We start from the raw sequence: 458,939 nt of genomic DNA on the forward strand, positions 1-458,939 counted from the left end.
GCACGAATGACGGCTGACCATGGTCTCAGGGTCCCTCATCAACGCGTTGACGCAGGTCGTCCTTGGTTTCCTGCAACGTTGCGCGCCGCTTGAACACGCGCCGCCCCAGCCAGAGACCGAAGACGAGCAGGAAAAACCCGAGCGTCGGGCCGAAGGGCGGCGGCACGACAACGACGGCCAGCATCCCGGCAAAGGCGAACCCTATCTGGATCAGAAACCGGACTGTCTGTGCACCCATTGCGCCCTCCTCTTGCCTTTGTCATCCTCGCTCCGGCGATCACCGGTGCAGAGCGTCCCTGCTACAATGCTGCGTGGCAGAGCTTGCAATCAACCATGGCATCCCGGACAGTGATCAGGTCTTTGCACTTCAACACCGTGGCGGATACCCATGCATCTCAGGCTCCCGGCCCTCTATCTAGCGCTTTGTTTTCTTCTGGCACCGGCCAGTCAGGCACAGGACATGAGCGAAAAGGTTCTCGGCGAGCGCATCTACGTGCCGGCCTATTCACGGATCTTTTCCTACCCGCAGCGCTCCGACCTGCTTGCCGCCACGCTTGCCGTTCACAATGTCGATCCAGACACAACAATCACATTGACGCGGGTCGACTATCATGGCGAAGACGGCCAGGTGTTGCGCAGCCTGCTCGAATCGCCGCTGGAACTGGCACCCTTCCAGTCGAAAACGGTGCTCATCCCCATCAACGATACAAGTGGCGGCGTCGGCGCGAATTTCATCGTCGAGTGGACCTCCGGATCTCCTGCCCTCAGTCCAATCGCAGAGGCGATCATGACAAGCGGAAGCGGCGGGCCGGGACCGTCCTTCACGACCAGAGGCAGGGTGATCGAGCGCCGGCATGCAGACTAGACCGGGAAGCACGGATGCTTGCCGGTTCTGCGACAGGATTGGTGATCTAACCTGAAATGCGCTCGATCTGCGCGCCGCAGCGGGTCAGCTTGTCTTCCAGCCGCTCGAAGCCGCGATCAAGATGGTAGACCCTGTTGACGGTGGTTTCGCCTTCGGCGGCGAGGCCGGCGATCACGAGGGAAACGGACGCTCTGAGGTCCGTCGCCATGACCGGCGCGCCGCGCAATTCGGAGACCCCGTCGATCGTTGCCGTCCGGCCATCGACCTGGATCTGGGCCCCAAGGCGGGCAAGCTCCTGCACGTGCATGAAGCGGTTTTCGAAGATGGTTTCGGTAACCCGGCTCTTGCCACCCGCCTTGGTCATCAGCGCCATGAACTGTGCCTGCAGGTCCGTCGGAAAGCCGGGAAACGGTTCCGTGGTGACGTCGACCGGCTGAATGCCGTTGCCGTTGCGATAGACCTTGAGACCCTCGTCGGTCTGGGTGATGTCCGCCCCGGCCTGCCGCAATGTGTCGAGAGCGCTTTCCAGGAGGTCGGAGCGCGCGCCCTGAAGCAGAACGTCGCCACCGGTCATCGCGACCGCCATGGCGTAGGTGCCGGTCTCGATCCGGTCGGGCACCACGGCATGGTGCGCGCCGTGAAGCCGGGGAACACCCTGGATCCGGATGGTGGATGTTCCCGCGCCCTCGATCTTCGCGCCCATGGCCTTGAGGCAATTGGCAAGATCGACCACTTCGGGCTCACGCGCGGCGTTGACCAGTTCCGTCTCGCCGTCGGCGAGCGTTGCCGCCATCATGATCGTGTGGGTCGCACCAACGGATACCTTGGGGAACTCGACACGGGCGCCCTTCAGGCCTCCCGGAGCGCTGACCACCACATAGCCGCCCTCGATCTCGATATCGGCGCCGAGCGCCGCCAGCCCGTCGATGAAGAAGTCGACCGGGCGCGTGCCGATGGCACAGCCGCCCGGCAGCGAGACCCGCGCTTCGCGCATGCGCGCGACCAGCGGACCAATCACCCAGAAGCTTGCCCGCATTTTCGAGACAAGTTCATAAGGCGCCGTCGTGTCGACGATTTCCCGGGCTGTCAGGTTCAGGGTCTGGCCGGCGAGATCGTTCTGACCGCTGCGCTTGCCGTTGACGGAATAGTCGACCCCGTGATTGGAGAGGATCTGCATGAGCTGCGCGACGTCGCGAAGGCGCGGCACATTGGACAGCGTCAGGGTTTCGTCCGTCAGCAGCGAGGCGATCATCAGGGGCAGCGTTGCATTCTTTGCTCCCGAGATCGGAATGATACCGTTCAGCTCGGCGCCGCCGACGACCTTGATGCTATCCATATGAAACCCCGCATCCGGCCGTCCATCACGACGACCGTCCCATTTGAAGACATGCACTAATGACTTGCGGTCTACACACAAGTTGCGGCCCGCGCAAGGCAGCGCTACGTCCGTCTTCGGGCCATTTCATGGCAGGCAAAAACCTGACCCCGGTTTTGCCCGGAATTCTCAGTCGCTCTTGCGGGATTTTGCAGCCGTCTTCCGGCGACGCAGGTTTGCCCGCAAGGCTTCCGCGAGACGCTCTTCCTTCGACTGAGCAGCCTTTACCTTGTCCGGCCCTGTCGCGCTCTCGCCGTCCTCTCCCGGCTGCTTGTCAAGCAATTGACCCTTATCGTCTTTCCTGCTCATCTTCGGGCTCGCAATCTCTTTCTTTTCCTGTTTCGGAAGCCCGGTGCCTGCCGCTGCCATGGCCGCACCGCAGGCCGTTTCCGCCGCTCCGCCGGATGTCCCGCGCACCGTCTTTCAAAGCCGGTCTTTCAGCCCCTGTCCGGTGCATGATCAAGGCCCGGCAAGGGCTCGCGAAGCTTCTTCAGAAACTCAACAAGTGTCCACCAAAAAAAACGAAAACACAGCTTGCGTCCCCGGTGCTCTTGTGGCAAAAGCGCCCTCATTCCGGGCAGCGGCGCTGGCCGGAACAGCAAGTCGCGTCCGAACCCGCTGCTTTCTCAAAGGCCGATCCGACGCCGGGCATCTCAAGATCCGCCCACATGCTGCCGTAGCTCAGGGGTAGAGCACTCCCTTGGTAAGGGAGAGGTCGAGAGTTCAAATCTCTCCGGCAGCACCATATCAAGCTCTTGATTTCACAGAACTCTTTGATATTGATTGGACATCCGCCAGCCGACTTGTACACAAGGCTGGAACACATGGTCCTTCCTATGCCCCGTCCAATCAAGAACAAAGCCACCTCCGTCTATTACCTTAGAATTCGCACTCCGAGTGATCTTCGCGAGAAAGCTAGGGGCCGAACCGTCACGCTGACCATCGGTACTCAGAAGGCAAGCGTTAAGATCGGTGATGCAGTCAAAGTGTCTCTGCAGACAAAAGACTGGTCCGAAGCCAAGCAGCGGTTTCGGGTCGCTGAAGCAGAACTGCAGACGATCTGGGAGGGGCTCCGCAACGGACCACTTAAGCTTAACAACAAGCAAGTCTTTGCGCTTGATTGCCTCACCCCATCCTTGTAAGCCGCGAGGCATTCCGCGTGTGGATGACAGGCGTGTCCTGAACGGCATTTTCTGGATCTTTAGGTTGGGAGCGCCGTGGCGTGACCTGCCCGAGTGCTTCGGCCCTATGGGTATTCGCCATGTAGGTGGAATTAGGGAGTGGGGAGGTTATCAACGAGCCAAGCTAGTTGCTGACATGCGTGATAAACATCACTTGGATGCTTCATCAATTTCAGATCGAATAGGTCTGAGTGTAGTCGAGGTAAATCGCCGATACAGAGCTTTCAAGTCGTTGGAACAAATGCAAGAGGACGAAAACTACGGTGAGCACGCCGGACCTCATATGTATCCTTTGTTCCATGAAGCAGTATCTTTGCCCGTGGTAAGGGAGTGGTTAGGTTGGGACGCAGATCAATGCATTTTCACTGACGCCGAACAGCGCGAGATATTTTACCAGTTGATCTCACCACGCATACCCGAAGTTGGACCACAAATACCGCCCAAGCTCAAAAGTTTTTCAGATATTCGAGCCCTAAAAGACGTTCTTGTGAATGCAGACGCCAAAAACAATTTATTTCAACTTGATTCAGAGTTAGTGGACGCGATTGCAATAGTGACCAGAGATAAGATTACTAGACGTTGGCGCCACGAAATCAACGAAGCGAAGGCAGCACTACAAAATATTCCCGCTCTAGAAGTTGAGGCTTTTGAGCAAGAAGATACCGCGGCTATCGAAGATTTGATCAACGTGGCGAATAGGATTTTGGCAGCACACAGAAGGGCGGCCGATATCTAAAATGAAACCTGGCCCCTTCAACGCCGCGAATCTCATCAACGAATTTGTGTCATTCGACATGGCGCCCAAGCAGACGTTATTGCTTCTTGAAGAGATTATTGTCGCGCAGAACTGGCACGAACAAAATGAAGCAATTGAGCTTGCTGAAAAATGGCTACCAAAGTTTGAGAGCCGACTACAACGAAAGGCTCAGGACGAAAACGAAGCTGCCCAAGTTTCGCGTTTTGCTTTTAATGAGGCCAATCCTCGGTTCATCCAAGGAAGTTGTTTTGTTGAACCGCGAGATAGCCAAAAAATTGCAGAAGCAAAAAAAAAGCGGGCCAACTGCATCCATCTGTATGATGCTCTCAATAGCGTATCAGACAACGATTTTGAAAAATTGTGCGCAAAGATAATTACTTTGTGGAACGTCCAAGATGCTGTCTACACTCGGGCAAGCGCAGATCAAGGAATTGATTTCTTTGGACAAGTACCCTTTGGAGAAGTGATCAAGAAATCGGCAATAGCGCCTGGCGCTGAAAAGCAAATGAAAGTCTGGCTAGTTGGTCAGGCTAAAAACTACACTCGGTCCACAGTTTCAACAAAAGACATTCGTGAGCTAGTAGGGTCTGTTCAACTCGCTAAATCTAAAGCGTATGCAGGGTCTATTGATCCACTTGCAAAGCTGCAGATGCGGTCTTGCGATCCAGTGTTTTTTCTATTTTTCACTACCGGCCGATTGACACAGGACGCACTTGATTTGCTCAAGAAGGCAGGGGTTGTCGCTATGGATGGGCATCAACTTTCGGTATTTCTTGCGGATCACGATATAGGCATTGTGAACAATCAGTTTGACGACCACAATTTTAGGGCATGGGCATTTGGACCCTAGTCTAATCCTTTGTTGGTAGGGCCCTAGGTGGTCACAAAATTTCGATAAACCGTTTCAGAACAAAAAGCAGTTGAAAACACGGAGAGATTTGCGACTTACGAAGTGGCATTCGACATGAACAGTTGAATAAAACCGCAACGTGGAAAACAAGTCGATGATCTTTGCTGCTCTGTTACGCGGTCGCCTGTCATTGGAGCCCTTAAGAGCAACTGTCGTGCAAATTGCTCAGGGCATGAAAAAGAGGATCTTCCAATCCCCTTGAGGTTGCCGCCGCATGATAACCCAAGATAGAACACCGTTTCCTTGTCCATCTAATATGACCAGGTATTCAACCAACACGTCCCCACTGCCTTTGATGTTCAATCGTGCTTTATTTGAATGGTTTACAAAGGATGCGTTGTCGAAAAGCGTTGAGTTTGTAGTCTCGAAGGCAAGCACCTCGCCAAGCAGCTTTGTAATTCGCTCGGTCGTCATACAGAACTCAGTTCTTGGCAATGCTGCGCTCGCCTGCGGGTCCATACTTTCTTGCAAGAAAGCAACGCAATTTCTTTCATGCAAGGGCCGAAGCAACCGCGACAATGACTGAGAAGCATCGGATTCTAAGTTAGATGCCTCTTTTTCTTTCAAGAAAAAAAATCGCTGATTGGTATCTTCGAAGAAATCTACCAACGACCCATTGCGTATCGAGAGCTTGGTGTTGAACGCCTTTTTGGCGGCTACACCTGAGCAAACTCCGTAGCAGCGGTCGTACTCCGCAGTGACATCTAAGCGTCCATTTTCTTCTAAAGAACCAAGCACAGCCCACCAATCCGCACGATGCTCCATGTTTGTAAGTGTCGGAGGGTTATCACATCCAGCAATCGAACCGAGCACAACTCGATTAGTGGCAAGACCGTATTGTCCCTGCAATCGTTCGTCCGGTGTCAACCTTAGACTGTAACGGCGCACTGTGACATTCAACATCCGACAAGAAAGAGTGCTGTGCTCATCCTCGGTAATAATGGTGTGTCGCCAGTCTCCAACAAACGACTGAACGTCCGCGTTCGTTTCGTGTGTCAACAATGCAATTGTGACCAACGCAATTTGACAAATCGAGAGAAGCTTCATGGCCTAGTGAACCTCTCTTCTAAAAACTCACCGTCGGCAACTAAATCCATGTGGAGGCCGCTGCTATCAACCAGCACTGAGCCAATGACAGGGATGCGACCGCGCAATACGCTTTCTTCTACACTCAGTCGGGGAAGTTTCCCTTCCAACCGGCCTCGTAATTCCCCACGATTTTGAGGCAGATTAGCCCTGAAATTCCAACATTCTGGTCCACATGGGGTGACCTCAAGAAAGCCAAGGCCACTCGCAATCCACACACCGTCAGGGAGCGGCCCACATGAGACCGTAACTTCAAATAGCGCTTCAACAGAAACATCAAAGGTACTGGGCTCGCAAGACGCATATTGCGCGGTTACATTGTGCAAGCCGCTTAGACTCTCCGCGCAGCCATCTTTATCCAGTAAAAGCAATCCCTTAGGGCCAGAAATAGCAATACCATGTTCCAGCCCATTGCGAATACTAACACAAACGGTCGTCGGCGAGGGACGCCTTGGAACTGATACGAGCTGATAAGCACCTGGTCCGATTTCCGTATGTACGATCTCGGCGATATCTGGCAAGGACACTAACTGTTGCGCTCTAGTACCCAAGTAGATACCTACAATCCCTCGCGTTGTCGAAATTGGAGCCCCTGACTGCCCAGGAGATTCCAAGAGATCTTCAAATTTTGCGACCCTTCCTGCTTCAACGCCACTTACAATCGCATTTCCCCCTGCGTATCCAATTGTTTGTACGCTTGCCATTAGCTCTGCCCGGTCGCCTATTCGGGGTTCAGAGTCAAATACTTGCGCTCGCCAATGGTCTGCAATTAGCGGCGTCACACCATCTCCACGCGGTTGCCTTGGGACGTACACTTCAATAATTGCGAGGTCCATTTCCTTTGAACCTGTAACCCTATGAGGCAACGCTTCCCAAGTCTCATTCAAACGATAGAGCTTTACGGTGACAGGCGTAGGAGCCGGGTCAGGCCAAATAAAGGATTCCGGCAAAATGTGGAATGCGGTCGCAACGTAAAGAAGATCGAATTCCCTTCCAATAATTAGACCGTAACCTTGCTTTTCCCCTTTGATTTTAACAACGTTGTAAAGAAAATCTTCACGGACGAAATTTCGATGCTGCTCATCTATGTCTTGTGCTGCCAGGTTTGCTGATCGCAACAAAAAAAAGATGACAAGGAAAGTTGTGAGGCGATAGTTCACTGTCTCCACCATGTTTTAAGGAGTTTTAGCCCATTCCAGATCGTCCCAAATAGACCAATCGCCATTGCAAGTAGTAATGCAGGAGGCGACTTGGTGGCGTAAGTCAAGAGGTTAGGCAGCAAGTCATCGCCAATAATAGCAGGAGCAGCACTAAATATTTTAGGATCGACTACTCGCCCTTCAAGTGTAATCGCAAGTACACCATCAGTTCGGCGTACTACGAGGTTCGTCGATCGCATACCTTCAAGTACGAGCCTGTCAGTTGACATGAGTTCCCGAGCTTCGCCAACGTCGGTGAGCAAAAGTGAGCCTTCAACGACTGTCGATGCTTCGAGACGCGGTGCGTCGTCACGATACAAGCGCGTGAGCCTGACCTCATCCACACTGCCTAGGAGAAAAGGATCCGTACTCTCGGCACCACAAAACTCTGCGTAATCTCCAGGCTTGAGCTGGCGTGGGGCTACCGGCGCCCGTTTCGATTGTGCCTCGCTTGAAACTCCCATTGTAATCTCGGCGCCTGTGTCGGTCTGCGAGGTGCCAAGAATGCGAATAAGAAGGCATTCTTCGCCGGTGACAACCAACTCGAATCTTGTATCCTTCACGATAAGGACTTCTTCGACCCTTTCTACCGGCAAGAGATCTTCGGTAGTTGCGCCGCCCGAAAGTACGCTCAAACTAGACACATCAAAGGCGGTGAAGCTCGATAGCGCGGGCCGCTCTTCCAAACCGTAAGCACCTGTCGAAGCTGCCTTAATAGTCAATGCCCATACTTGGGCTTGTAATCTGAAGTTCGCCTCTGAAACGGTAAAAGACAACCCTAAACCAATCAACCCAACCACCAAAAATGTAGTCGAAAGCCAAAGGAAAATCGTGGCGTGACGATGGGGTTGCGCCAAACGGTGTTCCGCCCGTTCGACGGCTTGCAATTCCGCGTCAAGCATAGCTACGAGATTCGGGTCGTTTTTGTCTAGGAGCGCAGCGTCGAGTTTACTGCGAAGTTCAATCCTCCGTTCCGCCAGTTTTCGACGCTTTGACAGCTTTTCGCGCATCGAAGCCATTTCAAAGATCGAAATCGAATGAGCCGGTTGGAAAATCACCTGCTGCTGTCGAAGCAGTGACAACAGTAAGTCGATATCTCCCCGGAGCGACACCGCTCGGTAACTCTATCCGAATGAGAGCGTCCTCTGCAGAATTCTCTAGTTTGGCTACGACTTCAGTCTCGCAGTCGTGTTCTTTAACCGGGCAGAGTTTTGCAAACCGGATTGCTCGTAGGCGGGTGGGGCTACGCAAAACCACGGAAATGGGTCCACTCCCACCCGCAATCAAAGGCGCATACACTGTAGAAATACCCTCCTTGCGCCAAGCGTATATCCCAATGTGTTCTGGAGTAATCGCCATTGGCTTTATTGCGGCGTTTAAGTCCACCAACACTTTTCCATCACTTAAGTCTCCGTCAAGCCGATAAGAACCTGCCTGTCGAAGGTCCAATCCGCGCACGAAAAAAGCCGATCCGCTCTTGAGTGCCAATTCCAATCGATCGCTGCCAAATTTAACCGGACCGTGCGTCATTGATCGCAATTCGAGGCGCCCACCATGCTGCGCTGCTGCGGCGCCGTCACAGTATTCCGGCCCGCGTGCAGCATATGGTGGTTGAAGATTTGCAATACGCGACTGCTCGATAAGATCTTCAGCGCAAGCGCTGGAAACCTGGGCCGAAATACCAGAAGTCGAAAGAGCTATGATTTGCCACGCGAGCCCCATAGCGGCAGCTAGGAGCTTAGATTCCATTGAACCACAAAACGCCTACCCGCCCTCTAGGAGAACGTCCAAACTGCCAAATGGTACGTCCACGCTGGTGCTGAACAAGATAAATGTCAATTCCGTTCTCGGTTGTTTCGTATCTTACATCAACAATGCGACCAAGCTGCTGTAGCCAAGGCTGAATCCTCGGCAATTGTTCTCTAACAGCTATTCTCAGCGTAGCTTCCATATCTTCATAGTTGGGCTGGCCCTCTCTCAATTCAGCTATGATGGTTTGCAGCTCGTCAGCACTGGTAGTATCTTGTGCAATGGCGAATCTACTCGCCAAAATTGACAAAAGTACTATAAAAACAAAAGTATAACATCGCTTGAACATAGAATTCCCCTAAGTCTAGTTAAGCGCTGTCAAATTCAATCACGTTAAAGTTGTTAATGCAACAACTTTCTCTAGGTAACCATCGACCGAGCCGACTCATGCCTGAGCCGCTAGGGAGACTTTTGACTTGAAGCTACCCATCCTGCGAAAGCGCGGAAGTTGGGTTAGATGCGCACTTGACGAGCTGCCGAAACCAAAAATGTTAATTTGCTTTACAATCCGTTCGAAGTATGAGATCCGAGAGTTATGAGCTGGTCCCCAGTGTTGGTACACAGGGCAATCAGATCAAAGGAAAAAGTTGTTTGATATCAACGCGATGTAGCTTCCAAGTCCTGAGTTCAAATCTCTCCGGCAGCACCATCCATCCTTCCGGCAAACCCTGCTGCTTTCCCGACTGCGTCGAGTAGCTCGACGTCCGCAGGGTCGCTCACAGATGGCCTCCGCTCACCAACGAATGCACCAACCTCCCGATGACGGGCCCCTCCCCGCACGACTGCGGCAGCCGTGGACGCCGTCCGGCTTGTGGATGATGCCGGCAGGTGCTTTACCTGACCGCCTTTGCGACCCGTTACATCTCCCGAAAGATCCTCTAAGGTTGCTATAGGTCGTATTTAGACAGGTGCGGCACGAGAGGTATCGCGAAGGGGGCGAGACGTGATCGAGCGCTATTTTGAAACAGGTTTCACCTACACCTGGAACCCGCCAAAGCCTATTGAGAGAGACCCCTGGGACGGTCACGTCGTTCGTTCGGGCACCGACCATGCCCCAGCGCTCACGTATACGGGGTATCACCCAAGTCTGTATAACGGCGCGGCACGGCCTTCGGCGTTGGGTATCGTGATAGGCGCGACAATACGACATCGCTGGCTCAACTACGTCGTTGGACGAACGGCCTACGTGCGTTCCACCAATACCGATGTGCTGACGGGCTTCATGAGCGGCTGCTGGATCTGCTCCTGGATCGGAAAAAGCGGAAACAGGCGCGTCGGCCACATTGGCACGTCGTCGGTGGCGGCGGGGAACATGCCGCCAAATACCACGGTAAAACAACGCTTTATCGATGACGATGCCATGCGCCGCGGCTCTCACATCCGTGGATACAGTCCTGCGGCGGCCTGGAACGCAACTGAAGTAGCGCAGGTCCAGAGACAAACAAGTATGGTGACTGCGTCCCACATATTGAGCCTCGTCACCACCCGCGACGAATTCTATTCCATACTCATGATGCAGACGACAACAGCTGGCAAGTGGATCTGCGGCGGAAAGAAGCGGGTTCACGGCAAGGACAGGGGAAGAATACAAGCCGCGCTCTCCTGAAGCGGCAATTGCGCCTTGGAATACCGGTGAACCTCGCAAAGGAAAGGTGCCATGGCAGCAGTTCCCGCTTCGCGCGCACCCGCCTCATCCGGCTTTGCCTGACGCTTCAGTAGGTCGCCCGGCCACCCGACAGATCGAACACCGCGCCGGTGGTGAAGCTGTTTTCCGGGCTGCACAGCCAGGCGATCATGTCCGCGGCCTCGGACACTTCGAGAAAACGATTTCTCGGGATTTTCGACAGCATGTAGTCGATGTGCTCCTGGCTCATCTGATCGAAAATGCGTGTGCGCGCGGCAGCAGGCGTCACGGCGTTGATGGCAATGTCGTAACCCGCGCATTCCTTGCCCGCGCTCTTCGCGAGTGCCATGACGGCCGCCTTCGAGGCGCTGTAGGCCGAGGCGTTCGGGTTGCCCTCCTTGCCGGCGACGGAGGCGATCAGGACGACACGGCCGTAATTGTTCTTCTTCATGTCGGGAAGAACCGCCTTGAGCACATGGAACGATCCGTTGGTGTTGATCTCCATGATGCGCGCCCAGTCGGCGACGGGATAGTCTTCAACGGGCGCGTTGGGTCCGGCGATCCCGGCCGAGTTGACGACGATGGCAGCGCTGCCGACAAGCGACTTGGTGCGCTCATGGGCTTCGGAAACCGCGTTCCAGTCGGACAGGTCCACCTTGATGGCCGTCGCATCGAGTTCATCGGCGGCCGTCGCCAGAACCTCCTCGTCCATATCCCACAGAACAAGACGCGCACCGTCGGTCTTCAGTCTCTTCGCACAGGCAAAGCCGATGCCCTGCGCACCTCCGGTTACGATCGCGATCCTGCTCATTCAATGCCTCCTATCCAAGCGCGGACATGACCGAGGCAACCGACGTGACATGGGCCACATTCTGCATGGCGTAATTGATCGACGCGCGGTGCCAGTCGGCGTTCATTGTAGAGCAGGCATCTTCCGGCACAACCACCCTGAAGCCCTTGTCCGCGGCCGTGCGCGCCGTGTGTTCCACGCTCATGTTGGTCCACGAACCGGTGTTGATGATCGTGTCGATGCCCGCGTGGCGCAGGTAGCTTTCAAGCCGTGACGTCTCCCAGCCGCTCATGGACATCTTCTCGCAGACGAGGTCCCCCGGCTTCGGTTCCAGCCCCGGCACCGGCGCAACGCCCCACGTCCCCCGCACCAGGGCGTTTTCGCCCTTGAGCCCCTGAAACAGCGGCGCGTGCTGGGCCAGCAGCGGGTGACCGGGTTCGCACACCATCCAGATGTGAATGACGGGAATTCCCTGCCGCCGGGCCGCATCGGCAAGCGCAATCGCGTTGGCGACCACATTCTGCTCGCGCGCATGCTGCGGCGACCCCGTGCCCTCGAAAGCGCCCCCGTCGATCATGACGTCGTTTTGCAGATCCTGGATCAGGAGCGCGGTTTTCTTCGGGTCGAGTGCGGGGCATTCGGACAGTTGCAGCCCCTTGGAAGACGTGCTGGCAGTACCGGCAGCACCCGCGGGCTTGGCGGCCGCCGAACGGCTTGCCGGTTGCGCCGACATGAAGGGTTCCGATCGCGGCCGGACCTTCGTCTTGACGGTGTAGACGGACGTGCAGGCACACATGAAAAGGGTCTGCCAGTCCTCGCCGCCCCAATGCAGGTTGGCGACCATTTCCGGGACCTCGACCTTGCCGATCAGAAGCCCCTCAAACGAATAGACCCAGACACCGCCGGGTGCCGTCACCCAGACATTGCCGTTGGCATCGGCCTTCATGCCGTCCGGAACCCCAGCCTTGACCGCATCCTTGATACCGGAGGCAAAGATGCGCCCGTTCCTGAGCCTGCCGTCCTCGCCGACATCGAACATGCGGATGTTCGCCTGCTCGGTGTCGTTCACCCACATCCAGCGCTCGCACGGCGAAAAGCAGAGCCCGTTCGGCTGGGTGAACATGTAGCGGTCGGAAACGAGAACCGCCTCGTCGCCCGGCCTGTGGCCGGGAGGCAGCATGTAGACCCCCTGAAAGCCCTGCTGGAGTGCCCTCGGTACGCCGAAATGCTCCATGCGGCCATAGGTCGGGTCGGTGAAGAAGATCGCCCCATCGGACCTTACGACGATGTCGTTCGGGGAGTTGAGTTCCCTGCCCTCGTAATGCGAAGCCAGCAGTTCCCGCGATCCGTCCGGCCGGAACCTGGCCACCGAACTCGTGGCGTGTTCACAGACGAGGAGGTTCAGCTCCGCGTCGTAGGTCATGCCGTTGCCCTTGTTCGACGGGCGCAGATATTCGCTCACACCGTCCCGCGGCGTCCACTTGCGCCTGACATCGCCGGGCATGTCGGAAAACAGGAGATGGTGCTCCACCGGATGCCAGATGGGCCCCTCGGTGAACACGAAACCGGTGCCGATCCGTTCAACAGCGGCGTGCTGGTCCATCAGGTCCAGGAATTTCGGGTCGACGACGGTATGTCCCACAGATCCCTCCCAGTCTTTTCTTGGCGGAGAAGCACAGGCTTCCCGTGATTTCATCTGTTACATCGGGAACCATTGCCGCTCGGGGACGGTCTCCGTCATCGGGCCCGGAACGGTCATGGACAGGCGTCCGACAACCTGCTGGTTCTGGATCTTCGCCGGCCGGTCATGGACCGGCAGCAGGAAGGTGTAGTTGTTGAGGAGCTTCTTGATGGCGCCCTTTTCCTCGCGCTTGGAACCGGCATGGTTGCCGGTGACACGCGGCTCCATCCAGTTGTTCGTATAGACGTGATTGACGATCTGGTCGTTGAAATCGTAGATGACGTCGCCGCAGATGCAGGCCAGGCCTTCCGCCGTTTCCACGATCACGTTCATGGATCCTTCGGTATGCGCGCCGGCTGCCTCGCACCACACGCCCGGAATGATCTCCTCCGCGCCGGTGATTTCCAGATCGAGGAAGCGCATGGCCTCCGGTTCGTAGATCCGCTCGACAAGGTGCATGATGTCCGGCTTCGGATATTGCGGATACATGATGCCGGAGACCGAGAATTCCATCTCCCTCCGGTTCAGGACGACCGTCGTATTCATGGGGAACAAGTCGTCCTTGCCCGCGTGATCGATATGCAGATGGGTGTGCAGGATGTAGCGGATGTCGCCCAGTTTCAGACCGTGCTTGGCAAGCTGGTTCTCGATCATGTTGTCGTGGAACTGGAGGCCGCGCATGCCGAGGCTTTCCATGATCGCGTTGTCGCGATAGCCGGTATCGACCAGAACGGGATGCGTACCGCCGAGGATCAGGAAGCCGTAGACCGGGACCCGCCGGATCCGGCCGCATTCGTGGCCGAGCACGAGAAAGGAAGTCTCGAGCTCAATGTCTCCGTAGTCCAGAACGTGGATGGTAAGGGCCATTTGTGTTTCTCCCGTAGATGAAAGGCGGTCAGGATGACAGGCGGCTAGAGCCGGTAGATCCGTTCAGCCGTATCGTGAAAAATCGCTTGCTGTTTGTTCTTCGAAAGTCCCTTCGCGCCCTGCCGGAAGGCCGCAAAGAGATCGGTGTAGGTGGTCCAGAGTTTTTCGATCGGAAAATTCGAGCCGAACATGCAGCGCTCGGCGCTGAAGAGGTCCAGGCTCTGCTTGATCAAGAAGGCAATGAAGTCCGGGTCGTTCTTGTGAATGAACGTGCCGAAGGCCGAAAGCTTGGTGAAAACGTTCGGACATGCCGCGAGCCTGCGCATGCCCTTGCGCCAGGCCTTGACGCCGTCTGGTGACGTATCTTCCAACATGCCTGCATGCATCAGGATGAAGGGGACATCCGGGCAGCTCTCGGCAAGACCGGCAGCATCCTCCATCTGCGATGCAAAGACCTGCAGGTCGAAGGACCATCCGTAATCGGCAAGACAGGCGATGTTCTTGCGCACAAGCGGATCTGCCGGGAGCCCCGGATGCGGCGCGAAGCGGTAGAGCGGGTTTTCATGCCAGTGCAGCTGCTGGCGGATCCCGCGCACCAGCGGGTATTTCTTCAGCCTGTCCAGCTGCGGGCGCACGTCGTCCACCGTGAAGTCGGCGAAACCGACGATCCCGTGCGGCCAGCCGGACTGATCGGCCACGGACTGGACCCAGGCAACTTCGTCCTCGAACCAGTTCGGCGCCCAGTTGGCCTGGACGTAGACCGACTTCTCGATCCCGGTTCCTTTGAGATCGGCGAGAAATTCGTCGATCAGGTAGTCCCGCTTGATGGCGGCGTAGGGGCCGAAGATGCGCGGCTGTTCGGGGCCCAGGAGCCAGGGCAGATCTTTCTGAAGCCAGATATGATGGTGCGCGTCGATCATGCGGGCCTCGCAAGGGACAGAACGTGGGTGCACATGGCATCGATCCGGTCGCAGGGCACGAGCGCATCGAGATAGGGAAGACAGGCGGACAGGGCTTCCGTCCGCGGTTCGTAGAGCGGGTCGGCGGCGAGTGGCGACAGCCAGTCAAGCCGCCACGACACCCGCGACAAGCGTTGAACCGCCGAAATCAGCGCCTCGGGAGAGCCGCGCTCAAGACCGTCGGAGAGGACAAGCGTCGCGGCTCCGCGCGCATAGGCAGCGAAGCGCGGCACGGCCAGAAAGGCTGCCAGCGCCTCGCCGATGCGCGTGCCGCCGTCGAAATCGGCAACCGCCGCCCCGACATGGTCCAGCGCACGGTCAGCGTCCTTGATCCTGAGAGGCGCGGTGATACGCGTCAGCCGTGTGCCCAGGCTGAAAACCTCGACACTGTCCGCCGACTGCACCAGTGCATGGGCAAACCGCAGCGCACCGTCGCTCTGGTCCTTCATTGACCCTGACACATCGATCAATAGAAGAATGCGGCGCTGCTTGGTCTTGCGCCTTGTCTTCGGCAGATCGAAAACCTCGCCGTCGCGCCGGAGGGCCTGCCGCAAGGCGCGGCGCAGGTCGATCCGCGTTCCGCGGCTGTCGAGGAAGCGCCGGTAGGACTGTCTGCGCGGCAGTTCCTTGCCTGCCCGCCGCGCGAGATCCCTGAGGGCGTCGGGATCGGCGATTGGCGGAAACTGCCGCCGTCCCAGAAGTTCTGCGGAGGTTGCAAGTTCGCCCGGCTCTTCGTCGCCCTCATCCTGGTCGATCTCGATCGTTTCCGAGGACGGCTCGAACGCGTCGACACCCTCCTCGCCCTCCTCGTCCTCGATCGGAGCGGCCAGTGCCTGCCCGAGAAAATAGGCCTGGAACAGGGCATCGAATTCCGCATGGCGTTCCCGCGGGATCGCGAGAGTGGCAAGAGCGGCGCGCCGGATATCGGCGATGTCGCGCGGCCCCAGAAGGCTGATCGCTTGCAGGAAGTCGATGGTCTGATCCGGCGCGACGGCAAACCCGTGTGCCCTCAGGATCGCGGGAAACTCGACAAAGGGCCTGCTGGTCCGCGGGAGGGTCATGCGGCCTCCTGCGGCATGAAACCGTCGAGCCGCCCTTCAAGAAAGGTCAGGTCGTCGTGGTCCTTGAGCGCCACGCCGATTGCGCGGCGGAACGCCTCGGGCCAGGCCGCACCCTGATTGTGAAGCAGCGTCGCCGCTTCCGCCCATTCCACCGTCTCGGCAACGCCGGGCGGTTTGGCGAGCGGCTCCGTCCGGAGCCTGGCGACCGCACCGGCCACCGCGTTTGCTGTCGCCTCGGCGACGGAACTTGCCCGTGCCATGACGATCCGGGCCTCGAGGTGGATGTCCGGGTAGTCAATCCAGTGATAGACGCAGCGGCGGCGGAGCGCCTCGTGCAGGTCGCGGGTCCGGTTGGAGGTGAGAACCACAACAGGCGGACGCGCCGCGCGGACCGTGCCGGTCTCCGGAATGGAAATGGCAAAGTCGGACAGGAACTCCAGCAGGAAGGCCTCGAATTCCTGATCCGAACGGTCGATCTCGTCGATCAGCAGCACGCAGTCATCGGGAGAGCGCAGCGCTTCCAGCATGGGCCGCTGGAGCAGGAACTGGTCCTCATAGATGTTGACGTAGTCGTCGCCTGCCTGCCGGATCGCGAGCATCTGCCTCGTGTAGTTCCACTCGTAAAGCGCGGAGGCGGCATCGATCCCCTCGAAACATTGCAGGCGGACAACGCGCCTGCCGAGCACCGAGGAGATGGCCTTTGCCGCTTCCGTCTTGCCGACACCCGGCGCGCCTTCCAGAAGCAGCGGTTTGCCCAGCGCCAGGGCGAGATAGGCGGCCGTCGACAGATCTTCACCCGCGATATACTGCGCGGCATTGAGTGCGTCCCGGAGGCGGTCCGGGCTATCGATCCCGACGATGGACGGCTTGACGGGCATGGTTCAGCGCGCTCCCTGCGGCCGCGCGCCGCCATTGGCGAGAATGCCCCGCAGGACCTTTTCGGGCGTAATCGGGAGCGTGTCGCAGCGCACGCCGACGGCGTTGTAGACGGCGTTGGCGATTGCCGGAAGAACGGGGTTGGCGCACATCTCGCCCGGTCCCTTGCCCCCGAAAGGCGCATCTTCGGCGGGTCTTTCCAGGACCGCGATGTTGTGGTTCACGATCTCGCCTGGTCCGGGCATCAGGTAGGTGTTGAAATCCACCGGACCGTGGCTCCGGTCCGGGTAATAGGGTTCCGTCGTCTCATAAAGGGCATGCGAAACGCCCATCCAGGCACCGCCGATCAGCTGCTGCTCGACGAGACGCGGATTCAGCGCCCGCCCGACTTCATAGGCGGAATTGATCTCCGTCACCGAGACCTCGCCGGTTTCATCGTCCACCTCCAGATCGACGACCAGCGCGGCATGCGCGAAACAGGAGACGGGCGTCATCTCGCCCGTGTCCGGGTCAACGTCGGAGGGCGGGATAAGGAAGATGCCGCGCCCGGACAGGGTCCGGCCCTGCTTGAACTGCGCGGCAATGGCGGTATCGGCGACGGTGATCGTGCGGCCCGGCGCACCCTTGACCTGGATGTTGCCCTGACCGTCCGTTTCAAGGTCTGTCGCATTGACTTCCAGCTCTTCGGCGGCGGCCTCCAGCAGCGCCTTGCGCGCCTCGGTCGCGGCCCGGATCACGGCATTGCCGACCCGGTGTGTTCCGCGCGAGGCAAAGGACCCCATGCAATGGGGGCCGGTGTCGCTGTCCGCCGTGTCGACATAGACATCCGACACCGGGACACCGAGCGTTTCCGCCGCGATCTGGCGTGTGACCGATTTCATGCCCTGCCCCAGGTCGATCGAGGACAGCGACACCATGAACTTGCCGTCCGGCGTGGAATGGACGAGGGCCTGGCTCGGATCGCCGCCGAGATTCATGCCGATCGGGTAGTTGATGCAGGCAAAGCCGCGCCCCTTGTGAATGGCCATGATCAGCGCCTCCTTGAACCGGACAGAAAACGGGAGACACCGGGCCGCTTGACCCCGCGCGAGAACGGCTGCTCGGGCTTGTAAGGCGCCGGAGCCGGATCAGGGGTGGTCTGCGGCGGCTGTGGTGCCGCAGGTTGCGGCGCGGATGGCTGCGGCGCAACAGGTTGCCGAGGCGCTGCAGTTTGCTGCGGCGGCACGGGCGCAGCTGTCGGTGCCGCTGCTGGCGCAACAGGGATTGATGGCGCTGCGCCAGGTTCCGGCGACGCCGCCGGCGCATGCCGGAACCCCATGCGCGCCGGATCCGTGATCATGTCGTCATCCTGCGGGGCTGCTGCGACGATCGGGATACCCTGCGTCCCGGCTGCGACGCGGCCCTTGGAGGACGCGCCCTGTCCCGGCTCCGTCGGAATATCGGCGCGTCTGCGTTCGCCGATCCGGCCGACGCTGTCGGTAATGCTTTCCGGGATGTCGGCCCGCGTGCCGCCTCCGCCGGTCAGACTGGACTGGCGCGCAGCGTCGGCACTGATCGCCCATCCGGATTTCTGGCTGGCCACCTGGCAGCACTCGATCAGCGCCGTGTTCTTCGCCAGGCGGCGATGCGGCTTCATGTCGCCGTCCCGGTAGGCGTTCAGGATCCTGAGTTCGATCGGGTTCAGGCCGACGGTCTCGGCTACCTTGTCCATGTGACACTCAATGGCGAAATCGACGCCGGTGATGCCGAAACCGCGCATTGCCGTTGCCGGCGTCCGGTTGGTGAAGACGCAATAGACGTTGGAGGCAACATTCGGGATCGAATAGGGCCCGGGAATATGGCCGGTACACTTGATGATGGCGTAGGAGGACAGCCGCGTGTAGGCGCCTGCATCAAAGAAACCCGTGAACGCCCGCGCCAGAATGCGGCCATCACGGGCAACACCGTCCTTGATGCGCCAGCGCTCCGCGCCGCGCGGCGCGCCGACCTGCATTTCCTCCGCGCGGTCCCACATGAACTTGACGGGCCGCCCGGTCAGAACCGCGCCGAGCACGGACAGGGGTTCGACGATACTGTCGACCTTGCCGCCGAAGCCTCCGCCCACTGTTCCGCCGACAAAATGCAGGCGGGATGACGGCATGTTCAAGAGCTTGGCAGTCGTTCCCAGAGAGAAGAACAGCGCTTGCGTAGAGGTGTAACAGACGAACCGATCGTTGGTCTCCGGCGCGGCAATCGCGCCACAGGTCTCGATGGGCGCCTGCTCGATCGGCGACATCTGGTATTCGCCTTCAACGATGTGGTCGGCGTCGGAGAAGCCTTTCTCGACGTCTCCGAAGCGCAGCTTCTGGTGGTCGTAGAGATCGTGGTAATCGAAAGTGTTGTTCGGATAGACCTCGTTGACGACCGGCGCGTCCGGTTTCAGCGAAGCTTCCGGGTCGAGAACATGCGGCAAGACTTCATATTCGACCCTGACGGCGGCGCAGGCCGCACGCGCCTGAGCTTCGGTTTCGGCAATGATCGCGGCAACGGGCTCGCCGGCATAGGCAACCTTCGTGTCCTGGATCAGTTTTTCCTCGTCCTTGCCGAAATTGATCAGCGAGAGGAGCGTGTTGAGGTTGTTCGGAACGTCACGCGCCAGCACGACACGCACCACGCCGGGCATGCGTTCCGCCTGGCTGGTATCGATGGACCGGATGCGGGCATGGTGATGCGGCGAACGCACGCAGCGCATGTGCAGCAGACCGTCGAACAGATGATCGTCGTAATAGGGCGAGCGTCCGGTCACATGGCCCAGGATGTCCTGGCGCCGTGTCGGTTTACCGATTTCCTGCAGGTTGTCGTCGCGCTCGTCCGAAAAGAGGTCTTTCCTGAATTCAACCGATGACATCAGCCGGTCCTCCGTGTCGGCTGACCGCTCGCGGCCAGAATGGCGTCGATGATCGGCTCGTAGCCCGTGCAGCGGCAGATGTTGCCGGAAATCGCCTCGACGATTTCCTCCCGGCTCGGACGCGGCGTCCGATCCAGCAGGGCCTTCGCGGCCATGAGCATGCCCGGCGTGCAATAGCCGCATTGCGCCGCGAAATTCTCCATGAAGGCTTCCTGAAGGGCGTGGAGATCCGGGCCATCGGCGAGACCGTTGGTGGTCTCCACGTGCTGACCCTCAACGGTCTCGGCAAGGGTCAGGCAGCTCAGGCGCGGCTCGCCGTCAATGATCACGGTGCAGCTGCCACACGTGCCCTGGCCGCAGCCATATTTAGGCGACAGGTCGCCGACGCCGCGACGCAGCAGGTCGAGCAGATTCTGCCCTTCGTCGGAAAACACGGCGACGGGTGAACCGTTCAATTGAAACTGGACAGGTTTCTTGGTCATGGCCGGCTCCCCCCGCCCAGCAAAAGTCGTTTCAGGTGAACGGGCGCAACCTGGCTGCGGTACCAGCCCGACGCCAGCCCGTCATCCGGCGGGTTGAGGCCTTGCGTTGCCGCGGAAAGGGCGCCCGAAACCCCGGTTTCGTCGAGCGCCGCACCTTCAAGCGCGGCTTCCGCTGCCCTGGCCCGGACCGGTGTCGGCGCCATGGCTCCAAACGCGATGCGCGCGCCGGAAATGCGGCCGGCTGATCTCGGCAGCCACGCGGCAAGGCTCATCACGGAAACGCCCTTGGGCTTCACCCGGCTGACTTTCCGGAACCTGAAATCGTCCCCCGAAGGCCTGACGATCGATACCGATTCCACGAGGCGTCTCTCGCTGTCGCGAGACGCCAGCAGGCTTTCCAGATCGGTCTCGCTGCCGTCGGACAGGTGCAGCCTTGCGTCGAGCGCCAGAAGCGCGACCGCGAAATCGCCATAGGGGTGCGGCGCAAAGATGTTGCCCCCGACCGTCGCCATGTTGCGGATGGCCGGACCGCCGACCTGGCGCGCGACCGGATGCAGGAAGGACACATCCGATGAACGGAGAATATCGCCCATGGTGGCTGCCGCACCGATCAGGATACGCGCACCGTCCGCCCTGATGCCCCGCAATGCCGCTGCGCTGCGCAGCCGGACGATTTGCGAAACTGCCTGTTCCCCGTAGTTGACGCTTCGCATCACCAGCGTGCCGCCCCCCAGAAAAACGGCCTGCCCGGCACTGCTCGCCGCGGCTTCCTGGAGTGTGTCGACCGTCGTCACCGTCACCATGCGTTACGCCTCCACCCCGATATGTTCGGCAACTGCCTTGAAGCCGGCGACATAGATGTCATTGCCGACCAGTTCTGCCAGTTCCCGGTCCCGCCCCTTCGGCGTATCGAACCGGCTTTCCCATTCCCACATCGTCCAGTCCTCGTCCGTCACCGGGAACAGGCGCACATGCGCCACGTAGTTGAAGAGCGGGATCGGCGTATCCAGCAGGCAGTAGGAAAAACTCTGCTCCAGATCCGACATGGTCAGCAGCTGTTCCCGCAGTTCAGATCCGTCCTGCAGCTTGAACCGGCGCACCGCCCCGACCCTGTCGGAGCTTTCGCCCCGCTCCATCTGGCTGGTGGCAACGGCCGGGTGCCAGCGGTCGTGGCCGTTGAAGTCACGCAGGACATCCCACACGGCCTCGATCGGCGCCTTCAAAACAGTGCTGCGAACAACCTTGACCACGACCGCTTCACCTTCGATTACTTGAACTTCATGTCGTTCGGATCGAACGTGGTGACCTGCGCATACATCAGGCCATCGCGCGTCACGTAGGCATCAGCACCCTTGTAAGGCTCGGCAAGGAAGTCTGCTTCCACGCGCCAAGACACATTGACGGTGTCACCGATCGTCTTGACTTTCTCGGCTATGAAAGTTGCGCCCTTGAAACCGCCCTCTTCGCGCGGTTTGCAGAAGCCTGCAAAGACGTCGCCAATGTTTTTACGGCCTTCGATCCAGACCCCGTTCGGCAAAATGAACAAGACCTCTTCCGGGTATTGCGCCATCAGCCGGTTCCAGTCGCAAGCGTTCAATGCCTCGATATGCTCAAAAGTGACAAGCTCTGCATTTGGCTGCACGACAAGCGGCGGCAAATCCTGCGCCATGGCGGACGTCGCCAGGAATCCGATACCTATCGCGCCTAAAACAGTCCGGTATGTCATTGTCCATCCTCCATTTATTGACAACGAAACCTTGCACTTACCCCCCGAAATGCCTCTTCAGGGCATCGAAGCCGCCCTGAAAGACATTCGTCCCGATCCCGCTGACGAGATCGTCCTCGTTCTCCGGATCGCATTCGAATTCCGCGGACCATTCGATGAAGGTGCGGTCGCCCTCCGTCACCGGCGTGAGGCGGAGCGTGGCGATGTAGTCGCTGAGCGGCATCGGTCCTTCGAGCATCGAGTAGCTGTAGAAGAGGTCGTAGTCGGACAGACCCAGCAGCTGCTCGCGGATATTGTCGCCGTTCTGCAGATTGAAATTCCGGATGCAGCCGACCTTGTCCGCCGGCAGTGCATCCTCGATGCGGCTCTCGCGAATGCGCGGGTGCCACTTGGGCAGGCCGTTGAAATCCCGGATCCGTTCCCAGACCTTTGACGCCGGCGCGTTGATCACGGAGGACGTGTAGACCCGGGCCATTACTTGCTCTCCTTCGAAGAGCCGGTGCCCTTGGGCTTGTCATCTGCCTTGAGACGCTTCATCTCGTTCGCGGCGCGGGTCATGTCGTTGGCGGTGCGCATGACATCGGACTTGGCCAGGTTCGACCCGTCGATGCCGATATCGCTCAACAGGCTGTCGACCATGGGGGCCTGAACCCGGTAACGCAGAGCCGAGTTGATGACCTCGTCGGTCGGACTGCCGCCGCCGCCTCCGCCACCGCCGCCACCGGCTGCGCCGCCATTGCCATCGGCCCAGCCAAGGCCGCCCGTGCCGTTGCCGCCAAGCTGCATGATCTTGATGTCGTTGATCTTCTCAAGCGGCTTGACGGAGGCGGCGACGATGCCTTCGACATGCTCCAGCATCTTGCGCTTGAACAGAGAATGACGGGCACCGTCGGTGAGAACGTTTTCCGCCTCGTTGATGAGTTTCTGCGCCTCGGCCTCCACGGCCCTGCGGATGCGTTCTGCTTCTGCCGCGATGCGTTTTTCCTCTGCTTCCTTTTCCGCCAGAACCACGTCGACGGACTTGCGGCGCGTGGCGACTTCCGTCTCCTGTGCCGTCTTGACCTTTTCCGCTGCCTCAGTGGCGCGCGCACGGGCGGCCTCCGCCTCGACGGCGGCAGCGCTTTCATCCAGCGACTTCTTGTAAAGCTCGATGGCCTTGTCCATCTGGGCGCTTTCGACCGACTTCTCGCGTTCGATCTCCAGGCGCCTGCGCTCGGTCTGATGGCCGATACGGGCATCGTCCAGACCGCGTTCGGAGGCGATCTGTGCGCGTTCGATCTCTTCCTGGCTGACGATCTCGGCTTCGCGCAAGGCCTGGACGCGGGCGATCTCGAGCTGCTCGAGCACCTTCTTGCGTTCCAGTTTCTTGGCGTCGAGTTCCTGTTCCGCCAGGATCTTTTCCGCGTCGATTGACTTCGCCTTGGCAACCCTGGCCGCCTCGACCGCCTGGTCCGCTGCGACCTGGGCCTCGTCGATGGCCTTGTTGCGGGCAATCTCCAGCGACCTGATGGTCTCGTCGCGGGCAATCTTCTCGGCGGTCGTTTTCTGCTCCTGCGCGATACGCGCCTGCTCGACAGTGCGCCGCGAGGCGACCTCGGCGGTTTCGATTGCCTCGGTTTTCTCGATCTCGCGGGTGCGGATGTCCGCATCCTTGGCGATCTCTGCCGTGCGCACCTTGTTTTCCTGCGCGATGCGGGCGGCCTCGACAAGCTCCTGTGCGGAGATGTTGGCGACGTCGACCGCGCGATTGCGGGCAATCTCGCGTTCGCGCAGATCCTGCTCGTAGGCGATGCGTTCCGCAGCGACCTTCTTTTCCTTTGCAATACGCGCCGCTTCGGTTGCCTCCAGCTTGGCGATTTCCGCCGCCTCGATGGCCTTTGCGCGGGCGACGTCGCGTTCGCGCGTTGCCTCCTCGCTCTCGATCCGCTGCAGCGTGATCTTGGCCTCTTGTGCAATCCGGGCCGCGTCGACCGCTTCGCGCGCCGCGATCTCGGCTTCCTCGACGGCCTTGTTGCGTGCGATTTCCAACCCGCGCGTTTCCTGTTCGAAGGAAATGCGTTCCGCGGCGATCACCTTCTCCTGGGCAATGCGCTTGGCCTCGGTTGCCTCCTTGGCGGCGATATTGGCCGCATCGAGTGCCGCCTGACGGGCCACATCGCGTTCATCGGTCGCTTCCTGCGCCGCGATGCGCTCGAACGACAGCTGCCTGTCCTGGGCGATGCGGGCCTTCTCGACCGCTTCGCGCGCGGCGATTTCCGCCTCGTCGATCGCCTTGTTGGAGGCTATCTCCAGGTTCCTGATGCGCTCTTCCTGCGCGATGCGCGTCTTGTTGGTTTCCTCGCGTGCCGCGATCTGGGCAATATCGATCTGCTGCTGACGCTCGATCTCGAGCGCGCGCGTTGCCTGCTCGGAGGCGATACGCTCTGCAGACAGGGCCTTTTCCCGCGCAATCCGTGCCGCTTCGGTCGCCTTCTGGCTGGCAATTTCGGCCTCTTCGAGGATCTTCTGACGTTCGATTTCCAGCCGGCGGGTTTCACGGTCCGCCTCGATGCGCGAGGCATTGACCGTCTGCTCCTGGGCGACACGCAGCTTTTCAGCCGCTTCGCGCGATGCGATCTCGGCCTGTTCCACGGCAAGATTGCGCGCGATTTCCCGCTCACGGGTCGAGCGCTCAAAGGTGATCCGCGCCTCGGTCACCGCCTCTTCCTGCGCGATCTTCGCCTTTTCGATCAGTTCGCGCGCGGCAATGTCGGTTTCCTCGATGGTCTTCCGGCGCTCGATCTCCAGGGCTTCGGTTTCCCGGTCCTTGGCAATGCGCGCCTCGGACAGCGCGCGTTCCTGTGCAATCCGGGCCTTTTCGACCGCCTCCTTGGCGGCGATGTCCGCCGCCTCGGTCATCTGCTGCGTCTTGATCCGCTCCTCGGTCAGGTTCTTTTCCTGCCCGATCCGCGCTTTTTCAACGGCTTCGCGGGTGACGATCTCGGCTTCGTCAATGACCCGCTGGCGATCGATTTCCTTCTGGCGGACTTCCTTTTCGGAGGCGATGCGCGCTTCGGAAATGAGCCGCTCGTTTTCAATCCGGGCGGTTTCGATCGCTTCCCGGCTCAACAGGGAGGCCTGCTCGGCTTCCTTCTCCCGTTCCGCGCGTTCACGTACGAGGTCCGTGTGCTGCTGGGCGCGCCGGAATTCGATCTCGCGCTCCTGTTCCAGGCGCGCATTCTCACTTTCGCGCTCGATATCCAGAACCTGCTTTTCCGCCTCCAGATTGCGCGAGCGGATGCGGATCATGGAATCCTGTTCGATATCGTTACGCAGCTTCCGCCGGTCCTCGATCTCGCGGATGACCGTTGTCAGACCCTCGGCATCGAACCTGTTGGACGGATTGAAATATTCGATCCCGGTCTGATCGATATCGGTGATCGCGACGCTTTCAAGCTCCAGTCCGTTCTTGTCGAGCCCCACCTGCGCGGCCTCAAGCACGCGATCGACATAAAGATGCCGGCTTTCGTGAAGCTCCTCCATCGTCATTTCCGATGCAACGGTTCTGAGCGCGGAGATGAACTTGCCCGACAGCAGCGAGTGAATGCGTTCCGGTTCGAGCGTGCGCCGCCCGAGGGTCGATGCCGCCAGGCTGACCGCCGTCTTCGTCTGACCGACCCGCACGTAGAATTCCGCGTCCACGTCGACCCTGAGACGATCCTTGGTGATCAGCGCGTCTTCCTTTTCGCGGGTCAGTGCCATCTGCAGGGAGTTCATGTTGACCGGCGTGATGTCATGGATGATCGGCCAGACGAACGCGCCGCCGTCGATCACGACCTTTTCGCCGAGGAAACCCGTTCGCACGAACGCGACCTCCTTGGTCGAGCGCCGGTAAAGCCAGTGCATCACCCAATAGAGGATGAAGACGACGATGACCGCGAGTATGAGCCAAAGCACCAATTGCCCGATGAGCTGACCAGCCATGTTCGATCCTCCCCCCCGGCTCAAGAGCCGCGGATTTCCTTGAATTTTCTGGTTTGTTCGACGAGCGCGACCTCGGTCGGCAGGCGTTCCATCGAGGACGCACCGTAGAAACCGTGGCAGTTGCGCGTGTTCTTCAAGACGAATTCGGCATCATCCGGCATCGCCACCGGGCCGCCATGGACCAGGACGACGGCGTCGGGATTTACCGCCAGGGCCGCCGCGGACCACTCGTCGACGATCGCCGGACAGTCCGCCAGCTTCAGCGAGGTTTCCGCGCCGATGCTGCCGCCGGTGGTCAGGCCGAGATGACACACGATGATGTCGGCGCCAGCCCGTGCCATCGCGGCCGCGTCCTCGGTGGAAAACACGTATGGCGTCGTGAGCATGTCCTTGCGGTGCGCCATCGCGACCATGTCGACTTCCAGCTGATAGGACATTCCCGTCTCTTCCAGGTTGGCCCGGAAGTTGCCGTCGATCAGTCCGACGGTCGGAAAGTTCTGGACGCCTGAAAATCCGGCGGCCTTGACCTCGTCCAGAAACTTGTCCATCAGCCGGAACGGGTCCGACGCACAGACACCGGCAAGGACCGGCGTGTTCTTCACGACGGGCAGGACCTCACCGGCCATTTCCATGACCACGCTGTTGGCATCGCCATAGGGCATCAGGCCGGCCAGGCTGCCGCGTCCGGCCATCCGGTAGCGGCCGGAATTGTAGATGACGATCAGGTCTATGCCGCCGGCTTCCTCGCCCTTGGCGGAAAGCCCCGTCCCGGCGCCACCGCCGATGATCGGTTCTCCGCGGGCAATCATGGCCCGGTATTTTTCGACAAGGTGCTTGCGTTCGAACATCGTCAATCTCCTGCTGCACGGCTGCGCCGGCTAGAATGAAAGCCGCGGAAGGTTTCGACGATCAGCTCGGCGAATTCCGGGTCGTTGATATTGTGGGGCACACGGATCAGCCGGCGTTCGCTGGTCTGGCGCACGGTGTCCTCGAGAGCTCTGAAAAGCGCTTCGTCGGCGGCCGGGTCGTGAAAGGCCATGCCGGGGGCGTCCAGCAGCGAGACCCCGCCCTCGGGCAGGAAGAAGCGGACCGGTGAGGTCATCTCGTTGAGGCGGTTGCCGATCCAGCGGCCCATTTCGATGTTTTCGTCGACCGTGGTCCGCATCAGCGTGATTTGCGGATTGTGCTCGTAGAAGAGACGGCCGCGATAGCGCTCGGGGACGGTTTCGGGGGCGTTGAAGTTGACCATGTCGAGCGCGCCGCAAGCCCCGATATAAGGCAGGCCTGCGCGGATCGATGCACCGAACCTGTCCTCGTTTGCCGCGAACACGCCTCCGGCGACCATGTCGCAGATTTCTGTTGTGGTCAGATCCACCACGGCGGCGAGCATGCCGCTGTCCAGGAGCTTTTCCATGGACCTGCCGCCAACGCCCGTCGCGTGGAACACCAGGCAGTCGAAGTCGTCTTCAAGAGCCGCCGTCACCTGCTGAACGCAGGGGGTCGTCACGCCGAACATGGTGAAGCCGACCGCAGGCTTGGCATTGCGGACAGGCTTGAGCTTTGACCGGGCCTTGACCGCGCCCGCAAGTGCGCCGGCGCCATTGCCGAGCACTTCGCGGGTGATCGAATTCAGGCCCTGAACGTCGGCAACCGAATAGAGCATCATGATGTCGGACGGGCCAACATATTGTTCCACGTTGCCGCTGGCGACGGTCGAGACAATCACCTTCGGGATGCCGACCGGCAGCGTGCGCATGGCGGGGCTGACCAGCGCCGTGCCGCCCGATCCTCCGGCGGAAATGACGCCTGCGATATCAGTCTGCGCCTGCATCCAGCGTTCGAATGCCAATGTCATCCCGGCAACAGCCGTGCCCCGGTCTCCGGTGAAGACACCGTTCGCTCCGCGCGGGTGAAAGGCGGCGACCGCATGCGGCGGGACTTCCGCTCCTGACGGCTTGCCGCTCGTCGAAAGATCGACAAGCCGGACCGTCAGTTCCTCCGCCTTCAGAATGTCGCGGATGTAGCGCAGTTCCTCGCCCTTGGTGTCGAGCGTCCCGGCGACGTAGACGGTCGCGCCACCGCCGGTTCGCTGTGCGAACAGCGGCGTGACGGGCGTTGCCGCCGATACCGCCACGGCCGTGCTCGTACGCGCCGTGTTTTCGATCACGCGGACCGGAACCGGCCGCGACCAGCGTGTCGGCGTTTTCGGATTGGAAAGATACACCCGCTGAACATGCGGTGCGGCCGGCGCTGCCTGATCCGTTTCGGGTTCACGTGCCGGGGCAGGTGTTTCGTCATGCGCGTGGCGGCCGACGCCGAGAAGAGCCTGCTGCAGGTCCCTGTCGGCCGCAAGCTGATTGGACGGCAGGATCCTGTTGATCCGGCCATTGACCATGATCGCGACCTGGTCGGCGACCGCGCAGGCGACACCGATATTCTGTTCGATCACGAGGACATCGATGTCGCCTTCCTGGCCGAGACGCACCAGCATCTCGGCGACCTGATTGACGATCACCGGCGCGAGCCCCTCTGTCGGTTCGTCCATGACGAGAAGCTTCGGATTGAGCAGAAGGGCCCGGCCGATGGCCAGCATCTGCTGCTCGCCGCCGGACAGCTGCGCCCCGCCATTGCTGCGCCGTTCCGCCAGTCTCGGGAACACGGAATAGACTCGCTCCGGTGTCCAGGCACCGCCGCGGCGGGAGACCAGTTGCAGGTGTTCATCGACCGTGAGCGATCGCCACAGACGTCGGCCCTGGGGAACGTAGCCGATCCCGAGCCGCGCGATTTCGGCGGGACCGAGCCCTGCCAGGTTCCGTCCGAACAGACTGATGCCGCCGGACGCCACGGGAACAAGGCCCATGATCGCCTTGCAAGTCGTCGTCTTGCCCATGCCGTTGCGGCCGACGACGGACAGGACCCCGTGATCCAGGGTCAGATTGACCCCTTGCAAGGCATGCGACTGGCCGTAATAGACATTGAGATCCTTGATCTCGAGCGCGGGGGAAGAGCGTTCAGCCATGACCGAGCCCCTCTTCACCGCCGAGATAGAGGGCCTGTACCTCTTCGTCCTCTTCGATTTCGGCGGGTTTGCCTTCCTTGAAGATCCGACCGTTGTGCATCATCGTGACGGATTCGGCGACACGCAGGGCAACGTCCATGTCGTGCTCGATGATGATGTATCCCATGTGGCTCGGCAGCCCGGTGAGTATTTCGATCAGTTCCTGCCGCTCCGTCGGGGAGAGACCGGCCGCCGGTTCGTCGAACAGGATGAAACGCGGCGCACCGGACAGCGCCATCGCGATTTCCAGCTGGCGCTGCTGCCCGTAGGACAGATCGGAGACCTTCGTGTCGCGGACATCGTCGAGATGAACCACGTGAACCAGGTTTTCGGCGCTGGCCATCAGGGCATCGTTCCGGCGCGGGCGGACAAACGAAAAGCGGCCGCGCGACACGCCGCAGCAGGCGAGATAGACGTTGTCGAGGACAGACAGGCCGGTGAACAGGAGCGAGATCTGGTAGGTCCTGCGCAGTCCGCGCCGGATGCGCTCCTGGGCCGGAAACGCGGCCACTTCCTCGCCGAAAAACCTGATCGACCCGGTTGTCGGGGCGAAGTCGCCGGTGATGCAGTTGAACAAGGTGGTTTTTCCGGCCCCGTTCGAGCCAAGGACAGCGCGCCGCTCACCCGGTTTGACGATCAAGTCGATATCGCTCAGCGCCGCGAGGGCCCCAAAGAGTTTGCTGACCCCGCGCAGTTCCAGCGCGTTCGCCGTGCCGGTGACGCTCAGGCGGTCGGAGACGGAGGTGCCGGCGGCTTCGAGCAGCGTCACAGCCTGTCCTCCCCACGGTCCAGCAAGGGATCGCGCTTGCGGTAGTCCTGCCAGCGGTCCCAGAGGCCGAGAAGGCCGTCCGGTGAAAAGAAGACGATCGCGAGAAAACCGAGGCCGATGAGCAACTGAAAGCGTTCACCACTCAGCCCGACGGACAGGAGCACGTCGATGGCGAAGGTCTTGAGAAGCACGTAGATGAACGCGCCGATGAACGGACCGATGGGACGGCTCATTCCGCCGATCACCGCGATCACGAGAATGTCGATCGCCGGACCGATCCCTGCGGTGCCCGGCGAAATCTGCGCCGACTGCCAGGTCAGGAGAATGCCCCCGGTTCCGGCGATCAGGGCGGCGAAGGCATAGGCGGCGATCCTGTGGGCGTTGACATTGTAGCCGAGCGCGGCCATGCGGCGCGGATTGTCACGCACACCCTGCAAGGCAAGACCGAAAGGTGCGCGGGAGATGTACAGAACCGCAAAATAGGCGACGGCGGCCCAGAACAGGGTCAGGTAGTAGAAGGGAATGCTCTGCCGCCAGTCGACGCCGAACAGGTTGGGCGGCAGCACCCCGTTGAAACCGGAGAAGCCGTTGAAGACGGCGTAGTTCTGGCGCGTGAAGTAGAAGAACGCGGCGGCAACCGCCAGCGTGATCATGATGGTGTAGATGCCCTCGGTGCGCACGGCGAGAGACCCGACAACGGTTCCGAAGAAGATCGCGACGACGAGCGCAAGCGGAATGGCGATGTACCAGGGCCAGCCCAGGCTGATATCGGTGATGGCACTGTCGCCGAAAATCGCGACCATGTAACCGGCCAGGCCGGCAACCGACATCTGCACGAGGCTCACCATGCCACCGTAGCCGCCCAGGAACATGAGGCTCAGCGAGATCATGCCGAGAATGAAGGACCAGCCGAACACCTGGTAAAGCGTGAACTCGCTGGCGAAGGCCGGCATGATCAGTAGCGCAATGCAGACGACCCAGTAGCCGGCAGGTATGCGCTCGAACCAGCCCCGCTCACGCACATCGCGAACCTTGGTTGCGGGATTGCTCTCAGCCAGCGCCATGGATCACGACCTTCCCATCAGGCCCTGCGGGCGGAAAGCCAGCACCAGCACCATGATCAGGAACGTGAGAACGACGGCATAGGTCGGGAAGTAGACGGACCCGAACTGCTCCGCGAGCCCGATCAGGAGAGCGCCCAGTGCCGCGCCGGTGATGGATCCCATGCCGCCGACGATGACAACCACGAGGGAGGCCAGAAGAAAGCGGATGTCTTCGCCCGGGGCGACGGACTGGAACGTGCCGCCGACGACCCCCGCGATACCGGCAAGGCCCGCTCCGAATGCGAAGACGCCGACGAAGACAAGCTGAATGCGTGCGCCCGTTGCCGAGAGCATGTCGCGGTCGTCGACACCGGCGCGGATCATCATGCCGATCTGGGTGCGGTTCAGGATAAGCCACATCGCCACACCGATCACGACGGACGCCAGGAAAATGACAACCCGGACCACAGGATATTTCAGATAAATCAGTTCTCCCGAGGAGCGTTTCACGCCCGTCACGAACAGGGTCTCCATCGGTCCGCTCAGCCAGCTTGGCGGGGAAATATTGTAGAAATCTCCCCCGAAGCCCCAGAGCATCAGGTCCGCCATGACGATGGAAATCCCGATCGTGACGAGCGTCTGCCTGAGATCCTGTCCCTCCATCCTGCGGAAGATGAAGATCTGCAAAAGAATGCCGACGATGGCGACAAGAACGAAGGCAACCGGGAAAGCGAGCAGCCAGAAACCGGTGGAACTGGCCACGAAATATCCGATGTAGCCGCCCAGGAGGTAGAGTGACCCGTGCGCCAGATTGACGTTGCGCATCAGGCCGAAGATCAGGGTGAAGCCGCTTGCCACGAGGAAATAAAGGCCGCCGAGCGTGATGCCGTTGAAGACCGCGTTCAGGAAGACCTTCTTGCGCCCGATAACATCGACAAGCCCTTTCGGCCAGACGGCAAAGATCAGCCATATGAAAACGGCGACTGCCAACAGGATGATGACTGTCCAGACCGGATGTCTCGATGCGTAGTCCCTCATCGGAAACGCCCTCCGGCAGCGGTGCATTGACCGAGATGTTTTTGCCGCAACACGCGACGCCCTCCCTAAGCTCTATCGACAGTGAGGTCGCTGGCTCAGGAAAAGGCTAAGTGGGAAGCTCCGGAATCGACGTACCCGATAGTCTTCTCTGTTGGCCCATCATCGGCATAATTGATGTCCGGCACCGGCGGACCGCTCCGCTTACGTGACGTGTGCCACGCGGCGGTAGTCACTGGGCGGAATCCCGACATTGGACGAAAAGAAACGGGTGAAGCTGGCCTGCGAGGAAAATCCGAGATCGTAGCTGATTTCGGTCACCGACTTGTCGGTGGTCATCAGGTCGGAAATCGCCTGTTCCGCCCTCAGCGTGTTCAGATACAGGTTGGGTGTAATTCCCATCTGCTTCTTGAAAAGCTTGAAGAAATGCGGACGGGACAGGCCGACCTCGCGCGCCAGCCACTCCACCTCGACTTCCTCGGTATAGTTTTCCTGCATGAGACGGAGCGAGCGGCGCACCCGGTAGTCCGTGAACCTGTGGCGGCTGTCGCTGAGAACCGAATTGCGGTCCGCATGGCGCCAGGACTGCTCGAAACACTGCAACGTGGTCCGGTACAGATAGCCATCGAACAGATGATCGTTGCCGCCGTCCAGCAACAGCGACGTCAGGCGCTTCACCCAGTTGGAAACGTCGGGTGTCATGGAGATGAATGACCGGCCGAAATTCAGTGCAAATTCAGCAGATTGGCTGTTTTCCAGAAACCAGATCGGCTTGATGTAAAGCACCAGGCACATGCAGGCCTCGACCGGGTTCTTGTCTTTCAGGTGAAAGCTGTGCTGCTCCCAGGGACTGACGGCCACGCCGGTGTTCCGGTCGGCCGCGACCCATTTCCCGGAGACACTGACCTTCGCCTCGGCACCGCCCAGATAGAAAATCAGATGCCCCTCCCGGTGGGCATGCGTGATGATAGGCTTATCCAGCTTGTAAAGAGCCGCGCGCCCGAATTCACCGTGGTGAACGGATATCGCTTCGCTCATAGTCCCCTCCTCCCGAGGATTATCGCGATCGTTTATTTTTTTGTTTCCTGAAGTAAACCTCGCAAAAATACCGATTTGCAAGACAAACAGCCTTACAAAGAGACTCAGAGTTACGAAATCAGACTGAAATTCATGCTGCGGCGCAGTAATACCAACCTTCATAGATAGAAACCCATTTCATAGCATCAAACCGGTCCACTCGGTCAGGCGTGGTGCGCAGCGCGATGCCGGCGCATCGGGCAAGCGCCACAACGCAGCCGATGGCCGGTTTCATGCCACCGGAGGCCGGGTTCTTTTGCCCCAATGCCGCGTTGCAATTTGCTTGAAGTGCCGGCACTACCGCGCAAACCGCGCCTTGCCTTGTGGCAAAACAATCCCGGTGAAATGGGTTTCTATCCATGACGGTTGGTATAATCAGGCGCGAACATACCCGGTCTTGACCGTCGTAAAAAATTCCGCCGCGTAACGGCCCTGCTCCCGCGGACCGAAGCTCGAACCTTTCCTGCCGCCGAAGGGAACATGATAGTCGACGCCCGCCGTCGGCAGGTTGACCATCACCATGCCGGCCTTCGAATTCTTGCGAAAGTGGCTCGAATGCTTGAGGCTGGTCGTGCAGATCCCCGCACACAAGCCGAACTCCGTTTCGTTGGCAACGTGAAGCGCCTCATCATAGTCCTTCACGCGAATGACCGAGGCGACGGGGCCGAACACCTCTTCCGTGTTGATGCGCATGTCGTTGGTCGTGTCGGTGAAGAGCGCGGGCTGCAGAAAGTATCCGTCCGTCTCCCGGCGCAGGCGCTCGCCTCCGCAGCGCAGGTTGCCGCCCTGGGCGCGGCCGATTTCGATGTATCTCAGGTCGGTCTCAAGCTGGTCCGCGCTTGCGACCGGTCCGATCTCGGTACCCTCGGTCAGCGCGTTGCCGACCGTCAGCGCCTTGCAGCGATCGGCCAGTTTCTCGATGAAACGACCGCAAATGTCTTCCGTCACGATCAGGCGCGACGAGGCCGTGCATCTTTGCCCAGTCGAAAAGAAGGCGCCATCCACCGCGACGTCCACGGCCTGATCGAGATCGGCATCGTTCAGCACGACAAGCGGGTTCTTGCCACCCATCTCGAGCTGAACCTTGTGCAGCTTTTCCAGGCAGGACGCCGCGACCCGATGCCCGATCGTCTGCGACCCAGTGAAGGTTATCCCGTCGATCAGGGGTGACTCCAGCAGTGCCTGACCAACAACCGATCCCTTACCCGTCACCAGATTGAAGACCCCGTCCGGCACACCGGCTCTTTTGAGGATATCCGCGAGGATCCAGGCACAGCCCGGCACCAGTTCGGCAGGTTTGAAAACGACCGCATTGCCGTAGCAGAGCGCCGGAGCGATTTTCCAGGCCGGTATCGCGATCGGAAAATTCCACGGCGTGATGATGCCGACGACGCCGAGTGGTTCACGTGTCACCTCGACATCGATGCCGGGGCGCACGGAGGGAAGCAGGTCACCCGTCTGCCGCACGCACTCACCGGCAAAGAAACGAAAGATGTTCGCGGCCCGCTCCGCTTCCAGGAGACCTTCGCGGAGCGTCTTGCCTTCCTCGCGCGACAGCAGCGTACCGATTTCCTGTCTTCGCAGCGCCAGCTCATCAGCGGCCCTGTTCAGGATCTCGAACCGCTGCTGCGGCGATGTGGCAGCCCAGCCGGGGGCCGCAGCCGCGGCTGCATCCATTGCCGCCTGGGTTTCGGGAACACCGGCATGCGCATATAGATCGATCACGTCGGAGAGATCGGACGGATTCCGGTTTTCCGCGGCGCTGGCAGTCGCCACCCATTCCCCGTTGATCAGCAAAGGTTTCATCAGGCCACCCGGGTTCTGTCCAAATGCACCGATTTCATGATCGAGTAGAGACTTGAACTGGAGAGCGCGCGCGGGCTGCGCACGGCAGCCAGGTCCGATGCTGCCAAATCGGCGGCGGTTCGAAGCTCGTCCTCACCGATGCCCATTTCATTTAGGCTTTCCGGCAGGGGAAGATCGTGCAGGAACTCGGTCACGCTCCGGGCCGGTCCGCTGTCGCCGTTCGGGTCGAAAAGGTTCTGCAGGGTGCTGAACTTCTCGCGCGCGGCCCCGGCGTTGAACTGAAGCACCGAGGGCAGCAGCAGGCGGCTCAGAGCTCCCGGGTCCAGGCGGCGGTCGACGACTGTCTCCAGTGCGCAGCCGATGGCGTGGATGGTTCCAAGCCCCTTCTGCAGCGCGAGCGCACCGTTCAGGCTGGCGGCCATCAGCTCACGGCGGGCCGTGACACTGTCGTTTTCCAGCACCTTGTGCAGATTGGCGATCACCCGCCCAAGCCCGTCGAGCGCGATTCCGTCGGCAGGCGGATTGTAACCAGGGGACAGGTAGGCTTCGACGCATCGGCCGAGCGCATCGGCCCCGGCACTCGCGCTTTCGACCGGCGTTGCGCCCAGCGTCAGCGTCGGGTCGCAAATTGTCACGGTCGGCACCAGTTTCTTGCACATCAGGCGCGTGCGCTCACCGTCCTGAAGAACGACCGGCGCATGAGCACTGACGGCAGAACCAAATCCCTGGATGCCGGGAACGGCGTAGAGATCGGGCAGATTGTTGCCGATCCGTCTGGAGCCGCCGGTTGCGTAGGAGAAGGTCTCAAGCGGTTCGCTGTGCGCAATCGATATGCGCGAGATCTTGGCAAGATCGATCGCGGTGTTGCGCCCGAATGCAATCAGGAGATCGCGCTCGGTGCGTTGGTAAATCTCCGCAATGCGGCGGGCGGCGCTCTCGTTGGGAATGTCGGGCACGTCGCTGACGACCTCGACCGATGTGCGCACCGGCAACCCGGCAAGCAGCCGTTCATACAGTTCGCTGTCCAGATGGGTCTCGTCTGTGACGATCAGGGGCCGCGTCTTGCGATTGACCTCAACTTCCGACCACAGCGCTTCTTCCAAAACGCCATCGGCAAAATGAACTCGCGTAACGTAGGTAATGAGAGTCATTGCCAGAACTCGACACGAAGCTGCGGGAAGCGGCGGCCCGGTAGGAAAACCGGGCGGCACAGGCCGCCCGGCGCTTTGCGGTCAGTAAGACGTCTTGCACTCAGGCGTCTCACGGCTTGGGAGGCCGATCTTTGCAAAGACTTCAGGATCGATGCCGAGAGTCTGCGGCACGTTTTCCTTGATCGCGACCAGTTTGGTCACGAGCGTTCCGTCATCCTGTTCGGCGACTTCGGAGACGAAATTCGCCCCGATGGCCTGACGGTTGCCGTCAAGCGTGATCTTACCGTTGGGGGCATCGAGTTCCAGGTTGGCGAGGCAACCGCGGAACTTTGCGTGTCCATCGGACAGATCACCGCCCACTTCATCCAGGCAGGTCATCGCGGCGGTCGTCGCGTTGTAGTACCCGGTTGCCAGGAGCGAGGGGCTCGGGAACCGCTGGTCCGGCGGGAACGCATCCTGATAGGCCTTCACGTAGGCCTTCCAGTTCGCGTCATCCCAGGTGTCGGCCTGCGGGCCTGCCGACGGCGTTCCGATGAGCGCCTTTTTCGCGTCGCCCTTGGAGTTCAGAACGGTACCGTCCACCATGATTGAGCCACCGATCAGGTTGGCGTCGCCACCGGCCTGCTGATACTGGTTCAGGAAGTTGACCGCGTCGCCGCCGCCAAGGCCGAGATAGATCGCATCCACATCATCGGGAAGCGACGCGATGATCGAGCCGAAATCCTTCGTTCCGAGCGGCACCCAGAAACGTTCGGTGATCTCGCCGCCCGCCTGGCAGAATTCAAGCGCAAAGCCGAAAACCTGCGTGTAGATGAAGGAATAGTCCTCCCCGATCGTCGCAACGCTTTTCCAGCCCTTGTCGTTGAAGACGTAGTCGCCAAGGCCCGCGGACCATTGCGCTCCATCCGTGTTGAAGCGGAAGAAATTGTCCGACGGCGTCACGTAGGTGGTTTCCTGCGCACCTGAAATCCCGTTCAGGAACGTCACCTGCGGCTGGGTCTTGGAGTAGTCCCGGATCGCAATGCCTTCCGAACCGGAGAGCGGTCCGATCACGAGGTCGACCTTGTCCTGCTCGACCAGTTTGCGGGCGCCGCGCACCGCGCTGTCCGGCGATGCGTCCGTCGACTGAATGATCAGTTCGATGTCACGGCCGCCTGCCTTGGGACCCTTGACGGCCATCGCCGTCTTGAGGCCCCGAACACCGTCCTCGCCGAGAACCGTGTATGTCCCTTCGAGCGTTGCGAGAACGCCGACCTTGAGGGGACCATCCGCCGCAAAAGCTGCGCCGGTTGAAAGAAATGCAGCCGCGGAGACAGCGGCCAGGAGATGCTTTTTCATCCGTTCCTCCCAACGAATACTCAGCCGCTTGTCATCGCATGCGAGATCGGAACCGGTGAAAATTGCGACCATCAATTGCGTCTGCGGCAATGCCTTCAGCATGCGTCAGGGATGGGTTTGCAACTATCTCGGAGAGTGCGGGTGATATAACGCACAGTCTGTTTTTGGCCCCCTTTCCGGCGCCTGCGGGCCACACTCACCCGGTCAAGCCACCCGCGAATGTCACTGCGCGATGACACTGACATGGGCTGCGACCACCTTCCAGCCGTTCTCGGTCCTCATCCAGGTCTGCATCTGGCGGCCGACCTTTCCGGGGGCCGTGTCGCGATAGAACAGGGTCGCGGCGGTGGCAAAGTCCGTGCCGTAGGTGGTGATCACGGTCCTCTCCAACCGCCTTTGCAGGTTGCCGTCGCTTCGTGCCGACCTGAAGGCCGCGATCTCGTCATACCCGTAGAGATTCTCGCCGCCCCCGTATCTGATCGTCGTCGGCGCGTCGAGAAACAGACGGTCGAGCGTTGCGACATCGTTGCCGACAAGCGCCGTTTCGTATTCGGCAAACACCGCTTCAACCTCGGCTTTCACGGACGGAATATTGATTTCCATCGATCACCCCCTCCCCTTGGACTTCAGGCGGTCGCGAAGTGTTTCAAGAAACGGGATATCCCGGAACTGGTCCGGCTGGACGGCATCCCAGGCGACGCCTTCCGGCTGCGGAAACTTCGTGCCGGTTTCGATCAGTTCGGTCTCCGTCGCAATCGCGTCGAGCGCGCTGTCATGGTCCATCATGACAAGCTGATCGTTGCCGACGACCTGCGAGGAATGAACCGTCGTCGTGATCAGGGTATCCGGTTTCAGCTTGTCCAGTTCCCGGAAAATACCGAGTTCGAGATCGGCAAAACCGCCACCCTTGCCGGTCCTCGCGCCCGAGCGGCTGACGGCGACACATCCGACGACCACGAAATCAAGCCGTTCCATGTCCTCGAATTCCACCGCCTCACCGTGTTCGACAAAGCCCTGGGAGGTCGCCGCCAGTTCGAACTGGATGCCCTTCCGTTCGAGCTTTTCAGGATCGAGGCGGACGAAGGGAAAGGGTTTGAGCAGTTCGGGCACTGGGGCATAGACGATCTTGCCTTCGTAGAGCGCGCGCAACCTGACCGGGATCTGCGGCGGATCGGGATTGCACTTCACCACTCTCGCCGCCTGCCACGCGGGAAGCCGCGCAAGGTTGCGCGCCGCAAGGTCCGCGCCCGCGAAATTCGGAATGCAGCTGTGTGCCGGACCTATGCTGGTGCCGCTCTTTTCAAGACCGGACCAGACAAGGTCCCTGATCCGGTCCTTGTCCCGATTCCGCCCGGACCAGCGTGCGTCATCCATGATCTTCCCCTCAAAGCAAGGTTTCAGGCGGCGACAGGCGCCCTGCAGACGCCGGTGCGTTCAAGTTCGGCGGCAGCGCGCAGCGCAAGGTCTTCACGCCACGCCGGTGCGATCACCTGGACGCCGATGGGCAGCGCCGCGCCTTCAAGCCAGACCGGAACCGCAACCACCGGCAGCCCGATGAAGGACACGGGCTGGGTGAACAGACCGATATTCGGCCGTGCGGGCATCGTGATACCATCCAGCGTGATGGTCTTCGTTCCCGACGGCAGGGCGGAAAAGGGTGTCGCCGGCGCCAGCAGAATATCGACGTCCTCGAATATCCTGCGCATCTTTGCGCGGAACCAGCTGCGAAAACGCTGCGCCTGCTGCACCCAAAGGGCCGGGACCGTGGTCCCTGCCAGAAACCTGTCGCGCGTGTCCGGATCGTAGTCGCCGGGGCGCGCCACGATCCGGTCGAAGTGCAGGTTCGCGCCTTCCGCGCTGGTGATCACATAGGCCGCAGCCCGCGCGCGCGCGGCCTCGGTGATATCGATTTCATCCGAAGCTCCGAGCGCCCGCGCAACGGTGTCCACGGCGGCAAGCGCTTCCGGTTCCGCCCTTTCCCGGAAATAGCCGCCGGCAACCGCGATGCGCAGTCTGTCCGCCCCCTGATCGATCTGTTCATAGGTCGCGAGCGCGGGTCTTGCCGCCTGTGCGGGGTCGATCGGATCGGCTCCCTGAAGCACATCGAACACCAGCGCCAGATCGGCGGCCGATCTGGCCATGGGTCCGAGGTGGTCGAGGCTGCCGACAAACGGATAGGTGCCATGGCGTGACAGGCGTCCGTAGGTGGGCTTGAGACCGAAAAGGCCGCAGAAGGACGACGGCACCCGGATCGACCCGTTGGTGTCCGATCCGAGGCTCACCGGCACCATGCCGGAGGCAACCGCCGCCCCGGACCCCGAAGACGATCCCCCGCTCATCCGGCTAAGATCGTGAGGGTTCAGGCAGTTTCCGTCATGGATGTTTTCGCCCGTGAAATCATAGGCATATTCGCCCATGTTCAGCCCACCCATCAGGACGGCGCCCTGCCTGCGCAGGTGTTTAACGAGTGTCGCGTCGGCCGTTGCAGGCGCGTTGCCGCGATTGATCTTCGACCCGGCCCGCGTCACGACGCCCTCAATGTCGAACAGGTTCTTCACCGCAAATGGAACGCCGGCGAGCGGCAATCTCGTGCCGGCTGCAACAGCATCGTCAATCTTTCGCGCGTCCGCCAGGGCGGCATCTGCCGTTACGTCGGTGAAGGCGTTGATCGCCGGATTGCGCTTTTCGATCTGCACGAGCGACGCCTCGACAACGTCCTTTGCCGATACGCTGCCGCTGCCGACGGCGTACGCGATCTCCGCCGCGGTCATCGGGGTGACGCCGGTTCCGCCGCTCATGCCTCGAACACCGGTGCGGCTTCAACCTCTTCGTCCAGAGGAAAGGACCGGACAAGCGCGGCCGCCTTTTCAATTGCGGAAATATGCGCCTCGACCACCGGCCGCCATTCCTCCTCGATCTTGAGACCCATGAGATTTTCCATGTGCGCAACATGGGCTTTGGCGTCGAACTCTTCGCTCATCTGATATCGTCCTGGGGATTGAGTGCCACGGCAAATGACTTCAGGGGGGCGGTCCAGCCGACGATGCCGCCCTGTGCCCGGATCATGTCGAGCGTCGCCGCCTTGAACTCGGGAAAATAGCTCTCGGTCGCCTCCTCGATCAGGAGGCATTCATAGCCGCGGTCATTGGCCTCGCGCATGGTCGTCTGAACGCAGACTTCCGTTGTGACACCGGCAAAGACGAGGCTCCGGATCTTCAGTCGTTCAAGATCCTCGCCAAGGGATGTCGCGTAGAACGCGCCCTTCCCGGGCTTGTCGATGACGATCTCGCCCGCGAGCGGGGCGCATTCGGCGACAATCTCGGCACCCGGTTCCCCTCTTACGAGGATGCGGCCCATCGGCCCGTCATCTCCGATGCGCATCAACGGGTTGCCGCGGTCCCTTTTGGCCGGCGGGCAGTCGCTGAGGTCGGCGGCGTGGCACTCCCGTGTGTGAAAGACCGGCCATCCTTTTTGCCGGAACAGCTTCAGCAGGTCCCGCGTCGGCGCAATTGCCCGTTGCATGTGGGACACGTCGTTGCCGAGCGTCTCACCGAACCCGCCCGGCTCGATGAAGTCGCGTTGCATGTCGATCACGACCAGCGCCGTGCTGGACGGATCAAACGTGAACGTGAAGGGATCGGCATTGACCTTGAGCATCAGTGGTGCCCCGCCATGGCGTGGCCGATCGTCGCCCGGTCCGTTTCCACCATTGGAGACTGATAGGTAATCTTTCCCTCGGACATGACTGCGACCGTGTCGGCAAGTTCCAGGATTTCGTCCAGATCCTCCGAGACGAGGAGGATCGCGGCCCCGTTGTTGCGCTGATCCATGATCTGCGCCCTGATTTCGGCAACGGACGCGAAATCCAGCCCGAAACAGGGGTTGGCAACGATCAGGATGTCAACGTCACCGGAGAGTTCCCGCGCGAGGATCGCGCGTTGCACGTTTCCGCCGGAGAGATTTTCGATCGGTTCTTCGGTGGAGGGTGTCTTGACCCGGTAGGCCGCGATCAGCGCCCGGGCCTGACGGCGCATGGGCGGTGGCGACAGCCAGCCCTTGAAGGGAGAGATCGGCGCCTTGTCGAAGGTGCGGAACGCCATGTTTTCCGCAACGCTCATACGGGGCACCGCCACGTTCTTGAGCGGTTCTTCGGAGAACCCGAACACCTTGAACGTGTCCATCTGTCCGCGCTCGGGCTCATAGGGCTTCTTGTCGATGAAGATCCGGCCGTCCTTCAAGAGGCGCTGGCCGGAGAGCACTTCGATCAGCTCGGACTGGCCGTTGCCGGACACGCCCGCGATGCCGAGAATTTCGCCCGCGTGGATCTTCAGGCTGACGGCTTCGATGGCAGGCAGTTCCTCGTCGTCATCGGCGAACAGTCCGGCCAGTTCCAGCTTGAGCGCCGGCTGCCGATGAGATGCCCGTTCAGCGCTTTCCCGGATTTCCGTTTCGCCGATCATCATGCGGCTCATGTCGTCGACGGACAGATCCCGGACCCGGCCGCCGCCGACCACGCGCCCGCGCCGCAATACGGTGACATCGTCCGCATAGGCCGTGACTTCGCGGAACTTGTGCGTGATCATCAGGATTGTCAGGTCACCGGCCTCGGTCATCCCCCGCAACAGCCCGAGCACTTCATCGGCCTCGTCCGGCGTAAGCACCGAGGTCGGTTCATCCAGGATCAGGAACCGCTGATCCAGATAGAGCTGCTTGAGAATTTCCAGCTTCTGCTTTTCACCCGCCGACAGCCCGGACACCGGGACGTCGAGCGGCACCTTGAACGGCGTCGTCTCCAGAAAGGCGCTCAGCGCTCGGCGTTCGGCTTTCCAGTCAATGACGCGCGGAGCGTCCGCGCGCGCGATGACGAGGTTTTCAGCCGCTGTCAGGGACGGCACCAGCGTGAAGTGCTGGTACACCATGCCGATGCCGAGCGCGTGCGCGGCGCGCGGATTTGGAACGCCGACTTCGCTTTCATTGACGAGCATGGTGCCGCTTGTCGGCTGGTAGAACCCCATCATGCATTTGACAAGCGTCGACTTGCCGGCGCCATTTTCACCGAGCAGCGCGTGAAAGGACCCGGGAGTTACCCGGATCGAAACATCATCCAGTGCGACCAGATTGCCGAAAGCCTTGGTCATGCCGACGGTTTCCACACCGATTGCACGTGATGTCGAGACCGTATCCGGAGCAATGCTCATGCGCCCGCGGCTCCCCGCGCCTGCCGCAAACCGGCAAGAAATGTCGCGCTGTCCGCCACGGCGCCGAAGACCCCGCCCTGCATGGTCACCATCTTCAGGGCAGCGTCGTGATTTCCCTGGTCCGTCGCGCCGCAGCAATCGGACAGGACCAGGCATTCGAAGCCGCGATCATTGGCCTCGCGCATGGTCGTGTGCACGCAGACATCCGTCGTGATGCCGGTCAGGACGAGGTTGTCGATGCCCCTGGTCCGCAGCAGCAGTTCCAGATCCGTCGCGCAGAACGACCCCTTTCCGGGCTTGTCGATGACCGGCTCGCCCGGCAGTGGCGCAAGTTCGGGAATGATTCCCCAGCCGGGCTCGCCCCGGACGAGGATCTTGCCGCAAGGTCCCGGGTCGCCGATACCGGCCCCGATCCGCTGCGAGCGCCAACGCTTGTTCGCCGGCAGGTCGGCGAGGTCAGGCCGGTGCCCTTCGCGCGTGTGGATGATGTGATACCCGCTCGCGCGCATGGCGGCCAGGACCGTCCTGATCGGGTCTATCGGCGCGCGCGTCAGGCTGATGTCGTAGCCCATGCTGTCGACATAACCGCCCTTGCCGCAGAAGTCGGTCTGCATGTCGATGATGATCAGCGCCGTGTTGGCCGGCCTGAGATCGCCATTGTAGGGCCAGGGATAGGGATCGGCGGCAACGGCCCCTTCGATGTCCTCGGAAGGGATGTCGGCAAGGCTCATGTCACTCACTCCGCTGCATCGCTCATGGCCTTGTCACCGAAACGGCGCACCGGCGCTTCGAACCCGCAGGACGTACCGTCCGTGTGAACGACCTCGTCTTCCCAGGGAAGACGGTATTTTCCCGCCGCAAGGTCGGTCATGTAGGTATAGGGGCAATCCTGCGCTCCCCCCTTCACGGCGACGTAACCGCGATGGCCGAACTGGTAGATGTTGTTCTCAACGCCCCAGTTGATGCGTGCCTCGCGCACCAGATCCGGGCGCACCTCCGCCGTGATGATCTCGTTGGCGCGCCCGCTGGTACCATGGGCCAGGATTGTACCGTCGAAATTGACGATCATGCCTTCCCCCATACTGTCGAACGTACCGTCCGTGCCGCACATGCAGACATTCGCGGTCACCATCAGGTTGCAGAACGCGTTGGACTGATTGGTGAATTTCCAGCTTTCACGGATCGGGGCCGTGTAGCCCGCGGTGCGGATCATGATTTCGGCGCCCTTGTAAGCGCATTCGCGGGCCATTTCCGGGAACATGCCGTCGTGGCAGATGATCAGGGCCATCTTGCATCCGTTCGGACCGTCGATGACCGGAATGCCCTGGTCGCCCGGCTCCCAGGGTTCAACCGGCACCCAGGGATGCATCTTGCGGTAATAAAGCTTGAGCTCGCCCTTGTTGTCGATGATCAGGCCGGAGTTATACGGCATGCCTCCGGGATTGAATTCCATGATCGAGAAGCAGCCCCAGATGTCGTTGTCGACACAGGCCTTCTTGAACGCCGCCACTTCCGGGCCGTCAAGCGAGCACATGATGTCCGGGTTGATGTCCATGGAAAGGCCGTGAAGGGCGTATTCGGGGAATACGACCATGTCCATTGTCGGCATGTTGCGGCGCGCCTTCGCCACCATGTCGACGATGACCTCCGTCTGGTTCGCCAGATCGATTTCGGTTGCGACGGTCGGCAATTGCAGTTGCACCATGCCCAGAACCACTCCGTTCGGGGCTTTGTTCAGTCCACCAAGTCCGCTCATTGCATGGCTCCTTATTTGGTGATCGACAATTCGCCCGGGGCTCCCTTCAGGGAGCGCCTTGGCGACGTGCTCGCGATCATGATCAAAAGGGTCAGGATGTAGGGCGCGGCGTTGAAGAAGTGATAGCCGCGCGAAATGCCTATGGATTGAAGCGCCGGCCCAAGCGCTCCCGCCGCACCGAACAGAAGGGCCGCCCAGAAGCAGTAGAGCGGATTCCAGCGCGCGAAGATCACAAGCGCGACCGCCATCAATCCCTGCCCGGAGGAAAGACCTTCGGTCCAGCTCCCCGGATAATAGAGTGACAGGAAGGACCCGCCGATACCGGCGAAGAACCCGCCCGCCATGGTGGACAGAAGCCGCACCCGGTCGACATTGATCCCCAGGGCCAGGGCTGCAGGCGCACTGTCGCCTGTTGTCCGTATGATCAGGCCGTAGCGCGTGTTCTTGAGCGCCCACCACAGGAAGACGGCCAGCACAATCCCCAAGAGGAACAGCGGATTGATTTCCAATGCCTGGCGAATACCGGGATGATCGCTCCAGGCACCGAAGGATATTGCCGGCAATCGGGGTGCAGACGGCTGGATGTAGGCCTTTCCGAAAAAGAACGCGAGACCGGTCCCGAACAGCATCAACGCTATGCCGATCGCGATGTCATTCACTTTCGGGAGCTTGCACAGATAGCCGTGCAGCGCGCCGAAGGCCGATCCGCAGACGCCGGCGACAAGCACGCCAAGCCAGGGCGAACCGGTGTGATAGGAGATCGCGTAGCCCGACATGGCCCCAAAGACCAGCGTGCCTTCAAGGCCCAGATTGATGCGCCCGGACTTTTCGGTGAGCGTTTCGCCGAGGCTTACGAACAGGAAGGGTGTCGATACCCGGATTGCACCGGCGAACATGGCCAGAAGCACTGTCATCAGGCCCGCATCGTCGCTCATTGCGCAGCTCCCTTCGACTTGAAGATGGACAGCCGCCCGTAGAAGGTTTCCGACACGAGGATGACGAGGAACAGAAGCCCCTGCAGCACGAGGACCGTTGCGTCCGGGAGATCCATGCGCCGCTGAACCAGTCCGCCTGACGCGGCAATACCGCCGAGGAAGATGGCGACCGGCACGATCACGAGCGGATTGTGGCGGGCCAGGAACGACACGAGGATCCCGGTAAAGCCATAGCCTGCGATCAGCGAGGCATTCGCCTTGCCATGGATCGCGGCAACCTCGAAAAAACCGGCCAGACCTGCACAGGCACCGGCAATGGCGCAGGACACGACCACGAGACGGCCGACGGGAAGCCCCTGGGCCTGCGCGGCCCTCAGGTTGCCGCCGGCAATCTGGGCCGCAAAGCCGAAGGTGGTCCGGTTCATGAGAAGGTAGAGCAAGCCGCACAGGAGCACGCCGATCAGGAGCCCCCAGTGCACGTCCGTCCCCGGGATGACACCGATCATGTTTTCCGATCCGATCGGCTTCGTGGACGGCTTGTTCGGGTCGGACGGGTCACGAAGCGCGCCTTCGACAAAGAAATTCAGGATCGAGACCGCGATATAGAACATCAGCAGGGAGGCGATGGTCTCGTTCACGCCGCGATAGTGCCGCAGGGCCCCGACGCAGCCGATCCAGATGGCTCCGGCCAGCATGCCCGCGAACGCCATGATGGCAAGCATCAGGTATCCGGGCATCCAGCCGATCATCGGTATGGCAATCGCGGCAGAGGCAAATCCGCCGAGCACAAGAGCCCCCTCGCCGCCGATGATGACGAGGCCCAGGCGTGCCGGTATGGCGACGCAAAGGGCGGTGAAAATCAGCGGAGCGGCCCGTACGAGCGTATTCTGCCAGGAAAAGCTGGTGCCGAAGCCCCCACGCCAGACCAGGGAAAAGAACTCCGCCGGCGACTTGCCGAGCGTCAACAGGAATACGGAAAAAAGCGCTCCCGAAAAGACCAGAGCAAGGAGCGGAATGACCACATATTCAGACGAGCGTCTGAGCCGGTCCAATAGATCGTTTGCGACGCCGGGCTGAACGGCCATGCCGGGCGTTTCCGTGGTATCTGCCATACCTCTTCCCTGAGACTTGGGTGGCCGCACACTCAGACGGTAGCGGCCACGCCCTGCTGTTCACTGCACCGGCGCCAAGTCCTTGAGACAAGCCACGGGTGCAAAGGTCGATTGGTGCTCAGGTGATCGAGCCGACAACGCCTTCGATCAGGTAGTCCGTCTGATCCAGGGACGGCTCGTAATTGTCGAAACTTGCCCCGGCAGCGAGCAGCGGCGAACCGTCCTGCTTGTTGATGGGTCCGACAAAGATCGGCTTGCCTGCCTTCACGTCCGCACGTGCCGCGTCGGCAGACGCGATCGCCGCTTCCGTGGCTCCGGCGCCATAGGGTGTGGACCGGACGAAATCGACGTCAAACCCGCCGCCGGTGAAGTTCGGCAGAGGCTGGCCTTCGGCGAGATTGACGGCGAACATCTTGTAGATGGTTTCCCACTTGTATTCCGCACCGGTGATGAAGCCGTTGGGCGCAAGCGGTGCCTGGGAGGCGTTGTGACCGCAGCACTTGATGCCGCGCGACTCTGCCGTTTCGATCACGACCTTCGGACCGTCGACATGACAGGTCAGCACATCGCACCCGGCGTCCACCAGCGCATTAGCCGCCTCGGCTTCACGGACCGGCATCGACCATTCTCCCGTGAAGATCACCTGGACGGTGGCTTCCGGGTTGACCTTGCGCGCACCAAGCAGGAAGGAGTTGATGTTTCGCAGAACGGTTCCGATCGGCTTGGCGGCGACGAAGCCGAGCTTGTTGCTGGTGGTCGACAGGCCGGCCGCGACGCCGTTCACGTAATGGGCCTGGTCGAGATAGCCGAAATAGCTGCCGGCGTTTTTCGGGTCGGCATCGGTCCAAAGAGGCGCCGCGTGGCGGAACTCAACGTCGGTATATTTGCCGGCAAGATCCAGAACGAAGGGCTTGTAGTAGCCGAAGGATGTCGCGAAGATCAGCTTGGCGCCATCGAGATTGATCATGGATTCCATGGATTTTTCGACCGCGACCGTCTCCGGTACGTTTTCTTCCTCGACGACGGTGACGCCCGGCACGTCCTTCAGGGCGGCCGCGGCGACAGCGTGGGCCTGGTTCCAGCCGAAGTCGTCGCGCGGTCCGACATAGACGATACCGACCGTCAGGTCCGAAGCATGCGCAAGGCGCGACAAACCCCCTGCCGAGAGAGCGGCGAGACCGGCAGCAGACGATTTCAGGATGGTGCGGCGTGAAAGTTCAAACTTTGACATTACGTCCTCCGTTTTATGACGAAGCCATGCGTCATCGCCCGCTCCGTTTTTCGTCGATATGATTTTGCAATCCCCGTGCCATTTCCCCGCGAGACAAGTCACTTCAAGTTTTTTGATTTAACTTATTGATTTTTATTACTTTAATTGATTTTCTTGACACACGAACACGCACACATCCTCACTGCGCCGGGCTTGTGACCCCACGTTAAAGCCTATTTTTTAGCCTGTTAAATTTTCTGGCTAATTTTTAGTCATTCAACTGCCCAAATCTCGAGCCGCCTTGACTGGTTCGTAACTCGCATCCAGCCTTGTTTTCAGATAATCGGCACCGGAGATAGCCGGGTATTTCGGTTGTTCACCTTCGTTCAGGCAGCCTGGCAGGCAGGCGACTTCCGCGTCCGGATTGGGATCGAGAAAGAACGCGATCGAATAGCGTTCGCGGCCACTGGAATTGACGACGCGATGCGGTGTGGAGACGTAGATGTCGTTGGTCCACCGCATCAGGCAATCGCCGATGTTGCAGACGAAAGCACCTTCGATCGTCGGGGCCTTCAACCATGCACCGTCGCGCCGCTGCACCTCCAGCCCCCCGACTTCATCGGGCAGGAGTATGGTTATGTTGCCGTAGTCGGTGTGCGTGCCCGCTCCGATCTGCCCGGCTTCCGCGCTCTCCGGCTGTGGCGGATAATGCAAGAGGCGCAGCGTCGCCATCGGCGCATCGAGCTTGGTCTCGAAGAAATCGCGGTCAACGCCGAGATCGACCGAGATGGCCTGGTGAAGTCTGCGGCCGAGCGCCCAGACCTCGTTGAAGTAGCTCAGCAGGGTCTCTTTCCAGCCAGGCAGATCCGGCCACTGATTCACCGCCCGGAACGGCTCCCCGGCAACTATTCTCGGGTCATCCGGCGCAAGATCCAGACCGATGTTGAAGGCTTCTTTCAGATCGGAGGGTTTCGACGGGTCGAGGTTTTCCCCCTTCATGGGGACGTAACCGCGGTTGGTTTTGAAGAAATCCTTGGTCAGCGCCATCTTGGCATCGAGCGGCTCGCCGAAGAGCTGGTGCGCCGCCCTGAACGTCCGCTCGATCAATGCGGCATCGACTCCGTGGTTCCTGACATAGAAGAAACCGATCTCGCGGGCCGCGTGCCCGATTTCCGAAGCAACGGCCGCCACGCCTTCCTGTGTTCCATCCGAAAGGGGAGCCAGATCGATTACGGGAAGACCCTGGTCTGTCATCGTGTCACCGGACTTTCGTTCGTTTCATTCCGCCGCGGCCACCGGCCGCGCAGCTTTCAACCCATCCATATAGGTCCGCCAGCTGCCGAGATGAGAGATGTCTTCGGCCCCGTCCGTTCCAACTGCTTCACAGACGAAGCCGGTGACCGTGCTGCCATCGACAAGTTCAACGGTTCCAAGTCCGAGCGGGGCGGGAATGCCGGCAAGGAACCCGCCGACTTCAGCCTTCGGCAGGGCCCAGATTTCAAGCTCGATCCCGTGACCCGAACCAGGCGCGCCGCGCACGAGCCCTGGCCGCTTGGGAGGGCCGCCCGCAAGGGCGTAGAGCGCGTAGGCGTCACTCGTTGAAGAGCTACGCAGGAACCGCCCGCCGCGGCTGGTCAACTCGCCATTCAGGGCCATGCCGGACATGTGCGCCCCGCACACGGCAATCGCGATTTCGTCCGGAGTTTCAGAGACCGCAAACGCCCCCGGTTCCGGCGCGGTCCAGCCGGTCGCGCCGAGGGAATGAGGTGCCATCTTCTCCAGTTCGATGCCGAGCGATGCGATCAGTCCGTCCTGCCCCGCCGCTGCCAGCAGCGTGACACTGCCGGGCCGGCCGTCCTCGCGCGCGGAGACCGGCAGGGCAAGACCGCACATATCCAGGAGATTGACAAAATTGGTGTAGGTGCCGTTGCGCGAATTCGGACCGACGGGATCCGCTTCAAGATCAGCCACGCTGTAGAAAGTCGGGATGGTCGGCACGCACAGAAGGTCAAGCGCCGCCAGAACCGGCTCGGTCTTGCGCGCGAGTTCTTTCAAGCGGTAGATGCCCCGGAATGCATCGGTGGCGCTGAGATCGAGGGCCGCGCCGACGATTTGCCGGGTCACGGGATGGACGGCGTCAGGCGTGTCACGCATCAGGTCTTCGATCACCGTGTGCCGTTCGGCCACCCAGGCGCCTTCGTAGAGCATGTGCGCGACATCGTAAAAGGGCGTGAAATCGACCTCGACAATCTCCGCGCCGCTTTCCTTCAGCAGAGCCACCGTCTCCCGGAAGGATGCTTCCTGGATGTCGTCACCGTAGAATTCGATTGAGGCAGCGTCCGGTATGCCGATTTTCAGGTGAGATGGCGAGGCTGCAAGATCCTTGACGGCGATCTTTCTGGAATAGGCATCCGTTTCGTCATAACCGGCAGCGGCCTGGAACGCCGTGTAGGCGTCCTCAACCGTCAGGGCGAAAATCGAGATCGTATCAAGCGTGCGGCAAGCCGGCACGACGCCGGTCGCGGACAGGGACCCGAGCGTCGGTTTCAGCCCGACGATGTTGTTGAGCGCGGCCGGCACGCGGCCCGATCCTGCCGTGTCGGTGCCAAGGGAAAAACTGACGATGCCATGCCCGACCGCGACGGCTGAGCCGGCAGAAGACCCGCCCGGAACGATCGCGGGATCCACCGCGTTCTTGGGAGGCTGAAACGGAGAGCGGACGCCGACCAGGCCGGTCGCGAACTGGTCGAGATTGGTCTTTCCGATCAGAAGTGCGCCCGCCTCTCGAAGCTTTTTAACGACAAACGCATCTTCGATCGCGTCGTACGCGTAGGCCGGGCATGCAGCCGTGGTCGGTTTCCCGGCCACGTCGATATTGTCCTTGATGACAAACGGCACGCCCCACAACGGCTTCTGCGGGTCGTAGGCACCCAGGGCGTCGGCGTCCTGCAACACGTCCTGCTTGTCGCACAGGTGGATGAAAATACCCGGATCGTCGACGGCTGCGATCCGGTGGTAGACTTCCTCGACGACCTTCGTCGGGCTGACGCCATCTTCATAAGCGGTCTTCAGCGAAGCAAGCGTGAAAGGAAGGTCGAACATCTTAATCCTCAAAGTCTTTCAATTCTCATTCGGCCGCGGAACTGGCCGGCTCTTGCAAGGCAGGCGGAACCGGTGCCGCCGCCAGCAATTCCCGTGTGTAAGGGTGGGACGGGGTCTGCATGACCGTTGCCACCGGCCCCTCCTCGACGATTTCACCGTCCCGCATGACGATGACATAATCGCACAAAAGCCGAACCACGTGCAGATCATGGCTGACAAAGAGATAGCTGATGCCAAGCTTTGCGCGCAGGTCGACCAAGAGGTTCAGAACGATCGCCTGGATCGAGACGTCGAGCGCAGCCGTGGGCTCGTCAAGAACGAGGAATTCCGGCTCGAGCGCAATCGCCCGCGCAATGCCGACGCGCGCCTTCTGGCCACCCGAAAGCTGATGCGGGAACCGGTCGAGCAATGGGCGCGGCAAGCCGACAAGGTCGGCCAGTTCGCCGACCCGTTCCTTGCGCTCCCGCCGCGACAATCCGCCGAGGCGCGCGAGAGGTTCCTCGATGGAGTGCCGCGCCGTGTGCCGCGGATTGAAACTGTCGGTGGCATCCTGGAACACCATCTGGATCTTCGCCCGGCGCGGGTCCCGCGCAAAGTTTTTCGCCGGCGTCTTTGCAAGGTCGTCGCCGTCGAAGAGAATCTCGCCCGATGTCGGATCGGCCAGGCGCACGAGGATCGATGATGTCGTTGACTTGCCGCAGCCCGATTCACCCACCAGCCCGACGCTCTGGCCTTTCATCACGGAAAAGGAAACACCCTTCACCGCATGCACCGCTCCGGACTTGCCCTGATAGGTCTTGACCAGATCCCTGACTTCCATCAGCGGCACGTCTGACTTCGGAAGGACCGGCTCCGGTGTCCTCTGCTCTTCGGGCAGGAGCGAGCGGATGCTTGCGCCGGCCCTGGGCGTCGCGTCGACGAGCTTGCGGGTATAGGCGTGCTGCGGTGCCGTGAACAGACGCTCCGCGCTGCCTGCTTCCACCACCTCGCCATCCTTCATCACGACGATCCTGTCGCAATACTGCGCGGCAAGGCCGAGATCGTGCGTGATCACCATGGCACTCATGTCGCGCTCGGACATGAGTTCGGCGATGAGATCCATGACGGCCTTCTGGGTGGTTATGTCGAGACCCGTCGTCGGTTCGTCTGCGATCAGCAGCTTCGGGTCGCAGGCAAGGGCTAGGGCAATGACGACGCGCTGGCACATTCCGCCCGACAGTTCGAACGGGTAGGCGTCGTAGCGGGCCTCTGCGTCCCGGATCTTCACCGCCTCCAGCGCCTTGATCGCTTCGGCCCTGGCGCTGGATCGCGTCGCCCTGGAATGGCGGCGCAACACGTCCTCGATCTGGTGCCCGACCTTGCGGATCGGGTTGAGCGCCGCGCGCGGGTTCTGGAAGATCATTGAGATCTCGCGGCCGCGCAGATCCCGCATCGTGCTTTCGCGGACGGTCTTCAGGTCGATGCCGCCATAGCTGAGAGCCCCTCCGGTGATGCTGCCGTTCTTGTCCAGCAAGCGCATCAGGGCATAGGAGGTTACGGATTTGCCCGATCCGGATTCACCGACGATCCCGAGAATTTCTCCCTTGCCGATCTCCAGCGAGACACCCCTGACGGCATTGACGCTGCCACGGCGGGTCTGGAAGGAGACCTTCAGATCCTGGATGGAAAGCAGGCTCATGAACGCTGCCGCGGGTCGACAATGTCGCGCAACCCGTCTCCCAGAAGATTGAAGGTGAACACGGCGAACATGAGCGCCAGGCCCGGGAAAATGGCCAGCCACCATTCGCCGGAAACGATGAAATTCGCGCCTTCGGCCACCATGATCCCCCATTCCGCCGTGGGCGGCCGGACACCGAGGCCGATGAAGCTCAGACCGGCCGCGTTGAGGATCGCCCAGCCGAGATTGAGGGACACCTGCACCATCATGGGCGGCAGCGCGTTCGGAAAGATGTGGAGGGCAAGCACGCGGATGTCCGAATTGCCGGCAAGCTTGGCGGCCTGCGCGAAACCCGCGTCGCGCCGGATATTGACCTCGGCCCTGACGAGGCGCGCATAGAAGGGAATGTTGATGACCGCGGTCGCATAGACGATGTTTTCCACGGTGTTGCCGAGCGCCGCCACGATGCCCATCGCGAGCACGAACAGCGGGAAGGCCATGATGGTGTCGAACAGGCGGTTCAGCACGGCATCGATCCAGCCGCCCCAGTATCCCGCGATGCTGCCGAGCACGGACCCGATCACGAAGGACAGGGCGACCGCGGCAACGGAGATCGCGAGATCCAGGCGTGTCGCGACCACGACCCGGCTGAGAACATCGCGGCCCAGATTGTCGGTCCCGAACCAATGATCGAACGAGGGTGGCTGCAGCGCACGCGCCGCGTTGGATTCAAGCGGATCGTACGGCACCAGGGCCGGACCGAGAACGGCTGTGAAGATCAGCACGGCGAACATCGCGAACGCCAGCAGCGTCACCGGGTTGGACCGCAAAACGTAGACGATATGCGCGACTGTGCTGTCGGTGCCCTTCGCTATCCCGGGTGCGCTTGCCAGATCACTCATTTGGTTTCAAATCCGATGCGCGGGTCGATGAGCGTGTAGGTGAGATCGATCACCAGATTGAGGGCGACGAACAGGAGCGCCATCGCCAGCACGAAGCCCTGGACGGCGGCGTAGTCCGAGACGACCAGCGCCTCGACCGCATAGGACCCGATACCCGGCCAGGCAAAGACCTTCTCGACCAGAACGTTGGCGCCGAGCGTGAAGGAAAACACCATTCCGAGCGTGGTGACAACGGGCAGCAGGGCGTTCCGGAATGCGTAGGTGAACAGCACCTTGTCCTCCGTCAGACCGGCGGCCCGGGCCGTTCGGATATAGTCCGAGGACAGGGCGCTGAGCATGGCGGCCCGCGTCATTCGCGCCAGCGGGGCGAGCGTGAAGAGGGCCAGAGTCGCCGCAGGCAGCACAAGTTGCTTGAGTGCGCCCAGCCAGGTCTCCCAGTCACCCGCGATGGCGGCATCGATCAGATAGAAACCGGTCACGTGATCCGGCTCGATATAGATGAAATCAAGCCGCCCCAAGGGCGAGGGTGCAATCCCGAGCAGGTAGTAGAACACATAGATCAGGACAACACCGGTAAAGAATGTCGGCAGCGACACACCGGCGGTGACAAGCACGCGGCACAGGTGATCCACTGCCGACCCTGGGCGTGTGGCTGCAAGCACGCCAAGCGGAATCGCGATCGAGCATGACAGCAGCAGCGCTGTCAGCGTCAGTTCGAGCGAGGCCGGAAGCCGGTTCGCCAGATCCTCCAGCACCGGTTGCCCGGTGGACAGGGAGTTTCCGAGATCGCCGGTGGCGACATCGCCCGCATAGATGATGAACTGTTCGTAGAGGGGCTTGTCCAGACCGAGCGCCGTCCTGATTTCCGCAATCGATTCCTCGTCAGCGGCAGCACCGGCAAAATAGACGGCCGGGTCGCCAGGGAGGGCGCGGGTCAGCAAGAAGCTGACCACGACGACCCCCAGGATCACGGGAATGGCGTGTGTGATCCTGACCCCGATTGTGGACAAGCGCCCGGACATGCCGATCAAACCTTCTTCAGCCCGCGAACGTCGAGCTGACGGTGGAACCAGTACTCGTAGCCCTCCAGGCTGCTGGTTCCCACGTTCAGCGCCGGTTGCCAGAGGGCGATGCGGGGCACTTCATCCCAGGCGATCTCGATCATCCGCTTGATCTTCGGCGCGTAGTCCGGATCGTCGACATTCATGTGAAGCGTCTCGGAGGTGAGCGTTTCGATCTCTTCATTCCGGTAGTTTGACGAGTTGAAGAGATGGCCTTCGAGATAGGCCCAGAAGAAGTAGTAACAGGGGTAATTCAGCCATCCGCCGAAGGTTTCAAGGTGCAGCGGCAGGCGCTTTTCAACGAGGGATGCCGTCCGCCAGTTAGCGCCCGGTATCTTCTCGATTTCCGCCTTGACCCCGACCTTGGCAAGGTTCTCCTGGATCAGCAGCGCTGCCGGCTCCATCCAGTCGGCCTGGCTGAGCGAGATGGACAGCGGGACTTCAAAACCCGAACCGTACCCAGCCTCTTCGAGCAAGGCCTTGGCCTTGTCCAGATCGGTCGAATAGGGGAACTTCTGCGGCCAGGCGATATCGGCCGGTGTGGTCGCCTCACCGCCCCACATGGGCGCACCGCGGCCATAGGCAGCGGTCTGGAACACCTCCTCGTAGGGCACGGACCAAGCAATCGCCTGACGCACCTTCTTGTCCTTGAACGGTTCGAATGACAGGTTCGGGCAGAGGCAGTAAATCGCGTTTTCAATCGGTGTCGTCGCGACGGTGATGTCGCCTTTGCCGGACAGTTCCTTGGCGTCCTTGTTGGGCATGTTGAACGACATGTTGACATCGCCGCGCTCCAGCAGCGCGCGCCGGGTTGCCGGGCTCGGCACTTCACGCAGAACAACCCGCTTCACGGCGGGCACCGGTCCCGACGTCCAGTTGTCGTTGCGTTCGTAGACAAGCTGCTCGCCCGGTTTCCACGATGCCACCTTGAAGGCTCCGGACCCGGCGGGGTTCTTGTGCAGGTATTCCATAGCCCACGGGTCGTCGTCCGTGGCGTGTTCACGCGCGACCTTGGCATTGATGATCATGGGCACCGGCACGGCAAGATCCGGAAGGGTCAGCTTGGATTTGCGCAGCAGATTGATCTTGAAGGTCATGTCGTCGACGACTTCGAACTGCTCCGGCTTTTCGAGCGATCCGGCCTTCATCTGCACTGTCGGAAACCCGCCGACACTGACGGCCCTGTCGAAGGACCATTTCACGTCGTCCGCGGTAATCGGCGATCCGTCCTGGAACTTGCCGTCCGGGCGCAGCTTGAAGACGATCGCCATGCCGTCGTCGGTGAACTCCCAGCTTTCCGCGATTTCCGGCTCGATCACCGAGTAGTCGTAGGACAGGCTGCCGTCTTCAAGCGTCTTGGTGCCGAAGCTGACGAGGCGGTCATAGACATTCACGGCCACCTGGTAGCTCGGCCGGTTCGTGCCCGTGCGATGGATATCCAGACTGTTGATCGTCTGTCCGGTGACGGCCACCACAACGTCATTTCCGGCCGCCGATGCGGGCAACACCTTCAGGAACGGTAAAACCGACGCTCCGAGCGCCGTTGCGCCGGCACCTTTCAGGAAACTGCGGCGTGAAGTTTCATTGGTCATGTCAATCCCCTCTTGGAAGGAAGGGGCGATACGCCCTTCCCGCTTGGAAACACGATGCGCGGAACGGGTGCGTACTTCTATTGCTATTTTTGCATCCTTGTGCTTCAAAATTTGCAGCACAATTCCTAAGGCGCTGAAAATGAAACACCTTCAGACACTCAAACTGATCGATGCGGTGAACAAGGCTGGCTCGATCCGCAAGGCCGCCGAAGACATGCACATCACGTCCTCGGCTCTCAACCGTCGGATCCTGGGATTCGAGGAGGAATTCGGCGCTCCCATTTTCGAACGCCTGCACGGCGGCGTCCGGCTCAACCCGGCAGGAGAACTCCTGATCGAGCACATTCGCGGACAAATGGCGGATCTGGAGCGCGTGCGCAGCCAGGTCGCGGACCTCTCCGGCCTTCGCCGCGGTCATGTCAGCATTGCCTGCTCCCAGGCTCTTCAGCCCTATTTCATGCCGGTGCAGATTGCGGATTACAGAGCAGAGCACCCCGGCGTTTCCTTTTCCGTCCAGGTGCGCGACAGGGAGGCGGCCGAAGAAGACCTGCGCGCGTTCCAGAGCGACCTCGCCCTTGTTTTCGAACCGGTGCACCTCGGCGACTTCGACGTTCTGCTCTCCGTGGAACAACCTGTTTTCGCGGTGATGGCAAAGGACCACCCGCTGGTCGGGAAACGAAACCTCCGGCTGCGCGACTGCCTCAGTTTCCCGCATGTCGTCCCGCCGAAACGGATCGGCATCCGCTTTCTTCTGGATCTGGCCGTCAGCCGCATGTCCCAGAAACTGGAACCGATCGCGGAGGCCGATTCCTTTGAGTTCATGCGCCACTACGTGCAGCATGAACAGGCTGTCGGCTTTCAGTTTCCGATCGGGCTGAACCTTGCGGCTGACGACCGCCTCGTGTTCCGCCCGCTTCCCAAGAGCGACGTCACATACGGCAATCTTACCTTGATGCAGATGAAGGGAAGAACGCTGTCCGTCGCCTCCGCCAGGTTCGCCAACCAGCTGGCCGCCGCGCTGAACGATCGGGCCGGAGCGCAGGATTGATCCAGGCCCCGCCGGCTTGCCCATCTGCAGCCAGCCGCGCGCCCGATCTTTTCTTCGCGCATGTTGCTCCGAATCCGGACGGGCGGAAGACTGCCCGGGGTACAAAGGCACGGGGCTGTGGAAGCCCGCAACGAGTTGCGCAAATCACCTAACGTTGCCGCTGATTGCAGACATAGCGTGTCGCAACTGCAATGCAGCGACGGGGCTGATTCGTGACCTGCAAGATCGAGAACATCAAGCTTGGGCAGTCAAACTGCGCGCCAGGAAGCGGGACCCCTTTGCTGGCGACCCGGACCAGCAAGGTGATGCGACGGATCAAACCGTGACCGTTTCCATGAAAATCCATCGGGACCGGATCCGGACCTCACGGGACAGCCGTTGGGCGCTTCCCCTCGGCATCACGCGAGCAACGAACGCTTCACAAAGTCCTCCGGAGCGCCCTGCGCATACGTTCAGGTCCTGTGATCAGGAGAGATCCGCCGACGCTCTGAGAGCCAGGAACAAGGCGCGGACATGAGAGAGCACTGACACATGGCGAAGACCAAGCTTGAGGCATGGGCGCCTTTCCCGGAAACCGCCGCAGACAGGCACAAACGGGAAAAACAGGAACTTGGCAAGAAATGGATCCGGGCGGGAACGCTTCTCGTCACGGCAATCGCGCTGGTGATTTTCTGCCTCCTCTTCGTCAGCTGGATCACGTTCATCTTCGGCTGGCATGTCCCCGTGATCCTCGTGCTGATCGTTTCCAAGGTCATCCTGATCGTGGCCGGGGTGAAGAGCATCGAAGACTAGAAGGCACACGTCCCTTGGTTCTCACTGACAGCATGATCGATCAGTACGCGGAGATGCTTGACAGTTACGGGGCCGCGTTTTCCGTCAATTTCAGGAAATACGACGCCATAAAAGACGATGAATCCAAACGAAACATCGGCGGGGAAATCGACAAGTCGCTGGCCGAAGTTCTGAAAGCAGCCAATGGCTTTGCGTCAACGCTGACATGCCTGGAGACGGAAGAACTGCCCTTTTTCGGCAGATCGGCACTAAAAAGAAAGCGCGCGCAATTGCTTTCCCACTTTCACGCGAACCTGTCACGCATGAGCAGCCACATATCCTCCGTGCCAAAAGACTTCCTGGACGGCGCAAACCTGCAAATCACGCGAGACGTCCTCAGAGAGAAAATGATGGGCATGACTTTAGGTGATGGCGCCGGTTGAGGTTCCTCTCGTTCGGTCCAGGACGCTCACATCCGGCACACACCCCTCACCTCGGCGTTGCCTTCCGCGCCAGAAGCGTTTCGCGGTGCCAGACATAGACGCCGGCGGAGACGATCACGGCAGCGCCGACATAGGTGAAGGTGTCCGGGAAATCGGCAAAGAAGACCATGCCCCAGATGATCGCAAACAGCAGTCCGACATAGGTGAAGGGCGCAATGGCGCTGGCTTCGGCGACCATGAGCGCGCGGATGACGCAGAAATGGCCAAGCGCGCCGACGGCCCCCATGACCAGCATCAGCATCGTCGCGGTCGGATCGGGCTTCACCCAGTAGAACGGCACGATCACGCTGAAGACGATCGTGCCGAATGCGGCCGTATAGAGCAGCGATGTCCACGCGTCCTCATTGCGGCCGACGAAGCGCGTGGTGAGCGCATAGCCCGCATAGGCGAAGGCGGCGCAGAGCGGCAGCAGCGCGACGCTTGAGAATACGTCCGAGCCCGGACGGATGATGATCAGGGCACCGATGAGCGCCGCACCGACGCCGATAGCCCGCCGGGGTCCGAAGCGTTCGCCCAGGATCAGCGCCGCGCCGACGGTGATCAGCACCGGGTTCAGCGACATTATCGCGGCGGCATTTGCCAGACCGATGGTCACGAAGCCGAAGAAGAAGAAGGTCGTGGCCAGAAGCAGGAAGATCGAGCGCAGCAGCTGCAGCCCCGGATACCGGGTCTTGAGGACCTGTTTCAGACGCGGTGCCGCGAGGAGCGCAACCACGACCGTCTGTCCGGTGTAGCGCGCCCAGATCGCCATGACGGTATCGGTGCGGTGCGCGACCTCCTTGGCCATCGCGTCCATCACGCTGAAAAGAAACATCGTCGCGATCATGAGCAAGATGCCTTGCCCCGTACCGCCAAGACTGGGCCTGATTTTCATGAAGGTGCCAAAACTCGCGTAGAACACGAACCTTATAGGATTTTCGCCCGGACAAATTAAGCGAAAAGTTTCAGGCTGCGTGCAGGCCGGATGTAACCCGATCTCCTCCGGGGCAGGCATGTACGCATGCCCCTTCAGGCGAAGGGCAAGCGCATGGCCTCGGCAATCTTGGAGATCAGCCGGCTTCGCGGCGCATTGCGGCGGCTGGCCAGCACCACGCGCCGCTCGAATGCCCCCGCGTCCAGCGGCCAGCTGCGTATGCCCTCCGGCACCTTTGTCAGCGCCCGCTTCGGCAGGATGGAGACCCCCAGATCGTACCGCACCAGGGCTTCGACCGCTTCGAAGGAGTCGACCTCCATGGCGGTTCTGGGGTGCAGACCGCGGGCGAGCAGATAGGCCTCGACCTGCTGCGACAACCGGCTCCGGCGGTCGAACCAGATGAAGGACCGCTCGCCAAGCAGCTCTTCCAGCGTTTCAAGCGGTTCCGCCAGCGAGGTGATGACATGGAACGGTTCGTTGCAGATCCCGGCTAGCGCCAGGTTGGGATCGTCCATTTTCGGATCGGTCACCAGCGCCGCGTGCACGGTGCCGTCGCTCACCAGCTCAATCAGCTTCTGGGACAGCGCAACCATGAGCTCGACCTTGAGATCCGGGTGCTCGGCATGAATGGCGGCAAGGGCCGGTGCGGTGATGTTGGAGATGGTGGAGGGAACCGCCCCGAGCGTCACCCGGCCATGCAGCCTGCGCCGGTCGGCCAGGGCCTCGATGTCGCTGGAAATATCCTCCATGCGTCTGGCGTGCTCCACCAGCGCCAGGCCCTCGGCCGTCAGAACCGGAGGGCGTTTCGAACGGTCGAGGATCTGAAACTCGAGTTCTTCCTCGAGCGCCTTGATCTGAAGACTGACCGCGGAATGGCTCAAGCCGAGGCTTCTCGCCGCCGCATTCAGCGAACTGTGCTGAGACACCGCAATCACCGTTTTGAGAAAACGAAGGTTCATCCGAGGCCATAGTGTTAGTTTTTCTAACTTTATATCGCAGTTTTTATCGCTTTTCCATTGATTTTGTAACGCTTATTCTGTTGCAACGTCTTCCAGGGGGCAAGACGACGGGCTGGCCGGCCCCGAGATTTCCGGCCGCGGAAAGGCGATTTCCATGAACACCCATGCCGCTTTCTTCACTCGGGACCGGACGGGCAATCCCTGGCTGGACCGGATGCGGGACCTTTCTCCGGGCGTCGCAGAGCGCGCGGCCCGGTGGGATCGGGAACGCAGCTATTGCTGGCAGAACGTTGCCGAGCTTGCCGAGGCCGGGCTCATGGGCATGTCGATCCCCCGGCGGTTCGGAGGTGGCGGGGCATCGTTCCTCCAGGTGGCCGAGGTCGTCGAGGAAGCCGCACGCCACTGCACGCTGACGGCGCGGGTCCTGGTCGAGGCGAATATGGGCGGCCTCAGCGCCGTGATGGCCTATGGCACGGACGCGCAGCGCGCCTTCGTCGCTCCCATCGTGCTGGCGGGAGACAAGCCGGCCATCTGCATTTCCGAACCCGAGGCAGGCAGCGCCGCAACGCAAATGACCACCCGTGCGGACCGCAGGGGCGACCGCTGGATCCTGAATGGCCGCAAACACTGGATCACCGGCGGCGGCGTTTCCAAACTCCATCTGATCTTCGCCCGCGCCTTTGACGAAGACGGGAGCGAACTCGGCATCGGCGGTTTTCTCGTTCACGTCGACCCGGCGAAAGGCATCGAGCCCGACGGCTTCAGGGTCGTGCGCCTTGAACGCACCATGGGCCTGTGCGGCATGCCGGAAGCGGAACTCGGCTTCGACAATCTCGAGGTGCCGGACGACATGGTGCTGCGCACCCCGTCCGGCTTCGAACATGGCTTCAAGGACCTGATGACGGCCTATAACAGCCAGCGGGTCGGCGCAGGCACGATCGCAATGGGCGTTGCCGCCGGGGCGCTGGACCGTGCCAAGGACTATATCAGGGAACGGGAGCAGTTCGGCCGGCCGCTGGCCGAATTCCAGGGCCTGCAATGGATGATCGCCGACATGGAGGCGCTGGTCCACGCCTCCCGGCTGATGCTGTTCGAGGCGGCCCATTCCGCGGCCCTCTCGGACACCGGCTTCCCCGACATGACCAGGGCCGCCCAGGCGAAAGCCTTTGCGTCGGAAAATGCCATAAAGGTCGTCAATGACGCTCTTCAGATGTTCGGCGCACGCGGCTATGGTGATCTGGAGCCGCTTGAGCGCATGTACCGCGATGTACGCATGTTCACGATCGGCGGCGGCACCGCGCAGATCCTGAAGACACAGGTCGCCGGGGCCGTTCTGGGGATAAAGACACCGCAAACGCGCCGGGGAACCTGAGCATAGCACGCAAGGTTCCGGCGACCGGGAGGCCGATCGGCATGGGACTGAGCAGCTATAGTGACACGAACGATCTGAGCTACACCGCAAGTTCTCCCGAAAGCGCCCAGGCGTTCTCGAAACTCACGTCCGCCTATATGGGCTTCCGACGGGAGACCGGCGCGATCCTGAAAGGTCTTCTGGAAACCGATCCGGACATGCCGATGGCCCTTTGCGCCAAGGGCTATTTCGCCAAGCTCATGGGCAGCTCAAACCATTCCGCACGCGCGGCGAAGGTCTCCGAGAACCTCAACGAACACCTTGCCGCGATCGGTGCAAACGAGCGCGAAAAGCAGCATGCCGCGGCGCTCTCCTCATGGTGCGACGGCGACCTGGAGAAAACCACCCGCATCTGGGAAGACATCCTGCTTCAGCATCCGACCGACGGCCTGGCGCTGAGGCTGGCCCATTTCACGCATTTTTATTCCGGCAACGGCAGGCAGATGCGCGACTCGCTGGCGCGGGTGCTGCCGCTCTGGTCCGAGGATCATCCGGACTACGGATTTCTTTTGGGCATGTATGCCTTCGGACTGGAGGAGTCAGGGGAATATGCGAAGGCCGAAGAGTACGGGCGCGCGGCGGTGGCCCGCAATCCGCGGGACGCCTGGTCGGTGCACTCGATTGCACACGTCCTTGAGATGACGGAGCGCCACGAAGAAGGGATCGCGTGGGTCGCGGGCCTTGAGAAGGATTGGTCGACCGTCAACAACTTCCGTTTTCACCTATACTGGCACAAATGCCTGTATCACCTGGAGCGCGGCGAATTCGACCTTGTCCTGAAGATCTACGACGAGCAGGTCGCGTCGGACATTGAATCAGATTTCTATCTCGACATCTGCAACTGTTCGTCGCTGCTCTGGCGGCTGGAGATGTTCGGGATCGATGTCGGTGACCGGTGGCGCGACCTGTCCTCGGTGGCGCAGAAACACCTCGGCGACAAGGACCTGATCTTTGTCTCCCTGCATTATCTCATGGCCCTGGTGGCCAATGGCGACAGGGCTGCCGCACGGCAGCTACAGGACGGCCTGCGGGAATGGTCCGGCCTCGACGGGACACAGGCACGGATCTGCGCCGATGTCGGGCTGGCGATTGCCGAGGGTTTGCAGCGCGCGCGCGATGGCGATTTCGCCGCCGCCGTTGCCCGCATGGAACCCGTGCGCTACAGCCTCAACCGGATCGGCGGCAGCGCCGCACAACGCGATGTCTTCATGATGATCATGCTGGATGCGGCCAGGGCGAGCCACGACGCCCTGAAGGCACGTGCCCTTTTTGCCGACCGGCTTGGAGACAAGGTGCATTCCAGCTGGACCTGGAAGAATTACGGCAGCATTCTTGAATCCATGGGCCGGACGGACGAAGCCGCCCGGGCCCTGGAGCAATCCCGCAAGGCTCTGGCGCGGTAAGCGGGCGGCCTTCTGCACACCCACCGCGTCCGGTTTGTGCCGGCAAGGATCCAGTGCGGCGCTCCCCGGTCAATGAACGTTTCGTTCCGGCTGAAACAAAGAGGAAGGCCGGACCGCTATCCGTTCAGTTCGGCGATCAGATGCCAGTGCCACGACCCTGGTTTGCTGTGCACCTTGTCTTCCAGGTAGCTGAGCTCGAACCGGCCGAACAGGTCAACGAGTTCACGCGCGCTGCAATAGTAGTGAGGGTGGTCCTTGTCATCGTCGCCTTCGCGTACCCAGGTGTCGGGTGCGACTTCGGTGCCGATGCCGAAATTGGCATTCCGCTTGGACAGCATCGTGCCCTGAAAGAGCCCGCCCGGTTTCAGAACGCGCGCGATTTCAGACACGCACGTGCGGACGATCTCCGGGTCGCCGTGATAGATGACATTGAAAGACAGGACATAGTCGAAAAAGTCGTCCTCGAACGGCAGTTCGGTCATCGACGCAAGATGTGTCGCAATCTTGAGGTCCTCTGCGCGGGCACTTTCCTGAAGCTCCTGAAGACCGGCATTGGACAGATCCATGGCATGCGTGTCGAAACCGGCCCTTGCAAAGGCCAGTGCGTGACGGCCGACGCCGCAGCCGAGGTCGAGAGCCTTGACGGGACCTTTCCGGGCGAGCTTTCCGATCAGGGCGGAGACATCCTCGGCGGGCTTCAGCCAGTCGGCGCGCCCCTCTTCGGTCTGCCAGCGCTTGTCCCAGGCTAGGTGGGCGGTGTCGGTTTTTTCCATCGGTTCCGTGACGCTCATCGGGGCGATCCTTCCAGTATCTTGTTGCGGGCGATGCTGCCCAGACGTTCGACAAAAAGCACCAGGACAAAAATCATCAAGACGATCGTCATGGCGAGTTGGTAATCGAAGAAATCCATCGCGACCTTGAGTTCGATCCCGATCCCCCCTGCCCCGACGAGGCCGAGAACGACCGAGGAGCGTGTTGCCTTTTCAAGGGCGAAGAGGGATGTCGTGATGAAAGACGGCATCGCGGCGGGAACGACCGCGCAGAAGATCGTGTCGACCTTGCCGGCTCCGGCAGCCGTCAGCGCCTCGCTGGGACCTTTCTCGACATCTTCCATGGATTCTGCAAAGAAGCGCCCGCAGAAGCCGATCGTGTCAACGGCGATGGCAAGTGTTCCGGCGAAGGGTCCGAGCCCGACCGTAATGACAAAAACCAGTGCCCAGACGAGATCGGGAACCGTTCGGAACAGCGCGATCAGCAGGCGCGACGAGGTGTAGAAGAACCGGGAAACAATCGTCTGCCGCGCCAAGCCCCTGGCGGCGAGAACCGCGAGCGGCAGGCTGATGATGATCCCGATGATGGTTCCGGCAAGCGCCATCTGGAAGGTTTCCAGCAGGGCAAGCGACAGCTGCGGCAACCGTTCCATGGATGGCGGCCAGGCGCGCGACAGGAAGTCGGCCATGGCCGGACCACCGGACAAAAGGGCAGAGAATGAAAAGCCTGCCCCCTGAAACGACCAGATGACGAAGGCTGCGAGCGCCACATAGACCGTGAACTGCAAAGCGCCCGGACGCTCGAACCGGCCCGGCAGCAGGCGCCCTCTCTTGACCTCGATATCAGCCATAGTGCCGGCCCAGGTCGGTTGGTGAAAGCGAGTTGCTTGCCTCGTCAAGGACGATTTCACCGCGCCTGATCGCAAGCACCCGGTCGGAGTAGCTCAATGCCTGTTCGACATTGTGCGAGGTGAACAGCAAGGTGATGCCCTGTTCGCGCGTGAGCTGGTGAAACAGTTCCATGACCTCGTGTCCCGCGACGGGATCGAGGCTCGCGACGGGCTCGTCCGCAACCACCATCTTGGGTTCCTGCATCAGTGCCCTTGCGATGGCGACACGCTGCGACTGGCCGCCGGACAACTGGTCCGCGCGCTGCAGGGCCGCGTCCGCAAGGCCGACACGTTCCAGACAGTCCATTGCCTTTTCGCGGAGTTCGGCTGGTGCGAACAGCTGCGACCATCCGCGGATCCCGCCGGACCGGCCCAGACTGCCGTGGATCACGTTGGTCAGCGCCGAGACACGCGGCACGAGATTGTGCTTTTGAAAGACGAAGCCGACCTTTGCGCGGATCTTGCGCAATCTGCTCAGGCGCACGGACGTGACATCCGCATCAAACAGGTGCACCGCCCCTTGTTCCGGTTCAATCAGGCGCAGGGCGCAGCGGAGCGCCGTCGACTTTCCCGCGCCATTGGAGCCGATCAGGGCGACAGCCTCCCGGTTGCGCACCGAGAACGAAACACCGCGCAGAACGTCCTTGTCCTTGCCGAACGACTTGCACAGACCACGGACCGACAGGTCACAGCGGCTGCTTTCTTCAAAAGCTGCAGGGAATGCCGCCGGCGCAGGTGCGCCGACGATCTGATGCTGGGCTTGTGCCATCATTCACCGATGAACTTGTCGAATTGAGGGAAACCGGCAGTGGTGTACATGGACCGGACGAGGTCGTAGGCACCGTCTTCGATGGCGACCAGATCCATACCGCCATACTTGTCGTTTTCCTCATGCTGCAGGATTGCAGTGATGATGGCGTCCTTGTTCTCCAGGATCGCCGTGCGGACTCCGTCAGCCGCCGCCGCGTCGACATGCGAGGCCACCATGAGCATGTCGTTCGGCAGGTCACCGGACCGCGCGATCACGCGGAAGAAACCGTTGGGCACGCTCTCGTCCTTGTTGCGGACCCTTGTCCATGAATTGTGGTTGGTGCCCATGCCGTCGATATCGCCCTTTTTCAACGCCTCATGCGCAATGTTGCGGGAGGTGTGCAGCTTGTTGACGTCCTTGACCGGATCAACGCCGTAGTCGGCCATGAGCTGCATCGGACAAAGCATGTTGGACGTGGACCCGATGTCACCGAAAGCGACCTTCTTGCCTTTCAAGTCGGCCGGGCGGGTGATGCCGCTGTCGGCGCGGACCACGATTGCGCAGAAGTAATCGGGCCGGCCAAGGCCGATCAGCGGTGTCGCGTCGGTCAGCTTGTTGATGACGATGTATTCGGCCGGTCCGGTGACAACGAAGTCGACCTTTTTGGCGCGCAGCGCTTCTGCAGCTGCCGTGCGGCTGGTAACCGGGAAAAACTCGAACGTGTGGTCCGTCGCATTCTCAAGAGCCTCCTTGAACGGCCCCCATTCAAGTTGCAGGCGCTCCAGTCCCTCCACATCCGTAACGGCCAGTCTGTACGTGTCAGCCAGGGTGGATGAAAGTGAAAGCGCGAGCGCAGCAGCCGCAAGCGCGGCGGATTTCAAGAAACGCATTTTAGGAACTCCCCAAGAAGCCGAGACATTACCGGCGAAGCGAGGCGAGCCTAGCGAGGCCGCGGGCGTCGAATGTGAAACAAATATGTAAAATTTACGAAATTTACTTTTATATCACTTATCATCAGCGTGCTGATTTTGAGATTTATTTCATCTTCATTTTTGGATTCTTATACTTATTTATTTCCCGGCAAATAGATTCTGCAACTCCGTCACAAAAAATCATAAAAGTATAATCGTATAGACATCTGCAAACCGCAGATTTCTGCTAGGTGCGTCCACGTTTCGCGGAGGGCGCCATGCTGGTCATTGAACAATTATCCAAAGTATTCGGGGACTTGGTTGCGGTCGACAGTGTTTCACTGGCGATCCCCAGGGGGCAGATGGTCGGCGTGATCGGCCGGTCCGGTGCCGGCAAATCCACGTTGCTTCGCATGGTCAACCGCCTCGCGGATCCCAGCCAAGGCACGATCATCAACGACGGCCAGAACGTCACCGCCCTGAAAGGCCGGGAGCTGCGGCTCTGGCGGGCCTCCTGCGCGATGATTTTTCAACAGTTCAATCTTGTCGAACGCATGGATGTGCTGACCAACGTCATGGTCGGGCGGATCGCCCATACAGGGTTCGCGCGCTCGATGCTCAAGTCCTTTACCGATGAAGACAGAGCCCTTGCCATTCACGCCCTCGACCGGCTCGACCTCGTGCCGCAGGCGCTTCAGCGTGCGGGTACGCTGTCCGGCGGTCAGCAGCAGCGCGTCGCGATCGCCAAGGCCCTGGTTCAGAACCCGCGCATCATGCTTGCGGACGAACCGATCGCCTCGCTTGACCCGGCAAATGCAAGCCGCGTCATGGAGGCTCTTAGGCAAATCAACAGGGACGACGGCCTGACGGTTCTTGTCAATCTCCACACGCTGGATACGGCCCGCACCTATTGCGACCGCATCGTCGCGATGAAGGCCGGACAGGTGCATTTCGACGGCGCGCCTGCCGACCTGACCACCGACAAGGTGCGCGCCATCTACGGCACGGACGGTCTCGGGGACGACATCAATGAAGCCGTCACCTCCACTTCTCTTCACCCGGCTTCGCCGCGACAACCGAAACAGGCTGTCGGGGCGTGAACCGCGCGTGCAGCTTCCAGGCATGCGCCTCTCTTGCGGCCGCGTCCGCGCACTAACCGCCGTCCCGTGCGGCGAACATGGAGACTACGATGAAGGCTATTTTCGCAGCAGCGGTTTCAGCTGTCGTTCTTGCCACCTCGCCGGCCCTGGCAGAGAGCTGGAAAGATCAATACAAGACCATCAAATTCGGCATTCTTTCCGGTGAAAACGAGAAAGACCGGATCGCGCGCTATACCCCGTTCGAGAAATACCTGGAGAACCAGCTGGGCGTAGAGGTCGAGATCTTCACGGCCGGTTCATATGACGGCGTGATCCAGGCGATCGCCGCCGACCAGATCGAGTTCGCCTTCTTCGGATCGTCTTCCTATGCGGCGGCCTACACGGAAACGAATGGCGGTGTCGTGCCACTCGTCTCGCGCCTGCAAAAGGACGGCTCCACCGGCTACTTCTCCGTTATCGCGGTCCGTTGCGACAGCGGCCTGGCGTCGCTTGACGACCTGAAGGGCAAGACGCTCGCGTTCGCAGATCCCGATTCCACGTCCGGCTACGCGGTCCCCTATTTCAACCTGAACAAACAGGGCTACGACCCGAAGACCTATTTCGGCGCAACCCCGTTTTCCGGTGCACACGAGACCGGTGTCCTGGGCGTCGCAAACAAGCAGTACGACGCGGCAGCGACCTACATCACCAATGAGACCAACGGCATTCCGCAGCGCATGGTCACGAAGGGCATGATCAAGGAAGGCGAGATCTGCATGATCTGGAAGTCGCCCGAGATCACCTCCGGCCCGCTGGCGGCCCGCGCCAACCTTCCCGAAGGCCTGATCCAGGACATGCGCAAGGCGGTCATGGACATTCCGGAAAACGACACGCTTGCCTTCATCGAAATGACAGGCGGCGAAGACTCCACGCAACAAGGCTGGATCGAGGTCGACCACGACCGGTACCAGTGGATTGTCGACATGCGTGACTGGCTGAAGAAACAGCGCCGCGGCTAACCGCCAAAACCTGGAGAGGTGCGCTTGCACCTCTCTTTTCTTCCAGTCCGACAGGCCCCGTCCATGACAGTCCATTCCCCGGCGATCGATCAGTTCGAAATCGACTACACCGCAGCGCGCAAGGCGGCGCTTCGCGTCAACCTCGTCTCGACCACGCTGTTCGGCATCTGCTTTTTCTTTGCCGCGTGGATCGGCGGCTTTTTCGACATGACCGATGTCACTCTTGCGAACGGCGACAGGGTCTCGATGTGGAAAATCTGGGCGGGCCTGCCCCGGCTCGGGGAATACCTCTACAAGACCCTTCCAGTTCTGCGCTGGGAAACGCTCGGAGCGGATATCGCCAATTGGTTCTGGCGCTGGAAGGTCTGGCTCGAACTCCTGATCGAAACAATCCTGATTGCCTATCTGGCAACGCTCATGGGCGTTGTCGGTGCGTTCCTGCTCAGCTTTCCGGCCTCCAGGAACCTGGCGCCCAATGCTCTTGTTCTCAATCTGACGCGCCGCTACCTGGAGATCGTCCGCACGGTGCCGGAACTCGTCTGGGCACTGATCTTCGTTTTCTGCTTTGGCGTCGGTCCCCTCGCCGGTGTTCTCGCAATCGGCCTTCACTCCACCGGGGCTCTCGGGAAACTCTACTCCGAGGCCAACGAGAATGCCGACATGCGTGCGGTTGAGGGCATCAGGGCGTCGGGCGGCTCCTGGTTCGATCAGGTCCGCTACGGGATCGTCCCGCAGGTTGTTCCAAATGTCATCAGCTACACGCTGCTTCGGTTCGAGATCAACGTTCGCTCGTCATCGATCATCGGGTTCGTCGGTGCGGGCGGGCTCGGCCAGGAGATCCGGGTCGCCATGTCGCTTCAGGAATACACGGACCTGTCCGCGCTCTTCATCATCATCTTCGTGACGGTGATCCTGATCGACATGATCAGCGAAAAGGTCCGGCACCGGATCATCGGGCTGACGGGCAAGGGAGTTTGAAGATGGACAGATCATCCAGTAAGCTCGCCGAGGCCCGGGACCTAGTCCCAGGAGCGTTCCGCAGACCCCTGAAATCGAAAGTGGTCCGTCTGGCAGGATGGGCGGCCTTTGTGCTGCTGACGGCCTGGTGCCTGTGGGACTTCGGGTTTGCGCCAGGCCGCATCCTGGACGGCATCACGCGTTTCGGAACCGTGCTTTCCTTCATGTTTCCCCCTCATGTCTGGGAGACCTGGGAGGAATGGCGCGAGGTCTTCAAAGGACTTGGCGAAACGGTCGCGATGGCGTTCATGGGAACCCTTCTCGGGGCCGTTGTCGCCTTTCCGCTTTCATTCCTTGGCGCGAAAAACATCATGCCGATATCCTGGCTGCGGCTGAGTGCCCGCCGCGGTTTTGACGCCCTGCGGGCCGTCGAGCAGATCATTCTCGCGCTGATCTTCATCCGCGCCTTCGGCCTCGGGCCGCTGGCCGGGATCCTGGCCATTGCCGTTTCGGAAATCGGCACCTTTTCCAAACTGTTTTCCGAAGCGCTCGAGAACACCTCGAAGAAGCCGGTCGACGGGGTCAAGGCCTCCGGCGGCGGCACCGCGCAGACAATCCGCTTCGCTGTCCTGCCGCAGGCACTTCCCGTGATCCTTTCGGTCATTCTCTACAACTTTGAATCCAATACACGTTCAGGCACGATCCTCGGCATCGTCGGGGCCGGTGGCATCGGCTTTCTGCTGGCTGACCGGATCAGCGCCTACCGGTGGCCTGAAGCCTGGTCGATCATCTTCCTGATCATCTTCACGGTTTATCTGATCGATGCCCTGTCAGGATATCTGCGGCGGCGGCTGATCGGCAGTGATGAAAAAGGCAGGACCTGACGACGGGAGACAAGGGCCAGATCGGCAAACCGCGCGTCCGTTACAGAACGCGCTGCGCCTTCAGCCAGGCCTGTCTGACAACAGGATGACCGGCATGAACGCCGACATGCAGAAGGTCCGCACGTTTGCCGACAGCGATCTCTCCCCTGTCCGTTAGTCCGGACACCACGGCCGGTGTCTTGGTCACCGTGCGGATCGCCGCTGGCAGATCCTCGCTGAAGTCCTCATCGGAGGCGATCATGAAAGCAGCGTCCAACATGGAGCGGGGCACATAGTCGGACGCCAGGATATCGACGAGCCCTTCCGCCATCAGGTCCCTGACGGCGACGTTGCCGGATTGCGAGCCGCCACGCAGCACATTGGGTGCACCGCCGACAACCGACATGCCGTGGCTCTTCGCCTTGCGTGCTGCTGCGAGCGTGCACGGGAACTCCGAAACCGTGACGCCTTCGGCAAGCGCTTCGTCGACGTGATGCAATTCGGTATCGTCGTGGCTCAGGAGGGGCAGGCCGCGTTCGCGGGCCAGGGCGACAACCGCAGGACGCACCTTCGCGCTGATGTCGTCGGAGAAATCCAAAAGGCCCCTCACCGACTTATCCGCTTCGGCGCGCGTTTCACCCGTATCGGCCATGCGCCGCTGCATATAGGCCTCGATGTCCTTGCTCTGACGGCGCCCCGGCAAATGCTCCATCACGGACACCATGCGCACGATCGGCTTGGCGATGTTTTCTTCCGTCAGGCGCGCCGTCTCTGCATCCGTGATCTCGCAGCGAAGATGCACGAGATGCTCGGCACGAAAGATCCCTGCCGCTTGGGCCGCCTCGATGGCATCCACCATGGGGCCGAGGACTTCACGCCGTTCCGGCTTCGTGACTGTCGCGCCGACACACAGGCTGTCGAACACCGTGGTGATGCCGCTGCCGATGATCTGCGCGTCGTGGGCAAGGGCCGCGCGCAGCGGGTCCCATTTCACATGCGCGCGCGGATAGACATGTTTCTCGAAATGATCGGTGTGGATGTCGAGCAGACCGGGGATCAGATACTCGCCGTCCAGATCGTGACCGGCCTGCGGGGTAACTCCGGTGTCGATGGCAACAATCTGCCCATCCGAGATCGCCACGTGCCCCTGAACAACTTCGTCAGCGAGAACGATCCTGGCGTTCTTGAGAACCGTCAGTTCGCTTCCGGTCGGCAGGGTCTTGTCGGCAAAGGTCATGGCTCACTCCGGCATGGCAGACGACCCCGAGGCATGCGGGATCGTGCCGTTCTGGTTCAGGAAAGAGGCCTTTTACTCCCAAATGCGCCACTTATTGTGACAGTTTGGGCAAGAGACTGTGACATCCCGAGGGTTTCCGTCCCGGCTGACGCTGCAAACGGAACACGCCCTTTTACCGCACCATGGTCAGCCGGTTCCAGTCGGCATAGTCGGGTGAGCCCTCACGGCGGATTTCACCCCGATAGCCGTATTCCACCATATGCACCATCACAGAGGTGTCGTCGGCCAGAATGACGGCATAGCTCTCGTGAAGGTCGGACGCACTCAGATTGCCGCCATTGCCGAAGTCGGGCCAGCCGGCGTGGTTGGTTCCGCGCGGCGCACTGAAAGGCAACCCGTGGAAGGACCCGCAAAGCGGCAGATGGCAATGCCCGTGGAAGATATGACGGATCCTGGATTTGTGTTTCCTGACCACGTCTCCGAATGCCCCGGCATCCAGCAGCATGATCTTGTCCATCGGCGCGATCCCCGTCGGAACGGGATTGTGATGCATGAACAGAAACACAGGCCCCGGTGCAGCGGCCAATTCGGCGTCGAGCCAACGCAGACGCTCGTCGCAGTAGTATCCGGCATGCGAATTCGGGCCCCACGTGTCGAGTAGGAGAGCGCGGCCGCCAGGAAGATCCAGCACCGACTGAACAAAGCCGTTTTCATCGACCCGTTCGGGAAAGACGGAGGCGAACACGTCGCGTTCGTCATGATTGCCGATGCACAGGGAAACCGGGACCGGCGAGGTGGCGATCAGGTCCTTGAGCCGCAGGTAGTCGGAACGGTCGCCCCAGTCGGACAGGTCGCCGGTGATGACAAGCGCATCCGCATCCGGATGATGGGTGATCGCATGATCGAGCGCTTTCTTGAAATTGTCGTTCGGTTCGCGTCCGCCGATGGTATCACCGGGCGTGGTCAGGTGAATGTCGGTCAGTTGAAGAAGTTTCACGTCTTCCTCCGGTTCTTGTTCTGATTGACCTGCTGCCCGCAAACGCGGGCAGCAGCCGTTATTGGAAAGAAGCGGGATCAGTTGGACGGCAGCAGGTCCTGAACTTCCTCGGTCAGTTCTTCCTGCAGTTCGCCCATGTCCTCGAATTCACCGGTGACGATGCCCTCGATGCCGTCATAGATCACCTGTGTGATCGCCAGGCCGTTATCGCCCGGGTAGGCCTGCCAGTCGCGCAGCAGCGGCAGCTGACGGACGGCCGTTTCCTTGTTCGGGTTCTGCTTGTAGAAATCGGCAAGGATCACTTCGTTGGCGGCCTTGTTCGGCGGCATGTAGCCGGTCGTGCGGGCCACGTCGGCAGCGCCTTCGCCGGAGGTGATGAATTTCAGCCATTTCCAGGAGGCGTCGAGAACTTTCGGATCATCGCTGGTGGACACCAGCATGGCCGAATTGCCACCGGCCGGAAGTCCCATGGGCCCGCTTGCAACGAGGCCGGGATACTCGTTGGTTTTCAGTTCAAAGTCACCCTTGGCGCGTTCAACGGCGCCCAGCGCCGAAGTCGACCAGAACATCATGCCGATTTCGCCGGCGGAGAAGGATGCGAGTGCCGCCTTCCATTCGATGTTCTGCATGTCGCAGCCACGGAAAAGGCCCTTCATGGTCTCAAGAGCCTTCAGGCCTTCCGGCGAGGCAATCTGGATTTCGCTACCTTCCATGGTCGCCTTGTCCTGCGACCACATCAGCGCCTGCAGGAACCAGTTGCCGGTGATGTTCCAGCCCCAGAACATTGGGTTCTTCACGCCGGCTTCGCGCAGCGTGCCGCACACCTCGACGACCTCGTCCCAGGTTTTCGGAAGCTGATCGGCGGAGGTGATGCCGGCTTTGGCCATGACATCCATGTTGTAGTAGCCAACCGGAAGCGAGACGGAGAACGGCAGACCGTAGATGTCGTCGTTGAACGTGCCGAGTGCCAGCATGGCATCGTGATAGCCGTCCTTGGCAAAATCTTCCTCTTTCAGGATGAACGGCTCAAGCGACTTGGCGATGCCCTTTTCGACCAGGATCGCCTGGCGGTTGAGGCCCTGCATGGTCACGTCGGGCAGCGTGCCGGCGACAGCCTCGCGCAGGATCGTGTTGGTACCGTCTTCGTAGGATTCGTAGGTCGCCCGGATCTTCACATCGATGTTCGGATGCTGCTCCTTGAACTTGGGCAGGATCTTTTCATAGGTCACATCGAACAAGTGGCTGTAAGGATAAGCGAACTCGATGGTAATCGTGTCTTCCGCCTGTGCGGCGGATGCCGCGAACAGCATTGCTATTGCGGTGAGGGTCTTTTTCATGGAACTCTCCGTCTGTTGCCGGGGGAACGGCAGGTCGCCAAACTCGCCCGTTCCCTTGTGATCCCTTCAGCGGGATTTCGGTGATGGGACCGCCTTAGGGCGGTCCCGCATATCGGCCGGGTCATTTCATCCCCGACAGCGTGATGCCTTCGATGAAGCGCCGCTGCGCGATCATGAACGCCACGATCAGGGGCGCGACGATGATGGACGCAGTGGCCATCATCGGCCCGAAATTGTCGCCGTCCGCATCCCCCTTGAATTCGCGAAGACCGAGCGGCGGCGTGAACAGGGACCGGTCACCGGTGACGACGATGCGCGGCCAGAAATAGTCGTTCCAGTGCGCCACCACCGAGAAGATCGCGAAGGCCAGCAGCGCGGGGATCGCCGTCGGCAGCATCACGTTCCAGATGATCGAAAACTCACTCATGCCGTCCATGCGTGCCGCGTCGATCAGATCGTCCGGGACGGTCATGAAGAACTGCCGCATGAGAAAGATGCCGAAGACCGAGATGGTCCAGGGAATGACAAGCGCGGCATAGGTGTTGGTGAGGCCCAGCTTGGCCAGCATGATGTAGAGGGGCAGCGCGATGGCATGCACGGGAATGAGCAGGCAGAAGAGCACCAGACCGAAGACGGCTTCCCGGCCCCAGAAACGCAGCTTGGCGAGGGCGTAGGCACAAGGCAACGCGACCAGCACCTGAATGAAGAAGATCGACGCGGTCACGACGACACCGTTGAAGAGGTATCGGACGAGCGGGGCTTTTTCGAAGGCGGTGGTGTAGTTGTAGATGACCGGCGTCACCATGCAGTCGGCAACATCCCTGCCGAGCTTGATGCAGTAGTCGTCCCGGAACAGCTCCTGCGTTCCGAAGAAGCCGCCGGTGTTCTGCATGATCTCCGCCGGGCTTTTGAAGCTGTAGCTCAGCATCACGTAAAACGGCAGCAGCACGATCAGGCTGCCGAGGATCAGCACCACGTGCCTGATCGTCTCGGCCGCCGAGAACCGGAAGGCAGGAAGGGAAACCGGGGTCGTGGCCGGAAGACTCGCCTCGCTCATGTGTAATGCACCCTTCTTTCAACGAGCCAGCGCTGGACAATCGTGAGGAACATGACGAAGGCCAGGAACACCACGGTGATCGCGGCGCCGATGCCCATCAGGTTCTGCTGGATCGCCTTTTCGTAGATGGCGAACATCATCACGTAGACCGATTTCGACGGCCCTCCTCCCTGCGGGTAGAAAGCTTCCACCGTGTCGAAGACCTGGAAGGAGCGGATGAAGGAAATCGTGACGACGAAGACGGTTGTCGGGCCCAGCATCGGCCATGTGACCAGCCGGAACCGGTCCCAGGCGGTCTCGGCGCCGTCCATCTCGGCCGCGTGGTAGAGCTCACGCGGCACGCTTGTCAGCCCGGCAAGATAGAGCACCATGTTGAAGCCGAAACCCTGCCACACGCCGATGAAGGCCACGGTCCAGATCGCGTAGTCGCGGTCGGTCAGCCAGAGCGGAAAGCCGCGCTCGCAACCGTTCGCGAACCAGGACCAGATTTCCAGAAACGAACCGCAACCACGCTCAAGCGTGGAGTTGACGATGCCGATGGTCGGATGAAAAGCGAACTCCCAGACGATCGCCATTGCAATCAGGGCCGCCATGACAGGCAGAAAATAGATCGTCTTGTAGAGATCGCCGAAGCGCCTGGTGGAATTGATCAGGAGGGCTGCTCCGAGGCCGAGACCGACGGACAGCGGCACGACGACGAAGACATAGCGGAAGGTCGCGCCGAACATCTTCTCGTAGGTCGAACGGGTGAAGATCTTCTCGTAGTTCTCCAGGCCGACGAATTCTGCCCCCGGATTGCCGAGGCTGTAATTGGTCAAGCTGAGAGCACCGGCAATGGCAATCGGCATCAGCAGGATGACAACCATCAGAAACAAAGCGGGGCCGACAAACCACCAGTGCGCCTTTGTGGTCTGCATCACGCCACCTCGGCGACATTGCCGGTAGCAGCGCTATTCAGGTCCAGTCTCTTGCCGTCCTTGCCGAAGACGAGCGCCTGGCCGTGTTCACGAATGACATGGACGGTCTGGCCGAAGGACGCCCCCTGCCCCTCATGCGGTGAAACCCGCACGACAAGCCTTTGAGACCCGTTCAGAACCGACACATGCAGGTAAATGTCGGCACCCAGGTTTTCCTTGTGCACGACCTGGCCCGAAAGCGCTTCCGGCGTTCCCTTTTCGCACAGGGACAGGTGTTCCGGACGCAGCCCGATACTGACCGATCCGACCACACCCCTTGTCGCTGTGCGGGTAAGCACGATCTCACCGCAGCGGGCATGTCCGTTGTTATCGAGTGACCCCGGCAACAGATTGATCTTGGGCGCACCGACAAACTCGGCAACGCGTATGTCCTGCGGATCGTTGTAGACGGCATGCGGCGCGCCGAGCTGAAGGATTTCGCCATCCATCATGACTGCCATCCGGTCCGACATGGTCAGGGCTTCGGCCTGGTCGTGGGTTACGTAGACAAATGTCGTCTTCAACGAGCGGTGCAATTCGGCAAGCTCCGAGCGCATGTGAATACGCAGCGCGGCGTCCAGGTTGGACAGAGGTTCGTCCATCAGGAACGCCACCGGTTTGCGCACCATGGCGCGGCCGAGCGCGGCCCTCTGTCTCTGTCCGCCCGACAACTGGCCGGGTTTGCGGTCCAGCAAGTGATCGATCTTCAGGATCTGCGCCGTTTCGCGCACCTGTTCCAAGATTGCCCTGTACTGACCGCGCGCGAGCACCGGGCCGAGCAGTGGTAACCGTCCGGCAAGCGACAGATCCCTCAGCTTCAGCGGCGTCATCATGTTCTGCAGGACGGTCAGATGCGGGTAAAGCGCGTAGGACTGGAACACCATTGCCAGGTTGCGCCTGGCCGGGCGGACGCCATTCACTGTCTGGCCGCCGATCACGACCTCTCCGGAAGACGGGGCTTCCAGTCCGGCAAGAATGCGCAGAAGGGTCGATTTTCCGCAGCCCGACGGCCCGACCAGCGTCAGGAATTCTCCGTCGGCGATCTCGAGATCGATTCCGTTCAGAACCGACGTGGTTCCAAAGCTCTTTTCAATCGACGACAAGGATATGGCGGTCATGTATCGCTCCCGGTTTCGCGGGGACCCTAGTCAGGCTGATTGAACCGGGTGTGACGTAATATTAGTGTTGCTAATGGCTCCTAAGGTTTGGCAGCGCAGGTAACACGGAACTGTCATGAACACCCCGCCAAGCCCCTATCAGATCAAGGCCTTCACGCATGTCGCCCGCGAAGGCAGCTTCTCGCTGGCAGCGAAGGTTCTCGGCGTCACCCAGTCCTCGGTCACGCAGCATGTCGGCAAACTCGAGACAGTGATGGGGACCCAGCTGTTCATTCGCCGCCGGGGTGCGCTGGAGCTGACCCGGGCAGGCAGGGAACTCTTCGCCATTTCCGACCGGCTCACGACACTGGAGCAGCTGGTCAACGAAAAAATCAGCGATTTCAGTTCGCTGGCAGATGGACATATCAAGCTGATCGCGAACGCTCCGCGCCCCGCGATGCCGATCATTGCCGAATACGGAAAACGCTACCCACAGGTCCAGATCGACTTCACGCTCTATGACTGGACATCGGCAATGTCGCTCCTGAACGAACGGCAGGTCGACATGGCGATCATCACGGAGCCGGCGGAAAGCGCCACCGTCGTCACGCATGAGCTGCGCCGCTCCAGGTACATGGCGTACATGAGGTGCGATCATCGGCTGGCGAACAGCGATGTGGTGTCACTCAGGGATTTGCAGAACGAGACGCTGGTGCTTCCCGGCGACGGATCGTTGACGCAGCGGGTGGTGAACGCCAAGATCCGCAAGCACGGCCTGACCTTTTCCCGCATATTGAAAACGACCACGTTTCCGATGGTCAAGGAGGCCCTTCTGCACAATCTGGGCGTGGGTCTTCTGCTGGAAAACAGCCTCTATCCGTCGCAGAACCTCGTGGCCATACCGGTTCTGGAGATGCCGGAGACCTACCGCGATTGCGTCGTGATACCGAAGGACAAGAACGACCTGCGTCTGATCAAGAGCTTTCTGGGTGTGTGTATTGAACTGGTCGTCTCGGAAGAAGACGCGCTAGATGACGCCCGCTGCCAATAGGGAGAAAATGCCGGCGGCGCATCACGCGGCGAGCGTGAGCGCGCCGCGTGACCGCAGTGTTGCAACGGACGTGTCGCCGAAGCCCCTGATATCGACTGTTCTGGGATCGGCTGCCACAAGTCCTTCGGGACCGTCGGCACAGAACTCGGCCGTGGCTGTTACCTCCATCGGGTTGGACAGGGCCTGCAGCCGGGACGCCAGGTTCACGGCAGGACCGAAGACGTCGTAGACGTATTTCTGCACGCCCACCACCGATCCGACGACCGAACCTGACGCAACGCCGATCCGTGCCTGCCACTTGTGCGCATGGCTCTGATTGCGTCTTTCCAGATAGCGGATCATCTTGAACGCGCACTGGGAAACGGCGGCGGCATGATCCGGGTCAGGTGTCGGCAGGCCCGCGACGGCGAGATAGGCGTCACCAATCGTCTTGATCCGCTCGCAGCCGTGCATTTCGGCAATTCGGTCGAAGGCCGTGAAGATGTCATTCAACTCCGTGACGGTGACGGTCGGGTCCGCTGCTGCGGCCATCTGGGTGAAGCCGACGAAATCCAGCATGAGCACGGAAACCGGTTCGTAGAGCTTCGGTGTGACCGTTCCAAAGGCGGTGTATTCCTCGTAGACGGAACGCGGCATGACATTGAGAAGCAGCTTCTCGACGCGGTTCTTCTCCAGTTCCAGTTCACGCGCCTTGCGCTCGGCTATGCGGGCATAGCTGTCGATCATGGCTTCGGTTTCGCGCAACCGCGAGATGTTCTGACACTCGACAACGAGTATCCTGTTGCCGTCGCTTTCCGCGTGCCGGATGACCGTTTCGATTGTCAGGAGCCGGCGCCTGCGTTTCAGCGCGACATCGATCTTGGTTGCCTCCTGCTCCGCGAGGCGCTGCAGAAGTTCCGCGCGTGTCACGTTCGCAAATGCACCGTCCAGGGTCGCGTTTTCGCCGACATCGAACCAGTCTGCAAATGCCGGGTTCCGGTAACGGATTGACAGATCCTCCGGATCCGCCAGCGCAACGCCGACCCCGATATTGGACAGCATGCGCATGCTGATCGTATCGATATTCATGCCGCCTTGCTCCTCCTGACGATAACCGAGCGCCGCGCTTCGACCGCTGCGATTGCCTTCACCCGGTCCTGCTTCTCGAAGCCCGCGTCCGTGAGGGTTTCGTTCAGGATCAGCGCGATCTCGTCGAAATGGTGATGTTCGACTTCCAGATGTGCATGCGCCATCGCCAGGCGCGCATCCGAAATCTCGACCGGTCCGCCGAGCAGGCCTGCAATCATCTTGGTCTGGTGATCGATGAGCCGGGCCATGTTGACGTCTTCGAAGAAGTGGCCGACGACGTCATTGTCGAGCGCGCGTTCATAGAACTCCGTCACGACTTGCCGTACGCCCGGAAAGCCACCGTATTTCTCGTAAAGCGTCTGCTTGCTGCCAGTCATTTGATTGCTCCGTTCCAGGGGGCTGTGTTTGGGGAGACGCGCGGGCCTGAAGTTGCCCGCGCCTTCTATGGTGAATTGGAATGCCGCCATTCAGCGCTTTTGAATGATGACTTCCGCGTATTCGGCCGGGACGATCATCGCCCGTTCGCCGCCGACAGAGGCCGTCTCGGCAACCGCAACCAGATCGTCCTCGAGCGCATTTGCACCGGTTTCACCGACGGCCTGGAACGCCTTGTTCATCGGGCCGTAGATTTCGCGCCAGGTTTCGACCCAGTCGCGGGCCGAGCGGTAGCGGAAGACGAATTTGCGCGACGAGACCGAGATCGATGCTGCCTCGTGCCCGAAAAGTTCTGTCAGCCGGTCTTCCGATGCCCATTCAAGGGGAGAGCGCACGCCGGCGGGCGGTGGCATGTGACGGCCGATCGTCTTGAAGACCTGACCAATGAAACCGGCGGGTGTCCAGTTTGCCATGCCGATGCGGCCCCCGGGCCTCAGGACCCTGAGCATCGATTGCGCGGCCGCTTCCTGATCGGCTGTGAACATGACGCCGAAGGTCGACGTCACGACGTCGAACGTGGCATCATCAAAAGGCAGGGCCTCCGCATCCGCTTCCCGGAACGCGACCGACAGACCTTCCGCTTTCGCCCGCTCCATGCCGGCGCGAAGCCAGGCTTCGACATAGTCCGTCGACACGACATCGCAGAAACGGCGGGCGGCCGCCAGCGTCGCGTTGCCGTTTCCGGCCGCGACATCAAGCACGCGTTCGCCCGGTGCAAGGTCCAGGTCTTCGGCAAGCATTTCGCCGACGATCTGAAGGGTTGTGCCGACGACCGGGTAGTCGCCCGTCGACCAGACGGTCTGCTGACGTTGCTTGACCGCCTTGAGATCCGGTCCTTCGAAGGATGGCTGATTGAGTGCGTTCATCACTGTGCTCCATTCAGGTTCATGTTGACGGAGCATTGATCGCACCGAGGGGATCAGAGCGCTTGAAGATTGCCTGAGGGCTCTGTGGGGATTATCTGAGGAGAGCCTGAAATCTCATGGAATCTCCATTCCGGACGCCCTGCGCAGGCCGAAACGCGTAAAAAATCCAGGCCGGCGGACGCCGGCCTGGACAGCACTCGAACCTGACGGCTCAGCTCAGCCGCATTGAAGCGCGTCTGTATGTTTCATGTGCGCGCGGTTGGCTTCGATGTAGTCGATCATGCCCGCAAAGACGCTGGGCTGTCCGTCGAAACCGGACCAGGGCTTGAAGTGCGGAATGTGCAGGAACGTGGTTGAATCGCGTTTCAGCAGATTTGCGAAGACAGAAGCCACGATCCGTCCGCCCGCACCTGTCAGCTTGCCGCCGCCATGCGTCTCGGCTTCCTGCAGGGAGTAGAACCAGAGCGGTGTCCGGGTGAACCCCTTCGCCGCGAGCTGCTCCGGTACCGGCACCGTCGGCGTTCCGAGCCGCGCGGCAACATGCTGACCGCTCGCAAGCTGGTAGGTGTAGCGATCGCGGATCATGTTGCGCAGGGCCAGGTTTCTCGCCTGTTCGACGGTCAGGGTTTCCTCAATATCAGGCAGTTCGATCTCGTTGTGAACGAAGGGGAGGTTCAGAAGCGGTGCACCCATCTTCGGGCCGACCGGACGCGCTTTCTGGGACGCGGGGCCGCCATTCAGCTGGAAATACATGCCCAGTTCGATGTTTCCGTCCACGGGGCGCGGGCCGAAGCCCGGCAGCGCAAACAGGCCCTTGGGGTCGCCACCCTTGTGCAAGGCATATTTGAACTGAGTGGTCGCATGCCCGAACCGGTAACAGGCGCCGGAAAACTCAACCGGCATCACGGGCGCGTTCCAGCCAAACGCCTCTTCCCTCAGGGCCCAGTCGAGGCAGGCCTGATCGACGAAGGCCGGAAGCAGTTCATTCCAGACGACCCACTGGTAATGCAAACGAATGAAGCGGCGTACTTCTTCGAACCCGCTCAGCTTGGGATGAACATGCGCATGCCAGATGTCGTCGCTCATGCCGTGATGCGCACAGGCGACGATGTCGTTTGCGGTGCTGCCGTTGTCAACGTGCTTGCTCATCAGCAGGTTGTGCAGCTCGATGAAGATGCCCTGAACCTGCGCAACGATGATGTTCTCGTCGTTGCGGGGATCCCCGATCAGGGCCTTGCCCGCGCAGGTCCGCGCCAGATCTCTCGGGTTGTCCTTGCGGCCGAAGACGAGAAAATGCTCGGCATCACCGGAGCCGTAAAGATGCGGAGACGCCTCGGGTCCGGCTCCATAGACGCAATCCAGATCGAGGCTCGGTGTCCTGATATTGGCGATCGTTGCCGGATCGATGCGCGACCCAAGGGCAGACGTTGCGTCGAGCGTGATGTCGTGATCGACAAACTGGCCAAGGAACGTCATGCCGGCATCCGCCGGTCCGTCGGTGTTCTCCGTCGCGGCCATGTCCGATGCCAGATGATCGAGCGCGTGGATGACGTCCTTGTGGGTGATGTTCTTGATCTTCACCGGGTTCGCCGGAAACAGACGCCCGAACGTCTGGGCGAAAGGGCGGGAAGGGCCTTCACCGTGAATGCAGGTCTTGACGAGTTGATCCAGCCTTGTCAGGCCGTGATGGGTGCCGGTCATGGTGCCTCCGAAAAATAGAAAATAAAAAAACTAAACGCAGGAAGGGTGCCGCTGAGCTTGACGTAAAGTCAAGTATGCATTTCTTGCAAAAGTTGCAAAACTGATTGGAATAGGTTGTGCAATTCTGGAAATATGTTTGTAAACAATACTATTTTTGTTCAAATATTTTTTCGCAATTTCGAGCGAGAAATCAAATCAGTTTGAATTACAACCTCTAATCAATCTAAAATTGAATATTTTAGGTGCCAAAAAATACTTCACCTCAGATAAAATTACTTTTGATTTAAATACAAAGTCGATGCAACTCGCCAATCATCACATCGCTCAATCACTCTCTCGGGCAGGAAAACGGGCCGGCCGGGCGTGTGCGTCACACCCGGCCGGCCCGTGATGGATAGTGTGTCCGCTCCCTCCCTTGGGGTGTCGATGGGGGCAAAGTGGGAGGGAGCGGACGGGAGCGTGGGGTCTACCAGCCTATGCCGATATAATGAGAAGAGTTTCGGGCTTCGTCGGAGATGCGGACTAGATCCACCACCGTTGCCTCTTCCTTCTTGGACCTGAGCACGCTCCGGAGCTCTGGCAGTTTCTGGGTGACGACGATGACGTCGGCATCGCATGCGGCGTCTTCCGGTGTCGCCTGCATGAAGTCCGCAAGACCGTCGACCACGTTCTGCAGATGCGGTGCCGCATAACGCATGTAGTCGAACTGCTTGGTGATATGCGGACCGGGCTGGATCGCCGGGTCGTAAGCGACGATCTCAGCGCCCTCGTCCTGCAATTGCGCGATCAGCTCCAGGGCCGGGCTCTCACGCAGGTCGTCCGTGCCGGGCTTGAAGGCGACGCCGAGAACGGCAACCTTCTTTGCGCCGGTTTCACGCACCAGGTCGACCGCCTGCTCGACCTGCTTCTCGTTGGACGGCGTCAGCGCGTCCATCAGCGGGGTCGAGACACCGAGCTTGTCGGCAAGATGGGTCACCGCGCGCACTTCCTTGGGCAGGCAGGACCCGCCGAACGCAAAGCCGGGCTTCAGGTAGTAGGGCGACAGGTTGAGCTTGGTGTCCTGAACGAAAATATCCATGACCGCGTGACTGTCGATGCCCATCGGCTTGCACAGACGCCCGACCTCGTTGGCGAAGACAACCTTGGTCGCGTGCCAGACATTGTCGACATATTTCACCAGTTCGGCGACTTCGACCGTGGTGACGATCGGGTTTTCGTCGACCGGTGCGTAGATCTCCGCGAGCACGGCAGCCGTCCTCGGGTCGGACACGCCAATCACGGTTTTCGGCGGTGCGTGGAAATCGGCGATCGCCGTACCTTCACGCAGAAACTCCGGATTGAAACAGATGCCGAACCCCTGCCCGGCGATCTTGCCGGAGTAGCGCTCAAGGACGGGCTTCATGATGTCAAGCGTCGTTCCGGGAGGAACTGAACAACGCAGGACGACAATGTGAAACCCGTCCTTTTTCGCCAGGGCTTCGCCGATGCCGCGTGCAACGGCCTCAATGGCCCGGGTGTCGCAGCCGCCGTCTTCGCTGGTCGGGGTGCCGACGGAAACAAATGTGACATCCGTCTCCATGACCGCCCTTTCCAGGTCGGTGGTTGCGCTGAGGAGATCACCGTCAACACCTTTGGTCAGGAGTTCACCGAGCCGGTCTTCGTGGATCGGGCTTTCGCCCCAGGAAATGGAGTCGACTTTCTGGTTATCGATATCGGTGCCGACAACGCGGTGACCGAGGTCACTCAGGCAGGCAAGCGACACGGCGCCGACATAGCCCAGTCCAACAACGCTGATCGCTTTTTTCTCATCCGCGAGCTTCAGCTCAAAACCGTCAATCTCGCGTGCCGTCTCGAAGTTTCCAACAAATATGTTCATGTCATTGCTCCCATTGAATTGTTTCTGGGAACTACAAGAACAATCTCCGTGCCAAACGAGCTGGCATGAATTTAATTGTTATATTTCAATGTCTTAAAAATTATCTGTTTTTTGGCATAGTGTCGTGGCTTTCGAATTTGGCAACGGAAAATTCCCGTTTTCGATTTTTCGATTGCAATTCCGCAAAGCCCGTCCGGTCTGACAAACCGCGTGCCAGTGCGCCTTCGCCAAACTCCCGGTCGACATTAGGGTGCGGGCTAATTTGTGAGTCCATACCCCAGACCACCGGCCGCTGATCGAGCCCCTATATATAAAGCGTCCACGCCATCGACAGTTCCGGGACGCGGCGTTTTCGAAATCAAGAAAAGCGTTTTGCCATTTCGCAAAACTTTCTCGCGCCGAGTGAGCACCCCGATAGAAAAAAATCTATAAAACATTGGTTTTTATATATTTTTCTCACTACCGATATTTGGCCGCCGATTTGCAATGCCTTCCGCAAGTCTGAATTCGAGGAGGCAAAGCAATGTATTCGAACACACACTTCGACACCGTCGGCAAGGTCGCCGTTCCTTTCGGCACATCGCAGGACGCACCGCGAGAGAACGTCTTTCTTTTCGATGCCAACGCGCTGCTGGACGCCAACCATGGAGAAATGGACCACGCCTTTGCCGGCTACCTGGCGGATTTTGCAGAACAGCGGTCCTGCTACATCCTGTCTAATCTGAACTATACCGAAACGGCTTCGCGTATCCCTTCCCGGTTGCGCAGGCGGCTTGCGGGCATTTTCACGTCCGCCGGAACGGAATTCTGGCGGAGAAATGAACTGCTGGTCCGCCACGACCATGATTTTTCCGACGAGGTCTACGAATATGTCGCCCGGATGGTGCTCCATAGCGCCTATCCAAATAAGCAGGCCCCGTTGATCGACAGCGGCTCCGCGACGCTGCGCATCTGTCTTGCCGGAACCCGTGTCGGGCGGACGGCGAAGAAGGCCTATCTTGCCTGGGAGAACGAACACCGGGAACTCGATAGCTTCATCGCGTCGTTTTCGCGCCGTTTCCCGGATCACGCGATCTTTAAGGACACCCAGACCAGCCTGCTGATCACGCCGAATTCCTTTTCGACGGCCGAGGTGCAGAACCAGATGCTGCGGCGTCACAAGGCGGCACGTGTCATTGCCTATCTCGGCAAGACGGCCGCCGGCGGTTACGCCAAGCCCATGTGCGATGCGCTGCTGAGCCGGAATGTTCTGTCGACCGTTGCCGGTCCGAGCGATATCAGCCAGCTGCTCAGCTACGAAAAACGCTCGATGAAAACCGTTATGCCCAAGATCGCGGCCCCCAGCCGCCTGTTCCAGGGAGCCTGGCAATGAAGGCCTCTCCGATCGTTCTGGATGACCCGCACTGGTCGGTGCTTCAAAGCGATACCGTCTACGATTCCGGCAAGAGCCTGCGTGTCTTGCGTCAAACCGTGCAGTTGCCCGACAGCCGGATCATCGACGATTACTTCCGGATCGACCTTCCGTCCTTCTCCTCGGTCTACGCGGTCACGGAAGACAATGAAGTGCTGCTGTTAAGGCAGTACAAGCACGGTGCCGGTCAGGTGTGCCTGACGCTTCCCGGCGGGCAGGTCGATCCCGGCGAAGATCCGGAGTTTTCCGCAAGGCGCGAACTGCTGGAGGAGACCGGCTACGGCGGCGGCAGATGGATGGCGGGTCCGTCGCTGGTCCTTCACGGCAACCAGGGCATCGCGCGGGCACACGTGTTTGTTGCCAGCCACGTCATCAAACTTGGCGAACCCTGTTCGGACGACCTTGAGGAAGCGGTGCTGCTGACACGCCGGCGCGCCTATCTGCGCGAGGCAATGCTGAGAGGCGAGTTTCCCGTGACGTCGCATGTTGCAACGATCGGCATTGCCGAAGCGCTTTTGCGCTAACCGGGGCTGACCAAACGGAACGGGTCCTCAGGCGCTTTCCGCCGAGAGCCCGTCGTCCGAAACCGCAGCCTCGTCTTGCTCCGCCCAGATTTCCTTCTTCCGGTAGAGCGTCGAAGGGCTGACCTGCAGGGTTCGGGCCGTTTTGGGGAGGCTTCCGCCGCAAGCGTCGATGGTCGCCTCGATAATCTGCCTCTCGAGCTGTTCGAACGGTTGTCCCAACGACACCGTAATCGCCGGCCACGAGCCCGCCGCAGCCGCGACCGCCCTGTCACCGGGAACGGCCTGGGGGGCAACGCTCTGAACCGCTGCCTGCTCGGCCTGGATCTTCGGCGCGGGCGCGCGTCCCTGAAGCGTCGTCAGCATGCCGGCTTCCACGAACGGACCTTCATTGAGGACGACGAGGTTCCGGATGGTGTTCTGCATTTCGCGCACATTGCCGGGCCAGGAGTGCGACAGCAACGCCTCTTCCGCTTCCACGGAAAACCCTTCGAACGCTTTTCCTTCCTCGCCGGCGAACTGGGTCAGGAAATGCTTGGCCAGCTCCAGGACGTCGGCCCCTCGGGATCTCAGGGGCGGCAGGCCGATGGGCAAAACGTGCAGCCGGTAGAACAGGTCTTCGCGGAACCTTCCGGCCTCGACTTCGGCAAGCGGGTCCCTGTTGGTGGCGCATACGATGCGCACATCCACCTTCTTGAGTGCATCGCTGCCGACTTTCTGGACCGTGCCGCTTTGCAGGAAACGCAGCAGCTTCGCCTGAAGGGCAAGTTCCAGCTCGCAGATTTCGTCAAGAAACAGCGTGCCGCCATCCGCGCGCGCGGCCGCGCCATCGCGATCCGACGTCGCCCCGGTGAACGCACCCTTGATGTGGCCGAAGATCTCGGACTCGATCAGATCCTTCGGGATGGCGGCGCAGTTCAGCGGAACGAAGGGCTTCTTGGCGCGCGGGCTGGAGCGATGAATGGCCTCCGCGCAAACCTCCTTGCCGGTGCCGCTTTCGCCCGTGATGAAGACGGACGCGTTGGAACGCGCCACGCTTTCGATCATCTTGTAGACAGCGGTCATCGGCAGGGACGAGCCGACGAAACCATGCTGAAGTTTGCCGGCAGCGGGTTTGCGCACCTCTTCGACAACTTCCGTGAGGGTTTCGCGCTCAAGCGCGTTGCGCGTCGTCGTAACGAGACGCTCCTCTGCGACCGGCTTGACGATGAAATCGTAAGCGCCGGCCTGCATGGCGTCGACGGCCGTCTTGATGGAACCGGAACTGGTGACGACCACGACGGTTACGGGAAGTTGTTCTTCGCGGATCGTCGCCAGGACGTCCATTCCGCTGATGTCAGGCAGCTGCAAATCCAGGAGAACGACGCTGATGCCGCCCTTGCGCAGCCGCGCCAGGGCGTCCGTTCCTGTTTCCACGTGAACCGTGTCGAGACCTGCGCGTGACAACTGATGACCGTACACCGTCGCAAGCGGCAGAGCGTCTTCAACGATCAGAACTTTCACCTCGTGCTCCTTCCGCGGCGCAGATCATCCATCAGGTTTCAAGAGATATCTGTACACCTATTTCGTCTGCCAATGCTTTAACTTCCGTTAGTGTGCGGTCACAGATGTCGGAAAGATCGTCCATTTTACCCATGGCCGCCGTCTCCTTGCCGTCGCGGACCAGGGTGTTGACCGTGGTCGCGATCGTTGCGAGTTCCAGGGCGCCGAATGTGCCGGCCACGCTTTTGAGGGCATGCGTCGCCTGTTCGAGCTTTTCCGGTTCGTTTGCCTCGGCTGCCTCAAGCGCGGCGGTCCGGCGCTTCAGCGTATCGTCGACGAATTGCTGCAGCAGCTTCTGCTTCAACTCGTCCGGCATGGTACCGAGGATTTCCCTGGCAGCTTCCAGAGACGCCTTCGTTCCGGAGGGAACAGTTTCGGGCTCGCCGGCAACGATCCGGGAAACATTGCGGGATATGCAGGCAAGCAGGTCTTCCTTTTCAACCGGCTTTGCCAGGAAATCCGACATGCCGGAGTCGAGAAAACGTTCCCGGTCACCGCGCAGCGAATAGGCGGTGAGCGCGACAATGGGGGTCTTGAGATTGCGCTGCCCTTGCCTGATGCGGCGCGTGGCTTCAATCCCGTCCATCTCCGGCATCGAAATGTCCATCAGGATACAGTCGTAGTCGCGCTTCGAGGCGGCCTGAACCGCCTCCTTGCCGTTATTCGCGATATCGATGTCGCAGCCGGCGCTGCGCAGGGCATGGCTGACCACGATCTGGTTGGTCGCGTTGTCTTCGGCAAGAAGAATGGTCAGATTGTCGGGCAGTTCTGCCTGTTCGTGCGGGTGGTCTTCGTCCAGCGCCACCGTCTGGTCGTCCGCGAGGCGGATCGGCACGACGAACTGGAAGGTGCTGCCCACATCCTCTTCGCTTTCAACGAAAACTTCTCCGTCCATCAGGTGCGCGATCTGCCTGCAGATCGCAAGGCCAAGCCCGGTTCCGCCCTCTTTCTTGGTATAGCTCGTATCGACCGTGACGAAATCGCCGAAGAGCGCTTCATGCTTGTCCTCCGGTATGCCGATCCCGGAATCCCGGACCGAGAACCGGAACGTCGGCTCGACCGGATCATCCTTGGTGATGTCGACGGAAATCTCGACGAAGCCGATCTCGGTGAACTTGATGGCATTCGAGACCAGGTTCAGGACGACCTGCCGCAAACGGCCAGAATCCCCCACGACGTTGTGAGGCAGATCGGACGGATACTTCATGGAAAGCTGCAGCCCCTTGTCCTGGGCGATCGGCTTGAACAGGTCGACCACGCTCTTGACGAGTGTCTTGAGCCGGAACGGCGCAATGTCCAGTTCCATGCGGCCGGCCTCGAGCTTGGAAAAGTCCAGAATGTCGTTGATCAGCTCCAGGAGGGACCGGCCGGACTCGCGGGCCGTCTTGACGTAGTCGGCCTGAGCCGGGTTCAGATCGGTGTCGCGCAGCAGGCTGAGAATGCCGAGTACCCCGTTCATCGGCGTGCGGATCTCGTGGCTCATCATCGCCAGGAACTTGGCCTTGGCCTCGTTCGCGGCCTCGGCTTTTTCCTTGGCGTCCCTGAGGGCCGCGTCGGCGGCCTTGCGCTCGGTGATGTCGCGGACATATCCGAGGAACAGCGGTCCTTCGGCGCCCCGGGTGTGCCGGATCGCCAGTTCGACGATGATCTCATGACCCTCCTTGTGGAGGCCTTCGATTTCGATGCGCTTTCCGAGAACCGGCCCCTCGCCCGTCTCCAGAAACCTGGCAAGGCCACCATCATGCGCCTTGCGGTGCTGGTCCGGGATGATGTAGTCGGACATCTTCCTGCCGATGAGCTCGGTGGCTGTCCAGCCAAAGACATCCTCGGCCGCCGGACTGAAATCCAGCACGATGCCATCCCCGTTCATGACGATGACACCGTCAAAGGACGCATCGACGACATTGCGCAACAGGTCTTCGTTGCGCCTGAGCTCGGCTTCCCGGTTCTTGAGTTCCGTGATGTCGACGCGGAAGCCGACCATTCCGCCTTCGCTCGTGCGCGACTCGATCACCCGCAGCCAGCGACCGTCATCCAGATGCTGCTCCATGGGCGCGCCCGGGTTCTGGTGACGTTCCATGCGCATGGCGACCCAGTCTTCCAGGATATCCTCGTTGACCTGGTACTGGCCGCGCATGGCGCCTTTTCTGATGATCTCCTCGAATTTCGCCCCCGGCTGAATGAGATCCGCGCTGGAGCTGTAGAACTCCCTGTACTTGCTGTTGCACAGGACAAGCCGGTCCTCGGCGTCATAGAGCACGAAGCCGTCCGGCAGAGATTCGATCGCATCGACAAGCCGGGTTTCCGCCTGCTTGATCTTTGCAGCCGCGGCCTTCCGGTCCGTCAGGTCCCTGAAGATCGCCGTGAAGGTGGCCGATCCGTCGATCACCACCTCCGACAGGGACATCTCGACCGGGTATTCGCCGCCGTCCAGACGCCGGCCGGTTGCCTCCAGGCGTTTGCCGGACGTCTCGATGGACGTTGCCGCGCCCGGGCAACATTCGAAGGGCAGCTCCTCCTCGCCCGTGTCGGGGAGAATATCGCTGATCAGCCGGCCGACCAGATCACCGCTTCCAGACGCGCCGAACATGGCCAGAGCCCGCTTGTTGGCGCTCAGGACTTCCCCGGATGGCGAGAGGGTCAGTACCCCGTCCAGCATCGTATCCAGAATTGCACTGACCTGCGCTTCGCCCGTTTCGGCGCGCAATGTGGCCTTTACCAGCGCGTCGTTCTTTTCACGTTCCGCTTCGGCAAGACCGGCGAGACGCCGCATGGCGCGCTGGCGCTGAAGCGACAGCACGAAGGTCAGGGCAAGTGCTGCGGCGAACGCGATCGCCAGCATGAAGATCAGGTTGTCGATCGAGGTGAACCCGGTCCCGTAGAGCGCACTTGCGGGAATGATGACTTCCTGCAGTCCCCTGACATCGCCGACTTCCCAAACGGTTCTCGGCGATTCAGGATGGGTGTTGTGACAGGCGACGCAGCTTTCTTCCATGCGCACCGCCGACGCACTGCGGAAGAAGGTTCCGTCCTCGCGCTGTTCAAGGCGTTGAAACGGCTTGGTCGGGTCCTTCTCGATTGCGGCAAGGGCAGCCGTTTCAAACGCGTCCAGAGCCCGGTCCTCGCGCCACGGCCAGGGATGGGTCGACAGCATCCGGATGGCACTGCTGGCTCCCTGCGCCTTCAATTCGTCCTCAAGCGCCAGGGTCATCGACACGGGCGCGGGAATTGTCAGGTCCTTGTCGTGATAGTCATGGCTGACCGAGACATCCTGCGAGGAATAAAGCTTGTCCACCACCTCGCGCGAATAGAACGACCGCGCGGCCGTCAGCAATTCCGATTGCGCGCGGGCCGCTGCAGACAGATCTGCCGTTCTCGCCTTTTGTCCGAAGTCAACGGCAATCACGTACGCGGCAATGGCCGACGCTGAAATGAAGACCAGGACCAGCCAGAATGTGGCATCGACTGTCAGTTCCCGGATCCACTTGCGCATTCTTTGTCCCCTCGGTTCCCTTTGCCGGACCCGCCCCCCTTGCTCACGCACTTTGGTCCATCCTCCCCATTGGTTATGAATTTTCGATTTAAGGCGGTGACATACCTGCTCCCGCAGCCTTTCAGTTTCCCAGGGTTTCCGTCGAAATCCGGAAAAACGGATTGCCGCTCATGAAGGCGTCCAGACTTGCGTAGGAAAGTTCCTTCTCGCGGGTGCAAAGATCCGTGCAGCTGTAGACGTCAATCGTCAGCTGAAACGGCTCCGAGGCATCGAACAGGCGGGAATAGGCGTAGAGCGTGTCAGCCGAGTTTTGTCCGGGCACGGGCGCTGAATAGATGTCTTCAAACATCGGTGTCGCGTAGTGGCTCCAGCCGCTTGCAGGAAACCAGCGATCGCCCTGCGGCCCTCCTCCATCAAGGTCCCGGGGCGTCGCAATGCCGAAGTCCAGCAGGTAGTCGAGACGCTTTTGCACGGCTTCGGAAATCTCGGCACGCGCTCCTGACACAAAGTCGCCGAGTGTAAGAAGCGTGATCCCTGCGTGGCCCGTATCCTCATATCTCTGGGTGGACAGCTGTTCGGGTGTCAACCCCTTCTCCCGGTAGTAGCCTGCGGGCCAATAGCGCCAGAGACCGCCATTTTCATCCTGTTCCCACTCGTCCAGAAACACGCCGACGATATCGCGCGCCCTTGCCTTGAGGTCCCTGTCCGGCAATGCATCCAGAACTCCGGCAAAGGCAATCTGCCAGTTCCACGGAGCGGGTTTGCCGGCGAAGCGGAAGTCGATCTCTCCATTGATGCGGTAAAGGCCGAGATCGGCATCGAAGTCAGGTTCGAACGCACGGGCAAGACAGGCATTCGTTTCGGAGATCTGCTTCAAAAGGTCCTGCGGACACAGATTGTCGAGTGTCTTGCAGGAAGCCGTGAGCGCATTGGCAATCATCGCCTGGTTGATCATCAGGGTCAGCCGTTCGCCCGGGGTTGTTCCGTAGATCGTCGAACTCCATCCGCATTGCGGTCGATCGGGATCCGCGCGGTTTTGCAAAGCGTCGTTTGCGGCAAGCGTCAGGCGCATGGACTTCAGCGCCAGGCGGGCAAAAACCTCCGCGCCGGTTTTTTCGTAAAGGGACGACAGCGCGCGCAGCCGATAGCTCTGGTTCCAGCTCTGCAGTCCCTCTGCATCGGAAGAACACGCACGAACCTCTCCTGTCTGGGACAGCAGCAGGCCCGAAACGGCATAGAAGAACCGAAGGGCGGCAGGCGTACCGGAGACGTCCATCACCGTCTGGCCGCCCGAAAGTTCAAACGACTTCGGCAGCTTCGTGAACTCCGCCCCTCGCGAACTCATCACTGGCTTGCCGATGGTTCCAGACGTGAGATCAATCCTGTAGATACCCTTGTCTTCACCTGCGCCGCAGTCGAGCTGGGCCCAGAGCACGTTTCCGGCAATCCGCATGCGACCGGGTTCACAGGTGCCAAAGTCGACGAGTGTCTCCGCCTGCGCCATGACCTGTCCGTCCGGGTTCCTGGGATATCTGTTGAGACGCCAGGCTTGCGCCGCCTGTCGTTCCAGAAGCAGCACCGCGTCGGTCGTGTAGCGCAGCAGTTTCACGGACCTGTCCCGCGTCCAGCTCCTGGCAATCTGTCCGTCCTGCAGCAGTTCGGTCTGTTTTTCCCCGGTCTTCCAGGTGCGCAAAACGGCCAGGGAGCCGTCCCGGGCCAGGCGCAGCGCTCCCATCCGAGCGTGTCCGGAAGCGTCCGCGACCCAATCCTGCTCGATCCCGTTGACCGTGACCGTGGGACGATCGTCGCCCGGGTTCTTCCGGACGACCAGTTTGTGAGGCCCGGCCTGTGAGACCGTTTCCAGGCAAAGCCCGCGTACTCCCTGGCGTGAGACGATGCCGGTCTCAAGATCAACCGACATCTTCTGGACCGGCAAGGACAGCTTGCTGCCCGAAGGATCCGCCCCCGCTGCCTGGGTGCCAGGGGCACACAGGAGCGCGGAAAGACCAAGAATCTGAAACAGATATCGCATTTCAACCAACCGGTTAGAAGTTGAAGTAGATAAATTCGGTCAGCTCGGCCAGGCGGTAGGTCTGGATGAGCGCAACGCCGAACAGAACGGACACCGCTGCCGCCCAGCCTGCCGTCGGCTTCCAGCGCACCGGCAGGAAACCGTCCGAATGCCTTTGCGACACGAATTTCTTCAGGCCGAGGATCGGGTTATAGTTCTCCGTGAACTCGATCGAGTTCGGCAACAGGAAGACAATCGCCGCTAGGCAGATCATCGCTGCCCAGACCGGTGCCGTTCCGGTGACCATCGTGGTCCAGAGCGTGGGCTCGTAGACTGTGGACAGGCCGGTCATGCCGAGAATGATGTTGTTGGCACCGTCAAAGCTCTCGGCGCGGAAATACACCCAGGCAACCACGACGGCCAAGAGGGTGATGCCGCGGGAGAGAACATTGCCAACCGGCTTGGGCAGGATCGAGGGAACGTAGCCGGCAGAAACCAGGGCCGACCAGCCGTGATTGATGGCCAGGTAGGCGCCGTGCAGGCCGCCCCAGAAAACGAAGGTCCAGCTGGCACCGTGCCACAGGCCGCCGAGCAGCATCGTGATCATCAGGTTGGAATAGCGGCGCACCGGACCACTGCGATTGCCGCCAAGCGGGATATAGAGGTAGTCCCGCAGGAAATGCGACAGGGTGATGTGCCAGCGGCGCCAGAAATCGGAAATGCTGGTGGCCTTGTAGGGCGAGTTGAAGTTCACCGGCAAACGGATGCCGAAGAGCCTTGCAAGACCCAGCGCCATGTCGCAATAGCCGGAAAAGTCGAAATACAGCTGGAACGTATAGGCCAGCGCCCCGATCCAGGCAGCCTCGAACGGGACTCCCGACGTGGTTTCAGCCATGTTGAAGACAGCATTGGCATAAGGCGCGATGCCGTCAGCGAGCACGATCTTCTTGAACAGACCGATGGCAAACAGCGTGCTGCCGACAGCAAGGTTCAGGACCAGCTTGTTCTTGAAGACCGGCAGCTTGAACTGCGGGATGGTCTCCTTCTGCATCACGATCGGCCCGGCAATCAGCTGCGGGAAGAACACGACGAAGAGCATGTAGCGCGGGAAATCACAGTCCGTCACATCACCCTTCCAGGTGTCGATCAGGAACGAGATCTGCTGGAACGTGAAGAACGATATCGCCAGGGGCAACACCAGGTGCAGCAGCGGGATATCCGCTCCGGCAATGACATTCGCGTTGCCGATGAAGAAATCGGCATATTTGAAAACCGCGATCAGCGCGAGGTTGAAGACAATCCCGCTGACCAGGATGAACTTGTCCTTCACAGCGCGCAGAACGCGATGAAAACCGTAGTTGATGACAACCGAGCCCAAGAGCAGCGGCAGATAGATCGGCGTCCACCAGCCATAGAAGACAAGCGAAGCCAGGATGAGCCACCAGATGATGCCGTTTTCCCAGCCGAAGTGCCGGAGGATCAGGTATCCAATCAGGACCGGAGGCAGGAACAGGTAGATGAATTCCAATGAACTGAAGACCATGACTCAGCCCTCCTTCTTGTCAGCAACGGGTTGAACGGATTTCTCGATAACCGTCAGATTTGCTTCGTCTTCCTGCAGGAGCTTTTCCAGCAGGCTGGTGCTGCCCTGGTGGCCGCGATCGGCTCCCTTCCGGGCCAGCTCGATTGCCTTCTGGCGGTCCTGGAGCACGAGGCCGCCCTCGGCGAACAGCCGGGCGAGTTCCTGCATTGCACCGGGATGACCGACGGCAACGCCGCGTTCAAGCAACGTGACTGCCGCGTCCGGCTCGAGACCGTGTTTGCTCTTGAGGTGAAGACGGGCGAGTGCGGTCAGTGCACCGCCGTGTTCGGCGGTCGCCGCCAGCCGCAGCCACTTCAGAGCTTCAGCGGTGTTTTCGTCGTCCGGTGCCCCCGTAAGGAGCATCTGTGCGAGATCGTGCATCGCGCCGGCATCGCCAAGGTTTGCCGAGCGCAGGAACCAGTCCCCCGCGAGCGACCGGTCGGCGGCCATGAATTCGCCATCGCGGTAAATCCGACCCAGCGTCTTTGCCGAGCTCGCGGATCCGTCGCGGGCTTTCTGCTCAAGACCGGTGATGGCACGCTCCGCCCAGAAACGGGCACGGTCCGGATCCGGGGTCAGACCGTAACGGCCCGTCAGCAGGATGCGTGCATAATTGATGGTGGACGAGGGATACCCGGCGATGGCCGCCTGTTCGTAGTGGTGGAAGGCCGCGTTCAGGTCGCGCTCCGCACCAATGCCGCGCTCATAGTGCTTGGCAAGCTGCACATGCGCCTTGGGATAGTCCCACTCAAGTGACTTGAGGAACCACTGCAAGGCAATCTCGGCACAATGTTCGCCGGACGAGCGCTGGAACAGACGGCCGAGTTCGTAGGCTGTCTCGCCACGAAACGCGAAGGAATACCGGACGGCTTCCATGAAGATCAGTCGCGACTGGTCCAAGTCGGCCTCGACGCCCCAGCCGTTCTTGTAGGCTCTGCCGAGATGGAAAAGCGCGACCGGATGACCGTCGTTGGCAAGCTGGGTCAGAATATCGGCTGCCGCTTCCCAGCGGCCAACTTTCTGCAGACCGCGCGCCTGCTTGATCATTTCCTCGATGGTCGGGTCGATCCGCTCTGACTTGGCCTTCACCGGCGTGGTGTCGGAGGAGAGCGCCACGGCACCGGCGACACCGAATACAGCTCCGAGCAAGAGCCCTTTCCAAAGCAGCGATTTCTTGTTCATCCGGGTCATAGCAGCACCTCCAGGGTGAGTTCCGTATCCAGCCGGCCAACGTTGACCTTGTTCAGCAGCAGTTCGTATTCGTTGCAGGAGCATTCCTGCTCTTCGTGCTTTTGAGGGGTCTGGATCTGCGCTTCCTTGAAACCCGCGGCGACGATGGCACCAATGATCAGGCCTGTTGCGCAGATGATTGTTTCTTCAAACGGAAAGAACGGTTTAGCCATTGTTCTGCCTCCAGATTCTGCAGGAGACGCCTTCCAGGAGTTCCAACGTGCCTTCCTTGTGGGATGTTGCCGTTTCAGCCGGCGTTACCGGGCAGACCAGGTCCTTGCGGCGCTTGGCTGCCAGCGCAACATGCTCCGGGTCACGGTCGATCAGCATCAGCAGTTCGCCGACGATCCGGCGCGCCGGGTCGGAACTGAAGTGATAGGCATCCGTGAAGTTCCCCAGGTCGCGCGTGAAGGGCGTGTCGAAATCCAGATCCACGACGGGGGCCAGCGTTGAAAGCCGCTCACGGAACTTGTGATTGGCGGCCGTGAGCCCGAAATCGGAGATCCGGCGCTGCATCTCGGAGATGGTCGGCGGGATCAGGAAGATGAGATCCACATCGTTATCAGCGGACCAGGAGGCGATTTCCTCGACCATGCCCCACAGCTCATCCGACTGCTTGAAGCGGCGCCAGTCGGCCGCACCGTTGGTGCCGACCTGCTTGGCGAAAAGCTGCGGCAGGTCACGTTCAATGAGGATTTCGGGCCAGTACCTGCCCCAGCGCCCAAGGCCATAACCGTGTCCGTGGTAAACCGCCGGAAGCCGCAGGGCCGAAACCGAAGTGCTCAGGGCGCATTCGTCACACAGGGCCGGATCGAGAAGCGCTTCGACCGAGAGCGTGCCGATCGCGTTGAAATCGGCCGCCCTGGCTTCCTGAACGGGCCAGAAGGAGATGTCTTCGAAAGATCCCGTCAGGGTCGGATAGCGTTCCTCGAGCAGGCGCCATCCGGTCTTGGTAACGAACCAGTTGGTGTAATAGCCGAAGGGATTGTCGGCGAGCGCGATTGCTTCGGGAACTCGGTTCATGCCGCCCTTGAAACGGGCGTCCATGCTTCTGAGCGGCAGGCTCACGATCAGCGTCTCGAGGTCAACTGAATCGCGCAGGTATTTGAACGTGTCGTAGATCTCGTAGACGGTCGCCCCGCCATAGGCGAAGTTGTAGACGTCGTCACGGCCGAGTTCCTGCCAGTACTTGTCCTGAAGCGCCCGTGCGCGGCTGTCTCCGAGAACAACGGTCGATGCCTTGATCCGCGGATACTCGATCATCTTGTAGAGCGGGTAATGCGCCTTGACGCTGGTTTCCTTCTTGTTCAGGTCAAGATCCACCAGCCGGTTGTGATCGAACGCGTCGACGACGACATTGAACGCGACCGGAGCCAGCGCGATCATCGCGGTCATGGCCATGGCGGCGGTGTAGAGTCTTGAAGTCGGTCTCATGGCAAAGCCCCTGAAATTGTTTCTGGGTCTTTAGAAACAAGAACCGGGCCAGCACGCACTTATCTAGAAAAACTTAATAAATACAGATACTTGAACTGATTTTCTGATTTTGGGAAGTCGCCCTCTGTCCGATTTTGAAAATGCGCGTTTTGCAAAATTGGAAACCGTATCAACCGTCAAACCGAGGCCGTCCACCCCAGCAGGTAGGTGATCATGCCGCTGCTCGGCGGATCGATGAGACCGGCCATCAGGCAGACGCCGAGGAAGAGCATGGTGACGTAAAGAAAGGTCAGATAGCTTGCCATCCAGTTCTGAAGGGTCGCAATGAGACCGTCGCCTTCGCCTGCGCGCTGGTCCCCCCGGTTCGACCAGCGCTGCTTCGACAGGCGGAAGATGCAATAGACCTTCACCGACGCATTGATGAGCTGGTTGAAGTAGAGGATGAACGGATAGCTGAGATCCACCTTGCGCGCATACTGAAACAGGAACAGCGACAGAAGCATCCGCGTGATGCAGATGAAAACGACGTAGCCGAAGATGTAGTGCGGGTCGTAGAGGAAAGACGTGCAGACGGCGAGGACCGGGCTCACCAGCATGGTCCACATGGAGACCCGCTGGTCGAGCAGGCACCACCAGATGAAGAACGGCATGCGGTGCGGACCGAGCGCCAGCGCCCGGGAGCCGTTGCGCAGCATGTTGCCGGACCAGCGGCGGAAATTCTGCACCATCCGGTCCATGCCGGACCCTTCGATCACCTCGACCGTGTAGCCCATGGCGTCGGGTACGTAGAGCATGCGGCAACCCGACTGCAGCATGTAGTACCAGGTGCTCTTGTCGTCGCCGGACAGGAAACGGAATTTGCCCCAGAGCCAGTGTTCCAGGTGATCTGCCTCCAGCAGACGGATGAACTTCAGCTTCACAAGGTGATTGGCCCGGAAAACGGACATGCGTCCGGTCAGCGTCAGAACCCTGCCGGACAGGGAGTGGGACTGCATGGCAAGACGTCTCTGGGCAAACCGCATGGTCAGCCAGTTGGCGACCCAACGCGGTCCGATGCAGAGCACTTCCTCGTCGGTGGTGCAGGCCTGAAGATCGGGATAGAGCTTGAACAGCGGCAGGCAGGCACCAACGGCGTTGGGTGCCAGAATGAAGTCGCCATCCATGAAGATGATCAGGTCGTCGGCCTCGACATTGCCGCGGCTCATCGCGCGCAGCACGAGGCCGATGGCGAGGCGCTTGCCCGGCTGGTTCTGCCGCACGACATGCAGCGTGACATCCAGATCCGACCATTCGCGAACGAGCAGGTTGGAAATCAGCTCCTCGTCATAGCGGTCGCCCGAGCCGAGCCAGATCGTGCCGGGAACCCCTGCGTCCCTGATCTCGCGGCAGATCGAGCGGATGACCTTCTCGGTGATGTCGCGATGCTCCTTGTAGGTGGTCATCATGAAATGCAGATGCCGCGGGCGCCAGCCATCGTCCCAGACCTTCTTGCCCGCATCGCGCATCGACGGATAGACGAACTTGCCGTAGATCCACGCTCGGACGGCATGGGTGAACCACCAGCCGTAGCGCCAGATGCCCAGAAGCCCGATGACAAAGGTGATTTCCTTCGTGGACGGGCTGAAGAACACGTTTTCGAAGATCGTTAGGCCGATGAAGCAGCAGCCGAAATAGAGCGCGATCTGGAACAGGGCCCAGGGCGTCCACTTCGCCCAGCCTTTTGGCTGGTGCATGATCTCGTCGACCTTGTAGGGAAGGGTTGATCTGTCCTGTGCCATCACAACCCGCTCACCAGTTGCTGGGCGGTCCGGAAGACGATGTTGTTCCGGTGGCGCTCGAAATAGACCGTGATGGGCGTGCCGCTGGCCGGGAATGCCTCGCCGTCCGGTACGAGCGTCACCTTTGCGGAGCGTGCATCCGGGGCCCTGAACCGGAAGGTTTCCGACACTTCATCAACAAAACCATCCGTGCGATCGATGTGGTCGACCGTACCCCTCACCCAGCGGTTTTCCGAAGGAACGAAGATATTGGCGGTGGTTCCAAGACGGATATGCAGAACCTCGTCCTGGGTGAGATAGGCGCTGACCTCTTCCGACGCTGACCTTTCAAGCACCAGCAGCGGCTCGCCCTGCTTGGCAGACGTGCCCTCCAGTATGTCTCTTTCCTTGATGAGGCCCGCGAAAGGAGCGGCGACCTTCAGCCGGGCTTCCTTGTCCATCAGGTCCTGAACCATGGACGCCTGGAACGTCTCCTGGGACTTGAGCCTTGCCACCCTCGCCCTCATCTCAGCAAGGCGTCCAGCAAAAGCGTTGCCGGTGAACAGCCGGACACTGTCGCCGCCGGCAATCAGCTCTTCCAGTTCCTGAATGTGGATCTGCTTGCGTTCCAGGTCCGAGATGACCGACTTGAGTTCCAGCTCCGCGGCCTCGACGTCATCGGCAAGCGCCAGCCCCTTCTTCGCGAGGGAGCGCATGCGCTCGACCTTGAGGAGAGCGTTTTCCTTCGCGAGCTCCAGCCCTTCGACCTGAGATCCCGCCTGGCGGACATTGTTGCGCGCGACAAGGGCGTAGCCTTCGGCTTTCCGGTTTTCCTCGGCAAGCAAGGCCTCCGTTTCGGCAAGCTCCGCACGGGTCGTGGCCAGGGCTGACTGTGCCCGGCGCAACGTCTCTTCGTGCCGTCCGTCCTCCATGACCAACAGAACCTGTCCGGCGGCAACGACGTCGCCAACGCCATGCTGTGCCGTCAGGACCCGGCCGTTTGCCGGTGCAGTGATCGCCTGCCGCTCGGACGTGACGACCGCCGACGTAACCTCGAGACGGAAGAGGGTTGCGAAGACGTAAAGCCCGACATAGCCGAACACCACCGCACCGAGGGCGAAATAGAACAGTGTCATCACGATCTGTCTGACCGGCCAGCGCCGGACCGGCAGGGCCTCGACCGGGTTGGGATCAGGCTTTGTCGGAACAGGCGTGACGGGTGTATCGATGCGCACGATCGTGTCGGCGACATCCGTCATCTTGCCGCGCACAAGATCTTCGACGAAGTGCTGCATCAGCGCAGTCTCACGCTCACCGAGCTGCACGAAGCGGTAAGCCACCTCGCCTTTTTCCTCGTCAAGGCGAATGACTTCGGCGTCGGCCTTCAGCGTGATGTTGAAGCCCTGGAACGGGAGGGTACACAGCAATGTCTGGCTGGAACCGACTTCCGGAAGCTCACGAAAGACGCCTGCAATCCGGCAGCCGCCAAGACCCCAGTCGACAGCGTCGAAAGACTGCTCTCCGACGGCAACGCGCATCGGCGCCGTTACCCGGTAGTGCAGCCTTTGGCTGGGTCTTTCGTGAATGATTTCCAAGTTTTGCTTCCCATTGTTGCGTCGACAGCGAACCTTCTGCAACTGGGATGCCAACGGCCCAACGTGATTAACGCCTGATCCGGAACACGACCAATTTTCATTAACTCATTGATTTTTTGAATTTTTCTTAAATTCTACTTTCAAATGCCCGGGAATGGCTTTGCAAAATGAAAAACCCCCGGCGGCCTGTGCGGCCCGGAGGTTTTCCCATTTTGCAAAGATTTCAACGTGTGCGGGGAGCGGAAACAGGCCGCGAAACAAGTTCCGCGGCCTGTCTGGATGTCAGAATTCAATCCTCAGAAAACGAAACAATCATTGTCATAGAGGAACTGCAGAGACTGCTCACCAACACCGCTCAGCGTGCAGATGTCGTTGTAGCTGCCGTCTCCGGACAGGTCGACGGACAGGAGCGTGTCACCATCGGATCCGGTCGCCTGCAGCTTGCCGAGGAAGGTCTGGTCATCATCGCTGCCGGCAAGGTGGCTGAAATCCAGCAAGTCCGTGCCGATGACGAAATCGGTGATGAGGTCCAACCCGCTCAGGTCGTAGCTGCGGAAGATGAACGTGTCGATGCCAGTGCCGCCGGTCAGCGTGTCGCTGCCGCCGAGGCTCCTGATCTCGTCATTGCCGGCACCGCCGTCAATCACGTTGACACCGGACGTCCCTTTCAGGATGTCGTTGCCCGACCCGGACTTGATGTTGTCGATGAAGTGCAACGTGTCCGTTCCGATCTCCAGGCCATGGGCCTTCTTGTTGTGGAGCAGGATCGACAGGTCGACGCCGAAGGCGGAGTAGTCGACGGTGTCGTTACCCTGGCCGCCATGCATGTAGTCGTTACCGGCATCCCCGTAGAACGTGTCATCGTCGTGACCGCCGTAGAGCTTGTCGTTGTTGTGACCACCGCGCAGTTCGTCGTTTCCGGCACCGCCCTTGAGGATGTCTTCGCCGTAGCCGCCCTGCATGATGTCGTCGCCGGAGCCGCCGATGAGCATGTCGACACCGTTGCCGCCATCCATGGTGTCGTTGCCGGTGCCGCCGTTCATCGTGTCGTCACCATAGCCACCCTGCATGACATCGTCGCCGGAGCCGCCGTTGAGCGTGTCATCGTCATTGCCGCCATCCAGCGTGTCATTGCCGGAGCCGCCATTGAGCGTGTCATCGCCGGATTCGCCGTAAAGCGTGTCATCGCCGTTGTTGCCGTTCAGCTCGTCGTTCTGCTGACCGCCATGGAGGATGTCGTTGCCGGAATTGCCGTAGAGCTTGTCTTCGCCCGACCCTCCATAAAGGGTGTCGTTGCCGCTGCCACCGTGCAGGTCGTCATTGCCGTTGTTGCCGTAGAGCCAGTCGTCGCCGGACCGCCCGTGAAGTTCATCGGCACCGGTGCCACCATGCAGGTGGTCATTGTCGGACCGTTCGATGACAACCGGCGTGTCGCCACCGTTGCCGGGTTCGGGGTCGGTGCCGCCGGAGCCCTGATTGTAGTGGGCGTTCAGGACCAGGGCGTTGGCGAGACCGATATCGACCGTAAAAACGCTGTCGTCGAAATCGCGGTCGCCGCCGTTGAAGAGATCTTCAAACCCGAGGGTGAGCGTGCCCGCGTCGGTTTTCAGGACGCCGGTCGTGTGAAGGATATTGTCCGGGTTCAGGTCGACCGTGTCGCCATATGCGGCGGTGTGGTACGGATCGTACTGGATGAGCGTCTTCGTGCCATCAGGTGCGATGTGATAGAGGCGCGGGCTGTCGCTGTCGAGCGTTGCCTGCGTTCCATCGGAGTTCTGGAATTCGAGCGTGCCGTTTTCCATATCGAGATGCGAATATCCGCCGTTGCGGCTATAGCCGTTGGACACAATGAAAAACGCGACACGGTCGCCGGCACTGACATCCAGGAATTCGCGGGTTTCGCCGGCGATGAGATTGCCGCCGCTGCCCTGCAGCGAGGCGTTCGGCCAGATGAACTCGACATCCTGGATCGTGCCGTCTTCGGCGATCTTGTAGTAGCCGAACGTGTTGCGGTAGCCGGCAGTTTCACCCTCGAACACCACGGAAACCGGATAGTCGTCAGTGATCTCGACCGACGTTACCTGCACGAGGCTCGGACCGCCCGAGCCGTAGAGAATGTCGTTGCCGTTGTCGCCGTAGAGCGTGTCGTCTCCGGTTCCGCCCCAGATTTCGTCATTGCCGTTCTTGCCGGTCAGGAGATCGTCACCGAAACGTCCGGACATTACGTCGGAGTGTTTCGAGCCATTCAAAACATCATCTTCATTGGTCCCGATGACGGGACGTGTTGCGGGTAAGCTGGGCATGTCAATGCACTCCTTCTGATAATGCGCAGACGCGCAGTTTCAGGCGGAGCTGTGCAGTTAACGGGCCATTAACCACATAAATGTAGATCAGATTTTCTTTATTTTTTTCAATGCTTTATTTGTTAACTTTGTTTCAGCTGGCCACGTCGTTTTCGAAAAAACAACAGGGCCTTTCAGTTCTGCAAACGGAAATTTCGGTTATGGGAATTCCGCGTGATCCTCGGAAATGCTCTGCCGTTGCCGCCTATCGTTCTCTCAACCCGTCTTGGCAGCTGACGCCGCTCTCGTCAGCAGGAGCCGCCGCGCGAAGGCCGCAACGAACACCAGCGTCAGGATCAGGATGATCGTCGGCGCGGGGGCGCTGTCGAGAAAGAAACTGGCGTAGGTTCCGGCGAGCATGGACGACATGCAGACAAGTACAGACACCCAGAGCATGGTGCCGAAGGTTCTCACCAGCAGGAAGGCAATTGCCCCGGGTGCGATCAGCAACCCGATGGCGAGGATAAGACCTGCCGCCGAAAGGGTGGCCACGATAGTGAGCGAAAGCGCCGCCAGAAGCCCGTAATGCAGCAGGTTGACGGGTAGACCCGATGCACGGGCCTGTGCGGCATCGAAACTGTGCAGGACGAGATCCTTCCACTTCAGCACCAGGGCACCGCTCACGAGATGCGCGATGATACCGGCGGTGACGAGATCCGACGTTCCGACGCCGAGCATGTTGCCGAACAGGATATGATCGAGATGGGCGTCGGTTTCGATGGCGACGTAAAGCACGATCCCGAGGCCGAACATGCCCGAGAAGACGACACCCATCACGGTGTCCTGCTTCACCCGGCTGTTGCCGGCCAGATACCCGGTTGCCAGGGCGCAGACCATTCCGGCCGCAAACGCGCCGATCAGGAGCGGAATACCGAATATATAGGCAACCACGATCCCGGGCAGGATCGCATGGCTGACCGCATCGCCCATCAGCGCCCAGCCCTTCATGACCAGAAAGCACGAGAGCAGCGCGGTCGGGATGGAGACGATGATGCAGATCAGAAAGGCGTTCTGCATGAAGGGGAAGCGGAACGGCAACAGCAGCGTATCGAGATCCATCAGGCGGCCTCCCCGCCTTTCTGGTCCGCTTCGTTCGGCTGACCTTCCCGAAGGGCTGCCGCCGCCTTGCGCCTTGCTGCCAAAAGCCCGTGCTTGGGCGCGAACACGAATGCGGTCAGAAAGACCAGGGTCTGAAGCGTCACGATAATGCCACCCGTCGCGCCATCCAGGAAGTAGCTGACATAAGCGCCTGAAAAGCTGGTCAGCGCGCCGATGGCGACAGAGAGCGCGATCAGACGCGGAAAGCGGTCGCACAGCAGATAGGCCGTGGCACCGGGCGTCACCACCATGGCGATGACCAGGAACGCTCCCACCGTCTGCATCGCCGCGACCACGGAGGCGGACAGAAGCACGAAGAAAACGGCTTTCAATGCGCCCGGGTTCAAACCGATGGAACGTGCATGGCTCTCGTCGAAGAACGTCACCATCAGGTCTTTCCACTTCGCCAGCAGTACCGCCAGCGACACAAAACCGATGATGGCAAGCTGGAGGGTGTCTTCGGGCGTGATCGCCAGGATGTTGCCCATCGTGATTGTCTGGATGGAGACCGACATCGGGTTCACGGAAACAATGAACAGGCCGAGGCCGAAAAAGGAGGTGAAGATAAGACCGATGATAACGTCCGGTTTCAATCCGGATCGTTCTGAGAGGAAAAGCATCGCACCGGCGGCCAGCCCGCCCGCGAGAAAGGCGCCGAGCGAAAACGGCAGTCCGAGAACGTAGGCCCCGGCGACGCCCGGCACGACGGAGTGAGACAGTGCATCTCCGATCAGGGACCAGCCCTTCAGCATCAGGTATGCGGACAGAAATGCACAGACACCGCCCACCAGGGCCGAAACCCACATGGCATTGACCATGTAATTGTAGGCAAAAGGTTCCAGAAGGATCGACATCATCGCTTGCCGTCCGTGGTCTGGACCTCGTCGCCGTACTGCACGAACGGTCTTTCGTCGTCGGTGAGGATCGTTACCGTGCGCTGGTCACCATCGGTGTGCAGCGTTTCGTCCGAAATGGTGAAATGGCGCAACACGCCACCGAAGGCCTGTTCCAGGTTTTCCCGTGTGAAGGTCGTCTGCGTCGCGCCATAGGCCAGCACGGTTCCCTTCACCAGCACGGTCCGATCGCAGAACTCGGGAACCGAGCCGAGATTATGGGTCGAAACCAGCATGACCCGGCCCTCCTCCCGGAGTTCCTTCAGAAGCGCAACAATCTGCTCTTCGGTCTTGACGTCCACGCCGGTGAAGGGTTCATCCAGTAGAATAACCTGGCCGTCCTGTGCGAGCGCACGGGCAAGAAAGACGCGTTTGCGCTGCCCGCCGGACAATTCGCCGATCTGGCGCTGGCGGAAGTCCTGCATGTTGACCCGGCGCAGCGCCGTGTCGACCGCAGCGTGATCGGCCGGTTTCGGACGGCGCAAAAACCCCATGTGGCCGTACCGGCCCATCATGACGACGTCCTCGACCAGTACCGGGAAAGACCAGTCGACCTCCTCCGATTGCGGCACATACGCAACCAGGTTCTGCTTCAGCGCCTCGCGCACCGGCAGATCGAGAATGCGTATCTCGCCCTGTGCCGCAGGGACAAAACCCATGATCGCCTTGAACAGCGTCGACTTGCCCGCACCGTTCACGCCAACCAAGGCCGTCACCGTGCCCCTTGGAATGGAAAAACTTGCATTCCACAACGCCGTGTGACCGTTGCGATAGGTAACGGTCACATCCTTTGCGGAAAGTCCGCCAGCGTCCGCTGACACGGTCGCATCCATTTCGGGGTCCTTGACGATTTGCAGCACGGGTCACCCCATTAAAGAGTACTCTTCACGACATAACAATCGGGTGGCGGCCGCTCGGCCCGCAGCGATCAGTTCGACGCCGACTTCAAACCTTCGGCAACGGTTGTGGCGGTCACTCTCAGGAGATCGAGATAGGTCGGCACCTTGCCACCGGCCTCGCTCAACGAGTCCACGTAGAGCTCGCCGCCGTAGCTTGCGCCGGTCTCACGCGCGACCTGCTTTGCCGGCGCGGTGTTCACCGTGCTTTCGCAGAAGACGACCGGGATCTCGTTTTCCCTGACACCATCGATCACGGACCTCACCTGCTGAGGCGTGCCGACCTGGTCGGCATTCATCGGCCAGAGATAGAGTTCCTTCATGCCGAAGTCCCGGGCGAGATAACTGAAGGCCCCTTCGCAGGTAACCAGCCAGCGCTGCGCCTCCGGGATTTCCGCAACCGCCTCGCGAAGCGGTTCGATGGTCGCCCGCAACTGCTCCTTGTAGGCTTCCGCATTCTGTTCGTATGTCGCGGCGTTATCCGGATCCTGCGCTGAAAAGGCCGCAACGATGTTGTCGATATAGACCAGCGCGTTGTCGAGCCCCATCCAGGCATGCGGATTCGGCTTGCCTTGATAGGCGCCCGAACGGATGGCGATCGGATCGATGCCGTCCGTCAGCGTCGCCGACGGGATGTCACCGAGATTGGACAGGAACTGCTCGAACCAGAGTTCCAGGTTCATGCCGTTCCAGAGGATCAGATCGGCATCGGATGCCCGTACGATGTCCTGTGGTGTCGGCTGGTAACCGTGGATTTCCGCGCCCGGTTTGGTGATCGACACGACTTCGGCAGCCTCTCCCGCCACATTGCCGGCGATGTCGGCAATCACGGTAAAGGTGGTCGCGACCTTCATCTTGTCAGCCGCCTGGGCAACCGGTGACAGGAGTATCGCGAGGGAGGTCATGGACGCGGCAAACAAGGACCTTCTGATCATTCCGGACTCCAAACTGGGATTTCGCTCCATCTTCTGCAATTGATATTGCAAATCATTTGCAACTGTCAACCCAGTTGCGAACGATTCTCATTAAACTTCGGCAATCAAGGAAAGACGTAGAGTTTTGCGGTCAAAAGAAAAGGCCAAGCCTGCGCAGTCACGAAACGCCTACAGCGCGTAGATGATTTCAGCTGCACGCACAGCCGCTGACGCCCTGTTTTCGACGCCGAGTTTGACGAAGATCTGCTCGAGGTGCTTGTTGACCGTGCGCGGCGAGAGACCGAGGATCTCGCCGATGTCCTTGTTCGACTTGCCCTTGGCGATCCAGATCAGCACCTCGGCTTCGCGCTGGGTGAGTTCGAACCGGTCCTGAAGCGCCCGGATCTGACCCGCTTCGTCCTCTTTCGTGACGCGGAACAAGTTTTCGTCCGGCCCGACGCGGCCAAGCGGATGCAGCTGGACCGCGAGCTTGTCGGACAGCCCGAGCATGAAACTCTTGTGGTAGGCGCCGGAAGGTTCTGACGTGTCGAGCCAGTCGCCAAGCGCCTTGCCAAGCTGCCGCAGGCTCGTCTCCGCGTTTCCGGCCTGTTCGAGAAGCGACTGGATCTGCGGCGTCGACCAGAGAATGTTGCCTGCTGCATTGACCGCGACGAGATGGCGGCCGGCGGCATCCAGCGCGACGTGGGCGCTCTGCACCGAACGCGCATTCTTGAGATGAACCTTGATGCGCGCCTTCAGTTCATCAACGTCGATCGGCTTGGTCAGGAAGTCGACACCACCCGATTCCAGCGCCTTCACGATATGCTCGGTTTCCGACAGCCCCGTCATGAAGATCACCGGCACATGCTTCAGGGCCGGGTTGTCCTTGATCCTCCGGCAGGTTTCGAAGCCGTCCAGCCCGGGCATGACCGCGTCCATCAGGATCGTGTCGGGCGTGACCTTGCCGCAAATCGTGAGCGCCGCCTCGCCGCTGGTCGCAACCAGGACGGCGACGCCCGTCTTTTTCAGCGCCTCGGTCACGAACCCGAGGGTTTCCGGGCTGTCGTCCACCACAAGGACGGTATCGCGGCGGTCATCCGTCATTGGTTTCCAGTTCGCTCAGAACGTCGTTGTAAGCGTCAAAATCAAAGCGGTTGAGATGACCATGAAGCGTTTCGACAAGGGGTTTATTCTCGGGTGTCCCGGCAAGTTCGGCAAGCTTTGCCTCGATCCCCTCCACATATCCGATCTCGGCTAGCGAGATCAGATCGGCGACATGTTTTGCACCCGGTGATCTCAGGCGTACCCGTTTGGCAGGTTCCGGGCCGTCCTGCTGAACCGTCTCCGTCCAGGTCAGGCCGAGATGCTTCTGCAACAGATCAAGCAACTGGCCGATGTCAAACGGTTTCGCCAGGGTCGCATCATGGAGCGAGGGCCCGTCGGGCCGAAGAGACTGGTCGCCGATATTGGCCGACAGCATTACGATCGGTGTGTGCTCATCCGCGCGGCGCAGCGCCTGGGTCAGTTCCCATCCGTTCATGCCGGGCATCAGAATGTCGACGAGATAGAGATCCGGCGCAAGATCAACCAGCGCCGAAAGGCACTCTGACCCGTTTGCGGCTTCCAGGACCGTGAAGCCGATCGGTTTCAGGATTTCACTCACCAGCGCGCGGTGGTCGGGATTGTCGTCGACCACGGCGATGGTCTTGCGCGCGCCCTTGTAGCCCCTCACCTGGTGCTCAAGGCGCACGATGTCGACCGGCCGGTCCACGGCGGCCAGCATGAGGCGAACCTCGAAGGATGCGCCCTTTCCGGGCTCGCTCGCGAGCGCGATCGCCCCGCCCATGGTTTCCGTCAAGAGCTTGGTGATGGTCAGGCCGAGGCCAAGCCCCGGGGCAGAGCGGCTCGCCGGCGCCTTACTGCGGCCGAACGGTTCGAAGATCTTGGCCTGCTCTTTGAGATCGATACCCGGCCCGGTGTCCCTGATGACGAAGCTTGCGACCTGGGACCGGTAGCCAACGCTGAGCGAAACCTTGCCGCTTTCGGTGAACTTGATGGCGTTGGAGAGAAGGTTGACCAGAATCTGACGCAATCGCTTCTCGTCGGTCCTGACGAAGACCGGCAGGTTGGGCGCGGCGTCGAATTCGAACCCGAGCCCCTTCGCGCTTGCCTGCATTTCGAACATGTCGACGATCTGGTCGAGGAAATCGTGGATGTTGATCTCGTTGGAGTAGATCTGCAGACGGCCCGCCTCGATCCGCGATATGTCCAGCAGCCCGTCGATCAGACCGGAGAGATGTTCGGCACTGCGCCGGATCGTGCTGACGGCGGGCTTGCGGGCCATGGGCAGCGTTTCATCACGTTCCAGCACCTGCGCATAGCCGAGCACGGCATTCAGAGGCGTCCTGAGTTCGTGGCTGAGACCAACCACGTAGCGGCTCTTGGCGAGGTTCGCCGCCTCGGCATCTTCCTTGGCCTTTTGCAGGGCCGCATCGGTCACGCCGTGCGCGTCTATCTCCTTCTGGAGGAGGGCGTTCTGGCGCGCCGATTCTTCCTCGGCGACCCGGCGCGTGTCATGGGCGAGAACCAGGAACCAGCAGGCTATTCCGGCGACGATCGTGAAGACGAAGAAAATCAGGGTGATCGTCTGGGCGATGATGCCGGTCGGATCTCCGAAGCGGCTAACGGCCTGCGCGTAGATCACCCACAGGACGAGGCCGATCCCGGTGATGGAAATTGCTGACGCGATGGCGTAGCGGCCCAGACGCGAGTTCAGGGAGGAGATCACCTGTTCCGGCAACACCAGCGATGCGACGCTGCCGACCTGATGCGCCAAGCGTGCATTGGGCTTGCAGGAATCATGGCACCTTGCATCGAGCGAGCAGCACAGCGAGCAGATCGGTGCCTGATAGGCCGGGCAGTAGGCCATGTCCTCCGGTTCGAAGGGATTTTCGCAAATCGAACAGGCAATGCTTGATTTGTCCTGCCAACTGGCACGCGGCTTGCGCGCCAGATAGTATTTTCCCCTGGTCGCGTAGGCGATCAGGGGCGCTGCCACAAAAGCGATCGCCATCGCCAGGAAGGTGGCGAGTGCCGCCGGGACTTCTCCGAACTGGCCAAAATGCGCTGCAAGCGAAAGACCCGCCGCAAGCAGCATCGCGCCGGTCCCGACGGGATTGATGTCATAAAGGTGGGCCCGCTTGAATTCGATGCCGGGCGGCGACAGTCCGAGCGGCTTGTTGATGAACAGATCCGCGGAGATCGCAGACAGCCAGGCCATTGCGACAATGGAAAAGACCCCGAGCGTCTCCTCCAGCAACGTGTAGATGCCAAGTTCCATCAGAAGCAGGGCGATTCCGACATTGAACACCAGCCAGACCACGCGTCCGGGATGCGAATGCGTCAGCCTTGAGAAGAAGTTCGACCAGGCAAGAGACCCGGCATAGGCGTTCATCACGTTGATCTTGAGCTGGGCGACCACGACAAAGGCAGCCATCAGCAGGAGCACGACGGTCTCGTTGGGGATCATGTAGCCGAAAGCAACGGTATACATGCGCGAGGGTTCGTCGGCGTGCTCGACGGGGACGCCGTGCGACAGCACCAGCACGGCGAGGAAGGACCCCGCGATCATTTTCGGAGCGCCCAGAACGACCCAGCCCGGTCCGGCAAGGAAAAGGGCGAGCCGGTGCCGTCGGCGCGCAAAGTCTTCCGCAGGCAGGAACCGGAGGAAATCGACCTGTTCACCGATCTGCGCCATCAGGGCAAGGATGACGGCTGTCGCAGCACCAAAGCTGATCAGGTTGACGCTTTCCCAGCCTCCCGGTTCGGTCCTGGGTGCCTGGGTTACCGGATCGATACCGGAGAATGTCAGCCACTGTCCGACAGACTGCCAGTCCGTAAACGCGATGAACACGAAGGGCAGGATGTTCAGGACGATCCAGAACGGCTGGGTGGCAAGCTGGAACCGGCTGATCCAGGTGATGCCGTGGGTCACCAGCGGAATGACGGCGACGGCGCTGATGATGTATCCCAGCCAGAGGGGGACACCGAAGGCGAACTCGAGCGCGCTCGACATGATCGAGGCTTCGATGGCGAACAGGATGAAGGTGAAACTGGCGTAGATGAGCGACGTTATGGTCGATCCGATGTAACCAAACCCCGCGCCGCGGGTCAGCAGGTCGATATCGACGCCGTAACGCATGGCATAGCGGCTGATCGGCAAGCCGACGATCAGGAGGACCAGGCTTCCCACCAGGATGGCGACGAAGGCGTTGGCGGTCCCGTGAGACAGCGTGATCGCACCGCCGATCGCTTCCAGCGCCAGAAAGGAGATCGCGCCTATCGCGGTCTGGGAAATGGCCCGCGAGGAAAACCGGCGCGCGCCCTTGGCCGTGAAACGGAGGGCATAGTCCTCAAGCGTCTGGTTGTTGACCCATTTGTTGTACTGACGGCGAACGGGCAATATGCGCTGACGGGCGGTCAATGCGTCTTCCCTGCCCTGCTTTTGGCCATGTGCCTATTTTTTCGGCAAAAAGCCGTCTGCATTGCCCCAACTTTCCCTGTTTACAGTCCAAGGCGATCTACACAGCACAATCCGTGCCGACCGGTGCCGGCAATGCCGGACCGTCCCCACCGCCGCTTACGTCAATTGACGTATGTTGCGCCGCAGTTGTTCCGGCGCACGATCCGTCCCCGATGGCGGCAATCCTTCCAGCCGTCCTGCACCGGCAGGGAACCGGTGCATCGTATCAAGGGGACTTACATGAAAAACACATTCACCAAATTCGCCCTCGCAGGCCTGATGGCCTCCACCATGATCGGTGGCGCAGCTGCCGACGACGACACGATCAAGGTCGGTATCCTGCACTCGCTTTCGGGCACGATGGCGATCTCCGAAACCACGCTCAAAGACGCCATGCTGATGCTCATCGAGGAGCAGAACAAGAAGGGCGGTCTTCTGGGCAAGAAGCTTGAAGCCGTCGTCGTCGATCCGGCATCCGACTGGCCGCTGTTTGCCGAGAAGGCACGCGAACTGATCGAAGTGAACGGCGTCGATGCCGTCTTCGGCTGCTGGACATCCGTTTCGCGCAAGTCCGTGCTTCCGGTCTTCGAAGAGCTGAACTCGCTTCTCTTCTACCCGGTTCAGTATGAAGGCGAAGAGTCCCAGCGCAACGTTTTCTACACGGGTGCCGCTCCGAACCAGCAGGCGATTCCGGCTGTTGACTACCTGATGAACGAAGAAGGCGTCGAGCGCTGGGTTCTTGCCGGAACCGACTATGTCTATCCGCGCACGACCAACAAGATCCTCGAAGCCTACCTGAAGTCCAAGGGTGTCGCTGAAGAAGACATCATGATCAACTACACGCCGTTCGGTCATTCCGACTGGCAGACGATCGTTTCGGACATCAAGACCTTCGGTTCGGGCGGCAAGAAAACCGCCGTGGTCTCCACGATCAACGGCGACGCCAACGTTCCGTTCTACAAGGAACTGGCAAACGCCGGCATCAAGGCCGAAGACATTCCGGTCGTTGCCTTCTCCGTGGGTGAGGAAGAACTCGCCGGCCTCGACACCGGCCCGCTTGTCGGCCACCTCGCTGCCTGGAACTACTTCCAGTCCGCCGATACCGACATCAACGCCGAATTCATCGATGCATGGCATGCCTTCATCGGCGACGAGGACCGTGTGACCAACGACCCGATGGAAGCACACTTCATCGGCTTCAACATGTGGGTTGAAGCTGTCGAGAAAGCCGGCACGACCGATCCGGATGCCGTGATCGACGCAATCGTCGGTGTCTCCGTGCCGAACCTGACAGGCGGATACTCGGCCATGATGCCGAACCACCACATCACCAAGCCTGTTCTGATCGGCGAGATCCAGGACGACGGCCAGTTTGAAACCGTCTGGGAAACCTCCGGTACGGTGGTTGGCGATGCATGGTCCGACTACCTGGAAGGCTCCAAGGATCTGATCTCGGATTGGCGTGCGCCGCTTTCCTGCGGCAACTTCAACACCGCCACCGGCAAGTGCGGCGGTTCCGGGTCCTAAGGGAGGAACCGGCGGAGCGGGTTTTTACGGGCCCGCTCCGCACCTTTCCTGCCACTGTTGTCCCGGATGTCGAATGGGAAACCCGGGAAGACGCGAGAACCAAAACCTCATCCTGAGGAGGACCCAAGGGTCCGCCTGAACGGCTCCCGGGGATGAGGCGTTTTATTCAAATTCACAGCGCCGGTGGACCTATGTCCTTCTTGAAATCGCTTCTGATATTCCTTTGCCTGCTAGCCAGCCCGGCACTTGCACAATCCGACCCGGAAACGCTCCGTCCGCTGATCAACGAACTCGCCAAGGGAAAATACGCCGAAACCGAGCAGCAGATCGGCAACCTGGCGGCGACGGGCGATCCCGCGGTTGCTCCGGCGCTCGAAGCCCTGGGCGCGGGTGATCTTTATTTCCGCAAGTCGGACGGGCAGGTCTTCATTGCGGAGAAGGACGGCAAACAATTCAAACTCACGGATCCGCTGACGCTGGAAGCGCAAGGCGAAGCCGGCCGGCGCGAAGTCACGAAGATCAAGGTGAACAACAAGCTGCGACGGGTTATCCGCTCTGCGCTCGGTTCCCTTACCCTGATGGCGCCGGACCCGAAGGTCCGCATCGCGGCCGCAGAAGCCGTCTTCAAGGCGAAAGACCCCGGCAGCATCGAAGCTCTCGACACGGCAATTGCCGCCGAGCAGGACGAAAACGTTCTCCGGGTCATGCAACAGGCGCGCGCTGCGGCCGTTCTGAATTCGGATCTGGACGAGGCCGACAAGATCGCGGCTGTCGAAACGCTTTCCGAGATGGGCAACCGCGAAGCGCTGTCGCTGCTGATCGCCGTCAGGTCGACCAACGAGGGCGCGGTTCAAGTTGCTGCCACGGCCGCCGTCACGAAAATCGAGAAATCCATCGCGGCATGGGACGCGGCTCAGAACATCTGGTACGGCATCTCGCTCGGATCGGTCCTGCTGCTTGCCGCCATCGGGCTTGCCATCACATTCGGCGTGATGGGCGTCATCAACATGGCGCATGGCGAGATGGTCATGATCGGGGCCTACACGACCTTCGTCGTCCAGGAACTCATCCGGACATCGGCCCCGGGCCTGTTCGACTATTCTCTCTTCATCGCACTGCCCCTCGCCTTTCTGACCGCGGGCCTGATCGGAATTGCGATCGAGCGCGGCGTCATCCGCTGGCTCTACGGACGCCCGTTGGAAACGCTCCTGGCTACGTGGGGGATCTCGCTCATCCTGCAACAGGCCGTGCGCTCGATCTTCGGCCCGACGAACCGTGAAGTCGGCAACCCGGACTGGATGTCCGGAGCGTTCGAACTTGGCCAGATGACCATCACCTATAATCGCATGTGGATCGTCGTCTTCGCCTTGCTGGTGTTTGCGGGCCTGATGCTGGTCCTGAAGAAAACGCCGTTCGGGCTCTATACGAGAGCCGTTACCCAGAACCGGCGCATGGCGGCCTCCATGGGGATCCGCACACCCTGGATCGACGCGCTGACCTTCGGTCTCGGTTCCGGAATTGCCGGAATTGCCGGCGTCGCGCTGTCTCAGATTGACAATGTGTCGCCCAACCTCGGCCAGGGGTACATCATCGACAGCTTCATGGTCGTTGTCTTCGGCGGTGTCGGAAACCTCTGGGGCACGCTGGTGGGCGCAATGACACTTGGCGTGGTCAACAAGTTCCTGGAACCCTATGCAGGAGCGGTGCTCGGCAAGATCTTCGTTCTCGTCTTTATCATCCTGTTCATTCAGAAGCGTCCGAGGGGGCTGTTCGCCCTCAAGGGCCGGGCAGTCGAAGCATGATGTCGTCGTTTCTCTTCCGCGCGATGGATGCGCGGGCCGGTGTGTTCCTGGCGATCATGGCCGCCGTCATCATTCTCGTTCCGGCCTGCAATCTTTTCGTGCCGGAGACTTCTGCCTTTCACGTGCCGACCTATGCCGTCACGCTGATGGGCAAGTACCTGACCTATGCGCTGCTTGCGCTGGCGGTCGATCTGGTCTGGGGCTATTGCGGCATTCTCTCGCTCGGCCATGCGGCATTCTTCGCACTCGGCGGCTACGCCATGGGCATGTATCTCATGCGGCAGATCGGCACCCGGGGGGTCTACGGTGACCCTCTCCTTCCGGACTTCATGGTGTTCCTGAACTGGCAGGAGCTGCCGTGGTACTGGTACGGCTTCGACATGTTCTGGTTCGCCGCCCTCATGGTCGTGCTGGTTCCGGGACTGCTGGCCTTCGTGTTCGGCTGGTTCGCTTTCCGCTCGCGGGTCACAGGTGTCTATCTGTCTATCATCACCCAGGCCCTCACCTACGCGCTTCTGCTGGCGTTCTTCCGCAATGACATGGGATTTGGCGGCAACAATGGCCTGACCGACTTCAAGGACATTCTGGGTTTCGACATCCAGGCGGACACGACACGTGCCGGCCTGTTTGCGGCCTCGGGAATTGCCCTGGTCATCTGCTTCCTGATCTGCCGGTCCATCACGCGTTCGAAGCTCGGAAAGGTTCTCGTGGCGGTTCGTGATGCGGAGAGCCGGACGCGCTTCCTCGGTTACCGTGTGGAACACTACAAGCTGTTCGTCTGGACACTTTCGGCCATGATGGCCGGCGTTGCCGGCGCGCTCTACGTCCCGCAGGTCGGCATCATCAACCCGGGTGAATTCGCACCCGCAAACTCGATCGAAGTCGTGATCTGGGTCGCGGTCGGCGGCAGGGGAACGCTTGTCGGTGCTGTGCTTGGTGCGGTCCTGGTCAACTTTGCAAAGACATGGTTCACGGCCGCTCTGCCGGATATCTGGCTGTTTGCCCTCGGCGGCCTGTTTGTCTTCGTGACCCTGTTCCTGCCGAAGGGAATCGTCGGCACCGTGAGCCAGGGCTGGACGGCCTTGCGCCAGCGCAAGATCTCCTCCGACTTCGGCGAAGGATCCGGTGACCCGCCGACGCAGCCTCCCCAGTCACCCGGTGCCCAGGCGAATGTCGAAAAGCCGGCCTCTGCAATCTCGCGCGCCGGGGCGGCGCATCCACAACCAGCGGAGTGAAGCATGACCCGGACCACAAGCCTGCTCTACCTTGACGGAGTGTCGGTGTCCTTCGACGGCTTCAAGGCCCTGAACGAGCTTTCGCTCATGATCGCGCCCGGCGAGATGCGCGCCATCATCGGACCGAACGGCGCCGGCAAGACGACCATGATGGACGTGATCACCGGCAAGACCCGGCCCGATACCGGCGAGGTCTTCTTCAACGGAACGATCGACCTGACCGGCGAGGACGAGGCCGCGATTGCCGAGCTTGGTGTCGGGCGGAAGTTCCAGAAGCCGACCGTCTTTGAAAGCCACACGGTCTGGGACAATCTGGAACTGGCGCTCAAGGCACCGAGGGGACCGTTCAACACCCTCTTCCACGTCATTACGGGCGGAGAGAAAAGCCGGATCGAGCAATTGCTGGAACTGATCAGGCTGAGCGACAAACGGGGAGAACTTGCCGCCAATCTCAGCCATGGACAGAAGCAGTGGCTCGAAATCGGGATGCTGCTCGCCCAGGATCCGAAACTGCTTCTGGTGGATGAACCGGCGGCGGGAATGACCGATGCTGAAACCGCCGAAACCGCCGACCTTCTCAAGGACATTGCCCGGGACCATTCGGTTGTCGTCGTCGAACACGACATGGATTTCGTGCGCTCGCTCGGGGTCAAGGTCACCGTTCTTCACGAAGGCTCGGTGCTCGCCGAAGGTTCACTCGATCATGTTTCCGCCGATGAGCGGGTTGTTGAAGTCTATCTGGGACGCTGATCCATGCTGAATGTTGATCAAATCGACCTCTATTACGGCGCTGCGCAGGCATTGAAGGGCGTTTCGCTTTCGGCGGAGACCGGAAAGGTCACGTGCCTGATGGGCCGCAACGGTGTCGGCAAGACATCGACGTTGCGTGCGATTTCCGGCCAGCAGGGCATTGCTTCGGGCAAGATCATCTGGGATGGGCAGGACATTTCCAACCTGCCCGCCCATGCGCGCGCACGTGCCGGGATCGCCCTGGTGCCACAGGGCCGGGAAATTTTCCCACTGCTTTCGGTCAAGGAAAACCTCGAAACTGGTTTTGCTCCGGTGAAACGCAAGGACAGGCACATACCCGACACGATCTTTGAGCTCTTTCCCGTTCTCAAGGACATGCTGAACCGGCGGGGCGGTGACCTTTCCGGCGGCCAGCAGCAGCAGCTTGCCATTGCGCGCGCCCTGGTGACGCGGCCGAAACTGCTGGTTCTCGACGAACCGACGGAGGGCATTCAACCGTCCATCATCAAGGATATCGGGCGCGCCATTGCCTGGCTCAGGGATCAGGGAACAATGGCCATCGTTCTCGTTGAGCAGTATTTCGAATTTGCCCGCGACCTCGCAGACACATATGCGGTCATGGATCGCGGGGAAGTCGTCCTTGCAGGTTCCGGCGCGGACCTCTCGGAGAGCGAAGTTCGCCGCTATCTGACGGTCTAACTCCCCGGAAACCCGGTTAAGGTAAAGCACAGATCGTTGGCCTGGTTCGACCCTTTGTGGGTAGAAATCACGTCCGCAGTCGTGTTAGGGGCTGTGCAGCTTTCACGCTGCCGCACGGATCCGTGCGCCCGCGGCCTGACCGGTGCGGGCTTCTGAATTTGGAACTGGAAATTTGCTATGCGCGTTGCAATGATTGGGACCGGCTATGTCGGTCTCGTATCCGGCACTTGTTTTGCCGATTTCGGTCACGTGGTGACCTGTATTGATAAGGACGCCACCAAGATTGACGCCTTGAATTCGGGGCAGATACCTATCTATGAACCCGGTCTTCAGGATCTGGTTGCCAAGAATGTTGCGGAAGAACGCCTCTATTTCACGACCGACCCGTCCGAAGCGATCCGGTCCGCCGATGCCGTCTTCATCGCCGTGGGCACGCCCACCAGGCGCGGAGACGGGCACGCTGACCTGTCCTACGTCTATGCGGCCGCGGAAGAAATCGCCCGGCTGATCGAAGGCTTTACGGTTATTGTCACCAAGTCGACCGTACCGGTGGGAACGGGCGATGAAGTGGAAGACATCATCCGCAAGACCAATCCGGACGCAAAGTTCGCGGTCGTTTCCAATCCCGAATTCCTGCGCGAAGGCGCGGCCATCAACGATTTCAAGCGGCCGGACCGGGTGGTTGTCGGGACCGACAGCGAAGAAGCGGCAGACGTCATGCGGGAACTTTACCGTCCGCTCTTCCTCAACGAAACGCCGATCATCGTCACCAGACGGCGCACGTCCGAGCTGATAAAATATGCAGCAAACGCTTTCCTGGCCGTCAAGATCACCTTCATCAACGAGATCGCGGATCTTTGCGAAAGCGTCGGTGCGAATGTCCAGGAAGTGTCGCGCGGAATCGGCCTCGACAACCGTATCGGATCAAAGTTCCTGCACGCCGGTCCGGGCTACGGCGGATCCTGCTTTCCCAAGGACACGCTGGCGCTTTCCAAGATTGCCGCAGACGCCAAGTCCGACCTGAAGATCGTCGATGCGGTGATCGATGTAAATGCCGAACGAAAGAAGAAGATGGCCGACAAGGTCATCGAGTTCCTGGGCGGTGATGTGAACGGCAAGACGATCGCGCTGCTCGGCCTTGCCTTCAAGCCGAACACCGACGACATGCGCGAGGCTCCCAGCCTCGACATTGTCAAGAAGCTGCAGTCCGCAGGTGCCACCATCAGGGCCTACGATCCGGCCAGCATGGAGGAGGCCAGCCATCTGATGTCCGACGTCATGTTCTGCGACGGTCCTTACCATGCGCTGGAAAACGCGGACGTCGTGGTCATCGTCACGGAGTGGGACCAGTTCCGGGCGCTCGACCTCGACAGGGTCAAGGCCCTGGTGAAAGCGCCGAAGGTGGTCGACCTCAGGAACATCTACACGCCCGACTACATGAGCGCCCGCGGGTTTGAATATACCAGTGTCGGGCGCAGTTACTGACGCCGCCCCAAAAGCCTCGCTTGCGCATAACACACACCGTTGCCGGCCGTTTCAGGGGCCGGCGGCACTCCCGCAGTATTTACAGGAAATCAGTTCACGTCTTCCGTGATGCTGTTGCGGCGCGCGGGACGAACTGTTAATCAGCATGCTGAAATTTTGATTTTTAAGCATTTCGTTGGGCTTGTGTTAACGAAACGCACGCCAGCGGCGTTCGCTTCACTGGATTCGAAGGCACACCGCGAAACCCGTATATTGGAGCGTGGAGCTTGCAAAGCTTGGCAAACAAATCACTCAGATCCGACAAGCGCGCAAGTTTCCGGCAATCCGACACAGGCTCTGACTACAAGATCCACAGATCACATTTCGATCAGGACAATGAGCCGTTGCCTTGGACACCGGCTCCCGGATCCGGCAACAGGAAACTGAAAAGAACCCTCGACATTCTTGGCGCGGTCACTGGGCTGATCCTTTTGATGCCGCTTTTGCTGGCCATTTCCATCGCGATCAAGATCACAAGCCGGGGACCCGTCATTTTCCGGCAGGAAAGATATGGCCTGAACGGCGTTGTTTTCACAATTTTCAAGTTCAGAACCATGTACACCCATCTGGGCGACGGGTCCGGGGTTGAGCAGACCGTGTGCGGCGACCCGCGTGTCACACGGGTCGGTTCGTTTTTGCGCAAAAGCAACTTTGATGAATTGCCGCAGCTCGTGAATGTGCTCAAGGGCGAGATGTCGCTTGTCGGTCCGCGCCCGCACGTGCCGGGCATGCTGGCGGCCGGCCGGGACTATGAAGACTTTGATACAAGATACATGAACCGTCACCGGGTCCGTCCGGGTATCACGGGGCTCGCACAGGTCAACGGCTGCCGTGGTGCGACCACGGATCCGATATCTGCGCGCAAGCGCCTCGAATACGACCTGGAATACCAGGAAAGACAGTCGCTGTTGCTCGATCTCAAGATCATCGCGCAGACGATCGCACGCGAATTCCTGCACGGAAACGGATACTAGGGTCCAGGGCCGCTCAGGTCTCCTGAAGCAGCGTGGCGGCGCGCCTAAGCGCCAACAGGTACCCTTCGATCCCGCAACCGGCAATAACAGCATCCGCGCGCTGCGACACGTAGGAGAAGTGCCTGAAGGCCTCCCTTTTGTGTATGTTGGAGACATGCACTTCCAGTACGGGAAAGTGGCATGCGCTCAGCGCGTCCAAAATCCCGATCGAGGTATGGGAATAGGCCGCCGGATTGATGATGATCGCCTGGGCCGCTTCGCGCGCCTCCTGCACCCAGTCGATCAGGTCGTGTTCCGCATTGCTCTGACGGAAGACGATTTCGAGCCCGAGTTCCCGGGCAAGCGAGACACACATCTCATTGACGTCATCCAGCGTCTGATGACCGTAAATCTCGGGCTCCCTCTTCCCCAGCAGGTTGAGATTGGGTCCGTTCAGGATATAGACGACTTTAGGCATATGAGTCCCTTGATATCATTCCGGTAAGATGTGCCTAAACTGCGCAATTTTCCAGCAATTCCCGGCAATTCTCCACACAGGGCTGTGGACGGTTGCCGCCGTCAGACGAACCTGGAAGATGGTCTCTTGCACCAGTTGTATTTACACCGTATTAACCATGATTATTCATCGTGGCAGAAACACAATCCGACGGAAAATCATGATTAAGCTGCGTGAAAGACTGGACACCCAGGAAGCCCTCATGGAAGCGATCGAAGGATACCAGCACCTTCCGATCGATACACTGTCACAGTTCTTGCTCGACAACTATACGGTTGATCTCGACGTTCTGGCTCAGTTTGCGAATGCTCTGGAGGTCAGGGCGAGCGAAGTGGCCCGAATTGGCGAAAACGCAGCTGCCAGCGCACAATCCGCAGCCTGAAATCAGGCGGTTCCCGAACCTATCCGATTGCCGTGACGTTTTCTTCAGGTCCGTCGGCGGCCTGCCCCTGCGGCTGGCCCGGAGGCCCGCCCTGCCAGATTTTCTGCCTGTTCCTGATCTCTCTTGGCGCCGGACCGAAGTAAGTCGCCGTCTTGATGAAGTCCCGCGGGTGCAGGATCACGCTCTAAACGCGCTGGTAAAGAGACTTTGCCGAGATCGGCTTGGACAACAACTCGTGCACGCCCAGCCGGCGCGCTTCCACGATCCGGCTGCGTTCGGTATGCGCCGTGACCATGATGATCGGTATGTAGGCGAACGGATTGTTCGGACTGCGGATCATGCGCACCATGTCCGCGCCATCCAGGATGGGCATGACCCAGTCCAGGATGAGAATGTCCGGGTTGGCACGGTCCATCGCTTCGAGACCGGACGCACCGTCTTCGGCTTCCACAATGCGGCGTGCGCCGAAGCCCTGCAGCATTGTCCGCAGGATCGTACGCATGTAAGCACTGTCTTCGACCAGCAAAAACGTCAAAGAGGCAAGATCGAGGCTCACCAAACCCTCCTAGTTTCTCTCGTCTTGACATGAAAATCTGAAGATTGGGTTAGCCGTGAAACGCTCCCGACCGCCTCTGCCGCCGGAAATTGCACATGGGACACGAGCCGTCATTCGTGACCGTGATCGCGCAAACAGCGGATGTCAGGTTCACCACTTGGTAATGTTGCCCGCAGTTAACTCTTTAGAACACAACGGATTAACGTGACTTTCAGAGCTGTCGATCATCCTAGGCTCGCAATCAGAAAAACGAGAAACAATCTTTCGATGATCACGAGCCTAATGACCACAGATCCGGACAAGAGCAGACAAGACGAGCAGCTCGCAGGAAGTCACGAGCCTTCCGCGAAGGACTCGAACGGATCGCGCGAGAACCTGCTTCTGTTCTCCGGGGTCGGTCTCGTGCTTCTGGCCGTGGCCATGGCGCTTTCCAACATTTTCGCCTGAACTTCGGCTGCGCGCCGCCGTTCACGAGCGATCGCGATTACCGGGCAGGTCGTCGTCATCCAGAATGCGCCACTTGGCGCCTTCAAGGTCATCATACTGGCCGCTCTTGAGCGACCAGAGAAAAGCGCCCAGTCCAAGACCTCCCAGAAGAAGCGCTATCGGGATCAGGTAGATGAGGACGTCCATCAGCCTTGCCTCTCTATTGGAACTGGCCGGCCGGTGACGTCTGCGCCTGAAGCGTTTCGATTGCCCTTGTCGCGCCACCTCAGCTTGAGAGCATTGGCCGTGACCGCGATCGAGGATGCGGACATTGCCACCGCTGCCATGAGCGGTGTGACGAAGCCGGCCACGGCGATCGGGACGGCCACCACATTGTAAAGCGCCGAAATCCAGAGGTTCTGTTCAATTGCCGCGCGTGCCCTCTTTGACAGGCGCAGGGCATCGGCAACCGGCATCAGCCTGTCACCCAGGAAGACGGCATCGGCCGCCGCCTGGCTCAGATGAACCGCAGAGACGGGTGACAGCGACACATGTGCTCCGGCAAGCGCCGGCGCATCGTTGAGGCCATCGCCGACCATCAGAACCTTCCGACCCATCGCCTGAAGTTCCTCCAGCCGTGCAATTTTCTGCGCCGGTTTCATGGCGGATTGCCAATCGGCAATTTCGAGCGTCCTGGCACAATCGGCCACGGCGGGCCGGGTGTCTCCGGACAGGATCTCCAGCCGATAGCCACGTTTCCTGAGGACGTCGATGACGTCCTTTGCATCCGGCCTCAGACTCTGGCGGAAAGTCAGCAGGCGCACCGGCCGGTTCTCCTGCCTGATCGCCAGCAAGGACGCACCGGGAACGCGCGCAAGCGCGGCTTCGATCTCGAGATCGGAGGCGCCACAGAATTGCGGACTGCCGAGCCGCAGTCTTTTGCCACCGACTGTTGTTTCCAGTCCGGCACCGGGGATCTCTTCCACGTCCGGCAGCGGCACAAGGGCACCGGTTGCCTTCACCAGTGCCGCAGACAGCGGATGGCGGCTCGCAAGCGCGAGACGGCCGCCGAGCGCGATTGTTTCGTCTGCCGGATCGATGCCCGCGCAAAGTTCGGGTTCGGCCCGGGTCAGAGTGCCTGTCTTGTCAAACAGGATCGTGTCCACCTCGGCGAGACGCTCGATCGCATCCCCCGAATTGAGCAGAACGCCGTTGCGGAACAGTTGGCCCGACGCCACTACCTGAACCGCCGGGACGGCCAAGCCCAGAGCGCATGGACACGTGATGATCAGAACGGAAATCGAAATGACAAGTGCCGGCTGCCAGCTCATTCCGGCCAGAAGCCAGCCGAGGAACGTCAGAGCCGCAGCTCCGTGCACCAGGGGTGCGTAGAGACGCGCGGCCCTGTCCGCGATCCGCACATAAGCAGACTTCGCCTGCGAGGCCGTCTCCAGCAACCGGTTGACCTCGTCGAGCAACGTTGCCCCGGACGCCGCCTCGACCCGAACCTGCAAGGCCCCCGCCCCGTTCATCGTGCCGGCATAAATTCTCTGTCCCGGATTGACCGGAACCAGAACGCTTTCACCCGTGACCAGGCTCTGATCGATTTCGGACCGGCCGCTTTCGACGACACCATCGACCGGGACGCGTTCGCCGCCGGAGACGAGAACGAGATCGCCGGCGGCAATCTTGGAAAGCGGGACTTCCCGGACGGTTCCGTCCGGTCCCAGGCGGGCAGCGACTTCGGCTTTGAGAGCAGCGATGTTTTCAGCAAACGAGCGCGTTCGCCCCCGCATGTTGTGATCGAGATAGCGGCCGACCAGAAGGAAAAACAGCAGCATGACCGCGGATTCAAAATAGGCATGATGGTGATGCTGAAGCGTTTGCACCACGGAAAGCGCGACGGCCAGGAAGACCCCGATCACGATCGGAACATCCATGTTGAGCCGGCCGGCGGCGAGCGCACCAAACGCGCTCTTGACGAACGGGCGCCCCGCATAGGCGACCGTCGGCAGCGCGATAAGGGCCGACAGCCAATGGAAGAAGTCGCGTGTCTCTGGCGTGATGTCGGTCGCGTTGCCCGACCACACGGAGACCGACAGGAGCATGATGTTCATGCCGGCGAAACCGGAGACCGCGAGACACCTAAGGAGCTGTTTGCCGGTCTTGTCCTGGCGATCCTTCTGGCTGGCGGGGTCAAACGGATGCGCCGTGTAGCCGAGCCGGGAAAGTTCCCGGACGATTTCCTCCGCACCGGTCTGATCCTCGACCCAATCGACCGCAAGCCGCTGGCTGGTCAGGTTGACGCGCGCGCTGCGGATGCCGGGCAAGCGCTTCAGACCGCGTTCAATGTCGCCCATGCAGGCTGCACAGGTTATCCCCTCGACGGCAAGATCCATGTGGACCGCGCCGTCATCCGCCGGGGTTATGAAAGCCTGCCAGTCGCGCTGATGTCCCGTCACGATGCACGCCTCAATCGCTGATGAAAATGCGGTTCTCGGACTTGAACCTGCGGGCCCCGTCCTGCTCGATTTCCAGGACCAGGGTCCAGTTGCCCGATGCCAGCTTGTCGACCTCGCCGACATATCGTCCACCGCCGTCTGCTCGCAGAACCGCGGTCACGTCCTCGTTTTCCTGTGCCGGGTGCCGGAGCGCCGCATTGACGGTAATGCCGTAGAGGGGAACCCCTTGTGCGTCCATCGCCGTCACGACGAGTTTTGCACCGTCCGCAGACAAACGCGTGATTTCGCCTGACACCTGCCACCCCAGCCCGGCCTGCGCCTTGGCCGCGGCGATTTCCTGATTGTAGGCCTGGCCGGCCTCATAGGAACTGTCGACCACGACGCCCGGAAAGGATCCGAGCGCGAGGTAAAGGAAAATTCCATTTGCCGTGAACACGACACCGAAGAAGCAGAGCAGCCAGGCCAGAACGGTCTTGCCCGTGATCGCCTTTGGATCCTTCATGTTCGATTGAGCCATCGTCATTTCATTCTCCTCAGGGCTTGTCCGGTGCTTTGAACGTGTCTTTCGCCGTCACGACTTCGCCCATCACGCTTTCGGTGATGCGGAAGGTGACCGGCGTCGAATGCGGCATGTCCGCCCCCGGGGGGGAGCTCACCAGGACACGAACCTCGCGCGTGGTGTCGGGTCCGACCTCGACGATCGGCCGTCCGGCAAAGACAGACTCCGCGCCGACCGCCTCGACCAGCGTGTTCGGCGGCATGCCTTCGACATGCAGCATGAACGCCCTCTGGTGGCGGCGCTTGTTCGACAGGCGCACCGTATAGCCGTTTCTGACGGACCCGTCGGACTGTTCGACGAACACGGGGTTCCGGTCGTGCAGGACGCTGATGTCTGCGAAATCCCGGTTGAGCAGCGCGAACAGCATGATGGCACCGACCAGGGCAATCACCGCTGCATAAATGACCGTTCGGGTGCGGACGATTTCGTAAACCGGCTCCTTGCCTTCGAGGCGGCGTTCGATGTTCTCATCCGTGTCGTAGGCGATCAGACCGGTCGGCTTGCCGATCTTCGTCATGATGTTGTCGCAGGCATCGATGCAAAGGCCGCACTGGATGCAGTCCAGCTGCATGCCCTTTCGGATGTCGACGCCGGTCGGACACACCTGGAAGCACTGGTAACAGTCGATGCAGTCACCGGCTGGCAGACCCTGGGCCTCCAGCTTCTTGTTGTGCTTCAGAGACCCACGCGGTTCACCCCGGTCCCAGCGATAGGTCACGTTGAGTGCCTTCTCGTCGGTCAGGGCGGCCTGAATGCGCGGCCAGGGGCACATGTAGATGCAGACCTGCTCGCGCATGAAACCGGCAAGCAGATAGGTCGTCGTCGTCAGGATGCCGATCCAGACATAGGCGGCCATCGGTGCCTGGAACGTCAGAAGCTGCCAGACCAGCGTCGGTGCATCGTTGAAATAGAGAACCCATGCGCCGCCGGTCCACCAGGCGATCATGAGCCAGAAGAAGTGTTTCGTCGCCCGCTTGCGGACCTTGTCGAAGGTCCACGGATCCTTGTCGAGCGCAATGCGTTCACGGCGGTCGCCCTCGATCTTGCGCTCGACCCACAAGAACAGGTCCGTCCAGACCGTCTGCGGACACAAATATCCGCACCAGATGCGTCCTGCGACCGCATTCATGAGAAACAGCGCAACGGCCGCGATGATCAGGAGACCGGTCAGGTAGTAGACTTCCTGCGGCCAGATCTCGATGAAAAAGAAGTAGGCCCGGCGGTGCTCCATGTCGATGAGAACAGCCTGGTCCGGGGCATCCGGTCCGCGGTCATAGCGGATGAACGGAAGGAAGTAATAGATCCCGAGCGTGATGAAAAGCAGCGCCCACTTGATCCTGCGAAACAGGCCGTGGGTGGCCATGGGGTAGATTTTCTTGGCCGACGCAAACCACTCTTCGGAATGTTCGCCCTCATGCGTTTCGGTGTCCGCAGACATACCGTCCGTCCTCTCAAACGCGATCCTGCCCCAATAGGATCCTGGTCAAAGCAAGAGCGGGGTTCCCGCTCCGGAGTGCAGATCTTAACCGGCACTTCCTGAAGTTAATCCGGCGCAAAGCGTCACACCTTGCGCCGGATCAAATGTTCTGCGCGATCCGGCGGTAATGCCGCATCCTCACACCGCCATTACTGGCCGCCCCCGAAGGAGTGCACGTAGACGGTCAGCGACTTGATGGTCGCCGGGTCAAGGCGCTCGACCCAGCCGGGCATCACGCCGTTGCGCGGATTTGCAATCTGCGCCTTGATCTCCTCAAGCGAGTTTCCATAAAGGTAGTTCGCAGACATCAGGCTGGGTGCACCGACCTCCTGAATGCCTTCAAGGCTGTCGCCGTGACAGGCGGCGCAATTGTCCTCGTAGAGCACCTGACCGGCCGCAAGATCGATCCCTTCGTCCGTTTCGACGCCCGCCCGGGCGGCAACGAAATTGGCGACCTGATCGATCTCCTCCTTGCTCAGCAACTCGTCGGCACCGAAGGCCGGCATGTCACCGATGCGCGCATCGTCATTGTCGGAGCGGATGCCGTAGAGCAGTGTCGTATGGATATCGTCGAGCGTACCGCCCCAGATCCAGGTGTCGTCCTGCAGGTTCGGATAGCCTTCCGAACCGGTGCCGCCTGCCCCGTGACAGGGCGCACAGTTGTCGCCGAACGCCGCCTGGCCGTTGGCCAGTGCGAATTGCAGCAATTCCTGGTCCTTGGTGATGTCTTCCAGGGACGTGGCAACGATCTTGTCGGCGAACTGGGACCGGTCGGCGACGCCCTTGTCATAGGCGGCGATGGCCTCCTGGCGCTGGTTGGCGCCCAGGACACCCTTGGTGTAGCTGGAAACCAGCGGCCATGACGGGTAAAGCACCCAGTAGATCACGGCCCAGACCACCGTTGCGTAGAAGATGTAGAGCCACCATTTCGGCAACGGGTTGTTCAGTTCCTTCAGGCCGTCCCACTCGTGACCGGTGGTCTCGACCCCGGAGATCTGGTCGACTTCCTTGTTGTGTGTGTCTGCCATCAATCAGTCCTCACGGAACGGGATCTGAGCAGCATCGTCGAACTTTTTCCGGTTCTTCGGCCACAATGCGTAGGCCAGAACGATGCCAAACAGGATCATGAAATAGATAAGGCCCCAGGTCTGTGCGAAGCCTGCGAAGGCGCTATAGGTCTCGTTCATCGCACTTACCTCGCGTTTGCTGCGTCATCGTAGATGGAGAAGTCGACCATGGTGCCGAGCACCTGCAGATAGGCGACGAGTGCATCCATCTCGGTGACTTCCCTCGGATTGCCGTCGAAGTCCCGGACCTTGGCGTTCGGCCAGCGTTCCTCGAAGTCGTAGGCCGCGTCGGAGTCCGGCATGGCCTGGCCCAGAAGGTCAGATGCCGCATTCTCGATCTGCTCCTCGGTATAGGGAACACCGACGATCGCATTGGCGGAAAGATGAGCCTTGATGTCCCGGGCGTTCACCCGGTTTTCGCCAGGAACGGATAGCCCGGCATGATGGAAGCAGGCACCAGCGAGCGCGGATCGACCAAGTGTTCGACGTGCCAGTCGTCGGAGTATTTTCCGCCGACACGCGCCAGGTCCGGTCCAGTCCGTTTCGATCCCCACTGGAACGGATGATCATACATGCTTTCCGCAGCGAGCGAGAAGTGACCGTAGCGCTCCAGCTCGTCCCGCATGGGGCGGATCATCTGCGAATGACACAGATAACAGCCCTCACGGATGTAGACGTCGCGTCCGGCCAGTTCCAGCGGCGTATAGGGCCGCATGCCTTCGGTCTTCTCGATCGTGCTCTTCAGGTAGAAAAGAGGCGCGATTTCGACCAGGCCGCCAATGGCGACCGCGACCAGGATTCCGACGAGAAGAACGAAGGAGTTCTTCTCGAAGACTTCATGTTTTTTCCATGCAGACATTCAGTGTCCCTCCCTTATTCGGCCGGAGCCAGGGAGCCGACCGGCGTGGTGTCGGCTTCTTCAGCCTCACCATGACGGACAGTCATCCAGAGATTGTAGGCCATGATCACGGCGCCAACCACGAAGAGCGCACCACCGAGAGCACGGATGATGTAGAAGGGATGCATCGCCTCCACGGTTTCCACGAAGGAGTACTCCAGGAAGCCGAGGCTGTCGTAGGCGCGCCACATCAGGCCCTGCATGATGCCGGACACCCACATTGCGGTGATGTAGAGAACGATCCCAAGTGTCGAGAGCCAGAAGTGCCAGTTCACCAGTTTCAGCGAATAGAGGCCCCTCTTGTTCCACAGCCATGGTACCAGGCAGTAGATCGCACCGAAGGAGATGTATCCGACCCAGCCAAGCGCACCTGAATGCACGTGACCGATTGTCCAGTCAGTGTAGTGCGACAGCGAGTTGACGGAGCGCAGGCTCATCAGCGGACCTTCGAAGGTCGACATGCCGTAGAAGGCGACAGAGACGACCATCATGCGCAGGACCGGATCGGTCCTGAGCTTGTCCCAGGCACCGGACAGCGTCATCAGGCCGTTGATCATGCCACCCCAGGACGGCATCCACAGGATGATCGAGAAGGTCGCACCGAGCGTCGACGCCCATTGCGGCAATGCCGTGTAGTGCAGATGGTGCGGACCGGCCCAGATGTAGATGAAGATCAGCGCCCAGAAGTGCACGATCGACAGACGGTAGGAGTAAACCGGACGATCGGCCTGCTTCGGAATGAAGTAGTACATGATCGCCAGGAAGCCCGCGGTCAGGAAGAAGCCCACCGCGTTGTGGCCATACCACCACTGAACCATCGCGTCCTGAACACCCGACCAGACGATGTAGGACTTGGTCGAATAGATCGAGACCGGGATGGTCAGGTTGTTGGTGATGTGCAGCATGGCGATGGTGACGATGAACGCCAGGTAGAACCAGTTGGCCACATAGATGTGCGGTTCCTTGCGCTTCCAGAGCGTGCCCAGGAACAGGAGCAGATACATGACCCAGACGATGGTCAGCCAGAGATCGGCGTACCACTCGGGCTCCGCGTATTCCTTGCTCTGGGTGACGCCGAGCAGATAGCCCGTTCCCGCGATGAGGATGAACACGTTGTAGCCGAGGATGACGAACCAGGGCAGAATCTTGCCCGGCATGCGCACGCGGCAGGTCCGCTGGACCACATACATCGATGTCGCCAGCAGCACGTTACCGCCGAAGGCGAAGATCACCGCGGAGGTGTGCAGGGGACGCAGGCGGCCGAAATTCGTCCAGGGAAGATCGAAGTTCAATGCCGGCCATGCCAGCTGCAACGCGATCACGAGACCGACGGTGAACCCGGCCAGCCCCCAGAACATTGCCGCGATGGTTCCGAACTTGACCGGCCCCATGTTGTAGTTCGGTTTTCCGTCGATTTCGGCCGGGATCGGTTCGCCGCCGTCGTCGAAGAAGTTCTTGAAGATCAGGAAGACACTGACTGCGGCGAGCAATGCGCCCAAGCCAGCGTGAAAAGCCATGACCTGATCAAAGGTTTTGCCTGCAATAATTATGCAAGCGAATGCAAGCAGCACGAGGAAGATGGCGAATCCCCCCTCCTCGAGCGAGACCAAACCGGTCCTTTTTTGTGCCATTTCAGCGCCCCAGTTCTTAGAATCCATGCAAGGTGCCAACGATGGGACGACCATGCGCACGACTCCCAACGAGCCGCGTTGATTCATATCAAGAGGGGTCTTACGGCATTCGAAGATGTGAAAATTGCCCGCACAATGTCGCACGGCGCAGGCACGTTGTCGCAATCGTAGTTTTGCGTACAGGGCCTTCCGAAGGCAAACGCCTGTACCGCTCATCCGATGCCCAGCACCGGCGGACCGGCTTCAGGAACGCGTGTCTGTCAGGGTTTCGATGACCGTTTCCAGAATGTCGGGATTTGCGGTTCCCGGCTGAATCCAGATGCAGATTTTCCGCGGCAGGGGCACCGGCTGCGTGAACGGCGCCACAAGATCGCCGTTGTGCAGATGCGCTTCAACAAGTGCCTTGTGTGCCATCAGCACCCCCGCCCCGTTCAGCGCTTCCTCCAGGGCGACCGCGTAGAGCGAATAGGCCGGCCCTTTCGGCACGAAGTCCTCTCCCGGCATTGCCGAGGCCGCCCAGTCGGACCAGTCGCTCTCCCAGGCCGTGTCCGTCAGGCACACCGCATGTTTCAGATCGCGCGGATGGGTCAGCTTTTTGGCGATTTCCGGCGTACAGACCGGAAGCAGCTCGTCGGTTTCAGTCCAGACCTGCCGCCCGCTCCTGCCGTCGCCATAAAACAGGCAGATATCGAACGGCACACGCTTGAGATTGGGGGGCGTTTCGAGAGCCGTGACGGAGACGTCGATATCAGGAAGGATCTGGCGCAACAGAGGCAGCCGAGGAGCGAGCCAGAGCTGCGCCAGAGCAGGAAGCGCCGCGATACGGACCTTGTGGGGCGCTGCATCCTGCCGGAGTTCATGCACAGCTGTGGCCAGACGATCGAAGACGTCGACAAATCCCGGCAAGGCCCGCTGACCGAGCGGCGTGAGCACGACGCCGCGCGCGCCCCGCACAAAAAGCGGTGCACCGAGTTCCTCCTCCAGCGACTTGATCTGCGCGGCAACCGCGCCAGGCGTCACACCGAGTTCCGCAGCAGCAAGCGCGAATCCCCCAAGGCGCGCTGCGGCTTCGAAGGCGCGCAACGCGTTGAGCGAGGGAATGCGGGGTGTCGGTGGAGCAACCGGCATAAAATGACCTATTTTTTCTAGCCCTTATTTTTCTAAAATCTCGTTTGCGAATTTGCAAGCGGACGCGCACTCTGGGATCAACACGCTTGGAGGATCTTCAATGTCAGTACACGAACTCAAGCCATGGCTGCCGCAGGACGTGGCAACAAGGATCGACGGGATCAGCACGGCAACGCGCGGGCTGAGCTCGGATCTGATCGCCGGCCGCATCGATCATCTGGTGGATGAAAACCGGAAGATCCACGAGCGGGACTGCTTCAACCTCAATCCGGCAACCAATGTGATGAACCCGAAAGCGGAAGCGCTTCTGGCCAGCGGCCTCGGCTCGCGACCTTCGCTCGGGTATCCGGGCGACAAGTACGAGATGGGCCTTGAAGCGATCGAGGAGATCGAGGTGATCGCGGCGGATCTCGCCTGCGAGATCTTCAACGCGCAACATGCCGAAATCCGGGTCGCGTCCGGCGCGCTCGGCAACCTTTATGCCTTCATGGCGACCACCAAACCCGGCGATGTTATAATCGCGCCGCCCGCATCCGTCGGCGGCCACGTCACGCACCATGAACCGGGATGCGCCGGGCTCTACGGTCTCGAAATTCACGAAGCCCCGGTGGATGCCGACGGCTACACCATCGACCTGGCAGGCCTGCGCGACATGGCACACCGGTTCAAGCCGAAACTGATCACCATCGGCATGAGCCTAAATCTCTTCCCGCATCCGGTGTCAAGCATCCGGGCAATCGCCGACGAGGTCGGTGCGTACGTTCTTTTCGATGCGGCGCACCAGTGCGGCATGATCGCCGGCGGTGTCTTTTCCGACCCGCTTGCCGAGGGTGCGCACCTGATGACGATGAGCACCTACAAGAGCCTGGGCGGCCCCGCAGGCGGGCTAATTGTCACCAACGATCCGGACCTTGCCCGGAAACTGGACGCAATCGCCTTTCCCGGCCTGACGGCCAATTTCGATGTCGCCAAATCCGCTGCGCTTGCCGTCTCGCTGCTGGACTGGCGGGACTTCGGCGCCGGCTATGCCCAGGAAATGGTGGCGTCTGCCCAGGCGCTTGCACGCGCCCTTGCAGCTGAAGGCATCCCGGTGTTCGAAACATCGAAGGGGATAACAGCGTCGCACCAATTCGCAGTGGAAGCGGCGGCCTTCGGTGGCGGGCAGACCGCGTCGAAGAAACTGCGCAAGGCCGGATTCCTTGCCTGCGGCATCGGGCTGCCGGGCGCGCCGGTCGACGGGGACATGAACGGATTGCGGATCGGCACGCCGGAACTGGTGCGCTGGGGCATGACCTCCGCCGACATGCCGCGCCTTGCCGGCCTGATCGCCGAGGCCTTGCGTGCCAACGACCCAGAGGCGATGGCGGCAAGAGTGTCCGCCTGGCGGCAGGAATTCGCAGCGCTGCACTTCGTCCGGACCTGAGCGCGCCGCGTGCGTTCTGGACGCCAACACGACATTGTGCGGATTTCGGAAGAGACAAACGGGCGTTGTTTCCTGTGGGGAACACTCGCTCTGCGCTCTTCCGTTTTTCTGCTTCTCCGCCTACGCTTGCTTCATTGAGCAGTCAGCGCTTCGTGGGGGAGACTGAAATGCAAGGCCGCATGGACCAGGGCTACGCCGCTCTTGAAAAGATCGCGGGGACATCACCCGATCTTCTCAAATCCCTGCTGGAAGGCTCGCCCGACACGGTCAGTGTTTCGGATGCGCACCAGCCCGACCTGCCGCTCACGTACGTCAATCCGTCTTTTCAAAGAACCACCGGGTATGCCGCTGAGGAAGCGCTGGGGCGGAACTGCCGGTTCCTGCAGGGCGAGGAGACCAGCGCCGACGATGTCGCCCGGATCCGGAAGGCGATCGCCGACCGGGAGCCGATTGATGTGGTTCTGCTCAATTACCGCAAGACCGGCGAACCCTTTCTCAATTCCCTGCGCATGGCGCCGATCTTCGATGCAAACGGGGCCCTCTCCGCCTATCTGGGAATCCAGCGGGATATCACCGAGGAGCGTCTGAGGGCGGAGAGTGAAATCTCGCGAAACCGTCTGGAGGCGCTCGGAACCGCGTCCGGTGCGCTCGCCCATCAGCTCAACAATCTGCTGCATCCCGTCACCAGCCTGATCTCGCTGCACCTGCCCGACATTTCCGACCCCGGTATCCGGACCGACCTGGAGATGGCGCATTACAGCGCAACGCAGGCTGCGGAGCTGTCAAACAACCTGCTGGGCCTGTCCAGAGGCCGGTTCGAAGACGAATCAGGTGTAACGACCCTCCCCGACGCTCTCATCCGCGCAGTCGAACTCGTGCGCCTGATGCTGCCACCGACAGTCACTATTGAAACCGGTTTCAGGAACGTTCCAAAGGATCTGAACATTCCGATCAGTGAAACCATGTTTGCACAAGTAATCATCAATATCGTCACAAACGCCTCCCAGGCGACCAAGCATTCCGGGACAATACGTATAGAACTCGCAGAACTTGAAGGTTCAAAGGCGCAAATCTCGATTGCTGATAATGGACCAGGCATTCCATTTGGGCTGAGACATAAAGTATTCGATCCTTTTTACTCAAATAGCATCAGTAAAAATAGCACTGGTCTTGGACTTTCTGTCGCTTTGCAAATTATTAATAAAGTTGATGGAAAAATAATAGTTGCAGAGGGCCTATTACAACCTAGTGGTGACGGCCGAGGTTGTATGTTTACTATAGATATACCGACAATTACGTAGGGTTGTAGTTCGGTAGATCTGGGAGATACCGAACTATGTGCCACATACTACTGATTGACGATATGCAGCCGGTTCGGCATGCCATCGCAGCAACGCTTCGCAAAGCCGGTCATGACGTCGTCGAAGCCGATGACGGCAACAAGGGACTGGAGATTGCCTCGTCGCGGCAGTTCGATCTCGTCATCACGGATATCATGATGCCGGCTTCGGACGGAACCGATGTTGTGTTCGAGTTGAAGACGAAAACGACGGCTCCGAAGGTGATCGCCATGTCCGGCGGCGGTGCCGGCATTCCGGCCGACAATGCCCTGCAGCTTTCCTCGACCCGGGCGGACGCGGTTCTGAAGAAACCCTTCACGAACGATGTCCTGATCGAGACGGTGAGCGAGCTCACCTCGAACTGATCTTTTTTCAACCACGCTTTCGGAGGGGAAAATCGTGGCCTGGTTTTACAATATGCGGCTGACGCAGAAGCTTCTGCTCGCCTTCGGTGCATTGCTTGTCCTGATGCTCTTTCTCGGCGGAAAATCCGCTATGATGTTCCACACACTGGATCAGGAATTCACCGAATTCACCGAACACGGCAATGCGCTTGCCGCCGCGACAGACGTCACCCAAGCCTTCTCCCAAATGGAGATCAAGGCGATCGAATTCGTCGAGAATTCATCAGATGACAAGCTTCAGGCGGTCGACGCCGCGCACACGAACGTGCTGACGCTGATCGACGAGAAGATCAAGAAACTGCATGTGCCGGAAGAGATCGAGCGGCTCGAAGATGCCCGGAAGCATGTCGAGATCTACTGGAAGAACTTCCAGAAGGTCGCGCATGAGCGCGCGCTTCAAAGGGATATTGTCGACAACAGCCTGCACAAGGCCGGCGACAAGCTCCAAGACGAGATCGTGACGGTGTTCAAGCACAAGCAGGAGCAGGACTCCAAGAACGGCAAGCCGTCGGAGACCGTCGAACTCGTCACGGACGCCGTGATCCACCTTCTGATCGCCCGTGACCACGCCAACCGGTTCATCTATTCCGGAATGGAAAGCGAACTCGACTATGCACTTTCGGAGATCGACCGGGTCAAGAAGGACCTGACCAGCGACGCCATGGCCAAGCTCGACGGCGAGGACAAGCAACTGGTCGACGATGCGCTCAAGCAGATTGAGGTCTATGTAAGCGCTCTCAACGAGTTCCGGACGCTTGAAAAGGATATCCGGCACCTGGAACACGATGTCTTGTTCGCCGAAGCGAAGATCGTTGCCGACGACCTTGCCGCGATCAAGCAACTGGCGATCGATGCAGAGCACAAGCTGGAAGCCAAGGTGCATGCGCAGACGGCGAGCTCGATCCTGTTCTCGGTCGGCGGAACCGCGATCGGATTTGTCATCGGTCTCGCCGCGGCCCTGATGCTCGGACGGATGATCAGCCGGCCGATCAACGGGCTTGCAAAAACGATGGATGATCTGTCCCACAATCGTCTGGAGACCGAGATCGCGGCAATCAAAGGCAAAGACGAAATCGCCGAGATGACCCGCGCGGTCATGGTGTTCCGCGACGGTCTTGTCGAACGCCAGACGATGCGCGAGCAGCAGGAAAAGAATCGCGAAACCACCAACCGCCGGCGCGACGAGCTGGATCAGATGATCGGCATCTTCGGCAACACCATTCGCGGCATCTTCAAGCGCATGTCCCAGTCCTCGACGGAAATGTCGGAGACCGCGGAAACGCTGACGCAGACATCGGACAACTCGACCAACCAGGCGACGGTGCTCGACAAGGAAGCCAGCGACACGTCCTCGATGGTGGCAACCGTTTCCTCGGCGGCGGAAGAACTGATTTCCTCCATTCAGGAGATCCGGCGCAATGCGGATCACTCTGCGGAAATCGCGGCCAGGGCCTCGGACCGGGCGGAAGAGACGAAGTCCAACTTCACCGAACTCGTCACCGCGTCCGACCAGATCACGAGCGTTGTCGACCTGATCCGCGAAATCGCCGATCAGACCAACCTGCTCGCGCTCAACGCGACGATCGAGGCGGCGCGCGCCGGGGAAGCCGGCAAGGGCTTCGCGGTGGTTGCCTCGGAAGTCAAGGAACTCGCGGCACAAACCTCCCGGGCCACCGGTGAGATCAGCAACCAGGTCGGCGCGGTCCAGCGCACGGCACAGAGCGCCGAGCAATCCATCGGCGAGATCTATGGCACGGTCCGCGAGATCAATGATGTCGCCACCAGCATCGCCTCCTCAGTCACCCAGCAGGAAAGCGCGACGTCCGAAATCGCGCGCAGCATGGAAACAGTGTCCAGCAGCGCGGCACGCGTGCGCGACAGCGTTTCGGTGATGCGCCAGAATTCGGAGGACACCGCCAATTCCTCCAAACTGGTGAAGGACGGCAGCTCGGTCGTCTATGACGAGGCTGTACTCTTGGGCGACGAAGTGGAAACCTTCCTCGACGCGATCGGCAACCGCGGCGACGACGAGACCTACCGGATCTATGACGTCCACTGGCCCGCGACACTGACGATCGGTGACAAGCAGGTCGCGGCAAGCGCAGTGAAGATCTCGTCGGCCAACTGCCTCGTCAATGTGCGGATAGATGTTGTGCCCGGCACACGCGTCACCTTCGAGTGCGCAGAACTGTCAAGGCCGATCGAGGCGCGTGTCGCGGTCAGCGAGGGCGACACCACGACGCTGCAATTCCCGCTGAACCTCGATCACATTGCCGATCTGAGAATGCAGCTCGAAGAACGCGCGCTAGCTCCCGCAGCCTGAGCCGAGCAACGGAACACCACCGGGAAGCCGGGGGCCCTGCCCCCGGCTTTCTGATTCCTACCTGGAACTTTTTCCCAGAACGAGCGCCGTGATCAGCGGCAGCAGCAGCACCATCCCGGTGAACCTGGCAATCTGGTGAGCGGCAACGAAGGCCGGATCCAGATCGAGCATGAACGCCAGCAACGTCATGACCTCAAGGCCGCCCGGCGCATAGGCGAGAAGAGCCTGCCCGAAGGGAATGTCCACCAGCGAGGATACGATCCAGGCGCCCAGGATGGACATCAGGAAGGCGGCGCTAAAGGCCGCGATCGAGGCGCCGAGAACGCTGACGAACTGGCGGACCGTCATGTTGGCGAAGCGGCATCCGATCATCGCACCCATCATCACGAAACAGGGCACGACGAGATAGGCCGGCAGGACCAGCGTCCAGGCCCCGGATGCGTTCAGGCCGGCGCTCATGAAAAAGGCTCCGGTCATCAGACCACCAGGCACATTGAGCTTCTGCGCGATCAGGCTGGCAAGCAGGCAAAGCGGCAGGCCGATGAGGATCTCAAACCAGGTGGACACGACGATTGCGCCCCCCTCGCCCTCCAGTGTTCCGCTGGTCGAGACCACCGCGAAAGGCAGGATCGCCACGAGCACGAAAAGCCGGAGCGACTGGCTCGACGCGATCCGGGGCAGGTCCGCCCCCCGGTCGGTCGCCAGTGCGATCACGTAGTTGAGCGCGCCCGGGATCGCCCCGAAAAAGGCCGTTTCCCGCGACCACTTGGCCCCGAAATGAAGAACCGCGTAGCCGGCGAACGTGACGCAGACGACGACAACGAGCAGAAGCGCCATGGAGACCGGCCAGTCCCCGATCCGTTCCACGACGTCCGGACGCACTCCGGCGCCCATCGATACGCCGATCACGACGAACAGGGCATCGCGCAGCCGGTCCGGCATGACGGTCGGAGCGCCTGCAAGCGTTGCGACCGCGACAAAGACCATGGCCCCGGACAGCCACGCGGCGGGCAATCCGAGCACAAAGAAAGTAACGCCGCCACCTGCCGCGAGCAGGATCGTCAGCAGGAGTTTTGCCACGGTCGAGTTTGTCATCGCTGTAATCATAGGGTCCGTATGCGGTTCGAGCCAATACGGTACCGGCTAATATATTGGTTGATTATCATCGTCATGATTGATTGCATCGATCAACATAAAGTCTTTTTCCGATCATTTCTCCCGCGCGAACGCCACCGGCGTCGGCGCCGTGAAGGGCGCACCATCGATCAGCTCAAGCTGGCACGCCCTTTGAACCGAAGGTCTGGCTTCCAGTTCCTCCAGGAGCCTGAATAACCGGGGACAGCGGTCAGCCGGCCAAACCCCGCATGTGCCATAGATCTGCGCCCAGCGCGCGCAGGCTGCCAGGTAGAAATCGAGACAGCTGAGACCCGCGCCCAGCAGGAACGGTCCCCCGCATGCTTCAAGCTCCTGCTCCAGCAGGGAAAAACTTGCATCGATACGGCTCCGGAGCGCCGCGTTGAGACCAGGCATGCACGCTTTGTCGGGCATGTAGCGGTGCGGCTTGAAGGAGATGCGCAGATCCGCATGCAGTGTGTTGGAGAGAAAGAACAGCCACTTCAGGAACCTGCCGCGCCCGGGCGTATCCAGTGCGGGAGCGAGAGAGCGATGCCGCTCCGAAAGCATCAGGAGGATGGCTCCGGTTTCAAATGTCACCGCGTCCTGCCCCGGCACTTCCAGCACGGGGATCAACCCCTGCGGATTGAGCTTCCGGTACTCGTCCGACTTCTGCTCGCCCGCAGCCCTGTCAACGGAGACGAATTCGTAGCGTGCGCCGAGCTCCTCGAGGACCATCCGGACGACGAAATTCGCATTGTCGGGGGCACCATGCAGCCTGTAAACGCCCTGCCCGGCAGGGCCAAGTGTCTCTTCCGCGCTTGCAATCACATTGTTTCTCCAGATTCAGACCACCGGGTTGAGCAATATCAAGGCTCCCGCCGAGGTTAGCCGGAATGATGGGCTCATGACCAATGACCCGCTTTCCTATGCGCTGCGCAACGTTCCGCGTTACACCAGCTATCCCACAGCCCCGCATTTCCACAGCGGCGTGACCGAGGGCACCTATGCCGACTGGCTGTCCGCGATCACACGGCAAGACAGCCTGTCGCTCTATCTGCACGTGCCCTATTGCCGGGAGCTTTGTCATTATTGCGGCTGCCACACGAAGGCGACGCGCAAGGATGCGCCGCTGAAAGTCTATGCTGCGACATTGGCACAGGAGATCGGCCTGGTCGCAGAACATCTGAAAAACGCCGGGCCGGTTCGCCACATCCACTGGGGCGGTGGGACCCCGAGCCTGCTCTCGCGGGAGAGCCTTGTCGACGTGACGGGCCTGATGCGCGTCTTGTTCGACCTGTCGCCCGATCTTGAACACGCGATCGAACTCGATCCACGGCTCGTAACTGCGGACCTTGCCGAAACGCTGGCGATGATCGGGATCAACCGCGCCAGTCTCGGCGTCCAGGATTTCGATCCTGCCGTTCAACAGGCAATCGGCCGCGTCCAGCCCTATGAGACCGTTGCACGGGCATCGGAATTTCTGAGATCCGCGGGACTGGACGCCCTCAATTTCGATCTCATGTACGGCTTGCCGGAACAGTCGCCTCAGACAATCCGCGATACGATCGAGAAAACACTGGAACTTGCACCGGGCCGGATCGCACTGTTCGGCTATGCCCATGTTCCGTGGATGCGCAAACATCAGCGGCTGATCGACGAGACACGCCTGCCGTCTGCGGCCGAGCGGCTTGAACTGGCCAACCTGGCAAGGCGTGAATTGTTGAACGCCGGTTACGTTGCGATCGGCCTGGACCATTTTGCGCGCGCCGATGACAGCATGGCCGTCGCCCTTTCCGACGGATCGCTGAAACGGAACTTCCAGGGGTACACCACCGATCAGGGCGAACAGCTCATCGGGTTCGGCGTCTCCTCGATCGGCAAGCTGACCGGCGGGTTCGTTCAGAACATGCCAGATGTCGGCAATTGGCGCCGGAGCATCCTTGCCGGAAAGCTGCCGTTGTCAAAAGGGCTTGCGCTGAGCGCCGATGACAGATTGCGGGGCCACATTATCGAGGACCTGATGACCAACTACGCGTGTGACCTCGGCCCGGTCTGCGCGAGCCACGGGCTGTCCATCAGAAATGTCAGCGACGCGTTCGACGGTCTCGAGGATCTCGTGGCCGACGGGCTCGTGACCCTGGATCTGAACGGGGACGATCAGGCCCGGGTCAGCGTGACGGAGGCAGGGCGGCCTTACGTCCGGCTGGCGGCAGCGGCGTTCGATGCCTATCTGGCCGACAGCCAGGCGAGCGGAAAGGCGCGGCACTCGGCCGCCGTCTGACTGAACGTCAAAGATCTTCAGCCGGCGCGTGCGCCGCTGACCGTCACTTCGATCAGAAGCAGAACCGAAGCGATCATGCGATAGGCAGACTGCAAAGGGACCGGCTGGCTGAGTTCCAGAGCCCAATCCCGGTCCTTGAACAGACCGGCAAGTTTCTGGAAGCGGTTCACCGGTTCCGCTTCGCCGGGTTTCAACGCGCGCCGGATGATACCGACACATTCGTCCCCTGAAACGATGGCATAGCTGTCCGGCCAGCTTCCCAGCATGGTTTCAAGCGTTTTTGCGGCCAGCTTGCGAGGGTCGACGACCCTGAAAAGCTCCGCTTGAGCTGCGTCCTGCACGAGCCACACGTCAGATCCCCTGGCCGCGATCTGTCCATCCTCGCCCGGATCCCCGCCGGCAAGATGCCATTGTCTGCACAGGAGCTTCCTTTCCGGTGTCAGTGTCCGGATCGACCGATCAAGCAGATTGACCATGTCCACCGGTTTGCCGATCGTCCTTTTCGTCAGATCAAGGCGGACAAATTCGGTTTCGTCTGCAAGCACGTGGTAGCGCTTGTGAGCGCCCCCTTCAGGATTTCGCTCCTGAACAAATCTGAGAGAATTGATCTGCATTGCCACCGCGCCCTGATTGCAAAAAGCCGGCGTTTATATGCAGCTTCACCTGTTAAAAAAGAAGCGGGTCGCCGCCGAAGGTGCCCTTAAGGCAGCCTGAAACGGTGAACATGCCTAACGAAGACTTTCCTTGCCGCCCGAAATCCCGTGGATCGCAGACAAAAAAAGGCCGCGACGATGCGCGGCCCTTGAGTTCGGGAGGTGGGAGGCGTCAATGCATGCCCGTCATGCGGCACAGGCCGCAGACCTTGTTGAGGTGGATCTTGTCCGCCTTGTCGACCCGGATGACCCCGCGCCGCTTCAGTTCCGAAACCACGCGGCTGACCGTTTCGATCGTCAGGCCGAGATAGTCGGCGATTTCCTGGCGGGTCATGTGGAGTTGAAGGTCAAAGCCGTCGTCGTCCTCGTCGACCGGGCCGACACAGCCGGCGCCGCCACGATCGGGCACCATGTGCATCAGGAAACTGGCCACCCGCTCAACTGCAGACTTGCGGCCGAGCAGCACCGCATGCTCGTGAAGCGCACGCATCTGGTTGGTCAGGCATCTTGTCAGGCTTTTCTGAAGTTCTTCGGAAGCTTCAACTTTCCTGAGATCGATTTCCTGGACCAGCGACTTGGTCAGTGTCTCGGCGGTGCAGTCATGCTCGTCGCCGTTCGCGAGCCCGAAGATGTCTCCGGGACGCAGAACCTCGACAACCTGTCTGCGTCCGTCCGGAAGAAGCTTGTAGAGCATGAGGGAGCCGCGAACCAGTTCGTAAAGACGCCTTGCGGGGTCTCCCTCGTAGTAGACGACGGCATGGGTGTCATATTCGCTTGCCTTGCCGCCAACATCGGCGAAACCTGCCTGCGTGGCGTGCAACGGTGTCGCGACACCCGCGCGCGCACCAGCACCGTGACCTGCAACACCTGCTTCGAAATATGCCATTTTTCCCTCCTTCGCGCATTCTTGCGCGGCCTAGCCAACCCCGGCAGGTCCTGTTTCCTTTCAGGCGGAGCCGCCCTCAAAACCGATGAAACAAGGAAGTTCCCCTGCCGGCGAAACGCCCCGTCCGACGTTTCGCAACTTGCAGGCATAACTCTAAAGCGAGGAATCTATTGTAGGAATTCGGTCGACTGCGTAAGAGAAACTACATATGGCAAAAGGCCGCAGCCAGCTCTTACATCAGGTCGGATCAAGGAAAATGCGTAGGCGCGCCGGGCCTCAGGCCATCGCGGCTGTCAGCATGTCGATGGACAGCGGCTTGCGTAGAACCTTGAGCCCATCGAATTCGCTGACCTGGCGAGCGATCTTTATCCGCGACTTGCCGGAAATCGCTATGATCCTGGGCGGCGCCGCAAGGTCGTTCAGTTTTCTGACGATTTCAGCGCCACTTATTCCAGGCAGACCGAGGTCCACGATAACCCAGTGGCCGGAAGACAAGTCCGCTTCCGCCATGAAGGTTTCACCGTCAAAATAGGTCCGGGCGCGATGATTCAGAAGTTCGAGCGCAATCGTCAGCGCATCGGCAACAGCTTCATCATCCTCGATTATGTGAACAACCAAACGCGTGTTTCCGGTGACTCAGGCGACATTGCCAAAATCACCTAGAAACATACGCGACAAATTGAGCTGCGAATGTACGCAGAAATACGTTTACCGATAAAAACTTGCGTGAACGGACGGAAGGTTTTCGAACTAGCCCGCCGTTGGATGCCCCAGGACGATCCGTACCAGATCGGCCGCGTTGCGCGCACTGAGCTTTTCCATGATCCGCGCGCGGTGAACCTCGACGGTTCTGGGACTGATACCAAGCGTCCTGCCGGCTTCCTTGTTCGATGCCCCTTCCGTGATTTCCTTCAGGACTTCCAGTTCCCTGCGCGTCAGAAGCTCCGCACCCTCGAACGTCTGGGACGTATCGACATCCTGCCGCTGCCTCATCGCGGCAACCGCTTCCTTCACACGCTCAAGCACCGTCTCGGCGGAAAACGGTTTTTCGATGAAGTCGAAAGCGCCGTTGCGGATCGCCTCGACCGCCATGGGTATGTCGCCCTGTCCGGAAATGATGAAAATCGGAGCGGGATAGTGCTCGGCGTTCAGAGCCTTGAGGATCTCGATGCCGGAACGCCCCGGCATGTGAACATCAAGCATGACACAGGCGGGAACTGATTTACTGGCGGACTGCACGAATGTGTCTCCGTCCGAGAAGGTTTCGACAACGTAGCCTTCCATGTTGAACAGGACAGACAGCGCATCTCGCACCGCGGGGTCATCATCAACGATGTAAACGGCCTCTGCGCCAGCTTCCATTTGTTTCCGTCCTTGCTTCTTTGGTCTTGTCGCCCGTTAAAGATCCTTGTCCGTTGCTTCTTCGCGCGGGTGAACCGGCAAGGTCAACAGAAACGAAGCCCCACTTTCGTCGGATAAGGTCTCCAACTTCAGATCTCCACCGTGGTTTTGCGCAATGGAACGCGATATCGCCAACCCGAGACCGACCCCCTTGTGCTTCGCACCGGTGAATGCCCGGAACAGTCCCTCCACAAGTTCGGCGGGCACGCCCGGTCCGTTGTCGGACACCCTGAATTCGAGCAGGTCCCCATTCAGGCTGACCGACAGATGCACGCGCTTTTCGTGCTGATCGGCGACGGCTTCGCGCGCATTGCGCAAAAGATTTATCAGAATCTGGCGGATCTGGACCGGATCAGCCTGCAGCGGGGGCAAGCCGGGTTCGACGCTGGACGACAGGAATGTTCGCGTTTCGCCGTTGCCGAGTTCCGCCATCTCCATGCAGGATTGCACGACGTCCTCCACATCGAGCGTCTGCCGCTCCGGCGCTTTCTTCTCCACAAGCTGGCGCATGCGCTGGATGATTTCACCTGCCCGTTCAGCCTCCCGCTCGGCCTTTTCAATCACCGAAAGAAGCTGTGGATCCATCGTGCCGTCGTTCCTGGCCTTTCTGGAGACGGACTGGAGATAGAGCAGAACCGCGGTCAGCGGCTGATTGAGTTCATGCGCGATCGCGGCACCCATTTCGTCCAGCGCACTGAGGCGGGTCATGTGAAGAAGCTGCGCCTGTGCCTTTGCCAGACGTTCCTCGATGATCTTCCTTGATCTCAGGTCCCGAAGTATGCCGATGAACTGACGGCCATAGGGTGTGTCCGCCTCGCCGACCGACAACTCGATCGGGAATACGGTTCCGTCCTTGTGCTGCGCCTTGACCTCCCGGCCAATGCCGATGATCTTCTTTTCGCCCGTATCAATGTAGTTTCGGACATATTGATCATGAGCGTGCGCATAGTCCTGCGGCATGATCTTGTTGACATTGCGTCCCAGCAGATCAGCAGCTTCGTATCCGAACAGGCGCTCGCAGGCCTTGTTGTAGGCCAGAACGAGACCCCGTTCATTGATCACGATGATGCCGTCGACCGCCGTGTCGAACACGCTCGACAGCCGCGCGTCCGACACCGCAGCGGTTTCCGCATCCCGATCAATTAGAAACTCGTCTGCCATCCCTCAACCCACATGGAAATCACATCCATTCAAGGTTAAGGGGTTTCACGTAGACCAGCAACCCGTCGCAAATCTAAAACGCTGGAAGCCAAGCATTAATTCGCCGGACGGCTTCTTCGAGATGCGCGCGCTTGCGGGCATAACACAGACGCAGGAACCGCTCGCCACCCGGACCGAACGCGGTTCCGGGCGCGAGGCCCACGCCCGTCTGGCGCACCAGGTCGAGCGCAAAACGGCGCGTGTCATCAACACCGTCGACCGAGAAGAAGAGATAGAACGCCCCTTCAGGCGGCGCTACGCTGATTCGTCCGCTCTCCCGCAACCCGCTCACGACAACACTCCGCCCGTCACGCGCCCGCGCGATCTGCGATTCGAGGAATTCCCGGCCTTCGCTCAAAGCGGCAAGGGCCCCGTGCTGCAAGAACGCCGGAACGCCGGAGGTGGAATATTGCACCAGATTTTCAATAACCTGACCGATGGCGGGCGGGGCCGACATCCAGCCGACGCGCCACCCCGTCATGGCCCAGTTCTTTGAAAAGGAATTCACGAAAATGATCTGATCATCATCTTCGGCAATGTCATAGAATGACGGCGACCTGGCTGTGTTGCCGTAATAGTAGAGGGCGTAGATTTCGTCGGCAATGATCCAGAGGCCATGTTGGCGGGCGAGATCGAGACAGGCCCTCAACAGGTCCAGATCGGCGACCCAACCTGTCGGATTGCTCGGCGAATTGAGGAAGATCGCAGCTGTTTGGGGCGTGATCGCGGCTTCGACATCCTCCAGGTGCAATTCCCATCCGCCGTTTGCCTCGCGCATGGGTACGAACACCGACTTCGCACCATGTATCTCGACGGACGCGGAAATGTTGGGCCAGGACGGGGACGGCACGATGATTTCCTGTCCGGCGTCCGAGATGGCCTGAACGGCAAGCTGGATCGCCTGCATGCCGGAACCGGTAACAAAAAAGCGCTCCGGGGAAAACGGGCGGCCATAGATTTCACCGTGGTAGACGGCCAGGGCCTCGCGCAGTTCCGGGATACCGCGTTGATAGGTGTAAAAGGTCTCGCCCCTGTCAAGCGACGCCTTGACGGCCCGGTTGATGAAGTCGGGGGTCGGCAGGTCCCCTTCCCCCGCCCAGAGCGGGATCAGTGCCTCGTGACCCGACGCGGCATTGAAAATTTCAATGATCCCGCTTTCGGGCGTGTTTCGCGCACCTGTGCTCAGGCGCTGCATCAAGTCGGACACCGTTTCTTCCTCTCAGCTCATTCCCGTCACACCATAACGCGAATGCAGCCCGTTTTTGCATGAAACGATGTGAACTAGACTTCACCAAAGTTGATTGGTTTCAACCTGTTGCAAACGGGTTCATAATCGGGGTTGCGAGTAGGGTCAGGACCCTAGTCGCAAGGCGAATGGACATGCGCCCGGCACTATGATCGGATTGGAAAAAGTGGCAGAACACGTGTCTGCAAACCGGTCGGGAGGACGGTAACGGCAACATGCTGCACGGTTGGATCGTGATACTGGTCGCAACGGCCTATATCCTGCTGCTCTTTGCCATTGCGAGTTTCGGCGACAGGATGACGCGCAACTCTCCGTCGAGGGCGGGGGGCCGTCCCTTCATCTATGCGCTGTCCCTGTCGGTTTATTGCACCTCCTGGACGTTCTTCGGATCCGTGGGCAACGCGACGCGCAACGGTGCCGAGTTTCTGACGATCTATATCGGGCCCCTGCTGGTCTTCGCCCTCGGATATCCGTTGCTGCGCCGGATCATCCAGATCTCGAAAACCGAGAGCATCACCTCGATTGCCGACTTCATCGGCGCGCGTTACGGCAAGAGCCAGTCCGTGGCCGCGCTTGCGACCCTGATCGCGGTAATTGGCGTCATTCCGTATATTGCGCTGCAGCTGAAAGCCGTCTCCTTCTCGGTCACGACCATGGTCGGTCCGCTGATCTCCCAGGGCTTCAGCTTTGCCCCGTTTTTCAATGACATCACGCTGCTGATCGCGCTCGGCATGGCTATTTTCAGCTGGGCATTCGGCACCCGGCACATCGACGCCACCGAACACCAGGAAGGCCTGATGCTGGCCATCGCGGCCGAAGCGATCGTCAAGCTGCTGGCTTTCCTGGCCGTCGGCATCTGGGTCACCTACTGGCTCTTCGACGGTCCGTTCGATCTGGTGCGCGCCATTTCCGAAGCTCCGGAAGTCGCCGAGGTGTTCGAACAGCCGATCAATGTGGGCAACTGGCTGATCCTGTCCATCCTGTCCGGGTTTGCGGTCCTCATGCTGCCGCGCCAGTTTCACGTGACCGTCACCGAAAACAACTCGGATTCGGAACTCCGATGCGCGACGTGGATGTTCCCGCTCTACCTGGTCCTGATAAACCTGTTCGTTATCCCGATCGCCGCGGCGGGCATGCTGCGGTTCGGACAGGATATCAATGCCGACACCTATGTCCTCGCCCTGCCCATAGACGCGGGCCAGGAATGGCTTGCCCTCTTCGCCTTCATCGGCGGTCTGTCGGCGGCGACCGCGATGGTGATCGTCGCGACCGTTGCCCTGGCAATCATGATTTCCAACGACATCGTGGTGCCGCTCCTGTTGCGCAGGCAGGGGGAAGAGAACCTGATCAACAGCAGCGGGCGCGACATGAGCCGCCACCTGCTGACAATCCGCAGGCTGGCGATTTTCGGCATTCTTCTGCTGGCCTACGCCTACTACAAGGCGGCGGGGGACACGGCCGCCCTCGTGTCCATCGGCCTCCTATCCTTTGCCGCGATCGCGCAGTTCGCGCCCGCATTCATCGGCGCACTGTTCTGGAGGCGCGCGACATCGCTCGGCGCGCTTGCCGGTCTCAGCAGCGGTTTCCTTCTGTGGGGCTATACGCTGCTCCTGCCGACATTCGCGCAATCCGGTCTCCTGTCGACCGACTTCCTGGAGACCGGCCCTTTCGGGCTGGGTTTCCTGAACCCGCAGTCGCTTTTCGGTCTGCAGCTGGATCCCTTCATCCACGGCACGCTCTGGAGCCTGCTCGTCAATATCCTTCTGTTTGTCGGCGTGTCCTTCGTCAGAAAACCGCTTCCGGCCGAAACCCTCCAGGCCAATGTCTTCGTGCCCGCGGAATTGACACCGTCGCCCAGCCTCCGCTACTGGCGCACGTCCGTCACAGCGGCCGACCTGCAATCGACCGTCGCGCGCTACCTTGGCGAGGAGCGCACTGAGCGATCGTTCCACCGCTTCGCGAGCGAGCGTGGGATACCGCTCGATCCGAACACCCTCGCCGATGCCAATCTGCTCCGCTTTTCCGAACAGCTGCTGGCAAGCGCGATCGGCGCGGCCTCGTCGAGGCTTGTGCTGACACTTATGCTCAAGCGGCATGATCCGTCCACCAAGGGTGCGGTGAAACTTCTCGACGATGCCTCGATCGCCATTCAGTACAACAGGGACCTGCTGCAGACGGCGCTCAACCAGGTCCGGCAGGGCATCGGCGTCTTCGACCGTGACCTGCGCCTGATCTGCTGGAACCGCCAGTTCCGCGATCTTCTGGGGCTCCCGGCCGAATACGGGCAGGTCGGAACCACGCTTGACGCCATCCTTCGCTACAACACGCAAAGGGGTGAATATGGCCCGGGGCCGGTCGAAAGCATCGTTGCCGATCGCATCGAGAAACTGGTGGTGGTCCAGGAAACCTTCCAGGAGCGACTTGAATCGACCGGCGCGGTCTTCGAAGTCCGGATCAGCCCCATGCCCGATGGCGGCATCGTCACCACCTATACCGACATCACCGAACGCGTGATGGCAGAAGAAGCGCTCGCCCGGGCCAATGAAACCCTGGAACGGCGCGTGCGGGAAAGGACGGAGGAGCTCACCCACGTCAACGAGCGCCTTGTGGAGGCGACCCATGCGGCGGAAGAGGCCAATATCGGCAAGACGCGATTCCTTGCCGCCGCCGGACACGACATTCTGCAACCGCTCAATGCCGCACGCCTCTACGCGTCCGTGCTTGTGGAGAAGCTGAACGCAGGAGAAGACGGTGAACTCGTGCGCAATGTCGAATCCGCCCTGGAATCGGTCGAGGACATTCTCGGCGCCGTCCTCGACATTTCGCGGCTGGACACCGGTGCACTGAAACCGGAACCGACGGTCTTCCGGCTGGACGAGATCCTGCGCGGGCTCGCCCTGGACTTTCTGCCCGTCGCACAGGAGAAGGGTCTTGAGCTGCGCATCGTGCCAACGACGGTGTCCGTGCGGACGGACCGCAGGCTGTTGCGCAGGTTGCTTCAAAACCTCGTTTCCAATGCGTTGAAATACACGCAGGACGGCCGCGTGCTGGTTGGATGCCGCCGGCACGGCAATCGCGTGATCGTTGAAATACACGACACCGGAATGGGAATACCCGAAAGCAAGCAGACGGCCATCTTTCAGGAATTTCACAGGCTTGACGACGGCATGCGCGTCGCCAAGGGTCTCGGACTGGGTCTGTCGATCGTCGAGCGGATCAGTCACGTTCTGGACCATCCGGTCGCACTCAGATCCACCCTTGAAAAAGGCTCCTGTTTTTCGGTCGAACTGCCGCGCGCGGCGGCCGTTCCCGATACGCTTCCGGAAATGCAGGCGCCGGCCGCAATCGGCAATCTGGACGGATTGTGCGTTGTTGCAATCGACAACGAGCCCGACATCCTGAGCGGCATGCACCACCTGCTGTCGAGCTGGAATTGCCTGGTCGTTACGGCCGGCAACGAACAGGAGGCAGCGGCGCATCTGAACAAGGCCGGTCTGACACCCGACGTCATTCTCGCCGACTATCATCTGGACAACGGCACGGGGATCGAAGCCATCGTGAAGTTGCGGTGGAAATTCGGGCGTCATATCCCGGCAATCCTGATTACCGCGGATCGCAGCAGGCCGGTACGGTCCGAGGCCGGGGAAAAGGATATCGCGTTTTTCAACAAGCCGGTCAAACCCGCCGCCCTGCGGGCACAACTGGCACGCTGCCGCGCGGGCCAGGCTGCCGAGTAGGTTTTCAGTTCGCGGAAACCGCCGCTGACGCCTTTTGTGTATCGTCGTCGCCGTCCGGCACGGGCTCTTGTTCCTGCGCGTCCCAATCCTCGGATGCGGCCTGCATGATATGCATCGGGTTCGCACTCGGTTTTCCGAAGAAGTATCCCTGCAAGGTGTCGCAGCCCAGGGTCCTCAGCGCATCCACCTGGAAGCGGCGTTCAACGCCTTCAGCCGTGACTTCGAGACCCAGGTTATGGGCAAGGGCGATGACGGCTGAAATGATCGCGAGACCGTCGCTGCGCTCGCCGATCTCGTCGACAAAGGTTTTGTCGATCTTGATCTTGTCGAACTTGTATTTTCGCAGATAGGACAGAGACGAATACCCGGTACCGAAGTCATCGAGCGAGATCTTGATACCCAGGTTGCGCAATTTCTTCAGTTTCTCGGGCGCGGCTCCCGAATCGCGCAGGAATACGGATTCCGTGATTTCCAGAACCAGTCTTTCCGGCGGGAACCCGGTCTCGTCCAGGACCGTGGTGATCTGGCTGACGAGATTGGGATCCATGAACTGTACCGCCGACAGATTGACGGCGACACTTTCAAGGTCGGGGCACTGGGCCGCTGCCGCGCAGGCCTTTCGCAGCACCCAGTTTCCGAGCGGCAGGATCAGTCCTGCATGTTCGGCGATCGGCAGGAACGTGTCCGGCGTGACCTCGCCACGGGTCGGATGGAACCAGCGGACCAGCACCTCGCTGGATATCACCTTGCCCGAACGTGCATTGACGATCGGCTGGAATTCGACGCTGAGCTTGCCGAATTCGAATGCCTCGCGCAGATCCGCTTCCAGCTCGCGTCGTTCACGGACTTCCCTCTCCATGGCGGATTCAAAAGCAAGGGCCCGCCCGCGGCCGCTTTCCTTGGCCTTGTAAAGAGCAATGTCGGCATTGCGCATGAGATCGTCGACGGTGTCGCCGGCCCCCCTCAGCCTGGTGAAACCGACGGTGGCTCCGATCGCAAAGTCCCGGTTTCCGATCCTGAACGGCTTGCGGGCGACATTGACGAGCTCCTCGGCGAAGGCGCTCGCCGCCTGGTCACTGACGAAGCGTCCGAGTGCCGCGAATTCGTCGCCGCCGAAGCGCGCCAGCGACGTCCGGCCTTCACTGATGGCAGTGAAGCGATCGGCAACCTGTCTGAGCAGTTCATCGCCCGCAGGGTGTCCGCTGGTGTCGTTGACGACCTTGAAGTTGTCGAGATCGATCAGGAAGAGTGTCAGGGTGTTCTGTCCACCCTTCACCTGCTCGGCAAGCAGGTCTTCCGCCTGGTTCAGGAACCAGCTGCGATTGCCGATCCCGGTCAGGGAGTCGTGCTCGGCGAGATGGGTCACCAACTTTTCAGCGCGTCTGGCCTCGGTGATGTCAGAGGCAACGCCCCGGTATCCGGTAAACGAGCCGTGATCATCGTAGACGGGACGCGCGGCAATCGACCACCAGCGTTCATCACCGTTCACGGCCAGCCCGATGACAATCTCGCGAAATGACTTCTGCAGGCTGATGGCTTCTTCCAGGCCGGCAACCTGCGCGCGCGCGTCTTCGCTGTCGAGCGAATAGGCCAGATCGACCATGCGCATGGAATGAAGTTCCGGCCGCGTCCGGCCGCTGGCGTGAAGAAACCGGTCGGAGACGTTCCGGAAGTTGCCGGTGCTGCTCGTTTCCCAGATCCAGTCGCTCGATGTTTCTTCAAACTCGTTCAGCAGAAGGGCAATCAGGTCGCCGTTCTTTTCGAGTTCCGCCTCAGCCAGGAAGTGAGACGCGAACAGCCATCCCGCCGCAGTCGTGCTGCCGATGACAACGAATGTGTAGCTCGTCAGCAGAACCAGAAGCGGCCACATCATGACGCTCTGATCGATCACCAGGGCAACGACAGTGGCGGCATACAGGATCGCCACCCAGCGAAACGCCGCCTGCGGCACGGTCGCAAGCGCAAAGCCGCCACCGCAGATCATTCCCGTGGTCACGCAGGACGCGATCCAGATCGCGTTCACGTTTCCGCTCATGAAAGCGGCAACCGGGACCACTGCCCACAAGAGGCTCAAAAACGTTGCATGCCGGACAGCCGCGTTCAGCGCCCGGTGCGATGCGAGCTCGATGGGTGAGCGCGACGACAGGAACCATTTGATGGTCGTCAGGGCCATGAGGCTCATCGCCGCCACGACCCATGCGATTACATAGGCAAACGGCAGGGCCTGCGCGAGAACCGGCAAGACCACGACGACGTTGACGACATTTGCAAAAACCGTCAGCGGTGTCAGACGTGCAATGCTTGCGATCTGGGCCGCCCGGACACGGCACGCCAGATACTGATCGACAACCGGATGACCGAACGCAAGCAACAGCGCGCGGGTCGGGCTGGCATCCATGTGCCCGTCCGGCCGCATCGCCGCGTGCTTGACGCGGGAGCCGGGTGACACAAGCGCCAGAAGGATCGTCTGAAGGACCAATTTCCAATGGGCACCGGGCCGCATTTTTACTCCGCATCACTGTCTTGTTGCTGCGCATGGGGCACAGCGCCTTGTGATGCAGATGTATCCTTAATTCCCTGAAATTCCGGTAAAGAACCTTGTGAAATATTCGGAGTTTCGTGAGTCTTTCGAGGAATTTAGCGCTAACTCTTGTTTACCTTAACGAACTTGCCAACACGGCCGGCCGGCAGCCGAAAGGCGCGGCACGGCGCAAAATACATCGCGATCTGGACGGTTGAACAAGGGTCTGCCGACGAGCGTATCAAGCTCCTGCTGCTTCCTGCTCCTCCCCGCCCAGTTGCCATTGGCCCGCCTCGATCTTGGACGCGGCGATGACCGCCTGGGTCCGGCTTTCGACGCCCAGTTTCTGCAAGATGGCCGACACGTGGGCTTTCACCGTGGCTTCGGACACCGACAGTTCATAGGCGATCTGCTTGTTCAAAAGCCCTTCCGACAGCATCATCAACACGCGCACCTGCTGGGGGGTCAGGGTCGAAAGCCGCTGGATAAGGTCGTCGCTGCCATCGTCCGCCTTGAGATCGACATCGGGAGGTGTCCAGACGTTGCCCGACATGACGTCCGATATCGCCTGCCTGATCACCTCAATGCCGTGCGACTTGGGAATGAAGCCGGACGCGCCGAACTCTATTGCACGGCGGATTGCCTGCGGCTCCTCGTTTGCGGATACGACGACAACCGGGACACCGGAGAATTGGGCACGCAGATACATGAGGCCGGAAAATCCGCGCATGCCCGGCATAGTCAGGTCAAGCAGAATGAGATCGGCATCACCATCCTGCTCCAGACGTGCCGTGACGTCTTCAAGTGCGCCCGCCTCTTCAATCGAGGCGTCAGGATACTGTTTTTCCAGTGTCTGCCGCAGCGCCCCTCGAAACAGGGGATGATCATCTGCGATGATAAAGCGATACGAGGTTGCCGACACGTTGTTTTTCCTCCCTCAACGGTCTTTTCGCAGCTGTACCAATCCCTTGCTTGCCGAGCGCTCAGGTTGTCACCGAGCGCTTCTAGGCCTTTTCTTTGGCTTCTGGTCTGATAGAGCTACCGCGTTGAAGTATGTTTGCAACACCCCTCAGGTGCAAGTCAAACAATCGATTTGGCGCGTACGCTCAACATCAAACAAAGCCGCGAGCGCTTGCGAGAGTAAATCCACGCCAGAATCCACACAAGTAAAAGTAAAGCCGACATAAAAATACATCAAAAATAGTACAACCAGTGGTTTAAATTTCAATTTCCGCAGCATCCATTCAAATCCAAAGAATATAACTCTCCGAATTAGAATTATTTTTTCCACAGTCTACATTTCTATTGATAATTTCCCGAAAGGAGGCAACAAATGAACTTATGGTGACTCCTGAATATCTATCTTTTAAACACTTGCGCGAAGTTTTGAAATGACAATTCAATCTACCCTTTATTCATTTGTTAATCGCTGGGAATGCGATGAAAACGATCACCTGAATGTCCAGTTCTATTTCAGCCGATTTGAGGAAGCGGACCGTCAATTTCGCCTGATGTGCGGATTGAGCGAGACGATCGTAGGTGCGCGGCGGGTCCGTCACGTGCGTTATCACAAGGAGCTGAGAACCGGCGACCTGGTCACAATACACTCCAGCGTCGCCTTTGACGGTCCTCATATGCTGACCGTGGTGCATGAAATGCGCGACGGCGCCAGCGGCGTCCTCGCGGCGACCGCACTGGACGGGTACGAACCCAGCCCGAATTCGGCAAAATCATTGCGGCAGCGGTTCAAGGATTTTCAGACACCGATGATCTCCGACGCCGCGCCGCGCGGCATAAAATCCGGCCCCTCCGGCGTGCGCGGAACGCTTCAGTCACTGCTTGGTCAGGGCGCGGAGATCTGCTTCCGGGGAACGGTGATGCCGCGCGACGTCGGACCGGACGGCAAGGCCGACGATCAATACGCACTCGCCTGCTGCACCGACGGTGTCGCGCATGTGTGGCAACGGACGCCCATGGACCTGGCCTATCTCACGGAGAACGGGTACGGCCGTGTCGCCGTCGAAATGAAGCTGACCTGGTCAACGCCTTTGAAGACCGGAGATGCCGTTGTTGTCGCGACCGGCTTTACCAATGTGAGTGCGCGCACGTTCTCCATGCGGCATCATCTTTACGAAAGCCGAACGGCGCGTCTGGCGGCAACACTTGATGTGGTTGCCCTGCCCATGGACCTGACTTTGCGCAAATCGGTTGAACTGCCGGAAAGCGCGCATGCGGCCATATCCAAGATGCTGATCGACTGAAGTATAACGTCCAGGCAATCGGACCAGGCGTTCAAATGACCGGTCTCAATGCGACCGCCTGCGGAGCGCCTAGTGCGGTGAATTTGAAGTTCGCATCATTGCTGCAGCAGTCTCCGAAGCGAACTTCAAATTCGTAAACCGCACTAGAAACATAGACTTGCTAGTCACCTTCTTGAATCTGAAGTTCGTTCGAAGCCCGCTGAAAAATGAGTCGAACTTCAGATTCAGGTGACTAGTTGCCCTCGCCTTCAAAGTCTTTCTGCAGCTCCCGTACCATGCCGAAAAACCGGCGCATGGCGCTTTCGGTGAATGTCAGGACACGCTCGAGTTCCTCGTCATCGTCGGTCCAGTCGGAGCCGACGTCCGGCTGCGTCTGTTTCGGCGAGGGCGCCGGTGATTTCGAAGACCCGCCGGTCGCGTCGAGCTCCTCAAGACGGGCCGTGAGGCGGTCGACTTCCGCAGCCAATTCGTTGATTTCGGCAAGATAGGCCTCTTCAGCCAGCGGCACCGGATTGCATCGCCAGGCCCCGTTCTGTTCCTGACAGATCGAGATCGTGCCGTTTTGCCTATCGACCCTCAAGATGTCGCCATCCGTTTCAACCAGCGAAAACCGGTCCGGTGCACCATCCGTCACGGCCTTCCTGGCCTCGCCCGTCAATTCGGACTGCGCCCTGACCGGGGCAGCCTGCATCAGCAACACAGCGGTCACGGCAGACAGGGACAGAAGTTTCAAAATACGCGTCGTCATGGAATTCTCCGAATACCGGCAGGGGATCCGGGGATCACCCCTGTGCTTCCTTCCGTTACGCAGACGTGCCACAAATCCATGGCCAAAGCACGGCCAAAAAGCCCGCGCCTGTCTCCCGGTGGACTTCATTGCGCCGGATCCTCCTGCTTCGGCAGCAACGCTTCCAACGTTTCGATCCGATCGGCTTCCCCGGCCGGCTTGTCCCACCGCAGCCTGGATATTCTGGGAAAGCGCATGGCGACACCCGACTTGTGCCGCTTTGACCGGTTCAGCCCTTCAAAGGCGACTTCAAGAACCAGTCCTTCCAATTTGCCGTGTTTCACTTCCCGCACCGGGCCGAAGCGGTTGAGCGTGTTGTTGCGCACGAACCGGTCGATTTCGCGCAGTTCCTCGTCGGTGAAACCGAAATAGGCCTTGCCGACCGGCACGAGCTGGTCGCCGTCATCACCGCCGCGCCAGACACCGAAGGTGTAGTCGGAATAGAACGAAGACCGCTTGCCGTGGCCCCGTTGGGCGTACATCAACACGGCGTCGACGAGGTAGGGTTCCCGCTTCCACTTGAACCAGAGACCTTTCGGCCTGCCGGTGACATAGGGCGCATCGCGGCGTTTCAGCATCAGTCCTTCGACGGCGTCCGCATTGCCTGTATCCAGAAGGGAATGCGGGTTTGCGCGCGCTGCTGCGATCTGGTCCCAATCCCCGGCGTCCAGCATGGGCGACAGATCGATGGCGGGCACGGCGAGGGATTGGACAAAACCGGCCAGTCTCTGACGGCGCGCCGCAAACGGCAATGCGCGCAGATCTTCGCCTTCAAGCTCAAGTAGGTCATAGGCCCTGATTGCGGCCGGGTAGTCGCGCATCAGTTTCGGTCCGGCCGTTTTCCTGTTCAAGCGTTTCTGAAGGTCGGAAAACGGTCGCACGATCCCGTCGCTCACCACGAGGAGTTCGCCATCGATGCAGGCATTGAAATTCAGCAAATCGACAATGTCCGGAAAGGCTCTGGAAATATCCTCGCCCGTCCGGCTGTAGAGACGGCGAACCACGTCACCTGCCCCGGTTTGCCCCGCCGCGGCCTGGACCCTGATGCCGTCCCACTTCCATTCGACGGCAAACTCCGCGGCGTCCAGCTGGGGCAGGTCACGCTCCTCGTCCAGCGGGTGTGCGAGCATGACGGGCCGAAAGGGGGCCGGGTCCTGGTTGTCCGGCTTGCCGCTCCTGCCCTCGGCCCAGGCAAACAGGCTCTCGTAGGGGGGCTCGAGTCCGTGCCAGACCTCCTCGACCTGGGCAACATCCAGTACCCCAAGGCGGGCAACGGCGGTCTTGGCAAGCCGCGCGGACACGCCGACGCGCAATCCGCCCGTCACAAGTTTCAAAAGCGCCCACCGGCCGGTCTCGTCCGAACGGTCCAGCCAGTCGACCAGTAGGCGCGGAACATCGGTCTTGCCGGCGGTTTCCAGTGCCTGAACCACGTTGCCGAGTGACAGTTTTTCCCGGGTGTCATTGCCTGGCGCGTCGCCGGCGGCCGGCCACATCAGGGCTATCGTTTCCGACAGGTCTCCGACAAAATCATAAGACAGGGCAAAGAGCTGAGGATCGGTCCGATCGCTTATGAGCGTGCGCAAAAGCGCGGGTTTCGCATTCTTGAAATTCAAACCGCCGGTCAAGGCCGCCAGCGCATAGCCGCGGTCGGGGTCCGCAGTCTCCCGGAAATACCTGACTAGCAGCGCTTCCTTGGCCAACCGGCGCGGTTCGAGCGAAAGCCTGTCCAGCAATTGGGAAAATGCGCGCATACGCTAGACATACCCGGAAAGACCTGCAGGGCAAGTCTTTCTCTAACCGGATATGGGTCGGGTAAGTGTAGGGTCAGGACCCACAAACGAGCGAGCGCAAATGACTGCTTTCGGCGAAACCTCCAAAGACAATAACCAAACGCGCAGGCCAGCATTGCGGACTGAACGCACATATATGCGTCGATTATGAATGGCAGTTTTGAGGCCGAAAACGGACTGTCGGGTTTTTGTGGCAGACACAGTAAACCGGCCATGACAGCTGCGCCCGGATGCGGACATTCACGGCCCTGAGCGGACATTCGTGCCGCTAGCAACAAACGTCCGGATCGAGCCCAATCCTCCCAAATTCAGCAACGCTCATGAATGGTGGCGAGCATGTGCCAAGCGGACCCCATCTGCGAAGTAAAAGACCCTGGCGGTTAGTTGAACAAACGGCCGGAGTGCAGCAGTTGCATACCCCGCTGTTGCAAATTGCCGTAAGGTGATGGCAGTATGATCGAGTGTTTGGGGCGCACTTTTTCAAAACAGAAAGATCGTTTCTGGCGTTGCGACCTCCAACGACAAGAGGGGTGCATTTTGCTTAAAGTTTCCTGCGCGACAGTTTTTCTTTTGGCATTGACGTTCCCGGAGCAAGGGTTCGGCGCCGACAGGGAGCTGGGAGAAACCAGATACAAGAAGACTTGCATTAATTGTCATGGGAAAGCCGGAAGAGGTGCGGCCAGCTATCCAAAAGTTTCTGGCAATCCGGTTTCCTATACGACGGAAAAACTGAGGGCGTACAGAGAAGGCATCAAGCAAGGCCCGAATTCGTCCCTGATGATCATGATGTCAAAGCCATTGACAGACGAAGAAATCGACAACCTAGCCGCGTATTTGGAGGGCGCGGATTAACGAGCCAAGTAACATTTCACTAGGGAGGTAGACATGAAAACAGCAAAAAACAGATTCGTGTCAGGACTGGCGGCTGCTACTTTGACATTTGGACTGCCGCTTTCTGCTCAAGCAGACAACCACGAAGGCATGGACGTTCCCAAGATCACGCCAATCAAGGTCCTCGAGGGACTCGAGAACCCTTGGGACATGGCGTTTCTGCCGGACGGCACGATGTTCTTCACCGAAAAATGCAAAGGCCTGTCGGTAAGAACCACTGATGGAACTGTGCACGCCTTGTACGGGATGAAAGACAGCAGCGGTTATGCCGACAGTGCAGATGACCTGTTCTGTGAGGGACAGGCCGGTATGCTCGGTGTGGTTGCCGATCGTCAATTTGCGAACAACCGCACCATCTACGTCTATTCGTCTTCGACGAAGTATCACGGAGAAGGCTGCGAGACAAATTTCGGTAAATGCGACGGCAATATCGTCATGAGGTTCACGGTTGGCGATGACCTTACGAGTGTTTCGGATCGGACCGACATCGTCACAGACATTCAATATAAGCCGTTGGCATCCGATCAACCGTTTGGAGGCCCTGGCGCGCACAACGGCGGTCGGATCCGGATCGGACCCGGAGGCTATCTTTGGGTCGCTGGCGGTGATCGTCACCGCGGTATCTGCCCTCAAGATGGGCAACTCCTGTGCGGGAAAGTGCTCAGGATTGACGGAGACGGGAATGCACACCCGGACAACAATCCACCTGAAGGCTTCGACAAGCGGATTTACACCTACGGACATAGAAACGTCCAAGGCATCGACTTCCGTCCAAGTGACGGCAAGGCGTTCACCGCAGAACATGGCCCCTGGCACAATGACGAGATCACTGCTCTTGTGAACGGCGGCAACGCCGGCTGGGATCCTGCTCAGAACACCGGTGGCCGTGGCGAATGTCCGGATGAGTACTGCGGCTACGAACCAAATCAAATGGACGGTATGGATCCTGCGGTGCGTGCTGCCTATACGCCGATGAGCGATACACGCTTTGACGATTTGATGCCGCCGAGCTGGAACAACAATGGTTTCTCGCAAGGCACCGGTTCTGCTGCTTTCCTGAAAGGTGGCAACTGGGGCATCTACGAGGGGCGTTTGGCGGTCGGCATCATGGGTATCGGCTTCGGCGATACGCCTCCTGGCTCGCGGGTCGACATGATCAGTCTGACGCCCGATGGTTTGGGAATTAACGGGATCACTCGCATGCCGCTCGGATTTTCGACACGGTTCCGTGGCTTGGTCATGGGACCCGACAACGCGCTATACGTTGCGACCGATGACGGTGATATTTACCAGGTCACAGCGGAAAGCATGAAGTGAGTTCGGAAACCTGAGGTAAACCCTCTGGCTAAGTGTCCGTGGTATCCAGATATTGCGGGCACTTTTTCGTTCAGACAAACAAGGCGCTTGTTTAACAGTTCCGGCGACCAAACCGTCTGTCAGTCGCACACCATTTGAGCCAGCCGTTCTGTTGTCGATCCAACCGCGATCTTTGTCTTCGGCTTTCCCTTGGTGTCCGTTTTCATGGCGGCATTTTCCCAATGCTCGTCTGTGAAAAAAGTACTCTGCAAGATTCTTTGCGTTCGCTCGGAACAATTGATTTCCAAAAGACTTAGGAAACTAGACGCCCCCATGACGGACGTTTTGTATCGAACCCCATCCCAAACGTGCCGCAAGGTTTTGATCCTCTCCACGCGTGACGGATCATAAAAATATAGATCACCATTCGCTTTCTCAGCGTACATGACCCATTCTCCGCCTCCGGCATCATTCGCCAAAGCGTTGCCATTTGTTACGGCAAGAGCTGCGGAAACAATCAATAATGTTGCCAACCTCGTTCGGTTCATGCGTAAGATTCTGCTCTAGTTTTTTTGTTATGACCAGCAAAAAAGCTTCCACCCTACTGGCGGCATCAATGGGTGCCTGTTCACTCTTGCCTAGTTGGCGCGGCCGACATGCAAATGCAGCGAACGGCCACTTCGCAGATAGGTTCAAGATTCAGCGAACGACCAGATTGGCGGCGTGAAGCAGTCATTCATGCCAAACGCACCAACCGTCACCAGGGCCTCCAAACCGTCGGTCGGCCTAACCGACAAAGGTGTTGCATCTGCGGGCAAAGCAGAGATTGAAGTTTGGCCAGCCGGCGCGGTTCGAGCGAAAGCCTGTCCAGCAATTTGGAAAATGCGCGCATACGCTAGACATACCGGGAAAGACCTGAGGGGCAAGTCTTTCCCGGCCTGGATGCGGCCACAACCTGTCTCCTCAGGACACAAGGCTGTCAGGCCGCAACGTCCTCTCGACCTTCACCAGCACGGTACTGAAGACCCAGCGTGTCGCCCTGCACCCATCTGACTTCCATTGGGAACTCGTCCCCGTTGTTATCAATGTAGGTGACAAGCATGCCGATCACCGCACCATCAAACACCGTAACGCCGATGCCGCCGTCGGAACTGTTGACCAGGGATGTCTCGAACCTGCGGCCGTCTTCGGTCACGAGCGTGACTCGCTGACCGGTTTCCTGTTTTCGCGAGGCCCGGCGCCGCTCCTCGACATCCTGCGTCATTTCCTCCAGGAAACCTTCGATACCCTGCGCCATGGTGTCGGCAACGGTCTTGACGTCGCCCGCAATCGTATCGACGGTTTCCGCCTCGCTCGCCGTCGCCTGGATTGCGCCATCGACGGTTTCGGCGCTGTCGACCGCGTTTCCTGTCTCCGTCGCGGCCATCGTTATGCTTTGCGAGATTTCCTGCGTTGCGACGCTCTGCTCGCCGACCGCCGTCGAGATTGCCCCGGTGACTTCGCTGATCATCTCGATGGAACCCGAGATCTTGCGGATCGAATCGACCGCTTCATTCGTCAGCCCTTGCACCGAGGAAATCTGGTTGGAAATTTCTTCCGTTGCCTTGGCGGTCTGTGTCGAAAGCTCCTTTACCTCCGCAGCAACAACCGCAAAGCCCTTGCCGGCTTCACCAGCCCTTGCCGCTTCAATCGTCGCGTTGAGCGCAAGAAGATTGGTCTGTTCCGCGATCGCGCGGATCATCTCGACGACCGTGCCGATCTTTTCCACCGCCTCGGCGAGACTTGAAACATTGCTGTCCGTCCTGCTCGCAATCGTCGTGGCATCATCGATGACGCCGTTCGCGCGCTCCGCCTGGTTCATGATTTCCTGGATCGCGGCGGACATCTCTTCGGCCGCGGCGGCAACCGTCTGAACGTTGTTGGACGAAGAGGCGGATGCATCTCGCGCCTGGCCGGCGGCCGAGGACGCATCCTGCGAGATCGAGCGGACGCGGGCAGCAATATCGGTCATGGAGGAGGTCTTGTCGTGAACCTCTCCCGTAACGCTCTCCATCAATTCCCTGAACTTGTTGATAAGCGCTTCAACGTGGTTCTGGCGCATGCGTTCGCGGTCACGCTCCTTGGCGGCCTCGGCCTCCAGAATCTGCCGCACGCGCGCATTTTCCTGGAAGATCCCGCCTGCACGGGCAAGGTCTCCGATGGCGTCGCGGCGGTCAGCGTATGGCATCTTGAAATCAACGTCGCCCTCCGAAATCCTGACCAGGTTTGCCGTGAGGTTGGCCAGAAGGCCGTTGACGCTGCGCAATTGCCAAATGCAGATGAAGAGCGTGACGAGCACGACGCCGACTGTCTCCGCGATCACATACTGAAGATGGCCGTTTGCAGCATTGGCAAGTTCCTGCGCGCGCGCCTCCGCCGCCTTGAGCATCCCGATCGACGTCTGACGGATCAGGTTCAGGCGTTCGGTTGCCTTGCCGAACCACACCGAGCCTTCAATTCCCTGCCCGTCCTTCGTTTCGGGCAATGTTCTCAGCACGGTGCGCCACTCCATGACCTGATCGACCGCCGGCCCCGAAACAGCTTCGTCAAAACCCGCGATTTCCTCAGGTGAAGCAACGCTTCGGAAATTTTTCAGAAAGGCTGTTTCGACCGACAGACGATCGAAATAGGCCAGGAACCTGTCATTCGGCACGTCACCCGTCTTGCCGACGATGGTGAACAACTGACCGCCAATGGCGCGCTCAAGTCCGCCTGCCTCGATGGCTTCGGTCAGCAGCAGGAACGGGGTCATCTTCTGGGCGTACTCCGGGTCAGAGCTCGCCGTTTGCGCTTCCTGGACGATCCCGATCAGGCTGCGAACTTTTCCGGAATAAAACGCCAGGTTCTGCTTTCCACCAAGCGTGCCGTTGTCGATGCCGGACCTGTGGCCCGTGATCTCGCCAAGTGCAGCGACAGTCGCGCGAACCTCGTTTTGCAGCTTGGTATTGCTTACATCGAAGTCCGCTACCGTTTGCCGGAGATCTTGCAATGCCGCGTCCGTCGCGCCGCGTTGCTTGGCCAGGAGCTCGCGGGGCGCGTCGGCGAAACCCGATGCAAGCAGCACCGCCGTCCGCCCACGCTCCTTCTGCAACTCGTGCAGCACGGCTTCCGACTTTTCGGCGACGAGTGCGGTCGGATAGATTTCGGAGGCAACCCTGCTTTCGGTGTAGGCCTCGTTAAGCGCAATGAATGTCGCGACCACATAGGCCAACAGCGGCACGATCGCCAGGAGGGCAATCTGCATGCGAATCGATTTCAGCATCGAACACTCCCATCACCAGAATTCGCCTTCATTTGAGGGGGGCCGGGTTAACAAATTCACCAACCAAAAGCTGAAATAGAACCTGTTACACGCACCATTGGCAATTTTGCCCGGTCAGTCATTCCGGCTGCGACTGCAACCATCGTCACACCTTTCAAGTGTGCCCAAAATTACTGCATGCAGCTGATGTGGACGGCGCGGGGTTTTGCATATATAAGCCGCGCCATCCCTTGCCCGGCAGACGTCCGGGCCGATCCGGTAGACTGCTGATTGGTACGCAGATGATCCGGAGCAGTTGAAAGATCTCTATGACTGAATTGATGTCACTCGCCCCGGCCCTGTCGGCCGCGCTGGCGAAACGGGGCTATGAGAGCCTCACTCCCGTCCAGGAAAGTGTCCTGAACGACGCCCCTGCAGAAGCCGACCTGCTCGTCTCCGCCCAGACCGGCTCCGGAAAGACCGTGGCCTTCGGCCTCGCCCTGGCGCCGACCCTGCTTCAGGGTGAAACCCATCTCGGCAAAGCTGCCGCGCCGATCGCCCTGGCGATCGCCCCGACGCGCGAACTTGCGCTGCAGGTCAAAGAAGAGCTGACCTGGCTTTACGAAGAAGCCGGCGCCGTCACCGCCTCCTGTGTCGGCGGCATGGATCCGCGCACCGAACGCCGCCAGTTGGAGCGTGGTGCGCATATCGTTGTCGGCACCCCCGGCCGCCTTAGGGATCATATTGAACGCGGCGCTCTGGACCTCTCCGAAATCCGCGCCGTCGTGCTGGACGAAGCGGACGAGATGCTCGACATGGGCTTCCGCGAAGACCTGGAATTCATTCTCGACGCGGCCCCGCGCGAGCGGCGCACGCTGATGTTCTCGGCAACCGTTCCAAAGCCGATCGCGGAACTGGCCAAAAGGTTCCAGAAGGACGCGGTTCGCCTGTCCACCATCAACGCCAGGGAGCAGCACGGCGATATTGACTACGTCGCCCATCCCGTTGCGCCCAACGAGCGCGAGAACGCAATCATAAATGTGCTCAGGCTGCACGAGGCGGAAAAGGCGATCGTCTTCTGTTCGACCCGTGAAGCCGTCAGCCGGTTGACGTCGCGCCTGGCAAACCGGGGTTTCTCGATCGTCTCGCTGTCCGGCGAACTCAGCCAGGAGCAGCGCTCAAGTGCGCTGGCCGCCATGAAAGACGGCCGGGCACGTGTGTGTGTTGCAACCGACGTTGCCGCGCGCGGGATCGATCTTCCGAATCTCGACCTCGTCATTCACGCCGATCTTCCCACCGGCAAGGCCGCTCTGCTGCACAGGTCCGGCCGGACGGGGCGCGCCGGGCGCAAGGGAACCTGCGTTCTGATGGTCCCCTTTCCCCGCCGCCGCCAGGCCGAGCGCGTGCTTCATTTCGCCGGCATAAAGGCGACCTGGCTTGGCGCACCGACCGCGGACCAGATCCGCGCAAAGGACAAGGAACGTCTCCTGGCGGACCCCGCGCTGTCGGTGGAACTCGAGGACGAGGACCGTGCCGTGGCGATGGAACTGCTTGCCCTCCACAGCCCCGAGCAGCTTGCTGCCGCTTTCGTCAAGCTGCGGCAGTCGCGCATGCCCGCACCTGAGGACATCACGACGCTTGATGAAACGTCGCTGAAGGGCCGCGACGCCGGATCCCGCGGCGGCCGCAACGCCGAGATCACCGGAAAGTTCGAAGATGGCGTCTGGTTCTCCCTGTCACTGGGCCATCGCCAGCGGGCCGAACCGCGCTGGATTCTTCCGCTGATCTGCCGTGCCGGGCATGTGACCAAACGGGAAGTCGGCGCCATCAAGATCTTCCAGAACCAGCTCTATTTCGAGATTGCCGGAAGTCACGGCGAACGATTTGCCGATGTCATCAAGCGCGACGGGTCGGGTGAGGACAATGTCACGATCGCGCTTCTCGATGCACGCGGCGGCAAGGTCCCGACCGCTCCGAAGGAAGACGGCTACCGCAGGGACAGAGGTGGCGCCCCCAAACGGCGGCCGCGCGGGGCCGACGCGCCCGACTACGAGAACATGGGCCGCGAGGACAGCATGAAGCCCGGCCGGTCACGGCAGGGGCCGAAAAAAGACTTCGACGCACCGCGCGGGAAAAAACGGCGGCGCGGCAACGACGAAGCTGCGCCGCACCACCCCGCCTACGAGCCGCTCGACATGAAGGCTCTTGCCGGGAACGCCGACGACGGCGCCGCCCCGAAACGGCGGTCCGCCAAAGGGGATGATGACCGGCGCAAACCCAAGACCCGCGCTGCGTCGAAAGACACCGGTGCAAAAAAGAAAAGCGCGAAGAAAAACAAACCCTCGCGCGCAGCAAGGAAAGCGGCGAAGGCGAAGAAGTAACGGAGAGAACCTTTTGGCGTCTCCTTGCTGGAGACGCACGAGGGAGTTGAAACGGAGGCTGGAGAGCAGCAGTTACCGCACTTCGAGGGAGGGAGGCTTCTGCCGTGGAATTGGATCGCGCGGATCTCGTTAGGCAAACGCATAAGCGCCTCTTGAGCGTGATGAGGGCGCGCGACGTTCCCGCCGTTCTGACATCAGACCCGATCAATATCCTCTACGCGACCGGTGCCCGCAACATGACGGTCTTCAGTCACATGGGGCCGTTCCGCTTCGCGCTTGTCCTGGCGTCCGGCGACACCGTCCTGTGGGAGTTTTCGGGCTGTGAACACCTGCAGAAAGACAATCCCGTTGTCACCGACATCCGCCCGGCGCCCGGCGTCACCGCCCTTGTCGGAGCGGGCCATGTGTCGGAGATTGCGCGTTTCGTCGCGGATCTGACCGCCATCATCGGCAGGGACCGCCGCCTCGCTATCGAAGGCTTTGACGTCCCGGTCACCGATCGCCTGCGCCATGCCGGTTTCGCGCTTCTGGATGCAACCGGGGTATTTTCCACAGCCCGCCTGATCAAGCAACCGATGGAAATCGCGGTCATGCACGAGGCGGTTGAGCGTGTAGAAGCCGCGGCAGGCTCGCTCGAAGCGGCCATTGCCCCGGGCGCCAGCGAGGTCGAGGTCTGGTCCGAATTTCACCGTCACCTCATCGCAACGGAAGGGGAATACATCTCGACACGGCTGTTTCAGTCCGGCTCCAGAACCTTTCCCTATTTCCAGGAAGCCGGCCCCCGGCGCATGGAGACCGGTGATCTGGTCTGCTTCGACACCGATGCCCTCGGATATTTGCACTATGCGGTGGACTTTTCACGGACTTTTCTGTGTGGAGACCGGCCTGCCGCCCAGAAACAAAAAGATCTCTACCGGCTCGCCCACGCGCAACTTTCTCACAATGCGGCGCTCCTTCGACCGGGTATCAGCTACGAGGACTTTGCCCGCGCGGCCTGGCCGGTCCCAGCCGAAAACCGCGGGCACGGCTACTACTGCCTCGGCCACGGCCTCGGACTGTGCGGCGAGTTCCCCTATATCCCGCATTTTTTCGACGAGGCGCCCTATGGATTCGAGGGTCAGTTCGAACCCGGCATGGTGATCTGCATCGAGAGCTACATCGGCGAAGAAGCCGCGCAAGAAGGCGTGAAACTGGAAGACCAGTTCCTGATTACCGGCGACGGTGCCGAACGCATGACCACCTATCCGTTTTGCCAGGCGTTGCTTTCCTGACGCGCACGCGCGCTTCTCTGGTCATTCGTTGACGATGGTCGCAATCACCCAGTCCACGCCGTCCTGGATAAGCTGATAGTGGCACGTGAATTCGAGCACAGTCTCGCCGTCTGCGCTTTCCTGCGACCAGTCGAGCGTGACAAGCGCGGAAGACCCGCTGACATGGCTCGAGACGACCTGAAAATCGGAATGGGTGACGCCTTCCTTTTCCAGCGCCTTCAGGAGGGCCTCGATGTTCTCGATCAGTTCCTCGTCATCGGCGAAGATGTGGCCCTTTTCGTGCTGCCAGATAACGGCAGGCAAGGCAAAACAGTCGCAGATCCGGTCGATATCATAGTCGTTGAAACCGGCCTGATAGTCATCAAAGAGCTGGGCAATCGCCTCTTCCGCGCCCTCGTTCGAACCGGCCCCGTTCGCATGACCGTTGCCGGTGTTGTCAGCACCACCGCTGTTCATATGACCGCCTCCCTCAGGATCCGGACAGCTGCTTCAAGGTCAGTTTGCCCCTGAGACCTCGCCACCGTCGGCATCCTCGCCATCGTCATAGCCTATCATATTGAGAGGACGGGCCTTTCGTCCATTCAATTCGCACCAGTGGACAAGTGCTTCCTCGGCCCCGTGGGTGACCCAGATCTGCTCGGCTTCCGTTTCCAGGATCGTCCGGCACAGATCGTCCCAGTCCGCGTGATCCGATACGATGAGCGGCAGTTCCGCGCCGCGCTGACGCGCTCGCGCCCTCACCCGCATCCAGCCCGATGCCATGGCAGCGACCGGATCGCCGAAACGCCGTGCCCACCTGTCGCTCAATTGACCGGGCGGACAGATCACGATTTCGCCTTTCAGCTCCTTGCCGCGCTTGCCGACCGGTTCAAGAGCGCCGAGGTCGACCCCCTCGGACTGGTAGTAGGCCGAGAGCTTTTCCAGGGCGCCATGTAGATAGATGACCTTGTCGTAGCCGGCCGCGCGCAATTCGCCGATGATGCGCTGCGCCTTGCCAAGCGCATAGGCGCCGACAAGGTGCGTCTGCCCGGGAAAGAGATCCACCGACGACAGGAGTTTCGCGATCTCCTGGCCCGCCGGCGGGTGGCGGAACACGGGCAAACCAAATGTCGCCTCGGTGACGAACGTGTCGCATTTGACCAGTTCGAAGGCCGCACAGGTCGGATCGTCCTGGCGCTTGTAGTCCCCCGACACAACGGTTCTGTGACCGGATGCTTCCAGAAGCACCTGCGCAGAGCCGAGAACATGACCGGCCGGATGCAGGGACACATCGGCACTGCCGACCTTCAGGATCTCGCCGCAGTCGATGGCCTGCGCGCTGCCGCAAAAGTTTTCCCCGTATCGGATCGCCATGATGTCGAGCGTCTGCCGTGTCGCCAGAACCGCACCATGCCCCGCACGGGCGTGGTCAGCGTGCCCGTGGGTGATAATGGCCTTTTCAACCGGGCGCACCGGGTCGATATGTGCACCGGCTACGGGTGAATAGAGGCCTTCGGGCGTTATCGTGAGAAGCTCTGACATCAGAGGCCATTAGTTCGTGGATTGAGCGCATATTCAAGTGGCCGCCGCGCGATAGAACACAAAGTGAACATTTTTGATCGCACCCCCTCGCCTTTTTCGGGCCGCTATCCTAAAACTGCCTCATGGACGCTGCGCTGCTACCCAATCGATTTCAGAGCTGGTTTGCCTCCCGGGGCTGGGCCCCCAGGCCTCATCAGCTGCAGCTGATCGATCATCTGGCGCAGGGCCACTCGACACTGCTGATCGCCCCGACAGGTGCCGGCAAGACGCTTGCCGGGTTCCTGCCCAGCCTTGTGGAACTGGAGATGCGGGGCAAGGTGAAACCCGGCCAGGCCGGCGGTGGTGTGCACACGCTCTATATCTCCCCGCTGAAGGCGCTGGCTGTCGATATCGCCCGGAACCTGGAAGCACCTGTTGCCGAAATGGGCCTGCCGATCAGGCTGGAAACACGTACCGGCGATACCCCGTCGCATAAACGGCAGCGGCAGAAACTCAATCCGCCGGACATCCTGCTGACGACACCCGAACAGATCGCGTTGCTCTTGTCCGATCCGGCATCCGCGCGGCTGTTTGCATCGCTCAAGACGGTGATCCTGGACGAATTGCATGCTCTGGTAACCTCCAAGCGGGGCGACCTGCTTTCCCTCGGGCTTGCACGCCTGCGCCGCCTCGCGCCGAAGCTCAGAACAATCGGCCTGTCGGCAACCGTCGCCGAACCGGACGACCTGCGCGCGTATCTGGTCGATCAGCCTAGTCAAAACAGGAAGGCGCTGTCGCACGTGGTCGAAGTCTCGGGCGGCGCCATGCCGGAGATCTCCATTCTCGACTCCGAACAGAGACTGCCCTGGTCCGGTCATTCCTCACGCTACGCAATCGGCGACATCTACGAGCTGATCAAGGCGCATAACGTGTCGCTGCTCTTCGTGAACACGCGCAGCCAGGCGGAAATGGTGTTTCAGGAACTCTGGCGCATCAACGAGGACACGCTGCCGATCGCCCTTCACCACGGCTCGCTCGATGTCGGGCAGCGGCGCAAGGTAGAGGCGGCGATGTCGTCCGGTGCGCTGCGCGCCGTCGTCGCGACCTCTTCGCTCGACATGGGGATCGACTGGGGCGGCATCGATCTCGTCGTCAATATCGGCGCGCCCAAGGGAGCCAGCCGGCTGGCGCAACGTATCGGCCGGGCCAATCACCGCATGGACGAACCCTCCAAGGCCGTCCTGATCCCGTCCAACAGGTTCGAGGTGCTGGAATGCCAGGCGGCGCTCGCCGCCTCGAAACGCGGCGATCAGGATACCCCGCCCCTGCGCAAGGGCGCGCTCGATGTCCTGGCGCAGCATGTCATGGGCCTGGCCTGCGCCGAGCCGCTCGATCTGACCGCGACCTTCGATGAAATCCGCTCCAGCGAAACCTACAGGTCTCTTGACTGGGAAACCTTCGAGCGGGTTGTCGATTTCGTCGCGACCGGCGGATATGCACTGAAAAGCTATGACCAGTATGCCAAACTGAAAAAGGGCAAGGACGGTCTGTGGCGGATTTCGCATCCAAAGCTTGCCCAGCAGTACCGGCTGAATGTCGGAACGATCGTCGAGGCCCCGAAACTGAAGGTGCGGCTGATCCGGTCCAAGGCGGACGGACGGCGCACCCCGGTCGGACGCGGCGGCCGCATCCTGGGGGAGATCGAGGAATATTTCGTCGACCAGATGGTGCCCGGAGACACGTTTCTGTTCGGCGGCGAGGTGGTGCGTTTCGAGGCTATCCGCGAGAACGAAACCTATGTCTCCAGAGCCAAGACCGACAATCCGATGATCCCGTCCTACATGGGCGGCAAGTTTCCGCTGTCCACATACCTGGCGGAGGGTGTGCGCGCGATGCTCGCCAGTCCCAAAAGCTGGAAACACCTGCCGGTCCAGGTCCGGGAATGGCTGGAAATCCAGAAGGCAAAGTCTGTCCTGCCCGCGCGCGACGGCCTGCTCGTGGAGACATTTCCACGTTCCAACAAGCACTACATGGTCTGTTATCCCTTCGAGGGGCGCCTGGCCCACCAGACGCTCGGCATGCTGCTCACCAAGCGCCTGGAACGCCTGGGTGCCCGGCCGATGGGGTTCGTTGCCAACGACTACGCGCTGTCGGTCTGGGGGCTCGGCGACCTGTCGCTGCTATTCTCAAGCGGGCAGATTTCGTTGGATGCGCTCTTCGAGGAGGACATTCTGGGCGATGATCTGGATGCCTGGCTGGCGGATTCCAGCCTGATGAAGCGGACATTCCGCAACTGTGCCGTCATCGCCGGCCTGATCGAGCGCCGGCACCCGGGCCGGGAAAAGACCGGGCGTCAGGTCACGGTTTCCTCCGACCTGATCTACGACGTCCTGCGCACGCATGAACCGGATCATATCCTGCTCAAGGCCACCTGGGCGGACGCCGCCGAAGGACTTCTGGATATCTCGCGGCTGGGGGAACTTCTTGCGCGCGTTCGTGGCAGAATCACGCATAGTGTCCTTGCGCGCGTTTCTCCGCTTGCCGTGCCGATCCTTCTGGAAATCGGCAAGGAACCGGTCTATGGCGAGGCGATGGATTCGCTCCTTGAAGACGCTGCGGAAGATCTTGTTCACGAGGCCATGGCATGAATGTTCTGACATCCCATCTGCGCAAGTACGAGACCGCGCCGGTATGTCATGACATCCAGGTCAACGGGCAGCTGGTCGGCCTGCATGACAGCGGCGTCCTGTGGTGGCCGGAGGAATCCCTTCTGGTCGTCGCCGACCTTCATCTCGAAAAAGGCTCCAGCTTTGCCCGGCGCGGCGTCATGCTGCCGCCCTACGACACCGGGGCGACGCTGGAAAAGCTCGCAGGTGTCATGGACGCCTTCGATCCGGCCCGCGTCATCTGCCTCGGCGACAGTTTCCACGACGCGGACGGGTCCGACAGATTGCCCGCGCCCTACCGGGCGATGCTCACGACGCTCCAGCTGGGCCGGGAGTGGATCTGGGTGACGGGCAACCATGACCCGGTCGCCCCCGTCCGGCTTTGCGGGGAGACGGTCGACGAAATCTCGTTCGGGCCGCTGAAGTTCCGGCATGAACCGGTTGAGGAAATCGGTTCGGAAGACACCGCCGGCGAGATCTGCGGACATCTTCACCCGGTCGCGCGGGTGCGCCGTTTCGGGCGTTCCATCCGCCGCGCCTGTTTCATCACCGACGGAACCCGCCTGGTTCTTCCGGCCTTCGGCGCACTGACGGGTGGCCTCAACGTCGCTGACCGTGCCTATTCGTCCCTGTTTACGAGACGCCAGTTCTCGGTGTTCATGCTGGGCAACGACCGGCTCTATCCATTCACGGCGAGCCGGCTGGTCGGGGATTGATCTTCGCCACGACGCAATCTTTTCTGCATCCAGCTTTCCGTCCCCTCACCCGGAGCTGCGCTCCGACCTCTCCCAATGGGAGAGGTAACCTTTGACCTTGTGACGCAGTTCCGAACACAGCCGCGTTCCCTCTCCCCCTGGGAGAGGTTGCTTTCGGCAAAACCGTGATTGGTTAGACAAGAATACCGTCTTCTACTCACCCTCGCCCACTTTCACCCATGCGATGACCAGTTCGTAGAACACCGCCAAGACAACCGGGCCGAGGAACAGGCCGAGCAGGCCGTGGGTGATCGTGCCGCCGAGAACGCCGATGAGGATGACCAGCATTGGCACGTCAAGGCCGCGCGACATCAGGATCGGGCGCAGGACGTTGTCGACCAGCATCACCGGCACCATGAGGACCGTGAAGGCGAGCGCGGGAACGAATTCCCAGGAGCTCCACGCCCAGATGATGGTGGGTATGATCACCAGCGCCGGACCGATCTGGATGATGCACAGGATCAGGGCGATGAAGGTCAGGACACCGGCAAGAGGCACGCTGAAGGCGATCAGAAGGATGCCGGTCAGAAGGCCCTGGATCACCGCGACGCCGATCACGCCGCGCGAGACGTTGCGGATGGTCGCGCCCGCGAGATCGACGAATTCCGATCCCCTCGGTGCCATGATGCGGTCGGCGAAACGCTTGGCTCCCCTGCCGAGCGCCGGACCCGGCACGAACAGGCAACCGGCCAGAATGATGGAAACGATGAAGAACAGAACGCTGCCGCTCAGCGAGGCGAGCATGGACAGGATCCGCCCTCCTGCCGGCACCAGCATCGGGCCGACCTTGGTGAAGAACAGTTCCAGACTGCGGCTGGCGAGGGCCCAGAGTTCGGCGATGCGATCACCAACGACCGGAAGCGCCGCGAGTTTTTCCGGCATCTTCGGCAAGGTGAGCCCGTCCCCGGTGATGCCGTGAAACCAGCCGCTGAGCGTTTCGACGAGGCTGACGACCAGCAACGCGACCGGCCCGATGACGATGGCCAGGCACAGCAAGGTTATCAGGATCGCGGACATCACCTTGCGCCCTCCCAGTTTCCCGGCCAGCCAGTCATAGGCCGGATAAAGCGCCACGGTGAGCACGACGGCCCAGAGCAGGAAAAGGAAAAACGGCGCAATAAGCTGCAGGGAGAAATAGGCGAAGAGGCCGAGGACACCGAGGCGAATGGCGATATCGATCACCTTTGCGTCGAGCGTCGGCTCGCGCTTGCCCGTGTTGCCGCCCGCCTGTTCGGGAGAAGACTGGTCCGTCATGGTGCCCCACCTCGTGATTCCATGGTCATGCCACTTCAGCACAATAGCCGCAGGGTGTGCGAGCACCAGATGATAATATCTGCAGGCGCGAGTCCAGAATGGAGATGCTGCGGGTGCCCGCCGGCCAGGCGGCTGCAGCCGGCAATCAGTCCTTCTTGAATATCACGCCCGCGAGCCAGCCGGTGAAGATCGCCAGGATGACCGCCAGCACGCCATAGACGAGCGGGTAGTTCTGTGCGAGCTCGAACGTGACCTGTTCGAAACCGATTTTCGCGACCGCCAGGATCTGCTGCGTTTCAGAGACGAGTTCCCCCTGATTGAACAGGTAGCTCTTCACGGTGTAGTCGCCGACCGGGATGTTTGCCGGCAGCGGTATCTTGGTACGGAACATGGTGTCGGTTAGAAACTCGATCGACGTTTCGCGCTCCGAATACAGGCCCGTTTCCTCGCGCAGGCGGACAAAGGCGCGTCGGAAGTCGTCACGATCCGAGAGCGCCACGTTCGAGACGCCCGAAACCGCCAGATTGATGTGATTGAGGCCAATGCTGTACTCGTCAAGCACGTTCCGGTGCGCGATTTCGCCGATATCGGCCGTGCTCGCCACGGCATAGAACGAGGGAACGTTCTGAAAGCGTTCCGCCTCGCGGTTCACCCAGACGCCCAGAAACCGTCCCTTGCGCCGCGTCGTGATGTCCTGCGGGGGGCCTTCGACCACGATCGCGAGCTGAAAATCATCCTCGTCACCGGCATTGTCCCGGATGTGGCTCGCCTGGCCGAAAATGACGATCTCCGTGCCGGTGAAGTTCGACTGGATCGACACCATGTCCGAGGACAACGCCGTGACCAGGTCCTTCGAGCGCTCTTCCTCCTCCGCGAGCCCCGCGGAAAGGCCGGCAAGGGCGAAAACCATGACAAGCAGAGAGCGGATCATACCCCGGCTCCCTTGCGTATGGCGATGGAATAAAGATCATCGGGCACGAGCAGCAGATCGACGGCAAAGCGCAGCCCGACACCGAGCACCAGCAGGGCAAGCAGCAGGCGCAGCTGGTCACCGCGCAGGTTCTGTCCCATGCGCGCGCCGAACTGGGCTCCGATCACGCCGCCGATCATCAGCGTCATCGCCAGGACGATATCAACGGTCTTGGTGCCCATGGCATGGAAGATCGTCGCCGCGGCCATCGTGAACAGGATCTGGAACAGGGACGTTCCGATGACGATGTTTGTCGGCACCCTGAGGAGATAGATCAGCGCAGGCACCATCATGAAGCCGCCGCCGATACCCAGGATCGTGCCGAGGAAACCGATAATCGCGCCCAGCCCGACCACGGGAATGATGCTGACATAGAGCTTGGACTGCCGGAACCGCACCTTGAGCGGCAGACCGTGGATCCAGTTGTGCTGGCCCGGTTTGCGTGCGGACGGTGCTGCGCCGGATTTCCGCCGCCGGATCGCACGGAGGGATTCCACCAGCATCAACCCGCCGATCGCGCCCAGAAAGGTCACGTAGGACAGGGAAATCACCAGGTCCAGCTGACCGACAGATTGCAAGACGTCGAACAATATGACGCCGATCAGCGACCCGAAGACACCGCCCGCCAATAATATCGAGGCCAGCTTGAGATCGATCGCTTTCCGCCGCCAGTAGGTGACCACGGCGGACGCGGACGAGGCAACGACCTGCGTCGTGACGGTGGCAACGGAAACAGCCGGAGGAATGCCGGAAAAGATCAGCAGAGGCGTCAGCAGGAAGCCGCCACCGATGCCGAACAGGCCCGACAGAAAACCCACGGCTCCGCCCATGGCAAATATCACGAAGATATTGACCGGGATTTCGGCTATGGGCAGATATAGTTGCACTGGGTTACGCCGGAACAGGATGCAGACAGGGCTGCAAGAAAAGTAGACTAAAGTGGTTAAAAACCCGTGCCGGTCGATGTGTCAACCGACCAGCATCTCACTTTGGTTCGGAAACCCCGAAAATCGTCAGATTGCCTGACTTTTGAGCTCGTCAATCAGCTTGGCGTCGACTTCGCCCGTTTCCGGCATGCCGATGCTGCGCTGGAAGGCACGGATGGCGCTGCGCGTGCGCGGACCCATTTGCCCGTCCGGTGTGCCCGTGTCAAAGCCGAGATAATTCAGCTTGTCCTGGGCTTCCCGGATCATGTCGACATTGCCGCTCTGCGCCGGTGCCGAAACGTTTGCCGCAGGCAAGGAGGACTGTTCCGCCCAGGACGGCTCCAGCGTCACCTTGTTCGCCGCCGGATCCGCATCCTTGAGCTTGAAGCCTTCCACTGCAAGGCGGGCATTGGCCAGGGTCTGCTGATCCATCATGTTGGCGACATCGTCGCGGCGCTTTGCGGCTTCCGGGTCGCCCTTGTCGGCGGCGATCGCAAACCACTTGTAGCTTGCCACGAGATCCTTATCGACGCCGATGCCGCCGGCATAAAGAATGCCGAGGTTGAACAGGCTGTCCTTCACGCCGTAATTGGCCGCGGATTCAAACCACATTGCCGCCTTGGCATAATCCGGCTCCTCGCCGCCGCCCTCGGCATAAAGAACCGCGAGATTGTGCATGGCCTTGGCGTTGCCGGCCTGTGCCGCCTGCGAGTACCAGGCCCGCGCCTTGGCCACGTCCTTTTCCACGCCGCGGCCTTTTTCGTAGAGGCTGGCGAGCCGGTACTGAGCGGGCGGAAGCCCCTTGTTGGCCGCTTTCTGGTACCAGACCGCGGCCTTTTCCAGGTCGGCCGGAACACCCTGGCCTTCTGTGTATCTCACACCGACGAGAAACTCGGCAGCCGGGTTGCCGCTTGCAGCGGCGCTCCGGAGCGCCATCGGGCCGACGCCTTCGGGCGGCAGGTTCGCAAGAAGGGAAGACGTGTCCAGGTTCTGCGTTTCTGCGGCCGGTGCGAGCGTTCCCGGGTCAACCACCGTCTCATTGCCGAAACTGCTGGCGACGCCGGCCGGTGCCGCGAAGGCAGCTTCTGCTTCGGGAACATCCTGCGCCGTCGCCGACGTGGCCGGGATGCTTCCGCCGGCAACAAGGGGCTCGCCCTGAGGTGCAGGTTCCGGTGCCTGCGCCGGTGTTGCTTCCGCGACAACGGGCGTATCTGCAGCCGCGGGGTCGGAGTCCTTGGCAGCTGCTGCGGCGTCAACCGGAACGGCTTCTGGCGGCGGAGACTGCGCGCCTTCGGGCAGGGCGGCGGCAACATCGGCTTCCTGCACAGGCTGTGCGGACTGTTCGTCCACAGCAGCGGCGAGAGGTGCGGTTTCCGCGACGCCTGTCGTTTCCTGGCCTGCGGACGCAACGTTTTCCTGTTCAGGCGACCCCCCGACAAAGCGATAGGCCGTCAGTGTTCCGAGCGCGAGAACCACGGCAACGGCGGCGAGCAGTATGGCCTTGCGGCGGCTTCCGCCGCGTTCCTTGATTTCAGGTGCCGGACGATCGCCCGGCAGGACCGGCGCCTGGTCGGCGTCGAACTGTTCCCTCGCAAGGTCATCCTCACGCAGTTCAAGCTCATCCGCCATGTCCGATGCCGTGTCCGGCTCCATATCAGGGGTGTCGCTGTCAGCCTTGGCCGTGTTGTCGCGCTTGAGAACATTGCGCAGCCAGCCGACACGCGCCTTGCCGCGGCCTTCATCCGCCGCCTCGGTGCCGGTTTCGGCGGATTTGGTCTTTTCGAGTTTTGCCGCTTCGGCGGACGCGGCCTGCGCGGCCCTGCGCGCTGCGGCAATGAAGTCCGCCTTGCGGTCCCTTGCCCTATCTTCCGGCTGTGCGGCGGCCGAACCATCCTCGCCTGCGCCGGTTTCGGGCGTCTCCCTGCTTATACGTGCAGCCTGTGTGAACGGGAACGGTTCATGTTCGCTCATGGCCGGTGCCGCGGGCCGCGTGATGCCAGGCATGACAGGCATGCCGGCAGGCACTTCGGCTGTGGGAGCGCTTGTCTCCGTGCGCTCCAGACTGTCGAGCCGGTCGGTCAGCGAGCCCAGCACCGACTTGACGCTTTCGAAGGTCTTCCTGGTGCGCTGCTCGCCGCCTTCGGCGGCGTCGATCAACCGTTTCAGGTCTCCCTGGAGCGCGGAAATGGCCTCGTCATACTGAGCGACCTGTGGCTGGGGCGCGTTTGCCACGGCATCGAAAGCCGCCTTTCTGGCAATGTCGGTGACGTCGGACCGGGTCTGCTCCAGACCACGTTCAATCCGTTCAAGAATGGGGGCGACCTGGTCCAGCCCCGGGGCTTCGGAAGAACTTGATTCGATCTGTGCGGCAAGCGCCGCGACCTTTTCCCCGAGCAATTCGAAGCGGTCATCGTCGGCCGCATCCCCGCCTTTCGAGACCAGTTGTGCAAGATCCGCAATCCTGGCTTCCAGGGACTCGGTGGACTGCGGCAGCGCGACGCTCTCGCGCATCGAGCCGATTTCCTCGCGCAGCTTGTCGAGGTCGGACGAGGTGACCGTGTCTTTCGGCTCATCGAGCCGCGACGACAAATCGGTCAGCCGCTCCTGCAATTGCGCCAGGAATTCCGTGTCCGGTCCGGCGATCGCCCGTAGCGCTTCCGGATCCAGTGCCGGCGCCGGCTTCGAGGCCTTTTTCTCGATCTTGTCGATCTTGCCGGCGATCTTTTCAAGACGAGTTTCAAGCGCCTGGAAGGCACCGCTGTCTGCGGACGGCAGCGGCGCGGACTGTTCCATCCGTTCCAGTCTTTCGACAATCTCGTCAAGACGCTGGTCCACCTGCGACAGGTGTTCGTAATCTGCGCCGGACGCCTTGTCCTCCGCCATCATCCCCGCGATGTCTTCAAGACGTCCCTGCAGCCTGGCTATCGTTTCCGGCTGCGGCATGCGTTCTTCCATCGCGGACAAACGCGCATCGAGCCCGCGCTGCTCACGTGCAAGCGCTTCAAGATCATCCAGCCGGCCGGAGACGAATTTCATCCGGTCGTCGATGCCTTCGACGAGCCCCTTGATGTCGATCTGTTCGACATAGCCGCGGACCTCGCGCAGCTCAGTGCGCAGAGGCTCCAGTTCGACCTGGTGCTCACGCTGAAGCAGTTCGTCCACACGTTCGGCAATGTTGGCGACCCTGTCTTCAAGCACCATCATGTGCTCTGACTGCGGAAGCGTGGAAAAGGCCTCTTCGATTTCATTCAATCGCGCGGTCACACCCCGCAGGACACGCGGATCAAGGGAAGCCCGGGACAGCTCGTCGAGGCGTTGAAGGATATGGGCATAGCCGTGTTCAAGCGTCTCCAGCGCGCCTTCCACGTTGGTGCGCCCGACCATGGATTTCAGGTCCGCGACTTCCTTGCGGATTTCGACAGCGAACTGCTCGCCGCGCTTGTCGGCGCGCAGGCGCTCGACCATGTCCGCAAGGCGGCGCAGTTCGGCATTCTGACGACCGACGGTTTCGCTGGTTCCTCTCGAAATGCCGCCGAGCGCCTCACGCAAGGAACCGAGTTCCTCGCGAACCTGGGTGAACGCCTTTTCCTGTGGCGCGCGGAGCGCATCGATACGCCGGCCGAGATCCTTGTAGATATGCAGAGAGGCATCGTTATGCGCGTAAGAGGACTGGCTTCGGGCGAGGCGCGACGCGAATGCATCGTCCTCATAGCCGGCGGAATACTCCTCGCCCTGATGCCCTGTCAGACTGTTGTGGTAGTCGTGATTTTCCAAGGCATCCATGGCGTAACGTCCGGCCTGGGGATAGGAGCGTGAAGAGGGAAGCTCGTCGTAGTCCTGTGCGGCCGATGCATTTGCCAGTCCCTGCACCTGCTCGTCGAGACGATCCAGCGCACCCAGGACATCGTCCATGCCGGAAGCCTGCGCCGAGGCGCGCCTGGAAGGGACCGCGCGCTGAGGCCTGGCTGCGCGCTTCGAGCGGCCCGGGCCACTGCCACCGCGTTCGGACAACATGCGGTCGAGCTCGTCGGCAACCGCGTTCAGATCATCATCGCGGCCGCGGGGCGCAGGCCCGCCTCCGAGAGCTGTCGCTGTCCGCGTCAACCGCTCGATGCGTTCGTGCGCAGGCTCCCTGCCCGATGTTCCGTAGTAGTCGTCGCTTTCATACGCATCACGGCCGCGGCGTCCTGCCTCGTGTTTATTCCAAGACGGCATATCTCAACCCTGGACTGACGGTCACCGTGACCGCGGTTTGAGCTGGCTACCATCCGTTTCCGTCGAAAAACGGCACGGTGGCAGCGTTTCAACGAACTTTGTCGACTTAGGGTAAACAGGTAGTTAACCATCGTTGCTAAATGCGAAAATCAAGCTTTTTTGCCGAAAATGACCTGTTCATATGTCTGTTTCCGGCGTGAACGAATTGAATTTTCTTAATTTTTCTTAACCTTTCACGCTCCCCTCTGGACCTTTACGCGTACGTAAGCTAAATAGGCGCCAATCACCGGCGCGCAGACCTGTTTTCGCAGCAATAGCAAGACAGTAACCAACTGCGATGTCTGCGCGCAGGTCAAAGAGAAAGAAAAGCCAACATTGCCGGGGAACGGCAAAGAATCGAGTTGAGACTGCCATGAGCGAAGCGCTTTCAATCCTTAATGAAGACGATCTTGTCGATGTCGTGTCCGCTTCGGACGACAGCACAAAGAAAACCCAGTTCACGATCGGCGACCTTGCCAAGGAATTCGGCTGCACGCTGAGAACACTGCGCTTTTACGAAGACAAGGGTCTTTTGAACCCGAAGCGTGACGGCTTGAACCGTGTCTACAACCGCCGCGACCGGGCCCGGCTGAAACTTGTCCTGATGGGCAAGCGCGTCGGTTTCTCGCTGACGGAGATCCGGGACATGCTGGATCTGTATGACCTGCGCGACGGCCAGGTCACGCAGCTGCGGGTCGCCCTTTCGAAGTTCAATGAACAGATTGCGGTGCTGGAAGACCAGAGAAAAGATATCGAACAGGCGATCGAGGAACTGTCGCGCACGGTGGAAATCGTGTCCGGCATGCTCAAGCACAAGGAAGCCGAGGAAGCCTGATCCTCGCCCGAACGACGGCAACGCGAAACACCGGCCACCTGGCCGGTGTTTTTTTGTCTTGCGCCCCGTTCGTCCGCTTTTCACCGCCGTATGGCCGTGTGTGCACCAGACCCGAAAACCCTCAAAAAAACGTCATCACAACATGAATTTGATGCCGGCATTGACGAAAACGCTTCCATTTTGCCTGTTTTGGGCACATTTTTTTGCAATCCCTTCCGTTGGGACACCACTTGCCGCATCAAATCAAGACGCGTATATAGGCGCTAGATGACGTTTACGGAAACGTAAACCAAAAACCGATCCGGCAGATCTGGGAGGATGTGCATGCCAAGCTATACCGCGCCCGTCGACGACACGCTTTTCCTGCTGAAAGATGTTTTCGGCTACGACCGCTATTCAAACCTGCCGGGCTTCTCCGACGCGCCGCTCGACCTTGTCGAAGCCATCCTGCGTGAAGGCGGCAAATTCGCGGAAGAAGTGCTGCAGCCGCTCAACCAGAGCGGGGACCAGGAAGGCTGCACCCGGAATGAAGACGGGTCTGTCACCACGCCTAAAGGCTTTTCCGAGGCGTATCAGGCCTTCTGCGAGAATGGCTGGGGCACGTTGTCGGCCGATCCCGACCATGGCGGCCAGGGCCTGCCGCACACGCTTGCGACCATCTTCAACGAATATGCGTCTTCGGCGAACATGGCCTTTTCCATGTATCCGGGTCTCACGGCAGGGGCCGTGGCAGCCTTGACCATTCACGGCACCGACGACCAGAAACAGACCTATCTTCCCAACATGATCGCCGGCACCTGGACCGGGACCATGAACCTGACCGAACCGCATTGCGGAACCGATCTCGGACTGATCCGGACAAAAGCGGTTCCCCAACCCGACGGATCGTACAAGATCTCGGGAACCAAGATCTTCATTTCGGCAGGCGAACACGACATGTCGGAAAACATCATTCATCTGGTGCTCGCCCGGATCGAGGGTGCGCCGGACGGCGTCAAGGGCATTTCGCTTTTCGTCGTGCCCAGGAACAGGGTCGGCGAAGACGGTGACGTCGGTGAAAACAACGGTGTCTCGTGCGGCTCCATCGAACACAAGATGGGCATTCACGGCAACGCCACCTGCGTGATGAACTACGACGATGCGACCGGCTGGCTGGTCGGCGAGGAAAACAAGGGTCTCAAGGCGATGTTCGTCATGATGAACGAAGCGCGTCTCGGCGTTGCCGTTCAGGGCCTGTCCCAATCCGAGGTCGCCTATCAGAACGCGGTCACCTACGCCAGGGACCGCCTTCAGGGCCGCGCGCTGACCGGTCCCAAAAGTCCGGACAAGGCAGCGGATCCGATCATCGTGCACCCGGATGTCCGCCGGACACTGATGTCCATCCGCGCCTTCAACGAGGCGGCGCGGGCCCTGATCATCTGGACGGCCCTTCACGGCGACATTTCGCACCGCTCGGACGACGAAAAGGACCGGCAATACTCCGATGACATGATGGGACTGATGACACCGGTGCTGAAAGGGGTTCTGACCGACACCGGTTTCGCCAACGCCGTCAATGCGCAACAGATGTATGGCGGTCACGGCTACATCGCGGAATGGGGCATGGAACAGTTCGTGCGTGATGCGCGCATCGCGATGATCTACGAAGGTGCCAACGGCATTCAGGCGCTCGATCTCGTCGGGCGGAAGCTGCCGGCAAATGGCGGACGCGCCGTGATGAGCTTCTTCAACGAAGTGAACACGTTCCTTAAGGAAAACAAGGACAACGAGGATCTTGCGGCCTTTACCGGACCGTTGAAGAAAGGCATGGACGACCTTCAGGGCGCGACCATGTGGTTCATGAACAACGCCATGAAGAACCCGGACAATGCGGGCGCGGGATCCACCGACTACATGCATCTGTTCGGACTGGTTGCCCTCGGCTACATGTGGACCAGGATGGCCAAGTCCATCCAGGAAGCACTTGCCGGCGACGCGGGCGAGAAGGCCGACTGGCTGAAGACCAAGCTGGCCTTCGGGACGTTTTTCATGGAACGCACGATGCCGGAGACAGCGGCTCACCTTGCGCGGATATCTTCCGGCTCCGAAACACTGATGTCGCTGGACGCGGACGCATTCTGATCCGGTATTGCCCGGCTTTTCCGGGGCCGGAATTAAGCGCGCGCGAATCCGCGATGGCCGGTGTAGGTTCTCAACCTACGCAACCAGCCAGGGAGACGAAACAGGTATGGCCGACTACGTTCTTTATTGCATGGCCCAGTCGGGGCACTCGTACAAGGTGGCACTGATGCTGGAACTGTGCGGTGCCGACTGGGAGCCGAAATGGGTGGACTTCTTCAACGGCGAGACCCGTTCGGAAGAGTTCCGCAGCTCGCTCAATGAAATGGGTGAGGTGCCGGTTCTGGTGCATGGCGACACGACCTTGACCCAGTCCGGGGCCATTCTCGACTATCTGGTGGAAAAGTTCGGCAAGTTTGGCGGGGCGGACAACGACGAGCGCCGCGAAATCCTGCGATGGACGATCTTCGACAACCAGAAGATCTCAGGTGTGGCCGGGCCCCTGCGGTTTCTGCGGATCTATGCGAAGACCGGTGAGACGGAGGTCACGAAGTGGCTGGAAGGCAGGTTCAAGAGCGCGCTCGCGATCCTGGAAAAACACTTCGCGTCGAATGCTTTTGCCATCGGCGACAAGCCGACGACCGCCGACTTTTCGCTGTGCGGCTACCTGTTCGTCCGCGACGAGATCGGAACGGATTTTGCCCCCTACCCGAACGTCGCCGCCTGGCTGGAGCGGATCAAGGCGCTGCCCGGCTGGAAACACCCCTATGACCTGATGCCCGGCCACCCGTTGCCGGTCGCCGACTAGAAATCACCGTCCGAAGGAGGACCAGATGGCTGAAGCCTATATCTTCGATCACGTCAGAACCCCGCGCGGCAGGGGCAAGAAGGACGGCGCGCTTCATGAAGTGCCGTCCGTGCGACTGGCGGCAACGGCGTTGGAAGCGGTCCGCGACCGCAACGGGCTCGACACGGCCAGAGTGGACGACGTCATCCTGGGATGTGTCGATCCCGTCGGCGAAGCAGGTGGCGATATCGCCCGTGCCGCGGTTTTCGCCGCAGGCTACGACACGTCGGTCCCCGGCATGCAGATCAACCGCTTCTGCGCGTCCGGGCTCGACGCGGTCAACATGGCATCGGCCCAGGTGATGTCCGGTCAGCACAAGCTGGTCATCGCAGGCGGCGTTGAGAGCATGAGCCGGGTCGGCATCGGCGCCTCTGGCGGCGCCTGGCCGATCGAGCCGCAGGTGGCCGTTCCCTCCTATTTCATGCCGCAGGGTGTTTCCGCCGACCTGATCGCGACCAAATACGGCTTCAGCCGCGACGATTGCGACGGCTATGCGGTCGAGAGCCAGAAACGTGCCGCGAAATCCTGGGAAGACGGGCGGTTCTCCAAATCCGTGGTGCCGGTGAAGGACATCAACGGCATCACCATCCTGGACCGCGACGAGCACATGCGGCCGGAGACAGACATGCAGTCCCTCGCTTCGCTCAATCCTTCGTTCGAACTGATGGGGGCCATGGGCGGGTTCGATGCCGTCGGTATCCAGGCCCATCCGGAAATCGAGGCGATCAAGCATGTGCACCATGCTGGCAACTCGTCCGGGATCGTTGACGGATCGGCCGCGGTTCTGATCGGCTCGAGCACGGCCGGCCGGTCTTCGGGACTGAAGCCCCGCGCCCGCATCAAGGCCTTTGCCAATATCGGTTCGGAGCCTGCCCTGATGCTGACGGGGCCGGTGGACGTGACGAAGAAACTGCTCAAGAACGCCAAGATGGAGATGAAGGATCTCGACCTCGTCGAAATCAACGAAGCCTTCGCTTCCGTGGTTCTGCGCTACCAGCAGGCATTCGACCTCGACCCGGACATCGTCAACGTGAATGGCGGTGCGATCGCCATGGGCCACCCGCTTGGTGCGACCGGTGCGATGATCCTGGGCACGGTTCTCGACGAACTGGAACGCCGCGATCTGAACACGGCGCTCGTCACGCTTTGCATCGGTGCCGGCATGGGTACGGCCACCATCATCGAGCGCGTCTGAGCCATGATCAGCAATATCGAAAAGGAATTCGACGCCATTACCGACACCTGGTCGCCGCGTGTCGTCGCGGATGTAAACGGCCAGTGCGTCAAGCTGGCGAAACTGAAGGGCGAATTCGTCTGGCACGACCACGCGGAAGAAGACGAACTGTTCTTCGTGGTCAAGGGCGCACTGACGATCCGGTACCGCGATCGGGATGATGCCGTGCTGAGCGCCGGAGACCTGCACGTCGTTCCCAGGGGCGTCCAGCACAATCCGATCGCGGAAGACGAGTGCTGGGTCATGCTTTTCGAACCCGCAGAAACCAAACACACAGGCGAGGTCATCGTCGAAGGCACCAGGACGGCCGCGCAGCAGCGCGCCCATATGCAGTCCGAGAGCCTGCCCTCAAAAGGCGCCTGATCCGAGGAGGTATTCCCATGAGCTACAAGAACTTCACTCTCGAAACCGACGCTGACGGCATTGCCGTGATCACCTGGGACATGCCCGAGAAGTCTTTGAACGTCATTGACCTGACGGTGATGGATGAACTTGACGCGATCATCGACCAGGTTGCGCAGGACGACGCCATAACGGGTGCGGTGATCCATTCCGGGAAAGCGGCCTTTTCCGGCGGCGCGGACCTGACCATGATGGAAGGCCTGTTGAAGGACTTCCACGTCAAGCGCGGAGCCGATCCGGAAGGGGCGGCAAAAATGCTTTACGAAGGCTCCCGCCGTCTGACGCTCATCTACCGCAAGCTGGAAACATGCGGCAAACCGTTTGTGGCCGCCGTCGCGGGTACCTGCATGGGCGGCGGCACGGAATTGGCGCTTGCCTGCCATGCCCGCGTGGCGGACGAGGGCCTGAAAATGGGCCTTCCGGAAGTCAAGGTCGGACTTTTCCCGGGGGCTGGCGGTACGCAGCGCGTCATGCGCATGACCGACGGACAGCAGGGAATGCAGTTCCTTCTGCAGGGACGGACCCTGCGGGCTCCCCAGGCGTTGCAGATGAAACTGATCAATGAGGTCACCGGCACGAAGAAGCTGGTCGGAGCGGCAAAGAAATTGCTGAAGAGCGGCCTCGATCCGGTCAAGGACTGGGACAAGAAGGGCTACAAACTGCCGAATGGCAAGATCTATTCCCCGGCCGGTTTCCAGTTCTGGCCCGCCGCAAATGCCATCTATCGCCGCGAGACCTACGACAATTATCCGGGCGCCCGCTATCTCCTGAGTGCCGTCGTCGAAGGTCTGCAACTGCCGATGGACCTCGCGCTCCAGGTCGAGAGCCGTTATTTCGCCAAGGTGCTCCAGACACCGGAAGCGGCCAACATGATCCGCTCCCTGTTCGTTTCCATGCAGGAGCTGAACAAGCTTGCCCGCCGCCCGGCCGACCAGAGACCGAACAAGATCAAGAAAGTCGGGATCCTCGGGGCCGGCTTCATGGGCGCCGGCATTGCCTATGTGTCCGCGAATGCCGGCATAGATGTCGTGCTGATCGACCGCGACCAGGACGCCGCGGACAAGGGCAAGGCCCATTCGGACGAGTTGATGAGCAAGGCCGTCAAGCGCGGCCGGGCGAGTGAAGACCAGAAGGACAAGCTGCTCGCACGCATCACGCCGACAACGGACTACGACGCGCTCGCCGATTGCGATCTTGTAATCGAAGCCGTCTTCGAAGACCGCGAGATCAAGCGGACAGTGACCCAGGCCGCCGAGGCGGTTATGAAGTCGCGGGCGATCTTTGCGTCAAACACCTCGACACTGCCGATCACCTCGCTGGCGCAGGCCTCGAAGCGGCCGAAGAATTTCATCGGCATTCACTTCTTTTCGCCCGTGGACAAGATGATGCTTGTCGAGGTGATCCTGGGCAAGCGTACCTCAGACAGGGCACTGGCAATGGCACTGGACTACATCAAGGCCATCAAGAAAACGCCGATCGTCGTCAATGACAGCCGCGGCTTCTATACCTCCCGCGTTGTCATGACCTACATCCGCGAAGGGCTGATGATGCTGGGTGACGGCGTTCCCGCCGCGATGATCGAGAATGCCGGAAAGATGGCGGGCATGCCCGTCGGGCCGCTTTCCCTCGGGGACGAGGTCGCACTCGACCTTGCATGGAAAATCGTCTCCGCCACGCGCAAGGATCTCGGCGTGAAATATGTGGAAGGGCCGCTCGACAACATTCTTGAGGACATGGTCGTCAAGAGAGAGCGCTTCGGCCGAAAGAACGGCAAGGGCTTCTATGACTACAAGGGCAAGGACAAGAAGCTCTGGCCCGGCCTGACCGACGTGACCGGCCAGCCCAAACCGGCGGACAGCTTCAACATCGAAGAGCTCAAGCAGCGGCTTCTGGTGATGCAGGCGCTCGAGACGGCGCGCATCTTCGAAGAGCGGTGCCTGACCGACGTGCGCGAGGCCGATGTCGGTTCCATTCTCGGCTTTGGCTTTGCCCCCTATTCGGGAGGAACGCTCAGCTATATCGACATGATGGGCACCCCGGCTTTCGTGGACATCTGCAAGAAGTTCACACGCAAGTGGGGTCCAAGGTTCAAGCCCAACAAGCTGCTGCGCGACATGGCCAAGGAAAACGAGACTTTCTACGGAAAGTTTCCGCCCAAGGCCGGCGACACCGCCAGGGAAGCCGCATAAATCCCGCGAACCATCTCACTCGGTGAGATGGTTCGTTTCATTTGAAAAGACGTGTGAATTGCGTGCCGAATCTTGATCCTTGAGGCCCAGTCATGCACAGTTCACCTGAGAAGTGTGCACGAATTAGCCGGAGACAGGAATGCCGCTTGAAGGCGAATGGGCACGTGCGGACGTGTTCCGGGTCTTGCGAGAGATCAGTTCGAACTCAGATTTGAACTGGCCGCAAATCGCGGCGCGCTATGACTTTGACCTGGCTGCAATCGATGACCCCCAAGGTGTCGTGCCCATCACCGCGTGGCACGGCGTGTTCGAGGAAGTTGCCAAGTCCCTCGACAACGATGCCGTCATGTTCGACCTCTTCAACAATGTCGACCTCGGCTGCTTTTCCCTGTTCGACTATGTTTTTTCCTGTGCTCCCACCGTCAGGGACGCCTGTCTTGCCTGGGTCAAGTTCATACCGATTCGGACAAACGCCTACCGCATCGTTTTCGAAGAGGACGAAACCGGCGGATATGTCGAATGGCCGATCCTGGAGGGACGCGGCGAATGGCGGCAGAACATGTTCGCCCGGGTCGGCTGGGCGGCACAACAGCTGGAACACGCACTCGAACAACAGGTTCCACCGATCCTGATCGAGTTGGCGACCTCACCGCCCCGGAAAAAATCGGCATTTCAGAAGAAGTATCAGGGCCGGCTCAAGTTCGGCGCCTCGCACAATCGCATCTTCATCCCCAAGGCTCTGCTGACGCGTCCGCTGCGCCAGAGTGACAGCCACCTCTACGAGATCATTCTGAGATCTGCGATGGAGGAACTGGACACATTCGGGCAACTGGAATCGCCGCTCACCAGAATTGCAAATGAAGTTGCCTCGAACCTTGCACACGGTGCCTGTACGCTGCCGCATATCTCGGCGAAACTCGGCATGTCGCAGCGCGCGGTGCAGCGGCTGCTCGAACGGGAAGGCACAAGTTTCCGCAAGCTGAGCGAAGAAATCCGGCGGTCCGCCGCCGACAGGTATCTGCGCGGCACGGATCTGCCCATGAAAGAGATCGCCTATCTCATCGGCTTTTCGGAACTCAGCACGTTTTCCAGAGCTGTCAAATCGTGGTTCGGCATGTCGCCGCGGAAATACCGCGAAGGGTCGCACAGACACGCGGCCTCCGGTGCAAGTGCCCGCAAGAAACCGGAGGCGGTCCGGCTCATGAGCGTTCCGCATCCCGCCGTACGCAGCGTCAAAGCGATGCCGCGGAAATCGAGTGCGACCGCGGACTGATCACGCGTCGCGCGGAAAAGCCAAGATGGTGATTTGAAGAATTCCGGCACGGTGGTGATTACGGGCTGAACCACCGCCGCGCCTGAGATAAATCCGTGGTCCTGTCTGCACTCGTCACTCCAAGCGGATGCAGCGACTCTTTTGCGGAAGCGACCCCCTCAAGCTGCAAGAGGTATCCCTTCCGGTCCCGGACCGGCCTGCAGCGTGCTTTTTTATCGCGTCGACCGGGGGGTTCCGGATCGGCGTTTTCTTTCGCCACAGATTGAGGGTATCGCTGCCTTATGGGAAGTGGGCATTCCGACTTCAGCAGATTGTTCTCGTACCCAAGTCAATAATTACGCCACCTAAAGTTAATTGTCATTAACATGAGATCACCAGCATTTGGCTTTTCGCGACATTTTGCATACGAATTCAGCAAAACAGCCAAGGTTCTGATATTACGTTACAATATAGGGTGTTTACAGGGTGCGTTGTATTTGCCGGTGTTTGTCCCTAATTATCAGGCACCATGACAGTCACCACGTCCGGAGGAACACATGTCCGATAGCGGCCTGAGCCGATTTCTTGGCGGGTCTCCCGCCCAGGTTCTCTTGCGGCTGGTGTTCCTGTCCTTCGTTGTCGGTATCATCCTGTCCGCACTGAACCTCGACCCGCTCGACCTTGTCCACATGACCGTCAACTTCGTCGAACGGCTCTGGAACATGGGTTTCCACGCCATCGGCAGACTTGGAAACTACCTTGTCGTCGGCGCTATTGTGGTCCTTCCGATCTGGTTCGTCATGCGCCTTCTGGCGATGGGCAAGTCCCGCTAGACCGCCGCCGCACCGGCGCTTTCAGCCAACACGCTCCTGGCAGTTCTGTGCAGGATCAGGTGGCGATCGGCCAGTTCGTCAATGTCCGAGGAATAGCCACCGCCCAGCACACCGGCGAGCGGCAACCCCGCCTGCCTGACCGTCCCGATGACATATCGGTCCCGTCTCTTCAGGCCGTCCCGTGACAGTTTCAACCGGCCCAGCCGGTCGTTCCGGTAGGGATCGACACCCGCATTGTAGACGACGATGTCCCAAGGTTCGCGCGCGAGCAGGCCCGGCAAGGTCTCTTCCAGGATCGTGAGATAGTCTTCGTCGCCCGTCGCGTCGGGCAGGCCGACATCGAGATGGGAGGGCACCTTGCGGACGGGGTAGTTCTTCTGCGAGTGCATCGAAAACGTGAAGATGTCCGGATCACCCTGGAAGATATCCGCGGTGCCGTCTCCCTGGTGCACGTCCAGGTCGATCACCAGCGCCTTGCGAATGGCGCCGTCCGCCTGCAGCACGCGAAGGGCCACCGCCACATCGTTGAATACACAGAACCCGGCCCCGTGAAGCCGCCGCGCGTGGTGGCTGCCGCCTGCCGTGTTGCACGCAATGCCATGCTCCAGCGCGAGGTAGGCGGTGAGGACCGTTCCACCCGTGGCGCAACGGGCGCGCAGCGCAATGTCCTCGCGCATGGGAAAACCGATTTCTCTTGCGACCTTGTCGGGCACCTTGCCGTTGAAGACCTGGTCCACATAGGCCGGATCATGCGCAAGCGCGACCCATTCGAACGGCGCGGGCCTCGGCCGGAAAAACGATCCGCCATCAAGCAGGTCTTCCGTCCGGATCAGGTCGGCAACGGCGCGGAACTTGTCCATCGGGAACCTGTGATTGGCCGGCAGGTCGGCACAATAAGCGGGGTGATGAACGATCGGCAGAGGCATTGCCTGCACTATAGCGCGCGGCCCGCGGCTTGCCAGTGCCTGTGGCAGCCGCCGGAAATCGCTTCCGGCGGCGATTCCATCAGGCACTTGCTGCAGAAAAGCGCGCCGCTCCGCGAAGCTTGACGATCGAAAAGACATGGGCGGCCAGAAAGATCGGAACAAAGAATGCAGGGAACAACACCAGCGGAAAATTGTTGATGATGTTGGGATTTTCCAGCGCCATGACATGCAGGAAACCGACGGACGTCATCAGTCCCGTCAGAACCGCGACCGCGAAATCCAGAAGGCCGATGATGTTGGCCCGCCAAACAAGCGCGTTGGCGTCCGCCCGCCCCGCCTCAAGCGCCCTGAAGGCCTGCCAACCGGCAATGCCTGCCCAGATATCGCCGAGACCGGCTGGCAGCGCAAATTGCCATGGGATGTCCCCGACGGCCCAGCCGATGAGAAAAATGCCTCCCATCACGCGCGGTGCCTGCAAGGCAATGAGTTCGCGCTGATCGGCCCCTGCAAACAGTCTCCTGCCGGAAGCGGTCGCGAAGGCAAGCAGAACCAGGAGAGCGGTTCCGCCAAACAGGAAAAACAGGATGTAGGGAACACCCGTTGCCGTTTCGGGAGGTGCGAGAATGCCAAGCTCACCGAGGCGCGCCGCCAGCGCATACCAGACCCCGAACAGCAGACCGAGCACCACAAGAACGATAACGGTCGACGACCGGGACAAGCCGGCGCGATGCGCTGCCACCGCGACAGCGGTCACGGCAAGCACCGGCAGCAAGATCGCGAACACCCGGACATAGAACTCGAGAAAGATTGGAAACATGACACAATTCCTAACTTCATTTTGGATAGTAACTACTTATTTCGTAGTGACTTCACAAATTGCAAGTGGCTGCCTACATTCCGGGCATGAAAAAGATTTCGCGCGCCCATTGTCCGATCCGCCGGGCAACAGACATTCTGACCGACCAGTGGTCGTTCCTGATCCTTCGGGAGTTCTTTCTGGAAGGTGAGACGCGCCGTTTCCAGGATCTGCAGACCGAACTCGGGCTGTCCCCGAACACGCTGTCAAATCGGCTGAAGCACCTTGAAACCGCTGGTATCCTTGAACGGCAGCTCTATTCCAGCCACCCGCCGAGAGCTGAATATGTGCTGACCGAAATGGGCCGCCGGTTCGGCCCGGTACTGGAAGCCATGTATGACTGGGGGACACTCTACCCGGACGCTGCCGACAAAAGCGATTGACGAACGCTCCTCGTGCGGACAGAAAGGCGCTGACTTCAACCTGAGCTTTTCATGGCACCTTCCAGCGCAGCGGGCGAGCCGACACGCCGCCCCTTCTCCGTAACGCACCGATCGGTCCTGGCAATCGCCATTCCCATGACGCTCGGTTACCTGTCGACGCCCCTGCTCGGCGTTGTCGACATGGCTGTCATCGGACGCCTGGGCGACGCTGCGCTTCTCGGCGGGATTGCCCTTGGCGGGATCATCTTCGACCTCGTCTTCACGACCTTCAATTTCCTGCGTGCCGGCACGACGGGTCTGACCGCGCAGGCGGTCGGCGGCCAGAACCAGGAAGAAATCAAGGCGACGCTTGCGCGGGCGCTTGTCATCGCCGCAGTCGGCGGCCTCCTCGTCATCCTGCTGCAGTCCCCGCTGCTTCATGCCGGGCAATGGTTCCTGGGCGGCAGTGCGGACGTTCAGGCCGTGACCACGCGATATTTCGACATACGCGTGCTCAGTGCGCCGTTTCTCCTGGCAAATTACGCGATCCTCGGCTGGTTCATCGGACTTGGCCGCGCCGGGACCGGCCTGTTGCTGCAACTCTTCCTGAACGGCCTGAACATCGCGCTCAGCGTCTGGTTTGTCGTCGGACTGGGATGGAGCGTGGAAGGCGTCGCGTTTGCGACCGTCCTGAGCGAAATTGCAACGACGCTGCTCGGACTTGCTCTCGTATTGAAAAGTGCGGGCCGCAGGTCCTGGCCCGCATTGCAGGTGATTTTCGACAGGCGGCTGCTGATGCGCATGATGGCCCTGAACCGGGACATCATGATCCGCTCCTTCGCGCTGCTTTACGCCTATGCGTTCTTCATGGCCCGATCGGCAGACCAGGGCGATGCCGTTCTTGCGGCAAACGCAGTGCTTGAGAAATTCATCCTGGTGTCCGGCTACTTCCTGGACGGATTGGCAACGGCGGCGGAACAGCTTGCCGGCCGCGCGGTCGGTGCCAGGTACAGACCGGCCTTCGACAGAACGGTGAAACTGACCGCGGTCTGGAGTTTCGCCATGGCCGGTGTCCTCTCGCTGATCTTCCTGCTGCTGGGATCTGCCATGATCGACTTCATGACCACCTCGCCGGAGGTCCGCAGCCTTGGCAACACCTATCTCATCTGGGCGGTCCTGGCGCCACTGCTGGGTGTGCTGGCCTTCCAGATGGACGGCATTTACATCGGCGCAACCTGGTCGGACACGATGCGGAACATGATGCTGCTGTCGCTCGCCTTCTACGTGGCGGCCTATTACCTGCTGTTCCCCGTTCTGGGCAACCACGGGCTCTGGCTCGCCATCTCGCTGTTTCTGGGACTGCGCGGGCTCACGCTGCTGGCGGTCTGCAAACGCCGGGCCGACAGGACGTTTGCCCAGTCCTAGCGAACGAAACCGAAATCGACGCGAGCCTAGGGTACGGACCCATAAATGAAGCCGATTTGGCGGCAGAAATGGCAAAATCTCGCGAGGAAGTGTGCGCAGAGCGGGCTTTATGCCCGGTCAAGCGCGGTGACGTTGCGAGGTGAAGCCATTTTGCCGTCCTTCGGATTTGGCCGTTTTGGCCATCTGCCACGTCGCGAAAGGCTTGAAAATGAACCACATTTCCTGCACTTTCGCTCCTCGCAGTTGGTCAAAACGATCCAAACCAAATTGACTTCATTTATGAGTCCGTACCCTAAAGCTCTTCGGAGGCCCAGGCATCCACGTTGGCATCCCGGGCTTCGCGCAGGGACGAAAACCCGTGTTTGTCCAGCCTGTCCGCCAGACCTTTCAGGATGTCTCCGACCAGTGCGGGTCCCTTGAAAACCAGCGAGGAATAGACCTGCAGCAGGTCTGCACCGGCCGCGATCTTGGTCCAGGCCGTCTCGGCGCTGTCAATGCCGCCGACCCCGACAATGACGAGATCGGGTCCGGCCAGTTTGCGCGCCCGCGCGAGCGCGATCGTGGATTTTCGAAACAGCGGCCTGCCCGACAGCCCGCCGGCCTCCTGATGCGGGCCTTGCCCGCTCAGCCCGGTCCTGTCGATCGTCGTGTTCGACACGATCAGCCCGTCGATGGCCTTTTCCAGCACTTCCTCGACAATGTCCTTCAGGTCTTCTTCCGCGACATCCGGTGCGATCTTGAGGAAGAGCGGCACCCGCCGTCCCGTTTCCCCGGCCCGCGCGTCGCGCGCGGCGACGACGCCCTTGAGAAGATCGGCGAGCGTGGAACGCGCCTGCAGATCCCTCAGGCCCGGCGTATTGGGCGACGAGATATTGACGGTGAAATAGGATGCCAGATCGGCGAATTCGTTGATCCCGGCGACATAGTCGGCAATGCGGTCGGCCGCGTTCTTGTTGGCCCCGACATTGATGCCGACGATGCCCTGCCGCGTCTTCCTTGCAAGCAGGCGTTCGCGCATGGCCGCGTGACCGTCATTGTTGAAGCCGTAGCGATTGATCACGCCTTCATCGGCGGCCAGGCGGAAGACGCGCGGCCGCGGGTTCCCTGGCTGTCCCAAGGGCGTCACGGAGCCGACTTCGGTAAAGCCGAAGCCCAGGTTCAACACGGCATCGGGAACATCCGCGTTCTTGTCGAACCCGGCCGCCATTCCGAGCGGGTTGGGGAAATCGAGATCCCAATGCGTGACCTTGAGACGTGGATCGCACGGCTCAGGTCTCGCCGCGAGCAGGCCGGATTTCAACGCAAGAACCGTCAGCTTGTGGGCGTTTTCCGCATCGAGCAGATGCAGTCCCTTCAACGCAAGGCCTTGAAGCGGTCCGGCTGTCACGCGCTCATCTCCGGAAAGACATGCGCGCCATCCGCAGACAAGGGCAGTGCCTTGACCCAGAGTGCCGCATCGGGCTTCAGTTCCGCGTAGAGGTGCGGAAACAGGGCGCCGCCGCGTGACGGTTCCCATTTGAGCGCCTCTCCAAAGGCTTCGCTTTCAAAAGCCGCCAGCAGCAGATCCTCCTGACCGCTGAAGTGTTTTGCCGCCGTTTCGCGCGCCTGGTCGGCCGTCGAAAAATGGATGTAACCATCGGCGAGGTCGACCGGGGCTCCCTTGAAAACGCCTGCCGCTTGCGCCTCCTGCCACATGGCCCGTGGGACGATCTTGAATATCAGTGTCATTTTCCGTGTGTCCGTCGCGACGTGTCCGCTGTCTTCATGTCCGGGCGGACACTACTCACAGCCCGGTCCGCAAACAAGCGGGCTGCGCGGACTTTCTGCCTGCATGACAAATTCACATGGAAAATGCAGAATAGCGCTGCGTTACGTCTTCGGGATTCGATCCAAAAAGCCCTATGATGAGATGACAAAAGGAACAAGTGACCCGCAATGAAGCTTCGGCCTTTCCTGGTGCCCGTGCTCCTGCTGACCGCCTTCGCGGGCGTCGTCGCCTGGCTGCTGCTTGCAGAACCGCCGTCACCACCGGACGCACAGCTTGCCGAAGCACTCAGACCGGGGATCAGCGATCCGGCCGAGGCCATGATCGAAAACAGCACTGGCGACAAGGCACCCCAGACGGCGCAGACCGAAGGCGATATCGCGGCTCCGCTTCCCGACAACATTCGCGATGTGTCTCCGGACGGTGTGTCCGCACCGGATGTGGATGGCGGCCTGACGCGGATCGAACCGTCCGAACGCTATCAGGAACTCATCAATCCACCGGTCGAACCGGTCCCGGACGGACCTCTGGAACTTCGGCGCGTGCAGGTGCTGGATGGCGGCCGGATCAAGTCTGGCAAGCTTGTGGTCACCCTGGCCCATATCGAGCCGATCAAGCTCGATGAAACCTGCGTTGCTCGCCAGGGCGGCCTCTGGCCCTGCGGCGCGCGGGCGCGCACCTTCCTGCGCGGACTGATCCGCCAGTTCAAGGTGACGTGCGAAAAACTGGCCGAAACAGGACCGCAGCAGATCGTGGCAACCTGCAAGCGCGGAAAGATCGATCTCAGCACACGCATGGTGCGTTACGGGTGGGCCGAACCGGCTGCCGGCGCGCCCGAGGGTTTCGAAGACTTCGCGCTTCTGGCGGAACAAAGAAAACTCGGGAAATGGAAAGACGAATGGCAGGTCGCCGCACCGCGTTCAAACTGGGAGGCGGACCCCGATGCGCCCTTGCCCGGTCTTGAGGACCTGGCGCCCGAAATCGTCGAATGGAGCCAGAGCACCGATAGCGATCCGACGGGCCAGCCGTTCTTCGGCGCGGAGCCGGATATTCCGGGCGTGCTGCCTCAGCAGTGACGGCGCGTCTCCAGGTTTCCTGGCGGTTCGCGACAATCCTCCTGTGGAGCGCGATATTCCTGCAGACAGACTTTTCAGCACGGTCGATTCGCAGGTGACAAAAAAGACGGGAGCCTCGCTCCCGCCTTGTTCGCCAGGCCTTGCCGGTTTCAGGCAGCCAGTTCGCCCGTAAGCGCCTTGCCGATCATATCCCGTGTTTCGGAAATGCCGTAGAGCGCCACGAACGATCCGAAACGCGGGCCTTTTTCCTGCCCGAGAAGCAACTGGTAAAGCGCCGAAAACCAGGCAACCGAAACGCCCGGCCCACCGTCGGGGCCCTTCTTGTTCGGATCCTGATAGCGCTCGATCGCGCGGGCGACATCGAGAACGGCGTCCTGAATGGCGGCACCGTCCGCGTCGGCTGGCAGGTCGGCCAGTTTCGCGTCCAGTTGCTTGAGGGCAGTGATTTCAACGTCGTCCGGCACCTTGAAGGATTTTGTCGGCTTGACGAAGTCATCGAAATACCGGATCGCATAGCCGACAAGGGCATCAAGTTCCGGGTGCGTTGTGGCCGTCACGCCCGGCGCATAGCGGGAAATGAAGGCCCACAGCACGTCCTTGTTTTCCGCGTTGGACGCCGAGACCAGGTTCAGGAGCATCGCGAACGGCACGGGCATGTCGATCTTCGGAATATTTCCGGAATGGATATGCCAGGCGGGGTTCTGCAGCTTCTGTTCCACCGGCATCTGCTCGTATTTCTGGACAAAGGTGTAGTACTCGTCCACGGCCTTCGGGATGACGTCGAAATAGAGCTTCTTGGCCGTTTTCGGCTTCTGATAGTTATACAGCGCCAGGCTCTCCGGGGACGCGTAGGTCAGCCATTCGTCGATCGTCAGACCGTTGCCCTTGGACTTGGAGATCTTCTCGCCCTTGTCGTCGAGGAACAGTTCGTAGACGTAGTGCTCCGGTGCCTTGCCGCCGAGGATGTTGCAGATCTTGTCGTAGATCGGTGCATTGGTCTGGTGGTCCTTGCCGAACATCTCGAAGTCGACATCGAGCGCAGCCCAGCGCATGCCGAAGTCCGGCTTCCACTGCAGCTTCACATTGCCCCCGGTGACGGACAGGGTGATTTCCTCGCCCGTTTCGTCATCGAAGGTGATCGTTCCGTCCTTCGGATTGACCTCCTTCATCGGCACGTAGAGAACACGGCCGGATGTGGGCGAGATCGGCAGGAACGGCGAATAGGTCGCCTGACGCTCGGCCCCCAGCGTCGGCAGCATCACATCCATGATCTTCTGGTACTTTTCCGTCGCGCGGATCAGGACATCGTCGAACTTTCCGGACTTGTAGTACTCGGTTGCGCTCGCGAATTCATAATCAAAGCCGAACGTATCCAGGAACCGGCGCAGCATGGCGTTGTTGTGCGCGGCGAAGCTGTCGTAGTCGCCGCCGAACGGATTGGGCACCGCGCTGAGCGGCATTTGCAGATAGGGTTCCAGGGCCGCGCGATCGGGAACGTTTTCCGGGATCTTACGCATTCCGTCCATGTCGTCGGAAAACGACAGCAGGCGCGTCGGGATCCTGTCTTCGGTGAGCAGTCGGAAGGCGGTGCGCACCATCGTCGTGCGCAGAACTTCGCCGAAGGTCCCGATATGCGGCAAGCCCGACGGGCCATAGCCGGTTTCGAACAGAACCGGTTTTTCCGGATCCCGCTTGCCGATGCGTTTGACCAGTTTGCGTGCTTCCTCGAACGGCCAGGCTTTCGATTTGGCGGCCGCCTCGACAAAGTCTTGCGAAAGGTCAAGCGTGGGCAGGGATTGGTCGGTCATGTTCGGGTTTCATTCTGTTGAATTTGAGAGATAAGATGCAATTTCCGGCGGCCGGGCTTTCGGCCGGCCGCATGTTGCGGCGCGACACTAGAAAAGCGCGGGCCAAAGGTCAATCAAATGTCGCATTTGGTTGACTTGAAGCTTTCCCGCCAACCCTTTATACCACCCGTCGCAAATCAGAACCTTTCTGACCGCGTTTTTGCCCTTACACCGGCGCACTGGAGAATGAATAGTGTCTATCAATGAACCGATCAGCGTTCAGGAAGCCCTCATCTACGTGATGGTGATTGTGTCCGCGTCAGACAATGCGATGACCGACAAGGAACTGGCCACGATCGGTGACATGATCAAGATGTTGCCGGTGTTCGGCGACTACGACGGCAACCGGATCATTCCGGCCGCGCAGCGCTGCGGTGATATTCTCCAGGAAGAAAACGGCCTGTCGCTGGTTCTGGAACTTGTCGGCGATGTCCTGCCGCCGAAGCTCTACGACACGGCCTACGCACTGGCTGTCGAGGTTGCTGCTGCCGATCTGCACGTGGAACAGGAAGAATTGCGCATCCTGCAGATGCTGCGCGACCGCTTCGGCCTGGACAAGCTGACGGTCGCCGCCATCGAGCGCGGTGCGATCGCCCGCCACAGGACGGTCTGACGCCGCTTTCCCCGCTTTCAAGTTGAGTGATCCGCGGTGCTGGCGAAAAGCGCCGAAACGCGCCTGCGCTCAGTTCAGGCTGCGGATCGCATCCGGCAGGTCGAGAGAAAACGGCGGGATGGCGACGTGAAACCGCGATCCGTCCGGCCGCTCCATCGCGTAGGAACCGGCCATGATGCCGCTGTCCGTCGATAGGGGGCAGTGAGAGGAATATTCGTAGGTTTCACCAGGCTCGATGACCGGCTGTTCGCCGACAACGCCCTCGCCGCTGACTTCCTCCTGGCGGCCCATCGCATCGGTGATCTGCCAGTAGCGCGATTTCAGCTGTACGGGCTCGGGACCGCCATTGTGGATCTCGACCATATAGGCCCAGATGAACTCGCTCTCTTCCGGCTTCGATTCATCGTCCAGATAAAACGGTTCCACAGAGACCTCGATCCCCTGCGTAATGGCGCTGTAACTACCTGACACGGTTGTTCCTTCACTTCCGGGCAATCGCCCACGACTTCAGGAAGGGCTTATAGGGCGAATGACATAAGCGTGAAAGAGTCTTACTTGTGATTTCCTGAAGGATTTTGCATTTACAGCGCTGTTTCCTCCAAGTCAGGTGGCTTTTCAAGTGTTTGACGCCCGTATCCGTCCTGTCATCGACCCGGTTCTGAACCGCCTCGGGGCGCTTCTGGCCGCAACCGGCATCGGCGCGAACGGCGTGACCCTGATCGGATTCGCCCTTGGCATCGGTGCCGCCATCGCCATTGCGACCGGCCACTTCCTGCTCGGTTTCGTGCTGATCGCTCTCAACCGGATCGCCGACGGTCTGGATGGCGCGATTGCGCGCGTGACCCGGAAGACGGACCTCGGCGGCTATCTCGACATCTCCCTCGACTTCTTCTTCTACGGCGCGATCCCGCTCGCTTTCGCCATTCAGGACCCGGGCAACAATGCACTTCCCGCAGCGGCCCTTCTGTGCAGTTTCTACGCCAATGGTTCCGCTTTCCTGGCTTTTGCGATCATGGCGGAGCGGCGGGGTCTTGCGACCGATCATCAGGGTTCGAAATCGCTCTACTATCTCGGCGGGCTGGCGGAAGGCACGGAGACCATTGTGCTGTTTCTGCTGATGGCGCTGCTGCCGGGCTGGTTTCCGGTTCTGGCCTGGGGATTTGCGGCCGTCTGCTTCGTTTCGGCAAGCGCGCGCGTCCTGATCGGGGTGAAGTCTCTCGGCCCAAAGGACGATGACGGCTGACGAGAGCTCAGGTTGCCGGTTGCATAAGGGTGAACCCATCCGTTGGTTCAAAGCAGCGACCGCCAGTGACTGTGGCAGGCGTCCCAACCGCCATCCAAGGAAAACGGACTGTCATCATCGTGTGATGACAGTCCGCTCATCAGGCGACACATATCCCGGGAGGAAGAAGGAAATGTGTCGCTTGCCGTAAAACCAACATTCTGCTCAGGCTGCGGCGCGATCCCGTCTGGAATGCGGTTTGCTTGCCGTGGAACCGTACTTCATACAGAGCGTCGCTGCGGACAGAGCCGCGATGCCGACGTCCCCGTATTGCCTGTGCAGCCGGGGCCGGCTTTCCGTATCCCCATTCCGGCGCTGATTGCGCGCAATGATCTCTTCCAGCGTCGGAATGCTTGCCAACTGGTCGTCCGAGAAACGAAGTGTCATGTCTTTACCCCTTGTCTGGTTGCACTGGGAAACACCTCACAAGGAACGTGCCAAATCGCGCGTTCATAATTAGCTTATATTTTTCAGATACTTAGCATCGAACCAAATTTCAGGCAGTCTGAATTGACTTTCGAAATTGAGAAAATGTTTCATTTTTGGGCAAAGCTTGAACGCGACTGCACCCGATCACGTCGGTCTCACCGGAAAACAGGGCGAAATCCGTGTGCGTCGCGAAACGGTCCGTGCCGACGTCCTGCAAGCCCGGTTTTCCGACCAATGAAAAACCTTTGCCCGGACAGCTCAATTCAGGCTAATCGATGTCCATTCGAGAATTCCAAGAGGGAATGCCATGGCTCTGATCAACTATGTGACCCGCGTCCAGTTCGGGTTTGGCGAACTCGGCACCTTGAAAGCGGAGCTTGAACTGGCCGGGATCTCGCGTCCGATGGTGGTGACCGACAAGGGCGTCCGCCAGCTTGGGTTTCTCGACAGGATCGAAGCGGTTCTGGGCGAAGCCCCGGCGGGTGTCTATGACGACACTCCCGGCAACCCGAACGAGGCCGCGGTCCGGGCAGCAACCGAGCTTTTCAAGACGGTCGGCGCCGACGGCATCATCGCGATCGGCGGTGGCTCGTCCCTGGATCTTGCCAAGGCGGTCGCCATCCTCGCGGCCCATGGCGGTACGCTCAAAACCTTTGCCGTCATCGAGGGCGGACTTGAGAAAATCACCGCCAGAACCTGGCCCACGATCGCGATCCCGACCACGTCGGGCACCGGCAGCGAGGTGGGGCGCGGGGCGATCGTCATTCTGGATGACGGCCGCAAGGTCGGCCTGCTGTCCCCTCACCTCATCCCCAGGGCAGCCATCGTCGATCCGGATCTGACCATGACACTGCCAGCCATGCTGACGGCCGCTACCGGGATGGACGCGATCTCGCACTGTATCGAAACCTACCTCGCGCCCTCCTTCAATCCACCGGCTGACGGCATTGCCCTTGAGGGCCTGCGGCGCGCGTGGACCCACATCCGCCGGGCCACGGAAAACCCGGCGGACAAGGATGCCCGGGCCAACATGGCGATCGCCGCGACCATGGGAGCCATGGCATTCCAGAAAGGGCTCGGCTGCGTGCACAGCCTGAGCCACGCGCTCGGCGGGCTGAACCCGAAGCTGCATCACGGCACGCTAAACGCCGTGTTCATGCCGGCGGTTCTGGACTTCAACAGCGACGCCCCTGCCCAGGCAGGAGAAGACAAATACGCGCGCATGGCAGACGCCATGGGGCTTGCCGACGGGGCGCAGGTCAGGGATGCGATCAAGGACATGACCGCTGCAATCGGTTTGCCCGTGCGACTGTCGGAGCTGGGCGTTCCGAAGGACCTGTTCGACCGGATCATCACCGGTGCGCTTGCCGATCACAGCCACAAGACCAACCCGAAGGAGGCAAGCGCAGAGGATTACCGGCGGATGCTGGAAGACTCTTTCTGATCCTTTTCGACGCACCCCGCTGCGGGGGTGCTAACCACCGCCGGCGAGCTTGCCGGTCGCAACGACCGTTTCGAAATACTCCACTTTCAGATCGAAGGATTTCAGCAGTTTCTGCGTGCTCGGCTTGACGACCGCATCGTCGAACGCGCCCTTTTCGAAATGCCCTGCCGAGGCGAGGTCCGACCAGAGGCTCATGACCACCAGTTCCTGATCTTCGCCCTTGACCTTGACGGCCAGAGACGCGCCCAGATGCCCGGGAAGTTCGGCCATCTCGACGAATGTCGTTCTTTCAAGATGCTCCGCATATTGCTGCAGGACCTCTTGCGAGCCCGCGACCGCCCGCCACCAACGTATGATCATGTGTGCCTCGAGTTTATCCCTGCCGCCTTCGTCAGCCTCACGCACGCGCTGAGCGCGCGCCCGCGATTTAGACCGCGGCAAGTGCCTTTTCGACGTCTTCCAGAAGATCCTGAGGATCTTCCAGCCCGACCGACAGGCGCAGGATGCCGTCCGAAATTCCAAGCTCGGCACGCGCTTCTTCGCCAATGGACTGGTGCGTCGTGGTCGCCGGATGGGTGATCAGGCTCTTGGCGTCGCCCAGATTGTTGGAGATCCGGATGATGTCCAGCGCGTTGGTGAACCGGAAGGCCGCTTCCTTGCCGCCCTCGATCTCCAGAGCGACCATCGTCGAGCCGCCGCGCATCTGCTTGCGGGCAAGCTCGGCCTGCGGGTGATCGTCGCGGCCCGGATAGATCAGGCGGCTGACCTTGGATTGCCCGGCGAGAAAATCGGCGATCTGACCGGCGCTCTCGGTCTGGCGGGCGACGCGGATCGGAAGCGTTTCCAGACCCTTCATCAGGACCCAGGCATTGAACGGGCTCATATGCGGGCCGGTATGCTTGACGAACGGCATCACTTCCTCTGTGATCCATTCCTCGTCCGACAGGACAACGCCGCCGAGGCAGCGGCCCTGCCCGTCGATGTGTTTCGTTGCGGAATAGACGACCACGTCCGCGCCAAGCTGTAAGGGCGACTGGTAAAGCGGTGTCGCAAAGACATTGTCGACGATCAGCCGGGCGCCAACGGTCTTGGCAATGTCGGCGACCGCCGGAATCTCGATGATCTCCAGCGTCGGATTGGTCGGGCTTTCCAGAAAGAGCGCGCGCGTATTCGGCCGCACGGCGGCTTTCCATTGCTCGATATCCGTGCCGTCAACGAGCGTGCTTTCCACACCATAGCGCGGCAGCAGGGTCTCGCAGATATAGCGGCAGGAACCGAACAGGGCCTTGGCGGCGACCACGTGATCGCCTGCCTTGACGGACGCCATCAGGGCAAGGTTGACCGCCGCCATGCCGCTTGCCGTGCCGCGCGCGGCTTCCGCGCCTTCGAGCATCTTGATGCGGTCCTCGAACATGGAAACGGTCGGATTGGCATAGCGCGAATAGACAAAGCCCGGGTCTTCGCCGTTGAAGCGGGCTTCCGCCGCCTCGGCGTTGTCGTAGACAAAACCCTGGGTCAGGTACATGGCTTCCGAGGTTTCACCAAAGGGGGACCGCATGGTGCCGCCGTGAACCAGTGAGGTTGCAGGACGCCAGCTCTTGTTGGTGGTCTCAGTCATCTTCCATTCGCTCCAAACGCAAAAAACCCCAGCCTGAGGACCGGGGTTCGCACCTCCGGCCTTTTTTAGCGACTTGTTTAACGTGGCTGCAAGCCGGCCGGCCCAAATCACCACGGAGTGGACTTGTCCTATGCGATAATGCTCCGAGGGTCAATCGTCTTTGAGGAAAGTTCCCGTGAACGGGCAAAACTTGACGGTTCATGATAGAGCCGTCACCGGCACGGAAACGCTTCCCGGAAGGCCTGCAAGACCAGCTTCCGGGCAGACGTGTCCCGGAACGTCGGATGGTCGCGAAGGTAGGCGACCACCGCATCGGTTTGCTGCCGGTTCGTTGCCTGTTCGGGAATGCAGAAGCGAAGCAGAATATCCAACGCCAGCTTGAAATCTTCAGCACTCAGAAACCTCGCACCGGCGTCGACCAGCGCGGTCTCCGTCCCGCCGAGAAGACCGTAGCGCATTCCCTGGATATAGCCTTCACAGTAGACCGCCCGCGCCTCATCGGTACAGATTTCATAGAGGTCCTGGCCATTGAGCGACTTGCTCTGGCCCGTGCCGAGCGCGGCAAGAAAAACGATCAGGCATAGCGTCAAAGCTCTCATGACAACAGCTTATCCCCGGCGACCGGCGCGCTCAAGAAGATGCATGGGGGACACCGATATGCAAAGATTAATCAATGAATTCAATGACTTGCATTTTATGTTGGAATCCGTTAAGGATTTCAATAAGGAAAAACGACGGGAATTCTTCATGAACGGGACAACGGGGCAGGCCTTGAGCGGAAGCGCGACACTTGCTGAGAGCGGCATTTTGCCGGAGCGGGTCATCCGCGCAATGTTTGCCGCAGGCGAAATCGCCGCCGCTGAGCCGCCCGTCGGCGGTCAGATCCAGCCGGCCAGCCTCGACCTTCGTCTCGGAGCGCTTGCCTACCGCGTGCGGGCAAGCTTTCTGCCCGGTCCCGAAATCCGGGTCGCCGACCGGCTGGAAGAACTCAAGCTTCACACCGTGGATCTGAAGGACGGTGCGGTTCTGGAGACCGGCTGCGTCTATATCGTACCGCTGCAGGAAAGCCTTGCTCTTGCCGCCGACATTTCGGCGACGGCCAACCCGAAGAGCTCCACCGGACGGCTGGATGTGTTCACGCGGGTCATTACCGACAACGGCCTTGCCTTCGATACCGTCCCGGCGGGCTACACCGGACCGCTTTACGCCGAGATTTCGCCGCTCACCTTTCCGATCCTCGTCCGCAGCGGTTCGCGCCTCAGCCAGATCCGCTTCCGGCGCGGGCAAGCGATCATTGCCGATGACGTGCTGCAGGACGTCCATCGCGACCACACGCTGATGAGCGGTGGCAACGAACGGATCGGCGGCGGTGTGCAACTGTCGATCGACCTTGAAGGCGACGGCCCGGGGAGCCTGATCGGCTACCGCGCCAAGCATCATTCGGGCCTGATCGATGTCGATGTCGTCGGGGCTCAGGACCCACTGGATTTCTGGGAACCGATCTACCGGCGCAACAAGGGTGAACTGATCCTCGATCCGGACGCGTTCTATATTCTCGTCAGCCAGGAGGCCGTGCACGTGCCGCCCGACTATGCCGCCGAGATGGTGCCGTTCGATCCGCTGGTCGGGGAATTCAGGGTGCACTATGCCGGTTTCTTCGATCCGGGTTTCGGTCACGCGGGCGCGGGCGGCGTCGGGTCCCGGGCGGTTCTGGAAGTCCGCTCGCATGATGTTCCCTTCATCGTCGAACACGGCCAGACCATCGGCCGCCTCGTCTACGAACACATGGCCGAGCGGCCCGAAACGCTCTACGGCGAAGGCATCGGCTCGAATTACCAGGGCCAGGCCCTCAAACTGTCGAAACACTTCAAGGTGCCGGCCTAGCGTTTCGAACCTGACACACGATCCATATCGCCAAAATGGACCTCAAGACCGTCACACGCGAACACGAAGGCTTTCTGGAAGACCGCAAGTCCCGCTTCCTTGCCCATCTTGTCCCGATCGAGATCTTCGAGCGGCGGCTTGAGGAGCTGCGCAGGGAACACCGGAAAGCCAACCACATCGTGACCGCGCACCGCCGTCTTCTCGATGACGGCCGGATCGAGGAAAGCGGCAAGGATGACGGGGAACCGGCCGGCACGTCCGGCATGCCGACCCTGCGTGTCCTGCAGGGCGCTCACCTGATCAACTGCGCTGTGCTCGTTGTGCGCTATTTCGGCGGCACGAAGCTCGGCGGCGGCGGTCTCGCGCGCGCCTATTCCGGCGCCGCCCAGGACGCGATCAGCCGCGCTGAGCTGATCCCCTTCCGCAAGATGGGGACCAGAACGGTTCGCGCCGATTTTGCGTCGAGCTCGGAACTTGAACGCAGGATCGAACTGCTCGGTGTGACGGTTGTTGCGCGGGACTACACCGAGGACGGGGTCCAACTCACCGTCGAGGGGCCGGAAGAGGTGCTTGCAACCCTCTAAGCCCGGTTTGCCTGCGCCGCCTGGGTTGATTTTGAGACCAGCCGCCCCCCTCATCCTGAGGAGCACGCCTGCGTGCGTCTCGAAGGATGGACCGCGCAGTTCCGGATATGCCGCCCATCCTTCGAGACAGCGCCTCCGCGCTTCCTCAGGATGAGGTTGTTTTACGATGATAGTTTTAGAGATATCCGCCGATGTGCGCCGCCCCCTCTCCGCTGTCATCCCGGACGCAGCGCAGCGGAGATCCGGGACCGGGGAGCCAGGGTCCGTCGATAAGGTACCGGAAGACCGCCAGAACCGTGCCTCACCGATCCCGGCTCGCGCTTTGCTTGGCCGGGATGACGACAGAGGAGGTTTGACGATGCGCTTCTGCCTGAGTTTGCCCCAAGTTCGTCCCCGATACCTCATCCTGAGGAGGATCGTCAGGTCCGTCTCGAAGGAAGGGCCACGCAGTTCCAAGCATGCCGCCCGTCCTTCGAAACAGCGCACCCGCACTTCTTCAGGATGAGGTTGGTATTCCGCGGCAGCTCTTGAATTTTGCAGGGTGCCTGAGCAGACGTCCCAGGGATGCCTTCGCCTCTCCGCTGTCATCCCGGACGCAGCGCAGCGGAGATCCGGGACCGGGGAGCCAGGGTCCGTCGATAGGGTACCGGAAGACCGCCAGAACCGTGCCTCCCCGATCCCGGCTCGCGCTTTGCTTCGCCGGGATGACGACGGAGGAGGTTTGACGATGCGCCTCCGCCCGAGTTGGCTCCTGTTTCGTCCCCGACACCTCATCCTGAGGAGGACCGTCAGGTCCGTCTCGAAGGATGGGCCACGCAGTTCCAAGCATGCCGCCCATCCTTCGAGACAGCGCACCCGCACTTCTTCAGGATGAGGGTGGCGTTCCGAGGCGAGGACAAACAGGTTTCATTCGCTGGCTGCGCCGGAACTCCATGGCCTTCCTGCCTTTCCTCACTCGACAATCACCGCGGCCCCTTCCCTGCGGCTGTCACCGATGCCGGAAAACGTGCCGTGGCCATCGGTGCTGACGGCATGTACGCCGCCGAAGAACATGTTCTTCTCCGGCCAGATGCGATGATCGGGAAAAAGATCTGTCAACGGGCCAACATCAGCTTCGGCACCGGGCAGCTCCAGGTCAAGATGACCGTTTTCGACATGAAGCCGCGAGGCGCGCACGGCGTCTTCAAGCGGCGCTTCCTCAAGGCACAGGCGGGCGACGACCTGGAAGACAGCCGAGCGGATCCGGCTGGAGCCGCCCGAGCCGAGGGCGATGAGACGTCCGTCCGGCATGTCGATCAGCGCCGGGCACATCATGGACGCAAGCCGCTGGTCTGCCGGCCAATCGGCCGATCCGTGCGGATTGACGTCCTCTTCGCCGAGAATGTTGTTCAGCATGAAGCCGTAGCTGCCGACGATTTCGCCGTTGCCGGTGCCGTTGGAAACGGTGACCGAACAGGCATTACCTTCAGCATCTATCGTTGAAATGTGGGTTGTTCCCTGCTGGCGCATCGGGCGATCCAGAAGCGCCTGCAGGTCGCCGCGCGCTGCCAGCCTTGCCCGGTCTGCCGCCTCAAGCGCACCGGCAAAGGCGGTCCTGCCGCTGCCTTCAAGGAGCTGGAGGGCGTAGCGGATCAGCACGCCGCCGGCAGCAGGCGGCGCGTTGAGATGGACAGTCGCCGCCCCGAGCCTGAGGGACAGGGGTTCGCGCGGTTCCACGCGGTAGTTTTCAAGGTCCGCACGCGTCAGATGCCCCCCGGCCTCCTGCTCTTTCAGGATCTGGCCCGCGATCCCGGTCCGAAGCCAGTCTTTCCGGGCCAGCTCTTCATACATCTCGGCAAGGCCCGGATTGCGGAACAACGACCCGGCTGCGGGCAGATCGCCTGCCGGCGCATAAAGGGTCCGGGCGGCTTCGGTCGCGGTCAGGATCGGGCGCACCACCGTCGACAGGTAGTGCTGATACCGGGTTACGATGTGACCCGCTCTGGCCGCTTCGATAGCAGGCGAAAACAGATCGGCGAAGGGCAGCGTGCCGCCTTGCCGGTGCAGCGCCGACAGCCCGGCCAGAAATCCCGGTGTGGCGACGGTGGCCGGTCCGATGTGAAATACCTGCGTCGCCGAGCCGAAATCGGCGGTGATGCTGTGAAAGCCTTCGGAGGACCCGCTGCGTTTTTGCCGGGGCGTTTGCGGAAAGAAGTCGAGCAGGGTGGTCTTGCCGGTCTCCCCGCTGCGGATCATGGCAAAGCCGCCGCCGCCGGGAGAGGCCAGCACCGGTTCGCACACGCAGGACATCGCCAGTGCGGCGATCGCCGCATCGACCGCGTTGCCGCCATCGCGCAGCATTTGTGCACCCGCCTCCGCGGTCAGCTGATGCCCGGCCGCTATGCTGCCTTTCGGTGTGTCCCTTGAACTGGCTGCCATATCACGGTCAAATCATGCGGCTGCCGGAAACGCAAGCCTGACGGGGCCTGCACATCCGGCCGGTCAATCGGCGACCTTCATGCGCAGCTCCTTCAGCTCCGCGCGCAGCGCCTTGACCTCTTCCAGGATCAGGCCGGTGTCGTCATGGATCGCCTGCCGGTTGGCGTCGGCCTCCGCCTCGTGCTCCTCCTGCATGGCCGAGACGATGATACCGATGAAGAGGTTCAGGACCGTGAAGGCGGTGCACAGGATGAAGGGCACGAAGAACAGCCAGGAAAGCGGATAGACCTCCATGACCGGCCGGACGATGCCCATGGACCAGCTTTCCAGCGTCATGATCTGGAACAGCGTATAGAGCGAGGCTCCAAGGTCGCCGAACCAGTCCGGGAAGGTTTCGCCGAACAGCTTCGTTGCCATGACGGCAAAGACGTAAAACACCAGCGCCATCAGGACGACGATCGAGCCCATGCCCGGCAGCGCGGCGATCAGCCCACCGATCACGCGTCTGAGGGACGGCACAACGGAAATCAGGCGCAGGACACGCAGGATACGCAGCGAGCGGAGCACCGACATCGGACCGGTCGAGGGCACCAGCGCAATGCCGACGATGGCGAAATCGAACAGGCTCCAGGGGTCCTTGAAGAATTTCAGGCCATGCGCGTAAAGGCGCAGGATCAGCTCGACCACGAAAATCCCGAGGATGATCCGGTCGATCGTGATGAGCAGCGCGCCGAACCTGTCCATCATCCAAGGACTTGTTTCCAGGCCGAGCGTCACCGCGTTCAGCATGATGATCCCGATGATGCAGAATTCCCAATTGCGCGAGGTGACCAGCGCCTTGACCTGATTTCGCATGTATCCGACCTGGAGTTTGTCCGTGAACCGAAGCGCGTGCGCGCCGGCGCGACCATGGCGATTTTTGCACCGCAGCGCAAGATGCCGCTTGGCCGGAAAGGCAAAGTTCCGAACTTGACAGTTTTGCTTTACCGGATCAGTAATCGGAACGGACCACGCGGGTGTAGCTCAATGGTAGAGCAGGAGCTTCCCAAGCTTAAGACGAGGGTTCGATTCCCTTCACCCGCTCCATTTCCTTGGCAGACCGAGCTGCGCTTTTTCCGCGCCCACCCCAAAAAATAAGTGGCGGAGAAAATCTCCGCCACCGAATAGAACTAAAAAGCAATGTATGGTCAAAGGTCTGGCGCGTCTGGGCCGGACGGCCCGTCGGCAAAAAGGGATTGTGCGGTTGCCCGCGAAACCAGCGCCCTCTTCCTTCAAAAGGGCTCTGAAACGTCAGACGATGGGATATCCATCGATCAGGTTGCGGTAAAAGCCCGCAATGTCCTTGGACGCATCCAGATCGGGATGAAATTCGTCCGTCCAGCGCCCTCGCACCACGTTGCGGATATCGACAACCGTCACGTTCGGATGGGCCGCGTCGATCTCGTTCAGGAACTCGTAGAACCGGTCGACAAGATAAGCGAGGATGGCGTGGATCAGGTCCCGGTCGGCCTCGAAGCGGAAATTGCGCTTGATGAACGGGCGGCCGAACCACGGTCCGTCGCTATGGGCCACGGGATAGTCGTAGCCATGCACAAGCAGCTGCGTGCGCGGTGCCTTTGTGTGCAGGTAGCGTGCGATCTCGACATAGCCGCTTTTCAGCCTTGCGAGGGTGTCTTCCAGCTTCTCCATCTGGAGGAAATCCTCCGGATCGTCGGACCCGAGCCCCGCGCTCCTGTCCTTGAGCAGCCGCGTCAGCGCGCAGCCGCCGAGGACCTCATCGCCGCCGCCCGAAAAGACGAGATAGTCATAGACACCCCGGTCGACATGGACGCGGAAGGGCTTTTCCGTGACGACATCCTCGAAACTGTGACCCGGCCACGCGGAGCTTGCCGTCTGGTAGTAGCCTTCCAGAATATCGAAGAAGGTCTTGTTGTAGCCAAGGTACCGGGACACTTCGATCACCACGTTGATCCAGGCATCTCCGCAGGCGCAGACACGCAGGGGTGACCGGTTGATCCGGATCGGATGCGTGTCATCACCCTTGCCTGACGCCGACCAGTGAGCGGCGACCTGTTCCTGGGTCAGAGGTGCCCGCATGTCGTCTAGAACATGATAGGCAAGGCACCTGTTCGGATCCTTTTCATACCGCGTGTTGTTCAGGACTGTCGCTTCCAGGATATCGGCGTACATGGCTACCTCCTAAGCTGGCGTGAACTTGCGTGACAGGGAGTCAAGCGATCCCGCGATCCCTCTTTTCCCCGTGCGGAACCGCCCCTACCGGCCCGCATCAACGCAGTCTTCCCGATCCGCTCAGATCCCCACTTGAGTGCGTCGTTGATGAGATTTTTGTACAATATTCATTGGGTTCACGCGCGTGAGAAAAGCGTGAATTCAGCACACTGCAAAAAGAAAGGCCCGGTCGAAACCGGGCCTGACAGTAAACTTGGTAAATTTATCTATTCAGATAACAAGGAATTTTCCGAAACGCGCGCGATCATCCTCATTCTGACCCGGCAATTCGAGTTTTTGCAGGATCGGAAGATAATTGTCCTCTTCCGCATTCTTGATATCTGCATCGGAATGCGTTGCGAAAGCTTCCGACAATCGTCTCGCGACAAGCGGGGCCGCGACGCTGGTTCCCTGCACCGACGCATAGGAACCGCTGCGCGTCCCGGCCGCGACGATGCCCGGACTGATGATCGACCGGTCGGCCGGAGCCGCGCAATCAACGCTGCCGACTGCATCGCCCGCCCCCGATTTACCGGCGGAACTGAAGGCCGATGCGTCTATTTCGGCACTTCCCGGCAACGCGCCGATACGGGGCACGGCCCCGGAAACCACCAGTGTTGTCGCACCGGTCGCCATGCCGTTGAGGCTGCCGAAGCGTTTGACATGGCTTTCGGACCGGTCGGTGTCATCCCCGGTGCCCCTGTCGTCAAAGAGCCGGTAGTCATCATCGTGGAGATAACTCTGCCGGGAGCCGGTCAGAAACGCCTCCAGATCAATATCCCTTTGCACCCAAAGATAGATCGGCCCGTGGCCGGCAGGCGCCGCCGGGCCCCGCTTGAGCGTCACCTTCCAGTCCCCGGCAGGCGCCGCCGCAAGGGCAGCGTCATGCGGTTCGCTCGGAGCCAGTGCGATCAGAACGCGCCAGCGCCCCGTTCGCCTGTGGTTGTCAAGACTGATCTGCCCGATGGCATCGCCCGAACCGGTCCGGATGGTCTCGAAGTTTCTCGGATCGCCGTGCTGGTATGCCGGATCCGGTTTCAGTTCGAGGCCTGCCGTCACCTTGCCGAACGGCCCCGAGACCTCGACACCGAAATCGCCGGGATCGAGCTGATCCGGGAACCAGATTTCCAGATAGTTCGATGACCGGTCGTTCGGTTGAACGCGCCAGGTGAATTCGAAGGCACCGGACGCCAGGTCTTCGGCCGTGATCTCGCCATGGAGGCGATCCAGGAACGTGTTTCCCGACGGAATGACAATCGCCGTCGGCCTGCCCAGCTGGCGGCGCTTTTCGACCAGTTCGTCAATGGCCGCTTCCAGTTCCCCCTGGCCGTCGTGACGGCCGGCCGAAAACCCGTAACTGATGTTGATGGTCACGCGAATGTCCGGGACGCCGTAGCCTGCCGCAATCCGCTCCGCGCGCTCAAGGATGTAATGCACGGCGGACAGCATATACATGTCCTTGCCGAAGCTGGACGTATCCCAACCGTAGGTGTTGGGAAGCTGCACGGCGATGAGACGGGTTTCCTCGGGCGGAACAAGTCCCTTGTCCGGGTTGGCGCCCGCGGCAATATCCATGACGTTCGCACCATGGGTCGCGAGACGTCTTATGGCTGCGCCGGACCCGAACTGCCGTTCGGAAGCGCCCGCTACTTCGTAAAGCGCATCCTCGTCGTCGCCATGCGCGTGAACGAGCTGCTCAATATCTGCCCGCGTCAGTTCGCGGCCGAACAGCACGCTCGGGGTTTCGTCCCCGTCGCGCCCGTGTGCCGATTGCAGCCAGCAGAACTCCAGCCGGCTGCGTTTTCCGTCCGCGGCCCGGAAATTCCGGTGCGCAAACGGAATGCCGTCGTCGATGACCGCCAGGATGTTGAGCGTCCTGCCTTGTAGATCCGTGGCCTGAACCTTCGGATCCGGGCTCCAGTCCGGTGCCGACGGCAATCTACCCTCGAGCCGGTGCATTGCCGTTTCCTCCACCGGAAACGCCATTCTGAAGCGGGCATCGGTCGTGGCAGCCGGCTGCAGGGCTTCGCTCAGGTTCAGGCTCAGGCAGTCCGGCGCGATGTCGCCGCCAGACCGGTTCTCGACCACGATCGGCCAGAACTTCAGGGAAACACCGTCCGTCCTGCCCCAGATCGTGGGGAGCCACATGCCGCGCGGTCCGTCGCCCCCGTCCGCAAGCGTGTGCGGGTTTTTCGGCTCGGAATGCTCGGCCAGGGCCGTCAGGAACCGGACATCCGTGCTTCGATAGACAGGAAAGGCGTAGTCCTTGCCTATGCCGAAGTTCCAGGCCTCATACGGTCCGAGATAGTTCCGGAGTGCGACGGCCTTGTCCTGGCCGCCGTTTGCTGTGATGTCGGTCATGTTCGAGGTGCCCTTTCTTAAAGGTCATACTCATCGACCGCTCTCTTCCAGAGCCATTCGAACTGGTCGCTCTTGTCGATCGCGCAGAGCTGAAGTTCGGTGACACCGTGCGCGCCCCATTTCGACGGCACGTAGTCCGAGACCATGAAGTCGGACGCTGCGTGTGCCTCGTATTTCAGACCGCGCATTTCCGTTTGCGCGCCACACTTGTTCAGGACGATCTCACCGACCATTTTGCCGAGCAACGCTCCGGCCCAGCTGTCGACCGGGTAATGCACCCCGGCGACCGTGCGGCTGACCGCAATGCGCTCCGCCTGTTTGCGCAACAGGTTCTTGCGCTTGTCCTTGTCCGGGTAGTGGGTGCCGGATGCATCGATCAGGCCTTCCAGCATGCGCACGACGGCAAAGGCTTCCGTCGCATGAGCGCTCGGGAAGCTGCCATGCGCAGGGGTCGGGATCATCGGCAGGATCGATGCTCCGATACGGTCCGGACGCCGGATCGCAAGATGGTGTTTCACGATCATGGCCACATGCGCCGCGAGGACCTGCGTCAGGGTGATCAGCTCAAGCGTGTTGTCGTTCCTGCCCGGGATGAGACCCAGGATCATTGCGAAATACGGGGTCGGGAAGCCGAGCTGCGACGTGATTTCAGCTGTCCGCTCCGGGCGCTGATCCATATAGGACCGCACCAGATCCAGCTGTTTGTCGAACAACTCGCCATCGGGGCGAACAACGGAGAAGAAGGGTTGCACGGGACCGCCACCGTGCGGCCGGTACGAGAGAGTGACTTCGGAGCTGGTGCCGTCCCTCGTTTCCCAGGACAGCTCGCTCATGAAATCGCTGAGATAGAGCGAAGCCCGGACCCATCCCGCCCATTTGCCGAGATTCTCGCTCGACGAGAAGTCCATTTCACGGGACGGGTGGGCCGCGCCGTCTCCGGCTGCGTGGGCAATGGCCTGTGCGCTGGTCTGCAGACCCTGTATCGTCAGGGAGTCCAGACCACCGCCGCCGCCGATGAAACCGCCGAGACCGGTTGCGTTGAGGCCGATGCCACCGATGCCGCCTATGCCACCGATGCCGCCGATGCCGCCAATGCCTCCGATACCACCAATGCCGCCGATACCACCGATACCGCCAATTCCGCCGAAATAGGCCATTTATTCCCCCTAGAAGTCCTCGTTAGAAACCAACCGCGCGCAAGGCGCGCATTGCATTTTGACCAACCTGATAATCGGCCGCCGGGTGCGCATTCATGTAACCCTCAACGGAGAAGGTCGGTTGTCTGCGCCGCAATTCATCCGCGACTGTCTTTGCTTCTGCGGTCCTATCAAGGTAATGAAGAGCAATAATTTTTGCGCGAAGGGTCGACAGGTGACGCTGGTTCCGCTCCAGCGAGCTGTTGGCGAAATCCAGTGCCTTTTCGTAGTCTTCGGACGCCAGATAAGCGGTCGCGCTCAAACAGTCATAGAAATACTTGAATGGATCGATGGGAGACAGCTTGCGCGCCTTGTCCGCAGCGTGCACCGCCTGGCTGCCAGAATCCTGAAACGCGTAAAGCGCACTGCGCAACAACCAGGACAGTGCTTCATTCGGATTGTGCTCAAGGGCATTCTCGTAACGGGTTGACGCAACATCGAGGCGGCGGAGCAGGTTGTTGTGCGCGAAACCGTCAATGGTCATGCAGAACGCGTTTTCCGGATCGATATCCAACGCCTTCGAGGTGCTGCCGACCGCGCTCTTGGTGTCCTTGGAGGGGTCCGAACTCCATCCGTTGACAACGCTGAGCACGTGCCACTTGCCGCGCCAGGCGTGGACCTCCGCCGAGCGCGGGGATCTCCTGAGGGCTTCGTCCAGCAGTTCGCGCGACTTTGCAAAATCCCGCAAGGTCGAGCGGTGCATGAGGCTGACGCTCGCCATCAGCAGCTTGTGATCGGCGATTTCGTTGATCGGGCGGCCGCGCACGTACCGCAACGTGTCGGACGCGATCGCATTGCCGACGGAGGTCACGATATTGGTGAGCCCCTGACCCGAGTCGTTGATGAACTCGGACTGCTTGCCGCTGAACTGGCGGGTCCAGAGAATACGCCCGGTCTCTGCGTCCAGGAAGTCGACGTCGGTGATCACCTCGTCGCCAATCTGCCGGATGCTGCCGGCGACACAATAGTCGACCGCGAGCTTTGTCCGTATCGCTTCGATATCGATCCGGCGCCCCGCCAGGGCCCGGCTCGAGAAATGTGATATGACGGCCAGAAGATTCGTGCGCGAGAGCGACCGGCAGATTTCCTCCGCGAACCAATCCCCGAGCATCGACAGCTCCGGATTGCTCTCGATGCTCAAGAGCGGCATGACCGTCACGGTCGGAACCGGAGGCCGCGGAAGAGACGACGCCGGGGTTCGAAACAGCGCGTGGACCTGTTCCGGATTGGCCCTGACCGCGTCGCGCCAGGCTTCGAACAGCGGCGCGGGAACGTCGAGGCCTTCCAGAAAAGTCCCCTGCCCCGGCTGACCGGCAAAAACGACATTGCCGAGATCGAGCGTGACTTCGGAATTGTTGGTCGTGATCAGCTGATTGTAATAGGGACCCATCGCCGACTTGATGTCGGAGAGCGCGCGCCTGAGGCTCTGCCTGCCGGTGTCGTAGCAGGAGGCACCCCAAAGCGTCTCCTGCAGGAAGGTCCGGCTTCTGCAGCCATGCGGCGCAGTTGCAAGCAGCGCGAAGATCGCGCGATGCTTTTTACCTGTAATCTCGAAAGCTCCGGGTTCCAGGGAACGGACAATACAGGACCCGAACAAGCTGATTTCCAGTAACTTCGCGTGCATGCCCCATCGCCTCGAGAAAAGTACGTATTCTATAGAACAGCACTTATAGCCTCTATCCAACCACTTCACACTTTTTTCACGCTCGCCGAAATGCTTCTCCAACTAAACTCACGCTGTGAGGAACAGAACCGTGAGCAGGAAAATTGTCAGAAAAAAACCCTATTATCGACGATGTTTCGGATGTTGTTGATTTCTTCCTGGCCTGGAACAATCATCGTGAAACCGTATTGAAAATCTCGGAAATGGACCAGCTGGACAGCGACCAGAAGAAAACCCTTCACTGGCTCGTCAAGATGGCGGACAGGGTCAGCCTGACCGATCTGGAGAAAGACGATCTGCATTAGGGTACTGACCCAAGGGCATGCAGAAACTCCCATGAACGGTTTTGGCGTTAGGCCGCCAACATGACTGCAAAAAGCTCGATCGCGCCGCCGCGCGCGTGCCGCGGGGCGCTTCGCTCACGCGTGCGCCGGAGCATCTGCGCTTTCAAGGGTTGCGCCATTCGGGGATTGGTCCGAGCCGGATCGGTTTGCGCATTCTCATTTTGCCCAGCAGGCTGACTTTGCGGTATCATCCCCGCACGGACGGTGACTCGCGCGCGATGCGCTATGTGACCCGTCGCCCGAGTTGCAGACAATCATAGCGGTTTCACGATCCAGCATTCATGAAGATACATCCGGTTGCGTTCCTGATCGCGCTTCTTTTCACCTCCCTGCTGCCCGCTCAAGGTCTTGCGCAGGACGAGGGCGTGCGCGTGCCGAATTTCTGGGACCCCAAGGCGGTCAGCGACCGGCCGAGTTCCATACCGGACAAGATCCAGTTCCTGGCAACCGACAACCACCCGCCCTTCGTGTTCCGCGACCCGCAGGGCCGCCTGACCGGTTTCAATGTCGATCTGGCGCGCGCGCTCTGCCAGGAACTTGGAAGCTCCTGTGCGCTCCGGATCAAGAATTTCAACGTCCTTCTGTCTGCTCTGGACGAGGAAGAGGGCGACGCCATCATTGCCGGGCTCTCGCGGGGCCTGCCGGCGACACGGCGCCTGAATTTCACCGACGACTACCTCAAACTGCCTGCACGCTTCGTGGTAGCCGCAGACAAGGCCGGTGATTTCGATGAGCAGGCGCTCGGCGGCAAGACCATCGCGGCGGTGACCGGGTCCCGCTACGAAGCTTTTGCGAAGCGGTTCTGGCCGGAAGCCGATATCCTCGGGCTGGAGAGCGTGTCCCTGGCACGAGACGCGGTGAAGAACGGCGACGCCGACGCCCATTTCGGCGACGGACTGAGCCTTGCGTTCTGGCTCCCCAGCGAGGCCGCCGCGTCCTGCTGCGCTTTCGCAGGCGGCCCCTGGCTGGAACCGGGTTTCTTTGACCGGGGCATGGCGATTGCAACGCGCCCGGAAGATACCGAGCGTGCGGCCGCGCTCAACTACGCGCTGGCGCAGCTTCAGCAAAAAGGCATCTACCGCGAACTTTACCTGCGATATTTTCCGCTCAGCTTTTACTGATTGCTGCGCACGTCCATCGCTTCGGGTTCTTCCGACTTCGTCCTTGAACTTCCCAGGAACGGTATCGCGAGGCTGAAGGGGAACTGATGCGCCCTGGGGGTGAGCGGTGCCCCGAGACCGATCTCCATGCCGTCATGGCCCTTTTCCGGCTGGTCCACATAGGTTCCGAACATCCGGTCCCAGATCGACAGGTAGAAGCCATAATTGCTGTCCGTTTCCCGCCGGATCACCGAGTGATGGACCCGGTGCATGTCCGGCGTCACGATGACCAGGCGCAGAAGCCTGTCCAGCCACAGGGGCAGGCGGACATTTGCATGTCCGAAGACGGCAGAGGCGTTCAGCACGATCTCGAAGATCAGCACCGCCTCGACCGGACCGCCCAGCGCGACGATCACGAGCCCCTTCCAGACGAACGACAGCAGGATCTCGATCGGATGGAACCTGAGCGCCGTCGTTGCATCCACTTCGCTGTCCGCGTGATGGACGCGGTGTATCCGCCAGAACCAGGGGATCTTGTGGGACGCGACATGCTGGCCCCAGACGGCGAAATCGAGCGCGAAGAAGGTCAGGACACCGGCAAGCACGCCCGACCAGCCGAGCAATCCGAACAGGCCCCAGCCGCTTTCCTTCGCCAGAAGTGCGAGCCCGACACCTCCGATCGGAAAGATCAGCCGCACCAGAATCGAATCCAGCAGGATAAGGCCCCAGTTGGTCGGCCAGCGCTTCAGACGTCCGTTTTCCAGACGACGCCTGGGCAACCCCGCCTCGAGCAGGGCCATGACCAGGAAAATCCCGGCAAAGCAGGCCATGCGCACCTGGTTTATGTCGATCTCTTCAAACATTCGTCCCCGTGTCCGCCGAGTTGCAAAGCAGCTTGCCATTGTCCGGAAGGCGCGCTAGGGCATCTGACGATCGGAAGCTCTATTTCACCTTTCGTGAAAATATAGCCCACTCTCCCAAAAAAGAAGCTGCGACAGATCACATCACCATGAGCGACTTTCTCTGGAACCGCCCCGAAGACGAACCGGCAGCCACGCTGCTGATGGCCCACGGTGCCGGAGCGCCGATGGATTCGGCCTTCATGGAAAAGCTTGCCGGTGCGCTCGCCGATGAAGGCATTGCCGTTGCGCGGTTCGAGTTCGCCTATATGGCCGGGCGCCGAACCGGCGGAAGCAAAAGACCGCCGCCACGCGCGGACCGTCTGATCGGCGAATTTCAGACAGCACTACAAACCCTCCTGGCGGACGCCAGCGGCCCCCTGCTTCTGGGCGGAAAATCGATGGGTGGTCGCGTCGCGGCCATGCTGGGCGGCGGCGGTTCTCTGCCCCAACGGGTGCGAGGCATATGCTGTTTCGGCTACCCGTTTCATCCCACCGGCAAACCGGATGCCGAATGGCGGCTGTCGCCGCTTCAGGAAAGCAAGCGGCCGGTTCTGATCCTCCAGGGCGACCGGGACCCGTTCGGATCCAAGGCGGAACTCGACGCGGTGACACTGCCGGGCCATGTTTCCCTGACCTACCTGGAAGACGGCAATCACGATTTCGGCCCACGCGGCAAGTCACCTGCGACACTGGACGGCAACATCCGGAGTGCCGCAGGCGCCGTGGCGGCGTTCGCGGCGTCACTCCGGGACTGAGGCCACCCTGTCAGGTTTTGAAAGCTCCATGATTGCGTCCAGCGCATAGCCTGGAAAAAGGACAGTCACCCGGATTTGTCATCCCGGTTTGCCGCAGGCGCGGCAGGACCGGAAACCAGTATCCCCAGTGGCTGAAGGTTAAAGGATGACGGTGAAACAAGCGGTTACTGGGTTCCGGCCTTCCGTTGCGCTTCAGCCGGAATGACGGGTTCGTTGACCGGAGATCGTCTCGCCAGTTTCATTTCCGGTTAAATCGGGTAGCGGCTGATTGAGGCCTTCATTCGGCAGGTGTCACACTCCGGCCGCTTCCCGGCAGGGCGGGACGGTTCTGGCGCCTGCTCAGGAAAATGACCCGGCCGATATCATCACCGATCATGACGAGCGCGGGCACAAGCACCAGGACAAGCGCGGTCGCGGTCGCCAGCCCGAACACGATGGTGATTGCCATGGGCAGCAGGAACTGCGCCTGCAGGCTGGTCTCGAACATGAGTGGCAGCAGACCGCCAATGGTCGTCATCGATGTCAACAGCACGGCCCGCAGACGGTCGCAGCTGGCACCGATTGCCGCCGCGTCCAGGTCTTCGCCTCCGGTCAGACGTTCTTCAAAACGCGCGACGAGGATGATCGAGTTGTTCACGAGGATGCCGGCGAGCCCGAGCAGGCCGATCATGCTGAGGATCGTCAGGTTGAAGCCCATCAGGTAGTGCCCGACAATTGCTCCCACGATGCCGAAGGGGATGATCGACATCACCACGATCGGCCTCGAATAACTGCCGAAGATCGCCGCCAGGATGATGTAGATCCCCGCCACTGCCATCAAGATGCCGGTCAGGAGATCGGAAAACGCGTTCGACTGCTCTTCCGCCCGTCCGGCGAAGGAATATTCAAGACCGTATCTCTGCGAAAGCGCCGGCAGGAATTCCGTGCTCAGTTCCGCAATGATCTCGTTGTTCGAAGTGATCGTGCTGTCGACATCGGCCACGACCGTTACGACGGTGCGCCCGTCCCGGCGGAGGATGACCGAAAAGCCCTGCGCATCGGTCAGATCGACGATTTCCGTCAGCGGAACGAATTCACCGGCAGGCGTACGCAGGGAGAGTTGCCTCAAAGCCGCCGTCCCGTCTGAATCGAACACCTGTTTGACCCTTACGGACACCTCCTCGTCTCCCTCGGCGAAACGCCGGGCGATGTTGCCCTCAAAGGCGTTGCGGATCTGACGGGCGGCACTTTCCACCGTGAAGCCGAGAGCACGGCCGCGCGGGGTCAGATCGACAAGAAGTTCAGGTTTGCCCCACGGGAGATCGTCCTCCACGGCGCTTGTGCCGGGGAATGCGGACAATTCCTCCTGGAGTTCCTCGGCCGCTGCCTTCAAGTCCTGCAGAGACGCGCCGGTGAGGCGGATATCGAGGTCCCGTCCGGGAGGCCCGCCACGCCTTTCGGCGACAGCAACACGCGCCGCGCCCGGGATCGCCGGCAGCGCCGCGCGCCAGGCGCGGACGATTTCAGGTGTCCGGATCGTGCGCTCCTCCGACCGGCTGAGTTGTACGGATATGTTGGCGACATTGTCGCCGCGGTTGTTGCCCGCCTGGCCGAGGGTCGCGTATGTCGCTTCGACAAGCGTCTCGCCGTTGTCTCGCGTCAGACTGGCCTCGGCATCCTTGAGCGCCTGCTCGATCCGGGCGATGCCGTCGATCGCATCTGCTTCGGGAATGCCGGCGTGGAAGAAAATGGATGCGGTCAGGTTTTCCGCTTCCGGAGACGGGAAGAAGGTGAAACCGACCCGCCCGCCTCGTACGAGCCCGACCGCCAGAACCATGGCCGCGATGGCAACGGCGAGCGTCACGTATCGCCAGTGGACGGCAAGGGAGACAAAAGCACGGAACGGGTAGTCGCGTATCCAGCCGAAACCGGTGTCGAACCCGCGTCGGAACCAGCTTGGCCTGTCCGGCTCCTGTCTTTGCTGCTTCCTGCGGCGCAACGCCATCAGCAGCGTCTCGAATGCAAGCGCGGCAAGAAAACAGACGCCGATGACAATCATCTCGAACACGACCACACCCGCAGCATCCCTCAGGGCGCGCAGGGGGTCATCAACGACATCGAGATAAGGCGGCACGGAGATATCCGGTTGCGCAACAAGAGCGCTCAGGAAGAAGGCCGGCACACCTGCGACAATGACAACGCGCCACCAGCTCCAGCCGGGCCGGCTCCCGAGCGCGTGTGACAGGTGGCCGGGCAGCACCAGAAAACACTCGATCAGCGAAGCGATCACGACCGCGATCACGACAATGGGCAGCGTGCCCATGATCTGGCCGAGCACGTCGCCGATCAGGAGGATGGGGAGAAAGGCTGCAATCGTGGTCAGGCTTGCCGCGAAGATCGGCGCCAGCATGGTGGTCGCACCATTGACCGCCGCTTCGTCCGGACTATCACCCATGCTCTGGCGCGTTGCCGTATGCTCTCCGACGACAATCGCGTCGTCGACGATCACACCCAGCATCATGATCAGCGCGAACATGGAGATCATGTTGATGCTCTCGCCCATGAGCCACATGATGCCGAGCGTCGCCATCATCGCGACCGGGATGCCGGCGGCAACCCAAAGCGCGATCCTGGCGTTGAGGAACAGGAACAGGATCGCGACCACCAGGACGAGACCGGTCAGGCCATTTTCGAGCAGAAGCGTTATCCGCCCCTTCACCGCGTCGGCGCGCACGTCGTATTTCAGGATTTCGAGGGTCTGCGGCAGCTGTTGGGAAATCTCGGTGAGATAGTCGTCGACGATCTGCGCGGCTTTCAGCGTATCGGTCTTCTCGGTTCTGAGAATTTGCAGTTCGATCGCCCGGGTTCCGTTTGAAAACCCCTGGTTCTCGCCGGAATCGAAGTCCCGCACGACGGTACCGATATCGTCGACCAGCGTCTTTTCGCCGGAGGCGAAGGACTTGACCTCCACCCTGCCGACGGCCTCCGGCGAGCGCTCTTCGGAGAGGGCGCGGATCTGCCTTTCGACATCGCCGTCCAGATTGCCCGCGGGAACGTCGATGGTGTTGCCAGCAATCTGGGTGGCGACATCGGAAATGGTCAGGTCGAGGCGCCTGAGCTCGCGCTCAGGGATCTCGACCAGGTATTCCGGCGCGCGATAACCGTAGAGCTCGACCTTGTCGATCCCGCGCGCAAGCAGGTCATCGCGCATCTGGCGCGCGAACACCTTGAGCGCCTGCTCCGAAAAGGGACCCCGAAGGGCGATCGTTGCGACACCGTCGGTGAATGTGGACGCCGACACGACCGGCGTTTCGGAATCGACCGGCAATGTCGTGACACCGGAGATCGCCTGCTCCACGTCCGACAGCGCCTGCTGCATGTTGGTGCCTTCGATGAACTCCATCTGCACCGATGCGGCCCCCTCGCGGCCGTAGGAGACAATCTCGTCGAGCCCATCGATGAAGCGCAGTTCCGGTTCGATCACCTCAAGAATGTTCGTGGTGACATCCTCGGCGCTCGCCCCCGGCCAGATGATCGACACAGATATCCGGTCGGTCTTCACGGTCGGAAAGAACTGGGTGTTCAGTTTTGCCAGACCGTAGGCGCCGAACAGCACCATGACGACCATGATGAGATTGGCGGCGTTCGCATGCCGGACGATCAGTTCAAGGAAGCCTCTGGACCGGATCTCTCTCATCACCGCACCCCTGTCTACTGCGCGTCGGCGTTGCGATTGCCCGCCGTTTGCGCAGCATCGTTTCCGGTCCCGGAGGACGGTGCGTCGGGCGACGGCGCGGCCACGTCATTGACCAGCAGTCCGGCGCCTGCCTCGGGAATGCGCGTCGTCAGCAATATTTCGCCGGGCTGGAGATTGCCCCTTACCAGAATGAAACCATCGTCGATCGCCAGAGCCTCAACCTCGCGCGGCTCCAGCCGGTTGTCCTTCACGACATAAACCGTGCCTTCGCCGTAGTAACCCGTTTCGGGGATGCGGAAGCTTTCCATGTAAGTCTGGTCCGGAAGCGACACTTCAACGAACGCGCCGGGACGAAGCGGCACGGATGCATCCGTGTTATCGATCGCGGCAATCAGTTCCACTCCGCCGCGGGTGCTGGCGACATCGGCACCGACACGGGTGACCTGCGCCGGGTAGGTCACAGGGGTGTTGCCGAGAAACCAGGTCACGTTGACCGGGCGGCCGATCACGGTGCCGCTGTCTGCGAGCAGACGGCCATACTGGTTGTCGGACAGCGTGAAGCGGACTTCGAATTCATCGCTGCTATAGAGCGAAACGACCGCGTCATTGACGCTGACCAGACGGCCGGGTTCGGCCGCCTCCGTGCGCACGACGGCGTCGAAAGGCGCTCTCAGGATGGTGTTGTCGAGCTGGCGGTTGGCATTTTCCAGGCCCCACTCGAGGCGCTTGACGGTCGCCGTCTGCTGAACAACCTTGGCCTCTTCGAGCGCAAGCGAGTTCTGACGCTGCTCAACCGCCTGCTGGCGCTGTGAAACGAGCAGACGCCTGTCGTCAACGGTCCGTTCCGTCACTGCACCGCGTCCGATCAGTTCCTCGGCACGCTGCAGATCCCGCTCAGCGAACTCAAGCTGCTCCTGAGCCCTGACAACATTGGCCTTTTCAAGTTCGACGCGGCCCTCGCTTTCAACCAGCCCGGCCTTTGCCTCGGCCAGGTTGGCTTCCGCCTCGGTCACGGCGCCCTCGTAGTCGAAACGATCGATCGCAACCAGCAGGTCTCCCTGAGAGACGTGGCCGCCGGCCTTGAGATCAGGGTGTACTTCCGTGACTTCTCCGCCAACAAGCGAGCGGAGTTCCACTTCCCGCCCCGCCGCGGTTTCGCCGAACACGCGGATGTCGGGTGCAAAATCGCCCTGTTCCAGAACCGTGGTCACGACCGCATAGCTTCGTTCCTGTATCGGCCGCTTGGGAACGTCGGGCTTGGTCGCGACAAGCGTCTTCATGCCCATGAACGCGCCGACCAGAATGGCAAAGGCGATGAGGGCCTGAAGCAACGCTTTCAGGATCAGCATCACCCGCCGCCAGCCGTTGCCCGGCTCCGGGGCGGCAGGGGGGAGAAATTCGGAAACCGGTTCCTTTCCGGGTTCCTGAGGCAAGGACTGCAACATTGTCGGCGTTCCGGACTACGGTATCTCGATCGGGCATATGAAATGTGCGCTTGCAGATAGATTTACTTCGCACTGCAAAATTCAAGTCCCGCATACGCAATGGCATGCAGGATGACACCTTCAAAATTGTAACGAAATGTGTCTGAAGACTCAAAATTGTCCCGTCGCGCGGGCGATCAACGTTCGAAATCGTATGTCGCGTTGCAGAACTCGCAGGTCACTTCGATCCTGCCGTTCACGGTGACTTCCTCGATTTCCTCGGCACTGAAGCCTGCCAGCACACCCTCGATCTTTTCGCGTGAACAGCGGCACTTGTCCGCCAGCGGCTGCGGATCGAACAGGCGAACACCGCGTTCGTGGAACAGCCGGAAGAGCAACATCTCGACGCTGACTTCCGGATCCGTCAGTTCATCGTCCTGAACCGTGTCGACCAGAACCTTGGCCTCGACCCAGGCATCGTCTTCTTCCACCGCGTGCGGCGTCGTGCCTTCAGGCGCATCTCCCGGGTCGATATCGGCCTGTCTCAGGCGCTCCGGCGCTTCGGGCAGAAACTGGATGAGGATGCCGCCCGCGGTCCAGGTCCTGGCGTGGCCCTCGCCTTCCTTGCGCGTGTAGAGTTCGCCGACCCCGAGACGGACTTCCGTCGGGATCTGCTCCGAGCGCTCGAAGTAGCGCCGTGCGACTTCCTCAAGCGAAATGCCGTCAAGCTCGACCAGTCCCTGGTAGCGCTGCATGTGCTGACCCTGGTCGATGGTCATCGCCAGATGACCGTGACCGAGCAATGCTTCGGGTGTCGCCTTCCCGGCTTCCATCAGAGCGTGAACCCGATCGCCGTCGAAGGTTGCACATGCCCGGATCGCATCAGGAGACGCAAAATCCACAACCAGCATGGAAACCGGGCCTTCGGTCTGGGTCTGCAGTGTGAAGCGGCCGTCGAATTTCAGCGACGTGCCGAGCAGGCCGGTCAGCACGATGGCTTCCGCCAGAAGCCGCGAGACCGGCTCGGGATAGTCGTGCCGCCCGAGAATGCTGTCCAGCACGGGGCCGAACGCGATGGCGCGCCCCCGGACATCCAGTTCCTCGACGGCAAAGGGCCGGACAGCGTCCAGCCCTGCGGGTGCGATACCCAGTTCTTCAAGATTCAATGCCACGTCGGCTTTGCCTCAATCCTTGCCGAAGCACCAGGCCAGAATGCCCTTCTGGGCGTGCAGCCTGTTTTCGGCTTCATCAAACACCACCGAATTGGGGCCGTCCATGACTTCGGACGTAACTTCCTCGCCGCGGTGCGCGGGGAGGCAGTGCATGAACAGCGCATCGCCGTTCGCTTCCGACATCAGGCGCTCGTTGACCTGATACGCGCTCAGGAGGTTGTGGCGCGTTTCGGAATCGTCGTCGCCCATGGACACCCAGCAATCCGTGATCACACAATCGGTTCCCTTGACGGCCTCATATGGGTCGCTCGTCACCTGAATGGAACCCCCTTTTGCGCGGGCAACGTCGATCAGGTCCTGCGGCGGTGCAAGTTCCGCCGGGGTCGCTATGCGCAATTCGAAGTCGAAACGCGGAGCCGCATGTATCCAGGATGCCAGGACATTGTTGCTGTCGCCGGTCCAGGCGACGCTTTTGCCCTGGATCGAACCGCGATGCTCTTCGAAGGTCATCAGGTCGGCCATGATCTGGCACGGATGCGAAATCTTGGTGAGACCGTTGATCACCGGAACGGTGGCATGCTCGGCCAACTGGTTCAGCTCGTCATGATCCAGGATCCGGATCATGATGGCATCAACGAAGCGGGACAGAACCTTCGCGGTGTCGCTGATCGACTCCCCGCGTCCGAGCTGCATCTCCGCGCCGGTCAGCATGAGTGTTTCGCCGCCCAGTTCACGCATGCCGACATCAAAGGAGATGCGCGTGCGCGTCGACGGCTGTTCGAAGATCATCGCCAAGACCTTGCCTGCAAGCGGTCCCTCGCCGGGGCGGACACCGCTGCGGGCCGCCTTGATCTTTTTCGCGGTCTGAAGAATGGCACGCAGTTCGTCACCCTCGAACTGCGTGAGATCCAGAAAGTTCCGGTAGGAGCCGTTCGCGGTCATTCGGCCGCTCCTTCCACCAGTTTTGCCTCGACGCTCTGAGCCGCCTGTTCCAGGCGCTCGAGGGCCGTGGCAATTTCGTCCTCGGTCATGGTCAGGGGCGGCATGATCCGGACAACATTGTCGCCCGCCGGAACGGCCAGAAGGCCTGCCTCGCGGGCAGCTGCAACATAGTCGCCCGCAGGGACGACACATCTCAGCCCCAGCATCAGCCCCATGCCGCGGACCTGGTCGAGAACCTTGGGATGCCCGTCGACGAGACCGGCCAGTTTCTGCTTGAAACTCAGGCCCTTCTTCTGGACATCCTCCAGGAAGCCGTCTGCCAGGATCACGTCGAGAACCGCATTGCCGACCGCCATGGCCAGCGGATTGCCGCCGAAGGTCGTTCCGTGGGTGCCCGGTGCCAGCGCGAACGCGGTCTCGGCGGTTGCAAGGCACGCGCCGAGGGGAAATCCGCCACCGATGCCTTTCGCGACCGCCATGATATCCGGGCTGACGCCTGCCCATTCGTGAGCAAAGAGCTTGCCGGTCCGGCCGACGCCGGTCTGGATCTCGTCGAAAATGAGCAGGATGCCCTGATCGTCGCAGAGCTGGCGCAAAGCGCGCAGGAAGTCCGGCTGGATTTCGCGAATGCCGCCTTCGCCCTGGATCGGCTCGATGGCAAGCGCCGCCGTCTGGGGCCCGATGGCGGCCTTGAGGGCGTCAAGATCACCGGACGGCACCTGGTCGAAACCGGGTGCCTTCGGGCCGAACCCTTCCAGATATTTCTCCTGTCCACCGGCCGCGATCGTGCCGAGCGTCCGGCCGTGAAACGCACCTTCGAAGGTGATGATCTGATACCGGTCCGGCTGACCATTGTCATAATGATAGCGGCGCGCGCACTTGATGGCGGCTTCCATCGCTTCAGCGCCGGAATTCACGAACAGCACCTTGTCTGCGAAACTCGCCTCGGTCAGCCGCTGCGCCAGCCGTTCGCCCTCGGGCATCTGGTGCAGGTTGGACACGTGCCAGAGCTTCGCCGCCTGGTCCTGCAGGGCCTTGACGAGATGCGGATGACTGTGACCGCAGGCGTTCACTGCAATGCCGGAGCCGCAGTCGAGGAATCGTCGGCCGTCGGTCGTAACCAGCCAGACACCTTCCCCATGATCGAATGTCAGGTTCGATCTTGCGTAGTTTCCGAATAGTGCAGTCGCGGACATAACCTCGTCTAACTCCCTAGAGCATTCTGCCTGCGGTTCAGTGCAAGCCAGTGGCTCCTTGCGATTGGTTTCAACCGGGAAATCCTGCCGCCGTTCACGGCTGCCCCTTCCCGGATCTGGAAAAGCCTATCCTCGCAGCGAAACGTGCGTTTCACACCGATGCATCTCAAAGGTGAAAATAAGCCAAAACGCAACGTGCCGCCCCGAAGAGGCGGCACGTCGCGCCTTTCTTATACACTGTCAGCACGGTGATCTGTCAATGGGCCGCGCGCGCGGGGGCCGCGAAACCGAATTCGTAAAATTCCCGAAGAACTTACCATAACTGGGGAAAAGTCGGTTCATCCCCAACTGCTTTGGGTGCAACGGTTGCCTGCCAAATTAACGTTATTGTAACCTTTGGCATATCAGACACGAGATCTCGTGTCACAAACCATCCAGAGGCACAAGATATGCCACACTGGGCGTGCGGGCGCACGTCCTGACGGGGACTATTGGCTCTCAGGGCCAGACAAAAGGGTGCGGGCAATGAGTTGGACGAACGAACGGGTTGAACTGCTCAAGAAACTTTGGAGCGAAGGCCTGAGCGCGAGCCAGATCGCGGGCGAACTCGGCGGTGTGACACGCAATGCCGTCATCGGAAAGGTGCACCGGCTCGGGCTGTCCGGGCGCGCCAAGACGTCCAGCTCGGCAGGCAAACCCCGCCGTCCGCGGGCGGCTTCTCCGGCAACCGGGGGGGCACCCAAGAAACCTGAACACCAGCCGCAATCCATCGGCGCGACGGCACTCAAGGCCGATACCGCTCCTGCACCGGCAGTCGCGATCAAGCCGCGCCTGGAACCGGTCCCCGAAATGGTTGTTCCGATTTCCGAGCGAGCCACCATTCTGACGCTGACCGAGCGGACCTGCAAATGGCCGATCGGGGATCCGGCGACGGACGACTTCTACTTCTGCGGCCGGCAATCGGACCCGAACGTGCCCTACTGCACTTATCACTGCAAGATCGCGTATCAGCCTGTCGCCGACCGGCGCCGTGACCGCAAGGTCGCCCAGGCTTCCTGAAGCAGACCAAATGATCTCAAGACCCGCCAGTTGGCGGGTTTTTTGTTTTTATTTACCTTACCTAGAGAAAGATATCTCGAAGCGTCTCTCATATACGCTTTTGTGACCGATATTACAGATAATTCCCGAAACTCTTCTAACTTACAGCCATCACGGACGCAGAGTTGCTTAACTATACAAGAACTCTGAATCTCCTATTCGGAATATTACATTCCAGGCGAAGACATTATTAGAGGATCAGGATGAAATACATCGCGAAAACCACAGTGACCGCGCTTGCGCTCGGCCTGGCTGTTTCCACACCCGGGTTGGCGGAGCCGTCTTCCATGTTCATTCTGGATGCCTCCGGATCCATGTGGGGCCGCCTCGACGATGGACGCCCCAAGATCACGGCTGCGCGCGAGGTGATGGGCGACCTTACCTCCAAGCTTCCGGCTTCGCTGAAGGCCGGCCTGATCGCCTACGGCCACAGACGCAAGGCAGACTGCTCCGATATCGAAGTGGTGCACCCTGTTTCGACGGCAGGCGGCGCGGTTATCGGAGCCAAGGTCGGCTCGATCTCGCCACGCGGCAAAACACCCATCACGGACGCCTTGCGTCTTGCCGCCGAAAGGTTGACCGGAAACGAAGACAACAGAACCATCGTTCTGGTCAGCGATGGCATTGAAACCTGCGAAGGCGATCCCTGCGCACTGGCCGAGGCGCTGCACAAATCCGATGCGGGTCTCAAGATCCACGTGGTCGGATACGGTGTTGATGCTCAGGCGCAAAAACAGCTGCAGTGCGTCGCGGAAAAAGGTGGCGGAGCGTATTTCACCGCAAACGATACCTCTGGTCTCAGTGCCGCGCTTACCCAGGTCACCGAGAGCATTTCCAATCAGGAAGAGATCGTTGTCGAAGCGCCGGAAGTCACGGAAACCGCGAGCACGATCCAGCTCCAGATTGCAGGCCCCGGTACGATCAAGCTGAAACTCGCGGACTGGGCGCAGATGCCCAAGTACTGGAAAATCACGAACCCGGAAACCGCTGAAGAGATGGCGAAGGTCACCGAAGACAGCGTGACCGCGATGCCGGGGTCTTACCAGCTCGTCTGGCGGCACCTGGAGCATGGCGCACAGGAGGTGACGCTCCCCGAAGTGGTGTCCGTTTCCTCCGGCCAAACGAGCGAAGTGTCGATCGATACGGGTCTCCAGCTTGTGCCGCCGGCAGGTCAGGACAGGCCGTATTACTGGCAACTGCTGACCAACGACACTGACCTTGAGAACGGTTTCCGGAAAAGAGAGCCCGCCGCCTGGTACTGGGTCTGGGATGCCGTGCCCGTTCCTCCGGGTGACTACACCCTGATTGTACGTCAGAGCGAGCATGATCATTCGGAGGTGAATCTCGGAAAGATCTCGCTGGAAAAAGGCAAGCTGCAACAGATTGCGCTCGATCAGGGCCTCAATCTCTACTGGAACGAGGACTGGGACAGCATCTCCTATCTCAAGATCACGGATTCAAGCGGTGTTGAAACCAAGTTCGACGGACGCGGTCCGGTGTTCCTGGCCCCCGGCACCTATGATCTTGCGTTGCGGCTGACCGAACACAATCACACCGAGGCGGATTTCGGCAAGATCACTGTTCCGGAACAGGGCTTTGTCGATGCGAAGCTGACATCCGGGATCAAGTTCGACACCCAGATCCCTGGCGAAATCAAAGTGACTGCCAGGAATCTCGACAATGGCCGCGAAGCCTCGATCAGCTGGAGCAGGACGTCCAGCAATCCCTGGCCGCCGATGCCGCTAGGCGCGGGACGCTACCAGATCGACATGCAGATCAAGGGCTCCGCCCCCATGACGATCGTCCCGGAAGTCACGATAGAGCCAGGACAGTTCATCACGGCGAAGATGTAAGGCAACGCCCCACGAAAATACCCGCTGCTTCAGCGGGTATTTTTTTTCAGCGTCAGGTTTGACGAGACGTACCGAGCGTTTCAGCTGGCGATCGAGAACTGGTCGTTGAAGGCATAGCCCGCGCCGCGGACCGTGCGGATCGGGTCCTTCGCCTTTCCCCGGTTCAGGGCCTTGCGCAGACGTCCGACATGGACGTCCACGGTGCGTTCGTCGACATAGACATCATGTCCCCACACGCCGTCGAGCAGCTGTTCACGCGAAAACACGCGCCCGGGCGAGGTCATCAGAAATTCCAGCAAGCGGAATTCAGTCGGTCCAAGGTGAATTTCCTTGGTATTCCGGCGGACGCGATGGGTCTCGCGATCAAGCTCGATGTCGCCGGACCGCAGCATCGTGGAGACGACTTCCGGGCTGGCGCGGCGCAGGATCGCGCGCACGCGGGCCATCAGTTCCGGCACTGAGAACGGTTTGACGACATAGTCGTCGGCGCCGGTGGACAGCCCGCGAATGCGTTCGGCTTCCTCGCCGCGCGCGGTCAGCATGATCACCGGCAGGCGCTCGGTGTCTTCGCGCGCGCGCAGGCGCCGGCAGAGTTCAATTCCGGAAAGCCCCGGCAGCATCCAGTCCAGCAACAGAAGATCGGGCAGGCTTTCGCGCAGACGGATTTCCGCCTCGTCTCCGCGAACACAGGATTCCACCTGATATCCTTCCGCTTCCAGATTGTATCTCAAAAGAAGGCTGAGAGGTTCTTCGTCCTCAACGATGAGCACCTTCGGCATTCAACTTAGCTCCGGTTGTCCCGGCCGGCACCAGGGCGCCGGCCCAAATTCAATCCGCCCTGATGGTTCAGACAGTGCCTGACATTTCGTCGACTTTTTCCCGCTCTTCGGGGAGGCGCTCGCCGGTCACCATGAAGTAGACGTTCTCGGCGATATTGGTGGCATGATCGCCAATGCGCTCGATGTTCTTGGCGCAGAACAGGAGATGGACGCATTGCGTGATAATGCGCGGGTCTTCCATCATATAGGTCAGGAGCTCGCGGAAAAGGGAGGTGTAAATCGCGTCCACTTCCGCGTCGGCTTCCTGGACCCGGCGTGCGGCTTCCGCGTCCCGGCGCGTATACGCGTCCAGAACCTGCTTGAGCTGGCCGAGAGCGAGCTCGGTCATGTGCTCCACACCGATCGCCAGTTTCTTGGACTGGAGATTGCTGTCGATCGCAATTGCGCGTTTGGCAACGTTCTTGGCCAGGTCGCCGACCCGCTCCAGATCGTTGGCGATACGGCTGGCGGCGGTGATTTCGCGCAGGTCCTGGCCCATCGGCTGGCGGCGTGCGATCATCTCGATGAGCTTCGCCTCGACGGCCTGATGGAGCACATCAAGACGTTCGTCATTTGCAATCGTGGTTTTGGCAAGCTCGTGATCCTGAGAAACAAGCGCGGCAACCGCATCGGCAAACGCGCGCTCGGCAAGTCCGCCCATCTCGGCGACCTTGCCGGCCATTTCCGTCAGTTCCTCGTCATATGCCGAGACAATGTGTTCAGACATCCTGTGTCCCCTTCCGATTTCGGAAAATCGCCTAGCCGAAGCGGCCAGTAATATAATCCTGAGTGCGCTTGTCTTTCGGGTTTGTGAAGATGTCCTCGGTCGGACCTTCTTCGACCAGTATACCCAGATGAAAGAACGCGGTGCGCTGCGAGACGCGGGCGGCCTGCTGCATGGAGTGCGTCACGATCACGATCGTGTAGTTCTCGCGCAACTCGTCGATCAGTTCCTCGACCTTCGCCGTCGCAATCGGGTCGAGGGCCGAACAGGGCTCATCCATGAGAATGACTTCCGGGCTGACGGCGATTGCCCGGGCAATGCACAGGCGCTGCTGCTGCCCGCCGGACATGCCGGTTCCGGGTTCGTCCAGTCGGTTCTTGACCTCTTCCCAGAGACCGGCCTTCTGCAGGCTGGAGGAGACGATATCGTCGAGCTCGGCCTTGTTGCGCGCCAGGCCATGGATGCGCGGGCCATAGGCGATGTTGTCGTAAATCGACTTCGGGAACGGGTTTGGCTTCTGGAACACCATGCCGACCTTCGCGCGCAGTTGCACCGGATCGACTTTCGGATCGTAGATATCCTCGTTGTCGATCTTGATGGATCCTTCGACGCGGCAGATGTCGATCGTGTCGTTCATGCGGTTGATGGTCCGCAGGAACGTGGATTTACCGCAGCCGCTCGGACCGATGAAGGAGGTCACCGAGCGCGGCTGGATCTCGATGTCGACGTCCTTGATGGCGTGTGTATCGCCATAAAAGACCTGGACCTTGTTTGCGGAAATCTTGCTCTCAGTCATGTCACTCGCCTGTTCAATGCTCGGCATTTCGTTCATCGCAGCAATCCTTACCAGCGGCGCTCAAACCTGCGGCGCAGGATGATCGCGATAATATTCATCGAAAGGAGGAAGATGAGGAGGACGATAATTCCGCCCCAGGCTTTTTCCGTAAAGGCCAGATCGGACCGTGCTGCCCAAGTATAGATCTGGGCCGGCATTGCCGAGTTCGGCTCGGTGAAACCGGCAATGAAGCCGTCCGGGTATCCGCGCGCAACGAAACCGACCATGCCGATCAGGAGAAGCGGCGCCGTCTCACCCAGGGCCTGCGCAAGGCCAATGATAGTGCCGGTCAGGATACCGGGCATGGCCAGGGGAAGCACATGGTGGAAGATCGCCTGCATCTTGGAGGCCCCGACACCGAGCGCAGCATCGCGGATGCTCGGTGGAACCGCCTTCAACGACGCACGCGTGGAGATAATGATTGTCGGCAGCGTCATCAGCGTCAGCACCAGTCCGCCAACCAGCGGCGCGGATTGCGGCAGATGCATGAACTGGATGAACACCGCCAGGCCCAGAATACCGAACACGATCGAGGGAACGGCGGCAAGGTTCGAGATGTTCACCTCGATCAGGTCGGTAAACCTGTTCTGCGGGGCGAATTCCTCCAGATAGATGGATGCGGCGACCCCGATCGGAAGCGACAGGAACAACACCACCAGCATCATGAAGAAGGACCCGATCACGGAAGCGCCAATGCCTGCGGCAGCCGCATTGTCGACGCCCGCATCGGCACCGGTGATGAAGGGCCAGTTGAACACCGTCTTGATGACACCCGCCTCGACCAGATTGTCAACGACGTCCAGATCCGATGACATCAGGAAGCGGCTGTCGGTCATGCCCTCACGGGTGATCCGGCCGCTCATGTAGCCGTCCACCCTGGATGACGCCGCCAGGTCGAACCGGACCGGTTGGCCCAGCTGGTCCTCGTTTTCCCGGAAGAACTCGCGGATGGTGCTGCCCGGCTTGCCGACGATGCGCTCGATGGCTTCCGGCTCGACCGCTGTTTCGATGCCGCTGTTCTGAAGCTGGCCGGACAGGGCGTTGATGAAGATCTCTTCGTAAGCCCTGGTCTTGAAAAGCGTGCTCTCAGCCGCGTCGTACTGCTCCTGCGTCAGGGTAAATTCGACCTCGACCACAGTGCGCGAGAAGGCGGGAATGCCCTGCGAAATGATCGCGTAGGCCAGGACAACAAGGAAGAAGAGTCCGATTAGAATCGCCCCGATGCCGTAGGCCTGGAAGCGCTTTTCCGCGGCGTTGCGTTTGCGCGTCAGATCATCGAGCGCGTAAAGCGACTTCGGCTGCCCCGGATCTTTTGCGGGTGATGCGGATGTCTCGGGAGGAAGTGTTGCGTCGGTCATCAGTCATACTGCTCCCGGTATTTGCGCACGATGTAGAGTGCGACAATATTGAGACCCAGGGTTATCACGAAGAGTGTCATGCCGAGCGCGAAGGCGACCAGCGCAACCGGTGAGGCAAAGTCCGCGTCGCCCGTCAGCTGGCTGACGATCTTGGCGGTGACGGTTGTCATGGCCTCGAAGGGATTGAGGCTGAGACGCGCGGCCGCGCCGGCGCCGAGCACCACGATCATGGTTTCGCCGATGGCCCGCGAGGCCGCGAGCAGGATCGCACCGACGATCCCGGGAAGCGCAGCCGGCAGGATCACCTGGCGCACCGTTTCGGACTTGGTGGCTCCAAGACCGTATGAACCGTCGCGCATCGCCTGCGGCACGGCGTTGATGATGTCATCCGAGAGCGAGCTTACGAAGGGGATCAGCATGATGCCCATGACGAGGCCCGCGGTCATGACCGCCGTTCCGGCCTGCATGATTCCCAATCCCTCGTTGCCGAAGACGGACAAAAGCAGCGGGCCGACCGTCAGAAGCGCAAAGAGGCCGTAGACGATGGTCGGGATACCGGCCAGAACCTCGAGCAGCGGTTTGGCGACGGCACGAACTTTCGGCCCGGCATATTCCGACAGGTAGACCGCGGCGAAAAGGCCGATCGGCACGGCGACAAGTAGCGCAACGATGGAAATGTAAAACGTGCCCCAGAGCAACGGCAGGATGCCGAGCTGGGAGGAACTGCCGCGTCCTGAGAAACTCGGCGACCAGGTCAAACCGAAAAAGAAATCCGAAGCAGGGTACAGCCGGAAAAACTCCCAGGTATTGAACACCAGCGAGAGCACAATTCCGATCGTCGTCAAAATGGCGATGGATGCCGCCGCGATCAGGATCGCCTTGATGCCCTGCTCGACGACGTTGCGGGCCCTGAACTCTGCATTGGTCTCTCGCAGCGCCCAGAACGCGCCAAACAATGCGACCAGAACGACCACGATCGACATGATCAGGTTGCCGGTCGAATTCAGAATTCGATAGCGCTGTGCGGCACGCAGGATCGGTTGCGTGATCTCGGACGTCACGATCTGGCCGGCATCCCTGAGGCGTGCGCTGATATCGGCGAAGTCGGCGCGGGCGTTACGCGCGAACTCCTCGGTCATCGCACCGCTTGCAACGACGTTGTCAAGGCCTCTCGCGGCGCGGCGCACCTCGGCAAGCACCAGCCCCCGGGACGACCCTTCTTCGATCGACGTTTCGGGAATCATGCCCGAAATGACGCTGTTAACGTAAAACGGCTGCGCGAGCAGCCAGACAATGAGGAGCAGGAAGGCAGGGACAACCACCTTCATCGCAACGTTTGCCCCGTAATAGGACGGCAGGGAATGCAGAGCTGAGAGCTCCCCCCCGGCGCTGGACATGGCCCGCGACCGCCCCAGAACGTACCCCACCGCAGCGATGGCAAGCACGATCAAGATGAGCCAGAACAAAGGCATTTGCTCCCCCGGAAATGTAACGAAAAGCGAAAAGAAAAAGGGGCGGCGGAAACTGCCGCCCCTCGATCGAGCAAGGGCTCGATTACTTCATTGTTTCTTCGTTGTTGACGGAAGCCTGCACAGCCGCCAGCTCCGGGTCGGAAACCAGACCGTACTGTGCCAGCGGGCCCTGAGGACCGGCAATTTCGTCAGCGATGAAGAACTGAGCGTATTCCTTCAGACCCGGGATCACGCCGATGTGCGCCTTCTTGACGTAGAAGTACAGCGGGCGGGAAACCGGATACTCACCGGATGCGATCGTCTCGGTGGACGGAGCGATGCCGCTCATGGTCGCAACCTTAAGCTTGTCGGTGTTGTTCTCGTAGAACGCGAGACCGAAAACGCCGATGCCGTTCGGGTTGGTGTCGATGCGGGCGAGGGTCTCGGTGTAGTCACCGTCGATGTCTACGGACTTGCCGTCACGACGAACCGCGATGCAGGCATCTTCAGCGTCGTCTTCAGACATGCCACCGTCGATCATGGCCTTCAGGGCGCCGGACTCTTCACAACCAACTGCAAGAACCTTCTCTTCGAAGACTTCGCGGGTGCCGTGCTTGGTGCCCGGGATGAAGGCAGCAATGTCGACATCCGGCAGGTCGGAATTGAACTCGGCCCACGTGTTGTACGGGTTGTCGACGATCTGGCCGTCCTTGAGGACCTTGGCACCGAGAGCGTTGAACACGTCAACCGGTTCGAAAGCGGTGAAGGCAGGACCATCCTTCTGCGAAGCGAAGACGATGCCGTCGTAGCCGATGCGGACTTCGATGATGTCCTTGACGCCAGCTTCGGCGCAGGCCTTGATTTCCTTGTCGCGGATCTTGCGGGACGCATTGGCAACGTCGATGGTGTTCTCGCCAACGCCTTCGCAGAAACGCTTGAGGCCAGCGGAAGACCCACCGGACTCAACAACCGGCGTCGGGAAGTCGGTGTTTTCGCCGAAAGCTTCAGCTACGATGGAAGCGTAGGGAAGAACCGTGGAAGAACCAGCAACTTGGACCTGGTCGCGAGCCTGGGCTGCGCCAACGAATGCAGTGGATGCAACCGCGAGGGCAGTTGCGCTTACGAGGGTCGTAAATTTCACTTGACCACTCCCTTTGAATGTCAAGGTTTATGGATAGTCGCCACGCGTTACGTGCGTGAACGATGCGGGGACCGTAGGCCCCGTGGATGAGAGTTCTATGACAATTTCTTATCAGTTGTGTGACAATTTAACTTATTGAAAATAAATAGCTTTATGGATAATTTGACTGTTTTGTGTCAGAAACTGCGACGCAGAAAGTCACATCCGATTTCCGGGTACCTGAGTCCTTCACCCAATTAACGGTGGGGCAATTGCAGACGCGGCAACCCTTGCACGTGCTAGCTTCTTTGAGAGTGCTCGGCCGGGTCTTCCGCTTCCTCAAGAGCCGGAAGGTAGATCTTGAAGGTCGCGCCCTCACCCGGCTCGCTCTCCACTTCCATACGCGCCTTGTGGCGGGTCAGGATGTGCTTGACGATCGCAAGTCCCAGGCCGGTCCCCTTCAGGGCCCTGCTGGACTCCACGTCGACGCGGTAAAACCGCTCGGTCAGCCTGGGCAGATGCTCCTTCGGTATGCCCTCCCCGTAGTCCCGGATCGAGAAGACCCACACCGGATCAACATCCGTTTCCTGCATCAGGCGCAGCGAAACGTCGACATACTTGCCGGAACTGCCGTATTTCAGCGCATTTTCCATCAGGTTTTCCGCAACCTGAATGAGTTCGTCGCGGTCCCCCCGCAGTCTCGTCGGCCCGTCCGGCAGGTCAATCCGGATGTCGACATCGAGATCGCGTGCGAGGGGCGACAGTGCATCCGCCGTGTGGCGCACGATCTCCGCAAGGTCGACCACGGTCACCGGCCGCACATGGGCCTTCAGCTCGATTCGCGAGAGAGACAGGATGTCGTCGATAAGCCGGCGCATGCGCGCCGCCTGGTCCAGCATGATCGACAAGAACCGGTCCTGGGCATCGGGATCGTTTTTTGCAGGCCCCTGTATCGTTTCGATAAACCCCGTCAGCGATGCCAGGGGTGTGCGCAATTCATGGCTCGCGTTTGCAACGAAGTCGGTCCGCATGCGCTCCAGACGCCGGTTTTCCGTCAGGTCCTGGATGACCACCAGAATGAAGTCCGGAAGATGGGTGCGCCCGTGGTTTGCCGAGCCGGGCATGTATATCGGGGCAATATGCGCTTCGTACCAGGTTTCGGTCGGCACCTTTTCGATCCAGGATATGCGCTCTTCCTTCCCGGAACTGCACACGCGGTCAAACGCCTCGAGCAATGACGGCGCGCGCAGTGAAAACGACAACGGATCCCCCGGCTTCACACCCTCATAAATCGCATGGGCCTTGGCATTGACGTAGCGCGTGATCCCGCGTCCGTCGGCGACGAAGCAGGGTGTCGGCAGGGCGTCGACCGTCACCTTCATGCCCGTGCCCGGCCACATCCGCCGGATCTCGCGCTGGGTGTTCAGTTTCACGCGCCTGCTCGCGGACCGTCTGGGGACAAAGGCGGCGACGACGGTCATCAGAACGACGGCGCCCGCTGCAGGCCAGAACGGCACCTGGAACATCAGGACGGCAGCCAGTGCCGCACAAAGGGCGGTCAGAAGGATCCAGCGCGCCTCGCCGATCCTGGTGAGCGGCGATGCGGGGGGATGCCCTTCGGGCGTTTCCTCTACAGACATGGAAGACATGAAAACGAGCGCAAGATCGGAAACCTGTGGGTTACGCCTCAATTGCCGCACACTATTTCGTCGCCTCAGTAATTTGCAAGGTCGAAATCAGGTTTTGGGACAAAGGCTGCTGCTGCCTTACCACAGCTTCCATGTCAGCGAAGCGACAGCAATGCGATTGGCATGCGCTCTCTGCGAGTTATCGCCAGGATGCCGTCTGCGCCGCGGATTTCAATCCGGATATCATCCGGGGCCATCCGTTCTCTTGCCGCATGAAGGCGCAATAGTCCGCGCCGTTTTCACCATGGCGCAGGAACTCCGTGTGAACGATCTCAACCCGGGTGTTTTCTCCAGCCTCCCGGAAGTTGACCATCACCCGGCTGGCGGTGAGAGGATCGGCGACTTCTTCCCCCTCCAGAGAGACCTGCCACGCCAAGCGGATGTAGATCGGCGGCTCGATCGAAAGCACAGTTCCCCAGTTGCGGCTGGTGCCGTTGCCGTCGATTTCGTAGCAGCGCCCGCCCACACAGGGCTCGATATGCGGTTCGACCCCGCTTTCACCGGCATCCCGGAACGGCGACGTCCACCATGTGTCAAGCCTGTCGACGAAGAGCGAGAATGCCCGTTCACGGGGCAGGCCCAGGACAACTTCGAACCGGCATTCCTGATCATCTGCCATGTCTAAAGCACCACGTTCCCGGTTTTGAGCCTTGGTCATTTTCAATTCATTCTAGCCCACGAAGAAGAAATATTCTGTGTCCGAAGTGCATCAGCTTTCTTTTCATTCGACGAAGAACCGCACCCGCGCCGGCAAGACCGGTCCGGATTTTCCAGGCGATCCCGGCACTTTTTGAGGCACTAGCTGATTCTAACGTCAGACAAATGACGGCGGGCCGGCGCCGTTCCAGGTCGAAATTGGGAGTTGCCAAAGGCTGTTCGTTGGCGGACGTTCATGAAGACAGACGCTCCTTTCCATCCGACCGAGACGTTCCGCCGGACAAAATGAAACACAATCTCGATTTCGATCCTGACCACGGCACCGCCGTCGAACTTCTTCCCGGCCTCCGGCGACTGACTGCCCGCAATCCGGGTCCATTCACCTTCCGGGGCACCAACACCTACCTGATCGGAACGAGGCGGACCGTGGTGGTCGATCCGGGGCCCGCGCTGGAGAATCATATCGACACCATCCTCAGCGCGATCGAGGGAAGCGTGCTGGACGCCATCCTGGTCAGCCACACGCATATGGATCATTCACCGGGCGCACGCTTGCTGCAACGCCGGACCGGTGCGCCGATTGTCGGCTGCGGTCCGCACCGGGCTGCACGGGCGTTGATGGAAAACGAGGTCAATCCGCTCGACAGCAGCGGTGACAAGGATCATAAACCCGATCAGCTGCTGCGGGACGGTGACGTTTACGACGCAAGCGAAGTCTCCATCGAAACAATTGCAACACCGGGTCACACTGCGAACCACCTCTGCTTTGCCATATCCGGGGAAGATGTGCTCCTGTCAGCGGATCATGTGATGGGATGGTCTACCTCCATAGTCGCACCTCCCGACGGGTCCATGCGGGACTACATGGCGTCGCTCGAGACACTTCTGGCGCGGCCGGAACAGACCTACTACCCGGGGCACGGCGGACACATCGACAACGCGCCAGCCTATGTCGCGGATCTGAAGCAGCACCGTCTGCAGCGCGAACAGTCCATTCTGTCGGAGATTTCGGCGGTGGAAAGATCTATCCCGGAGATCGTCGCCACGCTCTACGCATCCGTCGACCCATCGCTTCATCCGGCGGCATCGCTTTCGGTTTTTGCGCATCTGGAGGATCTTGCCGAGCGGGGCCTGGCGACGGCAAGACCCGGTATTTCGCTTTCCGCCCGTTTCAAGGCGACCCGGTAGATCGTCAGCCTTCCAGGTCCGGCAGGTCCGACGCTTCCGGATCGGTGGTCTCGCCATCCTCAAAATAGGGCTTGAAGCCAGGCAGCGGAATGACCTCCCTCTGATCTTCAAGAACAACCGGCGGCAGGTCCTCTTCCTCCTCTCCCTCTTCAACCGAAAGACGGGCAAGGTTTCCGTAGGTTTCCAGCAGAACACGATCGATCTCGTCGAAAACGGTCCTGATCTGCCCGGCATTGGTCGACAGGTCCCGCAAGGAGGTTCTGGACCGCGAACGTACATCCAAGAGGGCTCCAACCGTGTCGGGGCGTATTCTCAACGCCACGTCGAATTTCAGGCCAAGGACACGCGTTTCCCCTTCGGCCTGAAGGCGCGTTGCGGCGTCGAGCAGGTCGGGCGGCAACTCATCGACGATCGTCCAGTTCAGGTTTTCCAGCGCCTTGGCACCGGCAACGTGCAATTGGCCGGGTGCAATCCTGTACCTGCGCGGAACGATATCCACTGCCCGGCGATCCGGTTCAAGGCCCTGGAAAGCGGCTTGAGGCGACAACTCGGACAGCAGCGGAAATGCCTTCTCCCTGAGAAGATCCGTGGTCCAGTTCAAGAACGGCTGCTGTTCGGCCAGGGCCTGGGTTTTCAGTTCGGGTGGGTCCACAGGGTTGGTCGCGATATCGTTCACGCCGCCGCTCGTGATCAGCATTCCGACGACAACCGCCGGCGGGAAAAGCGCCGCAAGCCCGAGAAAGACCCCGGTCAAGGCAGCCGGAACACCCGGGCCTCCCTTGCTCCAGATCCGCTGAAAGGCAACACATGCGGCCAGGAGCGCAAGCAGCGCAACGCAGGCGGCAAACAAGAGCGAGAGGACGAAGACATCTGCGTCGATGTAGCCGAAACGCTTAGCTGCAAACGCAGTTACCGTGATCGCAAGCGCGACCGAAGCGATCGTGCGGCTCGCCGGCGCGGAAGCTGTTCTATGGACTGCATAGCGTTTCATCTGTTTCCAACCCGGATCGCGGCACGAGCATCGGGTGTGCGATCACCAAGACCCCGTCTGTTTTTTGTGTTTGCGGACTATTTGTCAAATTAGAACTTCACTTATGCGGTGCACACTTCATAATTCCTTGCGTCAAGGTACGAATCATTCTGCGTCTGAGGTGGGAAAAAAGCCTTAAAAGCAAGGAGCCGTGCACGATTGGAATGAACTCCCGACACTCCACCGACGAAATCTGTCACGATTCCGATGCGCACCGGCAGGCAGAAACTGTCAGCGCCAAGGGCCTGTTCACACCCGGCTTTGGCAACATCGTGCTCTGCTACATCTCAATATGCACTGTCTTGCTGGCGCCGCTGGCCTTGTTCTTTTCAGCAAGTTACGCCAACCAGGAAGAAGAAAATCTTTTCTCTCACTACTATTACATCAGAACGACAATTGCCCTGATGGTTATCGGGAGCTGTTCCGGTGTAATCATGGTTATCCTGGGAGCGGATTTTTCAACGAACCTCATTCTTGCGGGCCTATTACTAACCTTGCTGACCGGAATGCTTGCAATTGCGCGATGTATAAAGGGCATTTCTTTCGCCCTGACGCGTAGATCTCCCTCTTCCTATCGTTCCTATATTTTGTGAAATGCCGCGCGTACTTGCCTCAAATGGCCGTCCGCATAAAAGAAAGTTAAATTTTACTTAATCCATTACTTCAAATTCGCTGCCCTAGCGTTACATCCTGTTATAGAATTTGACTGGCTGAGACGGCTAAAGAAGCGCATCATTCCGATGCTGGTTGCGAGTTTTCTGAGGTTTGCAGAAGCTTGCCCTTTGAATGCCGCAATTGGACACGACATGCACGCGGCCCGCAATTATCCGCGCATCGAAACGCCAGTGAGCGGGAACTGGTAACAAACAACGGACCTTGGAAAAATGTCTGAGCAAACATCCCAACCGGCTGCAGAAGTACCGGCGGGAGCCAAATTGGAAAATCAATATAAGCCTGTCGGAATCGCTGCACTGAACGCAGCCGCCCTTTGCAAGAATTCGGGCGCTTCGACAAAGAAAAACAAGTAGTCGTCCGCCGCAACGCGGCACGATGAAAAGGGACCATATTTCGGTCCACGCGAACTGCGAACCGCATCCTTTCGGGTTCCAACACGCTTGCCGTGTGCCAACGTGTTGGGCAAACTGCGCCCACTAAGGTCTGTCGAGAATCGCGTTCGACCCAGGTCGCTTACGGATCGGCACCTCCGGTTTGCCTTGGCACGTGCGCGCAAAAACGCTCACGAACACCGCGTCCGGAGGGCATGGGTCCCTTGTGGATGGCACTGCAGGTCACGCGCCCTTCGCGGAGTGTCCTGCACATGCCGCCGGTTCTACCCGGACGCCGGGTGCATGCGGCCAACGTCAGTTTCTTGCCAGATACGGAACAAAATGCAGGCCGGCAATGCGCGGCCTGACCGTGCGGAGTCTGACTTGATGATCATTGCCTACTGCCCTTCCGTGAATGGTCTTGAACGCATTGAACTCGCCCCCGATACGGCTTTGCCCTCCACGTCCGTCTGGATCGACCTCATCTCGCCGACCCGGGAAGAGCAGAAAGCCGCCGAGAAACTGATGGGCGCGGAAATTCCGACACGGGACGAAATCGCCTCCATAGAGACGTCCGAGCGGCTTTACGCCGAGCCCGGCGCGCTTGTCATGACGGTTCAGATGCCGATGGCCACGCGCACGCTCGACCCGATCCTGTCTTCCGTAACCTTCGTTCTCAGCTCAAAGCGGCTTGTCACCGTCCGATATGGCGAGCCAAAGTCGATCGCCCTCCTGTCCAAGAAGGTGCAAGGCGACGCGACGATCGCCCATCTGGGTCCGGCCGTGCTGTTCGCTCTGCTCGAGATCATCGTGGACCGCTGCGCCGATGAAATGGAAAACGCGTCGGCCCGTTATGACGAACTGGCCGTTCAAGTGTTCGGAGACGGCCTCAACATGCGCAAGACGGCAAGCTACCAGGTGGCCATCAAGCAACTGGGACAGGTCGGCCTGCACGTCGCCAAGATGCACGACGTGTGCACGAGCCTGTCGCGCGCGCTGCTGTTCCTCAACACCAATGCGAAGCGGGTCGGCCTGGGCGAGGACCAGGCCGCGGAAGTCAAGACCTACGGGCGTGATGTGCGATCAATCAAGGAACACGCCGATGCGATGGACAACAAGCTCGCGTTTCTGCTGGATGCGACCGTCGGCCTCGTCACGCTGGAACAGAACCAGATCTCGAAAATCTTCACCGTGCTGGGTCTCGTTTTCCTGCCCCCGACGCTGATTGCGTCCATCTACGGCATGAATTTCACCAACATGCCCGAACTCAAATGGGAACAGGGGTTTCTGTTCTCGCTCGGAATGATGTTCGTGTCGGTGGTGGCAACGTTCCTGTTTTTCCGCTGGAAACGCCTATTGTGATGCGGATCATGACGGACTTTCACCACCCCCTCGTCCGTTCTTACGGGTAAAGCCTGTCCTTCTCCCAGGGCTGGTCGGCGGCGCTGCGCGAAAACACGATCCTGTCGTGCAGGCGGAACGGTCTGTCATGCCAGAATTCGATCGACGTAGGCACAAGACGCAGTCCGGACCAGTGCTCCGGGCGCGGAATGTCACCGACACCGAATTTCGCGGTATACTTTGCGACTTCCTTTTCGAGCGCAAACCGGCTTTCCAGCGATCTGGACTGTTTGGACGCCCAGGCGCCGATCCGGCTGCCCCGCGGTCGCGACTGGTAATAGGCGTCCGCCTCCTCGTCGGACACCTTTTGCACCTCGCCCCGAATGCGCACCTGCCGTCTCAGGGACTTCCAGTGAAAGCACATTGCAGCCTTTCCGGACGTCAGCAGTTCGACGCCCTTCGCGCTTTCGAAATTCGTATAGAAGACGAAGCCCCGCTCATCGAAACCCTTGAGCAGGACCATGCGCACATTCGGCAGCCCGGTTTCGTCGACCGTTGCCAGCGCAAGCGCATTCGGATCGTTGGGTTCGGATCCCTTGGCATCCTCAAGCCATTCAGAAAAAAGGTCAAATGGCTTCTTGACGTCCGCAAAGTCACCTTTTGTTAACTCTTCAGTAGGAAGCTTGGGGTCTGTCATGGGTTACCTGTCGAAGAACTCGACTGCCTGAAGCACGGCAAGGATATGCCAGTGAAGGGGCCGTCTGAAACATTGTATCTTATGCGTTCATATACTCTCAGACGCGGCAAGATCCACCCCCTTGTCGCCGCAGCATCGCTTCTCTCGGTCTGCCTTGCCGGGTGCGCACAGGTCACGGTGCCGATGGGCAGCAACAACGTCGAGACACCGACGGTGCTCACGGGATCCATTCCTTCGTCATCAGACCAGGCCTATTCCGACGTCAATGCGGACGATCGCGCGGTCATCGCCGAAAATCTCGACACGCTGAGCGGTGAACTGGATCTGGGTGCGCAGAGCCAGAACGTCATGCTGTCCTGGCTGAACCCGGTCAGCGGCAATTCGGGGACGCTGACGAAGATTGAAACCGGTACGTTCGACGCGACCGGGTGTCTTTCCTTCCACACGACCGCTAACACCATTGCGGGGATAAGGCTTTATTCGGGAACCGCCTGCCGGGACATCACCCAGAGATTCGCGGTCACGGCGCTCAGCGTCACCGACGCCTGATCCCCGGCAAGCCGTGCATCGCAAGCCGTTGCGCGGATCTGCGCGGCGCAGGACTGGAATTTTGCCTGTTCCGTTCCGATATAGTAGACAAGTCCGGTCAGTTCAGCTTCAGGAAAACGCGCGCTTCGGAGCAGGTCATGTGTCCGAAGCGTTTCCGCGTGAGGCGGGCGGCCGGAAAATCTTAGATACCTGGTGATGTGAATGCGAGATCCCTACAGCGTTCTCGGGGTGGCGAAAAATGCCAGCGAGGGCGACATTAAAAAGGCTTTTCGGAAGTTGGCCAAGAAATACCATCCTGATCAGAACAAGGACGATCCGGGTGCACAGCAGCGCTTTGCCGAGGTCAACCAGGCCTATGAAATCGTGGGTGACAAGGATAAGCGCGCCCAGTTCGATCGCGGCGAGATCGACGCGGAAGGCAAGCAGCGCTTCCAGTCAAAGGGGTTTGACGGTTTCTCCGGCTTCGAAGATTTCGGGGCTGCCGGCGGGGCCCAGGGCTTCCGCTCCAGCGGCGGCGGCAGTGGCGGCGGCTTCGACGACATCCTGAACGATATCTTCGGCGGTTTCGGCGGTCGCGGCGGCCGCTCCGGTGCAGGTGCGGGTCCGGGTGCCGGCGGCTTTGCCGGTGGCGGTGCGCGCGCAAAGGCCCCGCCGCGAAAAAAGGGCAAGAATGCAGACATCGTCGCCCGCGTGTCGCTCGAGGACATCGTGAATTCGGGAAAGACGCAGGTTACGCTGCCGAGCGGCAAGACGGTCAACGTGACACTGCCGAAAGGTGTCGAGGAAGGTGAGAAGATCCGGCTCAAGGGCCAGGGCCATCCGGGAGAACATGGCGGTCCTGCCGGCGACGCGATGGTCGAAGTCAGGATCAAGCCGCACAAGCTGTTCGAAATGAAGGGCACGGATCTCCACCTCGATCTCCCGCTCACGCTTTACGAAGCCGTCCTGGGAGCAAAGGTGCGCACACCGACCCTTTCCGGCGCAGTCAATCTGACAATCCCGCCCAACACGTCGAGCGGCAAGGCGATGCGTCTGAAGGGAAAGGGCCTGCCAAACAAGACCGGCGGCCACGGAGATCTCCTGGTGAAGCCGCAGATCATCATGGCGCCGCACAGCGACAACGAACTCGACACGCTGATGAAGGCGTGGAAGGAAATCACCCCCTATCGTGCGCGTGGACCGGAATACGACTGATCCTCGCGCACCGGCCGGAACGGAAAATCCGGCACCCTGTCCGACAGGCCGCCCGCCAGCGAGGCGAGCGGCCTTTCAATTTGTTCAAACCTTGAGTTCCACCAGCAGCTCCGCCAGCATTTCCATGCCTTTGCCCCAGCCCTGGTCGAGACCGCTGATGGCTCCGGCAAAGCAGGATATTTCGGCATCTGTCGCTTCATGAGGCGTCCACACGAGGCGCATTTCCGTATCGTCGCCCGCCTCGGTGAAGGTCACCGTCGTCAGGAGCGTTCTCGGCCAGTCCGGCATCATGGGATTGGAAGCCGGGTCCCAGTTCTCGTCCGACACAGAATGCAGCCAGACAAGTCTTTCCGGTTCAATGACCTCGGTGTATTCGACACGCTGGTAGTGCGAGCCACCACCGTATCTCATCTCGTTCAACCAGAGCCCGCCTGGCCTGACATCCAGCTTGTGAATGACGGTTTCCACGCCCGGTCCGTACCAGCGCGCGAGCAGGTCGGGCTCCGTCCATGTTTTCCAGACAAGCTCACGCGGCGCATTGAAACGTCTTTCCAAAATATACTCGGGCAAGGACACGCTATTTCTCCCAGTTTTCCGTGTTTTTCAGTTCATCGAGCAATGTGTCGAGCTGATCGAAACTCGATGACCAGGACTTTCTGAATTCTTCCAGCCAGGCGACGGCTTCCTTCATGGGAGCCGCATTCAATTTAGCCGGGCGCCGCTGACGATCGGAACCGCGCATGATCAGGCCTGCGCGCTCCAGCACTTTCAGATGCTTGGAGACCGCGGGCTGGCTCATGTCGAACGGCTCTGCAATTTCGTTGACAGACGCCTCGCCAGCCGCCAACCGCGTCAGGATCGCTCTGCGTGTCGGATCGGACAACGCGGCAAAAACGGCATCAAGCGAAGCGTCGCCCCTTATATAACCAACTTGTTCCATAACTGAATGGTTATTTTTAGTTGCCATCCCTGTCAAGTGCCTTGATTTACATACCATGTTATATTACTTGTTATATAAATGGGAGATCCCGATGGTCGAAGATATCGTCCGTGCGCTTGGATACGGAACGCTTGGCAGCCGGTTGAAGCGGCTGGGAGAAAAGCTGCAGGCACAGACCCAGGAGATCAGCGCGATGACGCAGCAGACAAACCTGCCGGCATCCCATCACCCGGTTCTCGCGGCACTCGACCGGAACGGGCCGCTGAGCATCGGAAGCCTGGCTGACGCCGTCGGCCTGAGCCAGCCGGGCGTGACACGCATGGTCAACAAGCTGAAATCAGACGGATTGGTCGAGGCGTTGCCGGACCCGCGTGATCGCCGCGTCGCCAGGATTGCGCTGAGCGAAAACGGTCAGGCATTGGTCCGGCATTTGCAGCAAACGCTCTGGCCGGACATCATCGTGGCGGTCGCGGATGCCTGTTCCGGACTGAACGGCAGCCTGCTTCAACAGCTATCACAGCTTGAAGACGCCCTAGAGGCCCGCCCCCTGAGTTCCCGGCGCGAAGCCGAACCGCTGCCGGACTGGAAGGACATCACGTCGAACATGGAGACACCGCAGTGATCAGGCGCATTTGGCATGGCTGGACAACACCGGACAATGCTGACCGGTATCTCAGCGTCCTTTCCGGGACAGTCATTCCCGGGATCAGGGACCTGTCCATTCCGGGATTTCTCGGGATAGACGTTCTGCGGCGGGACCTTGCAGACGAGGTCGAGTTCGCAACCATCATGACCTTCAGCAGCCTCGACGATGTCGTCGCCTTTCAGGGTCCGGACTACGCGCGCAGCCACGTTCCCGCGGCAGCCCGGGACGTGCTGAGTCGCTGGGACGAAACCGCCACTCACTATGAGGTCATGACCTTGCCCACTCCCGCGGAGCCTTGACATGAGCGAGCTTCTCAATCGCGTTGTATGGTCGGCACTCGCAACACGGCAGACCGCATTCTCGCAGGGCACCGCGCTCGCGCGGCGCTTTGATCCCGGCGTTTCCCCTTTCGCTTCCGCAAAAGACAATTCGGACGAAGCACTTGCCGCGCTCGAGGACCTGTTTCCAGCCGGTGACGATCGTGCCTTTCTCCTGCAGGCGGAAGACATTCTGCTGCCCGGGAACCTTGTCGCTGAAAAGACAGCTCTCGGCGTCCTGATGATCGAGAAAACAGCGATCGTGCCGCCTTCCCGGCATGCCGAGATCCAGCCCCTATCGGTTGAAGATGTTCCGGAAATGGTCGCGCTGGCGGAACTGACACAACCCGGTCCCTTCACGGACCGCACGCCCGAACTCGGCACCTTTTTCGGAGTGAGACTTGACGGCCGCCTCGCGGCGATGGGCGGAACGCGGCTCAACCTGAGCGGCTACAGGGAAATCAGCGGGCTTTGTACCCATCCCGACTTTCAGGGGCGCGGCCTTGCTAGCGCCCTCACCCTTCATGTTGCTGCCAGGATACGGGCTGACGGCGACACACCGTTTCTCCATGCCTATGCGGACAATCACGGCGCCATCGGGCTTTACCGCAAGCTCGGGTTCGAAATCTGGAACGAGGTCAACGTCGCCGTGGTGCGCCGCCGCACCTGATCTGCGAACGCGGAGCCTCGGCCGACTGACGGGCACCTCACTCCCGGTCCCGTCGCCACGCCTTCACCCGTTGCCGCAGGTACTTTGCCGCCGACCGGTAGTGACTGGGACCGGCAGCTTCCGCCCAGCGGCCAGTCGTCCAGGCATTTCGGCCACCCTTCATCGGTTTGTCATACAGATCTTCCTGCGACAGGCTCTCCAGGAAGGTCAACAGGTCATCGTGCCTGACTTGCAACAGCGCAACGGCGTCGTCCCAACTCATCTTCGCCTGCCGTCTCCGGAGATCCGCATTGTATCGTGTGAGCTCATTCCACTTGTAGCCTCGGGCGGGAAAATGGACCGGGTTGCCAACCTGTCCGTCCGAATACCAGCTCCGAAACAGTTCGATCCAATGCGCCCTGTGCCCGACAATGTCCTTGGGCGAGATGCCATCGCCATCCTTCGCCAGCCTCAAGGGCTCCGGCAGCGTGTCCAGAATGTTACCGAGCTTGCGGTATTCCACTCTGACCAAATCCAACAATTCCTGTTTCGTCGATGCCGCCACTGGACCACTCCCTGTTCAAGGCAGCGAAGCAAGGCCGGCTCGGGACCGCATTGACTTCAAGCAACAGAGCGCCCGCCAAACGCCACTGCTATCAAAAGTTGCGTTTCTGCAACATGCCCCGGCAATACGCGGTCCTCGAACGGTGCTTGATTGCAATCAGGAAGCGCATTCTTTAGGGTTTGCATCATTGTATAAAATCACAAGGCACGACAATGCGCTCACTCTTCCTTTCCGTCCTTATTCTGTTGTTTCCAGTTCTCGCCCTGGCGGACACGATCCGGGAAACCGTTCCTGCAAACAGGGCAAGCGCGGTTGGATCCCATGCGACCTACGGGCCTGACTGCGGTGGCGGGGTGATCCCGAAGATGAAAGTCACCCGGCAGCCGAAAAACGGCTCCGTGTCGTTTCAGCAGATCACCAGAACGCTCAGTGAAAAAGCGGGACGTTGCGCCGGCCGCCCCGTCAAGGGCACGGTCGTCATCTACACACCGAACAGGGGGTTCCGCGGCGAGGATGTGTTCAACGTCAGGTTCACGATGGACATGCACACCTATGGCACGGCCAAGATCCGAAACATTTCGAACAAGTACATCGTCCAGGTCAAGTGATCGGTTGGCCGGCCGGCACGTGGCCGGGTCTCACGCGTCCTGCCAGCCGTACAGCCAGTAGGCACCCTGCAGATAGAACTTGCGGAACAGCGGCAGCGGAAACTTCTTCAGTGGCTGTTGCAACGGCGCAGGCAGGTCCTGCTGTTTCAGTACTCCGGTGATCAACCCGGCGAGTTTTTCTCCCGAGATCGAGGCCATGGCGATCCCGCTGCCGTGCCAGCCGAGCGCGGCATAGACCCCTTCCATGCCGGGTACCGCACCGACAAAGGGGGTCAGCGTACGCGCCATGCAGACGTTCCCATGCCAGCTGTGCTCGGTCTCGACGTCCGCCCATGCCGGAAACATGGTTTCGAAGTCTGAGCGCGCGCGCTTGCGCATTTTGGTGAGGGCAGGTTCGGCATCGAATATCCCTCCGCGTGTTCCGAACAGAAATCTCCTGTCCGGCAACAGGCGGAAATAATGGAGCAAAATGCGGGTATCGGCAGCCATGGTGTCCGATGTCCATCCCTGAGCGGATAGTTCACTGTCGCTCAAGGGGCGAGTCACCTGGATCGAGGACATGACCGGCAACGTCCGGCCGTAAAGCCATTTGGGGGCATTTTCCCGCGCATATCCGTTCCCGGCGAGCACCACCTTTTTTGCACGCACATAGCCATGCATGGTCTCAAGATGCCAGCGCTCGCCATCCCTGGTCAGATTTGTCACCGGCGATTTGCCGAAAATGCCGCCGCCCGCTTTTCGCACCTGGTCCGCGAGTGCAAGAACGTATGTCATCGGGTTGAGCGCAAAGCCGTAAGGCACGTGCAGACCGCCATGAAAACCGTCGCCGCCGAAACCCTCTTCCCCCAACGCTTCCTTTGAAAGCAGACGCGCCTTCATTCCGAAGTTTTCTTTCAGGAAGGCTGCTTCCGATTTCAGAGCCGCGACATCCCTGCTGCGATGCGCCAGGTACATTTCACCCCTTGAATGGCGATCTGCATCGACGCCCCAGGCTTCGAGCCTTTGCGCAACCAGATTTATCCCGGCGACCTGGTAGGCGACAAACCTGCGCGCTTCTTCCAGGCCGAACTTGCGGATCAGTTGACGTCCGTCCAGCTTCGTTCCACCCAGGCAGCAGAAACCGCCGTTGCGCCCTGACGCTCCAAAACCGACGTGTTCGGCCTCCAGCACGCAAACGGAAACACCGCTCTGCGCTAGCTTCAAGGCTGCGCTGAGCCCGGCATAGCCTGCACCGATGACAGCCACGTCAAACAGTGCGTTGCCCATCAACTGACGATCCAGGCGCGGCTGCCCGGCGTTTGCCTCCCAGTAGCTGCCGATCACCTCTCGCGGTGGCTTGCTCTGCTGCAGCATCTCAGATCCCCAGCCTGTCCCGCAGCGAGAACCAGGTCATTGCAAGGACCAGGAGTGGAAAGCGCAGGCGGTCACCGCCGGGAAACGCGGGAATGTTAAGCTTTTCAAAGACATCAAACCGTCCGGCTGTCCCGGCGACGGTCTCGGCCAGGATCTGGCCGCCGAGCGTCGCCATGGCAACGCCGTGCCCCGAGTAACCGGACGCTGTCAGCATATTGGGCGCGGGACGCGCGAAGTAGGGCATGCGTTTCGGCGTGATGGCCAGCGTCCCCCCCCAACCGTAATCGAGGCCGACGTCCTTGAGCTGAGGAAAGATCTCCTGCAGGGGCGCACGGACAAAGGACTTTATGTCCTCCGGAAACCGGTAACCGTAGTTCTCACCGCCGCCAAACAGCAGGCGCCGGTCGGCGGACAACCGGAAATAGTTGATCACGAACTTGCTGTCGGCGACGGCCACGTTGCCCCGAATGATGCGTTCCGCCTCTTCAGGCGAAAACGGTTCCGTTGCGACGATGAAGTTGTTTATCGGCATGACGTGCGAGGCTGTCTGCCGGTCGAGCCTGCCAAGATAGCCGTTGCATGCAAGAATGAGATGATCGGCGGTGACTTTCCCCTGCCCCGTTGCAACCGTGATCCGGCCGCTGCCCTTGCCGTCGATTCCCGTGACCTTTGTCTCTTCGAATATCCTGGCGCCGGCCGCCTCGGCGGCGCGGCCCAGTCCCAGCGCGAAGTTCAGCGGATGAAGATGCCCGGCGCCCATGTCGAGCGAGCCGCCGAAATAGCGCGGGCTGCCCACGAGGTCTCCGATTTCATCGCCGTCGACAAAACGGATGTCGTCGTATCCGTAGGTGAGCCGGAGGTGTTCGACATGGTCCCGGCTTTCCTCCACATACGCCTTGCGATGATCAGCGTGCAGGATGCCGGGCGCATAGTCGCACGCGATGCCGTGACGGGAAATCAGATCGCGGACAAGCGCCTTGGATTGTTCGGCAAGGTCCCAGAGAAGCTTCGCATGCGCCTTGCCGTGCCGTTCTTCCAGAACAGTCTGCTCAACGCGCTGGCCCGATCCAACCTGGCCGCCATTGCGCCCGGACGCGCCCCAGCCGATCCGGTTGGCTTCGAGAAGCACAACGTCGATGCCGCGTTCAGCCAGATGCAGTGCCGCCGACAGACCTGTATAGCCGCCACCGACAACGCAGACCTGATAAGTTACAGATCCTTCCAGAGACGGGTTGTTCGTCGCCCTGTTCGCGGTCGCGGCATAGTAGGAAGGTGCATGCTGGCCCGGTGTGTCATTCGCCGTGAGGAGATCAAGCGCTGTTATCATCGCGGACCGCTAGCTCCCGTTGACTGAAACCCGGTGTTGAACTGGAACAAGGTGCCACCTTCCCGCGTTCAGATGCCAACTTCAAGACGAAAAACGAGTTTCTGCGCGCAAGTTTCGCTTGTTTTTGCAAGCTCTTGGAACTCACCCGACGTCAACACTGACCCTTGACAGCCCGGGCAGGACTGGTGACATGATCAAATTCAGATGACCCACAAGAAAGGCAAAACTGTGTTGGGACCCGCAGAACACCCCTGGCTCGATCCGTTGTGGCGGCGGGTTGCACTCGTTGTCTTTTGCGGCGGCTGGACCATCGTGGAATTTGCGGCAGGCAACACGGGCTGGGCGAGCATTGTCGGCGCCATCACCGCCTATGCGGCCTGGTGCTATCTCTATGCCTACAAGGGCGCCGACGACCCGTCCCGGAAAGACCCCGCGCAGGCGAATGAAGACGAGGCTCAGTAAGCGGCATGCGGCGGGCACTTGCAGTCGGGATCCTGAATGCAGCGAGGACGGCCGTCCTCGCCGGGATCGGTGCGATTGTCCTCCTCACCGGGCAAACGGCCGGTTCGCACGAGGCTACCGCCAGCGAGACGGTTTCCGGTCCGCATTCGTCCGTGCAAGACACATTGAACAAGCGCTGCGTCGTCTGCCACGGGTGTTATGACGCGCCCTGTCAGTTGAAACTGTCTTCTCCCGCCGGTTGGCAGCGCGGAGCGACAACGGCGAAGGTGTACGATTCCAAACGGCTGGAAGACGCACCGACCACGCGCCTTGGTATCGATGCGACGACCGTTCCCGGATGGCGTCAGAAAGGCTTCTTTCCCGTGACCGCGGACCCGGGCAGCACATCCGTCCTGGAACACCTGCTGAAAGCCGGGCGCCGGCAGAGCTTCAAACTGGGCGCAGCCCTGCCCGACGATCTCAACATCAGTCCGCTGAGACGCAATAGCTGCCCCAAACCCGATGAAATCGAAGACTATCTGTCCGACCACAGATACGGAGGCATGCCCTTCGGCACGGCACCATTGCCGGACCGGGACTATGAAACGCTCCTTGCCTGGGCCGCCGCAGGATCTCCCGCCGCAAACGAGGAGATCCGGATCCCGGATCACGTTGCCGCAAGCGTCGAGGAGATCGAGACGTTCTTCAACCGGGACACCCTTCGGGCCAGGCTCGTTGCCCGCTACATCTACGAACACCTGTTCCTTGCCCATCTGCATATCGAAGGGGATGATCCGAGGCGCTTCTTCAGGATCATCCGCTCACGCACGCCCGCAGAACGCCCACACGAAGAAATCCCGTCACGGCGCCCGTTCGACGACCCCGGAGGCCCCTTCTTCTACCGGCTCATTCCGATAGACGGCACGATCCTGCACAAGGAGCACATCGTCTATGAAATCGGGGCTGACCGGCTGGCGCGCTACCGGGACCTGTTCCTCGCACCGGACTGGGAACTCGACGCGCTGCCGCCCTACTCGAGGGAGGCCGGCGGCAACCCGCTCTCGACTTTCCAGGCGATCCCGCCGCGCAGCAGGTACCAGTTCCTTCTCGATGACGCGCTGTTTTTCGTGCGCACCTTCATCCGCGGGCCGGTCTGCTACGGTCAGGTCGCGGTGAATGTCATTCAGGACCGGTTCTGGGTGTCTTTCCTCGATCCCGATGCGGACCTTTCCGTGACGGATCCGAGTTTTCTCAGGGACGCGATCCCGGTCCTGGAGCTGCCCGTCGCATTGTCGGACGACAAGTTATCGGAACGGCTGAAGAGTTTTCTGCTGGTCGGACCGCTGAAGTATCAGGCCTTCCGGCAGCAACGCTACGCCGAACGGGCCGCCCGCGACGGCGGTCTCGATTATTCGGATATCTGGGACGGGGACGGCACCAACACCAAAGCACGTCTGACGATCTACAGGAACTTCTCGTCCGCGTCCGTGGTCACCGGCTTCGAGGGCGCGATCCCCAAGACGGCCTGGGTGATCGACTTCCCGCTCTTCGAGCGGATCTACTACGATCTGGTGGCCGGTTTCGACGTGTTCGGCAATGTCGAGCACCAACTGACAACGCGCATGTACATGGACAATCTACGCCGGGAAGGCGAGCGCATGTTCCTCTACTTCCTGCCGGCGGACCGGCGCGATGCCCTCCATGACAGCTGGTACAAGGGGCCGCTCGCCAACCTGTTGGACCTTTGGAAGGAAAGCCCGATCGACGACACGACACCGACGGGCATTCGCTTTGAAACCGACAGGCCCAAGACGGAGTTTCTGACGCGTTTGCTGACCATCGCGCCTCGGCTCTGGCCGGAAGCCGATCCGATCAACCGCTGCTCCGGAGAGACCTGCGCCGACGCGACGTCGGCAGCCGGCAGGCTGCGTGGCCTGAGCGACCAGCCCGCACCCTGGGCGAAGTTCATGGCCGACGTTTCGGTCCTCGTCGTCGAAGACGGCGACACGACAGACGTGTTCACGATTGCCCACGACATGGCGCACAGCAACGTCGCCTTCATCTTCAACGAGGATCTGCGCCGCGAACCGGAGCAGGACGAGCTCACCATCGTGAAGGGGCAGTTCAGCAGCTACCCGAATTTCATCTTCAGAATGAAGGCAGAACAGGTTCCCGATTTCGTGACCGCTGTCAGAGCCATCCGCAGCCAGCGGGACTATCTGGACGTGATCGCGGCCCATGGCATCAGACGGACCGATCCGCGCTTCTGGGAAAGCATCGACCTTATCCAGTCCGAACTCAACGCCCAGAGCGCGATCCAGGCGGGTCTGCTCGACATCAACCGCTACACCGATCCCAAACCACTGGACCCGATTGAGCGGCTGTTCGAATTCACCTTCTCCGTAGACTGAGTGACGTCCAGTGCAGGCAGGCGTCACTTTCCGCCGGTTCTGCCCAGTTCGGTGATCAGCCATTCGCAGAATGCTGCAGCATCCTGACCGAGTGCCTGACGCGGTCCCGACGTGACCAGATGGTAGCTGTGGCGGCTCTTGATCTTGCGGCTTGAGGAGATGACCAGCCGGCCAGCGTCCAGATAGGGTTGCGCAAGACTTTGCAGGACGAGCGCGTGCCCGTGGCCGAGAGCGGCAAGTTCAAGCGCGGACAGCGTCTGATCAACCTGAAGACCGGTGCGCTGCGGCACCGGATGGCCAAAGGCCCTGAAAAAACTCTCCCAGGTGTCGATCACACCCATGATGTCGAGACGCACCGCCTTCGCCAGCGCCGTGAGATCCCTTTCCTTGGTCCCAAGCGCGAGGTCCGAATGGCACACCGGGACGATCGGGTCATTCAGCAGAAATTCGACATGCCCGTCCGTCCAGCTGCCGTCCCCGAAGCGAATGTCGATGTCAAAGAGATCGGGCTGAAGCGTCTCCGCCCAGGCAGCCGAAATCATCTGCAGTTCTATGTCCGGGAACGCATCCTGAAAAGCCTTCAGCCGCGGGATCATCCAGAGGTGGCCGAAACTGTTGAGACAGCGGAAGCGCACCGGCTGGCGGTCGCGTTCCCCGAACACCGAAACGGTTGCGATGGACAGATCCGAAAACGCCTTTTCGACGCTCGGCAGGTATGTTTGCCCGAGCCGCGTCAGCACCAGTTCCCGGTGAACCCTGTCGAAGAGCGGAAAGCCGAGTTTCTTCTCCAGCTGCCGCACCTGATAGCTGACGGCTGCCGGTGTGAGCAGCAGTTCCTCCGCAGCCCTGGTGAAGTTTCCGAGCCGTGCAGCGGCCTCGAATGCACGCAGCCAGGACAAGGGTGGCAGACTGTATGTCAAGAACACCTCCCGCGGCCACTACCTTGCTTTTCTTATGAACAACAGTTTCTTTCTACAAATTTTTTCAATGTATTGCCAAATTTTTTTTCGTTTTAAGATTTCGCTGCACTCGGTGAAAATCCACTGCAAACGACGTCACCTGGCGATAGAGCGATGGACACTTTCGACTACATCATTGTCGGCGCCGGGTCTGCCGGGTGCATCCTGGCCGAACGCCTGAGCGCTGATCCCGGAACCTCCGTCCTGTTGCTCGAAGCGGGCGGACCCGACAGTTCGCCCTGGGTTCGCATGCCGCTGGGATATGCAAAACTCGTCACCAGCGCAAAACACACATGGCAGTTCAGGACCGACCCGGATGCCGGGCTCAACGGGCGCAGCATCTCCTGGCCGCGCGGCAAGATGCTCGGGGGATCCGGGTCCATCAACGCCATGGTTTATTGCCGCGGTCTTCCCGAAGACTTCAACGATTGGGAACGTGCAGGCGCACGCGGATGGGGCTGGAAAGAGGTCAAAGCGGTCTTCGAACGCCTGGAAACCAAGGTCGGGCCCACGGGTGAAAAGACCGGCGCGGGCGCGATCCACGTGCAAGATACGTCCAGCGAGATCCACAAGCTGAATCGGCACTTCTTCGCCGCGCTCGAAGAAACCGGTCTGCCGAGGTCCGGCGATTTCAACGGTGCGGCGCCCGAAGGCGGCGGCGTCTACCACATCACCACGCAAAACGGCGAACGCTGTTCTTCCGCGCGTGCGTTCTTGCGGCCCGTGCTTGCACGGCCCAATCTGTCGCTGCGAACCTGTGCCCGGGCAAGCCGCATCCTCTTTGAAGATAATTCTGCGGTCGGCATCCTGCTTGCGGATGGCGAGCGGGTTACCGCCCGGCACGAGGTCATCCTCTCAGCGGGTGCGATCGGATCTCCGCACCTGCTGCAGGTCTCCGGCATCGGTCCCGGCCGGCTGTTGCAGTCGCTCAAGATCCCGGTCATTTGCGCCAACGACAATGTCGGCGCAAATCTTCAGGACCATCTGGCGGCTACCTACACCTTCAGGGCCAGGGAAAGCACGCTGAATTCCGTCCTGCGGCCGCTGGCCGGCCAGGCACGGGCTGCCCTGCAATATGCCTTCACCCGGCGCGGGCCCCTCGCCCTTTCGGTCAATCAATGCGGCGGGTTCCTGAGATCCCGCCCTGAATTGGACCGGCCGGACCAGCAACTCTACTTCAACCCGATCAGCTACCGGATGGCGCAGACCGGGGCTCGAACCAGACTGGCGCTCGACCCGTTCGACGGCTTCATCATCTGTGCCCAGCCGACCCGGCCGACGAGCCGCGGGCAGATAAGCATCACAAGCGCCGATGCCGCTGTCGCACCGGGGATCCAGCCGAATTCGCTCAGCACCGAAGAAGACCGGCAAGCCGTTGTCGCAGGCGGCCGGCTCTGCCAGAAAATCATGGGCAGCCACGCGATGCGCGGCGTCGTGGAGACATCACTCGCGCCGCATCTCGAAACGCTGGGAGACGCCGAACTGCTCGCCGATTTCCGGGAGCGGGCGAGCACGGTCTATCATCCGGTCTCGACCTGCCGGATGGGCGCGGACCGGACCTCCGCCGTTCTTGACAGCCGCCTCAGCGTGTACGGCGTCAAACACCTGCGCGTCGTCGACGCTTCCGCCTTTCCCAACATCACTTCTGGCAATACAAATGCCCCGACCATGATGCTCGCCCTGAAAGGGGCGGACCTGATCCTGCAAGACCGGAAACGAGCCGCAACATGACAGCTGAGACCATCGCCCGAACCTACCTGGATACCGGCCACCTGCCCTCCCTGCCCGACGGCCACTTCATCGACGGAAAGACGACACCGCCGTCGAACCGCAAGATGGAAAGCTTCGACCCGGGACGGGCCGAGGCCTTCGCGGAATTTTCACTCGGCGAAACGTCCGACATGGACCGGGCAATCGCGTCGGCTGAAAAAGCTGCGGCGCACTGGCGCCAGGTCCCGCCGGGAGAGCGATGCACGATCCTCAACACTGTCGCCCGCCTGTTTCGCGAGAATGCCGATCGCCTCGCGGTCATCGAAGTTGTCGACAGCGGCAAGACCCTCGCCGAAGCACAGAGCGATGTTCAGTCCTCCGCGCGGCTGTTTGAATACTACGCCGGTGCCGCAGACAAGCTCGACGGCCGGTCCGTCAATCTCGGCCCGGGCCATACCGCCTTCACGGTGCGCGAACCGGTCGGCGTCACCGGGCATATCATTCCATGGAACTATCCGACCTCGACATTCGCACGCGGGGTCGCCCCGGCCCTTGCCGCGGGCTGCTCCGTCGTTGCCAAGCCTGCGGAGACGACGCCCTTCACGGCGTTGGTGATGGCGGAGCTGCTGTGCGAGGCGGGCGTTCCGGGCGGCCTTGTCAACGTCGTCACCGGCCTCGGCGCCGACATGGGCGCTCAGCTGGCACGCGATCCCAGGATCAAGCAGCTCACCTTCACCGGATCCGTCTCAACCGGTATCAATGTCGCGCAGATGGCCGCGCCGAATGTCACCCGGCTGACGCTGGAACTCGGCGGCAAGTCGCCGCTGATCGCGTTCGAGGATGCGGACCCGGAAAAGGTCGCCGACGGCTCCTACTGGGCGATCTTCTCCAATTCCGGCCAGATCTGTTCCGCCGGGTCCCGGCTGATCCTGCACAAGGCGATCCGCGATGACGTCCTCGCCATCCTCGCCGAACGCGCAAAGTCCATCAAACCCGGACACGGACTGTCGGACCCCGACATGGGTGCCATCAACTCGGACCTGCACCTGTCGCGCATCAAGGCCCATGTCGAGGCGGCAAAGGCCCGTGGCGCTTCCCTTCTGACCGGCGGCGACGTTACGGTCGACGCGGACACCGGCAAAGGCTGGTTCTTCCAGCCGACGGTGATTGCCGATCTGGGACCTGACGATCCGGCCGTGCAGGACGAGATTTTCGGTCCCGTTCTGTCCGTGCAGAATTTCGAGACCGAGGCAGAAGCCATCCGGCTTGCCAACGGCACCGAATTCGGGCTGATTGCCAGTGTTTATACGAGCGATGTCGGGCGCGCGATGCGGGTTGCACATGCGATGGATTGCGGTCAGGTTTCCGTCAATGACTATTGGGCCGGCGGCCTGGAACTGCCGTTCGGAGGCAACAAGAAATCCGGATACGGCCGTGAAAAGGGCTGGGAGGGGCTGGATGCCTACACCAAGGTGAAGTCGATCACGATCAGCAACGGGAGTTGAGTGCGTTCCATGAAACTCGACCAAATCGAGACCTTTGTGGTCGGCAATCCGCCACCGCGTCACGGCGGCCGCTACTTCATCTTCGTCAAGCTGGTGACGGCCTGCGGTCTTACCGGTTACGGCGAGATCTACAACGCGACCTTCGGGCCGCACCTCGTCGCCGCGATGGCGGAAGACGTGTTCAAGCGGCAGTTTGAAGGCCAGGACCCGCATCACATCGAAAAGCTGTGGCACAAGACATATGGAGCCGGCTATACGCAGCGGCCCGATGTATCGGTGATGGGTGTCCTGTCCGGGCTGGAGATGGCCTGCTGGGACATCATCGGCAAGGCGGCGGGCAAGCCCGTCTACGAATTGCTGGGCGGCAAGGTTCACGACAGGCTCCGCTCCTACACCTACCTTTATCCCGAGGCTGGCGATGTCTACCCGGATCCGGACACGCCCAATGTCTACAACGATCCGGATATCGCGGCCGAGGCCGCCGTCGCGGCCGTTGAAAAAGGCTTCACGGCCGTCAAGTTCGACCCGGCCGGCCCCTACACGATCTATGACGGACACCAGCCGAGCCTGCAGGACCTGGACCGTTCGGAAGCGTTCTGCCGCACGATCCGGGAGGCGGTCGGCAACAGGGCGGATCTGCTTTTCGGCACCCATGGGCAGTTCACCGCGTCCGGTGCCAAGCGCATGGCAAGACGGCTGGAAGCGTATGACCCGCTCTGGTTCGAAGAGCCGATCCCGCCGGAAAAACCGGAGGACATGGCCGAGGTCGCGCGCTTTACGTCGATACCGGTGGCGACGGGCGAGCGCCTTTGCACCAAATACGAATTCTCCCGCGTTCTGGAAACAGGAGCCGCCAGCATCCTGCAGATGAATCTCGGACGCGTCGGCGGCCTGCTCGAAGCCAAGAAAATCGCCGCAATGGCCGAGTGCCATTCCGCCCAGGTCGCACCGCATCTCTATTGCGGTCCGCTGGTCGCGCTCGCCAACATTCAGCTGGCCACCTGCAGTCCGAATTTCCTGGTGCTGGAATCGATCCGCACGTTCGACGGATTTTATGCCGATCTTCTGAAGACGCCGATCCAGTGGGAAGACGGCTATGTCATTCCCCCTGCGGAACCGGGTCTTGGATCGGATCTCAATGAAGACGTCGCCCGCGCGCATCCCTACGAAGGCGACGAGCTGCATCTCGGCCTGCAGGAAAGCCCAGCGCTGCCGCTCTGAAGATCGGCCTAACTACCGAACCCGCACCGTGTCGAGCACCATGGTAACGAGGCGCGCGCGTAGCTGCTCCTGTCCGGCATCCGTGAAAAGGTCATCGCCATAGAGGTGCGAGAAGGTTGCCCGGTTGGAGATGTTGAACACGCAGAACGCGGATATGGTCCAGTGCAGTTCCAGCGGATCGACGTCGTCCCGGAATGCGCCCTCCTCGACACCGCGGCGGCACAGATCTTCCAACCCCGTGATGATCTGGCTGTTCAGCTTCGGTATGGTTTCCGACTGCTTCAGATGTTTGCCGTGATGGATATTCTCGATCGCGATCAGGCGAATATACTCGGGGTTTTCACGGTGGAAGTCGAAGGTGAAGGCGGCGAGTTTCGCAAGCGCGTCCAGGGGCGGCAAAGCCTCCAGATCGAGTTGCCCCTCGCCCTTGCGGAGCCGCGTGTAGGCCGCTTCGAGAACCTTGGAATAAAGGCCGCTCTTGTCGCCGAAATAGTAGTAGATCATCCGCTTTGAGGTTTTCGTCCGCCGGATGATCTCGTCGATCCGGGCGCCGGAAAACCCGGCTTCGGCGAAAACGGACGTGGCCACGGCAAGAATGTCGGCCTTTACGCCCTCCGGGTCCTGTTTCCAGCTCGTCTTGCGCTCGCCTTCCGTCTTTTTCACGCGCCTGACCTGCCTTTCAGAGAATTGATCATTGACAAATTAACCCTTTGGTACATTCTGAGGTGCCTGTGAACCTGGTGCGTGTTTCGGAGGAGGGCAACACGGTGAAGACGTCGATAGCGACGGTGTCCATTGCCGGAGATCTGCCGCAGAAGCTCGCGGCTATTTCCGCTGCCGGCTTCGACGGTATCGAGATATTCGAACAGGACTTCATCGCACATGACGGTGGCGCTACAGATGTCGGAAAAATGGTCCGAGACCATGGGCTAGAAATCCTGCTGTTTCAACCCCTACGCGACTTCGAGGGACTGCCAGAGCCCCAGCGCGCCCGCGCGTTTGACCGCGCAAAGCGCAAGTTCGACGTCATGAACAGGCTCGGAACCGATCTGGTCCTGATCTGTTCAAGCGTACATCCGAAGGCGCTCGGCGGCATCGACCGGGCGGCATCCGACCTTGCCGAACTCGGTGACATTGCAAAGGCGCACGGTGTACGTGTCGGCTATGAGGCGCTCGCCTGGGGCCGTTACATCAACGATCAGCGCGACGCATGGGAAATCGTGCGCCGGGCGGATCATCCGTCCGTCGGTCTGATCGTCGACAGTTTCCATACGCTCGGGCGCAAACTCTCGCCGGACAGCATCCAGTCGATCCCCGGCGACAGGATCTTCTTCGTCCAGCTTGCCGACGCGCCGCGGATCGACATGGACCTGCTTTACTGGTCCCGCCATTTTCGCAACATGCCGGGAGAAGGCGATCTCGATGTCACCGGATTTCTGAAAGCCGTCGCCGCAACCGGGTATGACGGTCCGATTTCCCTGGAGATTTTCAACGACCAGTTCCGGGGCGGCAGTCCCGAGCTGATCGCGCGTGACGGCTACCGCTCGCTGATGGCACTGGCCGACGACGTGGAACGGGATGCACCGCAGTCCCGGATCGGCATTCAGCCGATGCCGGCGCGCCCTCGTGTCGAACGGGTCGAGTTCATCGAGTTCACGGCGGATGAGCCGTCAGCCGCCGAATTCGAACAGCTGCTTGCAAGCCTCGGCTTTCGCCTGGCGGCGCGACACATCAACAAGGCGGTTGCCGTCTGGCAACAGGGCGGCATCCGGATTGTCATCAACAAGGACGACAGCGGGTTCGCACGCTCCTGCTTCGAGAAGCATGGCCTTGGCGTTTGTGACATCGGCCTGCGTGTCGACAGCGCGAAGGCGGCCGTGAACCGCGCCACCCGCCTTGGTGCGGAGCCGTTTCGCCAGCCGCTCAACGACGGGGAAATGGCGCTGCCGGCGATCCATGCCGTCAGCGGGTCAATCATGCATCTGCTTGATGAACCAAGCGGGTTGTCCGATGTCTGGGACGTGGAGTTCGAGCCTGTGGAGAGCGGTCCCGATGCCGGCCGGCTTCAGACCGTCGATCACATCGCGCAGACGATGGACTACGCGGAGATGCTGAGCTGGTCGCTTTTCTACACTGCGCAATTCGACCTCACCAAGCGTCCTGTCTTCGACGTGGTCGACCCTGGCGGCATTGTGCGCAGCCAGGTGATCGAGGCGCCCGACGGCGTCTTCCGCCTGACGCTGAACGGGGCGGAGTCGAAAGACACGCTTGCCGGACAATTCATCTCGGGCCGAAGCGCGTCCGCGGTGCAGCACATCGCTCTGTCCTGCGACGACATTTTCGAGACCGCAGCAGAACTTCGGTCCCGAGGCTTCCAGCCACTGGTCCTGCCCGGCAACTACTATGACGATCTTGCAGCCAGGTTCGGGTTTGACGATCAGGAGATCGAGCGCCTGAAACAGTCGGCCATTCTCTATGACGAAGACGAACTGGGCGCCTTCTACCAAGTTTACAGCCGGCCCGTGGCCGGCGGGTTCTTTTTCGAAATCGTTCAAAGAACGGGCAAGTATGCGGGTTATGGCGGGCCGAACGCCCCGTTCCGGACCGCTGCCATGAAGCGGCTGATGCGGCAGGAGGCGACATGACGCTCCTGAAGGTCGGCCTGATTGGCTGCGGACGCATCAGCGACATTTACCTCAAGAACTGTGCTGCGTTTGACGGATTGGAGATCACCGCCTGCGCCAGCCTCGACATCGAGGCAAGCAGGGCCAAGGCTGCGCAACATGGTGTGCCGAAAGCCTGCGAGCCGGCAGAGCTCCTTTCCGACCCCGATATCGATTGCGTTCTCAACCTGACCATTCCCGCAGCGCATGCAGATATCTGCAGGATGGCGCTTCAAAGCGGCAAACATGTCTACTCCGAGAAGCCCTTCGTGACGACCCTGAACGACGGGCCGGAAATCCTGGAACTTGCACGCACCCGCGGGCTCCTGGTCGGCAACGCGCCCGATACGTTCCTGGGCGGGCGCTGGCAGACCGTGCGCAAGCTCCTGGACAGCGGCGTCATCGGAGCCCCCACGGGCGTGTCGGCCTTCGTGCCGACACACGGGGTCGAACGCCATCACCCGAACCCGGATTTCTACTACCAGGATGGCGGCGGCCCGCTGCTCGATCTCGGCCCCTACTACCTGACCGCGATGGTATTTCTGCTCGGACCGATCACGCGCGTTGCCGGGATGGCACGCAAGACCTTCCCCGAACGCATGATCGAGAACGGGCCACGACACGGCGCGATGATGCCGGTCGAGGTCGACACCCATTGCCTGAGCATGTTCGAATTCGACAGCGGCGTCATCGGCCAGATGATGGTGTCCTTCGATGTCTGGGAAAGCGAGACACCGCGTCTGGAAATCTACGGTGAGGACGGCACGATCTGCATTCCGGACCCCGACCCCGGCGATGGCGCCAACATTTTCGCCGGCCCCGTCTGGTACAGAACGCGCGCCGAGTCCCGCTGGACCATGCGGCCACGCCCACAGGCACCGGCGGAATGGTGCGTGGCCGAGGTGGATCATGGCTACAATTGGGATGCACGCGGGATCGGCCTGCTGGATCTGGCCTTTGCGGTGCGCGACAGCCGGCCACCGCGCGCCAGCGGAGCGATGGCCTATCACGTGTGCGAGATCATGCAGGGCATGCTGAAGTCTCCCGAAATTGGAGCGTTCGTTGATATTTCCAGCCGCTGCGATGTGCCCGACCCGTTGCCTCAGAATTTCCCCGACAGCGAGGGCTAAGCGTATGCCGACCAAAATACTCGATTTCGCAGAACCTTTTTTCACAGTGAAACTGGTTACAGGCGAGCCGACGGTCAGTGTCGGCGGCAAGGTCATCCTCCTGAACCTTGCAGAGAAACCCGTCAGGATCTTCGACCAGTTTCTTGAACACCTGCAGTCCGCCGTCGTTGCTGATGCGGACATCACGGACGTGGACAAGGCAATCCTGATCGAGCGTTTCGACGATTATCCGGACACGGACGCCCTGTTCGATCAGGTCAAACGTACATGGCCGTCAGCCTATGATGTGCGGCAGGAAGAGCGGCTCAGAGGGGTCAGCCACTACATGTCGCCCAAGGTCTGGATCGGCCGCATCGGGCTGACCATGTATCATTCCGGCTCGGTGCCGCTCAATGTGGGCCTGCACAAGGACCATCCCTTTTGTCCCGTGCCCGGCTTCCGCGAAGTCCATACCCAGGTTGTCGGCTTCGGCAAGATGCAGCAATGCCGAGAGAAAGACCCGTCGACCCTCTACCTGGAGGAACCGATGGCGCCGGGCACGACCCACCGCCCGATGTACGATGCCGAAGGCAACTATCCCTGGCATCAGTTCGAAACCATTACGCCGTCGATATTCATGGCTGTCGAGATGCTGCCGGAAGGCGCACAGCCACCGGCTTGAGGTGACCCATGACCGAGAAACTTCTTCCCCAATCCTTCGATTTTGACGGCCCCTTCCCGCGCCTTTCGAGACGTCTCCGGCTCGGGATCGTCGGCGGCGGCAGGATTTCCGCGACGCAGGCGATGGCCGCACGGATGACGGATCTCTGGGAGATCAGCGCCGGTGCCCTGTCGTCCGACCCGGAAAAGGCGAAAGCCAGAGGCGCGGATCTCTTCCTCGATCCGGAACGCTGCTACGGCTCGTTCGAAGAGATGGCGGACTCCGAGGCCGCGCGCAGCGACGGGGTCGATGCGGTCATGATCACGACGCCGAACAACATGCATCATCCGGCGGCCCTCGCCTTCCTCGAGGTAGGCATCGACATCCTCTGCGACAAGCCGCTCACCAACGAAATTGCCGAGGCGGAGGATCTTGCCGCGCGGAGCGCGGAGGCCGGAGTGGTGTTCGGCGTTTCCTACGTGATGTCGTGCTATCCTATGATCCGCCAGGCCAGGGAAATCGTTGCCGCGGGCACTCTTGGGGACATCAACCAGATCCACGTGGAATTCATGCAGGACTGGATGATCCCGGACGGTGTGGAAGCCGCACCGCACGTCAAATGGCGGGTCGATCCAAAGATATCCGGGCCAACGAGCTGCACAGGCGATATCGGCACCCATGCAGCGCATCTGGCGAGTTTCGTCTCCGGACTGCCGCTGACCCATGTGCGGGCCGAAATGCATGTGTGCGGCGCTCCCAAACCGCTGGAAGACACCGTCTTCATGATGACCCGGTATGGCGACGGGGTCCCGGGCACGCTGATGGCGACCCGCCTCGCCTCCGGCAACAGGGGTGGATTGCGTCTCAGGATCTTCGGATCGAAGGGCGGTCTGGAATGGGACATGGAAGACGCCGAGCGATTGCGGCTCAACGTGTTCGGAGACCCCGACCGGGTCCTGAGCCGGGGCCATGGTCACGGCGTATCCGCCGCCACCGAGCGCTTCGTGCGCACCGGGCGCGGCTTTCCGGAAGGCCTCATCGAGGCCTGGGCCAATCTCTATACCGAGTTCGCCATGGCCGTCGCCGCCCGCCGTGACGGTGTCGCGATCCCGCCTGACTGGATCGGCCTGCCGCAGGTCGGCGATGGCGAAGGCGGTGTGCGCTTCATCCATGCCGCCGTCGCATCCCATAATGAAGGCTCCATCTGGGTCGACGTCTGACGACCGGGAGCACCCGGACCCTATCCATGCTGCAAAACGGCCTATTTTCCAGATAGCTAGGGTGCGTGTCGCTTGACCGGGGGCACCGGTTTTTCTAGCCTCACGGTCAGGGTGCCAATGGATGCATGCAAGCATGGGGGATGGAAATGGATGCAGCGGAAGCGGCGATGCTTTGCCTGATCGCCGTGATCGGTCACCTGATGGCCCTGTTCTGGTTATGCGTCGAGGACTACGAAGTCGATCTCTCGCGCGACCGGATCTACAGCCTGCCGATCAAAGACCCGCAGGTGCGGCGGGAACTGAAGAACTCCCTGCACACGCCGCTGCATGCACTCATGCTGATGATTTTCCTGCTGTTCGGGCTCTTCGACAGCCGGTCGTTTGCCAGCTTCTTCGGCAGTCTCTTGCTCACGGCGCTCTGGGCCGAGATCTGGCACTATGCATCCCACCGCGCCTTTCATCTGAAATCGCTCCACTGGATCCATGCCGAGCATCACCGCAGCCGCCTGTCCAGCCCGTTCACGGCGCTGTCCTTTTCCTTCTGGGAAAAGTTCATTTTCGACCTCGGCATTCTCGGGGTGCTTGCGCTGGTGGACCAGTTCCTGATGCCGCTGAACTTCTTCGGCATCGCGACCTGGTTTGCGCTTTACCTCGTGATCAATTCCTACGGTCACGCCAACTACGAAATCCGCTCCGAAAACTTCATGAAGGTCAAGGGCAAGTACATCACGTCGACGGTGTACCATGCGCTTCATCATTCACGATACACGGGGAACTATGGCCTCGGCACGCGGTTTCTCGACCGCATGTTCGGAACGGAGTGGCCGGACTCGGAAGCGGTTTTCGAGCGCGTGGTAGTGGAGAAAAAGCCGTTGACGTCGCTCAAGGAGACCGTGGCGAAACCGGACGGGAGCTGACCGATGGAACCCGATATCCTGACCGAACTGACGTCCATCTGCGACGAACGCCGGTTCCCGCCCGGGCATGTGCTGCGCTACGAAGGCGGATTTGCGGGCGACATGCTGCTCGTGCTGGAGGGTGAGGTGGAAGTCCGTTTCGAGCAGGGCGACATGTCCACCCGGCTGACATCCGGCCGCAACACGATCCTCGGTGAAATCGGCTTCCTGACAGGAAGCGGGGCATCGGCACGCGTCGAAACGCTCACGGACATTCGCGCGCTCGGCATCGGCCGAAAGGAACTCGATCTCCTGGAAACACGGCAGCCGGACATGGCCGCCGCCTTTTCAAGATATCTTGCGAAGCTGATGCGGGCGCGACTGCAGCAGAACGACGTCCTGCTCGACGATTTCGAAAAAGCGGCCCCGCCGCCACTCGAAGTGTTCCAGTGCAACACCGAGGAGCTTATTCTTCGCGCGCAACACCTGCGCTACGAGGTCTATTGCGGTGAGTTCGGGCGCCCCTCTCCTTATGCCGACCATGAGGCGTGCACGCTCATCGATCCGCTTGACGAGCACGGCACCAGCTTCATCGCCGTCTACGAGGGCGAAGACGCGGGCACCGCGCGTGTCAATCTCGCGCAGCACGGCGGGCTTTCCATCCTGCCGGAGCTCTACGGCATGGGCGCTTCCGATCACCATCCGCACAAGACCTGCGTCATCACCAAATACGCGATCCCGGAGAAATGGCGCGGCGGTGCGACCTACATGCGAATCTTCGCCGCCATCGCGACATTCGTGCAGGCCACCGGCATTCGCGAGATCTACATCGACTGCGTGCCGGATCTGGCGCGCTTCTACGCGACGATGAAGTTCCGGCAATCGGCGGACGAGTTCGTTCACTACGAGAACGGCCTCTCGGTCCCGATGGTGCTTGATGTCGCGGAATACCACGCGCGCATCCCCATCGACGAACGCCTGAGGCGCAATCGCTGGCGCTGAACGTTGAGGATCAGCCGGCAGCCAGTTCCTGCTTATGCGCCTCGACCAGATCCGCCATGCTGTCGAACCGGAAATCGACTGTCGGCATGTCTCCCGGGTTCATGGTCGCTCCAAATCCTTGCTTGTCGTGGCGGCGATAGATCCAGCAGTTCGCGAGTCCGTGGCGGTTGGCCGGAGCATGATCATGAAACATGCTTTCCGCCGTGTGCAGGATTTCATGCCTGGCGATGCCGTTGCGGGCGAGCGTTTCGAGCATGTATTCGAAATTGCGATCCGCGGGCTTGTAGCTGCCGACATCCTCGGCGGTGTAGACCCCGTCGAAGTGGACGCCGAGACGGCCGTTCGAGCCCGAAAAGCTCAGATTGTCCGTGTTGGTCAGCACGACCAGCTTGAAGTGTTCCTTCAGATAGGCGAGCGCCTCCCTGCTGTCGTCGAAGGCCGGCCACTGGCGCACGGACAGGCCATAGGCCGCACACTCTTCCCAGGTCACCTCCACGTCCCATTCTTCGGCGAGACGCCGATAGACGACACCCAGCAGATCCGAATACTTCTTTGCCGGTGTCCAGCGCTGGCTGGTGGATTCATGATAGGCGTGCGCTTCCAGAATGTCGTCCCGGCTCAGGTGCAGGCTGACCTTGTCGGTCAGCGGTTTGAGCGCGGTCACCATGCCGCTCTCCCAGTCGATCAATGTGCCGTAGACGTCAAACGTGAGGGCCTTGAAATCAGAAAGCTTCATTGGGGTGTCCGATCTGTTGAAGATATTATGTGGATCCGGCACATCATTTTTGCCGGCTCAGGAAATCGACCAGCAGTCCAGAAATCTTTTCGGGCTTATCTTCCATCGCGAAGTGCCCGCAGTCTTCGAGAACATGCAGCTCCGAGCCCGGGATTGCGTCGTGAAGCTTGTGCGCCCAGTCGACAACCTGCCAGGCATCGTCCGCCCCCCAGATCAGCTGCACCGGGAGCCTGCCGAGTTCGTGCAGCCGGTCTGCAACCTCCTGCGTGTGCCGCGGATCGTAATGCCGGACCTGATGCTGGAAGAGACTGCCTTGGCCGATCGGGCCTGATATGAAATCCAGATAAATGCCTGCCGCGGTTTCGTCCAATCCATCCGGGTCGTGAACGGTGCTGCGCAGCCAGTCGTGGAAGTGTTGCCGATGCTCGCCATCACCCGCCTTGATGAGCCTTTCCAGGCCATTTTGCATCTGTTCGTTCGTGCGCTTCGACGGCCATGAGCCGAACGAAACAGTGTCGATCATGGTCAGCGACCGGAGCCGTTCCGGATACGAGACACCGAAGCGCTGAGCGATGCCGCCACCGATGTCATGGGCGATCAGATGGAAATAATCCAAACCCCAATGACGCAGCAAACCCTGAAGGATCGGAACCTGACCGGTGACGGAGGTGTCAACGTCCGGGCTCCAGGGACGTTCCGACAAACCGAAGCCGAGAAGATCGTAGACGTGGACCTTGTAACCAGCGTCCACCAGGGCCGGGGAAATCTTGCGCCAGATGTAGGACGAGGACGGTGTCCCGTGGATAAGGACGACGGGCTCGCCCTTGCCGTGGATGCCGTGCGCAATGCGGGTGTTGTCGATCAGCGCGTGGTCATTGACGAGATGCATGAATGCCGCTCCATGAAATGAGGTCTTTCCAAATTCCTAGCGCACACCTATGCTATGAAGCAAATGAATGAATGTCATACAACCATCTAATTTTGTCATTGGAGATCCGAAATGCCGGAACGTTTGGAGATCGATGCCCTTCGCGCGTTGCTGACGATCGTGCAGCAGGGCGGCGTCACCAGGGCGGCCGAGCATCTTTGCGTGTCCCAGTCGGCGGTCAGTCACAAGATCCGGCGGCTGGAGCAGAACCTTGATTGCGAGCTTCTGACCAGACGTTCGGGCGCACCGCTTCTGACGGAAGACGGTGAACGGCTCAAAACCTACGCAAGCCGGATTGTCGATCTGCATGACGAGGCGCTGGCATCGCTTCGAAAGCGGCCGGTGTCCGGCACGATCCGGCTCGGGATGACCGAAGACACGACAACGAGCGGTGTTGCCCGGATCCTCGGCCGGTTCACGCGGCTGTTTCCCGAGATCACGGTTCACACGCGCGCAAGCCAGAGCCTGTGCGTTCAGGATTGGCTGCAGGCGGGTGAACTCGATGTCGCCGTGATGCAAGTCTTCCGGAAAGACGTGAAACCGAGCGATCTGATCCTCTTCGAGGACACGCTGCACTGGGTCCGGTCACCGGATCTCGTCCTGGACACGAGCGCTCGCATTCCGTTTCTGTCCTTTGACAGCAACTGCTTCTACAAGGTCTGGGCGTTCTCCGAGGGCCTCTCGGCGGGGCACAGGCTCGAAAACGTTCTGGAGTGCCCGAGCGCAGCGGGCATCCAGTCGGCGGTCAAGTCGGGTCTGGGCGTCGCGCTTTTGAACGGGCTTCACGTCACACCGGACATTGCCACAATCGATAGCGAGCTTCCCACCCCGCCGGACATCACCTATATCGCCCGGGTGCGTGACGGTGCCGACAGTCCGGCGGTCAATGCCTTGATCAGCGAGATCGCCAAGGAAGTGCAGTCGGCCATCCCGCTGCGCATTGCGGGCTGAACCGCAGCCGGACGGAGGAGCCGGCCAATACCGGCATGCGAACACAAACAAAAACGGCGGCTGCTAAGAGAGGCAGCCGCCGCAATTGTTAAATCATCCGGACCTCCGTCCGCAGTTCCGACGAGATCAGGCCGCCCTGGCCTTGAATTCGATCCGGCGGCGGTGAAGCACCGGCTCGGTATAGCCGTTCGGCTGGCTGGTGCCTTCGATCACGAGTTCGCACGCCGCCTGGAATGCGACGGAGTTGTCGAAGTCGGCGGCCATCGGCCGGTAGAGCGGGTCACCGGCATTCTGCTCATCGACAACCGCGGCCATGCGTTTCATGGTTTCCATGACCTGCTCTTTCGTGGCCACGCCATGATGCAGCCAGTTGGCGATATGCTGCGACGAAATCCGCAGGGTGGCCCGGTCTTCCATCAAACCGACATTGTTGATGTCCGGCACCTTGGAACAGCCGATCCCCTGCTCAACCCAGCGCACGACATAGCCCAGAATGCCCTGCGCGTTGTTGTCGAGTTCGGCCTGAATGTCCTCCGGTGCCCAGTTCGGCCGCTCGGCGACGGGGATGGAGAGGATATCCTCGACCCTGGCCGCATCGCGCGACCTGAGTTCTGCCTGACGGTTCGCAACCGAGACCTGGTAGTAGTGAAGCGCGTGCAGGGTCGCGGCCGTCGGGGACGGCACCCAGGCGGTGTTGGCGCCGGACATCGGGTGCCCGATCTTCTGTTCCAGCATCGCCTGCATCAGGTCCGGCATCGCCCACATGCCCTTGCCGATCTGCGCGTGGCCCGGCAGGCCGCAAGCGAGGCCGACATCGACATTGTTGTTTTCATAGGCGCCGATCCAGGTTGATGTCTTCATGTCGCCCTTGCGGATCATCGGACCGGCTTCCATGGACGTGTGCATCTCGTCGCCCGTGCGGTCCAGGAACCCGGTGTTGATGAAGAAAACACGGTCCTTCGCCTGACGGATGCACTCCTTGAGATTGATCGTCGTGCGGCGCTCCTCGTCCATGATGCCCATCTTGAGCGTGTTGCGCTCAAGGCCCAGCGCATCTTCGACACGGTCGAAGATCTCGGAGGCGAACGCCACTTCCTCTGGGCCGTGCATCTTCGGCTTGACGATATAGACCGACCCGGAGCGGCTGTTGAGATTACCGCCATTTGGGCCAATGTCGTGGAGCGCGATCAGCGAGGTGATCATACCGTCGAGCAGGCCTTCGGGCACTTCGTTGCCGTCCTTGTCCAGAACCGCGTCGATGGTCATCAGGTGACCGACATTGCGCACCAGAAGTAGCGAGCGGCCGTGGAGCGTCAGGGCGGAGCCGCCGGGCGCCGTGTAGTTGCGGTCACCATTGAGGCGGCGCGTGACGGACTTGCCACCTTTTTCGAACGTGTCTTCAAGGTCGCCCTTCATCAGGCCGAGCCAGTTGCCGTAGACGACGACCTTGTCCTCGGCGTCGACCGCCGCCACCGAATCCTCGCAGTCCATGATCGTCGACATGGCCGATTCGAGGACCACGTCGGAGATGTGTGCCGCGTCGGTCTTGCCGATCGGATGCTGCGCATCGATGTTGATTTCCAGGTGCAGGCCGTTTTTGACCAGCAGGATCTTGTAAGGCGCATCGGTGTCACCCGAATAGCCGGCAAACTGCGACGGGTCCGCCAGGGCGACATCCCCGCCTGCCGTCTTCACGAGCAACGCTTCGGCGCTGACGGCAAACCCCGTTGCCCGTGTCCAGCTGCCCGAGGCGAGCGGTGCAGCCTCATCGAGTACCTTGCGCGCATAGGCGATCACCTCGGCGCCGCGCGCCGGATCGAAGCCTCCGGGCGCCGGTTTCGAGCCCATCGCGTCCGTGCCGTAGAGCGCATCGTAGAGGGACCCCCAGCGCGCGTTTGCGGCATTGAGCGCATAGCGCGCATTCATGACAGGCACCACGAGCTGCGGGCCGGCAACCGATCCGATTTCGGGATCGACCCGGTCCGTGCCGACGCCGAAGTCGTCGCCCTGGGGCACGAGATAGCCGATGTCGCTCAGGAAGGCCTTGTAGGTGGCCATGTCGGGCGTTCCAGGATTGGCCTTGTGCCAGGCATCGATCTTTTCCTGCAGCGCATCGCGCTTTTCCAGCAGCGCCTTGTTGCGTGGCGCCAGATCATGGATGAGGGACGACAGGCTGCTCCAGAAATGATCCTGGTCTATTCCAGTCCCCGGCAATGCCTGAGTGTTCACAAAGTCATAGAGAACGTCGGCAACTTGCAATCCGTGGGCATTCGTTCGGGCGGTCATTCGTTTCTCCAGGCGCATGGCTCGAGTTTTGTCATTTAACCGGTGTTTTGGGGCGTTCGGCATCGTTCGTCAATTGCTCAAGAGAACGCATGACTTTTTCCAAAATGGAAAAAATAAACATTATTATATCTGAAATTGCACTCCCGGAGCGAAGATTTGGCTTTCCGTCCAACGGCTGATCCTATACCGGTGTCTGCTCCAGACGGTTCCGCTCTCCAGGCCTTTCATGTTCGCGATTGCTCGAAGATTCGGCGACATGACATACGGCAATGCCTTTGTCATGCTGACGCTCACCACGCTTTTCTGGGGCGGCAACACGGTTGCCGGCCGTCTTGCCGTCGGCGAGGTGTCCCCGATGATGGTGGTGTTCCTGCGCTGGGTCCTCGTTGCCGGAATTCTCGTTCCGCTGTGCTGGACCAGGATGCGGGCCGACTGGGATGTCATGCGCCCTTACCTGCCGCGCATGATCCTGATGGCCGCGTTCGGGTTCGTCGGCTTCAACTCGCTGTTCTATATCGCGGCGACACAGACAACGGCGGTGAACCTGGGCATCATCCAGGGCTCGATGCCGATCATCGTGCTGATCGGGTCCGTAATCTTTTTCGGAACGAAGGTCCGGATCCTGCAGATACTCGGCATTCTGCTGACCCTCGTGGGCGTGACGATGATCGCGGCACAGGGAAGCCTCGAGGTGTTGATGTCGCTCGCGGTGAACCCGGGCGACGGCTACATGCTGCTGTCTTGCCTTCTCTATTCAAGTTACGCGCTTGCACTGCGAAATCGCCCGAAGGTTTCCGGACTGACCTTCTTTGCGGTCCTGTCGGCCATATCCGTCGTCGCCTCGGTACCCGGGCTGGTTTTCGAGGTCTCGACGGGAACGGCCCAGTGGCCGACCTTCGACGGCTGGCTTGTCGTCCTCTATATCGCCGTCTTCCCCTCCTGCCTTTCGCAGATCTTCTTCATGCGCGGCGTGGATCTCATCGGACCTGCGCGCGCGGGCGTGTTCGTCAACCTCGTCCCGATTTTCGCGGCCGTGCTGGCCGTCTCGATCCTGAGCGAACCGTTCAAGTGGCACCACGGCATCGCCCTTGTTCTGGTGCTGGGCGGGATCTGGCTTTCCGAACGCAAGGCCGATCCTGCAGCCTGAACGCAGGTGCGAAATAAAATTTCAGTGAATTTGATATCGCCGCATTCACAAGGCACATTGGGTTTATGGAAACACCATTGATTACAGGCGCATTCGCGCTTTTATTGATAACAATCTCATTGCTGCAACCGCTGGCCCGGCGGCTCGGTCTCGCGCCGAGCGTGCTGCTTGCGATCGTCGGGACCCTGATCGGGATCTCGGCCACCTATCTGTTCTACACGAACCATACCAACCGCTTCGACGACTTTGCCGAGATCTTTGCCGATCCGCCTCTGAACTCGGAAATGATCCTCTACATGTTCCTGCCGTTGCTGCTGTTCCAGACAACGATCACGCTCGATATCCGCAGGATCCTGGAAGACATCGTTCCGATCCTGGTGATGGCGGTCCTGGCGGTGTTTGTCGCGACCGGGTTCATCGGTCTCGCGCTCTATCCGCTGGCATCGGTCTTCCTGTCACCCGAAATCACACTGATCGTGTGTCTGCTGCTCGGCGCGATCGTTGCGACCACCGACCCGGTGGCCGTCGTCGCCATTTTCAGGGATATCGGCGCGCCTGCGCGGCTCGGCCGGATCGTCGAAGGCGAGAGCCTTTTGAACGATGCCGCCGCGATCGTGATCTTCGTCATCCTGCTCGGCGTTTTGACACAGCACGAAACGATCACCCCGAGCGAAGCGGCTATCGCCTTCGGCAGATCCTTCATCGGCGGACTGGTCGTGGGTGCAATCCTGGCACGCGTGGCGGTCAGTCTCCTGGCGCTGATGCGCGACCTGCCGCTGGCCCAGGTTACCCTCAGCCTTGCCCTTCCCTACGGCACATACGTGCTGAGCGACCAGTTCGCGGATGTTTCGGCCGTTGTCGCCGTCGTGTGCGCGGGCACGATCTTCAACCTTTACGGACTGTCGCGCATCCAGCCGTCGAACTGGCAGTTCCTGCATTCTGTCTGGGAGCAGCTCTCCTTCTGGGCGGCCTCGCTGATCTTTCTTCTGTCCGCGATCCTCATTCCCAAGCTGGTGGGCGGGTTCGCGCCCATCGACATCCTGTTGCTGGCCGTCGTGATCGTCGCCGCACTGGCCGCGCGTGCGCTGGTGATTTTCGGGCTCCTGCCGATGATGAGCCTGTTCGGTGCAGGACAATCCGTCAGCAACAAATACAAGACGGTCATTCTGTGGGGCGGCATGCGCGGCGCGGTCACGCTGATCCTGGCGCTCAGCGTTTCGGAGCACGCGGTCCTCAATGCGGAAGTGTCTGGCTTCGTCACCAAACTTGCCACCGGCTTCGTCCTGTTCACACTGCTCGTCTACGGCACCAGTCTTAAACCCCTGATCCGTCTTCTCGGACTGGACCGGCTGAATGCAAGGGACGAAGCGCTCAGAACGCAATTTCTTTCGCTCGCCATGCTGGATGTGCGCTCGGAACTCGAAAGCGCCGCCAAGAGCTACCACATCGACGAACGGGTCGCCTCGGGGGTTCTGAAGGGCTACGAGGACCGGGCAGCGGCAGCGGCCTCCGAAACGAACAAGCTCGAGGAACTCTCGGACTGGGACCGCGTCCGCATCGGCCTGATCGCGCTGGCCGACCGGGAGCAGCAGCTCGTGCTTGAGCATTTTCACGAAAAGACGATCTCGGGACGCGCGGTTTCGCGGTTCCTGACCCTGACAGGACAGATCGGCGACCTGACCCGAAGCGATGGCCGCGCGGGTTACAACAAGGCCACCCGGCAGCCCCTGAAATTCGGGTTCGGCTTCCGGTTTGCGCAGACCCTCCAGAGGCGCCTGCGGATCGCGCGGCCGCTGGCCAACCAGCTTGCCGACAGGTTCGAGTTCCTGCTGATCTACCGGATCCTCGCCGACGAGTTGATCGACTTCAACAACCGCCGCATCCGGCCGCTTCTGGGGGAACGCGTCGGCGACATTCTCAACGACACGCTGTGCCTGCGGCAGGACGAAACGATCCAGGCCATCGATGCGCTGCGCCTCCAGTATCCGGACTATGCGGATTCACTGGAGCGCCTGTTCCTGCTGAAGGCCGGCGTGCGACTGGAAGAGACCGCCTATGACGATGCCAAGGAGCAAATGCTGATCGGCACGGAACTGCACCGCGATCTTCTGCGCGACGTGGAAAGCTCCAGAAAGACAAGCCACACACGGCCAACCCTGGATCTGGGCCTGAAGACACGTGATCTCGTCAGCGCGCATCCGTTGTTCAAGGATCTTCCCGGCAAGCAGCAGAAGGCGATACGCCGGATGATGCGGCCGCAGTTTGCCACGCCGCGCGAGAAGCTGATCCGCCGCGGCGACCGGGGCGATGCCGCCTATTTCATTGCATCCGGCGCGGTCGAGGTTCAGGCGCCGAGCCACAGCGTTCGTCTCGGACGCGGAGACGTCTTCGGAGAAATCGCGCTCATGACGGGTGGACGGCGCAGCGCCGACGTCGTCGCGCTCGGCTATTGTCAGCTGCTCAGCCTCGGCGCCCATGACTTCAAGTCGCTCATGGACCAGCATCCGGACCTGCGCGAACATGTCGTTGCGCTTGCCGAGATGCGGCAGCTGATGAACACCGACATGGCGGAGCACGAAATAGAAGACCCTGTGGTGCCGCAATTCGCTTCCGAAGATCCCCCGCAGAACGCGGAAGAACAGGGCGAAACAACCGGCGGCGACGGCAATCCGCCCAGCGCAGCAGAAGAGGCTGCGGGCCCGGCGGATGCGGATGAGGAAACGGTCAACATCGAGGTCACGGAGGAAATCAAGGTGACCGAGACAATCACGGTTTCCAAGAGCAAGGACAAGACCGCGACCGAGAATGCGCCGGACACCGCCGCCGAAGAGGAAACCACACCGGAAACGGGCACAAAAAAGGAGACCGCCTCGGGTTGAGGCGGCCTCCCTTCAGGTACCTGAAACCGTTTATCCGGCCTTCTGGATCTCGACCGAATGCGGATAGGGGATGGAAACGCCGCCGGCATCGAAGGCTTCCTTGACGGCCTTGAGCATGTGGAATTTCAGTTCCCAATAGTCTCCCGCCTCGCACCAGAGGCGAACACCGAGGTCGACGGAACTGTCGCCGAGATTGGTGACGCGCACCCAGGGCTCAGGGTCCTTCTGGACGCGTTCGTCCGCGTTGGCGACATCCAGGATAATCTGGATGGCCTTGTCGGCATCGTCGCCGTAGTCAATGCCGAAAGTCAGATCGAGACGGCGTGTGTCATGCGCCGAATAGTTGGTGACGACCGCCCCCCAGGCCTGGCCGTTGGGCATGATGATCTGAACGTTGTCGGGTGTCACGAGTTCCGTGACGAAGATATTGAGATCCTTGACCGTGCCCGACGTGCCGCCGATGTCGACAAACTGGCCGATCTTGTAGGGGCGGAAGATGATCAGCATCACCCCGGCGGCTACGTCACTGAGCGTTCCCTGCAGCGCCAGGCCGATGGCCAGCGTGCCCGCGCCGAGGACGGCGACAAGGCTTGTTGCCTCGATGCCGAAGAGCTGAAGGATCGCAATCAGCGTGACCAGAAGGATCAACCAGCGGACGATGGACGCGGCGAAACCGCCAATCGTGTCGTCGATCTGCGGATGGCTGACAATCCTGCGCCGTACCAGTCCGGAGACCATGCCCGCCACGATCCAGCCGATGATGAGAACAACGACTGCTTTCACCGCGTTGATTATCAGTGGCCCGTAAGCGCCAACCTGATCCATTGCACTTTCCATGCGATCCCCCTTTTTGGAACTGCCCCGACTAAACTCCAGAAACGTGAATGCGTCAAAACAATCAGCGCTTCGACCACAGATTGGTGCGGCCACCTGCACCTTTTCCTATGGATGTGGGTCGCGCCAGTCTTCCAGGAACTGAACCATGTCCTCGTTGCCGCACCCAGATATGAAATCGGGATAAAGCACGCTGCCCGCTTCCAGCAGCAGCCGCGCACAGGATATGTGGTCGGCTTCCGGGCGCTTGGGGGCGAATTCGGACCCGTGTATCACCGTGTCGAGGGCGTCGCCGCCGTAGTCGTTCTTGCGCGTCAGATCCGGACTGAGCGTGAGAAAATAGGCCACTTCCTCGACAAGCCCGTTCCAGCCGGCCACGTGAAGGGGCGGCAAGCCCATGCTGTCGGGCACATCCGGATCGAGGCCGGCGCTCACCAGCCGCTTCATGTGATCAAGCTTGCCCGGGATGAAGGCCAGCCGGGTCAAAAGGCCCTTGTCTTCCTCGCTCAGACCGCTGAGATCCAGCGAGCCGGGCACGTCCGCCCCGGACGCGCAGGCCGCCAGGATGCGTTCATTCCTGTCAAGCGGGGTGGCAAACCCCTTCCCTGCCAGATGGTCCGCAACGGGAAGATTGCCGTAAAGGCAGGCCATTGCATGGGCCGTGTGGCCATCCCACACCGCGTTCGGATCGGCGCCGAATGTCAGCAGCAGGTCGACCACGCCGACCGAAGCGCCACGCCGCGCCGCCTGGTGCAACGACGGGATCGTGTTCATGGGCAGACCGCTCGGATGATCGGGCACCGTCAGGTTCGGGTCCGCGCCCGCCTCCAGAAGCATCCGAACCATCTCCAGATTGTCGAAATCGAGTGCCCTTGGAAGCGCGTTGGTGCCATCGGGTTTTGCGCCGTGTTTCAGGAGCAGAGCCAAGGCCCGCGTGTGTCCGAGTTCGGTGCTGTGGTAGAGGCTTTCGTCATCATTCGGATTGGCACCCTTTTCCAGAAGCCATTTGCCCAGCGCGTAATTATCCGCATGGCACATCGCTCCATAAAGTGCGGACAGCGTGTAGTCGCCATCGGGATCCGGCGAATAGCCGTCATCGACGCCGGCGCCGCCCGCCAAAAGCATTTCCGCGATCGCGAGCATATCGCCGGATTTCTCCGGGCTGCGATGGATCTCCTGTGAATAGGCAAGGTGCAGCATCGGCGACCTGATGCCGACCTTGCGCGTCGCCGATCCCTGATCCGCCTCGATCGCGCGGCGGACACCGTCCAGATCGTAGAGCGCGACCTTGAGACCCAGATTGTCGTCTTTCAGGTCCGGCTCATCCTTCAGCAGACGCTCCGTCACCCAGTGCTGACCGAAGTAAAGCGCGACCTTCAGACGCTCGGCCTTCTCTGACCGGCTCATGGCCCGGCTCTCGATGGCGAATTTGAGTTTCGGCCAGCTGTCCTGCCCGGCCTCGCGGGCAATGACATGCAGGAAATCCGCATGTCGGAGCTGCCTGTCCCCGCTCACATGCGCGGATACGCGCGCGGCGGCGTCCGCATCGCCTGCCGCGTGTTGCTTTCGCAACCGGCGCGCAGCTTTCTTGTGAGCGTCAAGGTCCGGGGGAATGCCGTTGGTCATGGCTTTTCTCCTGTTCGTACCGCCCGGACGATCCGCTGGTTTCGGGCGCAGGTGAAAAACCGGCTATTTGCATCTGGTGTCAGGGTGCTTTCGCTGTCCGCGGATCCGGTTGCCGCCCTCATCGGCCCGGAAAGGCTGCCTGAACGGGCTCACAATTGCAAGCCCGCTGCGTCTCGTGGCACCGTGCGCCAGTCAGGACTTTGCCGGTCCGAGATCCGCCGGGGCGGGAATGTCGTCGGGGACAAAGAAGTCCGGCGCCAGCGACAGGCTCGGATCGACCCGGTAGGCGTCGAAATCGGTAACGCCGCGGCTGGCAAGGAAAGTGTCGTCGATCAGGAACTGGCCGGTGAAGTCCTTTGACGGAGATGAGAAGATCTCATGGGCGGCATCAGCGAGAATGTCGGGCGTCCGGCTCTGCTGCATCATCTTGTCGCCGCCGATGATGTTCTTGATCGCGGCCGTTGCGATGGTGGTTCTGGGCCAGAGCGCGTTGACGGCAATGCCCTTGGAGCGCAACTCGCCCGCCAGGCCGAGAACAACCAGGCTCATGCCGTATTTGGCGATCGCGTAAGGCGTGAACGGCGCGAACCATTTCTCCTGCATGTCGAGCGGCGGCGACAGCATGAGTATGTGCGGATTTTCGGCACTCTTCAGATGCGCGATCGCGTGTTTGCAGCAGGCCAGCGTGCCGCGCGTGTTGATCTGGTGCATCAGGTCGAAACGCTTCATGTCGGTCTGTTCGACAGGCGTCAGCTGGATGGCACTGGCATTGTTCACCAGGATATCCAGGCCGCCGAAGTGGACTGCCGTCTTGTCTATCGCGGCTTTCACCGCTTCATCGTCGCGAACGTCCACGACCAGCGGCAGCGCCTTCCCGCCGGCCGCCTCGATTTCTTCGGCTGCCGTGTAGATCGTTCCCTCGAGCCTGGGATGCGGTTCCGCCGTCTTCGCGGCAATGGCGATGTTGGCGCCGTCCCGTGCCGCTCTGAGCGCGATAGCCTTGCCGATGCCGCGCGAGGCACCCGTGACGAACAGTGTCTTGCCTTTCAGGGACATGCTTGTTTCCTCCGGAGAGTTGCCGTTGTGACCAGGTTCCGTGCGCGCACGTCCGGTCACGCCTTTTTCTTGGTCATGAAGGCCTGGAATGCCGCAATGGTTTCAGGCGCGGTCAGCCGGTCGGCGAAAATGCTGATTTCTTCCTCCACGCGCTCCGACAGCGCGCCGGTGTCCCCCTTGAGAAGCTGTCTCGACAGGGCCATCGCCTCCGGCGGCTTTGCCGCGATCTGTTTCGCACAGGCGAGAGCCGTATCGTCGACATTGTCATCGACGATCTCGTTCACCAGTCCCAGACGCTCCGCCTTTTCCGCGGTCAGCGGATTGCCGAGGCACAGGAGTTCGAATGCGCGCGCGTGCCCCATCAGCTGAGGTCCGAGCAGGCTCGAACCGGCCTCGGGCACAAGCCCGAGATCGACGAACGGAGAGCGGATAAATGCGCGCGGACTGGCAAAGACCATGTCGCAATGCATCAGCAGTGTCGTGCCGACTCCGATGGCGAGCCCGTCCACCGACGCAACCAGCGGCTTCTGCGTACGGACCAGAGCCCGAAGGAACCGGACCACCGGTGTCTCGGCCACCGCCACCCGTCCGGCATATTGCAGGAAATCGCCGATATCGTTGCCGGCAGTGAACACCTCCGGCTGGCCGCAGATCAGGTGGCAGCGGATATCCGGGTTTTCGTTTCCGGCTTCCAGCGCATCGGCAAGATCGGTGTACATGGCGCCCGTCAGGGCATTCTTTTTCTCCGGCCGATCGAGGCGCAGGGTCTGGACGCCCTCGTCCAGGCTAATGCGGATCATTGGTCACTCTCCCGTCTCAGGATGCCAGCGCTTCAGGGTCAAACGCCTTGATCGCGTCCGCGGACAGAACGACGTCCGATTTCAATCCACCGGTCTCGCCCAGCACCGTTTCGCAGAAACTGCGTGCGAGCAAGGTTCGCTCGGCCTGCCGTTCGGCCGGCGCTTCCGAGGAGCGAAGCGCGCCCCTGGCAAGTAGGGCGCCACCCAGGGCAAGACCCGCGACCCGCAGATAGGGCGTTGCGCCGGAAAGCGCGTCCGCCGTGCGTCCGTCGGCAAGGGCGGCAAGCATGTAGCCGGTCGCCTCCTCAAGATCCCGAACGCTTTCGCCCAATCGTGCTGCGGTCGCTCCGAATTCCGGCCGGAGGGAGGCGGCAACCTCACCGGCGACCGCCTTCAGCTCGGCAATGAACCCCTTGATGTGCTCACCGCCCGATAGCGGCAGCTTGCGAAGCACAAGGTCAATGGATTGTATCCCGTTGGTGCCCTCGTAGATCGGGGCGATGCGCGCGTCGCGCAGATGCTGAGCTGCGCCGGTCTCCTCGACATACCCCATGCCGCCATGGATCTGGACACCGAGCGAAGCGACCTCGACACCGAAATCGGTCGAAAGTGCTTTCGCGATCGGCGTCAGCAGGCTGGCGCGTTCGTTCCAGAATGTCCGCCCTGCTTCGTCTTCACTGACATTGGCCATATCGATCGCATGGGCGCAGGCGTAGCAGATCGCACGGGCAACCTGCGTCTTGGACTTCATCGTCAGGAGCATGCGCTTGATATCCGGATGACGCGCGATCGGGCTCATGCCCTCGCCGCTATCGCCCGGCGCCCTGCCCTGCTTCCTGTCGATGGCATAGTGAAGGGCCTGCTGATAGGCCCGCTCGGCAACACCCAGCCCCTGGATACCGACGGCGAGGCGGGCGTTGTTCATCATGGTGAACATGCAGGCAAGACCCTTGTTCTCCTCGCCAACGAGCCAGCCGGTCGCGCCGCCTTCGTCGCCATACACCATCGTGCAGGTCGGTGACCCGTGGATGCCTAGCTTGTGCTCGACACCGGCAACGCGGACATCATTCCGCGCGCCAAGCGAGCCGTCCTGGTTGACCAGGAACTTGGGCACGAGGAACATGGAAATGCCCCGGGTCCCCGCCGGCGCATCCGGCAAACGCGCCAGGACCATGTGCACGATGTTGTCGGTCAGGTCGTGATCGCCATAGGTGATGAAGATCTTCTGGCCGAAAATCCTGTAGGTGCCATCGTCGTTGCGTTCCGCCTTCGCCCGCAGCGCGTTGAGGTCCGAGCCGGCCTGCGGCTCGGTCAGGTTCATGGTGCCCATCCATTCGCCCGACACCAGCTTGTCCAGATAGGTCGCCTTCAGCTCGTCCGAGGCATGTTTCTCCATCGCCTCGACCGCACCGATCGTCAGCGTCGGTCCGATCGCAAAGGCCATCGACCCGGAATTCCACATTTCCATTGCCGCCGCGGAGAGCATCTGCGGCAAGCCCTGACCACCGGACTCCACGTCGGCCGACAGGCCGTTCCAGCCTCCCTCGATCCAGGCATGGTAAGCCTCGCGCCACCCGGGAGGCGTGCTGACCGTGCCATTTTTCAAGGGCGTGCCATGCTTGTCGGCCACCGCATTCAAGGGCGCGATTTCCTCCGCAGCGAAACGGCCGGCCTCGTTGACGATCGCGTCGACAAGGTCATCCCCCAGTTCGGAGTGGCGTGGATTTTTCTGCAAATCACCAAGGCCGCACACATGCCTCAGTGTAAAAACGATCTCGTCGACGGGTGCGCGATACATTCAGGTCCTCCCCAGAACCGCCCGGCCTCTTTGCCGCCAGTCATTCTGTGTTTTCTTCGTTCGACGCTTGACGGATGCAGTGCTTGTCCGCAAAAGGCGCTGGAAACATTTCGGGACTGGACAATAGACCAGTTGACGTTAACGTCAACCCATGTCGCTACGGCAGGTCACCCACATTTCGCACAACGGGATTTGCAAAACGGGCAAAGTGGACTGAATGCAGCTCTGGACCGTCAATTTGAAGAAGCCTGACTGGCAGGATGCTCCTGAAGCGCCTGACGTCTGCGCCGCGCTGACCGCGGGCGAGCTCGTTGCCGTTCCGACCGAGACGGTCTACGGACTTGCCGCCGACGCCACGAACGGTGTCGCCTGCGCGAAAATCTTCGAAGCAAAGGGCCGCCCGCAATTCAACCCGCTGATTTCGCACGTACCAAGCCTTGAAGACGCGCGCCTGCATGGCCGGTTTGATGCGCTTGCGCTGCGCCTGGCCGAGGCTTTCTGGCCCGGACCCTTGACCCTCGTCGTGCCGAAGACCGAAGGCTCACCGATCTCGGACATGGCGACGGCAGGGCTGATGACAGTGGCCCTGCGCGTCCCCGCGGGTCCCGTGATGCGGTTTCTTGCCGACAGAACCGGCAAGCCGCTCGCGGCCCCAAGCGCCAACCTGTCCGGCAGGATCAGTCCGACCCGCGCGCAGGACGTCATTGACGATCTCGGGGAGGCACTGAGCTTCGTCGTCGACGCCGGACCATGCCGTGTCGGAATTGAATCCACCATTGTCGGCATCGTGGACGGCAGTCCGAGGCTGCTGCGTCCGGGCGGCATATCGCGCGAGGAGATTGAAGATGCCCTGGGCACAAGCCTGCTCGCCGCCGCACCCGGCATGCGCCCCGATGCGCCGGCCGCGCCGGGCATGCTCGCCTCGCACTATGCCCCGAACGCGTCCATGGTCCTGAACGCGCGGGAGGTCACGCAGGACGATGCGCTGCTCTCATTCGGCCCGGAGCGAATTCAAGGTGCCGAGCATGCCCGCATGGAATTCAACCTGAGCCCTGAAGGTGATCTGGCAGAAGCGGCGGCCAATCTGTTTCAGGGAATGCGAACGCTGGACGCAAGCATGGCCCGCACGATCCGGGTGCAGTTTATCCCCAGCTTTGGGCTTGGCGAGGCTATCAACGACCGGCTGAAGCGGGCCGCTGCACCGCGTCCATGATATCGATAACCAAAATCGCCTGCCGCTAGCACCGCCTCCGTTCCCCGGCGGCGCGTGATGCAATTTTCAGCTGCATCAAAAAAAGGCATATATTTCAGCGTTTCCCGACCCAAACGCGCGTCACAAGTTGAAGCCTTGACCAATGAAGTCAAGGTCCGGGGTCAACAAGTTTCCAATATAACAGATAAACGAAAATCAAGTTTACAACTGCAATACACGCAAGAAATGAAGCCGGAATTTTGCGTGCGCAGCTTGACGTTTCGCGAGTTATCAACACCGACCTTTGGCGGATTACGGTAAAAAACTCGCATTCCCTTACGAGAATCACGTAACCTTACTCACACAATTGAGATGCAGCGGACCTCCCCTCGGGCATTGCGGTGCTCGCACCTTTGAACAGGCCGGCAAGAAAGCCGGCCTTCTTTTTTTGTTTTGGGCCACGTTTCCGCTTTCCGGACAAACCTTCGCTTCATGCGACCTATCATCAATTGACAGCACCGTTTCAGACCTTTCTGATGGGCTTGCTCAATCCAAAACAAACCTTTCCGGAAACGCCTCTTTGTCTACACTCCTCCTGCACCATCCCTGCTATCTCGATCACCTTACTCCGCTCGGACACCCTGAACGGCCTGACCGGATCAGGGCGATCGACAGGATCCTGGAACACGAGAAGTTTCAATCTGTTGAGCGGGATATCGCCCCGATGGGCACCGTCGAGGACATCGCGCGCGCGCACCCGATGGGATATGTCGACCAACTGCACCGGCTTGCACCCGATGAAGGCGTTGCTCGGGTCGATGCGGATACGACGATGTCGCCCGGAACCTGGGAAGCAGCGCTCAGAGGGGTCGGAGGCGCGTGCCGCGCGGTCGACGAGGTCCTATCAAAAAAGGTCAGCAACGCGTTTTCCGCGTCGCGCCCGCCCGGTCACCACGCGGAAAAAGAACGGGCCATGGGTTTTTGTTTCTTCAACAACGTGGCGATCGCCGCGCGCTACGCCCAGGCGAAGCACGGGGTTGGCCGCGTCGCAATCGTCGACTTCGACGTACACCACGGCAACGGAACGCAGGACATTTTCTGGGACGATGGCAGCGTGATGTATTGCTCGACCCACCAGATGCCGCTCTATCCCGGGTCCGGGGCCGCGTCGGAGACCGGTGAAAAGAACACGATCGTCAATGTACCTCTCGCACCCGGTGAGGACGGACCGGCGTTCAAGGAAGCCTTCGAGGTTGCCGTGCTGCCGCGCCTCGACGATTTCCAGCCGGAACTTGTCATCATCTCGGCCGGGTTCGATGCGCATGCGCGTGACCCGCTCGGCGGGCTCAACCTTGTCGAAGCCGATTTCGCCTGGGCGACGCGGGTCCTGATGGATGTTGCCGACAGGCACAGCAACGGGCACGTCGTTTCGGTCCTTGAAGGCGGCTACGATCTGGAAGGCCTGGCCCGGTCGACGGCGGCCCATGTCATGACGCTGATGACCGGCTGAAGGTCGTCACGCCAAAAAATTCACCGGGGATCAAAGGGGGCAACTTCACATTCCTTGCTTGACCTTTGTGCTCCGTCCCGCGACTTTCCAGATACTGTCCGGCTTCAAGAGGGAACGCACCGATGAGTGACGCTTCAACAGACATTTCCGAACTGACTTTCGAAGATGCGCTCCGGCAGCTGGAGACAATCGTGCGCGAGCTCGAACAGGGCAACGTTCCGCTTGAACGCAGCATCGAGATGTATGAACGCGGCGATGCGCTGCGCAAACGGTGTGACACGCTGCTGAAGTCCGCGGAAGCGAAAGTCGAGAAAATTCAGCTCGGACAGGACGGCAACGCGCGCGGTACGACCGAGCTGGATCCGCAATAGCGCAGGCGTGACAGCCCCGAATTCCGGCGGATTTCCGTGCTTTCGGGCGGCTCTGACGTCGCCTTTTTCCTCTTCTCGAAAATGACCCTTCCCCAGGCTTCGCTTCGCCGCAGCGTGAGCAGGATCGCGGTCGCATACGCGCCGGCAAACAGCTTCCCAAACACCGTGCCGTTTCCCTGCCTATGAGAGCGGCAGACCTCCGCGAGCACCTGTCCCCAACCCAATCAGGGCCGCGCTCTGAACCCTGCAAATGGGCTTCTATTGCCATTTTTCGCACAAATTGATAGTAATATTTACAAGTATAATAAATCTTTATGTAATATTTAGTTGACGCTTTGGACAATGCCATCACTCAGCAAGACAGACGAAGCAGATCTACTTTTACGAGTACTGGAATGCGCGACACACTCTGACGGATGGGCCTCCATTCTGGACTCGATTGACTTGAAGCTGAACTGCATTTCTTTCCTGTGCGAATTCGCGCAGGGCGGTGGGCCGACCTCGAACTTCGATGGCGGGCGGTCGTCGCAGCGACTGAACGACGTGTTTTTTCCGCGGGCGGCGAAGGGGAGCGACGAGGCCCTGAAGTTCCTGCTGGAAGAAGCAGAGCTGCGCTTCCCGTATTGCAAGACCACGCTGAGCAAGGGCGACTTTGGCAGCAACAGGCCTGTCACAGGGTCACAGCAGCCCATCGGCGCCCGGACCGGAAACGCCTTCGACGGAACGGACGCCGACGCTCACGCAGCGGATACCGCAGGGTTGGTCTCGCCCCTGATGCGGGATGAAGGGTCGACAATCCTGTTCGGATGCCTGTTCAAGGAACACACGACCGAGACAATTGACGTCGAGGCTGCACACCAGACGTTCCGGACACTCACGAAGGTTCTGACGCCGGGTATCGACGCGTTCTTCCGGTCCGAGCGGCACAAGGCGAAAAACCGGATCCAGGAAGCACTCCTCCTGGGGTCGGCTTGCCCGACGGTGTTGCTGACCAGGGACAAGGAATTGCTCGGACATTCAGCATCCGGACTTGAAAAACTTCTGGCGACCGGAAGCGTGCGGTTCAATGCCTCCCGGTTCGAGTTCAAGAACAAACAGCTGGAGACCGCGTTTCAGGACGTTCTCGGCGCATTCGACAGCAGCGGCGAACCGGCAGTGAAACAGGCAAACAGCCGCGAGCCGGTCAAAGACGAAACCGGCGATCATTCCGTTTGTCTTGAAGATCCGGACGACCGCCTGAAACGCATAACGATCAAAGCCGTCCCCGCCACTACCGCACGAAATGGCAACGGAAGCGGCCCCTGGATCGTCCTCCAGATTTTCGAGACATCAGACCTTCCGGAAGCCCTGGAGTTCGTCCTGCAGGACCGTTTCGAACTTTCGCATTCGGAGGCTCATCTGGCACGCCACCTGACGATGAGCGGTTCCATGAACGATACGGTGCGGGACCTCGGGATAACGCGAAATACGGCCAAAACCCATTTGCGGCGCATCTTCGACAAGACCGGCGTCAACACGCAACTGCAGCTCGCAAGGCTGGTTCACGGGATCTCGCGCCTGTTCTGAATTTCGGGTTGTCAGGGGGCGATACACTGCACGGAAACGTCAGGCGGCCTCTTGCTCAGAGCCAAATGTGCGGCAGCCACAAAAAGGGGCCGCGAGATGCGACCCCAAGTTGATCACTGTGCACGTGGCCCCATCGACCACACCAATTCCTTAGGCCAGATCAACGGCAGATGCATCACCCAAAAGGGTGACTGAAATTCAAAAACGATCAACACTGCCAAAATTGCACGTGATCTGCACCCCAAATCAAAAATATTGAGACACGATCACCCCTAGATCTCCTGTTGAGATGACGTAACAATTTGGCGCATTACTGCTGCAGCATTTGCGCCCTATAATCCGTTGGTGTATGCCTGCCCGCCAGATTTCATTTCGTGGAGCCTTCAGCAGAGTGTCTTCAAAACCCGATACCCCACTTCTCGACAAGATCAATTCCCCCGCGGAATTGCGCACGCTGGATGAAACCGATCTGAATCAGCTCGCTGACGAACTCAGATCGGAGACCATCGATGCCGTGTCGATCACCGGTGGTCATCTTGGTGCCGGACTCGGGGTCGTCGAGCTGACGGTTGCGCTTCACTATGTCTTCAACACGCCCGACGACAAGATCATCTGGGACGTCGGCCATCAGTGCTATCCGCACAAGATCCTGACCGAGCGGCGCGACCGGATCCGCACTCTCAGGCAGGGCAACGGTCTGTCCGGCTTCACCAAGCGCGCCGAAAGCCGCTACGACCCGTTCGGGGCCGCCCATTCATCGACGTCGATTTCCGCGGGCCTCGGGATGGCTGCCGCAAGAGACCTCGACGGTGGCGACAACAATGTCATCGCCGTTATCGGCGACGGGGCGATGTCCGCCGGCATGGCCTATGAAGCCATGAACAACGCGGGGCATCTGGGCTCCCGCCTGATTGTCATCCTGAATGACAACGACATGTCCATCGCGCCCCCGGTCGGCGCCATGTCGGCCTATCTGGCAAAGCTGGTTTCCGGCCCGACCTATCAGACCCTGCGCGATGCCGCCAAGAACATTGCCAAGAACCTGCCGAAGCCGGTCTTCGAAAAGGCGGCGCGCGCTGAAGAATACGCGCGCGGCTTCTGGACCGGCGGGACCATGTTCGAGGAACTCGGCTTCTACTATGTCGGCCCCGTCGACGGACACAATCTGGAACACCTGCTGCCGATCCTGAAAAATGTCCGCGACACCCATCACGGCCCCGTGCTCATTCACGCGGTGACCCAGAAGGGCAAGGGATATGCGCCGGCAGAGGGCGCCAAGGACAAGTATCACGGCGTCGCCAAATTCGACGTCATCACCGGCAAGCAGTCAAAGCCGAAGGCGAATGCACCAAGCTATACCAATGTCTTCGCCACCTCGTTGATCAAGGAAGCCGAACACGACGACAAGGTCGTCGCGATCACGGCAGCCATGCCGGACGGCACCGGGCTAAACCTATTCGGCGAAGCGTTTCCCAAACGCACCTTCGACGTCGGCATCGCGGAACAGCACGCGGTGACCTTCGCCGCCGGTCTTGCAACCGAAGGCTACAAGCCGTTTGCCGCGATCTACTCGACATTCCTGCAGCGGGCGTACGACCAGGTGATCCACGATGTGGCGATCCAGGGCCTGCCCGTGCGGTTCCCGATCGACCGGGCCGGCCTGGTCGGGGCGGACGGTCCGACGCATGCGGGCGCATTCGATACCGCGTTCCTGTCATGCCTGCCGGGTTTCGTCGTCATGGCGGCAGCCGACGAAGTGGAGCTGCGCCACATGGTGGCGACTGCGGCCGCCTATGATGAAGGCCCGATCTCCTTCCGCTATCCGCGCGGCGAAGGTGTCGGGCTGGACATGCCCGAACGGGGCAGCGTTCTGGAGATCGGCAAGGGCGTGATCCGGCGCGAAGGGACCAAGGTCGCGCTGCTGAGTTTCGGCGGTCGCATGAACGAGTGCCTGAAAGCCGCCGACGAACTCGATGCCGCCGGCCTGTCGACCACGGTTGCCGATGCCCGGTTCGCGAAACCCCTGGACATGGATCTGATCCGGCGTCTTGCGCGCGAGCACGAGGTTCTCGTGACGATCGAGGAAGGCTCCGCAGGCGGTTTCGGCAGCCACGTGCTTAGCCGGCTTGCCGAAGAAGGTTTGCTGGATAACGGGCTCAAGATCCGCACGCTTGCACTCCCGGATGCCTATATCGATCAGGACAAGCCCGATGCCATGTATGCAAGGGCCGGTCTCAATTGCGACGGCATCATGCAGGCGGTTTTCACCGCGCTCGGAACGGAAATGCTGAGCGCCCCGCAACGCGCCTGACCGGGTTCCGGATCCGGCAAAATCGACACCCCGGGCCGCAAATGCGGCACGCCTGAAATCGTGATTGACACGAGCCGTCATTACTGGAAAGGCTGGTGATCAGGATCAATCGCGTCGGCCCCGACCGGCGCTTTTGTTTTTCACCATTTCCAGGGGTCGACCATGGCTCAGACGCTCCTTTCCGTCTCCGCACTCTTGCTGTCGGTTGCGTTGCTCATTTTCGGGCACGGCCTCCAGACGACCCTGCTGCCGCTCGCGGCCGACCGCTATTATTTTACCGACTTCGAGATCGGGGCAATCTCGTCGGCCTACTTCGTCGGGCTTGTGCTGGGCTGCCTTGCCGCGCCGCTGCTGATCATGCGCGCCGGCCATATCCGTGCCTTTGCAGCGCTCGTCTCGCTGATGTCCGGGGCCGCCATCCTGCACCCGGTGATCATCGACCCCTACGCCTGGTTCATCATCCGCGTCGTTTCGGGCTTCAGCCTTGCCGGGTTCTACATGATCGTCGAAAGCTGGCTGAACGAGAGTGCGACGAACGAGAATCGCGGCACCATCATGTCGATCTACATCGTGATCGTCTTCGGGTCCCTGATCCTGGGACAGGTCTCGATCGCAAGCATGAGCATCGCATCCTTCGTCCCCTTCGCGGTTGCCTCCGTGGCCCTGAGCCTTGCCGTGATGCCGATTTCGCTGACCACGGCAACGCAGCCGGCGCCGATCACGCTGGTGCGCTTCAGGCCGATACGGCTCTACCAGACATCGCCGGCCGCCTTTGTCGGGATTCTCCTGATCGGGATCTGCCAGGGTGCGGTTTTCACACTTTCGCCGCTCTACGGATCGCAGATCGGGCTGTCGACGAACCAGTCCGCCTACTATGCGGCGGCCATCATCGGCGGCGGCATGATCGCCCAATGGCCGGTCGGACGTCTTTCCGACCGCGTAGACCGCCGTCTCGTGCTCGTCGGCCTCGGCGTTGCAACGACAGTGGCGTCACTTGCCATCGTGTTCTTCTCGCCGACTGCGTTTCCGATCGCGGCGATGACCGCGGTTCTGGTCGGGATGTTCACCCAGCCGCTTTACGCGATCGCCGTGGCGCACGCTTTCGACCATGCGGCCCCTGAAGATTTTGTCGAGACCTCCTCGGGCATGCTGCTCTCCTTCGGCATCGGATCGATCATCGGCCCGCTGGTCGCCTCGCTTGTCATGGGACAGATCGGTCCGTCCGGCCTCTACGTGATGATCGGCACCGTCAGTCTTGCGATGGCGGCCTTCGTTCTCACCCGCGTGCTTACGCGGCAGGCGCTCACCGACGACGAAAAGACGGACTTCGAATACGCGGCCACGGCCCAGGTCGGTTCGGTCATTTCCCCCGAGCCGCTTGATGCGGAGGCCGAGGAATACGTCATTCCGCCGGAAGAGTTTCCGGCCTACGAGGACGATATCTACAATTTCGACACGGGCTCCGACGAGAGCGAGGAGTCCGGAGACGCAAAAGACGCTGAGGCAAAGGTGGACGCAGCGCCGGGCGAGACAGCGGAAGAGGCAGACAAGGCAAAGCCGGCATACGGCACAAATGCCGATGATGCCGCGCCTACGAAAACGCCCGAAACCAGGTCCTGACCCAGTGCGGATGTGCCTGCGCGGTTTCGCCCCTCGACACGCCAACCGAACGGCCCTATAGCCGTGTCATGGCCATGCGTGGTGAAAATCTTCAACTGCTGAGGCGTGAGCGTCACCCCCTGGTGGCGCTGGCGACGCTGGCGTTCACGCTGCGCCTGTGTCTTGTCATCCTGGCCAGCGCGCTCGCTCCGGAATTCGCCGCGGCAACGGGGTTGACGAAGCTCTGCCAAACCTCGGGCGAACAGCATTCACTTGCGTTCCATGACCCGGCCGTCTGCCAATGCGGACCTGCCTGCGTGCATGGATGCTCGCTTGCCCCGGCTGTGCCGGCGGGCACGGCCGCGCTTTCGGGGAACGGTCTTGCGGCGAACGGGGCCTTTCCCGAAGCGGGCCGTGACACGCGAACCGCCCTTTCTGGTCGCGTCACCGCAATCCGGGCGCCGCCATCCTCCTTGATCTGACCCTGTCTCAAAACTTCAGATACCAAGGAACTGTCATGAAACTCTGGACTTCGATCGCCGCAGCGACGGCGCTTACACTTGCATCCCTATCTGCCACCGCCGCCGACTACAGTGCCGGCGACCTCTCGCTGTCCAAGACCTGGACACGCGCAACCCCGCCCAAAGCGAGGGCCGGCGGTGGTTTCGTCGAGATCGTCAATACCGGCTCGGAAGACGACCGCCTTGTCTCGGCCTCCTCGGACGTCGCCAAAAACGTCGAACTCCATGAAATGGCGGTCACCGACGGCGTGATGAAGATGCGCGAGATGGAGGGCGGCATCGAGATACCGGCAGGGGAAACCGTGACCTTGAAGCCGGGGGGCCTGCACATCATGTTCATGGGACTGAACCAGCCGTTTACGGAAGGCACGACTGTTCCCGTCGTGCTGACCTTTGAAAAGGCGGGCGACGTCGCCATCGAACTTGACGTTGCCAAGATGGGCGCGAAATCGATGAAACACGGCCACGGTGATCACGATCACGGCAGCCACGACCACAAGAACCACAGCAAAAACTGATTTTGCCAGAAGAGGAAACGCCATGTCCGGTTTGAAACTCTTCCGATATGTGGCCTGGGCGGCGGTTGCCGTCCTTGCCGCCGCATCCGGCTTTCTCGTTTATCAGCAGACCGTGGGAAACGAGAATTCAGGCTCGCTGATCGAACCCCTCGCCGCCATCGGCGGCCCGTTTGAGCTTGTCGACGGCAACGGAGAAACGGTTACCGATGCGACCTTCGCCGGCAAGCCGCTGGTGCTGTTCTTCGGTTTCACCTATTGCCCGGATGTCTGTCCGACGACCCTTTCCGAACTGCAGGGCTGGATCGAGGCGCTCGGGCCTGATGCCGAAAAGCTGAACTATGCGTTCGTGACCGTGGATCCCGAGCGCGATACGCCCGATGTGATGCGGGACTACGTCTGGGCTTTCGACAAGCGCATTGCGCCCCTGACCGGGTCACGTGAACAGATCGATGCCGTCATCAAGGCCTATCGGGTGTATGCCAAGAAGGTTCCGCTTGACGACGGCGACTATACGATGGACCATTCTGCCGCCGTGTATCTGATGAATTCGGACAACAAGTTTGTCGGGACCATCGCTTATGCGGAGGCCGAGGAAACGGCCCTGCAGAAGCTGCGCCGGCTGATTGCCAACGCACCGGCTTCCAGCTGAGGACCAGAGGACGCAGACACGATCCGATGCGCATGCCGCTCTACATAGGATTGACCGCCGGCGCGACAGGCCTCGTCGCGCTGTCGGTGGTCCTTTGGCTCTATGCCGGAGAGCGGGTCTATGCGGACCGGCTGCTGTCCGCGATCGCGAGCTGTTTCGGCTGAACCGCGCTCTTCATCTCTTTCGTGCAGACACTGCCTGAAAGGCCGGCCATGTCTTCCAAACGCCTCGACCAGCATCTCGTCGACACCGGCCTGTTCGCGAGCAGGGCCCGGGCACGTGACGCGATTCTGCGCGGCACCGTGCTCATGGACAGGACGGTGTGCAAGAAACCGGCGCAGAAAGTGACCGAAGGCGTCTCGATCGAGGTCAACGACCCTGCCTCGGCCTATGTCTCGCGTGCTGCGCTCAAGCTGCTGGAAGCACTGGAACGGTTCAAGGTCGAACCGGCGGGGCGGATCTGCCTGGATATCGGTGCGTCCACCGGCGGCTTCACGCAGGTGCTTCTTCAATATGGGGCAGCAAAGGTTCATGCGATCGATGTCGGCCACGGCCAGTTGCATGAAAGCCTCGCATCCCATCCGGGGGTCACCGCACAGGAGGGTGTCAATGCGCGTGACCTCACGAGCGCGCACCTTGGCGGCGACACGCCGGAACTCATCGTGTCCGACGTCAGCTTCATTTCGCTGAAGCTTGCCCTGCCCCCGGCGCTTGCGCTGGCCGCCGAAGGTGCTGAAGGCATCTTTCTGGTCAAACCGCAATTCGAGGCGGGCAAGGACAGGATCGGCAAGGGCGGCCTCGTCGATCCCGACATTGCCGAAGAGACGGCGCGCGGACTGCAGATGTGGCTGTCATCCGTTCCGGACTGGGAAGCGGGCGACCTCGTGTCCTCACCCGTCAAGGGCGGAGACGGCAATGCCGAGTGGCTGCTTTATGGGAAGAAAGCGGGCTGATCTGACGGCAGTGGCCCACGCGCGGCTCAGGTTCCGGATCAGGTCCGAGACGGGGCTGGGTGCTTGTTGAGAGCTTGAAGCGAATCCACACCGTCACGCAATGTCACCTCGGCCTCGAGCCGGGGACCACTCGCCGATCAGCTTGCCGAAGGGTCTGAATTGGCTGCGGTAGCGCAACAGATCACACCAGTGTTTCTGCAAATGAGTAGGCCCCGGATCTCCGCTGCGCTGCGTCCGGGGTGACAGCTGAAAGCTGAACAAAATGCCGCCGTCCTCTCGTTGCCGCCTCTGCACTGGGCCGGGCCTCCTTGGCAGGTGCTGCTCAGGTCCCGGAGCTGGTTGTCACGGGCGCGGGGGCTGTTCAGGAATGGCCGCTGAGCCAGAATTCACCAACGACATTCAATTAGGCGTGCGCCATAGCTTGCCCCCGGGAAGCGTTGGCGGTATCGCTCGCTCATGAGTGAGAGAGAACTGACAATCAGCGAACTCGGCCACCGGGGTGACGGGATCGCGCAGACGGATGCCGGCCCGGTCTACGTCGCGGGTGCCCTGCCGGGCGAGGTCGTCACGGCATCGGTCGCCGATGGCCGCGCCAGAAACCCGATGTTCAAGTCCTTTTCACCGGACAGGATCACGCCGGTCTGCAGGCATTTCGAGACCTGCGGCGGCTGTACCGTTCAACATCTAGCGCCGGCACCTTATCTCGCCTGGAAACGCGCGCTGGTGGAAAAGGCGCTGCGCGACCGCGGCATCGAACCCGACGTTTCCGACACCGTTGCCGCGACCGCAGGTGGACGGCGCCGCGCCGTCTTTGCGGCAACGCGCGCGGGACGGCACACACTGCTCGGATACCATGAAAAATCGAGCCACAGGCTGGTCGATATCAGGGAATGCCCGATCCTCGACCCCGCCATCGTCAACGCGCTGGACGGCTTGAAATCGCTGGTGTCGGAGATCCTGCCCCGGAAAGGGGAGGCCCGATTGACGGTGCTGAACACCACGGCGGGGCTGGATGTCGCGATCGACAAGGCGGACAAGGCCTATGAGCGCAAGATCCCGGCCCTGTCGCAAAAGACGATCGAGATGGACCTTGCCCGGCTGTCGATCAACGGCGAGGTTCTTCTGGAGGTTCGTCCGCCGATGCTGGACATGGACGGCATCGGTCTTGCCGCGGCACCGGGCGGTTTCACCCAGGCGACGCTCGCGGCCGAGGCCGCACTCTCGGAGCTTGTGATTGACGGCGTCGGCAAGGCCCGGACGGTTGCGGATCTCTTTTCAGGGGCCGGCACCTTTGCGCTGCGCCTTGCGCGGCAAGCCAACGTGCACGCCGTGGAGGGCGATGCAGCGGCGATCGCCGCCTTCGACAAGGCTCTGCGAAAACCGCGTGGACTGAAGAAGGTCAGTTACGAACGGCGCGACCTGTTCCGACGGCCTCTGGTGCTGGAAGAACTGGAGCCCTTCGATGCGGTCGTCTTCGACCCTCCGCGCGCCGGGGCACAGGCGCAGGCCGAACTTCTCGCGAAATCCAAGGTCAGGACAGTCGTTGCGGTCTCCTGCAATCCGGCAACCTTTGCACGCGACATACGTCTGCTCCTGGATGGCGGTTACACGCTTCAAAGCGTCACACCGGTAGACCAGTTCCTTTATTCGCCCCATATTGAAGTGGTCGGTGTACTGATCAGGGAGTGATCCATGGCTAAGGCAAATGACGATGAACGCGTGTCCAGCGGCGGCCGCAGCCTTCCCCCCGTCATGAGCCTTGCCCGGCGCACCCGTTACGCATTGCACCAGGGGAGCCGTGTTGCGCTCTACACGCTTCACTCCGAAGCCATGCGCCGCATGAACAAGCGCATACAGAAAGAACTTCCCGAGACACCGAAGGTCGTTCCGGAGGGCCCGGTTCCCGGCCAGAGGCGGATGCTGGCGGACATTTTCAAGCTTTTTGCCGACGACCTGAAAGCAGTTGAGGATGGCCTTTATCCGATGCCCTCGGACGGAACGCTCTCGCCGCGCGAACTGCTCGACACCAGCCGCGCATTTTTCAAGGACGTGCCCGAGGTGGCGCGGCGGCGGGCGACGGGTGCTCACCAGGAGGTGAACGAGGAAGTTTCAGGGTTTGCCGAAGCGCTGCCGCGCTACTACCGGCAGAATTTTCATTTCCAGACGGATGGCTGGCTCACCGAGGACAGTGCCAAGCTCTACGATTTCCAGGTTGACGTCCTGTTCTCTGGCGCGACGGCAGCGATGCGCCGCAAGGCGCTGCTTCCCTTCGCACACATCCTGAAGCAGAAGGACCAGCGCAAAGTCGTCTATGCCGACGTTGCCTGCGGAACCGGTGGCCTGCTGCGCCCTGCCCTCAAGGCCTTTCCCAGACTGCGGGGCATCGGGCTGGACCTCTCGGAGCCTTATCTGAACGTTGCGCGGGAAAGGCTGAAAACGCATCGCGCAAGCCATGTCACCGCCATGGCCGAGAAACTGCCATTTGCCGATGCCTCGGTCGACGTTGTTTCCTGCGTGTTTCTCTTCCACGAGTTGCCGCCCAAGATCCGGCGCCAGGTGATTGCCGAGATTTCCCGGGTTCTGAAGCCGGGCGGGTCGTTCCTGTTCGTCGACAGCCTGCAGACCGGCGACGTGCCGGATTATGACGGTCTTCTGTCGGTGTTCCCGCAGCTTTTCCACGAGCCCTACTACACATCCTATCTCAGGGAAGACCTGACGGGCCTTTGCGCGGAACAGGGGCTGGAAGAGCGATGGATGGTGCCTGCCTTCGTGTCGCGCGCGGCAGAATTCGTCAAGGTAGCCTAGACCTACCTTTCAGTGTCACTGAAAATTCTTCCAAGTTTGTCTTGTGACTGAATTCGTTCGCGCGTATATGCGTGAAGATGAGACTCGATCAATGGCTTTTGCAGACTGGTGAAGGACGGAGCGCATTCGCGCGCCGGGCCGACTTGTCGCCTGCGTCTGTATCGGCCCTTTGCAACGATCCGAATGTCTGGGTGTCGCGGGAGATGGCCCGCAAGATTGCCATTGCGACCGATGGCGCCGTCACGCCCAATGATTTTCTCGGACTGTCCACAACCAAGGAGCATCCCGTGTCCCAGGCCCGTGTCGCAGAAGCAATCCGCGCGTTCGAACGTGGAGAAATGGTGGTCGTGACCGACGATGACGACCGCGAAAATGAAGGCGACCTGATCGTCGCGGCGTCCAAGATCACCTCCGAACAGATGGCCTTCATGGTCCGGCACACCTCCGGCATCATCTGCGCACCGATGACGGTCGCCAATGCGCGCCGGCTGCGCCTCGACCCTATGGTTGCGGAAAACGACGCACCGCTCGCGACCGCTTTCACCATCTCCGTCGACTACCGGCAGGGGCTGACGACCGGCATTTCCGCAGAAGAACGTTGCGCGACCGTCCATGCGCTCGCAAACCCGAATGTCGCTGCCGACGATTTTGTCCGGCCCGGCCACATCTTCCCGCTGGTCGCCAAGGAAGGCGGCGTGATGATGCGCTCCGGGCATACGGAGGCAGCCGTCGATCTCTGCCGTCTTTCAGGCCTTGAAGAGGTCGGTGTGATCAGCGAACTCGTCAATGACGACGGCACCGTCAAGCGGGGGACACAGGTAGCGGAATTCGCGTCCGAACACGATCTCAAGATGGTGTCGGTCTCGGACCTGATCGCCTGGCGCCAGCGCACCGAACGCATGGTCGAGCGTGTGAATGAGCAACCGGTCGACACCATTGCAGGCCCTGCTTACGCAATGACCTATTCAACGCCCTATGATCAGATGCACCACCTTGCCATCGTCTACGGAGACATTCTGGACGGACGCAGCGTGCCGGTGCGGCTGCAGCTTGAATCGGTCCTGGACGACGTGTTCGGCGAGGCACGTCCCCTTGACATGATCATGAAGCACTTCGCCGAGCGCGGGCGCGGCGTCATCGTTTTCCTGAGAGAAGGATCGGTCGGGGTCGCGCGCCAGTCGCGCCGTGCCCGCTCAGACTTCGAAGCCGCCGAAACGGAAGAACACGGGTCCGCGCAGGCAAGGCAGGAACAATGGCGGGAAGTCGGTCTCGGCGCGCAGATCCTGAAAGATCTCGGTGTCAGTTCCATTCGCCTGCTGGCCTCGCGCGAGCGGCACTATGTCGGCCTGGAAGGGTTCGACATCAAGATCGACGAGACGGAGATCCTCGACACCTGATGCTGAGGAAAGACCCTTGAAAGCAAGCGGGTGCGGGATAAGTTATCCCGCACCCGCTTTCCATTCTACATCAGGTGTTCCTTGAAGAACGCAACCGTGCGTTCTTCCGCAAGCTTGGCGGCCTCCGGGTCGAAGCGCGGCGTCGTGTCGTTGTGAAACCCGTGATTGACGCCCGGATACATGTGGGCGACGTAGTCCTTGCCGTTCGCCTTGAGCGCTTCCTCGTAGGCTGGCCAGCCGGCATTGATGCGTTCATCCAATTCGGCAAACTGCAGCATGAGCGGCGCCTGGATGTTCGGGACATCGGCCGCGTCCGCCTGACGTCCGTAGAACGGCACGCCGGCGGCCAGTTCCGGATAGGCAACCGCGATCGCGTTGACGACACCGCCGCCATAGCAGAAGCCGACCGCGCCGACCTTGCCCGTGCTGTCGTCGCTGTTGAGCAGATACTCGAAGCCTGCGAAGAAGTCGTTCAGGAGCTTTTCCCTGTCGACGGTGCGCTGCAGTTCACGCCCCTTGTCGTCTGTGCCCGGATAGCCGCCGACCGATGTCAGGCCGTCAGGGGCCATCGCCATGAACCCGGCCTTGCCGAGCCGGCGGGCAACGTCCTCGATATAGGGGTTGAGGCCGCGGTTCTCGTGTATCACCAGCACTGCCGGCAGCTTTCCGGTCGCGCCCGCGGGTTTCACCAGATAGGCATTCACCTCGCCATGGCCGTTCGGCGACGGATACGTGATCCGCTGGGTTTCTATGGACGCATCATCAGGCTCGACCTGCTGGGCAAGCGCGTAGTCAGGCGACAGCTGATCGAGGAGCATGGCCGCCGTCACGCCCGCAACGGCGAACTTTGCCGCGCCGTTCAGGAATTCGCGTTTCGTGATCTTGCCATGGGCATAGTAATCGTAGAGGTCCAGCAGTTCCTGGGGGAAGTCCTTCGCCGTCTTGCGGCGGACCGGGGTCATGTCGTTCATCACGTTGCTCCCTGAATTGTGCGAATGTGTACGCAGTCCCGCGATCATCTTAGTCAAGTTCCACTAGGTCCGGCAGGATTTTCTGTAACGGTTTGTATCAGAGCAGACTGCTCGTCAGCCTTGCACACACGGCTCAAGCAACGTTCAGGAAAACAGCTCTTCGATCCATCGGCTGACGGCCAGCATGCGGGCAAGTCCGGCCTGATCGGCATGCTGCATCAGCCAGACCTCCCGCTGCAGATCCGGCTTCGGCGCGTCCAGCATCTGGAGGCGATGATCCGTTCCGGCGAGCCTTTTCGGGATAATGGATCGTCCGATGCCCGCCGCAACCGCTTCAATCACGCCCTCCAGGTCACTGGGACGAATTCTGGCGATCGCAGCCCCCTCACCTTTCAGATGATCGGCCATCCAGCGCGCCTGAGGCAGGAAGCTCATGTTCTCGTGATACGTGATCCAGGGCAGGTCTTCGGCGCAGACGCCTGCCGGTCCGTAGGCAGCGTGCTCGAGAACCGCAATCCGCCGCGCGGTCACGTTCTGCCCGCCGTCACGGGGACGGCCGAGGCGGATCGCCATGTCGGTTTCCCGCCGTGTCAGGCTGACATTGCGTATCTCGGAGGCCAGGTGCAGCTCAATTCCGGGATGCCGTCGGCAAAAGCGGCTGACCTGCGGCATCAGGATCCTGGTATTGACCACGGGCACCGACGAAATCCGGACCATGCCCTCCTCGGCCAGCCCGGCTCCCGTCAGTTCAGAGGTCAGCACGTTGAGGGAGGTTTCCAGCGTTTCGCCGTAGGTGACCGCCTTCTGGCCGGCGGAGGTCAATTCCAGAGAGCCGCTGGCGGACCTTTCCAGCAACTGTGTTCCAATTTCCTTTTGCAGCGCCGTCAAGCGCCGGGATACGGTCGTGGCATCAACGCCCAACCGGTCCGCTGCGGAAGACAGGGACCCAGCGCGATAGAACGCGAGGAGGTATTTCAGATTTTCCCAGTTCATGACTGCATTATTGCAGCTCCAGTCTGCAATTTCGATTATTTACTTGCGTTTATGCAGCCTGCTAGAAGGCAACTCGTCCAATCGGAAGAGTAGCAATGCTAGAGGATCTGAGCGTCTGGACCGGGCTGCCGCCGACGCAACTCATCATTTGTGCCGTGATCGTATTCATCGCAGGGCTGGTACGCGGCTTTGCCGGTTTCGGTCTGTCGGCGGTTCTCATGGCGAGCATCGTCGTCTTCATTCCGCCGGTCGAACTGATCCCGGTCTGCTTTCTGCTGGAGGCGGCGGCGAGCCTCGCCATGTTCCGCGGCGGGCTGAGAGACGCCGACATTGGAACCGCGGCCATCCTCGCGATCTGCAGCGCCCTCGGTGTGCCGCTCGGCCTCGCCCTGACCACGAGCATCGACGTGGACCTTTCCAAGCTGATCGCGCTCGTGATCGTTCTTTCGCTCACGATCCTTCAGCTCATGAAGATCAACATCCTTCCCGCATCGCAGAAGGTCGCCCTGCCGGCCACGGGCATCGCAGCCGGCATCGTCAGCGGACTGGCCGCGGTCGGCGGCATGGTGATCGCCCTTTATGTCCTCGCCTCACCCAAGAAAGCACGGGAAATGCGCGGTTCCCTCGTGCTCTACCTCTTCTTCGGAATGCTGACGTCGTCCGTGACGCTTTACCTGTTCGGCGTTCTCGAAGGGGACGCGATCACGCGCGGGGCGGTCTTCTCGCCTCTCGTCCTCGCTGGCGTCTTTGCCGGCAGCAAGCTGTTCAGCCGCAGTCTCGATCAAACCTACCGGCGGGCCTGCCTGTACCTGCTTGTGGCCTTCGCAAGCGCAGGCCTCGTGCGCCTCGTGATCTTTTGAGCGGCGGCGCTAGGGTCCGTACCCTAGCCGACCTGGCCCCTGTGACGCAGGAAGTGATCAGCGAGCACGCAGGCCATCATCGCTTCCCCGACCGGTACCGCGCGTATGCCGACACATGGATCGTGACGACCCTTGGTCATGACATCAACTTCCTCGCCCTTGCGGGTGATGGACTTGCGCTCTGTCAGGATGGACGAGGTCGGCTTGACGGCGAACCGCACGACCAGCGGATCCCCGTTCGAAATGCCGCCAAGAACGCCGCCCGAATTGTTGGTCAGGAACACCGGCCTGCCGACATCGTCCACGCGGATCTCATCGGCATTTTCCTCGCCCGTCAGGCTGGCGGCCTCGAAGCCGTTGCCGACCTCGACGCCCTTCACGGCATTGATGGACATCATGGCCGCCGCCAGATCGGTATCAAGCTTGCCGTAGATCGGCGCGCCCCAGCCGGCGGGCACGCCTTCTGCGACAACCTCGATCACGGCGCCCACCGACGACCCGGCCTTGCGCACGGCATCGAGATAGTCCGCCCAGTTGGCGGCGGCATCGGCGTCGGGTGAAAAGAACGGATTGTTGTCGACCTCGGCCCAGTTCCAGTTGCCTCGATCGATCTTCCGTTCACCGACCTGAACCAGCGCGGCCCGGACCGTGACGCCCTGCAGAACCTTTCGGGCCACCGCACCGGCGGCGACCCGCATGGCGGTTTCGCGCGCCGAGGAGCGGCCACCGCCGCGATAGTCCCGGATTCCGTATTTGGCGTCGTAGGTGAAGTCCGCGTGTCCCGGGCGGAAGCGGTCCTTGATCTCGGAATAGTCCTTCGAACGCTGGTCGGTGTTCTCGACCAGGAGCGAGATGGGCGTCCCGGTGGTCTTCTGGACCCCGTCCTCGTCAACCATCACACCGGACAGGATCTTCACCTCGTCCGCCTCGCGTCGCTGTGTCGTGAAGCGGGACTGTCCGGGTTTACGTTTTTCCATGTAGCCCTGGATATAGGCTTCGCTCAGCGGAATAAGCGGCGGGCATCCATCGATGACACAGCCGATCGCCGGACCGTGGCTTTCTCCCCAGGTCGTGACGCGAAACAAGTGACCAAAACTGTTGTGCGACATGAAAACTTCCAGAACTGCAGCGAAAAAACATCAGGCGCGAGCGATAAGCCAAAGCGGCGGCAAGCTCAAGCCCCGGCGAAAATTTGCCGCGTGGCGGCAGAATTGCATGCAGGGACTAAGATCAACCAATTGTGAAGCTTTTCAAATTTTTTTATTAAGTAAATATTAGATATTCATCCGGAATCGATCAAAATAAAATGAACTCTTCTTTTCACCATTACTGCGACAAATTGCATTTATTCTGTATTTTTTTGCCAATCTTTAAGGCTCAGGTTCTATCAATTCCCCACAGGAATGTGGTTTTGGGGCACAAAAGTGCATATTCGTGGTTGGCTCACAGGTCTGATCGTTTTCTTGCTGGCACCCTGCCTGCTGTTCGCATCCCTGTGGTTTCACAGCAAATTCGAAGACGTCGGCTCGATCGATCGCAGTCTGGAGGGGTTGAATCTCATCCAGGCACTTGGGCCGCTCATGCAGGAAAAGGCGTTGACCGGAGAGGTCAGCCAGCCAACTGAAATGCTCGTGCGGCAACTCGCATCGTTCGACACCGCTCCGCAAGAGGCAAGTCTCGTTTCCGAATTTGCGGCCTTCCTGCACGAGCCAGGTGTTCCCGATGCCCTTCGCAAGGCAAGATCTGTTGCGTCGCTCATTGCGCACCAGTCGAACCTGAGTTCTGCATCAACCTATGAAACGTCCGAGCTGCCGCATCTGATCAGCCACACGCTGCTGACGGTGGTCATCGAAACGTCGGTGATGGTCCAAAACGGCACGATGCTCTCGGCCAAGGACACGATCAACACCTGGGACAAGATGCTGGTGCCCGTACAGGGAGGAAGTTTCAAGGTGGCCGCGGACCATGCGTCACGCGCCACGAAGCAACATTTCAACCGGCTCTCCGGACCCAACGCGGCAACCCTTCAGGACAAGGCCGCCGCCTACCGGTCGGCGAACCTCGTCTATCAGTCGGCGGGCGCGAAGCTGCTGTCTTCGACGATCAAGGGCGAAACCGGCGCAGACATCCAGAACGAACAGCTGAACGCGGTGCAGCCGGATTTCGCCCGCACGATCTTCGCCCTGTGGGAGGAAACCGTCGACTATCTTCACGCGGACCTGCAGCACACGCGCGCGGAAACGATCTTCGCCGTTGCCCTCGCGGGTCTCGTCGGCGGCCTCGTCATCATTGCGGCTTTCGCCATTGCCGTTGCCCTCAGCCGCGCCCTAGCCGACCGCACGCAGCAGGAGTTCGAAAACCTCGGGTTCCACGATCCGCTGACCGGCTTGCCGAACCGGCGCGCGCTGCTGAAGAAGCTGCGCTCCCTGGCCGACCGTGAAACCGAAGACCAGCTGGGGCTCCTGATCCTGGATCTCCGACACTTCAAGAAGATCAACGACCTCTATGGCGATCAGTCCGGTGACACCATATTGCGGGACGTTGCAGAACAGCTCGTGCAATACGCGGAACCGGAAGACTTCCTGTGCAGAACCGGCGGCACCGAGTTCATGCTGTTGCGGCCCGATCTGTCCGGCACGGCAGACTTTGAAACGCTGCCTGCAAAGATCATCCGCGACCTTGCTACCGAACGCGAGCTCAACAGCCAGAAAATGGTTCTGGAATCGAACGCGGGACTGGTCATCAACCGGCCCGGCGATCCCGTTTCGGACCAGTTGCTCGTCGATGCGGAACTGGCCCTGCGTTCAGCCAAGCAGAAGGCACCGCGCAAGTTCGCCCGTTTCACCTCCGAAATGCGGATCGCGTTCGAGGAAAACGGAGAAATCGCCAAGCAGCTCCTGAAAGCGCTGGATCGGGGCGACGTCGTGCCCTGGTTCCAGCCGCAGATTGATCTTGGCACCGGCGACGTGGTTGGAGCCGAAGCCCTCGTTCGCTGGCTGGACAACGACAAGATCCACTATCCGGGATACTTCCTGCCCGCAGCACAGGAAGCCGGGTACATGGAGCGGATCGAAGACATTGTCCGCCGGAAGACACTCGAGTTTGCCGCATCTCTGGCGGGCTCATCCCGGCGCGACGTGCATTTCGGGCTCAACATATCCGCGGACATCCTCAGCAATGCGAAAGCCGTGGACAGCCTTCACCGCCAGGTCATCGGCACAGGCCTCGACCCGTCCCTGGTCAGCCTGGAAATTCTTGAAGCCGTGATGATCGACGAAGACAAGGCCGCGCCGATCAAGTCGAACATCGCGCACCTGTCCGATCTCGGCTACTTCATCGAACTCGATGATTTCGGAACAGGCCATTCCAGCATCTCCAGCCTCAGGGACCTGAACATAAATCGGGTCAAGATCGACCGCAGTTTCGTCTCGGACGTCGATACCAAGCCCGAACTGCAGAAGTTCACCAGCGCCCTGATCAATCTTGCCAAGAGCCTTGATATCAGCGTGCTCGCGGAAGGCGTCGAAACCGAAGGCGAGCGCGCCTGGCTCAAGGAACACGGCTGCGACGTGATCCAGGGTTTCCTGGTTTCAAAAGCCGTGCCGGAGACCCAGCTGGGTGCGATGATCCTGAAAAACAAATTCGCCGCCCCCCTGACGGCGATCGACGGACGAAGCTCCGCGGCCGGCTGAAGCGGCACGCCGGCCCTTGTCAGGGCGCATGAAGCCGAACGCGCGCCAACTCCGCCTGCCGTTCCTTGAACTCCGCCGCCGCAAGGGACAACCCTCCGTTCGAACCATCCACGAAATGGATATGCTGGCTGTTGCCAATGTCCTGAACAAAGCAGGTCATCAGGGCTTCGCTGGAAACATGCAATCCGAATATCGCGTCGCCCTCTTCGAACGCGGTGGCAAGACAGGACCGCAGGGAGTCCAGCTGCGATGACGACAGATCCAGAACCAGTTGCAGACTGTCGCCAACCTTTCGGTGATCGGTGTTGAGACTGAGTTCCTTGAAATACTTTTTCGGGTCGAACGGTCCGACCTTGAAGCCTGTCGCGTAGCTCCAGACGAAGAAGAGGCATTCGACAGAGGTCTTCACCCAGCCTTTTGCAAGATTGCGGGCGGAGGTCAGATTGACCTCAAGGCCGAGGCCCCTCGGCGGAAACCGGAACTTCAGATGCGCCTCGTCCGCCATCCGGGTCCGGGTGTCGTCGAGAAGGGGATTGAAACCGAGTTCGCCGGCTACCCTGTCCATCAGCTCGGTCAGGGACTTGCGTCCGGCCGGCTTCATGATCAGTGAAACGATGTTGCCGTTGAGGGCCGGCAGGGGTTCCCAGCGGCAGGACAGGCCATCCAGCGGCGGCAGCTCGGCATCCTCGGCCCTAATGGCGTAGGGCTTCACGGCGTCCGGGTCCTTCAGGATCGAGTCGGAGATCCCCAGACCGTCGCCAACGATCATGGCCAGGTGATTGCCCGGGCTCAGCAGGTATTTCCGCAATCGGATGTCCCCGCCGGCAGAGCGGATATCGGCAACGGGGATCGCGGCGGCGCGAAGCTCGAGCTCCATCACCTGCCGTGCCAGACCGACGACGCCAGCCAGCGCTTCCCGCCCCTTTTGCAAATCCTTGTGCGGCACCAGCAACGTGGCCCCGTCACCGCCGAAGACGAATGGTGCACGGTCCCGGCCGACACTGTTGAGTACCGCGGCGATTACGGCGGCGCCGACCATGTTGACGTCCTTGTAGCGCCCATCCGCTACAGCTTTTCCCGAACTCACGATATCTGCGGTCAGGACATACCAGTCATCGGGGACAGCGCGGTAGTCTTCCAGATCCGCAACATTGCTGAAGTCGGAGAAGCTGGGCAGCTCACGGTAGAATTCGTCTGCAGACACGGTCTTGCCCCCTCAAATTGCTGAGCGTACGCCGCACACGCCAAGGCCGATCACAGCAAGCGATGACCTCAGTGTAACTTATTTGTGTATCGGAAAGTCAAATGGCTGCGAAACGGCCGTCTCTCCAGACGAAAACCTTGTCCTGAGGTGCATCCAGCTTGGGAACGTGGATGCTTTCCAGGCCTTCAAGCAGTCCCCGCACGACACGGAACACCCCGCCATGCGAGACCACGATCGTGGGCTTAGAGACGGTCTTGAGCCAGGCACCGACGCGCTCCGACAGCATCTCGTAGCTTTCGCCGCGCGGCGGAACGAAGCGCCACTTGTCCGCGCGCCGCTGCAGCAGCAATTCCTGTTCGTCGTCGGCAAGATCCTCGAACGTGAACCCTTCCCAGTCCCCGAACGTCAGCTCGGCAACGCGCTGCTCGAGGCGATAGTCTTGCGTCGGCAAACCCAGGCCCGCGCGAACAAGCTCCATGGTGGACCGGGTGCGTCCGAGCGGAGAGGAAACGAAATCAAGCCCGTCGGGATCGACACCTTCCTGTTCCAGGAAGACGCGAAGCCGTTCGCCGTTCTGTGCCGCCTGCCCCCGGCCGGTCTCGTTCAGCGGAATATCGCGATGTCCCTGCATCCGGCCTTCCCGGTTCCAGTCGGTCTGCCCGTGTCGCACGAACACGAGAAATGCCGGATCATGGATCCTGGGCAGCTGAATGTTCGGGCCGGGAGTGAACACTTTCGTCATGCCGTTTTGCCAGACACACTGCGAGGCAAGCGCCTCTGAAAAGAAAATGGCCGGTGACCCGGCCAATGATTTTGTCAATCCTTGACGACGGAGATGTCGGGCGCGTCGACCGCCTTCATGCCGACAATATTGTAACCGCAGTCGACATGCTGGATCTCGCCGGTGACACCGCGCCCGAGGTCGGACAAGAGAAACAGGGCACTGTCTCCGACTTCCTCGATCGTGACCGTGCGCCGCAGCGGCGAATTGTATTCGTTCCACTTCAGGATATAGCGGAAGTCGCCGATACCGGATGCCGCCAGCGTCTTGATCGGTCCGGCGGAAATCGCGTTGACCCGGATGTTCTGCGGTCCCAGATCCATTGCGAGATATTTCACGCTCGTCTCGAGCGCGGCCTTGGCGACCCCCATGACATTGTAATGCGGCATGACCTTCTCGGCACCGTAGTAGGTCAATGTGAGGATGGATCCGCCTTCCGGCATCAGTTTCTCGGCGCGCTGCGTCACGGCCGTCAGCGAGTAGCAGGAAATGTCCATCGTGCGGGCGAAGTTGTCGGAGGACGTATCGACGAACCGGCCTGTCAGTTCCGCCTTGTCCGAAAACGCGACAGCGTGCACAACAAAATCAATCCCGCCCCATTTCTCCTCAAGCAGGTTGAACACGGCATCGATTGTCTCGCCTTCGGTGACATCGCAATGGCCCGCGACGATCGCACCCAACTGGTCCGCAAGCGGCTCGACCCGTTTCTTCAGTGCATCTCCCTGATAGGTCAGGGCGAGTTCAGCGCCCGCGTCGGCAAGTGCTTTGGCAATTCCCCAGGCAATCGACTTGTTGTTTGCCACGCCCATGATCAGGCCGCGTTTGCCATTCATCAGTCCGCGCGCTGCTTCCGCCATCTTCATCTCCGAACAGGATTCCCTACCGCCCGAACGGGCTGGCCTCCTATGGCACACGGGGTTTGTTCCTTCAAGAGACGCAGCGACCGAATGCACCGTCGACGGCGGAGGCAAGTGTCATTATGTTAGCGCGCTCATTTCCTGCTCACGCTCACGAGGATCCCACACATGGTGCAGACTGCACATGCCGACCGTTTCGCTGAATTGATCGGCGCTGCGAACGTACTGACGACGCCCGCGGACCAGGAACCCTACCTGACCGAGTGGCGGGATCTTTACCGTGGCGTGACCCCGATCGTGCTGCGCCCCGGGAGCACCGAAGAGGTGAGCGCGGTCATGAAGTATGCATATGAGCATGATCTCAAGATCGTGCCGCAGGGAGGCAACACGGGACTGGTCGGCGGCCAAATCCCGCAGGAAACCGGGGATGAATTCGTCCTGTCGCTTGCGCGGCTGACGAAGGTCCGCGAGGTGGACGCCGCCGGTTTCACCATCACGGTCGAGGCTGGCGTGGTTCTGGAAAACCTGCACAACGAGGCTGAAAAGGTCGACCGCCTGTTTCCCCTGTCCCTCGGCGCGCAGGGGTCCTGTCAGATCGGCGGCAACATCTCCACCAACGCAGGCGGCACCGCAGTCCTTTCCTACGGCAACACGCGAGACCTTGTTCTGGGGCTCGAGGTCGTCCTCCCCTCCGGTGAGATCTGGGACGGTCTGAGAAGCCTCAGAAAGGACAATACCGGTTATGATTTGAAACAATTATTTATCGGTGCAGAGGGTACCCTGGGGATAATTACGGCTGCCTCTCTCAAGCTTTTTCCCAAACCGAAGAAACTGGAAGCGGCTTTTGTCGGACTGGCGACGCCGCAGGCGGCACTCGGCCTGTTCACCGAAGCGAAAGCCCAGGCCGGTCCCGTCCTGACCGGCTTCGAAATCATGCCGAGAGTCGGGCTCGAATTCTGCCTGTCGCACCTCAGCGGCGCGCGCGACCCGCTTGCGGGAGAACACGCCTGGTACGTGCTCATGGAACTGTCGAGCGGCTCCGACGCCTTTCCCGTTCGTGATCTCCTGGAAGGCATTCTCGGCGAAGCTTTCGAAAACGGCCTGGTCGAGGACGCGGCCTTCGCCGAAAGCCTGGCACAGGTTCAGGATTTCTGGCACATCCGGCACGGCATGTCGGAGGTGCAAAAGGCGGAAGGCGGTTCGATCAAGCACGATGTCTCCGTCCCCGTTGCCTCTGTCCCCGATTTTCTCGACAAGGCGATGGCAGCCGTGGAAACATTCGTGCCCGGATGCAGACCCGTGCCGTTCGGCCATATCGGCGACGGCAACATCCATTTCAATGTCAGCCAGCCAGTTGGTGCCGACAAGTCCGCCTACCTTTCGAAATGGGACGAGATGAACGAGATCGTTCACGGGATCGTCGGCGATTTCGGTGGCAGCATATCCGCCGAGCACGGCATCGGACGCTTGAAGCGGGACCTTCTCAAATCGGTCAAATCCGATATCGAGCTTGACCTCATGCGCAGGATCAAGCGCGAATTCGATCCGAAGAACCTCCTGAATCCCGGCCGGATTCTCTAGGATCAGGATCCATAAGTGCGGCCGCACTCCAGCCCGCCGACAGGCGAAAATACACCCGCAGATTGGTTGGCAGGCCGCCCTGCCACCGCCCCGGCGAATTACTTATGCAATTCTTGAGCGTAGCCGAGTTGTACTCGATTTTGCTGCGCGGGCAGACAAATGGGTTTCCCGATACCCGGACATGACGAGATCGGGAAATTGCCACCCGCTCCGGTAGCAACCTGCTTGCCGCTTTCCGCCTCCTTCGTGAAACATCTGATTTCAAAACGTCCGACAGCCTGCTGATTCGGCTTGTGATTACGATCATCGACGATAGGCCCCGACGGGCATGAATTTGCACGACATCGTTGTTTCCCGGCGCGCAGTTGTCCCCAGATTGCTCCAAAATCGTTCCAGTACGGGCCGCCAGATCCTTGGAAAATCGTGACTGGCGCAGTGGACAGAGTTTAGACCGGGATCCCGGCACTTGTAAAAAATGACTTATTTTTCAATCAGAAGAAAAATTTTGCATCGACGAAACTGACCAGTTTCATACTCATCTTTTGAAAACTTTCAGAAAAAATCCAAAATAACTAAAATTTTCTTAAAAATGCTTGCATGCCTGAAGGCAGAGCGGAAACAGCCAAAGGAGGAAATCTAAAGCAGGACTTGCGAAAAGTCCTGATACAGATGGAGGCACAGGTTTTCCATGTAAAAACTTACATACAACCCGGCCTACACCTTAAAGAAGAAAGATACGAACCGTCTATGACCTCATAAGAATAAGCTATTTGTAAACGTGGTAAGTAAAAGGTTAATTATGTGTCATCGGCGCCAATAAGCCATCCGGTCGAAAGACCTAACGAAAGCAAAAAGAGCAACGAAGGCGGAATTCGCGGCTCTTAGACAGTGCACGAGAGAGACCGACCCCATCGCTCTCTCACATGGAGGCCTTAATGCAGGTTCAGAACTTAGCTAGTTCGGATCACTGGGATCGTGTGAAAAAAGAACTAAAAAATGAACTCGGAGAGGATGTCTTTTCAAATTGGTTCGGGAGGGTAAAGCACGAAGAAACCGTTGGTGATTCAGTCCGTCTTTCCGTTCCCACGCGCTTTTTGAAAAACTGGATCAAGAGCAATTACGAAAAGAAGCTCGTTGGTCTTTGGAAACGCGAAATCGATGACATCAATCGCGTTGAACTGACGGTACGCGGTGCGCTCAGGCCGCGCCGGATCAATGTCAATCAGCCACCCAAAGCCATCACGGCGCGCAGGATCAGCGGACGCCCGGCTCCTTTTGAAAGCGTACCGCAGATCGGTTCGTCCTCCAGCCTTGCGGCCATTCCCTGCCTTGCGGATACGGGCGATGAGGCCGCCGCGGAGTTCCTGAGCGGGGCAGCGCTCAATCCCAAACTCACGTTCGAATCCTTTGCCGAAGGGGCTTCCAACAGCCTCGCCTGCGCGGTGATCCGTCAGATGTCGGCAGATCATGACGGCAGCCTGCCGATGCTTTTCATGCATTCCGGCACCGGCATCGGCAAAACCCATCTGCTTCAAGCCGCCGCGATGGAAGCGCGGCGCAGGGGCCGGAGCGTTGCCTATCTTTCGGCCGAGTTCTTCATGTACCATCTCGTGCCTGCCCTGCGGACACCGGCCTTTCCCGTGCTGCGGCAAGCCATGAAGTCAATCGATCTTCTGCTCGTGGACGACCTTCAGTTCCTGCACGGAAAACAGGGGCAAGACGAGTTCAGCAGGACACTGGAGATCCTGATGGAAGCCCCGCGCCAGATCATCATGGCTGCCGACAGGGCACCGGATGCACTGGGGACGCTGAGCGCCAAGGTGATGCAGCGCATCCAGACCGGCGAAGTGGTCAGCATCCAGGCGACGGACTATGCCCTGCGCCACGACATCCTGAGAAAACGGATTGCGGCGGCCCGGCGTACGCACCCGTCCTTCGCGGTCCCCGATCCTGTCGCCGACTACATAGCCCGCTATGTCATTTCGTCGGCACGCGATCTTGAAGGTGCCTTGAACCGGCTGTTCGCACACAATCAGCTGACCCGGCAGCCCGTCACGATGGATCTCGCGGAAAAGACGCTCCATGACCTCGTGCGCATCGGCGAGCCGCGCGCGATCAAGGTCGAGGAGATCCAGCAGGTTGTCTGCAAGCATTTCAGTGTCACCAAGGCAGACCTGCTGTCGTCCTGCAGGGCGCGCACCCTGGTGCGTCCGAGGCAGATCGCGATGTATATCGCCAAGGTCGTCACCGGACGGTCACTGCCCGAAATCGGCAGGCGCTTCGGAAACCGTGATCACACGACCGTGCTTCATGCCGTTCGCAAGATCGAGGACATGATCACCAAAGACGAGGCCCTCGCACAGGAAGTCGAGCTGCTCAAGCGTCTAATCAACAGTTGAAGAGCTTCAGGGCCACCCCTGCCCTGTTTGCAAGCGACGGTGCCCAAGGGCTCCGCCGCAAAAGGAACCGGCAGGACTGAAACCGGTTGCCACTCACAAACCTCCCATCCCTCAAGCCGCGCAAGCGGCTTGTTTTTTTGCCGGTTGACAGACGGCATCGGCCAACCTACCTACAGGGCCGGTTTGAAGGAGCCGGCCGCCCGCAGGCATGATGCCGTGGTGAATTCCTTTCAACGAAACACACTCGTTGACTTGTCGACCTTCACAAGACAGTGCAGGACTTGGCAATGCGGGCCCCGACGGAAGGCATCGCCTTTCGACCCTGCCTTTCTTGAAAAGGTAAGACCATGACACTTCCAAGTGTAACGGAGCTGAAGTCGCAGGCGAAACGCTTGCGGAAGGCTCTCACTGCCAACGGCCAGACACTCTCTCACAGCCAGGCGCTCGAACTCGTTTCCGCGCAACATGGCTTCCGGGACTGGAATACGGCCTGCGCGACCGCGTCCCGGCCCAACGACTTTCCGTTTCCGGTCGGGTCCCGCGTGAGCGGCACCTACATGCAGCAACCCTTCCGGGGTGAAGTCCAGGCGCTTTCGAAAACCGGGCCAGGGGACCAGTACCGCGTGACCGTTCAGTTCGACGAACCGGTCGACGTGGTCACGTTCGACAGTTTCTCCGCTTTCCGAAGCCGGGTGACCTGTCTCGTCCAGCCCGATGGCGTCGCGGTCAAGAAAACCTCGAACGGTGAACCCTACATGCGGTTGTCGGCTGGAAGCTAGTTGCGACCTGCCGGGTGGGCACATCTGCTGTCCACCCGGTTTGCCGGCCCGGCAGACCCGCCGCGAAGCGACGCTTTCAGCGGCAAAACGCAGGCATATCCGAAATGCGCGCGCCGCGATTGCGCTGGCATTCAAACGGGACACGATGCAATAATCTTCCCCAAGGGGGACACGATATGCATCGCCATGGAGCAAGCGCCGCAACGCAGCTGAAAGCCATCGGACTTTTCCTTGTGTCGGCTGTCTGCCTGCTTTTTCTGTCACTGCAGGATACGCGGGCGGCCGTCATGCCGGGCGGCAATGGCGGCTGGCTTGTCGTCGCAAGCCGTCCGAGTGCCCCGGAGGCCATCAACACGGCAAGGGGATTTGCAGGCCGTTTCCCGCAAACAACCGTCTTTCAGTCGAATAACGGCTGGTTCGCCGTTTCGCTCGGATGGATGACGCAACCCGACGGCAATCGCTACAGGGCCAGCCTGATCTCCTCCGGTGCCATTCCGGGCGACAGCTATTTCCACAACGGCCAGCGTTTCCAGTTTGCAATCTGGTCGGCAACGGGTGTCACAGGCGGCGCGTCCCAGTCGCTCTTTGCCTCGACCCGCATCTCCGCCCAGCCTCCGGGACGTCCCGCCCCCGCACCGTCCGCCCAGCAGGCCTACGTCACCGGCCTCGATCCGACGGGCGACAATTTCCTGTCCCTGCGTACCGGGCCGAGCACACGGTATCGCGAGATTGCCAGAATGGGGATGAACACGCCGCTGACCATTCTCGGCAGAAGCGGGACCTGGCTCAATGTCGCCCTGTCGGACGGGCGGACAGGCTGGGCATACGGGAAATACGTCTCGTCCACCCCGGCCTACACGGCTCCGCCCGCAGTTGCGCCCGCGCCCGTTGCGCCGGCCACGGCCGCCAAGAGATCGATCACCCCGCCGCGGCGCGGCGTTGTCGGCAACCTGAGTGCGACCGGAGACACCTTCCTGTCGCTGCGAAGCGGTGCAGGAACCCGTTTTGCGGAAATTGCCAGACTGCTTGAGGGAACCGACGTGACCATGCTGGCGCAGCAGGGTGCCTGGTTTGAAGTGGAACTCTCCAACGGCATGCGCGGCTGGGCCTATGGCCGGTATCTGGACGCGGCCCAACCGCGCCAAAGCGCATCCACCGATATCCCGACGATCGGTCCGAACAAGGATGAAAACAACGCTGCCCCGCCACCATCGCCGCCGACCGAGCTGACCCAGTCCGGCCCGAACCTGCCGGATCTCGGAACCCTTCCCGAAGGCAAGCGGGTCGCGCTGATCATCGGCAACTCCGCCTATGAACATGCGCCGGTGTTGCCCAATCCGAAGAACGACGCAACGGACCTGATGCAATCACTCAAGCGCCTGGGATTCACCGTGATACTCGGCCTTGACCAGAGCAAGGTGGCCATGGAAGGGACCGTCCGGGCCTATGTCCGCGCCATCCAGGATGCCGACGTCGCCCTGTTCTTCTATGCCGGCCACGCGATGCAGCTCAGCGGACGCAACTATCTCATTCCGATCGACGCGAAACTGGAAGACCAGACTGCGGTCGATTTTGAAACCATCGAGCTCGGCACCTTGCTGGACTACATGAACGCGCCCGGGCGACTGTCGATCGCATTGCTGGATGCCTGCCGGGACAATCCCCTCTCGCGCCGGTTTTCGCGCAGCCTCGGAGTGAGCAGAAGTTCGCAGGTGGAACGCGGGCTTGCCGCGCCGCAGGCCGGTGGCGGTAACATCCTCATCGGGTTCGCAACGGCGCCGGGTGAAGTCGCGCTGGACGGAGACGAGGACAACAGCCCGTTCACGACCGCGCTGCTGTCGCATATCGAAACTCCGGGGCTCGAGATCGAGATCATGATGAAGCGGGTCAAGGCAGACGTCTACGATGCCACGCGCGGAACGCAGTCTCCCTGGCACAACTCCGCCCTGCGGCGCGAGTTCTATTTCAGGAAATAGCCGACCTAGTCCGGCCGCTCCCGCAGACGGGCGACCAGCAGGTGACCGGGGACCGGTTCGCCCTCCTCGAGCCGCACCGTTATCGGTTCCATGGCGAGAATGTCGAAGCCGGCAGATGACAACGCGGTTCGAATATAGCCTTCGCCCTGCGCGAACCGGTTTTTCGGTCCGACCATGTAGAGCTGGCCGCCCATGACCGGATCCGGAAGCGTCTCGGTTGAAAAGGCCAGACAGCCACCGGGCGAGAGCCGCGTCACCGCGCCGTTCAAGAAGGGTTCGACAGCGCCGAGATACGGAAACACGTCGGTCGCGGTGATCAGATCCCAGGCAGGTCTTTGACCGTCTTCATCCTCGAACTCGCGCAGAAACTCCACTGCCTCCCCGACATAAAGGTCGTCGTATGCCTCCCGGTCAAAGGCGAGTTCGACGATCTTTTCCGACAGATCAACGCCGGTTCGATGCGATGTGCAATCGAGGAGCGCCATGCCCGTCAGGCCCGTTCCGCAGCCCAGGTCGAGCAAACGGTCAAATGACGAGAGATTCAGGCGGCCAAGAAGGTCACGCAGAAGCAACGGGACGCAATAGCCGAGTTCATCGACAAGGATCTCGTCGAAGACATCGGCATGCTGGTCAAACAGGGTCGCGACATAGGCGTCCGGCATCTTGGCGGGCGAAGTCTCAGCGCCCATGGCGGCCAGCCGGATGCTCACGCCGCCGGTGTCGTCCGGGTCAAGGGCAAGAGCTTGCCGGAACGCCTGCGCGGCTCCCGCGAAATCGCCGGATTTCTGGAGGTCCAGGCCACGATTATAGGCCTCGGCCAGCGCGTCGTCGTCCGCGCTGTCCGGGTTGCCGGCTTCCTGGTCTTCGTCCCTGGTCATGTCTGTCAGCTGCCTGTCGATCCGTGTCCGCCCTGCCTTACACCGGTGCCTTTCTCATTGCACGGGAAATGACGCGGTGCGGATCAAAACAGATCGAGCTGGCTGGTGTCAGGCTTTGGCTTGGCCTTCCGGCTCTCCTGTGCATTCCCGCCGGTTTCTTCCGGGGTCACCGGCGCCTGGATATCCGGGTCGTCATTCGCGACCTTGTTCACCCGGTTGGAGACCGGTGTCGCCACGAGATAGTCGTCTTCAACCGGCTTCAGCAGCGTGCCCGCTTCCTTCTTGTCGACATTCGCCGTATCGAGCCAGGTGTCAAACTGGTCCGGCTTCAGGATGACGGGCATGCGATGGTGGATGCCCGACATCATGCGGTTCGATCCGATCGTCAGAATGGCGCCTGTGTCCATGTCACCGCCGTCAGGGTCGGACCAGGTCTCCCAAAGGCCCGCAAAGGCCATGATGTCGCCGTCGGCAGGCTTGATCCAGAAGGCCTGCTTGCTGTCTCCGGTCCGGCGCCATTCGTAAAAGCCCGATGCCGGAATGAGGCAGCGGCCATGGCGCATGGCATTGCGGAAAGAAGGCTTCTCGGCCGCCGTTTCAGCCCTGGCATTGATCAGCAGGGTAAAGCTGGCCGGGTCCTTGACCCAGGACGGAATAAGCCCCCAGCGAACGAGATGAAACCTTCGCGCATTGTACTCGTAGCGCACGGTCGCGATGGGCTGTGTCGGCGCGATGTTGTAGCGCGGCGGAAAGTTCGGCTGATCCGTGTAGCTGAAAAAGTCCCTCACGGCATCCGGTGGTGTCGTTAGGGCAAGGCGTCCGCACATTGCGTTTCTCCTGTCCGGTTCGGCCGGTGGCTCGCGCTGGTCTCTGCCTAAACACCGCTCACTGAGCCAAAGTTAGGCAATTGGAAACAAAAAAGAAGTAGCTTGTTTCTGAAGTCAATAACCAGGGGGCCGGTATGGAATGTTTGGATCCAGTTTTGGGCGCCGGAGATCTGGCCGCCGAACGGCTGGAGCAGGCGAACATCAATCCGCAGACCGGACTTGCCACCGATTACCTCAATCACTTCAACGAAGTGATGATGCTTCTCGAAATGCTCCCTGATATGCCCGACTGTTCGGACGATGTTCTGGACTGGGGTCCGCTGGACTATGAGGGTCATTTCGAAAACTCGACGTTCAAGGACAAGCAACTCGCCATCCGGGCCTATTACGCTGCACCTGCCTATCTTCGCGAACATCTGGAAGCGCATGTCTCCGGCATCAATGATCTCGTCGGCGAAATTCAGGAACAGCTGCGCCAGAGCGGCGACGCGGCCTCCGTTGCAGGTGACATTGCCTTCAAGGCGACCCACGAGATCAAGCCGCTGATTGCGCTTGCCGGGGCTGTCATTCACGGTCATGTTGAACCGGAAGCAACGCAGCACGAAGGGGACGCGGCACAGGCTGAAATCGACGCCCTCTTCGCCTGATTTCCTGTCGACCCCGATCCGAAAGCCAGTCCGTCCATGTCCCGTTTCTATCCGGATGCGCCGCGCGTGGGTGTCAGCGTCCTGTGTCACGACAGGGGCCGCGTGCTGCTCATCAAACGTGGCAAAGACCCTTTCAAGGGATATTGGAGCCTTCCGGGAGGTCTCGTCGAACTGGGAGAACCGTTGTTGGAGGCCGCGAAACGGGAGCTTCGGGAAGAAACCGGCGTCGAGGCGGATCTGTCCGAGCCGGTGGAAACGTTTGATTCCATTCAGTTCGACGAAAACGGCAAGGTTCTGACCCATTTCATACTCACGGTCTTCTGTGGTGCCCTCAGATCCGGAGAAGCGGTCGCGGCGGACGATGCGAGCGAGACCGACTGGGTCCGTCCGGAAGATCTCGACGACCGGCAGACGACGCCCGGCACACCGGAGCGCATCCGCCGGCACCTGCCGCTCTGAGCCGTCCTCGCTCAACCTTCACACAGGTTTGCGGAACCGTGATTTCCCGATTTCGGGTGCGCCGGGCGAAAATGCCTCCGCGATCGTCGAACGGAGGCACGCATGCAGATCCAGCATATATGGATGTTACTTCTGGCCATAAGCGGATTCCTGGTCTTTTCGCTTCTCACGCTGCTTTCTCCGGCGCATGCGAACCCTGACCACTGGCGCCAGGCGGGTTTTTCGACCGACTTTTCTATCCATTCGGTCGATTTGGGAACGATCTTTTCCGGGGGGCCGCCCAAGGACGGGATACCGTCTATCGACGCGCCGCGCTTTCAGCCGGCCGATGAGATCGACTGGCTTCAGAACAACGAACCGGTGATTTTCCTGGAACTGGACGGAACCGCCAAGGCCTATCCGCTGCAAATCCTGATCTGGCACGAGATCGTCAACGACCGGATCGGTGACACCCCGGTCTCGGTGACCTATTGTCCGCTGTGCAATTCCTCCGTCGTGTTCGACCGCCGCATCGACGGTACGGTGCTCGACTTCGGCACCACGGGACTGTTGAGAAACTCGGACCTGGTCATGTATGACCGGCAGACCGAAACCTGGTGGCAGCAGTTTACCGGCGATGGAATTGTCGGCACGCATACGGGCCGCGAGCTGAAAATGATCCCGTCACGGGTCACTGCCTTCGAGGCGTTCCGGAAGGAACATCCGGCAGGCGCCGTGCTCGCACGCCCCACGTTTTCACCCCGCAGTTACGGCACCAATCCTTACGCCGGATATGACAGCCGGTCCGCCCCCTATCCGTTTTTCCAGGGGGATCTGCCGGACGGCATCAACCCGATGGCACGCGTTGTCGTGGTGCGTGACGATGACGACGTATTTGCGGTCGCACTCGAACACGTGCGAACGAACGGCCCAGTGACGCTTTCCACCGGCATAGACGTGCGGTGGGCCGGCGAGCAGGCCTCCGTCCTCGATCAGCGCGAGACGGGACGCGGCCGGGCGATCGGCTCGGTCGAAGCTTTCAAGACCGTAGCGGGCGGGCAAGCGCCCCTTGTTCACGACGTCACGTTCGCCTTTGTGGCGCACGCATTCCATCCGGATGTGGCAATTCTTGGGATCACTTCGCCGTAGCGCTTGAAGTGCTCACCGGTGGCGCGCATGATCCGCGCATGAGAAACGGTCAGATTTCCGATTTCATCCGGCGAACGGTTTTTGCCGCTGCGTTCGTGCTGGCGATGCCGGTTCAGGTTGTGCTTGCACAGCAGCCTGGCATCGACGCGCCGCCCTATGAACAGCAGCTCATGCGCCTTTCGGAGATCTTTGGCGCGCTTCACTTTCTGCGGCCGCTCTGCAACGAAAACGATACCCCAAGCTGGCGCGACCAGATGGAGGACTTTTTAGATGCAGAAACGGTTAACGAAAATCGGCGGCGCAGGTTCATCGAACGATTTAATCAAGGTTATCGTGGATTCTCAGTTGCTTACAGGGAGTGTACAGATGCCGCGCGTATCGCAATGGTACAGTATTTGCGTGAAGGCGAGACCATAATAGGCGACGTGACAAGCCGTTACGGGCGATAATCCTGTCGAAATCTCTCAAACGTTACGAGTTGGTTAACCTTTTGAATCAAATTTGTGGGTGGGCGTTAAGTTTGCGTTCACGGTTGCTTATCAGCACAGATCACCGTGCTAGGATCAGGTAATGAGATTCGGGAGAGGGACACGCGGGAGTTGTCTCCACGGGTTCGGGACAGACCGGTAAGGGAACGAATGATAAACGACGATTATGCTGAAGCGGCCATGGATGCCGAGTTTGCCGAAGACGAAGATATCAGACGCGCAGCGCTCGGCTTCATTTCCGATGCCTGGGCCGAGGCCATTGCCAATGGTGTCGATGCAGACGCCGTAGCGCATGCGGCCATGTTCACGGCCCTGGCCGACCTTGTGGCAGCCTATGGCGAGGATGCTGTCGCAAAACTTGCCGAAGGACTGCCGGACCGCATCCTGCAGGGCGACTACACGGTGAACCGGGTTCTGCAGTAGACCCGAAACTCCAGAAGACCAGGGGCCGGCACAGCCGGCCTTTTTTGTGCCGAAGACACTGATCCAGCGGCCCTGGGGTACGGCCCCATAAATGAAGTCAACTTGGTTTGGATCGTTTTGACCAACTGCGAGAAGCGGAAGCGCAGGAAATGTGGTTCATTTTCAAGCCTTTCGCGACGAAGCAGATGGTCAAAACGGCCAAATCCGAAGGACGGCAAAATGGCTTCACCTCGCAGCGTCACCGCGCTTAACCGGGCATAAAGTCCGCTCTGCACACGCTTCCTCGCGAGATTTTGCAATTTCTGCCGCCAAATGGCTTCATTTATGGGTTCACACCCCAATGACCGGCGGCATGACTGAGACCGTTGATCGCCAGATCGAGATAGATCAGGCCGCCGAAGGCGATCAGCGCGACGCCGGCTATGTGATTGACCCGGTCGAGCCACTGATCATCGATCCTCGCCTTGAAATGCGACACGAGCGCGGAAACAAACACCCACCAGGTCGTCGCTCCGGCCGCGACGCCCGCAACCATCATCAGCGCGCCAAAATGATCGCCGTGCTCCGGTCGGTAATTGCCAAGCGCGCCGAAAATGAAAGCGAAGAAGAATATTGTCCCGGGATTGGTGATCGCGATGAAAAAGGCAGCCGTTGAGTCGCCCAGATAGCTGTATTCCGCGTCATTGGCGTCCTTCGTCAGATGGGGGTGCGTATGCCAGATCTTAAACCCGAAAATGATCAGCAGCGCCCCGCCGACCACCTCGATCAGCCGCAATTGACCATCAATGAAGTTGGTGACGGCCGAAACCCCGAAAATGGCGGCGGCGGCGAAAATCGTGTCGGCGACGACGGCACCCAGCCCGACGAAAACACCGTGGCTGAACCCGCTTCTGACGGCGTGCTGGATCGCCATGACGTTGACCGGACCGACGGGCGCGGTGGTCACGATGCCGATGAAAAAGCCGATCAGCACATATTCCAGAACAGTCACGGCCGGTCCTTTTTTCTAAGGGTCAGGACTCATTGGCAAAAAAGCACACGGCCTTTGGATAGCGGCCTGCGGCCTTCCTGACAAGGACGGGAAATTCCCTTCACCCGCTTTGCAGTCTTGCATGAATTGTTTAAGGAATGTCCCCGGTGGGCAAACGTCATCTTGTCTCGACGTGGGAGATTGCCATGAAGCAGGTTTATTGGATTGCAGCCCTGGCGCTTTGCCTGTTGCCGGCACAGGGAATGGGCAAGAACGTGACCACCGAAACCATTCAGCTTGCGCCGGACACCGGCTCCGGGACAGCCCCGATCCCTGACGATCAGCTCCAGGTGCCGCAGACTGCGCCCTCTCCTTCCCCGGACAGCACCAGCGCGCCGGCCGAACTGGCGCCGCCGCAAGTGCTTTACAACACCGCCGTTCTGCCGAAGCCGGTTGCCCGCATGCATGCACAGCTGAAAGAAGCCGCGGAATACGGTGACCTGCAACGCATCCGCATGATCCTGGAGAGCAACGAGCTTCCGCCGACACTTTCCTTCACGGAGATCGGTGACCCGATCGAGTTTCTGAAGGAAAGCTCGGGCGATGGCGAAGGCTTTGAAATTCTCGCGATCCTTGCCGACACGCTCGACAGCGGCTTCATCCACGTGGATGTGGGCACACCGCAGGAAATGTACATCTGGCCCTATTTTGCCCGGTACCCGCTGGACAGCCTGACACCCGACCAGAAGGTCGAGATGTACCGCATCATCACGGCAGGCGATTTTGCGGAGATGGAGCAGTTCGGAGCCTGGACCTTCTACCGTGTCGGTATCGGCCCGGACGGAACGCTGCACTATTTCGTCGCCGGCGATTGATAAGGCAGTGCACACCGGCCTCGCTGCCGCATCGAAGAAACGCGGGTCAGGGTCGATCTGAACGCATCAACCGACAATCTCCAGACCTTCGTCCGCGCAAACCCGGGCAACCCATGCCATATCGAGTTCTGGTTCAGGTTTCGGCCACTCTCGAGACCCTGGTGCCAGTTTTGTACCGCAAGTCCGGAAAACGTTTTCGTGGATGGAACCCGGAACGTTGAGGATCAGCATTTCCGCGTCCTCACCGCTCGTGTTGCGGAACGAATGGACTTCACCGCGAGGTACTTTCACAAACTGGCCTTGCCCTGCAAGAATGGTCTCGTTTCCCACCGTGAATTCGATCTGCCCCTTTTGGACAAAGAAAGACTCCTGATCGTTCATGTGGCGATTGGGCGGTGCACCGGCACCGTTTGACAGGATCGCACTACAAAGAAAATACCCGTCTTCCTTGCTCGAGGAATGAAAATCCATGATCATTCCCATAAGATAGTAAGTTTCCGACATATCGCTCCCCCGACACTCAAATTCAGATCAAAAATACGCTCTTTTTTATTTGAGTTACTCTTCGTAACATGATCAAAAACACAAAAAAACTCAGTAAAATTCAGGACGTGCGCGGTATCGGCAGCCAGGAGGAGGCACAGTCTCTCCGCCCGGGCACGCACCGACACGCATTCTCCTTGGCAACTCGGGGGGATCAGGTTCTGGTCAGCTCGGCGTAGTCGGCATAGCCCCGATAAAGGTGGCGGAACCGGAGCCGGCAGCCCGAACCGGCTGCCAGGGCCTCCAGCTCGTTTTCAAGCTCGGCGCGGGGCGTGACGTGGAACGATTTAAGCCACGAGAAGAGCAGCCTGGCGAACCAGCGCGGCAGCCCCTGCTGCTGACCGAAATCGACGACATGGATGCGCCCCCCCTCTTTCAGACGGGCTGACCCGGCCCGCAACGCCTCCCGCCAGATGGGGATCATCGAGAGTGTGTAGGAATAGAACACGCGATCGAATGCGGAAACGCCCAGGCCTTCGGTCGCGGACGGATTTGCAGCGTCGCCCTCGATCAAGGTGATCCTGCCACTCAGCCCCGCAGTCGCAATGTTCTTCTCTGCCGTTTCCAGCATGTGACGGGAAATGTCCAGTCCGTAGAAGCGGGCCTCGGGATAAAGCCTGGCTGCCGCGATCAGGTTACGCCCCGTGCCGCAGCCCAGTTCGAGCACATCGCCGCCGCGCGGCGGTCTCAGTTCCCTGATCAGGTGATCGCGTCCCAGCAGATAATACTTGCGCGTGACATCGTAGATGTGCCGCTGACGCCGATAGACAGCGTCCATAAGCCTCGCCGTTTCGACCGCACCGCTCATGTCAGGTACCGCTCAGCCGTTGTAGACATAAAGATGGAAGCCGCCATAGATGGACGAACGGTCCTGCCGGCCCAGTTCCAGGCTTTCCTCTTCTTCATAGGTCCAGCAGTCAAGCGTCTCGTCGGCGACCCGCCCGGGAAGAAGGGTGGGCGCAGCGGCAGTGCGGAAAACAACTCTTGCGCCGGACCTGGCCGTTCGCGTGATTTCCGACCAGAGCGCGTTCAGCTGCGCGTCCGTCATCCAGTCCTGTGCGTCGAGCAGAACATAGGCGTCGAGGCTGTTGCTCGCCGCCGACTGGAGATGCTCGGTAAAGTTCCGATTGAGAACGCGGACGCGGCCGGCGCGGGCGCGGATTTCTTCGAAATGCGCCCGCTTCAGATAGGGCGGCAGCGGGCCGGACTCACCGGACGATTCGCCGGCCCGGGGCGCATATCCGCGCCCGAACGCCTGCCAGGCGAAGTAGTTGTCCTTCATGGAGAAATCACAGGCGAGCTTTTCAAGCCGATCCTTGAGGACCGCTGACATGTCGCCCTCGGCATTTGCCGAGACCAGCGCGTCATACTGTGCGGGCGGAATGCCAAGACCATAGAGCGACATTTTCTTCGAGGTCGCCCAGCGGACGAGCCGCTTGTCGAAGAGCGGCGCGAGGGCCGTGTCGAAGAAAGTGCGCTGCTCTTCCAGCGACCGTGTCTTGACCATGTGCTTGGGGTCGATGCCGTAGAGCCTGGCCACGAGATGGCCGACACCGATACAGTAGCCGAGCAAACCGTGGTGGTAGAGATCGCGCGAAAACAGCGTGATCCGCTTGCGGCCCCAATTGGCAACGTCTCGGCCTTCCCAGTAGGCGATGGTTTCCGCGTCGAGATTGTCTTTCAGGAACCGGTTGTAGGCCGCCACATTGGCCTTTTCGTCCGCTTCGCCGAAAAACCGGTAAAACGTCTCGTAGTTCGGAAAGTGCCTTGCGGCGGCGAGTTTCAGGCGCCCGAGCGCAACATGGGCCCGGTTGAGATCGACGGCGGTGATCTCCGCAGGGTTTGCCGTGAGATAGGACATGACGTTGCAGCCGCCCGAGGCGATCGCGATCATGCGCGAGTCCGGCGTCAGGCGCAGCGCCTTCATGTCCACGTCCGGGTCTTCCCATATCTGCGGATAGACCAGACCCTTGAACGCAAAGGTGAAGAGACGCTCCAATATTCCTTCCCGAGAGGCGGCGTCCGAGCGGTGAACCGCATTGTTGAGCCGTTTCTTGGATGCTGTGAGCGTGCTCTGCGCCATGATTTTCTCCCGGGTCGCCGCGCGAATAAACAGCCTTCCGATACGTGAGTGAGACGACAGTTTGGTGACGCTGCGCCCAAAAACCGGAGTTATCCGGACAATAAAAAACCCCCGCGGAGGCGGGGGCTTTCATTTCCGATCGCGATTGCCGGAATGGCGTCAGCGCGTGATCACGACGAAGTCCGTGCCAAGACCGGTGTTGCGCTTGAAGCTCCGGTCGGTGATCGTCAGCGAGGTTCCCGGCGTCAGCATCCTGGAAAGATCGCGTGCAACCTTTTCCGGGATATCGATGCGGTTCAGGACGTCATCCGAAGGTCCGCCGCGGTCGCCTTCCGCGGATACCGCGATCCACTCGACGCTGTCTTCACCCTGTTCGAAGTCGAGCGCGGTGTAGACATGGGTGCCGATTTCCTGCTCCAGATGCTTGATGGAGACCGGTGCGGAATAGATGTCCCTGAACTTGCGCCGCACGCGGAGGGTCGCATTGTGGCTCTTCTCGTAGCCAGCATCCAAGTGCACCCGCGCAATCAGGGCGTCCGTCACCTTCTCCGTGACCGGCTGATCGGTGACTTCCTGGTAGAGGCCGATCGCGGCGCGGGTCTTGCGGCCGACGACACCGTCGACGGGGCCTGAATTGTAGCCCATTTCGTTCAGGAGCTTCTGCAGCACCTTGATCTTGTTCGGCTGCTTGCGCGGCGTGATGATCATGCGCAGCGGACGGTCGAAATGCGGGTTCTCGGGCTGCGCGATTTCAAGCGCCGCCCGCAGCGTTGCCGGGCTGATCGCGCCACGCAGTGCCGGATCCGCGTCAATCGTCGAACCGGAGAGGCTGGCGACTTCCGTGGCCGGCACGAAAGGCTGCGGCAGGACATCATGGCTGACGGCCTGCGGTGCGGCGGAGCCGCGGGTCACGACCACATGCATGCCCCGGTTGGTCATCTTGTAGAGCGACTTGGCGAAAGGGCGCGGCAGGCGAATGCAGCCGTGCGACGCCGGATACCCAGGCAGCTTGCCGACATGAAGCGCGATACCCGACCATGTCAGGCGCTGCATGAACGGCATCGGGGCGTTGTCGTACAGGTTGGAAAAGTGCTTGCGCCGCTTCTCAAGGATCGAGAACACGCCTGTCGGTGTGCTGTGGCCGCGTTTTCCGGACGAGATCGGAGACTGCTCGATCAGGTCCAGGCCGCGATAGACCTTGATCTGCTGATCATCGATCGACACGAGCATGTGAAGCGGTGTCTCGTCGACGGCTTCCTTGGCGGTATCGGCTGCGGTGTCACGTGCGGCGGCCGTGGAAACGGCGCCGGCTGAAAAAATCGCGGCCGTGACAAGAACGCCAAGTCCGCCTTTACGCATAAACTGAAACATTTTGACGACATCCCTGAGCTCTCTAACGCTGAACCCTGAAGCTCGCTGAAAACTCTACTCAAAACCCTTTTAGATCGGGTTAGGAAACACAGTTACCCGTTGGTTTCCTTCCCGTGTTTGCAATACCACCCTGTCATTTTAGGCAAGTCGGCGCTGTTATACACATCACAAATTGTTCGGATGGTTATCAGACACGCGCACAAGACCCGAGTCGCGCGTCATCCACGCGTCCCGGTGCGCTCTTTCCTGAAGTCCCGGCAGCTGAATTGTCTGCTATTTTTTCAGGCCATCCTGAAACAGGACCGCCTCGCCCGTCGAGGGCGTGGTCAGCTCGCCTTCCCACATGACCCGCCGGCCGCGGACCATCGTTCCGACCGGCCAGCCTGTGACGTCCTTGCCGTCATAGGGCGTCCAGCCGCATTTGGAGGCGATCCAGTCGTTGGTGATGGTTTCGCGCCGCTTGAGGTCGACGACGGTGAAGTCGGCATCATAGCCGACGGCAATGCGCCCCTTGCGCGCCGTCTGGAACAGGCGTGCCGGCCCGGCACTGGTCATGTCGACAAACCTTGCCAGGCTCAAGCGTCCGTTGCCGACATGGTCCAGCATGATGGGGACGAGTGTCTGGACCCCTGTCATGCCGGATGGCGACGCCGGATAGGTCTTCTGCTTTTCTTCCAGAAGATGAGGTGCGTGGTCAGAGCCGAAGATATCGAGGATCCCCTGTTCAAGGCCCCACCAAAGGTGCTGCGAGTGACGCGGTTCGCGCACCGGCGGGTTCATCTGCACCAGGGTTCCGAGACGTCCGTAGGCCTCGTCCGTCAGGGTCAGGTGATGCGGTGTGACCTCGATCGAGGCGACATCCTTGTGGTCGATCAGGTAGTCGACCTCTTCTGCGGTCGACAGGTGCAGGATGTGGATCTTCGCGCCCGTTTCGCGCGCGATCCCGACGAGGCGCTGCGTGCATTGCAGGGCGGTGGTCACATCCCGCCAGACCGGGTGAGAGCGCGGGTCGCCCTCGATACGCTCGCCCTGGCGGTCCCGGAGGCGGAATTCGTCTTCAGAATGGAACGCCGCGCGGCGGCGTGTCACGGAAAGAATATCGCGTACCCCGTCATCGTCTTCCACGAGCAGATTACCGGTCGATGATCCCATGAAGACCTTGATGCCGGCGGCTGCCGGAAGGCGTTCAAGTTCTGGAATGTCCTTCACGTTTTCGCGCGTCCCGCCGACCCAGAAGGCGAAGTCGCAATGCATGCGGTGGTGCCCGCGCCTGACCTTGTCTGCAAGAGCCCCCTCGTCGGTCGTCAGCGGATTGGTGTTGGGCATTTCGAAGACCGTCGTGACACCGCCCATCACCGCTGCGCGGGAACCCGTTTCAAGGTCTTCCTTGTGGTCGAGGCCCGGTTCGCGGAAATGCACCTGCGTGTCCATGACCCCCGGCAGGACATGCAGTCCGGTGCAGTCGATCGTTTCACCCGCCTGCGACGCATCAAAGGATCCGATCCCGGCGATCCGTCCGTCCCGGATGGCGACATCGCGACCACCTTCCCCGTCCTGATTGACGACGGTGCCCCCCTTCAGGATCAGGTCATAGGTCTCGCTCATGGAATATCCTCCGGCAGTCTCTGGCTGGCTTGTCCTTCTACCGGGCTTATACGCGCGCGGCAGGAAAAGAACCAGATGCGCGAGACGAAATCCCGACCTTGTCGTCAGCATTCAAAAGAACTATTTCGCCGGTAGACATCCGTCGCGACACCTCTGTTCCAGGAGCCCCTCTTGCCGTCCGTCAAGATTGCCCATCTCACCGATCGCGCCCTGATCCGGATCGCCGGGGACGACGCGCATCATTTTCTGCAGAATCTCGTCACAGCCGACGTCGAGGAGACCGATGCAAATGGCGCGTCTTCGGCCGCATTGCTGACCCCGCAAGGCAAGATCCTGTTCGACTTCCTGCTCTACAGGACGGGCGACGGCTATGTCGCCGACGTCCCGGCCCAGGCGGCCGCGGACCTCCTGAAGCGCCTCACTTTCTACAGACTGAGAGCAAAGGTCGATCTTGAACTGCTGGGCGCGGAAACGGGCGTCTTCGCCGTCTGGGACGGCCCGCTGGAGATCGACGGCGCTCTTGTTGCCGTGACAGACCCCCGGACACCGCTGCTCGGCCGGCGCATCATTGCGCCCGTTGCCGCGATGGCCGGTCAGGCAGACGCAACCGGGGCGGACCTGGACGGTTACGAACGGCATCGCATTGCAACGGGTGTTCCGGAGGGACTGAAAGACTATTCCTACTCGGACATTTTCCCTCATGACGCCGATCTCGATCAACTGGGCGGTGTCTCCTTCACAAAGGGCTGCTATGTCGGGCAGGAGGTGGTCTCGCGGGTTCAGCACCGGGGGACCGCACGCAAGAGGTTCGTTCTTGTCGACGGCGTCGGCGCGCTGCCCGAAAAGGGGACACCGGTCACGGCTGATGCAAAGACCATCGGCGAACTCGGCTCGTCCATCGCATCGGAAGCGGGTGAAAGTGTCGGGCTCGCGCTCCTGCGCCTTGACAAGGTTGCCCAGGCCAAGGACAACGGCAACCCGCTCAACTGCGGCGATGTCGAGATTGAGGTCCGCATACCCGACTGGGCGACTTTCTCCCTTCCGGAACAGAACGACCCGACCTGAAACCGCCCGAGTTCATCAAGGAACCAATCCTATCGCCCGTCTCGATCAGCCTCCCCGCGCCTGGCAGCGCATGTTGTCAGGCCGTCGCCTCAATCTGCTGGACCCCTCGCCTCTTGACGTCGAGATTTCCGACATTGCGCACGGCCTGGCCCGTGTTGCCCGCTGGAATGGTCAGACGCACGGAGACCATGCGTTTTCCGTGGCAGAGCACTGCCTGGTCGTCGAGGAGATCGCCCTGAAGCTGAAACCGGACCTCTCGCCGGACTGGCGCCAGGCCGTGCTGCTGCATGACGCACCCGAATATGTCATCGGGGACATGATTTCCCCGTTCAAGGCGGTGATCGGTGAAGCCTACAAAGCCGTGGAAGCACGCCTGCAGGCGGCGATCCATCTTCGTTTCGGACTGCCCGCGGAGATCCCGCAGACGATCAAGAAACTGGCAAAGCGGGCAGACATCATCTGCGCCTATTACGAAGCCGTCGAACTGGCCGGCTTCGACGAGGAGGAAGCCGCCCGGATTTTCGGCCGGCCGACCGGTCTGGCGGCAACAAGCGAAGGCACCCTTCGTTACGGTCTTGAGCCCATGTCCGTTGCCGTGGCCCAGGAGATGTTCCTGAAGCGCTTCGATGAGATCGAAAAGCTGCGTGAAGCTGGGAACAACGGAAAAAGCAGTCACGCAAAGGCGTGACCTTGCCTGCGAATGACCCTAATTTACAAAATGAAACGATAACTGTGGTCCCGTCATGCTGCACGTGTGCTCTCTTTCCAAACTGAACGAAACCGTCGCGTCGACCGGCGCGAAGTCCATCATCACGCTGATCAACGCGGAAATGGATGTTCCGACGCCCGAAGGCGTCCTGCCCGACAGGCATCTCTTCCTCGCCTTCAACGACATTGTCGAACAGATTGCGGGCCTCACACCGCCCAATGAGAAACACATCGAGGACCTTGTCGCCTTTGTCGAGGACTGGGACAGGAGCGCACCGCTGGTGATCCATTGCTGGGCAGGCATCAGCCGCTCGACGGCAGGGGCCTATGTCGCCGCCTGTGCTCTCAATCCGGAGGCGGACGAATACCGGCTCGCGACGTTGTTGCGTGAAAACTCGGCGTCCGCGACACCGAACGCCCGCCTCGTCGCCATGGCTGACAAGCTGCTCGGCCGCGACGGGCGCATGATCGACGCCATACGGGGCATCGGCCGCGGTGCCAATGCCTTCGAAGGCACTCCATTCATCATGCCGCTCGATTAAGGAACCAATACAGGGAGCCTTCATGCCGAACAGGCACGCCAGTATCGAGATCGGATTGAACGCGGTCGTCGTGTCCGTTTCGGACGGGCTGCCGCAGATCGTTCACGTCAATGACGAGAACAACGGCGAACTCGACAGCCTGCCCTACGGCCCGTTCGATCCGATCCATCACAGGACAATCGAGATCGGCCTGAGATCCTGGGTGGAAAGCCAGACGGCCCTGCGCCTCGGATATGTGGAGCAGCTCTATACATTCGGTGATCGCGGACGGCACCGGGTGTCGGGTGACGAGGGACCGCACGTGGTGTCGGTCGGCTATCTCGCGCTGACCCGTCAGACAGCTGATTCCGAAAACACGCTGGCAAGGCACAAGTCCGCCTGGCGATCCTGGTACGACTACTTTCCCTGGGAAGACTGGCGCGCCGGCAGACCCGCTTTGCTCGATACCGACATTCTGCCTGCGCTGGAGACCTGGGCACAGGAACCGCCGCCGGAAGGTGAACCGCCCAAACCGCTGGACCGGCAGGAACGGGTGCGCCTCGCCTTCGGCCTGGAAGCCTCGCACTGGGACGAAGAACGGGCCCTGGAGCGGTACGAATTGCTTTACGAGGCCGGGCTTGTCCCGGAAGCGAAGCGCGACGGCCGTCCGGCGGCGCTCGAGCGCAAGGACCAGCCCTATCTCGGCGTTGCGATGCGGTTCGACCACAGGCGGGTCCTGGCAACGGCGATCACGCGCCTGCGCGGCAAGCTGAAATACCGACCGGTGATTTTCGAACTCATGCCGGAAGTGTTCACGTTGACGGAATTGCAGACATCCGTGGAAGCCATCTCGGGCCGGCATCTGCACAAGCAGAACTTCAGGCGGCTGGTTGAAAATGCGGATCTCGTCGAACCGACCGGTGCAACCTCGACCGCGACCGGCGGCCGGCCGGCGGCCCTCTTCCGCTTCCGGCACCAGCTCATGAGCGAGCGCCCGGCACCCGGCCTGCGGCTGGGCAGCCGTTAAGACCTTCTTAAGCAATTCCGGTAGTAAAGCATCCGTGATCGCAACCTAACACCTTGCCGTATTAACCATAATTTTGCTCCGCTCAGAAAAAACGTCGCGAATACCGGTCGATTTCGCGTTCATTAACGCTCTTTCAAGGTTAAGCCTGCATCCTGATTTCCGGCGCCACTGTTTACAGAGCGTTAGTGCTTATCGCCCGGCGCATCGGGACGGTGTGAAACGAGTTGGAGTTGGCTGCGTATGTTTGGCCCTGGATCCCGCGTAGGAATGCAACTTTTTCTGAAAGCGACACAGAGCAGGACGCCGGCGCGTGTCCGCCTGCGCCGTCTGAAATACGCGCTCGCCGCGAGCCCGCTGCTTTTTTTCGGACTCGGCGACTCGATCGGCGATCAGGACATCTTCGCCCTGATCAATGCACGCCATGACCAGTCTCCGCGCTGGATGATGGCACTCGTACCGGCGAATTTCACCACCAGGATCAGCCCGAAACTTGCCCTCGGAACACCCGCGGTGCCCGATTACACGAGTGCACCGGTGCTGACGCTGACATCAGCCGAAAAGGGAACCGAGGCGCGCCCCCTCTACGGGCTCGGCGATGTTGTCGCGAGCGCACGGCCGGTCGAGATCCCCGACGAGATTGCCACGAACAAGTCCGCGAAGGGCAACAGGAAGATCACCGTTGCACCGGACCGGCATCTGGTCGACCGGGCGGCCGGCAACGTCTATGCGATGTCCAGCCTGATCTCCAACGAAAAGAAACACGAGGACCTGCCACGGGTTGCCTTCGTCAAGCCCGAGCCGCTGGACTCCAAGGAGAGCAGCCGCCTTGCCGAGGCCGGAAAGGACGGCCTTCTTGAGGAAGGACCGCTTGACCTGCAAAAAGTGATGATGGCCAGGAATGCCGCGGCAGCCAGTTTTTCCCTCGTTTCCGCCTATGCGCCGGACAGCGTGAAGGAAACCAAGGAGCCGTTCGACGCCTTGTTCGGCGCAGCCAAATACGAGCAGGAGCTGCCGCCGCCCGAAGATCCGAACAACCCGCACTGGTGGGCGCAAAAACCGCTTCCGCTTGCCGTCGGTTCCAAAAAGGAACAGCGCTGCCTCGCCGAAGCCATCTATTTCGAAGCACGCGGCGAAACCGAGGAAGGCCAGGTGGCCGTTGCCCAGGTCGTTCTGAACCGGGTGAAAAACCCGTCCTATCCGAATTCCATCTGCGGCGTGGTCTACCAGAACAAGCACAAGCGCAACCGCTGCCAGTTCTCGTTTGCCTGCGACGGCATCAAGGACCGGATCTCGAGCAAGGGTGCGTGGAAGACCGCCCAACGGCTTGCGCGCGAAGTGTCAGACGGCAAGCAATACCTGAAGATGGTCGATGCCTCGACGCATTACCATGCGACCTATGTCAACCCGCGCTGGGCAAGATCGATGGCGAAACGCGGACAGGTCGGGCTGCACATCTTCTACAAGACCTATGCCGGCGGCTGGAACTAACAGCCTCGCATTTCCTCAGTCGTTTGTCCTGAAGACATTGGTCACCACATAGGTGGCCAGAAGCACCACGTGAAAGCCCAGAAGCGCCGCGACCTGGAGCGGGTCGACGTGGGAAAACTCCAGCAGTTCACTCAAGACGTGGATCGATGCGATGATGACGATCGTCGACACGATCCGATGCTTCATGCGGCGATAAGCGCGTTCGCTTTCCTTGATGAAACCCTCGCCATAGGCGGAGGATTTCAGCCGGAACGTGTTGTAGGTGTTGTTCGCGACCATGACGACGAGGTTGGCGATGAACACCATATCGAGCAGATTGAGGATCAGCAGGATCGTCTTCTTGCGGTCCAGGAACTCGTAGGTTGAGACCGCGTCGTAGATATCGACGAAAAACGTGATCAGAAAAAGCACCATGCCGACGGACAGACCGATCAGCATCGGCACTTGCGCCAGACGGGTCAGCCGGTGTGCAAGATCAAACTCGTTCGCGCCGTCATTCGCCGGTTTCTGCTCGCTCATCGCCTTCCCACGCACTCTCGCCGCCACAACCTGTCCGCCACGCTAGTTTGCGACGCACCGGCAATCAATATCTAGCCGTTTTCTAGCGAATGTCGATGTCGAGCCCGAGGTCGAGAACCGGGGCCGAGTGCGTGATCCAGCCGGAGGAAATCAGATCGACGCCGGCTTCGGCAACTGCCTTGACCGTATCAAGCTCTATGCCCCCGGAGGCTTCCAGAAGCGCCCGCCCGCTCGTGAGGTCCACAGCCTCGCGCAGTGTCTCGGGGCTCATGTTGTCGAGCATGACGACATCCGGCCCTGCATCGAGCGCCTCTTTCAGCTGCTCCAGCGTGTCGACTTCCACCTCCACCTTCACGAGATGACCGGCGAAGGCCTTTGCCGCTTCAATCGCCTTGCGTACACCACCGGCGACCGCGATGTGATTGTCCTTGATGAGGATTGCATCATCGAGCCCGAACCTGTGATTGGCACCACCACCGCATTTGACGGCGTATTTTTCAAACGCACGAAGCCCCGGTGTCGTCTTGCGCGTACAGACAATCTTCGCTTTCGTATGGGAGATCTGCGTGGCAAAGCGCCCGGTTGCCGTGGCGATTCCCGACAGATGCCCCAGGAAATTGAGCGCAACGCGCTCAGCGCCGAGGAGCGCCCGCGCGGGGCCCTTTATGCGCGCAACCGTGTCCCCGGGTGCCAGCGGGTCCCCGTCCCGTTTCAGCGCCTCGAAGGAGAGCGCCGCGTCTGTTTGCCTGAAAGCGCTCTCTGCAAATTGCAGCCCTGCCAGAACGCCGGTCTTGCGCGAAGCGATGCGGGCAACCGCACGCGCGTCTGACGGCAGTGTCGCCTGGCTGGTGATATCACCGGCCCGTCCCCAGTCTTCCAGGAGGGCGGCTTTCACAGCGTCGTCGATCATGAGCCGGGGCAACTCGGGAAGTCGATTTTCAGTCATGCCGATGCGCTCTCTCACGCCGTTTCCAACGCTTCGGCAACAATCGCGTCGACGTCTTTCAAGGTGGTGTACGACCGTCTGGCCATGGCCGGATTGGCCTCCGGGAAGTCGTTCCGGAAATGGCCGCCGCGGCTCTCCTCCCGCTTGAGCGCGGACGCCGCGATGATCCTGCCGGTAATCATCATGTTCCTGATCGATTGGCGCACGCAGATGCTTTCCGCACCCGCAATGTCGGCCAGAGCAGTCTTCAGTCCGGCAGCATCGCGCAAGACGCCGACGTTTCTGGACAGCGTGGCGCGGAGCGTGCTGATTGCCTCGCGTTCCTCGACGTTGCGCTGGCTCGGCAGACCGGGCGCATCGTCCATGGTGTTCCAGAACGCGCTGCGCGGCGTCGGCATGAGGCCCTGGATGTCTTCGGCAATGCGTGCCGCAAAGACCACCGCCTCGAGCAAGGAATTAGAGGCAAGCCTGTTTGCGCCATGCGCACCGGTCGACGCGACCTCCCCGGCCGCCCAGAGACCATCAAGGGAGGTTCGGCCGTTCGCGTCGGTCAGCACGCCGCCCATGTGGTAGTGCTCTGCCGGCGCGACCGGTATCAGGTCTTTCTCCGGGTCGATGCCCGCCCCCGTCGCCGCCCGGTAGACGGTCGGGAATTCTTCCTTGAACTTGGAGCCGATCGTTTCGCGGCAATCGAGAAACGCCCCCTGCCCCGCCTGGATCTCCCGGTAGATCGCGCGGGCGACGATGTCGCGCGGCGCAAGTTCCAGATCGGGATGAACGCCTTCCATGAAGCGCTCGCCTGCGCCGTTGACAAGCAGGGCGCCCTCTCCGCGAAGCGCCTCGGTCGCCAGCGGGGTCGGGTCCTTGCCGACGTCAAGCGCGGTCGGGTGAAACTGAACGAATTCGGCATCCGCAATGACGGCACCGGCCCGCGCCGCCATTGCCAGCCCGTGACCGTTCGCCTCGGGCGGGTTGGTGGTCAGTCCATAGAGGTGACCGACGCCACCGGATGCCAGAACCACCGCCTTGGCCGGAAAGGCGAGACGCGTGATCCCACCTCGTTTGCGGACAAGAACGCCGGTAACGTACCTTCCCTCCCCCAGGAAACTTTCACCAAGATAGCCTTCCAGAACGCGGATGGAGGGTGTCTTGCGAACTTCGGAGATCAGCGCATCCATGATGGCGCGGCCGGCCATGTCGCCGCGGACACGCACGACGCGGCTTTCGGAATGCGCGGCTTCCCGCGACAGCTGCAGACGGCCTTCCAGATCCTGGTCGAAGGGCACTCCGTAGGACAGGAGATCGTGGACCCTGTCCGTGCCCTCGCGGGTCATCTGTTCGACAATCTTCGGCTCGCAGATACCGCACCCAGCCGCCAGCGTGTCGTCGCGGTGCTGTTCGACGGAGTCCTGTTCCGAAATGGCGGCAGCAATGCCACCCTGGGCCCAGGCGGATGATGCCCCCTGGCCGATCGGTGCGTTCGTGATGACGGTGACCGGCCTCGGGCTGAGCTTGAGTGCGCAGAACAGACCCGCGAGCCCGCCTCCAAGAATGACGACATCATCCACATCCTCGCCGATATAGGCAGGTGCGAAATCCTCAACGGACACGGCCATTGGTTTCTTCCCGGAACGAATGGGGCATTGCCCCCGAAGGGTCTCCGGGCCGCAACAGGTTGGGCGGCCCGAAAACGATGCTTTGCGCGGTTTAGACCAAAGCCGGTCAGATTTTCAAGTTGATCATCCGCTCGACAGCCGTGCGCGCGCGCTCCGCGACAGCCGGATCCACGATGACCTCTTCCTTCATGTCGACAAGGCTGTCGAGGATCTTGCCGAGCGTGATGCGCTTCATGTGCGGGCACAGGTTGCACGGGCGGATGTAGTCCACACCCGGCGTCTCGCTGGCAACATTGTCCGCCATGGAACACTCGGTGACCATCATGACCTTTTCGGGACGCTTGGTCTTGACCCAGTTGATCATGTGCGCGGTCGAACCTGCGAAGTCGGCTTCCGCAACCACTTCCGGCGGACATTCCGGATGCGCGATGATCTTCACGTCCGGTTCGATCTTGCGGTAGTCGCGCAATTCTTCGGCGGTGAAGCGCTCATGCACCTCGCAGGCCCCGTCCCAGACGAGCACTTCGACGTCCGTCTTGTTGCCGACATTGGCGGCAAGATATTTGTCCGGGATCAGGAAGACCCTGTCGACGCCGAAGCTTTCGACGACCTGCAACGCGTTGGAGGACGTGCAGCAGATATCGCACTCCGCCTTAACGTCCGCAGAGGTGTTGACATAGGTGATGATCGGAACACCCGGATTGCGCTCACGCAGCGCACGGACATCGGCACCGGTGATGGATTCGGCAAGCGAACAGCCGGCACGCATGTCCGGGATCAGAACCGTTTTCTCCGGGCTGAGGATCTTGGAGGTTTCGGCCATGAAGTGCACGCCGCACTGAACGATCACCTCGGCATCCGTGCGCGTCGCCTCGATCGCGAGCTGCAGGCTGTCACCGACAATGTCAGCCACGCCGTGATAGATGTCCGGCGTCATGTAGTTATGCGCCAGGATCACCGCGTTGCGCTCTTTTTTCAGCTTGTTGATCGCGTGGACCGTCGGTGCAAGCGCCGCCCATTCGATGGCCGGAATGATATGCTTGACCTTTTCGTAGATCGGCGCGGTCGCCTCCGCGATCTCAGGTGTGTAGCTCAGGTCCGGCCGGTCCACGCGTCCATAGCGCTCAAGCGCGGTCAGACCGGGCGTGATCGGTTCGGAAACCTCAAAGGCTTTTTGGGCAACAGACATGGCGCCCCTCCTGTAAGCAGGCTGAACAAGAACTTTCAGCTCACGGATTATTATACTCAAGTTGAGCATATATCTCGCAAAAGAAAACGGGCACTGCGGCCCAGACCCTTTTGCTCGTTCAGAGTTTATATAATCCCATCGTGACCAAAAATCCATCACTTTCAGCCAATTTTTCCGTCTTTTTCACTTTCCCATTTTGATTTCAATGCCTTGAACAACAATTCTTCGCCACTTTGGTAGCCAGCTAATCGAAATCCGGGCCGGTCCGATGCCGATCTGCCTTTGTTACAAATCCATTCCGTATTTTGATCCATTGATCAAAAATACACGTTTTACGATCTCCATTATCCAGCTATCTTGTCGTCGGCTCCACTAAGAGGTTTCCGATGACCGCCCCATCCGCGCATGTCAGACAAGGCCCGAACATCCCGCTCATCATCATCTGCGGATGCCTGATTGCGCTTATTTCCTTCGGGCCCCGTTCGGCAATGGGACTGTTTTTCCAGCCGATGACGGACGCCAGGGACTGGAGCCGGGAGATCTTTGCGCTCGCCATTGCCATCCAGAACCTCGTCTGGGGGATCGGACAACCGTTCGCCGGAATGATGGCCGACCGCTACGGCACATGGAAGACGATGACATTCGGCTCCGTGCTCTACGTGGCAGGCCTCCTGCTCATGGTCGACGCGCAAAGCGCCGTTGCCCTGCATATCTCGGCAGGTGTCCTCATCGGGCTCGGCATATCCTTTTCGTCGTTTTCCCTTGTATTGGCAGCCTTTGGAAGGAGCGTTTCGGCAGAGCAGCGCTCGCTCGCGTTCGGGATCGGGACCGCCTCCGGTTCGCTCGGGCAGTTCCTGTTCGCCCCGCTTGGCGGCGCGCTGCTTGCCAATGTCGGCTGGCAGCAGACGCTGATCATCTTCGCCGGTCTCGTCGCGCTCGTGCCCCTGCTTGCGGTGGCCCTGCGCGGCAAACCGCAGCAGACCGCCGAAACGGCGCAGACAGGCGACCAGAAACTCACGGACGCAATTGCCGAAGCCTTCGGGACAAGAGGCTTCATCCTTCTGACGATCGGTTTCTTCGTCTGCGGCTTTCACGTCGCCTTCATCACCGTTCACCTTCCCCCTTTCATCGTCGATTCGGGGCTTGATCTGAGTTGGGGTGCCTGGGCGATCGCGCTTATCGGGCTGTTCAATATCGTCGGGTCGCTCGCTTCGGGGTATGGCGGCGGCCGCTACTCAAAGCCGATCCTGCTGTCGCTGATCTATCTGGGACGGTCCATCGCCATTCTGGCCTTCATCATGCTGCCGATCACACCGGCAACGGTGCTTATCTTTTCCGCCGTGATGGGACTACTCTGGCTGTCGACCATCCCGCTGACCTCGGGGCTCGTCGCGGTCATGTTCGGACCGCGGTACATGGCGACCCTGTTCGGCTTCGTTTTCCTGTCGCACCAGATCGGCGCATTTCTGGGGGTGTGGCTCGGCGGCAAGCTCTATGACGACACGGGGTCCTACGATGCGATCTGGTGGTGCGGTATCGTGCTCGGTGTCCTGGCGGCGATCATTCACTGGCCGATCCAGGAACGTCCCGTGCCACGTCTGACGCAGCAGCCTGCGGAGTGACGAAAATCGTAAGTCGTGTCCGGAATACCACGACCACGCGACGGGGAAATACGGCTTTACATGGGCCTAGCCAAGCAAGGGTCTTGCTTCGGAAAACGACAACAATCGCCTGGAGTTCTCATCCCACAGATGAAGCCGGACGCTGGCAAGGCTCTGGCTGATCGTCATTCGGTTGCGATCCGCCAATTCCTTGTGATCGCGAAGCACCTCCGGCAGCCGATAAAACGGGATCCGGCTGTTCAGATGATGCACGTGATGAATGCCGATATTGGCACTCGACCATTGCAAGACCGACGGCAAAACATAGTGAGAGCTGCCATGAAGAGCGGCATCATGCAGTTGCCAGTCCTCGTCCGTGTCCCAGTGGGTCCACTCGAACTGATGTTGCACGTAAAACAACCAAACACCCAGCGTCGCCGCGAGAAGCGTCGTTGGCAAGAAGATCAGCAAGATCGGCATCCAGCCACCAAAAATCAGGATAAGCGCCAGGGCAGCGAAGATCGCGAGATTGGTGAACATGGCATAAACCCAGTATCGGGCATGCGTCATGTAGCCGATCGGCAAGCGGTTCTCGAGGAAGAACGTGTAGAACGGCCCAAGGCCAAACAGCACGAGAGGAGACCGATAGAGCCGGTACCACATCCTGCTGCGTGGCGTCATCGCCCTGTATTCCGCGACCGTCAACGTATGAATGTCGCCAAATCCACGTTTTCCCAGATTTCCCGACGTACTGTGATGCGTCGCGTGGGTCCGCCGCCAAACGTCGTAGGGCGTCAGCGTCAGAACGCCTATCGCCCTGCCGAGCCAATCGCTCACGGTTCGGTTCCTGAGAAAGGACCCATGTCCGCAGTCGTGCTGAATGGCGAACAGCCGAACCAGAAAAGCAGCGTTGATCAGGGCGATCGCCGCGGTGAGCCAGTAACTGATGTCCAACGACACCCAGGCCAAAATCCACAACAGCAGGAATGAACTGACTGTAACGCCAAGCTCGAAGGAACTTCGCAACGTGCTCGGCTCGCGGTATTGCGCGAGAATAGCCACCCAGTCACGCGGCGCACGGATTTCCGGCTTCGCGCCAGGGACATCATCTAGATCGCACATATACCTGCTTCTTGTTATTTCGTCTCCCTACATAGACTGTTGCGCAAGGCATGCAATGCTCTTGTGGAGGCGCTGAGCACTATTCCCGGGCCTTATCACGCGAAAGTGCGTTCGCGGAGCGCGTTGGCACCGCACCTGACAGGCCGTGCGTTGCCATCTTGATCCGGATATGCGCAAGGCTCAAACGGGTGTGTATTTCTTGGAAACGGTTTCTTCGCCGGACCGGTAGTCCTCGAAGCCCATGCGCGCATAATAGGACAACCCGCCGGTGTTCTCCCTGCGGATCGTGGCATCGATCGCGCTGACACCGGCGTCCGCTGCCGCGGCGGCGGTGCGCGCAAAAAGCGCGCGGCCTATCCCCTTGCCGTGCGTTTCCGGATCGACATAGGTGGCGATCACCGCCCAATCGGACGGCAAGCGGTCTTCGCCCGGCCAGGAAGGGTCGCTCCACAAAAGCGCCTGGAAGCCGCAGACCGTTCCGGTCTCAACCGCGACATGACAACAGATCGCAAGCTCGGGGCCGATGAATTCGCTGATGATCTTCCGGCCGTCAAAGGGCGTGCGATAGGCTGTCGTGCCGCCGATCGCGATGATCCGATTGATCAGCTCCGCCATCTGGTCCGCGTCCGAACTCAGCGCGGTGCGCACGTCAACGGTCAATGCGGTTTTCCTCCCGTGTACGCCCCGCCCCGCTCAAACGCCTCCAGAACGGACTTCACCCTGCAACCTTTGAAAAGTCCGCGACGACATGGGTCGCATCCCGGATTTCCGCCAGCAACTGCAGGCGATTGGTGCGCAGGGCCGGCTCCTCGGCGTTGACGAGGATGTCTTCGAAGAAGCGGTCGACCGGCGCGCGCAATTTCGACAGGGCTTCCATGGCGCCCTCGAAATTCTCTTCCGCGACCGCATCGGCCGCTTCGGCACGGGCCGTATCGATGGCGGCCGCAAGATCGATTTCCGCCTGTTCGCGCAGGTGATCCGCATGCGGGCGGCCCGAGACCGCAGACCCGTCCTTCTTTTCTTCCGCCCTCAGGATGTTGACGGCGCGCTTGTAGCCGGCAAGCAGATTGGCGCCGTCATCGGAGGACACGAAATTGCCCAGCGCTTCAACACGTTTGACCACCATGAGAAGGTCGTCCTGGCCGTCCAGCGCGAACACCGCGTCGATCAGGTCGTGGCGAGCGCCCTCGTCCTTGAGGTGAACCTTCAGGCGGTCGCCAAAGAAGGAGAGAAGATCGTCGACAAGTGCGTCGGCGTCTTCAATCGGGACATCGATGGGGCCGAGCGCCTTCAGGATCGGGGCTCCGAGCCGAAGCCGAAGTTCGTTCTCCAGAACGATCCGGATCACGCCCAGTGCGGCCCGCCTGAGCGCATAGGGATCCTTGGATCCGGTCGGTTTTTCGTCAATCGCCCAGAAGCCCGCCAGAAGGTCCAGCTTTTCGGCAAGCGCGACGCTGACGGCGACCGGGTCCGACGGCACGCTGTCGCTCGGCCCCTGCGGCTTGTAGTGCTCTTCAATGGCGAGCGCGACGGACGCGTCCTCGCCCTGGGCGGCGGCGTAGTAGCGGCCCATCAGACCCTGCAGCTCGGGAAATTCGAACACCATGTTGGACACAAGGTCGGCCTTTGCCAGTCCGGCGGCCCGTTCCGCCTTGGCAGTGTCCGCACCGACGACCGGGGCAAGGTCCGATGACAACGCGACAAGCCTCTCGATGCGGGCGCCGACGCTGCCGAGCTTTTCGTGAAACTTTACCTCGTCCAGCCTGGGCAGGTTGTCGGAGAGCTTTCCCTTCAGGTCCGTATCCCAGAAGAAGCGGGCGTCGGACAGGCGCGCGCGGATGACTTTTTCGTTTCCGGCGACGATCAGCTTGCCGCCATCTTCAGCGACGATGTTGGAAACCAGAACGAACCTGTTGGCCAGACGCCCGCTTGCCGGGTCTTTGAGAACGAAACACTTCTGGTTGACGCGGATCGTAAGCTGAATGCACTCGTCCGGGATCGACAGGAAGTCCTCGTCGAAGCTGCCGGTCAGCACGACCGGCCACTCGACCAGGCCCGCGACCTCCTCGAGCAGGCCAGGGTCCTCGACCAGTTCCAGACCCAGCGCCAGCGCACGGTCCTTGGCATCGTTCAGGATCATGTCCTTGCGCCGGTCCGCATCCAGGACAACCTTGTGTTTTTCCAGCCCGGTCGCATAGTCATCGAAGCGCCGGACCTCGAAGGCCTCGTCGGCGAGAAACCTGTGGCCGCGCGTGATCTGCCCGGATCTGATACCGTCGAACTCGAACGAAATGACGTCCGGCTCCTCGGTTTCGGGCCCGAATGTCGCGACGATGGAGTGCAGCGGACGTACCCAGCGCGTCGCTGTCGAGCCCCAGCGCATGGACTTCGGCCAGGGAAACCCGCGCAGGATGCCTGGCATGAATTCGGCAATGATATCAATTGCGGACCGGCCCGGTTTCTCTATGACCGCGACGTAGAAATCACCCTTTTTCGGATCGCTCTGGATGCTTGCTTCTTCGACCGAGGAAAGTCCCGCTCCGCGCAGAAACCCTTCAACCGCCTTGTCCGGCGCTCCGACGCGCGGCCCCTTTCGTTCCTCTCGGGTCGCGGCAGATCCTGCCGGAACACCTGCGACATGCAGCGCCAGACGGCGCGGGGTTGCGAATGCCTTTGCCCCTTCATAGGGCAGACCGGCCTCCACCAGAGCATTGGTAACAAGCGTTTTCAGGTCTTCGGCCGCCTTGCGTTGCATGCGGGCCGGAATTTCTTCGCTGAAGAGTTCAAGCAGAAGATCGGGCATGGAGTTTTACGCCTTCGGGTTTGGAAGGAGACTTCCGGAAACAGCTGTGCGTCCGTTAGCAACTCAACGTGCGCTTGTCACCCCTTTTCCAGCTTTCCCGGCAACGCCGCCATCGACAAAAATAGCAGTAGCAAATCATAGTCTTGCTTCACTCTTCTTCAAGAAATACCTGCGACACTCCTCACTTGGTAAAGCAGTACGAAGTATCAGGACGAGATAGTGATCAATCAGGAAGCCGCAGGCGTCCGCATCTTGGCACGCTCACTTGCCGCGATTTTCGTCGCGGCGATCCTCAGTTTTGCGGTCTTCGTCTTCATTCCCCACTTGCTGGAAGACAGCCACTCAGGTGACGGTCACCTGCTTTATGACGCTGCCGCAGCCGTTTTCCTGTTCTTCGCCCTGATCGGGCTCATCTACGGACTCTGGGTGACACGCAAGCTGCGCAGCGAACTGAGTGCCCGTTCGTCGGAACATTCCAAGGCCCTGGCCCTGGCCCAGCATGACGCGCTGACCGGCCTTCCGAACCGCCGCCGCCTGCTTGAGGCCTTTTCGGATCTCAGCCGCAACGTGAAGGACGGCAGCTTCCGCGCAATCATGATGCTGGACCTCGACGGGTTCAAACCCATCAATGACGTCTACGGGCATTCGTTCGGCGACAACCTGCTGCGCAGCTTCGCAGAGCGGCTTGCCGAAACGGTCGGCAACGACGGCATCGTCGCGCGGCTCGGCGGCGATGAATTCGCGATCGTGTCGCCTGTCTTCTCGGACAAGAGCGAGGCCTCGGGTTTCGCACGCCGCCTGCTGACACGCATCAGCGACCGGTTCGAAATCGGCGAACGCCAGATCTCGATCGGGTCCGGTATCGGGATCTCCCTTTATCCGCATGACGGCCATGCCATCACGGAACTTCTGCGACGCGCGGACATTGCCCTTTACAGGGCCAAGTCTTCCGGGCGCTCGACCTATCGCTTCTTTGAAGTCGACATGGATGCCTCGATCCTGCACAGGACGCTCCTGGAGCAACGGCTGAGACGGGCTATCGAAGTCGAGGACGTCAAGGTCCACTACCAGCCCATCCTGGACATGAACACGGGACGCATCGCGGGCTTCGAGGCGCTTGCACGCTGGACCGACAGCGACTTCGGCAACGTGCCGCCGCTGCAATTCATTCCGATCGCCGAAGACTGCGGCATCATTTCCGAACTGACGCGCCACCTGCTGGCAAAAGCCTGCGAGACCGCGGCGAAATGGCCGGAAGAGCTCTACCTCTCCTTCAACCTGTCGCCGGTCCAGCTGCAGGATCCGGCCTTGCCGGACCAGATCAAGACGATCCTGGGAACCTACGGCTATCCTTGCGAGCGGCTCGTTCTGGAGATCACCGAGACTTCGCTGGTCAAGAACCCGGAAGCGGCAAGACGCATTCTGGACGAGTTGACCGCCACCGGCATCACGATCGCGCTGGACGATTTCGGCGCAGGTCACTCCTCGCTGAGCTACCTCCGGGACTTTCCGATCAAGAAGGTCAAGATCGACAAGTCGTTTACCGAACGCATGCTGACCGACAAACAATGCGCCGCGATCGTGGAAGCGGTGCTCGTCCTTTCGAAGGGACTGGAAATCGACGCGGTGGCCGAAGGCATCGAGAACGATGCCGTGCACTCCGCGCTGAGCTCAAACGGCTGTCACTACGGCCAGGGCTTTCTTTATGCAAAGGCCGTCTCGGCCGAGGATGCGGATGACCTTCTGGCGGCGCAGGACGGCGGCCGTCTTCCGTTCGCCGAAAACTCCAACGTGGCCTGACCGCGCGCTCGGTCCGATGACGCGGCCGCTACCAGCCGCCGCCACCGCCACCGCCGCCACCACCGCCGGAAGATCCCCCTGAAGACCCACCGGAAAAGCCAGAGCTTGAAGACTTCGGCACGGGTAGCGACGACCTGAACGACTGGGCCATCGCGCTCGTTGTGTTGGACAGCGAATGCGAGACATGGTGCGCATCGAAGGTGCGCCCGCTGTACCAGTTCGGATGATAGCTCGCGGCGGCCGCAGCTCCGGCCGCGGTCGAGAGCCAGCCCTGGAACGCATTGGACCACGGCTTTTCAACGCCGAGTGCCACCGCATAGGGAAGCAGTTCCTCGAAATGCACGGTGGTCATGTCCGGCGCTTCGGCCATGTTGAGCCGTTCCTGCTCAGCGACAGACAGGTAAAGTTTCAGGCCCTCGATCTCGTCGAGCACCTGCCGGCCCAGCGCAGTCGGTGCGCTGAGCAGAAAGAAGAACAGCACGTTCAACGCAACGAGGGCAGCGGCTACGACCGGCAGGACCGGCAATGTCGAGACCCCGCCGGAGATGTTGTTGGCCACCAGACCGGTTCCAACCATGGCGGCGAGGAACAACAGGAAAATCAGCGCCATCCTGAGCTGCATGTTGGGAATGCGGAAGACGGCCTTGCCGATGTTCACCGAGAACGCTGCGGCGAAAATCGACAGCACCATGAACAGAAACGCGAACTCCATCTGGTCGGGCGGCATCTGGCCGAAGGCGAACAGCCCGATAATCACCACGATGCTCAAAATGGCGCCCGGCACCAGGAAGGACCGGTTGTTCCTGAAGAAGACGTCCCGGCTTTCCTTTTCGATCGCGCTCCGGAATTTGCTCCCCATCGCCTTGATCGCGCCACCGTTGTTCTTGTCGACTGGAAGCGGCGAGCCGCGCCCGCTCAAATAGGTGACGAGAGCCGCCTCTCCCTTCGGCAAATCGCGCGTGTCGGTGCCGAGCGCATCGTACAGTTCCAGCACCACGTCGCCGTCCTTTTCGTCGAAACGAAGCCGGTGTTTGACGGCAAGGTTGAGGCTGGCCGCTGCGAGCGCAACCCATCCGCCATCGCTGAACCCGCGTGTTGACACGTATCTGGCAAGCGCAGGGGAGACATTGGCAGGCGCCTTGAACCGTGGATAGACCACGCCACTTGCCGGATCCCGGCCGACGAACAGCCAGGCCATCAGGTAGTAGAAAAGCACCAGCAGCACACCCGCACCACCGATGAGTTCGGGGCGGTAGTCGTCCAGAAAATATCCGAGCTGTTCGGCTTCCGTGGGTGCGGCAACAACACCCTTCGGCATCCCGACCACGACGGTCAGTCCCTCGTAGGGCCGCAGGCCCCGGGTAGTGCTGAAGATGACCTCGCGGCCGTCCTCGGCGATGCGTGCATCGAAATCGCCGCCTCTTTCGCCGAAGCTACCTGTATAGGCTGTCCAGTCCAGTGCGCGTGTTCCCGGTGGCAGGATCACACGTGCGACGACCTCGTCGATCGGAAAGATCCATTCGTTGCCGGTCGCGTTCCAGTAAACCTCGTCGTGGTCATCGAAGAACCGGATCTGGCGGTCGGTCTCGTAAACAATCGTGTAGGTGTAGCCGCCCGGCTGCAGAAAAACGTTCTCCTCGCCGATATAGACCCGCACACCGTCGCCGCTCGCTCTTTGAAAATAGCTGGCTTCCTTCCCGTCCTGGAGAACGGAAAGCACCTTGAACCCGACCCGGTAGGTGTGCCCGTCCGGCCCTTCGGCCCGAAGTGGAAAATCCCGGTAGATCCCGCGCTTGATCTGGTTTCCTTCCGCGCGGACGCGAATGGTCTCGGTCACGGTCAGCAAGCCGCTTTCCGCGACCTCGACATTGGAGACAAACCGGTGAATGCGTTCTTCCGCAAAGGCGGATCCAGCCCCGGCCGACAGCAAAAGCGCCAGCAGGAACCCGATGAAAACCGATCTCATCGTCATGGAGATGCCCCCTTGGGTTCTGACCCTAGAATTCAACCTTGGGCACAGCCCGGTCGGCTTCGTCCTCGATCTCGAAATACTCGGCCTTTTCGAACTTGAACTGGTTGGCAACGAGATTGGAGGGAAAACTCTCCACGGCAACATTCAGGCCGCGCACTGCGCCGTTATAGTAGCGGCGCGCCATCTGGATCGCGTTTTCGATTTCGTCCAGCGAATTGTGAAGATCGGAAAAGTTCTCGCTGGCCTTGAGGTCGGGATAGGCCTCGGCGACGGCGAACAGGCGCCCCAGCGCCTGACCCAGCGCGCCCTCGGCCTTGGCACGCCCGGCGACATCGTCGCGCGGCACTGAGCCGACCGAGGCCCGCAGCTTCGTCACCGCGTCGAGCGTCTCCTGTTCGTGACCGGCATAGCCCTTCACGGTTTCCACCAGGTTGGGAATGAGATTGGCGCGGCGCTTGAGCTGCACGTCGATGCCGCTCCAGCCCTCCTCGACCATCTGCCGTTTCTTGACCAGCGTGTTGTAGAGAAAAATCGCGTAGACGGAGAGCGCGATCAATAGCGCGAGAATTATCCAGGACAACGGGCGGATCCTCCTTCAAGAACGATCCGGAGGCTATCGCCTGTCGGCAGACATGTCATCCTGTCCGGGCCACCAAACAGGCGTTAACCCACATGTGTCAGCTTGAATCCGCGCCTTGGGCGTAGCCACACCCCGGCGCGGCCCTTCTCCAAGGGGTAATCGCGCTACTCTGCGGCCTGGTTGTGATAACCGACGCCGCCTGCCTCCGTTTCCAGAAAGGCGGTTCCGCAGGCCTTGGCGAGTTCGCGCACGCGCAGAATGTAGCTCTGGCGCTCGGTCACGGAAATGACGCCGCGCGCGTCCAGTAGATTGAAGGCGTGGCTGGCCTTGATGCACTGGTCATAAGCCGGGAGCACGACCTGGTGGACGCTCGCGCCGGCCTCGTCTCTTGCCTTTGCCCCGGCGTCCAAAAGCGCCTTGCATTCGGTTTCCGCGTCCTTGAAATGGCGGAACAGCATTTCCGTGTCGGCATGCTCGAAGTTGTGGCGGGAATATTCCTGCTCGGCCTGAAGGAAGACATCGCCATAGGTGACCTTGTCCGCGCCTTCCATGCCGTTGTAATTCAGTTCGTAGACGTTATCGACGCCCTGGATATACATGGCCAGGCGTTCGAGCCCGTAGGTGAGTTCGCCGGAGACCGGGGAACACTCGAAACCGGCGACCTGCTGAAAATAGGTGAACTGCGAGACTTCCATGCCGTCGCACCAGCACTCCCAGCCGAGTCCCCACGCCCCGAGCGTCGGACTTTCCCAGTCGTCTTCAACAAACCGGATGTCATGAAGTTTCGGATCGAGACCGATGGCATAAAGAGATTTCAGGTAGAGATCCTGCAGGTCGGCCGGCGACGGTTTGAGGATCACCTGGAACTGGTAGTAGTGCTGCAGCCTGTTCGGGTTTTCGCCGTAGCGGCCATCCGTCGGACGCCGGGACGGCTGAACATAGGCCGCACGCCAGGGACGCGGGCCGAGGGAGCGCAGCGTCGTTGCCGGGTGAAACGTTCCGGCACCGACTTCCATGTCATACGGCTGAAGCACGACGCAACCCTGGTCCGCCCAGAAGCGCTGAAGCGTCAGGATCAGTCCCTGAAATGAGTTTTCCGGGCGCATATGCGCCGGCAATGTGTCCGTCGACATGACTATCATCCGCATGTGGTGTGTCACGGCAGGCCATTCCACCGCGCGACGCGAGAGGTGCCACGACGCGCAGGCAAGGTCAAGACAGGCCCGCCTCCGTTTTGCGGCCCGCGGCCGCCCGCTTGACGCGGCGGCCGTCGTCGACTACCAGAAGTGCGGCCCCGGACGCCGGCCGCTCGCAGACCAACGGTCGTGGTGAAGTTCCGGTTCAGACAATTTCGTTCCCCCGTAGCGTTTCGCTCAGGTGGCAATGCGAGCACTTCCCTTCCCGCGAAATGCCTGCACCTGGAGAACGGAATGTCGAACGACACGTCCCGGACAAATTTCTATACGCATGGCCCGCTGGTTCCGACACTGTTAAAGACCGCTCTTCCGATCATTGTCGTGATGAGCATGAACGGCCTTCTGACGGTTGCCGACGCGCTTTTTCTCGGCCGTTTCGTCGGACCGGATGCGCTCAGCGCGGTCTCGCTCATGTTTCCCGCCTACATGATCCTCGTCGCGACAGCGACGCTGATTTCAAGCGGGATGTCCAGTATCCTGGCGCGTCATCTCGGCGCCGGGCGATACCCCGACGCCCAACGGGTTTTTGCCGGCGCGCATGGTCTGTCGGTCGGGATCGGTTTTCTCACCGTCGCCGTCTTTTCGGTGGTCGGATACCCTCTCATCGTCATCGCCGCCGAAGGTTCCGACGCAATTGCGGGCATGGCCTACACCTACATGGTGATCACCGTGTGCACCTCTCCACTGCTGTTCGTCCTGTCGATCCAGTCGGACGCCTTGCGCTGTGAAGGCTTTGTCATGCAAATGGCCGGTGTCAGCCTGTTGGTGTCGCTGCTCAACATCGCGCTGAACTTCGTTTTCGTCGTTGTCTTGCACTACGGCGTTGCGGGAACCGCCGCCGGAACCGCGCTGGCGCAGCTGCTGTCGCTGCTGGTGATCACAGGCTTCCGGCTGCGCGCGGACAGTCAGTTGAAGCCGAGGGTTCTTTTCAGGACCTCGTGGACATCCTGCTGGCGATCCATTTTCGCGCTCGGCGCTCCGCAAAGCCTCAACTTCGCGGGCATCGCAATCGGTTCCGCGGCCACATTCGCAGCGCTGCAGCTGGCCGGGTCGAGCGGATACGAAGCCACGGTCGCCGCCTTCGGGCTGCTCACGCGGATCATGACATTCGTTTTCCTGCCCCTGCTCGGGCTGATCCACGCGCTGCAGGCGATGATCGGCAACAATTACGGGGCGCGCGCGTTCGAGCGCACGGACGCCACGCTTCGACTCGGTTTGCTGACGGCGCTTTTCTACAGCCTCGCGGTCCAGCTCCTCCTGAGCCTTTTTGCGCGGCCGATCGGATTTCTGTTCGTGGATGATCCCGCGATTGTCTCCGAACTTGGCAGGATCATGCCGATCAACATCGCGCTCATGTTCGCGGCGGGTCCGCTGTTCGTGATCGGGGGATATTTCCAGGCACTCGGCGACGCGAAACGGGCTGCTTTGATCGGACTGATCAAGCCCTATGCCTTTTTCCTGCCGCTGCTGTTCGGGCTGCCGTTCTATTTCGGTGAAGTCGGCATCTGGCTGGCAGGGCCTGTTTCGGAAGGGCTGCTGCTTATGCTGGTTGCAGCCATGCTCTGTTCAGCGGCAAGAAACACCGATGCGCGCTGGGGCCTGTTTCTCGCCAATCGACCGACTTGAGATCAACCGGCGGCGCAACGCGCTGCCGGTCCCGTTCAGTTGACGGGCCGGTACTTTCCCGTTTCGGGATCAAGGACCAGTTTCGCACCCTTGCCATTGGGATCGGCCTTCGCGGCCGCCCGCGAGATCTCGTTCTCGACCTGGGCCATCTTGCGCTTGACGCGTTGAACAATCCAGTAACCGCCGACCGCAAGTGCCGCCACGCCAATCAGTTCCGTCATATCGTTCCCCTTGCTTTCCCCGAGATCACATGCCCATTGCGCCTTTTTAAAGGCCGTAGCGCATCCAGAGCGCCCGCTCCTCGACGGCTGAGATCAGGTCCTCTCCCAGCCCCTCGGTCAGGCGATGGCCCTTCGACCCGATACCGGCCGCCGCACGTCTGCCGAACAGGCCGCGCGGTGCGGAGATCAGCTTGGGTTCAACTTTCTCGCCAAACCTTTCCCTTAGGACGCCGCGCAAATCGCCGATTGCGTCGACGAGACCGAGTTCGACAGCCTTGCGGCCCGTCCAGAACTTGCCCGTGAAGAGATCAGGATCTTCGCTCAGCACATCTGCGCGGCGCGATTTCACGAGATCGATGAAGGTCTCATGCAATTCGAGCTGAAGGCCCTTGAGATAGGCAATGTCGTCGGGCACTTCGGGCTGGAAGGGATCAAGGGTCACTTTCTTTTCGCCAGCGGTGTAGACCCGCCGGTCGACGCCGATCTTCTTGATGAGTTCGGTGAACCCGAAGCCGGCCGCGACCACACCTATCGACCCGACGATGGAAGACGGATCGACGAAAACCTCGTCGCCGGCAACAGCGATCATGTAGCCGCCGCTCGCGGCGACATCTTCCACGAAGACCAGCACTTCCTTTTCGTTTTCCTCGGCGAGGTCGCGGATGCGCTTGAAGATCAAACGGGACTGAACCGGCGAACCGCCGGGCGAGTTGATGATCAGGGCGACTGCAGGCGCCTTCTTGATGGAAAAGGCTTTTTCGAGCGGCAGGGCCGCCGACGCCAGTGACAAACCCGACCGCATCGGGCTCTGCATCCCGATCGCGCCCTGGAGGCGGACGACGGGGATGATCGGTTTGTCATTGCGGAAACGTTTGGGAAGAATGCTGCGGATTTTTGAAAGCACGCTGAAAGGCCCTGAGAGAGTACGATATTCCCTCCGATATATGTATCGTCCGGGAACTTGCAAACACCAGGGGTCCGGTTATTCAGGCAGACGCCTTGAACGTCCTCACAATACAGGTCACGACCCGAAGGCACTTATGCGTTTTCTGGGCTTATCCGGCTGTTTTGCAGCGGATCGCATTTCCTGCTCGCGGTCCAGCATCGCCGTGACCGCTTCGGGTGTCAGGACCGGTGCCGGATCGAAGGGCCAGTTGAGGCGGACGCCTGCCTGCCCGTTCCTGCGCCAGATGATTTTCGCGGCAATCGGCATATCGAGACCCGGGATGGAAATCTCGATATCCTGCGGCAGCCGGTCCAGACCGTCAGCCTCGAGCCTGCATCCAGACTTGCTGGCATCGACAATGCGGCACTTGACAAGGAACGGGCTTGTTTTTCCGCTCACCACGGTGCTGATCCACACAGACCGCCGGATTTCGCGGCGTTTTTCCCCGATAGCCTGGTCATCTGCCAGGAAGCTGACCCTGGCCTCGTTGTCCGCGTAGGCAGTTACGGTGCCGCGCACGAGTTTGTCTTTGCCGGCAAGGCGCAGGCCGACTTCCTTCTTGAGCAGATCCACCTTGTCGGACACAATCCAGCAGCCGGTGTCGTTCAGGTCGACTGCGGACGCTTCGAAGCAGGACATGTCGCCCAGGTCCACGACGAGCGCCGTCACGCAGTTGTCGGAAATTCTGACAGCACTGGTGTCGGTCAAGTCAGCCTCCGTTTCGGTTACATTCCACCCTACAACCGGAAGTCTGAAAGCTGCGTTAACGCAAGGGCAGGGCCCCGTAAATGAAGTCAACTTGGTTTGGATCGTTCTGACCAACTGCGAGGAGCGAAAGCGCAGGAAATGTGGTTCATTTTCGAGCCTTTCGCGACGTGGCAGATGGCCGAAACGGCCAAATCCAAAGGACAGCAAAATGGCTTTACCTCGCAGCGTCACCGCGCTTGACCGGGCAAAGGCCCGCTCTGCACACGCTTCCTCGCGAGATTTTGCAATTTCTGCCGCCAAATCGGCTTCATTTATGGGTCCGAACCCTAGGGAAGCTGATGTCCTTACAGTCCGGCCAGGCGGGACCGGATGCTGAGGAAGTCGCGCCAGGACAGGCGCTTTTCAAGCGGGCTGCGCAACAGGTATGCCGGATGATACGTGGCGACCGCCGCAATTTCCCGATCCCGGAGCGCGTAATTCATCCAGCGGCCGCGCATTTTGCGAATACCGTCCTGAACGCCGAGAAGGTTCTTTGCGGAGGCAGCGCCCAGAAACACCAGAACGTCGGGATTGACCAACTCGATCTGCCGTTTGATGAAGGGCTTGCAGATTTCCGTTTCCTGAGGTGTCGGCGTGCGGTTGCCCGGCGGGCGCCAGGGAACGACGTTGGCGATGTAGGCGGCTTCCCGGTCAAGTCCGATCGCGTCAAGCATGCGGTCGAGCAATTGCCCGGAACGGCCCACGAATGGTTTTCCCTGAAGGTCCTCGTCCCGGCCCGGTGCTTCACCGACCAGCATCAGCCGGGCATCGGGATTGCCGTCACCGAAAACAAGCGTTTTCGCTGTCAGCTTGAGATTGCAGCCTTCGAACGTCTCCAGGCAGGCTTTAAGATCGGCCAAAGACGCCGCGGCGGCGGCGAGATCCCGCGCAGAGGCGATCGTTTCGCGATCCGGCATGACGGCCGCTTGCGGTGGCGCGCTGGCTGGCTGTTGCCGCGGGGCGGCCGCCTGCTGTCGCGGGGTGCTCTTTGGTGCTGCATGACTCGCAGCGGCTGTCCGGTCCGGCCCGCCGGCCATTTGAGGCGGCGATGCCGGAGCGGCCTGATGCCTTTGCGCCGCCTGGCGCGCACTTGCTTCCACCCAGTCGACCGGTGCATCACCCAGAAAACAGTCGACGCCCGCGCTCCGGTAAAACTCGAGCAGGCTTTCGATGTCCTTCAGATTGTCGTGGGAATGTTGCAAGTGACGGCCTCCAGAGGCAGATACTAACCGGCTGATCCCCGGGCACAAGCACCGCGCACCGATCTTGACACTGGACCCCCAACCTTCTGGCGTTCCATCTGCCTCACTCCTGAAACGAAATACGTCTTACTCTTACGTAAACGTAATTCTTTTTCTTGACGCCCGAGCAAGGCTTTGGTCTATCTGGGCGAAATTCGACAAAATAAGGGCCGGATTTCGCTAACGGAATTGAAAAATGTCGTGTATTGCGCTGCGAAATATTGCAAACAGGGCGCTACGGACAAGGCCTTGCCGGCTTGAGGGAGAAGAAGATGAGCGAACAAGACGAGCTTGGTGAACGCGAGAGCATGGATGTCGACGTCGTGATCGTCGGCGCGGGACCGGCGGGTCTCGCCGCCGCGATCCGCCTGAAGCAGATCGCCAACGAAAAGGGCGAGGAACTCAGTATCGTCGTTCTGGAAAAAGGGTCCGAGGTCGGTGCGCATATCCTCTCGGGCGCGGTGATCGATCCGATCGCGCTGGACCAGCTCCTGCCCGAGTGGCGCGAAGAGGACAGCCCGATCAAGACGGCCGTCACGGACGACCATTTTCTGGTGCTCGGACCGGCCGGGTCTGCACGTCTTCCGAACATGTTCATGCCGAAACTGATGAACAATCACGGCAATTACATCGTTTCTCTCGGGAATGTCTGCCGCTGGCTGGCCGAAAAGGCGGAGGCGCTCGGCGTCGAGATCTACCCGGGGTTTGCCGCCGCCGAACTGCTCTACGACGAGGACGGCAATGTCGTCGGCGTTGCGACCGGCGACATGGGCATCGGCCGGGACGGAAAGCCGAACGCCATGTTCACGCGCGGCATGGAACTGCGCGGAAAATACACGCTTATCGGCGAGGGCGCGCGCGGGTCCCTGGCGAAGCAGCTCATCGAGAAATTCGCGCTCGACAAGGACAGCGACGTTCCGAAGTTCGGCATCGGCATCAAGGAACTGTGGCAGGTTGCGCCCGAAAAGCACAAGCTCGGCCTCGTGCAGCACTCTTTCGGCTGGCCGCTTGACGGTAAGACCGGCGGCGGGTCGTTCCTCTATCACCTTGAGGATAACCAGGTGGCTGTCGGGTTCGTTGTTCATCTGAACTACGATAACCCGTGGCTGTCGCCCTTCGATGAATTCCAGCGCTTCAAGACGCATCCGACGATCCGCGACACGTTCGAGGGTGGCAAGCGGATCTCCTACGGTGCGCGCGCCATCACCGAGGGCGGATACCAGTCCGTGCCGAAGCTGTCCTTCCCCGGCGGTCTGCTGATGGGATGCTCGGCAGGGTTCGTGAATGTGCCGCGCATCAAGGGTTCGCACAACGCGATGCTGTCCGGCATGCTGGCCGCAGAAGAGGTCATGGCGGCCATCGGACGGGGCGAGGCGCACACGGAACTGACCAACTACGACACCGCCTGGCGCAACAGCCCGATCGGTGAAGACCTGAAAAAGGTGCGCAACGCGAAACCGCTCTGGTCGAAATTCGGCACCTGGCTCGGCATCGGCCTCGGTGGCCTCGACATGTGGACGAACGAATTGTTCGGCTTTTCCTTCTTCGGAACGATGAAACACGGCAAGCGCGATTCAGAGACGCTGAAACCGGCCAAGGACTGCAGGAAGATCGAGTACCCGAAGCCCGACGGTGTCGTTTCGTTCGACAAGCTTTCCTCAGTGTTCCTGTCCAACACGAACCATGAGGAAGACCAGCCGATCCATCTGAAAGTCAGCGACCTAGCCGTTCAGAAATCCTCCGAACATGACGTTTTCGCGGGTCCGTCGAACCGGTACTGCCCGGCGGGCGTTTACGAGTGGGTCGAGGAAGGCGAGGATGCGCCCCGGTTCCAGATCAATTCGCAGAACTGCGTGCACTGCAAGACCTGCGACATCAAGGATCCGAACCGCAACATTACCTGGACGGTCCCGGAAGGGGCTGGCGGACCGAATTATCCGAACATGTAAGGTTTGAGAAGAATTCGCGGAACGCGGCAGTGGACCGGAATGGCTTCGGCCGTTCCGGTTCTGTTTCCGGGCGCTGCATTGGCCGAAGTCTGCGACAAGATGAGACCCGGCTGGGATCCGTCGCAGGGTCAGGTCTCTCAACTAGACGATGTCCTTTACTTCTTCGGTACTTCGCCTTTCATGCTCACATATGCCGGGTTGATCGTGGCGTCGCTTTTGTTGCGAAACAGGTGGCTGTGTTTTGTTTCCGCTCTTGTTTCGATCGCGTTCGCGGCACTGCATGCCGGCGATTGGATGTTCGAGTGGAGTGGCACGGTGCACAAAGGCGCCATAGCCGAGGGGTGCATGGCCCCGCCCTATTTGCTCATAGGATTGTTTTTGTCCGCCTTCATGGCTTGCGTCTTTGTGGCGTTCAAACCGCGCAGAATGGTCTGAAGGGACAATCCACAAAACCGGTTTCGGAAACAAACAACGCCGGGAAGCAGAGCTTCCCGGCGTTGTCGTCTTGTGGACGATGGGTTGTATCAGGCCGGTTAAAGTGGGGGTACCGGCCCGTTGCGGTTGTCAACCGCGCAAAACTGGAAGGCCGGACGTTCCAGACGTCCTGTTGTTGCGCGATCGCCCGCGCCACAAGGCCTGAGCTGTCTTCGCAGACAGCAATTTTTGGGAAACGGAGGTCCAGATGGAGCCAACGTGCACCGTTCCAGATCTTTGCCTGGTTATTGTGCTTCGGCTCTATTGATCTTGGTTAATAAGTTCCGAAGCGAGGGCCGATGTATCTTCACCTTACGGAAACGTCAACCGTCAATTTGAGCAAATAAGAACTTATTTTGGATTCAGCAGGAAAATTTATACCAATTGGTCAATTTTTTCGAAACAAGCGAGCCTGCCTCCAAGCGGCCGCCATGACAGCTTGCAGAAACAAACAGAATCGTACTTGAAAAATGACGCCATTTTTTCTCATTATTTTCAGCCGGTTATGGCTTCCACCCTCGAAATCAGCGCCCATAAGAATTTTCTATACAACAATAGATAAAGAGTATGAATTTTGCAATTCTTTGAAACTAAAGAACTTCTCGGCCTTGGACTTGGTCGGCTTCAATCAGGGGTTATCCGAAAAATTGAACCATCCGGAACAATTTTCCAATAACCATCTGTTTTTAAATATTCTTTTTGATATCCACATGCTCCGACCCGCGTGGAGAGTAATGATTGCAGTATTGATTTCGTTAATCTAGTTTTACTTCTGACGGGGGCGTAGATGATTGATTTCCAGCATGTTTTGGAAATCTCGATCAAGTCGCGCACAGAAATGCTGTGACATCCCCCAGATAATCGGAATTCGGTTGCTCAGCAGCGCAATCGGGTACCTTGTGGGCAGGAAGTAGCAGCTTACCTCCGGACTGCGGCGGCGACGGATCGGGTCAGGTGTCTTTCTAAAGAACAGTCAGGACAGCACGTGTTGTTCTGACCCCCATCGACCACAAGGTCTGGCACCGGGAAGGCCACTTCCCGGTGCATTTTTTTGACCGTCAGGGCAGACGCGGCTCAGGCCGCGCTTTTCCGGTTTCCCGACTTGCGGTGCTTGTGCGGCCGCGCGCCGGGCGTGTTGTCGTTGTGGTTCTTTGCGGAGCGCTTGCGCGAGGGCTTCTTGGCAGCCGGTTTGTTGCCCCGGTTCTGCCCGCCGCGCTTGGATCGACCCGCGGCTGCCGACAACGGCGGCACCTCGCCCCCGGCGACCGGGATCTCGACGCCGATCAGTTTTTCAATCTGCCGGAACAACCCGATTTCCTCAGGCGCGCAAAGCGCAATCGCATCGCCGTCCGCACCGGCACGGGCCGTTCGCCCGATCCGGTGAACATAGGCCTCCGCAACTTCCGGCAGCTCGAAATTGTAGACGTGGCTCACACCCGGAATGTCGATGCCACGCGCCGCTACGTCAGTGGCGACGAGCACATTGATCTTGCCGTCCCGCAGATCACGGATCGCGCGGTCACGCTGGTTCTGGCTCTTGTTGCCGTGAATGGAACCGGCTTCGATGCCTTTTTGCGACAGTCTGCGCATCAGGCGTTCAGCGCCGTGTTTCGTGCGGCAGAAGACGAGGGACATGCCATCGGGATTGGCTTTCAGCTGCTGGAGCAGGAAGTCGCTCTTGGCCTTCTGGTCCATGAAATGAACCGATTGCGTAACCTTGTCGGCCGTGCGTCCGGTCGGTGCCACTTCCACGCGTTCCGGATTGCGCAAATAGGACCTGGCGAGGTCTTCGATCTGCTTCGGCATCGTTGCGGAAAACAGCAGCGTCTGACGCTCCTTGCGTACCAGGCCGCTAATCCTGCGCAGCGCATGAATGAAGCCGAGATCAAGCATCTGGTCCGCCTCGTCGAGAACGAGATAGGATGCCGTGCCCAGATCGACAGCCTTGCGGTCGACAAGGTCCAGCAGGCGGCCCGGGGTTGCGACCAGAATGTCGGTTCCCCTGGACAAACGCTTGATCTGCGCGTTGATCGACACGCCGCCGACAACCGAGGTCACCCGGAGCGGGGTCGTCTTGAGGTAGGAAACCAGGTTCTTCGCGATCTGGTTCACCAGTTCGCGCGTCGGCGCAAGGATAAGCGCGCGGGTGCCGCCTTTCGGCGCAACGTCTCCATCGGCAAGCAGGCGGTCAATCAGCGGCAGACCAAATGCAGCGGTCTTGCCGGTGCCGGTCTGGGCGAGACCGAGCAGGTCGTGGCCTTCTAAAATAAGCGGGATCGCTTTTTCCTGGATCGGCGTCGGCGACGCGTAGCCGTTTTCCGAAACAGCCTTCAACAAGCCGCCGGAGAGCCCCAGGTTCTGAAAATCAGTCAATATCATTTCCTTGTTGCGAGCATCAAAATGCTCTTGTTGCCGCAAGGCGTTTCCCTGCAGCATTTTGTTGGTGCGCGGCAGCCGGTTCGTTCAGAACCGGCTCTAGGCCGCCAGACCCTAGGGTACGGGCTCATAAATGAAGTCAATTTGGTTTGGATCGTTTTGACCAGCTGCGAGAAGTGAAAGCGCAGGAAATGTGGTTCATTTTCAAGCCTTTCGCGACGATGCAGATGGCCAAAACGGCCAAATCCGAAGGACGGCAAAATGGCCTTACCTCGCAGCGTCACCGCGCTTGACCGGGCAAAAAGCCCGTTCTGCGCACGCTTCCTCGCGAGATCTTGCCATTTCTGCCGCCAAATCGGCCTCATTTATGGGTCCGTACCCTGGCGTGACATGGGAACTGGTTGAGCCTCTCATCAGGCTCCAAATCTCTTGCAACTGGTGGGTATCGGGTCCAGGGACGGTGTTGTCACTGGCACGCGGACGTCCTGTCTGCTCACGCGGCAGCAATCGCACTGCGGTATATCTGCCTGATCAGTCGAAATGTCAAGCTGCCGTTAGGTCGCCGTGTCCCGCCCGGAAGCGCTCTGCCACCTCAGGGAACCAGGCGGATCAACTGCCCGTCGTCGCTGTCGGTCAGAACATAGAGGTATCCGTCTGGCGCCTGGCGTACGTCGCGGATGCGCGCGTCCAGATCGCCCAGAAGCTGCACCTCGGACACGATTTTCTCGCCGTCGAGATCGAGCTTGGACAAATGACGGCCGCGCAGCGCTCCGACGAGCAGGTCTCCCTGCCAATCGGGGTAAAGCTCGCTGGTGACGAATGCCATTCCCGATGGCGCGATGGACGGGTCCCAGTAGTGGATCGGCTGTTCCATGCCGGCCTTTTCCGTTCCCTCGCCGATCTTGCCGCCCGAATAGTGGCGGCCGTAGGAGATCACGGGCCAGCCGTAGTTCTTTCCGGCTTCGGGAATGTTGATCTCGTCTCCGCCGCGGGCACCGTGTTCCACGGTCCAGAGCACGCCCGTTGCCGGGTTGATCGCGGCGCTCTGCGGGTTCCGGTGGCCGATCGACCAGATTTCCGGCTTGTGACCGGCCTCTCCTTCGAACGGGTTGCCCGCAACCGGTTCACCGTCCCGCGTCAACCGCAGCACGGAGCCGGTGTGATCGGATGCGTCCTGCGATCTTGGACCGTCACCCCGGTCGCCGAGCGTCATGAACAGGGATCCGTCCGGCGCAAAGGCGAGCCTGGAGCCAAAGTGACGTCCGCCATAGGCACGATTGTTTGCGCGGAAAATCGTCGTTCCATCCTGCAGCCGGTAGCCATCGCCGTCTTCGGCAAGCGTTGCCCGGAACAAGGAAGTACCGGCGCCCTCCGGTGAGCCTTGCGAGAAGGACATGAAGATTGTCCGGTCCGTCTCGAAAGCGGGACTGAGAACGACGTCGAGCAGCCCGCCCTGCCCTTGCGCGAAGACCTCCGGCGTGCCTGGCACGACACTCTGGTCGCCTTCCGCAGAAACGTGTTTCAGGAGCCCGTCCCGTTCCGTCACGAGGTAACCGCCTTCAGGAAGAAAGGCGACGCTCCAGGGGTAGGACAGCCCCTCGGTGACCGTTTCGAGAGCAATGGAAGACTGCGCTGCAGCTGGCAAGACAGCCATGGGGCTGAGTGCCACGAAAAGTGCAGCCGTTGAGGAGATGAGAGAATTCCGCGTCATCATGCGAGGCTCCGTAGAAGGCGATCAGTCAACCTTCCCAATACCTAGGCACTCCAATCCCGATGAACAGTCATGACCGGATTAAAAATCTTCAATCCGCCGGGGTGCCCTTACCGCCTGCCTCCTTCAGAAGTCGCTCTGCAATCACCCGTTTCTCGAATGCGATGTTCCAGTCGATCAGCGTCCGCCAGACCAGTTCCGCCTGGTCCGGGTCCAAGGCAAGATCACCGGCCTGGCCCCTGATCGCGGCAATCATGCTCTCGATCCGCGTCCCGTCGAACGCTTCGTCCGGGTGGTGCTTGAGCTCGGCCATGCGGCGCACGTAGCTCTGCCGTTCGGCGAACAGCCGCACGAGTTCACCGTCCAGCCGATCGATTTCCGTGCGGATGTCCTGCTTTGTCAGACACGCGTCAGGCGTTTTCAATTCAGTCTTCCGGTTTTGCAGACCTGTGGCCAAGCGGAGAACACAAGTCCTGTTCGAGAGAAAAGGTCAGGCGTGCGCCACGCGCGAGGTCAGTCAACCATGCGTGTTTGCGCCTCGACGCTGGAGAGCGCCGACATGTTCACGACCCCGCGCGACGTGACGGACGGCGTCAGGATATGCGCGGTCTTCGCCGCTCCGAGCAGGATCGGCCCGACGTGAAGCGCCTGGGTCGCGACTTTCAAAAGGTTGTGGGCGATGTTGGCGGAGTCCAGGTTCGGGAAAAGCAGAAGATTGGCTTCCCCCTTCAGCTTGCTGCCGGGCATCACGCGTTCGCGCAGGGCTTCGCTCAAGGCGGAATCGCCATGCATTTCCCCATCCACCTCCAGCTCGGGATGGCGGTCCCAGATCAATTCAAGCGCTTCACGCATCTTGCGCGACGACGGCGTTTCCCTGGACCCGAAATTCGACATGGACAGAAGCGCGATTTTCGGCTCGATGCCGAAGCGCCGGATCTCCTGCGCTGCCAGAACGGCCATCTCGGAGATCTCCTCCGCGGTCGGGTCTTCCGTCACGAAGGTGTCGGACATGAACAGCGCGCCTTGGCTGTTGATCAGGAGCGACATGGCGGAGAGATCGCGCGCGGTCTCGCACACACCGATCACCTGCTTGATGTCGCGCAGATGCCGGATGAAACGCCCTTCAAGGCCGCAGATCACCGCATCGGCGTCGCCGCGACGCACGGCAAGTGCCGATATGACGGTCGCGTTGGTGCGCACAACCGTCCGGGCCGCATTGGGCGGCAGCCCCTTGCGGCCGACACACTCGAAATACTCATCGACATAATCCCGGTAGCGTGGATCATCCTGCGGGTTGACGTACTCGAAATCGACATCCGGCCGGATCTTCAGACCAAACCGTTCGCAGCGCTGCTGCAGAACATCCGGCCGGCCAACCAGGATCGGCTTGGCGATGTTGTCTTCAATCAGAACCTGCGCGGCCCGAAGGACACGCTCGTCCTCGCCTTCCGCGTAGATGATCCGCTGCGGGTCCTTGGCGGCGTTCTGGATGATCGGCTTCATGATCAGGCCGGACCTGAACACGAAGCGGTTCAGCCGGTCCAGGTAGGCATCGAAGTCGGTGATCGGACGGGTCGCAACGCCGGACTCCATCGCCGCCTTCGCCACTGCCGGAGCAATGCGCAGAATGAGGCGCTGATCGAAGGGAGACGGGATCAGGTAGTTCGGGCCGAAGGTCTCGGTCTTGCCGCCATAGGCGCGCGCGACGACATCGGACGGTTCTTCCTGGGCGAGGCCCGCGATGGCCTCGACGGCCGCCCGCTTCATCTCCTCGTTGATGGTCGTCGCACCAACATCGAGCGCACCACGGAAGATGAAGGGAAAGCAGAGAACGTTGTTGACCTGGTTGGGATAGTCGGAGCGGCCCGTGCACATGACGACGTCATTGCGCACCGCAAGCGCATCTTCCGGCATGATTTCCGGGTTCGGATTGGCCAGCGCGAGGATCAGTGGGCCCTTGCCCATCTTTTCCACCATCTGCGGCTTGAGCACGCCGCCGACCGACAGACCGAGGAACACATCGGCGCCTTCGATGATCTCGTCGAGCGTGCGCTTGTCGGTTTTCTGGGCAAAGACGGACTTCCACTCGTCCATCAGCTTTTCACGGCCTTCGAAGACAACGCCCTCAATGTCCGTGATCCAGATGTTTTCCCGCTTCGCGCCGAGGGACACCAGCATGTTCAGGCAGGCAAGCGCGGCGGCACCGGCGCCGGAGGCGACGATTTTCGCGTCCTCGATCTTCTTGCCGGCAAGATGCAATCCGTTGCGAACCGCGGCGCCGACGATGATGGCCGTGCCGTGCTGATCGTCGTGAAACACCGGAATGTTCATCTTCTCCCGGAGCTTCGCTTCCACCATGAAGCATTCGGGAGCCTTGATGTCTTCCAGGTTGATCCCGCCAAAGGTGGGTTCCAGCACCGAGACGGCGTCGACGAACTTGTCGACATCGGTCTCGTCGACCTCGATGTCGAAAACGTCGATCCCGGCAAATTTCTTGAACAGGACCGCCTTGCCTTCCATGACCGGCTTGGAGGCGAGCGGGCCGATATTGCCGAGACCCAGAACGGCCGTTCCGTTGGAGATGACCGCGACAAGATTTCCGCGCGACGTGTAGTTGGCCGCCTTGGACGGATCATCCGCGATTTCCAGGCAGGGTGCAGCAACGCCGGGCGAATAGGCCAGCGCGAGGTCACGCTGGTTGCCGAGCGGCTTGGTCGGCTGGATCTCGAGCTTACCGGGTTTCGGATTTTCGTGATAAAAAAGCGCGGCTTCCGACAGATCGTGTTCGGTCTTGCTGGTATCGCTCATGACGTTTTCTGTCTCCCTGGCCTCTTTCGCGCTTTCATTGCTTTTCGTCGCAAAACGGCATGCCCCGCGTGTCGCGTTACGGAGCGCAATTTTCCAATGTGTCTCTGTGGTTTACCCGGCCCGCTGCAAAATGAGAACCCGTATCAGCAAAAACAGCACAACACTGTTCAGGATATGCCACATGAAGTGAATTCCGAACGTCACCTGCGCGCAAAGGGGTTCATCGAGGGTGCGCACGGTCAAGGACGCCAGAAACACCAGGCCGGTCAGCAGGACCTGGGCACCGAGTCTTCCGTCCCTGCGGGCAAACAGCGCACCGACAACGAAGATGGCAAGCAGCGCCGGAACATAACCGGCGGAGGAGCCGACGAGAGGCGCGAACAGCCGATCGGCAAACAGGACCGTCGCCACGAGGAAAGCGATAACGATGCCGAGCGCCAGCCACCAGCGCAGATCCAGATAGCGGTTCAGCGCCACGTAGAGATAGACATGTATGAAGATGACGATGGGTATGACATCGGCCAGGCCGGCCCAGCGGGTCGCGAAGGTGTGAAACAGAAACGACCCGACACCAATTGCAAAAAGAACCGCGATCAGGCCAAGACCCGCCCAGTCATCCGGTGTCTTGCGGCGCCAGAGGGCGAAGGCAAGGAGTGCAGCAATGATAAAGGCGGCATTCGTGACGGCATTGAGCGGCTCGGACCAGAATTCCGGCCCGACGCGCTCGCAGTAATTGTCAACCTGTTCCCAAAGATCCATCTCGAACGCTTCTTGTGTACACCCTGCCCCGCCTTTCTTATCGTCTGGATGTGACAATTTCGGCAATCAGGCTGCCGAGCCTTGAGATCCCGGCCTCGATCTTGTCTTCTTCGGCGCAGGAAAAACTCAGCCGCAGCGTATTCCTGCCGCTTCCGTCCGGATGGAAGGCACCGCCGGGAACAAAGGCGACCTTGGCCGTTTCGACCGAACGCTCAAGCAGCTCCGATGCGTTCGTTCCCGCCGGCAATTCAACCCAGATGAACATGCCGCCTTCCGGCCTTGTCCAGCGGACGCCCTCCGGCATATGCCGTTCAAGCGCCGCAAGCATGGCATCGCGGCGTGTCTTGTAGACCGCATTGGTTTTCGCGGTGTGGGTCTCGAAATCGCTCTCGGCCACCCTTGCCATGGCTTCCTGGTTCAGCACCGGTGTGTTCAAGTCGCTGGCCTGCTTGATGAGAACCAGCCTGGAGACTACCTCACTCGCCGCGCAGATCCAGCCAAGCCGGAGGCCCGGCGACAATGATTTCGAAAAACTGCCGCAGTAGAGCGTGCGGCTGTTTTCGATCCCGCCGTTCTGAGCGCAATCAAGTGAAAGCAGTGCCGGAACCGCCTCGCCGTCATAGCGCAAGCTCTCGTAAGGCGCGTCTTCGATCACCGCGCAGGACAGATCCTTTGCAAGCGACAGAATGCGTCTGCGTTCTTCCAGGTCGAGCGACAGGCCCGTCGGGTTCGCGAAGTCGGGCGACAGGTAGGCGAACTTGACCGCGCCGCCCTTTTCTTGCGCCTGGGATCTGTATTCAGCCGGCGACCGGTTGGTGCGCGGATCGAGACGGTCAAAACTCAGTTCATAGGCATTGAACGCCTGCACGGCACCAAGATAGGTCGGCCATTGTACCAGCGCCGTGTCGCCCTCCGACAGGAACAGTTTGCCGATATAGTCGAGCCCCTGCTGCGATCCCGACGTGACGAGAATGTTGTCGGGCGTACAGGAGACGCCCAGCTTGCCCATATGATCGACGATCCACGCACGCAGCCTCGGGCTGCCTTCACTGACGCCGTACTGGAGCGCCCGTTCGGCATCCGGCCCGCCCAGGATCTCGGCATAGGCCTTCTGGAAAGCTTCGGCAGGAAACAGGGCCGGGTCGGGAATGCCGCCGGCAAACGAGATCACGTCCGGGCGGTCGAGGAGTTTCAGGAGTTCGCGGATCTCGGAAGCGCGCATTCGGGTCGCGCGCCTTGCATAAAGACTGTCCCAGGTGGTCATGATCGGCTCATATGTGGGTTACATCGATTATTTAAGTCAATAATATTGACCTATCTATTTGGCAAGTGTCGCAATCTTGTTATTTTTTGTAACTTTATTGCGCAATCACAAATCCGACTGTCCCTTGAGCGCGACCACTGGCGGATCGAGACGTGTTCCCCTATCTCTTGAAGGCAAAGGAGTTGCCATGTCCCGCATCGATGAAAGCCGTCCGTTCATACCGCTCAATATTGCCGTCCTGACCGTATCCGATACCCGGAAGCCCGAGGACGACCGGTCCGGAAACACCCTGTCGGAGCGCGTGACGAAGGCCGGACACGTGCTTGCCGCCCGGAAGATCGTCACGGATGACATCGCGGCGATCCAGGCGGTCGTCCGGGAGTGGATCGCCAATCAGGGCGTTGACGTGGTCATTTCGACGGGTGGTACGGGTTTCACCGGCCGGGATGTCACGCCGGAGGCCGTCGAACCGCTGTTCGAAAAGCGCATGGATGGCTTTTCCGAAGTGTTTCACCGGATTTCCTATGACAAGATCGGCACATCGACGATCCAGTCCCGCGCGACCGGAGGCGTTGCCGGAGCCACCTACATCTTTGCGCTGCCAGGCTCGCCCGGCGCCTGCAAGGATGCCTGGGACGGCATCTTGAAGTGGCAGCTCGACTACCGGCACATGCCCTGCAATTTCGTCGAGATCATGCCGAGGCTCGACGAACACCTGAAACGCGGGAAACTTCAGGAAGCCTGAACCTTGTCCTTCCAAGTCCGCCTATCGACGGAAGCCGACAGTGAATCGGTGACCGTGCTCCTGCAAAAGAGCTACGCCAGCCTTCTAAGGGCCGCCTATGATGCCAGCACGCTGGAAGCAGCGCTTCCGCTGATCACGAAGGCGCGGCCGGACCTGCTGGTTTCCGGAAGCTATTATGTGGCAGAAGACGATACCGGCCATATCATCGGCGCCGGCGGTTGGACGAGACACTCGCCGACCGGGCAGGGCGAAACGCCTGACAACGGAAATATCCGCCATTTCGGCACGGACCCGGTTCACATTGGCAAAGGGATCGGCCGGGCGCTGATGTCACGATGCATCTCGGATGCCCGCGCGTCGGGCGTCACCGAATTCAACTGCTATTCGACGCTGAACGGCGAAGCGTTTTACCGGGCTTGCGGATTTCGGTCCGTCGAACCCTTCCCTATCACCTTGCCGGGCGGTGTGGTTTTCCCTTCCGTCCGCATGAGCCGATCGCTGTGAAACCAGGCGGTCAGGCCGGAGACACCAATGGGACTGCTTGTTGACGGAATCTGGGATGCAGACGCGACGGGGGACAGCGTTGCCTCCGACCGTTTCGAACGCTCGAAGGCGCAAATCCGCAACTGGGTCACGAAAGACGGCTCTCCCGGACCGAGCGGAAGCGGCGGCTTCAAGGCGGAAAGCGGCCGGTATCATCTTTATGTCGCCTGGAACTGCCCGTGGGCGCACCGCACGCTGTTGATGCGGGCCCTCAAGGGACTTCAGTCCCATATCCCCATTTCCATTCTCGCGCCCAGGCGGACGGAGGCGGGCTGGGTGTTCGATCCTGAGAACGGGTATGTCGACACGCTGTCCGGTGCGGCTGCGCTTCACCAGGTCTACGCGGCGGGAACGCAGGCCTATACGGGCCGGGTCACCGTTCCGGTCCTCTTCGATACGGCGTCCGGCAAACTGGTCAGCAACGAGTCCGCCGAGATCATCCGGATGTTCAATGAAGCCTTTCAGGACCTGGCCGGGAACAAATCCGACTTCAACCCGGCGCCCCTTCTCCACGAGATCGACAACTGGAACGCCTACATCTACCCGAAACTGAACAATGGTGTTTACCGGACCGGTTTCGCACGCTCCCAGACGGCCTATGACGAAGGGGTGAAGGATGTCTTCGAAGCGCTGGACAGGATCGAAAAGACGCTGGAGACCAGCACGTGGCTTCTGGGCGACCGGCTGACGGAAGCCGATATCCGCCTGTTCCCCACGCTTGCCCGCTTCGATGTTGCCTATTGGAGCGCGTTCAAGTGCAATCTCCGGCGCCTGATCGACTATCCGAACCTGTGGGCCTATGCGCGGCGTTTCCATGCGCTGCCGGGTGTCGCCGAAACGGTCAAACTGGAGATCTACCGGCGCGGCTATCACTCGCCAAGCGAGGTGCGCAACCCGCACGGGATTGTCCCGCTCGGGCCTCTTGTCGATTTTTCCGAAGCTGTCTAGGGTCCGTACTCGAGCCGAGTGAACCGGATATCCTCATCAAAATGATCCAAATTGGTCGGAAAATGCTCTAGCCGTGCAGCTTCACGGCCACGCTCGCCGGAATGCGCAAGGTTCCGACACAGAAGCGCGCGAGCGACTGCCGGAAGCGCGAAACGGCGCTTTCGTTTGCGGATGCCCCGGAGGTCACGGCAGCGGCACGCAGGAAGACGATGCGGCTGCGCCCGATCCGCTTGGCGATATCGAGATCTTCCAGCTCCGGTAACGGCCGGTGGCCGCCAAGCTTCTGGTAGAACTGCCGCGAAATCAGCAGTCCCTGATTTCCGTAAGGCATACCGAGAAGCTGGGAACGCAGGGCCGCGATGGATTCGCTGATGCGAGCGCTCATGCCGAACGCTTCGTATCTCAGCCGGAAGCTGGCTGCAGTCCGCGTGCCATTCGGAGCGCGTCCGGCGCGCTCAATGAAGGCCTGTGCCTCATGGTGCCAGCCGCTTTCCAGAAGCGTCTCGGGCCGCAGGAACAAAAGCCAGTCACCGCGCCTTGCGAGACCCGCCCCATAGGTGAGGCGTTCACTTCGGGACATGTCCGCGCGGCTGACCCAATGACAGCCGGCGGCGTCCGCGACGCGCTCGGTGGCGTCGGTCGAGCCGCCATCCACAACAATCACTTCCCGGATGATGCCCTCGGCCGCGGCCGTCACCAGAGACGAAAGCGAGTGCACCAGTTCGGTTTCCGAGTTCTTTGTCGGTACAATGACACTTATCATGAGGCCGTCTTTTACATCAAAAATTCGCAAGTGCGAAATATCCGGGTTGTATCGGCCGTTTTTTTCGCTAATGTTCATGGTATGTTCTCATCATGCAGCGTATCGCAAGTATGAACACGGCCCCGCAACGCGTTTCCGACATTGATCCCGACGAGATCGTGCATGCGGAAAGCGCACGACCGGCGGAAGACCGCCGTCGCGGCCGAGCGGCCGGCCTGAACAAGAGCGGCCGCTACGAACCTGTGTCGCGCGAAAGTTTCGATGATGGCTGGGACACTCTGGACGACCTGCCCCCGCTCAAAACCGAGGTTCAGGAAGAGCGTGCGCGCACCATCATAACCCGCAATGAATCTCCCGATCTTTCATTCGACCGATCGATAAATCCCTACCGGGGTTGTGAGCACGGTTGCATCTACTGCTTCGCGCGACCGACCCACGCCTATATGGGACTGTCGCCGGGCCTCGACTTCGAAACCAGGCTGTTCGCCAAGCCCAACGCTGCCGCTCTATTGGAGCGGGAGCTCTCTAAGCCCGGCTACATTCCGCGCGTGATCGCCATCGGCACCAACACGGATCCCTATCAGCCGCTGGAGCGGAGCTACCAGCTGATGCGCGAGATCCTGGACGTGCTCGACAGGAGTTCTCATCCGGTGGCGATCGTCACGAAATCGGCGCTCGTGACGCGCGACATCGACATCCTCTCCAAAATGGCGGAGCGCAATCTGGTCAAGGTGGCCTTGTCCGTCACCACGCTCGACAAGAAGCTGTGCCGGGCGATGGAACCGCGCGCGTCGGCACCGCACAAGCGCCTCAAGGCAATCCAGGCGCTCTCCGGCGCCGGCATACCGACCTCGGTCATGATGTCTCCGATCATTCCGGCACTCACCGACAGCGAGATCGAGAGCCTGCTGGGCGCAGCAGCGGAGCATGGCGCGCAAGAGGCCAGCTTCATCCTGTTGCGCCTGCCGCTTGAAGTCTCAGAACTGTTCCGTGACTGGCTCCTACGTGAGCGTCCCGACCGGTACCGGCACGTCATGAGCCTGATCCGTTCCATGCGCGGCGGCAAGGATTACGATGCCAGATGGGGCGAACGCATGCGCGGCCGGGGTCCCTATGCCGATCAGATTGCGAAAAGGTTCTCACTCGCGGCCAGGCGGCTCGGCCTCAACCTGCGCCGGAAGAAACTGAACACCGGCGACTTCGTGCAGCCGCAAAAAGGCGGTGTGCAACTTGACCTTTTCTGACATTCCGGCTTGCGCATTGCCCGGTGCGACGGCAGCGTTTCCGGATGACCCATGGCCCGTCCCTCTTCGATCTGCCCTTTCCCGACAGTCCGGATCCTGAACTGGAACGCCGCCATGCAGCGGCCTTTGACGGCGCGCTGTGCGGTGTCGACGAGGCCGGACGCGGTCCGTGGGCAGGGCCAGTCGTGACCGCAGCCGTCGTCCTTGACTACGACAATCTCCCGGAGGGTCTCAACGATTCGAAAAAACTGACCGAAGCAAAGCGCGAAGAGCTGTTCGACCAGATCGTCGCCCGCGCACATGTCTGCACCGCGAGTGCGTCACCAGCAACCATCGACGCTCTGAACATCCGCGCCGCGACCCTCGCCGCCATGGTCCGGGCCGTCAACGGTCTCGCCCTGGTACCTGACTATGTTCTGGTGGACGGACGTGATGTACCGCGCGGGTTGCAACAGCCGGGACAGGCACTGGTGAAAGGAGACGGCCGGTGCCTGTGTATCGCAGCGGCCTCCATCGTCGCCAAGGTCACGCGCGACAGGATGATGGCGCGTCTTGAAGGCCATGTGCCCGGATACGGCTTTGCGCAGCACAAGGGCTACGGCGTCCCGCAACATCAGGTGGCCCTGGCCGAACTTGGTCCCAGCGATCATCACCGGATGAGTTTCAAGCCGGTCCGGTTTGCCGGTCCGTGACGGCATTTGCGCGGCCATAGGGGGAGCCTCTTCCCTCCTGCCTCTTTGCCGTCATCCCGGACGCAGCGCGGCGGAGATCCGGGATCGGAGAGCCACGGCAAGAACGCGCAGACATGTGCCTCCCCGGTCCCGGCTGGCGCTTCGTTTGGCCGGGATGAAAAACAGGGCGAAGGCACGACAAGCTGCCCTCATCCTGAGGAGGACCGAAGGGCCCGTCTCGAAGGATGGGCCGCCCAGCTCTGAACCTGCCGCCCATCCTTCGAGACAGCGCTCGGGCGCTTCCTCAGGATGAGGTTGTTTCTATGGCAAGGTTTTTTGCTCAAGAGGACGTATGGCCGGGATGACGGACGAGAAGCAAGAGCATCCCATGCCGCGCTCCGTCCGGGATGACCAGGTTGAGGCCGCGTGGAGCGCGCAACGTACCCCAAAAAAAAGAGCGGCCCGGGGGCCGCTCCTGAATTTCCTTGTCGAACCAGACTTGCGTCAGTTCAGACGTTCCTTCACCTGGTCGATACTCTTGGACAGAATATCGTCGGCAACCTTGTCCTTGACCTTCGAGCTGAGGATCTCCTCGGCAGCGGCAACGGCGATGTCCGCCGCTTTCGCGCGAACTTCGGCAATTGCCTGTGTTTCCGCCTGGGCGATCTTCACTTCAGCGGCCTTGGTGCGCCGTGTGATCATCTCTTCCAGAGCCTGATTGGTCGCGACCGTCAACCGCTCGGCTTCGGCGTTGGCTTCCGCGATGATCGCTTCGGCTTCGCCTTCCGCCTCGTGACGCTTGCGCTGGTACTCGGACAAGAGAGCCTGGGCTTCTTCGCGCATCTTGCGCGCTTCTTCCAGTTCCTTGCGGATACCGTCCGCGCGGTTGTCCAGAGACCCGCCGATCTTGCCCGGCACCTTGAGATAGATGATCAGGGCGAAGAAGAGGATGAGACCGACGAGGGCCCAAAATGTTGCATCCATAATGGTCTCCTCAGTCCATCGCCGACTTCAGCGCCTTGGTCAGGTCGGTCTTTGTCGGGGCCTTGCCAATCAGCTGCTCGACAAGCGCTGACGTGGTGTCTCCGGCAATGTCTCCGATCTGGGACAAGGCTTCGGTCTTGATGCCTGCAATCTGCGCTTCGGCAGCCTGAAGCTTTTCGTTCAGCTCGGTTTCCGCTTTCTCGCGGCGAGCTTCCTGCTCAGCCTTCAGCTTGGCACGCGTGTCATGGGCGATGCTGTGTGCCTTGTTGCGGGCTTCAGCAAGGGCCTGCTCGTAAGCTGCGATCGCCGCATCGGTTTCGTCTTTCAGGCGGTTCGCCTCTGAAAGATCACCGGCAATCCGGTCCTTCCGATCCTCCAGGATCCCTGCAATCCGCGGCATCGCCACGTTTTTCATGATCCAGTAGAAGATGCCGAAGGTGATGGCGAGCCAAAGCAGCTGGGACGCAAACGTGGTCGCGTCGAACGGCGGGAAACCCACGCCGTGCTCGGCGGCCGTGTCAACGATCGCTGTCTGGCTTTCAGTGGTCGTATCGCCTGCCATTTCCTGTCTCCTAAATCCGGCTTGGCGACGCCTTCAGGGCGCCGCCACCGGAGTCGCATCTCTTGTCGCTACTCTCGAGCGATTAAGCGAACAGGATGAGGAAGGCGATCAGAAGGGAGAAGATGCCCAGAGCTTCCGTCACGGCGAAGCCGAAGATCAGGCGGCCGAACTGGCCATCAGCTGCGGACGGGTTGCGCAGAGCGCCAGCGAGGTAGTTACCGAAGATGGTGCCGAGGCCGATGCCTGCACCGCCCATGCCGAGACATGCGATACCTGCACCGATGTATTTTGCTGCTTCTGCTTCCATGACACGTGCTCCTAGATGTGTTTGCAGATTTCTCACTTTCGGCGCTACGGCCGCGTGATTTGGATAACCCTTAGTGTGAAGGATGAAGTGCGTCGTTCAGGTACATGCAGGTCAGAACGGCGAAGACGTAGGCCTGCAGGAACGCCACCAGGAATTCCAGCGCCGTAAGGGCAACTGTCATTGCGAGGGGCAGAACCGCGCCGGCAATGCCGACAGCGCCCATGGCACCGAGGCTGACGACAAAGCCCGAGAACACCTTCAGGGTGATGTGACCGGCAAGCATGTTCGCGAACAGACGAACCGAAAGACTGATCGGGCGCGACAGGAACGAGATGACCTCGATCATCGTCACCAGCGGGATCAGTGCACCTGGCACGCCGCTCGGGACGAACAGTTTGAGGAAACTCATGCCGTTGCGCATGAAGCCGTAGATGATGACCGTGAGGATCACCAGCATCGCCAGAGCGAACGTGACGATGATGTGGCTCGTAACCGTGAAGAAGTACGGGAACATCCCGAAAAGGTTGGCCACGAGAACGAACATGAACAGGGAGAACACCAACGGGAAGAACCGCATTCCGTCCGTCCCCGTCGCATCCCGCAGCGTCCCGGCTATGAACTCGTACATCATTTCCGAAACGGACTGGACACGACTCGGCACGAGTCCACGGCCACTGGTCGAGAAGATCAGGAATGCGGAGGTCGCCGCCACGGTCAAGACCATGAACAGGGAAGAGTTGGTAAATGAGAAATCCATGCCTCCGACTTCAATCGGAAAAATCTTCTGGATCTGGAACTGTGAGATCGGATCGTTCGCCACCGGCCAGCCTTCTTCGCTCGTTCACAACCACTGCGCCCTCGGGCGCGACAAATTCTATCGAGATCCGTCCTTGTCGCGGCGAATTCCGACCTGCGGCTGCTCGACCACGCCGGCCGAACGCAAGACATTCAGAACTCCCGCCGCAAAACCCAGTAGCAGGAATATGATCAACCCAAAGGGCGCCGTTCCCAGCCACTGATCGGCAACCCAACCGATACCTGCCCCGACCAGAACACCCGCGATGAATTCCGAAGACAGTTTCATCGCCTGGGCATATCCGGAGGAGTTGCTCTCGGACTTGCGCGCCGCCTTTTCCTCGACCGCGCGCTGTTCCTCGAGCTTCCGGTTCAGCTGGGTCCGCCGCTCCGACAGACCCGCTTGCGAAACATCGTCGTCCCGATCTTTATTTTGGTCGTTTTCCGAAGACATGTTCCTCTGTCCCCAGTGCCCCGACATGTCAGATCAAACAACAGGAGTGCCCCGTAAGCCGCGCGCACCATAGTCGGCACCTCATGCCGTGTCAAGGAGACTTGATTAATAATTATCTCATTGAAAATATTGGTATTTTTCGGCCTGAACGAAATTTACAAGACCTAAGTTGTACGCCTGCTCCCAAGTGACGCAGGTCTTGAGGCTGCGGTCAGCCCGTTTCGCGGAATCGTTCCGCGGTCTCAAGGTCGACGGAGACGAGCTGGGAAACGCCGCGTTCGGCCATGGTCACGCCGAAAAGCCGGTTCATCCGCGCCATGGTGATCGGGTTGTGCGTGATCACGACAAAGCGCGTCTCGGTGCTTGCCGACATTTCATCGAGCAGGTCGCAGTAGCGCTCGACATTGGCGTCGTCCAGCGGCGCATCGACCTCGTCGAGCACGCAGATCGGCGCGGGATTGGTCAGGAAAACGGCAAAGATCAGCGACATTGCCGTCAGGGCCTGTTCGCCGCCCGACAACAGCGTCATCGTCTGCGGCTTCTTTCCGGGCGGCCTTGCGATGATTTCCAGCCCCGCGTCGAGCGGATCGTCGGAATCCACAAGCTGAAGCTCTGCCGTGCCGCCGCCGAACAGATGCGTGAACAGGCGCTGGAAGTGTCCATTGACCACTTCGAAGGAAGCCAGCAGGCGCTCGCGCGCCTCTCGGTTGAGATTGGAGATCCCCGTGCGCAAACGCCGGATCGCCTCGATCAGATCGTCGCGCTCGGAGGTAAGGGTGGTTTTCTGCTCGTCGACTTCCTTCAGCTCTTCTTCGGCGCGCAGGTTCACACCACCCAGGCGTTCGCGCTCGGCCTTGAGCCGTTCCAGCTTGCGTTCCACGCCGACCGGATCCGGCAATGGTGCGCTTTCCTTCAGTCCGGCGATTTCGGGCAGCGCGGCAACGGCGACCTCGAGATCCTCATCGATGCGCCGCTCCAGAACGGCCTTGCGTTCCCGTGCCGCCTCGAAGCGTTCCTCGGCGCGGATCTTCTGTTCGCGCGCGCCGGCCATCGCCTCCATCGCGGCCTTGGCCGCGCGGTCAACCTCGGCAAGGTCGAGTTCCGCCTGCTGCAGCTGATCGTCCCGGCCCTTCTTTTCCTCCTCCGCCTTCGAGATTGCGGAAAAGAGGTCGCGCCGCTTGATTTCAATGTCTTCCGGTGCCTCGACGAGTTCCGCCCGCTCTTCCTCGGCTTCGTCGCGGCGTTCGGTCAGAACCGTGACCTGCCGGGCAGCGTTCTGCGCGCGCGTCTTCCAGCCGTCGTATTCGCGCTTGATGGCCTCAAGCCGCCGGTCGCGCATCTGCTGTTCACGGGCAAGACCTTCGGCGACCGCCCGCGCCTCCGCATGTGCGCCGCGCGCGGAAGCGACTTCGGCCTGCAGATCGGTGATCCGGTCCTGAAAATCAGTGCTTTCTGGCGTTCCGGCAAGCTGACCTTCCGCCTCGGCGGCCTGTTCACGCGCAAGTTCCGCCTCTTCGCCCAGGCGCTCGGAGCGCTCCTGGGCCGCTGCCCGTTTCGCGGTCAGTTGCGCAACGGAGCGTTCGGCAAGGACAAGTGCTTCGCGGACCGATGCCGCGTTGCGCTGCGCATCCCTCACCTTGCCCCGGGCCGCCTGTTCGGTTTCGGCATGACCGCGGACGTCGGCAGCCGCCTGTTCCAGCGCCTGCTGCCTGTCTTCAAACGCGCGGCGCGCCGTTTCGATCTCGTCGGCAAGCTCGATCAGCCGGTTCTTCTGCGACAGTCGCTGCGCGGCCGGTGTCGGCGCGTTGGCCGCGACAACGAACCCGTCCCAGCGCCACAGATCGCCTTCCACGGAGACCAGTCTCTGACCGGGCTTCAGTTTGGCGCGAAGTGCCGGTCCCTCGTCCTGCGCGACGATGCCGATCTGGCGCAGGCGGCGGGCAAGCTCTTGCGGAGCGATTACGACGTCGGACAGCGCGCGCGCGCCCTCGGGCAGATCCGCATCCAGATCATGTCCGAGTGCCGGGCCCCATTTCACCGGTGCGCTCCCGCTGAGGGACGCATCGAGGTCCTCGCCAAGCGCGGCGCCAAGCGCGGTTTCGTACCCCTGTTCCACCTGGATCTTTTCAACGACAGGCGTGAAATCCTGATCGGCATGTGCGTTGAGCACCTGATCGAGCGTGCGTGCCTCGGTCTCCAGTCCCTGCAGGAGCTGCTGCGCGTCGCTCAACGGAGTCCTAGCGGATTGCTCCCTGTCCCGCGCTTCACGGGTTGCCGTCTCGGCAGCTTCGACCGTGGCCTCGGCCTCCATCAACGCTTCTTCGGCCAGTTCCAGTTCTTCCCGGCTTTCGGAGATCCTGTCATGGCCGGCCATCTCAAGATCTATGACCTCCAGCGCCGCTCGCGCATCCTGGACCTGCGCCAACAGCCGGTCGGCGCGAAGACGGCTTTCCGCAACTGCCCGTTCGAGCTGGCGCCGTTCTGCGGTCGCACGGGCTTCGGCCGCGGTCAGATCGGAGAGCCGCGTTTCCAGATCGCGCACGATCTCTCCAGCTTCCGCAACCTTTTCCCCGGCGGTTTCCGTGCGCTCCTGGACGAGCTCGTTTTCCTCCAGCAGTTCGGCGCGTTCTTCGGACAGGCGCTCCAGCACCTCATCGTTCTCGGACACCATTGACTGTTCGCGCCGGATGTCGTCCGCCAGCTGGACAAGGCGGCGTTCCAGATCCTGCAGACGTTCCTTCACGCGGCGTTCTTCGGCATCCAGCTCGTTGCGTGCGATCACGAGCCGTTGCAGGGCCGCTGCGGCCCGGGCCGATTCGTCCCGCAGTTCGGGAAGCTTGTGCGCGGCGATCGCCTGGACGCGGGCGCTTTCGGCCTGCAGCGCCGTGGCCTCGTTGACCTGCTTCTGCGCTTCGGCGAACTGGACTTCCGCCGTGGTCAGCGCATCGCGCGATTCGATCCAGCGGATGTAGAGGATGGCAGCCTCCGCCGCGCGGATTTCGGAGGACAGGTTGCGGTACCTGCTGGCCTGGCGCGACTGGCGCTTCAAATTGTCCAGCTGGCCGTCGATCTGGACAAGGACATCTTCGAGCCGCTCAAGGTTCTGTTCAGCGGCCCTGAGGCGGATCTCTGCTTCGTGACGGCGCGAGTGCAGTCCGGAAATGCCGGCCGCCTCTTCCAGGATCTGGCGTCTCGCGGTCGGCTTGGCGGCAATCAGTTCGCCGATCTGTCCCTGCCGCACCATTGCCGGTGAGCGCGCGCCTGTCGACGCATCTGCAAACAGGAGCTGAACGTCGCGGGCGCGCACGTCCTTGGCGTTGATCTTGTAGTTGGATCCCTGCTCGCGCTCGATACGCCTGCTGACTTCCAAGAGGTCGGCATCGTTGAACGCGGCAGGCGCGGTCCTGTCTGAATTCTCGAGGAAAAGCGCGACTTCGGCCGTGTTGCGCGCCGGGCGGTTCAGGCTCCCGGAAAAGATCACGTCATCCATGCCGGATGCGCGCATGTTCTTGTAGGAGTTTTCCCCCATGACCCAGCGGAGGGCTTCGACGAGATTGGACTTGCCGCACCCGTTGGGGCCAACCACGCCCGTCAGTCCGTCGCCGATAATAAATTCCATCGGCTCGACGAAAGACTTGAAACCCACCACGCGGAGTTTGGAGAACCTCATCGGCGCTCACCCCTTAACGAAGCAAGCGCCGCAGATCGGATCAGGTATTGCGCACACGGATCGGTGCCCGGCGAAGTTTCCGCCGGTTCAGAGCTCAGCGTCGATGAGTGCTCCCATCTGGTCAATCGACATTGCTCCCGGGTGCCGCGCACCGTTGATGAAGAATGTCGGCGTCGAATTCACCCCGAATTCATTCGCCGCACGGTCTCTCACTGCATTTACTGCGTCAAGAAGACCCTGGTTTGTCAAGCATTCCTCGAAGGACTCCTGTGTAAATCCGATCTGTTTGGAAAAGTCGAGGAGCGAATTGTACGGATTGTCGGTAAAAGCCCACGCCCGCTGGTTTTCGAACATGGTATCCACAATTTCAAAATACTTCTCAGCCGGAGCACAGCGGGCCAGCATGAACGCAGCGGCAGAGACCGGATCCAGCGGGAATTCGCGGAAAATGAAGCGCACCTTGCCGGTGTCGACATACTGCTCCTTGAGCGGCTTCCATGTGTTCTTGTGGAAGTTTGCACAGTGACCGCAGGTCATAGACGCATATTCCACCACCGTGACCGGCGCGTTCTCGTCTCCCAGGACCTTGTCACCGAGCGGACCGGGAACAAGCAGATCGTCGATGTCGACGGATTGTGCGAAGGCCGGAATGCTTGCGGCAACACCGAGTGCTGCGCTCGCCAAGGCCGTGGTCTTGAGAAACTGTCTGCGGGTCTGGGTCACGGGGTCGTCCTGTCACTTGTTACAACGCGCAGCACCTAATGGTGCCGGTTCCATCGCTTCATTTGCCCTTTGAGGCAGCAGCCGTCAACAAGGCTTATCAAATGTGGCAGGAGAGAGGACAGCAGAAAGCTGCGTTTCACGATGATGTTATTGTCTTGTTATTGCCCGATGAAGACAACGGGAATGACCGGATCAGGCAACCGCGTCGTCATGTTTGGCGATGACCTGAGCGCCGAGCTTTTTCAACGCTTCCCGCAGACGGGTGTTTTGAACGCCTTCCAGTTGCGCATCGAGCTTTTTTTCTTCCTTGTCGGTCAGCGACCGCAACTGCTTGCGCTCTGCGGCCGCTTTCACGGCGACGGGCTTTTGCAGGATCTTGATGCGGCCGACGGCCGCCCAGCCATAGAAGGTGTTGATGCGCTCGATCATCTGGGCGCTCTCGTGAGACAGAAGCAGCGCCGTTGCGCCGTCCGTGTGCACGACAAGGGTTGCAGGTTGCGTCGGTGTCTCCGGATCCGTCAGTTCCGGCTGGCGGGGCCAGACAAGCTTGTCGGGCTGCACACGCGTTCCGTAGCGCTCGCCGACAATGTCACCCCAGGCCGCCACGATGTCGACGGAGGCAAAACCGCGCTTCCGGCACGCAGGCGTCATCGCCTTGCCGACAAGATCGGCAAGCTGTTTCGCCTCGGGAGGCTTGCGATGTGCATTTGCCTTCGTCACGCTCTTGACCTACTTCCTCAACCGGCTGTCCGGCTGGATCCGAATTGCCACGGATCGCAGATTGAGGTGATGTGTCCCAATAGAATACGACAAAAAGACGACGAATACTTAATGGCATCCCTGTCGCCCATCAACTCTACCCAAGTTGTCCCCAGGCTTTCCAAAGGGACACAGCATATTTCACTGACAACTACACCGCCGATCTCATGACAAATGCTTCACTCAGTCAATCCTTGCTCAACTGGTACGACCGGCACGCGCGGCGCCTGCCGTGGCGCGTTGCGCCGGAAGACCGGATATCGGGAGAAGTCCCCGACCCTTACAGGATATGGCTGTCCGAAGTGATGCTGCAGCAAACCACTGTCGCTGCGGTGAAAGACTACTTCGAGAGGTTCACGAAAACATGGCCGCGTGTCGAGGACCTCGCTGCGGCCGACGAGGAAGACGTGATGAAAGCCTGGGCCGGCCTCGGGTATTACTCGCGCGCGCGCAACCTGAAAAAATGCGCGGAGACGATCGCGCGCGACCACGCGGGCCGGTTCCCGGAAACGGAGGACGCCCTGCTCGCGCTTCCCGGGATCGGACCCTACACCGCGGCAGCCATCGCAACGATCGCCTTCGACAGACATGCCGCTGTCGTCGACGGCAATGTCGAACGCGTGCTGTCACGGTTGCGGCGGATCGAAACGCCGCTGCCGGCAGCGAAAACGGAGATCAGGAGGGAAATGGCGGAGCTCACGCCGGAGGAGCGTCCCGGCGATTTTGCCCAGGCGGTCATGGATCTGGGCGCGACGATCTGCACACCCAAGCGCCCGGCCTGCGGACTGTGCCCATGGATGGGGGCGTGCAGCGTCCAGAATTCCAGCCTCGCCGAGACCCTGCCTCGAAAAGCACCGAAGAAGGAAAAACCCACCCGTTTCGGCGCCGCGTTCGTTGCCGTCGACGGATCGAGCGGGGCGGTGCTGCTCAGGCGGCGCCCGCCCAAAGGCCTGCTCGGCGGCATGACCGAAGTTCCGGGCACGGACTGGTCGGAGACTTTTGATCCATCGACAGCCGTCGAAGCCGCCCCGTTTCAGGGCGCCTGGCAGGTCTGCACCGGCGAGGTCAGGCACACGTTCACGCACTTTCATCTGCGCTTGCAGGTGTACCGGGCCGAGACACGGATGAAGGCCACAGAGCGCGTGGACGGTTCCTGGTGGTCACCACCGGGCACGCTTGCGGAGGAAGCCCTGCCGACGGTCATGCGCAAGGTGCTGGCGGTGGCACTCGGCTGACCGCTCTCTGCCGTCAGTCCGCTCAGATGATTTCCCCGACATCGATCCTATTGCCGTCGTGATCGGCGAAGACGAAGGCGCGCAAGCCGTAGTCCTTGTCCTGGAGGCGCTTGATGATGCGGAGGCCGTTTTCCTGACACATCCGGTAGGTTTGCGCTGCATCGGAGACCAGCATGTGCGCCACGTTGAACGTGGCTGCCTTGTGCGTCTTCTGGAGCGTGAGATGCAATTCGGCATCGTCCTTTTGCAGGATCATGAATCCGACCGGATCCCCGTTCTCGAATACCTTCTCGAACCCGAACACTTCCCGGTAGACCCGGAAGGACTGTTCAATATCGCTGACGGGCAGCATCGGCGCGATGCGGCCGAGCTTCAATTCATCGGCTGGCGTGGAGGGCATGGCCTTCCTCTTGTTCAGATGCGCGCGCGCCATGGATCCGGGCGGTGCCGATTTCCGGGCCGGTCAACGCTGTTCAGGGCGGTGCCTGGCCGGAGACTAGCAAACAAAAGCACTTGAACAAAGGTCAGGAAGAGATGCTTTTGAGCGCGTTTTCAAGCTCTGCCGGGGCGTGGCCGCCGCAACGGAAAGATGCTATGGATTTGCAGCTCTCGTGAGAAGGAATTTCGTTATGCCCTTAATGGTTGGTGATATTGAAATCCATCTTGGTCCACAGGAACAGGGCGGCCCCGATTCCCTTCTGGACCCCATCCTCGAATTCATCGGACGCGCGGGCAGCCGGCAAAACCTCATGATTGCCGTGCAGGAGATCGACAACCCCGCCATTGCAAACGCCATCATAGCGGCACGGCTAAGGGGCGCGGTTATCGATCTGGTCGTCGAACAGAGCTACCTGCTGGCAGCGAAAAAACCGAAGGATCTCGCGGGGGCGCACGCGCCGGGCGGCAAACACGAGATCAACCGCGAGCTTTTCAACGCCATCCTGCGCTCCACGGCCGATGTGAAGGTCGACTTCAACCCGAACATCTTCCACCAGAAATTCATGGTTCTCGGCAACCGGGTCCTGACCGGCTCGACGAATTTCACCACGACCGGGGTCACGAAGAACCTGAACCATGTCGTCGTCATCAACGACGCCGAAGTCGCCAATGCCTACAAGAAGGAATTCAAGGAAATCAGGGAGGGCCGTTTCGGCAAGTTCTCCGTTGCGCACGGCCCTGCTCCGAAGGAGGCAAAAGTGTCCGGCATCCGCGTCAAACCGCTGTTCGCGCCCGATCACGCGCCGGAGATGGAAATCATGAAACAGATCCTGAAAGCCAAGGAGCGGGTCGACTTCGCCGCCTTCACTTTCGCCCAGTCTTCGGGCATCGACGATGCGCTGATCGCCGCGCACAGGAACGGGATCACGATCAACGGCGTCCTGGACCGCCGCCAGGCGAACCAGAAATGGGCCGCCAAGCACTCACTGCATGCCGCCGGCATCAAGGTTGCCGTCGCAGGCGGACGCGGCCAGCTCGGCAAGGTGCACCACAAGCTGATGACGATCGACAACAAGGTCTCGATCTTCGGCAGCTTCAACTACACGAAGCCGGCCAACAAATCGAATGATGAGAACATCATCGTCGTCGGCGAAGTGAGCGAAACGGACACGGCAGCGAAGGCTGCACAAAAGAAGATCGCGCTTGCCGCGCGCAAGGAAATCGACCGGATCATTGCCGATTTCGGCGAATAGGCCGGCCGACGGCAAGAGCGGTTCACGGACGCGCCTGGCAGCACTTTCCGCACACACTTCATGGAGGCCGGGTATCCTTGCGTTCGGAAACACGGCGTCCGGGTCACAAAACGATTGCGGTCCGGCGCGCAACGCGCTTGAAAGGCAGGGTCAATCTCACGGATCAGCCCCATGTTCACCCACACCCTCCCTGCCCTTTTCACACCAGGCGAATGCCGTGACATCCTTCAGCTGAGCGAGGCAGAAGCGCAGGACAGCGGCGGACTTGTCGGCGGTGTCCAAGGTGGGGACATCCGCCGCGCCAGGATCAGCTGGCTCGACGACGAAGGCGCGGCCGGATGGGTGATGAGGCGCATCATGGAAGCCGTCGCGCAGGCGAACCGGGAGACGTTCGACTTCGATATCACCGAATTCCGGGAACGGCTGCAGGTTGCGCGGTACGATGACAGCGAAGCGGGGCACTACGACTGGCATTCGGACATTGGCGAAGGCCGAATTGCACAATTCCGGAAGGCGACGATCGTGACGCAACTGTCGCCGGCCGATGCGTATGAGGGTGGCGGGCTCGAGATCAATCTCGGAAACCGGATCATGTCGGCACCACGGGATCAGGGCAGTGCGGTCGTCTTTGCGAGTTTCATGCTCCACCGGGTTGTTCCGGTGACAAGGGGCACGCGGGCGTCCCTGACGTGCTGGAGCCACGGCCCCCGGTTTCGATGAGGCTTCACGTCCTCCTGTCGGGCATATAAACATGAACGCGCGCGTGACGTATCAAAAGCTTGATTGGATCATCGGCTGAGGCGTGTAAATCCGCGTTCACTTTTTCCTCATCCAATTTTGTTCGGCAGCCGTAATTCTCCGCAACACAGGTTACACCAACCCTTTGTATCCGTTCGGGAAAAAACCATTTCCCGGAACGCCTAATCCTTGCCTGTGTCCAGCTCGGGAGTGTGTCATGAAACTGATCCAGAAATTCGTATTCGCCCTTCTCCTCGTTCTTCCGCTGTCCGCTGCAAAAGCGGGCGAGAAGGATATTGTCGACACTGCAGTCGGCGCGGGCTCCTTCAACACCCTCGTCGCCGCCGTCCAGGCCGCAGGTCTTGTCGACACGCTCAAGGGCGAAGGACCTTTCACTGTCTTTGCTCCGACCGACGAAGCTTTCGCAGCCCTTCCGGCAGGCACCGTTGAAAACCTGCTGAAGCCGGAAAACAAGGACCAGCTCGTTGCCATCCTGACCTATCACGTCGTACCGGGCAAAGTGATGTCTTCCGATATCGCCGGCAAGAAAGCTGAAGTGGCGTCCGTTCAGGGTGGCGAGATCTCCGTCGACGCAACGGATGGTGTGAAGGTTGATGGCGCCAAGGTCGTCAGCGCCGACATCGAAACGTCCAACGGCGTCATCCACGTCATCGACGCGGTCATCCTGCCGAAATCCTAAGGTTCAGACGGGTACATCCTTAGCCCCATCATGTACCGTCTGAAGGCGCGGTCTCACACGAGGCCGCGCCTTTGGCGTTTTCCGGGTGCCCGGGACAAAAAATGTGCGCCCTGCGACGAACTGGGTCTGGACACGCTTCGCAAAATAGTCCAGAACACTTTCTAGAATAATTCTAAACTATCAATTCCACAGACTCGCAAGGAGAGGTTTCCATGAAGGGAAGTGAGAAGGTTATCGAACGCCTGAACGAAGCACTGTTTCTGGAACTGGGCGCCATCAACCAGTACTGGCTGCACTACCGCCTCCTGAGCGATTGGGGCTTTGCGCGCCTTGCCAAGAAGGAGCGCGAGGAATCCATCGAGGAAATGCAACACGCCGACAAGCTCACGGACCGGATCATCTTCCTGGAAGGTCATCCGAACATGCAGAAAGTCGCACCTCTGCGCATCGGCCAGAACATCAAGGAAGTTCTGGAGAGCGATCTCGCAGGCGAGTATGAGGCGCGGACATCCTACAAGACGTCACGCGACATCTGCCGTGACGAAGGCGACTACGTCTCCATGGCCCTGTTCGAGGAACTGCTTGCCGACGAGGAAGGTCATATCGACTTCCTGGAAACCCAGCTTGAGCTTCTGGAGAAGATCGGCGAAGAGCGCTACGGCCTGCTGAACGCCGCGCCTGCCGACGAAGCCGAATAAAAGCCGGCAAATTGAGATCCCGTCGACGCGCGCCTGAAAAGGCGCGCGTTTTTTTAATCCGCCAGCCCCTCATTAACGTAAGGTTAATATGACTTGAGGAGGCAGGCATGCACAAAGAAAGACTGACACAACTGGCGGATATGCTGGAGGCGCAGATCCGGATCCTTGCAGACACTGGCTATTCCAGGGAAGCCGATGTCGCGAGGCAGGAAGTCCTTTCTCTCAGGCTTCTGGCGGGCGTGACGGACTGAACCTCATCCTGAGGAACGAACCAACGCCGGTTTGCAAGCTATTCCCTTCTCCCGGCGGGAGAGGGCCAAGGTTAGGGGCCGGATCTCTCAAGGAAACGTCAACACCTTTCCCCTCACCCGGCCTGTCAGGCCGACCTCTCCCAAGGGAGAGGTGACAAACGCCTCCGCTCTACTGAAACGCGGTTTCCGCGAAGCTTCGGAGTTTGCGCGAGTGCAGGCGTTCGGCGGTCATGTTGCGCATTTTCTCCAGGGCGCTGATGCCGATCTGCAGATGCTGCGCGACCTGGCGTTTGTAGAAGTCTGTTGCCATGCCCGGCAGTTTCAGTTCTCCATGGAGCGGCTTGTCTGAAATGCACAAAAGTGTTCCGTAGGGAACGCGGAAGCGGAAGCCATTGGCGGCGATTGTCGCCGATTCCATGTCGAGCGCGATTGCCCTTGATTGCGAGAAGCGTTTGACCAGTTCCGGCTGATCCCACAATTCCCAGTTCCTGTTGTCGAGCGAGACCACAGTGCCAGTGCGCATCAGGCGCTTGAGTTCATAGCCGTCAAGACCGGTGATCTCGGCAACCGCATCCTCAAGGGCCACCTGCACTTCGGCCAGCGGCGGGATCGGAACCCAGGTCGGCAGATCCTGATTGAGCACGTTGTCGTCGCGCACATAGCCGTGCGCCAGCACATAGTCCCCGAGTGTCTGGCTGTTTCTGAGACCGGCGCAGTGGCCCAGCATGAGCCAGACATGCGGTCGCAGCACGGCAATGTGGTCGGTTATGGTTTTGGCGTTCGAGGGACCGACGCCGATATTCACCATGGTGATGCCGCTGCCGTCGGCCCGTTTGAGATGATAGGCCGGCATTTGCGGCAGTTTGGCCGGTTCCGTGCCACAGGAGGGCTCGCTCTCGCCCGCCTCGGTCGTGAGGTTGCCCGGCGCGACAAAGGCCTCGTATCCGCTGCCCGACGTGTTCAGGAGTTCCTTCGACATGCGGCAGAACTCGTCGATATAGAACTGGTAGTTCGTGAAAAGCACGTAGTTCTGAAAGTGCTCCGCCGCCGTCGCCGTATAGTGCTGCAGGCGATGCAGCGAGTAGTCGATCCGCGGTGCCGTGAACGGGGCCAGCGGCATGACACCGTCAGCCGGTTCATAGGTTCCATTGGCAATGGAATCGTCCATGACCGTCAGGTCAGGCAAATCGAAGATGTCGGCCAGTGGCCGTTCAAGATTCGCAGCGGCAGCCCCGCCTTCAACATGCGTGCCGTCGTAGAAGGCAAAATGAAGCGGTATCGGCGTGTCGCTGTCACCGACGAGTATCGGCACGTCGTGGTTCTTCATCAGCAGCTTGAGCTGCGCCTCCAGGTAATGGCGAAAGAGATCCGGGCGCGTGATCGTCGCCGCATGTGTTCCCGGTCCCGAAACGAAGCCGTAGGACAGGCGGCTGTCCAGACGCACGTGGCTGTCGGTGACAACCCGGACCTGGGGATAGTAGGCCCTGACGTGCTCCTGGATGTTTTCTCCGTCCAGAAGGTCGTTGAAATGCGAACGCAAAAAAGCCGTGTTCGCCTCGAAGATGTCTATCAGGCGGTCAACCGCGTGTTTCGCGTTCGTAAACACCTCGAGCGGATGCGAAGGCGCCTTGCGCATACGCCTCTTGCCCAGCGGGTAGTCGCCCTTGATCATATTGGACATGAAAGTCTCCTTATTGTTGTTATGGCGAACACAGTCCTGCCAGATGTCCCCTGCGTCAATACACGGAACACGTGTTTTTGAATTTTTTTTCGCGAAGAGAAAATTTCTTCAATCAAACCAGTGGCGAATTCCGGGACACGAGCCCGGCGCACCTTCCCGTCGAAGGCACTCGGGTACGGACCCATAAATGAAGCCGATTTGACGGCAGAAATGGCAAGATCTCGCGAGGAAGCGTGCGCAGAGCGGGCTTTTTGCCCGGTCAAGCGCGGTGACGCTGCGAGGTAAGGCCACTTTGCCGTCCTTCGGATTTGGTCGCTTTGGCCATCTGCCGCGTCGCGAAAGGCTTGAAAATGAACCACATTTCCTGCGCTTTCGCTCCTCGCAGTTGGTCAAAACGATCCAAACCAAGTTGACTTCATTTATGAGTCCGTACCTAGGCCTCTTCGCAGCGTATCATCGCCGGGGTGCTCTGGCAGGTTGATCCCTGACAGAGCGATGAAACGGACTTTCCGCCGGTTCGCAATCCCGGTACTATCGGTCCGAATTCTGATCAGGAGCTTCCCCATGAAACGTATCCTTTTGAGCCTTGCGGTTGCTGTCTTGCCGATGCTTGGTGCCGGGTCCGTCGCTTACGCGGCCGATCTGCCCGACCTTGGAGGCCGGGAGGTTGTGATCGCATCCGAAAACACCTATCCGCCGCTGCAGTTCATCGATCCGAAAACCAGTCAGCCGGCGGGCTGGGAGTACGAGGCGGTTGCCGAAATCGCCAAGCGGCTGAACATGACGGTCACCTATGAGAACGTGAGCTGGGATGCGATGATCCCCGCGGTCTCTGCCGGCGAATATGATGTCGCGATGAACGGCATCACCATCCGCGAAGACCGCGCGGAGAAAGTCGCCTTTTCCGATCCCTACATGCGTTCGGAGATGTTCATGCTGGTTCGCGCCGACGAAGACCGGTTTACCGATCCCGAGGGGTTCGCCGCCAACGCCGACTTCCTCGCTGGTGCCCAGCCGGGGACGACCCCTTTCTACGTGACCGTCTACGAAGTCCTGGACGGTGACGAAAACAATCAGCGCATCAAGCTGTTCGAAACATTCGGCGCGGCCGTTCAGGCGCTCAAGGTCGGGGATGTCGACCTTGTTCTGACCGACAGCACCGGCGGGCAAGGTTATGTCAACGCCAACCCGGACACGTTCAAGCTGATCGGCGATCCGATGGGCACGGAGGATTTCGGCTTCATCTTCCCGAAGAACACGGACCTGATCGAGCCGTTCAATGCCGCCATTGCGAGCATGCGCGCGGACGGGACGCTGGATGCACTCAACAAGAAATGGTTCTTCGACTACAAGGCGGGTCAGTAACCGCCTCGCGGTCCATCCCTGAGTGACGGACAAGCGCTTGCGTGGCCGGTATCGGGACATTGCCCGGCGCCGGCCACTTTCTTTTGCAGCCTGCCGTACTCCCGGCCCGAAACCACATACCCGCCCCAAGCACAAGAGACCGCCATGTTCCGAAAAAAGACCGCAACGGTTTCCCCCAAACAGGACTTTCCCTACTGGCTGGCCGCCGCCTGCGTGATCGCCGCCTTTCTCCTGTTCCGGATCGGAACCGACGAGATCTATTCACAGGTGATGGCGACGGTGTCGCGCGGCATCGGCCTGACGATCTTTGTCACGCTCGTGGCGTTCTTCCTGGCTTCCGTGATCGGCCTCTTGCTGGCGCTGGCGTCGCTGTCGGGTTCGATTGTCCTGCGCCAGTCGGCGAGGTTCTACATCGAGGTCGTGCGCGGACTGCCGATCATCGTCCTCTTGCTCTACATCGCCTTCGTCGGCACGCCCCTGATCGTTGCCGCGATCAATGCCGTCCTGGAGCCGCTAGGTGCAGATCCGATGCGCACGCGCGACTTTCCGCTTCTCTGGCGTGCAATCGCGGCCTTGACGATCGGCTATTCCGCGTTCATCGCCGAGGTTTTCCGCGCCGGGATCCAGGCTGTCGACAAGGGGCAGATCGAGGCCGCGGAAGCCCTCGGCATGAACCGCTGGCTGCGGTTCCGGCTGATCATCTTTCCGCAGGCGCTCAAGACCATCCTGCCACCGCTCGGCAATGATTTCGTCGCCATGATCAAGGACAGCTCGCTCGTTTCCGTTCTCGGGGTCGCGGATATCACCCAGCTCGGCAAGGTCTATGCCGCGGGCTCGTTCCGCTATTTCGAGACTTACAACGTGGTCGCACTGATCTACCTGATGATGACCATCACCCTGTCTCTCGCCCTGCGCCGTTTCGAACGCTCCAAGGAGATTGGAGGGCGGTAAAGCGCCAACGGTTGCACCTGCGTTGGTCTTGCGGCCAAGATGAAATGAAAAGGAGAACAGTCCCATGCGTTCCTTCGAAGAAATCGAGGCCCTGGCGGCAGAAAAGAAGGGCGGAGCCAAGAAGCTCAAGGCGCTGCTGGCAGAACACAATCTGCCCAAGTCCGAGGCCGAGCTGACAACGACCGGTGACGACCGATGGCTGTCCATGTTCACCAGATGCGTGTTCCAGGCCGGGTTCAGCTGGAAGGTGATCGACCAGAAATGGCCCGGTTTCGAGGAGGCCTTCGAAGGCTTCGATGTCGCCCGGCTCGCCTTCCTGCCGGACGAAGCCTTCGAAGCTCTGCTCAAGGATACGCGGATCGTGCGCAATGGCGCCAAGATCAAGGCCGTGCAGGACAACGCGGTGTTCCTCAGGGATCTTGCGGCGGAGCATGGCAGCGCAGCGGCGTTTTTCGCCAGCTACCCGGTGAGCGACCAGATCGGACTGATGGACCTTATGAAAAAGCGCGGCAGCCGCCTTGGCGGGACGACGGGACAACTTGCCCTGCGCTTCATGGGCAAGGAGAGTTTCATTCTCACCGGCGACGTGGTTAACGCCCTTATCCGCGAAAATGTCATTGATAACGATCGCATGTCGAAAAAAAATCTGTCAGCCGCACAAGCCGCCTTTAACGATTGGAAGACAACCAGCGGTCGCAGTTTGAATGAAATCAGCAGAATTCTGGCGTTTTCGGTCGGACCAGCGCATTAACCTCTCATTTAACTTTTACGATTGTAAACAAAGCCTTGATTCAAAGGTAATTTTTCTTTTTTCGACTTAACCGCTGATTTACCAAAACCGGTAACCATGACACTCGAAATTGCGTGAGGTATTGCGTCGCAATGAGTGTACTGAGTACCGGGGTGTCCATAGCGGCACCCCATCCGACTGAAAAACCGGAAGCTTCCGCTTCCTGGATGAACACGATCCTGAAGGGCGACTGCGTGTCCGCCCTTGAGAACCTGCCGTCCCGTTCCGTGGACCTGGTGTTTGCAGATCCCCCCTATAATCTGCAGCTGGGCGGTGACCTTCACCGGCCGGACCAGTCCAAGGTCGATGCCTGCGACGACCACTGGGACCAGTTCGAGAGCTTCGAAGCCTATGATGCCTTCACCAGGGCCTGGCTCCTGGCAACGCGCCGGGTGATGAAGCCGGACGGCTCGCTCTACGTGATCGGCTCCTATCACAACATCTTCCGCGTCGGCGCGATCCTTCAGGATCTCGGCTTCTGGATCATGAATGACATCGTCTGGCTGAAGTCGAACCCGATGCCGAACTTCCGCGGCAAACGGTTCACCAATGCCCACGAGACCATGATCTGGGCGGTAAAGTCGAAAGACGCCAAGCCGACATTCAACTACGATGCCCTGAAGACGTTCAACGACGATCTCCAGATGCGCTCCGACTGGCATCTGCCCCTTTGTACCGGCTCGGAACGGCTGAAGGACGGAAACGGCCAGAAGGTGCATCCGACCCAGAAACCGGAAGCGCTGCTCTACCGTGTGCTCACCGCTTCGTCCAAGCCGGGCGACGTCGTGATGGACCCGTTCTTCGGCACGGGAACGACCGGAGCCGTCGCCAAGAAACTGGGCCGCAATTTCGTCGGTGTCGAGCGCGAGCAGGACTATATCGATGCCGCGACCGCACGGATCGCGTCCATCGAGACCAGCGACGGCGAAGCGCTCGAGATGCAGCAGGGCAAACGGGCCCAGAAACGCATTCCCTTCGGCACCCTCCTGGAAAACGGACTGCTTTCCCCGGGCACCGAGCTCACCTGTTCCAAGGGTAAGCACATTGCCATCGTGCGTGCCGACGGGTCGCTGAAATCCGGTGACCATACCGGGTCGATCCACAAGGTCGGTGCGCTGGTGCAAGGTCAGGAAGCCTGCAACGGCTGGACGTTCTGGCACACGAAAGAGGGCGCGGCCAAGTCACCGATCGACGAGTTGCGCAAGGAAATCAGATCCCGCCTGCAGGTATAAGCAGGCTGACAAGCAGAAGCGATTTCGCTATCCCCGTGAAGCCACTTCTCCCCGCCTCCTCACCCGAGGCGGGTTTTCTTTTTCCCGATAACCACGGCGGCCGAGCCTATCCGCTACGCCAGCCGTTCCAGCAGATCGGCGAGTGCCAGCGGTTCCGTCACCATCGCGTCGTGTCCGGTGGCAATCTCCCCAACCGGCCAGCCGAGTTTTCGAGCCCGGTCCAGGGCGACGCCGGCCGGACGGTAGGGCGGGTCGGTGCAGCGGATATAGGCGGCGGGAAGGCCGTTGCCGACCGGGTTCTTCAGATCGAGCGCCGTCGTGAACGTCCGGAAGGGATGTGGCGTCAGGCGCGGCTGGACGAAGGCAACGTCCTCGGGCCGTTCGACCCCGAAGCTTTCCGCAGGCGCCGGCGGCAATGAAAGCCCGCCACTGGTTTCCTGCGCCAACCGTGTCCTGTCCTCGGCCATATCTTCCGGCAAAAGGCTCATCCAGGTTTCGCCCGTTCCCAGCATGATCGCATCGAGATAGATCAGCCTGGCGATCCGGTCTGGCACCAGATCCGCTGCGCCGGTGATCGGGATGCCGCCGAAGCTGTGCCCGACAAGGGTGACGTTCTTAAGGTCGTTGAACTCCAGGTGCCGGACGATGTCCTCAACAAAGGTCTTTATGGTGATCTCGGGTGAGAGCAGATGCGCGCGCTCCCCGAGGCCGGTCTGGGTCGGTGCCGAGACGCGGTGACCGCGCTTACGCAGGATCTCCGCGACCCTGGACCAGCACCAGCCGCCATGCCAGACACCATGCACAAGAACGAAGGTTTTCTGATCCATCAGGCTACTTTCGCCAACGCCGCATCGATCATTCCGCAGCTTCCGCCGCAGGTTCATAACCACGCAGCTGTTTCAGCTTGTGACCGACCTCGACAATCGCTTCAAGGGCCGGGATCAGTTCCTCGCCCAGCGCCGTCAGTTCGTATTCGACAGACGGGGGTGATGTCGGGCGCACGTGGCGCAGAAGTACGCCGCGGTCTTCCAGCTCCGACAAACGCGCCGACAGGACCTTTGATGACACCGGAGGAATATCCGCCTTGAGTTCGTTGAACCGGCGCGGACCGGCCCTCAGGCTCCAGATGACATTGGGTGCCCACGCCCCGGCGATCACCTGCATGCACTCGGTCAGGAGGCAGGGCTCCGGCGGTTTCGGGCTCCGGTTCTTGCGCATCTTGAGGGTCATCTTGCCTGTAACTCCACCGAAATCAGGTTTCTCCAGGGTAACTCGAAAACGATGGTTACCATCAGAAACCTACTTGTCAAGAGTGACCTAAGCAAACACCTTCCTGTCATCAAAACACAATTTGGAGCGAAACCATGAAACTGTTCTACAAACCCGGCGCCTGTTCCATGGCGGCCCATATCCTGCTGAACGAGGCAGGCGTTGCCTTTCAGCTTGAAAAGGTCGATACGGACAAGGGAACAACCGAGACCGGTGCATCTTTCCTGACGACCAATCCGCGCGGTTACGTGCCCGCCCTCAAACTGGAAGACGGTGAAGTCCTGACGGAAAACGTCGCGATCCTGCATTGGATCGGCGAACAGTTTCCCGATTTTGCCGCGGGCAACGACAACCAGCCCCTGCAGCGGTACCGACAGCTTGAACTCCTGAGCTTCCTGTCGTCGGAACTGCACAAGGCGTTCAGTCCCTACTTCTCGGGCAAAACCTTCTCCGACAGCGAACAGGCGGCGATCCGGAAGAAGCTCGATACGAAACTCGATCAGTTCGAAGAGCTGCTGGACGGCACCTCCCCCTTTCTGCTCGGCAGCGCGTTTTCGGTCGTCGACGCCTACGCGTTCGTCATCCTGAACTGGACGAATTTCATCGGCGTCTCCCTGGACGACTGGCCGCTGACGAAGGCCTATGTCGCGCGGATCGGTGCGCGCCCGGCAACCCGCAAAACCCTCCAGGAAGAAGGACTGGCCGCATGAGCACCGCATTTGCAGACCTCAACGCCGTCATCAGGGACTATTTCGACGCGCTTTATCACTGCGACACCGGACTTCTGCAGAAAGTGTTTCATCCAAGGGCGGTCTATGCGACCGCGGACGAGACACCCCTCCTCCACCGGACAATGGAAGATTACGTTCCCGTGGTTGCCGCGCGCGTGTCACCGGCTTCGCGCGGCGAAGCGCGCCATGATGTCATCGACGAAATCCAGCTTGCCGGAGACAACACCGCCTTTGCCCGTGTCCGTTGCACGATGGCGGGCAACGCCTATGTCGACTTCCTGACCTTCGTCCGCGAGGACGGCCGCTGGCGGATCATGGCGAAGGTTTTCCAGATGAGCCCTGCAAAAGAGGGAGGCAACTGATCATGCCCTACGTCAACATTCAGGTGACCCGCGAGGGCGTTACACAGGAACAGAAGTCGCAGCTTATCAAGGGCGCGACCGACCTCCTTGTCGACGTCCTGGGAAAGACCCCGTCAACCACCTTCGTGGTGATCGACGAGGTCGAGATGGAGAACTGGGGGATCGGCGGCTTGCCAGTGGAAGAATTCCGGGCACAGGTCTCCCTGAAAGGCAGGTAAAACAGTCTATCGAAAGCCGGGTCGCTGCCCGGCTTTCGCGGTTCAATTGGCAGGGATTTGTGAACCATCTTGCCAATCAAAGGTTGCAAATTTGATGACTGAATGCTCAATCTGCACCTTCCACAAAGCTCTCGAACCATCGTCTGCCGACCCATGCCGCGCGCGCTCTACCAGACAATTCTGGGTGAAAGGTTTCAGCAGGTCCCTGCCCAGATCCGCGACATGCACACGTTTGCCAGGCGCGCCGACGGGACAGCAAATGTCTGGTGGGGTGCGTCGCCTGTCGCCCGATTGATTTGCCGTCTGGCATCCCTTCCGCAAGCGCAGGAGAATGCGCGGATTGAAACGTCTTTTACAGAAATCGACGGCGGTGAACGCTGGGTCCGCAGGTTTGATGGTCAGCCGTTTGCAACGGACATGATCGCGGGCAAGGATGAAGCGTTTCCCTGCATGCTGGAACGGCTTGGTCCGTTCCTTTTCAAGATGCGCGTCACGCCAAGTTCCGCAGGCATCGATCTCACACCGGAACACGTTTTCCTTGGCCCCCTGAAAATTCCCAAAGCACTCGCACCAAGGGCAACAGGCCGCGAGCGCGTTGAGAACGACCGCTACAGCCTGTCGGTTGAAGTCAGCTTTCCGCTTGTCGGCAAGGTGTTCGGATATGAGGGAACAATCGCACCTTGCGAGTTGGTATCTGATCGCGAAACCGCCTAGCTGCCTGTCTCCGCTCAAAGCCGGTCCGCCCATCCTTCGAGACGGGCCTTCGGCCCTCCTCAGCATGAGGATGTCGTCGGGGACAAGGTTCGCGCATTCATCCCCTTCCTGTCAGCCGTCATTGCCAGACCTGATCTGGCAATCCATGCCATGGCCTCTCGACGAGGCAAGGCCGTGCAACCGGAAACGCAACGGCATGGAAGCCATGGCATGACTTGGAAAACGATCTGGTGCGGCGGTCTGCTCGCAGCCGATTTTCATCGGACGTTCAGTTCAAGCCTAGAACGCATCCATCGTCACCCCGGGCGAACGGCGTGAGACCCGGGGCCGGGGAGCCCGGGCAAGCAGAATGATAACCGCAGGATCCGGCAGGTCCTTGCCTCCCCGATCCCGGATCTTCGCTGCGCTCCGTCCGGGATGACGACAGAAAGTGATAGAGCCCCCCTCACTCGAACCCGACCAGCGCCTTGCGGCGTTTGCCGACCGAGACGGCCAGCCTGTCATTCGCCTTCAGGTCGCCGGTCGCGATGCGGCGTCTCGGGTCGTCGACGATGCGGCTGTTGAGACGCACGCCACCGCCCTCCACCAGACGCCGCGCCGCGCCGTTCGAGGCGGCAAAGCCGATGGCGACGACGAGTTCCAGAAGGCCCAGCCCCTCTGCCAGGCGCGACAGCGGCAAAATGTGCGTCGGCTCGAGGAGCTCGCCTTCTCCCGCGAAAAGCGCGTCGCCCTGCTGCAGGGCCGCGCGGGCCTCCTCGGGGCCGTGCACAATCGTCGTGACCTGGGTTGCCAGAACGCGCTTGGCCTCGTTCATTTCCGCGCCCTGAAGCGCGGAAAGCCGTTCCACTTCGCTGATCGGCAGCTCCGTGAACAGACGCAGGCACTTGCCGACATCAGCGTCGGCCGTGTTGCGCCAGAACTGCCAGAACCCGAAGGGAGAGAGATGTTCCGGGTGCAGCCAGACGGCGCCCGCGGCGGTCTTGCCCATCTTGGCACCGCTCGCGGTCGTCAGCAGCGGGACCGTCAGGCCATGCAGCTTGCGCCCGTCGCGGCGGCCGAGTTCAACGCCGTTGACGATGTTGCCCCACTGATCCGAACCGCCCACCTGAAGCGCGCAGTCATGGCGCCTGGCCAGTTCCAGGAAATCGACGGCCTGAAGCATCATGTAGCAGAATTCCAGAACGGTCAGCGGCATCTGTGCCTCCAGGCGCGACTTGACGCTGTCGAAGGTCATCATGCGGTTGACGGTGAACTGGGAGCCATAATCGCGGAGAAATTCCAGGAAGCGGAATTCATTCAGCCACTCCGCGTTGTCGACCAGCAGGGCACCATCCGGACCGTCCATGTCGACAAGCCGCTCCACCGACCGGCGGATGGTCGCGATGTTGGCTGAGATCTGGCGCTGTTCCAGGAGCGGCCGGGCATCGTTGCGGAAACTCGGGTCGCCGATCTGGCTGGTGCCGCCGCCCAGAACGATGATCGGCCGATGACCGAGTTTCTGCAGCCAGCGCATGGTCATCAGCGGCATCAGGTGGCCGACATGAAGACTTGCGGCGGTGGCATCAAAGCCGGCATAGGCGGTGACCGGACCTTCGGACAGCCTCTTGTCGAGGGCTTCGACGTCCGTGCACTGGTGCACGAGGCCGCGTTCCAGCAGCACGGCGAGCGCTTCCGATCTGAGCTTGGTCGCCGGTTTTCCGGCTTCGATCATGTGTTTGGTCATTTTCGGCTTCCTGGTTTCCCCGCCAGGAGCCCTTGAAACCAAAAAGCCGCCTGACGCGGCGGCTTTTGAGGTTTCTATAAAGTGAGCAAGATCCTACGCAGCCGCCGGTATGTCGGTGACGTAATAAAAATACACGAAAGATGCGGCAATCTTGGTCATGTAATTGTAGATGCGGCATGCCACGTGCAGAGTCAAGCCGCTAGTCACCTGAATCTGAAGTTCGACCCATTTTGCAGCGGGCTTCGAACGAACTTCAGATTCAAGAAGGTGACTAGCAAGTCTGTGTTTCTAGTGCGGTTTACGAATTTGAAGTTCGCTTCGCAGACTGCTGCAACAATTATGCGAACTTCAAATTCACCGCACTAGTTTCCGGCTGGAAGCATGACGCACGCAGTGTTGCATTTTTTCAAGACAGGTCCACGTCCGCTTCGCCGCGTCCCAGAAGAACCGGCATGATCAGATCCTCTTCATCCGTGAGATGCTGCTTGAGGCCCATGAGCAACGCAACGCTTGTCCGTTCGTAATCGTCTACCGCAGCCCGAATTGCGTCGGGTGTCCCGTCCCGGACGCTGGCGAACATCTGAGCAGCGCTGCGGACAACGGCTTCCATTTTCTGGTGCAGGAGAGCGTGGTCGCTTTCCAGAAGCTCCATGCCCGGCAGCAGGTCTGCCTCCGCTTCCAGAAGCGCAGGGAAGTACTGCTGGTCCTCCACCATGTTGTGCGTGTGGAGTTCCGACAGGAAATGCTGGAGCTGAGGTGCCAGGATGGCGACAAAGCGCTCGGCCGGGAGCTGATTTTCCCGATACTGTTTCAACAGCGAAATCAGGGTATTGCCAGTACTGCGGAAGCTATCATGGCGATTGAGCCAGAGCTCCGAAACCGGCCCGTAATTCTCGTGGGTCAGCCAGTCGCCGCGCGAAATGTCTTCATAGAGAAGCCATTCGCGTGGCAGGCCATGGCGGGTGTCGAGCCGGAATTCGTCGGGCCCGCCAACATTCGGTCTGCGCTCCTGCAACAGCCGGTGTGTCATTTCGCAGGGTTGCCGCCTGCCGAGGATCAAGTGATACATCATTTCCGTTCAGCCAATTCAAACCATGATTGCCGGTCGACTGGTTCTGCCGCCCCGGCATGGGAAACCTTGCCGGCGCGACAATTCCGCGATCACTGCACCGAAAGCGGGCGGGTGAAAAGCACGGCCTTGTTGTCTCCGTTGAAGTAACGCAGCTCGTAGCTCCCCGCCTCCTTCGGCGCCGTCACGCTGACGGTCTGCGCATCAATGTCACCGGACCAGACGCGTCTTTCGAAAACGGCGCGTCCATTCCCTCCGCGCCCTGCCGGGTCCCAGATCTGCACGGAGTCATAACGCGCACCCGGGCCCTTCCAGGAAACCGAGAACTTCGTTTCCGTTTCGACGCTCTCCGGTGCGTCGATCGAGAGTTCAAGCGGTACGACGGTGATCGGGCGGGTCAGCAGTACGGTCTTGTTGTCGCCGTTGAAATAGCGAAGCTCATAGTTTCCCGGCTTTGCAGCACTTGGCAGGGTGACCTTGCTGTTGTCGAAATCGTCGTTGCGCAGGCGCTTTTGATGGACAACGCGGCCATCGCCCGCCCGCGCCCTGGGATCGAAGAACTGAACGCTGTCATAGCGCGCACCCGGACCGGTCCAGGTCACCGTCAGGTGGCGGCCCTGACCTATTTCGTCCGGCGCTTGAAGTTCGACAACCGTCGCGGTCACCTCGATCGGGATCGACGCCAGAACCGCCTTGTTGTCGCCGTTGTAGTACTGAAGTTCATAGGGGCCGGGCTTTACCGGGCCCGGCAGGGTGATCCGCTGATTTTCGAAGTCATCATTTCTGAGGCGTTTTTCGTGCAGTTTCTTGCCGTTCGCCGGATCAACCAGCTTGACGCTATCGTAGCGGGCGCCGGGGCCGACCCAGTCGACCACGATCGGCTTTCCAGCTTCCGCCGCCTCTCCCGTTTCGAGCAGGACCACCGCCTCGATGATCTGGAGCGGACGTGTGGCCAGCACCGCCTTGTCCTCTCCCGCGTAGTAGCGAAGCTCGTAGGTGCCCGGTTTTGCGGGTGTCGGCATCGTCACCTTGTTGTTGTCGAAATCGTCGTTGCGCAGCCGCTTGTTGTGCAGAACCTTGCCTTCGCCGCCACGGGCGCTGGCGTCATAGAGCTCGACGGCATCGTAGCGCCCACCCGGACCGATCCATTCCACGGTTACCGGACGGGCCATCGCGATCTCGTCGGGGGCGAACAGGGCCACCTCGGCCGGCGTCACCTCAATGGTGCGGCTCGCCAGAACCTGGCGGCCCGAGCCATCCCAGTACCGGAGCTCATAGGTGCCGGGTTCGGTCACGACCGTCATGGTCACCTGCTTGTTGTCGAAGTCACCGTTGACGACCGACTTGGAGCGCAGGCGCTTGCCCTCGCCGCCACGGGCGGCAGGATCATGGAATTCGACCTGATCATAGCGGCCACCCGGTCCCTGCCACGCGACATCGATCCGGGAGCCGATTTCCGCCTTGTCCGGCGCTTCGAGCGAGGCCTCGGGCACTTGCGCCGGCGCGGCCGCTGCCTCCTTCACCGGGGCCGTCTCGACCGTTGCCGTGAGGGCGCCGGACAGTTCCTCCGTGCTGCCCGCCTGGATGTAGAGACCTCCGGTGTTTTCAGCGAGGCACGCCACCTGGCGCCCTTCTTCTTCGCTCAGTCCGAAGCCGATGACGTGGGCGGTGAAATTCACACCCAGCTTGGCCAGTTCATTGCCAAGCGCGCAGGGGTCGGCGTTGCAGGTCTCAATCCCGTCGGTCACGAGCACGACGGTTGCCTTGTCCTCGGTGTAGCGCAGAGTTTCGGCAGCTTGCCGGACGGCGGCAGAAAGGGGTGTCTTGCCCCGCGGCGTGATGCCGTCGGTTGCCGCCTTGATGGCGGCCGCCGTGCCGGCGCCCGGCGGCACGATCAGCTCGATATCGGAACAGTTGCCCTTTTCCCGATGGCCGTAGGCGAACAGCCCGAGTTCCAGATCGCCCGGCAGATTGCCAAGCACACCGGACATCGCATCGCGGGCGATTTCGATCTTGGTCCGGCCTTCGATCTGACCCCACATGGAGCCTGAACCGTCAAAGACGATGGCGACCCTGTCGGCGGCCTGAGAGACTGAAGAAAAAACGGAAAGTGCGGTAATTGCAAAAACAAACGGTCGAAACATGGTTCCCCCGACAAATGTGTCCAACGACGTGTCGCAACGTAACCGTGCCACATGTCCTGTCCGTCGCCTAGATCACACAATGTCGGATTTCAAATTGCCCTAACAGAACACAGCCCCGGCATCGGAGAGTTCCTGTTTCAGCGGACCCCATTTTTGCGGCGTTGCCGTCAGGGTTCCCGGCTCCCTGATCTCGACCTGAAACCCGCGTGCAAGTGCACCTTTCGCCGTCAGCTGCACGCAGTGGCAGGAATCCAGTCCGACGAGCGTGAGCCGTCCGACTTTCTTCTCGGCGAGCCAGTCCTCGAATGCCGCACTGGAGAACGCGTCTCCGACCGACTTTTCAAAGACCGGGGCCTCTCGCCTCTCCAGCGCCGGATCGATCCGCAATTCCGGCCTGCCCGGCGTTCCCACGCCTTTTGCTACCAGCTTCACGAGAAGGATTGCCAGCCAGTCCCGGAACACGTGCTTTATGAAGACCACCTCGGTCCCGTCAGTGCGCGCCGACACAAGGGCCTGATTGATCTCCGCAATGGCGGCATCCCGGTAACCAGGTTCGAATGCGTTTGACCCGGTGCTGCGCGTGAAATCCTCCTGCACATCGATCACGACCAGGGCCGCGTTGGGGCGCGTGCCAGGGTCGATCCTCTCGCCGTGGGTCGGCGTGCCGATCTTGCGCATGATTTTAAAGGTGTAGAGAACCAGACCTGCCAGACCGACAGCCAACAATCCGATCACGCTCCATAGTCCTGTCATCGTTCTACTCCCGATGGGTCAATCTCAAAAAGGTCTCGGACGATCAGGATCGTCTTCATATTCCGCGAAGTGATCGAGCATCGCGCAGAGCACCCGTTGTGAAGACCGGAGGTCCTGGGCGGTGAAGGCTTCGCAGATCATCTCGATCTCATCATTTTCCGCTGCCCGGATTTCACCGAAAACCGACCGGCCACGATCGCTCAGAGCGAACAGGGGCGAGCGTTTGTGCGCCGGGTTCGGCCTGCGCTCGACAAACGCGCCTTCCTCGAGCGCGTTCATCAGAAGCTGAATCTGCTGACGCGCCAGAAACAGTGTCCGGGCGGTATCGGGGACCGAGATCGGTCCGGCTTCATCGATGACCTCCATCACCGCCCGCATGCCGACGGTCACACCCGTGCCGTTCAGCTTGGCCTCCACGGCCCGCGCCAGGCGGCGATGCACCGGCCGGATCAAACGGATGATTTCATAAAGTTCGACGGATTTTTTCACTGAACCTCTCTTTGACAATTAAATTGCCATTATGACAATAATATTGTCAAGATAGAATCGTTACCCCACTTACCTTGCCCGGACGCGCACCACGTCCTGAAACGAAAAAGCCCCGGCAGATGGCCGGGGCGGTTTCAAGACGGAGCGTAAACGCGCGAAGTTCGAATCAGGGCCCAATCAGGTTCACCGGCTCCGGCTCCACGACGATCTCGCACTTGACCGAGTTGGCGATGAAGCAGACGTCATGCGCCTTTTCGTGGATCGCCGTCAGCCACTCCTGATCGGGTTTCTGCGTGCCGATCAGCGTGATCTCGGGCCGCAGCACGACCTTGGTGATCGCCATCTTGCCACGCGCGATGCGGCTCATCTCGCCTTCGGCGTGGTCGCGGTAACTGGCGACGTTGAAATCCGCACGCCTGGCAAGATCGAGAAACCAGAGCATGTGGCAGGACGAGATGGCCGCCACGAACGCTTCTTCCGGATCGACGGCGGCTTCCACCGAATGCGGCAGAGGAACCACTGTCGGAGACGCACTGGCAGGAACTTCAAGCCCACCATCAAATCGCCAGATGTGACCACGCGAATACGCATTCGCAGCGTAATCGCCGTCGCAGGCCCACTCCACCAGAGCCTTGTAGAAATGCCCCGCCATGTTTCACAAGGTCTCCAGAAAGGCCTTGTAGCCTGCCGAATCGAGCAGTTCGGATAGCTGGCTTTCGTCGCCGAAGGTCATCTTCAGGAACCAGGCCGCTCCTTCCGGGTCCTCGTTCACTTTCCCCGGTTCTTCTGCCAGAGCTTCGTTGACCTCGACGACCTCACCGTCAATCGGTGCGTAGACTTCGCTGGCTGCCTTGACCGATTCGACGACACCTGCCTCGTCGCCCTGCGCGATCTGCGCGCCCACTTCTGGCAGTTCGACGAAGACGACGTCCCCGAGCTGCTCCTGCGCGTAAGTCGTGATGCCGACGGTTGCCACGCCTGCATCAACGGAAATCCATTCGTGGTCTTTTGAAAAATAGGTCGTCATGGCGTCATCCTAAGTGAGCGGTGTACTGGGTGCAGCTGCCCGACTTAGGTCCAGGGGACCCTTGCCGTCCAGCACCCCCTCTGTCCGAGAACCTGAGAGATTTCCCGCAGAACGCGGAACGCGCCCGGCAGCTACTCCGTCGGTGAGCAGTCCGCGAAAGGCATGGCGGAGCACTGCTTTCCAGAGCGTTTTTCCCCTTGCGGTCCTTTCGCCTGAGAGTTTCCGGGGCGGTTGCTCCTTCGGCACCGGGCACATCCACCCGATTTCTCCCGCATGGGACACGCGCGCACAAACGCGCCCATCAGGGCACGACCCTGAGTGGAAACGGATTGTGAGAGGGCTGCATGCCCTTGTCAATACGGGAGAAACTGCAAGAAACCTGCAAACTGGCCTAGGATACGGACCCATAAATGAAGCCGATTTGGCGGCAGAAATGGCAAAACCTCGCGAGGAAGCGTGTGCAGAGCGGGCTTTATGCCCGGTCAAGCGCTGTGACGCCGCGAGGTGAAGCCATTTTGCCGTCCTTCGGATTTGGTCGTTTCGGCCACCTGCATCGTCGCGAAAGGCTTGAAAATGAACCACATTTCCTGCGCTTTCGCTCCTTGCAGCTGGTCAAAACGATCCAAATCAAATTGACTTCATTTATGAGTCCGTACCCTAGCGGCGGCGTCCCTCGTCAAAGCCGAACACGACCTTGACGCTCGCGCCCTGCGGTATCGTGAACTTGTCTTCGATCAGCGTCCACTTTTCGGCCGGCGCCCCCTGGTTCAGCGTAACGGGAACCGTGAGCACTTCGGAACTCAGAGGTTCGGCACCCGATCCCCCGGGAACGACAGCGACACGGAGCGGGAGTTTCACCTCGCCGCCCGTCCAGGCCGGACCGGGCGTGACATCGCCTGACAGACCGATCTTCATGCGCCGGCCGCCACCTGCTTCCTGGGTGCAGCTGTTCGCCCAGTCTTCCACCGTCGCCTGGTAAAGCAGGCCTTCCGACTCGTCCTGTTTTCCGCGCACATAGTTGCGGATCAGGAACGTGTTCGACTTGAGCTCCATCGGCGGACACGGCACCGGAGGCGCAAAGGTCGCGGGGGACACTTCGATCGGTTCCTGGCCGCCGCTGATGATCTTGCCCGCGACACTGTCGGCGCCACCGCCGCAGCCGGAGAGTACCGCCGCGCAGACGCCGGCCGACAGGCAGGTTTTCAGCTTCACATTCGCAAGGGCCTGAAACGCAGTGATCATCATCTTTCCATCGGATCGAGGAGCAACATGGCGGAGTGTCATAGCAGGAAGCCTGCGCCTTGGCGAGGCCACTTCCGAGGAATGCTTCAAGCAGCACAATGTGGCTGAAATAGTGCGCAGTTCCGCACACCCGACTTGACAGGAAACGGCTTGAACCCCTTATTGCGGCTAGACAGATTTGCTGAAAGGGCAAAATGACCATCCCCGAGCAGAACAAACCGCCGCTTTCCATTCGGCTTTGCGCCCCGCGCGGGTTTTGCGCAGGCGTCGATCGGGCCATCCAGATCGTTGAACTGGCGCTGGAAAAATACGGCCGTCCGGTCTACGTGCGTCACGAAATCGTGCATAACAAGTTCGTTGTCGACGGCTTGAAGGCGAAAGGCGCCGTGTTCGTTGAAGAGCTGGACGAGATCCCCGCCGCCGATGTCGAAAGGCCGGTCATCTTTTCCGCGCACGGCGTTCCGAAGTCCGTTCCCGAGGATGCGCAGGCCCGCAACATGTTCTTCCTGGACGCGACCTGTCCACTGGTCTCGAAGGTTCACAAGGAAGCGCAGATCCATGACCGGCGCGACCGCGAGGTGCTCCTGATCGGGCATGCCGGCCATCCGGAAGTCATCGGAACCATGGGCCAGTTGCCCGAAGGCACGGTCGAACTCATCGAAACGGAGGAAGATGCGCGCAGCTTCCAGCCGAAATCGGACAAGCACCTTGCCTACATCACGCAAACGACCCTGTCCGTCGACGACACCGCGGGAATCGTTGCGGTGCTGAAGGAGCGATTTCCGGACATCGTCGCGCCCCACAAGGAAGATATCTGCTACGCGACCACGAACCGCCAGGAAGCCGTCAAGCACGTTGCGCCGAGCGTCGATGCAATGGTGGTCGTGGGGGCTCCGAACTCATCGAATTCGCAGCGGCTGCGGGAAGTCGCCGAAAGAGCGGGGTGCCGGGTTGCCGTTCTGATCCAGCGCGCAAGCGATATCGACTGGCCCGATTTCGACGGCATAGGCTCGCTCGGCCTGACGGCCGGCGCGTCGGCGCCGGAAACCCTGGTCGAGGAGATCATCGGCGCATTTGCGCAGCGGTTCGATGTCACCGTCGAAACCGTACGCACAGCCGAAGAAACCATTTCCTTCAATCTGCCGCGGGAACTCAGAGACGTGGTCTCCTCCGCCCGGGCAGCGACCGGATAACAAGATGGCCGTTTATACCGAAGTGACCGATGAGGAGCTGCAAGCCTTCATCGGCTCCTACGATGTCGGGCGCCTGCTCTCCTTCAAGGGCATTGCCGAAGGCGTCGAGAACAGCAACTTTCTGGTTCACACGGACAAGGCCTCCTACATCCTCACACTCTACGAAAAGCGTGTGAACCCGGACGATCTGCCGTTTTTCCTGAACCTGCTCCAGCACCTGGCCAGCAAGGGTCTTTCCTGTCCGACGCCCGTTCCCTCGAAGGACGGCAAACTGCTCGGCGAACTGGCCGGACGGCCCGCCGCGCTCGTCACCTTTCTGGAAGGGATGTGGGTCAAGAGACCGCGGGTCGAACATTGCGCCGAGCTCGGCAAGGCGATGGCCGAACTTCATCTGGACGGACGCGACTACGCGGGGTTCCGGACCAATGCACTCAACGTCGATGGCTGGCGGCCGCTGTTCGACCAGTGCAGCGATCGGAGCGACGACGTTCTTCCCGGGCTCGGGACGGAAATCGCAACCGAACTGGATTACCTGGAACGGGCCTGGCCGGCCAATCTGCCGAACGGTGTCATTCATGCGGATCTGTTTCCGGACAACGTGTTCTTTCTCGGCGACGAGCTTTCCGGCCTGATCGACTTCTACTTCGCCTGCAATGACGCGCTGGCCTATGACATCGCGATCTGCCTGAATGCCTGGTGCTTCGAAAAGGACCTTTCCTTCAACGTGACCAAGGCGCGGGCGCTTCTGAAGGGCTATACCAGCGTGCGGCCCCTGGAAGCTGACGAATACACGTCCCTGCCGACGTTGTGCCGGGGGGCTGCACTGAGGTTCCTGCTCACACGGCTGTTCGACTGGCTGAGTGTGCCGGAAGGCGCGCTCGTCACGCCCAAGGATCCGCTTGAGTTTCTGAAGAAGCTTCGGTTTCACCAGACGATCGAAGGAACACAGGCCTACGGACTGGAACGATGACGGCTCAGAACCGCGTGACGATTTTCACGGACGGCGCGTGTTCGGGCAATCCCGGACCGGGCGGCTGGGGTGTGCTCCTGCGCTTCGGTGAACACGAGAAGGAACTGAAGGGCGGCGAACCGGAGACCACCAACAACCGGATGGAACTGACGGCGGCCATCGAAGCCCTGAACGCGCTCAAGCGGCCCTGCGCCATCGACCTTTACACCGACAGCACCTACGTGCGCAGCGGTATCCGCGAATGGCTGGAGGGGTGGAAGCGCAAGAACTGGCGCACGAGCACCAACAAGCCGGTGAAGAACGCGGATCTTTGGCAAGCCCTCGACGAAGCGCAACAGCGCCATGACGTGACCTGGCACTGGGTCAAGGGTCATGCGGGTCATCCCGACAACGAACGTGCAGATGAACTGGCGCGCGGAGGCATGGCCCCCTATAAGAACGGCGGCTGATTTTCACTTTCCGGTCGAAAGAGGACATTGCGTGAGAGTATTCTGGTGGTCCGCCCCGATTTCCAAGCGCCGATCGGCGCCGGACATGCCCGGTTCTGTCCTCATCATGGCGAATCCGACATCGGGCGGATACAACGCCGATTTCCTCGACAGCGTCCGCAACCGCCTGGAGGACCTGGGGTTTCGGACAGTCATCAGGCTGACGAAACACGCAGGAGAGATCGGCGAGACCTGCGCCGACCCCGATTTCAACGTCCGCACACTCGTTGTTGCGGGGGGTGACGGGTCGATCAACGAGGCATTGACCGGCCTGCAGAACCATCCCAATCCGCCACAGCTCGCCGTTATCCCGTTCGGGACCGCAAATGTCCTGGCCCTGGAACTCGGCCTGCCGCGAAACCCGCGCGCGATTGCCGAGATGATCTGGCGGCAGAAGACAAAGCCGCTCCATTTCGGTCTCGCGAACGGCAGACCATTCGTGCTTATGGCGTCCAGCGGATTCGACGCGGAGGTCGTTCACGCGGTTCCGCTCGCCCTCAAGAGAAAGCTCGGCAAGCTGGCCTACGTGATCACGGCGCTCAAGATCGCGTTCAAACGCAAGGCGACGAAACTGAACATTCTGCTTGATGGCGAAACGCTCTCGGGAAAGTTTGCCGTTGCCAGCAATGCGCGCCACTACGGCGGCCCCTTCGTCATTTGCCCGGGCGGCGCGACCGATCCGGACCTGCATATGCTCGTGCTTGAACGCGACGACCCGTGGTCCTCCCTTCAATATGGGATTGCGCTGATGATGGGCCGGATCCACAAGGCAAGGGGCGCGGCCGTGCGTCCGTTTTCGACCGCCAGGATCAGCGCCGAACAGCCGGTCGCAGCACAAGTCGACGGCGATCCCTTCGGCGCGACACCCGTCGATATCCGGAAAACCGATAAAACGGTGCCCGTCCTCGTTCCCTGACACTGTCTTCGTGCTGGCAGGGGGCCGGCACTTCAAGCAAATCGCAACGCGGCATTGGGGCAAAAGAACCCGGCCTCCGGTGGCATGAAACGGGTTTCTATCTACGAAGGCTGGTATCAGGCGCTTTCGGCTTCGGCCGGCATTTTCCGGAGCATCTTGGTCGCTTCGGAGGCGGACATGGCCTCCCCGAAGAAGAAGCCCTGGGCATATTCGCAGCCGAGCTGATAGAGCTCGAGCGCATCGCCTTCGCTCTCCGCCCCTTCGGCAACCACCGACATGCCCAGATCGTGCCCCATGGCGACGATGGTGCGCAGGAGCACCGACCTTGCGGAGGTGTTGTTCGGCTTCACGAAGGACTGGTCGATCTTGATCGTGTCGAACGGGAAACGCTGCAGGTAGGACAGCGACGAATGGCCGGTTCCGAAGTCGTCGAGCGACAGGCCGGCACCCAGGCCACGGAGCCGTTCCAGCACCTTGGCCGAGTATTCCGGATTGGACATGACGAGCGATTCCGTCAGCTCCAGCTTCAGTGTTCCCGGTTCAAGCGAAGTTCTGGACAGCACGGCTTTCACGTCGTTGATGAGGTCCTGCTTCAGCAGCTGCCTGGACGACAGGTTGACGGACACGAACAGCGGCCGCTGCATCGGATATTCGCGCTGCCAGAACGCCAGCTGCTGCGCGCCTTTGTCGAGAACATACATCCCCAGTTCGTTGATCAGACCGGACTGTTCGGCAATCGGAATGAATTCGGAGGGTGCGATCTTGCCGCGCTTGGGATGGTTCCAGCGCGCCAGGACCTCGTAGCCGGCGATCGACTGGTCCTCCAGGCGAACGATGGGCTGGAAAAAGACCCCGAGCGTTTCCTTCTTGATCGCGTCCCGCAGATCCGCTTCCAGATCCACGATGTTCTTGTCGAGCGGCCTCAGGATCGGGCGGAACACTTCCTGCCGGTCGCCGCCGAGCCGCTTGGCGTGGTTGAGCGCGATCTCCGCATTGGTCAGCATGTCCTCGACCGCCTGCTTGCCGCCCTCGAAAAAGGCAATGCCGACCGAGCAGGTCAGGAAGATTTCGCGGTCGCCGAACGTGATCGGCGCACGCACCGCCTTTCGCAACGCATCGGCGAGCGCCACGATCCTGTCCGGTTCCTGCTCCGACAACAGGACCAGCCCGTACTGGTCGCCAGACAGGCGTCCGAGCGTGTCCTGCTGGCCGATCAGGCGTCCCAGCCGGCGTGCAACGGTCAACAATATGCTGTCACCGGCCGACAGGCCGATGCTGTCGTTGACCTGTTTGAAGCGATCCAGATTGAGGACCAGAAGTGTCGGTTTGGAGGTTTCCTCCGCCTTCGAACGGACAACGCTCGTGCGCAACCGGTCGACGAACAGCTCGCGGTTGGGCAGGCCGGTGAGATTGTCATGGACCGCATCGTGGAGCAGGCGTTCCTCCGCCGTGCGTTCTTCGGTAACGTCGAGCAACGTGCCGACGCACCTTATGACCTCGCCGTCAGCGCCGATGATCGGACGCGCCCTCAGGCGGAACCAGCGAAAGTGGCCGTCTTCGGATCTTAGACGGAACGTCTGCATGACCTTGCCGCGCCGCTGGTCGATAACTGCATCCAGTGTCGCGCGAAAACGGTCACGGTCCTGCGGATGCAGCACTTCCAGCCAGTCCCGTGCCGGACCTTCCAGGGCACCGCGCTTCAGGTTGAGTAGTTCCTCGACCTCGTTTCCGGTGTAGATCCGATCCCGGTCGATATCCCAGTCCCAGATGATGTCGCCCGCGCCGGTAAGGGCAAGTGCCTTGCGCTCAACATCGGAAATGAGGCCCTGTGCGATGGCACCGCCCGCAAAGGCGTGCTGCATGACGGTAAAGCCGATCAGGAGAACGATCAGCACGAGGCCGCCGCCAAGGGCAGGCTGGACGATGTCGTTGGAAAGGTAACCGGTCACGGTCATGCCGGAGCCGACCAGCCACGCGATCAGAAGACACCATGTCGGAATCAGCAGGATGGCGCGGTCATAGTGCTGAAAGGCCAGGACCGCGATCGTGATGAAGCCAAGGGCGCCGATCACGGCGAGCGAAAGGCGGGCAATGCCGGCGGCGATCGACGGATCCCAGACCGCGACCCCGAGAAGCCCCAGGATCAGGATCAGCGTCGTCAGTGCCAGATGGGAGTAGTGAATGTTCCAGCGATTCAGATTGAGATAGGCATATAGGAAGATCAGCAAGCTGGCCGCGAGCATGACCTCGGCGCAGGCACGCGCCAGCTGGCTGCTGCCGCCGTCGAGATTGAAGACCAGCCCCCAGAAACCGAAATCGATGCACAGATAAGCCAGAACGGACCAGGCCAGAGCGGCCGTCGCCGGGAACATCACGGTCCCCTTCACCACGAACAGGATCGTGAGGAACAGCGCCAGCAGACCCGAGATGCCGAGTATGATGCCCCGGTAAAGCGTGTAGGCGTTGATCGTTTCCTTGTAGACGTCCGGCTCCCAGATCCGGACTTCGGGCAGGTTCGGCGTCGTCAGTTCCGCGACGAACGTGACGATCGAACCGGGATCCAGCGTCACCAGGAAGACATCCGCCTCAAGGCTCTTGAGCCGGACCGGCGCGATGCCTTGGCTCGGCGTGATGGCGGTAATGCGGGACGAGCCCAGATCCGGCCAGAAAAGATCCGATCCGTCGAGCTTGTAGTTCGGCACCACGATCAGGCGGTCGATCTGTTCATCGCTCGTGTTTGCAAGAGCGAACACGGCCCAGTTGGTGTTGCTGCCGTCCCGTGAGGGCACTTCGATCCGACGCACGATCCCGTCAGCGCCCGGGGCGGTCGAGACCTGCAGGCGGGTGCCGGCATCCCGGTGCATTTCGATCGAATCCGTAACGTCCAGCGCTTCGACATCGATCGGTACGGGGATCGGTTCGAGAGCAAGCGCAGGCGCACCAGCAAACGCTGCGACGACGATACAAAAGACAAAAAACGTACGTCTGATCAAACCAAGCATCTGATCCGGTGAAAAAATCGACATGGAGCGAAGAACTACCGGGTTGTGGCTCATGTCACAAGAATTCTTTCAACATACCCTCTACACTCGGCGTAATTTTCCCTGATAACGCGGCATGGTCCTCCGCGAGACAGGCAAAAAGCAGGTGATCCTGCCAAGTCCCGTTAATTAACAGGTAGTTGCGTGCATAGCCCTCCCGGCGAAACCCGGCCTTCTCGAGCAGACGTATGGAGGGGGTGTTGACCGGTATACAGGCGGCTTCGATGCGATGAAGGTTCAGAACGTTGAAGCAAAACGGCAGAATCATGGCGACGGCAGCGGACATGTGTCCCTTGCCGGCGTGGCGTTCGCCCATCCAGTATCCCAGTGTTGCGGACTGACTGACACCGCGCCGAATGTTGCTGAGCGTCAACCCGCCGAGGATGTCCTGCCTTCTTGAACGGAACAGAAGGAATGTCAGGCTGCGGCCTTCCTTCCTGTCTTTCGAATAGCGCCTCAACCGCCGCCGGAAACCGGACTTCGACAAGTCGTCCGACGGCCAGAGCGGTTCCCACGGCTTGAGGAACGCGCGGCTGTCCTCGCGCAGTTCCGACCAGGCCTTGAAGTCGCACATCAGCGGCGGGCGCATGAAATAGCCCCCCGCTTCGATAAGCAGCTCGGCGTCAGGTGCAGATCCCGGCCGTAGCAACGCCATGCACAGAACTCCGTGTCTACAAGGATGCGGCCCGTAAAACCGGGCCCTGCTCCAGTCTTCCCGTCAGGTCATCGAGCGTCATGATGCCATCCACGGGACCAATCGCAGTCAGCGTTGGTGCCGTGCCGACAAAGGTCTCATGCGCAACCCGGCGCATGTCTTCCGCAGTGACAGCCTCGATCTTACTCGAAATTTCGTCCGGACCAAGTACCCGTCCGTGCACCAGGATCTGCCGCGCAATCTGGCCGGCGCGTGCCGCAGGACTCTCCAGGGCCATCATCAGACCGGCCCGTATCTGCGCGCGCGATCTTGCAACTTCCTCGTCGGTAATCGTCTGTGACGCCGATACCAGCTCGTCGGCGATCATCGGCATGAGAGCGGCAAGGTCGTCATGGCTGGTCGCCGCATGCAGACCGAACAGGCCCGTATCGGAAAACGCCCAGTGGAAGCTGTAGATCGCGTAACACAGCCCGTGCTTTTCCCGGATTTCCTGGAACAGCCGCGATGACATGCCGCCGCCCAGAACGGATGCGAGGATCTGGATGGTGTAATAGTCATCGGACTTGTAGGGCAGCCCCTCGAAGCCGATGAGTACCTGAGCTTCCATCAGGTCCTTGCTGCGCAGGGTCTCGCCACCGCGATACTTCGCGGTCGTGTCGCCCGCTGCGGGCGCGTTGCTGAAGCCGCTGAACTTTTCGCGCGCCAGGGCGACAAGTTCGTCGTGGTCAACCGCACCGGCAGCGGCCAAGACCATGTCGGGCGCCCTGTAACGATCGGCCAGATACGCGTTCAGTGCGTCCCTGTTGAAGCCCTGCACCGTTTCAGGCGTCCCGAGAATGGGGCGTCCGATCGCCTGATCCGGCCAGGCCGTTCCCTGAAACAGATCGAAGGCCTGATCTTCCGGCGAATCGTTCGCTGCACCGATCTCCTGCAGGATGACGTGCTGCTCGCGCGCGAGTTCCTGGGCATCAAAGGTGGAGTTCTGCAGGATGTCCGACAGGATATCGACCGCCAGCGGCGTGTCTTCGGACAGGATGCGCGCGTAGTAATTCGTGTGTTCTATGCTGGTTGACGCATTCAATTCACCGCCGACCGCTTCGATCTCCTCCGCGATGCTGCGAGCGGTTCTGGTCTTGGTACCCTTGAATGCCATGTGCTCGAGCAGATGCGTGATGCCGTTCTGCTGCACGGTTTCCGCGCGGGATCCGGTCCGCACCCACACCCCGAGCGCTGCCGTCTTCAGATACGGCATCTGGTCGGTCACGACCGTCATCCCGTTGTCCAGGACCGTTGTTTGTACTTTCATATAGCTACACCCTGGCGGTGACGGCCCTGGCGTGATTTTCGATGTATCGCTCCACCACGTCCTGTTCTGCCGCCAAAACCTGCTGGCGCTCCTCCGCAGTCATCATGTTCTTCAGGTCATCAGGCAATTCTGGACGATTACCCGAGGCTTTTTCAACCGCATCCGGAAACTTTGCCGGATGCGCAGTTCCAAGGACCACCATGGGAACCGAACCGTCGTCGTGATCTTTCGCCACGTGAACGCCGATCGCGGTATGCGGGTCCAGCAGATATCCGGCCTCCTTCCAGACCTCTGCTATCGTTTCGGATGTCTGTGTTTCGCTGCATCTTCCCGCGCCGAAATGCGCCCGGATCTCAGAAAGCGGGCCTTCCGGAATGGAAAAACTGCCCGATTGGGACAGCTGGTTCATCATCTGGCGGACAGCCGCGCCGTCGCGGTCGCTCACCTCGGCCAGGAGTCGCTCGAAATTGGACGAGACCTGGATATCCATCGACGGCGAGATCGTCGGCGTGACGCCCCGCTTTTCGTAACGTCCGGTTTCGAGCGTGCGCGCCAGGATGTCATTCATGTTGGTGGCGACAATCAGCTTCTCCACCGGCAGACCCATCTTCATGGCTGCATAGCCAGCGAAAATATCGCCGAAATTGCCCGTGGGCACCGTGAAGGAGACCTTGCGAGACGGCGCTCCCAATGCCGCGCCAGCGACGAAGTAATAGACGATCTGCGCCAGGATGCGTGCCCAGTTGATGGAATTGACGCCCGAAAGCGCAACCCGGTCCCTGAACGAGAAGTGGTTGAACATGCCCTTCACGATCGCCTGGCAATCGTCGAAGTTACCGGTCAGCGCAAGCGCGTGCACGTTGTGCTCGGACGGGGTGGTCATCTGACGGCGCTGTACGCTGGAAACGCGGCCATCCGGAAACAGGATGAAGATGTCGGTCCGGTCACGCCCCCGAAAGGCTTCGATGGCCGCGCCGCCCGTATCGCCCGACGTGGCGCCGACGATGGTCGCACGCAGCCCCTTCTGCGTCAGCACGTAGTCCATCATGCGGCCCAGGAGCTGCATGGCCACGTCCTTGAACGCCAGTGTCGGTCCGTGAAAAAGTTCCAGCACGAACGTGTTCGGCGCAGTCTGAACGAGAGGCGTCACAGCGGGGTGTCTGAACCCGGCATACGCCTCGTCGATCATCTGCTTCAGATCGTCGTGCGGTATCGCATCGCCGACAAAGGGCCGAATGATCTGGAGTGCGACGTCCTGATAGGGTCTGCCTGCAAAGGAAGCGATCGTGTCGGCATCGAACTGCGGCCAGGTTTCAGGGAGATACAGACCGCCATCGCGGGCAAGTCCCTGCAGCAGGACATCGGAAAATTCCAAGACCGGCGCTTCGCCGCGCGTACTGCTGTATTTCACCCTGTCACTTCCCTCTTCCGCTTGTCCGGCGGGCCTTCAATGCATTCCGGGCGTCCCGCCACCGGGCATGCGCGTAGCCCGAAATTCGCCGAACAACATGCCATTCAAGCGACTTACGCGCCATAACATTCAAGTGCAAGTCGGTTTTGGCGAATTCAATGACCGTCTGCGGACAGTCCCGGAAGGTTGCGACGGGCATCCGGATCAGGCGTGCCCGGCATCGGTGTAGAGCATCGCCGGATCCACCCCCATGGATCCGAGTGCCCGATGCCACTTGGCGTCAAAATCCGTGTCGAACAGAATCTCGGGATCGGCGGGCGCAGTCAGCCAGCCGTTCGCCTGGATTTCATTCTCCAGCTGGCCAGGTGCCCAGCCGGCGTAGCCGAGCGCCAGGATGGCCTGTTCCGGCCCGTCTCCCTGCGCGAGCGCCCGCAGGATTTCCAGCGTTGCCGTCAGGCAGATGCCGTTGTCGATCGTCAGTGTCGACTGGTTGAGCATGAAGTCATCGCTGTGCAGGACAAAGCCCCGTTCCACCTCCACGGGGCCTCCCTTGTGCACATTCATGTCACGGACGCTGTCCGGCAGGCGAATGGAACTCTCGTCATTGACGATATCAAGCTGGATCAAAAGTTCCTCGAGAGAGAGATGCCTAGCAATCTGATTGACGACCAGGCCCATGGCGCCCTGCTCGGAATGAGAACACAGATAGATCACCGAATGTTCGAACCGGCTGTCCGCCATGCTCGGCATTGCAATCAGAAACTGTCCTTCAAGGGAGTCCGTTTCGTCTGCTTCGGCCATCTACACCTCGACACGCTCTGTGACATTCGTCGATATGCATTGAGCATAGCGGGTTTGAGCGGCTTTGTTAATGACTGTTTCTACCTGCGATACCCCCGGTGTCACTCCAGCGTAACATCAACGTCACGAGGTTATGACCGTGCGTGCTCGGGGCAGCCGATGACGCGATACGCAAAGTGGTGTAGCACAGGCCCATGATCAAAACCGTCCTCACGTTTCTTGCTGCATTGCTCTGCACACTTGCCCCTGCCCGCGCCGCCATGACGGACTGGGTTGAAGTGCACGGAGGAGCCGTGCGCCTGATCTCTTCAGGCCCGTTGCAGGACGGGCGCTACCAGGCGGGCCTGGAGTTTCTGATGGAACCTGGATGGCATACCTACTGGCGCTATGCGGGAGAAGCCGGAATCCCGCCGCAGATTACCGTCACGAAGTCCGATAATGTCGCGGAGTTCGACATTCTCTATCCGGTACCCGAGCGCTACGACGACGGCTTTTCGGAATCGATCGTCTATCACGACGGCATCGTTCTGCCCTTCGTCATTACGCCCGAAAGCGCCGCAGCCCCTGCCCGGCTCGAGATCGAGGTCTTCTTCGGCATCTGCAAGGATATCTGTGTGCCCGGCGATGCGTCATTGGCGCTGGATTTTGGTCCCGAAGACAGTAATGACAAACTGGCCGGAAGGCTCATTCAGCGAGACCTTGCGGCGGTCCCCGGCCCGGGACCTGCCGATGGTCTTGAGTTCCGGTCCGTGTCCTTCGACGATGCCGGCTATCTCATGGTCGAGACGGAGGTTGCTGAAAACCAGGAGCCCGATCTGTTTGCAGCGGGCCCCGAAGGCTCGTTCATCGGACTGCCGAAGCTCGTTTCCCATTCCGACGGCATTGCCGTCTGGCGTCTTTCGACCAAGGGCCTGGCCACAAGCCCCGACGACGATCAGCTCAGGTTCGTTCTGACGGCGAACGGATCGGGTATCGAACTGTTGGAGCGCGTCCGGCCCGAATGGCTGAAATAACGCGGCCCGAAGGGTCCGTTTTCGATGCCGCCACACAACACACCCCTCGACGTTTGACGGACAACGCCCTATGTCTGCGTCTGACGATTTCTTCGTTCAGCCATCCAGCAAAGGGATAATCAAGATGACAATCAAGGTTGGGGACCGTCTTCCGGACGCGACATTCAAGATCATGGGCAGCGATGGACCCGGCGAGATGTCAATTGCTGACCTATCGGGCGGCAAGACCCTCGTCCTGTTCGGCGTTCCGGGTGCTTTCACGCCGACATGTCACATGAACCACCTGCCGGGTTTTGTCGAACACGCGGAAACCTTGAAGAACAAGGGCGTCGATACGATCGCGGTCCTGTCGGTAAACGATGTCTTTGTCATGGATGCCTGGGAAAAGGCGTCGAACACGGGTGGGAAAATCACCTTCCTGGCCGACACGGGCGCGGAATTCGTCGAAGCGATCGGTCTTGGTCTCGGACCGGCACCCATCTTCGGTCACCTGCGCTCACAGCGTTTTGCGCTGATCGCAAAGGACGGCGAAGTGACATTCCTGGCCGTCGAAGATGCACCCGGCGAAGCCACGAAAACCGGCGCGGCCGCCATTCTCGAAGCGCTCGGCTAAGCCCCTTGATCCTGCTTGCGCGGCCACAGAACGCTGGCCGCGTAGGCGAGAAACACGCCCACAAGCGTCGCCGCGAGGCCGAACCAGGTCAGTGCGTATCCGAGATGGTCATTCTTGAAGCGCACCAGGGTTTCGCCGGCCTGCGGCAAGCCCGATGCCGGTGTCGCGTCCGCATTCAGATCAACGCTGTATGGGGCAAGGCTGCCGGGGTCCAGACCGAGAACGTCACCCATTGCACCGGTATCACGCGCGAACCATAGCCGGTCAGTTGCATTCGGCTCGGGTGTCGTCCAGTTCGGCTTTTCGCTCAACCGCAGCAGTCCCGTGACCTCAACGTTGCCCTTTGGCACACCGAGCGCTTGCTGCCGCGGCTCGCCGGCAAGGTCCTGCGGCAGGAACCCGCGATTGACAAAGACCGTCCAGCCGTCGTTGGTTCTGAACGGAGCGTAGACCATCACCCCGGGGCCGCCGACAGGCCCAGCCGGGTCCGACAGCGCCGTGTAGTAGAAGGTGTTTCCATCCAGGAACGCCCCTTTCAGGACGACATGAAGATAGTCGTCGCCTTCGCCGATCGCGTCCCAGGCGGCCGGTCCCGGGGCGGCGACCGGCGGTTTTCCAATGCCGTCCTCGACCTGCGCGATCAGGTCGGTTTTCCATTCCAGGCGATTGAGCTGCCAGAAACCGAGATTCAGAAGGATCGCCAGTCCGATGGCCGCCGCGATTGCCGGTATGAGGAGTCTCTTAAATCCACCCATGGGCAGGTCGTGTTTCCTTGTTCAAGGGTCGCAGTGGTTTCAGTCTTCGCCAGTCCTGTCCAGCCGGCCTTCTTCCGCCTGGTGCCGGAACTGCAGCGCAATCATCAGTCCCTTCAAGGGCCGCAAAACCGATGCGGCGAGGATGACGGTCAGTGGAAGCCACAGGACCAGATGAAGCCATATGGGCGGCTGGAACGACAGTTCGACAAAGAGCACCAGACCCACGATCACGAAGCCGACGATCATGATCACGAAAACAGCCGGCCCGTCCCCGCTGTCCGCAAAGGAATAGTCCAGACCGCAAGCTGCGCAGGATCTCTTTACACTCAGGAACCCGTCGAACAACCTGCCCTGCCCGCAGCGCGGACATTTGCCTGACAACCCGGCCGAAACCGGATTCACGGACGGAAAATGCGCTTTGTCTTCCATGGCCCTTCTCTTGACGCCTGAAGCAAAAACGCCCGGACTGTGATGCAGACCGGGCGTTTCCAGTTGAGCGGGTTTACCGGCTTAGTGCGGTGCTGGCGTTCCGGCACCCCAGATGTAAATGGCGACGAAAAGGAACAGCCAGACAACATCGACGAAGTGCCAGTACCAGGCGGCCGCCTCGAAGCCGAAATGCTTCTCGACCGTGAACTGTCCGGCCAGCGCCCGCAACAGGCAGACCAGCAGGAAGATCGTTCCCACGATCACGTGGAAGCCGTGGAAGCCGGTCGCCATGTAGAAGGTTGCACCGTAGATGTTGCCATCGAATGTGAAGGCGGCGTGGCCGTATTCGTAGGCCTGCACGATCGTGAACAGGACACCAAGCAGCACGGTCAGCACCAGGCCCCACTTCAGGCCCTCGCGGTCGTTGTGAAGAAGCGCGTGGTGCGCCCAGGTTACCGTGGTGCCCGAGCACAGCAGGATCAGCGTGTTCAGGAGCGGCAGGTGCCAGGGGTCGAACGTCAGGATTCCATCCGGCGGCCAGTGGCCTCCAGTGGCTTCGACCCGGCTGAACTGGATTGCCTCGCCGGCAAAAAGGGCCGCATCGAAATAGGCCCAGAACCAGGCGACGAAGAACATGACTTCGGAGGCGATGAACAAGAGCATGCCGTAGCGCAGGTGCAAGGACACGACGCGCGTGTGGTGGCCTTCCTGCGATTCCTTGATGGTGTCGCTCCACCAGCCGTACATGACGTAGAGCACCACCAGCAGTCCGACAGCGAACAGCATCCAGCTGGTCCCGGCAAGGTTCATGCCGAACAGCGTGAAGTCGTTGCCTCCGGCCGCCTTCATCCAAGCGATTGCACCGATCGCCATGATGAACGCGCCGACAGACCCGATGAAGGGCCACGGGCTCGGCTCCACCAGGTGGTAATCGTGGTTCTTGGTATGTGCCTCAGCCATCGGCAAGCTCCCCAAACACAGTCATTTCATGCGCGCCTTGCGCAAGTCTCACAATTTCGTTTCAGCGGCGGGTGCTTCGACCCGTGCTGCAACAGGTTGTTCCGGTTCTTCTACCGGGAAGAACGTGTAGGACAAAGTGATTTCCTTCACATGCTTCAATTCAGGATCCTTGTCCATCTCGGGATCGACAAAGAACACAACAGGCATCTCGACGGTTTCGCCGGCCTCAAGCGGCTGTTCCGTAAAGCAGAAACAGTCCAGCTTGTTGAAATAGGCTCCGGCTGCCGGCGGCCAGACGTTGAAGGTGGATGTGCCGACCGTGGTACCGTCGCCGACATTGGTCGCCACATAGGCAAGCTGCGCGCTTTCCCCCATCTTCAGGGACACGGAGCGCTGCTCGGGCTTGAACTTCCAGGACAGCTTGTTGACGTTGCCGTCGAAGCGGACCGTGATCATGCGGTCGATGACCATGTCGCTTTCGCTCTCGGCTATCTGCGGCGTGCCGCCGAAACCCGTGACGCGGCAGAAAAGGTCGTAAAGCGGAACCGCGGCATACGAGGCTCCGATCATCAGGCCGAACATGCCCGCACAGGCAAATGCCACCTTGCGGTTGCTTCTGACCGTAGCTGCCTTTGTGTCCTGATCCTTGCTCACGCGTTTTTCCCTATAGAGCCCTGTCCATGACGCCCGGTCCCAACTTCACGATGGTGACCACGTAAAACAAAACCACGAGCGCGAGCAAAGCCAGTGCAATCGCGATCGACCGCGACCTGCGCTTCTTCTGCTGCTCCTCGGTGAGCCGGATGCCCTGTTCGTCCTGCGCCATCATCCTAGACCCCGGCGATCAGGCTTTCGCCCAGCAACAGGGCGAACAGCATAAAGAGGTAGAAGATGGAAAACTTGAACAGGCGCACACAGGCCTGACGGGCGATGTCACCCTCGCGCTTCCGCCAGACATCGGCTGCAAGCGCGACAAACACCGCGCCGAGCGCTGCGGACGCCACACCATAGACCGGGCTGACATAGCCGAGCAGGTAGGGGGCAATGCCAATCGGCGCCAAAAGCACGGAATAGATCAGGATCTGGTGCCGCGTGTTGGTCTCGCCCGCGACGACCGGAAGCATCGGTACGCCTGCCGAGCGGTAGTCGCCGCTCTTGAACAGCGCGAGCGCCCAGAAGTGCGGCGGCGTCCACATGAAGACGATCAGGAACAGAACGAAGCTCTCAAGGCTTACACTTCCGGTCACGGATGCCCAGCCGATCATCGGAGGAAACGCGCCTGCGGCACCGCCGATGACGATATTCTGCGGTGTCGAGCGTTTCAGCCACATCGTGTAGACGACGACGTAGAAGAAGATGGTGAAGGCCAGAAAGGCGCCGGCGAACCAGTTGACCAGAAGTCCGAGCGTGACCACGGAGCCGATCGACAATGTCATGCCGAACGCAAACGCTTCCTCGCGCGAGATCTTGCCGGCAGGGATTGCGCGTTTGCGGGTTCGCGACATGACCTCGTCAATGTCGGCGTCGTACCACATGTTCAGCGCGCCGGATGCGCCTGCACCAATCGCAATGCACAGGATAGCGACTGCACCCAGGATCGGATGAACCGAGCCGGGTGCGAGCATCAGGCCGACAAATGCCGTGAAGATCACCAGCGACATGACGCGCGGCTTCATGAGCGAGACGTAGTCGCCCACGGACCCCATGCCACCGTCCCAGGCGGCGGTTTCCTGACCCAATGTATCGTGGCGCTCAACGAGCGACATGCGCAAGCCCTTCACATTTCATACCGGTTCCGCCGATTGCTCCGGCGGTGCGGACATGCCGTCCGGTCAGTCTTTCAAAGGAGCACCGCGCTGACTGCCAGCGCGGTGCCGATTTCCGATCCGGAGCATCAGCTCCGGAGGTCGTTACTTGATCCGCGGCAGCGTTTCGAACTGGTGGTGCGGCGGCGGAGAAGACAGCGTCCACTCCAGGGTCGTCGCACCTTCGCCCCACGGGTTGTTGCCTACGGCGCGCTTCTTGGCGAATGCCTCGTAGATGCCATACAGGAACACCAGCACCGCGAATGCGGAAATGTACGATCCGATGGAGGACACGAAGTTCCAGCCGGCCAGCGCATCCGGGTAGTCGGCATAGCGGCGCGGCATGCCGTTCAGACCCAGGAAGTGCTGCGGGAAGAACACCAGGTTCACGCCGATGAAGGTGATCCAGAAGTGCGCCTTGCCGATTGCCTCGCTGTACATGTAACCGAACATTTTCGGGAACCAGTAGTACCAGGCGGCAAAGATCGCGAACACGGCGCCAAGCGACAGAACGTAGTGGAAGTGGGCAACCACGTAGTAGGTGTCGTGGAAGGCACGGTCGAGACCGGCGTTGGCCAGTTGCACCCCGGTGACACCACCGACGGTGAAGAGGAAAATAAAGCCGATCGCCCAGACCATGGGTGTCTTGAACTCGATCGATCCACCCCACATCGTCGCGATCCAGGAGAAGATCTTCACCCCGGTTGGAACGGCGATCACCATCGTGGCGGCGACGAAGTAGGCCTGCGTCTCGGACGACATGCCGACCGTGTACATGTGGTGCGCCCACACGATGAAGCCGACGACACCGATCGCAACCATGGCGTAAGCCATGCCGAGGTAACCGAAGATCGGCTTGCGGGAGAAGGTCGAGATGATGTGGCTGACGATACCGAAGCCCGGGAGGATCAGGATGTAAACTTCCGGATGGCCGAAGAACCAGAACAGGTGCTGGAACAGGATCGGGTCACCGCCACCGGCCGGATCGAAGAACGTCGTGCCGAAGTTCCGGTCAGTCAGCAGCATCGTGATCGCGCCGGCAAGAACCGGGAGCGACAGGAGCAGCAGGAATGCGGTGATCAGCACCGACCAGGCGAACAGCGGCATCTTGTGAAGGGTCATGCCCGGCGCCCGCATGTTGAAGATGGTCGTGATGAAGTTGATCGCACCCAGGATGGACGAGGCACCGGCAATGTGCAGCGACAGGATCGCGAGATCCATGGCCGGTCCCGGCTGTCCGGAGGTCGAAAGCGGCGGATAGATCGTCCAGCCGCCGCCAACACCGTTCATGTTGCTCGGGCCCTCGACGAAGAGAGACAGCAGAAGCAGCAGGAAGGCCGGCGGCAGAAGCCAGAACGAAATGTTGTTCATGCGCGGGAACGCCATGTCCGGGGCACCGATCATGATCGGCACGAAGTAGTTGGCATAGCCGCCGATCATGGCAGGCATGACCATGAAGAAGATCATGATCAGGCCGTGGGCCGTCGTGAACACGTTGAACATGTGCGGGCTGCCGAAGATCTGCATCCCCGGATCCTGCAGTTCCATCCGCATGCCGACGCTGAGTGCGCCGCCCACGATCCCGGCAAAGATCGCGAACATGAGATACATCAGACCGATGTCTTTGTGGTTGGTCGAATAGACCCACCGGCGCCATCCATAGGGATGGTCGTGTGCCGCATGTGCTTCGCTCGCAGCCATTTGGGGCTCCCTCTTTAAATTCTCTCGGCGAGGCTGCGTCTCATCGCGCTTCGCCGGTCAACCGATGGCCGCCGCGTTACTTCGCGGCGACGGAGATGTCTTCACGCTTGCCTTCGGCAAGCTTCTTTTCCTCGTTGATGGATGCCATCAGCTGCTTGTTGGCCGCCTCGAGATCGTCCTGTGCAGCAGCGGCCCACGCCGCGTACTGCTCCTTGGAAACAACCCTGATCACGATCGGCATGAATGCATGGTTCACACCGCACAGCTCCGAGCACTGGCCGTAGTAGACACCTTCGGTGCGCGCACGGAACCAGGTTTCGTTCAGACGTCCGGGGATCGCGTCGATCTTGAGACCCATGGACGGCATTGCGAAACCGTGGATCACGTCTTCGGCCGTCACCTGAACGCGGACCGTGGTGTCGACCGGAACGACCATTTCGGTGTCCGCGGCAAGCAGGCGCGGCACTTCGGCGAGCGTCACACCGCGTTCAGCGGCGACCGCTTCCCGGTCTTTCAGCGTCTGTTCTGCATCTGTCGGATTGCCGATCATGTAGCTGTCGAAGTAGAGGTCGCCCATGCCTTCGTCGGTATATTCATAGCCCCAGTACCACTTGTAACCGATCGCCTTCACGGTCATTTCGTATTCGGGGATATCAAGCTGCTTGTAGAGCAGGCGGAAGGACGGGATCGCGATCACGACCAGGATCAGGATGGGGATCACGGTCCAGGCCACCTCGATCATGGTGTTGTGCGATGTGCGCGACGGCACCGGGTTGGCCTTGGCGCTGTACTTCACGATGCAGATCACGAGCAGGGCCAGGACAAACAGCGTGATCACGGTGATGATCACGAGCGTGAAGGTGTTGAACCAGGTGATGTCGTCCATCACTCCGGATACAGACTCCTGAAAGCCCAGCTGCCAGTTCGTCATTCCGGATTCAGCTGCCAGGGCCGCAGTGGACACCCCGGCAAATGTCGCCGCCATACCGGCCATTGTCATGAGACGCTTGAAGATCGACTTCACGTCCGCGCTCCCTTCCCTCAGCCGCAGCAAAGCGGCACATGCATACATCCCGGACCAGCGAACGGGTCCAATCCGGTCGGGCAGTAACGGGCTTGGCGCAACTTCGCAAGCCTGAATCTGCCGCACCATCAGATCGAACCATCTCGTCCGGTCGCCGGACTATAACCATAAACACCTATCAAGGGCGATGGTTACTGTTTGCCAGAGCGGCGATCTGCCGCATCACACAAGAACCACCCTCGTGCCGCACAAAAAACACAAGAAACGCGACGCTGCAACGGAATTTCCCACTTTTCACAGCCATGCAGAGGCACCAACCTCTTGAGACATGTCAAGGACACGCCGATTTTTGACAAAAATTGCCGGTAAACGCATGCGCTGCCCGCGCGAGACTGGAATCGGACGCCATCATGCGGCAATGTCTGGCCGGGCCCAAACATGATTCGCACCGTGTCCTGATATTTGTCAGTGTGCGGTGGCAGGATCGGACAAAGACTGACCGGAGGATTTCTTGTCGACACACATCCAGCCGTCCTCGCTCCCGCGCCGTGACCGCCGTACCGCCAAGCGTTTTTCGGCCTTCGGTCTTGCTGCAGCCCTCGTCCTCGGCGGCCTTGTTCAGGGAACCCAAAGCGCCCACGCCCAGGGAGAAGTCCGTTCCTCGCACGGCGACTGGCAGATGCGGTGTGACACGCCTCCCGGAGCGTCCAGCGAACAGTGCGCCCTCATACAGAACGTCACTGCCTCGGACCGGGAGAATGTGGGCCTGTCGGTCATCGTCCTGAAGACGGCTGACAAGCAGGCAAGGATCCTGCGCGTTCTGGCCCCCCTCGGCGTTCTGCTTCCCTCGGGTCTCGGGCTGCGCGTCGACAATGCGGATATCGGCCGCGCCGGGTTCGTGCGCTGCCTGCCGAACGGTTGCATCGCCGAAGTCATTCTGGAGGACGAGTTGCTGTCGAAGCTCAAGGCCGGAGCGCAGGCAACCTTCATCATCTTTCAGACGCCTGAAGAAGGCATCGGAATTCCCATTTCCCTCAATGGATTCTCGGACGGTTTCGACACGCTGCCCTAGGTGACGGACCCATAAATGCGACTGAAGTCCGTGGCTCAGGCGGTCTCGTTGTGCTGCGCGGGCATTCCCTGCCTGTCTTCGGAGCGCCTGCGCGGGGTCACCTTGTGAAGCCGGTCCGATCCGGCAAACATTCCCTGTTCCATCTGCACCGCGAGACGCTCCTGGTCCCTTGCGCGCACGTCTTCCTCGATCTGGTCGATCCGGTCTAGCGGCGTGCCAAGAGCTTCAAGGGCCGCGCGGCCGAAGACGACGCTTGATTCGAATGTCTCGCGGATCTGGTAGTCGACGCCCCGTCTGGTGAGGTCCAGAACATGCGCGCGGTCGGTGGCGCGGCAGAAGATCAGGGCGTCGGGGAAGCCGTCGCGGATCTCGTCGATGGCCCGGGCCATGATCTTGTCGTTTTCGATGCACATGGCGACAAGAGCCGCCTTTCCGGCACCGGCGGCGGCAAGCACGTCTGCGCGCGTGGCGTCGCCGTAATAGACCTTGTAGCCCTGCTTTCGAGCGTAATCGATGCGGTCGGGCCGGTTGTCGATGGCGGTGATCTCCAGGCCTTCGGAAGTCAGGATCTGTGCGACAACCATTCCGAAACGGCCAAACCCGATGACGAGAACCGTCGGGGCCGCCTCTTCGAAGGTCTCGATGGACGGATTTTCGACGCCCCGCGCCTTGGCGCGGGCGGCAAGGCGGTCGAGCGCCAGGCAGGCGAGCGGTGTCAGAAGCATTGTCAGGATGACGATGGCGTTGAGAAGGTTGGCGGTCTGGTAGTCGAGAAGACTGTTGCTGACGGCTGCGGTGAAGAGCACGAACGCGAACTCGCCGCCCTGCGGCAGCGTCACGGCGATGCGCATGGCGTCCGAATTCGGTGACCCGGTGCCTCGGGACAGGCCCCAGAGAAACAGGCCCTTGATCCCCATGACGATGGCCACGCCGGCCGCAACGACAAGCCAGTTCTCGATCACGAGCGACACGTCGAGTGACATGCCAACGGCCACAAAGAACAGCCCCATCAGGAGCGAACGGAACGGTTCGATATCCGCTTCAAGCGTGTGTCTGAAACTCGATTCAGCCAGAAGCACGCCGGCCAGAAAGGCACCCAGTGCCATCGACAGGCCGACCGAGTGCATGATCCCGGCGCTGCCCAGCGCGACCAGCAGGGCCGCCGTCAGCATGACCTCGCGCGCACGGCTGGCGGCCAGAAACAGGAATATCGGGGAAATGAGATAGCGACCGGTCAGGATCACAGCCGCGACGGCCCCCAGAACAATCAGGACTTCCGTCACGATTTCGGCAGCGGTGGACGGGCCCTCGCCCGGCGCCAGGATGGCAACCATCGCCAGGAGCGGCACGATGGCGATGTCCTGGAGCAGCAGAATACCGAAGGCACGCTGACCATAGGGCGACGACAGCTGCCCGCGTTCCTGAAGGATCTGAAGGGCAAATGCCGTTGACGACAAGGCGAGGCCGAACCCGGCCACGAAGGCCGTTGAAAAGGGCATTCCAACCAGCCGGGCGACTGCGAACAGGCTTGCGCCGGTCAGGACGACCTGTGCGGTTCCCAACCCGAATATGTCCCGCTTCATGCGCCAGAGTTTTCGGGGATCGAGTTCCAGGCCGATCACGAACAGCAGCAACACAACGCCAAGTTCAGCGACATGAAGGACGTCTTCGCCCGAGCCGAGCAATTGCAGGCCGTGGGGACCGATCGCGGCACCGGCGGCCAGATAGCCGACAACAGACCCAAGACCGAGACGCTTGGCAATCGGCACGGCGACGCAGGTGGCTGCCAGAAACACGATTGCTTCTGCAAAAAACGGAGGTGCGCCCTCTGTTGCCATCCCTACTCCTTACGTCGCCCCGGCGTAGACCCCTTGTTCCCCGTCGATCAAATCAGGATTTGATTAGATTTTAGCTAAGATAGAGCAATTGGCTTTGACAAATATTAAAGTTTCCCGCGCGGTTGTGCTGATTTTGAAGGCATTTGGCCAGAACCGCGCCGCTGCGACGCATGCGGGCCGTTGGCAACCGGCACCCGGCCGGTTCCGACCAAGCAGAAAATACGCAGGTTTCAGATCAGCTTGTGCTCGTTCAGGAAGCTGTAAAGCCGGTCGTGGGATGTGAAGACATGGCCCGTCAGACCTGCCTGTTCCGCCCCCTCGACATTGTCTTCGCGGTCATCGACAAACGCGCATTCGCCGGGTGCGTAGCCGTATGCCGCGCAGATGCGCCGAAAGACAAGAGGGTCCGGTTTCCTGGCCTTGAATTCCGCCGAAACATGCGCCTTTTCGCCAAATATCCCGATGACCTCAGGAGCGCAGACGGGCAAGGCGGACTTGAGCAGCATGCCGTTGTTGGTCAGGAGCGCCAGATCGACGTTCTTCGCCAGGCGGCGCACAAGTCCGAGCACATCCCGCCGTGGACGCATCATCTGCCTGCGGATGTCCGCCCAGGTGTCGAAGTCGATCGGATAGCCGAGCAACTGCGCATATTGCGCCAGATAGCCTTCCGGCGTCGCGGGCGACCCTGCCTCTGCCCGGCTTTCATGCGGTCCGCCCCAGACCGCCGCGTCGATTTCATGTGCGGAACGGCCGGTCAGCTTTTCCAGGAGGCCGAGGCGTATCTGATGATCATAGTCATAGAGCACCTCGTCCATGTCGAAGATGACGAACCTGATCTGCGGCATCCCGAATGCACAGCCCCACTCAGACCGCCGTGCCGCCGATCGTCATTTCGTTGATGCGCATGGAGGGCTGGCCGACGCCGACCGGGACGCCCTGCCCCTGCTTGCCGCAGGTGCCCATCCCGGGATCGAGTTTCATGTCGTTGCCGATCATGGCGACGCGGGTCAGGGCATCGGGACCGTTTCCGATCAGCATCGCGCCCTTGACCGGCGCGCCGACCTTGCCGTTTTCGACCCGGTAGGCTTCGGTGCAGGAAAACACGAACTTGCCGGAGGTGATGTCGACCTGGCCGCCGCCGAAGGAAACCGCGTAGATCCCGTCCTTGACCGATTCAAGAATTTCCGCCGGATCCTTGTCACCAGCCATCATGACCGTGTTGGTCATGCGCGGCATCGGGATATGTGCAAAGGACTGGCGGCGCCCGTTGCCGGTTGGCTCCATGCCCATCAGACGCGCGTTCTGGCGGTCCTGCATGTAACCCTTGAGAATACCGTCTTCGATCAGCACGGTCCGGCTCGCCGGGGTGCCTTCATCGTCGACGCTCAGCGATCCGCGCCGGTCCGGGATCGTTCCGTCATCCACGATCGTCACGCCGGGGGAGGCAACACGTTCGCCCATCAGCCCCGCGAAAGCCGATGTCTTCTTGCGGTTGAAGTCGCCTTCCAGACCGTGGCCAACGGCTTCGTGCAGCAGAATGCCGGGCCAGCCCGGGCCGAGCACGACGTCAAAGGACCCGGCGGGCGCAGGAACGGCCTCCAGGTTCACAAGCGCCTGCCGCAGGGCTTCGTCGACGCCGCCCTGCCAGTTCTCCGTGGTGATGAAGCGCTCGAAGCCCTCTCGTCCGCCGCAACCGAACATGCCGCTTTCCTGGCGCTCGTCGTTTCCGGCAACAACTGAAATGGACAGCCGAACCATCGGGCGCACATCGCGCACGAGGTGCCCGTCGGCGCGCAGGATTTCCACAACCTGCCAGGACCCGGCAAGCGAAGCCGTCACCTGGCGGACACGCGGATCCTTGGCCCTTGCGTAAGCGTCGATCTCCTGCAGCAGCTTGACCTTCTCCTCGAAGTTCGGGCCGCCCAGCGGGTTGGCATCGGTGTAGAGCGACTGGTTGGTGCGCGCCGGCGCTGCCGCGTAGTTGCCGGAATATCCTTTCTTGACGGCGCTCACGGCATCGGCAGCGCGCGTCAGCGCCGCTTCGGAGATGTCGCCTGCATGCGCATAACCGGCCGCTTCACCGGCCACGGCGCGCAGGCCGAAACCCTGTGCCGTGTCATAGTTCGCGCCCTTAAGCCGGCCGTTGTCGAAAACCAGCCCCTCGGTCTGGCGGTACTCGACGAACAGTTCGCCATCGTCCGCGCCCGACAACGCGTCCTGCGTGATCCGCGTGGCGGCGTCCAATCCGAGGCCTGACGTTTCGATGAGGTCGGTCGATGAAAGGGTCATGTGTTTTTCCTGTTTGGCCCGGCATCTACCGGGCTGGCCCGCCGCAGACAGCCGACCGTTTGTCCTGTTTCCTCTGAACATAGGGACATTGCATCCGTTTTTCACATGAAAAGCTGGAAAATCCACTTGAGCCCGATTTAACTTGAATATAAAACTCAGCTTTAATCCGTTGCCGCAAAAACCGCAACGCAGCCAAGCGCGTCCCGCGGCCCAGCCAATCCGCTGAAACCCACGCGATCTCCGCCGCAGACAGCGCGGAGCGAGGATTGCCTATGTCCAAGTTCTTCCTGGCCCCAATCGGGCGTTCCCTGAATGCCTTTCACAATCTGGCTGCGCAGCGCGGTGACGGGCTTCACCCCGCGCTTCTGGAAGCGCTGTCAAAAAGCGGGTCCGTTTCAGGACCGCCTGCCGCAAGAGACCAGAACACGGACAACGTCATAAAGGGCCGTTTCAGCTCCAATGGCGACACCACGCCAGGCGAGTGGAAGGCAACGAAATGAAGGCGATCCTGGTTGCCATGCATCTGGTCGCCTGCCAGCCGGATCTCCTGATCTGCGAAGACATGTCCGTGAGTGCCAAACGCTGGCCCGACATGGAAACGTGCCGGCAGGACCGGGACACCGAAATGGTCCGCGCCAGGCAAGGACTGCCGGACGAGGTGGTCGTCATGTCGCGCTGCCGTTACCTCATCGGCCGGGACCGCCGAACGACACCTGCGTTCTAGAACAGTTTCAAAATAATCGACTTGTTTCTTCGGGCTTTGACTTGCCGGAAAGGCTCGATCTGCCGTAAAAGACGGATGCAATCCGCAAAACCAGACGGCAAACCGCAGACCATGAACCGATACGAAAACCCACGAATTCCGAGCGAAGCCCGCGTCCGCTACCTGGATGGCGACTACCAGGTGGAAACGCCGGGAACATTCGTGCGCTGTGCGGTCACTGGTGCAGCGATTCCGCTTGACGAGCTCAAATACTGGTCGGTGGAGCACCAGGAAGCCTATGTTGACGCAAAGGCGTCGATGAAACGCTACCTGGAAAACCGCCAAGGCTAGGGTACGGACCCATAAATGAAGCCGATTTGGCGGCAGAAATGGCAAAATCTCGCGAGGAAGCGTGCGCAGAGCGGGCTTTATGCCCGGTCAAGCGCGGTGACGCTGCGAGGTGAAGCCATTTTGCCGTCCTCCGGATTTGGCCGTTTCGGCCATCTGCATCGTCGCGAAATGCTTGAAAATGCACCACTTTTCCTGCGCCTTCGCTCCTCGCAGCTGGTCAAAACGATCCAAACCAAATTGACTTCATTTATGAGTCCGTACCCTAGCGCTCGAAGACTTTCGCGCGGAGCCTTTCCCGGACGAGCGCGATCAGGCGGTCCGGATCATCAATCGTCATCGCGACCTCCAGAACCTCCGTCTTGGCGGCCAGCCAGCGGAACAGTTCCGTTTCCGAGGACAGTAAACGCATCATGTCCTTGCGCGTCGTGACCAGCTGCAAGCCGCCATTCTCCGCCTCTGTCAACAGTGCGCGCGCGTCGGTTTCCGAATAGCGGTGATGGTCCGGAAACTCCCTGGTTTCGTGAACGGCATATCCCATCTCTTCCAGCGACTTGAAGAATTTCCGCGGGCGCCCGATGCCGGCGAAGGCGAACAGACGTTTGCCCTCCAGCGCGTCGCTCGGCCGTGGCTGCACATGCGCATGCAGGAGCGGGAGACCCTTGCGCCCGGCAAGGTGGACCGCCTCGTCTGCTTCGTCACCCTCGCCGATGAGGACCAGGCAATCGGCTTTCACGATCTGCAGGTGCGCGGGTGCACGCAGAGGGCCTGCGGGCAGGCACAAGCCATTGCCGAACCCGGTGCTGCAGTCAACCAGGACGAGATTCAGATCCTTGGCTAGAGACGGGTTCTGAAAGCCGTCATCCATGATGAGAACATCGATCGGCTGCTCCTCGGCGAGGCGTGCACCCGCCGGTCTGTCAGACGAAATGACGGTCGGCGCATGCGCTGAAAGGAGCAGTGCCTCATCGCCGACATCTGCCGCGTCATGCGTTTGCGGGTCGACAAGAAGCGGCCCCTTGTTGCGCCCGCCATATCCTCTGAGAAGAAATCCTGGCGTGAGGCCTTCTTGCCGCAACAGGCGCGCCAGCTCGATCGCAAAGGGTGTCTTGCCGGTGCCGCCAACGACAAAATTGCCGACACAGATGACCGGCAGCCGGCTTCTTGCCCGCGGTTTCCGGTGCATTCTGCGGCCCGAGACACGGCCGTAGACCCAGCCGGCCGGCTTCAGAAGATGGGCCAGCGGCGGCAACGTCCGCTGCCACCAAAAGTCAGGTGCTCTTTTCATCTTCCGGCTCCGAACGCCGTCCGCTTCGCGCACCCTCCAGGACCCGCTTCAGCACTTCCAGGGTCTTTTCAAGCGCACCGCGTCCTTCCTCGACAAGCGATCTGGCGGTTCCAACCTGTTGGCTGACCTTGTCCGGGTCGCTCAAGAGCGCACCGACGCTGGCAGCAAGGTCTGCCGGCTCGCTGACCCGGACGGCCGCGCCCCTGTTCCAGAAATCCTTGTACACGCCGCGTGCGTTTGCAACCCTCGGACCCGTGATCAATGCGGATCCCGCCAGCGCAGCCTCGACCGGATTATGTCCGCCGACATCAACAAAGGAACCGCCCAGGAACGTTACCGGCGCAAGCCGGTAGAACAGACCCATTTCACCCAGCGTGTCGCCCAGGAAAACATCGGTCTCGGCAAGTACCGGTTCCGCAGAGCTGCGGGAGACGAGTGCCAGTCCCCGTTCACCCGCCTCACCGGAAATCGCGGACGCCCTTGCCGGGTGCCGCGGAACGAGCACCAGCAGGAGGTCCGGAAAATCCCGGCGCAGCCGGTCAAAGGCATCCAACACGATCTCGTCTTCACCCGGGTGGGTCAGCGCCGCGAGCCAAACGGGACGGCCGCCGGTCTGGGACTTCAGCAGCGCCAGGGCATTCGCGTCCGCGGCGGGTTCGGCGGCGTCGAATTTCAGGTTTCCGGGAACGTCCACGGACGCGCATCCCATGGAGGTGAACCGGTCCGCATCCGTCCTGCTCTGAGCCAGGACGGCATCAAGGCATCCAAAGATATAGCGCGACGTCGCCGGGATGCGGGACCAGTTCCGCTGCGATCCGTCAGACAATCTTCCGTTCAACAGGACGAAAGGAATGTCACGGCCTTTCATCTCGTCAAACAGGCAGGGCCAGATTTCCGATTCGACGACCATCGCCAGATCCGGCGACCAATGATCGACGAACCGTCTGATCGGCGCCGGGGCGTCATAGGGTACGAACTGGTGAAATGCCCCTTCGGGCAGTCTCTTGTCCGCGAGTTCCGATGCAGTCACGGTGACGGTGGTCAACAGCACCTTGTGGCCTTCACCCGTCAGCGCACCGATCAGCGGAAGAACCGACATGGTTTCACCGACGCTTGCGGCGTGGATCCAGATCAGCGTTCCCTGCGGACGCGTGCGCCCGGCTCTTCCGAAACGCTCCGCCTTGCGGGCCGGAATTTCCTTTGAAGAACGGCTGCGAAGCGCAAAAAGCGCGTGAAACAGTGGTGAAACGCCTTGTGCAGCGGCCCTGTAGAGACTGAGCAGGAATGGGCGTTTTTCAACCATCCGACCTGCCGACCAGCTCGTAGGCACGCCGCGTGGCAGCGTTCAGGCCGTTTTCGACGTCCAGGCGGAAGGCCTCGAGCGCGTCGTCCTCCGTTTCCGCTGGCACCCAGATCAGATCGCCCACGGCGATGCTGCCGCGACCGAAGGGCAGGTTGATGCTGGCCTTGTCCCAGCTATCGAGTTCGATGCTGCGGCTCGTCGCAACGGCAACCGGCAGGATCGGACGTCCGGAATGCTTGGCAAGCTGCACAATGCCTTCGCCCGCCTTGCGCGACGGCCCTTTCGGGACATCGGCGGTCATGGCGATGCTGTAGCCGTCCTTCAGGGATCTTACGGCCTCGATGAACCCCCGCATGCCGCCGCGTTTCTTGATCTGGCGGGCGTTCCGCCCCCCGGACGCCCGGATCAAGCCGAGGCCGAACTTGCTTGCGGCAATCGCATTCACCTCCCCGTCAGCCGACCGGGAGATCATGACCTTGGCAGGCCAGTGCTGCGGTTTCGCAAAAGGCACCATGAAATGCTGTCCGTGCCACATCGCAACGATCACCGGAAGCTGTTTCTCGGTTTCATCGTGCACGCCCTCAGGCTCTATCACAAACCGGTTGGTGTGATAGACCAGTTTCAGCCATGCGGCCATTAACGAGCCGACACTAGCCAGTACCCAGGGATGGCGGCCGAGGCGCTTGATCATGTTTTTTGTCGCCTGATTGCTTCGTTGCTATTCCGCCGTGTCCGGATCCAGAAGACGATGCATGTGCACGATGAAGTAGCGCATGTGGGCATTGTCGACCGTTGCCTGTGCCTTGGCTTTCCAGGCCGTGTAGGCTTCCGCGTAGTTCGGGTAGATGCCGACGATGTCCAGCGCGTCCAGATCCCGGAACGTCAGGCCTTCAGGCGTTTCCAGCTCACCGCCAAAGACAAGGTGCAAAAGCTGTTTCGGGGTGTCTGTCTCGCTCATGAGCATCCTCGTTGAATTCGTGACGCCGCAGCCTGCTAACGGAGAATGTCCCCGAGAACTGCACGCACTGGTCCTATAAGCCCGGTCGATGCCGCGATCAATGCCGGGTGCCCCGTCCGGGGACGATTGTAGGTCAAAACGTTGCCGTCCACGTCCGTCAGCGCACCTCCGGCTTCCTGAACCACGAGATCGGCGGCCGCGAGATCCCAGTCACTCGGACCACCGCGCGCCGTTCCCACGTCAACGCGCCCTGCGGCGATTACCACCAGACGGTATGCAAGGGACCTGAAGAACTCCGTCTTCTGAAATCCAGCCCCCAGCACATCCGTGTTCGCAACAATCGAATGAGGGCCGGTCAGTGTTGCGCCGGACACGTCAAGCCGATCCGAGACGGTGATCCTGCTCCCGTTCAGAAACGCGCCACCTCCGGCGCGCGCCGTAAACATCTCCTTCCGGATGGGACAGAACACGGCGCCTGCGACCGGTCGGCCACCTTCAACGACGGCAACGGACACGGTCCACTCATCACCGCCTGCAAGAAAGGCGCGCGTTCCGTCGATCGGGTCGACGATGAACACGCGCTCGCATGTCAACCTGGCCCGATCGTCGGCGGTCTCTTCAGACAACCAGCCGTAATCCGGGCGCTCCGTCAAAAGGCGGTCTGCAAGGAACCGGTCGACGGCAATATCCGCCTCGGAGACGGGTGACCTGTTGTTTCCCTTGAACCAGGTTTCGAGACCCTGTCCGAAGTAGCCGAGCGCAAGTTCCCCGGCCTGGCGTGCCGCCGTTTCCAGCAGTTCAAGATCTACTTCCGAGCTGCGCTTTCGGATTTCCTGTTCAGCTTCCGGCAAGCGCCATTCCTTCAATCATGACCGAGGGCGTGGCAGCCGAATAGCGATTGTCGAGATCGCTGCCCGGAACCAGGCGCTTAAACATGTCGTTGAGATTGCCGGCAATCGTGATTTCGCTGACTGGTTCGATGATCTCTCCGTTCTCGAACCAGAAACCGGCTGCGCCGCGCGAATAGTCGCCGGTGACACCATTGACACCATGACCGATGAGATCGGACACCAGCAGGCCGCTTCCGGCGTCCGCCATCAGCTCTTCCATGGACTTGTCACCAGGCATCAGGGTCACGTTCGTGGCGCCGGGCGACGTTCCGCTGCCGCTCCGTTGTGCGCGCCCATTGGGTGCAAGGCCCAGTTCGCGCGCCGAAGCACCGTCCAGAAACCAGTGCTGCAGCACACCATCGTCGATCATGTTGAGCACCGAGGCAGCCGTCCCCTCGCCGTCGAAGGGGCGCGTTGCTGCTCCCCGGCGCTTGAACGGATCGTCCACCACCCGAATGCCCGGTGCAAACACCGCTTCACCCATCCGGTCTTTCAGGAAACTGGTCTTTCGCGCGATCGAGGCACCATTGATGGCCCCGGTCAGGTGGCCGAGAATACTGCGCGCGGCGCGCGATTCATAAATGACGTTGGCTGTCCGCGTCGAGAGCTTCTGCGGGTTTAGGCGGCGCACGGCGCGTTCCCCGGCTCTGCGTCCGATGTCCGCCGGACTGTCAAGATCCTCGAAAAAGGTTCTGCTGTCGAAGTCGTAGTCGCGCTCCATTCCGGTCCCGTCGCCGGCCACCGCGGTCATCGACATGCCATGGCGCGAGGTCATGTAAGCGCCCTCGAAACCGTGACTCGTGGCCAGCACGACCCCGGCCAGGCGCCAGGAGGCTCCCGCGCCGCCGGATTTGCTGACACCCGGAACCGCCAGTCCCGCGGCCTCGGCCTCGAGTGCGATCCCGGCGAGATCGTCCGCGGTCATTTCCTTGCTGTCGAGAAGTTCCAGCTCCGGCAGCTGCCTGACAAGAAGGCCGTCATCGGCGAGGCCCGCATAAGGATCTTCCGGTGCGACACGCGCCATGGCGACCGCGCGTTCGGCCAGCGTATCGGGATCATCCAGCTGATTTGCCGAAACGGCGGCGGTTTTCCTGCCGACGAACACGCGCAGGGTGACATCGTCGCCTTCCGCACGCTCCGTCTCTTCGACCTTGCCTTCCCGGACATCGACGGAGAGGGACACGCCCGTGACGGCAACCGCATCGCAGGAATCCGCACCGGCCTTGCGTGCCGCTTCGACGAGACGTACCGCGCGCGACTGCAGGTCGCTCTGATCAATCATTTCCGACATTCATTCCGCCTTGATGTGTCTGTTCCATTGGCCCCGCTTCGGCTGTTGTTTACGCCCAGTGCCGTGGCTCCGCAACAATTTGGGGTCAATGGATTACATAGGGACGTCGCAAGCATATTGAAGCGTCTTTGGAATTTCGGCTTCGGCCCAATTCCGACACAGGCATGAACAGATGGTTTCCGGGTCGCTTACATTCCGGTAACCCTTTTTGAAATCACAGTTTTTTAACTCTATCTCTTAAGCGGTTCACGACGTTTCTCAAGTAGCTTTCATTCCATCAAGAGACCAAAAGGTCCGACGGAGAGTCATTTGAGACGTCAAACAGAACAACAGGTGCCAGCGGCAGCCGGGAGCAATGCAGAAACACAACTGCACCCCGGTTGCCTGCCGGTCCAATTCACGCAAAGACTCGAATCCCGTCCCGGCACACCTTCTCTTCCCGCCGAAATCTTTCTCGATCAGACCCGGGTCATCTACAAGCGACGCGTCGCCGGTGTGCCCGTTAACGTGGTTGTGCCGGTCACCGGCTTCGACGGCGTCATGGTCCGCATCGTTCCAGGCCAGATGGCCGGCAGCGTCGTCACGGCGCTCATCCTGAAACATCCCGACAGCGCGTTGTCGATCACGCTCGCGGAAACCGAGAATTCCGACGAACTCGCGATCCTGTGGAGCCGTTGGGCACACACCTTGAACCTGCCGATGCTGGTCTGCGACCTCGGCGGCGATGTCAAACCGATTGACGCCTACAGCGCCACGTCCTCTGACCGGCCTGCGCCACGCCGCAAATTGCGTCTGCTGACCGGACGCCGGCCCCGCTTCCTGAACAAGCGGTCCACGGGCAGAAAAGACGCGCGCGCAGCGAATTTCGCACATGAACGCGAAATCATCGCACGCTCCTGACCGCAACTGACTGAATTCTAGAGCTTTTTCCGGCCAATTTGGTTCATTTGATGAGGATATCCGGTTCACTCGGGTAGGCGGGTCACGAAGCGCGATGCGGTGCATCGTGCAAGTGGCACAACGTAGCCGATGGGCTGGATATCCTCACCCGTTGTGGAACGCATTCAAGCGACAAGCGGCAAGATTGGCCGGGCCCTTTTACGCTCTGGCATCGTTGGTCCACCCTTGTGGTGGGAAACACCACAGCGGGCGAACCGCCTCGCCAGCGCGAAAAAGGGCCTCGGTCAAATGATCCAAATTGGTCGGAAAAAGCTCTACAGCGTTGCACCGATCAATGCATCGGCGACAAAGCCCGCGAAAACGATCCACCCAAAGGTGCTGTTGGAACGGAACAGCTTCAGGCACTGGTCGCCGTCGTCGATATCAAGGACGACGACCTGCCAGAGCAGATGGACCGCACCCGCGAGGATCCCGGCAAATGCGGCCGGTCCCGCGTCGGCGAACGCGGCGGCAAGACCGAAGAGAACGGTTGCAAGCGCATAGAGCACGATGAGTGCCGCCTTGGTATGGGATCCGAAAAGCCGCGCGGTCGACCGGACCCCCACCAGCGCATCGTCTTCCTTGTCCTGGTGCGCATAGATGGTGTCGTAGCCGATCGTCCAGCAGATACCGCCGAAATAAAGCAACACCGGCGTCAGAGCCAACGATCCGAATTCGGCAGCCCATCCCATCAACGCCCCCCAGGAAAACGCAAACCCCAGGAACAGCTGCGGCCAGTCCGTGACGCGCTTCATGAATGGGTAGATGGCAACGGGCACGAGCGAGGCGATCCCGAGCGCAATCGAGAAGGTGTTGAACTGGATGAGCACGAGGAAGCCCAGCAAGGCCTGCACGACGAGGAAGATCCTGGCCTGCGACTTGGTCACCTGCCCGGCCGGTATCGGGCGTGAGCGCGTCCGCTCCACTTTCGAATCGATATCGACATCGACGATGTCGTTGTAGGTGCAGCCGGCTCCGCGCATGGCAACCGCGCCGACGAAAAAGAGGACAAGATGCCATAGGTTCGGCAAGGCGTTCCCCGCGGCAACGGCCGCAAGCGCCGCCGACCACCAGCACGGCCAGAGCAGCAGCCACCAGCCTATGGGCCGCTCCCAACGGGCGAGCCGGGCGTAAGGCCGCAGTCCTGCCGGCAGTTTCGTGTCGACCCAGTGCCGCTTTACCGCGTCCGCAACCGGTCCGGTGTCCCTGGTGGAGAAAAACATGAGCTGCCCTTTTCGAATTTGCCCGTTCTACCGAATTTGACGACGGATTACATCTTGCAAATGGTCACAGCCTTCATTGTGGCCCGGTCCCGGCCGCCGCACCGGACGTGTTTGCGACAGGCGATGCTCCGTGATAGACCGCGATCTCGCATGGTCGACTCAGGTCAAGCCCGGTCGGCAAGATGGACCGTTTGAAGAGATCCGCTTGACATGAAACTCCTGCTTATCGGCTCCGGTGGCCGTGAACACGCTTTGGCATGGGCACTCGCCAAGTCCCCGAAACTGACAAAGCTCTTTGCCGCTCCCGGCAATGCCGGAATTGCCGATCTGGCGGAGATCGCGCAGATCGATGTCGCCGATCACCAGGCGGTCATAACATTCTGCAAGTCAAACGCGGTCGACCTCGTCGTGGTCGGACCCGAGGCCCCGCTCGTCGCAGGCCTTGTCGACGACCTGGATGCCGCGGGGATCAAGGCCTTCGGACCGACACAAGCCGCCGCGCAACTGGAGGGGTCCAAGGCATTCACGAAAGGCGTCTGCGACGAGGCCGCGATCCCGACAGCCGCCTACGGGCGCTTCACCAGCCGGGAAGACGCGCTCGCGTATCTGCAAAGGGAAGGCGCCCCGATCGTCGTGAAGGCGGACGGTCTTGCCGCCGGCAAAGGCGTCGTGGTGGCCATGTCCCTTGCCGAAGCCGAAGACGCCGTGAAAGCGTGCTTCGACGGCTCGTTCGGTGACGCGGGCGCGGAAGTCGTCATCGAGGAATTTCTCGACGGGGAAGAAGCGAGCTTCTTCGTCCTGTCCGACGGAAGCAATGCCCTTGCGCTTGCCACCGCCCAGGACCACAAGCGCGCCCATGACGGCGACGAGGGTCCCAACACGGGCGGCATGGGGGCCTACTCCCCGGCTCCCGTCATGACGCAAGCCCTGATCGACCGGGTGATGGCGGACATCATCTCGCCGACGATCAGCACGCTGGCGGCGCGCGGCACACCCTTCAAGGGCGTGCTTTACGCCGGTCTCATGATCACGAGCGACGGCCCCAAACTGATTGAATACAATACACGTTTCGGCGATCCGGAATGCCAGGTCCTGGTCATGCGCCTGAAAAGCGACCTTCTGGAGCTTCTTGTTGACAGTGTCGAGGGGCGTCTGGGAACCGCACGTGCGGAATGGCACGACCAGGCAGCCCTCAGCGTCGTCATGGCCGCGAACGGATATCCGGGTTCCTACAAGAAAGGCACGGAGATCCGCGGGCTTGAGCAGATGGGATCGGATGTTCTGCAGGTCTTTCACGCCGGGACGACACGCACGGACGGACGCCTGCTCGCAAACGGTGGGCGGGTTCTGAACGTGACGGCGCTCGGCAACACGGTCGCGGACGCGAAAGAACATGCCTATGATGCGATCGGCAAGATAGACTGGCCGGACGGCTTCTGCCGAAGCGACATCGGATGGCGCGCGATTGCGCGTGAAGCGCAAAACGAAGACTGAGATCTGACGGTCATACAGCGCAAGGCGTCTGCTGCACCGGCCTTGCGGCGCAGCGATGCCATCGCCGGACTGTCACGCCCTGTGCATCGGAGGCTTGCTTTTGACGAGGGAACTGCCGGACCTGTTTCCGGATTTCGACACCAGGATCGTTCGCGCGATGAGCACGGACTTTTTTTGCCGCATCGGGGGATCGGGGCCGCCCCTTCTGCTCCTTCACGGCTACCCCCAGTCCCATGTCATCTGGCACAAGATTGCACCACGTCTGGCGAGCCGCTTCACTTTGGTCATGCCCGACCTTCCCGGATATGGTCGCTCCTCGATCCCGCCGAGGACATCCGGTCACGCAACCTATTCCAAACGCGCCTGGGCGGAGGCGCTCACCGAAATGTTGCGCCTCCTCGGCCACGAGACATTCTTTCTGGCGGGCCATGACCGCGGGGCACGTGTCGGCTACAGGCTTGCGCTCGACTTTCCCGGTTCGGTCAAGAAACTGGCGGTGCTCGATATCCTGCCGACATCGGATTACTGGGACCTCATGGACCGCGGATTCGGCCTCAAGATCTATCACTGGATGTTCCTTGCCCAGCCGTTTCCGTTTCCGGAAAAGATGATTTCGGCCGCGCCCGTCCGTTTCCTCGAGCATACGCTCGCCAGCTGGACTGCGGAGAAAACCCTCGACTGTTTTTCCGACGGCGCACTGGAACACACGAGAGACTGGTTCTGCCGGCCTGACCGGATATGCGCGAGCTGCGAGGATTACCGCGCCGGCGCCACGATCGACTACGATCATGACAAGGCCGACCGGGACTCTGAGAAGACCATTTCAGCCGGAGTGCTGGCCCTTTGGGGCAGCAAGGGCATTGCCTCAAGCGTCGACGATCCACTGGCGGTCTGGCGCCGCTGGAGCCCGGATGCGCAGGGAATGGCTCTTCCCGGCGGGCATTTTCTGCCCGAAGAAGCCCCGGACGAGACCGCGGACGCGTTGCTGAGCTATTTCGGCGGCTGATTGACTTCCGGGCGGATACACCTCAGTCGAACTACCGAGATACCAGAAGTTCTTAACTTGGAAAATTCTTTTAAAAGTTGAATTTACCAAGAAAATCAATGAACTTCTTAATTGTATTTAAGAATTCCATTCAAGACAATTTAACTAATCTATCATATTAAAACTTACGGCGACGAAGGTTTGCAGTGAGTGCCATGAAGGACATCCAAACACACCTTGCAGACGGTTTCGCCCGTGTATTTGCAGCTGCGGCTGCCGGGGGTATTTGTGCTGGGTCTGGGCAGACAGAAGTCGATCAAACAGAAGAACCTGCGGGACAGCGCCTCCCGCCGGCCCCAGCCCGACACCTTCCTTGACCGCATCGTTGCGCGGCTTTCTCCGAAAGACGACCTGAATTTCGAAAAACCGATCCGGATGGTGTTCCTGTCCTTCCTGGGACTGATCGTGTGCATCCTCATCGCCCAGAACATCTCGTCGGAGTTCCGGAACCTGCGCGAGCCGCAGGAAGCGATTGTGAATACGGCCGAACGGCTGGTGATGCAGCAGAAAGAACTCGGAGGCGATACACTTGCGGAGATCTTCAGGATCCTTGGCAACGGCACGGACCTTCAGGATGCCATTCGCGCCAAGGACGAGCGCAAGGTGAGACGCCTGGCGGCAGCACTCTTCGCTTCCAAGGCTCATCGACGCGATATAGTGGAACTTTCGATCTTCAGACCTGACATGACGCCGGTCTATCCGCCGGAGGCAAAGCCGGTCGTGCTTGGACCGGCAGACGGCCACAGGATCGGTCCGGTTGAAATCGCTGCCGGATATTACGACGGGGTCGAACTGGGTCCGGACAAGCGCTTCGTCGTCGGTGTCCTGCGGCCCTGGCTGTCCGACGGGCAATTGCTCGGCTACCTGAAGCTGTCGACTGACATCGAGCGCTCTCTTGCACTTGCCAGCACGGCCATCGATGCCCAGATCGTGAAGACAAGCCGGTTGCCGGGCCGGAACGCGAGCGGCGCCGACCGGACGATCCACAGGGTTCTGGGAAGCTTTGTGCCCGGCGGATTTGATCTGGAGGTCTTTTCCAACCCCGGCCGGGGCACAGGCATTGAGCCGTTCTATGTCCAGGATGGCCGGGTCTACATGGTGCGCGACCTGCCTCTCGCCCTGTCCAGGGGCGGCAACGACATCAACTTGCGCGTCATCAAGGACGTCACGGATAACATGTGGGCATTTCTCCGGGGTGTCCTCGTTTCTGTGCTGATCGGCGTGGGCTTGTCGCTGATTACGTGGGCGGTGATCCAGCGCTTGTTGACCGGCCTGCAGTCTTCGGTCCAGGTCACGCGGCATCGCCTCGAAGCGGAAGTTCGCGACTATACCGACCAACTGGAGAGCAACACGTCCAAGCTTCTGGAAGCCCAGCGCATCGCCACGGTCGGCAGCTGGGAACGGGATCTTGCGACGAACGAAGTCAGTGCAACGGAAGAATATTTCCGGATCATGCATGTCGACAGCAAGTTGCCCTCGCACCAGATCATAGACAAGGTTTACGCACAGATCCCCGAGCACGAGCGCCGGGCGGCAAAGCTCATGGTTCAAAACGCGGTCGAGACCTGCGGAGAATTCGATTTCGAGCACTCGCTGATCCCGGATGCGGGCAAACCGCGTGCCCTTCACATTCGCGGTTATGTCGAGCCCGGTCCGGACGGGAAAGCCGCGAAAGTTGTCGGGACCGTGCACGACGTCACCGAGCGCACCGAGGCCGAGCAGCGGAACCTTCTGCTCGCCAATATCCTGGAATCGTCTCTCAACGAGATCTTCATCCTTGATGCGGCGACGTTCCGGTTCCGATATGCCAACAGGTGCGCCCTGAACAATCTCGGCTACCTCCCGGACAGTCTTCAGTCCATGCATCTTTGGGATGTCAACTCGATCTACAACGAAGATGCCATAAGGCATCAGGTCAGGCCGCTCCTGACCGGAGACCTCGAGGGCATCGCAGCGGAAACCGTTCACCGGCGCAAGGACGGATCCGAATATCCGGTCGAACTGCGCATACAGCTGCTGAAGGACAAGGACGAGGACCTCTTTGTCATCATCGCGAACGATGTCACGGAAAGGGTCATGCGGGAGACCGAGACCCGCGAGGCAAGGGTGCGTGCAGAGCGGCTGGCCTATTTCGATCCGCTGACCAAGCTCTCCAACAGGGCCGGTTGCCAGCGCGATGCGAAACTGCGCTTCGAACGGGCCGACAAGCCGGCATTTCTGGTTCATGTCGACATGGACAATTTCAAGCGCGTGAACGATACGCTCGGCCACCTTGCAGGCGACTACTGCCTGGAGGAAACCGGCCGCAGGCTGCGTGAGGTGTCGCGCGGGCTCGGCACGCCCTATCGCTGGGGCGGCGACGAGTTCGTCATCATCGCGGACAGTCCCGGCGCCGACCCCAATGAACTGTTCGAACGCGCCCGGCGGCTCATGCGCCTGCCGATGGAATTCAACGGCAACCGGTTCTGGCCGACGGTCAGCATGGGGATCGCACTGTGTCCTCAGGACGGTTCGTCGTTCGAGGACCTTCTATTCAACGCCGACCTGGCGCTCTACCAGTCCAAGGAAAGCGGCAAGGACCGGTTCACGTTCTTCAAGTCCAGCATGAAGACGGAAAGCGAGACCGAGGCAAGGATCGAGCGCGAGCTGCAAAATGCGGTCAAGGACAACCAGTTCTTCATGGTCTTTCAGCCGCAGGTCAATTTGCGGTCCCAGAACATCACCGGCATCGAAGCGCTGATACGCTGGGACCATCCCGAGCGCGGCATCCTTCCACCGGCGGAGTTTCTGCCGGTCGTCGAGAAAACCAGCCTCGCCCCGGTTCTCGGCGAAATCATCATCGACAGGGCCTTTGCCGCGGCCAAACACTGGCTGGTCAGCGGGCTCGATTTCGGCCGCATCTCGGTGAACGTCTCTCCCTCTCACCTCGCCTCGGGGCTTCTGGTGGAGCATTTCAAGGCCGCAATGGCCAAATACGAGATCGGTGCAGAGCGCATTACCGCAGAAGTTCTGGAGTCCGTTTTCCTGAACGACACCCGTTCCGGTCACCTGACGGCGCTCCGGGAGTTGTTCGAGCTTGGTGTTCATATCGAGCTGGATGACTTCGGCACGGGTTATGCGTCGCTGACCCACGTCGCCGACCTGCCGATCAACGGACTGAAGATCGATCGCTCCTTCACCGCCCAGATGATCGATGACCCGCGCAAGGAAGCGGTCGTCAACCAGCTCGTCCATCTGGCAAGATCCCTGAACGTCGCCGTCGTGTGCGAAGGTGTCGAGACCGAGGCGCAGTACCACCGTCTGCGCATGATGGGTGACTTCTCCATCCAGGGATATCTGATCGCCGAACCGATGCCGCTTGACCAGATGACCGAGTGGATGGCAGAGGCATCCGACGATCTTTATTTCGTCATCTGACGCGCGTTATCTTCCATGTCGTGAACGATCTGCCCGCCACGTAAGCGAGACCGCCAGCCTTGGAAAATGACGCCCGCACTCCCATGTCAGGGCAGATGAGCGATGAAAGGACGGCGCACACAATGACCGCGCACACGGCGACTTCCACGACGCCTCCCCGGATCGGACTTGCCCTGGGTGGCGGCGGTGCCCGCGGGCTGGCGCATATCCCTGTTCTTGAAGCGTTCGACGATCTGGGTCTGAAGCCCACGCGGATTGCCGGAACCTCGATCGGCGCAATTCTCGGTGCCGCCTATGCGAGCGGCTACAGCGGAGAGGAGATCCGCCGGATTGTTCTGGAGCTTTTCGCCGACCGGAACACCGTTCTGTCGAAAGTCTGGCAATTGCGGCCGAAGCGAATTGCCGACATGTTCCGGGCCCGTCCGGTACAGCTCGATCCGGAACGGGTGCTCGACGTCTTCATTGCCGAGCACCTGCCGAAGAGCTTCGAAGATCTGCACATTCCGCTTCGTGTGCTTGCGACGGACTTCTTCGGTTGTGAAGAACGCGACTTTGAAGAGGGGCCCCTGCTGCCAGCGATTGCGGCATCAATAGCGATCCCCGCGATTTTCCGGCCGGTGCAGCATGCAGACCGCTTCCTGATCGACGGCGGTGTCGTGAATCCCCTGCCCTTCGAAGGCATGCGCTCCGATTGCGACATTGTCGTTGCGGTGGATGTCGTCGGCGCACCGGTGCCGCGATCGAACAGGTCGGACATCAACATGCTGGATGCCCTGTTCGGTTCATCGCAGATCCTGATGCAGACGATCACGTCGCAAAAACTCAAGCTGGAACAACCGGATATCCTGGTGCGCCCTCCCCATGACACGGTCCGCGTCCTCGATTTCCTGAAGGCAGAGCAAATTCTTGAAAGAGCCGAAGCCTTGAGAGCATCAACAAGAGAACAACTATCAGCACTGACAAAACAACCTATGATAGTTACTTGAAAACGCCTAAGTAAATTTCACCATCCAATTGATTTTTCCTGTAAAAAATCCGGAAATTAATTTTTTTTTAATGCCACTGGGGAATATTATTCTTAAAAACCAGAGGTAAGACAATGCACAAATCGGGGTCTGCGGATCTGGAGAATTGTCCGGTTCCAGAGGATTTGCTGAAACAGCTTCTTGAAGCGACACTGAACGTTGTCACGGATGTTGGAATTGAGCTTCCCGAACGACAGAGGGCGGCCCTCGCGGTTTATTGCTACAGACGCTCGCATTTGCGCCGGCTCGGACTGTCGATGGCAAGACTTTGCAGCCGTTCGTCCCTGATGATGGAAGCCGGACACGCCGGTGAACTCATTCATGTGCAGGCGCAGGCGAACGTAACTGGTGAAGCAGAGGCGGACATCCGTCAGCGGGGCGGAAAAGCGCCGGTCAGTCTTCACGTGGTTTGAGATTTCATTCGGGGCTGGTTCTTCCTCCCTCCCGCCCCCACCTGCGGCAACCGCCTCCGCGAATTTCGACGCGCTGGCCGGTTGCCTTTTTCTTCCGCCAACGCGTTTGCAAATCCCCAATGACGTCAACGATATGCAGACGTGACCAATTTTCGTGCTTGCCTCGGCCAAACCGACCGCTAGTCTTTTAGTCAGCCCGGCTGAAATCAGGGACGAGCACATGAATAAAGGCACCGAAGCTTCAAACCAGACACGTCGCCGCCTCCGAAGCGCGCGCCGGACCGCAATGCTGCTGCTGGGCCTTGTGGCCGCAACGTTCGCGTCGCCTGCCATGGCTATCTGCCAACTCGTGGCAAATGCCCCCTTTCTCGCCCCCGGCGCCGATGAGGTCCGGGTCTGGCAGGCCGCGCTGCAGGCCGGCGAGGTGCAGATCAGGTATATCGGTCATTCCACCTTCGAGCTGGAGACCCCCGGCAGTATTCGCATCGCCACCGACTACAACGACATTCACCGCCCGTTCCTGCCGCCGACGGTCGCCACGATGAACGGCGCGCATTCCACGCACTATTCGCTTTCACCGGACCCGGAAATCGAGCACCTGCTCTACGGCTGGAATCCGGAAGGCGGTCCTATGGATCACGACCTGACGGTCGGAGACGTACGGATCAGGAATATCCAGACGAATATCCGCAGCTGGGACGGCGAGACACGGCGCCTGGGTAACTCGATCTTCATTTTCGAGATTGCCGATCTGTGCATTGCCCATCTCGGACATCTGCATCACAGACTGACGAAAGAGGATTACCTGCGCCTCGGCCAGATCGACGTCGTGTTTGCCGCGATCGACAATTCCTCGACACTGCGCCTCGACAGCCTGATGGATGTCCTTAAGGGCATCGGCCCGGCAATGATCATCCCGATGCACTTTCATTTCGCGGGCGCCCTGCCGGCGTTCACAGGCCGGGCCGCCGAAGCCGGTTACGAAATCGTGCAGGCCGACCTGCCCAAACTCGTGATCAGCAAGGCGACGCTTCCATCGCGGACGACGGTCTATATCATGATGCCCGGCGGCGCCTGATCGGCAGAACGTGCCTTCAGGCTTCCCGAAATGTTAGGAAGATGACCTGGCTGTCCCCCGCCTGACGCCGGTCCGTTTCCGAAAACATGGGCGGCAGTTCGAGTGCCGCGGCGGCGCTTTCCTCAAGGACGCAGACTGCACCGGGTGCCAGCCAGCCGCCCTTTGCAGCTGATGCAAGCGCCCGTTCTCCCAACCCCTTGCCGTAAGGCGGGTCGGCAAAGACCAGGCTGAACGGTTCGATCGTCCCGGCCGCGCCAAGTCGCGTCGCATCGCGCCGGAAGATCTTGGCAACGCCATTCAGACCCAGGTTTTCCATGTTCGTGCGGATCACACCACGGGCCTCGGCGCCTTCCTCGATGAAGGTGCAATGGCGCGCTCCACGGCTGACGGCCTCAAATCCGAGCGCACCTGTTCCGGCAAACAGATCAAGGACACGCGCGCCCTCGACATCGAAGGCCAGCCCGTGCGCGAGAATGTTGAAGATCGTCTCTCTGAGCCGGTCACTCGTCGGTCTGGTTCCGTGCGACTTCGGCGAGGCGAGCGACTTGCCCCTGAACCGCCCGGCAACAATTCTCAAGAGCGCCTGCCCCCCTTGGGCCGGTCGTCGCCCCCCGCCGGTCCGCGGCGGTCACGTCCGGGCTTTTCCGATCTCTTTTGCTGTTGCTTGTCTTCCACCAGACCGTCCTCGCTCCAGATACGCCGCTGGGGAGCGGACCGTTCCTCGGCGAACTCCTTGCGCGGCCGCGGCTCGGACGTCATGCGAAAGCGCGAACGCGGCGACACCTTTTCCTGGCGCGGCCCGGCATTGCCGCGTTTGGGCCGCTTCTGGCCCGGATCCGACGGTCTTTCCGATGTTCTTGATGCCTTGCGCTTGTCGGTTTCCGATTTTCCCTCGCGCGCCGTGAGCCACTTGCCCTGCGTCTGCGCACGTCCAGCGCCGGGCTTGCCCTGAGACCTGCCTCCGGCACCGCGTGACTTTCCGGAGGACTTCGCTGGGGCCTCCTGTTTCGGCTGGTGGAAAATCGGAGCGTCGAAATCCGCACCCGCCTCTTGCGCCAATGTCTCGCCGAGTTGGTCGCGCAGGATCCTGCCGCGAATTTCCCGGACATCACCATCGGCAAGGTCCATCAGCTGAAACGGTCCATAGGAGAGGCGGATGAGGCGGTTGACGGCCAGGCCAAGGTGCTCGAGCACCCGCTTGACTTCCCGGTTCTTGCCCTCGCGCAAGCCGACGGTCAGCCAGATATTGCCACCCTGCTCCTTGTCCAGCGTCGCTTCGATTGCGCCGTAAAGAACGCCGTCAATGGCGATTCCGTCATTCAGGGCATCCAGATCGGTTTGCGTGACCTTGCCGAATGCACGCACGCGATACCGCCGCAGCCACCCGGTCGACGGCAGCTCGAGAACCCGCGCCAGACCGCCGTCATTGGTCAGGAGCAGCAGACCTTCGGTGTTGATGTCGAGCCGGCCGACCGTGAGCACGCGCGGCAGATCCTTCGGCAACCGGTCGAACACCGTGGGGCGCCCCTCCGGGTCCTTGTTGGTCGTCACCAGTCCCTTCGGCTTGTGATACAGCCAGAGGCGGGTCCGTTCGTGCATGGGCAATGGCTCGCCGTCCACCAGCACCTTGTCGTTTTCAGAAACGGTGACGGCGGGTGTCGCAAGCACGACACCGTTCAGCTGAACGCGTCCGGCCTCGATCCACTTTTCCGCTTCCCGCCGGGAGCACAGGCCGGCGCGGGCCATCACCTTGGCAATCCGGTCTCCCCGTTCCGCGTCGGCGGCATGAGAGGGCATCGGGGCTGCGTCCACCCGCCTCTTGGGCTTGGTGGATGTCGCGCGCTTCTTGTCAGGCGCTGCGTTCCGGCGTCCGGAGCCTTTTGCCGGCTGGGGGCGTCCGCGTGTTGGTTTTCTTGTTGTCATGGGCGCCTCATAGCAGAGCTTGACCGTTTCTGAAATCACCTCCAGGCCGCTATTTTCGCAACCCGGCTCTTTTCCTTGCGCATGACACATGCGAAACAGGCATGTTTGCGGAAACCGGAGCAACCTGTCCGCCGGCATGGTACGGCGTCAGCATTTTGCGGTGCCGCCGAGACCCCAACAAGGGCAAATCACATGAACACGGGCAGAAGGTCCTTCATGAGCATGGCACTGGAGGAGGCGGAAGCCGCGGCCGCCCGGGGAGAGGTGCCCGTCGGTGCGGTGGTCGTCAGGAACGAGGAGGTTCTGGCGAGGGACGGCAACCGGACGCTGGAACTCAATGATCCGACCGCACATGCGGAAATCCTGGTCATCCGGAAGGCTTGCGCCCTGCTGAGCTCGCAACGCCTCACCGGTTGCGATCTTTATGTGACGCTCGAACCGTGTTCAATGTGCGCCGGCGCAATTTCCTTTGCACGGATCAGACGGCTCTACTACGGGGCGGGCGACGAAAAAGGCGGTGCGGTTGAACACGGCACGCGATTCTTTTCCCAGTCCACGTGTCACCACCAGCCGGAAATCTACGCGGGGATCGGCGAGACGGCCTCGGCAGAAATACTTAAAACCTTCTTTTCTTCCAAACGGTAAGGGCCGTCTTGCGTTGCGCAATAGCAACAATGGATGCAGGAACGTGCGCGAAGGGCAGTCGAGGCCGACTTTCCGTTGGCCTCCTGTCACACAGATCGCCCATAGTTGCGGTCTCACCTCTTGCCACCCGGAGAGTGCAATGACCCGTATTATCGCTCTAGGAATGCTCGCGGGGCTCGCCGGCGCAGCCGCGCCTGCAGTTGCCGCTGATCTTCCGATCGCACCGGAACCGGTAGACTACGTTCGCATCTGCGACGCCTACGGTGCCAGGTTCTACTATATTCCGGGAACCGAAACGTGCCTGAGGGTGCGCGGCCGGCTGCGCACGGAATTCCGGGTGAGGAACTTCGGCGAGGCGGAAAACGACTGGGGCGAGCGGGACAGCGACGGCTACCAGTGGCGGTCACGCGGCTACCTCTATCTGGATGCACGAACGCAGACCAGCTTCGGAACGCTGCGCGGGTTCATCGAACTCTACATGCAGCAGACGAATGACCGGGCGGGATATTCCATCGACAATGCCTATATCCAGTGGGGCGGTCTCACGGCCGGTCTGACGAATTCGAATTTCGACTTTTTCACGGGCTATGCCTACAACGCCCAGATCGAGAGCTATTCGGATCAGTCTCTGAACCAGATCGCCTATACCTATGCATTCGGTAACGGTTTCAATGCCACGGTTGCGGTCGAAGACCGCTCCGACCGTCAGGCTAGTATCGGGCTGAATGGCACCACGCTTGGCTACGGCGGTACCCGGATGCCCGACCTGATCGGTGTTCTCGGCGTCAGCCAGGGATGGGGCGAAGCACAGGTCATGGGCGCGCTGCATCAGGTTTATCCGAATGCCGCGTTCAACGGGCAAACCGGAAGCTCGGAGGACGAACTCGGTTTTGCGGTCGGTGCCGGCGTCGAGATCAATTTCGGCGGGCTTGCGCAAGGCGGCAGCATCGCCTTGCAGGGCGTCTATACGGACGGGGCCAGTGCCTACGGATCGACCGGCTGGAATGGCCTGATAACCGACGCCGTCTGGGACGGAAACAGCACAGAAACAACCCGGACATGGAACGTGTTCGGCGGCGTCAGCCTCGATCTGACAAGCTCGCTCGAACTCAATGTCGAGGGCGGCTACCACAATGTCGACGCGGCAACCAGTGCTTACGATTTCACGCAATGGAGCGTCACCAGCAACCTCGTTTGGGAACCGGTGCCCGGTTTCATCATGGGGCCGGAGATCCAGTATCGTGATCTCGATTTCGATGCCGCTTCCGGGTTCGACGACACCTATCAGGTGTATGGAGCCTTCCGGATGCAGCGCTCGTTCTGATCGTCAGGCAGAATCAAAAGAAAAACTCCAGGCCGACGGCCCGGAGTTTTTTTGTTTCAAGGCTGCTCGCCGGTCCACTTGTCCTGGACGCTGTCCCAAAGCCCGCGCTTCCACAAGTCTCCGTGGCCCGCGCCTTCAAAGATCAGCAGTTCCTTCGGTTCGGATGCATACTGGAATACCTGTTCGCCGTGCTCGACCGGAATGATGGCGTCCTCGGTGCCGTGAATGATCAGCGCCGGTGCCTCGACCTTGCCGATCCGCTCGCGTGTCTTCATCTGGTCCTTCATCAGGAAGCCGACAGGGAGCCAGGGATAGCTGGCTGCGGCCATGTCCACGAGCGCCGTATAAGGCGCTTCCAGGACCAGCAAACCCGCTTCGGGCCGCTCGGCGGCGACTGCGGTTGCAACACCTGATCCCAGGCTTTCGCCGTGAACGATGATCGGCGTTCCTGCAGCGGCTGCCCGGTCGAAATGCTCCAGCGCATCGGAAATAATCGCGATTTCGGACGGGCTTCCCTCGCTGCCCGCATAGCCGCGATAAGTCGGCGCATAAAGGCCGTATCCGCTGTCCAGGATCATCTTGAAGCGCTGCCAGCGTCCCGAGAGGTTGCTCGAGTTACCGTGGAAATAGACCACCGTCGGCAGGCCTTCTTCCGCCGGCTCTGCCGTCCAGACGGTGGTTCTTGTTCCGTCCGCCATTTCAACAAGCTCGACCGAAACATTCTGCAGTCCCTTGTCTTCCGGCGTCAGAAGCTCTCCGCTCGGGACAAAAATGAAGCTGCGCTGGTTCAGGTACATGTAACCGGCCGCCATTGAATAAGCGATGGCGGCGGCAATCAGCAGCTTGACCAGACCGCCGCGGAGTTTCGCCCGCACGCCTGCCGTCTTTTCCCCTACTTCGCCGGTGCTGCCTGTTTCGGCCTCGGCCATCGTCATGCTCCTTGTTGCACTCGATGATTGTTACGCATGGCAGGACAACACCGATCAGATTTCGAGATCACTTGCGTCCGAAAAGGCGCTCGATGTCCGACAGTTTCAGTTCGACCCAGGTCGGTCTGCCGTGATTACACTGGCCTGATTTGGGCGTTGCCTCCATGTCGCGCAAGAGGGCATCCATTTCCTGGGGCCGCATGCGTCTTCCCGCCCGGACCGAGCCGTGACAGGCCATCGTCGCCGCGACGTGATCGAGTTTTTCCCGCAATCCGTCGGCCGTCTCCCATTCGGCGAGTTCGTCGGCGAGATTGCGGACCATGCCCTGAATATCCATGTCACCGAGGATCGCGGGTGTTTCCCGCACCGCGACGGCGCCCGGGCCGAAGGCTTCCAGCACAAGACCGACCTCCGCCAGATCCGCCGCCCTGTCGTTCAGGCGCAGCGCGTCCTCCTCGGTCAGTTCGACGATCTCCGGAATGAGAAGGATCTGGCGCGCGACATCCTTTTTGGCGACTGCCTCCTTCAGGCGTTCATAGACGAGCCGTTCGTGGGCCGCGTGCTGATCGACGATAACAACACCGTCTTCCGTCTGCGAAATGATGTAGGTCTCGTGAACCTGTGCGCGCGCTGCGCCCAGAGGAAGCCGCGTTTTCTCCGTTTCGGCAGGAGCGTCGCCAGCTCGCGCATCGGCGGACGGGACAGCAATGCCGGCAAGCCCCGCCTGACCGTCGAACCCGGCGCCTGCGGCTTCCGCAAAGCCGGCCGTTGCAGCGCCGTCTTGCTCCAGGGGACGGAAGGCCGCCGGATCCCAGCGCGCCGTCTGCGTCGGCGCATAGCCAGGCCGCCCGCCCGCGGAAGCGGCCGGTGCGTGAGAGGACGCAGCGGAAAATCCACCGTTGGCAGATGGCCTGTAACCGGCCGGTTCCGACCTCAACGCGTCAAGGGCAACGGCGGCATTGCCGGTGGAGGACCGGTGTCCGGCCTGCACCAGCGCGTGCTTGATCGCACCGACCAGCAAGCCACGCACGAGCTGGCCATCGCGGAAACGCACATCGGCCTTGGCCGGGTGCACATTGACATCCACCTGGGCCGGGTCGAGATCGATAAACAGCACAACGACGGGATGCCGGTCCCTTGCCAGAACATCGGCATAGGCGCCCCTGAGACCGGACAGCAGAAGCTTGTCCTTGACCGGACGCCCGTTCACGAAAAAGAACTGGTGCTGCGCATTGCCGCGATGGTGGGTCGGCAGACCGGCGAAACCGGTGAGGCGCACACCTTCGCGTTCCGCATCGAGCTCCATTGCATTGTCGACGAAGCCCTGCCCGAGGATCTGGGCAATGCGGGCAAGCTGGGGCTCGCTGCCCCGGGCGGCGGGCCAGCTCTGCGGCTGGCGATCCGCCCCGGACAGGGAAAACCCGATCCCTGGATAGGCAAGGGCAATGCGCTTGACGATCTCGGTGATGGCCGCCGCCTCGGCGCGGTCGGACTTCAGGAACTTCAGTCTGGCAGGGGTCGCGAAAAACAGATCGCGGACTTCAACCTGGGTTCCTTTCGCGCGGGCGGCGGGCGCAGGCGCTGTCTCCCTGCCGCCTTCCACGGCAATCGCCCAGGCATGGTCTTCGTCCTGGTGGCGGGTCTGGATGGCAAGGCGCGCAACGGAGCCTATGGAAGGCAGTGCCTCGCCGCGAAATCCGAGCGTGCGGATATCAAAAAGGTCGTCGTCCGATATCTTGGAGGTGCAATGGCGCCGTATCGCGAGCGTCAGATCCTCGGCGCGCATGCCCGCGCCGTCGTCGGACACACGCATCAGCGTCTTGCCGCCTGCAGCGGTGACGATCTCGATCTGCGCCGCACCGGCGTCGACTGCGTTTTCAACCAGTTCCTTGATGACGCTCGCGGGCCGCTCGATGACCTCGCCGGCCGCGATCTGATTGATCACGCGTTCGCCAAGTTGCCTGACCTGCATGAAACTTCCTCTACTCGGTTTCGCACCGCGCCCTGTTCCTATATGGTCCGCGCCGAACTGTCCCGATTCTTTCCCGAGCTTATCAGATCAAGCACCATCGAAGTGAGACCCCATGACCGTTTCTGCACCGCTTCTGATCGACGGGCTGCGCACCGTCGCCCCGCTCTACAAGGGGATCCTGTGCGATGTGTGGGGTGTGCTGCACAATGGCGTTGCCGCGTTCGAAGACGCCCACAAGGCGCTGACGACCTATCGGGAGGAGGCCGGTGGCAAGGTGGTTCTGATCACCAACGCCCCCCGTCCCGCCAAGCAGGTCGGAGAGATGCTCACGAAGCTGGGCGTCCCAGCCAGCGCCTATGACGACATCGTCACCTCGGGGGATGTCACGAGATCGATCCTGGAAGCGCAGGGCAGGAAGACGCTTCTGCATCTGGGCCCGAACCGCGACCAGCCGCTCTACTGGAACCTTGAAGCCACCTTCACGACGAATGACGACGAGGCAGAAGCGATCAGCTGTACCGGGCTCGTCGACGACGAAACCGAAACGCCCGACGACTACCGGGACCGGCTGCAGAAACTTGCGGACCGGGGGCTTTTGATGATTTGCGCCAATCCAGACATCGTTGTCGAACGCGGCGACAAGCTTGTCTGGTGTGCCGGTGCACTCGCGCGTCTCTACGAGGATCTCGGCGGCGAGGTCGCCATTTTGGGCAAGCCCCACGCCCCGATCTATCACGCGGCGCTCAAGCGGCTTGAAGACCTCGCGGGCGAACCGGTCAGCAAGGAAGATGCGCTTGCAATCGGCGATGGCCTGCCGACGGATATCCGCGGAGCCGTTTCGCAGGATATCGATGTCCTGTTCATCACGGCGGGTATTCATGCGTCCGACTTCGGGCCGAGCGAAGCGCCGGAAGAGCATCTGATCCGCAAACGGCTGATCGAGGAAGGTCTGCGTGCCCGCGCGGCGCTGCCGCGTCTGTGGTGGTAGGCACAAAAAAGGCCGCCGGTGGCGACCTTCGTCATGGCAGGATCTGAGCTGGTTCAGTCGAACAACTTGTCGATATCAGCCTGTGCGTCCATCAGCATTGAATCGATGTCGTCCTGGGAAACGCCCTCGCCGCTGTGCTGCGGCCCGTGCAGGATCAGCTCGCGCTTGCGGCGTTCCTCTTCGGTTTCTTCGAATTCCGCATCCAGATCGCCGGGAATGCGCAGATGCTCGATGAAGGATGACACGCGCTCATCGATGTAGTTCAGCGTCGTCACGACCTTCGAAATCCGCTGGCCGGTGATGTCCTGGAACGTGCAGGCCTCGAAGATGCCGATCATCTTGTTGCTCACCAGTTCCTGGTACGCTTCCGGGTCGCTCGTGTCGGCGCCCATGATTTCCTCGGCGGCTTCCATGATCGTGTTGGTGGCGTCTTCCGTCGCTTCCACGATCGCGTCGAGTTCACGGCCGGCGTCCGGAATCTTGTTGCCGGTCATGTCGTTGGCACGGAGCTGAGAAATTTCCACCTTCATGCGTGCGATTTCCTTGCCGATAGCTCTCAGCTCATCGGTCACCGTCGGCTGGACAGTGGACAGGAAATCGTGCATCGAGCCGGACATGACTTCGGCGAGATGCATGACATCGGTCAGCGAAACTTCGCCGTCGCGTTGTTTGTTCTGTTCCAGGAAATCAATGACGCGAGCGACATTTTCCTGCTTCATATTGGCCATTAGGATAGCCTCCCCATGCGAAAGCCCCCCCCGTACGCGTCCCCGTTTGAAGAGCCGACGCGCATTTCGTAACCAACCGGTTTTTGTGTTGCTGAACGCCCGCCCTGGGACTTGACAACCCGGCTGTCCTGCCTGCACCGGCGGGCCCCCCTACGTCGGTCCCGCCAGGCGCAAGAAGACATTACTCGGAGAAGACTGCCTCGATCTTGCCCTTCAGCGTCTGTGCGTTGAACGGCTTCACGATATAGTTGTTCACGCCAGCCTTCTTGGCGGCAATGACGTTTTCAGTCTTGGATTCCGCCGTCACCATGATGAACGGGGTTTTGCTGAGACCGGAGTCGGACCGAACCTGCTTGAGCAGCTCGTAGCCGGTCATCGGCTCCATGTTCCAATCCGAAATGACCAGACCGTAGCGGCGCTGCTTCATTTTTTCCAAGGCTTCGGTGCCGTCCGCGGCATCGTCGATGTCTTCGAAACCAAGCTGCTTCAGCAAGTTCCGAATGATGCGAATCATCGTCTTGTAGTCATCGACCACGAGGACCGGCATCTGAAGATCAAGGGCCATTGTCTACTCCATACTGTCAATAAGCGCGGCCCCTGGCCGTGGGCCGGTGGATACGCGATTTGACTCCGAAGGAGAGCGACACAACATTTGTGTCCTCACCTCCCCACACTCGATGGACTTTACGCTCCTCACCTGAAAAGACCGTTAATAACGCAAGCTTTTTTCTTCGCCGAAAGCATAATTGCCAGAAATCCGCGTCCCGCCTAGCGTCCACGCCGAGGGCAAAGAAGATCAAACCGGGCGGAAATCACAATGTTGGAACTGCGAACACTCTACTTCGAAGACCTGGAAACAGGCATGCAAGAAGAACTCGTCAAACATGTCAGTTCATCCGATGTTGTCGGCTTCGCCGAAGTATCGGGCGACCGCAACCCCATACACCTTTCGGAACACTTCGCAGCACGCACCCCCTTCAAGACCCGGATCGCACACGGCCTCTACACGGCAAGTCTCATTTCCGCGGTTCTGGGAACCCGGCTCCCGGGCCCCGGTGCGATCTATCTGTCGCAGACCCTCAACTTCAAGGCACCTGTCAAGATAGGCGACGACGTCAAAGTGACGGTTACCGTCGAAGAACTGATGGAACGGGGCAACCGGGCTCGGCTTTCCTGCATCTGCAGCGTGGAGGACACCGTTGTCCTCGAAGGCGAAGCGCTCGTGAAGGTTCCGGGCCGCGACGACGACAGCGCGCGGACCTGACCGCAAAACCTGTCCGGGTGCGGCGGTGATTTCCCCACCTTGACGTTTTCCTGCGCACACGGCAGTTTCCTCGCCGGTGCCCAAATGCGGCGCCGGTCCCAGTGCTTGTCCTGATTGCCGATTCCAAAAAAGCCGTTCCGGCCGTACTATGCGCGAAGGTTTGCTGCATGAACCCGTCCCGATCCGCCGATTTCCTCGTTGCCGACAGCCTGGAATCGTTTCCCGATGAGCTGAAGGGCGGCGTCGTTGCGATCGGCAATTTCGACGGATTGCACCGCGGCCACCGGGCCGTGCTCGACGCCGCTCTCGGTCTCGGCCGCGGCATGCATCACCCCGTTTTCGCGATGAGTTTCGAACCGCATCCCCGGACCGTTTTCAACCCGTCAAAACCGGTCTTCCGGCTGACGCCGGCGCCTCAGAAAGTCGACATGCTGAAAGTCTGCGGGCTGGACGGAGCACTGATCCTGCCCTTCAACAAGGAATTTGCAGGCGTCGAAGCGCGTGCGTTCGTGCAGGACATCCTGATCGACACGCTCGGGATTTCGCATGCCGTGACCGGTTACGATTTTCACTTCGGCAAGGCCCGGCAGGGAACACCGGACTATCTGCGCACGGCCGGGGCCGAACACGGTTTCGGCGTGACCATCGTGCAGCGCGAAGAAGACGAAGGTGCCGAAGTCATCTCGTCCACACGCATTCGCGACTGCCTTGCCGCGGGCGATATCGCCCAGGCCAATGCCCTGCTTGGCTACAGGTGGTTCTTCGAAGGAACCGTCGAACACGGCAACAAGCGCGGGCGGGATCTCGGCTACCCGACCGCGAACCTGCACATGAACGCCGACTGTCCCCTGCTCGAGGGTATCTATGCGGTCAAGGTGAGAACGCCGGATGGCTGGTTCGACGGCGTGGCCAGCTACGGCCGGCGGCCGACTTTCGACAATGGTGCCGTCGTTTTCGAGGTGTTCCTGTTCGATTTTTCCGGCGATCTCTATGGCCAGCCGCTCAGGGTGCACCTTGTGTCGCATCTGCGCGGCGAGGAAAAATTCGAAACCGCGGAAGCCCTGGTTGCGCAGATGGACAAGGACAGCGCGGAAGCGCGTGCCGCACTCGCCTCGATCCGGCCGCTGTCCGACATTGACCTGAAACTTCTGGACCTTGCCGGGTGACCGCCACTTCGACGCGGGTGCAGATCCCGCACAGTCCGATGCTGGCCATGCTGCTAATGACGGTCGCCATGCTGATCGTGCCCGTCATGGACATCGCGGCCAAGTACCTGTCGGCCTGGCTGCCTGCGCTTGAAGTGACATTCGGGCGGTTTTTCTTTCAGTTCCTGATCTGTCTGGTCATTGCCGTCGCCGCCGGCCGCATCACCCGGCTGAAGGCACGCCAGCCGGTGATCAATTTCGTGCGCGGTATCCTGCTCGCGGTGGCCTCCCTGAGCTTCTTCACGGCGGTCAAGTACATGTCGGTCGCCACCGCGATTTCGATCTTTTTCATCGAACCCATGATCCTGACCGTGCTCGCCGCGCTAATCCTGAAGGAGAAGGTCGGGATCCGCCGGATCGCCGCGATCCTCGTCGGACTGCTGGGTGCGGTCATCATCCTGCGGCCGAACCTTGCGGAAATCGGCCTTGTCAGCCTGTTGCCGGCCTTCACGGCCCTGGTGTTCTCGTTCTATCTGCTGATCAACAAACTCTACCCGGTTGAGGACGACCTGCTCACGATCCAGTTCGGGGCTGGTCTATCCGGAGCTCTCCTGCTGGGCTGTGCCCTCCTGATCGGCTCCTATGGCGAGGTCGAAGGATATGAATTCGTGCTGCCCACGTTCGGCCAGACTGCCTTGCTTGCCCTTATCGGCCTGATTTCCTTCGCGGCGCACGGGCTTGTCGTCGCGGCGTTTCAGCGCGGCAGCGCCAGCCTGCTCGCGCCGCTGCAATATGTGGAGATCGTGGGGGCGACCCTGTTCGGCTATCTCGTCTTTGCCGACTTTCCCGACGGGCCGACCTGGGTTGGGATCGCGCTGATCATCGGCAGCGGCCTTTACATCGCGCACCGGGAACGGCTCCGGAAAACCGGAGCTCAGGCAGATGCGGTCCCGGAGATGTGACCCGGTTCGCCCGCTTGCGCGCGGCCTTCGCCGGAAAGATCAAGACGCCGGAGCCCGAGCCACACGATAGCGAGCGGCAGGAGCGGCGCCATCGGAAACCCGAGAAAAATGGCAAAGGCGGGTGTCGACGCGGACAGACTGATCACGAATGCCAGCAGGATCTTCTCGAACGGCAAGAATCCGTTCCTCAGCCCGTCCCGGATCACGAAGGCGCAGGGTATGATCAGCAGCGTCAGGTCATAGGACAGGGCAAATGGTGTCACCAGAAGCGTTCCGCCGACCAGAACCGCCGACCTGACCGCCATGTCCTCCGTCCGCCGCCAGACCCTCCAGACGCACACGAGGGCGCCGATGCCGACACCAGCCTGCAGTCCCATGGCAACAGCGTGCCCGATGCCGAGCTGGCGGAGGCTGCCGTAAACCGAGATCATCTTGCCCCACTCGACGCCGCCGATTTCCATCATCGCGGACGCAACCGGTGCCTGCTGCCAGAACACCTGCCAGACACCGACCCCGAAGAAAAGCACGCTCGCGGCCGCAAGCACCAGAGTGGTTGCCGACGCGCTCAGGAAAGTTCGCCAGTTCAAGGTCGCGATCAATGCCACCGGGGCCAAGATCCCGAGTTGCGGCTTGATCGTCAAAATGCCGAGGGCAATACCTGCAAGAATCATGCGCTGCCGCTCGACGCCGACAAGAAAGAACCCGTAAAGCGCCGCAGTCAGTGCCGCGTTCTGTCCGTGAAATGCATTGTTGGCACAGGCCGGAATGATGATCAGGCACGCAGCCAGAAGCCATTTGCCTGTGATCAGCCTGCAGGAAACGCACAGGAGCGCCGTCGTGGACAGGATGAACACCGCGAAAGCAGCCTTGTAGGGCAGCGCCGCAAACGGGGTGAGCAGCATCTGGAATGTCGGCGGGTAGAAGAACCCGAACACGGTGTCTGAGCCCGACAGGCTCTTTTGAAGCGCTGAAAATTCCGCCGGTATGTAGACGAGTTCCGGTGCGCCCGCGAGCGCCTGCCGCCCGGCCAGCCAGAAGCTGAAATAATCCATCAGGACCGTGCCGTTGGCCGCGCCGAAGGAATTGGGAACCAGAAGCATCCAGACGAGACCGAGGCTCAGGCCGATGCCTGAACACAGGCAGGCGAAACCGATCCTGTCCCAGGTCAGCCAGGCCCCTTCGCGAATGCCCTTTTGCCAGAAAGTCGTCCGGAAATTCCTTGCCGTCATGCCAGTGCCCCGACTTCACGCGGTTGCGATAGACTGTGGAGGCGCACCGACACGAACAGCAGCAACGCCGGAGCGAGAAGGCCCAGCGGCACACCGGTGACAGCGCCGAGATACCTGCTCGATGCGGACACAAGAACCGCGACCGCGACGAGCGTCCACATGTAGGCAAAGGCCTGCTTGCGGCGCGTCGCCTGCATCAGAAACGCGATTGCGATGGCCATGGCCGCCAGATCGTAGGGAAGCACATAGGGGGTCGCAAAGAAGCCGGCGGAAACCAGCACCGCCGCCTTGATGCCGAATTCGGCTTGCGATCGCCAGACCTTCCAGATCAAGACCGCCGCAGCCACGGCGGCCAGGGCCTGCACCAGGTAGGCCGGCGAAGCCGACATCCCGAGCATGCGGGCCGAAGCATAGACAGACGCCATCTTGAAAAATCCGGCCATGCCCTGGTCCGTCGCCTGACCCGTGAAGACAGCCTGTTGAAAGAAGGCCAGCCAGGTGTCGTTGCCCAGAACCGCCCAGCTGAGAGCCGCAAAGACAACCGCGGTTACCGCGGCAGACAGGAATGCACGGTGGTAACCGGCGGCCAGAAAAGCGATGGGCAGCAGGACACCCATCTGGGGCTTTATCGTCAAAAGCCCGATTAAGACGCCTGCAAGCACCTGGCGGCGCTCGGAAAGAGCAGCCAGGCCGCCGCCCAGCAGCGCCGCACACAAAAGCGCATTTTGACCATGAAACAGCGCGTTGAAGGTCGCTGGCATGGCTGCGACCAGCAGGAACCCCGTCCAGCTGCGCAAGATCCTCGCGCAAGCGCCCCCCGCGAGCGCCAGGCAGACAGCCTGGGAAAGCGCGTAGGCCGGAATGGCGGCCATCATCCCGAGCGGCGCGACGAGAAGCAGGAATGTCGGAGGATAGAAGAACGGATAGAAGGCGCCGTCTTCCAGGTAAGGCGCCTGCAAAGCGTGGAACGCGGAATTGTCATAAACGACGTGCGGCGTGCCGCGCATCACCTCACCGCCAGCCAGCCAGAAACACAGGAAATCGCTGATCGGAACGGCTCCGTCGACAATAGCCGGTCCTGACGGAGAGAAAAAATAGATCAGCACGCCGAGATAGGCCGCGAAGGCCATCAGCCCGGCCGGGATCAGACGATCCCGCGTCGCCCAGTGTGCTTCCGAGAAATACGCAACCATGCCTTCCTCTTCTCCGATTGCCCTCTTCTTTAACGACTAGCCGTTAAAGAAAGCCTGCAATTCGGTTTCAGAGCGCAGCGAAATGCGGGGTCGCCTCTTTATTCGGTTCGCAAGTGCTGCTATGTCCCATCCCATGCACGACAAGGACTTCATATTCACCGGCATACGGATGATCGCGATTGCGCGAATTACCTGCCCGGCCTTCGGCTGACGCGAATGACGCGGCGCCAGGGACCGGGACCTTCGTGTTCTTGCCGCCTGACGACAGGTGCGCACTCTCTTGAAAAAATGACGGGCCCAACGCCCGAACGACCGGATCGAATTGACGATGACCGAAACAGATAAACGCGACTATTCAGAAACGCTGAACCTGCCGCAAACCGACTTTCCCATGCGCGCCGGACTTCCCAAGAAGGAGCCCGAGATCCTCGCTCGCTGGGAAAGGCTCGACGTCTACCGGAAGCTGCGCGAACAGGGCAAGGACCGCAACAAGTTCGTGCTGCATGACGGCCCGCCTTATGCAAACGGCAACATTCACATCGGCCACGCGCTGAACAAGACGCTCAAGGACATCGTGACCCGGTCCATGCAGATGATGGGTTACGAGAGCAACTACGTTCCGGGCTGGGACTGCCACGGCCTGCCGATCGAGTGGAAGATCGAGGAACAGTACCGCGCCAAGGGCAAGAACAAGGACGAAGTTCCGATCAACGAATTCCGCAAGGAATGCCGGGAGTTCGCCGAGCACTGGATCGACATCCAGCGCAAGGAATTCAAGCGTCTCGGGATCGAGGGCGATTGGGACAATCCCTACCTGACGATGCGCTTCGACAGCGAGGCGACCATCGCGCGGGAACTCATGAAATTCGCCATGTCCGGACAGCTCTACCGCGGTTCGAAGCCGGTCATGTGGTCCGTTGTCGAAAAGACGGCGCTCGCCGAGGCGGAGATCGAGTATCAGGACTACAAGTCCGACATGATCTGGGTGAAATTCCCGATCACGACCGCCGGGGGCAGCGACGAAGCCGCCGTGAACCAGCTGCTCGACGCCGCGCTCGTCATCTGGACGACCACGCCCTGGACCATCCCGGGCAACCGGGCCATCTGCTATTCCTCCCGCATCGCCTACAGCCTCTACGAGGTCACGCAGGACGGATTGCCGGACGACAACTGGGTGCAGAAGGGCGACCTGCTCGTGCTGGCCGACGCACTCGCGGCGGATGTGTTCAAGAATGCCCGCATTGAGGCCTTCGAACGGGTGCGCGCGGTTGCGCCTGAAGAACTGGCTGCGGTCACATGCGCTCACCCGCTCGCCGAGCTGGATCTGGGCGGCTACGAGTTCGACGTGCCCGTGCTGGACGGCGACCACGTGACCGACGATGCCGGCACGGGTTTCGTGCACACGGCACCCGGCCACGGTTCAGACGACTTCGAGATCTGGATGGAAAAGCGCGCCGACCTGGACGCACGCGGCATCAACACCGCCATTCCGTTCACGGTCGCCGATGACGGCTTCTATACGAAGGATGCGCCCGGTTTCGAAGGCTTCGAGGTCATCACCCACAAGGGTGAAAAGGGCAAGGCGAACAGGGCAGTCATCGAGAAGCTGAAGGAAAGCGGCAACCTCATCGGTCTCGGACGGCTGACGCACTCCTACCCGCATTCCTGGCGCTCCAAGAAACCGGTGATCTTCCGCAACACGCCGCAGTGGTTTGTCTATATGGACAAGGCCCTGTCCGGCGACAAGGACACGCTGCGGACCCGCGCGCTCACCGCGATCGACGAAACGCGCTTCGTGCCCGGAAGCGGCCAGAACCGTCTGCGGTCCATGATCGAAAACCGGCCGGACTGGGTGCTGTCGCGCCAGCGCGCCTGGGGCGTTCCCATCACCGTCTTCATTCACAAGGACACGGCCGAGATCCTGAAGGACGAGACGGTCAACAGCCGCATTTTCGAGGCGTTTTGCGAAGAGGGTGCGGATGCGTGGTATGCGGACGGCGCCAAGGAAAGGTTCCTCGGCAATGACCATGCCGCCGACGACTGGGACATGGTGACGGACATTCTTGATGTCTGGTTCGATTCCGGGTCCACACATGCCTTCGTCCTGGAGCAGCGCGAAGATCTCAGACCGGTGCGCCGCAAGGACGGCGGCAATGACTACGTGCTCTACCTGGAAGGCTCGGACCAGCATCGCGGCTGGTTCCATTCCTCGCTCCTGGAAAGCTGCGGCACGCGCGGCACCGCGCCCTACGACGCCGTTCTGACGCACGGCTTCACGATGGCGGAAGACGGGCGGAAGATGTCGAAGTCACTCAACAACCAGGTGTTCCCGCAGGATGTGATCAAGCAGTACGGCGCCGACATCCTGCGCCTTTGGGTCGCCTCCACCGACTACTGGGAAGACCAGCGTCTCGGCCAGGAAATCATCAAGACCAATGTCGACAGCTACCGGAAGCTCCGCAACACGCTGCGCTGGATGCTCGGCTCCCTGGCGCACGCAGACGGCGAGGACATTGCCCTGTCGGAGATGCCGGAACTTGAACGGCTCATGCTGCACCGCCTGACCGAGCTGGATAAACTGGTGCGCGAAGCCTACTGGGAATTCGACTACAAGAAAGTCACCCATCAGCTGTTCACGTTCATGACCGTCGAGCTGTCCGCCTTCTATTTCGACGTGCGCAAGGACACGCTCTATTGCGACGCCACCTCGTCGAACCGGCGCAAGGCCTCGCTTTACGTGATCGACAAACTGTTCAACTGCCTGGTGACGTGGATGGCGCCGATGCTGCCTTTCACCATGGACGAGACATGGGTCACACGGTACGGCGAAGGCACGTCCGTTCACCTTGAACAGTTTCCGGCCGTTCCGGCGAACTGGAAGGATGACGCGCTTGCCGCCAAATGGGCAAAGATCCGGACGGTGCGCCGGGTGATCACCGGTGCGCTTGAAATCGAGCGCCGGGAAAAACGGATCGGGTCCTCCCTGGAGGCACATCCGGTCGTACACGTGACCGACCCGGAGCTGATGGCTGCACTGGACGGCCAGAACATGGCTGACATCGCCATTACCAGCCAGCTGACGCTCTCCGCGGAGCCCGCCCCAGCTGGCGCCTTCATGCTCGACGACACCAACGGTGTTGCGGTCGTGCCGGCACTTGCGGAGGGCCAGAAATGCGCGAGATCGTGGAAGATCCTGCCTGAAGTCGGCACGGATCCGGACTATCCCGATGTCACGTTGCGCGACGCTGCAGCCCTCCGGGAGTGGGATGCGGCGCAAGCCCCTGCCTGAGGCCGCGGAGACGGAGAGCGCATGAGCGACCTTCAGCAACCCGATCCGGTCACAGCCAAACGGCCCCTTGTCTGGGGCCGTTTCAGCTCCCTTGTGCTTGCGGTGGCCCTGACAGGCCTCGTGCTGGACCAGGCGAGCAAGCTCTGGCTGCTGTTCGGCTACGGGCTTGGCGTGAACGGGCCGATCGAGGTTCTGCCCTTTGTGGAGTTCGTTCTGGTCTGGAACCGGGGGGTTTCCTACGGGCTTTTTCAACAGGACAGCCTTGCCGGCCAGTGGATCCTTGCCGGCCTGACCCTTGCGATCACGATCGGAATGTGGGTCTGGTCCGCAAGGTGCCAGTCAAAGCTCGTGGCCTTGGCGCTCGGCCTCGTGATTGCCGGGGCGCTCGGCAACGGTGTCGACCGATTCGCCTATGGCGCTGTTGTCGACTTCGTGCATTTTCACGTCGGCGATTTCTCCTGGTATGTCTTCAACATCGCCGATGTGTGCATCATTGCAGGTGTTGCCGGTCTCCTGTATGACAGTTTCAGGAATGGTCCTAATTCAGCCGCAAAATGAATGTTTAAGGCTGGACAGGTCGACGTTGGGATCGTGTTCCCAACTCTTAACACAGGCAATCGGGGAGTCTGCTGTGGTGCGGACGAAAGCGAACTGGATCAAAAACGGTGCCATTGCCGTCCTGTTGACAGGACTGGCAGCTTGCCAGGCAGCCGACGGGACGTCCCAGGCGCCGGACGTGGCGCTGGTCAACTCGTTCATGACGGGCCTCGGTGCCGTTGACCCGAACGAAAAGCCGATCGACTACAAACCGCGCGCACCGCTTGCGATGCCTGCCGAACCCGGGGCGCTTCCCGAGCCGGAAACGAAGGTTGCGGGAACCGACTCCGCCAACTGGCCCAAGCAGGAAGAAAACACGCAGTTCCAGGAGCTTAAAGAGCTTTATGCAGGGTCAGGCGGTGTCAACAAGGAACCGCTGACACCCGAACAGATGCGTGGCTTCAAGATCACCGGGGTGACCGGGCAGGCGACGCGCAATCTGGATGAGGAACGCCGTCAAAACGACATCGCCGAAGGCGAGCTTCTGACCCGCGACCAGCAACGCGCCGAGTGGGAGAAGTACCAGCAGCTCAAGGGGCAGCAGGCAGGCCTGGAAAACAACGGTGTGGCCACACGCCGCTACCTGACCGAACCGCCGACATCCTACAGCACACCCTCTCCGGACGCGCCGATGCCGGACATCGTGAAGAAGGAAAACAAGGGCAAGCCGACAAACTACGACCCCTATTCGAGCACGCCGATCGATCCGCGTTGTCTTGAGGGCCAGTCACAATATTGTAACTGACCCAGCCCCGGTATACTGCGGATAACAAATTTTTAATGGGACCTTCGGACCGGCTTTCCTATATGGAAGGGTCAGTCCGGAGGTTTTTTGTTTCAGGCCAGAACGGGAGTTGCACGTGAACCCATTGCATAAAAAGCTTCACCCAACGAATTCACACAGACTGAAAATGTCGGCCCGCTTGCTCTTGTTGCCGGCCCTGCTGCTGGGAACCACCGCCATGGTCCCGGCGACGCCGGCCAAAGCCGAGCCCCTCTTTTCCAGCAACATCGTCATTGCTCCAAACCTTGAAAGCTTCAGACTTGAAAACGGTCTGGAAGTGATCGTCATCCCGGATCGCCGCGCGCCGGTCGCCACGCACATGATCTGGTACAAGGTCGGCTCGGCGGACGAACCGGAGGGCCAGTCGGGTGTCGCCCATTTCCTTGAGCACCTGATGTTCAAGGGAACGCGTGCCCATCCCGATGGCGCGTTTTCGAAGATGATCGCCGAACGCGGCGGACAGGAAAACGCCTTCACCAGCCTGGACTACACGGCCTACTTCCAGAAAGTCGCTAAGGAACATCTTCCGCTGATGATGAAGATGGAAGCGGACCGCATGGAAAATCTGGTCCTGACCGACGAGGTCGTCGCTCCGGAACGCGACGTCGTACTCGAGGAACGGCGCAGCCGTGTCGACAGCGAACCGGGATCGAGGCTGCGCGAGGCGATGAGCGCCATCACGTTCGTGAACCATCCCTATGGCTCTCCCGTCATCGGATGGCAGAGCGAAATCGAGGCGCTGAACAAGGAAGCCGCGATCGACTTCTACAACCGCTTCTACACACCAAACAATGCGGTGGTGGTGATTGCCGGCGATGTCAATGTCGACGATGTCCGCAAACTTGCGGAAGAGACCTACGGCAAGGTTCCGCGGCGCGCCGAGCCGGGAGAACGGATCCGGGCGGCCGAGCCGCCGCTGGCAGGCGAACGCCGCGTTGCGGTATCCGACCCCAGGGTGCGTCAGGAATCCATCTCACAGACCTGGGTGGTGCCCAGCCAGACCACAGGCGAAGGCAAAACGCCCGAAGCGCTGGATATCCTGTCCTATATTCTGGGAGAAGGCCCCTCCAGCCGTCTGCACAAGTCCCTGGTGCTCGACCAGGAGGTCGCGACCGGTGCAGGCGCCTACTATCAGAGCCGCGCGCTCGATGATGGCCGCTTCGGCATCTATGCGGCGCCACGCCCCGGTCATACGCTTGAAGAGATGGAGCGCCTGATATCCGTCGAGGTTCAGAAACTGCTCGACGAAGGCGTCACCGATGACGAAGTCGCGCGTGCAAAGAACAGCATGATCGCGAGCGCGATCTATGCCCAGGACAGCCAGTCGGGCCTTGCGCGCCTGTTCGGCAGTGCGCTGACGACCGGCCAGACCATCGCGGATGTACAGAGCTGGCCTGCTCAGATCGGTTCGATCACGGCGCAGGACGTCTTGGACGCTGCCCGCAAGTACCTCAAGGGTACGCCCGTCTAT

At 60.6% G+C, this 458,939-nt stretch carries 405 protein-coding genes, 2 tRNA genes, 3 pseudogenes and 3 riboswitches (1 of these 413 only partly in view); of the genes and pseudogenes, 167 read left to right on the top strand and 243 right to left on the bottom strand.

Translation table 11 applies throughout. The features are described from left to right. Positions 1–25: 25 nt before the first annotated feature. Positions 26–238, bottom strand: a complete 213-nt coding sequence (locus tag ACO08A_RS02190; protein WP_421981983.1) for a hypothetical protein — start codon at positions 236–238, stop codon at positions 26–28. Positions 239–388: 150 nt separating this feature from the next. On the opposite strand from ACO08A_RS02190, the gene ACO08A_RS02195 reads away from it, so the two are divergent. Next, positions 389–865 (top strand): DUF3124 domain-containing protein, encoded by a 477-nt coding sequence (locus ACO08A_RS02195; RefSeq protein WP_422039626.1) that lies wholly within the window; start codon positions 389–391, stop codon positions 863–865. Between the two features lie 46 nt (positions 866–911). Here ACO08A_RS02195 and murA read toward each other — a convergent pair whose 3' ends face one another. Both murA and ACO08A_RS02205 read right to left on the bottom strand, forming a co-directional pair. Beyond that, on the bottom strand, positions 912–2,201 hold the full coding sequence (gene murA, locus ACO08A_RS02200) for a UDP-N-acetylglucosamine 1-carboxyvinyltransferase (RefSeq protein WP_422039627.1): 1,290 nt from the start codon (positions 2,199–2,201) through the stop codon (positions 912–914). 168 nt (positions 2,202–2,369) lie between these two features. Beyond that, positions 2,370–2,657 (bottom strand): hypothetical protein, encoded by a 288-nt coding sequence (locus ACO08A_RS02205; RefSeq protein ID WP_422039628.1) that lies wholly within the window; start codon positions 2,655–2,657, stop codon positions 2,370–2,372. A gap of 253 nt (positions 2,658–2,910) precedes the next feature. Between ACO08A_RS02205 and ACO08A_RS02210 the strand changes: the two genes are divergently transcribed. The 4 genes and pseudogenes from ACO08A_RS02210 (at position 2,911) to ACO08A_RS02225 (ending at position 5,028) form a co-directional block, all read left to right on the top strand. Beyond that, positions 2,911–2,985 (top strand) — tRNA-Thr (locus ACO08A_RS02210). A gap of 365 nt (positions 2,986–3,350) precedes the next feature. Beyond that, positions 3,351–3,488: pseudogene (locus ACO08A_RS02215) on the top strand (transposase); the annotation flags it as partial. Next, on the top strand, positions 3,489–4,157 hold the full coding sequence (locus ACO08A_RS02220; RefSeq protein WP_422041852.1) for a hypothetical protein: 669 nt from the start codon (positions 3,489–3,491) through the stop codon (positions 4,155–4,157). It begins immediately after the preceding pseudogene. Position 4,158: 1 nt separating this feature from the next. Continuing rightward, on the top strand, positions 4,159–5,028 hold the full coding sequence (locus ACO08A_RS02225; protein WP_422039629.1) for a restriction endonuclease: 870 nt from the start codon (positions 4,159–4,161) through the stop codon (positions 5,026–5,028). A gap of 225 nt (positions 5,029–5,253) precedes the next feature. Here ACO08A_RS02225 and ACO08A_RS02230 read toward each other — a convergent pair whose 3' ends face one another. The 3 genes from ACO08A_RS02230 to ACO08A_RS02240 are packed head-to-tail and all read right to left on the bottom strand — an operon-like array spanning position 5,254 to position 8,455. Next, entirely contained in the window at positions 5,254–6,135 is an 882-nt protein-coding gene (locus ACO08A_RS02230) for a hypothetical protein (protein WP_422039630.1), read from the bottom strand. After that, complete coding sequence (locus tag ACO08A_RS02235) at positions 6,132–7,334, bottom strand: hypothetical protein (protein WP_422039631.1); 1,203 nt, start codon at positions 7,332–7,334, stop codon at positions 6,132–6,134. Before ACO08A_RS02235 ends, ACO08A_RS02230 begins: the two co-directional genes overlap by 4 nt. Beyond that, positions 7,331–8,455, bottom strand: a complete 1,125-nt coding sequence (locus tag ACO08A_RS02240; RefSeq protein ID WP_422039632.1) for a hypothetical protein — start codon at positions 8,453–8,455, stop codon at positions 7,331–7,333. Before ACO08A_RS02240 ends, ACO08A_RS02235 begins: the two co-directional genes overlap by 4 nt. 1,670 nt (positions 8,456–10,125) lie before the next feature. On the opposite strand from ACO08A_RS02240, the gene ACO08A_RS02245 reads away from it, so the two are divergent. Next, positions 10,126–10,788, top strand: a complete 663-nt coding sequence (locus ACO08A_RS02245) for a hypothetical protein (RefSeq protein WP_422039633.1) — start codon at positions 10,126–10,128, stop codon at positions 10,786–10,788. Positions 10,789–10,894: 106 nt separating this feature from the next. On the opposite strand, the gene ACO08A_RS02250 is transcribed toward ACO08A_RS02245, so the two are convergent. The 40 genes from ACO08A_RS02250 to ACO08A_RS02445 form a co-directional block, all read right to left on the bottom strand. Beyond that, complete coding sequence (locus ACO08A_RS02250; RefSeq protein ID WP_422039634.1) at positions 10,895–11,617, bottom strand: SDR family NAD(P)-dependent oxidoreductase; 723 nt, start codon at positions 11,615–11,617, stop codon at positions 10,895–10,897. Positions 11,618–11,627: 10 nt separating this feature from the next. Continuing rightward, positions 11,628–13,238 (bottom strand): isochorismatase family protein, encoded by a 1,611-nt coding sequence (locus tag ACO08A_RS02255; protein WP_422039635.1) that lies wholly within the window; start codon positions 13,236–13,238, stop codon positions 11,628–11,630. A gap of 57 nt (positions 13,239–13,295) precedes the next feature. Next, complete coding sequence (locus ACO08A_RS02260; protein ID WP_306140659.1) at positions 13,296–14,144, bottom strand: N-acyl homoserine lactonase family protein; 849 nt, start codon at positions 14,142–14,144, stop codon at positions 13,296–13,298. A gap of 44 nt (positions 14,145–14,188) precedes the next feature. Further along, entirely contained in the window at positions 14,189–15,064 is an 876-nt protein-coding gene (locus tag ACO08A_RS02265) for an amidohydrolase family protein (protein ID WP_422039636.1), read from the bottom strand. Next, the gene (locus ACO08A_RS02270; protein ID WP_422039637.1) at positions 15,061–16,164 is read right to left on the bottom strand and encodes a vWA domain-containing protein; all 1,104 of its coding nucleotides are present in this window, start codon (positions 16,162–16,164) and stop codon (positions 15,061–15,063) included. Before ACO08A_RS02270 ends, ACO08A_RS02265 begins: the two co-directional genes overlap by 4 nt. Then, entirely contained in the window at positions 16,161–17,042 is an 882-nt protein-coding gene (locus ACO08A_RS02275; protein WP_422039638.1) for an AAA family ATPase, read from the bottom strand. Before ACO08A_RS02275 ends, ACO08A_RS02270 begins: the two co-directional genes overlap by 4 nt. A 3-nt stretch (positions 17,043–17,045) precedes the next feature. Continuing rightward, the gene (locus ACO08A_RS02280; RefSeq protein WP_422039639.1) at positions 17,046–18,068 is read right to left on the bottom strand and encodes a xanthine dehydrogenase family protein molybdopterin-binding subunit; all 1,023 of its coding nucleotides are present in this window, start codon (positions 18,066–18,068) and stop codon (positions 17,046–17,048) included. A gap of 2 nt (positions 18,069–18,070) precedes the next feature. Next, positions 18,071–19,927, bottom strand: a complete 1,857-nt coding sequence (locus ACO08A_RS02285) for a xanthine dehydrogenase family protein molybdopterin-binding subunit (RefSeq protein ID WP_422039640.1) — start codon at positions 19,925–19,927, stop codon at positions 18,071–18,073. Continuing rightward, positions 19,927–20,409 (bottom strand): (2Fe-2S)-binding protein, encoded by a 483-nt coding sequence (locus ACO08A_RS02290; protein WP_319386393.1) that lies wholly within the window; start codon positions 20,407–20,409, stop codon positions 19,927–19,929. Before ACO08A_RS02290 ends, ACO08A_RS02285 begins: the two co-directional genes overlap by 1 nt. Then, positions 20,406–21,212, bottom strand: a complete 807-nt coding sequence (locus ACO08A_RS02295) for an FAD binding domain-containing protein (RefSeq protein WP_422039641.1) — start codon at positions 21,210–21,212, stop codon at positions 20,406–20,408. The genes ACO08A_RS02290 and ACO08A_RS02295 overlap by 4 nt, the downstream gene beginning before the upstream one ends. A gap of 3 nt (positions 21,213–21,215) precedes the next feature. Beyond that, positions 21,216–21,659, bottom strand: coding sequence for an SRPBCC family protein (locus tag ACO08A_RS02300; protein WP_422039642.1), 444 nt, complete (start codon positions 21,657–21,659; stop codon positions 21,216–21,218). Positions 21,660–21,676: 17 nt separating this feature from the next. Continuing rightward, positions 21,677–22,135: a nuclear transport factor 2 family protein gene (locus ACO08A_RS02305; protein ID WP_422039643.1), complete on the bottom strand. Its 459-nt coding sequence runs from the start codon at positions 22,133–22,135 to the stop codon at positions 21,677–21,679. Positions 22,136–22,172: 37 nt separating this feature from the next. After that, positions 22,173–22,610, bottom strand: a complete 438-nt coding sequence (locus ACO08A_RS02310) for an SRPBCC family protein (protein WP_319386389.1) — start codon at positions 22,608–22,610, stop codon at positions 22,173–22,175. Further along, positions 22,610–26,098, bottom strand: a complete 3,489-nt coding sequence (locus ACO08A_RS02315; protein WP_422039644.1) for a flotillin domain-containing protein — start codon at positions 26,096–26,098, stop codon at positions 22,610–22,612. Before ACO08A_RS02315 ends, ACO08A_RS02310 begins: the two co-directional genes overlap by 1 nt. A gap of 20 nt (positions 26,099–26,118) precedes the next feature. Continuing rightward, positions 26,119–26,946, bottom strand: coding sequence for a phosphoenolpyruvate hydrolase family protein (locus ACO08A_RS02320; protein WP_422039645.1), 828 nt, complete (start codon positions 26,944–26,946; stop codon positions 26,119–26,121). A gap of 2 nt (positions 26,947–26,948) precedes the next feature. Next, positions 26,949–29,117, bottom strand: a complete 2,169-nt coding sequence (locus tag ACO08A_RS02325) for an ABC transporter permease (protein WP_422039646.1) — start codon at positions 29,115–29,117, stop codon at positions 26,949–26,951. After that, a complete protein-coding gene (locus tag ACO08A_RS02330) occupies positions 29,110–29,919 on the bottom strand; it encodes an ABC transporter ATP-binding protein (protein ID WP_422041845.1) in 810 nt (269 codons plus the stop codon). Before ACO08A_RS02330 ends, ACO08A_RS02325 begins: the two co-directional genes overlap by 8 nt. Before the next feature lie 2 nt (positions 29,920–29,921). Then, positions 29,922–30,989: a branched-chain amino acid ABC transporter permease gene (locus ACO08A_RS02335; protein ID WP_422039647.1), complete on the bottom strand. Its 1,068-nt coding sequence runs from the start codon at positions 30,987–30,989 to the stop codon at positions 29,922–29,924. A 3-nt stretch (positions 30,990–30,992) separates the two neighbouring features. Beyond that, positions 30,993–32,006: a branched-chain amino acid ABC transporter permease gene (locus tag ACO08A_RS02340; protein ID WP_422039648.1), complete on the bottom strand. Its 1,014-nt coding sequence runs from the start codon at positions 32,004–32,006 to the stop codon at positions 30,993–30,995. A gap of 201 nt (positions 32,007–32,207) precedes the next feature. Continuing rightward, a complete protein-coding gene (locus tag ACO08A_RS02345; protein ID WP_319386383.1) occupies positions 32,208–33,041 on the bottom strand; it encodes an AraC family transcriptional regulator in 834 nt (277 codons plus the stop codon). A gap of 414 nt (positions 33,042–33,455) precedes the next feature. Next, complete coding sequence (locus ACO08A_RS02350) at positions 33,456–34,886, bottom strand: aldehyde dehydrogenase family protein (protein ID WP_422039649.1); 1,431 nt, start codon at positions 34,884–34,886, stop codon at positions 33,456–33,458. Beyond that, on the bottom strand, positions 34,886–36,037 hold the full coding sequence (locus ACO08A_RS02355; protein ID WP_422039650.1) for an iron-containing alcohol dehydrogenase: 1,152 nt from the start codon (positions 36,035–36,037) through the stop codon (positions 34,886–34,888). Before ACO08A_RS02355 ends, ACO08A_RS02350 begins: the two co-directional genes overlap by 1 nt. Before the next feature lie 81 nt (positions 36,038–36,118). Then, complete coding sequence (locus ACO08A_RS02360; protein WP_422039651.1) at positions 36,119–37,375, bottom strand: ABC transporter substrate-binding protein; 1,257 nt, start codon at positions 37,373–37,375, stop codon at positions 36,119–36,121. Positions 37,376–37,597: 222 nt separating this feature from the next. Further along, positions 37,598–37,978 (bottom strand): oxalurate catabolism protein HpxZ, encoded by a 381-nt coding sequence (hpxZ, locus tag ACO08A_RS02365; protein ID WP_422039652.1) that lies wholly within the window; start codon positions 37,976–37,978, stop codon positions 37,598–37,600. Positions 37,979–37,981: 3 nt separating this feature from the next. Continuing rightward, positions 37,982–38,749 carry a 5-formyltetrahydrofolate cyclo-ligase gene (locus tag ACO08A_RS02370; protein ID WP_422039653.1) on the bottom strand — a complete coding sequence of 256 codons (768 nt, stop codon included), beginning with the start codon at positions 38,747–38,749 and terminating at the stop codon, positions 37,982–37,984. 23 nt (positions 38,750–38,772) lie between these two features. After that, the gene (locus ACO08A_RS02375) at positions 38,773–40,173 is read right to left on the bottom strand and encodes an AtzE family amidohydrolase (RefSeq protein ID WP_422039654.1); all 1,401 of its coding nucleotides are present in this window, start codon (positions 40,171–40,173) and stop codon (positions 38,773–38,775) included. Continuing rightward, complete coding sequence (locus ACO08A_RS02380) at positions 40,170–40,355, bottom strand: DUF4089 domain-containing protein (protein ID WP_422039655.1); 186 nt, start codon at positions 40,353–40,355, stop codon at positions 40,170–40,172. Before ACO08A_RS02380 ends, ACO08A_RS02375 begins: the two co-directional genes overlap by 4 nt. Beyond that, complete coding sequence (locus tag ACO08A_RS02385; RefSeq protein WP_422039656.1) at positions 40,352–41,032, bottom strand: cysteine hydrolase family protein; 681 nt, start codon at positions 41,030–41,032, stop codon at positions 40,352–40,354. The genes ACO08A_RS02380 and ACO08A_RS02385 overlap by 4 nt, the downstream gene beginning before the upstream one ends. After that, positions 41,032–42,573 carry an ABC transporter ATP-binding protein gene (locus tag ACO08A_RS02390; RefSeq protein WP_422039657.1) on the bottom strand — a complete coding sequence of 514 codons (1,542 nt, stop codon included), beginning with the start codon at positions 42,571–42,573 and terminating at the stop codon, positions 41,032–41,034. The genes ACO08A_RS02385 and ACO08A_RS02390 overlap by 1 nt, the downstream gene beginning before the upstream one ends. Beyond that, entirely contained in the window at positions 42,570–43,304 is a 735-nt protein-coding gene (locus ACO08A_RS02395) for a cysteine hydrolase family protein (RefSeq protein ID WP_422039658.1), read from the bottom strand. Before ACO08A_RS02395 ends, ACO08A_RS02390 begins: the two co-directional genes overlap by 4 nt. Before the next feature lie 5 nt (positions 43,305–43,309). After that, positions 43,310–44,329, bottom strand: coding sequence for a formamidase (locus ACO08A_RS02400; protein WP_422039659.1), 1,020 nt, complete (start codon positions 44,327–44,329; stop codon positions 43,310–43,312). 11 nt (positions 44,330–44,340) lie between these two features. Beyond that, a complete protein-coding gene (locus tag ACO08A_RS02405; RefSeq protein ID WP_421981949.1) occupies positions 44,341–45,264 on the bottom strand; it encodes an ABC transporter permease in 924 nt (307 codons plus the stop codon). After that, positions 45,261–46,376, bottom strand: coding sequence for an ABC transporter permease (locus ACO08A_RS02410; protein ID WP_422039660.1), 1,116 nt, complete (start codon positions 46,374–46,376; stop codon positions 45,261–45,263). The genes ACO08A_RS02405 and ACO08A_RS02410 overlap by 4 nt, the downstream gene beginning before the upstream one ends. Positions 46,377–46,494: 118 nt before the next feature. Beyond that, positions 46,495–47,607, bottom strand: a complete 1,113-nt coding sequence (locus ACO08A_RS02415; protein WP_422039661.1) for a BMP family ABC transporter substrate-binding protein — start codon at positions 47,605–47,607, stop codon at positions 46,495–46,497. Between the two features lie 255 nt (positions 47,608–47,862). Then, the gene (locus tag ACO08A_RS02420) at positions 47,863–48,840 is read right to left on the bottom strand and encodes an isopenicillin N synthase family dioxygenase (RefSeq protein WP_422039662.1); all 978 of its coding nucleotides are present in this window, start codon (positions 48,838–48,840) and stop codon (positions 47,863–47,865) included. 24 nt (positions 48,841–48,864) lie between these two features. Then, positions 48,865–50,688: an allophanate hydrolase gene (gene atzF / locus ACO08A_RS02425; RefSeq protein ID WP_422039663.1), complete on the bottom strand. Its 1,824-nt coding sequence runs from the start codon at positions 50,686–50,688 to the stop codon at positions 48,865–48,867. A gap of 25 nt (positions 50,689–50,713) precedes the next feature. Further along, positions 50,714–52,366, bottom strand: coding sequence for a dipeptide ABC transporter ATP-binding protein (locus tag ACO08A_RS02430; RefSeq protein ID WP_422039664.1), 1,653 nt, complete (start codon positions 52,364–52,366; stop codon positions 50,714–50,716). Then, positions 52,363–53,247 carry an ABC transporter permease gene (locus ACO08A_RS02435; protein WP_422039665.1) on the bottom strand — a complete coding sequence of 295 codons (885 nt, stop codon included), beginning with the start codon at positions 53,245–53,247 and terminating at the stop codon, positions 52,363–52,365. Before ACO08A_RS02435 ends, ACO08A_RS02430 begins: the two co-directional genes overlap by 4 nt. Beyond that, a complete protein-coding gene (locus ACO08A_RS02440; RefSeq protein ID WP_422039666.1) occupies positions 53,244–54,269 on the bottom strand; it encodes an ABC transporter permease in 1,026 nt (341 codons plus the stop codon). Before ACO08A_RS02440 ends, ACO08A_RS02435 begins: the two co-directional genes overlap by 4 nt. 5 nt (positions 54,270–54,274) lie before the next feature. Further along, complete coding sequence (locus ACO08A_RS02445; protein ID WP_422039667.1) at positions 54,275–55,900, bottom strand: ABC transporter substrate-binding protein; 1,626 nt, start codon at positions 55,898–55,900, stop codon at positions 54,275–54,277. Between the two features lie 139 nt (positions 55,901–56,039). Between ACO08A_RS02445 and ACO08A_RS02450 the strand changes: the two genes are divergently transcribed. From ACO08A_RS02450 to ACO08A_RS02460, 3 genes are all read left to right on the top strand, one after another. Beyond that, positions 56,040–56,948: a LysR family transcriptional regulator gene (locus ACO08A_RS02450; RefSeq protein ID WP_422039668.1), complete on the top strand. Its 909-nt coding sequence runs from the start codon at positions 56,040–56,042 to the stop codon at positions 56,946–56,948. Positions 56,949–57,479: 531 nt separating this feature from the next. After that, on the top strand, positions 57,480–57,740 hold the full coding sequence (locus tag ACO08A_RS02455; protein ID WP_422039669.1) for a hypothetical protein: 261 nt from the start codon (positions 57,480–57,482) through the stop codon (positions 57,738–57,740). 14 nt (positions 57,741–57,754) lie between these two features. After that, positions 57,755–58,162, top strand: a complete 408-nt coding sequence (locus ACO08A_RS02460) for a hypothetical protein (RefSeq protein WP_422039670.1) — start codon at positions 57,755–57,757, stop codon at positions 58,160–58,162. 46 nt (positions 58,163–58,208) lie between these two features. Here the strand turns inward: ACO08A_RS02460 and ACO08A_RS02465 are convergent, their stop codons facing one another. Together ACO08A_RS02465 and ACO08A_RS02470 are read right to left on the bottom strand one after the other, a co-directional pair. Continuing rightward, positions 58,209–59,096 carry a DMT family transporter gene (locus ACO08A_RS02465; protein WP_422039671.1) on the bottom strand — a complete coding sequence of 296 codons (888 nt, stop codon included), beginning with the start codon at positions 59,094–59,096 and terminating at the stop codon, positions 58,209–58,211. A 134-nt stretch (positions 59,097–59,230) separates the two neighbouring features. After that, complete coding sequence (locus ACO08A_RS02470; RefSeq protein ID WP_422039672.1) at positions 59,231–60,061, bottom strand: LysR family transcriptional regulator; 831 nt, start codon at positions 60,059–60,061, stop codon at positions 59,231–59,233. A gap of 187 nt (positions 60,062–60,248) precedes the next feature. Between ACO08A_RS02470 and acdA the strand changes: the two genes are divergently transcribed. Together acdA and ACO08A_RS02480 are read left to right on the top strand one after the other, a co-directional pair. After that, the gene (gene acdA, locus ACO08A_RS02475) at positions 60,249–61,466 is read left to right on the top strand and encodes a 3-sulfinopropanoyl-CoA desulfinase (protein WP_422039673.1); all 1,218 of its coding nucleotides are present in this window, start codon (positions 60,249–60,251) and stop codon (positions 61,464–61,466) included. A 41-nt stretch (positions 61,467–61,507) separates the two neighbouring features. Beyond that, entirely contained in the window at positions 61,508–62,908 is a 1,401-nt protein-coding gene (locus ACO08A_RS02480; RefSeq protein ID WP_422039674.1) for a tetratricopeptide repeat protein, read from the top strand. Positions 62,909–63,024: 116 nt separating this feature from the next. On the opposite strand, the gene ACO08A_RS02485 is transcribed toward ACO08A_RS02480, so the two are convergent. From ACO08A_RS02485 to ACO08A_RS02500, 4 genes are read right to left on the bottom strand one after another with little or no spacing between them, the layout of a single operon-like run. Further along, positions 63,025–63,699, bottom strand: coding sequence for a class I SAM-dependent methyltransferase (locus ACO08A_RS02485; protein ID WP_422039675.1), 675 nt, complete (start codon positions 63,697–63,699; stop codon positions 63,025–63,027). After that, positions 63,696–64,529: a phosphonate ABC transporter, permease protein PhnE gene (phnE, locus tag ACO08A_RS02490; RefSeq protein WP_422039676.1), complete on the bottom strand. Its 834-nt coding sequence runs from the start codon at positions 64,527–64,529 to the stop codon at positions 63,696–63,698. Before phnE (ACO08A_RS02490) ends, ACO08A_RS02485 begins: the two co-directional genes overlap by 4 nt. Continuing rightward, the gene (gene phnC / locus ACO08A_RS02495) at positions 64,522–65,340 is read right to left on the bottom strand and encodes a phosphonate ABC transporter ATP-binding protein (protein WP_422039677.1); all 819 of its coding nucleotides are present in this window, start codon (positions 65,338–65,340) and stop codon (positions 64,522–64,524) included. The genes phnE (ACO08A_RS02490) and phnC (ACO08A_RS02495) overlap by 8 nt, the downstream gene beginning before the upstream one ends. Continuing rightward, a complete protein-coding gene (locus ACO08A_RS02500; RefSeq protein ID WP_422039678.1) occupies positions 65,337–66,209 on the bottom strand; it encodes a phosphate/phosphite/phosphonate ABC transporter substrate-binding protein in 873 nt (290 codons plus the stop codon). Before ACO08A_RS02500 ends, phnC (ACO08A_RS02495) begins: the two co-directional genes overlap by 4 nt. Before the next feature lie 299 nt (positions 66,210–66,508). On the opposite strand from ACO08A_RS02500, the gene phnC (ACO08A_RS02505) reads away from it, so the two are divergent. The 4 genes from phnC (ACO08A_RS02505) to phnE (ACO08A_RS02520) all read left to right on the top strand — a co-directional run bounded on the left by phnC (ACO08A_RS02505) (position 66,509) and on the right by phnE (ACO08A_RS02520) (position 70,169). Further along, entirely contained in the window at positions 66,509–67,330 is an 822-nt protein-coding gene (phnC, locus tag ACO08A_RS02505) for a phosphonate ABC transporter ATP-binding protein (RefSeq protein WP_422039679.1), read from the top strand. Between the two features lie 89 nt (positions 67,331–67,419). Next, positions 67,420–68,328, top strand: coding sequence for a phosphonate ABC transporter substrate-binding protein (gene phnD / locus ACO08A_RS02510; RefSeq protein WP_422039680.1), 909 nt, complete (start codon positions 67,420–67,422; stop codon positions 68,326–68,328). Between the two features lie 63 nt (positions 68,329–68,391). Then, the gene (gene phnE, locus ACO08A_RS02515; protein ID WP_422039681.1) at positions 68,392–69,306 is read left to right on the top strand and encodes a phosphonate ABC transporter, permease protein PhnE; all 915 of its coding nucleotides are present in this window, start codon (positions 68,392–68,394) and stop codon (positions 69,304–69,306) included. Positions 69,307–69,308: 2 nt separating this feature from the next. Beyond that, positions 69,309–70,169 carry a phosphonate ABC transporter, permease protein PhnE gene (phnE, locus tag ACO08A_RS02520; protein ID WP_422039682.1) on the top strand — a complete coding sequence of 287 codons (861 nt, stop codon included), beginning with the start codon at positions 69,309–69,311 and terminating at the stop codon, positions 70,167–70,169. A gap of 40 nt (positions 70,170–70,209) precedes the next feature. Here the strand turns inward: phnE (ACO08A_RS02520) and ACO08A_RS02525 are convergent, their stop codons facing one another. The 6 genes from ACO08A_RS02525 to ACO08A_RS02550 form a co-directional block, all read right to left on the bottom strand. Beyond that, a complete protein-coding gene (locus ACO08A_RS02525) occupies positions 70,210–71,385 on the bottom strand; it encodes an alpha-D-ribose 1-methylphosphonate 5-triphosphate diphosphatase (RefSeq protein WP_422039683.1) in 1,176 nt (391 codons plus the stop codon). Positions 71,386–71,557: 172 nt separating this feature from the next. Next, a complete protein-coding gene (locus ACO08A_RS02530; protein ID WP_422039684.1) occupies positions 71,558–72,382 on the bottom strand; it encodes a phosphodiesterase in 825 nt (274 codons plus the stop codon). A gap of 77 nt (positions 72,383–72,459) precedes the next feature. Beyond that, positions 72,460–73,719: an extracellular solute-binding protein gene (locus tag ACO08A_RS02535; protein WP_422039685.1), complete on the bottom strand. Its 1,260-nt coding sequence runs from the start codon at positions 73,717–73,719 to the stop codon at positions 72,460–72,462. A 121-nt stretch (positions 73,720–73,840) separates the two neighbouring features. Next, complete coding sequence (locus ACO08A_RS02540) at positions 73,841–74,776, bottom strand: carbohydrate ABC transporter permease (RefSeq protein ID WP_422039686.1); 936 nt, start codon at positions 74,774–74,776, stop codon at positions 73,841–73,843. Then, on the bottom strand, positions 74,773–75,693 hold the full coding sequence (locus ACO08A_RS02545; RefSeq protein WP_422039687.1) for a carbohydrate ABC transporter permease: 921 nt from the start codon (positions 75,691–75,693) through the stop codon (positions 74,773–74,775). Before ACO08A_RS02545 ends, ACO08A_RS02540 begins: the two co-directional genes overlap by 4 nt. Continuing rightward, positions 75,693–76,850, bottom strand: a complete 1,158-nt coding sequence (locus tag ACO08A_RS02550) for an ABC transporter ATP-binding protein (RefSeq protein WP_422039688.1) — start codon at positions 76,848–76,850, stop codon at positions 75,693–75,695. The genes ACO08A_RS02545 and ACO08A_RS02550 overlap by 1 nt, the downstream gene beginning before the upstream one ends. 115 nt (positions 76,851–76,965) lie before the next feature. On the opposite strand from ACO08A_RS02550, the gene ACO08A_RS02555 reads away from it, so the two are divergent. Further along, the gene (locus ACO08A_RS02555; protein WP_422039689.1) at positions 76,966–77,880 is read left to right on the top strand and encodes a LysR family transcriptional regulator; all 915 of its coding nucleotides are present in this window, start codon (positions 76,966–76,968) and stop codon (positions 77,878–77,880) included. Between the two features lie 21 nt (positions 77,881–77,901). On the opposite strand, the gene ACO08A_RS02560 is transcribed toward ACO08A_RS02555, so the two are convergent. From ACO08A_RS02560 to ACO08A_RS02580, 5 genes are all read right to left on the bottom strand, one after another. Beyond that, positions 77,902–78,948: an adenylate/guanylate cyclase domain-containing protein gene (locus tag ACO08A_RS02560; RefSeq protein ID WP_422039690.1), complete on the bottom strand. Its 1,047-nt coding sequence runs from the start codon at positions 78,946–78,948 to the stop codon at positions 77,902–77,904. Then, positions 78,945–79,325: a group I truncated hemoglobin gene (locus ACO08A_RS02565; protein WP_421981916.1), complete on the bottom strand. Its 381-nt coding sequence runs from the start codon at positions 79,323–79,325 to the stop codon at positions 78,945–78,947. The genes ACO08A_RS02560 and ACO08A_RS02565 overlap by 4 nt, the downstream gene beginning before the upstream one ends. A gap of 90 nt (positions 79,326–79,415) precedes the next feature. Beyond that, complete coding sequence (locus ACO08A_RS02570; RefSeq protein WP_422039691.1) at positions 79,416–80,249, bottom strand: class I SAM-dependent methyltransferase; 834 nt, start codon at positions 80,247–80,249, stop codon at positions 79,416–79,418. Positions 80,250–80,465: 216 nt separating this feature from the next. Beyond that, positions 80,466–81,950 carry a peroxidase family protein gene (locus ACO08A_RS02575; RefSeq protein WP_422039692.1) on the bottom strand — a complete coding sequence of 495 codons (1,485 nt, stop codon included), beginning with the start codon at positions 81,948–81,950 and terminating at the stop codon, positions 80,466–80,468. Positions 81,951–82,416: 466 nt separating this feature from the next. Continuing rightward, positions 82,417–83,826, bottom strand: coding sequence for a UDP-glucose dehydrogenase family protein (locus ACO08A_RS02580; RefSeq protein WP_422039693.1), 1,410 nt, complete (start codon positions 83,824–83,826; stop codon positions 82,417–82,419). 523 nt (positions 83,827–84,349) lie between these two features. On the opposite strand from ACO08A_RS02580, the gene ACO08A_RS02585 reads away from it, so the two are divergent. Together ACO08A_RS02585 and ACO08A_RS02590 are read left to right on the top strand one after the other, a co-directional pair. After that, entirely contained in the window at positions 84,350–85,198 is an 849-nt protein-coding gene (locus ACO08A_RS02585) for a hypothetical protein (protein ID WP_422039694.1), read from the top strand. Next, a complete protein-coding gene (locus tag ACO08A_RS02590; RefSeq protein ID WP_422039695.1) occupies positions 85,195–85,761 on the top strand; it encodes an NUDIX hydrolase in 567 nt (188 codons plus the stop codon). Before ACO08A_RS02585 ends, ACO08A_RS02590 begins: the two co-directional genes overlap by 4 nt. A gap of 27 nt (positions 85,762–85,788) precedes the next feature. Here the strand turns inward: ACO08A_RS02590 and ACO08A_RS02595 are convergent, their stop codons facing one another. The 16 genes from ACO08A_RS02595 to ACO08A_RS02670 all read right to left on the bottom strand — a co-directional run bounded on the left by ACO08A_RS02595 (position 85,789) and on the right by ACO08A_RS02670 (position 111,028). Then, a complete protein-coding gene (locus ACO08A_RS02595) occupies positions 85,789–87,261 on the bottom strand; it encodes a sigma-54-dependent transcriptional regulator (RefSeq protein ID WP_422039696.1) in 1,473 nt (490 codons plus the stop codon). Positions 87,262–87,292: 31 nt separating this feature from the next. Further along, positions 87,293–90,793, bottom strand: coding sequence for a PAS domain S-box protein (locus ACO08A_RS02600; RefSeq protein ID WP_422039697.1), 3,501 nt, complete (start codon positions 90,791–90,793; stop codon positions 87,293–87,295). 121 nt (positions 90,794–90,914) lie between these two features. Further along, positions 90,915–92,825 carry a hypothetical protein gene (locus tag ACO08A_RS02605; RefSeq protein ID WP_422039698.1) on the bottom strand — a complete coding sequence of 637 codons (1,911 nt, stop codon included), beginning with the start codon at positions 92,823–92,825 and terminating at the stop codon, positions 90,915–90,917. 13 nt (positions 92,826–92,838) lie between these two features. Beyond that, on the bottom strand, positions 92,839–94,347 hold the full coding sequence (locus ACO08A_RS02610) for an MBOAT family O-acyltransferase (RefSeq protein WP_422039699.1): 1,509 nt from the start codon (positions 94,345–94,347) through the stop codon (positions 92,839–92,841). 3 nt (positions 94,348–94,350) lie between these two features. After that, the gene (locus ACO08A_RS02615) at positions 94,351–95,577 is read right to left on the bottom strand and encodes a tetratricopeptide repeat protein (RefSeq protein WP_422039700.1); all 1,227 of its coding nucleotides are present in this window, start codon (positions 95,575–95,577) and stop codon (positions 94,351–94,353) included. Then, on the bottom strand, positions 95,574–95,789 hold the full coding sequence (locus tag ACO08A_RS02620; RefSeq protein WP_422039701.1) for a hypothetical protein: 216 nt from the start codon (positions 95,787–95,789) through the stop codon (positions 95,574–95,576). Before ACO08A_RS02620 ends, ACO08A_RS02615 begins: the two co-directional genes overlap by 4 nt. Next, positions 95,782–97,050 carry a hypothetical protein gene (locus tag ACO08A_RS02625; protein ID WP_422039702.1) on the bottom strand — a complete coding sequence of 423 codons (1,269 nt, stop codon included), beginning with the start codon at positions 97,048–97,050 and terminating at the stop codon, positions 95,782–95,784. Before ACO08A_RS02625 ends, ACO08A_RS02620 begins: the two co-directional genes overlap by 8 nt. A gap of 176 nt (positions 97,051–97,226) precedes the next feature. Beyond that, positions 97,227–98,828 (bottom strand): glycosyltransferase, encoded by a 1,602-nt coding sequence (locus tag ACO08A_RS02630; protein ID WP_422039703.1) that lies wholly within the window; start codon positions 98,826–98,828, stop codon positions 97,227–97,229. Beyond that, positions 98,828–100,402: an HlyD family secretion protein gene (locus tag ACO08A_RS02635; protein ID WP_422039704.1), complete on the bottom strand. Its 1,575-nt coding sequence runs from the start codon at positions 100,400–100,402 to the stop codon at positions 98,828–98,830. The genes ACO08A_RS02630 and ACO08A_RS02635 overlap by 1 nt, the downstream gene beginning before the upstream one ends. A gap of 296 nt (positions 100,403–100,698) precedes the next feature. Then, positions 100,699–102,705 (bottom strand): DUF4114 domain-containing protein, encoded by a 2,007-nt coding sequence (locus ACO08A_RS02640; protein ID WP_422039705.1) that lies wholly within the window; start codon positions 102,703–102,705, stop codon positions 100,699–100,701. Positions 102,706–102,960: 255 nt separating this feature from the next. Further along, a complete protein-coding gene (locus ACO08A_RS02645; RefSeq protein WP_422039706.1) occupies positions 102,961–103,803 on the bottom strand; it encodes a metal ABC transporter permease in 843 nt (280 codons plus the stop codon). Then, on the bottom strand, positions 103,803–104,699 hold the full coding sequence (locus tag ACO08A_RS02650) for a metal ABC transporter permease (RefSeq protein ID WP_422039707.1): 897 nt from the start codon (positions 104,697–104,699) through the stop codon (positions 103,803–103,805). The genes ACO08A_RS02645 and ACO08A_RS02650 overlap by 1 nt, the downstream gene beginning before the upstream one ends. Then, positions 104,696–105,568 (bottom strand): manganese/iron ABC transporter ATP-binding protein, encoded by an 873-nt coding sequence (locus ACO08A_RS02655; protein WP_422041846.1) that lies wholly within the window; start codon positions 105,566–105,568, stop codon positions 104,696–104,698. Before ACO08A_RS02655 ends, ACO08A_RS02650 begins: the two co-directional genes overlap by 4 nt. Before the next feature lie 95 nt (positions 105,569–105,663). Then, positions 105,664–106,536: a metal ABC transporter substrate-binding protein gene (locus ACO08A_RS02660; protein ID WP_422041847.1), complete on the bottom strand. Its 873-nt coding sequence runs from the start codon at positions 106,534–106,536 to the stop codon at positions 105,664–105,666. A 198-nt stretch (positions 106,537–106,734) separates the two neighbouring features. Next, positions 106,735–107,649, bottom strand: coding sequence for a response regulator (locus ACO08A_RS02665; protein ID WP_422039708.1), 915 nt, complete (start codon positions 107,647–107,649; stop codon positions 106,735–106,737). Then, entirely contained in the window at positions 107,639–111,028 is a 3,390-nt protein-coding gene (locus ACO08A_RS02670) for an ATP-binding protein (RefSeq protein ID WP_422039709.1), read from the bottom strand. Before ACO08A_RS02670 ends, ACO08A_RS02665 begins: the two co-directional genes overlap by 11 nt. A 279-nt stretch (positions 111,029–111,307) precedes the next feature. Here ACO08A_RS02670 and urtA point away from each other — a divergent pair, with 279 nt between their 5' ends. From urtA to ACO08A_RS02705, 7 genes are all read left to right on the top strand, one after another. Then, positions 111,308–112,594, top strand: a complete 1,287-nt coding sequence (gene urtA, locus ACO08A_RS02675; RefSeq protein ID WP_421981896.1) for an urea ABC transporter substrate-binding protein — start codon at positions 111,308–111,310, stop codon at positions 112,592–112,594. Positions 112,595–112,785: 191 nt separating this feature from the next. Then, on the top strand, positions 112,786–114,396 hold the full coding sequence (gene urtB / locus ACO08A_RS02680) for an urea ABC transporter permease subunit UrtB (RefSeq protein ID WP_422039710.1): 1,611 nt from the start codon (positions 112,786–112,788) through the stop codon (positions 114,394–114,396). Then, a complete protein-coding gene (gene urtC, locus ACO08A_RS02685; protein WP_422039711.1) occupies positions 114,393–115,631 on the top strand; it encodes an urea ABC transporter permease subunit UrtC in 1,239 nt (412 codons plus the stop codon). The genes urtB and urtC overlap by 4 nt, the downstream gene beginning before the upstream one ends. Before the next feature lie 3 nt (positions 115,632–115,634). Next, positions 115,635–116,381, top strand: a complete 747-nt coding sequence (gene urtD, locus ACO08A_RS02690; RefSeq protein WP_422039712.1) for an urea ABC transporter ATP-binding protein UrtD — start codon at positions 115,635–115,637, stop codon at positions 116,379–116,381. Between the two features lie 3 nt (positions 116,382–116,384). Beyond that, positions 116,385–117,080 carry an urea ABC transporter ATP-binding subunit UrtE gene (gene urtE / locus ACO08A_RS02695; RefSeq protein WP_421981892.1) on the top strand — a complete coding sequence of 232 codons (696 nt, stop codon included), beginning with the start codon at positions 116,385–116,387 and terminating at the stop codon, positions 117,078–117,080. Positions 117,081–117,257: 177 nt separating this feature from the next. Continuing rightward, positions 117,258–118,565 (top strand): UDP-glucose dehydrogenase family protein, encoded by a 1,308-nt coding sequence (locus tag ACO08A_RS02700; protein WP_422039713.1) that lies wholly within the window; start codon positions 117,258–117,260, stop codon positions 118,563–118,565. Positions 118,566–118,840: 275 nt separating this feature from the next. Then, positions 118,841–119,578, top strand: coding sequence for a sugar transferase (locus ACO08A_RS02705; protein ID WP_422039714.1), 738 nt, complete (start codon positions 118,841–118,843; stop codon positions 119,576–119,578). A gap of 13 nt (positions 119,579–119,591) precedes the next feature. On the opposite strand, the gene aroQ is transcribed toward ACO08A_RS02705, so the two are convergent. After that, entirely contained in the window at positions 119,592–120,035 is a 444-nt protein-coding gene (gene aroQ / locus ACO08A_RS02710; RefSeq protein ID WP_422039715.1) for a type II 3-dehydroquinate dehydratase, read from the bottom strand. A 199-nt stretch (positions 120,036–120,234) separates the two neighbouring features. Between aroQ and ACO08A_RS02715 the strand changes: the two genes are divergently transcribed. Further along, the gene (locus ACO08A_RS02715) at positions 120,235–120,456 is read left to right on the top strand and encodes a hypothetical protein (RefSeq protein ID WP_422039716.1); all 222 of its coding nucleotides are present in this window, start codon (positions 120,235–120,237) and stop codon (positions 120,454–120,456) included. 19 nt (positions 120,457–120,475) lie between these two features. On the opposite strand, the pseudogene ACO08A_RS02720 reads toward ACO08A_RS02715, so the two are convergent. Next, positions 120,476–120,958: pseudogene (locus ACO08A_RS02720) on the bottom strand (response regulator). A 321-nt stretch (positions 120,959–121,279) separates the two neighbouring features. On the opposite strand from ACO08A_RS02720, the gene ACO08A_RS02725 reads away from it, so the two are divergent. Then, positions 121,280–121,459, top strand: coding sequence for a hypothetical protein (locus ACO08A_RS02725; RefSeq protein WP_421981886.1), 180 nt, complete (start codon positions 121,280–121,282; stop codon positions 121,457–121,459). 21 nt (positions 121,460–121,480) lie between these two features. On the opposite strand, the gene ccoS is transcribed toward ACO08A_RS02725, so the two are convergent. The 9 genes and pseudogenes from ccoS to ACO08A_RS02770 all read right to left on the bottom strand — a co-directional run bounded on the left by ccoS (position 121,481) and on the right by ACO08A_RS02770 (position 130,660). Further along, positions 121,481–121,645 (bottom strand): cbb3-type cytochrome oxidase assembly protein CcoS, encoded by a 165-nt coding sequence (gene ccoS / locus ACO08A_RS02730; RefSeq protein WP_422039717.1) that lies wholly within the window; start codon positions 121,643–121,645, stop codon positions 121,481–121,483. Then, positions 121,645–123,900: a cation-translocating P-type ATPase gene (locus tag ACO08A_RS02735; RefSeq protein WP_422039718.1), complete on the bottom strand. Its 2,256-nt coding sequence runs from the start codon at positions 123,898–123,900 to the stop codon at positions 121,645–121,647. The genes ccoS and ACO08A_RS02735 overlap by 1 nt, the downstream gene beginning before the upstream one ends. Positions 123,901–123,910: 10 nt before the next feature. Then, entirely contained in the window at positions 123,911–124,423 is a 513-nt protein-coding gene (locus ACO08A_RS02740) for a FixH family protein (protein ID WP_422039719.1), read from the bottom strand. A gap of 10 nt (positions 124,424–124,433) precedes the next feature. Next, positions 124,434–125,897 carry a cytochrome c oxidase accessory protein CcoG gene (gene ccoG / locus ACO08A_RS02745; RefSeq protein WP_422039720.1) on the bottom strand — a complete coding sequence of 488 codons (1,464 nt, stop codon included), beginning with the start codon at positions 125,895–125,897 and terminating at the stop codon, positions 124,434–124,436. 188 nt (positions 125,898–126,085) lie between these two features. Next, positions 126,086–126,964 (bottom strand): cytochrome-c oxidase, cbb3-type subunit III, encoded by an 879-nt coding sequence (gene ccoP, locus ACO08A_RS02750; protein ID WP_422039721.1) that lies wholly within the window; start codon positions 126,962–126,964, stop codon positions 126,086–126,088. Between the two features lie 3 nt (positions 126,965–126,967). Continuing rightward, positions 126,968–127,123, bottom strand: coding sequence for a cbb3-type cytochrome c oxidase subunit 3 (locus ACO08A_RS02755; protein ID WP_297578633.1), 156 nt, complete (start codon positions 127,121–127,123; stop codon positions 126,968–126,970). A 5-nt stretch (positions 127,124–127,128) separates the two neighbouring features. After that, positions 127,129–127,862, bottom strand: a pseudogene (gene ccoO, locus ACO08A_RS02760) (cytochrome-c oxidase, cbb3-type subunit II). Positions 127,863–127,876: 14 nt separating this feature from the next. Continuing rightward, positions 127,877–129,532, bottom strand: coding sequence for a cytochrome-c oxidase, cbb3-type subunit I (ccoN, locus tag ACO08A_RS02765; protein WP_319386300.1), 1,656 nt, complete (start codon positions 129,530–129,532; stop codon positions 127,877–127,879). Between the two features lie 243 nt (positions 129,533–129,775). After that, on the bottom strand, positions 129,776–130,660 hold the full coding sequence (locus tag ACO08A_RS02770; RefSeq protein WP_422039722.1) for a LysR family transcriptional regulator: 885 nt from the start codon (positions 130,658–130,660) through the stop codon (positions 129,776–129,778). Positions 130,661–130,760: 100 nt separating this feature from the next. On the opposite strand from ACO08A_RS02770, the gene glyA reads away from it, so the two are divergent. From glyA to ACO08A_RS02790, 4 genes are all read left to right on the top strand, one after another. After that, positions 130,761–132,083 (top strand): serine hydroxymethyltransferase, encoded by a 1,323-nt coding sequence (gene glyA / locus ACO08A_RS02775; protein ID WP_422039723.1) that lies wholly within the window; start codon positions 130,761–130,763, stop codon positions 132,081–132,083. A gap of 167 nt (positions 132,084–132,250) precedes the next feature. Next, positions 132,251–133,384, top strand: a complete 1,134-nt coding sequence (locus ACO08A_RS02780; protein WP_422039724.1) for a two-component system sensor histidine kinase NtrB — start codon at positions 132,251–132,253, stop codon at positions 133,382–133,384. A 35-nt stretch (positions 133,385–133,419) separates the two neighbouring features. Then, on the top strand, positions 133,420–133,788 hold the full coding sequence (locus ACO08A_RS02785; protein WP_422039725.1) for a response regulator: 369 nt from the start codon (positions 133,420–133,422) through the stop codon (positions 133,786–133,788). Positions 133,789–133,822: 34 nt separating this feature from the next. Beyond that, the gene (locus ACO08A_RS02790) at positions 133,823–136,150 is read left to right on the top strand and encodes a methyl-accepting chemotaxis protein (protein ID WP_422039726.1); all 2,328 of its coding nucleotides are present in this window, start codon (positions 133,823–133,825) and stop codon (positions 136,148–136,150) included. Between the two features lie 57 nt (positions 136,151–136,207). Here ACO08A_RS02790 and ACO08A_RS02795 read toward each other — a convergent pair whose 3' ends face one another. Together ACO08A_RS02795 and ACO08A_RS02800 are read right to left on the bottom strand one after the other, a co-directional pair. Further along, a complete protein-coding gene (locus ACO08A_RS02795; protein WP_422039727.1) occupies positions 136,208–137,245 on the bottom strand; it encodes an AbrB family transcriptional regulator in 1,038 nt (345 codons plus the stop codon). Positions 137,246–137,359: 114 nt separating this feature from the next. Next, positions 137,360–138,094 carry a glutathione S-transferase family protein gene (locus ACO08A_RS02800; protein WP_422039728.1) on the bottom strand — a complete coding sequence of 245 codons (735 nt, stop codon included), beginning with the start codon at positions 138,092–138,094 and terminating at the stop codon, positions 137,360–137,362. Positions 138,095–138,170: 76 nt separating this feature from the next. Here ACO08A_RS02800 and hemN point away from each other — a divergent pair, with 76 nt between their 5' ends. Beyond that, complete coding sequence (hemN, locus tag ACO08A_RS02805; RefSeq protein ID WP_422039729.1) at positions 138,171–139,547, top strand: oxygen-independent coproporphyrinogen III oxidase; 1,377 nt, start codon at positions 138,171–138,173, stop codon at positions 139,545–139,547. A gap of 17 nt (positions 139,548–139,564) precedes the next feature. Here the strand turns inward: hemN and ACO08A_RS02810 are convergent, their stop codons facing one another. The 6 genes from ACO08A_RS02810 to ACO08A_RS02835 form a co-directional block, all read right to left on the bottom strand. Continuing rightward, positions 139,565–140,161: a hypothetical protein gene (locus ACO08A_RS02810; protein WP_422039730.1), complete on the bottom strand. Its 597-nt coding sequence runs from the start codon at positions 140,159–140,161 to the stop codon at positions 139,565–139,567. Positions 140,162–140,372: 211 nt separating this feature from the next. Continuing rightward, positions 140,373–141,086, bottom strand: coding sequence for a helix-turn-helix domain-containing protein (locus tag ACO08A_RS02815; RefSeq protein ID WP_422039731.1), 714 nt, complete (start codon positions 141,084–141,086; stop codon positions 140,373–140,375). Between the two features lie 276 nt (positions 141,087–141,362). Continuing rightward, on the bottom strand, positions 141,363–141,704 hold the full coding sequence (locus tag ACO08A_RS02820) for a response regulator (protein ID WP_422039732.1): 342 nt from the start codon (positions 141,702–141,704) through the stop codon (positions 141,363–141,365). A gap of 132 nt (positions 141,705–141,836) precedes the next feature. Next, entirely contained in the window at positions 141,837–142,448 is a 612-nt protein-coding gene (locus ACO08A_RS02825; protein ID WP_422039733.1) for a response regulator transcription factor, read from the bottom strand. Positions 142,449–142,484: 36 nt separating this feature from the next. Next, positions 142,485–143,648 carry a PAS domain-containing sensor histidine kinase gene (locus ACO08A_RS02830; protein WP_422039734.1) on the bottom strand — a complete coding sequence of 388 codons (1,164 nt, stop codon included), beginning with the start codon at positions 143,646–143,648 and terminating at the stop codon, positions 142,485–142,487. Positions 143,649–143,721: 73 nt separating this feature from the next. Continuing rightward, the gene (locus ACO08A_RS02835) at positions 143,722–144,882 is read right to left on the bottom strand and encodes a pyridoxal phosphate-dependent aminotransferase (RefSeq protein WP_422041848.1); all 1,161 of its coding nucleotides are present in this window, start codon (positions 144,880–144,882) and stop codon (positions 143,722–143,724) included. Between the two features lie 266 nt (positions 144,883–145,148). Here ACO08A_RS02835 and ACO08A_RS02840 point away from each other — a divergent pair, with 266 nt between their 5' ends. Next, complete coding sequence (locus ACO08A_RS02840) at positions 145,149–148,670, top strand: PAS domain-containing hybrid sensor histidine kinase/response regulator (RefSeq protein ID WP_422039735.1); 3,522 nt, start codon at positions 145,149–145,151, stop codon at positions 148,668–148,670. 4 nt (positions 148,671–148,674) lie between these two features. On the opposite strand, the gene ACO08A_RS02845 is transcribed toward ACO08A_RS02840, so the two are convergent. Next, positions 148,675–151,173, bottom strand: a complete 2,499-nt coding sequence (locus ACO08A_RS02845; protein WP_422039736.1) for a putative bifunctional diguanylate cyclase/phosphodiesterase — start codon at positions 151,171–151,173, stop codon at positions 148,675–148,677. Between the two features lie 259 nt (positions 151,174–151,432). Beyond that, positions 151,433–152,113, bottom strand: a complete 681-nt coding sequence (locus ACO08A_RS02850; protein ID WP_319386283.1) for a response regulator transcription factor — start codon at positions 152,111–152,113, stop codon at positions 151,433–151,435. 469 nt (positions 152,114–152,582) lie between these two features. Between ACO08A_RS02850 and ACO08A_RS02855 the strand changes: the two genes are divergently transcribed. Then, a complete protein-coding gene (locus tag ACO08A_RS02855) occupies positions 152,583–153,452 on the top strand; it encodes an acyl-CoA thioesterase (protein WP_422039737.1) in 870 nt (289 codons plus the stop codon). A 232-nt stretch (positions 153,453–153,684) separates the two neighbouring features. Here ACO08A_RS02855 and ACO08A_RS02860 read toward each other — a convergent pair whose 3' ends face one another. Both ACO08A_RS02860 and ACO08A_RS02865 read right to left on the bottom strand, forming a co-directional pair. Further along, on the bottom strand, positions 153,685–154,200 hold the full coding sequence (locus ACO08A_RS02860) for a hypothetical protein (RefSeq protein WP_422039738.1): 516 nt from the start codon (positions 154,198–154,200) through the stop codon (positions 153,685–153,687). Between the two features lie 125 nt (positions 154,201–154,325). Beyond that, the gene (locus ACO08A_RS02865; protein ID WP_422039739.1) at positions 154,326–155,990 is read right to left on the bottom strand and encodes a cisplatin damage response ATP-dependent DNA ligase; all 1,665 of its coding nucleotides are present in this window, start codon (positions 155,988–155,990) and stop codon (positions 154,326–154,328) included. Between the two features lie 492 nt (positions 155,991–156,482). Here ACO08A_RS02865 and ACO08A_RS02870 point away from each other — a divergent pair, with 492 nt between their 5' ends. Then, positions 156,483–156,881 carry a c-type cytochrome gene (locus tag ACO08A_RS02870; RefSeq protein ID WP_422039740.1) on the top strand — a complete coding sequence of 133 codons (399 nt, stop codon included), beginning with the start codon at positions 156,483–156,485 and terminating at the stop codon, positions 156,879–156,881. A gap of 33 nt (positions 156,882–156,914) precedes the next feature. Further along, positions 156,915–158,237, top strand: a complete 1,323-nt coding sequence (locus tag ACO08A_RS02875) for a PQQ-dependent sugar dehydrogenase (protein ID WP_422039741.1) — start codon at positions 156,915–156,917, stop codon at positions 158,235–158,237. Between the two features lie 119 nt (positions 158,238–158,356). Here ACO08A_RS02875 and ACO08A_RS02880 read toward each other — a convergent pair whose 3' ends face one another. Then, positions 158,357–158,764, bottom strand: a complete 408-nt coding sequence (locus ACO08A_RS02880) for a surface-adhesin E family protein (RefSeq protein ID WP_422039742.1) — start codon at positions 158,762–158,764, stop codon at positions 158,357–158,359. Positions 158,765–159,195: 431 nt separating this feature from the next. Beyond that, positions 159,196–161,517 (bottom strand): methyl-accepting chemotaxis protein, encoded by a 2,322-nt coding sequence (locus tag ACO08A_RS02885; RefSeq protein WP_422039743.1) that lies wholly within the window; start codon positions 161,515–161,517, stop codon positions 159,196–159,198. Positions 161,518–161,825: 308 nt separating this feature from the next. Between ACO08A_RS02885 and ACO08A_RS02890 the strand changes: the two genes are divergently transcribed. Both ACO08A_RS02890 and ACO08A_RS02895 read left to right on the top strand, forming a co-directional pair. Next, the gene (locus ACO08A_RS02890) at positions 161,826–163,877 is read left to right on the top strand and encodes a DEAD/DEAH box helicase (protein ID WP_422039744.1); all 2,052 of its coding nucleotides are present in this window, start codon (positions 161,826–161,828) and stop codon (positions 163,875–163,877) included. A gap of 104 nt (positions 163,878–163,981) precedes the next feature. Further along, on the top strand, positions 163,982–165,148 hold the full coding sequence (locus tag ACO08A_RS02895) for a M24 family metallopeptidase (protein WP_422039745.1): 1,167 nt from the start codon (positions 163,982–163,984) through the stop codon (positions 165,146–165,148). A gap of 21 nt (positions 165,149–165,169) precedes the next feature. Here the strand turns inward: ACO08A_RS02895 and ACO08A_RS02900 are convergent, their stop codons facing one another. Together ACO08A_RS02900 and ACO08A_RS02905 are read right to left on the bottom strand one after the other, a co-directional pair. Further along, entirely contained in the window at positions 165,170–165,604 is a 435-nt protein-coding gene (locus ACO08A_RS02900) for a DUF4440 domain-containing protein (protein WP_422039746.1), read from the bottom strand. 39 nt (positions 165,605–165,643) lie between these two features. Beyond that, complete coding sequence (locus tag ACO08A_RS02905; protein WP_422039747.1) at positions 165,644–166,669, bottom strand: ligase-associated DNA damage response exonuclease; 1,026 nt, start codon at positions 166,667–166,669, stop codon at positions 165,644–165,646. Between the two features lie 122 nt (positions 166,670–166,791). Between ACO08A_RS02905 and ACO08A_RS02910 the strand changes: the two genes are divergently transcribed. Together ACO08A_RS02910 and pdeM are read left to right on the top strand one after the other, a co-directional pair. Next, the gene (locus tag ACO08A_RS02910) at positions 166,792–169,296 is read left to right on the top strand and encodes a ligase-associated DNA damage response DEXH box helicase (RefSeq protein ID WP_422039748.1); all 2,505 of its coding nucleotides are present in this window, start codon (positions 166,792–166,794) and stop codon (positions 169,294–169,296) included. After that, positions 169,293–170,030: a ligase-associated DNA damage response endonuclease PdeM gene (pdeM, locus tag ACO08A_RS02915; RefSeq protein WP_422039749.1), complete on the top strand. Its 738-nt coding sequence runs from the start codon at positions 169,293–169,295 to the stop codon at positions 170,028–170,030. The genes ACO08A_RS02910 and pdeM overlap by 4 nt, the downstream gene beginning before the upstream one ends. Positions 170,031–170,222: 192 nt before the next feature. On the opposite strand, the gene ACO08A_RS02920 is transcribed toward pdeM, so the two are convergent. The 4 genes from ACO08A_RS02920 to ACO08A_RS02935 form a co-directional block, all read right to left on the bottom strand. After that, a complete protein-coding gene (locus tag ACO08A_RS02920) occupies positions 170,223–171,323 on the bottom strand; it encodes an AI-2E family transporter (protein ID WP_422039750.1) in 1,101 nt (366 codons plus the stop codon). Positions 171,324–171,468: 145 nt separating this feature from the next. Further along, on the bottom strand, positions 171,469–172,254 hold the full coding sequence (locus tag ACO08A_RS02925; RefSeq protein ID WP_422039751.1) for a TIGR02186 family protein: 786 nt from the start codon (positions 172,252–172,254) through the stop codon (positions 171,469–171,471). Beyond that, positions 172,251–173,180 carry a sulfite exporter TauE/SafE family protein gene (locus ACO08A_RS02930; protein ID WP_422039752.1) on the bottom strand — a complete coding sequence of 310 codons (930 nt, stop codon included), beginning with the start codon at positions 173,178–173,180 and terminating at the stop codon, positions 172,251–172,253. Before ACO08A_RS02930 ends, ACO08A_RS02925 begins: the two co-directional genes overlap by 4 nt. 126 nt (positions 173,181–173,306) lie before the next feature. Further along, positions 173,307–177,434, bottom strand: coding sequence for a peptidoglycan-binding protein (locus ACO08A_RS02935; RefSeq protein ID WP_422039753.1), 4,128 nt, complete (start codon positions 177,432–177,434; stop codon positions 173,307–173,309). A 412-nt stretch (positions 177,435–177,846) separates the two neighbouring features. On the opposite strand from ACO08A_RS02935, the gene ACO08A_RS02940 reads away from it, so the two are divergent. From ACO08A_RS02940 to ACO08A_RS02975, 8 genes are all read left to right on the top strand, one after another. Further along, positions 177,847–178,308, top strand: a complete 462-nt coding sequence (locus ACO08A_RS02940; protein ID WP_306140744.1) for a MerR family transcriptional regulator — start codon at positions 177,847–177,849, stop codon at positions 178,306–178,308. 324 nt (positions 178,309–178,632) lie between these two features. Next, positions 178,633–180,429: an acyl-CoA dehydrogenase C-terminal domain-containing protein gene (locus ACO08A_RS02945; RefSeq protein WP_422039754.1), complete on the top strand. Its 1,797-nt coding sequence runs from the start codon at positions 178,633–178,635 to the stop codon at positions 180,427–180,429. A gap of 106 nt (positions 180,430–180,535) precedes the next feature. Next, the gene (locus ACO08A_RS02950) at positions 180,536–181,174 is read left to right on the top strand and encodes a glutathione S-transferase family protein (RefSeq protein ID WP_422039755.1); all 639 of its coding nucleotides are present in this window, start codon (positions 180,536–180,538) and stop codon (positions 181,172–181,174) included. Between the two features lie 25 nt (positions 181,175–181,199). Further along, positions 181,200–182,408: an acetyl-CoA C-acetyltransferase gene (locus ACO08A_RS02955; RefSeq protein ID WP_422039756.1), complete on the top strand. Its 1,209-nt coding sequence runs from the start codon at positions 181,200–181,202 to the stop codon at positions 182,406–182,408. A 3-nt stretch (positions 182,409–182,411) separates the two neighbouring features. After that, positions 182,412–182,810: a cupin domain-containing protein gene (locus tag ACO08A_RS02960; RefSeq protein ID WP_422039757.1), complete on the top strand. Its 399-nt coding sequence runs from the start codon at positions 182,412–182,414 to the stop codon at positions 182,808–182,810. A 17-nt stretch (positions 182,811–182,827) separates the two neighbouring features. Beyond that, positions 182,828–185,038, top strand: coding sequence for a 3-hydroxyacyl-CoA dehydrogenase NAD-binding domain-containing protein (locus ACO08A_RS02965; RefSeq protein WP_422039758.1), 2,211 nt, complete (start codon positions 182,828–182,830; stop codon positions 185,036–185,038). Positions 185,039–185,177: 139 nt separating this feature from the next. Beyond that, complete coding sequence (locus tag ACO08A_RS02970) at positions 185,178–186,311, top strand: helix-turn-helix domain-containing protein (protein ID WP_422039759.1); 1,134 nt, start codon at positions 185,178–185,180, stop codon at positions 186,309–186,311. Between the two features lie 536 nt (positions 186,312–186,847). Continuing rightward, the gene (locus tag ACO08A_RS02975; RefSeq protein WP_422039760.1) at positions 186,848–187,123 is read left to right on the top strand and encodes a DUF6460 domain-containing protein; all 276 of its coding nucleotides are present in this window, start codon (positions 186,848–186,850) and stop codon (positions 187,121–187,123) included. Here the strand turns inward: ACO08A_RS02975 and ACO08A_RS02980 are convergent. Both ACO08A_RS02980 and ACO08A_RS02985 read right to left on the bottom strand, forming a co-directional pair. Then, positions 187,120–188,049 (bottom strand): histone deacetylase, encoded by a 930-nt coding sequence (locus tag ACO08A_RS02980; protein ID WP_422039761.1) that lies wholly within the window; start codon positions 188,047–188,049, stop codon positions 187,120–187,122. The two genes, ACO08A_RS02975 and ACO08A_RS02980, sit on opposite strands and share 4 nt — an antisense overlap. 79 nt (positions 188,050–188,128) lie before the next feature. Next, positions 188,129–188,866, bottom strand: a complete 738-nt coding sequence (locus ACO08A_RS02985; RefSeq protein ID WP_422039762.1) for a hypothetical protein — start codon at positions 188,864–188,866, stop codon at positions 188,129–188,131. A 65-nt stretch (positions 188,867–188,931) separates the two neighbouring features. On the opposite strand from ACO08A_RS02985, the gene ACO08A_RS02990 reads away from it, so the two are divergent. Next, positions 188,932–189,288 (top strand): winged helix-turn-helix transcriptional regulator, encoded by a 357-nt coding sequence (locus ACO08A_RS02990; RefSeq protein ID WP_422039763.1) that lies wholly within the window; start codon positions 188,932–188,934, stop codon positions 189,286–189,288. A 51-nt stretch (positions 189,289–189,339) separates the two neighbouring features. After that, positions 189,340–190,692, top strand: coding sequence for an MATE family efflux transporter (locus ACO08A_RS02995; RefSeq protein ID WP_422039764.1), 1,353 nt, complete (start codon positions 189,340–189,342; stop codon positions 190,690–190,692). A 292-nt stretch (positions 190,693–190,984) separates the two neighbouring features. Here the strand turns inward: ACO08A_RS02995 and ACO08A_RS03000 are convergent, their stop codons facing one another. Together ACO08A_RS03000 and ACO08A_RS03005 are read right to left on the bottom strand one after the other, a co-directional pair. Further along, on the bottom strand, positions 190,985–192,079 hold the full coding sequence (locus ACO08A_RS03000) for a quinone-dependent dihydroorotate dehydrogenase (protein ID WP_422039765.1): 1,095 nt from the start codon (positions 192,077–192,079) through the stop codon (positions 190,985–190,987). After that, entirely contained in the window at positions 192,076–192,420 is a 345-nt protein-coding gene (locus ACO08A_RS03005; RefSeq protein WP_422039766.1) for a DUF952 domain-containing protein, read from the bottom strand. The genes ACO08A_RS03000 and ACO08A_RS03005 overlap by 4 nt, the downstream gene beginning before the upstream one ends. Positions 192,421–192,627: 207 nt before the next feature. Here ACO08A_RS03005 and ACO08A_RS03010 point away from each other — a divergent pair, with 207 nt between their 5' ends. Continuing rightward, the gene (locus ACO08A_RS03010) at positions 192,628–193,533 is read left to right on the top strand and encodes a thermonuclease family protein (protein ID WP_422039767.1); all 906 of its coding nucleotides are present in this window, start codon (positions 192,628–192,630) and stop codon (positions 193,531–193,533) included. 149 nt (positions 193,534–193,682) lie between these two features. Here the strand turns inward: ACO08A_RS03010 and ACO08A_RS03015 are convergent, their stop codons facing one another. Beyond that, positions 193,683–195,341, bottom strand: a complete 1,659-nt coding sequence (locus ACO08A_RS03015) for a lysine--tRNA ligase (RefSeq protein WP_422039768.1) — start codon at positions 195,339–195,341, stop codon at positions 193,683–193,685. Positions 195,342–195,579: 238 nt separating this feature from the next. Here ACO08A_RS03015 and ACO08A_RS03020 point away from each other — a divergent pair, with 238 nt between their 5' ends. After that, on the top strand, positions 195,580–195,993 hold the full coding sequence (locus tag ACO08A_RS03020; protein ID WP_421984434.1) for a tellurite resistance TerB family protein: 414 nt from the start codon (positions 195,580–195,582) through the stop codon (positions 195,991–195,993). A gap of 69 nt (positions 195,994–196,062) precedes the next feature. Here the strand turns inward: ACO08A_RS03020 and apaG are convergent, their stop codons facing one another. Further along, entirely contained in the window at positions 196,063–196,464 is a 402-nt protein-coding gene (apaG, locus tag ACO08A_RS03025) for a Co2+/Mg2+ efflux protein ApaG (protein WP_421981828.1), read from the bottom strand. A gap of 148 nt (positions 196,465–196,612) precedes the next feature. Here apaG and ACO08A_RS03030 point away from each other — a divergent pair, with 148 nt between their 5' ends. Next, on the top strand, positions 196,613–197,236 hold the full coding sequence (locus tag ACO08A_RS03030; protein WP_422039769.1) for a CDP-alcohol phosphatidyltransferase family protein: 624 nt from the start codon (positions 196,613–196,615) through the stop codon (positions 197,234–197,236). A 204-nt stretch (positions 197,237–197,440) separates the two neighbouring features. Here the strand turns inward: ACO08A_RS03030 and ACO08A_RS03035 are convergent, their stop codons facing one another. After that, on the bottom strand, positions 197,441–197,662 hold the full coding sequence (locus tag ACO08A_RS03035) for a hypothetical protein (protein ID WP_422039770.1): 222 nt from the start codon (positions 197,660–197,662) through the stop codon (positions 197,441–197,443). A 349-nt stretch (positions 197,663–198,011) separates the two neighbouring features. Between ACO08A_RS03035 and ACO08A_RS03040 the strand changes: the two genes are divergently transcribed. Continuing rightward, positions 198,012–199,148, top strand: coding sequence for an iron-containing alcohol dehydrogenase (locus ACO08A_RS03040; RefSeq protein ID WP_422039771.1), 1,137 nt, complete (start codon positions 198,012–198,014; stop codon positions 199,146–199,148). A 30-nt stretch (positions 199,149–199,178) separates the two neighbouring features. On the opposite strand, the gene ACO08A_RS03045 is transcribed toward ACO08A_RS03040, so the two are convergent. From ACO08A_RS03045 to ACO08A_RS03055, 3 genes are all read right to left on the bottom strand, one after another. Further along, positions 199,179–199,508: a hypothetical protein gene (locus ACO08A_RS03045; RefSeq protein WP_422039772.1), complete on the bottom strand. Its 330-nt coding sequence runs from the start codon at positions 199,506–199,508 to the stop codon at positions 199,179–199,181. A 67-nt stretch (positions 199,509–199,575) separates the two neighbouring features. Next, the gene (locus ACO08A_RS03050; protein ID WP_422039773.1) at positions 199,576–200,766 is read right to left on the bottom strand and encodes an O-succinylhomoserine sulfhydrylase; all 1,191 of its coding nucleotides are present in this window, start codon (positions 200,764–200,766) and stop codon (positions 199,576–199,578) included. Between the two features lie 43 nt (positions 200,767–200,809). Continuing rightward, positions 200,810–200,890, bottom strand: a riboswitch (SAM riboswitch). An 88-nt stretch (positions 200,891–200,978) separates the two neighbouring features. Beyond that, a complete protein-coding gene (locus ACO08A_RS03055) occupies positions 200,979–201,365 on the bottom strand; it encodes a Rap1a/Tai family immunity protein (RefSeq protein ID WP_422039774.1) in 387 nt (128 codons plus the stop codon). Positions 201,366–201,513: 148 nt separating this feature from the next. On the opposite strand from ACO08A_RS03055, the gene ACO08A_RS03060 reads away from it, so the two are divergent. Then, on the top strand, positions 201,514–202,650 hold the full coding sequence (locus tag ACO08A_RS03060; protein WP_422039775.1) for a 2'-deoxycytidine 5'-triphosphate deaminase: 1,137 nt from the start codon (positions 201,514–201,516) through the stop codon (positions 202,648–202,650). A gap of 35 nt (positions 202,651–202,685) precedes the next feature. Continuing rightward, complete coding sequence (locus tag ACO08A_RS03065) at positions 202,686–203,234, top strand: YigZ family protein (RefSeq protein WP_422039776.1); 549 nt, start codon at positions 202,686–202,688, stop codon at positions 203,232–203,234. Positions 203,235–204,185: 951 nt separating this feature from the next. Here the strand turns inward: ACO08A_RS03065 and ACO08A_RS03070 are convergent. Both ACO08A_RS03070 and ACO08A_RS03075 read right to left on the bottom strand, forming a co-directional pair. Beyond that, on the bottom strand, positions 204,186–205,652 hold the full coding sequence (locus tag ACO08A_RS03070) for a gamma-glutamyltransferase (protein WP_422039777.1): 1,467 nt from the start codon (positions 205,650–205,652) through the stop codon (positions 204,186–204,188). Positions 205,653–205,715: 63 nt separating this feature from the next. Then, the gene (locus ACO08A_RS03075; protein WP_422039778.1) at positions 205,716–206,507 is read right to left on the bottom strand and encodes an ion transporter; all 792 of its coding nucleotides are present in this window, start codon (positions 206,505–206,507) and stop codon (positions 205,716–205,718) included. A gap of 157 nt (positions 206,508–206,664) precedes the next feature. Between ACO08A_RS03075 and ACO08A_RS03080 the strand changes: the two genes are divergently transcribed. Next, a tRNA-Gly gene (locus tag ACO08A_RS03080) sits at positions 206,665–206,738 on the top strand. A 204-nt stretch (positions 206,739–206,942) separates the two neighbouring features. Here the strand turns inward: ACO08A_RS03080 and ACO08A_RS03085 are convergent. The 4 genes from ACO08A_RS03085 to ACO08A_RS03100 form a co-directional block, all read right to left on the bottom strand. Beyond that, positions 206,943–207,842, bottom strand: coding sequence for a hypothetical protein (locus ACO08A_RS03085; protein ID WP_422039779.1), 900 nt, complete (start codon positions 207,840–207,842; stop codon positions 206,943–206,945). Positions 207,843–208,112: 270 nt separating this feature from the next. After that, positions 208,113–210,242, bottom strand: a complete 2,130-nt coding sequence (locus ACO08A_RS03090) for a hypothetical protein (protein ID WP_422039780.1) — start codon at positions 210,240–210,242, stop codon at positions 208,113–208,115. 17 nt (positions 210,243–210,259) lie between these two features. Then, a complete protein-coding gene (locus ACO08A_RS03095) occupies positions 210,260–211,399 on the bottom strand; it encodes a phosphatase PAP2 family protein (protein ID WP_422039781.1) in 1,140 nt (379 codons plus the stop codon). A gap of 22 nt (positions 211,400–211,421) precedes the next feature. Beyond that, positions 211,422–213,062: a hypothetical protein gene (locus ACO08A_RS03100; protein WP_422039782.1), complete on the bottom strand. Its 1,641-nt coding sequence runs from the start codon at positions 213,060–213,062 to the stop codon at positions 211,422–211,424. A gap of 143 nt (positions 213,063–213,205) precedes the next feature. Between ACO08A_RS03100 and ACO08A_RS03105 the strand changes: the two genes are divergently transcribed. Then, positions 213,206–213,406, top strand: a complete 201-nt coding sequence (locus ACO08A_RS03105; RefSeq protein ID WP_319386230.1) for a hypothetical protein — start codon at positions 213,206–213,208, stop codon at positions 213,404–213,406. Between the two features lie 320 nt (positions 213,407–213,726). Then, a complete protein-coding gene (locus ACO08A_RS03110; protein ID WP_422039783.1) occupies positions 213,727–214,566 on the top strand; it encodes a transporter substrate-binding domain-containing protein in 840 nt (279 codons plus the stop codon). On the opposite strand, the gene ACO08A_RS03115 is transcribed toward ACO08A_RS03110, so the two are convergent. Continuing rightward, the gene (locus ACO08A_RS03115) at positions 214,560–215,408 is read right to left on the bottom strand and encodes a sterol desaturase family protein (RefSeq protein ID WP_422039784.1); all 849 of its coding nucleotides are present in this window, start codon (positions 215,406–215,408) and stop codon (positions 214,560–214,562) included. The genes ACO08A_RS03110 and ACO08A_RS03115 overlap by 7 nt on opposite strands. A 146-nt stretch (positions 215,409–215,554) precedes the next feature. Between ACO08A_RS03115 and ACO08A_RS03120 the strand changes: the two genes are divergently transcribed. After that, complete coding sequence (locus tag ACO08A_RS03120) at positions 215,555–216,202, top strand: alpha/beta family hydrolase (protein WP_422039785.1); 648 nt, start codon at positions 215,555–215,557, stop codon at positions 216,200–216,202. Positions 216,203–216,479: 277 nt separating this feature from the next. On the opposite strand, the gene ACO08A_RS03125 is transcribed toward ACO08A_RS03120, so the two are convergent. From ACO08A_RS03125 to ACO08A_RS03145, 5 genes are all read right to left on the bottom strand, one after another. Further along, a complete protein-coding gene (locus ACO08A_RS03125; RefSeq protein WP_422039786.1) occupies positions 216,480–219,878 on the bottom strand; it encodes an efflux RND transporter permease subunit in 3,399 nt (1,132 codons plus the stop codon). Positions 219,879–219,892: 14 nt separating this feature from the next. After that, a complete protein-coding gene (locus ACO08A_RS03130; protein ID WP_422039787.1) occupies positions 219,893–221,323 on the bottom strand; it encodes an efflux RND transporter periplasmic adaptor subunit in 1,431 nt (476 codons plus the stop codon). Positions 221,324–221,499: 176 nt separating this feature from the next. Beyond that, positions 221,500–222,474 carry an Hsp33 family molecular chaperone gene (locus ACO08A_RS03135; RefSeq protein ID WP_422039788.1) on the bottom strand — a complete coding sequence of 325 codons (975 nt, stop codon included), beginning with the start codon at positions 222,472–222,474 and terminating at the stop codon, positions 221,500–221,502. 12 nt (positions 222,475–222,486) lie between these two features. Then, the gene (gene argF, locus ACO08A_RS03140; RefSeq protein WP_422039789.1) at positions 222,487–223,416 is read right to left on the bottom strand and encodes an ornithine carbamoyltransferase; all 930 of its coding nucleotides are present in this window, start codon (positions 223,414–223,416) and stop codon (positions 222,487–222,489) included. Beyond that, positions 223,413–224,612, bottom strand: a complete 1,200-nt coding sequence (locus ACO08A_RS03145; RefSeq protein ID WP_422039790.1) for an aspartate aminotransferase family protein — start codon at positions 224,610–224,612, stop codon at positions 223,413–223,415. Before ACO08A_RS03145 ends, argF begins: the two co-directional genes overlap by 4 nt. A 525-nt stretch (positions 224,613–225,137) precedes the next feature. Here ACO08A_RS03145 and ACO08A_RS03150 point away from each other — a divergent pair. Both ACO08A_RS03150 and ACO08A_RS03155 read left to right on the top strand, forming a co-directional pair. After that, positions 225,138–225,671, top strand: a complete 534-nt coding sequence (locus ACO08A_RS03150) for a GcrA family cell cycle regulator (RefSeq protein ID WP_421981803.1) — start codon at positions 225,138–225,140, stop codon at positions 225,669–225,671. A gap of 242 nt (positions 225,672–225,913) precedes the next feature. Further along, positions 225,914–227,563 carry a vWA domain-containing protein gene (locus ACO08A_RS03155; protein WP_422039791.1) on the top strand — a complete coding sequence of 550 codons (1,650 nt, stop codon included), beginning with the start codon at positions 225,914–225,916 and terminating at the stop codon, positions 227,561–227,563. 80 nt (positions 227,564–227,643) lie between these two features. On the opposite strand, the gene phoB is transcribed toward ACO08A_RS03155, so the two are convergent. From phoB to ACO08A_RS03195, 8 genes are all read right to left on the bottom strand, one after another. Further along, positions 227,644–228,342, bottom strand: coding sequence for a phosphate regulon transcriptional regulator PhoB (gene phoB / locus ACO08A_RS03160; protein WP_421981801.1), 699 nt, complete (start codon positions 228,340–228,342; stop codon positions 227,644–227,646). A 67-nt stretch (positions 228,343–228,409) separates the two neighbouring features. Beyond that, a complete protein-coding gene (phoU, locus tag ACO08A_RS03165) occupies positions 228,410–229,108 on the bottom strand; it encodes a phosphate signaling complex protein PhoU (protein ID WP_422039792.1) in 699 nt (232 codons plus the stop codon). Positions 229,109–229,139: 31 nt separating this feature from the next. Beyond that, positions 229,140–229,937 carry a phosphate ABC transporter ATP-binding protein PstB gene (gene pstB / locus ACO08A_RS03170; RefSeq protein WP_422039793.1) on the bottom strand — a complete coding sequence of 266 codons (798 nt, stop codon included), beginning with the start codon at positions 229,935–229,937 and terminating at the stop codon, positions 229,140–229,142. A gap of 11 nt (positions 229,938–229,948) precedes the next feature. Beyond that, positions 229,949–231,298 (bottom strand): phosphate ABC transporter permease PstA, encoded by a 1,350-nt coding sequence (gene pstA / locus ACO08A_RS03175; protein ID WP_422039794.1) that lies wholly within the window; start codon positions 231,296–231,298, stop codon positions 229,949–229,951. Then, a complete protein-coding gene (gene pstC, locus ACO08A_RS03180) occupies positions 231,298–232,770 on the bottom strand; it encodes a phosphate ABC transporter permease subunit PstC (protein ID WP_421981797.1) in 1,473 nt (490 codons plus the stop codon). Before pstC ends, pstA begins: the two co-directional genes overlap by 1 nt. Before the next feature lie 82 nt (positions 232,771–232,852). Beyond that, complete coding sequence (locus ACO08A_RS03185) at positions 232,853–233,890, bottom strand: substrate-binding domain-containing protein (RefSeq protein ID WP_421981796.1); 1,038 nt, start codon at positions 233,888–233,890, stop codon at positions 232,853–232,855. Between the two features lie 278 nt (positions 233,891–234,168). Further along, the gene (locus ACO08A_RS03190; RefSeq protein ID WP_422039795.1) at positions 234,169–235,509 is read right to left on the bottom strand and encodes an ATP-binding protein; all 1,341 of its coding nucleotides are present in this window, start codon (positions 235,507–235,509) and stop codon (positions 234,169–234,171) included. 187 nt (positions 235,510–235,696) lie between these two features. Continuing rightward, the gene (locus ACO08A_RS03195) at positions 235,697–236,176 is read right to left on the bottom strand and encodes an SRPBCC family protein (RefSeq protein ID WP_422039796.1); all 480 of its coding nucleotides are present in this window, start codon (positions 236,174–236,176) and stop codon (positions 235,697–235,699) included. 323 nt (positions 236,177–236,499) lie between these two features. On the opposite strand from ACO08A_RS03195, the gene ACO08A_RS03200 reads away from it, so the two are divergent. Beyond that, entirely contained in the window at positions 236,500–237,402 is a 903-nt protein-coding gene (locus tag ACO08A_RS03200; RefSeq protein WP_422039797.1) for an MBL fold metallo-hydrolase, read from the top strand. A 4-nt stretch (positions 237,403–237,406) separates the two neighbouring features. On the opposite strand, the gene ACO08A_RS03205 is transcribed toward ACO08A_RS03200, so the two are convergent. Further along, positions 237,407–238,393 (bottom strand): DUF1499 domain-containing protein, encoded by a 987-nt coding sequence (locus ACO08A_RS03205; RefSeq protein ID WP_422039798.1) that lies wholly within the window; start codon positions 238,391–238,393, stop codon positions 237,407–237,409. A gap of 203 nt (positions 238,394–238,596) precedes the next feature. Between ACO08A_RS03205 and ACO08A_RS03210 the strand changes: the two genes are divergently transcribed. Further along, entirely contained in the window at positions 238,597–239,025 is a 429-nt protein-coding gene (locus ACO08A_RS03210) for a hypothetical protein (protein ID WP_422039799.1), read from the top strand. Positions 239,026–239,865: 840 nt separating this feature from the next. Further along, the gene (locus ACO08A_RS03215; RefSeq protein WP_422039800.1) at positions 239,866–240,840 is read left to right on the top strand and encodes a magnesium transporter CorA family protein; all 975 of its coding nucleotides are present in this window, start codon (positions 239,866–239,868) and stop codon (positions 240,838–240,840) included. A gap of 40 nt (positions 240,841–240,880) precedes the next feature. Here the strand turns inward: ACO08A_RS03215 and pdxH are convergent, their stop codons facing one another. Next, positions 240,881–241,516 carry a pyridoxamine 5'-phosphate oxidase gene (gene pdxH / locus ACO08A_RS03220; RefSeq protein WP_421981789.1) on the bottom strand — a complete coding sequence of 212 codons (636 nt, stop codon included), beginning with the start codon at positions 241,514–241,516 and terminating at the stop codon, positions 240,881–240,883. An 81-nt stretch (positions 241,517–241,597) separates the two neighbouring features. Here pdxH and ACO08A_RS03225 point away from each other — a divergent pair, with 81 nt between their 5' ends. Further along, positions 241,598–242,065, top strand: coding sequence for an RT0821/Lpp0805 family surface protein (locus ACO08A_RS03225; RefSeq protein ID WP_422039801.1), 468 nt, complete (start codon positions 241,598–241,600; stop codon positions 242,063–242,065). Between the two features lie 201 nt (positions 242,066–242,266). After that, on the top strand, positions 242,267–243,259 hold the full coding sequence (locus tag ACO08A_RS03230) for a DnaJ C-terminal domain-containing protein (protein WP_422039802.1): 993 nt from the start codon (positions 242,267–242,269) through the stop codon (positions 243,257–243,259). A gap of 84 nt (positions 243,260–243,343) precedes the next feature. On the opposite strand, the gene ACO08A_RS03235 is transcribed toward ACO08A_RS03230, so the two are convergent. Then, positions 243,344–243,835: an SRPBCC family protein gene (locus ACO08A_RS03235; RefSeq protein ID WP_422039803.1), complete on the bottom strand. Its 492-nt coding sequence runs from the start codon at positions 243,833–243,835 to the stop codon at positions 243,344–243,346. Position 243,836: 1 nt separating this feature from the next. Beyond that, complete coding sequence (locus ACO08A_RS03240) at positions 243,837–244,199, bottom strand: ArsR/SmtB family transcription factor (RefSeq protein ID WP_422039804.1); 363 nt, start codon at positions 244,197–244,199, stop codon at positions 243,837–243,839. A 91-nt stretch (positions 244,200–244,290) separates the two neighbouring features. Here ACO08A_RS03240 and ACO08A_RS03245 point away from each other — a divergent pair, with 91 nt between their 5' ends. The 3 genes from ACO08A_RS03245 to ACO08A_RS03255 are packed head-to-tail and all read left to right on the top strand — an operon-like array spanning position 244,291 to position 245,832. Further along, complete coding sequence (locus ACO08A_RS03245; RefSeq protein ID WP_422039805.1) at positions 244,291–244,821, top strand: MarR family winged helix-turn-helix transcriptional regulator; 531 nt, start codon at positions 244,291–244,293, stop codon at positions 244,819–244,821. Continuing rightward, positions 244,818–245,144, top strand: a complete 327-nt coding sequence (locus ACO08A_RS03250) for an antibiotic biosynthesis monooxygenase family protein (RefSeq protein WP_422039806.1) — start codon at positions 244,818–244,820, stop codon at positions 245,142–245,144. The genes ACO08A_RS03245 and ACO08A_RS03250 overlap by 4 nt, the downstream gene beginning before the upstream one ends. A gap of 1 nt (position 245,145) precedes the next feature. Further along, the gene (locus ACO08A_RS03255) at positions 245,146–245,832 is read left to right on the top strand and encodes a GNAT family N-acetyltransferase (RefSeq protein WP_422039807.1); all 687 of its coding nucleotides are present in this window, start codon (positions 245,146–245,148) and stop codon (positions 245,830–245,832) included. Between the two features lie 37 nt (positions 245,833–245,869). On the opposite strand, the gene ACO08A_RS03260 is transcribed toward ACO08A_RS03255, so the two are convergent. Then, the gene (locus ACO08A_RS03260) at positions 245,870–246,334 is read right to left on the bottom strand and encodes a ClbS/DfsB family four-helix bundle protein (protein ID WP_422039808.1); all 465 of its coding nucleotides are present in this window, start codon (positions 246,332–246,334) and stop codon (positions 245,870–245,872) included. A gap of 254 nt (positions 246,335–246,588) precedes the next feature. Between ACO08A_RS03260 and ACO08A_RS03265 the strand changes: the two genes are divergently transcribed. Beyond that, positions 246,589–246,984, top strand: coding sequence for a hypothetical protein (locus tag ACO08A_RS03265; protein WP_422039809.1), 396 nt, complete (start codon positions 246,589–246,591; stop codon positions 246,982–246,984). 30 nt (positions 246,985–247,014) lie between these two features. Here the strand turns inward: ACO08A_RS03265 and ACO08A_RS03270 are convergent, their stop codons facing one another. Together ACO08A_RS03270 and ACO08A_RS03275 are read right to left on the bottom strand one after the other, a co-directional pair. Then, a complete protein-coding gene (locus ACO08A_RS03270; protein WP_422039810.1) occupies positions 247,015–248,337 on the bottom strand; it encodes an NAD(P)/FAD-dependent oxidoreductase in 1,323 nt (440 codons plus the stop codon). 1 nt (position 248,338) lies between these two features. Further along, a complete protein-coding gene (locus ACO08A_RS03275) occupies positions 248,339–249,664 on the bottom strand; it encodes an NAD(P)/FAD-dependent oxidoreductase (protein WP_422039811.1) in 1,326 nt (441 codons plus the stop codon). 204 nt (positions 249,665–249,868) lie between these two features. On the opposite strand from ACO08A_RS03275, the gene ACO08A_RS03280 reads away from it, so the two are divergent. After that, positions 249,869–250,126: a hypothetical protein gene (locus ACO08A_RS03280; RefSeq protein WP_422039812.1), complete on the top strand. Its 258-nt coding sequence runs from the start codon at positions 249,869–249,871 to the stop codon at positions 250,124–250,126. A gap of 5 nt (positions 250,127–250,131) precedes the next feature. Next, positions 250,132–252,516 (top strand): fatty acid cis/trans isomerase, encoded by a 2,385-nt coding sequence (locus ACO08A_RS03285; RefSeq protein WP_422039813.1) that lies wholly within the window; start codon positions 250,132–250,134, stop codon positions 252,514–252,516. Positions 252,517–252,539: 23 nt separating this feature from the next. Here ACO08A_RS03285 and ACO08A_RS03290 read toward each other — a convergent pair whose 3' ends face one another. Beyond that, complete coding sequence (locus tag ACO08A_RS03290; RefSeq protein ID WP_422039814.1) at positions 252,540–253,436, bottom strand: LysR substrate-binding domain-containing protein; 897 nt, start codon at positions 253,434–253,436, stop codon at positions 252,540–252,542. Positions 253,437–253,589: 153 nt separating this feature from the next. On the opposite strand from ACO08A_RS03290, the gene ACO08A_RS03295 reads away from it, so the two are divergent. The 3 genes from ACO08A_RS03295 to ACO08A_RS03305 are packed head-to-tail and all read left to right on the top strand — an operon-like array spanning position 253,590 to position 257,911. Beyond that, positions 253,590–255,206, top strand: a complete 1,617-nt coding sequence (locus ACO08A_RS03295; protein ID WP_422039815.1) for a GMC family oxidoreductase — start codon at positions 253,590–253,592, stop codon at positions 255,204–255,206. Beyond that, the gene (locus ACO08A_RS03300) at positions 255,203–256,690 is read left to right on the top strand and encodes an aldehyde dehydrogenase family protein (protein ID WP_422039816.1); all 1,488 of its coding nucleotides are present in this window, start codon (positions 255,203–255,205) and stop codon (positions 256,688–256,690) included. Before ACO08A_RS03295 ends, ACO08A_RS03300 begins: the two co-directional genes overlap by 4 nt. Before the next feature lie 9 nt (positions 256,691–256,699). Next, positions 256,700–257,911: a mandelate racemase/muconate lactonizing enzyme family protein gene (locus tag ACO08A_RS03305; RefSeq protein ID WP_422039817.1), complete on the top strand. Its 1,212-nt coding sequence runs from the start codon at positions 256,700–256,702 to the stop codon at positions 257,909–257,911. Positions 257,912–257,923: 12 nt separating this feature from the next. On the opposite strand, the gene ACO08A_RS03310 is transcribed toward ACO08A_RS03305, so the two are convergent. Then, complete coding sequence (locus tag ACO08A_RS03310; RefSeq protein WP_422039818.1) at positions 257,924–258,574, bottom strand: TetR/AcrR family transcriptional regulator; 651 nt, start codon at positions 258,572–258,574, stop codon at positions 257,924–257,926. A gap of 104 nt (positions 258,575–258,678) precedes the next feature. On the opposite strand from ACO08A_RS03310, the gene ACO08A_RS03315 reads away from it, so the two are divergent. The 6 genes from ACO08A_RS03315 (at position 258,679) to ACO08A_RS03340 (ending at position 265,462) form a co-directional block, all read left to right on the top strand. Next, positions 258,679–260,556 carry a bifunctional sugar phosphate isomerase/epimerase/4-hydroxyphenylpyruvate dioxygenase family protein gene (locus tag ACO08A_RS03315; protein WP_422039819.1) on the top strand — a complete coding sequence of 626 codons (1,878 nt, stop codon included), beginning with the start codon at positions 258,679–258,681 and terminating at the stop codon, positions 260,554–260,556. Beyond that, entirely contained in the window at positions 260,553–261,704 is a 1,152-nt protein-coding gene (locus ACO08A_RS03320; protein ID WP_422039820.1) for a Gfo/Idh/MocA family protein, read from the top strand. The genes ACO08A_RS03315 and ACO08A_RS03320 overlap by 4 nt, the downstream gene beginning before the upstream one ends. 46 nt (positions 261,705–261,750) lie before the next feature. Continuing rightward, complete coding sequence (locus tag ACO08A_RS03325; protein WP_422039821.1) at positions 261,751–262,365, top strand: hypothetical protein; 615 nt, start codon at positions 261,751–261,753, stop codon at positions 262,363–262,365. Between the two features lie 8 nt (positions 262,366–262,373). Next, positions 262,374–263,564 carry a Gfo/Idh/MocA family protein gene (locus ACO08A_RS03330; RefSeq protein ID WP_422039822.1) on the top strand — a complete coding sequence of 397 codons (1,191 nt, stop codon included), beginning with the start codon at positions 262,374–262,376 and terminating at the stop codon, positions 263,562–263,564. Between the two features lie 146 nt (positions 263,565–263,710). Beyond that, positions 263,711–264,481 (top strand): sterol desaturase family protein, encoded by a 771-nt coding sequence (locus tag ACO08A_RS03335; RefSeq protein WP_422039823.1) that lies wholly within the window; start codon positions 263,711–263,713, stop codon positions 264,479–264,481. A 3-nt stretch (positions 264,482–264,484) separates the two neighbouring features. Next, complete coding sequence (locus ACO08A_RS03340) at positions 264,485–265,462, top strand: cyclic nucleotide-binding domain-containing protein (protein WP_422039824.1); 978 nt, start codon at positions 264,485–264,487, stop codon at positions 265,460–265,462. Positions 265,463–265,472: 10 nt separating this feature from the next. Here ACO08A_RS03340 and ACO08A_RS03345 read toward each other — a convergent pair whose 3' ends face one another. After that, entirely contained in the window at positions 265,473–266,198 is a 726-nt protein-coding gene (locus tag ACO08A_RS03345; protein WP_422039825.1) for a haloacid dehalogenase type II, read from the bottom strand. Between the two features lie 43 nt (positions 266,199–266,241). After that, complete coding sequence (locus tag ACO08A_RS03350) at positions 266,242–267,087, bottom strand: alpha/beta fold hydrolase (protein WP_422039826.1); 846 nt, start codon at positions 267,085–267,087, stop codon at positions 266,242–266,244. 111 nt (positions 267,088–267,198) lie between these two features. Between ACO08A_RS03350 and ACO08A_RS03355 the strand changes: the two genes are divergently transcribed. Then, positions 267,199–268,077 (top strand): LysR family transcriptional regulator, encoded by an 879-nt coding sequence (locus tag ACO08A_RS03355; RefSeq protein WP_422039827.1) that lies wholly within the window; start codon positions 267,199–267,201, stop codon positions 268,075–268,077. A gap of 126 nt (positions 268,078–268,203) precedes the next feature. Here ACO08A_RS03355 and ACO08A_RS03360 read toward each other — a convergent pair whose 3' ends face one another. Then, entirely contained in the window at positions 268,204–270,363 is a 2,160-nt protein-coding gene (locus ACO08A_RS03360) for a malate synthase G (RefSeq protein ID WP_422039828.1), read from the bottom strand. 256 nt (positions 270,364–270,619) lie between these two features. On the opposite strand from ACO08A_RS03360, the gene ACO08A_RS03365 reads away from it, so the two are divergent. Together ACO08A_RS03365 and ACO08A_RS03370 are read left to right on the top strand one after the other, a co-directional pair. Next, positions 270,620–271,510, top strand: a complete 891-nt coding sequence (locus ACO08A_RS03365; protein ID WP_422039829.1) for a DMT family transporter — start codon at positions 270,620–270,622, stop codon at positions 271,508–271,510. A 119-nt stretch (positions 271,511–271,629) separates the two neighbouring features. Continuing rightward, positions 271,630–274,389, top strand: a complete 2,760-nt coding sequence (locus ACO08A_RS03370) for a cation:proton antiporter (protein ID WP_422039830.1) — start codon at positions 271,630–271,632, stop codon at positions 274,387–274,389. 30 nt (positions 274,390–274,419) lie between these two features. Here the strand turns inward: ACO08A_RS03370 and ACO08A_RS03375 are convergent, their stop codons facing one another. The 5 genes from ACO08A_RS03375 to ACO08A_RS03395 form a co-directional block, all read right to left on the bottom strand. Then, a complete protein-coding gene (locus ACO08A_RS03375; protein ID WP_422039831.1) occupies positions 274,420–275,226 on the bottom strand; it encodes a mechanosensitive ion channel family protein in 807 nt (268 codons plus the stop codon). A 105-nt stretch (positions 275,227–275,331) separates the two neighbouring features. After that, positions 275,332–276,849, bottom strand: a complete 1,518-nt coding sequence (locus ACO08A_RS03380; RefSeq protein WP_422039832.1) for an ankyrin repeat domain-containing protein — start codon at positions 276,847–276,849, stop codon at positions 275,332–275,334. A 192-nt stretch (positions 276,850–277,041) separates the two neighbouring features. Beyond that, entirely contained in the window at positions 277,042–277,905 is an 864-nt protein-coding gene (locus ACO08A_RS03385) for an SDR family oxidoreductase (RefSeq protein WP_422039833.1), read from the bottom strand. Between the two features lie 56 nt (positions 277,906–277,961). Then, positions 277,962–278,705 carry a crotonase/enoyl-CoA hydratase family protein gene (locus ACO08A_RS03390; RefSeq protein WP_422039834.1) on the bottom strand — a complete coding sequence of 248 codons (744 nt, stop codon included), beginning with the start codon at positions 278,703–278,705 and terminating at the stop codon, positions 277,962–277,964. Positions 278,706–278,721: 16 nt separating this feature from the next. Beyond that, positions 278,722–280,503: an acyl-CoA dehydrogenase gene (locus ACO08A_RS03395; RefSeq protein WP_422039835.1), complete on the bottom strand. Its 1,782-nt coding sequence runs from the start codon at positions 280,501–280,503 to the stop codon at positions 278,722–278,724. Positions 280,504–280,720: 217 nt separating this feature from the next. Between ACO08A_RS03395 and ACO08A_RS03400 the strand changes: the two genes are divergently transcribed. The 14 genes from ACO08A_RS03400 to ribB all read left to right on the top strand — a co-directional run bounded on the left by ACO08A_RS03400 (position 280,721) and on the right by ribB (position 295,895). Then, complete coding sequence (locus tag ACO08A_RS03400) at positions 280,721–281,716, top strand: L-threonylcarbamoyladenylate synthase (RefSeq protein WP_422039836.1); 996 nt, start codon at positions 280,721–280,723, stop codon at positions 281,714–281,716. Positions 281,717–282,275: 559 nt separating this feature from the next. Further along, on the top strand, positions 282,276–283,205 hold the full coding sequence (locus ACO08A_RS03405) for a histone deacetylase family protein (RefSeq protein ID WP_421981754.1): 930 nt from the start codon (positions 282,276–282,278) through the stop codon (positions 283,203–283,205). A gap of 122 nt (positions 283,206–283,327) precedes the next feature. Next, positions 283,328–283,576 (top strand): exodeoxyribonuclease VII small subunit, encoded by a 249-nt coding sequence (locus ACO08A_RS03410; RefSeq protein WP_319386173.1) that lies wholly within the window; start codon positions 283,328–283,330, stop codon positions 283,574–283,576. A gap of 444 nt (positions 283,577–284,020) precedes the next feature. Beyond that, positions 284,021–285,142, top strand: coding sequence for a helix-turn-helix transcriptional regulator (locus ACO08A_RS03415; protein WP_422039837.1), 1,122 nt, complete (start codon positions 284,021–284,023; stop codon positions 285,140–285,142). Positions 285,143–285,491: 349 nt separating this feature from the next. Continuing rightward, positions 285,492–287,453: a 1-deoxy-D-xylulose-5-phosphate synthase gene (gene dxs, locus ACO08A_RS03420; protein WP_422039838.1), complete on the top strand. Its 1,962-nt coding sequence runs from the start codon at positions 285,492–285,494 to the stop codon at positions 287,451–287,453. Positions 287,454–287,615: 162 nt separating this feature from the next. Beyond that, positions 287,616–289,073 carry an MFS transporter gene (locus tag ACO08A_RS03425; RefSeq protein WP_422039839.1) on the top strand — a complete coding sequence of 486 codons (1,458 nt, stop codon included), beginning with the start codon at positions 287,616–287,618 and terminating at the stop codon, positions 289,071–289,073. Positions 289,074–289,147: 74 nt separating this feature from the next. Further along, positions 289,148–289,534, top strand: coding sequence for a hypothetical protein (locus ACO08A_RS03430; RefSeq protein WP_422039840.1), 387 nt, complete (start codon positions 289,148–289,150; stop codon positions 289,532–289,534). Between the two features lie 35 nt (positions 289,535–289,569). Next, positions 289,570–290,091 (top strand): copper chaperone PCu(A)C, encoded by a 522-nt coding sequence (locus ACO08A_RS03435; protein WP_422039841.1) that lies wholly within the window; start codon positions 289,570–289,572, stop codon positions 290,089–290,091. A 22-nt stretch (positions 290,092–290,113) separates the two neighbouring features. Then, a complete protein-coding gene (locus ACO08A_RS03440) occupies positions 290,114–290,740 on the top strand; it encodes an SCO family protein (RefSeq protein ID WP_422039842.1) in 627 nt (208 codons plus the stop codon). Positions 290,741–290,772: 32 nt separating this feature from the next. Next, positions 290,773–290,904 (top strand): hypothetical protein, encoded by a 132-nt coding sequence (locus ACO08A_RS03445; RefSeq protein ID WP_422039843.1) that lies wholly within the window; start codon positions 290,773–290,775, stop codon positions 290,902–290,904. 48 nt (positions 290,905–290,952) lie between these two features. Further along, positions 290,953–291,693 (top strand): TlyA family RNA methyltransferase, encoded by a 741-nt coding sequence (locus ACO08A_RS03450; protein WP_422039844.1) that lies wholly within the window; start codon positions 290,953–290,955, stop codon positions 291,691–291,693. A gap of 456 nt (positions 291,694–292,149) precedes the next feature. Further along, the gene (locus ACO08A_RS03455) at positions 292,150–293,382 is read left to right on the top strand and encodes a class I SAM-dependent RNA methyltransferase (protein ID WP_422039845.1); all 1,233 of its coding nucleotides are present in this window, start codon (positions 292,150–292,152) and stop codon (positions 293,380–293,382) included. Positions 293,383–293,385: 3 nt separating this feature from the next. After that, a complete protein-coding gene (locus ACO08A_RS03460; protein ID WP_422039846.1) occupies positions 293,386–294,498 on the top strand; it encodes a class I SAM-dependent methyltransferase in 1,113 nt (370 codons plus the stop codon). 77 nt (positions 294,499–294,575) lie between these two features. Then, positions 294,576–295,895: a 3,4-dihydroxy-2-butanone-4-phosphate synthase gene (ribB, locus tag ACO08A_RS03465; protein ID WP_422039847.1), complete on the top strand. Its 1,320-nt coding sequence runs from the start codon at positions 294,576–294,578 to the stop codon at positions 295,893–295,895. Positions 295,896–295,960: 65 nt separating this feature from the next. Here ribB and yghX read toward each other — a convergent pair whose 3' ends face one another. Then, positions 295,961–296,866, bottom strand: a complete 906-nt coding sequence (gene yghX, locus ACO08A_RS03470; protein ID WP_422039848.1) for a YghX family hydrolase — start codon at positions 296,864–296,866, stop codon at positions 295,961–295,963. Between the two features lie 144 nt (positions 296,867–297,010). Further along, positions 297,011–297,859 (bottom strand): LysR family transcriptional regulator, encoded by an 849-nt coding sequence (locus tag ACO08A_RS03475; protein WP_422039849.1) that lies wholly within the window; start codon positions 297,857–297,859, stop codon positions 297,011–297,013. Between the two features lie 95 nt (positions 297,860–297,954). Here ACO08A_RS03475 and ACO08A_RS03480 point away from each other — a divergent pair, with 95 nt between their 5' ends. Next, on the top strand, positions 297,955–298,719 hold the full coding sequence (locus ACO08A_RS03480) for a TSUP family transporter (RefSeq protein ID WP_422039850.1): 765 nt from the start codon (positions 297,955–297,957) through the stop codon (positions 298,717–298,719). 23 nt (positions 298,720–298,742) lie between these two features. On the opposite strand, the gene aroC is transcribed toward ACO08A_RS03480, so the two are convergent. Then, positions 298,743–299,828, bottom strand: coding sequence for a chorismate synthase (aroC, locus tag ACO08A_RS03485; protein ID WP_422039851.1), 1,086 nt, complete (start codon positions 299,826–299,828; stop codon positions 298,743–298,745). Positions 299,829–300,143: 315 nt separating this feature from the next. Between aroC and ACO08A_RS03490 the strand changes: the two genes are divergently transcribed. Beyond that, positions 300,144–302,411, top strand: coding sequence for a putative bifunctional diguanylate cyclase/phosphodiesterase (locus tag ACO08A_RS03490; protein ID WP_422039852.1), 2,268 nt, complete (start codon positions 300,144–300,146; stop codon positions 302,409–302,411). Positions 302,412–302,430: 19 nt separating this feature from the next. Here ACO08A_RS03490 and ACO08A_RS03495 read toward each other — a convergent pair whose 3' ends face one another. The 3 genes from ACO08A_RS03495 to fabI all read right to left on the bottom strand — a co-directional run bounded on the left by ACO08A_RS03495 (position 302,431) and on the right by fabI (position 305,253). Beyond that, positions 302,431–303,615, bottom strand: coding sequence for a DUF3095 family protein (locus tag ACO08A_RS03495; protein WP_422039853.1), 1,185 nt, complete (start codon positions 303,613–303,615; stop codon positions 302,431–302,433). Between the two features lie 97 nt (positions 303,616–303,712). Further along, on the bottom strand, positions 303,713–304,357 hold the full coding sequence (locus ACO08A_RS03500; RefSeq protein ID WP_422039854.1) for a histidine phosphatase family protein: 645 nt from the start codon (positions 304,355–304,357) through the stop codon (positions 303,713–303,715). A 74-nt stretch (positions 304,358–304,431) separates the two neighbouring features. After that, a complete protein-coding gene (fabI, locus tag ACO08A_RS03505; RefSeq protein ID WP_319386155.1) occupies positions 304,432–305,253 on the bottom strand; it encodes an enoyl-ACP reductase FabI in 822 nt (273 codons plus the stop codon). A 168-nt stretch (positions 305,254–305,421) separates the two neighbouring features. On the opposite strand from fabI, the gene ACO08A_RS03510 reads away from it, so the two are divergent. The 4 genes from ACO08A_RS03510 to ACO08A_RS03525 all read left to right on the top strand — a co-directional run bounded on the left by ACO08A_RS03510 (position 305,422) and on the right by ACO08A_RS03525 (position 311,988). Continuing rightward, entirely contained in the window at positions 305,422–306,834 is a 1,413-nt protein-coding gene (locus ACO08A_RS03510) for an FAD-binding oxidoreductase (RefSeq protein ID WP_422039855.1), read from the top strand. Positions 306,835–307,769: 935 nt separating this feature from the next. Next, positions 307,770–309,233, top strand: coding sequence for a chromosomal replication initiator protein DnaA (dnaA, locus tag ACO08A_RS03515; RefSeq protein ID WP_422039856.1), 1,464 nt, complete (start codon positions 307,770–307,772; stop codon positions 309,231–309,233). A gap of 347 nt (positions 309,234–309,580) precedes the next feature. Continuing rightward, positions 309,581–310,012: a glyoxalase superfamily protein gene (locus ACO08A_RS03520; protein WP_422039857.1), complete on the top strand. Its 432-nt coding sequence runs from the start codon at positions 309,581–309,583 to the stop codon at positions 310,010–310,012. A gap of 176 nt (positions 310,013–310,188) precedes the next feature. Continuing rightward, positions 310,189–311,988 carry a caspase family protein gene (locus ACO08A_RS03525; RefSeq protein WP_422039858.1) on the top strand — a complete coding sequence of 600 codons (1,800 nt, stop codon included), beginning with the start codon at positions 310,189–310,191 and terminating at the stop codon, positions 311,986–311,988. A 5-nt stretch (positions 311,989–311,993) separates the two neighbouring features. On the opposite strand, the gene ACO08A_RS03530 is transcribed toward ACO08A_RS03525, so the two are convergent. Together ACO08A_RS03530 and ACO08A_RS03535 are read right to left on the bottom strand one after the other, a co-directional pair. Further along, positions 311,994–312,866 (bottom strand): methyltransferase, encoded by an 873-nt coding sequence (locus tag ACO08A_RS03530; protein ID WP_422039859.1) that lies wholly within the window; start codon positions 312,864–312,866, stop codon positions 311,994–311,996. 83 nt (positions 312,867–312,949) lie between these two features. Further along, positions 312,950–313,693: an SOS response-associated peptidase gene (locus ACO08A_RS03535; RefSeq protein WP_422039860.1), complete on the bottom strand. Its 744-nt coding sequence runs from the start codon at positions 313,691–313,693 to the stop codon at positions 312,950–312,952. A gap of 134 nt (positions 313,694–313,827) precedes the next feature. Between ACO08A_RS03535 and ACO08A_RS03540 the strand changes: the two genes are divergently transcribed. From ACO08A_RS03540 to ACO08A_RS03560, 5 genes are all read left to right on the top strand, one after another. Next, positions 313,828–314,340, top strand: coding sequence for a hypothetical protein (locus tag ACO08A_RS03540; RefSeq protein WP_421981728.1), 513 nt, complete (start codon positions 313,828–313,830; stop codon positions 314,338–314,340). 36 nt (positions 314,341–314,376) lie between these two features. Beyond that, on the top strand, positions 314,377–314,799 hold the full coding sequence (locus tag ACO08A_RS03545; protein WP_422039861.1) for an NUDIX hydrolase: 423 nt from the start codon (positions 314,377–314,379) through the stop codon (positions 314,797–314,799). 102 nt (positions 314,800–314,901) lie between these two features. Continuing rightward, complete coding sequence (locus tag ACO08A_RS03550; RefSeq protein WP_422039862.1) at positions 314,902–315,927, top strand: DUF3179 domain-containing protein; 1,026 nt, start codon at positions 314,902–314,904, stop codon at positions 315,925–315,927. 38 nt (positions 315,928–315,965) lie between these two features. Next, entirely contained in the window at positions 315,966–316,376 is a 411-nt protein-coding gene (locus tag ACO08A_RS03555) for a TIGR02301 family protein (protein WP_319386146.1), read from the top strand. Between the two features lie 189 nt (positions 316,377–316,565). Then, positions 316,566–316,838, top strand: a complete 273-nt coding sequence (locus ACO08A_RS03560) for a hypothetical protein (protein WP_029063820.1) — start codon at positions 316,566–316,568, stop codon at positions 316,836–316,838. A 322-nt stretch (positions 316,839–317,160) separates the two neighbouring features. Here the strand turns inward: ACO08A_RS03560 and ACO08A_RS03565 are convergent, their stop codons facing one another. Then, positions 317,161–317,829 (bottom strand): LysE family translocator, encoded by a 669-nt coding sequence (locus ACO08A_RS03565; protein ID WP_422039863.1) that lies wholly within the window; start codon positions 317,827–317,829, stop codon positions 317,161–317,163. Positions 317,830–318,014: 185 nt separating this feature from the next. On the opposite strand from ACO08A_RS03565, the gene ACO08A_RS03570 reads away from it, so the two are divergent. After that, positions 318,015–318,683: a hypothetical protein gene (locus tag ACO08A_RS03570; protein ID WP_422039864.1), complete on the top strand. Its 669-nt coding sequence runs from the start codon at positions 318,015–318,017 to the stop codon at positions 318,681–318,683. Between the two features lie 66 nt (positions 318,684–318,749). Here the strand turns inward: ACO08A_RS03570 and ACO08A_RS03575 are convergent, their stop codons facing one another. The 5 genes from ACO08A_RS03575 to ACO08A_RS03595 form a co-directional block, all read right to left on the bottom strand. Beyond that, complete coding sequence (locus ACO08A_RS03575) at positions 318,750–319,187, bottom strand: cupin domain-containing protein (protein WP_422039865.1); 438 nt, start codon at positions 319,185–319,187, stop codon at positions 318,750–318,752. Between the two features lie 193 nt (positions 319,188–319,380). Further along, complete coding sequence (locus tag ACO08A_RS03580) at positions 319,381–320,034, bottom strand: class I SAM-dependent methyltransferase (protein WP_422039866.1); 654 nt, start codon at positions 320,032–320,034, stop codon at positions 319,381–319,383. 12 nt (positions 320,035–320,046) lie between these two features. Then, positions 320,047–321,309 carry a DUF3419 family protein gene (locus ACO08A_RS03585; protein ID WP_422039867.1) on the bottom strand — a complete coding sequence of 421 codons (1,263 nt, stop codon included), beginning with the start codon at positions 321,307–321,309 and terminating at the stop codon, positions 320,047–320,049. Between the two features lie 159 nt (positions 321,310–321,468). Next, entirely contained in the window at positions 321,469–322,680 is a 1,212-nt protein-coding gene (locus tag ACO08A_RS03590; protein ID WP_422039868.1) for a L,D-transpeptidase, read from the bottom strand. Positions 322,681–322,953: 273 nt separating this feature from the next. Then, a complete protein-coding gene (locus ACO08A_RS03595) occupies positions 322,954–324,285 on the bottom strand; it encodes a dihydroorotase (RefSeq protein WP_422039869.1) in 1,332 nt (443 codons plus the stop codon). Positions 324,286–324,456: 171 nt separating this feature from the next. Between ACO08A_RS03595 and ACO08A_RS03600 the strand changes: the two genes are divergently transcribed. The 5 genes from ACO08A_RS03600 (at position 324,457) to ACO08A_RS03620 (ending at position 329,094) form a co-directional block, all read left to right on the top strand. After that, the gene (locus tag ACO08A_RS03600; protein ID WP_422039870.1) at positions 324,457–325,350 is read left to right on the top strand and encodes a YgfZ/GcvT domain-containing protein; all 894 of its coding nucleotides are present in this window, start codon (positions 324,457–324,459) and stop codon (positions 325,348–325,350) included. A 70-nt stretch (positions 325,351–325,420) separates the two neighbouring features. Continuing rightward, entirely contained in the window at positions 325,421–326,038 is a 618-nt protein-coding gene (locus tag ACO08A_RS03605) for a YfbR-like 5'-deoxynucleotidase (RefSeq protein WP_422039871.1), read from the top strand. A 55-nt stretch (positions 326,039–326,093) separates the two neighbouring features. Then, positions 326,094–326,600: a tyrosine phosphatase family protein gene (locus tag ACO08A_RS03610; RefSeq protein WP_421981715.1), complete on the top strand. Its 507-nt coding sequence runs from the start codon at positions 326,094–326,096 to the stop codon at positions 326,598–326,600. Between the two features lie 22 nt (positions 326,601–326,622). Continuing rightward, entirely contained in the window at positions 326,623–327,606 is a 984-nt protein-coding gene (locus tag ACO08A_RS03615; protein WP_422039872.1) for an NUDIX hydrolase, read from the top strand. Between the two features lie 267 nt (positions 327,607–327,873). Continuing rightward, the gene (locus ACO08A_RS03620) at positions 327,874–329,094 is read left to right on the top strand and encodes a cell wall hydrolase (RefSeq protein WP_422039873.1); all 1,221 of its coding nucleotides are present in this window, start codon (positions 327,874–327,876) and stop codon (positions 329,092–329,094) included. A 15-nt stretch (positions 329,095–329,109) separates the two neighbouring features. Here the strand turns inward: ACO08A_RS03620 and ACO08A_RS03625 are convergent, their stop codons facing one another. The 4 genes from ACO08A_RS03625 to nadA all read right to left on the bottom strand — a co-directional run bounded on the left by ACO08A_RS03625 (position 329,110) and on the right by nadA (position 333,364). Then, positions 329,110–329,613: a YqhA family protein gene (locus ACO08A_RS03625; RefSeq protein ID WP_422039874.1), complete on the bottom strand. Its 504-nt coding sequence runs from the start codon at positions 329,611–329,613 to the stop codon at positions 329,110–329,112. Positions 329,614–329,695: 82 nt separating this feature from the next. Beyond that, positions 329,696–330,559, bottom strand: a complete 864-nt coding sequence (gene nadC / locus ACO08A_RS03630) for a carboxylating nicotinate-nucleotide diphosphorylase (protein ID WP_422039875.1) — start codon at positions 330,557–330,559, stop codon at positions 329,696–329,698. Positions 330,560–330,573: 14 nt separating this feature from the next. Further along, complete coding sequence (locus ACO08A_RS03635; RefSeq protein ID WP_422039876.1) at positions 330,574–332,175, bottom strand: L-aspartate oxidase; 1,602 nt, start codon at positions 332,173–332,175, stop codon at positions 330,574–330,576. Positions 332,176–332,281: 106 nt separating this feature from the next. Beyond that, positions 332,282–333,364, bottom strand: coding sequence for a quinolinate synthase NadA (gene nadA / locus ACO08A_RS03640; RefSeq protein ID WP_422039877.1), 1,083 nt, complete (start codon positions 333,362–333,364; stop codon positions 332,282–332,284). Positions 333,365–333,750: 386 nt separating this feature from the next. On the opposite strand from nadA, the gene ACO08A_RS03645 reads away from it, so the two are divergent. Further along, positions 333,751–334,986 (top strand): MFS transporter, encoded by a 1,236-nt coding sequence (locus ACO08A_RS03645; protein WP_422039878.1) that lies wholly within the window; start codon positions 333,751–333,753, stop codon positions 334,984–334,986. Between the two features lie 66 nt (positions 334,987–335,052). Here the strand turns inward: ACO08A_RS03645 and ACO08A_RS03650 are convergent, their stop codons facing one another. From ACO08A_RS03650 to glyS, 3 genes are all read right to left on the bottom strand, one after another. Then, positions 335,053–336,087: a fatty acid desaturase gene (locus ACO08A_RS03650; protein WP_422039879.1), complete on the bottom strand. Its 1,035-nt coding sequence runs from the start codon at positions 336,085–336,087 to the stop codon at positions 335,053–335,055. 180 nt (positions 336,088–336,267) lie between these two features. Beyond that, positions 336,268–336,747: a GNAT family N-acetyltransferase gene (locus tag ACO08A_RS03655; RefSeq protein WP_422039880.1), complete on the bottom strand. Its 480-nt coding sequence runs from the start codon at positions 336,745–336,747 to the stop codon at positions 336,268–336,270. Between the two features lie 55 nt (positions 336,748–336,802). Further along, positions 336,803–338,890 (bottom strand): glycine--tRNA ligase subunit beta, encoded by a 2,088-nt coding sequence (glyS, locus tag ACO08A_RS03660; RefSeq protein WP_422039881.1) that lies wholly within the window; start codon positions 338,888–338,890, stop codon positions 336,803–336,805. A 219-nt stretch (positions 338,891–339,109) separates the two neighbouring features. Between glyS and ACO08A_RS03665 the strand changes: the two genes are divergently transcribed. Further along, on the top strand, positions 339,110–340,690 hold the full coding sequence (locus ACO08A_RS03665; protein WP_422039882.1) for a putative bifunctional diguanylate cyclase/phosphodiesterase: 1,581 nt from the start codon (positions 339,110–339,112) through the stop codon (positions 340,688–340,690). 28 nt (positions 340,691–340,718) lie between these two features. Here the strand turns inward: ACO08A_RS03665 and ACO08A_RS03670 are convergent, their stop codons facing one another. The 3 genes from ACO08A_RS03670 to ACO08A_RS03680 form a co-directional block, all read right to left on the bottom strand. Beyond that, positions 340,719–342,662, bottom strand: a complete 1,944-nt coding sequence (locus tag ACO08A_RS03670) for a DUF2207 domain-containing protein (RefSeq protein ID WP_422039883.1) — start codon at positions 342,660–342,662, stop codon at positions 340,719–340,721. 25 nt (positions 342,663–342,687) lie between these two features. After that, on the bottom strand, positions 342,688–343,242 hold the full coding sequence (locus ACO08A_RS03675; RefSeq protein ID WP_421981701.1) for a LemA family protein: 555 nt from the start codon (positions 343,240–343,242) through the stop codon (positions 342,688–342,690). 164 nt (positions 343,243–343,406) lie between these two features. Beyond that, complete coding sequence (locus ACO08A_RS03680) at positions 343,407–344,348, bottom strand: glycine--tRNA ligase subunit alpha (RefSeq protein WP_421984432.1); 942 nt, start codon at positions 344,346–344,348, stop codon at positions 343,407–343,409. 324 nt (positions 344,349–344,672) lie between these two features. Between ACO08A_RS03680 and ACO08A_RS03685 the strand changes: the two genes are divergently transcribed. Then, a complete protein-coding gene (locus ACO08A_RS03685; RefSeq protein ID WP_422039884.1) occupies positions 344,673–346,064 on the top strand; it encodes an MATE family efflux transporter in 1,392 nt (463 codons plus the stop codon). Between the two features lie 35 nt (positions 346,065–346,099). Here ACO08A_RS03685 and ACO08A_RS03690 read toward each other — a convergent pair whose 3' ends face one another. The 4 genes from ACO08A_RS03690 to ACO08A_RS03705 all read right to left on the bottom strand — a co-directional run bounded on the left by ACO08A_RS03690 (position 346,100) and on the right by ACO08A_RS03705 (position 349,180). Next, a complete protein-coding gene (locus ACO08A_RS03690; RefSeq protein ID WP_319386119.1) occupies positions 346,100–346,285 on the bottom strand; it encodes a hypothetical protein in 186 nt (61 codons plus the stop codon). Positions 346,286–346,331: 46 nt separating this feature from the next. Then, complete coding sequence (locus ACO08A_RS03695) at positions 346,332–347,189, bottom strand: S49 family peptidase (protein ID WP_422039885.1); 858 nt, start codon at positions 347,187–347,189, stop codon at positions 346,332–346,334. 117 nt (positions 347,190–347,306) lie between these two features. Then, positions 347,307–347,939, bottom strand: a complete 633-nt coding sequence (locus ACO08A_RS03700; RefSeq protein ID WP_422039886.1) for a PilZ domain-containing protein — start codon at positions 347,937–347,939, stop codon at positions 347,307–347,309. Between the two features lie 344 nt (positions 347,940–348,283). After that, positions 348,284–349,180: a uracil-DNA glycosylase family protein gene (locus ACO08A_RS03705; RefSeq protein ID WP_422039887.1), complete on the bottom strand. Its 897-nt coding sequence runs from the start codon at positions 349,178–349,180 to the stop codon at positions 348,284–348,286. 311 nt (positions 349,181–349,491) lie between these two features. On the opposite strand from ACO08A_RS03705, the gene ACO08A_RS03710 reads away from it, so the two are divergent. Both ACO08A_RS03710 and ACO08A_RS03715 read left to right on the top strand, forming a co-directional pair. After that, positions 349,492–351,168: an electron transfer flavoprotein-ubiquinone oxidoreductase gene (locus ACO08A_RS03710; protein ID WP_422039888.1), complete on the top strand. Its 1,677-nt coding sequence runs from the start codon at positions 349,492–349,494 to the stop codon at positions 351,166–351,168. Positions 351,169–351,207: 39 nt separating this feature from the next. After that, on the top strand, positions 351,208–351,603 hold the full coding sequence (locus ACO08A_RS03715; RefSeq protein WP_422039889.1) for a hypothetical protein: 396 nt from the start codon (positions 351,208–351,210) through the stop codon (positions 351,601–351,603). 1,113 nt (positions 351,604–352,716) lie between these two features. On the opposite strand, the gene ACO08A_RS03720 is transcribed toward ACO08A_RS03715, so the two are convergent. The 6 genes from ACO08A_RS03720 to ACO08A_RS03745 all read right to left on the bottom strand — a co-directional run bounded on the left by ACO08A_RS03720 (position 352,717) and on the right by ACO08A_RS03745 (position 360,560). Then, entirely contained in the window at positions 352,717–354,021 is a 1,305-nt protein-coding gene (locus ACO08A_RS03720) for a DEAD/DEAH box helicase (RefSeq protein WP_422039890.1), read from the bottom strand. 589 nt (positions 354,022–354,610) lie between these two features. Beyond that, entirely contained in the window at positions 354,611–355,732 is a 1,122-nt protein-coding gene (locus ACO08A_RS03725) for a PQQ-dependent sugar dehydrogenase (protein WP_422039891.1), read from the bottom strand. An 88-nt stretch (positions 355,733–355,820) separates the two neighbouring features. After that, positions 355,821–356,153: a chorismate mutase gene (locus ACO08A_RS03730; RefSeq protein WP_422039892.1), complete on the bottom strand. Its 333-nt coding sequence runs from the start codon at positions 356,151–356,153 to the stop codon at positions 355,821–355,823. 89 nt (positions 356,154–356,242) lie between these two features. After that, positions 356,243–358,537, bottom strand: coding sequence for an NADP-dependent malic enzyme (locus tag ACO08A_RS03735; protein ID WP_422039893.1), 2,295 nt, complete (start codon positions 358,535–358,537; stop codon positions 356,243–356,245). A gap of 111 nt (positions 358,538–358,648) precedes the next feature. Continuing rightward, positions 358,649–359,296 (bottom strand): ceramidase domain-containing protein, encoded by a 648-nt coding sequence (locus ACO08A_RS03740; protein ID WP_422039894.1) that lies wholly within the window; start codon positions 359,294–359,296, stop codon positions 358,649–358,651. Between the two features lie 37 nt (positions 359,297–359,333). Further along, a complete protein-coding gene (locus tag ACO08A_RS03745) occupies positions 359,334–360,560 on the bottom strand; it encodes a PLP-dependent aminotransferase family protein (RefSeq protein ID WP_422039895.1) in 1,227 nt (408 codons plus the stop codon). Between the two features lie 187 nt (positions 360,561–360,747). Between ACO08A_RS03745 and moaB the strand changes: the two genes are divergently transcribed. The 3 genes from moaB to ACO08A_RS03760 are packed head-to-tail and all read left to right on the top strand — an operon-like array spanning position 360,748 to position 362,796. Beyond that, positions 360,748–361,305, top strand: coding sequence for a molybdenum cofactor biosynthesis protein B (moaB, locus tag ACO08A_RS03750; RefSeq protein ID WP_422039896.1), 558 nt, complete (start codon positions 360,748–360,750; stop codon positions 361,303–361,305). A 3-nt stretch (positions 361,306–361,308) separates the two neighbouring features. After that, positions 361,309–361,809, top strand: a complete 501-nt coding sequence (locus ACO08A_RS03755; protein ID WP_422039897.1) for a GNAT family N-acetyltransferase — start codon at positions 361,309–361,311, stop codon at positions 361,807–361,809. Positions 361,810–361,836: 27 nt separating this feature from the next. Then, complete coding sequence (locus ACO08A_RS03760; RefSeq protein WP_422039898.1) at positions 361,837–362,796, top strand: glutathione S-transferase family protein; 960 nt, start codon at positions 361,837–361,839, stop codon at positions 362,794–362,796. A gap of 67 nt (positions 362,797–362,863) precedes the next feature. Here ACO08A_RS03760 and ACO08A_RS03765 read toward each other — a convergent pair whose 3' ends face one another. Next, positions 362,864–363,559, bottom strand: coding sequence for a glycosyltransferase (locus ACO08A_RS03765; protein ID WP_422039899.1), 696 nt, complete (start codon positions 363,557–363,559; stop codon positions 362,864–362,866). Between the two features lie 92 nt (positions 363,560–363,651). Between ACO08A_RS03765 and ACO08A_RS03770 the strand changes: the two genes are divergently transcribed. Together ACO08A_RS03770 and ACO08A_RS03775 are read left to right on the top strand one after the other, a co-directional pair. Then, positions 363,652–364,803 (top strand): PA0069 family radical SAM protein, encoded by a 1,152-nt coding sequence (locus tag ACO08A_RS03770; RefSeq protein ID WP_422039900.1) that lies wholly within the window; start codon positions 363,652–363,654, stop codon positions 364,801–364,803. A 44-nt stretch (positions 364,804–364,847) separates the two neighbouring features. After that, entirely contained in the window at positions 364,848–365,495 is a 648-nt protein-coding gene (locus ACO08A_RS03775; RefSeq protein WP_422039901.1) for a ribonuclease HII, read from the top strand. A gap of 483 nt (positions 365,496–365,978) precedes the next feature. On the opposite strand, the gene ACO08A_RS03780 is transcribed toward ACO08A_RS03775, so the two are convergent. From ACO08A_RS03780 to ACO08A_RS03815, 8 genes are all read right to left on the bottom strand, one after another. Then, positions 365,979–366,458, bottom strand: coding sequence for a F0F1 ATP synthase subunit B (locus tag ACO08A_RS03780; protein WP_319386102.1), 480 nt, complete (start codon positions 366,456–366,458; stop codon positions 365,979–365,981). Positions 366,459–366,468: 10 nt separating this feature from the next. After that, a complete protein-coding gene (locus tag ACO08A_RS03785) occupies positions 366,469–367,020 on the bottom strand; it encodes a F0F1 ATP synthase subunit B (protein WP_421981685.1) in 552 nt (183 codons plus the stop codon). Positions 367,021–367,102: 82 nt separating this feature from the next. Beyond that, complete coding sequence (locus ACO08A_RS03790) at positions 367,103–367,327, bottom strand: F0F1 ATP synthase subunit C (RefSeq protein WP_055111220.1); 225 nt, start codon at positions 367,325–367,327, stop codon at positions 367,103–367,105. Positions 367,328–367,397: 70 nt separating this feature from the next. Beyond that, on the bottom strand, positions 367,398–368,147 hold the full coding sequence (locus ACO08A_RS03795; protein ID WP_421981684.1) for a F0F1 ATP synthase subunit A: 750 nt from the start codon (positions 368,145–368,147) through the stop codon (positions 367,398–367,400). Positions 368,148–368,201: 54 nt separating this feature from the next. Further along, positions 368,202–368,576, bottom strand: coding sequence for an AtpZ/AtpI family protein (locus tag ACO08A_RS03800; protein ID WP_422039902.1), 375 nt, complete (start codon positions 368,574–368,576; stop codon positions 368,202–368,204). Positions 368,577–368,787: 211 nt separating this feature from the next. Continuing rightward, entirely contained in the window at positions 368,788–372,246 is a 3,459-nt protein-coding gene (locus ACO08A_RS03805) for a chromosome segregation SMC family protein (protein ID WP_422039903.1), read from the bottom strand. A gap of 87 nt (positions 372,247–372,333) precedes the next feature. Then, a complete protein-coding gene (locus tag ACO08A_RS03810) occupies positions 372,334–372,969 on the bottom strand; it encodes a thioredoxin domain-containing protein (protein ID WP_422039904.1) in 636 nt (211 codons plus the stop codon). Between the two features lie 192 nt (positions 372,970–373,161). Then, a complete protein-coding gene (locus ACO08A_RS03815; protein ID WP_422039905.1) occupies positions 373,162–373,689 on the bottom strand; it encodes a DUF721 domain-containing protein in 528 nt (175 codons plus the stop codon). A gap of 206 nt (positions 373,690–373,895) precedes the next feature. On the opposite strand from ACO08A_RS03815, the gene mutY reads away from it, so the two are divergent. After that, positions 373,896–374,963: an A/G-specific adenine glycosylase gene (gene mutY / locus ACO08A_RS03820; protein WP_422039906.1), complete on the top strand. Its 1,068-nt coding sequence runs from the start codon at positions 373,896–373,898 to the stop codon at positions 374,961–374,963. Between the two features lie 22 nt (positions 374,964–374,985). Here the strand turns inward: mutY and ACO08A_RS03825 are convergent, their stop codons facing one another. Continuing rightward, the gene (locus tag ACO08A_RS03825) at positions 374,986–375,363 is read right to left on the bottom strand and encodes a VOC family protein (RefSeq protein ID WP_422039907.1); all 378 of its coding nucleotides are present in this window, start codon (positions 375,361–375,363) and stop codon (positions 374,986–374,988) included. 229 nt (positions 375,364–375,592) lie between these two features. On the opposite strand from ACO08A_RS03825, the gene ACO08A_RS03830 reads away from it, so the two are divergent. From ACO08A_RS03830 to ACO08A_RS03850, 5 genes are all read left to right on the top strand, one after another. Next, positions 375,593–376,654 (top strand): phospholipase D-like domain-containing protein, encoded by a 1,062-nt coding sequence (locus tag ACO08A_RS03830; RefSeq protein WP_422039908.1) that lies wholly within the window; start codon positions 375,593–375,595, stop codon positions 376,652–376,654. Positions 376,655–376,825: 171 nt separating this feature from the next. Next, positions 376,826–377,374: a 2OG-Fe(II) oxygenase gene (locus tag ACO08A_RS03835; RefSeq protein ID WP_422039909.1), complete on the top strand. Its 549-nt coding sequence runs from the start codon at positions 376,826–376,828 to the stop codon at positions 377,372–377,374. A 235-nt stretch (positions 377,375–377,609) separates the two neighbouring features. Then, positions 377,610–378,092, top strand: a complete 483-nt coding sequence (locus tag ACO08A_RS03840; protein WP_420335909.1) for a fasciclin domain-containing protein — start codon at positions 377,610–377,612, stop codon at positions 378,090–378,092. A gap of 212 nt (positions 378,093–378,304) precedes the next feature. Continuing rightward, a complete protein-coding gene (gene bfr, locus ACO08A_RS03845; RefSeq protein WP_306140961.1) occupies positions 378,305–378,790 on the top strand; it encodes a bacterioferritin in 486 nt (161 codons plus the stop codon). 107 nt (positions 378,791–378,897) lie between these two features. Then, on the top strand, positions 378,898–379,041 hold the full coding sequence (locus ACO08A_RS03850; RefSeq protein ID WP_319386090.1) for a hypothetical protein: 144 nt from the start codon (positions 378,898–378,900) through the stop codon (positions 379,039–379,041). Positions 379,042–379,210: 169 nt separating this feature from the next. Here the strand turns inward: ACO08A_RS03850 and ACO08A_RS03855 are convergent, their stop codons facing one another. Next, positions 379,211–380,713 (bottom strand): AMP nucleosidase, encoded by a 1,503-nt coding sequence (locus ACO08A_RS03855; RefSeq protein WP_422041849.1) that lies wholly within the window; start codon positions 380,711–380,713, stop codon positions 379,211–379,213. 573 nt (positions 380,714–381,286) lie between these two features. Here ACO08A_RS03855 and ACO08A_RS03860 point away from each other — a divergent pair. From ACO08A_RS03860 to ACO08A_RS03875, 4 genes are all read left to right on the top strand, one after another. After that, positions 381,287–382,087: a transporter substrate-binding domain-containing protein gene (locus tag ACO08A_RS03860; RefSeq protein ID WP_422039910.1), complete on the top strand. Its 801-nt coding sequence runs from the start codon at positions 381,287–381,289 to the stop codon at positions 382,085–382,087. Positions 382,088–382,231: 144 nt separating this feature from the next. Then, complete coding sequence (locus ACO08A_RS03865; RefSeq protein ID WP_422039911.1) at positions 382,232–383,038, top strand: amino acid ABC transporter permease; 807 nt, start codon at positions 382,232–382,234, stop codon at positions 383,036–383,038. Positions 383,039–383,102: 64 nt separating this feature from the next. After that, positions 383,103–383,789 (top strand): DNA-3-methyladenine glycosylase I, encoded by a 687-nt coding sequence (locus ACO08A_RS03870; RefSeq protein ID WP_422039912.1) that lies wholly within the window; start codon positions 383,103–383,105, stop codon positions 383,787–383,789. A gap of 131 nt (positions 383,790–383,920) precedes the next feature. Beyond that, positions 383,921–385,060: a site-specific DNA-methyltransferase gene (locus ACO08A_RS03875; protein ID WP_422039913.1), complete on the top strand. Its 1,140-nt coding sequence runs from the start codon at positions 383,921–383,923 to the stop codon at positions 385,058–385,060. Between the two features lie 113 nt (positions 385,061–385,173). On the opposite strand, the gene ACO08A_RS03880 is transcribed toward ACO08A_RS03875, so the two are convergent. Together ACO08A_RS03880 and ACO08A_RS03885 are read right to left on the bottom strand one after the other, a co-directional pair. Further along, a complete protein-coding gene (locus tag ACO08A_RS03880) occupies positions 385,174–385,887 on the bottom strand; it encodes an alpha/beta fold hydrolase (protein ID WP_422039914.1) in 714 nt (237 codons plus the stop codon). A gap of 28 nt (positions 385,888–385,915) precedes the next feature. Further along, positions 385,916–386,290, bottom strand: a complete 375-nt coding sequence (locus ACO08A_RS03885; protein ID WP_422039915.1) for a winged helix-turn-helix transcriptional regulator — start codon at positions 386,288–386,290, stop codon at positions 385,916–385,918. Positions 386,291–386,424: 134 nt separating this feature from the next. Here ACO08A_RS03885 and ACO08A_RS03890 point away from each other — a divergent pair, with 134 nt between their 5' ends. From ACO08A_RS03890 to ACO08A_RS03905, 4 genes are all read left to right on the top strand, one after another. After that, positions 386,425–387,039: a glutathione binding-like protein gene (locus ACO08A_RS03890; RefSeq protein ID WP_422039916.1), complete on the top strand. Its 615-nt coding sequence runs from the start codon at positions 386,425–386,427 to the stop codon at positions 387,037–387,039. After that, complete coding sequence (locus tag ACO08A_RS03895) at positions 387,036–387,422, top strand: nuclear transport factor 2 family protein (protein ID WP_422039917.1); 387 nt, start codon at positions 387,036–387,038, stop codon at positions 387,420–387,422. The genes ACO08A_RS03890 and ACO08A_RS03895 overlap by 4 nt, the downstream gene beginning before the upstream one ends. A gap of 2 nt (positions 387,423–387,424) precedes the next feature. After that, positions 387,425–387,640, top strand: a complete 216-nt coding sequence (locus tag ACO08A_RS03900; RefSeq protein ID WP_422039918.1) for a tautomerase family protein — start codon at positions 387,425–387,427, stop codon at positions 387,638–387,640. 102 nt (positions 387,641–387,742) lie between these two features. Beyond that, positions 387,743–388,354, top strand: a complete 612-nt coding sequence (locus ACO08A_RS03905) for a DUF4166 domain-containing protein (RefSeq protein ID WP_422039919.1) — start codon at positions 387,743–387,745, stop codon at positions 388,352–388,354. Between the two features lie 445 nt (positions 388,355–388,799). Here ACO08A_RS03905 and tyrS read toward each other — a convergent pair whose 3' ends face one another. From tyrS to ACO08A_RS03945, 8 genes are all read right to left on the bottom strand, one after another. Then, entirely contained in the window at positions 388,800–390,077 is a 1,278-nt protein-coding gene (gene tyrS / locus ACO08A_RS03910) for a tyrosine--tRNA ligase (RefSeq protein ID WP_422039920.1), read from the bottom strand. A 406-nt stretch (positions 390,078–390,483) separates the two neighbouring features. Beyond that, the gene (locus ACO08A_RS03915; RefSeq protein WP_422039921.1) at positions 390,484–391,146 is read right to left on the bottom strand and encodes a hemerythrin domain-containing protein; all 663 of its coding nucleotides are present in this window, start codon (positions 391,144–391,146) and stop codon (positions 390,484–390,486) included. Between the two features lie 92 nt (positions 391,147–391,238). After that, complete coding sequence (locus ACO08A_RS03920) at positions 391,239–393,290, bottom strand: vWA domain-containing protein (RefSeq protein ID WP_422039922.1); 2,052 nt, start codon at positions 393,288–393,290, stop codon at positions 391,239–391,241. A gap of 99 nt (positions 393,291–393,389) precedes the next feature. Next, positions 393,390–394,043 carry a cysteine hydrolase family protein gene (locus ACO08A_RS03925; RefSeq protein WP_422039923.1) on the bottom strand — a complete coding sequence of 218 codons (654 nt, stop codon included), beginning with the start codon at positions 394,041–394,043 and terminating at the stop codon, positions 393,390–393,392. A 24-nt stretch (positions 394,044–394,067) separates the two neighbouring features. Then, complete coding sequence (locus ACO08A_RS03930; protein WP_422039924.1) at positions 394,068–394,532, bottom strand: MarR family winged helix-turn-helix transcriptional regulator; 465 nt, start codon at positions 394,530–394,532, stop codon at positions 394,068–394,070. Between the two features lie 166 nt (positions 394,533–394,698). Beyond that, positions 394,699–395,184: an OsmC family protein gene (locus ACO08A_RS03935; protein ID WP_422039925.1), complete on the bottom strand. Its 486-nt coding sequence runs from the start codon at positions 395,182–395,184 to the stop codon at positions 394,699–394,701. Between the two features lie 3 nt (positions 395,185–395,187). After that, entirely contained in the window at positions 395,188–395,559 is a 372-nt protein-coding gene (gene gcvH, locus ACO08A_RS03940; RefSeq protein ID WP_422039926.1) for a glycine cleavage system protein GcvH, read from the bottom strand. 70 nt (positions 395,560–395,629) lie between these two features. Beyond that, positions 395,630–395,749, bottom strand: a riboswitch (glycine riboswitch). Next, positions 395,750–395,841: riboswitch (glycine riboswitch) on the bottom strand. A gap of 375 nt (positions 395,842–396,216) precedes the next feature. Continuing rightward, positions 396,217–396,801 (bottom strand): hypothetical protein, encoded by a 585-nt coding sequence (locus tag ACO08A_RS03945; protein ID WP_422039927.1) that lies wholly within the window; start codon positions 396,799–396,801, stop codon positions 396,217–396,219. A gap of 194 nt (positions 396,802–396,995) precedes the next feature. On the opposite strand from ACO08A_RS03945, the gene ispH reads away from it, so the two are divergent. From ispH to ACO08A_RS03965, 4 genes are all read left to right on the top strand, one after another. Beyond that, positions 396,996–397,994, top strand: coding sequence for a 4-hydroxy-3-methylbut-2-enyl diphosphate reductase (gene ispH, locus ACO08A_RS03950; protein WP_422039928.1), 999 nt, complete (start codon positions 396,996–396,998; stop codon positions 397,992–397,994). A gap of 4 nt (positions 397,995–397,998) precedes the next feature. Beyond that, complete coding sequence (thrB, locus tag ACO08A_RS03955) at positions 397,999–398,964, top strand: homoserine kinase (protein ID WP_422039929.1); 966 nt, start codon at positions 397,999–398,001, stop codon at positions 398,962–398,964. Further along, positions 398,961–399,413: a ribonuclease HI gene (gene rnhA / locus ACO08A_RS03960; RefSeq protein ID WP_319386069.1), complete on the top strand. Its 453-nt coding sequence runs from the start codon at positions 398,961–398,963 to the stop codon at positions 399,411–399,413. The genes thrB and rnhA overlap by 4 nt, the downstream gene beginning before the upstream one ends. A gap of 85 nt (positions 399,414–399,498) precedes the next feature. Beyond that, positions 399,499–400,368 (top strand): diacylglycerol/lipid kinase family protein, encoded by an 870-nt coding sequence (locus ACO08A_RS03965; RefSeq protein WP_422039930.1) that lies wholly within the window; start codon positions 399,499–399,501, stop codon positions 400,366–400,368. A 116-nt stretch (positions 400,369–400,484) separates the two neighbouring features. Here ACO08A_RS03965 and ACO08A_RS03970 read toward each other — a convergent pair whose 3' ends face one another. The 5 genes from ACO08A_RS03970 to ACO08A_RS03990 all read right to left on the bottom strand — a co-directional run bounded on the left by ACO08A_RS03970 (position 400,485) and on the right by ACO08A_RS03990 (position 407,582). Continuing rightward, a complete protein-coding gene (locus ACO08A_RS03970; RefSeq protein WP_421984429.1) occupies positions 400,485–403,370 on the bottom strand; it encodes an EAL domain-containing protein in 2,886 nt (961 codons plus the stop codon). A gap of 55 nt (positions 403,371–403,425) precedes the next feature. Further along, on the bottom strand, positions 403,426–404,064 hold the full coding sequence (locus ACO08A_RS03975; RefSeq protein WP_422039931.1) for a GNAT family N-acetyltransferase: 639 nt from the start codon (positions 404,062–404,064) through the stop codon (positions 403,426–403,428). A gap of 16 nt (positions 404,065–404,080) precedes the next feature. Further along, on the bottom strand, positions 404,081–405,370 hold the full coding sequence (locus tag ACO08A_RS03980; protein ID WP_422039932.1) for a M16 family metallopeptidase: 1,290 nt from the start codon (positions 405,368–405,370) through the stop codon (positions 404,081–404,083). A gap of 4 nt (positions 405,371–405,374) precedes the next feature. Further along, positions 405,375–406,781 (bottom strand): threonine synthase, encoded by a 1,407-nt coding sequence (gene thrC / locus ACO08A_RS03985; protein ID WP_422039933.1) that lies wholly within the window; start codon positions 406,779–406,781, stop codon positions 405,375–405,377. A gap of 204 nt (positions 406,782–406,985) precedes the next feature. Next, positions 406,986–407,582: a YqgE/AlgH family protein gene (locus ACO08A_RS03990; protein ID WP_422039934.1), complete on the bottom strand. Its 597-nt coding sequence runs from the start codon at positions 407,580–407,582 to the stop codon at positions 406,986–406,988. A gap of 194 nt (positions 407,583–407,776) precedes the next feature. On the opposite strand from ACO08A_RS03990, the gene ACO08A_RS03995 reads away from it, so the two are divergent. Beyond that, a complete protein-coding gene (locus ACO08A_RS03995) occupies positions 407,777–408,595 on the top strand; it encodes a protein-disulfide reductase DsbD domain-containing protein (RefSeq protein WP_422039935.1) in 819 nt (272 codons plus the stop codon). Between the two features lie 124 nt (positions 408,596–408,719). Continuing rightward, entirely contained in the window at positions 408,720–409,208 is a 489-nt protein-coding gene (locus ACO08A_RS04000; protein WP_421981645.1) for a peroxiredoxin, read from the top strand. Here the strand turns inward: ACO08A_RS04000 and ACO08A_RS04005 are convergent. The 8 genes from ACO08A_RS04005 to coxB all read right to left on the bottom strand — a co-directional run bounded on the left by ACO08A_RS04005 (position 409,205) and on the right by coxB (position 415,882). Beyond that, complete coding sequence (locus ACO08A_RS04005) at positions 409,205–409,963, bottom strand: SURF1 family protein (RefSeq protein ID WP_422039936.1); 759 nt, start codon at positions 409,961–409,963, stop codon at positions 409,205–409,207. The two genes, ACO08A_RS04000 and ACO08A_RS04005, sit on opposite strands and share 4 nt — an antisense overlap. Positions 409,964–410,002: 39 nt before the next feature. Beyond that, on the bottom strand, positions 410,003–410,392 hold the full coding sequence (locus ACO08A_RS04010) for a DUF983 domain-containing protein (RefSeq protein ID WP_422039937.1): 390 nt from the start codon (positions 410,390–410,392) through the stop codon (positions 410,003–410,005). Positions 410,393–410,473: 81 nt separating this feature from the next. Continuing rightward, positions 410,474–411,352, bottom strand: a complete 879-nt coding sequence (locus ACO08A_RS04015) for a cytochrome c oxidase subunit 3 (protein WP_306140995.1) — start codon at positions 411,350–411,352, stop codon at positions 410,474–410,476. Positions 411,353–411,400: 48 nt separating this feature from the next. After that, complete coding sequence (locus tag ACO08A_RS04020; RefSeq protein WP_422039938.1) at positions 411,401–412,006, bottom strand: cytochrome c oxidase assembly protein; 606 nt, start codon at positions 412,004–412,006, stop codon at positions 411,401–411,403. 10 nt (positions 412,007–412,016) lie between these two features. Beyond that, positions 412,017–412,181: a hypothetical protein gene (locus ACO08A_RS04025; protein WP_422041853.1), complete on the bottom strand. Its 165-nt coding sequence runs from the start codon at positions 412,179–412,181 to the stop codon at positions 412,017–412,019. A gap of 1 nt (position 412,182) precedes the next feature. Then, on the bottom strand, positions 412,183–413,118 hold the full coding sequence (locus ACO08A_RS04030) for a heme o synthase (protein ID WP_422039939.1): 936 nt from the start codon (positions 413,116–413,118) through the stop codon (positions 412,183–412,185). A gap of 144 nt (positions 413,119–413,262) precedes the next feature. Further along, positions 413,263–414,858 carry a cytochrome c oxidase subunit I gene (gene ctaD / locus ACO08A_RS04035; RefSeq protein ID WP_422039940.1) on the bottom strand — a complete coding sequence of 532 codons (1,596 nt, stop codon included), beginning with the start codon at positions 414,856–414,858 and terminating at the stop codon, positions 413,263–413,265. 76 nt (positions 414,859–414,934) lie between these two features. After that, entirely contained in the window at positions 414,935–415,882 is a 948-nt protein-coding gene (gene coxB, locus ACO08A_RS04040; protein WP_421981639.1) for a cytochrome c oxidase subunit II, read from the bottom strand. A 511-nt stretch (positions 415,883–416,393) separates the two neighbouring features. On the opposite strand from coxB, the gene ACO08A_RS04045 reads away from it, so the two are divergent. Next, positions 416,394–416,954: an invasion associated locus B family protein gene (locus ACO08A_RS04045; RefSeq protein ID WP_422039941.1), complete on the top strand. Its 561-nt coding sequence runs from the start codon at positions 416,394–416,396 to the stop codon at positions 416,952–416,954. A gap of 35 nt (positions 416,955–416,989) precedes the next feature. Here ACO08A_RS04045 and ACO08A_RS04050 read toward each other — a convergent pair whose 3' ends face one another. The 3 genes from ACO08A_RS04050 to tldD form a co-directional block, all read right to left on the bottom strand. Further along, entirely contained in the window at positions 416,990–418,792 is a 1,803-nt protein-coding gene (locus ACO08A_RS04050) for a monovalent cation:proton antiporter-2 (CPA2) family protein (RefSeq protein WP_422039942.1), read from the bottom strand. A gap of 230 nt (positions 418,793–419,022) precedes the next feature. After that, positions 419,023–419,637 carry an HAD family hydrolase gene (locus ACO08A_RS04055; protein ID WP_422039943.1) on the bottom strand — a complete coding sequence of 205 codons (615 nt, stop codon included), beginning with the start codon at positions 419,635–419,637 and terminating at the stop codon, positions 419,023–419,025. Between the two features lie 19 nt (positions 419,638–419,656). Next, positions 419,657–421,081, bottom strand: coding sequence for a metalloprotease TldD (gene tldD, locus ACO08A_RS04060; RefSeq protein WP_422039944.1), 1,425 nt, complete (start codon positions 421,079–421,081; stop codon positions 419,657–419,659). Positions 421,082–421,353: 272 nt separating this feature from the next. Here tldD and ACO08A_RS04065 point away from each other — a divergent pair, with 272 nt between their 5' ends. From ACO08A_RS04065 to ACO08A_RS04075, 3 genes are all read left to right on the top strand, one after another. Beyond that, complete coding sequence (locus ACO08A_RS04065) at positions 421,354–421,581, top strand: hypothetical protein (protein ID WP_422039945.1); 228 nt, start codon at positions 421,354–421,356, stop codon at positions 421,579–421,581. Continuing rightward, the gene (locus tag ACO08A_RS04070) at positions 421,578–421,805 is read left to right on the top strand and encodes a hypothetical protein (protein ID WP_422039946.1); all 228 of its coding nucleotides are present in this window, start codon (positions 421,578–421,580) and stop codon (positions 421,803–421,805) included. The genes ACO08A_RS04065 and ACO08A_RS04070 overlap by 4 nt, the downstream gene beginning before the upstream one ends. Before the next feature lie 111 nt (positions 421,806–421,916). Continuing rightward, positions 421,917–422,135 carry a DUF2093 domain-containing protein gene (locus ACO08A_RS04075; RefSeq protein WP_319386049.1) on the top strand — a complete coding sequence of 73 codons (219 nt, stop codon included), beginning with the start codon at positions 421,917–421,919 and terminating at the stop codon, positions 422,133–422,135. A gap of 262 nt (positions 422,136–422,397) precedes the next feature. Here the strand turns inward: ACO08A_RS04075 and lpxK are convergent, their stop codons facing one another. Genes lpxK through ACO08A_RS04105 form a run of 6 tightly spaced genes read right to left on the bottom strand, consistent with a single transcriptional unit; the run spans position 422,398 to position 427,862 of the window. Beyond that, positions 422,398–423,420 carry a tetraacyldisaccharide 4'-kinase gene (gene lpxK, locus ACO08A_RS04080; protein WP_422039947.1) on the bottom strand — a complete coding sequence of 341 codons (1,023 nt, stop codon included), beginning with the start codon at positions 423,418–423,420 and terminating at the stop codon, positions 422,398–422,400. Then, the gene (locus ACO08A_RS04085) at positions 423,404–424,723 is read right to left on the bottom strand and encodes a 3-deoxy-D-manno-octulosonic acid transferase (protein ID WP_422039948.1); all 1,320 of its coding nucleotides are present in this window, start codon (positions 424,721–424,723) and stop codon (positions 423,404–423,406) included. Before ACO08A_RS04085 ends, lpxK begins: the two co-directional genes overlap by 17 nt. Continuing rightward, positions 424,716–425,414, bottom strand: a complete 699-nt coding sequence (locus ACO08A_RS04090; RefSeq protein WP_422039949.1) for a lysophospholipid acyltransferase family protein — start codon at positions 425,412–425,414, stop codon at positions 424,716–424,718. The genes ACO08A_RS04085 and ACO08A_RS04090 overlap by 8 nt, the downstream gene beginning before the upstream one ends. A 27-nt stretch (positions 425,415–425,441) precedes the next feature. Continuing rightward, complete coding sequence (locus ACO08A_RS04095; protein ID WP_422039950.1) at positions 425,442–425,681, bottom strand: DUF4170 domain-containing protein; 240 nt, start codon at positions 425,679–425,681, stop codon at positions 425,442–425,444. A 35-nt stretch (positions 425,682–425,716) separates the two neighbouring features. Further along, positions 425,717–426,532, bottom strand: a complete 816-nt coding sequence (locus tag ACO08A_RS04100; protein WP_422039951.1) for a 3'(2'),5'-bisphosphate nucleotidase CysQ — start codon at positions 426,530–426,532, stop codon at positions 425,717–425,719. Further along, the gene (locus tag ACO08A_RS04105; RefSeq protein ID WP_422039952.1) at positions 426,519–427,862 is read right to left on the bottom strand and encodes a TldD/PmbA family protein; all 1,344 of its coding nucleotides are present in this window, start codon (positions 427,860–427,862) and stop codon (positions 426,519–426,521) included. The genes ACO08A_RS04100 and ACO08A_RS04105 overlap by 14 nt, the downstream gene beginning before the upstream one ends. A 309-nt stretch (positions 427,863–428,171) precedes the next feature. Here ACO08A_RS04105 and ACO08A_RS04110 point away from each other — a divergent pair, with 309 nt between their 5' ends. Then, positions 428,172–428,762, top strand: coding sequence for a DUF6101 family protein (locus ACO08A_RS04110; protein ID WP_422039953.1), 591 nt, complete (start codon positions 428,172–428,174; stop codon positions 428,760–428,762). 314 nt (positions 428,763–429,076) lie between these two features. On the opposite strand, the gene ubiA is transcribed toward ACO08A_RS04110, so the two are convergent. Beyond that, positions 429,077–430,024, bottom strand: a complete 948-nt coding sequence (ubiA, locus tag ACO08A_RS04115) for a 4-hydroxybenzoate octaprenyltransferase (RefSeq protein WP_422039954.1) — start codon at positions 430,022–430,024, stop codon at positions 429,077–429,079. 210 nt (positions 430,025–430,234) lie between these two features. On the opposite strand from ubiA, the gene purD reads away from it, so the two are divergent. From purD to ACO08A_RS04145, 6 genes are all read left to right on the top strand, one after another. Then, complete coding sequence (purD, locus tag ACO08A_RS04120; RefSeq protein ID WP_422039955.1) at positions 430,235–431,518, top strand: phosphoribosylamine--glycine ligase; 1,284 nt, start codon at positions 430,235–430,237, stop codon at positions 431,516–431,518. Positions 431,519–431,618: 100 nt separating this feature from the next. Further along, positions 431,619–432,524: an alpha/beta fold hydrolase gene (locus tag ACO08A_RS04125; protein WP_422039956.1), complete on the top strand. Its 906-nt coding sequence runs from the start codon at positions 431,619–431,621 to the stop codon at positions 432,522–432,524. Positions 432,525–432,791: 267 nt separating this feature from the next. Beyond that, complete coding sequence (locus ACO08A_RS04130; RefSeq protein WP_422039957.1) at positions 432,792–435,980, top strand: putative bifunctional diguanylate cyclase/phosphodiesterase; 3,189 nt, start codon at positions 432,792–432,794, stop codon at positions 435,978–435,980. Between the two features lie 122 nt (positions 435,981–436,102). Continuing rightward, a complete protein-coding gene (locus ACO08A_RS04135; protein ID WP_422039958.1) occupies positions 436,103–436,966 on the top strand; it encodes a patatin-like phospholipase family protein in 864 nt (287 codons plus the stop codon). Between the two features lie 113 nt (positions 436,967–437,079). After that, positions 437,080–437,418, top strand: coding sequence for a hypothetical protein (locus ACO08A_RS04140; protein ID WP_422039959.1), 339 nt, complete (start codon positions 437,080–437,082; stop codon positions 437,416–437,418). Between the two features lie 220 nt (positions 437,419–437,638). Further along, on the top strand, positions 437,639–438,496 hold the full coding sequence (locus ACO08A_RS04145) for an MBL fold metallo-hydrolase (protein ID WP_422039960.1): 858 nt from the start codon (positions 437,639–437,641) through the stop codon (positions 438,494–438,496). A 16-nt stretch (positions 438,497–438,512) separates the two neighbouring features. On the opposite strand, the gene rsmD is transcribed toward ACO08A_RS04145, so the two are convergent. Then, positions 438,513–439,073: a 16S rRNA (guanine(966)-N(2))-methyltransferase RsmD gene (gene rsmD, locus ACO08A_RS04150; protein WP_422039961.1), complete on the bottom strand. Its 561-nt coding sequence runs from the start codon at positions 439,071–439,073 to the stop codon at positions 438,513–438,515. Further along, the gene (locus ACO08A_RS04155) at positions 439,070–440,419 is read right to left on the bottom strand and encodes a pseudouridine synthase (protein ID WP_422039962.1); all 1,350 of its coding nucleotides are present in this window, start codon (positions 440,417–440,419) and stop codon (positions 439,070–439,072) included. The genes rsmD and ACO08A_RS04155 overlap by 4 nt, the downstream gene beginning before the upstream one ends. Before the next feature lie 216 nt (positions 440,420–440,635). Between ACO08A_RS04155 and ACO08A_RS04160 the strand changes: the two genes are divergently transcribed. Together ACO08A_RS04160 and ACO08A_RS04165 are read left to right on the top strand one after the other, a co-directional pair. After that, entirely contained in the window at positions 440,636–441,064 is a 429-nt protein-coding gene (locus ACO08A_RS04160; protein ID WP_422039963.1) for a nucleoside deaminase, read from the top strand. 139 nt (positions 441,065–441,203) lie between these two features. After that, positions 441,204–442,388, top strand: a complete 1,185-nt coding sequence (locus ACO08A_RS04165) for a porin (protein ID WP_422039964.1) — start codon at positions 441,204–441,206, stop codon at positions 442,386–442,388. A gap of 56 nt (positions 442,389–442,444) precedes the next feature. On the opposite strand, the gene ACO08A_RS04170 is transcribed toward ACO08A_RS04165, so the two are convergent. After that, positions 442,445–443,317, bottom strand: coding sequence for an alpha/beta hydrolase (locus tag ACO08A_RS04170; RefSeq protein ID WP_422039965.1), 873 nt, complete (start codon positions 443,315–443,317; stop codon positions 442,445–442,447). 67 nt (positions 443,318–443,384) lie between these two features. Beyond that, positions 443,385–445,289 carry a DNA mismatch repair endonuclease MutL gene (mutL, locus tag ACO08A_RS04175; RefSeq protein WP_422039966.1) on the bottom strand — a complete coding sequence of 635 codons (1,905 nt, stop codon included), beginning with the start codon at positions 445,287–445,289 and terminating at the stop codon, positions 443,385–443,387. Positions 445,290–445,401: 112 nt separating this feature from the next. Here mutL and ACO08A_RS04180 point away from each other — a divergent pair, with 112 nt between their 5' ends. Continuing rightward, positions 445,402–446,277, top strand: a complete 876-nt coding sequence (locus ACO08A_RS04180; protein ID WP_422039967.1) for a TIGR01459 family HAD-type hydrolase — start codon at positions 445,402–445,404, stop codon at positions 446,275–446,277. Between the two features lie 53 nt (positions 446,278–446,330). Here the strand turns inward: ACO08A_RS04180 and ACO08A_RS04185 are convergent, their stop codons facing one another. Together ACO08A_RS04185 and ACO08A_RS04190 are read right to left on the bottom strand one after the other, a co-directional pair. Further along, on the bottom strand, positions 446,331–447,005 hold the full coding sequence (locus tag ACO08A_RS04185) for a chemotaxis protein (protein ID WP_421981613.1): 675 nt from the start codon (positions 447,003–447,005) through the stop codon (positions 446,331–446,333). A gap of 181 nt (positions 447,006–447,186) precedes the next feature. After that, positions 447,187–447,570, bottom strand: coding sequence for a response regulator (locus ACO08A_RS04190; protein WP_029063701.1), 384 nt, complete (start codon positions 447,568–447,570; stop codon positions 447,187–447,189). Positions 447,571–447,822: 252 nt separating this feature from the next. On the opposite strand from ACO08A_RS04190, the gene ACO08A_RS04195 reads away from it, so the two are divergent. The 3 genes from ACO08A_RS04195 (at position 447,823) to ACO08A_RS04205 (ending at position 450,376) form a co-directional block, all read left to right on the top strand. Next, positions 447,823–448,269, top strand: coding sequence for a MaoC family dehydratase (locus ACO08A_RS04195; protein ID WP_421981612.1), 447 nt, complete (start codon positions 447,823–447,825; stop codon positions 448,267–448,269). 167 nt (positions 448,270–448,436) lie between these two features. After that, positions 448,437–449,435 carry a bifunctional riboflavin kinase/FAD synthetase gene (locus ACO08A_RS04200; RefSeq protein WP_422039968.1) on the top strand — a complete coding sequence of 333 codons (999 nt, stop codon included), beginning with the start codon at positions 448,437–448,439 and terminating at the stop codon, positions 449,433–449,435. Next, complete coding sequence (locus ACO08A_RS04205; protein WP_422039969.1) at positions 449,432–450,376, top strand: DMT family transporter; 945 nt, start codon at positions 449,432–449,434, stop codon at positions 450,374–450,376. The genes ACO08A_RS04200 and ACO08A_RS04205 overlap by 4 nt, the downstream gene beginning before the upstream one ends. Here the strand turns inward: ACO08A_RS04205 and ACO08A_RS04210 are convergent. Both ACO08A_RS04210 and ACO08A_RS04215 read right to left on the bottom strand, forming a co-directional pair. Beyond that, positions 450,349–451,605, bottom strand: coding sequence for a glycosyltransferase family 87 protein (locus tag ACO08A_RS04210; RefSeq protein ID WP_422039970.1), 1,257 nt, complete (start codon positions 451,603–451,605; stop codon positions 450,349–450,351). The two genes, ACO08A_RS04205 and ACO08A_RS04210, sit on opposite strands and share 28 nt — an antisense overlap. Beyond that, positions 451,602–452,798, bottom strand: a complete 1,197-nt coding sequence (locus ACO08A_RS04215) for a glycosyltransferase family 87 protein (protein WP_422039971.1) — start codon at positions 452,796–452,798, stop codon at positions 451,602–451,604. The genes ACO08A_RS04210 and ACO08A_RS04215 overlap by 4 nt, the downstream gene beginning before the upstream one ends. 328 nt (positions 452,799–453,126) lie before the next feature. Here ACO08A_RS04215 and ileS point away from each other — a divergent pair, with 328 nt between their 5' ends. The 4 genes from ileS to ACO08A_RS04235 all read left to right on the top strand — a co-directional run. After that, a complete protein-coding gene (gene ileS / locus ACO08A_RS04220; RefSeq protein WP_422039972.1) occupies positions 453,127–456,087 on the top strand; it encodes an isoleucine--tRNA ligase in 2,961 nt (986 codons plus the stop codon). 21 nt (positions 456,088–456,108) lie between these two features. Next, positions 456,109–456,645, top strand: a complete 537-nt coding sequence (gene lspA / locus ACO08A_RS04225; RefSeq protein ID WP_422039973.1) for a signal peptidase II — start codon at positions 456,109–456,111, stop codon at positions 456,643–456,645. 73 nt (positions 456,646–456,718) lie between these two features. Next, positions 456,719–457,429 carry a hypothetical protein gene (locus ACO08A_RS04230; protein WP_422039974.1) on the top strand — a complete coding sequence of 237 codons (711 nt, stop codon included), beginning with the start codon at positions 456,719–456,721 and terminating at the stop codon, positions 457,427–457,429. A 166-nt stretch (positions 457,430–457,595) separates the two neighbouring features. Next, positions 457,596–458,939: the 5' portion of a M16 family metallopeptidase gene (locus ACO08A_RS04235; RefSeq protein WP_422039975.1), read on the top strand. 78 nt of this gene lie beyond the right edge of the window; the window shows 1,344 of its 1,422 coding nt (coding positions 1–1,344); it begins with the start codon at positions 457,596–457,598; its stop codon lies off the right edge, out of view.

Origin of the sequence: Roseibium sp., assembly GCF_965232425.1 — a bacterium.
Taxonomy (GTDB): domain Bacteria; phylum Pseudomonadota; class Alphaproteobacteria; order Rhizobiales; family Stappiaceae; genus Roseibium.

Excerpts from the sequence above, each read along its gene's own strand:
- ACO08A_RS02830 (WP_422039734.1), bottom strand. The coding sequence starts at position 143,648 with ATGGCAGACGAGTTTCTAATTGATCGGGATGCGGAAACCGCTGCGGTG.
- ACO08A_RS03580 (WP_422039866.1), bottom strand. The coding sequence starts at position 320,034 with ATGAGCGGTGCGGTCGAAACGGCGAGGCTTATGGACGCTGTCTATCGG.
- ACO08A_RS03735 (WP_422039893.1), bottom strand. The coding sequence starts at position 358,537 with ATGAGCGATACCAGCAAGACCGAACACGATCTGTCGGAAGCCGCGCTT.
- ACO08A_RS02935 (WP_422039753.1), bottom strand. The coding sequence starts at position 177,434 with ATGCCGTCTTGGAATAAACACGAGGCAGGACGCCGCGGCCGTGATGCG.
- ACO08A_RS03190 (WP_422039795.1), bottom strand. The coding sequence starts at position 235,509 with ATGTCTGTAGAGGAAACGCCCGAAGGGCATCCCCCCGCATCGCCGCTC.
- ACO08A_RS03775 (WP_422039901.1), top strand. The coding sequence starts at position 364,848 with ATGACCCATGGCCCGTCCCTCTTCGATCTGCCCTTTCCCGACAGTCCG.
- ACO08A_RS02890 (WP_422039744.1), top strand. The coding sequence starts at position 161,826 with ATGACTGAATTGATGTCACTCGCCCCGGCCCTGTCGGCCGCGCTGGCG.
- ACO08A_RS04085 (WP_422039948.1), bottom strand. The coding sequence starts at position 424,723 with ATGGTTGAAAAACGCCCATTCCTGCTCAGTCTCTACAGGGCCGCTGCA.
- ACO08A_RS02655 (WP_422041846.1), bottom strand. The coding sequence starts at position 105,568 with ATGGATGCGACCGTGTCAGCGGACGCTGGCGGACTTTCCGCAAAGGAT.
- ACO08A_RS03670 (WP_422039883.1), bottom strand. The coding sequence starts at position 342,662 with ATGACGATGAGATCGGTTTTCATCGGGTTCCTGCTGGCGCTTTTGCTG.
- ACO08A_RS03360 (WP_422039828.1), bottom strand. The coding sequence starts at position 270,363 with ATGACCGCCCGAACGAATGCCCACGGATTGCAAGTTGCCGACGTTCTC.
- ccoG (WP_422039720.1), bottom strand. The coding sequence starts at position 125,897 with ATGTCTGCGGACACCGAAACGCATGAGGGCGAACATTCCGAAGAGTGG.
- dxs (WP_422039838.1), top strand. The coding sequence starts at position 285,492 with ATGCCTGCCCGCCAGATTTCATTTCGTGGAGCCTTCAGCAGAGTGTCT.
- ACO08A_RS03085 (WP_422039779.1), bottom strand. The coding sequence starts at position 207,842 with ATGTACGCCGATATCCTGGAAGCGACAGTCCTGAACAACACGCGGTAT.
- ACO08A_RS03740 (WP_422039894.1), bottom strand. The coding sequence starts at position 359,296 with ATGGATCTTTGGGAACAGGTTGACAATTACTGCGAGCGCGTCGGGCCG.
- ACO08A_RS02650 (WP_422039707.1), bottom strand. The coding sequence starts at position 104,699 with ATGATGTCGATCCTTCTGGAACCTTTTGCCTACAATTACATGGTCAAT.
- ACO08A_RS02845 (WP_422039736.1), bottom strand. The coding sequence starts at position 151,173 with ATGCGGCCCGGTGCCCATTGGAAATTGGTCCTTCAGACGATCCTTCTG.
- ACO08A_RS03555 (WP_319386146.1), top strand. The coding sequence starts at position 315,966 with ATGAGAAACGGTCAGATTTCCGATTTCATCCGGCGAACGGTTTTTGCC.
- ACO08A_RS02440 (WP_422039666.1), bottom strand. The coding sequence starts at position 54,269 with ATGTCCGGGCGCTTGTCCACAATCGGGGTCAGGATCACACACGCCATT.
- ACO08A_RS04155 (WP_422039962.1), bottom strand. The coding sequence starts at position 440,419 with ATGACAACAAGAAAACCAACACGCGGACGCCCCCAGCCGGCAAAAGGC.
- ACO08A_RS03710 (WP_422039888.1), top strand. The coding sequence starts at position 349,492 with ATGAGCGAACAAGACGAGCTTGGTGAACGCGAGAGCATGGATGTCGAC.
- ACO08A_RS02980 (WP_422039761.1), bottom strand. The coding sequence starts at position 188,049 with ATGCCTCTGCCGATCGTTCATCACCCCGCTTATTGTGCCGACCTGCCG.
- ACO08A_RS03410 (WP_319386173.1), top strand. The coding sequence starts at position 283,328 with ATGAGTGACGCTTCAACAGACATTTCCGAACTGACTTTCGAAGATGCG.
- ACO08A_RS02335 (WP_422039647.1), bottom strand. The coding sequence starts at position 30,989 with ATGGCGCTGGCTGAGAGCAATCCCGCAACCAAGGTTCGCGATGTGCGT.
- ACO08A_RS02550 (WP_422039688.1), bottom strand. The coding sequence starts at position 76,850 with ATGACCGCCATATCCTTGTCGTCGATTGAAAAGAGCTTTGGAACCACG.
- ACO08A_RS02815 (WP_422039731.1), bottom strand. The coding sequence starts at position 141,086 with ATGGCATATTTCGAAGCAGGTGTTGCAGGTCACGGTGCTGGTGCGCGC.
- ACO08A_RS03720 (WP_422039890.1), bottom strand. The coding sequence starts at position 354,021 with ATGATATTGACTGATTTTCAGAACCTGGGGCTCTCCGGCGGCTTGTTG.
- ACO08A_RS02620 (WP_422039701.1), bottom strand. The coding sequence starts at position 95,789 with ATGGCTAAACCGTTCTTTCCGTTTGAAGAAACAATCATCTGCGCAACA.
- ACO08A_RS02565 (WP_421981916.1), bottom strand. The coding sequence starts at position 79,325 with ATGACTGGCAGCAAGCAGACGCTTTACGAGAAATACGGTGGCTTTCCG.
- ACO08A_RS03230 (WP_422039802.1), top strand. The coding sequence starts at position 242,267 with ATGCGAGATCCCTACAGCGTTCTCGGGGTGGCGAAAAATGCCAGCGAG.
- ACO08A_RS03305 (WP_422039817.1), top strand. The coding sequence starts at position 256,700 with ATGAAACTCGACCAAATCGAGACCTTTGTGGTCGGCAATCCGCCACCG.
- ACO08A_RS02400 (WP_422039659.1), bottom strand. The coding sequence starts at position 44,329 with ATGAGCGGACTTGGTGGACTGAACAAAGCCCCGAACGGAGTGGTTCTG.
- ACO08A_RS03925 (WP_422039923.1), bottom strand. The coding sequence starts at position 394,043 with ATGACAGGACTATGGAGCGTGATCGGATTGTTGGCTGTCGGTCTGGCA.
- ACO08A_RS02630 (WP_422039703.1), bottom strand. The coding sequence starts at position 98,828 with ATGGCACAGGACAGATCAACCCTTCCCTACAAGGTCGACGAGATCATG.
- ACO08A_RS02740 (WP_422039719.1), bottom strand. The coding sequence starts at position 124,423 with ATGACGATGGCTCAATCGAACATGAAGGATCCAAAGGCGATCACGGGC.
- ACO08A_RS03825 (WP_422039907.1), bottom strand. The coding sequence starts at position 375,363 with ATGCCCTCCACGCCAGCCGATGAATTGAAGCTCGGCCGCATCGCGCCG.
- ACO08A_RS03500 (WP_422039854.1), bottom strand. The coding sequence starts at position 304,357 with ATGACGAAAGTGTTCACTCCCGGCCCGAACATTCAGCTGCCCAGGATC.
- ACO08A_RS02585 (WP_422039694.1), top strand. The coding sequence starts at position 84,350 with ATGTATTCGAACACACACTTCGACACCGTCGGCAAGGTCGCCGTTCCT.
- urtA (WP_421981896.1), top strand. The coding sequence starts at position 111,308 with ATGAAAAACACATTCACCAAATTCGCCCTCGCAGGCCTGATGGCCTCC.
- ACO08A_RS02835 (WP_422041848.1), bottom strand. The coding sequence starts at position 144,882 with ATGCAGCGCCTGAGCACAGGTGCGCGAAACACGCCCGAAAGCGGGATC.
- ccoS (WP_422039717.1), bottom strand. The coding sequence starts at position 121,645 with ATGGACGTCCTCATCTACCTGATCCCGATAGCGCTTCTTCTGGGAGGT.
- ACO08A_RS03575 (WP_422039865.1), bottom strand. The coding sequence starts at position 319,187 with ATGTCGGAAACTTACTATCTTATGGGAATGATCATGGATTTTCATTCC.
- phnE (WP_422039676.1), bottom strand. The coding sequence starts at position 64,529 with ATGGCTGATATCGAGGTCAAGAGAGGGCGCCTGCTGCCGGGCCGGTTC.
- ACO08A_RS03760 (WP_422039898.1), top strand. The coding sequence starts at position 361,837 with ATGGGACTGCTTGTTGACGGAATCTGGGATGCAGACGCGACGGGGGAC.
- ACO08A_RS02455 (WP_422039669.1), top strand. The coding sequence starts at position 57,480 with ATGGCGAAGACCAAGCTTGAGGCATGGGCGCCTTTCCCGGAAACCGCC.
- ACO08A_RS02610 (WP_422039699.1), bottom strand. The coding sequence starts at position 94,347 with ATGGTCTTCAGTTCATTGGAATTCATCTACCTGTTCCTGCCTCCGGTC.
- ACO08A_RS02660 (WP_422041847.1), bottom strand. The coding sequence starts at position 106,536 with ATGACCTCCCTCGCGATACTCCTGTCACCGGTTGCCCAGGCGGCTGAC.
- ACO08A_RS03570 (WP_422039864.1), top strand. The coding sequence starts at position 318,015 with ATGAAGCAGGTTTATTGGATTGCAGCCCTGGCGCTTTGCCTGTTGCCG.
- ACO08A_RS03005 (WP_422039766.1), bottom strand. The coding sequence starts at position 192,420 with ATGACACTGATATTCAAGATCGTCCCACGGGCCATGTGGCAGGAGGCG.
- ACO08A_RS03840 (WP_420335909.1), top strand. The coding sequence starts at position 377,610 with ATGAAACTGATCCAGAAATTCGTATTCGCCCTTCTCCTCGTTCTTCCG.
- ACO08A_RS03645 (WP_422039878.1), top strand. The coding sequence starts at position 333,751 with ATGACCGCCCCATCCGCGCATGTCAGACAAGGCCCGAACATCCCGCTC.
- ACO08A_RS02295 (WP_422039641.1), bottom strand. The coding sequence starts at position 21,212 with ATGGTGACGGTGACGACGGTCGACACACTCCAGGAAGCCGCGGCGAGC.
- ACO08A_RS02925 (WP_422039751.1), bottom strand. The coding sequence starts at position 172,254 with ATGATCCGCTCTCTGCTTGTCATGGTTTTCGCCCTTGCCGGCCTTTCC.
- ACO08A_RS02225 (WP_422039629.1), top strand. The coding sequence starts at position 4,159 with ATGAAACCTGGCCCCTTCAACGCCGCGAATCTCATCAACGAATTTGTG.
- ACO08A_RS03725 (WP_422039891.1), bottom strand. The coding sequence starts at position 355,732 with ATGATGACGCGGAATTCTCTCATCTCCTCAACGGCTGCACTTTTCGTG.
- ACO08A_RS02770 (WP_422039722.1), bottom strand. The coding sequence starts at position 130,660 with ATGCCGGTTGCTCCACCGACACCCCGCATTCCCTCGCTCAACGCGTTG.
- ACO08A_RS02325 (WP_422039646.1), bottom strand. The coding sequence starts at position 29,117 with ATGGCTGAACGCTCTTCCCCCGCGCTCGAGATCAAGGATCTCAATGTC.
- nadA (WP_422039877.1), bottom strand. The coding sequence starts at position 333,364 with ATGTCTGTTGCCCAAAAAGCCTTTGAGGTTTCCGAACCGATCACGCCC.
- ccoN (WP_319386300.1), bottom strand. The coding sequence starts at position 129,532 with ATGGCACAAAAAAGGACCGGTTTGGTCTCGCTCGAGGAGGGGGGATTC.
- ribB (WP_422039847.1), top strand. The coding sequence starts at position 294,576 with ATGAGACTCGATCAATGGCTTTTGCAGACTGGTGAAGGACGGAGCGCA.
- phnC (WP_422039677.1), bottom strand. The coding sequence starts at position 65,340 with ATGATGGCACAAGCCCAGCATCAGATCGTCGGCGCACCTGCGCCGGCG.
- ACO08A_RS03870 (WP_422039912.1), top strand. The coding sequence starts at position 383,103 with ATGCGTTCCTTCGAAGAAATCGAGGCCCTGGCGGCAGAAAAGAAGGGC.
- ACO08A_RS03145 (WP_422039790.1), bottom strand. The coding sequence starts at position 224,612 with ATGTCCGCGACTGCACTATTCGGAAACTACGCAAGATCGAACCTGACA.
- urtD (WP_422039712.1), top strand. The coding sequence starts at position 115,635 with ATGACCCGGACCACAAGCCTGCTCTACCTTGACGGAGTGTCGGTGTCC.
- ACO08A_RS02375 (WP_422039654.1), bottom strand. The coding sequence starts at position 40,173 with ATGAGCGGCGGAACCGGCGTCACCCCGATGACCGCGGCGGAGATCGCG.
- ACO08A_RS03035 (WP_422039770.1), bottom strand. The coding sequence starts at position 197,662 with ATGACACTTCGTTTCTCGGACGACCAGTTGGCAAGCATTCCGACGCTG.
- ACO08A_RS03805 (WP_422039903.1), bottom strand. The coding sequence starts at position 372,246 with ATGAGGTTCTCCAAACTCCGCGTGGTGGGTTTCAAGTCTTTCGTCGAG.
- ACO08A_RS03680 (WP_421984432.1), bottom strand. The coding sequence starts at position 344,348 with ATGCGCCCGGAAAACTCATTTCAGGGACTGATCCTGACGCTTCAGCGC.
- ACO08A_RS03995 (WP_422039935.1), top strand. The coding sequence starts at position 407,777 with ATGATCAAAACCGTCCTCACGTTTCTTGCTGCATTGCTCTGCACACTT.
- phnD (WP_422039680.1), top strand. The coding sequence starts at position 67,420 with ATGAAGGCTATTTTCGCAGCAGCGGTTTCAGCTGTCGTTCTTGCCACC.
- ACO08A_RS02415 (WP_422039661.1), bottom strand. The coding sequence starts at position 47,607 with ATGTCAAAGTTTGAACTTTCACGCCGCACCATCCTGAAATCGTCTGCT.
- ACO08A_RS03535 (WP_422039860.1), bottom strand. The coding sequence starts at position 313,693 with ATGTGCGGACGCCTTGCCCTAACGACACCACCGGATGCCGTGAGGGAC.
- argF (WP_422039789.1), bottom strand. The coding sequence starts at position 223,416 with ATGACCGCGAACGGCTCCTACCGGAACTTTCTGGATCTCACGCAGTTC.
- ACO08A_RS03905 (WP_422039919.1), top strand. The coding sequence starts at position 387,743 with ATGCTCAATCTGCACCTTCCACAAAGCTCTCGAACCATCGTCTGCCGA.
- ACO08A_RS02840 (WP_422039735.1), top strand. The coding sequence starts at position 145,149 with ATGCTGCACGGTTGGATCGTGATACTGGTCGCAACGGCCTATATCCTG.
- ACO08A_RS02590 (WP_422039695.1), top strand. The coding sequence starts at position 85,195 with ATGAAGGCCTCTCCGATCGTTCTGGATGACCCGCACTGGTCGGTGCTT.
- ACO08A_RS03400 (WP_422039836.1), top strand. The coding sequence starts at position 280,721 with ATGCAGCTCTGGACCGTCAATTTGAAGAAGCCTGACTGGCAGGATGCT.
- ACO08A_RS03385 (WP_422039833.1), bottom strand. The coding sequence starts at position 277,905 with ATGTCCCTGAAAGGCAAGACACTGTTCGTCACGGGTGCCTCGCGCGGC.
- urtC (WP_422039711.1), top strand. The coding sequence starts at position 114,393 with ATGATGTCGTCGTTTCTCTTCCGCGCGATGGATGCGCGGGCCGGTGTG.
- ACO08A_RS03920 (WP_422039922.1), bottom strand. The coding sequence starts at position 393,290 with ATGTTTCGACCGTTTGTTTTTGCAATTACCGCACTTTCCGTTTTTTCT.
- ACO08A_RS02360 (WP_422039651.1), bottom strand. The coding sequence starts at position 37,375 with ATGAAAAAGCATCTCCTGGCCGCTGTCTCCGCGGCTGCATTTCTTTCA.
- ACO08A_RS03935 (WP_422039925.1), bottom strand. The coding sequence starts at position 395,184 with ATGGCGGGGCATTTCTACAAGGCTCTGGTGGAGTGGGCCTGCGACGGC.
- ACO08A_RS03345 (WP_422039825.1), bottom strand. The coding sequence starts at position 266,198 with ATGAAGCTTTCTGATTTCAAGGCCCTCACGTTTGACGTCTACGGCACA.
- ACO08A_RS03320 (WP_422039820.1), top strand. The coding sequence starts at position 260,553 with ATGACGCTCCTGAAGGTCGGCCTGATTGGCTGCGGACGCATCAGCGAC.
- ACO08A_RS04190 (WP_029063701.1), bottom strand. The coding sequence starts at position 447,570 with ATGGCCCTTGATCTTCAGATGCCGGTCCTCGTGGTCGATGACTACAAG.
- ACO08A_RS03595 (WP_422039869.1), bottom strand. The coding sequence starts at position 324,285 with ATGAGCGAGACCTATGACCTGATCCTGAAGGGGGGCACCGTCGTCAAT.
- ACO08A_RS03330 (WP_422039822.1), top strand. The coding sequence starts at position 262,374 with ATGACCGAGAAACTTCTTCCCCAATCCTTCGATTTTGACGGCCCCTTC.
- ACO08A_RS03255 (WP_422039807.1), top strand. The coding sequence starts at position 245,146 with ATGAGCGAGCTTCTCAATCGCGTTGTATGGTCGGCACTCGCAACACGG.
- ACO08A_RS03460 (WP_422039846.1), top strand. The coding sequence starts at position 293,386 with ATGGCTAAGGCAAATGACGATGAACGCGTGTCCAGCGGCGGCCGCAGC.
- ACO08A_RS02780 (WP_422039724.1), top strand. The coding sequence starts at position 132,251 with ATGCAAGGCCGCATGGACCAGGGCTACGCCGCTCTTGAAAAGATCGCG.
- ACO08A_RS03060 (WP_422039775.1), top strand. The coding sequence starts at position 201,514 with ATGAACGGGACAACGGGGCAGGCCTTGAGCGGAAGCGCGACACTTGCT.
- dnaA (WP_422039856.1), top strand. The coding sequence starts at position 307,770 with ATGCAGGTTCAGAACTTAGCTAGTTCGGATCACTGGGATCGTGTGAAA.
- ACO08A_RS04160 (WP_422039963.1), top strand. The coding sequence starts at position 440,636 with ATGAGCATGGCACTGGAGGAGGCGGAAGCCGCGGCCGCCCGGGGAGAG.
- ACO08A_RS02880 (WP_422039742.1), bottom strand. The coding sequence starts at position 158,764 with ATGAACCGAACGAGGTTGGCAACATTATTGATTGTTTCCGCAGCTCTT.
- ACO08A_RS02345 (WP_319386383.1), bottom strand. The coding sequence starts at position 33,041 with ATGAGCGAAGCGATATCCGTTCACCACGGTGAATTCGGGCGCGCGGCT.
- fabI (WP_319386155.1), bottom strand. The coding sequence starts at position 305,253 with ATGGCGGAAGCAGCGCGCGGACTGATGAATGGCAAACGCGGCCTGATC.
- ACO08A_RS03070 (WP_422039777.1), bottom strand. The coding sequence starts at position 205,652 with ATGGCAGCCAGTTCAAGGGACACACCGAAAGGCAGCATAGCGGCCGGG.
- ACO08A_RS03210 (WP_422039799.1), top strand. The coding sequence starts at position 238,597 with ATGAACTCCCGACACTCCACCGACGAAATCTGTCACGATTCCGATGCG.
- ACO08A_RS03395 (WP_422039835.1), bottom strand. The coding sequence starts at position 280,503 with ATGTATCGCGCACCCGTCGACGAGATCGTTTTTACACTGAGGCATGTG.
- ACO08A_RS03095 (WP_422039781.1), bottom strand. The coding sequence starts at position 211,399 with ATGGCCTATTTCGGCGGAATTGGCGGTATCGGTGGTATCGGCGGCATT.
- ACO08A_RS04030 (WP_422039939.1), bottom strand. The coding sequence starts at position 413,118 with ATGTCGCTCGTTGAGCGCCACGATACATTGGGTCAGGAAACCGCCGCC.
- ACO08A_RS03295 (WP_422039815.1), top strand. The coding sequence starts at position 253,590 with ATGGACACTTTCGACTACATCATTGTCGGCGCCGGGTCTGCCGGGTGC.
- tyrS (WP_422039920.1), bottom strand. The coding sequence starts at position 390,077 with ATGACCAAACACATGATCGAAGCCGGAAAACCGGCGACCAAGCTCAGA.
- ACO08A_RS04170 (WP_422039965.1), bottom strand. The coding sequence starts at position 443,317 with ATGGCCGAGGCCGAAACAGGCAGCACCGGCGAAGTAGGGGAAAAGACG.
- ACO08A_RS03975 (WP_422039931.1), bottom strand. The coding sequence starts at position 404,064 with ATGGCGTTGCTACGGCCGGGATCTGCACCTGACGCCGAGCTGCTTATC.
- ACO08A_RS02645 (WP_422039706.1), bottom strand. The coding sequence starts at position 103,803 with ATGGATCTCGATACGCTGCTGTTGCCGTTCCGCTTCCCCTTCATGCAG.
- ACO08A_RS02500 (WP_422039678.1), bottom strand. The coding sequence starts at position 66,209 with ATGCGTTTCTTGAAATCCGCCGCGCTTGCGGCTGCTGCGCTCGCGCTT.
- ACO08A_RS03240 (WP_422039804.1), bottom strand. The coding sequence starts at position 244,199 with ATGGAACAAGTTGGTTATATAAGGGGCGACGCTTCGCTTGATGCCGTT.
- ACO08A_RS02290 (WP_319386393.1), bottom strand. The coding sequence starts at position 20,409 with ATGACCAAGAAACCTGTCCAGTTTCAATTGAACGGTTCACCCGTCGCC.
- ACO08A_RS02370 (WP_422039653.1), bottom strand. The coding sequence starts at position 38,749 with ATGGATGACGCACGCTGGTCCGGGCGGAATCGGGACAAGGACCGGATC.
- ACO08A_RS03550 (WP_422039862.1), top strand. The coding sequence starts at position 314,902 with ATGCAGATCCAGCATATATGGATGTTACTTCTGGCCATAAGCGGATTC.
- ACO08A_RS03445 (WP_422039843.1), top strand. The coding sequence starts at position 290,773 with ATGCCGCTCTACATAGGATTGACCGCCGGCGCGACAGGCCTCGTCGCG.
- ACO08A_RS03365 (WP_422039829.1), top strand. The coding sequence starts at position 270,620 with ATGACATACGGCAATGCCTTTGTCATGCTGACGCTCACCACGCTTTTC.
- ACO08A_RS03340 (WP_422039824.1), top strand. The coding sequence starts at position 264,485 with ATGGAACCCGATATCCTGACCGAACTGACGTCCATCTGCGACGAACGC.
- ACO08A_RS03605 (WP_422039871.1), top strand. The coding sequence starts at position 325,421 with ATGTTGTCAGGCCGTCGCCTCAATCTGCTGGACCCCTCGCCTCTTGAC.
- pstA (WP_422039794.1), bottom strand. The coding sequence starts at position 231,298 with ATGACCGACGCAACACTTCCTCCCGAGACATCCGCATCACCCGCAAAA.
- ACO08A_RS03990 (WP_422039934.1), bottom strand. The coding sequence starts at position 407,582 with ATGGCCGAAGCAGACGAAACGGACTCCCTTGAAGGACAGTTTCTGATT.
- ACO08A_RS03685 (WP_422039884.1), top strand. The coding sequence starts at position 344,673 with ATGTCGAACGACACGTCCCGGACAAATTTCTATACGCATGGCCCGCTG.
- ACO08A_RS03450 (WP_422039844.1), top strand. The coding sequence starts at position 290,953 with ATGTCTTCCAAACGCCTCGACCAGCATCTCGTCGACACCGGCCTGTTC.
- ACO08A_RS02920 (WP_422039750.1), bottom strand. The coding sequence starts at position 171,323 with ATGACGGACCAGTCTTCTCCCGAACAGGCGGGCGGCAACACGGGCAAG.
- ACO08A_RS04055 (WP_422039943.1), bottom strand. The coding sequence starts at position 419,637 with ATGCCGCAGATCAGGTTCGTCATCTTCGACATGGACGAGGTGCTCTAT.
- ACO08A_RS02390 (WP_422039657.1), bottom strand. The coding sequence starts at position 42,573 with ATGAGCATTGCTCCGGATACGGTCTCGACATCACGTGCAATCGGTGTG.
- gcvH (WP_422039926.1), bottom strand. The coding sequence starts at position 395,559 with ATGACGACCTATTTTTCAAAAGACCACGAATGGATTTCCGTTGATGCA.
- ACO08A_RS03610 (WP_421981715.1), top strand. The coding sequence starts at position 326,094 with ATGCTGCACGTGTGCTCTCTTTCCAAACTGAACGAAACCGTCGCGTCG.
- bfr (WP_306140961.1), top strand. The coding sequence starts at position 378,305 with ATGAAGGGAAGTGAGAAGGTTATCGAACGCCTGAACGAAGCACTGTTT.
- ACO08A_RS04165 (WP_422039964.1), top strand. The coding sequence starts at position 441,204 with ATGACCCGTATTATCGCTCTAGGAATGCTCGCGGGGCTCGCCGGCGCA.
- nadC (WP_422039875.1), bottom strand. The coding sequence starts at position 330,559 with ATGACTGAAAATCGACTTCCCGAGTTGCCCCGGCTCATGATCGACGAC.
- ACO08A_RS03275 (WP_422039811.1), bottom strand. The coding sequence starts at position 249,664 with ATGATAACAGCGCTTGATCTCCTCACGGCGAATGACACACCGGGCCAG.
- ACO08A_RS02755 (WP_297578633.1), bottom strand. The coding sequence starts at position 127,123 with ATGAACGAGACCTATAGCGCCTTCGCAGGCTTCGCACAGACCTGGGGC.
- ACO08A_RS02545 (WP_422039687.1), bottom strand. The coding sequence starts at position 75,693 with ATGCAGACCACAAAGGCGCACTGGTGGTTTGTCGGCCCCGCTTTGTTT.
- ACO08A_RS04180 (WP_422039967.1), top strand. The coding sequence starts at position 445,402 with ATGACCGTTTCTGCACCGCTTCTGATCGACGGGCTGCGCACCGTCGCC.
- ACO08A_RS03780 (WP_319386102.1), bottom strand. The coding sequence starts at position 366,458 with ATGGATGCAACATTTTGGGCCCTCGTCGGTCTCATCCTCTTCTTCGCC.
- ACO08A_RS03540 (WP_421981728.1), top strand. The coding sequence starts at position 313,828 with ATGGAATGTTTGGATCCAGTTTTGGGCGCCGGAGATCTGGCCGCCGAA.
- ACO08A_RS02485 (WP_422039675.1), bottom strand. The coding sequence starts at position 63,699 with ATGAGCGTCACGGAACCGATGGAAAAAACCGACACCGCCCACCTAGCC.
- ACO08A_RS03880 (WP_422039914.1), bottom strand. The coding sequence starts at position 385,887 with ATGGATCAGAAAACCTTCGTTCTTGTGCATGGTGTCTGGCATGGCGGC.
- ACO08A_RS02315 (WP_422039644.1), bottom strand. The coding sequence starts at position 26,098 with ATGGCTGGTCAGCTCATCGGGCAATTGGTGCTTTGGCTCATACTCGCG.
- ACO08A_RS02570 (WP_422039691.1), bottom strand. The coding sequence starts at position 80,249 with ATGAACGCACTCAATCAGCCATCCTTCGAAGGACCGGATCTCAAGGCG.
- ACO08A_RS02275 (WP_422039638.1), bottom strand. The coding sequence starts at position 17,042 with ATGCCCGTCAAGCCGTCCATCGTCGGGATCGATAGCCCGGACCGCCTC.
- ACO08A_RS02450 (WP_422039668.1), top strand. The coding sequence starts at position 56,040 with ATGAAACACCTTCAGACACTCAAACTGATCGATGCGGTGAACAAGGCT.
- ACO08A_RS02405 (WP_421981949.1), bottom strand. The coding sequence starts at position 45,264 with ATGAGCGACGATGCGGGCCTGATGACAGTGCTTCTGGCCATGTTCGCC.
- ACO08A_RS02860 (WP_422039738.1), bottom strand. The coding sequence starts at position 154,200 with ATGACGACGCGTATTTTGAAACTTCTGTCCCTGTCTGCCGTGACCGCT.
- phoB (WP_421981801.1), bottom strand. The coding sequence starts at position 228,342 with ATGCCGAAGGTGCTCATCGTTGAGGACGAAGAACCTCTCAGCCTTCTT.
- rnhA (WP_319386069.1), top strand. The coding sequence starts at position 398,961 with ATGACGGCTCAGAACCGCGTGACGATTTTCACGGACGGCGCGTGTTCG.
- ACO08A_RS03585 (WP_422039867.1), bottom strand. The coding sequence starts at position 321,309 with ATGGCGCAGAGCACGCTCACAGCATCCAAGAAACGGCTCAACAATGCG.
- ACO08A_RS04145 (WP_422039960.1), top strand. The coding sequence starts at position 437,639 with ATGAATAAAGGCACCGAAGCTTCAAACCAGACACGTCGCCGCCTCCGA.
- aroC (WP_422039851.1), bottom strand. The coding sequence starts at position 299,828 with ATGTCGCACAACAGTTTTGGTCACTTGTTTCGCGTCACGACCTGGGGA.
- ACO08A_RS02995 (WP_422039764.1), top strand. The coding sequence starts at position 189,340 with ATGGCACCTTCCAGCGCAGCGGGCGAGCCGACACGCCGCCCCTTCTCC.
- ACO08A_RS03545 (WP_422039861.1), top strand. The coding sequence starts at position 314,377 with ATGTCCCGTTTCTATCCGGATGCGCCGCGCGTGGGTGTCAGCGTCCTG.
- ACO08A_RS04090 (WP_422039949.1), bottom strand. The coding sequence starts at position 425,414 with ATGATCAAGCGCCTCGGCCGCCATCCCTGGGTACTGGCTAGTGTCGGC.
- ACO08A_RS02785 (WP_422039725.1), top strand. The coding sequence starts at position 133,420 with ATGTGCCACATACTACTGATTGACGATATGCAGCCGGTTCGGCATGCC.
- ACO08A_RS04070 (WP_422039946.1), top strand. The coding sequence starts at position 421,578 with ATGAAGGCGATCCTGGTTGCCATGCATCTGGTCGCCTGCCAGCCGGAT.
- ACO08A_RS03065 (WP_422039776.1), top strand. The coding sequence starts at position 202,686 with ATGGACCTCAAGACCGTCACACGCGAACACGAAGGCTTTCTGGAAGAC.
- ACO08A_RS03045 (WP_422039772.1), bottom strand. The coding sequence starts at position 199,508 with ATGATCATACGTTGGTGGCGGGCGGTCGCGGGCTCGCAAGAGGTCCTG.
- ACO08A_RS02865 (WP_422039739.1), bottom strand. The coding sequence starts at position 155,990 with ATGCGCGCATTTTCCCAATTGCTGGACAGGCTTTCGCTCGAACCGCGC.
- glyA (WP_422039723.1), top strand. The coding sequence starts at position 130,761 with ATGTCAGTACACGAACTCAAGCCATGGCTGCCGCAGGACGTGGCAACA.
- ACO08A_RS03885 (WP_422039915.1), bottom strand. The coding sequence starts at position 386,290 with ATGACCCTCAAGATGCGCAAGAACCGGAGCCCGAAACCGCCGGAGCCC.
- ACO08A_RS02870 (WP_422039740.1), top strand. The coding sequence starts at position 156,483 with ATGATCGAGTGTTTGGGGCGCACTTTTTCAAAACAGAAAGATCGTTTC.
- ileS (WP_422039972.1), top strand. The coding sequence starts at position 453,127 with ATGACCGAAACAGATAAACGCGACTATTCAGAAACGCTGAACCTGCCG.
- ACO08A_RS02950 (WP_422039755.1), top strand. The coding sequence starts at position 180,536 with ATGGCCGACTACGTTCTTTATTGCATGGCCCAGTCGGGGCACTCGTAC.
- ACO08A_RS02260 (WP_306140659.1), bottom strand. The coding sequence starts at position 14,144 with ATGGCCCTTACCATCCACGTTCTGGACTACGGAGACATTGAGCTCGAG.
- ACO08A_RS04000 (WP_421981645.1), top strand. The coding sequence starts at position 408,720 with ATGACAATCAAGGTTGGGGACCGTCTTCCGGACGCGACATTCAAGATC.
- ACO08A_RS02715 (WP_422039716.1), top strand. The coding sequence starts at position 120,235 with ATGATTAAGCTGCGTGAAAGACTGGACACCCAGGAAGCCCTCATGGAA.
- glyS (WP_422039881.1), bottom strand. The coding sequence starts at position 338,890 with ATGCCCGATCTTCTGCTTGAACTCTTCAGCGAAGAAATTCCGGCCCGC.
- ACO08A_RS02615 (WP_422039700.1), bottom strand. The coding sequence starts at position 95,577 with ATGACCCGGATGAACAAGAAATCGCTGCTTTGGAAAGGGCTCTTGCTC.
- ACO08A_RS03100 (WP_422039782.1), bottom strand. The coding sequence starts at position 213,062 with ATGCACGCGAAGTTACTGGAAATCAGCTTGTTCGGGTCCTGTATTGTC.
- ACO08A_RS03440 (WP_422039842.1), top strand. The coding sequence starts at position 290,114 with ATGTCCGGTTTGAAACTCTTCCGATATGTGGCCTGGGCGGCGGTTGCC.
- ubiA (WP_422039954.1), bottom strand. The coding sequence starts at position 430,024 with ATGTTTTTCTCCACCAGGGACACCGGACCGGTTGCGGACGCGGTAAAG.
- ACO08A_RS02265 (WP_422039636.1), bottom strand. The coding sequence starts at position 15,064 with ATGATCGACGCGCACCATCATATCTGGCTTCAGAAAGATCTGCCCTGG.
- ACO08A_RS03425 (WP_422039839.1), top strand. The coding sequence starts at position 287,616 with ATGGCTCAGACGCTCCTTTCCGTCTCCGCACTCTTGCTGTCGGTTGCG.
- ACO08A_RS02430 (WP_422039664.1), bottom strand. The coding sequence starts at position 52,366 with ATGAGCCTGCTTTCCATCCAGGATCTGAAGGTCTCCTTCCAGACCCGC.
- ACO08A_RS03205 (WP_422039798.1), bottom strand. The coding sequence starts at position 238,393 with ATGAAACGCTATGCAGTCCATAGAACAGCTTCCGCGCCGGCGAGCCGC.
- ACO08A_RS02605 (WP_422039698.1), bottom strand. The coding sequence starts at position 92,825 with ATGCGATATCTGTTTCAGATTCTTGGTCTTTCCGCGCTCCTGTGTGCC.
- ACO08A_RS02305 (WP_422039643.1), bottom strand. The coding sequence starts at position 22,135 with ATGACATACCGGACTGTTTTAGGCGCGATAGGTATCGGATTCCTGGCG.
- ACO08A_RS03195 (WP_422039796.1), bottom strand. The coding sequence starts at position 236,176 with ATGGCAGATGATCAGGAATGCCGGTTCGAAGTTGTCCTGGGCCTGCCC.
- ACO08A_RS02285 (WP_422039640.1), bottom strand. The coding sequence starts at position 19,927 with ATGTCATCGGTTGAATTCAGGAAAGACCTCTTTTCGGACGAGCGCGAC.
- ACO08A_RS02905 (WP_422039747.1), bottom strand. The coding sequence starts at position 166,669 with ATGTCAGAGCTTCTCACGATAACGCCCGAAGGCCTCTATTCACCCGTA.
- hpxZ (WP_422039652.1), bottom strand. The coding sequence starts at position 37,978 with ATGGAAATCAATATTCCGTCCGTGAAAGCCGAGGTTGAAGCGGTGTTT.
- ACO08A_RS02955 (WP_422039756.1), top strand. The coding sequence starts at position 181,200 with ATGGCTGAAGCCTATATCTTCGATCACGTCAGAACCCCGCGCGGCAGG.
- ACO08A_RS03765 (WP_422039899.1), bottom strand. The coding sequence starts at position 363,559 with ATGATAAGTGTCATTGTACCGACAAAGAACTCGGAAACCGAACTGGTG.
- ACO08A_RS03375 (WP_422039831.1), bottom strand. The coding sequence starts at position 275,226 with ATGGAAAGTGCAATGGATCAGGTTGGCGCTTACGGGCCACTGATAATC.
- ACO08A_RS03560 (WP_029063820.1), top strand. The coding sequence starts at position 316,566 with ATGATAAACGACGATTATGCTGAAGCGGCCATGGATGCCGAGTTTGCC.
- ACO08A_RS03390 (WP_422039834.1), bottom strand. The coding sequence starts at position 278,705 with ATGATCCGCATTAGCCTGGACGAGGGCGTCCAGACCCTGCGCCTCGAT.
- ACO08A_RS02855 (WP_422039737.1), top strand. The coding sequence starts at position 152,583 with ATGACAATTCAATCTACCCTTTATTCATTTGTTAATCGCTGGGAATGC.
- ACO08A_RS03915 (WP_422039921.1), bottom strand. The coding sequence starts at position 391,146 with ATGTATCACTTGATCCTCGGCAGGCGGCAACCCTGCGAAATGACACAC.
- yghX (WP_422039848.1), bottom strand. The coding sequence starts at position 296,866 with ATGAACGACATGACCCCGGTCCGCCGCAAGACGGCGAAGGACTTCCCC.
- ACO08A_RS03650 (WP_422039879.1), bottom strand. The coding sequence starts at position 336,087 with ATGTGCGATCTAGATGATGTCCCTGGCGCGAAGCCGGAAATCCGTGCG.
- ACO08A_RS02625 (WP_422039702.1), bottom strand. The coding sequence starts at position 97,050 with ATGAGACCGACTTCAAGACTCTACACCGCCGCCATGGCCATGACCGCG.
- ACO08A_RS03790 (WP_055111220.1), bottom strand. The coding sequence starts at position 367,327 with ATGGAAGCAGAAGCAGCAAAATACATCGGTGCAGGTATCGCATGTCTC.
- ACO08A_RS02985 (WP_422039762.1), bottom strand. The coding sequence starts at position 188,866 with ATGTTTCCAATCTTTCTCGAGTTCTATGTCCGGGTGTTCGCGATCTTG.
- ACO08A_RS03590 (WP_422039868.1), bottom strand. The coding sequence starts at position 322,680 with ATGTTTCAGTTTATGCGTAAAGGCGGACTTGGCGTTCTTGTCACGGCC.
- ACO08A_RS02700 (WP_422039713.1), top strand. The coding sequence starts at position 117,258 with ATGCGCGTTGCAATGATTGGGACCGGCTATGTCGGTCTCGTATCCGGC.
- ACO08A_RS04065 (WP_422039945.1), top strand. The coding sequence starts at position 421,354 with ATGTCCAAGTTCTTCCTGGCCCCAATCGGGCGTTCCCTGAATGCCTTT.
- ACO08A_RS02465 (WP_422039671.1), bottom strand. The coding sequence starts at position 59,096 with ATGAAAATCAGGCCCAGTCTTGGCGGTACGGGGCAAGGCATCTTGCTC.
- ACO08A_RS02965 (WP_422039758.1), top strand. The coding sequence starts at position 182,828 with ATGAGCTACAAGAACTTCACTCTCGAAACCGACGCTGACGGCATTGCC.
- lspA (WP_422039973.1), top strand. The coding sequence starts at position 456,109 with ATGAGCGACCTTCAGCAACCCGATCCGGTCACAGCCAAACGGCCCCTT.
- ACO08A_RS03435 (WP_422039841.1), top strand. The coding sequence starts at position 289,570 with ATGAAACTCTGGACTTCGATCGCCGCAGCGACGGCGCTTACACTTGCA.
- ACO08A_RS02540 (WP_422039686.1), bottom strand. The coding sequence starts at position 74,776 with ATGAGCGAGGCGAGTCTTCCGGCCACGACCCCGGTTTCCCTTCCTGCC.
- ACO08A_RS02380 (WP_422039655.1), bottom strand. The coding sequence starts at position 40,355 with ATGAGCGAAGAGTTCGACGCCAAAGCCCATGTTGCGCACATGGAAAAT.
- ACO08A_RS02230 (WP_422039630.1), bottom strand. The coding sequence starts at position 6,135 with ATGAAGCTTCTCTCGATTTGTCAAATTGCGTTGGTCACAATTGCATTG.
- ACO08A_RS03125 (WP_422039786.1), bottom strand. The coding sequence starts at position 219,878 with ATGAGAGAGATCCGGTCCAGAGGCTTCCTTGAACTGATCGTCCGGCAT.
- ACO08A_RS03335 (WP_422039823.1), top strand. The coding sequence starts at position 263,711 with ATGGATGCAGCGGAAGCGGCGATGCTTTGCCTGATCGCCGTGATCGGT.
- ACO08A_RS03110 (WP_422039783.1), top strand. The coding sequence starts at position 213,727 with ATGAAGATACATCCGGTTGCGTTCCTGATCGCGCTTCTTTTCACCTCC.
- ACO08A_RS04010 (WP_422039937.1), bottom strand. The coding sequence starts at position 410,392 with ATGGAAGACAAAGCGCATTTTCCGTCCGTGAATCCGGTTTCGGCCGGG.
- ACO08A_RS02810 (WP_422039730.1), bottom strand. The coding sequence starts at position 140,161 with ATGCAGATCAATTCTCTCAGATTTGTTCAGGAGCGAAATCCTGAAGGG.
- ACO08A_RS04105 (WP_422039952.1), bottom strand. The coding sequence starts at position 427,862 with ATGTCGGAAATGATTGATCAGAGCGACCTGCAGTCGCGCGCGGTACGT.
- ACO08A_RS02575 (WP_422039692.1), bottom strand. The coding sequence starts at position 81,950 with ATGACCGGCACCCATCACGGCCTGACAAGGCTGGATCAACTCGTCAAG.
- phoU (WP_422039792.1), bottom strand. The coding sequence starts at position 229,108 with ATGTCTGAACACATTGTCTCGGCATATGACGAGGAACTGACGGAAATG.
- ACO08A_RS02560 (WP_422039690.1), bottom strand. The coding sequence starts at position 78,948 with ATGAATATCGATACGATCAGCATGCGCATGCTGTCCAATATCGGGGTC.
- ACO08A_RS04015 (WP_306140995.1), bottom strand. The coding sequence starts at position 411,352 with ATGGCTGAGGCACATACCAAGAACCACGATTACCACCTGGTGGAGCCG.
- ACO08A_RS03850 (WP_319386090.1), top strand. The coding sequence starts at position 378,898 with ATGCACAAAGAAAGACTGACACAACTGGCGGATATGCTGGAGGCGCAG.
- ACO08A_RS02310 (WP_319386389.1), bottom strand. The coding sequence starts at position 22,610 with ATGGCCCGGGTCTACACGTCCTCCGTGATCAACGCGCCGGCGTCAAAG.
- ACO08A_RS03785 (WP_421981685.1), bottom strand. The coding sequence starts at position 367,020 with ATGGCAGGCGATACGACCACTGAAAGCCAGACAGCGATCGTTGACACG.
- ACO08A_RS02535 (WP_422039685.1), bottom strand. The coding sequence starts at position 73,719 with ATGAAAAAGACCCTCACCGCAATAGCAATGCTGTTCGCGGCATCCGCC.
- ACO08A_RS03050 (WP_422039773.1), bottom strand. The coding sequence starts at position 200,766 with ATGACTGAGACCACCAACAAGAGCTGGCGTCCTGCAACCTCACTGGTT.
- ACO08A_RS02480 (WP_422039674.1), top strand. The coding sequence starts at position 61,508 with ATGGGACTGAGCAGCTATAGTGACACGAACGATCTGAGCTACACCGCA.
- ACO08A_RS03225 (WP_422039801.1), top strand. The coding sequence starts at position 241,598 with ATGCGTTCATATACTCTCAGACGCGGCAAGATCCACCCCCTTGTCGCC.
- ACO08A_RS03530 (WP_422039859.1), bottom strand. The coding sequence starts at position 312,866 with ATGACCAGGGACGAAGACCAGGAAGCCGGCAACCCGGACAGCGCGGAC.
- ACO08A_RS03300 (WP_422039816.1), top strand. The coding sequence starts at position 255,203 with ATGACAGCTGAGACCATCGCCCGAACCTACCTGGATACCGGCCACCTG.
- ACO08A_RS02195 (WP_422039626.1), top strand. The coding sequence starts at position 389 with ATGCATCTCAGGCTCCCGGCCCTCTATCTAGCGCTTTGTTTTCTTCTG.
- ACO08A_RS02825 (WP_422039733.1), bottom strand. The coding sequence starts at position 142,448 with ATGGAAGCTGGCGCAGAGGCCGTTTACATCGTTGATGATGACCCCGCG.
- hemN (WP_422039729.1), top strand. The coding sequence starts at position 138,171 with ATGACCAATGACCCGCTTTCCTATGCGCTGCGCAACGTTCCGCGTTAC.
- ACO08A_RS03520 (WP_422039857.1), top strand. The coding sequence starts at position 309,581 with ATGACACTTCCAAGTGTAACGGAGCTGAAGTCGCAGGCGAAACGCTTG.
- ACO08A_RS02525 (WP_422039683.1), bottom strand. The coding sequence starts at position 71,385 with ATGACCTTTGCCGACAAGACCCTGCCGACCGGAAGCGAACTGACGGTT.
- ACO08A_RS03615 (WP_422039872.1), top strand. The coding sequence starts at position 326,623 with ATGCCGAACAGGCACGCCAGTATCGAGATCGGATTGAACGCGGTCGTC.
- mutL (WP_422039966.1), bottom strand. The coding sequence starts at position 445,289 with ATGCAGGTCAGGCAACTTGGCGAACGCGTGATCAATCAGATCGCGGCC.
- ACO08A_RS03800 (WP_422039902.1), bottom strand. The coding sequence starts at position 368,576 with ATGTCTTCGGAAAACGACCAAAATAAAGATCGGGACGACGATGTTTCG.
- thrB (WP_422039929.1), top strand. The coding sequence starts at position 397,999 with ATGGCCGTTTATACCGAAGTGACCGATGAGGAGCTGCAAGCCTTCATC.
- murA (WP_422039627.1), bottom strand. The coding sequence starts at position 2,201 with ATGGATAGCATCAAGGTCGTCGGCGGCGCCGAGCTGAACGGTATCATT.
- pstC (WP_421981797.1), bottom strand. The coding sequence starts at position 232,770 with ATGCCTTTGTTCTGGCTCATCTTGATCGTGCTTGCCATCGCTGCGGTG.
- ACO08A_RS04140 (WP_422039959.1), top strand. The coding sequence starts at position 437,080 with ATGCACAAATCGGGGTCTGCGGATCTGGAGAATTGTCCGGTTCCAGAG.
- ACO08A_RS02250 (WP_422039634.1), bottom strand. The coding sequence starts at position 11,617 with ATGAGCAGGATCGCGATCGTAACCGGAGGTGCGCAGGGCATCGGCTTT.
- ACO08A_RS02420 (WP_422039662.1), bottom strand. The coding sequence starts at position 48,840 with ATGACAGACCAGGGTCTTCCCGTAATCGATCTGGCTCCCCTTTCGGAT.
- ACO08A_RS02945 (WP_422039754.1), top strand. The coding sequence starts at position 178,633 with ATGCCAAGCTATACCGCGCCCGTCGACGACACGCTTTTCCTGCTGAAA.
- ACO08A_RS03055 (WP_422039774.1), bottom strand. The coding sequence starts at position 201,365 with ATGAGAGCTTTGACGCTATGCCTGATCGTTTTTCTTGCCGCGCTCGGC.
- ACO08A_RS03010 (WP_422039767.1), top strand. The coding sequence starts at position 192,628 with ATGAAGCTTCGGCCTTTCCTGGTGCCCGTGCTCCTGCTGACCGCCTTC.
- ACO08A_RS03525 (WP_422039858.1), top strand. The coding sequence starts at position 310,189 with ATGCATCGCCATGGAGCAAGCGCCGCAACGCAGCTGAAAGCCATCGGA.
- pdeM (WP_422039749.1), top strand. The coding sequence starts at position 169,293 with ATGAATGTTCTGACATCCCATCTGCGCAAGTACGAGACCGCGCCGGTA.
- ACO08A_RS03115 (WP_422039784.1), bottom strand. The coding sequence starts at position 215,408 with ATGTTTGAAGAGATCGACATAAACCAGGTGCGCATGGCCTGCTTTGCC.
- ACO08A_RS03265 (WP_422039809.1), top strand. The coding sequence starts at position 246,589 with ATGCGCTCACTCTTCCTTTCCGTCCTTATTCTGTTGTTTCCAGTTCTC.
- ACO08A_RS03075 (WP_422039778.1), bottom strand. The coding sequence starts at position 206,507 with ATGCGAAATCAGGTCAAGGCGCTGGTCACCTCGCGCAATTGGGAATTC.
- ACO08A_RS02665 (WP_422039708.1), bottom strand. The coding sequence starts at position 107,649 with ATGACGGATGACCGCCGCGATACCGTCCTTGTGGTGGACGACAGCCCG.
- ACO08A_RS02940 (WP_306140744.1), top strand. The coding sequence starts at position 177,847 with ATGAGCGAAGCGCTTTCAATCCTTAATGAAGACGATCTTGTCGATGTC.
- ACO08A_RS03620 (WP_422039873.1), top strand. The coding sequence starts at position 327,874 with ATGCAACTTTTTCTGAAAGCGACACAGAGCAGGACGCCGGCGCGTGTC.
- ACO08A_RS03745 (WP_422039895.1), bottom strand. The coding sequence starts at position 360,560 with ATGACCACCTGGGACAGTCTTTATGCAAGGCGCGCGACCCGAATGCGC.
- ACO08A_RS02795 (WP_422039727.1), bottom strand. The coding sequence starts at position 137,245 with ATGACAAACTCGACCGTGGCAAAACTCCTGCTGACGATCCTGCTCGCG.
- ACO08A_RS03715 (WP_422039889.1), top strand. The coding sequence starts at position 351,208 with ATGGCTTCGGCCGTTCCGGTTCTGTTTCCGGGCGCTGCATTGGCCGAA.
- ACO08A_RS03155 (WP_422039791.1), top strand. The coding sequence starts at position 225,914 with ATGAAATACATCGCGAAAACCACAGTGACCGCGCTTGCGCTCGGCCTG.
- ACO08A_RS02340 (WP_422039648.1), bottom strand. The coding sequence starts at position 32,006 with ATGAGGGACTACGCATCGAGACATCCGGTCTGGACAGTCATCATCCTG.
- phnE (WP_422039681.1), top strand. The coding sequence starts at position 68,392 with ATGACAGTCCATTCCCCGGCGATCGATCAGTTCGAAATCGACTACACC.
- ACO08A_RS04025 (WP_422041853.1), bottom strand. The coding sequence starts at position 412,181 with ATGATGGCGCAGGACGAACAGGGCATCCGGCTCACCGAGGAGCAGCAG.
- ACO08A_RS02410 (WP_422039660.1), bottom strand. The coding sequence starts at position 46,376 with ATGGCAGATACCACGGAAACGCCCGGCATGGCCGTTCAGCCCGGCGTC.
- ACO08A_RS04215 (WP_422039971.1), bottom strand. The coding sequence starts at position 452,798 with ATGGTTGCGTATTTCTCGGAAGCACACTGGGCGACGCGGGATCGTCTG.
- ACO08A_RS02580 (WP_422039693.1), bottom strand. The coding sequence starts at position 83,826 with ATGAACATATTTGTTGGAAACTTCGAGACGGCACGCGAGATTGACGGT.
- ACO08A_RS03835 (WP_422039909.1), top strand. The coding sequence starts at position 376,826 with ATGTTCACCCACACCCTCCCTGCCCTTTTCACACCAGGCGAATGCCGT.
- ACO08A_RS04095 (WP_422039950.1), bottom strand. The coding sequence starts at position 425,681 with ATGAGCGAGACAGACACCCCGAAACAGCTTTTGCACCTTGTCTTTGGC.
- ACO08A_RS03875 (WP_422039913.1), top strand. The coding sequence starts at position 383,921 with ATGAGTGTACTGAGTACCGGGGTGTCCATAGCGGCACCCCATCCGACT.
- ACO08A_RS02395 (WP_422039658.1), bottom strand. The coding sequence starts at position 43,304 with ATGAGCCTTGCCGACATCCCTTCCGAGGACATCGAAGGGGCCGTTGCC.
- ACO08A_RS03350 (WP_422039826.1), bottom strand. The coding sequence starts at position 267,087 with ATGCATCTCGTCAATGACCACGCGCTGATCGACAACACCCGCATTGCG.
- ACO08A_RS03890 (WP_422039916.1), top strand. The coding sequence starts at position 386,425 with ATGAAACTGTTCTACAAACCCGGCGCCTGTTCCATGGCGGCCCATATC.
- ACO08A_RS03150 (WP_421981803.1), top strand. The coding sequence starts at position 225,138 with ATGAGTTGGACGAACGAACGGGTTGAACTGCTCAAGAAACTTTGGAGC.
- ACO08A_RS02725 (WP_421981886.1), top strand. The coding sequence starts at position 121,280 with ATGATCACGAGCCTAATGACCACAGATCCGGACAAGAGCAGACAAGAC.
- ispH (WP_422039928.1), top strand. The coding sequence starts at position 396,996 with ATGACCATCCCCGAGCAGAACAAACCGCCGCTTTCCATTCGGCTTTGC.
- aroQ (WP_422039715.1), bottom strand. The coding sequence starts at position 120,035 with ATGCCTAAAGTCGTCTATATCCTGAACGGACCCAATCTCAACCTGCTG.
- ACO08A_RS04195 (WP_421981612.1), top strand. The coding sequence starts at position 447,823 with ATGTTGGAACTGCGAACACTCTACTTCGAAGACCTGGAAACAGGCATG.
- ACO08A_RS03860 (WP_422039910.1), top strand. The coding sequence starts at position 381,287 with ATGAAACGTATCCTTTTGAGCCTTGCGGTTGCTGTCTTGCCGATGCTT.
- ACO08A_RS03480 (WP_422039850.1), top strand. The coding sequence starts at position 297,955 with ATGCTAGAGGATCTGAGCGTCTGGACCGGGCTGCCGCCGACGCAACTC.
- ACO08A_RS02910 (WP_422039748.1), top strand. The coding sequence starts at position 166,792 with ATGGACGCTGCGCTGCTACCCAATCGATTTCAGAGCTGGTTTGCCTCC.
- ACO08A_RS02220 (WP_422041852.1), top strand. The coding sequence starts at position 3,489 with ATGGGTATTCGCCATGTAGGTGGAATTAGGGAGTGGGGAGGTTATCAA.
- ACO08A_RS02355 (WP_422039650.1), bottom strand. The coding sequence starts at position 36,037 with ATGACTCTCATTACCTACGTTACGCGAGTTCATTTTGCCGATGGCGTT.
- ACO08A_RS02975 (WP_422039760.1), top strand. The coding sequence starts at position 186,848 with ATGTCCGATAGCGGCCTGAGCCGATTTCTTGGCGGGTCTCCCGCCCAG.
- ACO08A_RS03980 (WP_422039932.1), bottom strand. The coding sequence starts at position 405,370 with ATGAAAGTACAAACAACGGTCCTGGACAACGGGATGACGGTCGTGACC.
- ACO08A_RS04200 (WP_422039968.1), top strand. The coding sequence starts at position 448,437 with ATGAACCCGTCCCGATCCGCCGATTTCCTCGTTGCCGACAGCCTGGAA.
- moaB (WP_422039896.1), top strand. The coding sequence starts at position 360,748 with ATGTCCCGCATCGATGAAAGCCGTCCGTTCATACCGCTCAATATTGCC.
- ACO08A_RS03200 (WP_422039797.1), top strand. The coding sequence starts at position 236,500 with ATGAAACACAATCTCGATTTCGATCCTGACCACGGCACCGCCGTCGAA.
- ACO08A_RS03900 (WP_422039918.1), top strand. The coding sequence starts at position 387,425 with ATGCCCTACGTCAACATTCAGGTGACCCGCGAGGGCGTTACACAGGAA.
- ACO08A_RS03970 (WP_421984429.1), bottom strand. The coding sequence starts at position 403,370 with ATGCTTGGTTTGATCAGACGTACGTTTTTTGTCTTTTGTATCGTCGTC.
- ACO08A_RS02555 (WP_422039689.1), top strand. The coding sequence starts at position 76,966 with ATGAACACCCCGCCAAGCCCCTATCAGATCAAGGCCTTCACGCATGTC.
- ACO08A_RS02435 (WP_422039665.1), bottom strand. The coding sequence starts at position 53,247 with ATGAGTGATCTGGCAAGCGCACCCGGGATAGCGAAGGGCACCGACAGC.
- ACO08A_RS02350 (WP_422039649.1), bottom strand. The coding sequence starts at position 34,886 with ATGAAACCTTTGCTGATCAACGGGGAATGGGTGGCGACTGCCAGCGCC.
- ACO08A_RS04005 (WP_422039936.1), bottom strand. The coding sequence starts at position 409,963 with ATGGGTGGATTTAAGAGACTCCTCATACCGGCAATCGCGGCGGCCATC.
- pdxH (WP_421981789.1), bottom strand. The coding sequence starts at position 241,516 with ATGACAGACCCCAAGCTTCCTACTGAAGAGTTAACAAAAGGTGACTTT.
- ACO08A_RS02875 (WP_422039741.1), top strand. The coding sequence starts at position 156,915 with ATGAAAACAGCAAAAAACAGATTCGTGTCAGGACTGGCGGCTGCTACT.
- ACO08A_RS03270 (WP_422039810.1), bottom strand. The coding sequence starts at position 248,337 with ATGCTGCAGCAGAGCAAGCCACCGCGAGAGGTGATCGGCAGCTACTGG.
- ACO08A_RS03690 (WP_319386119.1), bottom strand. The coding sequence starts at position 346,285 with ATGACGGAACTGATTGGCGTGGCGGCACTTGCGGTCGGCGGTTACTGG.
- ACO08A_RS03770 (WP_422039900.1), top strand. The coding sequence starts at position 363,652 with ATGCAGCGTATCGCAAGTATGAACACGGCCCCGCAACGCGTTTCCGAC.
- ACO08A_RS02970 (WP_422039759.1), top strand. The coding sequence starts at position 185,178 with ATGCCGCTTGAAGGCGAATGGGCACGTGCGGACGTGTTCCGGGTCTTG.
- ACO08A_RS02190 (WP_421981983.1), bottom strand. The coding sequence starts at position 238 with ATGGGTGCACAGACAGTCCGGTTTCTGATCCAGATAGGGTTCGCCTTT.
- ACO08A_RS03130 (WP_422039787.1), bottom strand. The coding sequence starts at position 221,323 with ATGTTGCAGTCCTTGCCTCAGGAACCCGGAAAGGAACCGGTTTCCGAA.
- ACO08A_RS03040 (WP_422039771.1), top strand. The coding sequence starts at position 198,012 with ATGGCTCTGATCAACTATGTGACCCGCGTCCAGTTCGGGTTTGGCGAA.
- purD (WP_422039955.1), top strand. The coding sequence starts at position 430,235 with ATGAAACTCCTGCTTATCGGCTCCGGTGGCCGTGAACACGCTTTGGCA.
- phnE (WP_422039682.1), top strand. The coding sequence starts at position 69,309 with ATGGACAGATCATCCAGTAAGCTCGCCGAGGCCCGGGACCTAGTCCCA.
- ACO08A_RS04210 (WP_422039970.1), bottom strand. The coding sequence starts at position 451,605 with ATGACGGCAAGGAATTTCCGGACGACTTTCTGGCAAAAGGGCATTCGC.
- ACO08A_RS04185 (WP_421981613.1), bottom strand. The coding sequence starts at position 447,005 with ATGGCCAATATGAAGCAGGAAAATGTCGCTCGCGTCATTGATTTCCTG.
- ACO08A_RS03510 (WP_422039855.1), top strand. The coding sequence starts at position 305,422 with ATGGTGCAGACTGCACATGCCGACCGTTTCGCTGAATTGATCGGCGCT.
- ACO08A_RS04075 (WP_319386049.1), top strand. The coding sequence starts at position 421,917 with ATGAACCGATACGAAAACCCACGAATTCCGAGCGAAGCCCGCGTCCGC.
- urtB (WP_422039710.1), top strand. The coding sequence starts at position 112,786 with ATGTCCTTCTTGAAATCGCTTCTGATATTCCTTTGCCTGCTAGCCAGC.
- ACO08A_RS02900 (WP_422039746.1), bottom strand. The coding sequence starts at position 165,604 with ATGAACAGCGGTGGTGCTGACAACACCGGCAACGGTCATGCGAACGGG.
- ACO08A_RS03945 (WP_422039927.1), bottom strand. The coding sequence starts at position 396,801 with ATGATCACTGCGTTTCAGGCCCTTGCGAATGTGAAGCTGAAAACCTGC.
- ACO08A_RS03380 (WP_422039832.1), bottom strand. The coding sequence starts at position 276,849 with ATGACCAACGGCATTCCCCCGGACCTTGACGCTCACAAGAAAGCTGCG.
- phnC (WP_422039679.1), top strand. The coding sequence starts at position 66,509 with ATGCTGGTCATTGAACAATTATCCAAAGTATTCGGGGACTTGGTTGCG.
- mutY (WP_422039906.1), top strand. The coding sequence starts at position 373,896 with ATGACAAATGCTTCACTCAGTCAATCCTTGCTCAACTGGTACGACCGG.
- ACO08A_RS02445 (WP_422039667.1), bottom strand. The coding sequence starts at position 55,900 with ATGACCAATGAAACTTCACGCCGCAGTTTCCTGAAAGGTGCCGGCGCA.
- ACO08A_RS03635 (WP_422039876.1), bottom strand. The coding sequence starts at position 332,175 with ATGGCCGTGTCCGTTGAGGATTTCGCACCTGCCTATATCGGCGAGGAT.
- pstB (WP_422039793.1), bottom strand. The coding sequence starts at position 229,937 with ATGAACGAAATGCCGAGCATTGAACAGGCGAGTGACATGACTGAGAGC.
- ACO08A_RS02960 (WP_422039757.1), top strand. The coding sequence starts at position 182,412 with ATGATCAGCAATATCGAAAAGGAATTCGACGCCATTACCGACACCTGG.
- ACO08A_RS02885 (WP_422039743.1), bottom strand. The coding sequence starts at position 161,517 with ATGCTGAAATCGATTCGCATGCAGATTGCCCTCCTGGCGATCGTGCCG.
- ACO08A_RS03215 (WP_422039800.1), top strand. The coding sequence starts at position 239,866 with ATGATCATTGCCTACTGCCCTTCCGTGAATGGTCTTGAACGCATTGAA.
- ACO08A_RS02600 (WP_422039697.1), bottom strand. The coding sequence starts at position 90,793 with ATGCGCAAGTGGATCCGGGAACTGACAGTCGATGCCACATTCTGGCTG.
- ACO08A_RS03280 (WP_422039812.1), top strand. The coding sequence starts at position 249,869 with ATGACCCACAAGAAAGGCAAAACTGTGTTGGGACCCGCAGAACACCCC.
- ctaD (WP_422039940.1), bottom strand. The coding sequence starts at position 414,858 with ATGGCTGCGAGCGAAGCACATGCGGCACACGACCATCCCTATGGATGG.
- ACO08A_RS02320 (WP_422039645.1), bottom strand. The coding sequence starts at position 26,946 with ATGTTCGAACGCAAGCACCTTGTCGAAAAATACCGGGCCATGATTGCC.
- ACO08A_RS03090 (WP_422039780.1), bottom strand. The coding sequence starts at position 210,242 with ATGACCGACATCACAGCAAACGGCGGCCAGGACAAGGCCGTCGCACTC.
- ACO08A_RS04050 (WP_422039942.1), bottom strand. The coding sequence starts at position 418,792 with ATGGCAACAGAGGGCGCACCTCCGTTTTTTGCAGAAGCAATCGTGTTT.
- ACO08A_RS04135 (WP_422039958.1), top strand. The coding sequence starts at position 436,103 with ATGACCGCGCACACGGCGACTTCCACGACGCCTCCCCGGATCGGACTT.
- ACO08A_RS03120 (WP_422039785.1), top strand. The coding sequence starts at position 215,555 with ATGAGCGACTTTCTCTGGAACCGCCCCGAAGACGAACCGGCAGCCACG.
- ACO08A_RS03895 (WP_422039917.1), top strand. The coding sequence starts at position 387,036 with ATGAGCACCGCATTTGCAGACCTCAACGCCGTCATCAGGGACTATTTC.
- ACO08A_RS03455 (WP_422039845.1), top strand. The coding sequence starts at position 292,150 with ATGAGTGAGAGAGAACTGACAATCAGCGAACTCGGCCACCGGGGTGAC.
- ACO08A_RS02640 (WP_422039705.1), bottom strand. The coding sequence starts at position 102,705 with ATGCCCAGCTTACCCGCAACACGTCCCGTCATCGGGACCAATGAAGAT.
- acdA (WP_422039673.1), top strand. The coding sequence starts at position 60,249 with ATGAACACCCATGCCGCTTTCTTCACTCGGGACCGGACGGGCAATCCC.
- ACO08A_RS03355 (WP_422039827.1), top strand. The coding sequence starts at position 267,199 with ATGCCGGAACGTTTGGAGATCGATGCCCTTCGCGCGTTGCTGACGATC.
- tldD (WP_422039944.1), bottom strand. The coding sequence starts at position 421,081 with ATGACCCTTTCATCGACCGACCTCATCGAAACGTCAGGCCTCGGATTG.
- ACO08A_RS03855 (WP_422041849.1), bottom strand. The coding sequence starts at position 380,713 with ATGATCAAGGGCGACTACCCGCTGGGCAAGAGGCGTATGCGCAAGGCG.
- ACO08A_RS03625 (WP_422039874.1), bottom strand. The coding sequence starts at position 329,613 with ATGAGCGAGCAGAAACCGGCGAATGACGGCGCGAACGAGTTTGATCTT.
- ACO08A_RS03475 (WP_422039849.1), bottom strand. The coding sequence starts at position 297,859 with ATGAACTGGGAAAATCTGAAATACCTCCTCGCGTTCTATCGCGCTGGG.
- ACO08A_RS03015 (WP_422039768.1), bottom strand. The coding sequence starts at position 195,341 with ATGACCGACCAATCCCTGCCCACGCTTGACCTTTCGCAAGACTTTGTC.
- ccoP (WP_422039721.1), bottom strand. The coding sequence starts at position 126,964 with ATGGCAGACACACACAACAAGGAAGTCGACCAGATCTCCGGGGTCGAG.
- ACO08A_RS02280 (WP_422039639.1), bottom strand. The coding sequence starts at position 18,068 with ATGGCCATTCACAAGGGGCGCGGCTTTGCCTGCATCAACTACCCGATC.
- ACO08A_RS03245 (WP_422039805.1), top strand. The coding sequence starts at position 244,291 with ATGGTCGAAGATATCGTCCGTGCGCTTGGATACGGAACGCTTGGCAGC.
- ACO08A_RS03865 (WP_422039911.1), top strand. The coding sequence starts at position 382,232 with ATGTTCCGAAAAAAGACCGCAACGGTTTCCCCCAAACAGGACTTTCCC.
- ACO08A_RS03965 (WP_422039930.1), top strand. The coding sequence starts at position 399,499 with ATGCCCGGTTCTGTCCTCATCATGGCGAATCCGACATCGGGCGGATAC.
- ACO08A_RS03430 (WP_422039840.1), top strand. The coding sequence starts at position 289,148 with ATGCGTGGTGAAAATCTTCAACTGCTGAGGCGTGAGCGTCACCCCCTG.
- ACO08A_RS02270 (WP_422039637.1), bottom strand. The coding sequence starts at position 16,164 with ATGACCCTCCCGCGGACCAGCAGGCCCTTTGTCGAGTTTCCCGCGATC.
- ACO08A_RS02385 (WP_422039656.1), bottom strand. The coding sequence starts at position 41,032 with ATGCTCAAGGTCAATGCCGATCCCTTCACGTTCACGTTTGATCCGTCC.
- urtE (WP_421981892.1), top strand. The coding sequence starts at position 116,385 with ATGCTGAATGTTGATCAAATCGACCTCTATTACGGCGCTGCGCAGGCA.
- ACO08A_RS03830 (WP_422039908.1), top strand. The coding sequence starts at position 375,593 with ATGCCCTTAATGGTTGGTGATATTGAAATCCATCTTGGTCCACAGGAA.
- atzF (WP_422039663.1), bottom strand. The coding sequence starts at position 50,688 with ATGTTCGACCTTCCTTTCACGCTTGCTTCGCTGAAGACCGCTTATGAA.
- ACO08A_RS03285 (WP_422039813.1), top strand. The coding sequence starts at position 250,132 with ATGCGGCGGGCACTTGCAGTCGGGATCCTGAATGCAGCGAGGACGGCC.
- lpxK (WP_422039947.1), bottom strand. The coding sequence starts at position 423,420 with ATGAAAAGAGCACCTGACTTTTGGTGGCAGCGGACGTTGCCGCCGCTG.